Source organism: Arthrobacter sp. zg-Y895 (assembly GCF_020731025.1).
Taxonomy (GTDB): Bacteria; Actinomycetota; Actinomycetes; order Actinomycetales; family Micrococcaceae; genus Arthrobacter_B.
The window spans coordinates 458117-913756 of sequence record NZ_JAJFZY010000003.1 but is presented as its reverse complement, the minus strand read 5'-3'; the positions used below and the strand labels follow the sequence as shown (position 1 = coordinate 913756).

Annotated in this window: 439 protein-coding genes, 5 tRNA genes, 1 other RNA gene, 4 pseudogenes and 3 riboswitches (2 of these 452 only partly in view); of the genes and pseudogenes, 237 read left to right on the top strand and 212 right to left on the bottom strand. The window is 65.7% G+C overall.

Going from position 1 to position 455640, the window contains the following annotated elements:
* The 15 genes from lysS to dacB all read right to left on the bottom strand — a co-directional run.
* Positions 1-955 carry the 5' portion of a lysine--tRNA ligase gene (gene lysS, locus LJ760_RS06075; RefSeq protein WP_227920958.1) on the bottom strand. It extends 500 nt beyond the left edge of the window, so only the first 955 of its 1455 coding nucleotides appear in the window; it begins with the start codon at positions 953-955; its stop codon lies off the left edge, out of view.
* A 136-nt stretch (positions 956-1091) separates the two neighbouring features.
* Positions 1092-1991 carry a pantoate--beta-alanine ligase gene (panC, locus tag LJ760_RS06070; protein ID WP_227920622.1) on the bottom strand — a complete coding sequence of 300 codons (900 nt, stop codon included), beginning with the start codon at positions 1989-1991 and terminating at the stop codon, positions 1092-1094.
* Between the two features lie 32 nt (positions 1992-2023).
* Positions 2024-2944, bottom strand: a complete 921-nt coding sequence (locus LJ760_RS06065; RefSeq protein WP_227920620.1) for a Rossmann-like and DUF2520 domain-containing protein — start codon at positions 2942-2944, stop codon at positions 2024-2026.
* Entirely contained in the window at positions 2931-4529 is a 1599-nt protein-coding gene (locus tag LJ760_RS06060) for a PH domain-containing protein (protein WP_227920617.1), read from the bottom strand. Before LJ760_RS06060 ends, LJ760_RS06065 begins: the two co-directional genes overlap by 14 nt.
* Positions 4526-5038, bottom strand: coding sequence for a PH domain-containing protein (locus LJ760_RS06055; RefSeq protein WP_227920614.1), 513 nt, complete (start codon positions 5036-5038; stop codon positions 4526-4528). The genes LJ760_RS06060 and LJ760_RS06055 overlap by 4 nt, the downstream gene beginning before the upstream one ends.
* Positions 5031-5537: a DUF3180 domain-containing protein gene (locus LJ760_RS06050; protein WP_227920612.1), complete on the bottom strand. Its 507-nt coding sequence runs from the start codon at positions 5535-5537 to the stop codon at positions 5031-5033. The genes LJ760_RS06055 and LJ760_RS06050 overlap by 8 nt, the downstream gene beginning before the upstream one ends.
* Positions 5538-5541: 4 nt before the next feature.
* Positions 5542-6033: a 2-amino-4-hydroxy-6-hydroxymethyldihydropteridine diphosphokinase gene (gene folK / locus LJ760_RS06045; RefSeq protein WP_227920610.1), complete on the bottom strand. Its 492-nt coding sequence runs from the start codon at positions 6031-6033 to the stop codon at positions 5542-5544.
* On the bottom strand, positions 6030-6431 hold the full coding sequence (folB, locus tag LJ760_RS06040; RefSeq protein ID WP_227920607.1) for a dihydroneopterin aldolase: 402 nt from the start codon (positions 6429-6431) through the stop codon (positions 6030-6032). Before folB ends, folK begins: the two co-directional genes overlap by 4 nt.
* Before the next feature lie 4 nt (positions 6432-6435).
* Positions 6436-7341 carry a dihydropteroate synthase gene (folP, locus tag LJ760_RS06035; RefSeq protein ID WP_227920605.1) on the bottom strand — a complete coding sequence of 302 codons (906 nt, stop codon included), beginning with the start codon at positions 7339-7341 and terminating at the stop codon, positions 6436-6438.
* Positions 7342-7348: 7 nt separating this feature from the next.
* Positions 7349-7963, bottom strand: a complete 615-nt coding sequence (gene folE / locus LJ760_RS06030; RefSeq protein WP_227920602.1) for a GTP cyclohydrolase I FolE — start codon at positions 7961-7963, stop codon at positions 7349-7351.
* Between the two features lie 69 nt (positions 7964-8032).
* Positions 8033-10117, bottom strand: coding sequence for an ATP-dependent zinc metalloprotease FtsH (ftsH, locus tag LJ760_RS06025; RefSeq protein WP_227920600.1), 2085 nt, complete (start codon positions 10115-10117; stop codon positions 8033-8035).
* 186 nt (positions 10118-10303) lie between these two features.
* A complete protein-coding gene (hpt, locus tag LJ760_RS06020; protein ID WP_227920598.1) occupies positions 10304-10855 on the bottom strand; it encodes a hypoxanthine phosphoribosyltransferase in 552 nt (183 codons plus the stop codon).
* Positions 10856-10893: 38 nt separating this feature from the next.
* Positions 10894-12054, bottom strand: coding sequence for a tRNA lysidine(34) synthetase TilS (gene tilS / locus LJ760_RS06015; RefSeq protein WP_442860637.1), 1161 nt, complete (start codon positions 12052-12054; stop codon positions 10894-10896).
* Between the two features lie 6 nt (positions 12055-12060).
* Positions 12061-13245, bottom strand: coding sequence for a zinc-dependent metalloprotease (locus LJ760_RS06010; protein WP_227920595.1), 1185 nt, complete (start codon positions 13243-13245; stop codon positions 12061-12063).
* A gap of 67 nt (positions 13246-13312) precedes the next feature.
* On the bottom strand, positions 13313-14740 hold the full coding sequence (gene dacB, locus LJ760_RS06005) for a D-alanyl-D-alanine carboxypeptidase/D-alanyl-D-alanine endopeptidase (RefSeq protein WP_227920593.1): 1428 nt from the start codon (positions 14738-14740) through the stop codon (positions 13313-13315).
* Between the two features lie 218 nt (positions 14741-14958).
* Here dacB and LJ760_RS06000 point away from each other — a divergent pair, with 218 nt between their 5' ends.
* Positions 14959-15504: an inorganic diphosphatase gene (locus LJ760_RS06000; protein WP_227920953.1), complete on the top strand. Its 546-nt coding sequence runs from the start codon at positions 14959-14961 to the stop codon at positions 15502-15504.
* An 81-nt stretch (positions 15505-15585) separates the two neighbouring features.
* Here the strand turns inward: LJ760_RS06000 and LJ760_RS05995 are convergent, their stop codons facing one another.
* Positions 15586-15798 carry a hypothetical protein gene (locus tag LJ760_RS05995; protein ID WP_227920591.1) on the bottom strand — a complete coding sequence of 71 codons (213 nt, stop codon included), beginning with the start codon at positions 15796-15798 and terminating at the stop codon, positions 15586-15588.
* Between the two features lie 90 nt (positions 15799-15888).
* Here LJ760_RS05995 and LJ760_RS05990 point away from each other — a divergent pair, with 90 nt between their 5' ends.
* On the top strand, positions 15889-16524 hold the full coding sequence (locus tag LJ760_RS05990; protein WP_227920590.1) for a hypothetical protein: 636 nt from the start codon (positions 15889-15891) through the stop codon (positions 16522-16524).
* A 1-nt stretch (position 16525) separates the two neighbouring features.
* On the opposite strand, the gene LJ760_RS05985 is transcribed toward LJ760_RS05990, so the two are convergent.
* Together LJ760_RS05985 and serS are read right to left on the bottom strand one after the other, a co-directional pair.
* Positions 16526-17371, bottom strand: a complete 846-nt coding sequence (locus LJ760_RS05985) for an HAD family hydrolase (RefSeq protein WP_227920584.1) — start codon at positions 17369-17371, stop codon at positions 16526-16528.
* Between the two features lie 141 nt (positions 17372-17512).
* Positions 17513-18787 (bottom strand): serine--tRNA ligase, encoded by a 1275-nt coding sequence (gene serS / locus LJ760_RS05980; RefSeq protein ID WP_227920582.1) that lies wholly within the window; start codon positions 18785-18787, stop codon positions 17513-17515.
* 67 nt (positions 18788-18854) lie between these two features.
* Between serS and LJ760_RS05975 the strand changes: the two genes are divergently transcribed.
* A complete protein-coding gene (locus LJ760_RS05975; protein WP_227920580.1) occupies positions 18855-19928 on the top strand; it encodes a diacylglycerol/lipid kinase family protein in 1074 nt (357 codons plus the stop codon).
* A gap of 46 nt (positions 19929-19974) precedes the next feature.
* Here LJ760_RS05975 and LJ760_RS05970 read toward each other — a convergent pair whose 3' ends face one another.
* The 4 genes from LJ760_RS05970 to LJ760_RS05955 are packed head-to-tail and all read right to left on the bottom strand — an operon-like array spanning position 19975 to position 22658.
* Positions 19975-20292, bottom strand: coding sequence for a hypothetical protein (locus LJ760_RS05970; protein WP_227920578.1), 318 nt, complete (start codon positions 20290-20292; stop codon positions 19975-19977).
* A gap of 37 nt (positions 20293-20329) precedes the next feature.
* Entirely contained in the window at positions 20330-21304 is a 975-nt protein-coding gene (locus LJ760_RS05965; protein WP_227920576.1) for a DNA topoisomerase IB, read from the bottom strand.
* Positions 21305-21354: 50 nt separating this feature from the next.
* Positions 21355-22335 (bottom strand): prephenate dehydratase, encoded by a 981-nt coding sequence (gene pheA / locus LJ760_RS05960; RefSeq protein ID WP_227920573.1) that lies wholly within the window; start codon positions 22333-22335, stop codon positions 21355-21357.
* On the bottom strand, positions 22332-22658 hold the full coding sequence (locus LJ760_RS05955; RefSeq protein WP_227920571.1) for a rhodanese-like domain-containing protein: 327 nt from the start codon (positions 22656-22658) through the stop codon (positions 22332-22334). Before LJ760_RS05955 ends, pheA begins: the two co-directional genes overlap by 4 nt.
* 150 nt (positions 22659-22808) lie before the next feature.
* On the opposite strand from LJ760_RS05955, the gene LJ760_RS05950 reads away from it, so the two are divergent.
* Entirely contained in the window at positions 22809-24209 is a 1401-nt protein-coding gene (locus LJ760_RS05950; RefSeq protein ID WP_227920568.1) for an amidase, read from the top strand.
* A gap of 1 nt (position 24210) precedes the next feature.
* Here LJ760_RS05950 and LJ760_RS05945 read toward each other — a convergent pair whose 3' ends face one another.
* Positions 24211-25203, bottom strand: a complete 993-nt coding sequence (locus tag LJ760_RS05945; RefSeq protein ID WP_227920566.1) for an MsnO8 family LLM class oxidoreductase — start codon at positions 25201-25203, stop codon at positions 24211-24213.
* A 203-nt stretch (positions 25204-25406) separates the two neighbouring features.
* On the opposite strand from LJ760_RS05945, the gene LJ760_RS05940 reads away from it, so the two are divergent.
* Positions 25407-26876, top strand: coding sequence for a peptide MFS transporter (locus tag LJ760_RS05940; RefSeq protein ID WP_227920563.1), 1470 nt, complete (start codon positions 25407-25409; stop codon positions 26874-26876).
* 123 nt (positions 26877-26999) lie between these two features.
* Positions 27000-27123: riboswitch (SAM riboswitch) on the top strand.
* Positions 27124-27142: 19 nt separating this feature from the next.
* Positions 27143-28348 carry a cobalamin-independent methionine synthase II family protein gene (locus LJ760_RS05935; RefSeq protein WP_227920561.1) on the top strand — a complete coding sequence of 402 codons (1206 nt, stop codon included), beginning with the start codon at positions 27143-27145 and terminating at the stop codon, positions 28346-28348.
* A gap of 100 nt (positions 28349-28448) precedes the next feature.
* Here the strand turns inward: LJ760_RS05935 and LJ760_RS05930 are convergent, their stop codons facing one another.
* Complete coding sequence (locus tag LJ760_RS05930) at positions 28449-28814, bottom strand: hypothetical protein (protein ID WP_227920559.1); 366 nt, start codon at positions 28812-28814, stop codon at positions 28449-28451.
* A gap of 116 nt (positions 28815-28930) precedes the next feature.
* Here LJ760_RS05930 and pgm point away from each other — a divergent pair, with 116 nt between their 5' ends.
* Positions 28931-30562: a phosphoglucomutase (alpha-D-glucose-1,6-bisphosphate-dependent) gene (gene pgm / locus LJ760_RS05925; protein WP_227920556.1), complete on the top strand. Its 1632-nt coding sequence runs from the start codon at positions 28931-28933 to the stop codon at positions 30560-30562.
* A gap of 74 nt (positions 30563-30636) precedes the next feature.
* Here pgm and LJ760_RS05920 read toward each other — a convergent pair whose 3' ends face one another.
* On the bottom strand, positions 30637-32073 hold the full coding sequence (locus LJ760_RS05920; RefSeq protein WP_227920553.1) for an aldehyde dehydrogenase family protein: 1437 nt from the start codon (positions 32071-32073) through the stop codon (positions 30637-30639).
* The gene (locus tag LJ760_RS05915; RefSeq protein WP_227920551.1) at positions 32070-32945 is read right to left on the bottom strand and encodes an SDR family NAD(P)-dependent oxidoreductase; all 876 of its coding nucleotides are present in this window, start codon (positions 32943-32945) and stop codon (positions 32070-32072) included. Before LJ760_RS05915 ends, LJ760_RS05920 begins: the two co-directional genes overlap by 4 nt.
* Before the next feature lie 137 nt (positions 32946-33082).
* Between LJ760_RS05915 and LJ760_RS05910 the strand changes: the two genes are divergently transcribed.
* Positions 33083-34396, top strand: a complete 1314-nt coding sequence (locus LJ760_RS05910) for a uracil-xanthine permease family protein (protein WP_227920550.1) — start codon at positions 33083-33085, stop codon at positions 34394-34396.
* Between the two features lie 19 nt (positions 34397-34415).
* On the opposite strand, the gene LJ760_RS05905 is transcribed toward LJ760_RS05910, so the two are convergent.
* Positions 34416-35525 (bottom strand): glycerate kinase, encoded by a 1110-nt coding sequence (locus LJ760_RS05905; RefSeq protein ID WP_227920549.1) that lies wholly within the window; start codon positions 35523-35525, stop codon positions 34416-34418.
* 46 nt (positions 35526-35571) lie between these two features.
* Entirely contained in the window at positions 35572-36381 is an 810-nt protein-coding gene (locus tag LJ760_RS05900; protein WP_442860636.1) for a glycerophosphodiester phosphodiesterase family protein, read from the bottom strand.
* A gap of 126 nt (positions 36382-36507) precedes the next feature.
* Between LJ760_RS05900 and LJ760_RS17475 the strand changes: the two genes are divergently transcribed.
* From LJ760_RS17475 to LJ760_RS05885, 3 genes are read left to right on the top strand one after another with little or no spacing between them, the layout of a single operon-like run.
* Entirely contained in the window at positions 36508-39045 is a 2538-nt protein-coding gene (locus LJ760_RS17475) for a bifunctional lysylphosphatidylglycerol flippase/synthetase MprF (protein WP_227920545.1), read from the top strand.
* Between the two features lie 13 nt (positions 39046-39058).
* Entirely contained in the window at positions 39059-40360 is a 1302-nt protein-coding gene (locus tag LJ760_RS05890) for an alpha/beta hydrolase (protein ID WP_227920542.1), read from the top strand.
* Positions 40357-41136, top strand: coding sequence for a phosphatase PAP2 family protein (locus LJ760_RS05885; RefSeq protein ID WP_227920540.1), 780 nt, complete (start codon positions 40357-40359; stop codon positions 41134-41136). The genes LJ760_RS05890 and LJ760_RS05885 overlap by 4 nt, the downstream gene beginning before the upstream one ends.
* Here LJ760_RS05885 and LJ760_RS05880 read toward each other — a convergent pair.
* The 4 genes from LJ760_RS05880 to LJ760_RS05865 all read right to left on the bottom strand — a co-directional run bounded on the left by LJ760_RS05880 (position 41057) and on the right by LJ760_RS05865 (position 44277).
* Entirely contained in the window at positions 41057-41908 is an 852-nt protein-coding gene (locus LJ760_RS05880) for an HAD family hydrolase (protein ID WP_227920537.1), read from the bottom strand. The genes LJ760_RS05885 and LJ760_RS05880 overlap by 80 nt on opposite strands.
* A 76-nt stretch (positions 41909-41984) precedes the next feature.
* Positions 41985-42521, bottom strand: a complete 537-nt coding sequence (locus LJ760_RS05875; RefSeq protein WP_227920535.1) for a YbhB/YbcL family Raf kinase inhibitor-like protein — start codon at positions 42519-42521, stop codon at positions 41985-41987.
* 48 nt (positions 42522-42569) lie between these two features.
* A complete protein-coding gene (locus LJ760_RS05870) occupies positions 42570-43484 on the bottom strand; it encodes a carbohydrate kinase family protein (protein ID WP_227920532.1) in 915 nt (304 codons plus the stop codon).
* A gap of 34 nt (positions 43485-43518) precedes the next feature.
* The gene (locus LJ760_RS05865) at positions 43519-44277 is read right to left on the bottom strand and encodes an alpha/beta hydrolase (RefSeq protein ID WP_227920530.1); all 759 of its coding nucleotides are present in this window, start codon (positions 44275-44277) and stop codon (positions 43519-43521) included.
* A gap of 107 nt (positions 44278-44384) precedes the next feature.
* On the opposite strand from LJ760_RS05865, the gene LJ760_RS05860 reads away from it, so the two are divergent.
* A complete protein-coding gene (locus LJ760_RS05860) occupies positions 44385-45500 on the top strand; it encodes a GTP pyrophosphokinase (RefSeq protein WP_227920528.1) in 1116 nt (371 codons plus the stop codon).
* A gap of 50 nt (positions 45501-45550) precedes the next feature.
* Positions 45551-46609: a winged helix DNA-binding domain-containing protein gene (locus tag LJ760_RS05855; protein WP_227920526.1), complete on the top strand. Its 1059-nt coding sequence runs from the start codon at positions 45551-45553 to the stop codon at positions 46607-46609.
* A gap of 33 nt (positions 46610-46642) precedes the next feature.
* Here the strand turns inward: LJ760_RS05855 and LJ760_RS05850 are convergent, their stop codons facing one another.
* Positions 46643-47653: a LacI family DNA-binding transcriptional regulator gene (locus LJ760_RS05850; RefSeq protein WP_227920524.1), complete on the bottom strand. Its 1011-nt coding sequence runs from the start codon at positions 47651-47653 to the stop codon at positions 46643-46645.
* Positions 47654-47834: 181 nt separating this feature from the next.
* Between LJ760_RS05850 and LJ760_RS05845 the strand changes: the two genes are divergently transcribed.
* Positions 47835-48833, top strand: a complete 999-nt coding sequence (locus LJ760_RS05845) for an SDR family NAD(P)-dependent oxidoreductase (RefSeq protein ID WP_227920521.1) — start codon at positions 47835-47837, stop codon at positions 48831-48833.
* Positions 48834-48938: 105 nt separating this feature from the next.
* Here the strand turns inward: LJ760_RS05845 and LJ760_RS05840 are convergent, their stop codons facing one another.
* From LJ760_RS05840 to LJ760_RS05820, 5 genes are all read right to left on the bottom strand, one after another.
* On the bottom strand, positions 48939-51116 hold the full coding sequence (locus tag LJ760_RS05840) for a hypothetical protein (protein ID WP_227920519.1): 2178 nt from the start codon (positions 51114-51116) through the stop codon (positions 48939-48941).
* 128 nt (positions 51117-51244) lie between these two features.
* Complete coding sequence (locus LJ760_RS05835) at positions 51245-51703, bottom strand: GNAT family N-acetyltransferase (protein WP_227920515.1); 459 nt, start codon at positions 51701-51703, stop codon at positions 51245-51247.
* A gap of 78 nt (positions 51704-51781) precedes the next feature.
* Positions 51782-52249, bottom strand: a complete 468-nt coding sequence (locus tag LJ760_RS05830) for an SRPBCC family protein (RefSeq protein WP_227920511.1) — start codon at positions 52247-52249, stop codon at positions 51782-51784.
* A 98-nt stretch (positions 52250-52347) separates the two neighbouring features.
* Positions 52348-54828, bottom strand: a complete 2481-nt coding sequence (locus LJ760_RS05825) for a phosphoketolase family protein (protein WP_227920509.1) — start codon at positions 54826-54828, stop codon at positions 52348-52350.
* Positions 54829-54865: 37 nt separating this feature from the next.
* Positions 54866-57538 carry an ATP-dependent DNA ligase gene (locus LJ760_RS05820; RefSeq protein ID WP_227920506.1) on the bottom strand — a complete coding sequence of 891 codons (2673 nt, stop codon included), beginning with the start codon at positions 57536-57538 and terminating at the stop codon, positions 54866-54868.
* 165 nt (positions 57539-57703) lie between these two features.
* Between LJ760_RS05820 and LJ760_RS05815 the strand changes: the two genes are divergently transcribed.
* Both LJ760_RS05815 and LJ760_RS05810 read left to right on the top strand, forming a co-directional pair.
* Entirely contained in the window at positions 57704-59203 is a 1500-nt protein-coding gene (locus LJ760_RS05815; RefSeq protein ID WP_227920504.1) for an SDR family oxidoreductase, read from the top strand.
* Between the two features lie 146 nt (positions 59204-59349).
* Positions 59350-60579 carry a L,D-transpeptidase gene (locus LJ760_RS05810; protein ID WP_227920502.1) on the top strand — a complete coding sequence of 410 codons (1230 nt, stop codon included), beginning with the start codon at positions 59350-59352 and terminating at the stop codon, positions 60577-60579.
* Here the strand turns inward: LJ760_RS05810 and LJ760_RS05805 are convergent.
* The 4 genes from LJ760_RS05805 to soxR (LJ760_RS05790) form a co-directional block, all read right to left on the bottom strand.
* Positions 60576-61241 (bottom strand): pentapeptide repeat-containing protein, encoded by a 666-nt coding sequence (locus LJ760_RS05805; RefSeq protein ID WP_227920499.1) that lies wholly within the window; start codon positions 61239-61241, stop codon positions 60576-60578. The genes LJ760_RS05810 and LJ760_RS05805 overlap by 4 nt on opposite strands.
* A 2-nt stretch (positions 61242-61243) precedes the next feature.
* Positions 61244-61462, bottom strand: coding sequence for a PLDc N-terminal domain-containing protein (locus LJ760_RS05800; protein WP_227920497.1), 219 nt, complete (start codon positions 61460-61462; stop codon positions 61244-61246).
* A gap of 65 nt (positions 61463-61527) precedes the next feature.
* Entirely contained in the window at positions 61528-62079 is a 552-nt protein-coding gene (locus LJ760_RS05795) for a flavin reductase family protein (protein ID WP_227920493.1), read from the bottom strand.
* A gap of 82 nt (positions 62080-62161) precedes the next feature.
* Positions 62162-62620 carry a redox-sensitive transcriptional activator SoxR gene (soxR, locus tag LJ760_RS05790; protein ID WP_227920491.1) on the bottom strand — a complete coding sequence of 153 codons (459 nt, stop codon included), beginning with the start codon at positions 62618-62620 and terminating at the stop codon, positions 62162-62164.
* 164 nt (positions 62621-62784) lie between these two features.
* On the opposite strand from soxR (LJ760_RS05790), the gene LJ760_RS05785 reads away from it, so the two are divergent.
* From LJ760_RS05785 to LJ760_RS05770, 4 genes are all read left to right on the top strand, one after another.
* On the top strand, positions 62785-63435 hold the full coding sequence (locus LJ760_RS05785) for a TIGR00266 family protein (RefSeq protein ID WP_227920486.1): 651 nt from the start codon (positions 62785-62787) through the stop codon (positions 63433-63435).
* Between the two features lie 113 nt (positions 63436-63548).
* Positions 63549-64484: a thioesterase domain-containing protein gene (locus LJ760_RS05780; RefSeq protein ID WP_227920484.1), complete on the top strand. Its 936-nt coding sequence runs from the start codon at positions 63549-63551 to the stop codon at positions 64482-64484.
* Positions 64485-64499: 15 nt separating this feature from the next.
* Positions 64500-65402, top strand: coding sequence for a non-homologous end joining protein Ku (gene ku, locus LJ760_RS05775; protein ID WP_227920480.1), 903 nt, complete (start codon positions 64500-64502; stop codon positions 65400-65402).
* Positions 65403-65407: 5 nt separating this feature from the next.
* Positions 65408-65722, top strand: a complete 315-nt coding sequence (locus LJ760_RS05770) for a hypothetical protein (RefSeq protein WP_227920476.1) — start codon at positions 65408-65410, stop codon at positions 65720-65722.
* 31 nt (positions 65723-65753) lie between these two features.
* Here LJ760_RS05770 and LJ760_RS05765 read toward each other — a convergent pair whose 3' ends face one another.
* Together LJ760_RS05765 and LJ760_RS05760 are read right to left on the bottom strand one after the other, a co-directional pair.
* Positions 65754-65993, bottom strand: a complete 240-nt coding sequence (locus tag LJ760_RS05765; RefSeq protein WP_227920473.1) for a DUF2630 family protein — start codon at positions 65991-65993, stop codon at positions 65754-65756.
* A 57-nt stretch (positions 65994-66050) separates the two neighbouring features.
* Positions 66051-66554 (bottom strand): DUF4383 domain-containing protein, encoded by a 504-nt coding sequence (locus LJ760_RS05760; protein WP_227920470.1) that lies wholly within the window; start codon positions 66552-66554, stop codon positions 66051-66053.
* Between the two features lie 130 nt (positions 66555-66684).
* On the opposite strand from LJ760_RS05760, the gene LJ760_RS05755 reads away from it, so the two are divergent.
* Both LJ760_RS05755 and LJ760_RS05750 read left to right on the top strand, forming a co-directional pair.
* Positions 66685-67482, top strand: coding sequence for an SDR family oxidoreductase (locus LJ760_RS05755; RefSeq protein WP_227920459.1), 798 nt, complete (start codon positions 66685-66687; stop codon positions 67480-67482).
* Between the two features lies 1 nt (position 67483).
* Positions 67484-68968 carry an FAD-dependent oxidoreductase gene (locus LJ760_RS05750; protein ID WP_227920456.1) on the top strand — a complete coding sequence of 495 codons (1485 nt, stop codon included), beginning with the start codon at positions 67484-67486 and terminating at the stop codon, positions 68966-68968.
* Between the two features lie 226 nt (positions 68969-69194).
* Here LJ760_RS05750 and LJ760_RS05745 read toward each other — a convergent pair.
* Positions 69195-69638: pseudogene (locus tag LJ760_RS05745) on the bottom strand (SRPBCC family protein); the annotation flags it as partial.
* A 272-nt stretch (positions 69639-69910) separates the two neighbouring features.
* On the opposite strand from LJ760_RS05745, the gene LJ760_RS05740 reads away from it, so the two are divergent.
* Entirely contained in the window at positions 69911-70408 is a 498-nt protein-coding gene (locus LJ760_RS05740) for a Dps family protein (RefSeq protein ID WP_227920454.1), read from the top strand.
* Between the two features lie 97 nt (positions 70409-70505).
* Here the strand turns inward: LJ760_RS05740 and LJ760_RS05735 are convergent, their stop codons facing one another.
* Positions 70506-71210 (bottom strand): FadR/GntR family transcriptional regulator, encoded by a 705-nt coding sequence (locus LJ760_RS05735; RefSeq protein WP_227920453.1) that lies wholly within the window; start codon positions 71208-71210, stop codon positions 70506-70508.
* A 260-nt stretch (positions 71211-71470) separates the two neighbouring features.
* Between LJ760_RS05735 and LJ760_RS05730 the strand changes: the two genes are divergently transcribed.
* From LJ760_RS05730 to LJ760_RS05720, 3 genes are all read left to right on the top strand, one after another.
* Positions 71471-71989: a gluconokinase gene (locus tag LJ760_RS05730; RefSeq protein ID WP_227920451.1), complete on the top strand. Its 519-nt coding sequence runs from the start codon at positions 71471-71473 to the stop codon at positions 71987-71989.
* 114 nt (positions 71990-72103) lie between these two features.
* A complete protein-coding gene (locus LJ760_RS05725) occupies positions 72104-72880 on the top strand; it encodes a metal-dependent hydrolase (protein WP_227920450.1) in 777 nt (258 codons plus the stop codon).
* 49 nt (positions 72881-72929) lie between these two features.
* Positions 72930-74660, top strand: a complete 1731-nt coding sequence (locus tag LJ760_RS05720; RefSeq protein ID WP_227920449.1) for a cation:proton antiporter — start codon at positions 72930-72932, stop codon at positions 74658-74660.
* Between the two features lie 69 nt (positions 74661-74729).
* Here the strand turns inward: LJ760_RS05720 and LJ760_RS05715 are convergent, their stop codons facing one another.
* Together LJ760_RS05715 and LJ760_RS05710 are read right to left on the bottom strand one after the other, a co-directional pair.
* Positions 74730-75107, bottom strand: a complete 378-nt coding sequence (locus LJ760_RS05715) for a VOC family protein (protein WP_227920447.1) — start codon at positions 75105-75107, stop codon at positions 74730-74732.
* Positions 75108-75176: 69 nt separating this feature from the next.
* Entirely contained in the window at positions 75177-75920 is a 744-nt protein-coding gene (locus tag LJ760_RS05710) for a LysR family transcriptional regulator substrate-binding protein (RefSeq protein WP_227920442.1), read from the bottom strand.
* Positions 75921-76000: 80 nt separating this feature from the next.
* On the opposite strand from LJ760_RS05710, the gene LJ760_RS05705 reads away from it, so the two are divergent.
* Positions 76001-76363 (top strand): DUF5997 family protein, encoded by a 363-nt coding sequence (locus LJ760_RS05705; RefSeq protein ID WP_227920951.1) that lies wholly within the window; start codon positions 76001-76003, stop codon positions 76361-76363.
* A gap of 144 nt (positions 76364-76507) precedes the next feature.
* Here the strand turns inward: LJ760_RS05705 and LJ760_RS05700 are convergent.
* Positions 76508-76590 (bottom strand) — tRNA-Leu (locus tag LJ760_RS05700).
* Positions 76591-77029: 439 nt separating this feature from the next.
* On the opposite strand from LJ760_RS05700, the gene LJ760_RS05695 reads away from it, so the two are divergent.
* From LJ760_RS05695 to pknB, 7 genes are read left to right on the top strand one after another with little or no spacing between them, the layout of a single operon-like run.
* Entirely contained in the window at positions 77030-77761 is a 732-nt protein-coding gene (locus LJ760_RS05695; protein ID WP_227920440.1) for an FhaA domain-containing protein, read from the top strand.
* The gene (locus LJ760_RS05690) at positions 77761-78246 is read left to right on the top strand and encodes an FHA domain-containing protein FhaB/FipA (RefSeq protein WP_442860635.1); all 486 of its coding nucleotides are present in this window, start codon (positions 77761-77763) and stop codon (positions 78244-78246) included. The genes LJ760_RS05695 and LJ760_RS05690 overlap by 1 nt, the downstream gene beginning before the upstream one ends.
* 44 nt (positions 78247-78290) lie before the next feature.
* Positions 78291-79766, top strand: a complete 1476-nt coding sequence (locus LJ760_RS05685; RefSeq protein WP_227920438.1) for a PP2C family protein-serine/threonine phosphatase — start codon at positions 78291-78293, stop codon at positions 79764-79766.
* On the top strand, positions 79766-81184 hold the full coding sequence (locus tag LJ760_RS05680; RefSeq protein WP_227920436.1) for an FtsW/RodA/SpoVE family cell cycle protein: 1419 nt from the start codon (positions 79766-79768) through the stop codon (positions 81182-81184). Before LJ760_RS05685 ends, LJ760_RS05680 begins: the two co-directional genes overlap by 1 nt.
* Positions 81181-82620, top strand: a complete 1440-nt coding sequence (locus LJ760_RS05675) for a peptidoglycan D,D-transpeptidase FtsI family protein (protein WP_227920433.1) — start codon at positions 81181-81183, stop codon at positions 82618-82620. Before LJ760_RS05680 ends, LJ760_RS05675 begins: the two co-directional genes overlap by 4 nt.
* Positions 82617-84449 carry a protein kinase domain-containing protein gene (locus LJ760_RS05670; RefSeq protein WP_227920430.1) on the top strand — a complete coding sequence of 611 codons (1833 nt, stop codon included), beginning with the start codon at positions 82617-82619 and terminating at the stop codon, positions 84447-84449. Before LJ760_RS05675 ends, LJ760_RS05670 begins: the two co-directional genes overlap by 4 nt.
* Positions 84450-84455: 6 nt before the next feature.
* Complete coding sequence (gene pknB / locus LJ760_RS05665; protein WP_227920424.1) at positions 84456-86345, top strand: Stk1 family PASTA domain-containing Ser/Thr kinase; 1890 nt, start codon at positions 84456-84458, stop codon at positions 86343-86345.
* Here pknB and LJ760_RS05660 read toward each other — a convergent pair.
* From LJ760_RS05660 to LJ760_RS05650, 3 genes are read right to left on the bottom strand one after another with little or no spacing between them, the layout of a single operon-like run.
* Positions 86342-87010 (bottom strand): aminodeoxychorismate/anthranilate synthase component II, encoded by a 669-nt coding sequence (locus tag LJ760_RS05660; RefSeq protein ID WP_227920420.1) that lies wholly within the window; start codon positions 87008-87010, stop codon positions 86342-86344. The genes pknB and LJ760_RS05660 overlap by 4 nt on opposite strands.
* Before the next feature lie 4 nt (positions 87011-87014).
* Positions 87015-87185, bottom strand: coding sequence for a hypothetical protein (locus LJ760_RS05655; protein ID WP_227920414.1), 171 nt, complete (start codon positions 87183-87185; stop codon positions 87015-87017).
* Between the two features lies 1 nt (position 87186).
* Positions 87187-87984: a class E sortase gene (locus LJ760_RS05650; RefSeq protein WP_374200014.1), complete on the bottom strand. Its 798-nt coding sequence runs from the start codon at positions 87982-87984 to the stop codon at positions 87187-87189.
* A gap of 205 nt (positions 87985-88189) precedes the next feature.
* Here LJ760_RS05650 and LJ760_RS05645 point away from each other — a divergent pair, with 205 nt between their 5' ends.
* The gene (locus LJ760_RS05645) at positions 88190-88441 is read left to right on the top strand and encodes a cell division protein CrgA (protein ID WP_227920413.1); all 252 of its coding nucleotides are present in this window, start codon (positions 88190-88192) and stop codon (positions 88439-88441) included.
* Between the two features lie 449 nt (positions 88442-88890).
* Here the strand turns inward: LJ760_RS05645 and LJ760_RS05640 are convergent, their stop codons facing one another.
* On the bottom strand, positions 88891-89601 hold the full coding sequence (locus LJ760_RS05640) for a rhomboid family intramembrane serine protease (RefSeq protein WP_331460707.1): 711 nt from the start codon (positions 89599-89601) through the stop codon (positions 88891-88893).
* A 215-nt stretch (positions 89602-89816) separates the two neighbouring features.
* On the bottom strand, positions 89817-90359 hold the full coding sequence (locus tag LJ760_RS05635) for a peptidylprolyl isomerase (RefSeq protein WP_227920410.1): 543 nt from the start codon (positions 90357-90359) through the stop codon (positions 89817-89819).
* Positions 90360-90511: 152 nt separating this feature from the next.
* Between LJ760_RS05635 and LJ760_RS05630 the strand changes: the two genes are divergently transcribed.
* Positions 90512-91519, top strand: coding sequence for a hypothetical protein (locus tag LJ760_RS05630; RefSeq protein ID WP_227920408.1), 1008 nt, complete (start codon positions 90512-90514; stop codon positions 91517-91519).
* Between the two features lie 103 nt (positions 91520-91622).
* Here LJ760_RS05630 and LJ760_RS05625 read toward each other — a convergent pair whose 3' ends face one another.
* From LJ760_RS05625 to dnaA, 11 genes are all read right to left on the bottom strand, one after another.
* Positions 91623-92546, bottom strand: coding sequence for a DMT family transporter (locus LJ760_RS05625; protein ID WP_227920405.1), 924 nt, complete (start codon positions 92544-92546; stop codon positions 91623-91625).
* Positions 92547-92616: 70 nt separating this feature from the next.
* Positions 92617-92689, bottom strand: a tRNA-Ala gene (locus LJ760_RS05620).
* 65 nt (positions 92690-92754) lie between these two features.
* The gene (locus tag LJ760_RS05615) at positions 92755-92874 is read right to left on the bottom strand and encodes a DLW-39 family protein (protein WP_227920402.1); all 120 of its coding nucleotides are present in this window, start codon (positions 92872-92874) and stop codon (positions 92755-92757) included.
* A 45-nt stretch (positions 92875-92919) separates the two neighbouring features.
* Positions 92920-92993, bottom strand: a tRNA-Ile gene (locus LJ760_RS05610).
* A 111-nt stretch (positions 92994-93104) separates the two neighbouring features.
* Positions 93105-93614, bottom strand: coding sequence for a DUF3566 domain-containing protein (locus LJ760_RS05605; RefSeq protein WP_227920399.1), 510 nt, complete (start codon positions 93612-93614; stop codon positions 93105-93107).
* The gene (gyrA, locus tag LJ760_RS05600; protein WP_227920397.1) at positions 93611-96265 is read right to left on the bottom strand and encodes a DNA gyrase subunit A; all 2655 of its coding nucleotides are present in this window, start codon (positions 96263-96265) and stop codon (positions 93611-93613) included. The genes LJ760_RS05605 and gyrA overlap by 4 nt, the downstream gene beginning before the upstream one ends.
* 69 nt (positions 96266-96334) lie before the next feature.
* Positions 96335-98392, bottom strand: coding sequence for a DNA topoisomerase (ATP-hydrolyzing) subunit B (gene gyrB / locus LJ760_RS05595; RefSeq protein WP_374200015.1), 2058 nt, complete (start codon positions 98390-98392; stop codon positions 96335-96337).
* A gap of 265 nt (positions 98393-98657) precedes the next feature.
* A complete protein-coding gene (locus LJ760_RS05590) occupies positions 98658-99197 on the bottom strand; it encodes a DUF721 domain-containing protein (RefSeq protein WP_227920394.1) in 540 nt (179 codons plus the stop codon).
* Complete coding sequence (gene recF, locus LJ760_RS05585) at positions 99181-100365, bottom strand: DNA replication/repair protein RecF (protein WP_227920391.1); 1185 nt, start codon at positions 100363-100365, stop codon at positions 99181-99183. Before recF ends, LJ760_RS05590 begins: the two co-directional genes overlap by 17 nt.
* Positions 100366-100546: 181 nt before the next feature.
* Positions 100547-101671, bottom strand: a complete 1125-nt coding sequence (gene dnaN / locus LJ760_RS05580) for a DNA polymerase III subunit beta (protein ID WP_227920390.1) — start codon at positions 101669-101671, stop codon at positions 100547-100549.
* Positions 101672-102275: 604 nt separating this feature from the next.
* Complete coding sequence (gene dnaA / locus LJ760_RS05575; protein WP_146359770.1) at positions 102276-103697, bottom strand: chromosomal replication initiator protein DnaA; 1422 nt, start codon at positions 103695-103697, stop codon at positions 102276-102278.
* Between the two features lie 525 nt (positions 103698-104222).
* Here dnaA and rpmH point away from each other — a divergent pair.
* The 8 genes from rpmH (at position 104223) to LJ760_RS05535 (ending at position 110220) form a co-directional block, all read left to right on the top strand.
* Positions 104223-104360: a 50S ribosomal protein L34 gene (rpmH, locus tag LJ760_RS05570; protein ID WP_022892375.1), complete on the top strand. Its 138-nt coding sequence runs from the start codon at positions 104223-104225 to the stop codon at positions 104358-104360.
* A 63-nt stretch (positions 104361-104423) separates the two neighbouring features.
* Positions 104424-104771, top strand: coding sequence for a ribonuclease P protein component (gene rnpA, locus LJ760_RS05565; RefSeq protein ID WP_227920389.1), 348 nt, complete (start codon positions 104424-104426; stop codon positions 104769-104771).
* Positions 104772-104801: 30 nt separating this feature from the next.
* Positions 104802-105173 carry a membrane protein insertion efficiency factor YidD gene (yidD, locus tag LJ760_RS05560; protein WP_227920385.1) on the top strand — a complete coding sequence of 124 codons (372 nt, stop codon included), beginning with the start codon at positions 104802-104804 and terminating at the stop codon, positions 105171-105173.
* 9 nt (positions 105174-105182) lie between these two features.
* On the top strand, positions 105183-106145 hold the full coding sequence (yidC, locus tag LJ760_RS05555) for a membrane protein insertase YidC (protein WP_227920382.1): 963 nt from the start codon (positions 105183-105185) through the stop codon (positions 106143-106145).
* Positions 106142-106687 carry a Jag family protein gene (locus LJ760_RS05550; RefSeq protein WP_227920379.1) on the top strand — a complete coding sequence of 182 codons (546 nt, stop codon included), beginning with the start codon at positions 106142-106144 and terminating at the stop codon, positions 106685-106687. The genes yidC and LJ760_RS05550 overlap by 4 nt, the downstream gene beginning before the upstream one ends.
* Positions 106688-106727: 40 nt before the next feature.
* A complete protein-coding gene (rsmG, locus tag LJ760_RS05545) occupies positions 106728-107360 on the top strand; it encodes a 16S rRNA (guanine(527)-N(7))-methyltransferase RsmG (RefSeq protein ID WP_227920376.1) in 633 nt (210 codons plus the stop codon).
* A 430-nt stretch (positions 107361-107790) separates the two neighbouring features.
* Positions 107791-108678, top strand: a complete 888-nt coding sequence (locus LJ760_RS05540; protein WP_374200029.1) for a ParA family protein — start codon at positions 107791-107793, stop codon at positions 108676-108678.
* Positions 108679-108783: 105 nt separating this feature from the next.
* The gene (locus LJ760_RS05535) at positions 108784-110220 is read left to right on the top strand and encodes a ParB/RepB/Spo0J family partition protein (protein ID WP_227920374.1); all 1437 of its coding nucleotides are present in this window, start codon (positions 108784-108786) and stop codon (positions 110218-110220) included.
* 2739 nt (positions 110221-112959) lie between these two features.
* On the opposite strand, the gene LJ760_RS05530 is transcribed toward LJ760_RS05535, so the two are convergent.
* Positions 112960-114246 carry an MFS transporter gene (locus tag LJ760_RS05530; protein WP_227920371.1) on the bottom strand — a complete coding sequence of 429 codons (1287 nt, stop codon included), beginning with the start codon at positions 114244-114246 and terminating at the stop codon, positions 112960-112962.
* A gap of 60 nt (positions 114247-114306) precedes the next feature.
* Between LJ760_RS05530 and LJ760_RS05525 the strand changes: the two genes are divergently transcribed.
* The gene (locus LJ760_RS05525; RefSeq protein WP_227920367.1) at positions 114307-114870 is read left to right on the top strand and encodes a winged helix-turn-helix domain-containing protein; all 564 of its coding nucleotides are present in this window, start codon (positions 114307-114309) and stop codon (positions 114868-114870) included.
* 77 nt (positions 114871-114947) lie between these two features.
* Here LJ760_RS05525 and LJ760_RS05520 read toward each other — a convergent pair whose 3' ends face one another.
* Positions 114948-116207 carry a DUF1116 domain-containing protein gene (locus LJ760_RS05520; RefSeq protein WP_227920362.1) on the bottom strand — a complete coding sequence of 420 codons (1260 nt, stop codon included), beginning with the start codon at positions 116205-116207 and terminating at the stop codon, positions 114948-114950.
* A gap of 75 nt (positions 116208-116282) precedes the next feature.
* Here LJ760_RS05520 and LJ760_RS05515 point away from each other — a divergent pair, with 75 nt between their 5' ends.
* Positions 116283-116978, top strand: a complete 696-nt coding sequence (locus LJ760_RS05515; protein ID WP_227920360.1) for a class I SAM-dependent methyltransferase — start codon at positions 116283-116285, stop codon at positions 116976-116978.
* Here the strand turns inward: LJ760_RS05515 and LJ760_RS05510 are convergent.
* From LJ760_RS05510 to LJ760_RS05485, 6 genes are all read right to left on the bottom strand, one after another.
* Positions 116953-118146: a peptidoglycan-binding protein gene (locus LJ760_RS05510; RefSeq protein ID WP_227920357.1), complete on the bottom strand. Its 1194-nt coding sequence runs from the start codon at positions 118144-118146 to the stop codon at positions 116953-116955. The genes LJ760_RS05515 and LJ760_RS05510 overlap by 26 nt on opposite strands.
* A gap of 6 nt (positions 118147-118152) precedes the next feature.
* On the bottom strand, positions 118153-118479 hold the full coding sequence (gene trxA / locus LJ760_RS05505) for a thioredoxin (RefSeq protein WP_227920353.1): 327 nt from the start codon (positions 118477-118479) through the stop codon (positions 118153-118155).
* A 28-nt stretch (positions 118480-118507) separates the two neighbouring features.
* On the bottom strand, positions 118508-119551 hold the full coding sequence (gene trxB / locus LJ760_RS05500; RefSeq protein ID WP_227920351.1) for a thioredoxin-disulfide reductase: 1044 nt from the start codon (positions 119549-119551) through the stop codon (positions 118508-118510).
* A gap of 178 nt (positions 119552-119729) precedes the next feature.
* Positions 119730-121235, bottom strand: coding sequence for an ABC transporter substrate-binding protein (locus LJ760_RS05495; protein WP_227920348.1), 1506 nt, complete (start codon positions 121233-121235; stop codon positions 119730-119732).
* 166 nt (positions 121236-121401) lie between these two features.
* Positions 121402-123015: a murein biosynthesis integral membrane protein MurJ gene (gene murJ / locus LJ760_RS05490; RefSeq protein ID WP_227920346.1), complete on the bottom strand. Its 1614-nt coding sequence runs from the start codon at positions 123013-123015 to the stop codon at positions 121402-121404.
* Between the two features lie 110 nt (positions 123016-123125).
* Complete coding sequence (locus LJ760_RS05485; RefSeq protein ID WP_227920343.1) at positions 123126-123656, bottom strand: NUDIX hydrolase; 531 nt, start codon at positions 123654-123656, stop codon at positions 123126-123128.
* 143 nt (positions 123657-123799) lie between these two features.
* Between LJ760_RS05485 and LJ760_RS05480 the strand changes: the two genes are divergently transcribed.
* The 5 genes from LJ760_RS05480 to LJ760_RS05460 all read left to right on the top strand — a co-directional run bounded on the left by LJ760_RS05480 (position 123800) and on the right by LJ760_RS05460 (position 130196).
* Positions 123800-125326, top strand: a complete 1527-nt coding sequence (locus tag LJ760_RS05480) for a CCA tRNA nucleotidyltransferase (protein ID WP_227920341.1) — start codon at positions 123800-123802, stop codon at positions 125324-125326.
* A complete protein-coding gene (locus LJ760_RS05475) occupies positions 125323-125979 on the top strand; it encodes a histidine phosphatase family protein (protein WP_227920339.1) in 657 nt (218 codons plus the stop codon). The genes LJ760_RS05480 and LJ760_RS05475 overlap by 4 nt, the downstream gene beginning before the upstream one ends.
* A gap of 691 nt (positions 125980-126670) precedes the next feature.
* Complete coding sequence (locus LJ760_RS05470; protein ID WP_227920338.1) at positions 126671-126976, top strand: hypothetical protein; 306 nt, start codon at positions 126671-126673, stop codon at positions 126974-126976.
* Positions 126977-127159: 183 nt separating this feature from the next.
* On the top strand, positions 127160-128404 hold the full coding sequence (gene mshA, locus LJ760_RS05465; RefSeq protein ID WP_227920336.1) for a D-inositol-3-phosphate glycosyltransferase: 1245 nt from the start codon (positions 127160-127162) through the stop codon (positions 128402-128404).
* A 106-nt stretch (positions 128405-128510) separates the two neighbouring features.
* Complete coding sequence (locus LJ760_RS05460) at positions 128511-130196, top strand: formate--tetrahydrofolate ligase (RefSeq protein WP_227920944.1); 1686 nt, start codon at positions 128511-128513, stop codon at positions 130194-130196.
* Between the two features lie 92 nt (positions 130197-130288).
* On the opposite strand, the gene LJ760_RS05455 is transcribed toward LJ760_RS05460, so the two are convergent.
* Positions 130289-131374, bottom strand: a complete 1086-nt coding sequence (locus LJ760_RS05455; protein ID WP_227920334.1) for an inositol-3-phosphate synthase — start codon at positions 131372-131374, stop codon at positions 130289-130291.
* 198 nt (positions 131375-131572) lie between these two features.
* Between LJ760_RS05455 and LJ760_RS05450 the strand changes: the two genes are divergently transcribed.
* From LJ760_RS05450 to LJ760_RS05425, 6 genes are all read left to right on the top strand, one after another.
* The gene (locus LJ760_RS05450; RefSeq protein WP_227920333.1) at positions 131573-133033 is read left to right on the top strand and encodes a glycosyltransferase family 87 protein; all 1461 of its coding nucleotides are present in this window, start codon (positions 131573-131575) and stop codon (positions 133031-133033) included.
* Positions 133030-134121: a lipid II:glycine glycyltransferase FemX gene (locus LJ760_RS05445; protein WP_227920329.1), complete on the top strand. Its 1092-nt coding sequence runs from the start codon at positions 133030-133032 to the stop codon at positions 134119-134121. The genes LJ760_RS05450 and LJ760_RS05445 overlap by 4 nt, the downstream gene beginning before the upstream one ends.
* A complete protein-coding gene (locus tag LJ760_RS05440) occupies positions 134121-135575 on the top strand; it encodes a phytoene desaturase family protein (protein WP_227920326.1) in 1455 nt (484 codons plus the stop codon). Before LJ760_RS05445 ends, LJ760_RS05440 begins: the two co-directional genes overlap by 1 nt.
* A gap of 151 nt (positions 135576-135726) precedes the next feature.
* On the top strand, positions 135727-136938 hold the full coding sequence (locus LJ760_RS05435) for a hypothetical protein (protein ID WP_227920323.1): 1212 nt from the start codon (positions 135727-135729) through the stop codon (positions 136936-136938).
* An 81-nt stretch (positions 136939-137019) separates the two neighbouring features.
* The gene (locus tag LJ760_RS05430; protein WP_227920321.1) at positions 137020-137289 is read left to right on the top strand and encodes a hypothetical protein; all 270 of its coding nucleotides are present in this window, start codon (positions 137020-137022) and stop codon (positions 137287-137289) included.
* Between the two features lie 93 nt (positions 137290-137382).
* On the top strand, positions 137383-138567 hold the full coding sequence (locus LJ760_RS05425; RefSeq protein WP_227920319.1) for a hypothetical protein: 1185 nt from the start codon (positions 137383-137385) through the stop codon (positions 138565-138567).
* A gap of 30 nt (positions 138568-138597) precedes the next feature.
* Here the strand turns inward: LJ760_RS05425 and LJ760_RS05420 are convergent, their stop codons facing one another.
* Positions 138598-138918 carry a putative quinol monooxygenase gene (locus LJ760_RS05420; protein WP_227920318.1) on the bottom strand — a complete coding sequence of 107 codons (321 nt, stop codon included), beginning with the start codon at positions 138916-138918 and terminating at the stop codon, positions 138598-138600.
* Between the two features lie 102 nt (positions 138919-139020).
* Between LJ760_RS05420 and LJ760_RS05415 the strand changes: the two genes are divergently transcribed.
* The 14 genes from LJ760_RS05415 (at position 139021) to LJ760_RS05350 (ending at position 152883) form a co-directional block, all read left to right on the top strand.
* Complete coding sequence (locus LJ760_RS05415; RefSeq protein WP_227920317.1) at positions 139021-140703, top strand: ABC-F family ATP-binding cassette domain-containing protein; 1683 nt, start codon at positions 139021-139023, stop codon at positions 140701-140703.
* A 14-nt stretch (positions 140704-140717) separates the two neighbouring features.
* Positions 140718-141950 (top strand): MFS transporter, encoded by a 1233-nt coding sequence (locus LJ760_RS05410; RefSeq protein ID WP_442860634.1) that lies wholly within the window; start codon positions 140718-140720, stop codon positions 141948-141950.
* A gap of 66 nt (positions 141951-142016) precedes the next feature.
* A complete protein-coding gene (locus LJ760_RS05405; protein ID WP_227920316.1) occupies positions 142017-143018 on the top strand; it encodes an ATP-binding cassette domain-containing protein in 1002 nt (333 codons plus the stop codon).
* Positions 143015-143857: an ABC transporter permease gene (locus LJ760_RS05400; RefSeq protein ID WP_227920315.1), complete on the top strand. Its 843-nt coding sequence runs from the start codon at positions 143015-143017 to the stop codon at positions 143855-143857. Before LJ760_RS05405 ends, LJ760_RS05400 begins: the two co-directional genes overlap by 4 nt.
* A 32-nt stretch (positions 143858-143889) precedes the next feature.
* Positions 143890-144822, top strand: a complete 933-nt coding sequence (locus tag LJ760_RS05395; protein ID WP_227920314.1) for an ABC transporter ATP-binding protein — start codon at positions 143890-143892, stop codon at positions 144820-144822.
* Positions 144823-144935: 113 nt separating this feature from the next.
* Positions 144936-145889: an ABC transporter ATP-binding protein gene (locus LJ760_RS05390; protein ID WP_227920312.1), complete on the top strand. Its 954-nt coding sequence runs from the start codon at positions 144936-144938 to the stop codon at positions 145887-145889.
* A 4-nt stretch (positions 145890-145893) separates the two neighbouring features.
* Positions 145894-146772, top strand: coding sequence for an ABC transporter permease (locus tag LJ760_RS05385; protein WP_227920309.1), 879 nt, complete (start codon positions 145894-145896; stop codon positions 146770-146772).
* Between the two features lie 169 nt (positions 146773-146941).
* On the top strand, positions 146942-148222 hold the full coding sequence (locus tag LJ760_RS05380; RefSeq protein ID WP_227920307.1) for a M18 family aminopeptidase: 1281 nt from the start codon (positions 146942-146944) through the stop codon (positions 148220-148222).
* A 202-nt stretch (positions 148223-148424) separates the two neighbouring features.
* Complete coding sequence (rpsF, locus tag LJ760_RS05375) at positions 148425-148775, top strand: 30S ribosomal protein S6 (protein WP_227920298.1); 351 nt, start codon at positions 148425-148427, stop codon at positions 148773-148775.
* Positions 148776-148809: 34 nt separating this feature from the next.
* Positions 148810-149376: a single-stranded DNA-binding protein gene (locus LJ760_RS05370; protein ID WP_227920296.1), complete on the top strand. Its 567-nt coding sequence runs from the start codon at positions 148810-148812 to the stop codon at positions 149374-149376.
* 150 nt (positions 149377-149526) lie between these two features.
* Entirely contained in the window at positions 149527-149766 is a 240-nt protein-coding gene (gene rpsR, locus LJ760_RS05365; RefSeq protein WP_007269381.1) for a 30S ribosomal protein S18, read from the top strand.
* Between the two features lie 18 nt (positions 149767-149784).
* The gene (gene rplI / locus LJ760_RS05360) at positions 149785-150234 is read left to right on the top strand and encodes a 50S ribosomal protein L9 (protein WP_146359901.1); all 450 of its coding nucleotides are present in this window, start codon (positions 149785-149787) and stop codon (positions 150232-150234) included.
* A 576-nt stretch (positions 150235-150810) separates the two neighbouring features.
* Complete coding sequence (gene dnaB, locus LJ760_RS05355; RefSeq protein WP_227920294.1) at positions 150811-152193, top strand: replicative DNA helicase; 1383 nt, start codon at positions 150811-150813, stop codon at positions 152191-152193.
* Positions 152194-152262: 69 nt separating this feature from the next.
* Entirely contained in the window at positions 152263-152883 is a 621-nt protein-coding gene (locus tag LJ760_RS05350; RefSeq protein WP_227920292.1) for a cell division protein CrgA, read from the top strand.
* A 57-nt stretch (positions 152884-152940) separates the two neighbouring features.
* Here the strand turns inward: LJ760_RS05350 and LJ760_RS05345 are convergent, their stop codons facing one another.
* Positions 152941-154938 carry an APC family permease gene (locus LJ760_RS05345; RefSeq protein ID WP_227920290.1) on the bottom strand — a complete coding sequence of 666 codons (1998 nt, stop codon included), beginning with the start codon at positions 154936-154938 and terminating at the stop codon, positions 152941-152943.
* A 678-nt stretch (positions 154939-155616) separates the two neighbouring features.
* Here LJ760_RS05345 and LJ760_RS05340 point away from each other — a divergent pair.
* Entirely contained in the window at positions 155617-156408 is a 792-nt protein-coding gene (locus tag LJ760_RS05340) for a LysM peptidoglycan-binding domain-containing protein (RefSeq protein ID WP_227920288.1), read from the top strand.
* Positions 156409-156501: 93 nt separating this feature from the next.
* Here LJ760_RS05340 and LJ760_RS05335 read toward each other — a convergent pair whose 3' ends face one another.
* Positions 156502-156852: a MoaD/ThiS family protein gene (locus LJ760_RS05335; protein WP_227920286.1), complete on the bottom strand. Its 351-nt coding sequence runs from the start codon at positions 156850-156852 to the stop codon at positions 156502-156504.
* The gene (locus tag LJ760_RS05330; RefSeq protein WP_227920941.1) at positions 156830-157954 is read right to left on the bottom strand and encodes a WD40/YVTN/BNR-like repeat-containing protein; all 1125 of its coding nucleotides are present in this window, start codon (positions 157952-157954) and stop codon (positions 156830-156832) included. The genes LJ760_RS05335 and LJ760_RS05330 overlap by 23 nt, the downstream gene beginning before the upstream one ends.
* 175 nt (positions 157955-158129) lie before the next feature.
* Between LJ760_RS05330 and LJ760_RS05325 the strand changes: the two genes are divergently transcribed.
* From LJ760_RS05325 to LJ760_RS05305, 5 genes are all read left to right on the top strand, one after another.
* Entirely contained in the window at positions 158130-159062 is a 933-nt protein-coding gene (locus LJ760_RS05325; protein ID WP_227920940.1) for a DUF4031 domain-containing protein, read from the top strand.
* A complete protein-coding gene (locus tag LJ760_RS05320) occupies positions 159059-160348 on the top strand; it encodes an MFS transporter (protein WP_227920284.1) in 1290 nt (429 codons plus the stop codon). Before LJ760_RS05325 ends, LJ760_RS05320 begins: the two co-directional genes overlap by 4 nt.
* 10 nt (positions 160349-160358) lie before the next feature.
* Positions 160359-161717: an MATE family efflux transporter gene (locus tag LJ760_RS05315; protein WP_227920282.1), complete on the top strand. Its 1359-nt coding sequence runs from the start codon at positions 160359-160361 to the stop codon at positions 161715-161717.
* Between the two features lie 59 nt (positions 161718-161776).
* Positions 161777-162331 (top strand): hypothetical protein, encoded by a 555-nt coding sequence (locus tag LJ760_RS05310; protein ID WP_227920280.1) that lies wholly within the window; start codon positions 161777-161779, stop codon positions 162329-162331.
* 76 nt (positions 162332-162407) lie between these two features.
* Positions 162408-162770, top strand: coding sequence for a hypothetical protein (locus LJ760_RS05305; protein WP_227920278.1), 363 nt, complete (start codon positions 162408-162410; stop codon positions 162768-162770).
* A gap of 4 nt (positions 162771-162774) precedes the next feature.
* Here the strand turns inward: LJ760_RS05305 and LJ760_RS05300 are convergent, their stop codons facing one another.
* From LJ760_RS05300 to LJ760_RS05290, 3 genes are read right to left on the bottom strand one after another with little or no spacing between them, the layout of a single operon-like run.
* On the bottom strand, positions 162775-163671 hold the full coding sequence (locus LJ760_RS05300) for a glycosyltransferase (RefSeq protein ID WP_227920276.1): 897 nt from the start codon (positions 163669-163671) through the stop codon (positions 162775-162777).
* Positions 163668-165230, bottom strand: a complete 1563-nt coding sequence (rfaE2, locus tag LJ760_RS05295; protein ID WP_227920274.1) for a D-glycero-beta-D-manno-heptose 1-phosphate adenylyltransferase — start codon at positions 165228-165230, stop codon at positions 163668-163670. Before rfaE2 ends, LJ760_RS05300 begins: the two co-directional genes overlap by 4 nt.
* On the bottom strand, positions 165227-166669 hold the full coding sequence (locus LJ760_RS05290; protein WP_442860633.1) for an aldehyde dehydrogenase family protein: 1443 nt from the start codon (positions 166667-166669) through the stop codon (positions 165227-165229). Before LJ760_RS05290 ends, rfaE2 begins: the two co-directional genes overlap by 4 nt.
* A gap of 192 nt (positions 166670-166861) precedes the next feature.
* On the opposite strand from LJ760_RS05290, the gene LJ760_RS05285 reads away from it, so the two are divergent.
* Together LJ760_RS05285 and LJ760_RS05280 are read left to right on the top strand one after the other, a co-directional pair.
* A complete protein-coding gene (locus LJ760_RS05285) occupies positions 166862-168016 on the top strand; it encodes a glycosyltransferase family 9 protein (RefSeq protein WP_227920271.1) in 1155 nt (384 codons plus the stop codon).
* 95 nt (positions 168017-168111) lie between these two features.
* Entirely contained in the window at positions 168112-168708 is a 597-nt protein-coding gene (locus LJ760_RS05280; protein WP_227920269.1) for a TetR family transcriptional regulator, read from the top strand.
* 43 nt (positions 168709-168751) lie between these two features.
* Here LJ760_RS05280 and LJ760_RS05275 read toward each other — a convergent pair whose 3' ends face one another.
* From LJ760_RS05275 to LJ760_RS05265, 3 genes are read right to left on the bottom strand one after another with little or no spacing between them, the layout of a single operon-like run.
* Positions 168752-170995 (bottom strand): cytochrome P450, encoded by a 2244-nt coding sequence (locus tag LJ760_RS05275; protein WP_227920265.1) that lies wholly within the window; start codon positions 170993-170995, stop codon positions 168752-168754.
* Between the two features lie 22 nt (positions 170996-171017).
* The gene (locus LJ760_RS05270) at positions 171018-172187 is read right to left on the bottom strand and encodes a serine hydrolase domain-containing protein (RefSeq protein WP_227920263.1); all 1170 of its coding nucleotides are present in this window, start codon (positions 172185-172187) and stop codon (positions 171018-171020) included.
* 43 nt (positions 172188-172230) lie between these two features.
* Complete coding sequence (locus LJ760_RS05265; RefSeq protein WP_227920261.1) at positions 172231-173043, bottom strand: SDR family NAD(P)-dependent oxidoreductase; 813 nt, start codon at positions 173041-173043, stop codon at positions 172231-172233.
* Between the two features lie 72 nt (positions 173044-173115).
* Between LJ760_RS05265 and LJ760_RS17385 the strand changes: the two genes are divergently transcribed.
* Complete coding sequence (locus LJ760_RS17385) at positions 173116-173244, top strand: hypothetical protein (RefSeq protein ID WP_269436505.1); 129 nt, start codon at positions 173116-173118, stop codon at positions 173242-173244.
* A gap of 153 nt (positions 173245-173397) precedes the next feature.
* The gene (locus tag LJ760_RS05260; RefSeq protein ID WP_227920259.1) at positions 173398-173625 is read left to right on the top strand and encodes a hexameric tyrosine-coordinated heme protein; all 228 of its coding nucleotides are present in this window, start codon (positions 173398-173400) and stop codon (positions 173623-173625) included.
* Between the two features lie 26 nt (positions 173626-173651).
* On the opposite strand, the gene LJ760_RS05255 is transcribed toward LJ760_RS05260, so the two are convergent.
* From LJ760_RS05255 to LJ760_RS05240, 4 genes are read right to left on the bottom strand one after another with little or no spacing between them, the layout of a single operon-like run.
* Entirely contained in the window at positions 173652-174128 is a 477-nt protein-coding gene (locus LJ760_RS05255) for a MaoC family dehydratase (protein WP_227920257.1), read from the bottom strand.
* A gap of 40 nt (positions 174129-174168) precedes the next feature.
* Positions 174169-175365, bottom strand: a complete 1197-nt coding sequence (locus LJ760_RS05250) for an acyl-CoA dehydrogenase family protein (protein ID WP_227920255.1) — start codon at positions 175363-175365, stop codon at positions 174169-174171.
* Positions 175362-176291, bottom strand: coding sequence for an amidohydrolase family protein (locus tag LJ760_RS05245; protein WP_227920245.1), 930 nt, complete (start codon positions 176289-176291; stop codon positions 175362-175364). Before LJ760_RS05245 ends, LJ760_RS05250 begins: the two co-directional genes overlap by 4 nt.
* Positions 176292-176305: 14 nt before the next feature.
* Positions 176306-177250 (bottom strand): SDR family NAD(P)-dependent oxidoreductase, encoded by a 945-nt coding sequence (locus LJ760_RS05240; RefSeq protein ID WP_227920242.1) that lies wholly within the window; start codon positions 177248-177250, stop codon positions 176306-176308.
* 176 nt (positions 177251-177426) lie between these two features.
* Between LJ760_RS05240 and LJ760_RS05235 the strand changes: the two genes are divergently transcribed.
* On the top strand, positions 177427-177879 hold the full coding sequence (locus LJ760_RS05235; protein WP_227920239.1) for a MarR family winged helix-turn-helix transcriptional regulator: 453 nt from the start codon (positions 177427-177429) through the stop codon (positions 177877-177879).
* Positions 177880-177946: 67 nt separating this feature from the next.
* On the opposite strand, the gene LJ760_RS05230 is transcribed toward LJ760_RS05235, so the two are convergent.
* Together LJ760_RS05230 and LJ760_RS05225 are read right to left on the bottom strand one after the other, a co-directional pair.
* Positions 177947-179284: an MFS transporter gene (locus LJ760_RS05230; protein WP_227920237.1), complete on the bottom strand. Its 1338-nt coding sequence runs from the start codon at positions 179282-179284 to the stop codon at positions 177947-177949.
* A 52-nt stretch (positions 179285-179336) separates the two neighbouring features.
* Entirely contained in the window at positions 179337-180842 is a 1506-nt protein-coding gene (locus LJ760_RS05225) for an acyl-CoA synthetase (protein WP_227920234.1), read from the bottom strand.
* 303 nt (positions 180843-181145) lie between these two features.
* Here LJ760_RS05225 and LJ760_RS05220 point away from each other — a divergent pair, with 303 nt between their 5' ends.
* From LJ760_RS05220 to LJ760_RS05210, 3 genes are all read left to right on the top strand, one after another.
* Positions 181146-181691, top strand: coding sequence for a hypothetical protein (locus LJ760_RS05220; protein ID WP_227920232.1), 546 nt, complete (start codon positions 181146-181148; stop codon positions 181689-181691).
* 252 nt (positions 181692-181943) lie between these two features.
* The gene (locus LJ760_RS05215) at positions 181944-182426 is read left to right on the top strand and encodes a helix-turn-helix transcriptional regulator (RefSeq protein WP_227920229.1); all 483 of its coding nucleotides are present in this window, start codon (positions 181944-181946) and stop codon (positions 182424-182426) included.
* Between the two features lie 5 nt (positions 182427-182431).
* Complete coding sequence (locus tag LJ760_RS05210; RefSeq protein WP_227920226.1) at positions 182432-182842, top strand: VOC family protein; 411 nt, start codon at positions 182432-182434, stop codon at positions 182840-182842.
* 10 nt (positions 182843-182852) lie between these two features.
* Here LJ760_RS05210 and LJ760_RS05205 read toward each other — a convergent pair whose 3' ends face one another.
* Positions 182853-184058, bottom strand: coding sequence for an ROK family protein (locus tag LJ760_RS05205; protein WP_227920224.1), 1206 nt, complete (start codon positions 184056-184058; stop codon positions 182853-182855).
* A gap of 96 nt (positions 184059-184154) precedes the next feature.
* Here LJ760_RS05205 and gap point away from each other — a divergent pair, with 96 nt between their 5' ends.
* Positions 184155-185162, top strand: coding sequence for a type I glyceraldehyde-3-phosphate dehydrogenase (gene gap, locus LJ760_RS05200; protein ID WP_227920222.1), 1008 nt, complete (start codon positions 184155-184157; stop codon positions 185160-185162).
* 94 nt (positions 185163-185256) lie between these two features.
* Here the strand turns inward: gap and LJ760_RS05195 are convergent, their stop codons facing one another.
* On the bottom strand, positions 185257-185988 hold the full coding sequence (locus tag LJ760_RS05195; protein WP_227920220.1) for an alpha/beta fold hydrolase: 732 nt from the start codon (positions 185986-185988) through the stop codon (positions 185257-185259).
* A 73-nt stretch (positions 185989-186061) separates the two neighbouring features.
* Here LJ760_RS05195 and LJ760_RS05190 point away from each other — a divergent pair, with 73 nt between their 5' ends.
* The 3 genes from LJ760_RS05190 to LJ760_RS05180 all read left to right on the top strand — a co-directional run bounded on the left by LJ760_RS05190 (position 186062) and on the right by LJ760_RS05180 (position 187640).
* Positions 186062-186760: a helix-turn-helix transcriptional regulator gene (locus LJ760_RS05190; RefSeq protein WP_227920218.1), complete on the top strand. Its 699-nt coding sequence runs from the start codon at positions 186062-186064 to the stop codon at positions 186758-186760.
* 119 nt (positions 186761-186879) lie between these two features.
* Positions 186880-187371 (top strand): DUF2975 domain-containing protein, encoded by a 492-nt coding sequence (locus LJ760_RS05185; RefSeq protein ID WP_227920938.1) that lies wholly within the window; start codon positions 186880-186882, stop codon positions 187369-187371.
* Complete coding sequence (locus LJ760_RS05180) at positions 187371-187640, top strand: helix-turn-helix domain-containing protein (RefSeq protein ID WP_227920216.1); 270 nt, start codon at positions 187371-187373, stop codon at positions 187638-187640. Before LJ760_RS05185 ends, LJ760_RS05180 begins: the two co-directional genes overlap by 1 nt.
* On the opposite strand, the gene LJ760_RS05175 is transcribed toward LJ760_RS05180, so the two are convergent.
* Positions 187637-189310 (bottom strand): FAD-binding protein, encoded by a 1674-nt coding sequence (locus tag LJ760_RS05175; protein ID WP_227920213.1) that lies wholly within the window; start codon positions 189308-189310, stop codon positions 187637-187639. The two genes, LJ760_RS05180 and LJ760_RS05175, sit on opposite strands and share 4 nt — an antisense overlap.
* 133 nt (positions 189311-189443) lie before the next feature.
* Between LJ760_RS05175 and LJ760_RS05170 the strand changes: the two genes are divergently transcribed.
* Positions 189444-189995: an acyl-CoA-like ligand-binding transcription factor gene (locus LJ760_RS05170; protein ID WP_227920212.1), complete on the top strand. Its 552-nt coding sequence runs from the start codon at positions 189444-189446 to the stop codon at positions 189993-189995.
* Between the two features lie 3 nt (positions 189996-189998).
* Here the strand turns inward: LJ760_RS05170 and LJ760_RS05165 are convergent, their stop codons facing one another.
* Positions 189999-191414 (bottom strand): aminotransferase-like domain-containing protein, encoded by a 1416-nt coding sequence (locus LJ760_RS05165; protein ID WP_227920211.1) that lies wholly within the window; start codon positions 191412-191414, stop codon positions 189999-190001.
* On the opposite strand from LJ760_RS05165, the gene LJ760_RS05160 reads away from it, so the two are divergent.
* Positions 191413-192351 (top strand): DMT family transporter, encoded by a 939-nt coding sequence (locus tag LJ760_RS05160; protein ID WP_227920210.1) that lies wholly within the window; start codon positions 191413-191415, stop codon positions 192349-192351. The genes LJ760_RS05165 and LJ760_RS05160 overlap by 2 nt on opposite strands.
* A gap of 22 nt (positions 192352-192373) precedes the next feature.
* Here LJ760_RS05160 and LJ760_RS05155 read toward each other — a convergent pair whose 3' ends face one another.
* Genes LJ760_RS05155 through LJ760_RS05125 form a run of 7 tightly spaced genes read right to left on the bottom strand, consistent with a single transcriptional unit; the run spans position 192374 to position 199066 of the window.
* A complete protein-coding gene (locus LJ760_RS05155; protein ID WP_227920209.1) occupies positions 192374-193165 on the bottom strand; it encodes an SDR family oxidoreductase in 792 nt (263 codons plus the stop codon).
* 53 nt (positions 193166-193218) lie between these two features.
* A complete protein-coding gene (locus LJ760_RS05150) occupies positions 193219-194577 on the bottom strand; it encodes a PfkB family carbohydrate kinase (RefSeq protein ID WP_227920207.1) in 1359 nt (452 codons plus the stop codon).
* The gene (locus tag LJ760_RS05145) at positions 194574-195200 is read right to left on the bottom strand and encodes a D-sedoheptulose-7-phosphate isomerase (RefSeq protein WP_374200017.1); all 627 of its coding nucleotides are present in this window, start codon (positions 195198-195200) and stop codon (positions 194574-194576) included. Before LJ760_RS05145 ends, LJ760_RS05150 begins: the two co-directional genes overlap by 4 nt.
* On the bottom strand, positions 195197-196453 hold the full coding sequence (locus LJ760_RS05140; RefSeq protein ID WP_227920204.1) for a glycosyltransferase: 1257 nt from the start codon (positions 196451-196453) through the stop codon (positions 195197-195199). The genes LJ760_RS05145 and LJ760_RS05140 overlap by 4 nt, the downstream gene beginning before the upstream one ends.
* Entirely contained in the window at positions 196450-197478 is a 1029-nt protein-coding gene (locus tag LJ760_RS05135) for a glycosyltransferase (RefSeq protein WP_227920192.1), read from the bottom strand. Before LJ760_RS05135 ends, LJ760_RS05140 begins: the two co-directional genes overlap by 4 nt.
* Complete coding sequence (locus tag LJ760_RS05130; protein ID WP_227920935.1) at positions 197475-198536, bottom strand: glycosyltransferase family 9 protein; 1062 nt, start codon at positions 198534-198536, stop codon at positions 197475-197477. The genes LJ760_RS05135 and LJ760_RS05130 overlap by 4 nt, the downstream gene beginning before the upstream one ends.
* Positions 198533-199066, bottom strand: a complete 534-nt coding sequence (locus LJ760_RS05125; protein ID WP_227920189.1) for a D-glycero-alpha-D-manno-heptose-1,7-bisphosphate 7-phosphatase — start codon at positions 199064-199066, stop codon at positions 198533-198535. Before LJ760_RS05125 ends, LJ760_RS05130 begins: the two co-directional genes overlap by 4 nt.
* Positions 199067-199222: 156 nt before the next feature.
* On the opposite strand from LJ760_RS05125, the gene LJ760_RS05120 reads away from it, so the two are divergent.
* Entirely contained in the window at positions 199223-200161 is a 939-nt protein-coding gene (locus tag LJ760_RS05120) for a glycosyltransferase family 9 protein (RefSeq protein WP_227920187.1), read from the top strand.
* Here LJ760_RS05120 and LJ760_RS05115 read toward each other — a convergent pair.
* The 6 genes from LJ760_RS05115 to LJ760_RS05090 all read right to left on the bottom strand — a co-directional run bounded on the left by LJ760_RS05115 (position 200158) and on the right by LJ760_RS05090 (position 207345).
* Positions 200158-201192: a S66 family peptidase gene (locus LJ760_RS05115; protein WP_227920185.1), complete on the bottom strand. Its 1035-nt coding sequence runs from the start codon at positions 201190-201192 to the stop codon at positions 200158-200160. The two genes, LJ760_RS05120 and LJ760_RS05115, sit on opposite strands and share 4 nt — an antisense overlap.
* Positions 201193-201254: 62 nt before the next feature.
* Positions 201255-202055, bottom strand: coding sequence for a sigma-70 family RNA polymerase sigma factor (locus LJ760_RS05110; protein WP_227920183.1), 801 nt, complete (start codon positions 202053-202055; stop codon positions 201255-201257).
* A gap of 103 nt (positions 202056-202158) precedes the next feature.
* On the bottom strand, positions 202159-202488 hold the full coding sequence (locus LJ760_RS05105; protein WP_227920180.1) for a hypothetical protein: 330 nt from the start codon (positions 202486-202488) through the stop codon (positions 202159-202161).
* 97 nt (positions 202489-202585) lie between these two features.
* A complete protein-coding gene (locus LJ760_RS05100; RefSeq protein ID WP_227920178.1) occupies positions 202586-203008 on the bottom strand; it encodes a hypothetical protein in 423 nt (140 codons plus the stop codon).
* Positions 203009-203291: 283 nt separating this feature from the next.
* A complete protein-coding gene (locus LJ760_RS05095; RefSeq protein ID WP_227920176.1) occupies positions 203292-205679 on the bottom strand; it encodes an LPXTG cell wall anchor domain-containing protein in 2388 nt (795 codons plus the stop codon).
* Between the two features lie 352 nt (positions 205680-206031).
* Positions 206032-207345 carry an LPXTG cell wall anchor domain-containing protein gene (locus tag LJ760_RS05090; protein ID WP_227920173.1) on the bottom strand — a complete coding sequence of 438 codons (1314 nt, stop codon included), beginning with the start codon at positions 207343-207345 and terminating at the stop codon, positions 206032-206034.
* Positions 207346-207669: 324 nt separating this feature from the next.
* Between LJ760_RS05090 and LJ760_RS05085 the strand changes: the two genes are divergently transcribed.
* Entirely contained in the window at positions 207670-208650 is a 981-nt protein-coding gene (locus tag LJ760_RS05085) for an EamA family transporter (protein WP_227920171.1), read from the top strand.
* Positions 208651-208829: 179 nt separating this feature from the next.
* Here the strand turns inward: LJ760_RS05085 and LJ760_RS05080 are convergent, their stop codons facing one another.
* A complete protein-coding gene (locus tag LJ760_RS05080) occupies positions 208830-210371 on the bottom strand; it encodes a long-chain-fatty-acid--CoA ligase (RefSeq protein WP_227920168.1) in 1542 nt (513 codons plus the stop codon).
* A 122-nt stretch (positions 210372-210493) separates the two neighbouring features.
* Between LJ760_RS05080 and LJ760_RS05075 the strand changes: the two genes are divergently transcribed.
* The 4 genes from LJ760_RS05075 to LJ760_RS05060 are packed head-to-tail and all read left to right on the top strand — an operon-like array spanning position 210494 to position 213168.
* Complete coding sequence (locus LJ760_RS05075; protein ID WP_227920166.1) at positions 210494-210967, top strand: RNA polymerase sigma factor; 474 nt, start codon at positions 210494-210496, stop codon at positions 210965-210967.
* Positions 210954-211583, top strand: coding sequence for a methylated-DNA--[protein]-cysteine S-methyltransferase (locus LJ760_RS05070; protein WP_227920163.1), 630 nt, complete (start codon positions 210954-210956; stop codon positions 211581-211583). Before LJ760_RS05075 ends, LJ760_RS05070 begins: the two co-directional genes overlap by 14 nt.
* Complete coding sequence (locus LJ760_RS05065; RefSeq protein WP_227920159.1) at positions 211580-212263, top strand: alpha-ketoglutarate-dependent dioxygenase AlkB family protein; 684 nt, start codon at positions 211580-211582, stop codon at positions 212261-212263. Before LJ760_RS05070 ends, LJ760_RS05065 begins: the two co-directional genes overlap by 4 nt.
* A gap of 14 nt (positions 212264-212277) precedes the next feature.
* Complete coding sequence (locus LJ760_RS05060) at positions 212278-213168, top strand: DNA-3-methyladenine glycosylase 2 (protein ID WP_227920156.1); 891 nt, start codon at positions 212278-212280, stop codon at positions 213166-213168.
* 21 nt (positions 213169-213189) lie between these two features.
* Here LJ760_RS05060 and LJ760_RS05055 read toward each other — a convergent pair whose 3' ends face one another.
* The gene (locus tag LJ760_RS05055) at positions 213190-213570 is read right to left on the bottom strand and encodes a DUF1304 domain-containing protein (protein ID WP_227920154.1); all 381 of its coding nucleotides are present in this window, start codon (positions 213568-213570) and stop codon (positions 213190-213192) included.
* Positions 213571-213854: 284 nt separating this feature from the next.
* On the opposite strand from LJ760_RS05055, the gene pstS reads away from it, so the two are divergent.
* The 3 genes from pstS (at position 213855) to LJ760_RS05040 (ending at position 216854) form a co-directional block, all read left to right on the top strand.
* On the top strand, positions 213855-214970 hold the full coding sequence (gene pstS, locus LJ760_RS05050; RefSeq protein ID WP_227920153.1) for a phosphate ABC transporter substrate-binding protein PstS: 1116 nt from the start codon (positions 213855-213857) through the stop codon (positions 214968-214970).
* Positions 214971-215096: 126 nt separating this feature from the next.
* Positions 215097-215297, top strand: a complete 201-nt coding sequence (locus LJ760_RS05045; RefSeq protein ID WP_227920152.1) for a hypothetical protein — start codon at positions 215097-215099, stop codon at positions 215295-215297.
* Positions 215298-215375: 78 nt separating this feature from the next.
* On the top strand, positions 215376-216854 hold the full coding sequence (locus tag LJ760_RS05040) for a mannitol dehydrogenase family protein (protein WP_227920151.1): 1479 nt from the start codon (positions 215376-215378) through the stop codon (positions 216852-216854).
* Positions 216855-216879: 25 nt separating this feature from the next.
* Here the strand turns inward: LJ760_RS05040 and LJ760_RS05035 are convergent, their stop codons facing one another.
* Positions 216880-217611 (bottom strand): GAF and ANTAR domain-containing protein, encoded by a 732-nt coding sequence (locus LJ760_RS05035; RefSeq protein WP_227920149.1) that lies wholly within the window; start codon positions 217609-217611, stop codon positions 216880-216882.
* A 60-nt stretch (positions 217612-217671) separates the two neighbouring features.
* On the bottom strand, positions 217672-218622 hold the full coding sequence (locus LJ760_RS05030) for a lantibiotic dehydratase C-terminal domain-containing protein (RefSeq protein WP_227920146.1): 951 nt from the start codon (positions 218620-218622) through the stop codon (positions 217672-217674).
* Between LJ760_RS05030 and LJ760_RS05025 the strand changes: the two genes are divergently transcribed.
* The 5 genes and pseudogenes from LJ760_RS05025 to LJ760_RS05005 all read left to right on the top strand — a co-directional run bounded on the left by LJ760_RS05025 (position 218621) and on the right by LJ760_RS05005 (position 223056).
* A complete protein-coding gene (locus LJ760_RS05025; RefSeq protein WP_227920135.1) occupies positions 218621-218782 on the top strand; it encodes a hypothetical protein in 162 nt (53 codons plus the stop codon). The two genes, LJ760_RS05030 and LJ760_RS05025, sit on opposite strands and share 2 nt — an antisense overlap.
* A gap of 218 nt (positions 218783-219000) precedes the next feature.
* A complete protein-coding gene (locus LJ760_RS05020) occupies positions 219001-220542 on the top strand; it encodes an ATP-binding protein (RefSeq protein WP_227920133.1) in 1542 nt (513 codons plus the stop codon).
* Positions 220543-220597: 55 nt separating this feature from the next.
* Positions 220598-221743: a zinc-dependent alcohol dehydrogenase gene (locus LJ760_RS05015; RefSeq protein WP_227920131.1), complete on the top strand. Its 1146-nt coding sequence runs from the start codon at positions 220598-220600 to the stop codon at positions 221741-221743.
* A 16-nt stretch (positions 221744-221759) separates the two neighbouring features.
* Positions 221760-222333, top strand: a pseudogene (locus LJ760_RS05010) (hypothetical protein).
* Between the two features lie 129 nt (positions 222334-222462).
* Positions 222463-223056, top strand: coding sequence for a J-domain-containing protein (locus tag LJ760_RS05005; protein ID WP_227920129.1), 594 nt, complete (start codon positions 222463-222465; stop codon positions 223054-223056).
* Positions 223057-223059: 3 nt separating this feature from the next.
* Here the strand turns inward: LJ760_RS05005 and LJ760_RS05000 are convergent, their stop codons facing one another.
* The 3 genes from LJ760_RS05000 to LJ760_RS04990 form a co-directional block, all read right to left on the bottom strand.
* Positions 223060-224100 (bottom strand): hemolysin family protein, encoded by a 1041-nt coding sequence (locus LJ760_RS05000; RefSeq protein WP_227920127.1) that lies wholly within the window; start codon positions 224098-224100, stop codon positions 223060-223062.
* Positions 224093-225454, bottom strand: coding sequence for a hemolysin family protein (locus LJ760_RS04995; protein ID WP_227920125.1), 1362 nt, complete (start codon positions 225452-225454; stop codon positions 224093-224095). Before LJ760_RS04995 ends, LJ760_RS05000 begins: the two co-directional genes overlap by 8 nt.
* 543 nt (positions 225455-225997) lie before the next feature.
* Positions 225998-226510 (bottom strand): CarD family transcriptional regulator, encoded by a 513-nt coding sequence (locus LJ760_RS04990; protein WP_227920123.1) that lies wholly within the window; start codon positions 226508-226510, stop codon positions 225998-226000.
* Between the two features lie 427 nt (positions 226511-226937).
* Here LJ760_RS04990 and LJ760_RS04985 point away from each other — a divergent pair, with 427 nt between their 5' ends.
* Together LJ760_RS04985 and LJ760_RS04980 are read left to right on the top strand one after the other, a co-directional pair.
* Positions 226938-227687, top strand: a complete 750-nt coding sequence (locus LJ760_RS04985) for a response regulator transcription factor (protein ID WP_227920120.1) — start codon at positions 226938-226940, stop codon at positions 227685-227687.
* 38 nt (positions 227688-227725) lie between these two features.
* Complete coding sequence (locus LJ760_RS04980) at positions 227726-229228, top strand: sensor histidine kinase (RefSeq protein WP_227920118.1); 1503 nt, start codon at positions 227726-227728, stop codon at positions 229226-229228.
* 13 nt (positions 229229-229241) lie between these two features.
* Here LJ760_RS04980 and LJ760_RS04975 read toward each other — a convergent pair whose 3' ends face one another.
* Positions 229242-229772 carry a GNAT family N-acetyltransferase gene (locus LJ760_RS04975; protein ID WP_227920115.1) on the bottom strand — a complete coding sequence of 177 codons (531 nt, stop codon included), beginning with the start codon at positions 229770-229772 and terminating at the stop codon, positions 229242-229244.
* Positions 229773-229904: 132 nt separating this feature from the next.
* Between LJ760_RS04975 and LJ760_RS04970 the strand changes: the two genes are divergently transcribed.
* From LJ760_RS04970 to LJ760_RS04955, 4 genes are all read left to right on the top strand, one after another.
* On the top strand, positions 229905-231185 hold the full coding sequence (locus LJ760_RS04970; RefSeq protein WP_227920112.1) for a sensor histidine kinase: 1281 nt from the start codon (positions 229905-229907) through the stop codon (positions 231183-231185).
* Positions 231178-231867, top strand: coding sequence for a response regulator (locus tag LJ760_RS04965; RefSeq protein ID WP_227920108.1), 690 nt, complete (start codon positions 231178-231180; stop codon positions 231865-231867). The genes LJ760_RS04970 and LJ760_RS04965 overlap by 8 nt, the downstream gene beginning before the upstream one ends.
* A gap of 41 nt (positions 231868-231908) precedes the next feature.
* Positions 231909-232724, top strand: coding sequence for a DUF1295 domain-containing protein (locus LJ760_RS04960; protein WP_227920105.1), 816 nt, complete (start codon positions 231909-231911; stop codon positions 232722-232724).
* A 375-nt stretch (positions 232725-233099) separates the two neighbouring features.
* Positions 233100-233729 carry a TetR/AcrR family transcriptional regulator gene (locus tag LJ760_RS04955; RefSeq protein ID WP_227920102.1) on the top strand — a complete coding sequence of 210 codons (630 nt, stop codon included), beginning with the start codon at positions 233100-233102 and terminating at the stop codon, positions 233727-233729.
* A 358-nt stretch (positions 233730-234087) separates the two neighbouring features.
* On the opposite strand, the gene LJ760_RS04950 is transcribed toward LJ760_RS04955, so the two are convergent.
* The 4 genes from LJ760_RS04950 to LJ760_RS04935 all read right to left on the bottom strand — a co-directional run bounded on the left by LJ760_RS04950 (position 234088) and on the right by LJ760_RS04935 (position 237082).
* Entirely contained in the window at positions 234088-235245 is a 1158-nt protein-coding gene (locus LJ760_RS04950) for an alpha-hydroxy-acid oxidizing protein (protein ID WP_227920100.1), read from the bottom strand.
* Between the two features lie 57 nt (positions 235246-235302).
* A complete protein-coding gene (locus LJ760_RS04945) occupies positions 235303-235944 on the bottom strand; it encodes a GNAT family N-acetyltransferase (protein ID WP_227920097.1) in 642 nt (213 codons plus the stop codon).
* A gap of 29 nt (positions 235945-235973) precedes the next feature.
* Entirely contained in the window at positions 235974-236837 is an 864-nt protein-coding gene (locus tag LJ760_RS04940) for a hypothetical protein (protein WP_227920093.1), read from the bottom strand.
* A 168-nt stretch (positions 236838-237005) separates the two neighbouring features.
* A tRNA-Met gene (locus tag LJ760_RS04935) sits at positions 237006-237082 on the bottom strand.
* Positions 237083-237175: 93 nt separating this feature from the next.
* Between LJ760_RS04935 and LJ760_RS04930 the strand changes: the two genes are divergently transcribed.
* The 4 genes from LJ760_RS04930 (at position 237176) to LJ760_RS04915 (ending at position 241490) form a co-directional block, all read left to right on the top strand.
* The gene (locus tag LJ760_RS04930) at positions 237176-238063 is read left to right on the top strand and encodes a metal-dependent hydrolase (protein ID WP_227920091.1); all 888 of its coding nucleotides are present in this window, start codon (positions 237176-237178) and stop codon (positions 238061-238063) included.
* Positions 238064-238327: 264 nt separating this feature from the next.
* Complete coding sequence (locus LJ760_RS04925) at positions 238328-239650, top strand: ABC transporter substrate-binding protein (protein ID WP_227920088.1); 1323 nt, start codon at positions 238328-238330, stop codon at positions 239648-239650.
* Positions 239651-240595, top strand: coding sequence for a carbohydrate ABC transporter permease (locus tag LJ760_RS04920; RefSeq protein ID WP_227920086.1), 945 nt, complete (start codon positions 239651-239653; stop codon positions 240593-240595).
* 103 nt (positions 240596-240698) lie between these two features.
* Complete coding sequence (locus LJ760_RS04915) at positions 240699-241490, top strand: carbohydrate ABC transporter permease (protein ID WP_227920933.1); 792 nt, start codon at positions 240699-240701, stop codon at positions 241488-241490.
* Positions 241491-241527: 37 nt separating this feature from the next.
* Here LJ760_RS04915 and LJ760_RS04910 read toward each other — a convergent pair whose 3' ends face one another.
* Together LJ760_RS04910 and LJ760_RS04905 are read right to left on the bottom strand one after the other, a co-directional pair.
* Positions 241528-242001 (bottom strand): VOC family protein, encoded by a 474-nt coding sequence (locus LJ760_RS04910; protein WP_227920083.1) that lies wholly within the window; start codon positions 241999-242001, stop codon positions 241528-241530.
* A 215-nt stretch (positions 242002-242216) separates the two neighbouring features.
* Entirely contained in the window at positions 242217-242375 is a 159-nt protein-coding gene (locus tag LJ760_RS04905) for a hypothetical protein (RefSeq protein ID WP_227920079.1), read from the bottom strand.
* A 127-nt stretch (positions 242376-242502) separates the two neighbouring features.
* On the opposite strand from LJ760_RS04905, the gene soxR (LJ760_RS04900) reads away from it, so the two are divergent.
* Positions 242503-242982: a redox-sensitive transcriptional activator SoxR gene (gene soxR, locus LJ760_RS04900; protein WP_227920076.1), complete on the top strand. Its 480-nt coding sequence runs from the start codon at positions 242503-242505 to the stop codon at positions 242980-242982.
* Between the two features lie 107 nt (positions 242983-243089).
* Entirely contained in the window at positions 243090-243572 is a 483-nt protein-coding gene (locus LJ760_RS04895) for a nucleoside deaminase (RefSeq protein WP_227920074.1), read from the top strand.
* Positions 243573-243611: 39 nt separating this feature from the next.
* Here LJ760_RS04895 and LJ760_RS04890 read toward each other — a convergent pair whose 3' ends face one another.
* On the bottom strand, positions 243612-244136 hold the full coding sequence (locus LJ760_RS04890) for a GNAT family N-acetyltransferase (RefSeq protein ID WP_227920072.1): 525 nt from the start codon (positions 244134-244136) through the stop codon (positions 243612-243614).
* Positions 244137-244261: 125 nt separating this feature from the next.
* Between LJ760_RS04890 and rlmN the strand changes: the two genes are divergently transcribed.
* A complete protein-coding gene (gene rlmN, locus LJ760_RS04885; RefSeq protein ID WP_227920069.1) occupies positions 244262-245512 on the top strand; it encodes a 23S rRNA (adenine(2503)-C(2))-methyltransferase RlmN in 1251 nt (416 codons plus the stop codon).
* Positions 245513-245601: 89 nt separating this feature from the next.
* Here the strand turns inward: rlmN and purB are convergent, their stop codons facing one another.
* Positions 245602-247017 (bottom strand): adenylosuccinate lyase, encoded by a 1416-nt coding sequence (purB, locus tag LJ760_RS04880; RefSeq protein ID WP_227920066.1) that lies wholly within the window; start codon positions 247015-247017, stop codon positions 245602-245604.
* 268 nt (positions 247018-247285) lie between these two features.
* On the opposite strand from purB, the gene LJ760_RS04875 reads away from it, so the two are divergent.
* The 3 genes from LJ760_RS04875 to LJ760_RS04865 all read left to right on the top strand — a co-directional run bounded on the left by LJ760_RS04875 (position 247286) and on the right by LJ760_RS04865 (position 248882).
* Positions 247286-247540 (top strand): hypothetical protein, encoded by a 255-nt coding sequence (locus LJ760_RS04875; protein WP_227920063.1) that lies wholly within the window; start codon positions 247286-247288, stop codon positions 247538-247540.
* Between the two features lie 2 nt (positions 247541-247542).
* Complete coding sequence (locus LJ760_RS04870) at positions 247543-248472, top strand: WXG100 family type VII secretion target (protein ID WP_227920061.1); 930 nt, start codon at positions 247543-247545, stop codon at positions 248470-248472.
* Between the two features lie 65 nt (positions 248473-248537).
* Positions 248538-248882 carry a hypothetical protein gene (locus LJ760_RS04865; protein ID WP_227920050.1) on the top strand — a complete coding sequence of 115 codons (345 nt, stop codon included), beginning with the start codon at positions 248538-248540 and terminating at the stop codon, positions 248880-248882.
* Between the two features lie 38 nt (positions 248883-248920).
* On the opposite strand, the gene LJ760_RS04860 is transcribed toward LJ760_RS04865, so the two are convergent.
* Positions 248921-249352, bottom strand: a complete 432-nt coding sequence (locus LJ760_RS04860; protein ID WP_227920047.1) for a phage holin family protein — start codon at positions 249350-249352, stop codon at positions 248921-248923.
* A gap of 41 nt (positions 249353-249393) precedes the next feature.
* Between LJ760_RS04860 and LJ760_RS04855 the strand changes: the two genes are divergently transcribed.
* The 4 genes from LJ760_RS04855 (at position 249394) to LJ760_RS04840 (ending at position 254405) form a co-directional block, all read left to right on the top strand.
* Entirely contained in the window at positions 249394-250533 is a 1140-nt protein-coding gene (locus LJ760_RS04855) for a histidinol-phosphate transaminase (protein WP_227920044.1), read from the top strand.
* A 143-nt stretch (positions 250534-250676) separates the two neighbouring features.
* Complete coding sequence (gene pdhA, locus LJ760_RS04850; protein WP_442860632.1) at positions 250677-251903, top strand: pyruvate dehydrogenase (acetyl-transferring) E1 component subunit alpha; 1227 nt, start codon at positions 250677-250679, stop codon at positions 251901-251903.
* Positions 251900-252877 (top strand): alpha-ketoacid dehydrogenase subunit beta, encoded by a 978-nt coding sequence (locus tag LJ760_RS04845; RefSeq protein WP_227920041.1) that lies wholly within the window; start codon positions 251900-251902, stop codon positions 252875-252877. Before pdhA ends, LJ760_RS04845 begins: the two co-directional genes overlap by 4 nt.
* A 46-nt stretch (positions 252878-252923) precedes the next feature.
* Positions 252924-254405 (top strand): dihydrolipoamide acetyltransferase family protein, encoded by a 1482-nt coding sequence (locus tag LJ760_RS04840; protein WP_227920039.1) that lies wholly within the window; start codon positions 252924-252926, stop codon positions 254403-254405.
* A 24-nt stretch (positions 254406-254429) separates the two neighbouring features.
* Here LJ760_RS04840 and LJ760_RS04835 read toward each other — a convergent pair whose 3' ends face one another.
* Together LJ760_RS04835 and LJ760_RS04830 are read right to left on the bottom strand one after the other, a co-directional pair.
* A complete protein-coding gene (locus LJ760_RS04835; protein ID WP_227920038.1) occupies positions 254430-255725 on the bottom strand; it encodes an aminotransferase-like domain-containing protein in 1296 nt (431 codons plus the stop codon).
* 100 nt (positions 255726-255825) lie between these two features.
* Entirely contained in the window at positions 255826-256794 is a 969-nt protein-coding gene (locus LJ760_RS04830; RefSeq protein ID WP_227920037.1) for a helix-turn-helix transcriptional regulator, read from the bottom strand.
* 472 nt (positions 256795-257266) lie between these two features.
* Here LJ760_RS04830 and LJ760_RS04825 point away from each other — a divergent pair, with 472 nt between their 5' ends.
* Positions 257267-258226 (top strand): lantibiotic dehydratase C-terminal domain-containing protein, encoded by a 960-nt coding sequence (locus LJ760_RS04825; protein ID WP_227920036.1) that lies wholly within the window; start codon positions 257267-257269, stop codon positions 258224-258226.
* 31 nt (positions 258227-258257) lie between these two features.
* Positions 258258-258446, top strand: coding sequence for a hypothetical protein (locus LJ760_RS04820; RefSeq protein WP_227920034.1), 189 nt, complete (start codon positions 258258-258260; stop codon positions 258444-258446).
* Positions 258447-258505: 59 nt separating this feature from the next.
* Here the strand turns inward: LJ760_RS04820 and LJ760_RS04815 are convergent, their stop codons facing one another.
* Positions 258506-259066, bottom strand: coding sequence for an NADPH-dependent FMN reductase (locus tag LJ760_RS04815; RefSeq protein WP_227920929.1), 561 nt, complete (start codon positions 259064-259066; stop codon positions 258506-258508).
* A gap of 112 nt (positions 259067-259178) precedes the next feature.
* Between LJ760_RS04815 and LJ760_RS04810 the strand changes: the two genes are divergently transcribed.
* Positions 259179-259769, top strand: coding sequence for a TetR/AcrR family transcriptional regulator (locus tag LJ760_RS04810; RefSeq protein WP_227920031.1), 591 nt, complete (start codon positions 259179-259181; stop codon positions 259767-259769).
* A 1-nt stretch (position 259770) separates the two neighbouring features.
* Here LJ760_RS04810 and LJ760_RS04805 read toward each other — a convergent pair whose 3' ends face one another.
* The gene (locus LJ760_RS04805; protein WP_227920021.1) at positions 259771-260139 is read right to left on the bottom strand and encodes a hypothetical protein; all 369 of its coding nucleotides are present in this window, start codon (positions 260137-260139) and stop codon (positions 259771-259773) included.
* A 439-nt stretch (positions 260140-260578) separates the two neighbouring features.
* Here LJ760_RS04805 and LJ760_RS04800 point away from each other — a divergent pair, with 439 nt between their 5' ends.
* Positions 260579-261913 (top strand): MFS transporter, encoded by a 1335-nt coding sequence (locus LJ760_RS04800; protein WP_227920020.1) that lies wholly within the window; start codon positions 260579-260581, stop codon positions 261911-261913.
* Between the two features lie 53 nt (positions 261914-261966).
* On the opposite strand, the gene ald is transcribed toward LJ760_RS04800, so the two are convergent.
* Together ald and LJ760_RS04790 are read right to left on the bottom strand one after the other, a co-directional pair.
* Positions 261967-263085, bottom strand: a complete 1119-nt coding sequence (gene ald / locus LJ760_RS04795) for an alanine dehydrogenase (RefSeq protein ID WP_227920019.1) — start codon at positions 263083-263085, stop codon at positions 261967-261969.
* A 123-nt stretch (positions 263086-263208) separates the two neighbouring features.
* Positions 263209-263664: a helix-turn-helix domain-containing protein gene (locus LJ760_RS04790; protein WP_227920015.1), complete on the bottom strand. Its 456-nt coding sequence runs from the start codon at positions 263662-263664 to the stop codon at positions 263209-263211.
* Between the two features lie 166 nt (positions 263665-263830).
* On the opposite strand from LJ760_RS04790, the gene LJ760_RS04785 reads away from it, so the two are divergent.
* Together LJ760_RS04785 and LJ760_RS04780 are read left to right on the top strand one after the other, a co-directional pair.
* The gene (locus LJ760_RS04785; protein WP_227920011.1) at positions 263831-264976 is read left to right on the top strand and encodes an alcohol dehydrogenase catalytic domain-containing protein; all 1146 of its coding nucleotides are present in this window, start codon (positions 263831-263833) and stop codon (positions 264974-264976) included.
* Positions 264973-265992: an alpha/beta hydrolase gene (locus tag LJ760_RS04780; RefSeq protein ID WP_227920006.1), complete on the top strand. Its 1020-nt coding sequence runs from the start codon at positions 264973-264975 to the stop codon at positions 265990-265992. The genes LJ760_RS04785 and LJ760_RS04780 overlap by 4 nt, the downstream gene beginning before the upstream one ends.
* Here LJ760_RS04780 and aceB read toward each other — a convergent pair.
* Positions 265989-267587, bottom strand: coding sequence for a malate synthase A (gene aceB, locus LJ760_RS04775; protein WP_227920002.1), 1599 nt, complete (start codon positions 267585-267587; stop codon positions 265989-265991). The two genes, LJ760_RS04780 and aceB, sit on opposite strands and share 4 nt — an antisense overlap.
* A gap of 105 nt (positions 267588-267692) precedes the next feature.
* On the bottom strand, positions 267693-268334 hold the full coding sequence (locus tag LJ760_RS04770; RefSeq protein WP_227919997.1) for an RNA polymerase sigma factor: 642 nt from the start codon (positions 268332-268334) through the stop codon (positions 267693-267695).
* A 201-nt stretch (positions 268335-268535) separates the two neighbouring features.
* Between LJ760_RS04770 and LJ760_RS04765 the strand changes: the two genes are divergently transcribed.
* Genes LJ760_RS04765 through LJ760_RS04745 form a run of 5 tightly spaced genes read left to right on the top strand, consistent with a single transcriptional unit; the run spans position 268536 to position 270982 of the window.
* Entirely contained in the window at positions 268536-269096 is a 561-nt protein-coding gene (locus LJ760_RS04765) for an Asp23/Gls24 family envelope stress response protein (protein ID WP_227919993.1), read from the top strand.
* A gap of 30 nt (positions 269097-269126) precedes the next feature.
* Positions 269127-269306: a hypothetical protein gene (locus tag LJ760_RS04760; protein ID WP_227919989.1), complete on the top strand. Its 180-nt coding sequence runs from the start codon at positions 269127-269129 to the stop codon at positions 269304-269306.
* Entirely contained in the window at positions 269303-269710 is a 408-nt protein-coding gene (locus tag LJ760_RS04755; RefSeq protein ID WP_227919985.1) for an Asp23/Gls24 family envelope stress response protein, read from the top strand. Before LJ760_RS04760 ends, LJ760_RS04755 begins: the two co-directional genes overlap by 4 nt.
* Entirely contained in the window at positions 269707-270321 is a 615-nt protein-coding gene (locus LJ760_RS04750; RefSeq protein WP_227919979.1) for a DUF6286 domain-containing protein, read from the top strand. The genes LJ760_RS04755 and LJ760_RS04750 overlap by 4 nt, the downstream gene beginning before the upstream one ends.
* A gap of 31 nt (positions 270322-270352) precedes the next feature.
* Entirely contained in the window at positions 270353-270982 is a 630-nt protein-coding gene (locus LJ760_RS04745; RefSeq protein WP_227919975.1) for an alkaline shock response membrane anchor protein AmaP, read from the top strand.
* 7 nt (positions 270983-270989) lie between these two features.
* Here LJ760_RS04745 and cycA read toward each other — a convergent pair whose 3' ends face one another.
* A complete protein-coding gene (gene cycA / locus LJ760_RS04740) occupies positions 270990-272480 on the bottom strand; it encodes a D-serine/D-alanine/glycine transporter (protein ID WP_227919972.1) in 1491 nt (496 codons plus the stop codon).
* Between the two features lie 291 nt (positions 272481-272771).
* Positions 272772-272877: riboswitch (glycine riboswitch) on the top strand.
* A 148-nt stretch (positions 272878-273025) separates the two neighbouring features.
* Here cycA and gcvP point away from each other — a divergent pair.
* The 7 genes and pseudogenes from gcvP (at position 273026) to LJ760_RS04705 (ending at position 282626) form a co-directional block, all read left to right on the top strand.
* Positions 273026-275875 (top strand): aminomethyl-transferring glycine dehydrogenase, encoded by a 2850-nt coding sequence (gene gcvP, locus LJ760_RS04735; protein ID WP_227919965.1) that lies wholly within the window; start codon positions 273026-273028, stop codon positions 275873-275875.
* A gap of 12 nt (positions 275876-275887) precedes the next feature.
* A complete protein-coding gene (gene gcvT / locus LJ760_RS04730; protein WP_227919963.1) occupies positions 275888-277018 on the top strand; it encodes a glycine cleavage system aminomethyltransferase GcvT in 1131 nt (376 codons plus the stop codon).
* Positions 277019-277271: 253 nt separating this feature from the next.
* Complete coding sequence (gene gcvH / locus LJ760_RS04725) at positions 277272-277649, top strand: glycine cleavage system protein GcvH (RefSeq protein WP_227919961.1); 378 nt, start codon at positions 277272-277274, stop codon at positions 277647-277649.
* Complete coding sequence (gene glyA / locus LJ760_RS04720; RefSeq protein WP_227919950.1) at positions 277646-278953, top strand: serine hydroxymethyltransferase; 1308 nt, start codon at positions 277646-277648, stop codon at positions 278951-278953. Before gcvH ends, glyA begins: the two co-directional genes overlap by 4 nt.
* An 11-nt stretch (positions 278954-278964) precedes the next feature.
* Positions 278965-280380 carry an L-serine ammonia-lyase gene (locus tag LJ760_RS04715; RefSeq protein WP_227919946.1) on the top strand — a complete coding sequence of 472 codons (1416 nt, stop codon included), beginning with the start codon at positions 278965-278967 and terminating at the stop codon, positions 280378-280380.
* Between the two features lie 106 nt (positions 280381-280486).
* Complete coding sequence (locus LJ760_RS04710; protein WP_227919943.1) at positions 280487-282061, top strand: alanine/glycine:cation symporter family protein; 1575 nt, start codon at positions 280487-280489, stop codon at positions 282059-282061.
* Between the two features lie 142 nt (positions 282062-282203).
* Positions 282204-282626 (top strand): annotated as a pseudogene (locus tag LJ760_RS04705) (ChaB family protein).
* A 10-nt stretch (positions 282627-282636) separates the two neighbouring features.
* On the opposite strand, the gene LJ760_RS04700 reads toward LJ760_RS04705, so the two are convergent.
* A complete protein-coding gene (locus LJ760_RS04700; RefSeq protein ID WP_227919939.1) occupies positions 282637-283413 on the bottom strand; it encodes an SDR family oxidoreductase in 777 nt (258 codons plus the stop codon).
* A 184-nt stretch (positions 283414-283597) separates the two neighbouring features.
* On the opposite strand from LJ760_RS04700, the gene ctaD reads away from it, so the two are divergent.
* From ctaD to LJ760_RS04665, 7 genes are all read left to right on the top strand, one after another.
* Positions 283598-285352: an aa3-type cytochrome oxidase subunit I gene (gene ctaD / locus LJ760_RS04695; RefSeq protein ID WP_227919937.1), complete on the top strand. Its 1755-nt coding sequence runs from the start codon at positions 283598-283600 to the stop codon at positions 285350-285352.
* A gap of 196 nt (positions 285353-285548) precedes the next feature.
* A complete protein-coding gene (locus LJ760_RS04690) occupies positions 285549-287396 on the top strand; it encodes an L-lactate permease (protein WP_227919935.1) in 1848 nt (615 codons plus the stop codon).
* A 51-nt stretch (positions 287397-287447) separates the two neighbouring features.
* Positions 287448-288836 (top strand): FAD-binding oxidoreductase, encoded by a 1389-nt coding sequence (locus LJ760_RS04685; RefSeq protein WP_308036318.1) that lies wholly within the window; start codon positions 287448-287450, stop codon positions 288834-288836.
* Between the two features lie 139 nt (positions 288837-288975).
* Entirely contained in the window at positions 288976-289860 is an 885-nt protein-coding gene (locus LJ760_RS04680) for a Rieske 2Fe-2S domain-containing protein (RefSeq protein ID WP_227919931.1), read from the top strand.
* 32 nt (positions 289861-289892) lie between these two features.
* The gene (locus tag LJ760_RS04675) at positions 289893-290870 is read left to right on the top strand and encodes an aldo/keto reductase (RefSeq protein WP_227919929.1); all 978 of its coding nucleotides are present in this window, start codon (positions 289893-289895) and stop codon (positions 290868-290870) included.
* A 117-nt stretch (positions 290871-290987) separates the two neighbouring features.
* Positions 290988-291692, top strand: coding sequence for a TetR/AcrR family transcriptional regulator (locus LJ760_RS04670; RefSeq protein ID WP_227919925.1), 705 nt, complete (start codon positions 290988-290990; stop codon positions 291690-291692).
* Positions 291685-294204 carry an MMPL family transporter gene (locus tag LJ760_RS04665; protein WP_227919921.1) on the top strand — a complete coding sequence of 840 codons (2520 nt, stop codon included), beginning with the start codon at positions 291685-291687 and terminating at the stop codon, positions 294202-294204. Before LJ760_RS04670 ends, LJ760_RS04665 begins: the two co-directional genes overlap by 8 nt.
* Before the next feature lie 95 nt (positions 294205-294299).
* Here LJ760_RS04665 and LJ760_RS04660 read toward each other — a convergent pair whose 3' ends face one another.
* Positions 294300-295541: a multidrug effflux MFS transporter gene (locus tag LJ760_RS04660; protein ID WP_227919917.1), complete on the bottom strand. Its 1242-nt coding sequence runs from the start codon at positions 295539-295541 to the stop codon at positions 294300-294302.
* A gap of 90 nt (positions 295542-295631) precedes the next feature.
* Here LJ760_RS04660 and LJ760_RS04655 point away from each other — a divergent pair, with 90 nt between their 5' ends.
* From LJ760_RS04655 to LJ760_RS04645, 3 genes are all read left to right on the top strand, one after another.
* Complete coding sequence (locus LJ760_RS04655) at positions 295632-296087, top strand: MarR family winged helix-turn-helix transcriptional regulator (protein ID WP_227919915.1); 456 nt, start codon at positions 295632-295634, stop codon at positions 296085-296087.
* 113 nt (positions 296088-296200) lie between these two features.
* On the top strand, positions 296201-296572 hold the full coding sequence (locus LJ760_RS04650) for a VOC family protein (protein WP_227919910.1): 372 nt from the start codon (positions 296201-296203) through the stop codon (positions 296570-296572).
* Between the two features lie 44 nt (positions 296573-296616).
* On the top strand, positions 296617-296982 hold the full coding sequence (locus LJ760_RS04645; RefSeq protein WP_227919907.1) for a VOC family protein: 366 nt from the start codon (positions 296617-296619) through the stop codon (positions 296980-296982).
* A 28-nt stretch (positions 296983-297010) separates the two neighbouring features.
* Here the strand turns inward: LJ760_RS04645 and LJ760_RS04640 are convergent, their stop codons facing one another.
* Complete coding sequence (locus tag LJ760_RS04640) at positions 297011-298873, bottom strand: ABC transporter ATP-binding protein (protein WP_227919902.1); 1863 nt, start codon at positions 298871-298873, stop codon at positions 297011-297013.
* A gap of 93 nt (positions 298874-298966) precedes the next feature.
* Between LJ760_RS04640 and LJ760_RS04635 the strand changes: the two genes are divergently transcribed.
* From LJ760_RS04635 to LJ760_RS04625, 3 genes are all read left to right on the top strand, one after another.
* Entirely contained in the window at positions 298967-299473 is a 507-nt protein-coding gene (locus tag LJ760_RS04635) for a MarR family winged helix-turn-helix transcriptional regulator (RefSeq protein ID WP_227919896.1), read from the top strand.
* 265 nt (positions 299474-299738) lie between these two features.
* Entirely contained in the window at positions 299739-300551 is an 813-nt protein-coding gene (locus LJ760_RS04630; protein ID WP_227919891.1) for an alpha/beta fold hydrolase, read from the top strand.
* On the top strand, positions 300548-302173 hold the full coding sequence (locus LJ760_RS04625; protein ID WP_227919887.1) for an ATP-binding protein: 1626 nt from the start codon (positions 300548-300550) through the stop codon (positions 302171-302173). The genes LJ760_RS04630 and LJ760_RS04625 overlap by 4 nt, the downstream gene beginning before the upstream one ends.
* Here the strand turns inward: LJ760_RS04625 and LJ760_RS17260 are convergent.
* Both LJ760_RS17260 and LJ760_RS04615 read right to left on the bottom strand, forming a co-directional pair.
* Positions 302157-302621 (bottom strand): MarR family winged helix-turn-helix transcriptional regulator, encoded by a 465-nt coding sequence (locus LJ760_RS17260; protein ID WP_227919883.1) that lies wholly within the window; start codon positions 302619-302621, stop codon positions 302157-302159. The genes LJ760_RS04625 and LJ760_RS17260 overlap by 17 nt on opposite strands.
* A gap of 1 nt (position 302622) precedes the next feature.
* Positions 302623-304377, bottom strand: coding sequence for an MDR family MFS transporter (locus tag LJ760_RS04615; protein WP_227919879.1), 1755 nt, complete (start codon positions 304375-304377; stop codon positions 302623-302625).
* 212 nt (positions 304378-304589) lie between these two features.
* Between LJ760_RS04615 and LJ760_RS04610 the strand changes: the two genes are divergently transcribed.
* Positions 304590-305972: a DUF2254 domain-containing protein gene (locus tag LJ760_RS04610; RefSeq protein WP_227919870.1), complete on the top strand. Its 1383-nt coding sequence runs from the start codon at positions 304590-304592 to the stop codon at positions 305970-305972.
* Here LJ760_RS04610 and LJ760_RS04605 read toward each other — a convergent pair.
* Both LJ760_RS04605 and LJ760_RS04600 read right to left on the bottom strand, forming a co-directional pair.
* Positions 305969-306727: a sulfite exporter TauE/SafE family protein gene (locus LJ760_RS04605; RefSeq protein WP_227919865.1), complete on the bottom strand. Its 759-nt coding sequence runs from the start codon at positions 306725-306727 to the stop codon at positions 305969-305971. The genes LJ760_RS04610 and LJ760_RS04605 overlap by 4 nt on opposite strands.
* 43 nt (positions 306728-306770) lie before the next feature.
* Positions 306771-307361 (bottom strand): rhodanese-like domain-containing protein, encoded by a 591-nt coding sequence (locus LJ760_RS04600; RefSeq protein WP_227919860.1) that lies wholly within the window; start codon positions 307359-307361, stop codon positions 306771-306773.
* Between the two features lie 101 nt (positions 307362-307462).
* On the opposite strand from LJ760_RS04600, the gene LJ760_RS04595 reads away from it, so the two are divergent.
* Positions 307463-307720, top strand: a complete 258-nt coding sequence (locus tag LJ760_RS04595; RefSeq protein ID WP_227919859.1) for a metal-sensitive transcriptional regulator — start codon at positions 307463-307465, stop codon at positions 307718-307720.
* 43 nt (positions 307721-307763) lie between these two features.
* On the opposite strand, the gene LJ760_RS04590 is transcribed toward LJ760_RS04595, so the two are convergent.
* Positions 307764-309161 carry an MBL fold metallo-hydrolase gene (locus LJ760_RS04590; RefSeq protein WP_227919858.1) on the bottom strand — a complete coding sequence of 466 codons (1398 nt, stop codon included), beginning with the start codon at positions 309159-309161 and terminating at the stop codon, positions 307764-307766.
* Positions 309162-309595: 434 nt separating this feature from the next.
* Between LJ760_RS04590 and LJ760_RS04580 the strand changes: the two genes are divergently transcribed.
* Positions 309596-310162 carry a GNAT family N-acetyltransferase gene (locus LJ760_RS04580; RefSeq protein ID WP_227919850.1) on the top strand — a complete coding sequence of 189 codons (567 nt, stop codon included), beginning with the start codon at positions 309596-309598 and terminating at the stop codon, positions 310160-310162.
* A 95-nt stretch (positions 310163-310257) separates the two neighbouring features.
* Positions 310258-311400, top strand: a complete 1143-nt coding sequence (locus tag LJ760_RS04575) for a serine hydrolase domain-containing protein (RefSeq protein WP_227919845.1) — start codon at positions 310258-310260, stop codon at positions 311398-311400.
* A gap of 23 nt (positions 311401-311423) precedes the next feature.
* Here the strand turns inward: LJ760_RS04575 and LJ760_RS04570 are convergent, their stop codons facing one another.
* The gene (locus tag LJ760_RS04570) at positions 311424-312152 is read right to left on the bottom strand and encodes a GAF and ANTAR domain-containing protein (protein WP_227919840.1); all 729 of its coding nucleotides are present in this window, start codon (positions 312150-312152) and stop codon (positions 311424-311426) included.
* A 158-nt stretch (positions 312153-312310) separates the two neighbouring features.
* Here LJ760_RS04570 and LJ760_RS04565 point away from each other — a divergent pair, with 158 nt between their 5' ends.
* Both LJ760_RS04565 and LJ760_RS04560 read left to right on the top strand, forming a co-directional pair.
* Complete coding sequence (locus LJ760_RS04565) at positions 312311-312697, top strand: hypothetical protein (RefSeq protein ID WP_227919837.1); 387 nt, start codon at positions 312311-312313, stop codon at positions 312695-312697.
* A 41-nt stretch (positions 312698-312738) separates the two neighbouring features.
* Positions 312739-313542 (top strand): MerR family transcriptional regulator, encoded by an 804-nt coding sequence (locus tag LJ760_RS04560; protein WP_227919832.1) that lies wholly within the window; start codon positions 312739-312741, stop codon positions 313540-313542.
* Positions 313543-313592: 50 nt separating this feature from the next.
* Here LJ760_RS04560 and LJ760_RS04555 read toward each other — a convergent pair whose 3' ends face one another.
* Positions 313593-314345 carry a glucose 1-dehydrogenase gene (locus LJ760_RS04555; protein WP_227919827.1) on the bottom strand — a complete coding sequence of 251 codons (753 nt, stop codon included), beginning with the start codon at positions 314343-314345 and terminating at the stop codon, positions 313593-313595.
* Between the two features lie 165 nt (positions 314346-314510).
* Here LJ760_RS04555 and LJ760_RS04550 point away from each other — a divergent pair, with 165 nt between their 5' ends.
* On the top strand, positions 314511-314903 hold the full coding sequence (locus tag LJ760_RS04550; RefSeq protein ID WP_227919823.1) for a VOC family protein: 393 nt from the start codon (positions 314511-314513) through the stop codon (positions 314901-314903).
* 126 nt (positions 314904-315029) lie between these two features.
* Positions 315030-315875 (top strand): aldo/keto reductase, encoded by an 846-nt coding sequence (locus LJ760_RS04545; RefSeq protein WP_227919821.1) that lies wholly within the window; start codon positions 315030-315032, stop codon positions 315873-315875.
* Here LJ760_RS04545 and LJ760_RS04540 read toward each other — a convergent pair.
* Entirely contained in the window at positions 315862-316407 is a 546-nt protein-coding gene (locus LJ760_RS04540; protein ID WP_227919817.1) for a hypothetical protein, read from the bottom strand. The genes LJ760_RS04545 and LJ760_RS04540 overlap by 14 nt on opposite strands.
* The gene (locus LJ760_RS04535; protein WP_227919812.1) at positions 316404-316649 is read right to left on the bottom strand and encodes a hypothetical protein; all 246 of its coding nucleotides are present in this window, start codon (positions 316647-316649) and stop codon (positions 316404-316406) included. Before LJ760_RS04535 ends, LJ760_RS04540 begins: the two co-directional genes overlap by 4 nt.
* A 169-nt stretch (positions 316650-316818) precedes the next feature.
* On the opposite strand from LJ760_RS04535, the gene LJ760_RS04530 reads away from it, so the two are divergent.
* Positions 316819-317061: a hypothetical protein gene (locus LJ760_RS04530; protein WP_227919807.1), complete on the top strand. Its 243-nt coding sequence runs from the start codon at positions 316819-316821 to the stop codon at positions 317059-317061.
* Here LJ760_RS04530 and LJ760_RS04525 read toward each other — a convergent pair.
* The 3 genes from LJ760_RS04525 to LJ760_RS04515 are packed head-to-tail and all read right to left on the bottom strand — an operon-like array spanning position 317058 to position 319671.
* Positions 317058-318224: a DUF4232 domain-containing protein gene (locus tag LJ760_RS04525; RefSeq protein WP_227919802.1), complete on the bottom strand. Its 1167-nt coding sequence runs from the start codon at positions 318222-318224 to the stop codon at positions 317058-317060. The genes LJ760_RS04530 and LJ760_RS04525 overlap by 4 nt on opposite strands.
* 57 nt (positions 318225-318281) lie before the next feature.
* Positions 318282-319244, bottom strand: a complete 963-nt coding sequence (locus LJ760_RS04520) for an alpha/beta hydrolase (RefSeq protein WP_227919798.1) — start codon at positions 319242-319244, stop codon at positions 318282-318284.
* 19 nt (positions 319245-319263) lie between these two features.
* Positions 319264-319671 (bottom strand): hypothetical protein, encoded by a 408-nt coding sequence (locus LJ760_RS04515; RefSeq protein WP_227919793.1) that lies wholly within the window; start codon positions 319669-319671, stop codon positions 319264-319266.
* 198 nt (positions 319672-319869) lie between these two features.
* On the opposite strand from LJ760_RS04515, the gene LJ760_RS04510 reads away from it, so the two are divergent.
* Entirely contained in the window at positions 319870-322266 is a 2397-nt protein-coding gene (locus tag LJ760_RS04510) for an ATP-binding cassette domain-containing protein (RefSeq protein ID WP_227919780.1), read from the top strand.
* A 7-nt stretch (positions 322267-322273) separates the two neighbouring features.
* Here the strand turns inward: LJ760_RS04510 and LJ760_RS04505 are convergent, their stop codons facing one another.
* Positions 322274-323746 (bottom strand): DUF2252 domain-containing protein, encoded by a 1473-nt coding sequence (locus tag LJ760_RS04505; protein WP_227919778.1) that lies wholly within the window; start codon positions 323744-323746, stop codon positions 322274-322276.
* 254 nt (positions 323747-324000) lie between these two features.
* Between LJ760_RS04505 and LJ760_RS04500 the strand changes: the two genes are divergently transcribed.
* Positions 324001-325191, top strand: a complete 1191-nt coding sequence (locus LJ760_RS04500) for a cation:proton antiporter domain-containing protein (protein ID WP_227919777.1) — start codon at positions 324001-324003, stop codon at positions 325189-325191.
* 19 nt (positions 325192-325210) lie between these two features.
* On the opposite strand, the gene LJ760_RS04495 is transcribed toward LJ760_RS04500, so the two are convergent.
* Together LJ760_RS04495 and LJ760_RS04490 are read right to left on the bottom strand one after the other, a co-directional pair.
* On the bottom strand, positions 325211-325552 hold the full coding sequence (locus tag LJ760_RS04495; protein ID WP_227919775.1) for a YnfA family protein: 342 nt from the start codon (positions 325550-325552) through the stop codon (positions 325211-325213).
* A gap of 168 nt (positions 325553-325720) precedes the next feature.
* Positions 325721-326950: a low temperature requirement protein A gene (locus tag LJ760_RS04490; protein WP_227919774.1), complete on the bottom strand. Its 1230-nt coding sequence runs from the start codon at positions 326948-326950 to the stop codon at positions 325721-325723.
* Positions 326951-327339: 389 nt separating this feature from the next.
* Here LJ760_RS04490 and LJ760_RS04485 point away from each other — a divergent pair, with 389 nt between their 5' ends.
* Both LJ760_RS04485 and LJ760_RS04480 read left to right on the top strand, forming a co-directional pair.
* A complete protein-coding gene (locus LJ760_RS04485; RefSeq protein ID WP_227919772.1) occupies positions 327340-329235 on the top strand; it encodes an FAD-binding monooxygenase in 1896 nt (631 codons plus the stop codon).
* Positions 329236-329321: 86 nt separating this feature from the next.
* Positions 329322-329822, top strand: coding sequence for an ASCH domain-containing protein (locus LJ760_RS04480; protein ID WP_227919769.1), 501 nt, complete (start codon positions 329322-329324; stop codon positions 329820-329822).
* On the opposite strand, the gene LJ760_RS04475 is transcribed toward LJ760_RS04480, so the two are convergent.
* Positions 329812-330438: a hypothetical protein gene (locus tag LJ760_RS04475; protein ID WP_227919766.1), complete on the bottom strand. Its 627-nt coding sequence runs from the start codon at positions 330436-330438 to the stop codon at positions 329812-329814. The two genes, LJ760_RS04480 and LJ760_RS04475, sit on opposite strands and share 11 nt — an antisense overlap.
* Positions 330439-330541: 103 nt before the next feature.
* A complete protein-coding gene (locus tag LJ760_RS04470; RefSeq protein ID WP_227919761.1) occupies positions 330542-331279 on the bottom strand; it encodes an SDR family oxidoreductase in 738 nt (245 codons plus the stop codon).
* 114 nt (positions 331280-331393) lie between these two features.
* Between LJ760_RS04470 and LJ760_RS04465 the strand changes: the two genes are divergently transcribed.
* Positions 331394-332326 (top strand): AraC family transcriptional regulator, encoded by a 933-nt coding sequence (locus tag LJ760_RS04465; RefSeq protein WP_227919756.1) that lies wholly within the window; start codon positions 331394-331396, stop codon positions 332324-332326.
* Here LJ760_RS04465 and LJ760_RS04460 read toward each other — a convergent pair.
* The 3 genes from LJ760_RS04460 to LJ760_RS04450 are packed head-to-tail and all read right to left on the bottom strand — an operon-like array spanning position 332323 to position 334128.
* Positions 332323-333627, bottom strand: a complete 1305-nt coding sequence (locus LJ760_RS04460) for an LssY C-terminal domain-containing protein (RefSeq protein WP_227919752.1) — start codon at positions 333625-333627, stop codon at positions 332323-332325. The genes LJ760_RS04465 and LJ760_RS04460 overlap by 4 nt on opposite strands.
* A 7-nt stretch (positions 333628-333634) precedes the next feature.
* Positions 333635-333874, bottom strand: a complete 240-nt coding sequence (locus LJ760_RS04455; RefSeq protein ID WP_227919742.1) for a hypothetical protein — start codon at positions 333872-333874, stop codon at positions 333635-333637.
* 53 nt (positions 333875-333927) lie between these two features.
* A complete protein-coding gene (locus tag LJ760_RS04450; RefSeq protein ID WP_227919738.1) occupies positions 333928-334128 on the bottom strand; it encodes a hypothetical protein in 201 nt (66 codons plus the stop codon).
* A gap of 78 nt (positions 334129-334206) precedes the next feature.
* Positions 334207-334273, top strand: a riboswitch (guanidine-III (ykkC-III) riboswitch).
* A 10-nt stretch (positions 334274-334283) separates the two neighbouring features.
* Between LJ760_RS04450 and LJ760_RS04445 the strand changes: the two genes are divergently transcribed.
* Positions 334284-334598, top strand: a complete 315-nt coding sequence (locus tag LJ760_RS04445) for a DMT family transporter (protein WP_227919735.1) — start codon at positions 334284-334286, stop codon at positions 334596-334598.
* A gap of 99 nt (positions 334599-334697) precedes the next feature.
* On the top strand, positions 334698-335249 hold the full coding sequence (locus LJ760_RS04440) for a dihydrofolate reductase family protein (protein ID WP_227919732.1): 552 nt from the start codon (positions 334698-334700) through the stop codon (positions 335247-335249).
* Between the two features lie 67 nt (positions 335250-335316).
* Here the strand turns inward: LJ760_RS04440 and LJ760_RS04435 are convergent, their stop codons facing one another.
* The 3 genes from LJ760_RS04435 to LJ760_RS04425 form a co-directional block, all read right to left on the bottom strand.
* Positions 335317-336102 carry an NADPH-dependent F420 reductase gene (locus LJ760_RS04435; protein WP_227919730.1) on the bottom strand — a complete coding sequence of 262 codons (786 nt, stop codon included), beginning with the start codon at positions 336100-336102 and terminating at the stop codon, positions 335317-335319.
* A gap of 41 nt (positions 336103-336143) precedes the next feature.
* Positions 336144-337184, bottom strand: coding sequence for an FAD-dependent monooxygenase (locus LJ760_RS04430; RefSeq protein WP_227919729.1), 1041 nt, complete (start codon positions 337182-337184; stop codon positions 336144-336146).
* Between the two features lie 81 nt (positions 337185-337265).
* Positions 337266-337976, bottom strand: coding sequence for a DUF4386 domain-containing protein (locus tag LJ760_RS04425; RefSeq protein ID WP_227919728.1), 711 nt, complete (start codon positions 337974-337976; stop codon positions 337266-337268).
* A 102-nt stretch (positions 337977-338078) separates the two neighbouring features.
* Between LJ760_RS04425 and LJ760_RS04420 the strand changes: the two genes are divergently transcribed.
* The 4 genes from LJ760_RS04420 (at position 338079) to LJ760_RS04405 (ending at position 341926) form a co-directional block, all read left to right on the top strand.
* The gene (locus LJ760_RS04420; RefSeq protein WP_227919727.1) at positions 338079-338780 is read left to right on the top strand and encodes a TetR/AcrR family transcriptional regulator C-terminal domain-containing protein; all 702 of its coding nucleotides are present in this window, start codon (positions 338079-338081) and stop codon (positions 338778-338780) included.
* Between the two features lie 372 nt (positions 338781-339152).
* Entirely contained in the window at positions 339153-339920 is a 768-nt protein-coding gene (locus tag LJ760_RS04415; RefSeq protein WP_227919719.1) for an Ltp family lipoprotein, read from the top strand.
* A gap of 170 nt (positions 339921-340090) precedes the next feature.
* Positions 340091-340660 carry a sugar O-acetyltransferase gene (locus LJ760_RS04410; protein WP_227919712.1) on the top strand — a complete coding sequence of 190 codons (570 nt, stop codon included), beginning with the start codon at positions 340091-340093 and terminating at the stop codon, positions 340658-340660.
* Between the two features lie 117 nt (positions 340661-340777).
* The gene (locus tag LJ760_RS04405; protein WP_227919709.1) at positions 340778-341926 is read left to right on the top strand and encodes a baeRF2 domain-containing protein; all 1149 of its coding nucleotides are present in this window, start codon (positions 340778-340780) and stop codon (positions 341924-341926) included.
* Between the two features lie 13 nt (positions 341927-341939).
* Here the strand turns inward: LJ760_RS04405 and LJ760_RS04400 are convergent, their stop codons facing one another.
* Both LJ760_RS04400 and LJ760_RS04395 read right to left on the bottom strand, forming a co-directional pair.
* Positions 341940-342578, bottom strand: a complete 639-nt coding sequence (locus LJ760_RS04400; RefSeq protein WP_227919702.1) for a class I SAM-dependent methyltransferase — start codon at positions 342576-342578, stop codon at positions 341940-341942.
* 31 nt (positions 342579-342609) lie between these two features.
* Positions 342610-343065, bottom strand: a complete 456-nt coding sequence (locus LJ760_RS04395; RefSeq protein ID WP_227919698.1) for an SRPBCC family protein — start codon at positions 343063-343065, stop codon at positions 342610-342612.
* 439 nt (positions 343066-343504) lie between these two features.
* On the opposite strand from LJ760_RS04395, the gene LJ760_RS04390 reads away from it, so the two are divergent.
* Positions 343505-344395 carry a lantibiotic dehydratase C-terminal domain-containing protein gene (locus LJ760_RS04390; RefSeq protein WP_227919695.1) on the top strand — a complete coding sequence of 297 codons (891 nt, stop codon included), beginning with the start codon at positions 343505-343507 and terminating at the stop codon, positions 344393-344395.
* 523 nt (positions 344396-344918) lie between these two features.
* Entirely contained in the window at positions 344919-345884 is a 966-nt protein-coding gene (locus LJ760_RS04385; RefSeq protein ID WP_227919693.1) for a hypothetical protein, read from the top strand.
* 83 nt (positions 345885-345967) lie between these two features.
* Here LJ760_RS04385 and LJ760_RS04380 read toward each other — a convergent pair whose 3' ends face one another.
* The gene (locus LJ760_RS04380; protein ID WP_227919690.1) at positions 345968-346729 is read right to left on the bottom strand and encodes an SDR family NAD(P)-dependent oxidoreductase; all 762 of its coding nucleotides are present in this window, start codon (positions 346727-346729) and stop codon (positions 345968-345970) included.
* 26 nt (positions 346730-346755) lie between these two features.
* Positions 346756-347757 (bottom strand): acetamidase/formamidase family protein, encoded by a 1002-nt coding sequence (locus tag LJ760_RS04375; RefSeq protein WP_227919686.1) that lies wholly within the window; start codon positions 347755-347757, stop codon positions 346756-346758.
* A gap of 317 nt (positions 347758-348074) precedes the next feature.
* Between LJ760_RS04375 and LJ760_RS04370 the strand changes: the two genes are divergently transcribed.
* Entirely contained in the window at positions 348075-348848 is a 774-nt protein-coding gene (locus tag LJ760_RS04370) for an Ltp family lipoprotein (protein WP_227919680.1), read from the top strand.
* A gap of 79 nt (positions 348849-348927) precedes the next feature.
* Here LJ760_RS04370 and LJ760_RS04365 read toward each other — a convergent pair whose 3' ends face one another.
* The 6 genes from LJ760_RS04365 to LJ760_RS04340 all read right to left on the bottom strand — a co-directional run bounded on the left by LJ760_RS04365 (position 348928) and on the right by LJ760_RS04340 (position 355615).
* Positions 348928-350541 (bottom strand): alpha-amylase family glycosyl hydrolase, encoded by a 1614-nt coding sequence (locus tag LJ760_RS04365; RefSeq protein ID WP_227919678.1) that lies wholly within the window; start codon positions 350539-350541, stop codon positions 348928-348930.
* Entirely contained in the window at positions 350538-351428 is an 891-nt protein-coding gene (locus LJ760_RS04360; RefSeq protein WP_227919672.1) for a carbohydrate ABC transporter permease, read from the bottom strand. The genes LJ760_RS04365 and LJ760_RS04360 overlap by 4 nt, the downstream gene beginning before the upstream one ends.
* A complete protein-coding gene (locus tag LJ760_RS04355; protein ID WP_227919670.1) occupies positions 351428-352435 on the bottom strand; it encodes a carbohydrate ABC transporter permease in 1008 nt (335 codons plus the stop codon). Before LJ760_RS04355 ends, LJ760_RS04360 begins: the two co-directional genes overlap by 1 nt.
* Positions 352436-352516: 81 nt before the next feature.
* A complete protein-coding gene (locus LJ760_RS04350; protein ID WP_227919666.1) occupies positions 352517-353839 on the bottom strand; it encodes an ABC transporter substrate-binding protein in 1323 nt (440 codons plus the stop codon).
* Positions 353840-353888: 49 nt separating this feature from the next.
* Positions 353889-354875, bottom strand: coding sequence for a LacI family DNA-binding transcriptional regulator (locus LJ760_RS04345; RefSeq protein ID WP_227919664.1), 987 nt, complete (start codon positions 354873-354875; stop codon positions 353889-353891).
* Positions 354876-355051: 176 nt separating this feature from the next.
* Positions 355052-355615 carry an MOSC domain-containing protein gene (locus LJ760_RS04340; protein ID WP_227919661.1) on the bottom strand — a complete coding sequence of 188 codons (564 nt, stop codon included), beginning with the start codon at positions 355613-355615 and terminating at the stop codon, positions 355052-355054.
* 421 nt (positions 355616-356036) lie between these two features.
* Between LJ760_RS04340 and LJ760_RS04335 the strand changes: the two genes are divergently transcribed.
* Positions 356037-356441, top strand: a complete 405-nt coding sequence (locus tag LJ760_RS04335; protein WP_227919658.1) for a hypothetical protein — start codon at positions 356037-356039, stop codon at positions 356439-356441.
* A gap of 88 nt (positions 356442-356529) precedes the next feature.
* Here LJ760_RS04335 and LJ760_RS04330 read toward each other — a convergent pair.
* The 3 genes and pseudogenes from LJ760_RS04330 to LJ760_RS04320 form a co-directional block, all read right to left on the bottom strand.
* Positions 356530-356679, bottom strand: a pseudogene (locus LJ760_RS04330) (alkene reductase); the annotation flags it as partial.
* A gap of 40 nt (positions 356680-356719) precedes the next feature.
* Complete coding sequence (locus tag LJ760_RS04325; RefSeq protein WP_227919655.1) at positions 356720-356887, bottom strand: hypothetical protein; 168 nt, start codon at positions 356885-356887, stop codon at positions 356720-356722.
* 51 nt (positions 356888-356938) lie between these two features.
* Entirely contained in the window at positions 356939-357514 is a 576-nt protein-coding gene (locus LJ760_RS04320; RefSeq protein ID WP_227919652.1) for a KH domain-containing protein, read from the bottom strand.
* A gap of 138 nt (positions 357515-357652) precedes the next feature.
* Between LJ760_RS04320 and LJ760_RS04315 the strand changes: the two genes are divergently transcribed.
* Complete coding sequence (locus tag LJ760_RS04315; protein ID WP_227919650.1) at positions 357653-361618, top strand: NB-ARC domain-containing protein; 3966 nt, start codon at positions 357653-357655, stop codon at positions 361616-361618.
* A gap of 56 nt (positions 361619-361674) precedes the next feature.
* Here the strand turns inward: LJ760_RS04315 and LJ760_RS04310 are convergent, their stop codons facing one another.
* Positions 361675-362403: a DUF4839 domain-containing protein gene (locus LJ760_RS04310; protein WP_227919649.1), complete on the bottom strand. Its 729-nt coding sequence runs from the start codon at positions 362401-362403 to the stop codon at positions 361675-361677.
* Positions 362404-362585: 182 nt separating this feature from the next.
* Complete coding sequence (locus tag LJ760_RS04305) at positions 362586-363665, bottom strand: alkene reductase (protein ID WP_227919648.1); 1080 nt, start codon at positions 363663-363665, stop codon at positions 362586-362588.
* Positions 363666-364115: 450 nt separating this feature from the next.
* Here LJ760_RS04305 and LJ760_RS04300 point away from each other — a divergent pair, with 450 nt between their 5' ends.
* The 9 genes from LJ760_RS04300 (at position 364116) to LJ760_RS04260 (ending at position 375993) form a co-directional block, all read left to right on the top strand.
* Positions 364116-365108: a HamA C-terminal domain-containing protein gene (locus tag LJ760_RS04300; protein WP_227919647.1), complete on the top strand. Its 993-nt coding sequence runs from the start codon at positions 364116-364118 to the stop codon at positions 365106-365108.
* Positions 365101-367662, top strand: a complete 2562-nt coding sequence (locus LJ760_RS04295; RefSeq protein ID WP_227919646.1) for a DEAD/DEAH box helicase — start codon at positions 365101-365103, stop codon at positions 367660-367662. The genes LJ760_RS04300 and LJ760_RS04295 overlap by 8 nt, the downstream gene beginning before the upstream one ends.
* A 247-nt stretch (positions 367663-367909) precedes the next feature.
* Positions 367910-369379 carry a fumarylacetoacetate hydrolase family protein gene (locus LJ760_RS04290; RefSeq protein WP_227919643.1) on the top strand — a complete coding sequence of 490 codons (1470 nt, stop codon included), beginning with the start codon at positions 367910-367912 and terminating at the stop codon, positions 369377-369379.
* On the top strand, positions 369376-370083 hold the full coding sequence (locus LJ760_RS04285; RefSeq protein ID WP_227919641.1) for a GntR family transcriptional regulator: 708 nt from the start codon (positions 369376-369378) through the stop codon (positions 370081-370083). Before LJ760_RS04290 ends, LJ760_RS04285 begins: the two co-directional genes overlap by 4 nt.
* A 48-nt stretch (positions 370084-370131) precedes the next feature.
* Positions 370132-371649 (top strand): 5-carboxymethyl-2-hydroxymuconate semialdehyde dehydrogenase, encoded by a 1518-nt coding sequence (gene hpaE, locus LJ760_RS04280; protein WP_227919638.1) that lies wholly within the window; start codon positions 370132-370134, stop codon positions 371647-371649.
* A gap of 50 nt (positions 371650-371699) precedes the next feature.
* Positions 371700-372794: a 3,4-dihydroxyphenylacetate 2,3-dioxygenase gene (gene hpaD, locus LJ760_RS04275; RefSeq protein ID WP_227920925.1), complete on the top strand. Its 1095-nt coding sequence runs from the start codon at positions 371700-371702 to the stop codon at positions 372792-372794.
* Positions 372795-372923: 129 nt separating this feature from the next.
* Entirely contained in the window at positions 372924-373709 is a 786-nt protein-coding gene (hpaH, locus tag LJ760_RS04270; RefSeq protein WP_227919637.1) for a 2-oxo-hept-4-ene-1,7-dioate hydratase, read from the top strand.
* The gene (locus tag LJ760_RS04265) at positions 373694-374491 is read left to right on the top strand and encodes an HpcH/HpaI aldolase family protein (protein WP_227919633.1); all 798 of its coding nucleotides are present in this window, start codon (positions 373694-373696) and stop codon (positions 374489-374491) included. Before hpaH ends, LJ760_RS04265 begins: the two co-directional genes overlap by 16 nt.
* Before the next feature lie 11 nt (positions 374492-374502).
* Positions 374503-375993, top strand: a complete 1491-nt coding sequence (locus LJ760_RS04260; RefSeq protein ID WP_227919623.1) for an MFS transporter — start codon at positions 374503-374505, stop codon at positions 375991-375993.
* Between the two features lie 637 nt (positions 375994-376630).
* Here the strand turns inward: LJ760_RS04260 and LJ760_RS04255 are convergent.
* The gene (locus LJ760_RS04255) at positions 376631-377311 is read right to left on the bottom strand and encodes a M23 family metallopeptidase (protein WP_227919615.1); all 681 of its coding nucleotides are present in this window, start codon (positions 377309-377311) and stop codon (positions 376631-376633) included.
* A gap of 227 nt (positions 377312-377538) precedes the next feature.
* Between LJ760_RS04255 and bsh the strand changes: the two genes are divergently transcribed.
* From bsh to LJ760_RS04235, 4 genes are all read left to right on the top strand, one after another.
* Positions 377539-378483, top strand: coding sequence for a choloylglycine hydrolase (gene bsh, locus LJ760_RS04250; RefSeq protein ID WP_227919608.1), 945 nt, complete (start codon positions 377539-377541; stop codon positions 378481-378483).
* 245 nt (positions 378484-378728) lie between these two features.
* The gene (locus tag LJ760_RS04245) at positions 378729-379625 is read left to right on the top strand and encodes an alpha/beta hydrolase family protein (RefSeq protein WP_227919607.1); all 897 of its coding nucleotides are present in this window, start codon (positions 378729-378731) and stop codon (positions 379623-379625) included.
* Complete coding sequence (locus LJ760_RS04240; RefSeq protein WP_269436498.1) at positions 379625-380200, top strand: MarR family winged helix-turn-helix transcriptional regulator; 576 nt, start codon at positions 379625-379627, stop codon at positions 380198-380200. The genes LJ760_RS04245 and LJ760_RS04240 overlap by 1 nt, the downstream gene beginning before the upstream one ends.
* Before the next feature lie 39 nt (positions 380201-380239).
* Positions 380240-380845: a GNAT family N-acetyltransferase gene (locus tag LJ760_RS04235; protein ID WP_227919606.1), complete on the top strand. Its 606-nt coding sequence runs from the start codon at positions 380240-380242 to the stop codon at positions 380843-380845.
* Here the strand turns inward: LJ760_RS04235 and LJ760_RS04230 are convergent.
* The 6 genes from LJ760_RS04230 to LJ760_RS04205 all read right to left on the bottom strand — a co-directional run bounded on the left by LJ760_RS04230 (position 380842) and on the right by LJ760_RS04205 (position 386185).
* Positions 380842-382113, bottom strand: a complete 1272-nt coding sequence (locus LJ760_RS04230) for a glycosyltransferase 87 family protein (protein ID WP_227919605.1) — start codon at positions 382111-382113, stop codon at positions 380842-380844. The genes LJ760_RS04235 and LJ760_RS04230 overlap by 4 nt on opposite strands.
* 99 nt (positions 382114-382212) lie before the next feature.
* Entirely contained in the window at positions 382213-382710 is a 498-nt protein-coding gene (locus tag LJ760_RS04225) for a GNAT family N-acetyltransferase (protein ID WP_227919604.1), read from the bottom strand.
* Positions 382711-382738: 28 nt separating this feature from the next.
* Entirely contained in the window at positions 382739-383533 is a 795-nt protein-coding gene (locus LJ760_RS17470) for a GNAT family N-acetyltransferase (protein WP_331460703.1), read from the bottom strand.
* Positions 383534-383717: 184 nt separating this feature from the next.
* Positions 383718-384683 (bottom strand): hypothetical protein, encoded by a 966-nt coding sequence (locus LJ760_RS04215; RefSeq protein ID WP_227919603.1) that lies wholly within the window; start codon positions 384681-384683, stop codon positions 383718-383720.
* A gap of 138 nt (positions 384684-384821) precedes the next feature.
* Entirely contained in the window at positions 384822-385850 is a 1029-nt protein-coding gene (locus tag LJ760_RS04210; protein WP_227919602.1) for a hypothetical protein, read from the bottom strand.
* The gene (locus LJ760_RS04205; protein ID WP_227919600.1) at positions 385847-386185 is read right to left on the bottom strand and encodes a PadR family transcriptional regulator; all 339 of its coding nucleotides are present in this window, start codon (positions 386183-386185) and stop codon (positions 385847-385849) included. Before LJ760_RS04205 ends, LJ760_RS04210 begins: the two co-directional genes overlap by 4 nt.
* Positions 386186-386349: 164 nt before the next feature.
* On the opposite strand from LJ760_RS04205, the gene LJ760_RS04200 reads away from it, so the two are divergent.
* Both LJ760_RS04200 and LJ760_RS04195 read left to right on the top strand, forming a co-directional pair.
* A complete protein-coding gene (locus LJ760_RS04200) occupies positions 386350-386688 on the top strand; it encodes a PadR family transcriptional regulator (RefSeq protein WP_227919598.1) in 339 nt (112 codons plus the stop codon).
* Positions 386685-387671 carry a hypothetical protein gene (locus LJ760_RS04195; protein ID WP_227919596.1) on the top strand — a complete coding sequence of 329 codons (987 nt, stop codon included), beginning with the start codon at positions 386685-386687 and terminating at the stop codon, positions 387669-387671. The genes LJ760_RS04200 and LJ760_RS04195 overlap by 4 nt, the downstream gene beginning before the upstream one ends.
* 168 nt (positions 387672-387839) lie before the next feature.
* Here LJ760_RS04195 and LJ760_RS04190 read toward each other — a convergent pair whose 3' ends face one another.
* Positions 387840-388316 carry a MarR family winged helix-turn-helix transcriptional regulator gene (locus LJ760_RS04190; protein ID WP_227919593.1) on the bottom strand — a complete coding sequence of 159 codons (477 nt, stop codon included), beginning with the start codon at positions 388314-388316 and terminating at the stop codon, positions 387840-387842.
* A gap of 46 nt (positions 388317-388362) precedes the next feature.
* Between LJ760_RS04190 and LJ760_RS04185 the strand changes: the two genes are divergently transcribed.
* A complete protein-coding gene (locus LJ760_RS04185) occupies positions 388363-389277 on the top strand; it encodes an EamA family transporter (protein ID WP_227919591.1) in 915 nt (304 codons plus the stop codon).
* An 11-nt stretch (positions 389278-389288) separates the two neighbouring features.
* Positions 389289-390182: a dihydrodipicolinate synthase family protein gene (locus LJ760_RS04180; RefSeq protein ID WP_227919588.1), complete on the top strand. Its 894-nt coding sequence runs from the start codon at positions 389289-389291 to the stop codon at positions 390180-390182.
* A gap of 786 nt (positions 390183-390968) precedes the next feature.
* Here LJ760_RS04180 and LJ760_RS04175 read toward each other — a convergent pair.
* The 4 genes from LJ760_RS04175 to LJ760_RS04160 all read right to left on the bottom strand — a co-directional run bounded on the left by LJ760_RS04175 (position 390969) and on the right by LJ760_RS04160 (position 396802).
* The gene (locus LJ760_RS04175) at positions 390969-393935 is read right to left on the bottom strand and encodes a molybdopterin-dependent oxidoreductase (RefSeq protein WP_227919586.1); all 2967 of its coding nucleotides are present in this window, start codon (positions 393933-393935) and stop codon (positions 390969-390971) included.
* Positions 393932-394822 carry an FAD binding domain-containing protein gene (locus LJ760_RS04170; protein WP_227919581.1) on the bottom strand — a complete coding sequence of 297 codons (891 nt, stop codon included), beginning with the start codon at positions 394820-394822 and terminating at the stop codon, positions 393932-393934. The genes LJ760_RS04175 and LJ760_RS04170 overlap by 4 nt, the downstream gene beginning before the upstream one ends.
* Positions 394823-394832: 10 nt before the next feature.
* On the bottom strand, positions 394833-395978 hold the full coding sequence (locus LJ760_RS04165; protein WP_227920921.1) for an XdhC family protein: 1146 nt from the start codon (positions 395976-395978) through the stop codon (positions 394833-394835).
* Between the two features lie 311 nt (positions 395979-396289).
* Complete coding sequence (locus LJ760_RS04160; protein ID WP_227919579.1) at positions 396290-396802, bottom strand: DUF3995 domain-containing protein; 513 nt, start codon at positions 396800-396802, stop codon at positions 396290-396292.
* A gap of 238 nt (positions 396803-397040) precedes the next feature.
* On the opposite strand from LJ760_RS04160, the gene uraD reads away from it, so the two are divergent.
* The 18 genes from uraD (at position 397041) to LJ760_RS04065 (ending at position 414574) form a co-directional block, all read left to right on the top strand.
* Positions 397041-397568, top strand: coding sequence for a 2-oxo-4-hydroxy-4-carboxy-5-ureidoimidazoline decarboxylase (gene uraD / locus LJ760_RS04155; protein ID WP_227919577.1), 528 nt, complete (start codon positions 397041-397043; stop codon positions 397566-397568).
* Positions 397565-397906, top strand: coding sequence for a hydroxyisourate hydrolase (uraH, locus tag LJ760_RS04150; RefSeq protein ID WP_227919575.1), 342 nt, complete (start codon positions 397565-397567; stop codon positions 397904-397906). The genes uraD and uraH overlap by 4 nt, the downstream gene beginning before the upstream one ends.
* A 3-nt stretch (positions 397907-397909) precedes the next feature.
* Entirely contained in the window at positions 397910-398857 is a 948-nt protein-coding gene (gene pucL / locus LJ760_RS04145; protein ID WP_227919573.1) for a factor-independent urate hydroxylase, read from the top strand.
* Entirely contained in the window at positions 398857-400344 is a 1488-nt protein-coding gene (locus LJ760_RS04140) for a nucleobase:cation symporter-2 family protein (RefSeq protein ID WP_227919570.1), read from the top strand. Before pucL ends, LJ760_RS04140 begins: the two co-directional genes overlap by 1 nt.
* 7 nt (positions 400345-400351) lie before the next feature.
* Positions 400352-401674: a DUF6986 family protein gene (locus tag LJ760_RS04135; RefSeq protein ID WP_227919568.1), complete on the top strand. Its 1323-nt coding sequence runs from the start codon at positions 400352-400354 to the stop codon at positions 401672-401674.
* Positions 401674-402498 carry a bifunctional allantoicase/(S)-ureidoglycine aminohydrolase gene (locus tag LJ760_RS04130; RefSeq protein ID WP_227919563.1) on the top strand — a complete coding sequence of 275 codons (825 nt, stop codon included), beginning with the start codon at positions 401674-401676 and terminating at the stop codon, positions 402496-402498. Before LJ760_RS04135 ends, LJ760_RS04130 begins: the two co-directional genes overlap by 1 nt.
* Complete coding sequence (gene allB / locus LJ760_RS17560; RefSeq protein WP_442860631.1) at positions 402498-404693, top strand: allantoinase AllB; 2196 nt, start codon at positions 402498-402500, stop codon at positions 404691-404693. Before LJ760_RS04130 ends, allB begins: the two co-directional genes overlap by 1 nt.
* Positions 404694-404773: 80 nt before the next feature.
* Positions 404774-405619 (top strand): HpcH/HpaI aldolase/citrate lyase family protein, encoded by an 846-nt coding sequence (locus LJ760_RS04115; protein ID WP_227919561.1) that lies wholly within the window; start codon positions 404774-404776, stop codon positions 405617-405619.
* A 129-nt stretch (positions 405620-405748) separates the two neighbouring features.
* Positions 405749-406438: a FadR/GntR family transcriptional regulator gene (locus LJ760_RS04110; protein ID WP_227919559.1), complete on the top strand. Its 690-nt coding sequence runs from the start codon at positions 405749-405751 to the stop codon at positions 406436-406438.
* A gap of 242 nt (positions 406439-406680) precedes the next feature.
* Positions 406681-407691, top strand: a complete 1011-nt coding sequence (locus tag LJ760_RS04105) for a DctP family TRAP transporter solute-binding subunit (RefSeq protein ID WP_227919557.1) — start codon at positions 406681-406683, stop codon at positions 407689-407691.
* Between the two features lie 2 nt (positions 407692-407693).
* Positions 407694-408209 (top strand): TRAP transporter small permease, encoded by a 516-nt coding sequence (locus LJ760_RS04100; protein WP_227919554.1) that lies wholly within the window; start codon positions 407694-407696, stop codon positions 408207-408209.
* Positions 408210-408214: 5 nt separating this feature from the next.
* A complete protein-coding gene (locus LJ760_RS04095; protein ID WP_227919552.1) occupies positions 408215-409717 on the top strand; it encodes a TRAP transporter large permease in 1503 nt (500 codons plus the stop codon).
* A 22-nt stretch (positions 409718-409739) separates the two neighbouring features.
* Positions 409740-410504: an SDR family NAD(P)-dependent oxidoreductase gene (locus LJ760_RS04090; protein ID WP_227919550.1), complete on the top strand. Its 765-nt coding sequence runs from the start codon at positions 409740-409742 to the stop codon at positions 410502-410504.
* A gap of 623 nt (positions 410505-411127) precedes the next feature.
* On the top strand, positions 411128-411559 hold the full coding sequence (locus LJ760_RS04085) for a PPC domain-containing DNA-binding protein (RefSeq protein ID WP_227919548.1): 432 nt from the start codon (positions 411128-411130) through the stop codon (positions 411557-411559).
* A complete protein-coding gene (locus tag LJ760_RS04080) occupies positions 411556-411783 on the top strand; it encodes a biotin/lipoyl-containing protein (protein WP_227919547.1) in 228 nt (75 codons plus the stop codon). Before LJ760_RS04085 ends, LJ760_RS04080 begins: the two co-directional genes overlap by 4 nt.
* Positions 411784-411792: 9 nt before the next feature.
* Positions 411793-412770: a thiamine pyrophosphate-dependent dehydrogenase E1 component subunit alpha gene (locus LJ760_RS04075; protein WP_227919546.1), complete on the top strand. Its 978-nt coding sequence runs from the start codon at positions 411793-411795 to the stop codon at positions 412768-412770.
* A complete protein-coding gene (locus tag LJ760_RS04070) occupies positions 412767-413762 on the top strand; it encodes an alpha-ketoacid dehydrogenase subunit beta (RefSeq protein WP_227919544.1) in 996 nt (331 codons plus the stop codon). Before LJ760_RS04075 ends, LJ760_RS04070 begins: the two co-directional genes overlap by 4 nt.
* A gap of 2 nt (positions 413763-413764) precedes the next feature.
* A complete protein-coding gene (locus LJ760_RS04065; RefSeq protein WP_227919541.1) occupies positions 413765-414574 on the top strand; it encodes an SDR family NAD(P)-dependent oxidoreductase in 810 nt (269 codons plus the stop codon).
* Positions 414575-414622: 48 nt separating this feature from the next.
* On the opposite strand, the gene LJ760_RS04060 is transcribed toward LJ760_RS04065, so the two are convergent.
* The 3 genes from LJ760_RS04060 to LJ760_RS04050 all read right to left on the bottom strand — a co-directional run bounded on the left by LJ760_RS04060 (position 414623) and on the right by LJ760_RS04050 (position 416448).
* Positions 414623-415222 carry a dienelactone hydrolase family protein gene (locus tag LJ760_RS04060; RefSeq protein WP_227919539.1) on the bottom strand — a complete coding sequence of 200 codons (600 nt, stop codon included), beginning with the start codon at positions 415220-415222 and terminating at the stop codon, positions 414623-414625.
* A gap of 9 nt (positions 415223-415231) precedes the next feature.
* Positions 415232-415699: a ribonuclease E activity regulator RraA gene (rraA, locus tag LJ760_RS04055; RefSeq protein WP_227919537.1), complete on the bottom strand. Its 468-nt coding sequence runs from the start codon at positions 415697-415699 to the stop codon at positions 415232-415234.
* A gap of 182 nt (positions 415700-415881) precedes the next feature.
* Positions 415882-416448 (bottom strand): TetR/AcrR family transcriptional regulator, encoded by a 567-nt coding sequence (locus tag LJ760_RS04050; RefSeq protein ID WP_227919535.1) that lies wholly within the window; start codon positions 416446-416448, stop codon positions 415882-415884.
* Positions 416449-416563: 115 nt separating this feature from the next.
* Between LJ760_RS04050 and LJ760_RS04045 the strand changes: the two genes are divergently transcribed.
* Complete coding sequence (locus tag LJ760_RS04045; protein WP_442860630.1) at positions 416564-418102, top strand: MFS transporter; 1539 nt, start codon at positions 416564-416566, stop codon at positions 418100-418102.
* Positions 418103-418366: 264 nt separating this feature from the next.
* Here the strand turns inward: LJ760_RS04045 and LJ760_RS04040 are convergent, their stop codons facing one another.
* Positions 418367-418807 (bottom strand): universal stress protein, encoded by a 441-nt coding sequence (locus LJ760_RS04040; protein ID WP_227919533.1) that lies wholly within the window; start codon positions 418805-418807, stop codon positions 418367-418369.
* Positions 418808-419028: 221 nt separating this feature from the next.
* Here LJ760_RS04040 and LJ760_RS04035 point away from each other — a divergent pair, with 221 nt between their 5' ends.
* Positions 419029-419937: an SDR family oxidoreductase gene (locus LJ760_RS04035; RefSeq protein ID WP_227919531.1), complete on the top strand. Its 909-nt coding sequence runs from the start codon at positions 419029-419031 to the stop codon at positions 419935-419937.
* 460 nt (positions 419938-420397) lie between these two features.
* On the opposite strand, the gene LJ760_RS04030 is transcribed toward LJ760_RS04035, so the two are convergent.
* The gene (locus tag LJ760_RS04030; protein ID WP_227919528.1) at positions 420398-421582 is read right to left on the bottom strand and encodes a hypothetical protein; all 1185 of its coding nucleotides are present in this window, start codon (positions 421580-421582) and stop codon (positions 420398-420400) included.
* A 208-nt stretch (positions 421583-421790) separates the two neighbouring features.
* On the opposite strand from LJ760_RS04030, the gene LJ760_RS04025 reads away from it, so the two are divergent.
* Positions 421791-422291 carry a DUF456 domain-containing protein gene (locus tag LJ760_RS04025; protein ID WP_227919526.1) on the top strand — a complete coding sequence of 167 codons (501 nt, stop codon included), beginning with the start codon at positions 421791-421793 and terminating at the stop codon, positions 422289-422291.
* Positions 422292-422333: 42 nt separating this feature from the next.
* Positions 422334-423092 (top strand): class I SAM-dependent methyltransferase, encoded by a 759-nt coding sequence (locus LJ760_RS04020; protein WP_227919524.1) that lies wholly within the window; start codon positions 422334-422336, stop codon positions 423090-423092.
* Here the strand turns inward: LJ760_RS04020 and LJ760_RS04015 are convergent.
* A complete protein-coding gene (locus LJ760_RS04015) occupies positions 423089-424588 on the bottom strand; it encodes a S10 family peptidase (RefSeq protein WP_227919522.1) in 1500 nt (499 codons plus the stop codon). The genes LJ760_RS04020 and LJ760_RS04015 overlap by 4 nt on opposite strands.
* A gap of 194 nt (positions 424589-424782) precedes the next feature.
* On the opposite strand from LJ760_RS04015, the gene LJ760_RS04010 reads away from it, so the two are divergent.
* Positions 424783-425664 (top strand): manganese catalase family protein, encoded by an 882-nt coding sequence (locus LJ760_RS04010; protein WP_227919520.1) that lies wholly within the window; start codon positions 424783-424785, stop codon positions 425662-425664.
* Between the two features lie 65 nt (positions 425665-425729).
* Here the strand turns inward: LJ760_RS04010 and LJ760_RS04005 are convergent, their stop codons facing one another.
* A complete protein-coding gene (locus LJ760_RS04005) occupies positions 425730-427232 on the bottom strand; it encodes a DHA2 family efflux MFS transporter permease subunit (protein ID WP_227919518.1) in 1503 nt (500 codons plus the stop codon).
* A 246-nt stretch (positions 427233-427478) separates the two neighbouring features.
* Here LJ760_RS04005 and LJ760_RS04000 point away from each other — a divergent pair, with 246 nt between their 5' ends.
* Positions 427479-428840, top strand: coding sequence for an MFS transporter (locus tag LJ760_RS04000; protein ID WP_227919514.1), 1362 nt, complete (start codon positions 427479-427481; stop codon positions 428838-428840).
* 4 nt (positions 428841-428844) lie between these two features.
* On the opposite strand, the gene LJ760_RS03995 is transcribed toward LJ760_RS04000, so the two are convergent.
* The 5 genes from LJ760_RS03995 to LJ760_RS03975 form a co-directional block, all read right to left on the bottom strand.
* On the bottom strand, positions 428845-429234 hold the full coding sequence (locus LJ760_RS03995) for an META domain-containing protein (RefSeq protein ID WP_227920914.1): 390 nt from the start codon (positions 429232-429234) through the stop codon (positions 428845-428847).
* A complete protein-coding gene (locus LJ760_RS03990; protein WP_227920912.1) occupies positions 429234-430229 on the bottom strand; it encodes a magnesium and cobalt transport protein CorA in 996 nt (331 codons plus the stop codon). Before LJ760_RS03990 ends, LJ760_RS03995 begins: the two co-directional genes overlap by 1 nt.
* A 34-nt stretch (positions 430230-430263) precedes the next feature.
* Positions 430264-432189, bottom strand: coding sequence for a heavy metal translocating P-type ATPase (locus LJ760_RS03985; protein ID WP_227919511.1), 1926 nt, complete (start codon positions 432187-432189; stop codon positions 430264-430266).
* A 71-nt stretch (positions 432190-432260) separates the two neighbouring features.
* Entirely contained in the window at positions 432261-432977 is a 717-nt protein-coding gene (locus LJ760_RS03980; protein WP_227919509.1) for an IclR family transcriptional regulator, read from the bottom strand.
* A gap of 77 nt (positions 432978-433054) precedes the next feature.
* The gene (locus LJ760_RS03975; RefSeq protein WP_227919507.1) at positions 433055-433279 is read right to left on the bottom strand and encodes a hypothetical protein; all 225 of its coding nucleotides are present in this window, start codon (positions 433277-433279) and stop codon (positions 433055-433057) included.
* Positions 433280-433426: 147 nt separating this feature from the next.
* Here LJ760_RS03975 and LJ760_RS03970 point away from each other — a divergent pair, with 147 nt between their 5' ends.
* Positions 433427-433936, top strand: coding sequence for a mycothiol transferase (locus LJ760_RS03970; protein WP_227919504.1), 510 nt, complete (start codon positions 433427-433429; stop codon positions 433934-433936).
* Here the strand turns inward: LJ760_RS03970 and LJ760_RS03965 are convergent.
* A complete protein-coding gene (locus LJ760_RS03965; RefSeq protein WP_227919501.1) occupies positions 433933-434340 on the bottom strand; it encodes a four-helix bundle copper-binding protein in 408 nt (135 codons plus the stop codon). The genes LJ760_RS03970 and LJ760_RS03965 overlap by 4 nt on opposite strands.
* 222 nt (positions 434341-434562) lie before the next feature.
* On the opposite strand from LJ760_RS03965, the gene LJ760_RS03960 reads away from it, so the two are divergent.
* The 6 genes from LJ760_RS03960 to LJ760_RS03935 all read left to right on the top strand — a co-directional run bounded on the left by LJ760_RS03960 (position 434563) and on the right by LJ760_RS03935 (position 438101).
* Positions 434563-434635 (top strand) — tRNA-Ala (locus LJ760_RS03960).
* A gap of 92 nt (positions 434636-434727) precedes the next feature.
* Positions 434728-435015 (top strand): hypothetical protein, encoded by a 288-nt coding sequence (locus LJ760_RS03955; RefSeq protein ID WP_227919498.1) that lies wholly within the window; start codon positions 434728-434730, stop codon positions 435013-435015.
* A gap of 513 nt (positions 435016-435528) precedes the next feature.
* Positions 435529-435705 carry a hypothetical protein gene (locus LJ760_RS03950; protein ID WP_227919497.1) on the top strand — a complete coding sequence of 59 codons (177 nt, stop codon included), beginning with the start codon at positions 435529-435531 and terminating at the stop codon, positions 435703-435705.
* A gap of 24 nt (positions 435706-435729) precedes the next feature.
* Entirely contained in the window at positions 435730-436275 is a 546-nt protein-coding gene (locus LJ760_RS03945) for a GNAT family N-acetyltransferase (RefSeq protein ID WP_227919495.1), read from the top strand.
* Between the two features lie 33 nt (positions 436276-436308).
* The gene (locus LJ760_RS03940) at positions 436309-437229 is read left to right on the top strand and encodes an ABC transporter ATP-binding protein (protein WP_227919494.1); all 921 of its coding nucleotides are present in this window, start codon (positions 436309-436311) and stop codon (positions 437227-437229) included.
* Positions 437226-438101, top strand: a complete 876-nt coding sequence (locus LJ760_RS03935; RefSeq protein WP_227919493.1) for an ABC transporter permease — start codon at positions 437226-437228, stop codon at positions 438099-438101. Before LJ760_RS03940 ends, LJ760_RS03935 begins: the two co-directional genes overlap by 4 nt.
* Before the next feature lie 3 nt (positions 438102-438104).
* Here LJ760_RS03935 and LJ760_RS03930 read toward each other — a convergent pair whose 3' ends face one another.
* Genes LJ760_RS03930 through LJ760_RS03920 form a run of 3 tightly spaced genes read right to left on the bottom strand, consistent with a single transcriptional unit; the run spans position 438105 to position 439669 of the window.
* Positions 438105-438662 (bottom strand): GNAT family N-acetyltransferase, encoded by a 558-nt coding sequence (locus LJ760_RS03930; protein ID WP_227919492.1) that lies wholly within the window; start codon positions 438660-438662, stop codon positions 438105-438107.
* Positions 438659-439120 carry a hypothetical protein gene (locus tag LJ760_RS03925; protein ID WP_227919491.1) on the bottom strand — a complete coding sequence of 154 codons (462 nt, stop codon included), beginning with the start codon at positions 439118-439120 and terminating at the stop codon, positions 438659-438661. The genes LJ760_RS03930 and LJ760_RS03925 overlap by 4 nt, the downstream gene beginning before the upstream one ends.
* Positions 439121-439144: 24 nt before the next feature.
* The gene (locus LJ760_RS03920; protein ID WP_227919489.1) at positions 439145-439669 is read right to left on the bottom strand and encodes a GNAT family N-acetyltransferase; all 525 of its coding nucleotides are present in this window, start codon (positions 439667-439669) and stop codon (positions 439145-439147) included.
* Between the two features lie 107 nt (positions 439670-439776).
* Between LJ760_RS03920 and trxB (LJ760_RS03915) the strand changes: the two genes are divergently transcribed.
* Positions 439777-440754 (top strand): thioredoxin-disulfide reductase, encoded by a 978-nt coding sequence (trxB, locus tag LJ760_RS03915; protein WP_227919486.1) that lies wholly within the window; start codon positions 439777-439779, stop codon positions 440752-440754.
* A 2-nt stretch (positions 440755-440756) separates the two neighbouring features.
* Here the strand turns inward: trxB (LJ760_RS03915) and LJ760_RS03910 are convergent, their stop codons facing one another.
* The 7 genes from LJ760_RS03910 to LJ760_RS03880 all read right to left on the bottom strand — a co-directional run bounded on the left by LJ760_RS03910 (position 440757) and on the right by LJ760_RS03880 (position 447105).
* A complete protein-coding gene (locus LJ760_RS03910) occupies positions 440757-442013 on the bottom strand; it encodes an Nramp family divalent metal transporter (RefSeq protein ID WP_227919484.1) in 1257 nt (418 codons plus the stop codon).
* Positions 442014-442172: 159 nt separating this feature from the next.
* Positions 442173-442664 carry a DUF5684 domain-containing protein gene (locus LJ760_RS03905; RefSeq protein WP_227919482.1) on the bottom strand — a complete coding sequence of 164 codons (492 nt, stop codon included), beginning with the start codon at positions 442662-442664 and terminating at the stop codon, positions 442173-442175.
* A 61-nt stretch (positions 442665-442725) separates the two neighbouring features.
* On the bottom strand, positions 442726-443088 hold the full coding sequence (locus tag LJ760_RS03900; protein ID WP_227919480.1) for a DUF1622 domain-containing protein: 363 nt from the start codon (positions 443086-443088) through the stop codon (positions 442726-442728).
* Between the two features lie 146 nt (positions 443089-443234).
* The gene (locus LJ760_RS03895; protein WP_227919478.1) at positions 443235-443531 is read right to left on the bottom strand and encodes a hypothetical protein; all 297 of its coding nucleotides are present in this window, start codon (positions 443529-443531) and stop codon (positions 443235-443237) included.
* 62 nt (positions 443532-443593) lie between these two features.
* Positions 443594-444034 carry a hypothetical protein gene (locus tag LJ760_RS03890; RefSeq protein ID WP_227919475.1) on the bottom strand — a complete coding sequence of 147 codons (441 nt, stop codon included), beginning with the start codon at positions 444032-444034 and terminating at the stop codon, positions 443594-443596.
* A 121-nt stretch (positions 444035-444155) separates the two neighbouring features.
* Positions 444156-445622 carry an amino acid permease gene (locus LJ760_RS03885; RefSeq protein ID WP_227919474.1) on the bottom strand — a complete coding sequence of 489 codons (1467 nt, stop codon included), beginning with the start codon at positions 445620-445622 and terminating at the stop codon, positions 444156-444158.
* A gap of 127 nt (positions 445623-445749) precedes the next feature.
* Positions 445750-447105 carry a GntP family permease gene (locus LJ760_RS03880; protein ID WP_227919471.1) on the bottom strand — a complete coding sequence of 452 codons (1356 nt, stop codon included), beginning with the start codon at positions 447103-447105 and terminating at the stop codon, positions 445750-445752.
* Positions 447106-447355: 250 nt separating this feature from the next.
* Here LJ760_RS03880 and LJ760_RS03875 point away from each other — a divergent pair, with 250 nt between their 5' ends.
* Positions 447356-448375, top strand: a complete 1020-nt coding sequence (locus LJ760_RS03875) for a GTP pyrophosphokinase (RefSeq protein WP_227919468.1) — start codon at positions 447356-447358, stop codon at positions 448373-448375.
* 61 nt (positions 448376-448436) lie between these two features.
* On the opposite strand, the gene LJ760_RS03870 is transcribed toward LJ760_RS03875, so the two are convergent.
* Together LJ760_RS03870 and LJ760_RS03865 are read right to left on the bottom strand one after the other, a co-directional pair.
* On the bottom strand, positions 448437-449357 hold the full coding sequence (locus LJ760_RS03870; RefSeq protein ID WP_227919466.1) for an SMP-30/gluconolactonase/LRE family protein: 921 nt from the start codon (positions 449355-449357) through the stop codon (positions 448437-448439).
* Positions 449358-449461: 104 nt separating this feature from the next.
* Positions 449462-450124 carry a nucleoside/nucleotide kinase family protein gene (locus tag LJ760_RS03865; protein ID WP_227919465.1) on the bottom strand — a complete coding sequence of 221 codons (663 nt, stop codon included), beginning with the start codon at positions 450122-450124 and terminating at the stop codon, positions 449462-449464.
* A 253-nt stretch (positions 450125-450377) separates the two neighbouring features.
* Here LJ760_RS03865 and LJ760_RS03860 point away from each other — a divergent pair, with 253 nt between their 5' ends.
* The 6 genes from LJ760_RS03860 (at position 450378) to LJ760_RS03835 (ending at position 455229) form a co-directional block, all read left to right on the top strand.
* A complete protein-coding gene (locus tag LJ760_RS03860; RefSeq protein ID WP_227919463.1) occupies positions 450378-450674 on the top strand; it encodes a hypothetical protein in 297 nt (98 codons plus the stop codon).
* Between the two features lie 156 nt (positions 450675-450830).
* Positions 450831-451200: a transfer-messenger RNA gene (ssrA, locus tag LJ760_RS03855) on the top strand.
* Between the two features lie 145 nt (positions 451201-451345).
* The gene (locus LJ760_RS03850) at positions 451346-452398 is read left to right on the top strand and encodes a glucose 1-dehydrogenase (protein ID WP_227919461.1); all 1053 of its coding nucleotides are present in this window, start codon (positions 451346-451348) and stop codon (positions 452396-452398) included.
* Positions 452399-452497: 99 nt separating this feature from the next.
* Positions 452498-452791, top strand: a complete 294-nt coding sequence (locus tag LJ760_RS03845) for a hypothetical protein (protein ID WP_227919458.1) — start codon at positions 452498-452500, stop codon at positions 452789-452791.
* A 211-nt stretch (positions 452792-453002) separates the two neighbouring features.
* Positions 453003-453725: a trimeric intracellular cation channel family protein gene (locus LJ760_RS03840; protein ID WP_227919456.1), complete on the top strand. Its 723-nt coding sequence runs from the start codon at positions 453003-453005 to the stop codon at positions 453723-453725.
* A 124-nt stretch (positions 453726-453849) separates the two neighbouring features.
* A complete protein-coding gene (locus LJ760_RS03835; protein ID WP_227919453.1) occupies positions 453850-455229 on the top strand; it encodes an NAD-dependent succinate-semialdehyde dehydrogenase in 1380 nt (459 codons plus the stop codon).
* A gap of 41 nt (positions 455230-455270) precedes the next feature.
* Here LJ760_RS03835 and LJ760_RS03830 read toward each other — a convergent pair whose 3' ends face one another.
* Positions 455271-455640, bottom strand: partial view of an ABC transporter substrate-binding protein gene (locus LJ760_RS03830; protein WP_227919451.1) — the end only. 674 nt of this gene lie beyond the right edge of the window; the window shows 370 of its 1044 coding nt (coding positions 675-1044); its start codon lies off the right edge, out of view; its stop codon occupies positions 455271-455273.

Here is a 455640-nt window from a genome sequence, read left to right as displayed (position 1 = left end):
TGCCCACCGCTTCGGACAGGCCGGGGTACACGCTCAGCCAGCGCCACTCGCCGTCCAGGTCAATAGTGCCGGCCGCGGTTTCGATCTTCCGGCTGCCCATGAGGTCCGCACAGTGCAGGATGATTTCCTTCATCCGCTCGGCCATCACGAACTGGTCCGCGTAGGCCTCGTAGCATTCCAGCGTGGTGAATTCGGGGGAATGCGTGGAGTCGACGCCCTCGTTGCGGAAAATGCGCCCGATTTCGAACACCCGCTCGATCCCGCCCACCACTGCACGCTTGAGGTAAAGCTCCGTGGCGATGCGCAGGGTCATCTTCTGGTCGAAAGCGTTCAGGTGCGTTTCGAACGGCCGGGCAGCGGCACCGCCGTGCACCAGCTGCAGCATGGGGGTTTCCACCTCCACATAGCCGTGCCCGTGCAGGGTGTCACGGACGCCGCGGATAACTGCCGCGCGCTTGTAGACCATGTCCCGCGCTTCGTCGCGGACCATCAGGTCCACATAGCGCTGGCGGACACGGGTTTCCTCACTTAGTCCGGCGTGCAGCACCGGCAGCGGGCGCAGGGCCTTGGAGGCCATCGACCAGGACTGCGCCATCACCGAGAGTTCCCCGCGGCGGGAAGAGATCACCTCTCCGCGGATAAAGACGATGTCGCCCAGGTCCACCAGCGACTTCCAGTCCGCCAGGGATTCCTCGCCGACGACGGCCAGGCTGAGCATGGCCTGCAGCCGGGTTCCGTTGCCTTCCTGCAGGGTGGCGAAGCAGAGCTTTCCGGTGTTGCGGATGAACACCACGCGGCCGGTGACGCCCACCGTCTCGCCGCTGGCTTCGTCGGCCTCCAGGTGGCCGAACTTTTCGCGTACTTCCTTGAGGGAGGCGGTGCGTTCCACCCCTACCGGGTAGGCCTCATCCCCCCGGTCGATGAGCCGCGCACGCTTCTCGGCACGGATGCGCATCTGTTCGGAGGTGTCTGCGGCTTCGGGAACGGGGTTAGATGTGGTCACGGTTATTAAGTTTACAGAGCAAAGCACCGCTCCCGGTTCCTGCGCTCCGTGCACGGCACCGGGTACGCACGGAGCACAGGTACTTTCGCTACGGCAGCAGGGTGTTGTCGATCAGGCGGACCGGACCGACCCGTGCGGCCAGCAGCGCCAGCGCGGTCCCGGCCAGCGGTGCGCCGGCAGTGTCCGGGAGCGGTTCGAGGGTCTGCGGGTCCACCACCTCGAAGTAGTCCAGTTCCACTCCGGGCTGCGACGTAACGAGTCCGACGGCGTCGGGCAGGTCCAGGGGCCGGCCCGCCGCAGCGCGATCCTTCAGCAGGTTCAACGCCCGGGACAGCACCAGTGCCGCCTGCCGCTGGTCGGCATCGAGGAAACGGTTCCGGCTGGATTCGGCGAGCCCGTCCGCGGCCCGGACAATCGGCACACCGGTGATCTCCACGGCGAAGTTGAGGTCCGAGACCATCCGCCGGATCAGGGCCACCTGCTGGGCGTCCTTCTGCCCGAAGTAGGCCCGGAAGCGCGCCGGTACCGGCGGGGCTGCCAGGTGGAAAAGCTTGGCGACCACGGTCAGCACGCCGTCGAAGTGTCCCGGCCGGACGGCACCCTCCCAGCGGGTGCCCATGGTGCCGGCGCTCACGCGGACCAGCGGCGCGCCGCCGGGGTACATTTCGGCCTCTGACGGGGCGAAGACCAGGTCCACTCCGGCGCGGCCCAGGAGCTCGAGGTCCGCATCGAGGGTGCGGGGGTACCGCTCGAGGTCGGCCGGGTCGTCGAACTGCAGGGGATTGACGAACACCGAGGCGGTGACGACGTCGTTGTCCGCCCGGGCGGCGCCCATCAGGGAGGCGTGCCCTTCGTGCAGGGCACCCATGGTGGGAACCAGCGCGAGGGAGGGAAGGCGGGAGGGGTTGGCTGCGGCCGCTTTTTCGAGCAGCTCCTCGGTGGCGGAGCGCAGTTCGGCGGCGGTGGTGACGAGGCGGGGGGTGTTCAACGCTGTCCTTCTATGGGGGTTCGTTCGGATGTTCAGGGTTCCTGCGGGTCCCGCAGGGCGGCCAGGATGGCTTCGCCCTGCTGGGGGGTGAGCAGTCCGCGGTCAACGGCCCGGGAGGCAGTTGCGGCGGAAAGTGCGGCGTAGGCGGCGCGGAGGTCCTCCGTGCCTGCCTCGGCAAGGGCGCGGGTATGCGCGGCCACGGTGCCGACGTCGCCCCGGGCCACCGGGCCGGTGAGGGCTCCCTCGCCGGAGGCCAGCGCGTTTTCCAGCGACGCGCGCATGAGCGGCCCCAGGAGCCGGTCCGGATGTTCGACGCCGAGGCCCGCCAGCAGCTGCGTGGACTGGGAGGCCAGGGTGACCAGGTGGTTGGAGGCATGCGCGAGGGCCGCGTGGTAGAGCACGCGGTCCGCTTCGTCGATGACGACCGGTTCGGCGCCCATCTCCACCACGAGTGCCTGGGCGATCGGCAGGACGGCGGCGGGGGCGCTGATGCCGAAGGAGCAGTCCGCCAGCCGGGTCAGGTCCAGGCTCATCCCCGTGAAGGTCATGGCCGGGTGCAGTGCCAGGGGAATGGCCCCCGCTGCCCGCGCCGGGGCAAGGATTTCCGTGCCGAACCGCCCGGAGGTGTGGGCTACCAACTGCCCCGCCTGCCAGGCGCCGGTTTTTGCCAGTCCGGAGACCAGCGGGCCCAGGGCATCGTCCGGAACGGCGAGCAGGACCAGTTCGGAGCGTTCCACGATGTCCGGAATCTCAAGGATCGGCACTCCCGGAAGCAGGTTTTCCGCCCGTTCACGGCTGGCATCGGAAACCGCGGAAACCCCGACGACGGCGTGCTCGGCCGCGCGCAGGGCAGCACCGAGGACGGCACCGACCCGGCCGGCACCGATGACGCCGACCCCCAGGCGGCCGCGGCGTCGGCGTTCTTCGACGCTGGCTGAATCAGCGGTGTTCATGGGGAGGCTCCTCCTTGGAGACGGGTACTGGTGTGACGGGGGTGGAGGGCGCGGCGGCAGCGGCCGGAGCCGGAGCCGGGGCGGCAGGTGCGGACTTCGCCGGGGACGGGCCGGTTCCACGCAGCCACTGTTCCGGGAGGTCCCGGCGGCGGGCGGTCCGGGCACGCAGCGCCTGCTCGTGGAGCAGCTGCCGGGCGGTGTCCGCATCGATTTGGACCACTCGAGGGGAAACCGGGCCGGGAGTGGAGTGCAGGGCCAGGTCTGCCAGGCCCAGGCGGCGGGCCACCGGGCCCTGCTCAAGGGCAAGGGACTGGGTCCTGCTGTGCGGCACCACCTGAAGCGACCGCCACAGGAATCCGTGCCGGGACAGGAGCGCCGTCTCCGTGACCAGGTAGCCGTTCCGGCGCCGGGAAAGCGGGGACAGCCACCGGGCACGCCGCGGCGAAACGGTGAAGCCCGCTGCCGGGCCGGACCCGTTCATGCCTGCGGTGAACACTCCCACCGGATCCTCGGTTCCCGGGTCGGGGACAACCAGGGCCAGCATCCGCAGTACCTCTTCCGAGGTACCCGCGGGCAGCAGCCGGGTGCGCGCGGAGGATTCGCTGTCGGCGCCGGCTCCATACCCTGCAACGTTCACGGAGATCGAATACCAGCCGGTAATCCGCCACAGCGGCGGCTGCCGCACCGCGAGGGCCTGGATCCGGCCCGGCGGTACCGTCTGCGCGCGGGTGTCCAGCAGTCCGGAGCGGATCCGGATACCTTCCCGTGACACGGAGGCACGGAAGTTGAAGCCGGAACTGAACAGGCCCCAGTACGCACTGCCAAAACCGAAAATGATGGGCACCATGGCGGCGATGGACGCGGCCTCGCCCGTGAGCGCCGTCAGGACAATTACTCCCGCAACGGCCAGGACCAGGAAGACGGTGGTCCCGGACAGCAGGACAGAGGCGATCACGCGTCCGGCCGACAGCGCCAGCACCTGCTGTTCGCCCGGCACCGTTGGGTCACCGGTACCGCTGCCGCCGTCTGACTGTTTTTCGTCGGCACCGGAGGCGTCCTCGAGGATCCGTGCCCGCAGCTGCTGCGCGTCCGGCAGCCGAAGGAAAGCCAGGCGCACTGCCGATTCACCGGCGTCGGCCACTTCAAAGCGCAGTTCGGCCAGCCCGAAAATCCGTGCAAGCAAGGGTTGGACAATGTCGATGGCCTGCACCCGGTCCAGCCGTGCCTGGCGTTGGCGGCGCACCACCACTCCGGAACGCACGCGGATATGGTCATGCGTCAGCTGGTAGCGGGTAACCCACCAGGAGAGGAAGAACGAGCCGGCAATAACCACCAAGGCAATCCCCAGGGCCAGTACCGTCCAGAACAGTGCCGTGCCTGCGGGCAGGTCCATGCGGCCGTCGGTGAACCACGACTCAACCTGGTCCCTGCCCACAAAATAGGCGAGGGCTGCCAAGGCTATCCAGCCGCGGACCAGCGGGGAAACCGGATGCACCCTTTTCCATTCGGGTTCCGTCTTGATTGCCGGATCGATGCCGGCGGTTTCGGGGTCCTCGCCCGGGCCCCGGGCGGCGCCGGCGGTCACAGTCCGGCCAGCTGCGCTTCGCCGCGGGCGGACAAATGCTCCCGCAGGCGGGCACCCTCGTCGGCCGGCAGTCCGGCAATGCCGGCGTTGGTGCCCGGGGCGGCGGTATGGAGTTTCAGCGTGCACAGCCCGAAGGCTCGTTCGAGGGGTCCAACCGCCACGTCCACGTACTGCATCCGGCCGTAGGGAACCACCAGGGTGCGCTGGAAGAAGATGCCCCGTCGGAGCAGCAGGTCCTCGTTGCGTTCGGCGTAACCGATCGCGCGGACCTGGCGGGGAAGCAGGAGCCCGCGCCACAGCAGGGTTACGGCAAAGAAGACGGGCAGCCCCCACGCCAGCCACGCAGGGTATCCGGGCCAGATTCCGGTGAGGCGCAGCACCAGCGGAAGGCCGGTCACCACCAGCGTGATTACGGTTTCAATCCCCCAGCTCAGCAGCCTCAGCCGCAGGTACTTCGGTGAAACGCGCTGCCACTGCACTGCAGCAGGATCGATTGCCTCACTAGGCATAATCTCCTCCATCCCCCGATCCATCTCCTGAGCCGGGCTCGGGCCCGGTGCCGTCCTTGTCGACAGGGGGCAGCTTACAGAACCGCTCTACGGTAAGCCCCGTGGCAATCATCAGGATCCCGCCGACGCTGACGGCGAGGGAGGACCAGGTGCCCGCGTGGCCCGGCCGCAGCGACCACAGGGGCAGCTGGGTGAGGAAGACAGCGGCATGCCAGCCGAGCAGCAGGGCCCCGGCGTAGGCGAGTGCCTGCGCCAGGACAACCGTGCGGGCGGCGGCAATGGGATCCAGGTCCCGGTCCCGCCGGCCGTTGCGCCAACTGCGCACCCGCAGTCCGAGGAAGAGGGTGGCACCGGTCACCAGGATGATGGCCACCAGCGCCACCGAGCTCAGCACGGGTGCGGGATAGCCGTTTTCCGACAGGAAGAAGTTCGCCGCCCAGCCCACAACGCCGGCAGCGAGGCCGATGACGGCCAGCCACCGGTATTGGATGCTGGTCACGGGCTCATTCTCCTTCGAAGATTTCGAGTCCGGGAAGGTCCTCGGCTCGGGCGGCCAGCTCGGCCACGGGCACCGAATCCAGCCGGGCGTCGGGTTCCATCCAGGCCCAGGGCTGCAGCACGAAGGCCCTCATGGCTGCACGGGGGTGCGGAATGGTGAGGTCCTCATCATCCAGGTGCAGGTCCCCGTACGTGATGATGTCGACGTCGAGGGTCCTCGGACCCCAGCGGACAATGCGTTCGCGGTGGTGGCGTGCCTCGACGGCCTGGCAGTGCGCCAGCAGGGCGTGCGGTTCGAGTTCGGTTTCGATCGCCACCACGAGGTTGAGGTAGTCGGGCTGTTCAGGGCCGCCGACCGGACGTGTGCGGACCACGGGGGAAACGGCGCTCAGCCGGACCTGCGGATGGTCGGCAAGGTCCGCTACCGCTGTGGAGAGGGTGTCCCGGCTTTCCCCGAGGTTGCTTCCAAGGGCAAGGACACAATGCACGGCACTCATGCGCGCTCCCGGTGGATGGTCACCGCAACGTCGCCGAATTCCACCGTGATCGGCGCCTTCGGCTTATGCACCGTGACCTCAACTGCGGCAAGGACGGGGAAGGAAGCCAGGACGGAGTCCGCAATCCGGCCCGCCAGTGCCTCGATCAGGTTCAGCGGTTCCCCGGTGATGATCTGCACCACGCGTTCGGCAACCTCGCCGTAATGCGCCGTCAGCGTCAGGTCATCCGTGGCCGCTGCCGGGCCCAGATCGGTAAACAGGACCAGATCCACAACGAAGGGTTGGCCGTCCCGCCGCTCATGGGGGAAGACACCGTGGAAACCGGTGGCAGTGATGCCGCTCAAGGTGATCCGGTCCCGTGTTCCGGGGGCCGTTCCGGAAACTCCGGTGCTCAGCATCCGGCTACCCTTTCCATGCCGCGGCGACTTTTACGGCATCAAGGCTGGCCGGCACGTTGTGCACGCGCACTGCCCAGGCCCCGGCGGACGCCGCCAGTGCGGTCACCGCGACCGTAGCGTTGTCGCGTTCCAGCGGCTGGGCAGCCTTCCCGTAGCTGGTGAGCAGCGAGCCGAGGAAACGCTTGCGGGATGCACCGATAAGTACGCGGTGGCCCAAGGCGCCGAGACGGTCGATTCCGCGCAGCAGCTCCCAGTTGTGTTCGCCGTCCTTGGAGAAGCCCAGTCCGGGGTCGAGGATGATCTGTTCGGGGGCCGCACCGGCGGCGTAGAACCGGTCACGGACCTTCAGCATTTCCGCTGCCACCTCTTCGACGACGTCGGCGTAGCTGGCGTTGGGGTCATTGCTGCGGACGTTGCCGCGGCTGTGCATAAGGATGTAGGAGACCCCCGTACGAGCAACAAGCCCGGGCATCCCAGGATCGGTTTCGGTGCCGGACACGTCATTGATGATCGCGGCGCCGGCTCCAATCGCCTTTTCCGCCGTGGCCGCATTCATGGTGTCGATGCTGATGAGGGCTCCTGCACGGACCAGGGCCTCGACCACGGGCAGGACCCGCTCCTGCTCCTCTTCCGGGGAGACGCGGACGGAGTCAGGCCGGGTGGATTCACCGCCGACGTCGATGATGTCCGCGCCTTCGTAGTGCATCTTCAGCCCCGCACGGATTGCTGCGTCGGTATCGGCGAATTGCCCGCCGTCGCTGAAGGAATCGGGCGTGACGTTGAGGACGCCCATGACCAGGGTGCGGTCGGTGGGAAGGTCGGAGAGCTTGCGCGCCTTGCGGGCGGGCCGCAGTACGGGCAACGGGGAGGTTGCCGGTCCGGTGCCGGGTGCGGCAGCGAGTGAATCCATGGTGGTCCTATCGTCCTAGTATCAGGCTCATTGCTTCTGCGCGGGTCGCGGTCTCGCGCAGTTGGCCGCGCACCGCCGAGGTCACGGTCTTGGCGCCTGGCTTGCGTACCCCGCGCATCGACATGCACAGGTGCTCGCATTCAATAACCACTATGGCACCGCGGGGGGAAAGATTGGTCATCAGTGCGTCCACGATCTGGGTGGTCAACCGCTCCTGGACCTGGGGCCGCCGGGCGTAGATGTCAACCAGCCGGGCGAGCTTCGACAGTCCGGTCACCTTGCCCTCGTGGGAGGGGATGTAGCCGATGTGCGCGGTGCCGTGGAACGGCACCAGATGGTGCTCGCAGGTGGAATAAAAGGGAATGTCCTTGACCAGGACCATTTCTTCGTGGTCCAGGTCAAACGTGGTGGCCAGCAGGTCCGAGGGACTCTGGTGGAGGCCGCCGAAAATCTCGGTGTAGGACTTGGCCACCCGGCTGGGGGTTTCCCTTAAACCGTCGCGGTCCGGGTCCTCCCCGATCGCGAGGAGGATTTCCCGGACCGCCCGTTCAATCCTTGGCTGATCCACCGGGGAATCCGCTGCCGCTTCGGCGGTCAGTAGTTCATCATCGAAATCCGTCACTGGTCGATCCTATCGCGCCGGTACTTCGTTCCCCGGCTATGCCGGGCGGCCCCGCAGGGCCGCCCGGCCCTACGCCTCGGGGGGCGTGCTGCCGTTGCTTCCGCTCCGGCCGGGAGTGCTGCCGTTCCCGCTGCCCTGGGGCAGGCCGTTGCTGGACACATCGAAGTCCTGCGGCAGGTCGGCGTCGGCAATCTGGTCCTGGGGAGCAACCGAGGCCGGATCCGGGGCACCGATTTCCTTGGCCTGGCGCCGTTCCTTCTGCGAAACCACCGGCGGCATGCTGTGGACGGGGCGAGTGGGCTTGGAGAGCCAGACTTCACGGACATCGCGCTTGCGCACATCGGAGAAGACCTCGGCGATCTCCGCCTGGTTCAGGGTCTCCCGCTCCAGCAGCTCCAACGCGAGCCGGTCGAGGACGTCGCGGTTCTCGGTGAGGATCTGGTACGCCTCGTCATGCGCGTTGTCCAGCAGGCGCCGAACCTCCTCGTCAACCACGTAGGCCACCTGGTCGGAGTAGTTGCGTTCCTGGCCCATGTCCCGGCCCAGGAACGGCTCTCCGCCGCCCGAGCCAAGCTTGACCGAACCGATCCGCTCGCTCATGCCGTACTGGGTGACCATCTTGCGGGCCGTGGACGTGGCCTTTTCGATGTCATTGGAGGCACCGGTGGAGGGGTCGTGGAAGACGATCTCCTCGGCGACGCGGCCGCCCATTGCGTAGGCGAGCTGGTCCAGGAGCTCGTTGCGTGTGATCGAGTACTTGTCGTCCTGCGGCAGGACCATGGTGTAGCCGAGTGCCCGGCCGCGCGGCAGGATGGTCACCTTGGTGACCGGGTCCGTGTTCCGCAGTGCCGCGGCCACGAGGGCGTGTCCGCCTTCGTGGTAGGCGGTGATCTTGCGTTCAAGTTCCTTCATCACGCGGCTGCGCTTCTGCGGGCCGGCGATCACGCGGTCGATGGCCTCGTCCAGTGCGCGGTCGTCAATCAGGTCCGCGTTGGAGCGGGCGGTCAGCAGCGCTGCTTCGTTCAGGACGTTGGCCAGGTCCGCGCCGGTGAAGCCCGGAGTCTTCCGCGCGACGGTCTCGAGATCCACGCCCGGAGCCATCGGCTTGCCCTTGGCATGGACCTGCAGGATGTGCAGGCGGCCCTGCATGTCGGGGGCCTCGACGCCGATCTGGCGGTCGAAGCGGCCCGGACGCAGCAGTGCCGGGTCCAGGACGTCGGGCCGGTTGGTGGCAGCGATCAGGATGACATTGGTATTGCCGTCAAAGCCGTCCATCTCCACCAGCAGCTGGTTCAGCGTCTGCTCGCGTTCGTCGTTTCCGCCGCCGACGCCGGCGCCGCGGTGGCGCCCGACGGCGTCGATCTCGTCCACGAAAATGATGGCCGGGGCGTTGGACTTGGCCTGTTCGAAGAGGTCACGGACGCGGGAGGCGCCCACACCGACGAACATTTCAACGAAGTCCGAGCCGGAGATCGAGTAGAACGGCACACCGGCCTCGCCGGCGACGGCGCGGGCCAGCAGGGTCTTACCGGTGCCGGGAGGGCCGTAGAGCAGCACGCCCTTGGGGATCTTTGCGCCCACGGCCTGGAACTTGCCCGGATCCTGCAGGAATTCCTTGATCTCGTGCAGTTCCTCGACGGCTTCGTCGGCGCCCGCGACGTCGTCGAAGGTTACCTGGGGCATGTCCTTGTTGGTCAGCTTGGCCTTGGACTTGCCGAACTTCATCACCTGGGAGCCGCCGCCCTGCATGCGGGACATCAGGAACCAGAAAATCAGGCCGATGATGATGAACGGCAGGAACAATCCGAGGAAACTGGTGAACCAGTTGGTCTGCACCGGCTGGTCGGTGTAGTTAGCCCCGGAATCGTTGACCGCCTGGACTATTTCCTCCCCGCGCGCAGTGCTGAAGTAGAACTGGACGTCAGTGACGCCCTTGTCATCAACGCCGCTGTCATTCAATGTCAGGTCGACCCGCTGCTCGCCGTCATAGATCTTCGCCTGCGAGACTTTGTCCTGGTCGAGAAGCTCGATGCCTTCCTTGGTGTCCACTTGCGTGGCCCTGGTGGCAGTAAGGCTCGGCACGATGATCAAAAGAGCGGCCAATGCCAGCGCGATCCAAATGACCGGCCCCTTGAAGAAGTTCTTGGATTTCATTCGTCGTCAGGGCTAATGCCCCGTCCCTCCTGGTCAACAACGCTGGTATGCGCGGAATTTACCTACTAGCTATACACGGTCCCCCAGAAGAACACGGTCCGGGGAAGGGTTTAGTTCCCTCAGGGCGTAGAGCAGCGCGTGCGGAACGGTCCCTGCAGGTGACCGGGAGGAACGGGGCCGGAACCGTTATTCGTAAACGTGCGGCGCGAGGGTGCCGATGAAGTCCAGGTTGCGGTACCGCTCTGCAAAGTCCAGGCCGAAACCGACAACGAACTCGTTGGGGATTTCATAACCGACATACTTAACGTCGATTTCCACCTTGGCCGCATCCGGCTTGCGCAGCAGGGTGCAGATTTCCACGCTGGCCGGTCCGCGGGATTCCAGGTTGGCGCGCAGCCAGGAGAGCGTGAGGCCGGAGTCGATGATGTCCTCGACAATCAGCACGTGCTTGCCGAGCAGGTCCGTCTCAAGGTCCTTGAGGATACGGACGACGCCGGAGGACTGCGTGCCGGATCCGTAGGAGGACACTGCCATCCAGTCCATGGTGACGTGGCTGTGCAGGGCGCGGGAGAGGTCAGCCATGACCATCACGGCTCCCTTGAGCACGCCGACCAGCAGGACGTCGCGGCCGGCGTAGTCGCGGTCAATTTCGGCCGCCAGTTCATTGATCCGGGTTTGGATCTGTTCCTTGGTGTAGAGAACGTGCTTGAGATCTGACTGGACGTCGTGTGAATCCACGAATGACTCCCGGGTGCGAGGTGTTGCAGCTTTGGATGTTAGGTGCTGCTCTTTTTCCTAAACACAAGATTGCCATAGCTTGAGCCGCCGTGGTGAACCGTTTTGGCGCGCGGCTGGCGGTAGACGCTGACTTTCCCCACCAGCTGGACGGGTCCCGCCGACCCGGTCCGCCGCAGCAGCGACTGGACCGCCGCGAGGCGCTCGTAGCTCGGCTGCGCACCGCCGAGTTCGAGCGCGGCGAGGGCCAGTACGCGCTGGCGGACGGCGGGGGCAAGGTTCCGCAGCTGCTCTTCGGGCAGCAGCAGCTCCTCGGAATCCGGGACGTCACCGGCCGGACCCGCGACGCGCAGCTCCGCAAAGGCCTGCGCCGCGACGGCGTCCAGGTAGTCGGCGTCGGCTGAGAGGATACGTGAGGAACGGAACAACGCTTCGGCGATGCCGGGGCCCAGCTTTTCTTCCAGGAACGGCAGCACTTCGGTACGGACCCGGGACCGGGCGTAGGCGGGATCCTGGTTACTGGGATCGTGCCAGGGATCCAGCCCGGCGTGCTCGCAGATCTCGACGGTCTGTTCCCTGCGCAGGCCCAGGAAGGGCCGCAGGTACTTTCCCCGTACAGCGGGCATGCCGGCCAGGGACCGGGTGCCGGAACCGCGCATCAGGCCCAGCAGCACCTGCTCGGCCTGATCGTCAAGGGTATGGCCAAGCAGGACGGCGTCGGCGTCCAGTTCCTCCACTGCAGCGTCCAGTGCGGCATATCGGACCGTCCGTGCCGCCGCTTCGGGTCCCATGCCGGAGGCCGGCACGTCCACCTTCCGGACGAGGACGGGCTCCAGGCCCATCCCTTCCAGCTTGTCCCGCGCGGAGGCGGCCACGTCGGCACTGCCCGGCTGCAGGGAGTGATCAACGACGACGGCGCCCACCCGGTAGTCCCCCCGCCGGGAGAAGAACGAGGCGGCCAGCGCCAGGGCAAGGGAATCGGGCCCGCCGCTGCAGGCAACCAGGATCAGCGGCGGATGGTCTCCGCCCGGGGCCAGGCCGGCGTCGCGCAGGGTGTCGCGGATGCTGTTGCGGGCATCCCCCAGCGTCGGAAGGAGCCGTTTGCGTACCCGCGGCGCCGGTCGGGCGGGAGGTGCCGCGGTGTCCGCTGGGGAGCCGGTGTTGGTGGAGTTGGTGGAGTTGTTGGAGTTTTCGTCGAGCACGTTCAGTTACAGTCCCATCCGGGCAATCCATAGGTCCGCGGAGTGGATCTCCGCTTCGGTCGGGAGGTTTTCAGGGCGCTCCCACACCCGGTTGAAGCCTTCCATGCCCACCGAGTCGGTGACGGCGCGGACAAAGCGCGCGCCGTCGCTGTACTGGCGCATCTTGGCATCCAACCCCATGATCTGGCGGAAGAAGCGGTCAATCCAGGTGCGCTTGGCGCCGCGGTTGTTGAACCGCTGCCGGATGGTTTTGACGCTGGGCACGATGCTCGCATCCACGGCGTCCATGACCACGTTCGCGTGGCCTTCCAGCAGCGACATCACGGCCGTCAGGTGCGACAGGCGTTCCTTGTCCTCCGGATCCTGCAGCAGGGAGAGCAGGTCCACGGACTTGTGCGGCACGCCGTCGGCGTCCACGCCGCCCTTGGGCGCTGCCAGCGCCTTCACGGCGGAGCCCAACCGCTCGGAAATGGTCTGCGCCTTGTCCATCATGCCGTTGGAGAGCTGGCTGATCTGCTCCAGCATGTGCCCGCGCAGCCAGGGAGCGGCGGCGAACTGCACCCGGTGCGTCTGCTCGTGCAGGCAGACCCAGAGGCGGAAGTCGGCGGGTTCCACGTTCAGTTCGCGTTCCAGCGTGACGATGTTCGGGGCCACCAGCAGCAGCCGCCCGCCGGGTTTGCCGACGCCGCCCAGCGCGGCAAAGGGATCGTACTGGCCCAGGACCTTGCTCGAGAGGAAGGCGAGGATGGTGCCCAACTGCGCGCCGGTCATGGTTCCGCCCAGTGCGGTGTTGGCGGCGGCCAGCTGTTCCGGCCGGGTTTCGGCCAGGTGCTGCAGGGCCGGTCCCATCAGCACCGAGAAGCTCTGCGAGTTGGCGCGGGCCCAGGAGGCCCGGTCCACAATCAGCACGTCCGAGTCCCGCAGGTCCCGGGCGGCGTCCAGGCCGGTGATGCGGTGGACGTGCGCAACGGAGGCGTCGGCGGCGGCCCGCAGGTCCGCCACGGCGTCGCGGATCTCGCGGGCGGACATCTTCGGTCCGGGCGCCACCATGGCCGCGGCGGTGGAAGCCGCCAGGTCCCAGTTCACCAGGGACGGCGCCCCGCCGGCAGACGGATGGGCGTCGGTATTTTGCCCTGCAGGGGCGGAAGGCGCGGGGACGGGGGTCGGACGGCTTCGCTCGTTGCTCTCCATTGCTCCATTCGACCACATTGGCTTCCGGCGCCACACCACCTTGGGGGAAGGAACCGTCTGCCCGCCGTTAGCGGCAGCCGCACCCGGCCAGCACCGCGGCGGCGGAATCCACCGCATCCCGTGCCTGCTGGGTGTTTCCGTCCAGGCCGCTGGCTATGAAAGTGAAGGCAAGTACCCGGCCGTCGGCGTCGGCGGCGTACCCGGTCAGCGCGGTGACCGCCAGCAGGGTTCCCGTCTTGGCCCGCACAATCCCCGCCGCTCCCGAATCGGCGGTCTCGTCATACCGCCCGGCCAGCGTTCCGCTCAGGGCAGCAACGGGCAGTCCGTCCGCGACAGCGCGCAGATCGGGATCGGTAGTGGTGAGGAGGATCTGCATCAGCGAGTTCAACTGCGAGGCGGACACTGACGTTTCACCGGACAGGCCGCTGGTATCCCCGAGCACCATTGCTCCGGGGTCCACGCCAAGGGCGGTCACTTCGGCTGCAACGGTCTCGATTCCCCCGGCAAAGGATGCCTCCCGGTCCGTCGCAGCGGCGCTGAGCCGGGCCAGCACCTCCGCCAGGTAATTGTCCGAGTTCAGCAGCATGTAGTCGACCTGTTCGGCCAGCGGTGCGGAGCGGACCTCGGCGAGGGCATCAGCGCCTGCCGGAGCGGCGCCGCGTTCAACAGACAGCTCGACGTCGATGCCCCTGGGTGCCAGGGCGGCAGCCAGCGCGGCGCGGTAGGACTCCCCGGCGGACAGGGCGGCGTCGCCAACGCGGGGTCCAGGCCCGGTGCCTTCCTCTGCCCACGCCGAACTCACCGCAAGGGAATGGATCGGGGCGATCTCGCCCGCCGCGACGTCGGCTTCCCCCCACGCGTCCGAAAGCGCCGGGCCGGTGAACAGCGAATCATCCACCAGCACCTTCACCGGGCCTGCGGTTTCCTTTTCGGCAAGCGCCGCGGCGGTCTTTTCGGCCAGGGTGGCCAGCCCGGCGCGGCCGGCCACGGAATCGGGATCCGACAATCCGGCGGTCAGCAGCACATCGCCGCCGCCGCGCAGGACCACGGTGCCGGGATCTTCCCCCGGCAGCGCGGTGGTGGGAAAGCGCGTCCCGCCGTCCATCGCGGACAGCGCTGCGGCGGCAGTCAGGACCTTGAGGCTTGAGGCGGGGGCCAGCCCGGCGGCGCCGTCGCGCTCATAAAGCACCGTGCCGGTGAGCGCGTCCTGCACCACGGCGGAGAAGGTGCCGCTGCCGTCCACGGCCAGTTCTGCGTCCAGCAGGCGCCCCAACTGCTCCGCATCCGGCATCGGGTCCGACGCCTTCGGAGCAGACACCAGCGCGCTGTCCGTGAGCTTCACGGGTGCCTGCTGGTAGCCGGGAACAACCTCGGCGCGCTGCAGCCGCGGTTCGGTCAGGGCTTGGGCAACCGGCGGGAGGGCATAGCAGGCCAGCGGAACCAGCAGCACTGCGAAGGCCAGGGCCAGCAGAGTGCCGGAGAACATCCGAGACATGTCCCACCGACTCTTTCATTTCCGCCGGCTTGCCCGGCCCGTTCCGGCCCTGCACACGTTCTGTGCACAGGACATATATCTTTAACACTAGACCGACGCCGGCGTCCGCCCCGATCTTTCCGGTCGCGGGGCATGCCGGCGCATGATCGCCAGCCAAATCTTTCCAGTGGTTCCTCCGCGGGCCACGCCAGTGAGGAGTCGCAATGCCCGAAACGCCCATGACGCTCGACGTCACCATCGAGATCCCCAAGGGATCCCGGGTCAAGTACGAAATTGACCACGAAACGCACCGCCTGCGCCTGGACCGGGTCCTGTTCACGTCCATGGCCTACCCCACCCACTACGGGTACTTCGAGAACACCCTCGGCGAGGACGGCGATCCCCTGGACGCACTGGTGATGCTGCAGGACTTCGACCTGATGCCCGGCGTACTGGTGGAATCCCGCCCCATCGGCGTATTCAACATGGTTGACGACGGCGGCGGAGACGCCAAGGTTCTCTGCGTTCCCGTGGACCCGCGCTTCAACCACATCCAGGACATCTCGGACGTCTCCGACTTCCTGCTCGACGAGATCAAGCACTTCTTCACGAAGTACAAGGACCTGGAGCCGGGCAAGTGGGTTGAAGCCGCTGACTGGGCCGGCCGCGAGGACGCCGAAGCCGAGGTCAAGGCATCCCTGGAGCGCTTCAAGGCACACGGCGAAGGCCACGAAGAGGACGAGGCCCAGGGCCGCGACGTCGACGCCAACCCCATCAACAACTAGTTCTTCCTACCGGCTTGCCGGTACGACGGCGGCTGCTCCCCTTGCGGGAGCGGCCGCCGTCGGCGTTTAACTAAGGCAATCTCAGTTGCCGTGTGCCCTGCGCCGCGCCCATGCGCGCAGGTCTCCCGCATGGGTCCTGGCCGGGACAACCGCCACCAGTACGGCTGCCGCAAGAACAATCCAACTGGAGGTCAGCCAGGCCGCCCACACGCCCAGGAGGACAACGCCCGCACCGAACAGCAGGCGAAGCAGCGGGCGGCGATCCGGGCCGGGCGCTTGGTCTTGGCTGGTCATGCGCCCGACTCTACAGCTCCCGACTCTACAGCTGGGGCGCGCCACAACCGGATTCGGTTGTTTTCCCCAGGGATCTGACATGCTGATGCCATGCATTTTGTGCTGACCATCAACCAGCGGGACTCCCGGGAGGTCGGGGACCTGGTTCCGGACCTGATCCGTTCCCTTCGGCATCTGCCTGCCGCCGTTCCCTTCCAGCGCACCGTCGGTGACGAAGCCCAGGGGGTGCTGACGGATGCAGCCACCGCTGTGGAAGCCGCGCTGACAGCGGTCCGGCAGCGCCGCTGGCACGTAGGGGTGGGCGTCGGCGAGCTCCAGGTTCCCCTCCCCGACGATCTGCTGGACGCACGGGGCTACGGACTGGTCTACTCGCGGCGTGCCGTGGAGCGCGCCCAGCGCACGGGCGACCGTGTGCCGCTGGCGGTGGACGGGCCGGATGCGGAACTGGCAGCGGAGGCGGAAGCCGTGCTGCGCCTGCTGGGCCTGATTGTGGCCGCCCGGTCCGAGGCCGAGTGGAAGGTACTGGACCTGATGACCCCGGGAGCGCGCGGGCAGCAGAAATTCGTGGCCCAGGAACTGGGAATCACGGCGCAGGCCGTGAGTAAGGCAGTGGTCCGGTCCCACTGGAGTGAAGAATGGGCCACCCGTCCGGCCGCCGCGCGGCTGCTGGGACTGGTCTACGGCCCGGCCTCACTTCCGCCGGCCGCACTCCCCTACCGGGCGTGAGCTAGGCCTCGTCCAGCACGCTGGACAGCACGCTCGCCGCACCGTCCTCGTAGACCGTGCCGGTGACCTCGGAGGCTGCTGCCAGGACCTCGTCCGGCGCCTGTCCCATGGCCACGCCGCGGGCGGCCCAGTCCAGCATCTCGATGTCGTTGCGGCCGTCGCCCAGGGCAATGGTCAGCGTCGGATCGACCTCCAGCCGGCGGCGGACCAGTTCCAGCGCGCTGGCCTTGGTAACACCGGAGGCGGCGATATCCAGCCAGGCAGTCCAGCCCACGGAGTACGTCACGCCGTGCAGGCCGATCGCCTCCACCGCGTCGCCGAATTCCTCCGCGGTGCTGTCGGTACTGAAGACCACCACTCGTACGGCCTGTGCCTCCAGCATCGACTCAAAGTCCACGGCGAGGGCTTCGGCGCCGAAGCTGGCGTCCTGGAAGCGTTCGGTGGACAGGAAGCGCCCTTCAGCGTCCTCCAGGGCGAATTTTGCGGTTGGAAGCTTCGCCCGCAGCGCGGCCAGTGCCGGTTTCGGGTCGAAGACCACACGGTCCATCACTTCGTAGCCGTCTTCGAGGGTGGGGTCCAGGCGCAGGGTCACGGCACCGTTGGAGCACACGCAGTATCCCTGGGTCAGGCCCAGGAGTTCGAGGATGGGCAACGCGGCCCCGTAAGACCTGCCGGTGGCCACCACCAGGTGATGCCCTGCCTGCAGGGCCTTTCGTGCGGCCTCGCGCACGCCCGGGGACATGTGGCCGTCGTGGTCCACGAGGGTTCCGTCTACGTCGAGGGCTACCAGGTGCCGCTTGTCAGGGGTTCGCTGGTCTTCGATGCCAGCGGTACTCAAAGTTGTCATCGTTTTATCTAAGCAGATCGGTAAGGAAGGCGGCTAGGACAGCCGCCACAGGACATACCGCCGGACCGCGGATGCGCGCCCGGGCAAACGACGGCGGGACCGAAGGGCAGTGCCCTTCGGTCCCGCCGGCCTGGGATGGAGCTAGAGGACCGGAAGGACTTCCAGGCCGCCCAGGTACGGCTGAAGCGCAGCCGGGACATTAACCGAGCCGTCCGGGTTCTGGTGATGTTCCAGGATGGCGACGATCCACCGGGTGGTGGCCAGGGTTCCGTTCAGGGTGGCAACCGCGCGGGTGCCCTTGCCCTCGGCCTGGCGTTCGCGGATGTTCAGGCGCCGGGCCTGGAAGGTGGTGCAGTTGGAGGTGGAAGTCAGCTCGCGGTAGGCATTCTGGGTGGGAACCCAGGCCTCGCAGTCGAACTTCCGCGCCGCGGACATGCCCAGATCGCCGGCCGCCGTGTCGATGACCCGGTAGGGCAGTTCGACCTTGGCCAGCATTTCCTCTTCCCAGGCCAGCAGCCGCTGGTGCTCTTCCGCTGCATCCTCCGGCCGGGTGTAGACAAACATTTCCACCTTGTTGAACTGGTGGACGCGGATGATGCCGCGGGTGTCCTTGCCGTGCGAGCCGGCTTCGCGGCGGTAGCAGGAGGACCAGCCGGCGTAGCGGACCGGGCCGCCGTCGAGCTCAAGGATTTCGTCTGCGTGGTAGCCGGCCAGCGGCACCTCGGACGTGCCCACGAGGTACAGGTCGTCTTCGGCCAGGCGGTAAATCTCGGCGTCGTGCGCGACATCGAAGCCGGTGCCCTGCATCGTCTCGGGACGGACCAGGGTAGGGGTGATCATCGGGACGAATCCGGCCTTCACGGCCTGGTCCATGGCCATGTTCAGCAGTGCCAGTTCCAGGCGGGCACCGACGCCGCGCAGGAAGTAGAAACGGGAGCCGGAGACCTTGGCGCCGCGTTCCATGTCGATGGCGCCGAGCAGCTCGCCGATTTCCAGGTGGTCGCGGGGCTTAAAGCCCTCGGCCTCGAAGTCGCGGGGCTTGCCGACGGTCTTGACTACCTCGAAATCGTCCTCGCCTCCGACCGGAACGCCGTCGGACACCAGGTTGGGGATCCGGCGCATCAGCGCATCGGACTCCGCCTGGATGGCGTCGGCTTCGGCGCCGGCGGCCTTCACCGCGGCAGCCAGTTCCTTCACCTCGGCCAGGAGGGCCTGCTTCTCTTCGCCCTTGGCGGCGGCGACGCGCTTGCCGAACGCGTTCTGCTCGGCGCGCAGGGTCTCGTAGCGGGTCCGGGCGTCGCGGCGGGAGGCATCAGCGGAAATGATCGCGTCCACAAGGCTCTCGTCGGCCAGCCGGGCGCGCTGGGAGGCTCGGAACTTTTCGGGGTTTTCGCGGAGCTCATTTACATCGATCACGTCTCAAGAGTACCCAAAACCTGCCCGGCCTTGGCTTTGCAGGGCGGCGGCTATTCTGGGAGGCATCATGCCCGTTGAAATTACCTTCCTCCTTGTCCTCGTCGCCGCACTGTTGGCCTCCGCCGCAACCTGGGCCATTGCCGGCACCCGAAGCAGGAGGCGGGCGGTGGCGGACACGGCGGTGTTCGCCCCGCGCGGAGCGGCCCACCAGCGGGTGGCGATGGTCGTCAATCCGATCAAGGCGCATGCTGCCGACGCCGAGACGCTGCTGAGGGCTTCCTGCGAGCTGGCGGGCTGGGACCCGCCGCTGATCCTGGAAACCACCGTGGACAGCCCGGGCTATCTCCAGGCGCTGCAGGCGCTGGAGTCCGGGGCCGACGTCGTCCTCGCCGCGGGCGGCGACGGCACCATCCGCGAAGTCTCGCGCGCGGTGGCGCATTCCGGTGCCGCCCTGGGCCTGATCCCGCTGGGCACCGGCAACCTGCTGGCCCGGAACCTGGATATCTCCGTGGCGGACCTGGCGGGAAACATCCGTAACGCCCTGCACGGGGACGTGCGGCGGATCGACATGGCGGACATTGTGCTCGAAGATGCCTCCACCGGCGGACGTTCCCACAACGCGTTCCTGGTGATGGGCGGGATCGGCCTGGATGCCCAGGTGATCGCCGCTACCCGGGATGAGCTCAAGAAACGGGTGGGCTGGCTGGCTTACAGCGAAGCCGGCGTCCGACTGCTGCCGGGGCGGCGCACGCGGATGACCGTCAGCCTGGACGACGGTCCGGCGCAGTCACAGAAGGTGCACAGCGTGCTGGTGGCCAACACCGGACGCCTGCCTGCCGGCATCGACTTCATTCCCGACGCCGTGGTGGATGACGGACTGCTGGACGTCATCATCATTAGCCCGCGCAGCGTCCTGGGCTGGGCCTGGGTGGCAGGCAAAGTGATGACGCGCTATCCCAAGGACCTTCCGGTGATCCGTCACCACCGGGTCCGGAAAATCACGGTGACCGTCGCGGAACCCACGCAGACCCAGCTCGACGGCGACCTGACCGGTCCCGCCACCACCATCGCGGTGGAGGTGGACGCCGGCGCCCTGCTGGTCCGGGTGCCGCCCTCGCCCGCCCTGCCGCCGGAGGCATAAAAACGGCGCCGCACCGGTGGGTGCGGCGCCGTTTCGCAGGAAGGCGTTACTTGCCGTCCTGGGTGCCCTCGGAGTCGGTGTAACCGCCTTCGCGGTCCTCGTCCGTCTTGGCGCCTTCCGTGGCGGTGTACTTGCCTTCGTCCTCGTTGGGAGAGGACTGCTCGCGGATCAGTGCCTCTTCCTCGGCAAAGCGGATGTCGTTGCCCTGGTCGCCGACATCGCCGCGGTAGTTATCGTCGTTGGTGGAAACACCGCTGGGCTTCGGGTCCTTGAGCTGCTCTTGTTCGTTGGGGTACTCGCTCATGCCGGCACCTTCCTTCTTGTGGTGGTTGTCCAGTGCGCCAATACTGCGCGCGCCTTCCATCAGCATACTTATTGCCGGTCCCGGCGGAAACACCCGGTTAATCCTCGAGCATGTTCCGGGTTGCGGTCTCCGACGCGGAGAACCCCGTCACGGGGATGACCTGGCCGTCGAAGAAGCGGTCCACCACGCGGGGATCGATGTAGGACTTGCGGGCGATTGCCGGGGTGTTGCCCAGATGCTCCGCCACGTCGCGTGCGGTTGCTGCCACGGCCTTCTGCTTCGCCCGGTTGGTAGCGGCTGCCGGCGCCATCCGGGCCAGGGACATGGCCGCCACCACCGTGGCCTGCCAGGTGCGGAAGTCCTTGGCGCTGAATTCTCCGCCCGTGACCTCCCTCAGGAAGGCATTCAGCTGGGCGGCATCCACGCTGTGCCAGGCGCCGTCCGCGCCGAGGTAGGCCAGGGCCGTGTCCGCGTCCGGGCGGCGGAGCATCGGTTCGAGGGCCGCCGCGAGGTCGGCATCCTTGATGGAGGTGTGCCACTCCTGGCCGCTCTTGCCGGGGAAGTCGAAACGCACTTCGGTTCCGTCCAGCCGCACATGCTCGATCCGCAGGGTGGTGGTGCCGTAGGACCCGTTGGCGTCCGCATACCGGGCGCCGCCGACGCGCAGCGCGCCGGCGTCGACAATCCGCAGGGCTGCGGCCAGGGCGCGTTCCGAGCTGCAGCCCTCGGCGCGCAGGTGCTTGGTGATCAGGCGGCGGGCCGCCGGAAGGGACTGGGCGAACGCGAGGGCGCGGTCGAATTTCTCCCGGTCCTTCATTTCACGCCACTGCGGGTGGTAAATGTACTGCTTGCGTCCGGCGGCGTCGGTTCCCGTTGCCTGGATGTGGCCGTTGGCGTACGGGCTGATCCAGACATCCGTCCAGGCCGGCGGAATGGCCAGCGAGCGGATCCGCGCCACGACCGTGCGGTCGGTGATGACGTTTCCGCGGACATCCCGGTAACTGAATCCCTTGCCCCAGCGCCGGCGGGAGTAGCCGGGATGTTCGCAGTTGCTTCGCCGCAGTCGGCCCATGATGCGTCCCTTTCACCCGCCGCGGAACGGTTCGGCCGCAGCTTCCAGCCCTAGTATCCGTTCAGCAGGGACTCGAACCAAATGTCAGCGGCCCGAAATGCCTCGTCGCTGGTGTGCCGGGGTATCTCCGACTCGCGGTGGTCCGCCCGCGGATAGGACCCCAGGAAACGCAGTTCCGGGCTGATCCGGTGCAGGCCCTTCAACGCATCCGCCATCCGGGCATCGGCAACATGGCCGTCGGCGTCGATGCTGAAGAAATAATCACCGAGGAACATACCCGTGGGACGGGACTCGATCCGACTCAGGTTCACCCCGCGGGTGGAGAACTGCTCGAGGATTTCCATCAGGGCACCCGGATGGTCCTCCGGCAGGGGAACTACCAGGGTGGTCTTGTCGGAGCCGGTTGGTTCGGGAAGCAGGCCGGGCAGGCTGATCATGACGAACCTGGTGACGGCGTCGCGCACATCGCCGATGTCCTCCCCCAGGACTTCCAGCCCGAGCCGCTGCGCCACCAGCGGCGCGCAGATCGCGGCGTCGAAGGACGGATCGGCTTCGCTCAGTTCAACTGCTGCTGCGGCCGTTGAGGAAGCGGGCAGATATTCCGCCTCGGGAATATTTCCCGCAGCCCATTCCCGGCACTGCGCCCAGGCATGGGTGTGGGTGGAAACCGTGCGAATATCCGCCAGGGCCACCCCCGGGCGCGCCGCCAGGACAAAGGTGATGGGAACCAGGATTTCCCTCAGTATCCGCAGCGAGGCACCGGCGGAAAGCGCATCGAGGGTGGCACTGACGCCGCCCTCCACCGAGTTTTCAATCGGCACGACTGCAGCGGTGGCCTGCCCCGAGCGGACCATTTCCAGTGCGGAATTCACGCTGGGCGCCGGAATGCGGACGGCGTCCTGGGCGCCCGGGATGGTCAGCAGTGCAGCCTCCGTGAAGGTGCCCTCCGGGCCGAGGTAGGCATAAACCACGGTTTCCCCCAGCGGACCGCGGTGGTGCGGGGCGGCCTGGGTGTCGGCGGCATGCGTCATTTAACGGTCGGTTCCTGCCCGTTGTCGGACACCATGGGCTTCCCCGCCTCGAGCCAGGCACCCATCCCGCCGTTTACGTTGACGGCGGAGTAGCCGTTGGCTTCCAGCCACTGGGTGGCCCGGGCACTGCGGCCGCCGGTGCGGCAGATGACGGCAAGGTCCTGGTCCGGGTCCAGATCGTCAAGGGCCTCGGGCAGCCGGTCGAGCGGGATGTGGAGGGCGCCGTCAACGTGGCCGGCTTCCCACTCGTAGTCTTCCCGTACGTCGAGGATCTTCGCGCCCTCGGGAATGGTGTCTACGGTAACGCTCTGCATCTCACTCATTGCTGCCCTCACTGTCGTACGGAAATGTAGCCCCGCGCGCGGTTCCGGGCACGCCCGGGCCCGCCGTACGGTGCCGTTTTGTCCAGCCTATAGTGGGACGCGGTCCGAGAGAATAAACGCCCGGACGCCGCCCGCACCGAAAGGCACGCTATGCCCGCTCCCCACGAGATGACCGCCGTCGAACTCCGGGATGCCCTGGCCTCCGGCGGGCTCGGGGCGGAGGAAGCCACGGACCATTACCTGCGGCGCATCGAAGAGCTCAACCCGGGATTGGGGGCCTTCCTCACGCCGACGCCGGAACTCGCCGTCGCCGAGGCGAGGGCTGCGGATGCACACCGTGCCCGTGGCGGAGAACTGGGCCTGCTGCACGGAATGCCGCTGGCGCACAAGGACCTCACCGATGTGGCCGGCGTGCGCACCACCATGGGCAGCACGGCCCTGGACCCGTGGATAGCCCGGGAGGACGCGCCCCTGCCGGCCGTCCTTCGCCGGGCCGGGGCGATCAGCCTCGGCAAGACCCAGGTCCCCGAATTCGGGCTCAGCAGTTACAGCGAAAACCGGGTGGGTCCGCCGGCGCGGAACCCGCGCGATCAGCGGCTCAGCCCCGGGGGATCCTCCGGCGGCAGCGCGGCCGCAGTCGCCGCCGGGTTGGTCCCCTTTGCGCCGGGTACCGACGGCGGCGGCTCGGTGCGCATCCCTGCGGCGGCTACCGGACTGGTGGGCCTGAAGCCCAACCGCGGGCGGATCCCGGCCGGTTCGGGGCAGCAGGACCTGGGGCAATTCGTGGTGGCCGGCCCGCTGGCCCGGAACGCGGCGGATGCGGCACTGCTGCTGGATGCGATGGTGGACGAACCCAATTACCGTGCCACCAGCGCGGCCCCCGCCACCGGAAGCTTCCTCGAGGCCGCGCTGCGGGCCGAGGGCAGGTTCCGGATCGGGATCAGCACGCGCTCACCCTTTGAATCCAGATTGGAGATCCGGCTTGATCCCGAGGCGGTACAGGCGCTCGACGCCGGTATCGCGGCCCTGACCGGTGCCGGCCACGATCTGCTGGACACGGACCTGGTTTATGACGAACGGTATCCGGACGCATTCCAGGTGGTGTGGACGGCCGGGCTGGCCACCGCCGTTCTGGCACCGGGCGGGGAAGAACGGCTGACCGATCTGGCCGCCGTCATGCGTCAGCGCGCCCTTCGGCGCAGTGCCGCGGACCTGGTGGCCGCCGTCGACGTCCTCCGCGCCTTCGAGGCCGAAACCATCCGGCAGTACAGCGCCTACGACATGATCCTGACGCCTACCCTGGCAATGCCGCCACGGCCCCTCGGCTGGTACACCAGCGACGATGCCGGCGCCGGTGACCGGGCGGACGAGGATTACGCACGGCAGTGCCGGTACTCCCCCTTCACCTCCATGGTGAATGTCTGCGGGCTTCCCGCGATTACCCTGCCGGTGCTGGATACCGCGGACGGACTACCCATGGGGATCCAGCTGATCGGGCGGCCCGGTGCGGAAGCGGATCTGCTGGCCGTGGCGGCCCAGCTGGGGTACTGACCTAGAAGAGGCCTGCCAGCAGCCGGTCGGATTCCCGCTGTCCCTCGACATCGAAGGCACCGCCGGTAACGAGCAGCTCGTCCGCACCGGCGGAAGCCACCAGGTCCTCGAGCCTGCCGTGCACCTGTTCCACTGTTCCGTAGACAGAGGTCTCAAGGGTGGAGCGGACCAGGTCCTGCTGCCGTCCGGACAGTTCGGCGGCGCTGTGCGCTGCTGACAGGGCGGGGAACACCCCCTTGGTCCGGGAATCGGCCAGGGCATGCGCCTCGGGCAGCAGCAGTTCCCTTGCCTCTTCTTCACTGCCGGCCACGGCGACGTTGGCTGCCGCCAGCACGTAGGGCCGGGGAAAACGGTCCGAGGGGCGGAAGGCGGAGCGGTACCGTTCCAGCGCGCCTGTCTGCCCGGCACTGTTCTGCCGGAACAGCGCCGGGCCGCCGAGGACGACGCCCAGGCCGGCGCGTGCTGCTATTTCCACTCCTGCTCCGGTGGCAAGCACAAACACCGGCGTCCGTCCGCCGTCCTGCGGGCGGGCGGTGATCGGCGCGGTGCCGTCGAGATAGGCGAGCAGTTCCGCCAGCTGCGCTTCGAATTCCTCCGCTTCGGCCGGTCCGGCGCGCAGTGCCTTCCGCACCGCCGGAGTGAAACCGAGGGAACGGCCGAGGCCAAGATCAATCCGGCCGGGATACAGGGCCTGCAGCGTCGCCGCCTGCTCGGCCACGACCAGCGGCTGGTGGTTCGGCAGCATCACGCCGCCGGAGCCGATCCGGATGTTTTTGGTGCGTGCCGCCAGGGCGGCCATCAGGACGGCGGGGGCCGAGCCGGCAATTCCGGCCACGGCGTGGTGCTCGGCAACCCAAAAGCGCCGGTAACCCAGCCGGTCTGCCGATTCGGCACGTGCAAGCACTGCATTGAGCGCATCCGACTCGGGAAACCCTTCACGGGAGTTTGCACGGTCAAGGATCGAGACGGGAACGCTGAGGCTTGGCATACCCATGCCAACCCCCTGCCTGCTTAGGGAATTCCGCCGCAGCCGTGCAAATCCGCGCGTCATGCAGGCACGTAAGCATGTAACGCGGGCAAAATCATCCGTTTTTCATGTGACCTTCAACATACCTCAACGGAAAGCTGCCTAGTCTCCGGCGGTTTCTTTAAGTTCGGGCTGCTTGACCCCCGCGAGGGAGTGGGAATATTAACCTCGTGAGCCATACCCCCAGTACCTCAGGCGTACAAGAAGCGCGTAAAACCTTCTTCGGCCATCCCCGGATGTTGGCCAACCTCTTCAGCGTTGAGCTGTGGGAGCGATTCTCCTTCTACGGCATGCAGGGCATCCTGCTGTACTACATGTACTACAGCACCACCGACGGCGGCCTCGGCATCGACGAAGCCATTGCCGTCTCCCTGGTCGGCGCCTATGGCGGTGGCGTATACCTCTCCACCATCCTCGGTGCATGGCTGGCGGACCGCGTCTTCGGCGCAGAACGAGTGCTGTTCTACGCTGCCGCGCTGGTCATGCTGGGCCACATTTCCCTGGCCGTCCTGCCAGGCGCCGTCGGACTGGCCGCCGGCCTGATCCTGATCGCCCTGGGCTCCGGCGGTGTGAAGGCCAACGCGACATCGCTCGTCGGCACCCTGTACGACGAAAAGGACCAGCGCCGCGACGCCGGCTTCTCCATCTTCTACATGGGCATCAACATCGGTGCCCTGATCGGCCCGATCCTGACCGGCCTGGCCTGGACCGAATACGGATTCCACTACGGCTTCGGCCTGGCCGCCATCGGCATGGCCATCGGCCTGGTCCAGTACGGGTTGACCCGCAAGAACCTGCCCGAATCCGCCCACGAGGTAGCCAACCCGCTGCCGAAGCAGCAGTTCATGAAGGTCGGCCTCATCGCGGCTGCCGCACTGGTCGTCATCGTGCTGGCCGTTGTCTTCGAAGTGTTGACCGCCAAGAACCTCGCGGTGGTTATGGCGATCCTCGCCATCGTGGCCGCCGTCGCGTACTTCGTGATCATCCTCAGCAGCAAGAAGGTGAGCCAGGTGGAACGCCGCCGGGTGTACTCCTTCATGCCGCTGTTTATTGCCAGTGCTGCTTTCTGGGCCCTGTTCCAGCAGCAGTTCACGGTGGTCGCAATGTACGCGGATAGCTCGCTGAACCGCAGCATCTTCGGCTGGGAGATGCCGCCGAGCTGGGTGCAGTCCATCAACCCGGTCTTCATCATCATCTTCGCAGCCGTCTTCGCCGGCGTCTGGACCAAGATGGGCGACCGCCAGCCGTCCTCCCCGCTGAAGTTCGCCATGGGCCTGGCCGTTATGGGCCTCGCCTTCCTGGCCTTCATTCCGTTCTCCGGCGGCGCGCCGAACAGCACCCCGCTGCTGGCCATGGCCGGCATCCTGCTGCTGTTCACGTTTGCTGAACTGTTCCTGTCCCCGATCGGCCTGTCCGTGGCAACCAAGCTGGCCCCGGAAGTCTTCCGGACCCAGATGGTGGCACTGTTCTTCCTGTCGGTCTCCCTGGGCACCACCCTGGCGGGCTGGCTGGCACAGTTCTACGACCCGGCAACCGAAGTCAGCTACTTCACCTTCAGCGGCGTTACCGCGATCGTCCTGGGCATTGCCCTGGCTGCGGCTACCCCGGGCATCAAGAAGCTCATGGGCGGCGTGCGCTAGCAGGCAGGCACCAAGCGTTTCACTAAGGACGGCGGCACCGGAACACTCCGGTGCCGCCGTCCTTTTTGCCGTCCCGTTCCGTACTTGGCTGCATCCCTGCAGCATGGTTAGGATGGGTCCCAGCTTCAGGAGACACGGCCGCCAAGCTCCGACTTGGCCGTGCACCAACCCCATGCTTCACGGGTGGTTCGGATGACGAAGCGGCCTGCACCGCCTTTTGGGCATCCGGTGCGGGCAAGAGCACAGATTCCTAAAGGATCACTGCCATGCGCAAAAGCACTGACCGTATTTTGACCACCCACGCCGGTTCCCTCCCCCGGACCCCTGAACTGCTTGCCGCAAACGCGGCCCGTGAAACCGACCCCGCGGATACGGAAGGCTACGCCGAACTCCTGCAGGCCGCCGTCGCCGACCTCGTGCGGCGCCAGCGCCAGGCGGGCATCGACATCCCCAACGACGGCGAATACGGGCATGCGATGTCCGCGAACGTCGACTACGGGGCCTGGTGGTCCTATTCGTTTGCCCGGCTTGGCGGCCTGAGCGTTGCCGAAACGGGGATCTGGAACATGGAACCGCACCGCTCCGAGCCCGGCAACGTTGTCCTCACCAGTTTCGGGGACCGCCGCGACCGGCAGCGCTTCGCCGATGCCTACACCGACCCAACCTCCGGCATCACCACCGGGGCGCAGAAGGTCTTTCCCAAGGTCACGGGTCCGGTGGAATACACGGGGTACGACGCCGTGGCCAGCGACATTGCCAACCTCAAGTCCGGTTTGGCCGAGGCAGGTTTGTCCGAGGGTTTCCTCGCCTCGCTCTCGCCCGGCTCCTGTTCGCGGATTACCAACGAGTACTACGCGACGGAGGAGGAGTTCATCTACGCCTGCGCGGATGCCATGCGGGAGGAATACCTTGCCATCGTGGACGCCGGGCTGATCGTCCAGATCGATGATCCGTCGATTGCCGAGAACTGGGACCAGATCAACCCCGAGCCGTCGGTGGCGGACTACCTCAAGTTCACGCAGATCCGGGTCGAAGCCCTGAACTATGCCCTGCGCGGCCTGCCCGAGGAACAGGTCCGCTTCCACCTGTGCTGGGGTTCCTGGCACGGGCCGCACACTACGGACATCGAGTTCCGCCACCTGGTGGACACCCTGCTGCAGATTAACGCCGGAGGCTACAGCTTCGAGGCAGGCAACGTGCGGCATGAGCACGAATGGCGGGTCTGGGAAGATACCAAGCTGCCGGACGGGAAGGTCCTCATTCCCGGCGTGGTCTCCCATGCCACCAACGTGGTGGAACATCCGGAACTGGTGGCGGACCGGATTGAACGCTTCGCCCGGCTGGTGGGTCGCGAGAACGTCATTGCGTCCACCGACTGCGGGCTGGGCGGCCGGGTGCATCCCCAGATCGCGGCGGCCAAGCTGGAGACGCTCGGAGAAGGTGCCCGGCTGGCCAGCGCCCGGCTCTGGTAGGCAGGCACGCAGGGACTGAACAAGGAAAAGGGCCACTGACCGGTGCGAAGGTGCGGCGGGCGGAACCGGCATCCCGCCCGCCGCACCCTTGCCCGTCGCCTTAGCCGTCCAGTCCGGCGCTGACCAGCGCCAGCATGCCGCTTACTGCCGCCAGGGCACCGAGTGCACAGACGGAATTGAACGCGTCCGCTCCGGCCTGCCGCCGGTCCCGCCCGAAGAGGATCCCCGCCGCGGCCCAGGCCGCCGCGAAAGCCAAAGCCGGCAACGGTCCGCTGGCAAAACCCGCGGCGGTTTCCGCCCAGGCCGGCAGTGCGAACGCCGAGCGCTGCGTCCAGAAAAACCAGAACACCGGTGCGGCGCACAGGTAGAGCACGTTGAAGAAAACCATCATGGCCCGGGCGCCGCGGCGCAGGCCGTCGTGCGGCAATGCTCGCTGCGGCGGCACGGAACTACTCGAAGTGGCCATCAGCTTCCTTCCCCCGCCGCACCCGCGGCTTCGGCTAGAAGCATACGGCTGTCCCTGCGTTTCTACGTGTACGGCGCGTCTGACGCCGACTGCGTTTCTTTGGCATGCTTAGGGGTATGTCTAATCGTGCCGGCCAACGCGCCGAACCTTCCGACCTTGTAGATCTCACCGCGCTCTTGGACGCCTATTACGACGTCGTACCGGATCCGTCCAACGTTGCCCAGCGCGTGGCCTTCGGCACCTCCGGGCACCGCGGCTCCTCCCTCAACGGCGCCTTCAATGAGCAGCACATCGCCGCCATCACCCAGGCCATCGTGGAGTACCGCACATCCGCAGGCATCACCGGGCCGCTGTTCATGGGCAAGGACACGCACGCCCTGTCCGAACCGGCGCAGAACACCGCCCTGGAGGTCCTGGCCGCCAACGGCGTAAATGTGCAGATCGACGCACGAAACGGATTCACCCCCACCCCGGCCGTGAGCCATGCCATCCTGGTGCATAATTCCACGCGCACGGAACAGGCTGACGGCATTGTGGTCACCCCTTCGCACAACCCTCCGGCGGACGGCGGCTTCAAGTACAACCCGCCCACGGGCGGACCCGCCGGATCGGACATCACCAACTGGATTGCCGACCGCGCCAACCAGCTGCTGGAGAACGGCCTGGACGGGGTCCGGCGCATCCCGCTGGGTGAAGCACGCCTGGCAGATTCGGTGGGCACCTATGACTTCCTGGCGCATTACGTGGAAGACCTGCCCGCGGTGCTGAACCTGGATGCCATCCGCAGCGCCGGCCTCCACATCGGCGCCGATCCCCTCGGCGGCGCCTCCGTGGACTACTGGGGCGCCATCGCGGAACGGCACTCACTGAACCTGACCGTGGTCAATCCCAACGTGGACCCGCAGTGGGCCTTCATGACCCTGGACTGGGATGAGAAGATCCGCATGGACTGCTCCTCGCCGTACGCCATGGCGTCGCTGATTTCCCGGGCAGCGGATTACGACATTGCCACGGGCAACGACGCCGACGCCGACCGGCACGGCATTGTCACCCCGGACGCGGGCCTGATGAACCCGAACCACTTCCTGGCAACCGCCATTGACTACCTGTACCGCAACCGCTCCGGCTGGAGCGCAGACGCCATGGTGGGCAAGACCCTTGTCTCCTCCTCCATGATCGACCGCGTTACCGCAGACCTGGGGCGGGTCCTCATGGAGGTACCGGTGGGCTTCAAGTGGTTCGTGCCGGGTCTGCTCTCCGGCGAAACCGCGTTCGGCGGCGAGGAATCCGCCGGCGCCTCCTTCCTCCGGCTCGATGGAAGCCCCTGGAGCACTGACAAGGACGGCATCCTGCTGGCCCTGCTGGCCTCGGAAATGACGGCCGTCACCGGCAAGACCCCGTCCCAGCGGTACCGCGAACTGACCAACCAGTTCGGCGATCCCGAATATGCGCGCGTGGACGCACCCGCCACCCGCGAGCAGAAGGCCGCGCTGGCCAAGCTCTCGCCGTCGGACGTTACCGCCACCACCCTGGCCGGTGAGGAAATCACCGCGCGCCTGACCGAGGCGCCGGGCAACGGGGCGCCCATCGGCGGCCTGAAGGTGACCACGGAAAACGCGTGGTTTGCCGCGCGCCCCTCGGGCACGGAAGACGTGTACAAGATCTACGCCGAGTCCTTCAAGGGCGAGGAACACCTGCACCAGGTCCAGGCCGAGGCCAAGGCCATCGTGGACGGCGTGATTTCCTAGGTTCCGCCGTAAACAGGCCGCAAATAGAAGGGGTGCACCTGCCGGTGCACCCCTTCTATCTGTTCTGCAGCGGGTTACAGCAGCCGGCGCAGGAGCCGCTTCTTCAGCCCCGTGTAGGGCGGGTACGCGAACCGGAGGGTGTCCAGCAGTGTGCCCTTGGTGAAGACCGGCCGCAGCTGGCTGAACGTGTCGAAGCTGTATTTCCCGTGGTACGCGCCGGTGCCGCTGGCACCTGCGCCGCCGAAGGGCAGGCCGGGTACGGCCAGCTGGACGGTGCTGGCGTTGTGGTTGATGCTGCCGGCCCGGACCCCCTCCTCGAACGTCTTCCGGTCCGCCGCAGAGTTGCTGTAGAGATAGGCGGCCAGCGGAACCGGACGGGAATTAATGAATTTCATTGCCTCCGCCAGGTCCCGGACCTCGATGATCGGCAGGATGGGGCCGAAGATTTCCTCCTGCATCACCGGTGAGTCCGGTGCCACGTCGGTGAGGATGGTCGGTTCCAGGTACAGGCTGCCGCGGTCGCTGCGCCCGCCGGCCAGGACCGTGCCGCTGTCCAGCAGCCCCACCAGCCGTTCCCAGTGCTGTTCGTTGACAATCCGACCCAGGTCCTTGCTCCGGGACGGATCCTTGCCGAACTGCTCCGCAAGCGCCCGCACCAGGTGCTTCTTCAGCGCCGGCGCTGCCTCTTCCGTCACCAGGACGTAGTCCGGCGCCACGCAGGTCTGGCCGGCGTTGAGCAGTTTCCCGAAGACCAGGCGGCGTGCGACGGCGGCCCAGTTGCCGTCCAGCACCACGGCCGGGGATTTCCCGCCCAGCTCCAGGGTGACCGGGGTCAGGTGTTCGGCGGCGGCCTGCAGGACAATCCTGCCCACGCGCTCCCCGCCCGTGAAGAAGATCGAGTCGAACTTTTCCTTCAGCAGGGCGGTGCTGGCTTCCTGCCCGCCCTCGACCACGGCGACGGCTTCCGGGTCCACATAGCGCGGCAGCAGGTCCGCCAGCACGGCCGACGTCGCCGGGGCCAGTTCGCTGGGTTTGAGGACCGCCGCGTTGCCGGCGGCGAGGGCACCGACCAGCGGCGCCAGGACCAGCTGCACGGGATAGTTCCAGGGACCGATGATCAGCACCACGCCCAGCGGCCGGGGCTCGGTCCGGGCCGACGCCGGCTGCAGGCCCAGCGGGACGGAAACCCGCCGGCTGCGGGCCCAGTTCTCCAGATGCTTCAGTGCGTGTTCCGCCTCCGCCCGCACCAGCGAAAGCTCGGTGACGTAGCTTTCGAGCGGATTTTTGCCCAGGTCCGCTGCCAGGGCGTCCGCCAGCTCCTGTTCCCGCTCGTGGAAAAGCCGGACCAGCCCTTCGAGCTGCTGCCGGCGCCAGGCGAGCGGCCGGGTGCGGCCGGAGTCATAGGTTTCCCGCACCTTGGCCAGTACCGAGGGAACTGCCGCGGGGGAACCAGCGGGGTCGGTGCCGGAATCGCGGATGGACTCAGAGAACGCGGAGACCATCTCGCTCATGCCTGGGTGCTTTCCTTGAGGGAAGTTTCGTCAGCCGGAGCCGCCGGTTTCCGACCGGTGAAGTGGTCCATGGACTGGTAGACCTTGAAGACGCGGCCGGCAACCACGTCCCAGGCCGGTTGGGGCAGCACATTGCGCAGGGCACTGCCCAGCGCCACCGTCCACGGCAGCTGGATCCGTGCCTTCCCGGCAAGGAGCGCCTCCCACGCCTTGTCCACCACGTATTCCGGTTCCATCAGCGGAGTCATCAGCGGTCCCCTGGCGCCTTCGAACATGCCGGTCTTGATGTAGCTGGGGATCAGGGTGGTGACGGCAACGTGGCCGTTGCCGGACTCGGTGAGTTCCAGGCGCATCGAGTCGCTCCAGCCGATGACTGCCCATTTCGAAGCCGTGTAGACACTCATTTTCGGTACGGACAGTGTGCCGGAGGCGGAGGCTACGTTCAGGATGCGGGCCGGGGTGCGCCGCTCGATCATGCCGGGCAGGAACGCGCGGGTCACCTGCATGGGGGCGAGGGTGTTGACCTGCATAACGGCGTCGATATCCGCCTCCGGCGCGTGTTCCCAGAAGTACTTGCCGCGCACAATCCCGGCGTTGTTGACCAGGATGTCCGGTACGCCTACCTCCCGGATAACCTGGTCGGCCGTGGCCGTGATGTCCGGCAGGGAGGCAACATCCACCGCGTAGGGGTGGATTGCCGACGCGCCCAGTTCCCGCAGCTGCGCGGCGGTGTCCTCCAAGGCCTCGGCGTTGAGGTCCCACAGCACCACTGCCGCCGCGCCTTCACGCACGGCCCGCTCGGCGTAGAGCCGGCCCATGCCCATGGCTGCGCCCGTGATGAGAACTACGCGTCCTGCAACTGAAATGCCCATGCTGCTCCATCGTCCAATCGGTTTGTGATCAAGGTCCCGCCCTGCACCTTGCCTTCTTCCTATGCAACGTAGCATCCCGGTCATCCCGGACCGCTAGAATTTGGCCTAGACACCCCCTTTCTCCGGAAGGCACCACCATGAGCAGATTCGGTATGGACTGGACCCTCCACGGAGACGGCAAAACCATCCGGCCGGGCAGCTACGTTGCTCCCGAGGAACGCCTGAGCTGGCCGCGGACCATCAGCATCGGCTCCCAGCACGTGGTGGCCATGTTCGGCGCCACCTTCCTCGTGCCGCTCCTGACCGGTTTTCCGCCGGCCACCACCCTGCTGTTCTCCGGCATTGGAACCATCCTGTTCCTGATCATCACGGCTGGACGGGTCCCCAGCTATCTGGGTTCAAGCTTTGCCTTCATTGCTCCGATCGGAGCTGCCACCAACCAGCACGGCCCCGGCGGGGCCCTGGGCGGCATCATCATGGCTGGCTTTGCCCTGTTCCTGGTCGGACTCGCCGCGCAGCTTGCCGGCACCCGCTGGATCCAGGTCCTGATGCCGCCGGTGGTCACCGGCACCATAGTGGCCCTGATCGGGCTCAACCTGGCCGGTTCGGCACGGGACAACTACGAGCAGGGGCCGCTTACCGCCACCGTCACCGTGGTGGTGATCCTGCTGACCACGGTCCTGTTCAAGGGATTCCTCGGCCGGCTGTCGATCCTGGTCGGCGTGGTGGCCGGCTACATCACGGCCATGCTGCAGGGCGAGGTGGATTTCCAGGCCATCGGCGATGCCGCCTGGATCGGGCTGCCCGAATTCATGTCCCCCACCTTCCACTTCTCGGTTATCGGCCTTTTTGTTCCGGTGGTCCTGGTACTGGTGGCCGAAAACATTGGACACGTGAAATCCGTGGCCGCCATGACCGGCCGCGACCTGGACCCGTACGCGGGCCGGGCACTGATGGCCGACGGCCTGGCTACCATGCTGGCCGGTTCCGGCGGCGGTTCCGCCACGACCACCTACGCGGAGAACATCGGCGTGATGGCGGCCTCCCGCGTGTACTCCACGGCGGCGTACTGGGTGGCCGGCATCGTGGCCATCCTGCTCAGCCTGTTCCCGAAATTCGGGGCCATGATCGCCACGGTGCCCGGCGGCGTGCTGGGCGGTGCCGGCGTCGTCCTCTACGGCATGATCGGCATCCTCGGCGTGCGTATCTGGGTGGACAACCGGGTCAACTTCTCCAACCCGATCAATCTTTCCACCGCCGGACTGGGCCTGATCATTGCCATCGCGAACTTCACCTGGATAGTGGGAGGGCTGGAATTCGGCGGCATTGCCCTCGGCACCGGTGCCACGTTGATTGCCTACCACGGCATGCAGGCGATCGCCCGCTGGCGGGGGACGGATCCGGACGAGCCGCAGGAGGACGCGGGGGCCAGGCCAAGCCGGCTCGGCTAGGCCGCCGGCCGACCCCGGATCAGGCGCCTTCCAGTGCCTGGCGCGTAGCCCACGCCACGTACTTTGCCGCCTGTTCCATGGCATCCTGCGGCCGCTGGACCACGTCCAGCAGGCTGACGGCCGCAACAATTCCGTACTCCTGCAACTGGTCCGGGGTCAGGGTGATCCGGCCCGCCACGGCCACCACGGGGATGCCTGCGTCACGGGCCCGGGCCGCCACTTCCAGGGGTGCCTTGCCGTAGCGGGACTGTTCATCCAGTGAGCCTTCGCCGGTGAGCACCAGGTCGCAGCGTGTGAGTGCCAGGTCCAGCCCGGTGAACGCACTGAGCAGTTCAAACCCGGGGTTCAGCGACGCCTCGGTGAACGCCAGGAACCCGGACGGGAAGCCGCCCGCCGCACCGGCGCCGGGAATGTCGACGTCGACGCCGGTCGTGGACTTCAGCAGTCCGGCCCAGTTACCCAGCGCTTCCTCGAGGACCGCCTGCGCCGCGGAGTCGGCACCCTTCTGGCCGCTGAACACGGCCACCGTGCCTTCCGGGCCGAGCAGCGGGTTCGTTACGTCGGCGGCGATCTTCAAATCCACGCCGGCCAGCCGGGGGTCCAGGCCGGCGGCGTCCAACGTCACGGCCTGCGCCAGGGCCGCTCCCCCGGGAGGCACCGGTGCACCGGCGTCGTCAAGGATCTTCAAGCCCAGGGCCGTCAAGGCGCCGGAGCCTCCGTCCGTCATGGCCGAGCCGCCGATTCCGAGAATGATGGTGCGCGCACCTGCATCGAGCGCCGCACTGATCAGCTGCCCGCTGCCGTAGCTGGTGGCCTCAAGTGCGGTCTCGGGGGTGGGGTCCAGCAGGGTCAATCCGCTGGCCCGCGCGGTTTCGATCAGGGCAGTATCTCCGGTGAGTGCCCAGACGGCGGTGATTTCCCGCCCCAGCGGTCCCCGGACCCTGGCGGTGCGGGCCTCGGCCCCTGCTATCAGTGCAGCGTCGAGGGTGCCCTCGCCGCCGTCCGCCACCGGCACAGCGGTGACCTCGGCATCCGGGTAAACCGCCAATACACCTTCACCCATGGCTGCCGCGGCCTCCCCGGCGCTGAGTGATCCTTTGAATTTGTCCGGAGCAATAACTACACGCATGCCCTCATCCTGCCAGTTGGGACGGACAAGGCCGTCCAAGTAGTCGTTACCGCCACTGCCCGCGGTCTTTGAGGACGTCCACGAGGATGTCCGAACGGTCCGTAACGATGCCGTCCACTCCGAGGTCCAGCAGCCGGTTCATGGTGGGCGCGTCGTTCACGGTCCAGACGTGGACCTGGATTCCGGCGCGGTGGCATCTGCGGACAAAACCCGGCGTGACCACGGGGACGGGGCCGAAGCGCAGTGGAACCTGGACGCACTGGAAACGGCCCAGCCGGGCGAGGACCGGGGCTGCGCGCAGCGGTGCGAGCAGAAGCAGTGCAGCGGTCAGGGCGCTGCCGGCGGAGCTGGCAGCCGGCTTGCCCAACCGGCGCAGGGCGCGAAGCCGGCGGACGTCGGAAAAGGACGCCACCAGGACCCGGTCATGGGCGGAGTGTTTTTCGATCAGGGCCGCGAGCAGCGCTGCCCCGGCGGCGTCCTTGACGTCTACATTCAGCCGCATGTGGGGCCACTCGGTCAGGAGTTCTTCGAAGGTGGGGATCCGTTCCGCCCCGCCCACCAGCACCTCGTCGAGTTCTTTTCGGGTGAGCTGGCTGATTTTGCCCACCACGCCGCCGGAAAGGCGGTCCACGGTTTCGTCGTGGAAGGCCATCAGGATGCCGTCGCGGCTGGTGCGCACATCCGTTTCCAGGTAGCTCATCCCAAGGTCCGCGGCAGCGCGGAATGCCGAGAGCGTGTTTTCGTAGCCGTCGGGGGAAAAGCCGCGGTGCGCCAGCGCGATGGGTGCCGGCGATGATTCCGGGGGCGCCGTCGCCTGGTCGCGGGGGGCCCGGAAATATGGATAAGTTGCCAACACATTCGTACCTTACCAAGCGCCGGACTGTGCCCGGGCGGGCCACGCCCTGCCGCACGCGCCTAGACTGGCAGCACCGCGACCGGCAGCAGTTTCTTTCGCCGGCTTGTTCCCGTGGAGGTCAGTACCGTGCCTGGCAAACTTCCCGTGGGGCCCCGCTTCGGAGCACGCTGGCCGCTCCGGCGCCTGCGGAGAAGTGCCGGCAGGGCTCCCGCCACCCTCACCTTTATTGCCTTGTTCTGGATCCTGGGGGTGTCCACCTCCTCCCTCCGCAGCGGCCCGGAGGGACCGTTGCTGGACTGGGCGGCTGCTTCCGTGAACACCGTGGCCGGGAATCCGGCACCCCTGCTTTTGTGCTGCTTTTGGGCGGGCGGCCCCGCCGGCTACCTCGGCGGCACCCTATTGGCATTGCTGGCCGGGTTGCCCTGCGAGCGGCTATTGGGAACCGGACGGTTCCTGCTGGCCGGGTTCGGCGGTCAAATCGCGGGGCTGCTGCTGACCACCGGCTTCGCCTACCTGACCAGCGCATCCATCGGCGATTGGTCCCGTGCCCTTGTCTCCGAGTCCTTCGTGGGTCCGATGGCCTTCCTGGCAGCCGCGGCCGCTGCTGCCAGTGCCCGGCTCGGGACGCTGTGGCGCCGCCGCCTGCGGGTTCCCCTGTTTACGTTGCTGATACTGCTGGCGCTCTACGGCGGAAGCTTCTCCGCTCTGACGGTTTTGGGCGCGGCCGCGGCCGGCGCACTCGCCGGGCCCTATCTGGCGGGCCGCCGGCCGTCGATTCCACGCCGGCTCGTCAGCAGCCGCCGGGAGGCCCGGGTGCTGGTGGCCCTGGCCGTGCTGGCTTCCGCCGTCGGCCCGGTTATCAGCGCCTTGAGCAGCCAGGCGGTGGGACCGCTTTCGGTGCTGCAGTATCTGTTTACGGACGTGGAGGTGAGGACCCCGGCCGAGCTGGACCAGGTGTGCGGTGATGCCGCGGACTCCGCGCAGTGCGTCGCCGCGCGTATCCAACTGCGTGCCGGTCCGGCGGCGTTCTTCCTGGCCACCCTGCCCCTGGTGCTGCTGGCTGTTTTTTCGGACGGCCTGCGGCGGGGGCGCCGCTTCGCGTGGGTGGCCGCACTGCTGCTGCAGGGTGCCATGACAGTGCTGGCCGCAGTGCGGATCGGCCGGCTATTGGCCGGGGAGGAATCGGGCATCCCGGCTCCCGGCACCGGAAATTCTGTCGCACTGGTGCTGCCCATGGCCGTTCCGTTGGCGGTGCTGGTGCTGCTGGTCCTCACCCGCGGACTCTTCTCTGTAACAGCGCCTGCCGGCACCTACCGGCAGTTGGCGGGCACTTCCGCCCTGGCGGCAGTTTTGCTCGCGGCGCTTTACCTGGGTGCCGGCCTGGTGAACCGGAACGGTTTCTCGCCGGCCGCGACGCCGGGGCTGCTCGCCGCGGATCTCCCCGGACGGTTCCTCCCGGTCCTCGAGGTGACCAGCCGGGCTCCCGGCCTTGTGCCGGAGAGCCTGCCCGCGGTCCTGCTGTATGAAGGGGTCGGGGGTGTCTTCTGGGTTTTGGTGTGTGTGCTGCTGCTGCACTCCTTCCTGGTTCCGCCGTACAGTCCGGCAACCGCTGATGCGGACCGCGCCCGTTCGCTGCTTCGAGCCCACGGCGGCAGCACCATGGCCTGGATGACCCTCTGGGCAGGCAACAACTACTGGTTTTCCCCCAGCGGGAATTCCTACGTGGCCTACCGGATGGATCTAGGGGTGGCGCTGAGCGTCGGAGAGCCGGTGGGACCCCGGGATGAGCTGCACAGCGCCATGGAAGGGTTCTCGGCTTTCTGCACCGCGAACGGCACCACCGCGTGCTTCTACTCCGTGGGTACCCAGGTGCGGGATCTCAGCAGCGGGTTGGGGTTTTCCTCACTGCAGGTAGCCGAGGAAACCGTCCTCCCGCTTGGCTCGCTGGAGTTCAAGGGCAAGAGATTCCAGGACATCCGCACCGCCATGAACTCTGCCCGCAAGCAGGGCATCCGGGCTCAGTGGACCCGTTATCCCGCCGCACCGCTGGCGGTGAAGGACCAGCTGCACGCCATTTCGGAGGAATGGGTGGCAGATAAGGACATGACGGAGATGGGCTTCACGCTGGGCGGGCTGGAAGAACTGGATGATCCGGAGGTGCGCTGCCTGCTGGCCATCGACGAAGACGGCACCGTGCACGCGGTAACGTCCTGGCTGCCGGTATACCGCAACGGAGCGGTGGCGGGCTGGACCCTGGATTTTATGCGCCGGCGCAGCAACGGCTTCCGGCTGGGGATGGACTTCCTCATTGCTTCCGCTGCACTGTCGCTCCAGGACGAGGGGTTCTCCTTCCTCAGCCTTTCCGGCGCTCCGCTGGCGCGTGCCGAGGCGGAGACGGACGACGACGGACCCGGGGAGGGTCCGCCCGTGATGGACCGACTGCTGGACCGGCTGGGCGAAACCCTGGAACCGGTGTACGGCTTCCGGTCCCTGCTGGCTTTCAAGGCCAAGTTCGCCCCGGAGTACCTGCCGTTGTTCATGACCTATCGGGACCCGGCGTCCCTGCCCGCCATCGCCAACGCGCTGGCGCGGGCCTATGTTCCGGACCTGTCCCTGGGCCAGGGGTTGTCACTGGCCCGCCGGATCGTGGACCGTACCGCATGAGGACACCCCGGCCATGATGGAGCTGTCCCTGATTGACGGGATCCTTCCCGCCCTCGCCCTGGCCCTGGGCGCGGCGGCGCTTCTTTGGCTCGGGATTGCCAGGAGGCGGCTGGGCCTGCCCAGGATCCTGGTTTATCTCTTGGTTGCGGCCGCCTGCACGGCACTGGTTTACGCGCTGGCAGAACTTATATTCCATTGGTGGAATGCTTCTCTTCCGCGGACGCTCTACCTCTACACCGCCCTGGCAGTCCTGGGGATTCAACTGGCGGCCGGACTTCTGGCAGTTCCAGGCACCCGGTGGTCCCGCCGGATCGCAGGCGTTGCGGCGGCGTTCGCAATACTGCTGGCGTTGGCCTGCACGGTGAACCTTGCCTACGCCCAATACCCCACACTTCGTTCCCTCTTGGACCCGCCCTCGGCCACCCATGACCCGCTGCCCCGTCCCGCGGAAACCGGGGCCAGCCGTCCCGCAGCCTCCGAGCGGGACTGGTCGCCGCCGTCGAACCTGCCCGGCGAAGGCAGGGTCTACCGGGCAGAGATCCCCGCGGCAGCCTCGGGATACGCGTCCCACCCCGCACTGATCTACCTCCCGCCTGCCTATCTGGCCGATCCAGGTGCGGTCAGCCTGCCGGTGCTGGTCCTGATCCACGGCCAACCGGGCTCCCCGAATGACTGGCTGGTCAGCGGCCGTATAGCCGAACTGATGGACGGCTTCGCTGCCCGCCATGCCGGACTGGCTCCGATAGTCGTCATGCCCGACGCCAGCAATGACTCCAACCCCGACTGGCCGCTGTGCCTGGATACGACGGTCAGCGACTCGGCAACGTACCTGGCCCGGGACCTTCCCGCCTGGGTACAGCAGCATCTTGGGGCCGGAACGGCCGGAGCACGGCAATGGGCCGTCGCGGGGTATTCGTTCGGCGGCACCTGTGCAGTGCAGTTGGCGGCGAACCACCCCGATGCCTATCCGACATTCCTGGACATCGCCGGCGAAAACCAGCCCACCGACGCCGATGGGCAGCAGGCCCTACTGGACACGTATTTCGACGGCGACCAGGCCGCCTTCGCAGAACAGAATGCCGTGGACCGGTTTCGCCGGATGTCATTTCCGGAACTTGCAGGGATCGTCGTCGTCGGCCGCGAGGACAAGGTGTACGCCCCGGAAGGCAGGCAGGTGTATGAAGCAGCCCGGGCGGCCGGCGCGGACGTGCAGTTCCAGGAGCTTCCGGGCGGACACTCCTGGCAGGTCTGGCGGGCCGGGCTGGAGAACAACCTGGACTGGCTCTGTAGGCGGCTTGGCATACTTGATCCATGAGCCCCGTGCCCGCGCCTCACCCCTCTCCGGCCGTAAATTCGCTCAGGCGGCTGCTGCATGCAATCAGCCGCGCAACCTCGCCGCATGTGACCCTGCTGGTGATCCTTGCCGTCGGCCTCCTGCCGGCGTTGGCCCTGACCCTGGTGTCCGCAGAGGTCTATGACTCGGTCACCGACGCGGACGGCATCGCCGGCCTGGACCGGCCGGCGCTGGAAACGGCATTGGGACTGCGCACTCCCGCACTGGATGCCGCGGTCACCGGTTTCACCAACCTTGCCGGGACCATCGGCATGCCCGTCATCGCCGGGCTCGTGGTGCTCGTTATGGGCCTGCGCTGGCGTTCCTGGACACCGCTGATCCTCACCGCCGCTGCAGCCGCCGGTTCACTGCTCATGACGGTCACGGGGAAGGCTTTGATCGGACGGACCCGGCCCGACCTGGCGGATGCCGTTCCGCCGTACGAATCCTCCGCCTCGTTTCCGAGCGGACACACCCTGAACTCGATCGTCATCGCGGGGATCCTGGCCTACCTGGTGATCCTGCACGTGCATAACCGCTGGGCGAAGGTCTCCGCAGTGCTCGCGGCAGCGGTCTTTACGTTTGCCGTGGGCCTGAGCCGGGTCTACCTGGGCCACCACTGGCTGACGGATGTGCTGGTGGCCTGGACACTCGGAGCGGCCTGGCTAGCGGTGGTAATTACCGCGCACCAGCTTCTGCGGAGGCTTCCCGAACATCGAGCAGCCGCTCAAGAACCACCGCCACGCCGTCGTCCGTGAAGCCCGGTGCCGTGAAGTCCGCCGCCGCGCGGGCAGCCGGGTGGCCACTTGCCATCGCGTAGCCCCGGCCGGCCCAATCCAGCATGGAAATGTCGTTGGGCATGTCGCCGAAAGCTATGGTTTCCGCCGGGTCAATACCCTTCCCCTTGGCGTAGCCGGCCAGCGTGACGGCTTTGTTCAGGCCCGGCAGGGACATTTCCAGCAGCGGCATCCGCGGGGCCGAATGGGTGGTCTCCACCAGTTCGGACACCGCCGGCGCCACCCGGCGCAGGAACTCGTCCGGGGAGATGTCGGCACCCCGGGCGAGGAATTTTGCCACGCCCGGTGAGCCTGCAAGGGATTGGTGCAGCGGGCCGGGAACTATGCCGCCGAGGAGTTCCACGGATCCGGAGTCCACGAAGCCGTCCTCCAGATGGAGGCCGTCCACCGTCTCCGCCGCGAAGCGTACCCGTGGGAAGAGGTCCCTGATGACCTCCGCGGCGGCGAACATCTGTTTCAGCGGGAGGAGCCGGGTGGCGAGGACGCGCTCGGCGGCCAGGTCATAAGTGATGGCCCCGTTGGAGCAGATCACGGTCCCTGCGTGCCCGATCCGCTCGCGCAGGGGGTCCAGCCAGCGGGGCGGGCGCCCGGTCACGAAGACGACGTCGATGCCCGCAGCCATGCAGGCGCGGAAAGCGTTCACGGTCCGGTCGCTGATGCTGTTGTCCGCACCCACGATGGTGCCGTCCATGTCACTTGCTATCAGCCGTACCGGCCCCCGCTGTTCCTGCATGCCATCAAGCTTACTTCCGGCTGCGGCGGGGACCGGAACGGTGCGAGGCCTCCCCAACGGGTCCGCCTGCGGGGCCCTAGTCCTCCCGGATTTCAGCGGTGCCGATCATCGTGGCCCGCGCCAGGGTGTGGGTGAAGAGCGCAAAGCCGAGGGCGGCCGGGGTGGCGTCCGGCGGAACGTCCAGTTCCTCCGTATCCACGGCGTGGACCACCACGAAGTAGCGGTGCCGTCCGTGTCCTGCGGGCGGGGCCGCGCCCACAAAGCCCGCAAATCCGGCGTCATTGGCCAACTGCACGGTGCCGGCGGGCATCTGCCCCGTATTGGCCGCATCTGCGGCGAGACCCGTGACCGACGCCGGGATGTTGAAGGCCGCCCAGTGCCAATAGCCGCTGGCGGTGGGTGCATCGGGGTCGTACATCGTCACGGCAAAGCTGCGGGTCTGCTCGGGGAAGCCGGACCAGGTCAGCTGCGGCGAGGCATCGCCGCCGTCGGCTACGCCCATCTTGCCGCTGTACTGGGCCGGTGCGAACGTGCCTCCGTTCGCAAATTCTTCACTCTCGACGGTGAACTCAGGCACCTGCGGCAGTGCCTCATACGGGTCTCGGCTTTCCACTGATTTCCTTTCAGGTAGTTGGCATTGATGCCGCGGCGTGCGGCTGGATCAGGGAACTTCGCGCCGGTAGGGAGGGTTGGCTCCGGCGCGGGAAACGGTGACGGCTGCTGCGCGCGCGGCGAAGGAAAGCAGCTCCTGCAGTTCGCCGACGCCGATCCGGGCCAGGTCGCTGCGGCGGGCACCGCCGTCGAGCTCCCGGTCCATCAGCCCCACCAGGAGGGCGGACATAAACGAATCCCCGGCGCCCACGGTGTCCACCACGCTGACGGTGGGTGCGACTACTTCGCAGTGCCCCGCCGCGGCCACGGCCCACGGCCCCTTCGACCCCCGGGTGACCACTACCAGCGACGGTCCCGCAGCGAGCCAGCGCCGGGCGGATTCCTCCACTGATTCGTCCGGGTAGAGCCACTGCAGGTCTTCGTCGGAGGCCTTGACGACGTCGGCCAGTGCCACGAATTTCTCGGCCTGTTCACGGGCGTAGGAGACGTCGGTGATGATGGTCGGCCGGCAGTTCGGATCGTAGGTGACGGTGCAGCCGGGCCGTGCCTGTTCCACGGCGCGCAGCACGTGGCTCGCACCCGGCGAGAGCATGGACGCGATGGAACCGGTGTGCAGCATGGTGGTTCCGTCCAGCAGGGCCGGAAGATCCTCCGCAAGGCTCGGCAGCTGCCACTCCAGGTCAAAGGTGTACCGGGCGCCGCCCGCCGGATCCAGCACGGCCGTGGCCACGCTGGTCGGCCGGTCATCGGCTTCGAAGGCGGTCAGCACGGAGTTTGCCCGGAGGTGCTCGGCGATCATCGCACCGTAGGTATCCGAGCCGAAGCGGCCCACGAACTGGACAGGACGGCCCAGCCGCGCCACGCCCACAGCTACGTTCAGCGGGCTGCCGCCGGGGTGTGAACGCCGCGGCGCCGTATCGCTGACTACTTCATCAACAAGGGCTTCCCCAATAACTGTAAGCACACTGCCAACCTAACAGAGCAGCCTTTGGGTTTCCTTAAACAACAGGTATTCCGGCAGCCTCGCGGACCGCCTCGACGACGGCGTCCCACGCCGGAGTGCCGGGGGTGATCATCGCAAAGTGGTCGCCGGGAATGAGGCGCAGCTGCGCCGCCGTGCCGCTTGCCCGGGCAGCGTCCACCCAGCTGCTGGAGGAACTGAGCGGCACGGTGCTGTCTTCCTCGCCGTGCAGTGCCCACACCGGAACCTGCAGCGGCAGCGCGCACATGGGGTCCGCATCCCGGAAACGCCGGGGATCCTCTTCCGGTGTGCAGCCGAGGAAGTTCCGCACCGCCCCGTTGCTCAGGCCCAGCTCATGGGCCTCGGCCAGGTTGAGGACGCCCGAGGAGCTGACGACGCCGGACGGGAGGACGCGCGGGTCGGTCCGGGCTGCGGCGAGCACGGCCAGGTGGCCGCCGGCGGAGTGGCCCAGGAAGACGACGCGGGAGAGATCCAAGTCGTGCTCCCGGGCAGCCGGCGCCAGCGCGTCGATTCCGGCGCAGATGTCCTCGAACGTTTCCGGCCAGCCGCCGCCCTTGCCGGCCCGCCGGTATTCCAGGTTCCAGGCGGCAAACCCGCGCGCGGCCAGGTCCGCAGCCAGCGGCCTGCCCAGTTCCGCATCGTAGGCTGCGCGCCAGTAGCCGCCGTGGATGATGACCACCACGGCCGGCGCCGCCGCACCGCTTTCCGGAAGGGTAAGTTCGGCGTACTGGTCCGCGTCCGGACCGTAGGAGATACGCAGTGCAGTCGCTGGCATAACGATCCTTCTGCTCGCGGGGCTTAATCTGATAGGGAGCCTATCGCCGGAGTCGGAGAAACGCCGTGCCATAGGCTGGGGGGGCAGGCAGGGGAAAGGGAACAGCTTTGAGCGCGTGGGACACACTGGATGAGCGGCTGCGGCCCATAGTCCAGGCCAGTACCGATGAGTACGCCCGGGTCCGGCCCGGATTGGAAGCGGTCACCGCGGAGATGGAAGCGAATCTTCGCGCTGTCTTTGCCGACAGCCCGGTAAAGCCGCTGTTCGTTGCCTCGCGCACCAAGAGCGTGGAGTCGTTCCGGGACAAGGCTTCCCGGATGCTGCCCCCGGAGCACCCCGGCGAACTTCCCACTCTGTTGTTCCCGGATCCGCTGCGCAACCTCACCGACCTGGTAGGCCTGCGCATCATCATGACGCTGCCGCACGAGGTGGATGAAGCGGCCAACCTGATCAAGCGGCAGCGGGCGGAGTTCGACTGCCGCGGCGACCGTGAGAAAGACATTGGCTCCATCGAATCCGGTACGTACGGTTACTCCAGCCGGCACCTGATCCTGCGGACCATCCAGAACGAGACCGTGCGGCAGTTCCACAAGCTGCTGGAACCGGACCAGCGGCCCAACGGCAGCTACCTGTTCGAAGTGCAGATCCGTACCGTGCTGGCCCATGCCTGGTCCGAGATCGAACACGACATCCGGTTCAAGGCCGGTGATCCGCGGGCTTGGAGCCCGTATTTCGACCGGCAGTTCACGGCAACCGCAGCCATGCTGGAGACGGTGGAAACCGCCTTCGCCGAGCTGCACGAACGGTACGAAACCGTCACGGGCTTCTGGGACGAGGAGGGCCAGGGCAGTGCGCCGCTGACTCCGAACCGGATCCGGGACATCTGGATGACGCTGCTCCCGCACGTCAACCGCAAGTCCGGTGATGACTGGGGCTGGGCAGCGGAAATGCTGGCTGCGCACGGTATGAAGACCACCATGGACCTGGCCGGGCTGCTGCAGGCCGAGGCCATCACCAAGGTCCGCGCGGCCCTGGACCACCGCTACTCCCCCGGACCGGACCGGCTGCTCGATGACCTGCTGCTCTGGCGTTTCGGCAAGGAACACATCGACCTCACGGCCGAACCGGAGGATGCACCGGTCAAACCGCGCCGGGAGTCCCTCGGCCGCCGTTACCGGTTGATGCAGCTTTACCGGGCGCGGGAGGCGGAGCAGGGGCAGTAGCCGATCGCCGGAACCTTGCCGGGCACCGCCGTGCCGCATAGCTTTGCCTCGTGGTCATTTCTCTTTCAGGGCAGGATGCACGGCGGATCCGGCGTTCCTCGCAGCTGCTGGGCGGTTCGGACCTGTCCCCGGCCGACGTCGTGCGGCGTGCCGTCGCGCTGCAGGGCCAGGACCTGCCCGCGGTGCTGCGGGCCATTGCCGTCCGTTCCCGCCCCGGAACCACCGTCCAGGACGTCCGGAACGCATTTGACCGCGGTGAGCTGGTGCGCGGCTGGCCGATGCGCGGCACCCTGTTCGCAACCACTCCGGAGCAGCTGGCGACACTGCTGACCTTCACCGCGCAACGGATCCGCAGCATGGCTGCCCGCCGCCGGGCCGAGCTGGGGCTTGAGGGGACGGTCCTCGCGCGGGGCCGGGACACCCTGCGCGAAGCCCTGGGCGATCGGCCCCTGCGGCGCTCCGAAGCGCTGGAACTCTGGGAAGCTGCCGGGATCAACACCTCCGACGGCCGCGGATACCACCTGCTGATGCACCTCTGCGTGGAAGGCCTGGCGCACTGGGGACAGTTCTTCGAGACCGGTACCGAGCAGCTCCTCACCCTCACGGCACCGCGGGCCGTCGACCCCGGCGCGGCCGACGAAGCCGGCCTGGCCGCGGTGGTCCGCGGCTTCGTGCTCGCCCGGGGGCCGGTCACGGAGAACGATCTGGCCTGGTGGACCAAACTGCCCAAAACCATGGTGCGCAAGGCGGCGGCCGGCGTGGCGGATCTGGTCCAGGTGGAAATGGAGGGCCTGCCGGCGTGGATCATCGGTGAGCCGGAGATTCCGGAACCTTCGGGAGTGTCACTGGTGCCGGCCTTCGATGAGTGGATCCTCGGTTACGCGGACCGTTCCCTGGTTGCCAGCCCGGCGATGCTGGCGGCAATTGTCCCGGGCGGCAACGGGGTCTTCCGCCCGGCCGTGCTCGACGACGGCGTGGCGGTGGGCACCTGGCGGCTGCCCCGCACCTCCCGGGCCACCCCGGAACCGGTCATCGACCTGGTGGAACGGGTCTCGGCAGCCAAGCGGCAGGCCATTAAGCAGGCGGTCGCTGACTGGCCGCACGGCTGACCGGTTGCGTGCCGGGGAACCGCGGCCGCCCGGTCAGGCCGAAACGCGCCGCACCAGCCGAACCGGCGGCAGGCCCGGCCCGGCCGGCTGCACGGTAGCTTCCGCACCGGATTCCGGCACATCCAGCGGTGCGTCCAGCGGAGCCACTGCCATCCGCGCGAAGCGTTCCCCCAACTCCCGGGCGTCCATCCGTACGGTGGTCAGCGGCGGAACCGCCAGCGACGCCAGCGGAATGTCCTCCGCACCGATCACCGCCATGTCCTGCGGCGCAGTCAGGCCGTGCGCGGCCAGCCCGGCCAGCAGTGCGAAGGCATGCTCGTCGTCGAACGCGCAGGCCGCGGTCACCGGCTGCGGTCCTGATCTCCAGCGGTCGACGACGCCGGCCGCCTCCTCTGCGTCCAGGCCCAGCCGGGCGACGTCGGGCTGCGGGAGCCCGAGCCGGTTGCAGGCGTCCGCAATGGCTGCCAGCCGGACATCCACCCGCCAGGCGTAACCGGACTCCGGTGGAACTGCCACGCCGATCCGCCGGTGTCCCGCCGCGGCCAGGTGCTGTACCTGGCATGCCCCAATGCCGAGGTCCGGCGCCAGCGGGTCTTCCAGCGCCTGGTGCAGGGACGCCACCTTGATGCCGCTGGCCGCCAGGGCTGCCAGTTCCGTCTCCGGGAGCGGAGTGATGAGGATCAGCGCTGCCGGAGCCAGCGACTGCACCAGGGACGGCGCTCCCCCCTGCGCCGGCAGCCGGTGCGCCACCAGGCGCAGTCCCTGCCGTTCCACTTCCTCGGAGGCGGCGTCGATCATGATGGCCAGGGCGCGGCCCAGGGGCTCGGGCGGCAGCAGCATCAGGACCAGGTCGCTGCGGCCGCGGCGCAAGGTGCGGGCAGCCGTCGACGGCGTGTACCCGAGTGAGCGGGCTGCGGCCAGCACCCGGTCCTGCGTCGCGGGGGAGATACTCTGCCCGGCACGGCCGTTGAGCACGTAACTGACGGTGGCACGGGAGACGCCCGCCGCCTGCGCGACGTCGGTGGACGTAACCCTGCGGTTCATTCCGCCCCTCTTTCGCTTAGCCCTTGCGACCCGCCCAAACCCGACGGCGTCAGCCCTTATCCATTGGAGATTTCTCCGGTAGTCTGACGATACAGGCAACTTACACGTGTAACCATCGTGGTGAGCTGCCGATACCGGCGGCCGCAGATTACGGCCGCTCCCCGATTGAAAGGACCGGTTCGTGGCCAATTCGCCTATCACCGCCCAGAACACCGTCCAGCAGTGGCTCGACCACCCCGCCGGCGGCCCCGCCATCCGCGGCATGCTCGCGCAGGCCGGAAGCGACGAGAAGACCCTCGGCCCCGCCCTGACCATGAAGCTGCAGCAGCTGGTTGACCTCAGCCAGGGCAAGTTCCCGCAGGCTGCCGTGGATGAACTCGTGAAGCAGGCCAACGGCGGCGTGATGCCCGAGATCGCCGAAACCGTCCTGCCGACCGTTGAAGGACGCTTCGAAGGCCGCACCGTGATTGTCACCGGCGCCGGTTCCGGCATCGGCCGCGCCACCGCCGCCCGCATTGCCCGCGAAGGCGGCCGCGTGATTGCCGTGGACATCGCCGAGGTGAAGATCAAGGAACTCGCCGAAGAACTGGGCGAGGCCATTGTTCCGGTTGCGGGGGACCTGACCGACGCCGCCGCCGTGGACCGCATCATGGCTGCTGCCGGTACCAAGATCGACGGTCTGGCCAACGTGGCCGGCATCAATGACGACTTCTCCCCGCTGCACGAGGTCTCCGATGCCATGTGGCAGAAGATCTTCGCCGTCAACGTGGAGGGCCTGATGCGCCTGACCCGCGCCGTGCTGCCGACCATGCTCGAAGCACGCAAGGGCTCGATTGTGAACATCACCTCCGAGGCCGGCCTGCGCGGCTCCGCTTCCGGTGTGGCCTACACGGCGTCCAAGCACGCCGTCGTCGGCATTACCCGCAGCACCGCGTTCATGTATGCCCGTGAAGGCATACGCGTAAACGCCGTGGCTCCGGGCGGCGTAGCCACCGGCATTCCGATGGGCGGCAAGACCAGCGAGTACGGCGAGGCCCGCCTGTCCCCGGCACGCGTGAACATTCCGGGCCTGGCCTCGGCGGAGGACCTCGCGGCCTCCATCACGTTCCTGCTCAGCGATGACGGCGTGAACATCAACGGCGCCATCCTGCCCTCCGACGGCGGCTGGTCCGCGGTCTAATCCCCGCTGGTTCGTCGGTCTCAGGGCCTACCCCGACGGCGGCCGGTGCCTTCCCTATGGAAGGTGCCGGCCGTCGTCGTTGTGCGCTCCTTCAAAGGCCGAAAGCTATGGTTCCTTCCTCAGAACAGCACGCAACTTTGAATCGTTTTGAATGCAGTATTCGAGTATCAGGAAGCACTTCTCCTCCCAACCCTCGGTTTGCAGAGATCCGTAACTTACGCCAAACTCGCTGAGGCGGTTTAGGTTCAGGGCTTCCGACTCTCCTCCGTGTTGCATGAGGCCGACCGCGAATAATGAGTCGGCCAGGGCTTTCATCATGGGACTTCGACCGACAACATACCGATTAAACCGATCGCTGTTTATATTGAGCGCTCCTCGAAACGAGCTGAAGATTCGACGCAGGTTGAGAACGGCTTGGTATATGTTGCGAGGGTCAACATTTGCATAGGATTTGAAGCGGGGACGCACCGAATCAAACCTGTGGTCGACGTTATTACTGACTACCACGGCAACCGCTGTAGCCGGAATCGACTTCATCTTGAAGTCACCTATCACGTCCAGCTGATTCGCAATTAAAGCAACTTCTACAGTGCGATGATGATCCTTTGCAGAACCAAAAAAGATAACCTCCTGTACAGGGGATGCCTCTATATTCACAGCATTGATGCTCACATTGGGGCCAAGCGCGAGGTTACCACTTGTCGGGGCCAGTGAGACGGCATGGTCAGTAGATACCCTGATTCCCGAGATCGGAGAAGTCAACACCAATACTCCGGACGGCTTAACGATTTCGAAGTCGAGCTGCTCGGGAACGCCCGTTGAATGAACTGGCCACCTCACAAGCTCGAGAAATGAGGGTTTATCTTCAACGTGATGATACGAAGAGGAGAGGGTCGCCAAATCACTTACGGTGGCCTGCCAAGACTTAACCAGATCATCGACTAGGTCTTCAGACGGCAGAGAAGCAACACCACCATCCCGACTCGAGAAATAGTGGACAAACCTGGCGTAGAACGGGCCGATCGGTAGCAAACCTCGGTGCGGCAGGAGGCTAGAAACACCGACCGGTATGTAAGCTATTTCGCAGTCGAGGAGTGCCCGAACGTAATCGGAGAAAACCACATTGCGTGGGAGCGCTTTATCTGCACCGTTGAGGAACGGATGATCATCAACGAACGAGTCTATTGATGACTCATACTCTCCCCGTAGGCTGTCAGGGAGAACGGCTGGAGTCTCTGCATTCCCGACATACCCCAGCTTTCCGAGCACTCGTTGTAGCTGCTCCTCATGTGCATACATGGCCAGCAACGTGCTTTTATCTAGCCGTTCGCCAAACATTTTGGCCAGGTGAGTCTGAACCTTGAGAGACTCCCTATCGGTCAGTTGCTCCAATATTTTTACCAAGACCTCGGTGCGATCATGAGCCTGCAATCGATCACCGTCAGCATAAGAGCCAATTGAATAATTGTTCCGCTCAAGAGTGGGGGCAAGTGCAGCAACCACGGGAGGATATCCCAAGAAGTCTGCTACACGACCCCATTCTTCCGCTCGAATCTGTGCTGAATTGCCAGCTATCAGCCCACCCAAGCGTAAAAGATAGTCCTGCCAGTATCTCCGTGCCGGCTCCCGGTGGAGCCTGTGGGCCGCTGATTCTCCTAGCCGCTGCGTAAGCTGGATGTCGATAAGATCCAGTGCGGAAGTTAGCGTCAATGCCTCCAATGACCAGACTGGCGCTGGAACCCCGTTGGATTCACAGTATCCGCTAAAAAAGTCGATCGTCTGTGGACGCCCAAGCAGAATTATTTGTCCTGCAGGCCTCTCAAAGCGACGCGCGGTCTCGATTATCGAGTCTAGGAATGCCAGATAGGCGCGCTCACCGCTTCGCAGTGGTGCTTCATCTAAAGAGTCAATGACAATAGGCATTTCGCCTGTTGTCCACTTAGCGATAAGGTCAGCAAAAGAGGACATTTTCAAGACAGAACTAAGGGTACCGATGTGCGTATCGGCTCCAACAGTTACCTCGGCGAGATCGAATAGGGGACAGCCTAGCCGACTGGCTATCGCAGCGCTCGTTATGGATTTTCCCATGGCGGCCGGCGCTGAAATAAGCATAAATGGACTACGGTCTGTTCTGTCTTCCCCGGTTATTGTAGGTTCAACGAAGCCTGTAGGCGCTAAAGGACCGAATTGCAACGCCATGTGCGGTCTCTCGACCACAAAATCATATGCTTCGACCTTGTAGTTCCGGTCTAAAAAACTATATAGTGTTGTCGGTTTTTCCATGTCTTCCCCCAGCGCTGTAATCGTGTGTGGTCAGTCTAGTGTTCGGCAGGCTGTCAGGCTAGAACTGATTTTCAAGAACCTGGTAGATAAATTGAGATCCAGCGCCCCTCGCACGGCTTCCTGGCATGTCAGAACCGGTAGACGGCCAGCTCCTCCGCCGCCTCAAAACCGTGACGGGCGTAGAAGTTCTTCGACGCCTGCGACGGTGAGGTGACAATCCGCGCCGCCCCGATGCCCCGTGAATAGTCGACCGCCGCGGACACCAGGGCGCTGCCCACCCCCGCGTTGCGGTGCGCGGGCAGCACGTAGGCATTGGCCAGATAAACCCAGACGGAGGCCGGCTTGCCCGGTTTCGGCATCCGCTCGAAGATCGACAGGTTCACCATGCCGATCAGGGCGTCGCCGCCATCGGCTTCGGCGACGAAGAACGTGCGGGGGTTGGCTGCCAACCAGGTGCTGAACTCCTTGACGAAGCCGGCATCAACTGGGCTGTCCCCGCCTCCCTCGGCCGCCCACACCGCCCGCAGGCGCGCCAAGGCAGGGACATCCAGCGGAGTGGCTTCACGGATCAGTGTTCCTTCACGCATTGCGCCACCCTACAACGACGGCGGCCGGCGCCTCCCCGAAGGAAGGCACCGGCCGCCGTCGTACGTTAGAAAAAGCCCTTAAGCGCCGGAAACCGCTGCGGCGAGCTTGTTCAGCGAATCCTCAAGGTCGTCCTTGGACACCATCGGGAAGGAGACCTTCTTCAGGGTTTCCTTGTCGGTGACGTGGGACCAGTCGTAGGTCAGGGTGACCTCGGTGGAGTCGGCGCCGTCGGCCTGAAGTTCCCAGACCCACTGCCAGCCCATGGGCTCGGTGCCGGCCGGAGCGGTCTGCCAGGCCAGCAGCTTGTTGTGGTCGTACCCGGTGACGTGGTTTTCCGTCTGGTAGTCGCCCATTTTTTCGTTGTGCATGTTCATTTTGAAGACCTGGCCGGAAGCCGTAATGCGGTCGGTCTTCTCGTCCGAAACCACCATGCCGGAGCCGTCCAGCTCGTGGTGGCGCTCGGGGTTGGACAACAGGTTGAAAATGTCTGCTGCCGAGGCATCGATGACCCGGGAAACTACAACGCTCGTCTGATCAGTGGTCAATGAACTCTCCTTCTATGGATGGATCGTACTTTTCCACGGCGTGCTGCCCTTTACGGGCGCCGCCGAAGCTTGTGCGTACCGCACCTGGCCTGCGAAAATCAGCCGGGCGTGTCCTGCTCTGCTTCCTGCAGGTTCCAGCCGGTGATGTACGGCGGATCCTGCCCTTCGTCGCGGGTGTACTGCCGGGCACGTGCCCGTTCGTCCTGCAAATGCTGCCGGAAGGACGCCTGCGTCGATCCCAGCGACGCTACCCGGTCCAGCACGTCGATGGCCAATTGGAACCGGTCGATCTGGTTCAGCATGGCCATGTCGAACGGCGTGGTGGTGGTGCCTTCCTCCTTGTAGCCGCGCACGTGCAGGTTGTCGTGGTTGGTGCGCCGGTAGGTCAGCCGGTGGATGAGCCAGGGATAGCCGTGATAGGCGAAAATCACCGGCTTATCCTGCGTGAACAGGGTGTCGAAATCCCGGTCCGGAAGCCCGTTCGGATGTTCGCGCGGGTCCTGCAGCACCATCAGGTCCACCACGTTGACCACCCGGATCCTCAGATCCGGCAGGTGTTCCTTCAGCAGCGCCGCCGCGGCCACGGTTTCCAGCGTGGGCACGTCGCCCGCGCAGGCCATCACGACGTCGGGATCGGTCCGGGTGCCCGGACCGGAGGCCTCGCTGCCGGCAAAGTCCCAAATCCCGACGCCGCGCTCCACATGCAGCAACGCCTGCTCCGGATCCAGCCAGACCGGCGCCGGCTGCTTGCCGGAGACCACCACGTTTACCCGGTCCCTGCTGTCCAGGATGTTCCCGGCCACGGCCAGCAGGGTGTTGGCGTCCGGCGGCAGGTAGACCCGGATAACGTCTGCCTTCTTGTTCACCACATGGTCAATGAAGCCCGGATCCTGGTGCGAGAACCCGTTGTGGTCCTGCTGCCAGACGTGGCTGGAGAGCAGGTAGTTCAGCGACGCGACCGGCTGGCGCCAGCTCAGCCCGCGGCTGACCTTCAGCCACTTGGCGTGCTGGTTGAACATGGAATCCACAATGTGCACGAATGCCTCGTAGCAGTTGAACACGCCGTGCCTGCCGGTCAGCAGGTACCCCTCCAGCCAGCCCTCGCACAGGTGCTCGCTGAGTACCTCGGCCACGCGTCCGCTGCGGGCCAGATGTTCGTCGAGGTCGTCAATCCGCTGCTGCCAGGCCTTGTCCGTGACGTCGTAGACGGCCTGCAGCCGGTTGGACGCTGTTTCATCCGGCCCGAAGATCCGGAAGTTGGACGGGTTCTTCCGGATCACTTCGCGCAGGTATCCGCCCAGGTTAAACATCGGGCTGACCCGTTCGGAGCCCGGATGATCGATCTTCACCGCATGGTCGGCGTACTCCGGCAGGTGCAGGTCCTGCAGCAGGCGCCCGCCGTTGGCGTACGGCGTCGCGCTCATCCGCAGGTCCCCTTCCGGAGCCAGTGCGGCAATCCCTGCGGCAAGCCGGCCGTCAGCGTCAAACAGTTCCCCGGGCCGGTAGGACTGCAGCCATTCCTGCAGCTGGGCCAGATGCTCCGGGTTGTCGTGGATTTCGGACAGCGGCACCTGATGCGCACGCCAAGTGCCTTCGACCTGGAGTCCGTCGACGACGGCCGGCCCGGTCCAGCCCTTGGGCGAGCGGAAGACGATCATCGGCCAGCGCGGAGCGTGCTGCTCCATGGTGTCGGCGCCGGGGACGTCCGGGGTCACCGCGGTTTTTTCGCCGGTGCGGTACGGCTCCTGGATCGCGGTGATTTCCGCGAGGCAGGTCTCCAGCACGGCTGCGAAGTCCTCGTGGGCCTGCCGGACGGCGGCCGGATCCTCCACGGTCACCACATATGGGCGGTAGCCGTAGCCCTCAAGCAGTTTCAGCAGCTGTTCCTCGGGCATCCGGGACAGGATGGTGGGGTTGGCGATCTTGTAGCCGTTCAGGTGCAGGATGGGCAGCACCGCTCCGTCGACGGCCGGATCGAGGAAGCTGTTGGAATGCCAGCTGGCGGCCAGCGGACCGGTTTCGGCCTCGCCGTCGCCGATCACCGTGGCAGCCACCAGGTCCGGGTTGTCGAAGACCGCCCCGTAGGCATGGGCCAAGGAATAGCCCAGTTCACCGCCCTCGTGGATGGATCCGGGAGTTTCCGGCGCCGCATGGCTGGGGATTCCGCCGGGGTACGAGAACTGCCGGAACAGGGTGCGCAGCCCTTCCTCATCCCGGCCCACGTGGCTGTAGATCTCCGAGTAGGTGCCCTCCAGCCAGGCATTCGCGACATTGGCAGGGCCCCCGTGCCCGGGTCCGGTAATGAACAGGACGTTGCGTTCCTGCTCGCGGATCAGCCGGTTCAGGTGGGCGTAGATGAAGTTCAGTCCGGGTGTGGTCCCCCAGTGCCCCAGCAGCCGCGCCTTGACGTCCGTTTTTTCCAGCGGTCGGCGCAGCAGCGGGTTGTCGCGCAGGTAAATCTGGCCGGCAGAGAGGTAGTTCGCGGCCCGCCACCAGGCGTCCACACCGTCCAGGGCGCTGTCGGGATGGGGTTCGGTACCGGGAATGCGGGCCGTGGAGGCAGCACTGGTCTCGGTCATCTTAGGGTCCTTTCCGGTCAGTATCGGCATGGTGCGCCTAGGCGGTCTCCACCACGACGTCGGACGGTTTCTTGTCCGGGCGCAGGCCGCGCCAGACGGGATGGCGCAGTTTTCCGGTGCCGGTGCGTTCGGAGAAGGTCACTTCACCCACCAGCGCCGGCCGCACCCATTGGGCATCGGAGGCATCGGCAGAGGGCACATCGTCCAGCGGCGCCGTCTTGCGGGACATTTTCTTCAGGCGCGGACCGATGGTCGCGAGGTCCTTCTCGCTCAGGCCGGACCCCACCCGTCCGATGTATTTCAGGTCCACCCCGTCCGGAACTGCAACCAGGAGGGAACCGACCTTGTTCTGCCGGTTTCCCTGCCCCGGCCGCCAGCCCACCACCACTACCTCCTGGGTCAGCTGGTTCTTCAGCTTCACCCAGTTCTTGGAACGCCGGCCGGGGGAATAGGTGCTGCTGCGGCGTTTGGCCATCACGCCTTCCAGCCCCAGTTCCTTGCTGGCTGCCACCGCCTCGTCCATGGACATGTCCAGCGCGGGCGGAACCTGGAGGTGCCCGTCGGGGACGGGCTCGACGGCCTGCTCGAGGATCTCCCGGCGCTGTTCGTAGGTGAGGTCCGCCAGCGAGTTCCCGTCCAGCCAGAGCAGGTCAAAGACCATCAGGTGCACCGGCGTCCGTCCGGCGGCAGCGGCGATTTCCCGCGGCTTGGTGAGGTGCATGCGGGGCTGCAGCAGGCCGAAGTCCGGGCGGCCGGCCTTGTTCAGCGCGACGATTTCGGCGTCCAGCACGGCCCGCTCCCCGTTGAGGTGCGCACTGAGGTCCTGCAGTTCCGGATAAGCGGCGGTCATGTCATTGCCGTTGCGGGAGATCAGCCGGGTGCCTTCCGGCGTCACCGTGACGACGGCGCGTACCCCGTCCCATTTCATCTCGAAGGCCCACTCGTCGTCGTCGTTGATCTCGGCCCGGCTGCCGAGCGTTGCCATCATCGGCTCGACGGCGGGCACCGAGGCGTCTGCCGCGTCGCGGGCCACCTTCCCGACGTCGACGGATGACGTCTTTGCCGGGGCGGCGGCCGTGGCCGGCCGTGTCCGGGCGGCAGCGGCCACGGACCGCGTGGGCGATTCCGGCGCATCCGCGGGAGTGTCGGCGGGAGCCGCGGGAGCATCCGCGGGAGCGTCGGCGGACCCGTCGGCCGGAGCTTCCGGCTTCCCCTTTTCGCCCGGCTTCGGCTGGCTCTTCATAAGGTGGATCAGCCAGTTGTTGTTCGCCTTGTCACCGCCCGAGCCAGTGTGGATCAGCGCGTAGCGCCGGTCGGCTGCCCCTTCCCGAGCCAGGCCGCCGTCGGGCTGGCCGTGCAGCACCGCGATGACTTCCTTGCCGTCCCGCCATTTTTCCCGTTCATACGTGCCGTGATCCCAGATGGTGACGTCACCGCCGCCATATTCCCCTTTGGGAATATGTCCCTCAAACTTGCCGTAATCCAGCGGATGATCCTCGGTCTGCACGGCCAGGTTGTTCTTTCCGGACGTGGCCGGCGGCCCCTTGGGCAGCGCCCAGGACACCAGCACGCCGTCGTGCTCGAGGCGGAAGTCCCAGTGCAGCCGGCGGGCGTGGTGCTCCTGGATGACGAAGCTGTTGCCCTCCGAGGGAGTGGATGGTTCCTCCGGGACAGGTTCCGGCGTCTTCGCGGCGTCCCGCATGCTCCGGTACTTGGTCAGCCGGTCCACGCCGCCGCCCGCGGACCGGACCCCATCTGATGCCCCGCCGGATTCCTCCGTGGCCTGCTCCAGCGACTCCTCCTCGAAGGCGCCGCTCTCCATTCCAGCCAGCGGATCGGACCCGTTGTGGACGCGGTCCATCACCTGCAGATAATCCAGCTGGGCCAGATCCGGATCCTCGAGTTCTTTCCAGGTCCGCGGGGCGGCCACCGTGGGAGTGAACCGTCCCCGCAGCGAGTAGGGGCAAATGGTGGTCTTGTTGCCGTTGTTCTGGCTCCAATCCACCAACACCTTGCCCACGCGCCGGGTCTTCTTCATGTCGCTGACCACCAGGTCCGGATGGTCGGCCTCCAGGGCTCGGGCCAGCTCGTGGGCCACCGCATTGATATCGTCGGAGCTCTGGCTGCCGTCCAGCGCCGCGTAGAGGTGGATACCCTTGGAGCCGCTGGTCACGGGCCGGGCATCCAGGCCCATGTCCGAGAGGATGGCCCGGGCCAGGCGGGCCACTTCGGCGCATTCGGCCAACCCCGCCCCTTCGCCGGGGTCCAGGTCCAGCACCATCCGGTCCGCATTGCCGATCTTGCCCCGCGGTCCGAACTGCCACTGCGGCACATGGATTTCGAGGGCCGCGGACTGGGCCAGCCAGGTCAGCGTGGCCAGGTCATTCACCAGCGGGTAGGTATTGGTGGAGGTTTTGTGCTCGATCGAGAACCGCTTCACCCAGGAAGGAGCGGAGTCCTCGATGTTCTTCTGGAAGAACACCTGGCCGGGATGCTCGGGCGTCCCCACACCGTGCACCCAGCGCTTGCGGGTGGCCGCGCGGTTGCGCGAGTGCGGCAGCATGTACTGGGCCACGGCAGCGTAGTAGGCAATCACATCCGCCTTGGTGGTCTCCGTTTCCGGGTAAAGCACCTTGTCCAGGTTGGTCAGGCGGAGCCGGTGCCCCTCCACACTGACGGTCTCCTGGTTTTTTCCTCCGCCTGTCGCCATGCCCCCTAGTCTTACCGGGATACCGGGCAAATACCAGTATTTCATCAGGGGGCTTATCAATCCGGAGGCAACCGCCGCAGCGAACCGGGAGAGTCTTCGGAGGGTTTCGCCCAGAGCGTCCGGCTGCCCTGACCATCGGCGGCGGCGCGTGTGTATGTTGGAAAAATGACAGAAAGCCAGCACATCCTGGTCACGGGGGCCACCGGCTACATCGGCGGACGGCTCGTCCCGCTGCTGCTTGAGGACGGCCACCGGGTGCGGGTCCTGGCTCGCTCGCCCGAAAAGCTCTCCGATGTGCCCTGGGCGTCCGAGGTCGAAATCGTCCAGGGTGATCTTTCGGACCGGGAATCCGCCGCGGCGGCCTTCGCCGGCATCGACACCCTGTACTTCCTCGTGCACTCGATGGCGTCCGGGAAGGGGTTTGGCGGCCAGGAGTCGGACATCGCCCATTTGGTGGCCGACGCCGCCGCGGAGGCCGGCGTGCAGCGGATCGTCTATCTCGGCGGGCTTCACCCGGAGGAAGGCGAGTTGTCGCCGCACATGAAATCTCGAACCGAGGTGGGCCGGATCCTGCTCGATGGCGAGGTGCCCGCCATTGTGTACCAGGCCGGCGTCGTGATTGGTTCCGGTTCCGCCTCCTTCGAGATGATCCGGCACCTGACGGAAACCCTGCCCGTGATGCCGGCGCCAAGCTGGGTCCGGCGAAGCATCGAACCGATTGCGGTTCGGGACGTCCTGCACTACCTGGTACGGGCCGTGGACATCCCCGCGGGTGTGAACCGCACGTTCGACATCGGATCACGGGAAGTCCTGACCTACGCGGAAATCATGAACGGATATGCGGAGGAAGCCGGATTGCCCCGGCGCCGCATCTACGCCCTGCCGCTGCCGGCGCCGCGGCTGGCCGGACACTGGGTGTCCCTGGTGACCCCGATCCCGCGTTCGATGGCGCTGCCGCTGGTGGAATCCCTGCAGCACGACGCCGTCGCCAAGGAACACGACATTGATCAATACCTGCCGCAGCCCGACGGCGGGCTGACGGATTACCACGACGCCGTGAAGCGGGCGCTGGGCAAGGAGAAGCGCGGCGAGGTGGAGACCACCTGGGCCAGCGCCTCGGCGTCGTCCGATCTGGCTTCCGACCCGCTGCCCAGCGACCCGGACTGGGCGGGGCAGACGGTGTACGTGGACTCCCGGCAGCGCCGCGCGGCCGTGGACCCGGCCGCGATCTGGCAGGTCATTGAGGGCGTGGGCGGCCGGAACGGCTGGTATTCGCTGCCCATGGCCTGGGCCATCCGCGGGGTCCTGGACAAAACCGTCGGCGGGGCGGGCCTTACCCGCGGCCGGCGGAACCCCACCACACTGTTCACCGGTGACGTGGTGGACTGGTGGCGGGTGGAGCTGCTGGAGCGCGGCACCCTGCTGCGGCTGCGTGCGGAGATGCGGGTGCCCGGCAAGGCCTGGCTGGAGATGCGCGTGGACCCGGACGGCGAGGGAGGCAGCCTGTACCGGCAGCGCGCCATTTACTTCCCTAAGGGTCTGGGCGGCAAGCTCTACTGGTGGCTCATTGCCCCTTTCCACGGCCTGATCTTTCCCTCCATGGCGAAGAACATCACGCGGCAGGCGGCACGGCTGACAACGCCGGCCGCCCCTGAAACCGTTTAGGCGACAATTGCGTAACAGCGTTCGGGAAATCCAAAGAAGCTAATATCATCGGTAGGACAATACGCGCCGGTCCAGCCGGCCCAGCTGCAACTATGCCGGTTCCGTCTTTGTGACGGCTCCCGGCTTGTACTTGAGGGGACTTGGCTGTGCAGGACAAGAAGAGCCGTAAATGGCCAATAGCCGCGGCGGTTGCCGCGGTGCTCGTCATCGGCGGAAGTCTCGGCGCAGCCTTCGCCACCGGCCGTCTGGGCCCTTCCGAAACCGGCTCGTCCCCCTCAGCCGGTACATCCGCATCGGCGTCGCCCTCTGTGCAGGCCGCCCCGGTATCCATCACCACCACGCCGGCTGACGGCGCCGTAGGCGTCAACCCCGCTGAACTTCCCTCCGTCACGGCCACCAATGCCGTCATCAACAAGGTCATCCTGAAGCCCGAAGCAGGCGGAGAGCCCGTGCCCGGCGTGATGTCCGGCGACGGAGCCGTCTGGACCGCCGATGCGCCGCTGGCCTTCAACACCCGGTACGGCATGGAAGTGGTGCTCACGGATTCCGCCGGCAAGGAGACCACCCGGAAGCAGGGCTTCGAAACCGTGCTTCCCGCGAATGAAGCCAATGCCTTCATGTATCCGCAGAACGCCGCCAGTGTGGGCGTGGGCCAGCCCATCGACATCACCTTCAGTGAACCGGTCACCAATAAAGACGCAGTGGAACAGGCCATCAAGGTCACCAGCACCTCGGGCCAGACCGGTGCCTTCTTCTGGATCACGGACAACCGGGTCCGCTACCGACCGGAAGCCTTCTGGGCCCCCAACAGCGCCATCACCGTGGACATGCAGTTGTTCGGCGTCGACTTCGGCAACGGCATGATCGGCAACTTCAACGAAACCCGCACCTTCAACACGCACAACACCCGCCTGGCCGTGGTGGATAACAACACCAAGACCATGCAGGTCTTCCTGGACGGGCAGCTGGTCCGGACCTTCCCCGTCACCCTCGGCGAACCCACCTGGCCTTCGCCCGGCGGCTACCAGGTTGTCGTCAGCCAGCACGAGAAGCTGCCCTTCCGCGCCGAAAGCATCGGGCTGTCGCCCGGGGACCCGGACTACTACGAACCGTTCGACGCCTCCTGGGCCAGCCGCCTGACCAACAGCGGCGTCTTTGTCCACCAGGCCCTCGACGGCGCGGTGGGTGCCCTGGGCCGGATCAATGTTTCGCACGGCTGCGTCGGAATGTCCGCCGAGGGTGCCAAGTACTTCTACGACACCTTCGACGCCGGGGACGTGGTGCAGGTGCTGAACACCGAAGCCGGTCCGGTCCCCATTGACGACGGCTACGGCGACTGGAACATTCCCTGGGACCAGTACGCCGGGCAGCCCTAGTCTTCTACGCGCAGGCCCAGCTGGGCCGCGAGCAACGGGGCCAGCAGCACCAGCTGTTCTTCGTCCACGGTGAACCCCTTAAGCCCGGCAAGTCCGGTGATGCTCCGGAACGCGGATCCGCGCAGGTCTGCATCCACTGCCGTGCCGCCGCTTCCCAGCAGCAGGGAGTCGATCCGGCAGTCGCGGAATGCCACCCGGTTCAGCCGCGCGCCGTCCAGGTCCAGTTCCCCGATGATGCAGTTGGAGAACAGCACATTGGTCAGCGTGCAGCCGCGCAGGTTGAGGAAGTCGATCTTGCCGCCGTCAACCCGGACAGAGTTCCAGCTTCCGCCGTAAAGCTCAGCCGAACCCAGCCGCGGGTTGGAAATCTCCACGTCCCGGAAGGTGGTTCGTGCCGCCCGGAACACCGGGGCGTACAGGTTTTCCAGGGTTGATTCCAGAAACCGGGCAGCGGTGAGGTCGGCGTTGTCCAGGGACACTCCGGTGAGGCTGCATTCGGAGAACACCGCCCCGCGCAGCTCGAACCCGGCGAAGGATTCTCCGGTATAGGCCACCGCTTCCTGGTGGCTGCCCACCGGGACGCCGGCACCGTCGCTCAGGTCCTGCGGGCGGACCGGCTCCAGGACCGGCGGTTTGGTTCCGGTGCTGCGGGAACGCACCATGCCTAGGCGGACCGCCGGCCGAAGAGGAAGTAGGCGATGGGACCGGCGAAGTTGATGCCGCACGCAGCCATCCACCATCCGCGGCTGCCGCGGATCTGCTCCTTAGGGCGCTTCTTCAAATCCCGAAGCGCAGCTCCGGCGAGCAGGAACTGGATTCCGGTCAGGGCTCCGAGGCCCTTTTTCTGTCCGCTGCTCAGGTCCTTGAGTTTTTTCTTTGCCATCGCCGTGCCTTCCGGGGGGTCGTTCCCGACGACGGTCGCCGTACGGGTCTGAACCCGATTATCCGCTATTGGCCGCTTCCGGAAGCAACCTGGCCGGCCTGGCCAAGAACGGAGTGCCCGCCCAGGCGGTGATAGGTCCGGTTGTGGTAGACCAGCGGCTCCTGCTCCGTGCTGCCGGGGAGGATTTCCAGGACGGTGGCCGCAATCAGGATGGAGCTGCCCACCGGGATCCTGCCGTCGACCCGGCAGCGAAGTGCCACGGGAGCTTCTTCCAGGAGGGGTTCGCCGCCGGGCAGCGTGCGGGTTGGCGTGGAGCCGAACCGGTCGGCGCCCTGCCGGGCGAAAAGTGCGGCGAGTCCGGCATTTTCGGCGCCAAGCAGGTGGACGACGACGGTCTCTGCCGCGGCTATTACGCCGGCTGTCCCGTGGGTTGACGCCAGGGAGAAGGACAGGATCGGCGGCTCCGCCGAAACCGAGGAAACCGAGGAGGCCGTCAGGCCCACGGGGCCGCTGCCGCCGTCGGCCGTAATAATCGCCACGCCCGCCGGGTGGGCCCGAAAGGCGTCCTTGAATGCATCCGTTACATTCCGCTCGCACAGAGCCGTATTCCGCGTCATCTGAAGTCCTTCCGCAGACCAACCCATCGAGGGCATCCCTCAACGCTAAAACCTCAACCATAGTTGAGGTCAAATCGGAGACTCAGATGTCGAATGCCCGGGCACCGGTGCCGGTGCCCGAATCGTCGGGGTTCACGAACCGGCACTGGGCCAAGGAGAGGCAGCCGCAGCCGATGCAGCCGCCGAGCCGGTCACGAAGAGCCTGGAGGTGGCGGATGCGGGTATTGAGTTCCTGCTGCCAGGCGGCAGAAAGCCGCTGCCAGTCCGCCTGGTCCGGAACTCCGTCCGGAGGCAGCTCGGCGAAAGCCTTGTTGATCACGGCCAGCGGAATGCCCGCCTGCTGCGCCGCGCGGATCACGGCCACCCGCCGCAGCACCGACCGGTCATAGCGCCGCTGGTTACCCTGTGTCCGCCGGCTGGAGAGCAGGCCCTGACGTTCGTAAAAGTGCAGCGCCGAGACGCTGACGCCGCTGCGCTCGGCCACCTGCCCCACGGACAGTTCCACACGCGCGGGCCCGGATCCGGATATATTCGCTTCCACGGCCTCGCCTTCCCTCACTGCACCCATTATCCGCCCGCTGCCGCCGCTGACTTGCCGCAGGCAATTCTGCGGACGCGCCGGTCCACGGAACCCCGCACTTAGGATTCAGGCAGTTATATTCGCAGCGCAGACCACCGAATCCCATATTTTTATAAGAGGTAATTGTGAAAGTAGAAATCCGTCACAGCCCGGCATACGCAGTAGCCCGCTGCTTCCTTGAACCCCACGAAGCAATGAAAGTGCAGCCGGGAGCAATGATGGCGCATTCCTTCGGAGTAACGCTCACTGCGAAGGCTGACGGCGGCTTTATGAAGGGCCTGGGGAAAATGATCGGCGGGGAGAGCTTCCACACCACCGTTTTCACCGCCCCCGCCGAGGGCGGCTGGGTCGATGTCATTTCCGAGTCCGTCGGAGACGTGGTTTCCGTCGGGGTGGATAACGCAACGGGCTTCCGCCTGACGAAGGGAGCCTGGCTGGCGAACGACGGGAATCTCGACGTCGGCCCGGACGCCTCCCTGAACGGCATGTTTTCCGGTTCGGGACTCGTTGTGCTGAAGGTCAGCGGCAAGGGCAACCTCCTGGTGTCCTCCTACGGAGCATTGGACGTTGTATCCCTGAAAGCAGGGGAAGGCTTCACTCTGGACACGGGCCACCTCGTGGGCTGGGAGTCGAGCATCCAGATGCGGACGCGCAAGGCGGCCGGCATCTTCAATTCGCTGAAGAGCGGCGAAGGCCTGGTGGTTGATCTGCAGGGGCCCGGCGACGTGATTATGCAGACCCGCGTTTTCAGTCCCGTCGCTGCCGCTGCGCGCTGACGTCCTCCCCTTCACTGGCGGCATGGACTGCGGCATGTGAAAGTGTCCCTATCGGGCCCAAACGGCTGGCCCGCGCGGCCGGTGAAGGTGCCGCCGCAACGAAGGAGGCAGCCATGGATCCCGCACCCCTCGGACCACCGGAGAAACCCGGAACGCTGGTTTTCCTGCCGGGCACCGGCCAGCCCAATCCGCAGCTCGCGGACCGGATCCGGGAGCAGATGGCCGCGGTGCCGGGATTGTCCGATTACCGGGTGCTGCCGGTCGATTGGGCCGCCGCCGCACCCGATAAAGTCAGCTTTGTCCCGGCGTTGCCCCCGCGCTATGTGGCCGACGATCCGCCTGGAGTGACCGATACGTCCCTGGCCCTGGCCCTTTTCGGCATGGACCTGGGGGCGGCTGATTGGCTGAAACAGGCCTCCAGTGCCGGCGCCCCGCCGGCACGTCCTGACGCCGCGTTCCTGGGGGAAACGCTGCAGGATCTGGTCCTGGGGGTGGTCACGGAGGCAGGGATCCGGCACCGGATCCGCCTCACGGATGCCGCGGGCAGCTTCTTCGGCAAGGTCGCCTTCTATCTGCGCCACGGTCCGGCCGCCTGCGCCCGCATTGCGGATACCCTGCGCAGCACGGACCAGGACGCGCCTGTCGTGTTGTTCGGCCACAGCCTCGGCTCCGTGGCCGCTGTTGACCTGCTCAGTTCCCCGGAAGCGAACGGCATCCGGGTGGATTTGCTGGTGACCGTGGGCTCGCAGGCGCCGTGGTTCTATCTCCTCGATGCCCTCGCTTATCTCGGACCGGTCCGCGGCGGTTCAGGGCCCGCAGTCCCCTGGTTGAACTTCTGGGACGAGCGCGACCTGATTTCCTTCTGCGCCGAACGCGTGTTTGCCGGCCGGGATGTGAACGTGACCGACAGCGAAGTCGACTCAGGCAAGCCCTTTCCCGAATCCCATACCGCCTATTTTTCCGATCCACGCGTATACCGGCAGCTATGGGAGCATCTGCGGGAGGCACGCGCAGACAAACCCGGCTCTGGCAACGGAACCGGAATCTAGTGTTCACTGGACTACATGAGAGCGATCTGGAAAGGCGCCATTGCGTTTGGGCTGGTCAACGTGCCGGTCAAGGTTTATGCCGCCACCGAGGACCACGACGTCAGCCTTCACCAGGTGCATGGCAAAGACGGCGGACGCATCCGCTACCAGCGCCGCTGCGAGATCTGCGGTGAGGTGGTGGAATACAAGGACATCGCAAAGGCGTACGACGACGGCGAGCAGACGGTAGTCCTTACCGACGAGGATCTGGCGTCCCTTCCCGTGGAGAAAAGCCGGGAAATCGACGTCGTGGAATTCGTGCCCAGCGAGCAGGTGGATCCCATCCTGTTTGACCGGACGTACTATCTGGAGCCGGACTCCAAATCGACAAAGTCCTACGTGCTGCTCCGCCGCACCCTTGAGGACACCGACCGCACGGCTATCGTCCAGTTCTCGCTCCGGCAGAAGAGCCGGCTGGGTGCCCTGCGCGTACGCGGCGACGTGCTGACCCTCCAGACCCTGCTGTGGGAGGACGAGGTCCGGGAGGCCACCTTCCCCTCCCTCGACGAAAAGGTGCGGATTTCCGCCAAGGAGCTGGAGATGTCCTCGGCCCTCGTGGATTCCTTCAGCGGGGACTTCGATCCTTCCGAATTCACCGACGATTACCAGGAGCAACTCAAGACCCTGATCGATGCCAAGCTCGAACAGGGAGACTCGCTCGACACGGAGGAGACCTTCGGCGGAGAATCCGAGGAGGATGAGGGCGGCAAGGTCCTGGACCTCATGGAGGCGCTGCGGCGGAGCGTAGAGAAGAACCGCGACAAAAAGAGCGGCACCGACAGTAAAAGCACCAAAGAGGACGGCACCAAGAAGGCTCCCGCCAAAACCGCGAACTCGAAGAGCACCAAGAGCACAGCCAAAACCCGGAAAGGCGCCTGACCGCTATGGCATCTCGTAATTTCTTCACGGACCGGTTCGGCCGGCAGACCGTTTTCAAGGTGCCTAACGGGCCGCTCATCGGCTGGGGCGTGTTTGGCGTGGCGTCCATGATGGCACTGACGCCCAGGAACGCCGGGCTGCTGAAGACCCTCAGCAAAGGCTGCCTGATGGTGTGGGCCCTTGGGGAGACCTTCCGAGGTGACAGCGGCTTCCGGCGCAGCATCGGTGCCGCCACCCTGCTGCATGAGGTCACCGGACCGGCGGACCCGGATACTGAAGCCGGCACGTCGAAGGTGGCCGGCAGCCGGCAGCAGCACTAGTCCGCTCGGGGCCGGCCGTACGGGATGATCCCTACTGGCGGTATCCCTCGACTTCACCCACGGGCCGCTCCTGCGCCTCATCCGGGTCCTGTCCGGCGTCGGCCTTGGCCCGCCGCTGGCGGAGGAGGTCCCAGTACTGGTCCAGCTGTTCCTCCACCCGCTTTAGCTCCGCGGCATGCTTTTGTGGTTCCGCACCCGGGTCCGCCTCCCGCAGGGACTGCTCCCGCGCTACGAGTTCCTGGATCCGGTGCTGGATTTCCTGTTCGTCCATGGCTCCAACGCTAACCGGGGCGGGCTGCGGATTCCAGCATCGGACGCGGCAGCCCGGCTAGTTGGGGACTGACCCTTCACCGGGGTTCGGGTTGCTGCGGTACGAGCTCGGTTCGCTCTCACGGCCCAGGAAGATGCCCAGCAGGATCATCACCACTGCCAGCACTGCGTGCAGCCAGTTGTCCGCCGTGTTGAAAGGAACGAAGTTGGCGTCTGAGTCCAGCGGGATGAGCAGCCCGTAAATGAAGAGCAGGGCGTAGAGGATGCCTCCTCCCAGCAGATAGAGCTTGGCCGAGGAGTGCTTCCGCGCCAGGGCAAGCCCGGCAAAGCCCAGCAGCATGTGGACCACGTTGTGGAGAACCGAGACCTGGAATATGCCCAGAAGTGCGGCTTCGGATGCGTAACCCGAGAAGTAAAGCTGGCTGTAATTGATGGTGGCCCCGGGAATGAACCCCAGGACTCCGATAAGCAGGAAAACAATCCCGAACGCAATTGCGGCTTTTTGCGCATTGGTCCTGCGTGCCGAGAGTCCGCCGCTGGAACTGTAGCTGGGGTATGCCATGATGACTCCTCTGCTCCGCGGCACCGGAGAACCGGACCGGGAGGATTCGGTGATCAGGACTTTAAACTGTTGCACAATTGGGGCAAGGTGGGAAGCATACTGACTTTCCAAGACCATGAGGGGGTACCAGATGGAGTTTGCGCCTAAAACGGCAATAGTTACGGGGTCGGACTCCGGCATAGGACGCGCCGCCGCCGTAGCACTCGCCAAGGCGGGAATGGATGTGGGCATTACCTGGCATTCGGATGAACGCGGTGCCATGGACACTGCGGAAGAGGTCCGCTCGCACGGCCGCACCGCCGTCGTCGCCCATCTGGATACCACCGATCTCCCAGGGTGCGCGGACGTCGTGGATTCCCTGGCGGAGAAGCTGGGCGGCCTGGACGTGTTCGTCAACAACTCGGGAACCGGTGACGGGCAGAAGTTCCTGGACCTGGGCTATGACGCCTGGCGCACCACCTTGGACACCAACCTCAGCGGGGCTTTCCTCTGCCTGCAGCGGGCAGCTCAGCGCATGGTCGCGGCCGGCAACGGCGGCCGGCTGATCGCCGTCACCAGCGTCCACGAACTCCAGCCACGGGTGGGTGCCGCGGCGTACACCGCTTCCAAGCACGGCCTCGGCGGGCTGATCAAGACCATTGCCCTGGAGCTGGGCAGCTACGGGATCACGGCCAATTCGGTGGCACCCGGGGAAATCGCCACACCCATGACCGGGCAGACGGATTCCGATCCGCGGGCCGAGGACCGCCCCGGGATTCCGCTGGGCCGGCCCGGCTACGCCTCCGAGATCGCCGACGTCGTGGCCTTCCTGGCCTCACCGGCGTCGTCCTACGTCACCGGGGCCTCCTGGGCCGTCGACGGCGGCATGCTCCAGATGGGACCGCAGGGCGGCTCCCACATCACTTCGTCAGCTTGGCGGGAAGGATAACTTGAAATCTCTATGGCTCGATACCGCGCCCGTTATACCCACTGATCCCTTCGACCCCGAGGCGTCCTATGACACCGTGGTGGTCGGCGCCGGACTCACCGGCCTCACCACGGCAGCCCTGCTGGCACGCAGCGGACAGCGCGTAGCCCTCCTGGAAGCACGCACGGTAGGCGCCGTCACCACCGGCAACACCACAGCCAAAGTTTCCCTCCTGCAGGGAACGCAGCTGTCCAGCATCACCTCGCACCACAACGCGGAGACTGCCCGCCAGTACGTGGAAGCCAACCGGCAGGGACAAAGCTGGCTGCTGCGCTTCTGCGACGAAAACGGGATTGGCTACGAGGTCCGGGACGCGTACACCTACGCCACCACCGAGCAGGGACTCAAGAGCCTGCGGAAGGAACACGAGGCAGCCCAGGCGGCAGGACTCGACGTCGAGTTCACAGCGGAGACGGAGCTGCCCTTTGCAACCACGGGTGCACTGCGGCTCCGCGACCAGGCCCAGATCCAGCCGATGACGGTGCTGGCCGGCCTGGCCAAGGATTACCGCGCCCATGGCGGCCGCCTGATCGAGGGCGTCCGGGTGACCGGCGCACGCCACGAGGAGGGCGCCGGCATCAAGGTCGCAACCAGCCAGGGCGAGGTCACCGCCCGGCACCTGGTGCTGGCCACCGGCATCCCGATCCTTGACCGCGGCGGTTACTTTGCCGTGCTGAAACCCGAGCGTTCCTACGCAGTAGCCCTGCCGGTGACGGGAGAGGTTCCGCAGGGCATGTACCTCTCCGTCGATTCACCCACCCGCTCCCTGCGGACCGCGGAGGCAGACGGTATCTCCTACCTGCTCGCCGGGGGCAACGGGCACACGGTCGGCCGGAAAAAGCACACCCAGGAACTGGTGGACGATCTGGTGGACTGGACCGTGGAGAACTTCGCGGTGGGAAGCGCGGCCAGTTATGCCTGGTCGGCGCAGGACTACTCACCGGCACGCAGCCTGCCCTACGTCGGGCAGCTGCCGGTGATGGGGTCCAACATCTATGTAGCCACCGGTTACAACAAGTGGGGCATGACCAATGCCGTCGCGGCTTCGCTGGCCCTGAGCGCGGAGATTCTCGGCGGCGAAAACCCGTGGGCACGCGAGCTGTACAAGCCCCGGGTCGCCCCGCTGGATGCCGCGTCCACCCTGCGGGACAACGCCGAAGTGGGGCTTTCCATGCTCACCGGCTGGGCCGCCGGGCTGGCCAACAGCACTGACACGGCCCCGCCGGAGGGGCAGGGCGTGGTGTCCCGGGAGAACGGGAAACCGGTGGGGACCTGCACCGTGGCCGGCGAGACCAGCCGGGTGTCGGCCGTGTGCCCGCACCTCAAGGGAGTCTTGAACTGGAACGACGCCGAACAGTCCTGGGATTGTCCACTGCACGGCTCCCGGTTCACGGCGAAGGGAACACTGCTCGAAGGTCCCGCGGTCAAGAACCTCGATCCCGCCTGATCGCCGGACCCGGTTTTAACCAAAAAGACTGCGGATGCCATGCAAGGCATCCGCAGTCTTTGTTTGACCTGCCGGGCGGCTAGAGGCCGGCCCGGGGTCCGCCGGATTCCGGATCATCCATCGCCGGATCCGCGTCCGGGGCTGCCGCCAGCCGCGAGGTGTCGGTCGAGGTAGGTCCTACCGGAGCCGTGCCGGCCGCCCCGGTGGCGGCATTGCCGGGGGCATCAACGTTTCCCCGCCACGAACCCGTTTCCGATCCGCGGCTTTCAATGAATTCCTTGAACCGCGCGAGGTCGGCCTTGACCTGCCGGTCATCGGCGCCGACCACGGAACCCAGCTTCTCAACGATATTTTCGGGATCCCAGTCCAGCTGGACGGTGACCCGGGTCTCGGCGTCGCCCAAGCGGTGGAACGTTACGACGCCGGCATGCGACTTTCCGTCCGTACTCTTCCAGGCGACCCGCTCATCCGGATGCTGCTCGGTAATTTCGGTGTCGAATTCCCGCTCGACACCGGCCACCTTGGTTACCCAATGGGTGGTGGTGTCGGAAAGCTGGGTGATGGAGAGAACGCCGCCCATGAAGTGAGGGAAGGACTCGAACTGGGTCCACTGGTTGTAAGCGGTGGTAACCGGTACTGATACGTTGATTGACTCTTCTACGGTGGTCATTCTGTCCCTCCGGTAGTGCGAATCCTGCCTTTGGCCGGGCCGCTTCTCACAGGCCCCGTTTTCCTCACCGTACACAGGACGACAAGTTCCTTCAACTGGAAGTAAGGTTGCTTATATTAGCTTTCCCGGGAACCGGTCCATTCTGTTCCGAGCCGCGCCCCGGGGTTAGGCTGGGGAACAATCCACCTGCCGGAGGCGCTTGATCCGGAACGTAGCCGGGTTTTTCCGGCAGGTGAGTCCAGTACTCATTTTTCGTCAATATTGGAGGAAACATGAAGGCATCTGAAGAGCTGACCACCAACCTGCAGGCCGTCCTGGTGGACATGATCGAACTGCACCTGCAGGGCAAGCAGGCCCACTGGAACGTAGTGGGTAAGAACTTCCGGGACCTGCACCTGCAGCTTGACGAGATCATTGACGACGCGCGCATCTTCGCGGACGAGCTGGCCGAGCGCATGCGTGCCCTCCGCGCCGTTCCGGACGGCCGAAGCGTGGCGGTGGCCAACGGCACCAGCCTGCCGCCGTTCCCCGCCGGGCTGGTTGACACCAGCGATACCGTGACGCACGTGGTCGCCATGCTCGAGGCCGTCGTCAAGACCATGCGCGACGTGCACGACCAGGTGGACGAAGAGGATCCGACCACTGCGGACATCCTGCACGGCTTTATTGCCAAGCTGGAGCAGTACGCCTGGATGGTGGATGCCGAGAACATTTCCGCCACGGCAGAGGTTGTCACCCCCGAAGACAGCAACCTGGAACCGACCCGCTAGGACTCCGGCTTCCGGGCCGGCGTATCCCTTTTCCACGGGGTGCGCCGGCCTTTGCCGTCCCCCCGCACCGCCGGCAGGCAGCTGGCCCAGTGGAAGGCTAACCGGCGATGGCCTGCCGCACTTCTTCGAGCAAATCCATCATGTGCGCCAGTGCGGCAGCGCCGTCCCCGGCAGCGACGGCGTCCGCCACCAGCACATGTCCCCGCAGGGCAGCCTCGCTCGGGTTCGCCGGCATCATGCCCTGCCGGGTACGGCCGGTAAGCACCTCGGCAACCACATCCTGAAGCGAGGCGAACATATCGTTGCCGCTGGCGCGCAGCAGCAACGTATGGAATTCAATATCGGCCTGCAGGAACTCATCCAGCTCCCCCGCTTCGCCGAGCCTTCGAAGCTCCGCGGCCAGCTCCACCATCCGGTCCCGCTCAGCAGGTGCCGCGTGGCTGGCGGCGGCCGCCGCGGCTACCGGCTCCACGCCCACCCGCAGTTCGGTCAGGGTGCGGAACTGCTCTGCCCGACCCGGTCCGGCCAGGCGCCACTTGATGATCCGCGGATCGAACACATTCCACAGCTGCGGTTCCTGCACCACAATGCCGACCCTGCGCTTGGAATACACCAGGTTCATGGACTCGAGGATCCGCATGCAGTCACGGACCACGGTTCGGGAAACTCCGAACTCCTGCTGCAGCCCGTCAAGCGTGAGCCGGTCCCCCGGGGCAAGCACGCCGGAGGCAATGTCCTGGCCCAGGGTCTCGATGATCCGGGCGTTCAGGACCGCGGCCGGCGGCCCGGCATGTTCGTTCATATCCGCATCTTTCCAGCTACGTTCCTTGTATATTCCTTAGAGTGCATATGAGTGAGTGGTGCCGAATCGGCGGGGATACCGCTCGTATCGGCCATCCGCTCCCTGCTTCAGCCTAGCCTCCGAAGCATGCCTTCGGTCAGCCGCCGACGGAGCCCCAATGTACCCGGCCCCGCTCCAACAGTTGGTGATACCTTTGTGCTCAGAAGTTCGTCCGGCAAACCGGTCCGAACCCGCGACAACGGCGTCCCAAGGAGATTTCTATGTCCCCAGCAGCACAGCACCTGGTCATTATGGGTGTTGCCGGATCGGGCAAAACCACCATCGCCAATCTGCTTTCCAAACGGCTCGGATGGATTGCAGCAGAGGCTGACGAGTTCCATCCGGCCGTTAATATCGCCAAGATGTCCGCCGGCGTCCCCCTGGACGACGACGACCGTTGGCCGTGGCTCTACGCCATCCGCGATTGGATGGGTGTCCAGGCGGAAAACGGCCGATGCACCATCGTCACTTGTTCCGCGCTGAAACGCACGTACCGGAACGTACTTGCACAGGCGACCGGGGACGTAACGTTCGTCCACCTGGACGGGAGCAGCGACGTGCTCGCCGAACGCATGAAAACCCGAAGCGGACATTTCATGCCGCCGTCCCTGCTTCCCTCGCAGTTGAGCACTTTGGAGCCGCTCTCACTGGACGAGGCCGGTATCCGGATTGAAATAACGGATTCTCCCGCGGAAATAGTGGATGCCATTCTCCGGCACCTGGGTTTCACGGTTGCCTAAGCATCTCCGCCGTCGGTCCAAGGTGAACGCGGGGCCGGGGAAACCGTGGAAAAATAGGTAGCTTCAATAAACTCTTTTGGCGCCTGCACCGCCCTCTGGAAGGACTTTTCAACCATGATGGGTGGCCACCATGCCGCTAGCGGCGCCGCGGCATGGGTTGCCGTCGCCTCCACCGCTCCCCACGCCTTCGGCTGGTATCCGGTGACGCCGCTCGGCGTCGTCACCGGAGCCCTCTTGACCGCCGGCGCCGCGCTGCTGCCCGATCTCGACCATCACAGCGGGACCATTGCCCATTCCCTTCCCCCGCTCACCAAAATCCTTGCCCGCTTTACGGAGGCCGTCAGCGGCGGCCACCGGCGCGGCACTCATTCCCTGCTCGGGCTGGCGGTCTTCGTGGCGCTGGCAACAGCACTGGGCAGGGTGACCACCGAGGTGCCGGTCTTCGGATCAGTGGCGGTGGGAGCGGGGATCCTGTCCGTCCTGCTTATGGGCTTTGCCTTCAAGGCGCTGAAGATCGCCGGCGGGCCGGTTCGCAGCTGGTTCCTCGCCCTGGCCTTCTCGGGGTTCATTGCCGTCTACGCCCCGGAAAACAATGACTGGCTGCCGGTGGCGGTGGGCCTGGGCGTGGCAGTGCATATTGTCGGTGACCTCCTCACCCACCAGGGCGTAATGATCCTGTGGCCGCTGCGCATCAAGCGCCCGCGTTCCCTGGTCCGCTTCCCTGTTGTCAGTAAGCTCTGGCGGAGCAGCGGCTGCTTCTCGCTGCCCCTGATCGGCGCGGCCGGATCATGGCGGGAATGGGCCCTGATGGTGCCCGTGACCATTTACGCGATATACGGCGTCACCGTGGACGGCATGACGGCGCTGACCGGCTGGTCCCCCTATACCTAGACCGCTTCCCCGGACGGGAGCACAGCCGGGGCAGGATTAAAGTGGAAGTGTGGAACTGGCTCTTTTTGCTGTCGTGGGTGTTGCCGTCATTGTGACGGTTGCTGCCTTTTCCAAACGCCTCGGGATAGCTGCACCATTGATCCTGGTGGTGGTGGGGCTGGCCCTTTCCTACACGCCGGGCATGCCGGAGTTCTCCGTTCCGCACGAATGGATCCTGATGGGCGTGCTGCCCCCGCTGCTCTACGCCGCCGCGGTGAACGTCCCCGTGGTGGACTTCCGGCGCAACATCGGTGCCATTTCCTCGTTGTCCGTCTTCCTCGTCCTGTTTTCGGCTTTTGCCACGGGGCTGCTCCTCTACCTGCTGCTGCCGGACCTGAACTTCGCCGCCGCAGTGGCGCTGGGCGCCGTCGTCAGTCCGCCCGACGCCGTCGCTGCCACTTCGATCGGAAAGAAGCTGGGCCTGCCGCCGCGCCTAGTCACGGTGCTCGAAGGCGAGGGGCTGGTCAATGATGCCACCGCCCTGGTGCTGCTGCGCTCCGCCGTCGCCGCCTCCGCCGGGGGCCTGTCGAGCATCTGGGCCGGCATCGGTGACTTTGCTTTCGCCGTCGTCATGGCCGTTCTCGTCGGACTGCTGGTAGGCGCGGCCACGGTATATGTCCGATCGAAACTCTCCGATCCGGTTCTGGATACGGCAATCTCCTTTGTGGTTCCCTTCATTGCCTTCATTCCGGCGGAGGAAGCCGGGGCCTCGGGTGTGCTCGCCGTCGTCGTGGCCGGGCTGTACACCGGGCACCGCAGTGCCTCAGCGCTGACGGCGCAGGCCCGGATCAATGACAGCATCAACTGGCGGACCATCCAGTTCCTGTTGGAAAACGGCGTTTTCCTCCTCATGGGACTGGAACTGCGGCATCTGGTGGAGAACGTCGACGCCAGCCTGCTTCCGGTCCTCGATGCCGTACTGATCGGACTGGCAACCACCGTGCTGCTGATCCTGCTGCGCTTCGCCTGGGTTACTCCTTTGATCTACCTGCTGCGGCTGAAGGTCCGTCACCAGGAACGGCGGACCAAGCGGTTCCGGCTGGGCCTGGACCGGATCAAGGCGGGCGGGCTGAACGACGATCGGCAGCGCAGGCGGCATCGGCGGGCCGAGCTGCTCTACCTCCGCCGCCGGGCCGACGTCGAGCAACTCGGCCGCGAGGGTTTGGGCTGGCGCGGAGGCTTGGTGATCTCCTGGTCCGGCATGCGGGGCGTGGTGACCTTGGCCGCGGCCCAGTCCCTGCCGGAGCAGACCCCGTACCACGAGCAGCTGGTGCTGATCGCTTTCACGGTGGCCGTGGCAACCCTGCTGCTGCAGGGCGTCACCCTGCCGTGGCTGATCCGTCTCCTGGGGGTTCGGGGCCGGGATGTGGCATCGGATCTGAGGGAGCTGGCCAAGCTGCTGGACGAGCTCAGCGGTGCCGGGCTCAGCGTCCTGGAGCAACCGGCGCAATGCCCGGGCGTACGCCCGGTGGTGGACCCGGATGTGGTTGAGAGGGTCCGCCAGAGCACCTTCCTCCGCAGCGAACTGGCCTGGGAACGGGTACGTGCACTCGGGGAAAACGAGGATCCGACGCCGCAGCTCCAATACCGGGAGCTGCGCCGCGCCGTCGTCGAGGCCGAACGGAACCAGCTGCTGCTGGCCCGCCGAGAGGGACGCTATGCGTCCCGAACCCTTTCGGAGGCGCAGCGGCTGCTGGACCTGGAGGAATCCCGCCTGCACCCGCGGCTGGGGGAACGCTAGCGGGAGTGCTCCCAGGCGGAGAAAGGCGGCCGGGACACCGCCGGCCCAGCATCGCGATTGGCCCTCGCGTCAGTCCTGGTGAAGCTGCAGGTAGTTGCCGCAGCCGTCGTCGAAAACCGCCTGGGCACCCGTTGAATCAAGGGTGGGTTCACCGAGGAACTGGACGCCGAGCCCCGATAACCGCTCATACTCCGCCTGCACATCCGGTACGCCGAGCACCAGCACGGGCAGCTGCTCCCGGTACAGCCCCGTCCGGTACGCTTCGGCAACCGGGTTGTCGCTGGGTTCGAGCAGCAGCCCCGGGCCACCCGGATCTTCAGGCGAGCAGACGATGAACAGGTTGTACTCCGGCATGGCCATCAAGGGTTCCAGGCCAAGGGTGCCCGTGTAGAACTCGTAGGCACGTTCCGGGTCGACCACATGGATGCCGCTCATTTTGATCCGCATCTGCGAAAGGGTACCTCCGGCTCCGGCCGGTGTCAGCAGTGCCGGATCAGCTGTGGAATCAACGGTGCTTCAACGGCTGCGGCGCGGTTTGCCGTTCTTGCCGGCGCCTTTGCCCTTGCCTGCGGGACGCCCGCCGGACTTTGCCGCGGGCTTGGCCGCGCTCCGGGTCTGGCGCTCCTTGGTCCGCTTCCTGGCTGAGGACTTCTGTTCGGCTTGGATGGAGGGTTGGCGGGAGCTGTTCGCGGTCCGCCCGCGCACCACCCCGACAAACTCTTCGATGTCCGCCTCGTCCCGGTCCTGCAACCAGGCAATTCCGATCCGTGTTGCCGGAACACCGTTCACGGGCCGCGCTGCAACGTCCTTCCGGGAGTGCAGGCGGGCTACCGACATGGGGAGGATCACAACACCGCTGCCGGCGGCAGCCACCTCAAGCGCGACGGCGGCGCCTCCCATCTCGTCAATGTCCAGGATCGTCTCGCCGTCGAGATCCGCGAGGTCGACGGCGTCGAAGGCCGCCAGGGGGTGCTCCTTTGAGGCAACGGCGACCGGCTGCTCTTCGTACAGCGGAATCACATTCACGCCGTCCGGGCGCGCGAAACCTTCGGCAGGAATACGGATAAACGCCAGGTCCGCCCGGTTGGAGGCAAGTTCCTCCAGCGCTGCGGGCTCCTCACACTGGAACGTCCTCAGTTCCTGGTCCTGCCGTTCACGCCAGCGGGTGATCCATTTGCCCGGCGTCACGCCCGGTACGTAGGCCACGGTCAGCGGCCGCGACGTTGCCCCCTGCAGGGATGCTGATGTGTCTGTGGGCATCAGAACACCTTAGCCCACCGGGAGGTGGCGCGGCGGGCGGATACCCTTGGAATATGACCACCGAGAAATCTCCCCAATCCATGAAGCCTGCCACGGCAGCCAAGAAACTGGGCATCTATCTGCCCGCAGCGCCGCAGGATTTCCAGGACGGTCCTATTTCGCGGGCCCAATTCGACGAACTCCAGTCCAATCCGCCTGAGTGGCTCACCGAGCTGCGCCGCACCGGACCCCATCCCCGCCCCGTCGTGGCGCAGAAGCTCAACGTCTCGATCGGCGGTTTGACCCGCGCCGGCGTGACCGAGGCCCTGACCACCGAGGAAATCAAGGCACTGCTTGCCCAGCCGCCGGCCTGGCTGGTTGAAGAACGTGCGAGCTTTGCAGCCGTCCGTGCGGAAGCCCAGCGGGTAAAGGAAGCCGAAGCCAAGAAGGCCGAACGCGCCTAGGAGCCCACCGGATTCGCAATAAGGGAGGGGCCGCGCAGATGCTGCGCGGCCCCTCCCTTATTCCGCCCCCCTGCTTCGCGGGACGATCATCCACGACGCAAAAAAATGACCCCGGCCGTCTGGCCGGGGTCATTCTTTTCTATGTGCGCGAGGGGGGATTTGAACCCCCACGCCCTTTCGGACACTGGCACCTGAAGCCAGCGCGTCTGCCGTTCCGCCACTCGCGCATAAATGGTTTCCCGTGGCAACGTTGTGCGGACAATCTCACACGATCCAAGTGGATCCTGTCTGTGATCATTCGTTGCGTTTCCTCGGGAACAGCAGAATCAAGCATACCGGCAATTTGGCCAAACACCTAAACGGCTTCCGAAGCCACCCTAAAACCGCACTGCTGCAAGGAATCACCGGCTGTCCTTCCGGCTTTGCAGGGGACGCCGTGAAGCGGTAACCGGCTTGCCGCAGCCACCGGAGCGGAACGCGGGGCGCCGGGACGGCGGTAAGACAATTATCTGCACTCACCAGTAGTATCGAAGTGGACGCATGTACCTGTGCCCTGCCGGAACCAGTCCCGAACCAGTCCCGGCGGTCGATTCCGCCGGCACCACGGTGCCAGGCAGGTACTGCAGACGAGGCAATTCACTGGACAGGACACGGAAGGAGACGAACTTGGGCATACTCGACAATGTCGAACGCGGCATCGAAAAGATTGTTCGTGGTGCTTTCGCGTCCGGTTCGTCCGGCCGTGTTGAACCGCTGGAGCTTGCCATCGCACTCCGCAAGGAACTGGATCAGCATTCCATGGTCCTGGGCCAGGGCCGGACCCTGGCACCGAATGTCTTTACTGTGCGGCTCTCCACCTCGGACTTCGCCCAGGCACAGAAGTGGGGTGCACCCCTGGCTGAAGAGCTCTGCGACGTGGTCATTAAACACGCACGCAGCCAGTCCTACACACTCCAGGGCCCGGTACGGGTTTCGTTTACCCGCGATTCCTCCCTTAAGGCAGGGGTGCTTGAAGTGGATTCATCCACCGAAAAGTCCCCCTCGGCCCAGGCCCGGATGCCCTCTCCTCCTGCACCGCGGCAGGGACCCTCGGCTCGGATGCAGCCTGTCTTGGACGTTGACGGCCAGCGTTACACCCTCAATGCTCCCTCAGTGGTCCTGGGCCGCTCCTCCGAAGCCGACATCCTCGTGGACGACACCGGTGTTTCGCGCCGCCATCTGGAGATCCGTACCGAGAACGGAGCCAGCCGTGCCGTCGATCTGGGCTCCACCAACGGCAGCTTCGTCAACGGCCAGAAAGTTCAAGGTGAAGCAGTGCTTACCGACGGATCCACAATCACCATGGGACGCACCCGAATCGTCTTTCGGCTGCTGCCTGTCCGGACCGGGGGACGTTAGTGCTCAGCGAATTAACTGAAACACTCCTGCGCTACGGCTTCCTGATCCTGCTGTGGATCATGGTGGTCAGCGTTGTCGGCGCCATTCGACGCGACCTCGCCGTGGGCAGCCGCAACCGGACCGGCACCCCGACGGCCCGCCAGATCCGCAAAGACCCGAACCTTGAACAGCGTGCGCCGGCCCCCAGCAAGGTGACGCCGAGGGAACTCGTAGTGACGGAAGGCCCCCTGCGCGGCACCACGCTTGACCTGGCTGCCAGCCCCATCCTGCTTGGACGGGCACAGGAAGCAACCCTCGTCCTGGAAGACGACTACGCCTCCGGGCGCCATGCCCGCCTCTTCCCCCAGGGCAGCCGCTGGTTCGTTGAGGACCTCGGTTCAACCAACGGAACCTATCTCGGCGGAAGCCAACTAACCCGGGCGTTGCCCGTCGAACCCGGTGTGCCGATCCGCATCGGTAAGACGGTCATCGAATTGAGGCCCTGACAGTGGCCCTGGTCCTCAGATATGCAGCACGGTCCGATGTTGGAATGGTTCGTTTCAAGAATGACGATTCCGCCTACGTCGGCCGCTACCTCGCCGTCGTCGCCGACGGCATGGGCGGCCATGCAGGCGGCAACGTCGCCTCCGCCTCCACCGTGCTCGATCTGGTCCATCTGGACAGCAGCGTCCACGAGGACGAGCCCCTGACCGTCCTTGCCGATGAAATCCAGGCGGCGAATTCGCTTCTGTCCGAGTTGGTGACCACCAGCCCCCAGCTCTCCGGCATGGGCACCACAGTCACTGCGCTGCTGCTGCACGAGCAGCGCCTGGCACTGGCGCACATCGGCGACTCCCGCGCCTACCGGCTCAAAGACGGCCGGTTCGAACAGATCAGCATCGACCACACCTTCGTGCAGCGGCTTATCGATGAAGGGCGCCTGCAGCCCGAAGAAGCCGAAGTGCACCCGCATAAGAACGTCCTCATGCGCGTGCTCGGTGACGTTGATGCCAGCCCCGAACTGGACCTGGCCACTTTCGACGTCGAGCCCGGCGAACGTTGGTTGCTGTGTTCGGACGGGCTTACTGCCGTCCTGCGCGACTCCGACATCGAGGGCGTTCTCCGCGGCACCTCGGACCTGCAGGAATGCGTGGACACCCTGGTTGAACTCACCCTGGCCGGCGGTTCTCCGGACAACGTGACAGTGGCAGTCATTGAAATAGATGAGGACCCCGACGCCGGCTCCGCACCGGCAACCGCTCCGCTCTCCGAGGTGTCCTCCCGGGACAACGTTTACCGCCCGACGGCTGCTGTAGCTGCGGCGCCGCCCGTGACCGAAGACGAGCCGGGACCGCGCACGGAGAATACCGCTGCCCGCGACGATGCCGACGACGCCGATAGTGAGCGCGAACGCGCCCAGCTGATCCGCCAGGATCTGGCCTCCCGACCGCACGTATTGGTTGGCGCGGCTTCCCTTGCCACCGAGACCGGCGAAATTCCGATCGTCACGAAGCGGTCCGCCGAGCGGCGCGCTGCCCGCATGCTTACCCACAAGGCCGACTCCGAGGAGCAGGCAGAGCAGCAGACCGGGGATTCACCCCGTACCGGCTGGAAGCGCTGGCTGCTGCCGGCGTTCCTGACCGTGGTTGCCCTGCTGCTCGCCGTCGTCGTGTGGCTCGGCTACACCTGGACGCAGACCCGCTACTACGTGGGCTCCTATGAAAACCGGGTCGCCATCTACAACGGTGTCTCCCAAACCATCGGACCGATCCAGCTTTCACATGTCACCGACGTATCCGATATTCCGGTGGACAGCCTCGCCGAATATCACCGCAACCGGGTGGAGGACACCCTTCCTGCCCGGGATCTTGAGCATGCCGGAGAAATAGTCAGCGAGTTGCGGGACACCGCCAAGGCGGTCCTGTGTCCGCCGGTGAACACCGATTCCCCGACTGCTGCACCTTCGCCGGGTGCGACTGCTGCGCCCGACACCGAACAGAACAGTGCCTGCGGAGGTGAGCAGTAATGTCGGATGTCCTCACCGTGCCTAAACCGCGCCGGAACACTGAAGCCCTCCTCCTCCTCGTTGCGCTCCTGGTCGGAGTGGGGGCCAACATGATTGTCGGCCTCGACGAGGACCGTGCCTTCGACTCCGACTTCTGGGTCCAGGGCGGGACCCTCATGGCCCTGGTAATCATCTTCCACCTCGTGCTGCGCTTCCGTGCCAAATATGCCGATCCGGTAATACTTCCCATCGTGACTGCCCTTAACGGCATCGGGTTGGCCATGATCCACCGCCTGGATATCACCAACGGCGATGATGCAGCGGACCGGCAGCTGTTGTGGAGCACAGTGGCCGTGGCGGCAGGAATCGCCGTGCTGTTCATCATCAAGGACCACCGGATCCTGCGCCGCTACACCTATATCTCGTTGATCGTCAGCGCGATCCTGTTGCTCCTTCCGCTGATGCCGGCTCCCGTGGGGCGCGAGATCAACGGAGCCCGGATCTGGATCAACGTTGGCATCGGAACCTTCCAGCCCGGTGAGATCGCCAAGATCACCCTGGCCATATTCTTCGCCGGGTATCTATCCACCAACCGGGACCTCATCCTGCTCGCGGGACGGAAGGTCGGGCCGCTGCAGTTCCCGCGTATGCGGGACCTGGGCCCCATGCTCGTTGCCTGGCTTGTCAGCATCGGCGTGCTGGTCTTCCAACGGGACCTTGGCTCGTCCATCCTCTTCTTCGGGCTGTTCATGGCCATGATCTACGTCGCCACCAGCCGCGTGAGCTGGGTACTGATCGGCGTGGGCCTGCTCGCGGCCGGCGGATTCGTCGCCCTCCAACTGTTCAGCCACCTGCAGGCGCGTATCCATGGCTGGCTCAACGCCTTTGATCCCGAGGTCTACAACGGGGCCGGCGGCAGCTACCAGGTAGTGCAAGGGCTCTTCGGCCTGGCCAGCGGAGGGCTTGTCGGCACGGGATTGGGACAGGGCCGCCCGGATCTGGTGACCTTCGCGAACAGCGATATGATTATTGCCGCCCTCGGCGAGGAACTTGGCCTGATCGGCATCTTTGCGATCGTGCTGATGTTTGTGCTCCTGGTATCCCGCGGATTCCGTGCCGCCCTGGGCACCAAGGACGGATTCGGGAAGCTGCTGGCCTGCGGGCTGTCCTTCATCATTGCCTTGCAGTGCTTCGTGGTGATCGGAGGCGTTACGCGCCTGATCCCGTTGACCGGATTGACCACCCCGTTCATGTCTGCCGGCGGATCGTCGTTGCTGGCCAACTGGATCATCGTGGCGCTCCTGCTCATGATTTCCGACGCTGCCCGCCGGCCCGCGCCCACCGGCCCGCTGGCCACCGATATGGTTCCCGCCATGTCCGATTCCCGGTCCGGCTCTTCCGCCCGTGCCCGGCGTTCCCCTAAGGGAGGAGACGAATGAACCAGGCTATCCGTAACAGCTGGGTAGTGGCCCTGGCAATGTTCGTGCTCATTCTCGGTTCGCTGACCTACGTGCAGTTCTTCGCCGCTGAGAAGCTCAACACCAACCCGAATAACAACCGGGCCCTGTACCGTGATTTCGGCGAACCCCGCGGCTCCATCCTTGTGGACGGCAAGGCGATTGCGGAATCCGTTCCCTCGGACGACCAGTTCAATTACCAGCGGGTCTACAACAGCCCGGAGCTGTATTCGCATCTGACCGGTTATTTCAACCTGAACAACACCACGCAGCTGGAAATGACCATGAACGACGAGTTGTCCGGCAACAGCTCCCAACAGTTCAACGACAAGCTGGTCCAGCTCTTCTCCGGTGCCCAGAGCCAGGGTGCTTCGGTGGAACTGACCATCGATCCGGAACTCCAGCAGCTGGCCTACGACCTTATTCCCGACGGCCAGAAGGGATCCATCGTGATGATGGACCCGAAGACGGGCGATATCCTCGCCATGGTCTCCAAGCCCTCATACGACACCAATCTCCTGGCCGGCCATGACACTGCGGTGTTGGGCACCAACATGGAGGCCCTGACCTCCCAGCCGGGCCTGTCGCCCTACACGAATCCGGCCACGCAGTCCCTGCTGGCCCCCGGGTCCGTCTTCAAACTCGTGGACACGGCAGCAGCCCTGGAGTCTGGAAAATATGACGCCGAATCCGTGATCCCGAATCCGCCGGAACTCCCGCTGCCCGGAACCAACATCTCCCTTCCGAACTTCACCACTGGCGCCTGCTCGGCCCGGTCCGAGGCAGACTTCGCCTTTGCCCTCGCCTGGTCCTGCAATACCGTCTTCGCCCAGGTGGCACTGGACCTGGGGCAGGACAACATTGCAGCGCAGGCCAAGAAGTTCGGTTTCGATACCTCCCTCCAGATCCCCAACGAGGTTGTGGCCAGCCATTTCCCCGAGAACGAGGACGAGGCCCAACTGGCCCTTGCCTCCATCGGACAGGGAAGCGTGACCGCTACCCCGCTGGAGGTTGCCATGATTTCCGCAGCCATCGCCAACGACGGCGTGCAGATGACCCCCAACCTGATCCGCAGCGTCCGCGCTCCCGATTTGTCCGTGATCGACGAACCGAAGCCCACTGAATTGAATACTTCTGTCAGCCCCGACACAGCCCGCCAGCTCACCGAGTGGATGGTCGGCGTCGTAGACAACGGCTCAGCCAAATCTGCCCAGGTCCCCGGCTTCAAGGTGGCCGGCAAGACCGGCACGGCCCAGGTGGACGGCCGGGGAGACAATGCCTGGTTCACCGGCTTCGCGCCGGCCGACGATCCGCAGGTGGCCATTTCCGTTGTTATGGAAGACGTGGACCTGGCCACCGGTGCCCAATTGACCACTCCAAGCGCGCAGAAACTCCTAGAGGCGGTGTTGAATAAGTGAGGCCTACATCGGGTATCACCTTAGGCGGCAGGTTCCAGCTGACCGACCGTATTGCCATCGGCGGTATGGGCGAGGTCTGGAAGGCACGGGACCTTGTCCTGGGCCGCATTGTTGCCATCAAGATCCTCAAGGAGGAGTACACCGGGGATCCGGGCTTCCTTAACCGTTTCCGGGCGGAGGCCCGGCACACGGCGCTGCTCAACCATCCCGGCATTGCCAATGTCTTCGACTACGGCGAAGAGGACGGTTCGGCGTACCTGGTCATGGAACTTGTTCCGGGCCAGCCGCTGTCCAGCATCATTGAGCGTGACAAGGTGCTCTCACCGGACCGGACGCTGTCCATCATCGGCCAGGTTGCCACTGCGCTTGCCGTAGCCCACAACCAGGGCCTGGTGCACCGCGACGTGAAGCCGGGCAACCTGCTCATCATGCCCGACGGCAAGGTCAAGATCACCGACTTCGGGATCGCCCGCCTGGCCGACCAGGTGCCGTTGACGGCCACCGGCCAGGTCATGGGCACTGCCCAGTATCTGGCTCCGGAACAGGCCACCGGACAGCAGGCGACGGGTTCCAGCGACATCTACGCGCTTGGTGTCATTGGCTACGAGCTCCTTGCCGGCCGCCGTCCCTTCTCCGGTGAATCCCAAATCGCGATTGCCCTGGCACAGGTCAACGACACGCCTCCGCCGCTGCCGGAAACCATTCCGGAACCGGTGCGTGCCCTGATTATGTCCATGCTGGCGAAGGACCCCGCAGATCGTCCGGCCGACGCCGAGTCGCTGGCCCTTGCGGTCGCCGCCATCCGCCGCGGAGACATCCACGCAGCGCAGGAAGCCGTCCCCGGCATGCTGCTCTTCGGTTCCTCCGCCGGCGCGGTCACGGCCCCGGTGCCCACCACCGGCACTTCAGCAACCCGCGTGGTGGACACCGCACCGTCGACGTCGGCACTGCCCACGGTCGCCGGTGCGTCCGTGCCCGATGCCCGCACGGGTGAGCTTGCCGCGTCCCGTGAATGGACCGATGAAGACGATGTCGATTACGACGACGGCGACCCGGGGGACGTCGAAGAGGAAAAGCGCCGCAGCCCCTGGACGATCCCGCTGATCGCCTTGCTTGTGCTCATCCTGGCCGGCGTCGTGGCGTTCTTCGTACTCACCGGCTCCGAGGGAGACGAGGACCCGGCCCCCGCCGCAAGCTCGTCAGCCGCCAGCCCGTCCCGCAGCCCCTCGCCTTCCAAGACCACAGCGACTGCGACCCCGTCCGAAACACCCGACGAAATCCGGATCGATTCGGCCACCTACGAGGGCCGGCCCGTGAACGAGGTGGCCACCGAGCTGAGCAACCTGGGTCTGCAGGTCAACCGCCTTCCCGTGTCCGACGCCGATATCGCCGAAGGACTGGTCGTTGAGGTCAATCCCTCGGGGCCGCTCAACCGCGGAGACGCGGTGACGGTGGTCTACTCCTCCGGCCCGGAACTTGTTTCCGTCCCTGCCCTGACAGGCCAGCCTGAGGCTGCGGCACGACAGCGCATCGTCGATGCCGGACTGGTACCGGTCAACGGCGGCACCCAGCAGTCCGATGCCGCCCCGGGCACCGTCGTGGGGGTCAATCCCACCGAGGGCGCTGCCGTGGCGCGGGGCTCTTCCGTCACCTACTACATCGCAGAAGCCGCCCCTTCAGCCCCGGCACCGGCTCCGGCTCCGACGACCACGACTCCTTCCGCCCCGGCGGCTGGGAACGGCGCCGGCACTGGATCCGATCCCGATACCGGTACCGGTCTGAATCAGTCCGGCGGCGCCAGCATGACCGGCCCTACAGGCAGCAGCTAAGAGACCATGAGCGCAGAATTCCTTCGAGGGCAGCCCACCCTCAACACCGATAACGTCCTGAACGGGCGGTACGAGGTGGGTGAACTGATCGGGCGCGGCGGAATGGCCGACGTGTACCTTGGGCGGGATATCCGCCTGGGCCGGACCGTGGCCATTAAGGTGCTGCGGCCGGACCTGGCCCGCGATCCGCTGTTCCAGTCACGCTTCCGGCGCGAGGCGCGGGCCGTGGCGGGGCTGAACCACCCCTCCGTTGTGTCCGTCTATGACACCGGCGACCAGGAGTCCGCCTCGCCGCGGGACGACGTGCGGCTGCCCTACATCGTGATGGAATACGTTCCGGGGCGGACCCTGCGCGACCTGCTCAAGGCAGACGAGCTCACCATCGAGAAGTCCATTGACTATTCCCTCGGAGTCCTCGCCGCCCTGGATTACAGCCACCGCTCCGGGATCGTCCACCGGGACATCAAGCCGGCCAACGTTATGGTGACCGCCGACGGCGGAGTGAAGGTCATGGACTTCGGCATCGCGCGTGCCATGGCGGATTCAGCCGCAACCATGACGCAGACCCAGGCCGTAGTCGGTACCGCACAGTATCTGTCCCCCGAGCAGGCCCGCGGTGAAACCGTGGATGCCCGCAGCGACCTTTACTCCACGGCATGCCTGCTGTTCGAGCTGCTTACCGGCCGGCCTCCGTTCATCGGTGAAAGCCCCGTCTCCGTGGCCTACCAGCACGTCCGCGAACAGCCCGTCACGGCCAGCAGCCTCAACCCCGAAGTTCCAGCCGCCCTGGATGACGTCTTGAAACGCGGGCTGGCCAAGGACCGCGACCACCGTTATCAGACCGCGCGGGAATTCCGGGAAGCGCTGCTTTCGGCGCGCGACGGCGGACCCGTCACCGCTGCAACGCAGGCAATCTCCGTGGCACGCCCGGCGGAACCCGCCACCGTTGCCATGACCCCTGCTCCCGAAGACGAACCCCAGACGCGGGCCATGGCCAAAGTGCTCGCCGGCGGCTCACTCCTTCCGGACGATGACCATCCCCAGACGGAAGACCACCCGGCCCTTCCCGTCGGCTCCACAGGCGACCGCGACCCCCAGCAAAAGGCCCGCCGGCGGGCCTGGATCACCGTCTTCAGCATTCTTGTGGTCCTGGTTCTCGCCGTCGGCGGATTTGTCGGATGGAACATGATCAATGCCGAACCCGCCGCACCGGTAACGGCGGCCGTACCCCAGGTCGAAGGCAAATCCCAGACCGATGCGATGAACGCCATTATCAGCGCGGGCTTCCAGCCACCTCGGATCACCGAGGAATACAGCGACAGCGTGGCCGAGGACCTGGCCATCCGCACCACTCCGGCGGGTGGCGCTGACGTCGTCAAGGATGAGAGCATCACGCTCTACATCTCCAAGGGGCCTTCCAGCATGGTCATCCCGCAGGATTTGGTGGGAATGACGGAATCGGGAGCCCGCGACGAGCTTCGCGGGCTCGGCCTCAAGGGCGGGGCCACGATCGGGGGCAACAGCTCCACCATGGAGCAAGGACGTGTCCTCGGCACCGACCCTGCTATCGGCGAGACCGTCCCGGCAGACAGCGAAGTCGACATCGTGGTGTCCACCGGACGGGTAACCGTTCCGAATCTCGAGGGGATGTCTTGGGAGCAGGCCGAAGGCAAACTACTCGATCCGACGCTCCTTCTGACTCCGAAAAAAACGGAAGTCGAATCCGCCGATGCAGCACCCGGCACGGTCATCGCGCAGAGTGTTCCCGGTGGCACGGACGTGGCCCCCGGAACTTCCGTGATCCTGTCGGTTGCCAAGGCACCGGCTCCGGAACCGACGCCTGCTCCGACAGCCTCGCCCACCAGCACGCCCGCCACCCCGCCGGGACGGCGCTAGGCGCGGGCGGGAGTCCCGGCCTGCGCTGAGCTTGCAATGAGCGGGCTCAGCGTGGCCGCGTGGGCCGCCGCTCCTGTCAGTCCGGCTGACTCCAGCCAGTTGCCCAGCATCTGGTAGCCGCCCTCGGTGAGGACGGACTCAGGGTGGAACTGCACGCCGGACAGCGGTGCTGTCGCATGCTGCAGGCCCATGATGATTCCGCTGGCCGTTCGCGCCGTCACCCGCAGTTCGGCGGGAATGCTGTCGGTGACAGCCGCCAGCGAGTGGTACCGGGTAGCGGTAAGCGGACTGGGCAGTCCCGCAAAAACATCCTCGCCGCCGTGTTCCACGAGCGAGGTCTTCCCGTGCATCAATTCAGGGGCGTGCGTCACCGTGCCGCCGTATGCCTCCGCCAGGGCTTGGTGGCCCAGACAGATGCCGAGCATCGGCGTTGCAGTTGCTCCGCACCAGCGGATCAGCTCTACCGATACACCCGCCTCGCCCGGCGTGCCCGGGCCCGGGGAAACCAGCACGCCGTTATGGCGGGCAGCCAGCTCAACCGCTGACTCGACGCTCAGGTCATCATTGCGGATCACCGTGGTTTCCGCCCCGAGTTCCTGCAGATAGCCCACCAGCGTATAGACAAAGCTGTCATAGTTGTCGACCACCAGGATCCGGGTGCTCATGGTGCTAGGAACCGCCAATCGTTGAATCCGTCAGTGAGGGAAGAAGGCTGCTCTCGGCAAGCCAGGGGAAGACATACTCCATCAGGGCCAGCACGGCCGCGGCAATCAGCACCGCGGAGAGCAGAATCCGGAACCACAACGGTCCGGGAAGGTGCCGAAACAACCATCCATACATTTTAGCGACCTCCGGAGGCGTTGGCGGCAACGATGTCTGCAATGGCCGGCGGGGGACCGGCGGACAGAGGCTGCCAGGAGTCCAGCAGGGCGTAGGCGATGATGCGCTCCTCGGAGCCGAAACGCGGGTTGCAGCTGGTGAGGGTAAGGAACCGTTCGCTGGGGATGGCTGCGGGGTCTGTAGGGACGGCTGCGAGCACATCGACCCGGGCGGGCAGCACTATCTGGGTATTGCGGTAGACGTAGTCGTAGTAACCGTCCGCGGTCTGAACGTAGATGTGGTCTCCGGGCACGAGCGTGTGGATGGGGTCCAAGGCCTTGCCGTGGGTCTGCCGGTGGCCTGCAACGGCGAAGTTCCCAACGGCCCCTGGCATCGCGGTAGCGGGATAGTGGCCCAGCCCCAGGCGGTCCAGCACGGCCGTCCCGACGCCGCTGGTCACCGGAGCGGCATAATCGGCCCCGAACCGGGGAACATAAACGACGCCGAATGTCTCGCCTTCCTCCGTTAGCGGGTCCAGCACCACCGGATCTCCGTAGTCCTGGGGCGAGGAAGCCGGTGCCGGTACTGCGGGGAGGTCGAAGTCCTCGAACAACCCGTCGATGGCCTCCTGCTGGGCCCGGTTCGAGTCAATGTTGGTCCACCAGAGCTGCCAGGCGACAAACAGCGCCAAGACGATTCCCAGCGTTATCAGGAGCTCTCCGGCTACCTGGACCACCATCCGGCCCTTTCCGCCTGTACGGCGCGGGGAAGCACGACGCCGGCGTCGGCGCTGCCTGGTGGTCACGGATGGCTCGGCCAACGCTCTCCTTGTGGCTGGTACCGGTATTTCACGGCCTCAGGGAACCCGGGACTGCTTGGCCGCGGAATTCGCTAGGATAATCAGAATAGGGATGACCCTAACAGGTCCGTGCGTTGAAGGAGACTTCTCCTGCTCCGACCTTGGTTGTCCCAGCCCATGACTACAACCACCGGCGTCTGCAGAGCCGGTTCCGCTAGGAGGATCCGTGCCTGAGTCCAAATCCCGCAAGAAGCCTTCCCGCCCCGCAACCCCCGCACAGACTGCGTCAGTGCCCAAAGAGAACCCCGTTTGGTACAAGCCGGTTATGTTCGGCCTGATGATCCTCGGCCTGCTGTGGATCATCACGTACTACATCACCCAGGGGGAGTACCCGGTGCCGGCTTTCGGTGCCAGCAACATCCTGGTGGGCTTTGGCATCGCGATTGTGGGCTTCCTGATGACAACGCGCTGGCGCTGACGCTCCGGCGTTCGTACCCTGGGCTTCCCGGTGCCGTTTTGGCGCCGGGAAGCCTTTTTATTTGCCCTGACGAGCGCTATCCCCGGTTTTCCACGTTGTTCACAGGTTGTGCACGGAGTTATCCACAGGTGTGGGAAACTCTGTGGGTTACTTCGGCAACTTCCTTGCAAATAAAGGGAAGGAGGTTATCCACACCTGTGGAATTACATGTGTGTAACTCCGTTCAGCCTATGGATAACCCTGTGGATCAGCGGCCGGGCACGAAAACTACATCCATGTAGGTTATTAACACTGTGGGTATCCCTGTGGATAACTTTCGAGTGCCCGGAGCTCCCCTGGGGCCTTCATCCCGGCACCCCGGCTGGACGGCAGACACATCGGCGGTATTAAACGGGTGTGCCCGCCGTCGGTGACGGCGGGCACATAAGCAGGTGTATTTTCCCGAGGGGCTACCCGGGGATAATCTGCACCGGCGGTTGCCAGAGCACAGCCGCCGCCACGAGTACCAGCACAACTCCGGCAAGCCCGGCGAACTGAATGGCTGTGCGGCGCTTCCCTCTGGGTGTATAGGCCAAAATAGCCGCGCAGGCTGCACCGGTGAGCAGACCGCCCACATGGGCCTGCCAGGCGATCCCCGGGACCACGAACCCAAGGACCAGGTTCACCGCAAGCAGGATCAGCAGCGAACGCAGCTCGCCCTGCCGCTGCCGGATCACCACGAAGAGGGCGCCGAAGAGGCCGAACACGGCGCCGGAGGCGCCCACTACAGCCACCCCGGGATCCGCCAGGTACATCACGCCCACAGAGCCGCCCAAAGCCGAGATCAGGTACAGCAGGGCAAACCGGACGCGGCCGAACAAGGGCTCAAGGCTGCGGCCCAGGAACCAGAGGGCGTAGAGATTGAAGGCAATGTGGATGGGGCTGCCCTGGGAATGCAGGAACGCTGAGGTCAACAGGCGCCACGGTTGATAATCGGTCAGCACGGGTGCGTAGAAGAACGTGCGCGTAAATGCCGGCAGCAGCAGCTGCAGCACGTAGGCCACGACACACACCGCCATGATGGTGATGGTCACGACCGGTTTTCCGCCCGGGGCGACGCGCCCTCCGAAGGGAGTCCGGTAGGCCGGCTGGGTCTTGCGCTGCTGGTTGAAGCAGTCCACGCACTGGACGCCTACTGCAGCGTTCTGCTGGCACTCAGGGCAGGCAGGGCGCCCGCAGCGCTGGCAGCGGATGTAGCTGACCCGGTCCGGATGGCGGGGACACACGGGCACCTGAGAAGCCGGCACTTCGGCCGGCACACCATATGACATTGCTGGGACTCCCGGATTGACGAAAAGCCCCGGCCGAGAGTTCGGCCGGGGCACCTTCGAACAGGCTAGAGCTGCTCGACGGTAATGCTGTTGATGACCACGTCTTCGGACGGCTTGTCGCGTCCGTCGGTGGAAACCGCGTTGAGCTGGTCAACGAGTGCACGTGACTCGTCGTCGGCAACCTCACCGAAGATGGTGTGCTTGCCCTGCAGCCAGGTGGTAGGCACGGAGGTGATGAAGAACTGCGAGCCGTTGGTGCCCCGGCCCATCTGGACACCTGCGTTGGCCATGGCCAGCTTGTACGGGGCGGAGAAGTCGAGATCGGGGTTGATCTCGTCGTCGAACTGGTAGCCCGGTCCGCCGGTGCCGCGGCCCAGGGGGTCGCCGCCCTGGATCATGAAGTCCTTGATGATGCGGTGGAAGATGGTTCCGTCGTAGAGCGGACGGGTGGTCTTCTCACCCGTTGCCGGATCGGTCCACTCGATTTCGCCGGTGGCCAGGCCTACGAAGTTCTTGACCGTCTTGGGGGCGTGGTTTCCGAACAGGTTGACACGGATGTCGCCCATGGAAGTGTGGATGGTTGCTTTTGCTGTAGGAATAGCAGTCATAAGGACATTGTTCCACGGCGCTTCTACGCGTGGGCGGAATCGGCCGTGTTCAGCGCACAGTGAAAACCTGGGCCTGTCAGGGCCCTTGATAGCAGAGACCCGCAGGAACACGTAGGCTAAGGCTGAAACGACAACTATCCCGGGAGGTAGTTTTGAAGAAGGACCGCATCACCCATGATCTCGAAGCCAATGTTGCAGCAGGCATCGTGACTGCCCGCGACTGGGCAACACCCAAGGTCGACGCAGCCAAGGGCTGGGCCGTTCCGCGGATTGAAAAGGGGATCGAGACCGCATCCCCGAAGATCCAGGACGGCATCAAGCGCGCTGCTGATGAAATCGCCCAGGGCGTAGCCACCGTCACGCCCCGCATCCAGGGCGGGCTCGAGAAGGTTGGGCCGCGCATCAGCCACGCCGTGGATGAAGCCGCTCCGCGCATCCAGAACACCCTGGACCGTGCCACCCCGGCACTGAACACGGCCAAGGACCGGGTTGTGGATGATTACATTCCGGCCCTGTCCACGCGCATCGGGGTTGCCGCAGACAGCGTTTCGCGCAGCCTGACCGCTGCCAACGTACCCGTGCAGACGGCCGTTGCGAAGGTCACGGGCAACAAGAAGGCACTGAAGCGGGCACAGAAGGCGGCCGCGCAGGCTGCCAAGGAAGCCCGCAAGAGCCAGAAGGGCGGCGGCAAGGGCTGGCTGGTCTTCGGCATCATTGCAGCGGCCGTAACGGCAGGCGTGGCCGCCTGGCGCGCTTCCCGCCCGGTCGAGGATCCGTGGAAGACTCCGGCCCCCAAGCCTGCCGCCAGCAACGGTGCAGCGCCCAAGCCGGCAACCACCACCCCGGCAACGGCTCCTGCCGGCACCGGTGCTTCTTCGGCTGCTGCGGCTAAGCCGGCTGCGGCCACCACGCCGATCGCTGAGGTGCCCAAGCCGACGCCGGCTGCCAAGCCCGCCGCGAAGACCACGGACGCTGCTGCGCCCGCTCCGTCCGAAACTGCAGAGACCGTAGCCAGCATCAAGGAAGCAGCCGAGCGCGCTGCGGCCCGTTCCGGCGAGAAGGCCTCCGAGGCCGGCAAGCACAGCAAGGAAGCCTCCGGAGACGCCAAGGGCGCTGCAAAGCCCTCCGGTGCCCATTCGGAGAACAACACCGGTAAGTAGTAGAACCGGCTTGGGCATCGGCTAGGGCCGGTCCCGGGACGAGTATAGAGAAGGAGGGCTCCGCCTATGGCGGAGCCCTCCTTCTTTGCTTTGCAACCACTGCCTAGAGTTGGTCCCCGCCCAGGGCCGGCGGGGCGGGAGGCACCGGCCGGGCATTGGCCCCGGATCGTCTGCGGAGCCTGCCCTGGCCGGCAACAACCACGGTTAGTCCGGCCAGGATCAGTGCCAGCCCCGCGTAAGTACCGGCCGGAAGCTGTTCGTGGAGGAAGACAGCCGCAAGGATGGCCGCTCCCGGGATCTCCAGCAGGATGATCATTGACACGACCAACGGACTGATCACGGCCAGCAGGTGATTGAACACGGTATGGCCCAGGATCTGCGCCACCACGGTTACTCCGAGGATCCCTATCCAGGCCGCCGGCGGGAAGCCGACGATCGGCTGCCGGAAGGCTGCACACAGGGCCAGGAGGAGTACCGCGCAGGCGCCGTAGCAGAGGGTTGTATAGGTGCCCGTAGACATGGATTCCCGGGCCTTCCCGCCGGCAATCGTGTACACGCCCGCCAGGGCGCCTCCGACCACGGCGAGCACGTCGCCGATGAGGGCCTCCCGGGACAGACCCAGATCGAACCCGGAAATCACCAGCACGCCTGCAAACGCGGCCGCGAGTCCGGCAAGGACGACGGGCGGAACCCGGATGCCGCGCAGCACATTGAACAACGCGATCCAGCCTGCCTGCAGGCATACCAACGCCGTGGCAGCCGCAACAGACGTCAATTGCAGCGAGGTGATGAAGCAGGCGAAGTGCAGTGCCAGCGCGACAGCGGCAAGAGCGGTCCACTTATAGTCGCGGGAAGTGAGCTGTCCGAACTCCCGACGCCGGCCCAACACGGCCGGAGTACCCATCAGCACCGCGCCGATGGCATTGCGCCAGAAAGCGATGGCCAGGGCAGGAGCCGCGGTTGCGGCCATAATGGGCCCGGAGGCGGAGACGCCCAGCACTCCTACCACCGCGAGGAAAATATTCACAGGCCAACACTAGTGCAGGGTTTAACGCAGAAGGTCCCCGCTCCTAAGAGCGGGGACCTTCTGTATTCGGTGGAGGCACGGGGACTCGAACCCCGAACCCCCTGCTTGCAAAGCAGGTGCGCTACCAATTGCGCCATGCCCCCGAAATGAGAACTTATCCAGTATAACCTACTGTTGCCTCAGGTTATGACCAGGAAGCTATTTGGTTTTAGTCGACCTTGTCGGTCGATTCCTTCCAAACGGCCTTCTCAGCGGCAGTTTCCTGCCACTTCTTGAAAGCAAAGACTCCCGCAGCCGCAGCTGCCGTTACTGCCAGCAACTTCTTCACGGAATTCTCCTTGCCGTTGTGGTCCACCTCTTGCAAGGTGTTCCGTGGGCGTACCAGGACTTGAACCTGGGACCTCTTCGTTATCAGCGAAGCGCTCTAACCGCCTGAGCTATACGCCCCGAACCTCTTCGGGCCGAGATATGACTTTACCGTACCTTCGGCCCGGCGCCAAATCGAGTGGTTTTCCGGTTCCGGAGGCGCTGTTTGAGCCCCTCCGGAACCGGAAAACGCTAGTCGTCCGTCAGTGTCACGCCAATGCCGCCCACCAGGGTGGAAGCGATGTTGTACAGCACGGCCGCGAGCATCGACAGTGCCGTCAGCAGCAGGACGTTCACCACGGCGATGATGGTTGCAAAGGAAACCACCTGTCCCAGCGAGGCAAAATCACGGAGGTCGAAGCCGCCGGACTCGCTGCCGGCGATCTCTCCCAGCAGGGTGTTGACGCGGTCGAAGATGCCGGTCAGGTCCAGCACGGTCCACAGCACGATGGCGGCCACCACGGTGACGACGCCGAGTGCCACCGAGAGCAGGAACGCCATCTTCAGGACGGACCAGGGGTCGATCTTGCTGACCAGCAGCCGGGCCTTGCGCGCCTTGGCCTTGGGAGCCGGCTTCACCAGCGGCTGGCGGTTACCCGAGGTGCTCTGACCCCCTGCAGGACGCTGGGCGGGGCGGGCGGGGGTTTTCACCCGCGGCCCGCCGCCCGAGGACGACCTGGGGCTTGGGTTGGTCGAGCTCACTCGCTACCTCCATCTTGTGCTGACTGTGCATCGGGCGCAGCCGTTTCGTCTGTGGACAACGGTACTTCATCGCGTGCGGGCTCCACAGGTTCCGAACCGGCGGCCGCCGGAGCCGCCGCGGTTCCGTCCGCTGCTTCGGCGTCCTCTTCGATGGCGAGGTCGCGCTCGGAGTTCCGGGCAACGGCGATGATCCGGTCATTTTTGTCCGGCTTGGCGAAGATAACGCCCATCGTGTCTCGTCCCTTGGACGGCACGCCGGTGACGGAAGAACGGACTACCTTGCCGCCCTGCATAACCACCAGGACTTCGTCTTCTTCCTGGACCACCATGGCGCCGACCAGGTGGCCGCGTTCCTCAGCGAGCTTGCCGACCTTGATGCCGAGGCCGCCGCGTCCCTGGACACGGTATTCGTCCGAGCTCGTGCGCTTGGCGTAGCCGCCTTCGGTCACTGTAAAGACAAACGAATTCTCGGTGACGACGTCGGCCGCCAGGAGTTCGTCGTCTTCCCGGAACTTCATGCCCGTAACGCCGGACGTGGCCCGTCCCATCGGGCGCAGGGCGTCGTCGGTGGCGGTGAAGCGCAGCGACTGGCCCATGCGAGAGACCAGCATCAGGTCATCTGTTTCGGAAACCAGCTGGGCCGAGACCAGCTCGTCGCCGTCGCGCAGGTTGATGGCAATGACGCCGGCGGACCGGTTGGTGTCATAGTCCGCCAGCCGGGTCTTCTTGACGAGTCCGCGCTTGGTGGCAAGCACCAGGTACGGAGCGGCGTCGTAGTCCGGCAGCGCCAGGACCTGGGCGATGTGCTCGTCGGGCTGGAAGGCCAGGAGGTTGGCCACGTGCTGGCCCTTGGCATCCCGGCCTGCTTCGGTCAGTTCATAGGCCTTGGCCCGGTAGACCCGGCCCAGGTTGGTGAAGAACAGCAGCCAGTGGTGCGTGGTGGTGACGAAGAAGTGCTCGACGACGTCGTCCCCTCGCAGCTGGGCGCCCTTGATGCCCTTGCCGCCTCGGGCCTGCTGACGGTAGTTGTCGCTGCGGGTGCGCTTCACGTAGCCGCCGCGGGTGATGGTGACCACCATTTCCTCTTCGGGAATGAGGTCTTCCATGCTCATGTCGCCGTCATAGCCCATGAGGATGTGCGTGCGCCGGTCATCGCCGTACTTGTCGGCGATTTCCTGCAGTTCCTCGCTGACAATCTGCCGCTGGCGCTCGTCGGAGGCCAGGATGACGTTGTACTCGGCGATTTCCGCTTCGAGCTTGGCGTGCTGGTCCTGGATCTTCTGGCGTTCCAGGGCAGCCAGGCGGCGCAGCTGCATGTCCAGGATCGCCTGGGACTGGATCTCGTCGATTTCCAGCAGGCCCATCAGGCCGTTCCGGGCGTCCTCGACGGTGGAGGAGCGGCGGATCAACGCAATGACCTCGTCCAGTGCGTCCAGGGCCTTGAGCAGGCCGCGCAGGATGTGTGCGGCTTCCTCGGCCTTGCGCAGCCGGTACCGGGTGCGGCGGACGATGACTTCGAGCTGGTGGGTGACCCAGTGCCGGATGAAGGCGTCCAGGCTCAGGGTGCGGGGCACGCCGTCCACGATGGCCAGCATGTTGGCACCGAAGTTGTCCTGCAGCTGGGTGTGCTTGTACAGGTTGTTCAGGACCACCTTGGCGACGGCGTCGCGCTTGAGCACAATCACCAGGCGCTGGCCGGTGCGGCCGGAGGTTTCGTCGCGCATATCGGCGATGCCGGTGATCTTGCCGTCCTTGACCAGTTCGGCGATCTTGACGGCCAGGTTGTCCGGGTTGGCCTGGTAAGGCAATTCGGTGACCACCAGGCAGGTGCGGCCCTGGAGTTCCTCGACGTTGACCACTGCACGCATGGTGATGGAGCCGCGGCCGGTGCGGTAGGCATCCTCGATGCCCTTGTGTCCAAGAATCTGCGCGCCGGTCGGGAAGTCGGGTCCCTTGACCCGGCGGATCAGCTCTTCGAGCAGCTCATCGTTCGGGGCATCGGGGTTCTGCAGGTACCACTGGACACCGTCGACAACTTCCCGGAGGTTATGCGGCGGGATGTTGGTGGCCATGCCCACGGCAATGCCGGAGGAACCGTTGACCAGGAGGTTCGGGAACCGGGCGGGCAGGATGGTCGGTTCCTGGTTGCGGCCGTCATAGTTGTCCTGGAAATCGACGGTTTCCTCGTCGATGTCGCGGACCATCTCCATGGCCAGCGGAGCCATCTTGGTTTCCGTGTAACGGGGTGCTGCGGCGCCGTCGTTGCCCGGGGAACCGAAGTTGCCCTGGCCCAGGGCCAGCGGGTAGCGCATGGTCCAGTCCTGGATCAGGCGCACCAGGGCGTCGTAGATCGCCGAGTCGCCGTGCGGGTGGTACTGGCCCATGACCTCGCCGACCACGCGGGCGCACTTGTTGAAGGAGCGGTCCGGGCGGTAGCCGCCGTCGAACATTGCGTAGAGCACGCGGCGGTGCACGGGCTTCAGGCCGTCCCGCACATCGGGAAGGGCGCGTCCCACAATGACCGCCATGGCGTAGTCAAGGTAGGAGCGCTGCATCTCGGTCTGCAGGTCGATCTGCTCAACCCGGTCTGTCAGTGCGGTCCCGGCCAGGGGAGTCTCGTCCCCGGTTACCTCGGGAGTCTCATCACTCATAGTTCTGCTTCCGTTTCTAAGTCGCTAAAGTTCATGCTCTCCGGCAGCCAGTCGCCGGCACTGAATCCGCTAGATGTCCAGGAAGCGCACGTCCTTGGCGTTCTGCTGGATGAAGCTGCGGCGGGACTCGACGTCTTCGCCCATCAGCACGGAGAAGACCTGGTCCACGGCCGCCGCGTCATCCATGGTGACCTGCAGCAGCGTGCGGTGGTCGGGGTCCATGGTGGTGTCCCAGAGTTCGGTGTAATCCATCTCGCCCAGGCCCTTGTAGCGCTGGATGCCGTTGTCCTTCGGCAGGCGCTGGTTGTTGGCCAGGCCGCGGGTGATGACTTCGTCCCGTTCCCGGTCGCTGTAGACATAGTCGTGGGCGTGGTTGGACCATTTGATGCGGTACAGCGGCGGCTGGGCCAGGTACACGTAGCCGCTTTCAATCAATGGGCGCATGTAGCGGAAGAGCAGCGTCAGCAGCAGCGTGGTGATGTGCTGGCCGTCGACGTCGGCATCGGCCATCAGCACGATCTTGTGGTACCGGGCCTTCTCAACGTCGAAGTCCTCGCCGATCCCCGCACCGAATGCGGTGATCATGGCCTGGACTTCGGCGTTGCTGAGCGCGCGGTCCAAACGGGCACGTTCCACGTTCAGGATCTTGCCGCGCAGCGGCAGGATGGCCTGCGTTTCGGGGTTGCGTCCGCGGACTGCCGAACCGCCTGCTGAGTCGCCCTCCACAATGTAGATTTCCGACTTCGACGGATCCTTGGAGGAGCAGTCCTTCAGCTTGCCGGGCATACCGCCGGATTCCAGCAGGCCCTTGCGGCGCGTGGATTCACGGGCCTTGCGGGCCGCGAGGCGGGCCTGGGAGGCCTGGATGGACTTGCGAATGACGTCGCGGGCCGGGCCCGGGTTGCGCTCGAGCCAGTCACCGAGCTGGTCGGTGACCACCCGCTGGACAAAGCCCTTGACCTCGGAGTTACCCAGCTTGGTCTTGGTCTGGCCTTCGAACTGCGGTTCGGCGAGCTTAACCGAGATAACGGCGGTCAGTCCTTCGCGGATGTCATCACCGGTGAGGTTGTCATCCTTTTCCTTGATGATGTTCTTCTCGCGGGCGTACCGGTTGATCAAGGACGTCATGGCGGCACGGAAACCTTCTTCGTGCGTTCCGCCCTCATGCGTGTTGATCGTGTTGGCGTAGGTGTGGACGCTCTCGGAGTAGGCAGTGGTCCACTGCATGGCCATTTCCACGGCCATCTTCTTGTCCGAGTCCTCGGTTTCGAAGGCGATCACATCATCGTGGACAACTTCGACCTTCTTCGCGGAGTTCAGGTACTTGACGTAGTCGAGCAGCCCGTCCGCGTAGAGGTAGTCCACCGTGCGGTGCTTCGGAGCCGCATCCTCGTCAGTGGCCTCGGCTATTTCCTCGGTTTCCTCTTCCAGCGTCCGCTCATCCGTGAGCCGGATGCGCAGGCCCTTGTTCAGGAAGGCCATCTGCTGGAAGCGGGCACGCAGGGTTTCGAAGTCGAACTCGGTGGTCTCGAAGATCTCCGGATCCGGGTAGAACGTCTGGGTAGTGCCGGTTTCGCTGGTTTCTTCGCCCTGGCGCAGTTCGCCGACGGGGTGGCCGCCGTTCGCGAAGCTCTGCTTCCAGACAAAGCCCTGCCGGCGTACTTCAGTTTCCACCCGCTCGGAGAGCGCGTTGACCACGGAGATACCGACGCCGTGGAGGCCGCCGGACACCGCATAACCGCCGCCGCCGAACTTGCCGCCGGCGTGCAGGATGGTCATAACAACCTGGACGGTGGGGATGCCTTCGGTGGGGTGAAGGTCCACGGGAATACCGCGGCCGTTGTCCGTGACGCGCACGCCGCCGTCGGCCTGCAGAACCACTTCAATGTGGTCGCAGTAGCCGGCCAGGGCCTCATCGACGGAGTTATCGACCACTTCGTACACCAGGTGGTGCAGGCCGCGGGGGCCGGTGGAACCGATGTACATGCCCGGGCGCTTTCGGACTGCCTCAAGGCCTTCCAGAACCGTGATTTCATTCGCGCCGTATTCCACGGGGGTGGCCTTTTCCGGCACTGCGTGGTCCTCTGGTGTTACCTCTGAGTTGTCCATCTCATTGTCGTTAGCCACAGGTGCTGTCGACTCCTCTTGTGTTCGTCAGAATTGAAGCCTCCCCAGCGGACAGGCATCTCCACTCTCAATTCTACCGCGCCGCAGGGGGCAAACCTGTCCAAAACACCCTCTGACAGGCCACTAATGATGCTTTGAAGCGAATCGGAGCGCCCCGGATAGGGACGGATACCAGCAAGGGGGTTCTCCGGCCCCTAACCGGCTCCTGTAAGGGCGGGATTTCCGGTCGCTTCCGCGCCGACGCCCCGGCTGCCGAGCGGTCTTCCTACCCGTAGGTATCCCGGGGTCCCCGCCCTTTGACGCTTCGCAGTCCCTTGCGCCAGTTGGGCGCCGCCGGGCCGATGACCTCGATCTTGGTGACGACGCCGGAACCGAGTTCAGCGTCGAATCGGGCAATCAGGGTGGCCCTGAGGAGCCGGAGCTGAGTGGCCCAGGCCGTCGAGTCACACCGAACCTGCACCGTGGTGTCCTGGAACGACTCCGGCTTGCAGTGGGCGCTGACCTCGCTTCCCACCAGTTCCTCCCAGCGGGAAATCACCGATCCGACGGCGACGGGAGAGTTCCAGCCGCGTTCATTCACGAACCGGGTGAAGACATTGCCCAGGCCCTGCGGGTCCCGTCCGACATACTCTCCAGGGATAAAGGGGGTCTGCCGGCTGCGGCCGGTCTTGCGCCGGGTTGCGGGAGTGCGCTGGTTTCCGCGGGCCTGTGCTGCCTGGCGCATGCGGTTGAGCTGCTCCCGGGCGGCGTCGGGCCGTTCTCCGGGATCCTCGCCGGGAGGAACGGGATCAGGAGACGGGCACACTGACGCCTCCCGGGATCACGTTGATGACCCGCCCTGCCAGTGCTTCCGGGATGTCGTCGCCAACAGCCGCAGTCACCAGCACCTGCTCGGCTCCAGCGACAATTCCGGCGAGCCGCTGCCGGCGCTGCACATCCAGCTCCGCAAACACGTCGTCCAGGATCAGGATCGGCCCGGCACCGGGGGTGGGATCGTCGCTGGTCAGCAGGTAGTAGGACCCCAGGCGAAGGGACAGTGCGAAGGACCAGGTTTCTCCGTGGGAGGCGTACCCCTTGGCGGGCGCCTTGCCGAGGACCAGTTCCAGTTCGTCCCGGTGCGGGCCCACCAGGGAAATCCCGCGGTCCAGCTCGCGCCGGCGGTTGGCGGCGAATGCCTGCAGGAACCGCTCGGTGAGTTCCGGCACCGTCAAGGAATACAACTCGTCCGGATCCTGCGAACCTTCCACGGCGCCGTCGTCGTTGACGGTTCCCTGCAGTGTCGACCGATAGACGGCCCGGGCAGCCTTCGAACCGTCGGTGAGGTCTCGATAGGCCGCCTGCAGGTGAGGCTGCAGGCGTTGGAGCGCCTCGAGCCGAGCGGCCACAAGCTCGGCACCGGCTACGGCCATGTGCTGGTCCCAGACGTCCAGTGTTGCCTCATGGGCAGAGGTGAAGCGGCCGGCGGCCCGTGCTGATTTCAGCAGGGCATTCCGCTGCTTCAGCACACGGTCATAGTCGGACCGGGTCGCCGCATGGCGCGGTACCAGGGAAACAATCAACTCATCCAGGAAACGCCGGCGGCTGCCGGGATCACCCTTGACCAGCGCCAGGTCTTCAGGAGCGAAAAGCACCGTCCGGCATAAGCCCAGGATGTCCCGGGCACGGACCGGATTGGCACGGTTGATCCGGGCCCGGTTGCCGCGGCCGGGGTTCAGTTCCAGCTCCACGCCGGTGGCCTGGGAACCGCGTACCAGACGGGCCCTGATCAGCGCCTGGTCGGCGTCGAAATTCACCAAGGGGGCATCAGTGCTTACCCGGTGTGAAGACAGTGTGGCCAGATAGCCGATTGCCTCGACAATGTTGGTTTTACCCGTGCCGTTGGGTCCTACAAACACCGTGACACCGGGCTCGAGCCGGATGTCCAGCTGCGGATAACTGCGGTAACCGGTAAGGGACAGGTGGTCAACGTACATGGGTTCCTGGTCCTTTCCTGTCCGTCGAGCCGCCGCCGGCCGTACCGGCAGGGGCTCCGCCACCGCTCGGCATGCCATTGTCAAATTGTGTTACATCGGCATTGTTACGACGAATTTTTGCTTCGTCCTCCGCCGCTGCCGGACCGATCTGCAGCTGGTCCGGCGGCCAGGCGGCGGCGTCCTACTGGTTTGGCAGGCGTACCGGCATCAGCAGGTAGCGGTAATCTGCCTGGTCATCCCCGTTGAGCTCTTCCTGGGCCGAAATCACGGCCGGCTTCGGCGGCGTCGTGAAGGAGAAGCGGACGTACTTGCTCGGGAACGCGCCCAGGCCTTCGCTTAGGTAGTGCGGGTTGAAGGCAACCGTGATGTCGTCGCCTACAAGCGCCGCTTCCAGTGCTTCCGATGCCTGGGCGTCTTCGCCGGTGCCGGCGTCCAGGGAGAGCTGCCCATCGGTGAAGGCAAGGCGGACAGGGGTGTTCCGTTCGGCAACCAGGGACACGCGGCGTACGGCTTCCACCAGCGCGGAGGTTTCCACAGTGGCGTGAATCGGCGTGTTTTCGGGGAACAGGGACCGGATTTTGGGGTAATCGCCGTCCACCAGAAGCGACGTGGTGCGCCGTCCGCCGCTTTCAAAACCAATGAGTTCGCTGTCATCCGACAGGGCGATGTTGAGGTCGCCTGCCCCGCCAAGGGTCTTGGCCACTTCGTTGAGGGTCTTGGCTTTCACCAATGCACTGGTGGAAATCCCCGGAGTTGCGGGCTTCCAGGACAATTCGCGCAGGGCCAGACGGTACCGGTCCGTGGCAAGGAAGGTGATGAGGTCATCTTCGATTTCCATGCGCACACCGGTGAGGATGGGCAGGGTGTCATCCCGGCTGGCGGCAATGATGACCTGGGAAACGGCCTGGGCGAAGGCATCGCCGTCGACGACGCCGCTTACCTCGGGCAGTGCCGGCAGTTCCGGGTATTCGGCTTCAGGCATGGTTGCCAGGTTGAACCGGCTGTTGCGGCAGGTCAGCGTGACCTTGGCCCCGTCAGTCTCCACTTCCACCGGAGCAGACGGGAGACTGCGGCAGATCTCGGCCAACAGGCGGCCGGAGACCAGGATGGTTCCTTCTTCGCTCACATCGGCGGGAATCTGGAGCCGCGCGGAAATCTCGTAGTCGAAGCTGGCAAGACTCAGCGAACCGTTTTCAGCCTTGATAAGCAGCCCCGAAAGGACCGGAACGGGCGGGCGCGGGGACAGGGAACGTGCTGTCCACGTGACGGCCTCGGCCAGGACATCCCGCTCAACTCGAAACTTCACTGAAGGGTGCCGCCTTTCGCAACGTACTTCTCAGTACAACTGATCTTGTCTTGAACTTGTCTTGGGCTGTGTGTAAATCGCGGAAGCATCCGTGGACCGGTCCAGTCCGTGCAGATCCCAAGGATGTAGCCATGGACGGACCGTACTCGTTTACATGCGAATGACAACCATACTCTGTGACAGCTTAGCCCCGTCCGCCGGTGCGCTGCACCGGGTTCTGTCCGGCCCGGGGAACGGAAGGGGACCGCTCGAGGTGAGGTCCCCTCTCGTCAGAGAGGTTTTGTGGAGTCATCTCGGAGGGTTTGGAGTGTGCCGGAAGCATAGTTGTTATTTGGTGGAACCGAATTTCTTAAGATCCGTAGTGTTAATAACTCCTGTGGATACTGTGGATAACCCCCGGCACCGGGGCGTCCCGGCTGTTTATGCCTGTTGATAACCTGTGGACTCGCCGCAGCCTCCGAGTCCGGGCCTGTTGGAAACTTTTTTAGGATTCCGCGTATCCACAGGGAAGTGTGCGTAACCACGGGTTGTCCACCGGGTTATCCACACCCTTGTCCACAAATGTTAATTTTGGGCCCCTGCGGGGCCCTGCAGTCCTACTGGCTCAGGCCTCGCGCTGCTGCTGCTTGATCCTGTTGGTCAGTTCGGTGACCTGGTTGTAGATGGCTCGGCGTTCAGCCATCAGTTCGCGGATTTTCCGGTCCGCGTGGATCACCGTGGTGTGGTCGCGGCCGCCAAGTTCCTGGCCGATCTTCGGCAGGGACATATCGGTCAGCTCGCGGCACAGGTACATGGCGATCTGCCGTGCGGTGACCAGTGTTCGGGTCCGGGACTTGCTACAGAGTTCCTCAAGGCTGATCTGGAAATAGGCTGCCGTCTGTCCAAGGATGGATGCGGCAGTGATTTCCTGGGCGCCGTCGTCGGTAATCAGGTCCTTGAGCACGATTTCGGCCAGGCCCACGTCTACCTGCTGCCGGTTCAGGCTGGCGAAGGCGGTTACGCGGATAAGTGCGCCTTCGAGCTCCCGGATGTTGGTGGAGATCTTGGAGGCGATGTACTCCAAGACGTCATCCGGAGCGCTCAGGCTGTCGCCGATGGCCTTCTTCCGCAGGATGGCGATACGTGTTTCGAGTTCCGGCGGCTGCACATCCGTCAGCAGGCCCCACTCAAACCGGGACCGCATCCGTTCCTCGAAACCGGACAGCTGCTTGGGCGGCAGATCGGAGGTGATCACAACCTGCTTGTTGTGGTTGTGGAGGGCATTGAAGGTGTGGAAGAACTCTTCCTGGGTGGCGTCCTTGTTGGCAAGGAACTGAATGTCATCAATCAGCAGGATGTCCACGTTGCGGTACAGCTGTTTGAAGCTGGCGCCTTCGTCATAGCGGATGGAGTTGATGAAGTCGTTCGTGAACTCCTCCGAATTCACGTAGCGGACGCGGATCCCGGTGTACAAGTGACGTGCATAGTGCCCGATGGCATGAAGGAGATGGGTCTTGCCCAACCCGGAGTCCCCATAGATGAACAAGGGGTTGTAGGCCTTCGCCGGCGCTTCAGCCACCGCTACGGCTGCTGCATGGGCAAACCGGTTGGAGGAACCGATAACGAAGGTCTCGAAGACGTATTTGGGGTTGAGGCGGCCGAATTCCTGGCTGGTGCTCGGCGGCGTCGGGGAAGGCGCGCCGCTTTCGCCGGAGGGTACGGGGCTGGGTGCCGCCGGCTGCTCTTCGGGCTCCGGTTCGGCTTCCGCCACGGGAGTGAGGTCGGAGTCGATGACGAAAGCACACTGGATATCGGCCTGGAAAACGCCGCGCAGGACTTCGTCGAGGATGTTCTTCAGCTGCGTCTGCAGCACTTCACGGGTCAGTTCGTTGGGCACCGCCACCAGAAGGGTCGTGCCGATCAGGCCCTGGGCCTGCGCAAGCACCACGAATCCACGCTGTCGGGGAGTGACCCTGTCATCGGTCTCCAAAGTCCGAATGACCTTGCGCCAAGAGCTGCCAACATCGTTGATTTCGTCCGTACCCACAAAAACCTCTCATGACGCCCTGCGGCTGTCTAAGAAAACTCGGGATCCCGATGGGGATCCCGGTACTTCATCCACAGAGTTATGCACAGATAGTGGATAAAGTACCCGTCGCCAAGCCTAGAGGATGATTTCCCTTGGTGGTAGCTGGAAATCCGCCTGTACAAGGGCCTGTTGGCTCTCTCACAGAGCCTGTGGCCGCAAGATACCCACAGCAGTTGTCCACAGCTGTTGAAAAATCTGGGTGCACAACCGGATGTGCGGACTATCCACAGGGTATCCACAGTCCGGCGCGGGCTGTGGATTAGTCGGTGACCGAGCCCGGTTTGACTGGTGCCCCCGTCTCACCTAACGTTGAGTAGTCCTTTGTGTCTGCTATCTGTACTCACACATGCCCTGCAGGGGTTCTGGAAATCAGGGTCCAGGTCCGGGCGAGTACAGACAGACACATGAAAAAAGCGCCGCTTGTTCTTCCCCCTTGTCGCAACAAGTGCCGGCGCGACTCAAGATTGTCTTGGAGTAACTACCGTGAGCAAGCGGACTTTTCAGCCGAATAACCGCCGTCGTGCCAAGAAGCACGGCTTCCGCCTTCGCATGCGTACCCGTGCCGGCCGTGCCATCCTTTCCGCACGCCGTGGCAAGGGCCGTACCGAACTGTCGGCCTAAATAACCTCAAAGTTTGTCGATGCTGCCTTTTAGCAGCTTTACTCCGGATTCCAGGTGGTCATAATGCTGGCCGTGCGGAACCGGGTAAGGGCATCGGCAGATTTTTCTCGTACTGTACGTTCCGGTGCCCGCAGTGGGCGCCGGAACGTAGTGCTATATGCGCTTCCTACGGGTGACCAACCGAGCCGCATAGGCTTTATAGTGGCCAAATCCGTCGGGAACGCAGTGACACGCAACCTCGTTAAGAGAAGATTGAGGGAAGCGGCAGCGCAGAGCCTCGCTCTCCACCCCACCGGGTTTGACGTGGTGGTGCGGGCACTGCCTGCTTCCGCCTCGGCGTCGTGGCCGGTACTCAGTGCCGACTACCACAGCGCTTTGAACGCCTGCATAGCCAAACTTTCGCAGCTTTAGACATGCCAGGTGAGGAAGGATGAGCCAGCGATGAGGGACTCCGGATCTATTCCGTTGAGGGCCTTGATTGTTGTTGCCCGTTTTTTATGGAACCTCCCGCGCATGCTCCTCATCGGCCTGCTGATGGGGTACCGGAAGGCCGTTTCCCCGCTCTACGGCCAGGTCTGCCGATTTTTCCCATCGTGTTCCGCCTATGCCCTCGAAGCAGTCACCGTCCACGGAGCCGTAAAAGGTTCCTGGCTGGCTTTCCGACGGCTTGTCCGCTGCCATCCTTGGAACGGCGGCGGCGTGGACCCCGTACCTGATGGACACCGGATTTGGGACTCAAAGAAGGTCCCGAGGATCATTGTGCTGAATCACCCCGTGATTCCAGCTGACGAAGACAGCCGCTCGGCGGCCTGAGGAGAGTAAATGGGTTTCTTCGAGACGATACTGTTCCCCTTTAAGTGGGTAGTGTCATGGATCATGTGGGTCTTCCACGAGGGTTTCGTTTTCCTCGGGATGGATGCCGCATCCGGGTGGACCTGGACGTTGTCCATCATCGGCTTGGTGATCGTGATCCGCGCCGCGTTGATCCCGGTCTTCGTCAAGCAGATCAAGGCGCAGCGGGGCATGCAGTCCCTGCAGCCGGACCTGCGCAAGCTGCAGCAGAAGTACAAGGGCAAGACCGACCAGCTTTCGCGTCAGGCAATGACGCAGGAGCAGATGGCCCTGTACAAGAAGCACGGCACCAACCCGTTTGCCGCCTGCCTGCCCATGCTCGTGCAGATGCCGTTCTTCTTTGCGCTGTTCCAGGTGCTGAACGGAATCTCCACCTCCAATGCCGAGGGCAAGGGCCAGGGCGCGCTGTCACACAGCGCCATCCAGCAGTTTGACGAAGCCACCATCTTCGGTGCCCCGCTTTCCTCCTCGCTCCTGCACGGTTTCGGCGACGAAGGCCACTTCTCGGTTGTGGTGCTCTCGATCATCATGATCCTGGCGATGACCGCTTCGCAGTTCATTACGCAGAAGCAGATCATGTCCAAGAACATGTCCGAAGAGGCCCTTGCCAGCCCGTTCATGCGCCAGCAGAAGATGATGCTCTACGTACTGCCCATCGTCTTCGGCGTCGGCGGCATCAACTTCCCCATCGGTGTGCTCATTTACTGGACCACCACCAACCTGTGGACCATGGGACAGCAGTTCTTCGTCATCCGGCGGATGCCCACCCCCGGCTCGCCGGCAGCAAAGGCCCTCGCCGAGCGCCGTGCCCGCAAGGGCCTGCCGATGGCCCCGCTCCTCGGAGAGAAGAAGGGCGAGGCACCGGTCGAGGTACCCGCAGCACCGAAAGCCCAGCGCACCCAGCCTCAGCGGAAGAACAGGAAAAGGAAATGAGCACTGAGCACATTGACGACCCCGTGGTTCCCCTTGAGGAAACGGCGGAGCCTGAACAGATCCGCAGCGGGAGGCTTGAGGAAGAGGGCGATGTAGCCGCTGACTACCTGGAAGAGCTCCTGGATATCGCCGACATCGACGGGGATATCGACATTGAGGTCCGGAACGGTCGTACGTACATCTCCGTAGTGTCGGAGGAAGGCGACGACGCCGCTCTCCAGGCCCTGGTGGGACGCGATGGTGAAGTGCTCGAGGCATTGCAGGAACTCACGCGGCTCTCGGTGCTCACAGCGACCGAAAACCGGTCCCGGCTGGTCCTGGACATCATCGGCTACCGTGAAGAGCGTGGCGGGCAGCTGCAGTCCATAGCCGAGGACGCAGCCAACCGTGCCAAGGAAACCGGGCAGGAAGTGGCGCTCGTTCCCATGAGCGCCTATGAGCGCAAGATTGTTCACGACGCCGTGGCCGAACTTGGCCTGGTCAGTGAATCCGAAGGTGAAGGCGCAGACCGCCACATCGTCGTTTCCCTGCCTGCTTCCTAGTTATCCCCACCCGGCAGTGCAGACAAGGAATATCAAGTAAGTGGTAGAAACAACTCCCGCAGAACTGGACGCAGCCCGGAAGATCTTCGGTGACCGCCTGGACCTGGCGCAAAGATACGTAGAGCACCTCGCGACGTCGGGCATGGAACGGGGACTCCTGGGCCCGCGGGAAGTTCCGCGGCTCTGGAGCAGGCACGTCCTGAACTGCGCCGTGGTGGCCGAGCTGATCCCTGCGAACGCCGCCGTCGCCGATGTCGGCAGCGGTGCCGGGCTTCCCGGCTTGTGCCTGGCCATTGCCCGGCCTGACCTCTCCATGACGCTTATAGAGCCCCTGGAGCGGCGCGTCATTTGGCTCAACGAAGTCGTTACGGATCTTGGACTCGACAATGTCCGCGTGATCCGCGGCCGTGCCGAACAGGTAGTCGACGAGGTAAATGTGGATGTGGCCACGGCCCGGGCCGTCTCAGCCCTCGGCGGGTTGGCCGGACTGACAGTACCCCTGCTGCATGGCAAGGGGCAGGTGCTGGCCATCAAGGGCCGCAGCGCAGAAGAAGAAGTCCTGAAGGCTGCGAAAGCCATCCGCAAGCTGGGTGGACGGGATACCGCAGTGCTGACCGTAGGGGCAGACGTACTTGAAGAACCCACCACGGTGGTACGCATCTCCGTAGGGTGAGAAGCCCGACACCTTAGCTTTCATGCACACACCCATGCCGGTCCCGGGGAATGGCCGCGAAGCGGATAGTCTAGATGGACTAATGCCTTAACGCTTTATGTTGGAAAGTGAGCATGACCAGGTGAGTGCGCGTGATTCTGCCGCAAAACGAATTCCTCCCTTCGCCGCGCTCGGTTCTGCCCTGTCCGCCTCATTCGGTAGAAAGCAACCTCAATTGGTAGTGGAAAAGCCGGCGATCGTTTCACGTGAAACGGTGCCGGCCGAGCCGGTGAAACGCGCCAAGCAGCAGGAACCTGCCAGGCAGCAGGAACCTGCCCAGCCGCTGGAACCCGCCCAGACTGAAAGCAGTGCCGCACTCGTGCAGGCCCCCCGAGCTATCGAAGGTGGTGTATCCGAAGAAGCCGCTCCTGTGGCGACCTCGGAAGACGTTATGGATTTGATGGACGAGAGCACCCCGCTGGCGCGGGAACTGGCCAGTGAAAACCGGCGTCGGGAGAAGCTCCGCGGACGCGTTTTGCCGCGGCCGCCCCAGACGCGCATCATGACGGTGAGCAACCAGAAGGGCGGGGTGGGAAAAACTACCACCACGGTCAACCTTGCTGCTGCCCTGGCGACTGCCGGCCAGAACGTACTGGTTATCGACATTGATCCGCAGGGCAACGCATCGACGGCCCTCGGCATCGACCACCGCGCTGAGGTGGAGAGCATCTACGACGTGCTGATCGATGACCTGCCGCTGGCAAACGTGGTTGCCCAGTGCCCGGACATCAGTAACCTCATCTGTGCGCCCGCCACGATCCACCTCGCGGGGGCGGAAATCGAACTGGTATCCCTGGTTGCGCGGGAACAGCGTCTGAGCCGCGCCATCAACGTCTACGCGGCCGAACGGGAAAAGCAGGGCCTGGAGCGTCTGGATTACATCTTCATTGACTGCCCGCCGAGCCTGGGCCTCCTTACCGTCAATGCCTTTGTGGCGGCGAGGGAAGTCCTGATCCCGATCCAGTGCGAGTACTACGCGCTCGAGGGTCTCAGCCAGCTGCTGAAGAACATTGAGATGATCCAAAAGCATTTGAACGCTGACTTGGTTGTCTCCACCATTCTGCTCACCATGTACGACGGCAGAACGAACCTCGCCGCGCAGGTCGCCGCCGAGGTGCGCGAGCACTTCCCGGAGCAGGTCCTGCGCGCTGTCGTCCCGCGCTCCGTGCGCGTTTCGGAGGCTCCCAGTTACCAGCAAACGGTCATGACGTATGACCCGTCTTCAACGGGTGCGCTTTCCTATTTGGAAGCGGCAGCCGAGATAGCCCAGCGCGCCTAGTGACACCCCGGCGGGGTTCGGCTGCCAGCTAGGTTCCGCGCCATAGAATACTCTCACAATCAATCCGTGCCGCTTGAAGTGCGGGCATAAGGGAAGGACTTACCCATGGCCGAGAAGCGTCGGGGTTTAGGCCGCGGTCTGGGAGCTTTGATTCCTAGCAGTGCGGAACCTGCGGAGACAGAAAACTCGAACCAGGGAACCGTTACTCCGGGACGTCCGGCTGATTTGTTCTTCGCCGCAGCCGATGAGTCCCGCTCACAGTTCGGCGGTACGGGTCCGCGTAAGGGTGCAGGGATTAACAAGGAAGCGCTTCGGGGGCCGGCAAAGAAGTCGACCACGCGCAGCTCAGCGGCCCGTCCCGGAGTCCGTAAAGCTGCGGAGACGGAAGTGCCCAGCCCTGTCCCGGCAGCCAAACCCGAAGACTCCAAGCCTGTAGGGACGGACGCTGGGACCACCCCGGTCTCCACCCCGGCCTCCGGAACTAAGGGCACCAAGCGGGCTTCCACAGCCACCCAGAGCGCTGCGGAGGGTGCGGGGAAGTCTAAGGCTCCCGAGAGCCCTGTAACCGCGGCAGAAGACGTACAGTCGGCGCCTGCTTCTGTGCCGGTCCCCGCGGAGGCCGCCAAGGAGGCGCCGAAGCAGGTGGTTGATGCCCCGGTGGACGCGGATGTTTCCCGTGAAACATCGTCCCCGGATTACAGTGGCGAGGAAGGCCTGGTCCAGGTTCCGGGCGCGACGTTCGCCGAGCTTCCCATTGATTCCATTCACCCCAACCGTAAGCAGCCGCGGTCCGTCTTCGATGAAGACGACATGGCCGAACTGGTGCATTCCATCAGGGAAATCGGCGTGCTCCAGCCGATTGTTGTTCGCCCCTCGCTCGAGTCGGATGCGGAACACCCCTACGAACTTGTTATGGGTGAACGTCGCTGGCGTGCATCACGTGAAGCCGGACTATCCTCGGTGCCGGCCATCATCCGGTCTACACAGGATGTCGATCTCCTCCGTGACGCCCTCCTGGAGAACCTGCACCGAAGCCAGCTGAACCCGCTGGAAGAAGCTGCGGCTTACCAGCAGCTTCTGGATGACTTCGGCTGCTCCCACGAAGAACTCGCAGACCGCATCGGACGCTCCCGGCCGCAGGTAACCAATACCCTGCGGTTGATGAAGCTTCCTCCGCTGGTTCAGCGCCGGCTGGCGGCCGGAGTTCTGTCAGCTGGCCACGCACGCGCGTTGCTCGGGCTGGGAGATCCGGCGGAGATGGAAAAGCTGGCGCAGAAGATCGTAGCCGAGGGCCTTTCCGTTCGCGCCACGGAAGAGATCGTTTCGCTGGCCGACGGCCTGCGGAAGCCGGCAAAGACTTCGAAGCCGAAGATCGGTGCACGCCACGAACGGCTGGACTACCTGGCAACGTCTCTGGCTGACCGCCTGGACACCAACGTCAAGATCACCCTTGGAGCACGGAAGGGCAAGGTCAGCATCGAATTCGCGAGCGTGGATGACCTGAATCGGATTATGGGCGTCCTCTCCTCACCCGCGGAGTAGTTCTTAGCGCGGCAAGGCTCCTCAAGGGCCGGTGTTTCACGTGAAACACCGGCCCTTTTTGCTGACCGTGGAACGATCGTATGCAGGCATATCGGGATCGGCAGTCGGCGTGGAAGCTGCCCGTGGAATGAACCTGCAACCGCCGGCCGCTGAGCCAGGCTTCCTAACCGTGGGCAGCCGGATTCTTGCGACGCCGTCAGTCATGATGTGCGAGACGAATGCGCGATCGGTGGGTATTCGTCGCTTACCCAAGCTGCGTGTAACGCGCATAGATACAGAGGGAGGTATCTGCGTATCGCGGGGGTCAGAGTCGGAGCCAGAGCCAGAGCCAGAGCCAGGGCTAGAGCTAGAGCCAGCGGCAGCGTCCTGGCCTTTGGTGTTTCACGTGAAACGTGACTTGTTGAGCCGCGGATTCTTGGAGCGTGTCTCCGCCGATCGCTTACATACTCGAATCCGTCACTACGCAGACAGATCCTCGAATCGGTCACTACCCAGGCACATCCTCGATACCGTCACTGATTAGGGACAGCGATTGAGGCTGGGTTTCACGTGAAACCTAGCTGCCGTTGAGTCGGCACTACGATTTCCAAGTCACGGGCCGACATAGGCGTATCGAGTCAGGCTGCCTGTAGCAACCGAGACGAGGCCGTTCGGGGTGAGCATACTTCCGTTGAAATGACAGCATTGCTTGCGTTCGGGTCCGGTCAGTAGAGCCGCCTTGAGAGCTGCTCGCCGGATCACGACGCACCCGCGGGTTGATTTGTGGCGGTACGAGCGGTGGACTAGGGTTCGGCTGGATGACAAGAGCGGGTCGTGACTGTGCAGCCTCAGGTGACATTAGCTTCGCCGCGTCCGCCTATGCTCCTTGGCTCGAACGGGCACATGGCCCGGAGCCGCTAATAAGCCGTCGGTGTTTCACGTGAAACCACGCATTTGCTGCCTGTAAGAATGTCACACCCGATAATTGCAGCGGCTCTAAGGGTCGGCGGTGCAGTGCCTGGCGATGAGTCAGGTCGGGTGGCGCCTAGCCGGCGTGCGTTGTGGATAGTTCGAACGGCCATTATTGGTGTCTAACGGGTGCCATGCACTCCGTTACAGGTCCAAGGAGACAGGCTATCCACCACACCGCGCTTGGTGTCGGGTCCTGGATACGAGGCATGGAGCCCGGAGAAATACACGAATACCGGTCGCTTTTCGAGCCTAGCCCGGGTGTAGCGCGCCGGACATTGATTTGGTCTAGGAGTCTGGCATGGTTCGATTGCTCGTACACACTTAGCGCAGGTAGAGAATAGCCGTGGGAGGTTTCACGTGAAACAGCGTACAAAGACGGCAACCAGGGAGCTGGTTATGCGCAGGCTTCGTGCAACGTGCGGATACGGCGGAGCTCAAACACAGCCGGACGTGCCGGGTGCGGCGCACGAGTACGCCCCACCTCGCAGCACGGGCTATCCTCGGATTCTTAGAACAACGCTCACCGGGTAGCGGTGTTTCACGTGAAACCAGATCATTCATACCTTAGAGGTGATCCCTTCCCTAGGCCTGTACGCGGCAAAGAAGGCGAGGCATTTGCGCGGGGAAGTGTAGGGCTACAGACGGCCATAGGCGCGATGTGAGCGGCCAGGGGCGCCTGTCATGGGCTGCCCCGTACTCCGGCGGGCTTCTGCCCTCCTGCCGGGCCGTGAGCGAGCTGGCCTGCTACCGGCACAGCAGGTTCCCCATCAATATCCGTTTGCCGTGGGTGGCGGGCTCGTGGGCCAGAACGCGCACAGGTGCCACCGATGCCGCCTCCCGCATCACTGCCGGGTATGCAGATGTGTGAGCGATACCTAGTGTTCGCGATGGAAGGCCTGCGACCTAACGTCTGCATCTAGACCGGATTTGCACAGGCTCTGCCAAACGGAAGTTGCGAAGCCACGGTAGGAGACAACTAAACGCCGCTGCCTCAGAGAACCCATCTGCGAAAAGAAGACGGAGATAGAACCGAGCCAAGGTCGACAGCGGGCATGTCGCCTCCATGGAGACGGGTCCGTACCGTTCCAAACCATGCCCACTTGGAAATACCGCAGCGGAAACCGCCGCTGGGGGTAAACGCCGGCCCCGGAGTAGTCCAGCAGCTGCGTCAGCCCAGCGCCAGGAGCATGTGCGGATTTTTGGTAACGCCGCCCAAAGGGCCATTCTCAGGGGAGCGCGCGATGCACTTGTCGTGCAAAACCGCGCGTGCGGCCGTCGATTGCCAGCCGCTCCTGTGGTACGTCCAGCGGCCGTCCGTCCCCGGGTGAGCGTCTCATCCGCCCGGCCCGGGTGTCTCCCGCGGGGTGAGGGACCCCCAGTGGACGCTCTGGGTGTTCTTCATCCACCCTGATGGACCGAGGCCATCGGTCAGTAGCCGGCAGGTACATCGAACGAATAGCGCGTAGCTGCAACGCTGCTTGTCCTGGAGGAACAGAAATGCAGGCTGCGCGCGAGAACCAAATATGCTTCAACACCGAACACCGAGCACTGGGCGCCGGCCACTGGGCCACTGGGCCCTATGCCCTATGCCCTAGGCCCTGGGACACCGAGCACCGGCCACTGGGCCCTAGGCCCTGGGCTCCGAGCACCGAGCACCGAGCACCGCCCGGCAGCCCGTCGGCCAGGGCCCGGCAGCCCGTCGGCCAGGACCGCCCTCGGCGTCGTGTTTCACGTGAAACGCGACGCCGAACTCAGCTCGGGATCAGGGTCGCAGGAACCTATAAACGCCTATGAGGCGGAAGGGGAGGTCGGTGCTGGCTGTTCGTCGGGTAGCTTCCTCATCGTTCGCAGGGGCGACAGGGTGACCGGCAGGAAGGCCACACAGGCCGCTGCCGCCGCGATCCACAGTGCTGCCTCAGCTCCGTATAGCTGACCGAGCAGGCCTCCTATCAGCGCGCCGACGGGCTGGGTACCCCAGACCAGGAAACGCATGGTGGCGTTCATGCGCCCAAGCAGGCGGTCGGGCGTCAGTCTTTGCCGGAAGCTCACCTGCGTGACGTTGTAAACGACCATGCCGAAGCTGGCCACAGCCAGTCCAGCCGCGCCGAGCCAAACCGACCATTCACCCCCCGCTGCAGGCATCAAGAGCGCAAAAGGTGCTGTCGCCGCCACGGACCAACAAATGGCAGGCCCTTCACCCAGCCACAGTGTTACCCGCCGAGTTGCCAGGGCGCCGGCAAGGCCGCCCACACCGAGGACCGAAAAGACAATGCCGAGGTGGTGTGCGCCCAGCCCGAGGTCTCTCGGAAGGAAGAACACCAGCATCGCCATATAGGCCGCGAAAGCCAGGTTGAACAACGCGGTGGACCCGGCAATCGCCCGCAGCAACGGGTTACCTAGAACGAAACGCAGGCCCTCTGCGATGTCCGTGCCCAGCCGGGATCCCGGTACCGGCTCCGGCTTGGGCTGAAGGTGCCGCATGCGCCCGACAAACAGTGCGGACAATCCCATCGCGATTGCATCCAAGGCGAGGGCAACGGGTGCCGTCAGCCACGCAATCAGTTGGCCTGCTGCGACAGGACCCGCGAGTTGGGCAACTGAGTGCACCGTTTCCAACTTGGCATTTCCTTCAATCAAATGGTCACGCCCGATAAGGCGCGGCAGAAAGCTCTGGTAAGCGACGTCAAAGAAGACGCTGAAGACGCCGATGAGCAGCGCCACGGCGTAGAGCTGCCAGACCGTCAGCACCCCGAGCCACCAGGCGAGGGGAACAGTGAGCAGGACCGCCGCCCGAATCAGGTCCGAAGAGATGAGCACTGAGCGGTACCGCATCCGATCGACCCAGACTCCTGCGGGCAGGCCAATCAACAGGAACGCAGCGGTGCTCAGGGCCGAAAGCAGCCCCACTTCGAACTCACTGGCTGTCAGCGTCACCACTGCTACGAGTGGCAGCGCGAGACTCGATACCTGCTGGCCTAGCTGGCTCAGGGAAGTGGAATAGAACAGAAATCGGAAGTCACGGTCCCGTAGGACACCGCCAGGTACCGTCGCTCCTGGGCCATCTTCAGTCGTCATGCGGTTGACTCTGGTCAATCGATTGGTGTTTGTCAATAGGCCCTCTGGTATTCTGCACACATGACAGAGGAGAGCGGCCAGGTCCCTCGGCGGTCAGCAAGTGAGGAAGAGGCGAAAGCCCTTGCCTCGGCAATGCGTATCCGCATTTTGCGCCTCTGCCTGAAAGAGCAGCTGACCAACAAGGAAATTGCGACCATGCTCGCCGCCAACCCGGCGACAGTGCTCTATCACGTCCGCAAGCTGGTCTCGGCCGGCTTCCTCGAACCCCAAGAGGCGCGGTCCGGACCGAGTGGCGCATATGAGATCCCCTACCGTGCCACGGGGAAGTCGTGGCGGTTGAATCTCGATGGCCGGGATCTCCGCTTGCGAGGCGCAATGATCGGCGCGTTCGTATCCGAGGTCGGACAGCTCCCTGCGTCGGAACAGGTCGGAATCTCCCGGCTGGGTGTACGCCTAACGGAAGAAGGACATGCCCGGCTTCTAGAACGTGTCCAGGATCTGTTGGATGAGTTCGAAGCCGAAGAACCTCCCGAGGGCAGCATCCACTACTCGGTTTTTATGGCCATCCATCCTGACCAGCACCCGGTGCCGAACCCGGGAAAAACCAGTGAGGGCAACTCCTGACGGTTTAGCCAGGCCGTATTCGACGACGGCGCCAGGCTGCGTGGCGGGAGAAAGCGTGTTGTTTCACGTGAAACGGATTAGGCGATTGACTGCAGGTGTTCGACTGCGTCGATAAAAGGCTGAAGCGGCGGGGTGAAATAAATCGCGCCGGCAAGGCCGCCGTTGCGCAGGGTCGCCCCGATGTGCACCGGAGGTACGAGGCGGTGCCCCGCGATGGCGGCAGCATCCATACCCCAGGGGACCCCCCGCCCGCCCAGTGCCGGAATCCGCAGCGTCGGATGCTCCGACGACGCAACCGCATACAGGGAGCTGGTCAGTTCCATCATTTGCGCCGGAGTCCCGATGGAGACCGGACTCAGGGCGGGAGCCGCCGCCGCAGCGGCGCCGCCCAGTCCCAGCGTTTCCATGATCAAGCTGTCACCACCGCTGTACCCCAGATCGGCGCGCGTCCAGGGCGGCATGATTCTTCCGGGAAACCCGGAGATCGGCGGTAGGGGTGCCCGGAACCACTGGCCCGGTACGCCGGAAACCCTAACCGCGAACTCCTTCTCGTTCATCGCCATGGCCGTGACGATTGAGCTCCCCGGAATTGAATCTGCTGTGTCCGCAATAACCTTTGCGGCTGCCATCGCGACGTGCAGGAAATGGAATTCCGCTGTGTCGAGGTATGCCAGCAACGCCGCGGTCTCCGGGGCATTGCCCGGAAGATGGAGGAGGCGTTCCAAGACGGCGTTCCGGAACAGCAGCCCGGCAGCGGTCTGCCTGCCGTGCAGTTCATCGCCCATGGCCAGCGCCTGAGCCATGATCGGCAGGAGCGGTATCGGAGATTCACGGAGGATCTGCGCCAAGGCCGGCGCCACCTGGTCCCTGATGCGGGCCAGATTGCCGTTGACCGCTGGCCCCTGGGATCCGAACGTAAGCGCCTGAGTCCCCGGACCTTCATTCATCCTGCAGGTAGCGGTGCGTCCGGACAGACGGTCCCGTACAACCAGTACGGGCATCGAGGCGGAGCAAACGCCCGTAAGCGAACCTACGCCACCGTACTCGTGACAGGAGGCCGGCCGGATCGCGCCGGAGCTGAGCAAGCCGTCAGCCTCTGCCTCAGTGGCAGCAAGCCCTTCGAATACAGCCGCGCCGACAACCGCCAAGCGTTGGCAACCCGTGTAATCCTGCCACCGCATCAGCGGGCCCGAGACGAGGATGATGTCCTTGGCCATGCCCGGGACTGCCTCCAGGGCCGGAAGTACGTCGATCAACTCGGGCTCCGCGGAGAGCATTGCCGCGACAGCTGCTTCGTTGGCAGAGAGGCGGGAAGCGTCCCTTGTCGTCGTCGTCATACTACTTCCGTCGCCATGGCATTCCCCCGGACCGTCATGCCAGAAGCATGGCATACGACACGGTACGTTGGTGCGATGAACGATGGAGGCCCGCACAGCGTCCCCGGCGCCGTCGCCCGGGCCTACGACGTCGTCGCCCGGACGTACGCGGAGCTGATCCCCACTGCCGGCAGGGATGGAGACCCGGAGGACGAGCGGGACTTGGCGATGGTGCGCAGGTTTGCCGGTTCGCTGCCGTCCGGGGCAGCCGTCCTGGATGCGGGGTGCGGAGCCGGCCGAATGATCACCTATCTCGACACCCTGGCGCCGCTGGCTGTCGAAGGGTGCGACATTTCGGTAGGCATGGTCCGGCAGGCCCGGAAGGCACATCCGCAACGGCAGTTTGCAGTCACGGCGATGTCCTCGTTGCCCTACGGTGACAGGTCATTTCACGGGGTGCTGGCCTGGTATTCGATTATCCATACCCCGCCTGCGGGGCTACCGGCGGTTTTCGCTGAGTTTCAACGGATCCTGCGTCCCGGCGGCCGTCTCCTGTTGGGTTTTCAGGCGGGAACGGGTTCCCGTCAAATAACAAACGCCTACGGGCATGACGTGGAACTCACGGCCTACCTCCACGACATCCGGGAAACAGCCGCGCTGCTGGAGGGCGCGGGTTTCCAGGTTTGTGAGTACCTGTTCCGCGCCCCGACAGCTGCGGAACGCTCTGCTCAGGGCTTCATCAGGGCCAGGAAAGCCGAAGAACTGACTAGAGGCCGGAAACCCGTCTGGTAGCCGGCTCTTCCGTCGGGTTGAACTTCAGCACATCGTCCAAAGCCAGGGTGCCCGTGGGCTGGTCCTCCTCCTCGAGGAGGTACAGGCGCTGGATACCAATCACGATTGAATCGGCAACCGTCTGGCGGAATACCGGATCGGCGAGGCGCTCAGCGTCGTGCGCATTGCTGAGGTAGCCCAGATCGAGTCCCACGGACGGTACGCCGGGCACCTTGAGGGTGTCCCAGGTCCGCGCGTGGACGCCCAGATTGTCCAAGTCGGTACGGGCACCCAGTTCCTTCAAAAGCAGGACGGCGGCCCGGTGGCCGATGGGGGAGCGTGCCTCACCGGTACCCGGCAGGCCCCAGTAGTAGGCCGCCATGCCGGAGGCGGCCTGCTGGTCCAGCCAGTCACAGTGGATATCCAGGTTCAGGCTGGGCACGTTCCGGCGTGATCCCGATTCGGTGGCAGCACCGCTTTGCTGCGGAACCAGCCGGGCACCGAATTCACGCAGGATGCGTTCCACGCGCCCGGCGATGTCCGTGGTGACCAGCAGTTCGGTCAGCGGCTCCCCGCTGAGCCGCTCGACGCCGTGCGGGGACACCAGCCGCGCGCGGCCGATGTTCACGGAAATAACGCGTCCGCGCAGGGCCGCGGTGGAGCGGTCCAGCCGTTCGTAGTCGCGCAGGGCGAAAGCCTGGCTGGGCGAAATGGCGCGGTTCACCCGGGACATGGACCGCATGGTGTCGGCGTCGCACACACCGGTGCCGGGCAGCCCGAGGTTCTGCTGCAGCTCGGCCACTGCGTAGCGGGTACGCACCCCGAAACTCCCGTCGATGTGACCGTAGTAGAACCCCAGGTGGGACAGGTGGCGCTGGAGCTCGGCGACGTCGTCGCCCCGCAGCTGCCCGCCCTCAACATAGTTCAGCGTCCGGTCTCCAAAGCGGAACTGCGCTTCGGACAAAGCCCGCTGGGTGTCCGGGCCGGCAACGCCGTCGACAATCAGGCCTCGGCTCTGCTGGAAGGCGCGGACCGCAGCGTCAACGTGGTCATCGAAAATGGTCGGATCGTTTACGGCGTCCGGTGCCAGGTAGGACAGGGTGACACCGGCGCGCAGCAACGCTTCACGAAGCGCCACCACACGCCGGCTGGCATCCAGCCTCCGCAGGCTTTCACCATGCACACTCATTGCTGTTTACTTCAGGAAGGCCGCGAATTCCTGCTCCAGGACCTGCTTCGGCTTGGCGCCGATGGAAGTCGCCGCAACCTCACCGCCCTGGAACACGTAAACCGCCGGGATGGAAGTGATGCCGTACTGAGCGGCGATCGCGGGGTTTTCATCCACGTTCACCTTCACTACATCCACCTTGTCGCTGTACTGGGCGGCAATGTCGTCGAGGATGGGGGACAGCATGCGGCACGGGCCGCACCATTCAGCCCAGAAGTCCACGATTACGGGCTTGTCCGCGGCCAGGACATCGGTACCGAAAGAAGCATCGGTTACTGCTTTTGCACTGCTCATTTTTTGCTCTCCTAAGCGAGGAACGGAATTAGAGGGCTGCGTGTTCGGAAACAGCCTCTGACGGCGGGGTGGGGACCTCCGCCGCAGTGGAGACGGAATCGCCCAGATCGGCGAGGTAGTGTTCGACGTCGACGGCGGCCACACAGCCGGAGCCGGAGGCGGTGATGGCCTGCCGGTAAGTCGGATCGATGACGTCGCCGGCCGCGAAGACGCCCGGAAGGGACGTCTTGGAGGTGCGTCCGAGGACGGCGATCGTGCCCTCCTCGGTGAGTTCAAGCTGGCCGCGGACCAGGTCCACCCGGGGGTCGTTGCCGATGGCCACGAACACACCCGTGACGGGAAGCTCGGATTCGGAGCCGTCCTTGGTGCTGCGCAGCACCAGGCCGGTGACCTTGTCCTCGCCGCGGATGGCGGCTACTTCCGAATCCCAGGCGAAGCGGATCTTCTCGTGGGAAAGGGCCCGCTCCTGCATGATCTTGGAGGCCCGCAGGCTGTCGCGGCGGTGCACCACGGTTACCGAGGAAGCGAACTTGGTCAGGAACAGCGCTTCCTCCAGAGCGGAGTCGCCACCGCCGATGACGGCGATGTCCTGGCCCTTGAAGAAGAAGCCGTCGCAGGTTGCACACCAGCTGACACCGCGGCCGGAAAGGCGCTTCTCGTCCGGCAGTCCCAGTTCACGGTAGGCGGACCCGGTGGAGATGATGACTGCGCGGGCGCGGAAGGTTTCGCCCGTGCCGATAGTCACCGTTTTGATGTCGCCGGCGAGGTCCACCTCGGTGACGTCCTCGAAAAGGATTTCAGTGCCGAAACGGGCGGCCTGCTTTTCGAAGTTGGCCATCAGGTCCGGCCCCATGACGCCTTCGGGGAAGCCGGGGAAGTTCTCCACATCGGTGGTGTTCATCAGCTCCCCACCGGCGGTGACGGAGCTCGCAATCAGGAGCGGCTTCAGATTGGCACGTGCCGCGTAAACGGCCGCCGTGTATCCGGAAGGGCCGGAACCGACGATGATGACCTCGCGGACGTCGCCGGCAGCAGCGGCGCCGTCGGTGGCAACGGAGTTTGCGGTGCTCACTGGGGGGTGTTCCTCTTCCTTGTTGAACTACAGGGTCTAACTAAAAATACGGACCGATCCGAAAGGACCGATTCCTAAGTGGATCACCCGGCACAACGGATACCGGGTCCAGCTTATTCCGGCAGCCCAGCTCTGGACATGCACATCACAGCCGGGCGGCAGGTCCGGAACGTAGAAGTCAGGACACGCCGATTTCGGCGATCTTGAGTCCCCACGGGTATGCAGCCTGGACCCCGTTAAGGCGGGGCAGCTGCGTGAAGTTGACGATCACGTAGCGGGCAGAGGCAGCCTGGCCGTCCGTCTTCGGCACCGGAATGCTGGTGGTGGGACCGGTAAAGCCGCTCTGGGCAACGGACGTCGCACCCTCCAGGTCCGGAGTGTCGTTGAGCATTACGGAGAAGCTGCCGCCCGTGCCGTTCAGCTGGGTGATATTGACCTCATTGACCGCCGAATCGGCGCCCAGGTCGACCACCAAGGCCAGGCTGGGAGCGAGCCCGCCGAACGTGTCGCTGGCGTAGACATAGCTGGACCAGTACGAGGACGGGTTGCCGTCGATGATCTGCGGCAGGGCGCCGTCGTTGGCGGAATCAAGCTGCGGATTGCCTGGAACCAGACGCGTGATGCCGGCGATCTCGGGTGCCGGTGCAGGTGCGGCGGCGTCCGCGCTCGGGGCGGCCTGTGCAGCCTCCTGCGTGGGTGAGGTGGATGCGCCGGCTTCCGGGTCGGATCCGAACATGTCGCCCATTTTGCCCAGCTGGGAAACTGCGAGCACCACTGCGAGGACAAGCACGAGGCTCAGGACCGCCCCGATAAGCACGCGGCCGGACTTGCGGTTCGGCTTCTCCTCGGCGCTGTCCTCTTCGTAGTCGTCGTCCGGATCGCCGTACGCGTAGCCGTCATCGTCGTAGCTGCCTGCCGCCAGTGCGGACTTGGGGAAGGTCGACGCAGAGCGGGAGTTCCGTTCCGGAACCGGTGCCGCCTGGGGCTCGTCATCTTCCCACTTGGTGACCTTGGCGGGCCGGGCTTCGGCGGCCGACTGCTTGGGTCGGGTAGTGGGAGCCGGGGGAACGTTGGCACCGCCGGTGGCGGCCTCGGCCGGAGCGTCGGCGGCCTCGCCGAACTGAAGATCCCGCGCGGCCGCAGCGGCCCCGGCTCCGGTTCCGGCGGCCCCGGCCCCGGCTCCGGCAGCAGCAGCGTTGCGTCCGAACCGGGGGAGCTTGGGCTTGTGCGCCCCGGAGAGCAGCGGCTTGCGCGGCTCCCGCTCCTCATGTTCGACGTAGCGGTCTTCTTCGACGGTTTCCGGTTCGCGGGAGCGGGGCATGCCGAAGATTTCCGAGCCCAGGGTGTCGGTGAAGAAAGGCTCGACGTAGGGGGCATCCCGCTCAATCACGAGATCCAGGAGATCCGCTGCGCTGGCGGTATTCGTGACCAGGTACGTGCGGCCGTCACTGACGCCCAAATCCAGCACCTGGACATTGCCATGGCGTTCACCGGTGGCGATTTCGCGGGCGCTTGCCGAGACCTGGCTGGCATTCATGGGGGCGGCTACGAGGATGCTGACGGAACGGTTCAGGACCTGGTCCACACCATCGAGCACCATGTCCTGCTCAGCTGAAGCGAGTACAAGGGCTGTCACCTTGTAACGTCCGCCCAGTACTGAACCGACGTCTACGGACTGTGGCACGTGTTCCTCCCATGAAAACGGCAATAAGACTGCGTCAGGCTTATCTGACATTGCGTACTCGGATGTTCGTTCACGGACACGGAACACGGCCGGCTGCCGCAGTCCTGAACTGCCTGCTTTGTTCCCATGCTACCCGTGCCGAAAGCAGAATGCCGGAAGCGGCACTTTAGGCAGTCCGCCGGAGTTTGGCAAGGAGCGGTGCCAGGAACGCGTCCAGCTCGGAGACCTTAAGAACCCGCAGCATGAAGTAGTACGCCACGGCCATCAGGGCGCCGCAGACCACCAGGACCACTGTGGCGGAAGGCACCGACTGCCAGGCAAAGCCATCGGCCGAGTACCCGCCCAGCAGGGCCAGGGCGGCCGAGCCGACGGCGCCAGCCGCCAAAGCGGCAACCACCAGCCGGACGTGGACGTCGAAGACCCGGGCTCCACCGTAATCGCCGAGGCTGCGGCGGAGGAAAATGTGGCTGAGCACGACGGCCGCGACGTTGCCCAGGGAATAGGCAATTGCCAGGGCGAAGATGATCTGGTCTGCCGGCAGGGTGGCTGCCCCCAGGGCCAGCGCGATGCCGAAGGCCGAAAGAACCAGCTGCATAACGAGCGGGGTCTTCGCGTCCTCGTTGGCATAGAAGGCACGGTTCATCAGGAAGGTGGCACTGAGGAAGGGTGCGGTGATCGCCAGCAGCACCAGCACCTGGGCCTGCAGCGCGGCGGAAACATTCGATCCGCCGCTGAACCAGATGCTGATCGGTCCGGCCAGGACAATCAGCACCGCAGAGCAAAAGACAGTGGCCACCCCGATGGCCCGCAGCCCCTGCGAAAGGGTCTCCCGGACGCCGTCGTAGTTTTTCTCCGCATAAGCGTGGGACATCTGGTTGAAGAGCACCGTGGCGAGGGACAACGTGATGACCGAGTGCGGAATGATGTACAGCATCGACGCCGTTTCCAGGTTCATCTGTCCGGCAATCTCACGGCCCATGGCCTGGTATTCGGGCCGGGCTTCCGAGGCGATCGTGGCCACGGCTGTGTAGACCAGGTAAGCGCCGTTGCCCACGAGCATGGTGATGATGGTCCACTTGGCCACCTTCCCGGTTTCCCGCAGGCCCACCCCGCGAAGCCCGAACGAGGGCCGCAGCCCCAGGCCCAGGCGGCGCAGCGGGACCAGCAGGACCACTGCCTGCATCACAATGCCGAGGGTGGTGCTCCCGGCCAGGATGAGGGTGGCCTGCGAAGTCCAGTTCTCCGGGGAGAACGACGACGTCTCCTCCCTGCCGATGAACGTAATGAAGATGAGCAGGCCGGCGATCGCGATGATGTTGTTGACCACGGGCGCCCACATATAGGCGCCGAACCTGCCGTTGGCGTTGAGGATCTGCCCGATCACCGCGTAGGCGCCGTAGAAGAAAATCTGCGGGAAAAGCCAGTAGGCAAAGGTGGTCGCCAGTGTCAGCTGGTCCGGGCCCAGCGACAAGACCGTGGACAGGATCACGGGTGCCGCGAGCGTGGCCACGAGCGCTATGCCGGCCAGCACGAGGAGGCAGAGGGTGAGGATCCGGGAAACGTACTCGGCGCCCCGGTCCGGCCGCTTGCTCGCCTTGATGATCTGCGGGACCAGCACTGCGTTGAAGACACCGCCGGCCACCATCAGGTAGATAAAGTTCGGCAGCACGTTCGCTGAGCTGAAGATATCGGTGACCAGTCCGGTGCTGCCGATGGCGATTGCCAACAGGGCGGTGCGGACCAGTCCAAGGACACGGGACACCAGGGTTCCCGATGCCATCACAACACTCGAACGCGTAGTACTGGGGGCTATGTTCTTTTCGGCCATCGTGACCCTATGTTCTCACCTCAGGTCCGGATTGCCTCAAACGGCGCTGCGCACCGGGGGACTCACAGGTAGCGGGGGAGGATCTCGCGGGCGAGGTCCGCGATGCGGCGCTCGTTGGGGAAGGAGAGCCTCCGGCCGAGCTCCGCCAGCGGAACCCAGGCGACGTCCACAGCTTCGTGGTCCGGATCGTTTTCGATGGTCAGGTGCCCGCCGCAGGCTTCCAGGAGGAAGTGGTGGACCGTCTTATGCACCCGGTGCCCGCTGACCGTAAACCAGTAATCGATGCTGCCCAGGGCCGTCAGGATGCGGCCGTCAATGCCCGTTTCCTCCGCGATTTCGCGGATGGCTGCAGCCTGGTTGTCTTCGTCGTTTTCCGGGTGGCCCTTCGGAAGGCACCATTCCAGCCGGCCGCCGCGGTTCAGGCGGGCAATAATCGCCACGTGCAACTGCTCCGTTGAGGTGTCGACCACAATCCCGCCGGCCGAGACCTCCTCCACCGTGGGGAGGGGGGTATGTACCGAATGCGCACCGGCGCCGCCCATTGACGCAGTCAACGGGGTCCGCTTGGGGGCGCTCGGTACGGGATGGGCCATACTCCCACTGTAACGATCTTTGCCGGGGGATGATGACTGTTGTGCGGGCTGCCGGAGAGGAAGCGGGAACCCTCGGCGTGTCCGCCCTCCGGCTCCCGCCCCTTGTCGGCCTTCACCGTTTTATCTGGCAGGCTTAAAGCACTATGGTGCACCTTTTTGATAGTTCGGCCTTGAAGTCCCCGTTACCCGAGGTGATCCCGGAACTCGGGGCGCGTTTCGAGGATGCCGGGTACGAGCTTTCGCTCGTTGGCGGCCCCGTCCGCGACCTGTTCCTGGGGAGGGTCTCCCCGGATCTGGATTTCACCACCAACGCGCGCCCGGACGACATCATCCGGATCATCAAGGGCTGGGCCGACACCTACTGGGAGATCGGCCGGGAGTTCGGCACCATCGGGATGCGCAAGGACGGCTTCCAGGTGGAGGTCACCACCTACCGTGCCGATGCCTATGATCCCGACTCCCGCAAGCCCGCCGTGGCTTTCGGCGACAAGCTTGAAGACGATCTGTTCCGCCGTGACTTCACCATGAACGCGATGGCGCTGCGGCTGCCGTCGATGGAACTGGTGGATCCCTTTGGCGGAGCCCGCGACCTGCATGCCGGTATGGTGCGTACCCCCGGTGCGCCGTCGACGTCGTTCTCCGACGATCCGCTGCGCATGATGCGGGCCGCGCGCTTCGCCTCCCAGCTGGGGGTTGAAGTGGCGCCGGACGTTTTTGAAGCGATGCGGGACATGGCCGGACGGATCGAAATCATCTCCGCCGAACGGGTCCGGGACGAATTGACCAAGCTGATCTGCGGCAAGGCGCCGTGGACCGGCGTGAACCTGCTCGTGGAGAGCGGCCTGGCCGACCACGTGCTGCCCGAGGTGTCGGCGCTGCGCCTCGAGATTGACGAGCACCACCGGCACAAGGATGTGTACCAGCACTCGCTGACGGTCCTCCGCCAGGCGTGCGAACTGGAAACCGGCAGCGACGGTCCGGTGCCGGCACCGGATTTCGTGCTGCGATTCGCGGCCCTGATGCACGACGTCGGAAAACCCTCCACGCGCCGTTTTGAGTCAACCGGGTCCGTGAGCTTCCTGCACCACGACGCCGTCGGCGCCAAGCTGACCGCGAAGCGGATGAAGGCCCTGCGGTTCGACAATGACACCATCAAGGCCGTGGCCCGGCTGGTGGAACTGCACATGCGCTTCTACGGGTACGGCGATGCAGGCTGGACCGACTCGGCAGTGCGCCGCTACGTGAACGACGCCGGTCCGCTGCTGCAGCGGCTGCACCGGCTCACGCGTTCCGATGTCACCACCCGCAACCGCCGCAAGGCCGAGCGGCTGGCCTTCGCCTACGACGATTTGGAGCAGCGCATTGCTGCCCTGGCCGAGCAGGAAGAGCTGGCAGCGATCCGTCCGGACCTGGACGGCGAACAGATCATGGCCCTGCTGCAGATCCGTCCCGGGCCGGTGGTGGGCCGCGCGTACCGGTTCCTGCTGGAGGAACGGATGGAAAACGGTCCGCGGAGCGAGGCTGAAACAGCGGAGCTGCTCCGCGCCTGGTGGGCGGAACAGCCCGAGAACCAGATTGCTGCCGCTGGCACAGCACCTGATACAACGGAAACGGAACCCCAGCGGGAACCGGAAGCATCAGGGACGAATGTGAAGGACAGCGAAAAATGAGCAACGGGGAAAACTTCGGACCGGCAGTTCCGGACCTGACTCCGTCCGGAACCCGGCTGCCCCGTCTCTGGCTGCTGCGCCACGGGGAAACCGAATGGTCCCGGGAAGGCAACTACACCGGCCTGACGGATATCCCCCTTACGGCCGAGGGCGAGGCCCAGGCTGAGGCCGCGCGGGACAAGATCGGTCCGGTGACCTTTGACCGGGTCCTGACCTCTCCGCTGATCCGTGCCCGCCGCACCGCCGAGCTGGTGGGCTACCCCGACGCCGAGGTGGTTCCGCACGCCCACGAGTGGGACTACGGCGACAACGAGGGCCGCAACAGCCGGCAGGTCCGTGCCGAGAATCCCGGCTACCTGATCTGGAAGGACGGCGTGCCCAACGGGGAGACCCTGGCGCAGGTTGCCGCACGGGCCGACCTCATCATCTCCTCCGTGCAGGCCGGCTGCGGCACCGAAATGGACCGCGACCCCGAGGCGACGCCGGTGGAGAAGGTCCTGCTCGTCGCGCACGGCCATTTCCTGCGTATCCTGGCGGCCCGCTGGCTCGGCCTTGCCCCGGAGATGGGCCGGCACTTTGCGCTCAGCACCGCAGCGGTCTGCACCCTCGGCTGGGACAAACACACGCCCGCCGTTGTCGGCTGGAACCTCTAGTACCGCGATACGGCCCTGCCCGCACGACCCTGGAATAAAAGTTTTTTGGGGAATTTGGCGAAAGTGCTTGGCAGGGCTGTGAACTCTGTTGTACCTTTCTTTTGCGGGCACATTAATTGTCCACAATAGACCGAACTGGATTCCCCGCTTAGGCAGCTGCTTCTGCAGCCCTGGGTCAGGGCCCAGTACCCCGGGTACCGCGAACAGGAGGTGGAGATTGATGAACACTAATGGAATTCACATCGTAGTTACCGGTGGCAACACCGGCGGCAATCTCCGGCCGTCCTTCCGGAACCCGCAGGTACCGCCTTCGGTCCTCTCCGGTCGGCCCGAAGCCGCTTCCCGGTTTACCGTGACTGCCAGCTGGCCGGCCGTTTCAGCGTAAACGCTGCCGGCCCGGCAAGCCGTCCACGCCACCGGGGCAAGCACCGCGCACTCCCGTTCGACTCCACGCGCTCTTTCAGCACCCCTCTTTTCCCAGGGAAGTTGGCGGAACCCGCGTATCGGGTGTGTGCGGAACTGCAGCCGGAATTCCCCAATGAAAGACATTGCCACGTCATGGTCGGGTATTTCCCGCAAATCGCCTTGACGCCGCTTTAACGTCCTTGATTGGCTTCCTGCGTCATTTCGACGTCCTTTTATCCGCTTATTCTTTAGCGCCCTTTTTTGCGCCTTCCTGTCGGAGCTTCCAATGCCTGAATTGTCCCTGCCTAATACCACTCTGCCCAAAAACAACCAACCCGGCCCCCGGACCGGGCTCCAGGCCAGGCTGCCCAATGATGCCGCCGGCAGCGACGAGCCGCTGCTGCCCCGTGCCCGGCCCCCGGAACAAGCCGCCCCTGTCCTGCGACGCGCCGCCAAGGGGGTGTACACAATGCTCAAGCGCCTGCGGAGCTCCTTTCTCCGTTCCAACGCCGTCCACCAAGCCCGGATGGACGCGGCCCTGACCGGCGAACAGGGTCACCTGCTGATGCACTACTTCAATTCCGTCAAGTAATCGAAGGTCCCGCCCGGACCCCTTCAACCGTCACTGCCCGGCACCTCTCTTGGGATGCCGGGCAGTGCCGTGCCCGGCATCCGGAGGCGAGGGGACGAACGTGTTCTGGCTGACAGGAAACAAAGCTCGAGCCCGTGGCGTTATAAAGTCGATAGAGAAGATAACGGTCAGGAAGGGAGCGAAGTGCCCCAGGTCAAGCGTGTGGCCATGCTCTCCCTTCATACCTCCCCGCTTGAACAGCCCGGGTCCGGCGATGCCGGCGGCATGAACGTCTACGTCCGGTCCGTTGCCCTCGAACTGGCACGCGCAGGTACTGAGGTGGAGATCTTCACCCGGGCCACCGACCCGCTGCAGACCGCCGACGTTGCCCTGGCCCCCGGGGTGAAGGTTCGCCACGTGGTTTCCGGTCCCGTCCGCAAGGTGGCCAAGGAACAGTTGCCGTACCTGGATCTGGCCGGCGCGGTGGCTGAAGCCCAGCCGTTCCTGCTGGACGGCGGCTTCGACGTCGTCCACTCCCACTACTGGGTTTCAGGCGCCGCAGGACTATCCGTGGCGCAGCAGTGGGACCTTCCGCTGGTCCACACCATGCACACCATGGCCCGGGTCAAAAACCTGCAGGGGCAGCCCGGTGAGGCACTCGAGCCGCAGATCCGGATCGACGGCGAGGAGCAGATAGTCCGCGGCGCCACCCGGTTGATAGCCAATACCAGCACCGAGGCCGCCGAGCTGGAAACGCTTTACGGAGCCGATCCGGAGTCCGTGGACGTGGTGGCGCCGGGCGTGGACCTGAATGTGTTTTCACCACGCGGCAGGCCCGGAGTGCAGGCCGGACTGGGATTCCTCCCCGGGGTCTTCCATGTGGTCTTCGCGGGCCGGATCCAGCGCATGAAGGGCCCCCAGATCCTGGTGGAGGCCGCCGCCGAGCTGCGCCGCCGCCGGCCGGACATCCCCCTGCGCGTAAGCATCCTCGGCGCCGGCAGCGGCTCCTCCGTGCTTGACCTGGCACCGCTGGTCCGCCGGTTGGGACTGCAGGACACGGTGTCCCTGCGCCCGCCGGTCGAGCCGCACCAGCTCGCCGCCTGGTTCCGGTCCGCCGACGTCGTGGCCGTGCCTTCCTTCAGCGAATCATTCGGCCTGGTTGCCCTCGAGGCCCAGGCCTGCGGCACCCCCGTCCTCGCCGCCAACGTGGGCGGGCTGCCCAAGGCCGTGCGCAACGGCAGCAGCGGCGTTCTCGTTGACGGCCACGCCCCGGGCCGGTGGGCCGCCGAACTGGAGGCACTCTACGACGGCACCGACCGCCGTCGTGCACTCGGAGAAGGCGCGGCTGCCCACGCCCAGGCGTTCGGCTGGCGCCGGACCGCCATGCTGACGGCGGAAAGCTACCGCGAGGCGGCGGACCAGTTCGCCAGCCGCTCCGTGCGCAAGTAGGCCGAAGCAGCCCCCGCGGGCCGGCACTGCTGGTAGCTTGGCTTCATCCAGCGACCAGCAGCCGTCCAGCGAATCCGTTGACGGCACAGCGGAAGGAACGCAGACCATGCGTATCAGTGCCGATATGCCCTCGGACCTCGAAATTTCCCGGGCGGCCCGCCTGCTGCCGATCACGGAGATTGCCCGCGCCGCGTCGATTCCCGACGCAGCCCTGGAATCCTACGGACGGTACAAAGCGAAAATCGACCCGGCGCTCCTGCGGGAGGATTCGGTCCGCGGCCGGGTGGTCCTGGTGACGGCCATGAGCCCCACGCCTGCCGGTGAAGGCAAATCAACTGTGACGGTGGGCCTGGCGGACGCCCTGCACCGGGCCGGGGAAAACGTGATGATTGCCCTGCGCGAGCCGTCCATGGGGCCGGTTCTCGGTATGAAGGGAGGCGCCACCGGCGGCGGCTACTCGCAGGTGGTGCCCATGGAGGACATTAACCTGCATTTCACCGGCGATTTCCACGCCATTACCTCGGCGAACAATGCACTGGCCGCACTGCTGGACAACCACATCTTCCAGGGCAACCAGCTGGGCCTGGATCCGCGGCGCATCACCATCAAGCGCGTCCTGGACATGAATGACCGTGCCCTGCGCGACGTCGTCATCGGCCTCGGCGGGCCGGCCCAGGGCGTGCCGCGGCAGGACGGCTTCGACATCACCGTGGCCTCGGAGGTGATGGCTGTCTTCTGCCTCGCCCGGAACCTGGCGGACCTCACGGAACGCCTGTCCCGGATCACCGTCGGCTACACCTACGACCGGCGGCCCGTCACCGTTGCCGATCTCGGAGCGCAGGGCGCCATGACGCTGCTGCTGCGCGACGCCCTGAAGCCGAACCTGGTGCAGACCCTGGCCGGAACCCCTGCCCTCGTCCACGGCGGGCCGTTCGCCAACATCGCGCACGGCTGCAATTCGGTCATTGCCACGTCCGCGGCCCTCCGCCTGGCCGACCTCGTTGTGACGGAAGCCGGGTTCGGGGCGGACCTCGGGGCGGAGAAGTACCTGGACATCAAGTCCCGGGTGGCTGACGTCGCCCCGGACGCCATAGTGGTGGTGGCCACTGTCCGGGCCCTGAAGATGCACGGGGGCGTGCCCAAGACCGGCCTGGCGGCGGAGAACCTTCCTGCACTGCGGGCCGGCGTAGTCAACCTGCACCGGCACCTGGACAACGTCCGCCGGTTCGGAATCAACCCCGTGGTGGCGGTCAACCGCTTCAGCACCGATACGGACGCAGAACTGCGCTGGCTGATGGACTGGTGCGCCGAGCAGGGCGTCAGCGCCGCGGTGGCCGAAGTGTGGGCGCACGGCGGCGGCGGACCGGGCGGCGATGACCTGGCGGCGGCGGTGCTCCGGGCCCTGGAGCGACCGGCGGACTTCCGGTTCCTCTATCCGGACGAGCTGCCGGTGGAGCAGAAGATCCGGGCCGTGGCCCGGGAGATTTACGGTGCCGCCGACGTCGAATTTGCTCCGGCCGCGCTGCGCCGGCTGGAGGAGATTGCGGCGCGGGGACTGGAGCATCTGCCGGTCTGCATGGCCAAAACGCCGTACTCCTTCTCGGACGACCCCGCGGCCCTGGGCGCGCCGTCGGGCTTCACCCTGCACGTGCGGGATCTGTCCATCAAGACCGGGGCCGGCTTCGTGGTGGCGCTGACCGGGGCAGTCATGACCATGCCGGGACTGCCCAGGGAGCCTGCGGCGCTGCGCATGGGTGTCGCCGCGGACGGGACGCCGAGCGGACTTATCTAGGATTCAGGTCCGGGGCCCGGGGGAGGACCGGACACGGCAAGACCCCCGGTCCCGGAGCGTTCCGGGGACGGGGGCCTTGTGCTGCCGGGGTCTTAGCGCTCGACCTCGCCGCGGATGAACTGCTCTACCTTTTCCTTGGCGAGGTCATCGTTGTACTGCTCGGGCGGCGACTTCATGAAGTAGCTCGAGGCCGAGAGGATGGGCCCGCCGACGCCGCGGTCCAGGGCGATCTTGGCGGCACGCACGGCATCGATGATGACGCCGGCGGAGTTGGGGGAGTCCCAGACCTCCAGCTTGTACTCCAGGGACACCGGAGCGTCGCCGAAGTTGCGTCCCTCGAGGCGGACGAAGGCCCATTTGCGGTCATCGAGCCACGCGACGTAGTCCGACGGGCCGATGTGGACGTCGTCGGCCTTCAGGTCTGCCGAGGTATTGGAGGTGACCGCCTGCGTCTTGGAAATCTTCTTGGATTCCAGGCGCTCACGTTCGAGCATGTTCTTGAAGTCCATGTTGCCGCCGACATTCAGCTGGTAGGTGCGGTCCAGGATGACGCCGCGGTCCTCGAACAGCTTCGCCATGACGCGGTGCGTGATGGTGGCGCCGATCTGACTCTTGATGTCGTCGCCGATAATCGGTACGCCGGCAGCGGTGAACTTATCCGCCCACTCCTTGGTGCCGGCAATGAAGACGGGCAGCGCGTTGACGAAGGCCACGCCGGCGTCGATGGCGCACTGGGCGTAGAACTTCGCAGCCTGCTCGGAGCCGACCGGCAGGTAGCAGACCATAACGTCCACCGCGTTGTCCCGAAGGGCAGCCACAATGTCCACCGGCGACGCATCGGATTCGGTGATGGTTTCCCGGTAGTACTTGCCCAGCCCGTCGAGGGTGTGCCCGCGCTGCACGGTGATGCCGGTCTGCGGGACATCGGCAATCTTGATGGTGTTGTTCTCGCTTGCGCCGATCGCATCGGCCAGGTCGAGGCCGACTTTCTTGCTGTCGACGTCGAAAGCGGCAACGAACTGCACGTCATTGACGTGGTATTCGCCGAACTTCACGTGCATCAGGCCAGGGACGGTTTCGTTGGGATCGGCGCTTCGGTAGTACTGGACACCCTGCACCAGCGAAGCTGCGCAGTTTCCAACACCGACAATTGCCACCCGGATGGGGTTCTCGGACACGGTTCTCCTTTGAAGAAAAATGTTGAACGCTGCGCCCCCGGCGCAGACAACCTCCACAGTCTACGTGCTCGGCATCACATCTTCGGTTTGGGTTCGGACCGCTGGCTCATCAGGGGGGCGTTTTGGCCTCGTTCCCCGTCCGTTTCCCCCGTTCCCCGCCGGGACCGAAGCGATGGTTCCCTAGTGGATACTGGACCCATGCAGCCCAACTCCCGGCGCGGTCCGCAGCGCATTGCGGCGCCCTCCCGCAACGATCCGTTCCTGAGGAAGTTCGCGGAAGGCATCGGCGGCCCCATGGGCCGCCACGCCGCCCCGGGCATGGTCTCGCCCGGATTTTTCACCGTGGAACGGGTGCTGATCCTATTCACGATCGTCTCCGCGCTGCTGGCCGTCCTGGTTAAAACCCCCTGCCGTGCGGCCGGCTGGGGCACACCGGACCAGTTTTACTCCGCCTGCTATTCGGACTGGCCGGAGCTCTTCCGGACCCGGGGGATAGGCGACGGCGTTTTCCCGTTCCTCACGGAGGGCGCGCTTTTTGAGTATCCGGTCCTCCTGGGACTCCTGGCCGGTGCCACCGCACTGGTGGTGCCCGGCGAAGGCGGCACGGCCTTGAGGTCGCTGCAGTATTTCGACGTCAACGCACTCCTGGCCACTGGAGCCTGGATTGCCACGGTCATAGCAACCATGCGCCTGGCCGGGCGCCGGCCCTGGGACGCAGCCATGGTGGCCGTAGCCCCGGCGGCGATCCTGTCGGTGTTCATCAACTGGGACATTTTCGCCGTGATGCTGGCCACGGCCGGCATGCTGGCTTTTGCCCGGAACCGTCCGGTGGCAGCAGGAGTGCTGATCGGCCTGGGTGCCGCGTTGAAGCTTTACCCCGTGCTGATTCTCGGTGCCGTGCTGGTGCTCGCGCTGCGGACGCTCCGCCTGCGCCCGGCGGTGCTGACCGTCACGGCTGCGGCAGTAACCTGGCTGGCCGTCAACCTGCCGTTCCTGCTCCGCGACTACGAGTCCTGGCGCTTCTTCCTCACGTTCACCGCGGAGCGCCCGGCGGGCTACTCTTCGATCTGGTTCGCCTGGAACCTGACCGTGGAGCGGGCCGGGGGAACCGGCGTCGGACCCGAATTCATCAACCTGTGGGCCTATCTGCTGTTTGCGCTGGCGTGCCTTGGAATCGCCGTGCTGGCGCTGCGGTGCGGGCGGCGGCCGCGGTTGGCGCAGCTGGTTTTCCTGATTGTGGCGGCATTCGTCCTCACCAACAAGGTGTACTCGCCGCAGTTTGTCCTCTGGCTCATTCCCCTGGTCGCCCTGGCCCGGCCGAGGTGGCTCGACTTCCTGATCTGGCAGTTCTTCGAAGTGATGCACTGGTGGGCTATCTGGATGTACCTCGCGAAGGAGACCTCCGGCGGCGCGGCCGAGAACAACCTCGACTCGCCCTACTATGTGCTGGCGGTGCTGGGCCACGTGCTGGCCACGCTCTATCTGATGTACCGGGTGGTCTCCGACATTCTGGAGCCCGACGGCGACCCCGTGCGCCGGGGCGGCGTCGACGATCCGCAGGGCGGGCCGTTCAACGGCGCCCCCGACCGCTGGGCCCTGCGGCGGCGAAGGCCGGTATCCTTGGAAACGCATGCGGCCCCGGCGAAAGAAGCACAGTGACCCCCGTTCCATACCGTTCCGAGCAGCTCAGCCACGAGGAGTTCGAGGCGCTCGCCGCCGCGCACCCCGATGTGGTGATCCCGCTGGAGCAGACCCCCTATTGGGCGGATTTTGAGCGGAAGCTTGGCCGCAGCCCCTACGGCATCTGGGCCTATTACGACGGCGACACCCTGGTTGCCACCGCCAGTTACCTCCGCTCCGAACGGCGGCTGAGGCCGTCCCTGGTGGTCGTCAACGGCCCCACCTGGTTCACCACGCGCACGCACAACGCCGAGGCCCGGCTCGTTTCCACCGTGCAGGAACAGTTCCGGGCCGATCCCGCCGTGGACCCGCTGTACATCCGGATGCAGATCGCGCATCCGCAGCCGCCGGTCACCGGTCCGCTGGAACACGGCTGGTACGAACGGGAAATCGTCGTCGACCTGACTCCGGATACGGACGAAATCTTTGCGTCTTTCCGTTCCAACGCGCGGAACCTGATCCGCAAGGCGGAGAAGCTGGGCGTCAAGGTCCAGACCATCGAGCGCGCCCGATGGGCGGAGGTGTTCCGCACGGAACTCTTCCCGATCATGCAGGAAACCGCTTCGCGGGACGGTTTCTCGAGCTTCGAGTCCTCCTTCTACGAAACCCTGCTTACCGAACTCGGTGACCATCTGCGCCTCATGGTGGCGTACATGGACGGACAGGCCGTTTCCTGGCTGATCACCACCGAGTACCGCGGTTACTCCGTCTACTACTTCGCGGCGAGCTCGCACAGTGCCCGCAAGACCAACGCGCCCTACCTGCTGCTCTGGGAGGCCTTTAAGGTCCTCAAGGAAGCGGGCAACAGGGCGTGCGGGCTGACCGGGATCGTCAGCGACAACTACCCGAGCCTGATCAACGTCACCACGTTCAAGCGGAACTTCTCCAAGACCGTGGTCACCATCCCCACTACCTATGACGTTCCCCTCCATCCACTGCGGTACGCCCTGGTGGCAAACGCCCTGAAGCTGCGGCGCGAGGCGCCCGCGAAGCTGCGCAGCCTGCCGGCCTCCGCCAAGGGTCTTGCAGGCCGGATCCCCGGACGGAAGGGCGAAAAGGCGGCCTAATGAGCGATGTCAGTGTAGTCGGGGCCGGTCCCAACGGACTCGCGGCGGCGGTCATCATGGCCCGCGCCGGCCTCAAGGTCGAGGTGTTTGAAACCCAGTCCACAGTGGGCGGCGGCAGCCGCACCAAGGAACTGATGGAACCCGGCCACCTGCACGACATCTGCTCCGCAGTGCATCCCATGGCCCTGGCCTCTCCGTTCTTCCGCAGCTTCGGACTGGACCGGCGGATCGACCTGGTGGTGCCGGAGATTTCCTACGCCTCACCGCTCGACGGCGGTCGCGCCGCACTGGCGTATCGGGACCTGGACCGGACGGTGGAGGGACTTGGAAGGGACGGTGCCGCCTACCGGCGGTTGATGGAGCCGCTGGTCCGGCGCAGCGAGGCAGTCACCGAACTGCTGATGGGTTCCCTCCTGAGCGTCCCCCGTGATCCGATTGCGCTGGCGTGCTTCGGCCTGGCCGCGCTGGACCAGGGCACGCCCCTGTGGAACCGGCGGTTTGTGGAGGACGCCGCACCGGCACTGCTCTCCGGCGTAGCGGCGCATCCGGTGGGAAAAATGCCCTCCCTGCCCTCCGCCGGAGGCGGGTTGATGCTCGGCACCCTCGCCCATTCAGTCGGCTGGCCCATCCCGGTAGGCGGTTCCCAGGCCATCGCCGAGGCGATGGCCGACGATCTGCGGGCGCACGGCGGCAAGATCTCCACCGGCCACCGCATCACCTCCCTGGACGAGGTGGCCGGCTCCCGGGCCGTCATCCTCGATGTCTCCCCGTCGGTGCTGCTGGAGCTGGGCGGGGACCGCCTGCCGCCGCGTTATGCGCGGGCGCTGGAGCGCTTCCGCTACGGCAATGCTGCCTGCAAGGTGGACTTCATCCTCTCCGGCCCGGTGCCCTGGGCGAATCCGGAAATGGCGCGTACCGGCACTGCACACCTGGGCGGCACCCGGGCGGAACTGGCCGCAGCGGAGGCCGACGTCGCGGCCGGCCGGCACCCGGCCCGCCCCTATGTCCTGTTGTCCCAGCCCAGCGGCTTCGATCCCACCCGGGCCCCCGCGGGCCGTTCCGTGCTCTGGTCCTACTGCCATGTGCCGGCCGGATCCACGGTGGACATGACGGAAGCGGTCACGGCGCAGATTGAGCGTTTCGCGCCGGGATTCCGTGACGTGATTGTCGATTCGCGGGTGACGACGGCGGCGGACCTGGCCCGGTACAACGCCAACTATGTGGGCGGGGACTTCGGCGGCGGGGCCGTGACGTTGGCCCAGATGCTGATTCGGCCGGTCCTGTCCCCGAAGCCGTGGCGTACGGCGCTTCCCGGTGTCTACCTCAGTTCGGCATCAACCCCGCCGGGGCCCGGCGTGCACGGCATGGGCGGCCTGCATGCTGCGAAGCTGGCACTGAAGGACGTGTTCGGACTGCCGATGCCCTCGCTGGAACCTGCGCAGAGAGCCCGCTAGGGACCTCCGCCTCCCGGTTATCCGGGTTCCTCGGCACCCCGGATCTCTCCCTGCCGCGATTGTGGCCCATGGCATAAAGCCTTGTATGTTATCGGGTACCGGCACCGCAGCCGGTACTTGAACTGGGGGACAAGTCATGGGGGACAGACAAATGGATAGCCACGGTCCGGTTGTTGGCGCACAGGGAAACCAGGGGGCTCCGCCGCCGCCCGGCCCGGGCACCGAGCAGCAACAACGACAGCAGCCGCACCAGCCCAATCCCCCGGCTCCGCAGGAACCGGCTCCGCAGGGGCAATGGCCCCAGGCGGCTCCTCCGCCACCCGGGGGACCCGGACTGCCGGGACAGGCATCGAAGCAGCCGAACCCGAAGCGGCGTAAAGGCCTGATCATTGCCGGCAGCGTTGCGGCTGGATTGCTGCTGATTCTGGGCGTCGGCGGGTTCTTCGGCTACAAACACCTCAGCGAGACGACTTACAGCCCCCGGGTGCAGGCAGAGGAATACCTCCAGGCACTCGTCGACGCGGACGTGGAACGCGCCATGGAAATGGCTCCTGCCACCGGGGATGAGCTGGACTACTCACTGATGACCAACGAGATTTACTCGAAGGCCACCGACAGGATCAGCGGATTCGAAGTGACCGATGTGGTGGTCAACGACGGCACCGCTGACGTGAGCGTGGACGTTAAGCAGGGTGATGATACCCAAGCCATGAAGCTGGAGCTGTCAGAGAACGGCACGGAGGCAGTGTTTTTCAAGAAGTGGAAGCTGGACGCGCCGCTGGGCTCCTGGTCGCTGCGCTACACGCTGGATGCGGATGCCTCCGAACCTGCCGTAAACGGCGTCAGCGTGGAAATGCCCGAGGACGGCAAGAAGCTGGCCGTCCTGCCGGGGGAATACACCTTCAATGCACCTACCGGAACGAAGTTCGTGAGCTACGGCGGGGACGAGAAAATGGCGGTCCGCCTGGACGGCCAGGAATCGCTGATGGGGGTCGGGTTCATCCCGGAGCTCACGGATGCGGCCCGCGAGGAGATCAAGGCCCAGACAAGGGCGCACCTGGAAAGCTGCATGAAGTTGACGGAACTGCAGCCCAAGGGCTGCCCTAACCAAGCGGACGGCGAGGATCCCAACAACTTCCGCAGCATCAAATGGAGCATGGCCAAGGAACCCACTTACGAGTCGATTGAAGGGGACCCAACACTCCCGTTCTCGGTGGAGGCAGTAAACGGGCAGTTCACCCTGGATGCGGAAATGAAGGAGGGTGACGAGTGGGGGACCATGAAGGGGACCGTTGAGCTCTACTCGATGCCCGCCATGGTGGACATCCAGGGCGAAACGATCACCATGACTTTCGCTGATTAGCAGCAGGCAACCACAGAGGATCGGTGCAGGCTCTTGCGCACGGACCGCGGTCATGGGGAACTGATAACCAGGAGGTTCCCCATGACCGAGCACCTGAACAACCATCACCGCGACACCCTGGACAAGATCCTGCGCCATCCCTCCAGCAGCAACATCGAGTGGAAGGACGTCCTGTCCCTGCTGGATGCCGTGGCGGACACCACCCGCGAGCACAACGGCAAATACGAGGTCACCCTGGCCGGGCAGACGGACTACCTCACGGTGCCGCACGGCAAGGACATCGATGAGCAGACGTTGGTGGACCTGCGGAGAATGCTGCACCGCGCCGGCTACGAACCGGGCAGGAAGTAGCCCCTGGTCCGCAATTGTTACCTCCGTCATAAAACCCGATAAGTTATCGAGTGCCGGCCGCGCAGCCGGGTACTTGAACCGGGGGAACAAGTCATGGCGGACAAGAACGTTGATTACTATGGGCCGGGGGCAGGGGTGTACCCTGCCTCGCCGCCGCCGGGTGCGGGCAGCGAAAACCAGCAGCAGTGGCCAAAGCAGCAGTGGCCGCCGCCGCCCGGACAGAACGGCCGGCAAGGACAGGCACCGCCCAAAGCCGACCCGTCGCAGCGCAACACCCTGTTGATCGCCGCCGGCGTTACCATCGCCGTGCTGGCCGCATTGGTTGCAGGAGGCTATTTCGCCTTCAGGCACTTCAACGAGGCCGTGTACGGCCCGCAGGTGCTGGCCGAAGAGTATCTTCAGGCAATTGTTGACGGTGACGTGGAACGGGCCATCGGCATGGGTCCCGACCTTGACTGGGAGGACTACTCCCTGATGACCAACGAGGCGTACGCCAAGGCGGAAAACACGATTACCGGATTTGAAGTGACCGATGTGGTGGTCACCGACGGCCAGGCTGACGTGAGCGTGGACATCGAACAGGGCGGCGATAGCCATTCCGTAACACTGGATCTGCGCACCGCCGGCAGCGAAGCGTTGTTCTTTCGAAAATGGAAGCTGAATATCGGCCTGGGGAGCACCCAGGTGCACTACATCCTGCGGGGAGACGCCACTGCCGTCGCTGTCAACGGGGTGGACATCCCCGGCCAGGACCTGGAGGCGCTCCGCAGAAGCGCATTGTTTAATTTCCTGCCCGGCGACTACACCCTGAGTGCCTCTACCGGCAGCCCTTATTCCGGCTATCCGGACCGGGTGGTGAGCGCGCGCGTGAACCCGGACGGCGCTGCGGCTGTACGGCAGGGAACCGTCGACCTGAAGCCGCAGGTCACGGACGCCGGCCGCGGGGAAATCGAGGCCGGGCTAACGGCGCACCTCGAAAACTGCATGAAGGCGACTGAACTGATGCCAAAGGGCTGCCCGAACCAGTGGACGGCCGAGGATCCGGACAGCTACCGGAACATCTCCTGGAGCATGCAGACTCCGCCCACCCTCGACCCCATCGAAAGCGATCCCACAGGACCGTTTTCGGTGCGGGCCGTGGACGGGGAATTCATCTTGGACTCCGAGGTGAATCGGGGCGGGTCGTGGCAACCGGAGCGGGAGAGCTACCAGCTTTACTGGATGTACGCCGAGGTGGAGATCAACGGCGAGGAACTGTCCCTCACCTTCGCTGACTGACAGCACTCCGGCTCCGGCTGGAAAGCGGCCCTATTCGACGGTCAGTTCGCCCATCCGGGACCACTCTTCGCCCTCAATGACGGTGTTGATGATCTTCGGGGTTTCCACCAGCGCCGGGACCATGTCCTTCATGGCCTGCTGGAAGTGGTCGCTCTGGACGTGGGCGGCCGCGGCGTCGTCCTTGAACGCCTCCACGAGGACAAACTCGTTGGGGTTTTCCAGGCTGCGGGACCAGTCGAACCAGAGGTTCCCCGGCTCGGCCCGGGTGGCTTCGGTGAACCCGGCGGTCAGTTCCGGCCAGCGCTCGGTCCACTCGGGCTTGACGAGGAACTTGACGGTAATGAAGATCATTTTGGTCCTGCTTTCGCTAATTCTCGGGGGTTTTCATCGTATGCCCCGACGGCGGCGCCGGGCCACCGGAGGGCGGGACGGAAGGAATGGGAAGATGGGTACGTGGCGCACCTCGACGTATCCAACATTGACTATTTCCTCTCCGACGGACGGCAGCTGCTCAACGGCGTCAGCTTCAAGGTCGGCGACGGGCACAAGACCGCGCTGATCGGCCCCAACGGCACCGGGAAAACCACCCTGCTCCGGATCATCGCCGGTGACCTGATGCCGGACGAGGGCACGGTTTCACGGTCCGGGAACATGGGCATCATGCGCCAGTTCGTCGGACAGGTCCGTGATGACAGCACGGTCCGTGACCTGCTCGTCTCAGCCGCCCCGCCGGCACTCGCTGCCGCTGCCCGCGAAGTGGACGCCGCCGAGCTGGCCATGATGGAGCACGACGACGAGCCCACCCAGATGCGCTACGCCACCGCCATCACCGAATGGGGCGACGTCGGCGGGTACGAGCAGGAGACCGTCTGGGACGAGGTGACCATGGCCGCGCTCGGGCTGCCCTTCGACCGGGCGCAGTACCGCAAGGCCGCAACGCTTTCCGGCGGCGAGCAGAAGCGGCTCGTCCTGGAAGCACTTTTCGCCGGCCCCGACGAGCTCCTGCTCCTGGATGAACCGGACAACTACCTCGACGTGCCCGGCAAACGCTGGCTCGAAGGAAAACTGGCCGCCTCCAAGAAGTCCGTGCTGTTCGTCAGCCACGACCGGGAGCTGCTGGACAATGCCGCCACCCGCATCGTGACCCTGGAGCCGGGCATCAACGGGGCCTCCGCGTGGATCCACGGCGGCGCCTTCGGCAGCTACGTCAAGGCCAGGGAAGACCGCAATGCCCGGTTCGAGGAACTGCGCCGGCGTTGGGACGAGGAGCATCTCAAGCTCAAGGAACTCGTCAACATGTACAAGAACAAGGCCGCGTTCCGCTCCGACATGGCCAACCGCTATCACGCGGCCCAGACCCGGCTGGCCAAGTTCCTGGAAGCGGGCCCGCCGGAAGCCCTGCCGGTGGAACAGAACGTCAAGATGCGGCTGCGCGGCGGCCGCACGGCCAAGCGCGCCGTCGTCGCCCAGAAGCTGGAACTGACCGGACTGATGAAACCGTTCAGTACCGAGATCTGGTTCGGTGACCGGGTGGGGGTGCTCGGCTCCAACGGCTCCGGAAAATCCCACTTCCTGCGCCTGCTGGCCCTGGGCGGCAGCGATCCGGACCGGGAACACGAGCCGGTGTCAGAGGTGGAGATCGCCCCGGTGCCGCATGCCGGCTCGGTGAAGCTGGGTGCCCGCATCCGGCCCGGGTTCTTCGCCCAGACCATGATGCGCCCGGACCTGGCCGAACGGACCCTGCTGGACATCCTGCACCGCGGCGACGAACACCGGTCCGGGCTGGGCCGCGAAGCAGCCGCGGGAGCCCTGGACCGCTACGGGCTGGCCTCGTCTTCGGAGCAGAAGTTCGAGTCCCTCTCCGGCGGTCAGCAGGCGAGGATGCAGATCCTGCTCCTGGAGCTCTCCGGCGCCACCCTGCTCCTGCTGGACGAGCCCACCGACAACCTGGACCTGCACTCGGCCGAGGCGCTGGAAAAGGCCATTGACGCGTTTGAGGGGACCGTCCTGGCGGTCACCCACGACCGCTGGTTTGCCCGCAGCTTCGACCGGTTCCTGGTGTTCGGCTCCGACGGCAGGGTTTACGAATCCGAGACGCCGGTCTGGGACGAGAAACGCGTGGAGCGGGTGCGGTAGGGGAGAATACTGGCGTGAACGAAAACAGTGCGCAGCCCCTCCATGATGCCGCCCTCCGCCACGAAACCGGCCTGAATAAGGCACTCGTTGCCGTCTTCGTGATTTTCGGCCTCAACGGCCTCGTGTTCGCCAGCTGGGCAGCCCGTATTCCCGCCGCCGCCGAGGATCTGGGAATCGGCGCCGCCGGTGTTGGCCTGCTCCTGCTGTTCTCGGCCATCGGATCCGTGGCCGCGCTGCCGCTGGCCGGTTCGGTGGCGCAGCGCATCGGCACCGCAGGCACCGTGCGCGCCGGGGGAATTACGACGTCGATAGCCTCCCTGGCCATCGCCGCCGGACTCAGCCTGGGGTCGATTCCGCTGACCGGTGCCGGTCTGCTGGTCTTCGGCGTCGGAATTGCCGGCTGGGATGTCGCCATGAACCTGGAGGGGGCCGACGTCGAACGCCGGGTGGGCCGGACGGTGATGCCCAAGTTCCACGGCGCCTTCAGCGCCGGGGCGTTTGTGGGTGCCATGATCGGTGCGCTGCTCTCCTGGGCAGGAATCTCGCTGTCCCTGCATCTGCTGGGAATCCTGACGGTGGTTTGCGTGGCGGTGCTGATCGTGCCGCGGAACTTCCTCCAGTTGCCGCACGCACCCGCAGGCCACGGAGCCGACGCGACGGTCAAACCCTCCCGGTTCGGTGCCTGGCGGGAGGGCCGGACGCTGCTGATCGGCGTCGTCGTCATGGGCGCTGCCCTCACCGAAGGTGCGGCAAATGACTGGGTGGCCAAGGCGACCGTGGACGGACTGGGCACCAGCGAGTCCGCCGGTGCCGTGATGTTCGGGATCTTCGTGGCAGCCATGACCCTTACCCGCTGGTTCGGTGCCCGGCTGATTGACCGGATGGGCCGCGTACCGGCGCTGCGGGTGTGCATGAGCGCCTCCCTCGCCGGCCTGCTGCTCTTCGTTTTTGCCCCGAACCTCGGGCTCGCCGCCCTCGGCGCCGTGCTGTGGGGCGTCGGCGCGTCCCTGGGCTTCCCAATGGGCATGTCTGCCGCCGGGGAAGATCCGGTCCATGCTGCGGGCCGGGTATCGGTGGTGTCCACCATCGGCTACATGGCCTTCTTCGTCGGCCCGCCGGTGCTGGGCTTCCTGGGCGAGCACTGGGGCATACGCAACGCCCTGCTGGTGGTGGGTGCGGCCATGCTGGTGTCCATTGCTTTTGCTCCGGCCGCTGCCGAGCAGAAGGCCGAGCCCGAACCTGCCTAAAGCTGCGGACCGTTTCTGTCCGCAAAGGACGGGCGCGGCGGCCCGTCCCGGTCCTACCCTCAACGCATGTCCTTTTCACCACAGTCCACGCCGTTGATTTCCGCCGAGGGGCTGACCAAGGTCTACTCCTCGAAATCCGGTCCCGTGCATGCCCTGGACGGACTGGATATCACTGTCCCTGAAGGAACGGTGACCGCTTTGCTGGGCCCCAACGGGGCCGGGAAAACGACTGCCGTCAAGGTCCTCACCACCCTCATCCGGCCCGATTCGGGTACAGCCGTCATTGACGGCATAAACGTCCTCACCGACCCCAAAGAAGTACGCCGCGTCATTGGGGTGTCCGGCCAGTACTCCGCCGTGGACGAAAACCTTACCGGTATTGAAAACCTGGACATGGTGGGGCATCTGTACCACCTGCCCGCCCGGCGCGCGAAGGAACGGGCAATCGAACTCATCGACATGTTCGAACTGTCCGACGCCGGCAACCGGCCGGTCAAGGGCTATTCCGGCGGCATGCGCCGCCGCCTGGATCTCGCCGGCGCCCTGGTGAACCAACCCCGGGTCCTGTTCCTGGACGAACCGACAACGGGCCTGGATCCGCGGTCCCGGATCGCGCTGTGGGGCGTCATCACCGACCTCGTTGCCCGGGGAACCACGCTGCTGCTGACCACCCAGTACCTGGAGGAAGCGGACCAGCTGGCAGACAAGGTGGCCGTGATCGATGAGGGAAAGGTAATTGCGGAGGGCACCTCGGATGACCTGAAGGCACAGATCGGCGGGCACCGAGTGGCGGTGGCCCTGCACCGCCAGGAGGACTCTGACGAAGCGCTGACCATCCTGGGCCGGCACGGTTCCGGCGACCCGCACGTTTCCAGCGACGGCCGGACGCTCGAGGTCGCCGTCGTCGACGGTCCCGCAGCGCTCCAGCGCATCCTGTCCGAGCTGGAGGCCGGCGGCATCGAACTGCACGACGCCGGCATCCGCCGCCCCACCCTGGACGACGTCTTCCTGCAGCTCACCGGCAAGCCGGCGGACAGCGAAACGGAGAAAGAGGAGGCACACCGATGAGCGCGGCAGTATCAGCAACCGGCATCCGGACCGGCACCCCCAGTCTTCCGGCACGTTGGGTAGGGGACGGGTGGACCGTCACCAAACGGAACCTGATCAAGATCAAGCGGTCGCCGGACATGATCATCTTCGCCGTGCTGCAGCCGATCATGTTCGTACTGCTGTTCAGCCAGGTCTACGGCGGGTCCATTGCTGTTGCGGGGACGGATTACACCCAGTTCCTGATGGCAGGCATCTTTGCCCAAACCGTGGTGTTCGGGTCCACGTTCTCCGGCTCCGCCATGGCACAGGACCTGAAGGAGGGGATCATTGACCGGTTCCGGACCCTGCCGATGAGCCCGTCGGCAGTGCTGATCGGCAGAACCAACGCCGACCTGGCGCTCAACGGGATCTCCATACTCATCATGATGGGTACCGGCCTGCTGGTGGGCTGGCGGGTGAACTCCACACCCGGCAGGTTCCTGGCCGCCATCGCGCTGCTTTTGCTGTTCTCCTACGCCTTCAGCTGGGTCATGGCCCTGCTCGGTATGGCGGTGCGATCACCGGAGACAATCAACAACGCGTCCTTTATGATCCTGTTTCCCATCACCTTCATCTCCAACGCATTTGTGCAGAGTTCCAACCTCCCCGGCCCGCTGGAGACTTTTGCGGACTGGAACCCGGTCTCGGCACTCGTGCAGGCCGTGCGTGAGCTGTTCGGCAACCTGGGCACCGCCCCGGTGCCGGACACCTGGCCGATGCAGAACGCCGTTGCCACGGTGCTGATCGGGGCGGCAGTGATGCTCGTCGTCTTCGTCCCGTTGGCGGTACGGAAGTTCGAGTCGATCAGCTCCCGGTAGCGGGGCGGAGCCCTTCGGAAACGAGGTCAACCATGATTGAGGCCCGCAGCCTCGCCAAGGTCTTCGGCGGCAAGACTGCCGTCGACGGCATCTCCTTCGATGTCCAGCCCGGCAAGGTGACCGGTTTCCTCGGCCCGAACGGGGCCGGTAAATCGACCACCATGCGCATGATCATGGGGCTGGACCATCCAACCGCCGGCAGTGTGGAGGTCAATGGCCGGCCCTACGCCAGCCACACGGCGCCCCTGCGGGAGGTCGGTGCGCTCCTGGAGGCAAAGGCGGTCCACCCTCGGCGGACGGCCTACAACCATCTGCGGGCGCTCGCCGCCAGCCACGGCATCCCCAAAGCCCGCATCACCGAGGTCATCGAATTGACGGGCCTCGGTGCGGCAGCCAACAAACGTGTGGGCGGTTTCTCCATGGGGATGGGCCAGCGGCTGGGAATCGCGGCGGCACTGCTGGGGGACCCCCGCACGCTTATCTTCGACGAGCCGGTCAACGGGCTGGACCCGGAGGGCGTGCAGTGGGTCCGCCATCTTGCCAGGGGCCTGGCTGCGGAGGGCCGCACGGTGTTCATTTCCTCGCACTTGATGAGCGAGATGGCAGTCACCGCCGACCACCTGATTGTGATCGGCCGCGGCAGGATCCTGGCGGATGCACCCATGGACCAGGTCCTCGCCGGCAGCGGGCGCGAACGCACCCTGGTGCGCGCGGACGACGTCGATGCCCTGGCGGCGGCGATAGGTGCGGACGGCGTGGAAATACGCCGGCCGGCACCGGGCCAGCTCGAAATCCTCGGTCTGTCCGCCCGCGGGATTGCCGAAGCGGCGCTGTCGCAGCGGATCCTGGTCACCGAGCTGACCCCGCGGCAGGCATCCCTGGAGGACGCCTATATGGAGTTGACCCGTGGAGAGGTCGAGTACCAATCCCGGGATATCGGGCAGGAGCCTCGGGGAAATCCCTAGTCATCCCTAAGGGGGACCCCTGAATCATCCCTTGGACCGGTCCCGTTGCGGCGCTGGCCCCCTATGGTGGAGGGTAGCCCCCCAGCTTTTGCTTCCCAACGTGAGGATCACCCATGATCGAGGCATCCGGCCTCTCGAAGCGCTACGGCGACAAAACCGCCGTCGACAACGTTTCCTTTACTGTCCAGCCCGGCAAGGTCACCGGTTTCCTAGGTCCCAACGGGGCCGGTAAATCGACCACCATGCGCATGATTGTGGGTCTGGACCGTCCGACCTCGGGCCGGGTGCTGGTCAACGGCAAACCCTACGCCCGGCACGCGGCACCCCTCCGCGAGGTTGGCGCCCTGCTTGACGCGAAAGCGGTCCACACCAAGCGCAGCGCGTACAACCACCTGCGGGCCATGGCGGCTACCCACGGCATCTCCGCCAAGCGGGTCAACGAAGTCATTGAGCTCACCGGCCTGGGCCCGGTAGCCAAGAAGCGGGTAGGCGGCTTCTCCCTGGGTATGGGGCAGCGGCTTGGTATCGCATCCGCGCTGCTGGGAGACCCGCACACGGTCATCCTGGACGAGCCGGTCAACGGACTCGATCCCGAAGGCGTCCTCTGGGTCCGGCACCTTGCCCGGGGGCTGGCCGCGGAAGGCCGCACCGTGTTCCTCTCGTCCCACCTGATGAGCGAAATGGCGCAGACGGCGGACCACCTGATCGTGATTGGCCGCGGCCGGATCATTGCCGACGCGCCCATCGCCGAGATTATTGCCGGCCAGAACAAGGTACGCGTCCTCGTCCGTACGGACAGCCCGCGCGAACTCCTGGAAGCAGTGGCCGGTCCGGGGGTCGCCGGCGTGGAGAAGGAATCCGGGCTGCTGGAGGTCACGGGGGCGGAACCGCGAATCATCGCCGAGGCCGCGCTGGACCGCCGGATCCTGGTGTACGAACTGACACCCCTGCAGGTGTCCCTCGAGGACGCCTACATGGAGCTGACCCGAGATGACGTTGAATACCGGTCCCAGGACCTGCCGCAGGAGCTAACCGCCGCGGGAACTGCCTCCGGGAAGGGGAAATAAAACCGTGAGTACCGCTACAACATCCAAGAATCCCGCGTCATCGCCGGCCGCCTCCTCCGGCTCCGGACTGAGCTTCCTCCGGGTCCTGAAATCCGAGTGGATCAAGATCACTACGGTCCCTTCCACCGTCATCCTCCTGGCCATCACCGTGGTGGTGATGGTCGGACTGGCAGCTCTGGGTGCCTGGGGCACCACCCAGATTGTCAATGAATTCGGCGGCGGTGCCGGCAGCCCGGACGCAGCGCAGGCCGGGCCGCCCGCGGCCGACAGCCTGGTTCCGGAGATCCCCGCCAGCGGACTCTTCTTCGGCCAGTTGCTCATCGCTTCCCTCGCGGTGGTGCTCATCGCCTCCGAATGGGGCACCGGAATGATCCGCTCCACCTTCAGCGCTGTTCCCAAGCGCATTCCGGCGCTGCTGGCAAAGAACCTGCTTATCGCCCTGATTTCCTTCGCGGTCGGTGCAGGTGCCGCCTTCATCTCCTTCCTGGTGGCCCAGCCGATCCTGGGCAGCGCAGACCTCAGCCTGTCCCTGGATGATGACGGAGTGCTCGCCAGCATCCTCAACACCGGAACGTGCCTGGCACTGATCGCCGTGTTTGCCATGGCCATCGGCACCCTGCTGCGGAACACCGCCGGAGGCGTGGTGACCGCCATCGGCATCATCTTCGTCCTGCCCCTGGTGGTGGCCATCGTGCAGAACCTGGCGGACTGGATTCCGGACGCCGCACGGTTCCTGCCGAGCAACGCGGGAACCCAGCTGGTGACGGCCGGCCCGATTGCGGACGGAGCCCTCACCCAGCTGCAGGGCGGCCTGGTCCTCGCAGCCTGGGCAGCTGTACTGCTGATCGCTTCCCTGGTCGTAACCAAGAAACGGGACGTCTAGGGGCACTGAACTTCGGTGCGGGCGGCGGCGGAAGAACGGCCGCCGCCACCCGCACCGGAACCAACCAACAATTCCTCCACAACCCCCGGCAATGGTCGTGCCGGGGGTTCTTTACGTCCGAGAAGGCCGGTGGTTACGCCGGGGCGACGGGCTCTGGTTGAATCGGAGCATGTCTGACGCATTGGCCCACATCAATGACCTCGGCGCGTTTGTCAGCGCCTCACCCTCCAGCTTCCACGCTGCGCGTGAAGGCGCGCGCCGCCTGGCGGAGGCAGGGTTCACGGAAGTACTCGAGACCGGAGATTTCCCGCGCTCGGCCGGAAAGTTCTTTGTGGTGCGCGACGGCGCGTTCATCGCCTGGGTCACGCCTGAGGCCGCGGGCCCCGCCACGGGGTTCTCGATCTTCGGTACCCACACCGATTCGCCGTCCTTCAAGCTCAAGCCACGGCCCACCACCGGACGGCTCGGCTGGCTGCAGGCCGGCGTCGAAGTCTACGGCGGCCCGCTGCTGAACTCCTGGCTGGACCGGGAGCTGCAGCTTGCCGGTCGGATGGTCACCCTGGCCGGCGAGGAACGGCTCGTGGAGACCGGCCCGCTGATGCGCTTTCCGCAGCTGGCCATCCACCTGGACCGGGCCGTGAACGAGGGCTTGAAGCTGGATAAGCAACAGCACATGAACCCGGTCTGGGGACTGGGGGACCCGTCCACCTCCGACCTCGTGGCGCTGCTGGCGGCAAAGGCCGGCCTGGCACCGGAGGAGATCGGCGGCTACGACATCGTTGCCGCCGACACCCAGCCACCGCAGGTTTTCGGCGCCGAGGGAGAGTTCTTCGCCTCGGGGCGGCTGGACAACCTTTCCTCCGTCCATGCCGGCGTCGTCGCACTTATCGCGGCCGACGTCGCGCCCACGGCACCGGTTGCCGTCCTCGCGGCGTTCGACCACGAAGAGGTGGGCAGCGGCAGCCGGTCCGGCGCTGCCGGCCCGTTCCTCGAAGACGTACTGCTGCGGATCGGTGACGGACTCGGTGCGACGACGGCGGACCGTGCCCGCGCGATGGCCGCCTCCTTCTGTATTTCCGCGGATGTCGGCCACGCCGTCCACCCCAACTATGCGGAGCGGCATGATCCCGCCAACCACCCGGTGCTCAACGGCGGGCCGCTGCTGAAGATCAACGCCAACCAGCGTTACACCACCGACGCCCCCGGCATGGCCCGCTGGGCGAGCCTCTGCGCGGCCGCCGAGGTGCCGTACCAGGAATTCGTGTCCCACAACTCCGTCCCCTGCGGCTCCACCATTGGACCCCTGACCGCAACGCGGCTCGGCATCCGGACCGTGGATGTCGGGATTCCCGTACTTTCCATGCACTCGGCCCGGGAAATGGCAGGCGTGCATGACCCCCGGCGCCTGGCCGCAGTGGCACAGCTGTTCTTCGCGGCGGGGGCCGCCTGACCCGGACGGAACGGCCGGCGGATCCCGGCGTGTCAATCCCGTCCCGGGAAATCGGATAGGATAAGAAAGTCTGTGCTGTCGGCTTCGGTCGGCAGATTCCCCCCCGCTGCGGATCAGCTGCATGCCGAGGGGAGACAACGCAAAAGAACCTCCTGTTACGGAAATGCCGTGACCGTATAGCCCAAAGGAGGTGGGTTCACAAATGCGTGCTTATGAACTGATGGTAATCATCGACCCCGAGGTCGAAGAGCGTACCGTCGAGCCTTCGCTCGACAAGTTCCTCAATGTTGTCCGCAACGATGGTGGAACCATCGACAAGGTAGACATCTGGGGCCGTCGTCGACTGGCCTACGAAATCCAGAAAAAGACTGAAGGCATCTACGCGGTGGTTAACTTCACCGGTACGCCTGCAGCAGCAGCCGAGCTTGATCGCCAGCTGAGCCTCAACGAGACCATCATGCGCACCAAGATCATCCGCCCTGAAGAGCAGAAGATCTCGAAGAAGGATGCCAAGAAGGCCGCTAAGGACGCTGCAAAGGTTTCCGCAGAATAATTTCGGCAACCCGTACTGATATCAGGAGGCTTTCATGGCAGGCGAGACAACAATCACCGTCGTCGGTAACCTAACCAACGACCCGGAACTGCGGTTCACTCCGTCCGGTTCGGCAGTGGCGAACTTCACCATTGCCTCGACCCCGCGGACCTTCGACCGTCAGTCCAACGAGTGGAAGGACGGCGAAACGCTGTTCCTCCGCGCGTCTGTCTGGCGTGAAGCTGCTGAAAACGTCGCCGAGTCCCTCACCAAGGGAACCCGCGTAGTTTGCCAGGGCCGCCTGAAGTCGCGTTCGTACGAAACCAAAGAAGGCGAAAAGCGCACCGTAATGGAGCTTGAGGTCGACGAAATCGGCCCCTCGCTGCGTTATGCCTCTGCCAAGGTCACCCGCACCCAGCGCTCCGGCGGTGGCGGCGGCGGCTTCGGCGGAAACAACGGCGGCGGTGGCGGCGGCTTCGGCGGCAACTCCAACTCCGGTTGGGGCGGCGGCCAGCAGCAGCCGGCGCAGTCCGCACCGGCTGACGATCCCTGGGGCGCCCCTGCGGGCGGCAACTCCGGTGGATGGGGCAGCGGCCCGGATTCGAACGATCCGCCCTTCTAAACCTCTTCATCCGAAGAGCGGCAACCCCCATTCGGGAGAAGCGGCCCTTCACCCGGCGCCTTCGGGCGCCATCCTCAGACGGCAACCGCCGTCGAGCCCATCCCGTGGAAAATGTATCCACGGGCTCCACTAGACATAAGGAGCTCCACGATGGCTAAGGCTGAACTTCGCAAGCCCAAACCAAAGTCCAATCCCTTGAAGGCCGCTGACATCACTGTCATCGACTACAAGGACGTAGCATTGCTGCGCAAGTTCATTTCCGACCGCGGAAAGATCCGCGCTCGTCGCGTAACTGGCGTCTCCGTGCAGGAACAGCGCAAGATCGCCCAGGCAATCAAGAATGCCCGCGAAGTTGCTCTCCTGCCTTACTCCGGCGCTGGCCGCGGCTAAAGGAAAGGAACCTAACTCATGGCAAAGCTCATTCTGACCCACGAAGTAACCGGTCTCGGCGCTGCCGGCGACGTCATCGAGGTTAAGGACGGTTACGCACGTAACTACCTCCTGCCCCGCGGCTTCGCTCTGACCTGGACCAAGGGTGGCGAGAAGCAGGTTGAGTCCATCAAGGCTGCCCGCGCTGCCCGCGAGCACGCTTCCCTGGAAGATGCTCAGAAGCAGGCTGCTGCTCTCTCCGCCAAGCCGGTCAAGCTGACCGTCAAGGCCGGCGAGTCCGGACGCCTCTTCGGTACCGTCAAGCCCGGCGACGTTGCCGCTGCTGTCGAAGCCGCCGGTCTCGGCGCCATCGACAAGCGCAAGGTTGAACTCCCGACGCACATCAAGTCGGTTGGTTCCTTCCAGGCCAACGTCCGCCTGCACAACGATGTTGCAGCCGTCATCGACCTCGAGGTCGTTGCAGGCTAACGTCTGACGCAGACACTAAAGCGCCCTCCTGCCTTCGGGCAGGAGGGTGCTTTTTTGTGTGGGGGGCCGCTGCTGCGGCCCCCGTTCTCCACGCCCCGGCAGCAGATGCCCGCAATCCATCGTCCGCTGAGGCGGCTGTTGTGGATATCGCGGGGGATATTTGTGGATTTCGGCACCCCTAGGCCTGTTTGGAGCTCCTGTCAACACGGCGCCGGCAGTCCGGCGCGGCGGAAAAATAGTTTGTTTACACAGGTGTGGACAAGCGTTTGCCCTAGTCAGAGGCCCTTTTGTGGAAAAAACTAAGATTTATCCACATGCTTATACCCAGCCTGTGCACAAGACACGCCGCGTTATGCACAGACTGTCCACAGGACCTGTGGATAACTCGTTTGTCGGCAGGCCGCAGGAGGCATACGGTTGCGGTGAATCCCTTCTTCAGACGCATGTCCGCCGGCTCGGATCCGTCAGCACCGCCGCCGCCGTTCCGGCGGAAAGTCAGTGCGGGCTGATAGAGATAAGCAAGCCCTCCGGCAGGGCAGGGATCGAAACGTCTTAGCCTTTATGGAAAGGGTCACAGTGTCGCTCACGCATACGGACTCCCCGGCATCAACATCAAGTCCGGACTTCGCGAGGACACCGCCGCAGGACCTGGTCGCAGAACAATCGGTGCTTGGCGGCATGATGCTCTCCAAGGACGCCATCGCAGACTGCGTGGAAGTCCTGCGGGGCCTGGACTTCTACCGCCCTGCACATGAGGCCATCTATGAGGCCATCATTGATCTCTACGGCCGCGGGGAACCGGCCGACGCCGTCACCGTTTCGGATGAACTCACCAAGCGGGGCGAGATTGGCCGGATCGGCGGACCGGCCTACCTGCACGAGCTGATCCAGTCCGTTCCCACCGCGGCCAATGCCGGCTTCTATGCCGAAATCGTGCGTGAGCGGGCGGTTCTCCGCCGCCTTGTTGGCGCAGGCACCAAGATTGTCCAGTTGGGCTACTCCAACGAGGGCATGGAAGTGGATGACATCGTCAACGCTGCCCAGGCCGAAATCTACGCCGTGGCCGAGCGGCGGACTGCTGAAGACTACGTGCCCCTGAAGGACATCATCGAGGGCACGGTGGACGAGATTGAGTCCGCCGGACACCGCGGCGAAGGCATGACCGGCGTACCCACCGGCTTCTACGAACTGGACGAGCTCACCCAGGGCCTGCACCCGGGACAGATGATCGTTATCGCTGCCCGTCCTGCCGTCGGCAAGTCCACCTTCGCGCTGGACTTCGCTCGGTCCGCGGCCATCAAGAACAACATGACCACCGTCTTCTTCTCCCTCGAAATGGGCCGCAACGAAATCGCCATGCGCCTGCTTTCGGCCGAAGCGACCATCGGGCTTCAGGACCTGCGCAAGGGCACCATCAAGGACGAACAGTGGGGCAAGATCGCCACCACGATGGGCCGGATGAATGACGCGCCGCTGTTTATCGACGACAGCCCGAACATGTCCCTGATGGAAATCCGAGCCAAGTGCCGTCGCCTCAAGCAGCGCCATGACCTCAAGCTCGTGGTGCTGGACTACCTGCAGCTGATGTCCTCGGGCAAAAAGGTGGAGTCCCGCCAGCAGGAAGTTTCCGAGTTCTCGCGTGCGCTGAAGCTGCTGGCCAAGGAACTGGAAGTACCCGTGATCGCGTTGTCACAGCTGAACCGTGGTTCGGAGCAGCGTACCGACAAGAAACCGATGGTTTCCGACCTGCGTGAATCGGGTTCCATCGAGCAGGATGCGGATATGGTCATCCTGCTCCACCGCGAGGACATCTACGACAAGGAATCGCCGCGTGCCGGCGAGGCCGACGTCATTGTGGCCAAGCACCGTAACGGCCCCACCAAAACCATCGTGGTGGGGTTCCAGGGCCACTATTCCCGCTTCTCGAACATGGCGGTTGAGGGCGGCAGCGGCTTCTAGCCGCGGCCCCGGCCCCTCGTCCCCGCCTACCACCGCTTACCGCCCACCGCTTCCCCCAGGAGATCCGCCATGCCCAAGTCCAAGCCCCGCAAGAAGGCCGTCTCCAAGAAGAAGCAGGCCCGCCGCGCCGAGCATGAAGTCAATGCCCTGCTGCGCGGCGAAACCGCGTACTTCAGCGATGAGGCAGAGGCGCTGCTCACCGCCCGCGGCTGGATCAGTGAGCGGGACCAGCCCGGCGGCCCGGACCAGGGCGATGCCTGGTACTGGATGCCGTCCCAGCTGCCGGCGTACCTGGAGGAAGGCGAACCCGTCCCCACCTCCATCTACCCGTCCTCCGAGAGCACCTTCGTCAGCCAGCTGGCGACACCGGACGGCTCCGTTCCGGTCGTGGCGCAGACCGAGTACGACTCCCTTGAGGCACTCGAGGCGGACCTGGACCGGCTGCAGGCCTACCGGGTGCCCGACGACGCGTGGACGGTCCTGGGCGGCGGTCCGTCCGCCGAGGAAACCCCGGATGATCTCATTGACTCCATCACCGAGGAATGGGAGCTCATAGCCGAACTCATCCATTTCCCGTACAGCAACGACGCCGGTGCACGCTCATTTGCTGCCGTGGAGCAGGCCGTGCAGGACGGCAGGCTTACTGAATACGCCTACCGGTCCATCCTGGCCGGCCGCGCAGGGAAGTAAGCGGACCCCGGAAGGGAACCGCGGCCGGTGCCTTAGGCCCTGGCCCGAGCGGTGCGCCTAGCCCCGGTTTGAGGCGCCGGGACCGCCGGCCGGCTCTCCGTGGGCATCGTGGCTCGAGGCCAGCTGCCAAGGCACGGAGGCAACCATGATGGCCGGCTCGAAGTGCAGCCGGGCTTTGATGCGCAGGGCGGTCTGGTTGTGCACCAACTGCTCCCACCAACGGCCCACAACGTACTCCGGAATGTAGACCACGAACAGTTCCCGCGGGGAGTTGCGCCGGGCATCGCGCAGGTACGCCAGCACGGGGGAGATGGTCTCGCGGTACGGCGAGGAAAGGACCGTCAGCGGCACGGGAATCTGCAGCCGCTCCCAGTCAGCCAGCGTGCGGCGGGTGTCCTCCGGATCAAGATCCACAATGATCGCGTTCAGGCTGGAGGGACGGGATGCCCGCGCATAGGCAATTGCCCGCAGGGCAGGCTTGTGGACCTGCGAAATCAGGATCACCGCATTGACCCGGGAGGGCAGGGCCAGGCCGTGGTCGTCAGCACTGAGCGCCAGCTCGCGGGCAACCGTGTCGTAGTGGACCCTGATGCTGTACATGATCACGTAGAGCACGGCCATGGCCAGCAGGGCAATCCATGCGCCGTGGGTGAACTTGGTGATGATGACGATGAGCAGCACCAGGGCCGTCATGCCGAAGCCGAGGGAGTTGATCGCCCGGGAACGCTGCATCCGGCGTCGTACGTCCTTGTCCCGCTCTGTGCGCAGCTTGCCGGTCCAGTGCCGGATCATACCCAGCTGGCTGGCGGTGAAGGAAACGAAGACCCCGACAATATAGAGCTGGATCAGCTGGGTGACATCGGCGTCGAAGGCCACGACGAGCACCAGGGCGCCCAGACCGAGCGAAATGATGCCGTTGCTGAACGCCAGCCGGTCCCCGCGGGTGCGCATCTGGCGCGGGAGGAACCCGTCCTTGGCCAGGATCGAGGCCAGCACGGGGAAGCCGTTGAATGCGGTGTTGGAGGCAAAGACCAGGATCAGCCCGGTGGCGGCCACAACCAGGTAGAACGCGATGCTGCCATCGCCGAAGATGGTCTCCGCCAACTGGCTGATCACCGGATGCTGCACGTAGTCCTCGCCCACGGGGGAACCGTTGAACGTGAGCTGGGTGGCCGGGTCCTGGGCTACATGGACCTTGGTGAGGTTGGCCATGGCGATGATCCCGCCGATCATGGCCGCGGAAATCACGCCCAGGAGCAACAGGGTGGTGGCGGCATTGGCGCTCTTGGGTTTGCGGAACGTGGGGACGCCGTTACTGATGGCTTCAACGCCGGTCAGTGCGGCTGCGCCCGAGGAAAAGGCCCGCAGCAGCAGGAGGACGCCGGCAAGTCCTACGAGCCCTTCGTCGAAACCGGATTCCCGCACCAGTTCGAAGGACGCCGAGGGGGCCTGGCGGAGGTCTCCGCTGAGGAACTGGAGGAAGCCGGTGAGGCACATGCCCAGTACGGAGATCATGAAGATGTAGGTGGGTACGGCAAATAAGGCGCCGGCCTCCCGAATGCCGCGCAGGTTCACCAGGACCAGTACGGCCACCCCGATCACGGCGATGGTGGCCTGGGTGCCGTGCAGTGCGGGGATGGCCGTCACAAGGTAGGACGCCGCCGAGGACATCGACACAGCGACGGTGAGCACGTAGTCCACCAGCAGTGCGGAGGCGACGGTCAGGCCGGCGGGCTTGCCCAGGTTGGTGCTCGCAATTTCGTAGTCTCCGCCGCCGGACGGATAGGCATGGACGTTCTGGCGGTAGGACGCCACCACCGTGAGCAGGACGACAATAACGGCCAGCCCCACCCAGGGGGAGAGGGTCACGGCAGCGACGCCGGCCAGCGCCAGGGTAAGGAGAATCTCATCGGGCGCGTAGGCAGCAGATGAGAGGGCGTCCGAGGCGAAAACCGGGAGCGCAATCCGCTTGGGGAGGAGGGTGTGCGAGAGCCGTTCGTTGCCGTAAGGACGCCCGACCAGAATGCGTTTGAGCGCATTGAAGAATGTGAGCACGAGGACCAACGTTAGACCGGTCCGCCTGCACTGTCCAGAAGTGGAAAAACGCGGCGGCAGTGCCCTTCCCGGGCCGGGGCGCGGCTGGCTCCCCGGCACCTGCCGCAACCCGGGCACCATTATCGGCGCGATCACCGGAGCCTGATCAGAGGCACCCTGAATAACGGTATGCCTGTCGCACATGGGGCGGGGAGCAAGTGTCGGCAAGAAGCTGCAGGCGGCGGACGGCCGCACGGCGTCTGCCGCCGTCGTTTTGGTGGCATTCCTCACTGCCCGGAGATGACCCGGATCACGGAAAACGGGTCCTAAACGCCAAAACCGAATATGTGACGGAATCTACAAAAACGGGTGTTGATTGTACTTCTCGCGCTTATTTACGCGGATCTGGAAAAGATAACGATTCGTGCATACTTGATCTCGATTTGATCTCGATAAAAGACTTCCCTACGTTGGTTAAGGCCCTGATCGAGGGCTGGACCGCCTGACTGGATCGAAGTCGGCGGCGGCCGGCACCAATCCTGGTGCGGCCTCAAACCAGTAAGCCTGATGCCACGCGTCCACTGCACGTCGCCGCTGCGTGGCATCGACGAAGACCTCTATCAAGTTGGGGAAGGCGACGGCGTGCAGACGCCCGGGGACGGGACGAGCGCAGGTGGAACCCATGGGAGCAAAAGACTTATGAAGAACCAGAAGATCCGTCGTATCGTCCGCCGTGGCCTGGCTACCGCCGCCATCACCGGTGCTGGCGCTGCAGGCCTTGCAGGAATGGCCGCTCCGGCCAACGCAGCCTCCATGGACTGGGACGCCCTCGCACAGTGCGAAAGCGGTGGTAACTGGTCCATCAACACCGGCAACGGTTACTCCGGCGGCCTGCAGTTCACCCCCAGCACCTGGGCAGCCTTCGGCGGCACCGGCGACGCAGCTAATGCCAGCCGCGAAGAGCAGATTGCCGTGGCTGAGCGTGTCCTGGCAGCACAGGGCCCCGGCGCCTGGCCTGCCTGCACCGCCAAGCTGGGCATGACCGGCGCTACTGCCAACCCGCAGGCAGCCCAGACTCCGGTTGAGCAGGCTCCTGTCACCGAAGCCGCTCCGGTTGAGACCTACACCGAGCCCGCCCCGGTGGTCGAAGCCGCTCCGGTTGAGACCTACACCGAGCCCGCCCCGGTGGTCGAAGCCGCTCCGGTCGAGGCCGCTCCGGTCGAGACCTACGTACAGCCGCAGACCGTTGCTCCGGCACCGACCAGCGTCCCGGTTGAGGCCGTTGCTCCGGTACAGACCCCGGCTCCGGCCCTGTCCGGCGAGACCTACGTGGTCCAGGCCGGCGACACCCTCTCCGAGATCGCCGAGAAGCTTGGCATCGAGGGCGGCTGGCAGGCGCTGTACAACGCCAACCTGGACACCGTTATCCACCAGGACCTGATCTACACCGGTCAGCCCCTGCAGCGGCCGGCCTTGTTCGGCATGGGTTAGTCTTCGGTAGATGTTCCGCCTTAGTGCGGAGATCGAAGCAGAACGGGCGCTTTACGCGAAATGCGTAAAGCGCCCGTTCCCTTTTAACTATCCTCATCCGCCGGCGATCGACTGCAGGACCAGCAGTTCCGCACGGGCGGGCAGCACGGTGGAAGCACCGTCCAGGTCCCGGATGTCATCGCCGTCCAGGTACAGATTCACATAGCGGCGCAGCTCCCCGGTCTCGTCGCAGATCCGGCGGTACACGCCCGCGAAATCGGACTGCAGGAGCGCCAGGACATCCGCAACGGTGGTGTTTTCCGGTGTCCCTTCGCCAGGCCTGGGGCGAAGGGTCAACAGGCGCCGTCCGTCCGCGGCGTCGGCCAGCGCCGCAGGGAGCAACAGCTCGACGTCGGCGCACCCGTGGCCGCGGCCGCGAGCGTCAGGCCGCAACTGCGCGGACACAGAGCACATCCGGAAGATTGGCGGCCACCAGATTGAAGGTCTCGCCCTCGTCGGCGCTGGCATAGACTTCGCCTCCGCGGGTGCCGAAGTAGATGCCGGCGGGATCGGCGTCGTCCACATCGGCCGCATCACGGAGCACGGCGTTGAAATCATAGGCGGGCAGGCCGGCGTCGAACCGCTCCCAGCTCCCGCCTGCATCGGTGCTGCGGTATACCGCCGGGCGGCCCTGCGGCGGATTGCGTTCCCCCGCCGAACCCAGCGGAATGGTCCAGATGGTATCCGGGCGGGTGGGGTGGGCAAGCATCACGAAACCGAAATCCGCGGGAAGGCCGTCCGCAATGGACAACCACTGTCCGCCGGCGTCGTCGCTGCGGTACACCCCGCCGTGGTTCTGGGCGTATAGCCGCTGCGGGTTGCCCGCGTCCCGGGCTACCTTGTGCACGCACTGCCCGAACGCGGGATATTTCTCCGGCATAAAGTCCGCGATGATGCCGGTGTTGAATGCGTCCCAGGTCTCCCCGCGGTCATCGGAGCGGTAGACCCCGCCGCTGCTGATCGCCACGTGGACGGAATCGTCGCTCGGGCTCGGCAGGACCGTATGGGCGGCCGGGCCGCCGTAGCCGGCGCCCCACTGGGTGCGGTGCGGGTGGTCCCACAACCCCCGCACCAGTTCGAAGTGCTTGCCGCCGTCCTCGGAGCGGAACACGGAGATCGGTTCGCAGCCCGCCCAGACAACGCCCGGCCGGTCCGCGCTGTCCGGCGCCAGCTGCCAGATGCGCTCCAGCGAGGCGCTGGTGTCCTCCGGAAAGGCAATGGCCGCCTGCTCGGGTTCCTGCCAGGTCCGCCCCAGGTCGTCCGAAATCGCGACATTGGTGCCCCACCACTCGGACCGCACACCGGCCAGCAGACGCGGGGTGCCGCTGCGGGCGTCAAAGGCCAGGGACGGGACCTCCGTCATCGCAAATTCCGGCCCGCGCAGCTCCCAGTTGCGGCGGTCGGGGCTCGTGGCCAGCCACAGGCCCTTGCGGGTTCCGATGGCGACCACGGTGGAGGCGCCGGGGGATGCGGCAGCGGGTTTGGCGGCGGGTTCGGCGGCGGGCATGGCCTCGGGCACGGCATCCATGCGGTTATTCCAGCACCGGGGGGTCCCCGGAACAAGGGTTTGCGCAAAGACCGGCTGCCCGGCGGCCCGACGGATGCGCCGCCGCATGGAAATTGCTGCCCCGGGTGCGATAGACATACAAGATGCTGTTGCTGCAGCCGGAAACCCGGCGTCCATGATCTACATCGATCCGCCGATGTGGCCGGCGCACAACACCCTCTTCTCGCACCTGATCTCCAACTCCGGGTTGGACGAGCTGCACGCGTTCACCCGGGAGGCAGGCATCTCGGACCGGGCGTTCGACGGCGACCACTACGACGTGCCCCGGGAACGCTATGACGCGCTCGTGTCGCTGGGGGCCGTGCCGGTCAGCTGCGGCGACCTGGTCCGCATCCTCATTTCCAGCGGGCTCCGGATCCCGGCGAGGGAGCGCCCTTCCGCCCTTGCCGCCCCGCTGCGCCACCGGTGGAACCGGCTGCTGCCCGGGACACCGGAGCTGGGCGAACACCTGCTTCAACTCTGGAATGAACCGCACCGCCGCTACCACGACCGCCGGCATCTGCTGCAGGTCCTGGAGGCCCTGGACCTGCTTGCCGGCGGCGAAGTGCCCCGCCCCGTGGCCCTGGCCGCCTGGTTCCACGACGCCGTGTACACCGGCCGGGCCGGTGCCGATGAGGGCGCCTCGGCCCGGCTGGCTGAGCAGCTGCTCTCCGGCGCGGGCGTGACTGCCGCCGAGACCGCCGAATGCGCACGGCTGGTCCGCCTGACCGCCAGCCATGATCCGGCTGCAGCGGACGCCAACGGAGCGCTGCTCACGGACGCGGACCTGGCAGTGCTGGCCCGCGACCCAGCGGGGTATGCCGCCTACCTGCAGGCGGTCCGCGCCGAGTACGCGCACCTTTCAGCCGAGGACTTCACTGCCGGACGACGCCGGGTGGTCCGGCGGCTTGTCGCAGCCGATCCGCTCTACCGGACGCCCGCCGGACGGCAGCTCTGGGAGGAACGGGCCCGCCGCAACCTGGCCGCGGAACTGGCGGGTGACCCGTCCGGTGCATCGCGGACGGCGCCCGCCGCCCCGGCCACGGACGCGGCAACGGACCAGCCATGACGAGACGCGATGACGCGCCCGGCTTCCGCGGCCAGTTCACCGGGCACCGGCGCGGCAGCCCCGGCTACCGCGGCGTCCTGGTGGGACTGGCCGCGGCCGGTGTGGCGACCTTCGCCCAGCTGTACTCCCTGCAGGGAGTCCTGCCCGAACTCGCTGCCGATCTGGGTATCTCCGCCTCGTCGGCGGCGTTGACGGTTTCCGCAGCCACCCTCGGACTCGCCGTCACAGTGATTCCCTGGTCCGCCGCCGCGGACCGATTCGGCCGGCTGCCGGCCATGCGCCTGGCGATCCTGGCCGCAGTGGTGCTGGGCCTGGCCGTTCCGCTGAGCCCCAATCTGCCGATGCTGCTGGGACTCCGCTTCCTCGAGGGGGCGGCCCTGGGCGGGATTCCGGCGGTGGCGCTGGCCTACCTCAGCGAGGAAGTGAGCAGGCTGCATGCCGCAGTGGCGGCCGGGACCTACGTTTCGGGCACCACCATCGGCGGTCTCGCGGGTCGGATCCTGGCCGCACCCCTGGCGGAACTGGTGAACTGGCGGGTGGGTGTAGCCGCGGTGAGCCTCCTGGCAGCCGGAGCCGCAGTAGTTTTTATGCTCACAGCACCCCGCCAGCACGGTTTTGTGCCCGTCCGCCGTGCCGCCTCCGGACACGGCCTGGCTGCGCGGTTGGCGGCGAACCTTCGCAGCCCGCGGCTGCTGGTCCTGTATTCACAGGGCTTCCTGCTGATGGGCGGGTTCGTGGCGGTCTACAACTATCTGGGTTTCCGGCTGGGCGAGCCGCCCTTCGGGCTGCCCCAGAGCCTGGCCAGCTCCCTGTTCCTCGCCTATCTCGCCGGCACCTGGTCCTCCCGGGCCGCGGGCACCCTGGCGGCCCGGCTTCGCGGCGGGCGGAAGCCGGTGCTGCTGCTGTCCCTCGGTGCCATGGCGGTGGGTCTTGCCCTGACGCTGGCCGAGAACCTTCCGGCCATCGTGGCCGGACTGCTGGTCTTCACCGCCGGTTTCTTCGCCGCGCATTCCATTGCCTCCGGCTGGACTCCGCTACTCGCCCGGGAAGGGCGGGCACAGGCCTCCTCGCTCTACAATCTCTTCTACTACACCGGGTCCAGCCTGCTGGGCTGGGTGGGCGGCTATTACTTCCAGCAGGGCGGCTGGAAGTTCCTGGTGCTTTTTGTCGGTGTGCTGCTGCTGGCGGCGGCACTGGCGGCCGTCCTGGTCCTGCGCAGCAACGACGACGGCGCCGGGACGGCGGACCCCGCGGCAGCGGCACCGGACAACGGACGTAAAACGTAGGCTGGAAGGTGTGAAGACCGAAGCCGACCTTTCCTCCCGGCGGCTCAGCCGCCGGATCCTGGCCCTGGCCCTCCCGGCGCTGGGCGCTCTGATTGCCGAACCCCTTTTCCTGCTGGCGGATTCCGCTATTGTCGGCCACCTCGGCGTGGCCCAGCTGGCCGGTGTCGGCCTCGCGTCGACGGTGCTGCAGACCGCCGTCGGGCTGATGGTCTTCCTGGCCTATTCCACTACCGGCACGGTGGCGCGCTACCTCGGCGGCAACCGGCAGCCTGAGGCGCTCGCCGCAGGAAGGGACGGCATTGCCCTGGCCGTCCTGCTGGGCGCCGTGCTTTCGACCGCGGGGTACCTCTTCGCTCCACAGTTGTGCAGTGCCATGGGCGCCACCGGTGACGTGCACCGCTACGCCGTGGACTACCTGCGCTTTTCGATGCCCGGCCTGACCGCGATGCTGGTGGTCCTGGCCGCCACGGGCGTGCTGCGCGGGCTGCAGGACACCCGCACCCCGCTGGTGGTGGCCACGGCCGGCTTCGCCGTGAACATCGGGCTGAATTACCTGTTGGTCTACGGGTTCTCCCTGTCCGTGGCGGGATCGGCCCTGGGCACCAGCATCGCGCAGTGGGGCATGGCGGTGTTCTACCTGATCGCGGTGGCGCGGATGGCACGCTCCCAGGGGGTTTCCCTGCGGCCCGCGGTGTCGGGAATCAGGGCGACGGCGCACGTGGGGTCGTGGCTGATGCTGCGGACGCTGAGCCTGCGTGCCGCGGTGCTCGCGACAGTCCTGGTCGCCACCGCGCAGGGACCGGAATCCCTCGCGGCCCACCAGCTGGTCATGACTGTGTTTACCTTCCTGGCGTTCGCGCTGGACGCCCTGGCCATCGCGGCACAGGCAATGATCGGCAAGGAACTGGGCGCCGGAGATACCGTGACGGCCCGCGCGCTGACCCGGCGGATGATCGTTTGGGGTGTGGGGTTCGGCGTCATTACCGGGGCGCTGCTGGCGCTGGTGGCGCCGGTGGCAGGGGTGCTCTTCACCAGCGACGCCGGTGTGCAGCAGGCCATGACCGCCGGGCTCTGGGTCCTCGCGGTCTCCCAGCCGATCTGCGGGCTGGTGTTTGTGCTGGACGGAGTGCTGATCGGCGCGGGGGACGCCAAATACCTGGCCCTTACCGGCGTGCTGAACCTGGCCGCCTATCTGCCGCTGCTGATCTGGGTGCACGCTGCGGGCCTGTCCGGCGCCGGGGGGATCGCCTGGCTGTGGGCGGCGTTCGCCCTTGGCTACATGAGCGCACGCGGAATCACCCTGTCCTGGCGGACCCGGCGGGACGCCTGGATGGTGACCGGTGCCCGGTCCGGAGCGGGGAGCGACTAAGCTTGACGGTGGCCAACCGGCCACCGAAATGATGCAAAAGTGAAAGCGGAGGCTCTGCAGTGGGCGGATCCAATCCCGGAGCACCTTGGGGACCCATGCTGGTCCGTTCAATGGTCGCGGCAGTCTACGGCGTGCTGACCGTGTTCTGGCAGGACCCCACCGAGCCCGTCCTGGTGGTTGCCGGCGGCACCTACCTGCTGCTCACCGGCGTCGCACTCTGGCCCATGCTCGCCGCGGCACGCGGACACGGCAACGTTCGGGCTTTCCTGCTGGTTGAAGCCGCCGCCTACGTTCTGGCCGGTGCAGCCACGCTGGTCTTCGCCTCGGCCGAAGCATTCCGGGCAGCGGCTGCCGCCGCCCTCATCCTCGGGGGAGTCCTCGAACTCATCCTCTGGGTCCGGAACCGCGGCGACTTCCTGCCGGCCCGTGACTGGCTGATCACCGGTGCCGCCGCCCTGGCGGCCGGCATCCTGGTGCCGCTCGTCTACAGCCTGGGTGTCCGCGCCTTGCTTGGCGTGACCGGTGGCGCGGCGATCATCATTGCGGTGATCGTGGCCATTTCCGCCCTGGGCGTCCGGCATGATTCCCGTGCAGCCGTGGACGAGCGGGCATAGGCCGTAAACTAGGTAACGCGCGCGGTGCATTTACGCATCGATCCGCGCCACCCCAACGCAGCAGGAGGCAATCATAGTGGCGAACAGCTCAACCGGTGGACCGCAGAGGCGGAACTCCGTTAAGGCACCGCTGATTTTCTCTGCCGTGCTGGCGTTGATTGCCGGCATTGCCACCATGATCTTCGCCACCGGGGGAGCGGAGCAGGAACTGAGGTTCGACCTCGGGCTCATTGCCGTCGGCATTGCGTTTATCGCGTCGCTGCTGGTCTCTTCGCTGCTGCTGATGACGGAGAAGCCGAACCCCGAGCACCTCAGCCAGGGCTCGGGTGTCCACCGCAGTTCGGCAAAGATTCCGGGCGGTGCGGGAAACGTGGGCAAGCCGACCCCGTCCGCAACGGATCAGGACGATTCGCCCCGGCCCACGGATCCCACCGCCTGAGCAGCTAGATCTCCCGTCCGCTGGACGGGTCGCACCCGCCGGTGCCCAGGATGAGCTCGGCAGCGTCAGCGGACCGGTCGGTAACCGTGGTCGGCGACTCCAGGTGCACAGCACCGGAGGGAATCATTCCGGCGCCGCCGAACCTCTCCATCACCCGCCACTGGGCTGCCACGTCCTCCCCGGCATGCCCGGGCGGCAGCTGATCCCAGAACCCGAAGCCGCCGCACGCAAGCAGGGCCTGCCGGTCATAGAGGACGCAGGCCCCCACCCAGGCGATCCGGTACAGGCGCCATTGCCCCGGAGGGATTCCGAGGCCGGACGCCACATGCGCGAGATTCGCTGCATTGTGCAGGGTCCAACGCGAGAAACCCGGCTGGTTGCGGCGGATCCGTTCCGGCTGCACCTGTCCGTTCTCCCAGACCTCGAACGGCTGCTGTTCCTCGGGCCGCCGGTCGGCGAGATAGGACAGCCCCTGCACGGCAGCCCCCACAAACCCGCCGCCGGACGCCGTCAGGGCAGCCGTCAGCCGGGCCAGCATGTCCGGTTCCAGCCAGACGTCGTCGTCCAGGAACAGGACCAGCGGAGCGCCGGCCTGCCCGAGCAGGAAGTGCCGCTGTTCCGCCAGCCCCCGGGCCGGCAGGTGCCTCAGTAGCCGGACGGGACGGCCCTGCGCCTGCAGGACCCGGACCATCGCTTCGGCGGCGGGATGGTTCCAGGACGGAACATCGGTACTTTGGTCGCTGATGACGACGGCGAAGTCCGGCCCGTCCTGCGCGGCCAGCCCGGCGAGGGTGACCGCGAGTTCGGCCGGCCGGTTGCGGGTCGGAATCAGCACGTCCACCTCTGCCGCACTGCCCGAATCGGGTGGCCGGGCCCAGTCCCCGGACCAGCGGCGCGTCACGGCGGGTCCCCGGGGCCGTTCCCGCCTGCGGCTGCTTCTGAGCCTCCGCCGCCCGCGGGGTTTCCCTCAGTCTCCCCGGTGCCGCCGGACCGGATCCGGGACACCAGGGCAGTGGTGGAGTGGTCGGAGACGTAGTCCAGGATCAGCACCCGGCCGCCGCATTCCTCCACCACCGGGGTTTCAGCCAGCATCTGGGCGGAATAGTCCCCGCCCTTCGCGTAAATATCCGGCCGCAGCTCCCGGATGAGCGGAATCGGAGTGTCCGTGTCGAATACGGTCACGTAGTCCACGCAGCTGAGCGCGGCAATGATCCCGGCCCGGTCATGGACGGGATTGATGGGACGGCCCGGTCCTTTCAGCCGGCGGGCGGACGAGTCGCTGTTCAGGGCGACCACCAGGATGTCGCCGAGTTGTTTGGCCTGGTTCAGGTACCGGGTATGCCCGCGGTGCAGGACGTCGAAACAGCCGTTTGTCAGGACAATCCTGCGCCCGGCAGCCCGTTCGACGGCGGTCCGGGCCAGGAGATCCGCCTGGCTGAGCGCCGTGTCGGCAAAGCTGTCCAGATGCTTTTCCAGATCGGCGGTGCTGCAGACGGAGGTGCCGGGCCGCTGGACCACAATATCGGCGGCGTTCTGCGCCAGGTCCGCGGCGGTGGACAGCGGCAGGCCTGCGGCCCGGGCGAGCGTCAGGCAGGCAACGAACGTGTCGCCTGCTCCCGACGCCTGTTTTTCGGCAGCGGGCCGCGCCCAGGTGCGGTGGAACCCGCCGTCGGCGCCGATCACGGCCGCGCCGTCACGGTCCAGGGTGACGGCTGCCGCTGCCGCGCCGGCGGCGGCCAGCAGATCCTGCGCATAGGTGCGAACCGCTGCGGCCCGGTCCGGCCCGAGTGACCTGGGCCCGCCCAGCAGATGCGCGGCTTCGGCGGCATTCGGCGTGACCAGGTCGGGGGACAGATCGGCCCAGCCCGCGGCGTCGTGGGCGTCCACGACGGTGAGGCGGCCGCCGCGCAGTGCCACCAGGGCGTCGCGGACGGCCCCGTGCAGCAGCCCGGTGCCGTAGTCGCAGACCACCAATGCATCGGCGCCCTCCAGCAGTGCAGGGACGGAGGCCGCCAGCAGGTCTTCTGCCTCGGCCGGGAACCGCCCGCCGTCGTCGAGCCGGAACAGTACCTGCTCCGCGGCGACAATCCGGTCCTTCGTGGCGGTCTGCGCGTCGGGGTGCCGCACCATGCCGCGCAGGTCCACGCCCGCCTCCGCCAGGATGCCGCGCAGCCGGTCACCGGCGGCGTCGCTGCCGGTCAGTCCGCCGAGCCGGACCCGTGCTCCGAGCGCCTGCAGGTTCATGGCCGTGTTTCCCGCACCGCCGGGTGCGTAGTTCTTCCGCTGCACATCCACCACGGGAGCCGGAGCCTCGCGGCAGAACCGTTCGGTGACCCCGGACCACCAGCCGTCCAGCATCACATCGCCGATGACCGCTATGCACAGGGAGGCGGCCGCGAGACGAGCCGGCAGCCCCGGAGCGAGGCTGCGGACCTCCCCGGGGTTCCGGAAGTCCGTCACTCCGGCAGTCCCGGTGAGGCGGTGCCCGGAGAGCCGACGTGGACCACCTTTACGAGGGAGAACTCGTCCAGCAGTTCCGGGCCGTAGCCAAAGCCGCGGCCGCTCCGACGCCTGGGCTGTGCCGAGCCGCCCGGGGCGCCGCCGAACACGGCGTTGATCTTCACGGTGCCCACGTCCAGGGCAGCCACTGCCTGCTGAGCGTGGGCAATGCTGCCCGTCAAGACCGTGGCGGCCAGCCCGTAGGATCCCGCAGCGGCCAGGGCGAGCCCTTCGTCGAAGCTGTCCACCACCTGCACGGCGGCCACGGGGCCGAACGTTTCGGCGTCGAAGACCTCCATCCCCGCCGAACAGTTCAGCAGGACGGTAGCGGGGTAGTGGGCTCCGGGTCCTTCCGGTAACGCGCCGCCCTCCGCAACCGTCGCGCCGCGGACCAGCGCCTGGGTTACCTGCTGGTGCACGGTATCGCGGAGCCGGGTATCCACCAGCGGCGCCATCGCCTGCCCTCGGTTTCGTCGCCGCGCTTCGGCCATCAGCTCGGCGCAGAACGCATCCGCGATGTTGCGGTGAACGTAAATGCGCTCCACCGCGGTACAGATCTGGCCGCTGTTGCTGAATGCCCCGACAGCTGCCTGTCCGGCCGCCCATCGCGGATCCACATCTGCATCAACCAGCAGCGGATCATTGCCGCCGTTCTCGAGGATGACGTGGGCTCCCGTCAGGGCAGCCGCCCGGGCAATCCTCGCACCCGTCGCACTGGAACCCACGTGTGCCAGGACGTCCACCCCTGCTTCCAAGGTCAGTTGGGCACCCACGTCCGGGCCGCCGGTGACCGTTGTCAGGACACCGGCGGGGAACGCCGGGGCGAGGATCTCCCCGAGCAGTTTCCCGGTGTGGGGAGAACGCTCGCTGGGCTTGTGAATCAGCGTGTTTCCGGTGACCAGCGCCGCGCCGATCAACCCGGCGGCAACGGCCACCGGGTCGTTCCACGGGGTCAGCACCACGGCGACGCCGCGCGGCCCGGCTACCGTGTAGTCCGCAGCGAGTGCCGCACCGCGGAGGCTGAGCCCCCGGTGCACAGGGCCAAGTTCGGCGTATTGCTCCAACGTGGACACCCCGGCCTGCACCCCGGCAAGCGCTTCGGCCGCGGGCCGTCCGGTCTCACGGGTGTTCCACTCGGCCAGTTCGGCGGCCCGCAGCTCCAGGGCAGCGGCAGCGGCGTGCAGGAGGCGCCCCCGCTCTGCAGGGGCGGTGCCTGCCCAGCCGGGGAGGGCGCCGCGGGCTGCGGCCACGGCGGCTCGGATGCCGGCCCGTCCGTCCTGCTCCACCCGACCCACCAGCGTTCCGTCCCGTGGATCGCAAATGGTGAGCGGCTCGGGGGAACCGGTGGGGTGCATCGGGGAGGCGGACCGGGGGACCGGCGGCTGAATGGTGGTGGACATGCTGCTCCTTGTCGCGCGTTGTATAGCTCCCATACCCCGTTTCCGGCGGGTTCAGACAGGCGCGGAAAGCAGGTGCGGGCCCCGCTCACATGGAGTAAACACCTCCCTTGGGTCCGGCGTCGCCAGCACCTAAGGTGAGTGCCCACAGGGCAGACCGGCGCGGCACGCAGGTCCTCGGCGAAAGGAAGCCCCATGAAGCAGAAGACCACGGAACAGCGCGGGCCGCTGTACCCCCGGAGCGACCGGCCGGGGCTTGTCCGCGGCGTCGGCCCCCTGGCCGCACCCTTTCCGGAGGTGCAGAAAATCGCCGTGCTGCGCGGCGGAGGGCTGGGAGACCTGATGTTCGCCCTGCCGGCGGTCGAAGCTCTCGCCGCCGCATATCCGTCCGCGTCCATCACGCTGCTTGGCACTGCGCTGCACGCCGCCCTCCTGACGAACCGGCCCGGGCCGGTGCAGCGGGTGGAGGTCCTGCCCGCCGCCCCCGGCATTGCCTCCGGAGCGGAGGACCCGGAGGCCGTTGAGGCATTCCTGGCCCGGATGCAGCGGGAGCGGTTTGACCTGGCCGTACAGGTGCACGGCGGCGGCCGGAATTCGAATCCCTTCCTGCTCCGCCTGGGGGCACGGCACACGGTGGGGACCCGCACCCCCGATGCCGCCGCCCTGGAGCGGAGCATTCCCTACATCTACTACCAGCACGAGGTATTCCGGGCGCTGGAAGTGGCCGGGCTCGCCGGAGCAGCCCCCGTCAGCCTGGACGCGCAGCTGCCCGTCCTGCCCGAAGAGGCAGCGGCGGCGCGGGCCCTGGTATTGCCGGGCCGGAACCTGGTGACCCTGCACCCCGGGGCCACGGACCCGCGGCGCAGGTGGCCGGCGTCGTGCTTCGCGGAGGTGGCGGTGCGTGCCGTCGCCCGGGGCTGCCAGGTTGTGGTGGTGGGCGACGACGCCGACCGGAGCCTCGCGCAGTACGTCGTGGACCTTGCGCTCGCCGAGGCCGGACCCGACGCCCCCGTCCGCTCGCTCGCCGGCGAACTGGGCATCGGCACGCTCGGGGCCCTGCTGCAGGCCAGTGCGGTGATGGTGGGCAATGACAGCGGGCCCCGGCATCTGGCGCAGGCGGCCGGAGCCGCCACGGTGGGGATCTACTGGTTCGGCAACGTCGTCAACGCCGGGGCGATGGGCCGCACCCGGCACCGGGTGCACATGTCCTGGGTGTCGGAGTGTCCCGTCTGCAAGGCAGACGTCACCCAGGTCGGCTGGACTGCCGAGCGGTGCGAACACGATGACTCGTTTGTGGCGGAAGTGCGGACCGCAGATGTGTGGGCCGACGTCGACCAGCTGCTCGGGTAGGCTCGGGAAGCCCGCTAAGGTCGGGGTATGCACATTTGGTATCCGGCCTCGCGGCTGCAGCCCGACGGCGTCCCCTGCCGTACGGTGGGCCGCCGGTGAATCTGCGCGAGCAGCAACGGAGCGAAACCCGGCAGCGGTTCATTGACACCGCCATGCAGTTGTTTCAGGAGCAGGGGTTCACCGCGACCAGCATGAACCAGATCGCGGTTGCCGCCGGCGGCAGCCGCGCCAACCTCTACCTGCATTTCCGGAACAAGCCTGAACTGGTCATGGCCAAAATGCGGGACATTGAACAGGAAATCACGGACGGCTACCGCGCGCTGGATGAGCTGCCGCAGCACGATTTTGCCGCCCTCCGCGGGTGGCTGGTAGACACCAAAGGGCTCTGGTCGCGGTACGCAATCGAATTTGCGGCCATGGAGCAGGCCATGGCCGCAGACACGGCGGTGGCGGACGAGTGGCTCGGGATGCTGCGGCGCGTCAGCGGGTCAATGGAGCGGCTCTACCGCTCCTGCTCCTCGCAACAGGAGCGGGAAGAGCTGCAGACCCATCTCGTGACTTTCATGATGAGTTTGGACCGCAACTTCTACTTCCTCTACGTCCGGGGACACCAGGAGCGGCACGAGATGGTGCTCGATGCGCTGACCCGCCAACTCTTGAGCCTGTTCGCTGACAGGTTTCCGTCCCAGTAGCTGCCGGAGTCCCGGCAGCAACTGGAACGGAAACCCGGCGCGGCTACCGGTCCAGGACCAGCCGCGGACAGCCCCGCCCGGCCCGGGAAACGCAGATCATCAACGTCTCATTGGCATCCTGTTCGTCCGGCGTGAGGATCGAGTCACGGTGTTCGGCCTGCCCGGACACGATCCGGGTTTCGCAGGTGCCGCAGGTTCCCGTCTTGCAGGAAGAAATCACCGGCAGCCCGGCCCGGTCCGCAGCGTCGAGGATGCTTTCGTCCGGACCCACTTCAACGGTGACTCCCGAGGCTGCGAACTCCACCTCGAAGGCAGTGTCCGGTTCAGAGCGTTCCAGCACCTTGGCGGCAAACCGTTCCACCCGCAGTGAGCCCTTGCGCCAATGGGCAGAGTGGGTCTCCACGGCCCGCAGCACCGGTTCGGGTCCGCAGCAGTAGATGAGGGTGTCTTCCCGCGCGTCCTGCAGCAGTCCCGGCAAATCCATCAGTCCGTGGGTGTCCTGCGGCACGAGGGTGACGCGCTCCCCGTAGGCGGCCAGTTCCTCGAGGAACGCCATTGAAGCCCGTGTGCGTCCGCCGTACACCAGTTGCCAGTCGGCGCCGGCCTTTTCCGCTTCGCGGATCATGGTCAGGAGCGGTGTGATGCCAATGCCGCCGGCAATGAAGAGGTACTTCGGTGAGGGGGCAAAGCGGAAGTTGTTCCGTGGCCAGGAAACGGTGACCGTACTGCCTTGATGGAGCGTACGGTGCACCGCCAGCGAGCCGCCGCGTCCGGTATCGGACCGCAGCACACCCACGCGGTAGGCTGCTGTGTTGCCCGGATCCGAGCACAGCGAATACTGGCGCACCAGCGTCTCGGGGTCCCCGGGTACGTGCAGATCGATGTGCGCGCCTGGCTTCCACCCGGGCAGGGCGCCTCCATCGGGGTGGCCCAGGAGCAGGGAGACCACGCCGTCGGATTCTTCCCGGCGCTCCAGGACCCGCAGGTTCAGGGTTCGCACGGCGCGTTCCCGGGAGCGGGCGACGTCGGCCACGTCCCAGTGCACGTTCAGTGAGCGGCGCGCGGGCAGCAGAGCAAACCGGACGAAGTCCACGGCATCAGCGTCGTCCGGGCGCATTGAGGGCAGGCGTTCGTAAAGCACCTTCAAACCCGCAGCCCCCTGGACCCGGGCGAGCGGGTTGCCCAGGCACTTGTGGCGTCCGGTGGAGAAGGCCAAATGGTCTACTGGATCCTGGCGGTGGATATCGAAGGCAAACGGACTGTCCACGTGGGCCGGATCTGTGTTCACCGAGGCCAGGGCAAGCCAGACCATGTCCCCGGCCTTGATCTGTGCCCCGCCGAGCTCAATGTCAATGTTGGACCGGCGGGAAGCGAACGTGGAGGAAGGTCTGCGGCGGACGGTTTCCTCAAAGACCCGCGGCCAGAGCTCAGGCTCGGCCAGGGCATCTTCCCGTGCCTGCGGGTTTGCAGCCAGGAACAGTACGGCGTTCGCCATGGCCTGAGCGGTGGTGTCGGTGCCTGCCGCGGCAAACTCGGTGAGGTGTATGGCTATTTGGTCCGCGCCGAGGGCATATCCACCGTCTTCGCTCCGCGCGGAAGCCATCACGCTGATCAGGTCCCCGGCGTCGGAGTTGCGGCGTGATTCAATGATGTCCCGCAGCACGAGGTTTGCCTCGGTGTAGCGTTTCCAGACCTGCGAGCGGAGGGGTTCCGGGAACGGCTCCTGCGCCGAGGCCAGAATCTGGAAGAAGTCGTCCCGCAGCTGGCGCATCATCGCGTCATATTCGTAATCGAGACCCATGAGGGCCATCAGGGTTTGGGTGGTCAGCTCGAGGCAGTAATCCTCCAGCAGGTTGCCCTTCCCCTGGTCCTCGAACCCGTCAATGATGCGGTGCGCGCGGGACTCGATCTCCGGCTGCAGCGCGTCCATGCGTTCCTGCAGGAAGCCCAGCTGTGCCACACTGCGGGCGGTGGTGTGTCCGGGCGGATCCGATCCCACGAGGATGCGGGACATCAGCTCGGCGGGAATGGTGGACTGGTAGGCCTCCGGCACCTCGATCAATCCGCCGTTGGATGCGGAAGAGAACTTCTGCCAGTCGGAGAGCACGGTCAGGGCATCCTCGCGGCGGGTGACAATCCAGGCATTGAGGTGCGGATAAAAGAAGGTGGGGGTCTCGTCACGGACTTCCGCAAAGTGTGCGGCCGGGTCGCGGTAGTAGGCATCGCCCATAGCATCGAAGCCGTGGGCCACGGGGCATTTTGACGGAGCGGAGGGGACAGCGGTCATGGCGGATTCCTTGGAAAAGAAGTCAGAGGGCAGCGGCGACGGCGAGCGTTGAGATTTTCTGGAAGCGGGCCACGTTCTCGCCCTCATCCATCACGCCGGAAGAGAGGAATACGAACGTGAGATCGCGCGCGGGATCCACCCAGAACAGGGTCGATCCGGCCCCGTAGTTGCCGAAAGTCCGGGGGCTGGTGAACGGGCCGAAGAAGTTGGGAGCGGTACCTGTGCCGGAAAGGGAAAAACCGAGTCCAAAGTTGCCGCGCGGGGTTTCCCAACCCCGCATGGCAGCGATTCCTGCGTACAGGTCGTTGGGCAGGTCCCCGGTCTGCAGGGTGGTGGCAGCGTCGATGACGGCAGGCGCCAGCAGCTGCTCGCCGTCGACGGCGCCGCGGTTGCGGAACAATTCGGCAAATCGGAACACGTCATCGACCGTGGAGGTGGCGCCGACCCAGGGCATCTCCGCGTCCTCGGTGATATGCGTGTTCAGGCATTCGATATCCTCGGGTGCCAGCCAGCCGTCTTCAGGCACGTAAACCTTCAGCGGTACCGCGCGTCCGGTCCTCCCCGACGGGAGCCCGAAGGCAGTGTCCTGCATCCCCAGAGGATCGAAGACCAGGTCCCGGGCCAAATCGCGGAAATGCTCGTAGCCGTAGACGCGGCGGACCATCTCACCGATGAGCGCGTGGTTGATGGAAGGGGCGTAATTGAGGTTGCTGCCTGGAACATTGACCACGTCCACGCTCCCCAGAGCAGCAATGACATCGGCCAGGACACCGAAACGTTCCGCCGGCAGTCCGGGGTCCGGGGTCGCGGGCATGCCGGAGCGGTGCGTCAGCAGGTGACCAAGATTGATTCTGTCCTTGCGTACGGCACGGAACCGGTCGGTGCCGAAGAACTCGGGTATCACGTCCACCACGCGAGTGGACAGCGCGAGCCTGCCCTCACCGAGGGCACGGTAGGCCAGCGTGTTGGTGAATGCCTTGGACATGGACAGGATGCGGTAAACGTCCCCGCGCTGAGTTGCCCGGCTGGTTTCCCGTTCGGCGAACCCGTAGCTGCCCTGCAGGCCGATCCGGCCGTGGCGGGCCACGATGATGTTCACCCCGTCGTAGTCGCCGCGTTGGATGTCCGCCTCGATGGTGTCTTCAAGGGTTTTCAGGGCAGAGGGGTTCAGACCCTCAACGTTGTTGATCATGGAGCCTTCCGGGGACGGGTTTATACGGGGGAGATGGTGCTGGTCAGGACATCAGGGCGCCGCCGGACGGCGAGAGCACCTGTCCGGTGTAATGAGCGCCGGCGTCGGAGGCCAGGAAGACCAGAGTCCGGGCAATCTCCTCGGGTTCGGCGAGCCGTTTCAGCGGTTGCAGCGCCAGCAGTGCCTGAACATGCTCCTCCCCGGACTGGGTCAGCAGGGGAGTGTTGATGCCGGCAGGAGCCAGTGCGTTCACGCGGATGCCGAAGGGGGCCAGTTCACCGGCGGTGGTGCGAGTCATCCCGACGACTGCGGCCTTGGATGCGGGGTAGTAGGTGGGCATGGGCAGGCCCACAAGTCCGGCCACCGAGGCGAAGTTGACGACGGCGCCCCCGCCGGCGGCCTTCAGCAGCGGGACGGCTGCGCGCAGGCAGTAAAAAGTTCCGTAAACATTGATCCGCATGACGCGGTCGAAGTCCTCGTCAGGAATCTCTGTGATGAATTCAGGGCTGAACGGCTCTCCGGCCTTCATTGCGGCCAGCATCCGGTGGTTGATTCCGTCCAGCCACTCGGTGGCCTGCCGGTGAGGGGTATTCACGCCGGCCGCGTTGATCAGCACATCCAATCGGCCCTGCTCGTCTGCCACCCGCTTAAACGCTGCGGTGACAGCGGCCGAGTCTGCAATGTCCACAGCCAGCCCGGTGGCGTGCGGTTCCTCACCGAATTCACGGTCCACGGCGTCCTGGGAGATGTCCAGGGCATAGACCCTGGCGCCTTCGGCCAGAAAAGCCCGGGCGGCGGCCAGACCCATTCCCGAGCCGGCTCCGGTAATAACTGCGATCTTGTCCTGCAGGTCCACGCGAACTCCTCTGACACGTTGTGATGTGAACCACATCATGCCAGTTGGCTAGACAGGTGTCTAGTCAACTGAATGCGTTTCTGCGCCGCCTATCGCCTATTAAGGGCGGCCGCCGTCGTCGCCGTGACCCTGGCCTCGATCCTGCTGTACGCGGTGGTTGCCGCAGTGGAGGCGGCACTGAAGCAGCGCGCCGGGACGTAGCCGGCACCCGCCGTCCTGGCTCCGGGGGAGGGCAATGCAGTGGAAACGGTTGAGTGCCGGGCGGTGCGGCGCAAGACTGTTGGCGTCGGGTGTATCCGCCCGCGTGCGCCGAACCGGCAGGCCGGCGGACTTTGAAAAGACAGGACGGACACCATGGAGCTTGTTCCGAACAATTCGCTTAAGTGCGCAACGCCGGAGGAAGGCCGGCAGCTGGCCATTCAACTGGCGCTGCAGACCGCCTTTGCCATCCAGCCGGACGGGCAGGCGGAGCACATCATCCGGGATGCCTATGCCAACAACCCGGACGGCATCATCGCAGCCTCGCACGTGGTGGCCACAGAGTTCGCGACCGTTGCGGCCGCGAACAACTACTGGCGGTAGTCCTTCGGCCCGCCTGCCCCGACGGCCTAGGCGTACAGCCGGCTGAGGAACCGGGCGATAACGGCCGGACGCTCCTGGCCCTCGATTTCGATGGTGAGGTCCGCGACCACGTGCAGGCCGTTGCCCTTGACCTCCTGGACCTCGGCGATTGTGGCGGTCATCCGGATCCGGGAACCGACCTTCACCGGTGAGGTGAAGCGGACCTTGTCCAGGCCGTAGTTGACCTTTGTCTTGACGCCCGTCACGTCGAGCAGCTCGCCCCACATCGGGATCAGCAGCGACAGCGTCAGGAACCCGTGGGCTATCGGGGCGCCGAAGGGGCCGTCCTTGGCCCGCTCCGGATCAACGTGAATCCACTGATGGTCGTCGGTGGCATCGGCAAACAGGTCCACCTGACCCTGCGTAATCTCGCGGTAGGCAGAGGTGCCGACGTTCTTGCCGATGAGGTCCTTGACCTCTTCGAACGCTACGACGGTCTGGGCGGAGGCGGGTGCTTCAGTCATGGAAAACTCCTAGGTTGTTGGACGGATACGGCGGAACGTATCAGGCGAAGGCGCTCTTGCCGGTGACTGCGCGGCCTACGACCAGCGCATTGATTTCGTGGGTTCCCTCGTAGGAATAGACGGCCTCGGCGTCGGCGTGGAAACGGGCGACGTCGGTGGCCAGGGTGATCCCGTTGCCGCCGACCACTTCGCGGGCCAGGGCAACGGTTTCACGCATGTGCAGGCTGATCCACATCTTCGCCAGGGCGGAATCCTCATCCCGGAAAATCCCTTCCTGCTGGCGCTCCGCGAGGCCTGCCACCAGATTCAGGGACGCGGTGACGTTGCCCAGCATGCGGGCAAGTTTTTCCTGGACCAGCTGGAAGCTGCCCAGCGACCGGCCGAACTGTTCGCGGCTGCGCACGTACCGCAGGGCCGCTTCGTATGCTCCGGCCTGGATGCCGGTGGCAATCCAGGCGACGTCGGACCGCATAGCCCGCAGCATCGCCGCGACATCCTTAAAGGAGTTCACGTTGCCGAGCCGACGGGATTCAGGAACACGGACACCGTCGAGGTAAATATCGGCATTCTGCATCATCCGCAGCGACGTTTTGCCGCGGATCTTTTCGAGCCGCACCCCGGGCGCTTCACGGTCCACGAGGAACCCCTTGACCTGTCCGTCGGCGACGTCCCGGGCGAAGACCGCCAGGTAGTCGGCAGTGAACGCCCCGCCGATCCACCGCTTGGCCCCGTCCAGGATCCACTCCTCGCCGTCACGGCGTGCCGACGTCGCCAACCCGCCGGCAATGTCCGAACCGTGCTCGGGCTCGGTCAGGCAGAACACGCCGGTCATCTCAAAGGAGGTGATCAACGGATCCCACTGCGCGAACTGCTCCGGCGTTCCGCCTACCCGGCAGGCTGTGCGGAAGAGCCCGGCCTGCGCGGTGTAGTAAGTGGCAAGCGAGGCGTCGGTGCGGGCCAGTTCGAAGATCCGGAAGCCGTGGTAGAGCGCGCGGGGTTCGGCGCCGTCGGCAGTCAGCTCCTGTGGAACCATCAGGTTCAGCTCCCGCAGCGGGCCGTCCAATTGGTACGGGAACTCCCCGGCCTCCCAGTACTCGGCCAGCAGCGGCCGGGCGGAGTCCTCCAGCACGCGCCGCAGGCGCCGCAGCGGAGCCTTCTCCGCCTCGGTCAACCGCCCCTCGACGTTGAACGGATCGCAGTCGGGGTACAGGCGCGGCTCGGTCAGCACCCCGGTCATGCGCTTTCCCCTGCGCCGGCAGCGCCGGCAGCGGCGCCGGCCGCTGTATCCAGCCCGAGCAGGCGCACCGCGTTGTCCTTGAGGATCTTCGGGCGCACTTCATCCTTGAAGCTCTGCTGCTCAAAGGCGCCGAGCCACTTCTGCGGGGAAATCAGCGGATAGTCCGTGCCGAACAGGACCTTGTCGGCCAGCATGGAGTTCGAGGCCCGGACCAGGGACTCCGGGAAGTACTTCGGCGACCAGCCGGACAGATCAATCCAGACGTTGGCCTTGTGGGTGGCAATGGAGTTGGCCTCGTCCTGCCACGGCACGGACGGGTGCGCCATGATGACCTGCAGTTCCGGGAAATCCGCGGCAACGGCGTCGAGCAGCATCGGGTTCGAATAGGCGAGCTTGATGCCGTAGCCCCCGGGCAGCCCGGCCCCCATGCCGTTCTGCCCCGTGTGGAACAGGGCCGGGACACCCAGGGCGGAAATGGCCTCGTAGATCGGATAGAACTGCTGGTCCGAGGGATCGAAGTTCTGCAGCGAGGGGTGGAACTTGAAGCCCTTGACGCCGTAGTCCTCCACCAGCATCCGCGCCCGGTCCACGGCACGGCTGCCCTGCAGCGGGTCCACTGAACCGAAGGGAATCAGCACGTCATTGTTGCGCGCCGCGCCCTCGGCAATCTCCTCGATGGAGTTCGGTTCGTGGCCCAGAGCGGTGGTGGCATCCACGGTGAAGACGACGGCGGCCATCCGCCATTCGCGGTACCGCTCGGCGATGGTGTCCAGGGAGGGGCTGCGGTCCTCCGATTTGAAGTACTTGGCCGACGCCTCGGTGAGGGCTGCGGGCAGCGACGCGTGGCCGTGGTCGGAGCACTCGATGTGCACGTGCATGTCGATGGCGTCCAGGGACGCGAGGTCCAGGCCGTATTCATAGCGCATAGCGGTTTCCGTCCCTACCGGGCCTGCGGTTCAAGTTCTTCGGGCAGCGGAGGCATCTTCTCGCCGACCGGCTGGAGGTTTCCCTCTATGAGCGCCGGGAACTGCTCGCGCAGGGCCTCAAACGTCCACCCGCCCTCACGGTATTCGGTGACCACGGGTACGGGGTGGGAGAAGATCTGCAGCCGGTCGCCGCCGGCACCGATGACCTGCCCGGTGATCCCTGCCGCGTCGTCGGAGGCCAGATATGCAACCAGCCCGGCGACGTCGGCGGAGGTGCCGAAACCCAGGTCCTTGCGGAAGAAGTCCGGCATCGGCTCACCGCGGCGGTCTGCGTCCACGGCGCTGCGGAAGTAGGGGACCGTCTCGGTCATGGCGGTGGCGGCCACGGGAATGACGGCGTTCGCGGTGACGCCGGCCTTGCGCATTTCCAGCGCCCAGGTGCGGACCATGCCGACAATGCCGGCCTTGGCGGCGGCGTAGTTGGTCTGCCCGAAGTTGCCGTACTGGCCGGTGGGGGAGCCGATGGTGATGATCCGGCCGGCCACGTTGTTTTCCTTGAAGTACCGGTAGGCCTCGCGGGCGCAGGTGAACGTTCCGCGCAGATGCACCTGGATCACGAGGTCAAAATCCTCGTCCGTCATCTTCAGCAGCGACTTGTCCCGCAGCACACCCGCGTTGTTGACCAGGATGTCCAGGCGGCCGAAGGCGGACACTGCGCCTTCCACCAGGGCGGTGGCGGCTTCAGTGGTGCCTACCGGGGCGACGACGGCGACGGCCCGGCCTCCGGCGGAAGTAATCATTTCGACGGCACGGTCAGCTGTTTCCTGGACCACGTCATTGATCACGACGGCGGCGCCCTGGCGGGCGAGTTCGGAGGCGTAGGCCAGCCCGAGGCCCTGGCCGGAGCCGGTGACGACGGCGACCTTTCCGGCGAGTGCACCAGTGGATTCAGTGGTCATGCGAAGCTCCTTTGCTCAGGCCTGCCGCATGTGACTGCGGCCACGTTGCGGCGGTGTTCCCATTCCACGACATATCATTGAAAAAGTCAACAGTTAATATCCTCACTTATTGGGAGAAGCGACTATCTCCTAGGATGGGGTTCTGACCGTGCCCCTGCTGAAGGATCAAACACTCCATGAGCACCTTCCCTGACGGCGTTGCCGCCCGCTTCGCCGCTACCGATCTCGGTGCCGAACCCGTCTTCCTGATGGCCCGCGCCGCGTCCATTGGCTCGGCCGAGGCCAACCGCCGGCTGGCGGACCTCGGCCTGAAAGTGCGCCACTACTCCGTGCTGTCCCTGGCCTGCAGCGGAGCTGCGCCGACACAGCGGGAGCTGAGCCAGTTCCTGGTGCTGGATCCCAGCCAGATCGTGGCCATCATCGACGAACTGGAGAGCCGCGGCGCCGTCGAACGCCAGACCGACCCCCGGGACCGCCGCTCCAAGGTCATTGTGCCCACCGAGGACGGAGACGCGCTGTACGCACGGGCCAGGGAGGCAGTGCTCGGAGCCACGGCGGCCTCCATGGCACAGCTCTCCGCCGACGAACAGGACGAACTCCGGCGGCTGTTGCAGCGGGTCGCTTTCTAGCTGCCGCTGGACGCCGCAGTGCCGCATCCTCTTGGAGCGGAGGATGCGGCACTGTTTTGAGGCGGGGTCAGTGCTCGTGCGTCTCCAGGTCATAGTCCTTGGATTCGCGGGTCAGCAGGATGAAGATGGCACTGATCAGTGCCATTCCGGCCAGGTACCAGACCACGGGCCCGGTGTCCCGGCCGCTGGAAGCATAGATCGAGGACAGGATGCCGGGTGTGAAGCCGGCGCCGAGCAGGGTGGCGAACTGGTAGCCCAGGGACGCACCGGTGTACCGGGCGGTGGTGCCGAACTGTTCGGAGATGAACGCGGCCAGTGGTCCGTAAATGGCGGCATGGAAGAGCAGGCCCAGCATAAAGACGGCGAAGATCAGCCAGACGTTGCCGGTCGACAGCCAGGAGAACATCGGGAAGATCATGGCGATGAACAGCACCAGGCCGGCGACCATGACCGGACGGCGGCCCAGCCGGTCGGAGAGCCGGCCCATACCCACCACGAACGCGACGCTGAGGATGGAAGCGGCGGCGAAGACGTAGAGGACCGACTGGCGCTCGGCTCCGTGTTCCACGGCGTAGCTCACGGCAAAGGTGGCCAGGAATACCTGCAGGGCAAAGCCCGAGGCTCCGCCGAGCATGGTGAAGATCAACGCGCGCGGCCGGCGCAGCACCTGCATGATCGGCAGCTTGGGCTTGGCGTAGTCCCGATCGGCTGCTTCCTTCTCCACCGCTGCCTTGAAAATGGGGCTTTCGGAAACGCGGGAACGTACAAAGAGTCCCACCACAAGGAGCAGCGCCGAGAGCAGGAACGGAACCCGCCAGCCCCAGGACAGGAACTGGTCCTCCGGCATGGAGGCGAAGAGGCCCAGGATGAACGTGCCGAGGGCCGCGCCGGTGGGGGCTCCGGCATTGGTGAAGGAGGCTGCGAATCCGCGTTTCCCCTTGGCTGAGTGCTCCAGCGCCATGAGGGCGGCTCCGCCCCATTCGCCGCCTACGGCAATGCCCTGGCAGACGCGCAGCAGGATCAGGATCACGGCGCCCCAGGAACCAATGGTGTTGGCGCTCGGGATCAGACCGATCAGGGTGGAGGCAATGCCCATGATGAGCATCGACAGAATTAGCATCTTCTTGCGGCCCAGTCGGTCACCGAAGTGCCCGAACACGGCTCCGCCCAGCGGCCGGGCAAGATAGCCGGCGGCGAAGGTGCCGTAGGAGGCGATGGTGCCGGCCAGCGGATCCAGGTTGGTGAAGAAGACATGCGGGAACACCAGTGCCGAGGCGGAGGCGTAAAGCAGGAAGTCGTAGAACTCGATGGTCGAGCCGAGGTAGCTGGAGAGAATGACCCGGCGGGCCTCGTTCTTTCCGGGGCGCAGCGCCGGGGAGGCCGGAGCGTCAGGAGCGGATGACATGGTTTCCTTCGAAGGGGAGTGATGGATGGCGGGGTTGCAGGCTGGGACCTGCTCAGGCACCGGCACGCAGGACGTGCTTTTGGATCTTGCCGGTCGCGGTGCGGGGAAGCTCGGTGACGACGTTGACCCGGCGCGGCAGCTTGTAGGTGGCCAGCCGCTGGCTCAGTTGGGCGCGGATGTCCTCGCTGGTGCGGGCGTCGCCGTCGGCCAGGACAATAAAGGCCAGTCCGGTTTCGCCCCACTTCGAGTCGGGGATGCCGATGACCGCTGCATCCCGGACGCCGGGGATGTTCAGCAGCGCGTTTTCCACTTCGGCCGGATAAACGTTCTCGCCGCCGGAAATGTACATGTCCTTGATCCGGTCCTTGATGTACATGTATCCGTCTTCGTCCACGACGGCGATGTCACCGGAGTGATACCAGCCGCCATCAAGTGCCTTGGCGGTTTCTTCCGGCTTGTTCCAGTAACCGGACATCACGTTGGGGCCCCGGACGATCACTTCTCCGGGCACTCCCTGCGGCACGGGCCTGCCGTCGAAATCCACCACCTGATGCTCCGTGAAGAAATGCGGACGGCCCGCTGATCCGGCTTTCGTAACGCCGTCACGCGCCTCGAGCATGCACACCCCGGGAGCGGTCTCCGTCATGCCGAAGCCCTGCATGATGGCCGCCCCCTTGTCCGCCCAGGTGCGGATCATCCGTTCGGGAACCGGTGATCCTCCCACCATGAATCCACGAACCGAGGACAAATCCGCCTCGGAAAACCCGGGGTGCTCGCTGAGTGCATCGAGCATGGCTGGAACCATGAAGGAGGAGGTGACCCGGGAAGCGGCGATTTCGTGCAGTACGGCGTCCGGCTTGAAGGAGCGGTGGATGATGATCCGGCCGCCCAGGGTGAAGGCGGGCAGGGTCATCATGTTCAACCCGGCAATATGGAACAGCGGCGCCACGGCTAGGTGCACCTCGTCCTGCCGCAGATCGACGCCGATCAGCGCATTGACGTACTGGTAGAACAGATTCTGGTGTGAAAGCATCGCACCCTTCGGCCGGCCGGTGGTGCCGGAGGTGTACATAATCAGGGCGAGATCCTCCATCTCGACGCCGTCCGGCACCGGATCCCCGCTGCCGGCGGAGAGGAAGTCTTCGAACCCGGTTCCCGGCCCGCCGCCGTCGACGCTCAGCCACGTGTCGACGTCGAGCTCCGCGGCGAGCTGTTCGATGTTCTCCCGCTGCTCTTCGGTGTAGGCCACGGCTTTGGCGCCGCAGTCGCGCAGGATGTAGTCCACCTCGGCCTGCCGTAGGCGCGGATTGACCAGGACGCAGGCGGCACCGATCAGGCCGGCGGCAAAGAAGGTTTCCAGCAGGGCCGGATGGTTGAAGCCGACGTAGGCCACGCGGTCTCCGCGGCGGATCCCGGCGTTGAGCAGGGCATTGGCCAGCCGGCGGACGCGGCGGTCCACGTCCGCGTAGGTCCACTCGCGACCCTCGAACACGATCGCCGGATCATGCGGGCGTACCTTTGCCCGCCGTGCCGGCCAGGAACCGATTCCCAGATTCACCGTGACTCCTTTGTCGTGAGCTAGTTCACATTCAAAAACCATTGGAACAGCAATCTATTGATAAAGTCAATGATTGTTGAGGCGGACGACGGCGCAGGCGCTGGGCGCCCGGCGCGGTCGAAGATGACCGAGGCCTGAGCGGAATGCTGGCGCAGGGCCGGACATCAACGGGCCGAATCCCACCGCCGGCATCTCCCTGGTGCGCGTGCCGCTGGCCCTCAGCTGCTTTTAAGAATTCTCAAAGAAACAAGTTCGAGGATGGAAACTGTCAGAAAACCACTTATTCGGAGGTGAAACAGCACCATGGCTATAGGCAGCGGAGCTCGGAAAGCCATCGTCTGGGGCGGCGGCGCCCTTGCCGGTGTGGGCCTGCTGGTTGCCAGTTTCTTTGCGGGTACGGCTGTAGCGGACAATCCGGAGTTTGAGCAGGCCGGCTCCACCACCCAGGAACAGGACGCCGGGGACAACGAGAGCCGGGATTTGTTCGACGAGCAGGACGAGCAGGACACTCAGGACGAGCAGGACACCCAGGACGAGAAGGGCGAGGACGCCGACGGCCGCGACGGTGACCGCGACGGCGACGGACGGGGTCCCGACCGGGAGGATGCCGAGGGGCCGAACCAGGATCAGGACACCGACGCCGAGGAGGAACAGGATCCGGACGGCCAAGGTCCCGACCTGAAGGACCAGAAGGACCAGGAGGACCAGGACGCCGAGGCGGGTGAAGGCCGGGGCGACGGCGGCCGCCACCACGGCCGGCACCATGACGGCCCTCGCGGCGGTGACGGCGGGCCGGATGGGGACCGGGAATCCGAGAGCGGAAGCGGGGACGGATCGGCCCCCGCGTAGTTCACAGCCATAAGGGCCGGGTGCAGAGGCGCCCGGCCCTTTTGCGCGTGGAGCAACCGAACAGCCACACCGAAGCAGTGCGCTTGGGCTCTTGGGGAACCAACGTGCGGTTTTCGGTATCCTGCCGCTCGCTGGAGTGGAACCATGGCAAAAAGGCCGGTGGACAAACCGATCAGGAATCAAGAAGCGCGTTCCGTCCGCCCGTCGGTAGCGTGAGGAAACACCGGACAGGACAGCAGCAGGGAAAGCGCGATGAGTGTCGTATCAGCAGCCGTGGACAAGGACGGAGGATCCGGCCGGGCGTTGGAGAACTCCCGCCGGCTCGCCGACCTGGCCCGACTGCGTCGGGTACGGGACCGGATCGACCGCGAGTATGCCAAACCGCTGGACGTTGAAGCACTCGCCCGCGGAGTTTTTATGTCCGCCGGACACCTCAGCCGGCAGTTCCGCCTGGCGTACGGGGAGTCGCCGTATTCGTATCTCATGACCCGGCGCATTGAACGGGCCATGACCCTGCTGCGCTGCAGCACCAGGAGTGTCACTGACGTGTGCTTCGCCGTGGGGTGCTCCTCGCTGGGTACCTTCAGCACGCGGTTTACCGAGCTGGTGGGGGTCCCGCCGGGAACCTATCGACGGCTGGCTGCACAGCAGGAACTGGACCTGCCGGGGTGCGTGAGGCGCACTGTGCAAAGACCGATCAGGAAAGGGCGGTTTTCGCCGCCCCAGAGAGGGTGAGCCCGATGGACATCTCCATCAATGCTGTATTTCTTCCCCAAACGGACCCCGATGCTTCGCTGGCGTTCTACCGCGACGTGCTGGGCTTCGAGGTCCGCAACGACGTCGGCTACGGCGACATGCGGTGGATTACGGTAGGTCCGCCGGACCAGCCGGGAACCTCCATTGTGCTGGAACCGCCCGCAGCGGACCCGGGAGTCACTGACGCCGAGCGCAGGACCATCGAGGAAATGATGGCCAAGGGCACCTATGCCGGGATGCTGCTGGCGACGGCCGATCTGGACGCGGCATTCGAGCGCGCCGTCGCCGGAGGAGCGGAGGTGGTCCAGGAGCCCATGCAACAGGATTGGGGCGCCCGGGACTGCGCGCTGCGGGACCCGGCCGGCAATCAGCTGCGGATCCAGGAACTGCGGTAGGTCTCCGGGACTACTCCCGGCGCGGCTCGGGCACCAGGTCCAGGAGGTGGGTCTCCACGTAGTCCAGGGCCAGGCGCACCGCACCCGTGGGCACCAGCATGGTGCCCAGGTTCGAGACGGCGACCCGGGGCGGTGTCACCACGTACCGGTCCAGCTCACGCGTCATGGCGGGCAGCAGGGCAGTGGCCGACGCCGCCACCGCGCCGCCGATCACGATCAGCCGCGGATCGAAGAACGAGGACACCAGTGCCAGTACCCGGGCCATCCGCCGGGCAATCCGGTCCAGGATTTCTTCGGCCACCGGGTCCCCTGCCTCGGCCGCTTCGAACACCAGCCGGGCCGAGGCGCGGTTGGTGTCCGGTCCCACGAGTTCGCGGATCCGGCCGTTGTGTCCTTCCTTCAGGGCGGCGCTGCCCCAAAGGCGGGCGAGCTTGGCGATGCCGTCCTCGTTGCCCACCCCTTCCACCAGATCCAGCGCACCCATGGCGCCGGTGCCGCCGGACGCGCCGTGCAGCAGGCGGCCGGACTCGATGATGCCGCTGCCGAGGCGCTCGCCGGCCAGGATCACCGCCAGGTTGTTTTCGCCCGCACCGACCCCGCGCCAGCGTTCTGCCAATGCCGCGAGCTTGGCATCGTTTTCCACGAGCAGCGGCCAGCCCCGGGAATCGCTGAAGGTGGAGCTCAGTCCGAGATCGAACATCGGCGCCACCTCCTGGCCCGGGGCGACGTCGCCGGCGCCGGTTACCTGCGCGGCGATGCCCATCCCCGCGCACAGCACGGCCGACGAGGAAATCCCTGCGTCCTGCAAGGCGGCATCGACGGCCTCGGTGACCACGCGCCGTCGTTGGTCCGGTTCTCCGCCGTGGCGCGGGAACCGGGCCTCCGATTCGCCGACGACGGCGCCCGCGAGGTCGGCGACCAGCACCCGGACGGTGGCGATGCCGACGTCGAGCCCCAGGACATAGCCGGCACTTTCATTGAATTCGAACCGGCGGGCGGGCCGGCCTTTCTGCCGATCGATGCGCGGGGAAACCGTTTCCCTCGCCCAGCCGCGGGCAATCAGATCGTCACACACGGCAATGACGGTGGCGCGGGTCAGGCCGGTGGCGTTGATCAGGTCGGTGCCCGTGGCGGAGGGGGCAGCACGGAGCACCTCCAGCACCGCGCGCAGGTTGGTGCGGCGCAGTAGCTGCGGAGTGTTTGCTGAGGCGTCCATGGAAGTGCCCTTTGACGTGTGGCGGTAATAACAGCATAATTATAGGAGACAATAAATTTAGTTCCTAAATTTAGTTTCAGCATCAAGGAGGCACCAGTGACGGTACGCGTCGGAATCAACGGTTTTGGTCGGATTGGCCGCAACTACCTGCGGGCAGCCCTGCAGCACGGCGAAGGGTTCGAGGTTGTCGCAGTCAACGACCTCGCCGATCCCGCACAGCTGGCCCACCTGCTCAAGTACGACTCGGTAGCCGGACGCCTGTCCGAGAAGGTCACCGTCGAAGACGGAAACCTCGTGGTCGGCGGCAACACCATCAAGGTCTTCGCAGAGCGCGATCCGGGCAACCTGCCCTGGGCCGACCTCAACGTGGACATCGTCATCGAATCCACCGGCTTCTTCACCAACGCCGACGATGCACGCAAGCACATCTCCGCCGGCGCCAAGAAGGTCCTGGTTTCCGCACCGGCCAAGGGTGACGCGTTCACCGTGGTCATGGGCGTAAACGAGGGCGATTACGACGCCGAGAAGCACGACGTCATCTCGAACGCTTCCTGCACCACCAACTGCCTGGGCCCGCTGGCCAAGGTCCTCAACGACGCCTTCGGCATCGAAAAGGGCCTCATGACCACCGTGCACGCCTACACGGCAGACCAGAACCTGCAGGACGGCCCGCACAAGGACCTGCGCCGCGCCCGCGCCGCAGCCCTGAACATGGTTCCCACCTCCACCGGTGCCGCCAAGGCCATCGGCCTGGTCCTGCCGGAGCTGAAGGGCAAGCTGGACGGCTTCGCCATCCGCGTCCCCGTCCCCACCGGTTCCGTTACCGACCTGACCGTCACGCTGGAAAAGGAAGCCACGGTCGAGGAGATCAACGCCGCCTACGCCAAGGCTGCACAGGATCCGCGCTGGGCCGGCATCCTCACCTACACCGAGGATCCGATTGTCTCCTCGGACATCGTGGGCGATCCGTCCTCCTGCATCTTCGACTCCGGCCTGACCCGCGTCATGGGCAACCAGGTCAAGATCGTCGGCTGGTACGACAACGAGTGGGGCTACTCCAACCGCCTGGTCGACCTGACCGGACTGGTTGCTTCCAAGCTCTAATAAGCAACAACGCACGACGGCGCCGCGCCGGACTCCCTGCGAGTCCGGGCGGCGCCGTCGTCGTTTAATGTGCTGGTCGCTTTGTACGTGAAGTTCAGCTGGTTCGAGCCGCTGACTGGATGACCTCGGCGAGGTCGCGGGGGCGGCTCCACATCGGCCAATGCCCCGTCGGGAGGTCAATGACGTCGAGGTGCTCAATGTTCGCGACTTCGGCAAACACGGCATGGCCTGAGCGTGCCAGCTCCAGCACCTGTGCGCTCGGGATCGAGCAGCACACCAGGGTGGTCCGGACCTTGCGGCGGGCATCGTTCGTGAGCTCGACGGGCTGGCGAAGGACGGGGCCGGGCTCGGGGACGGCCCGGGCCCGAAAACGCTCGAGGACCTCTGTGCTCAGGCCTTCAAGGCTCGCCTGCTGTGCCAGGACGTCGAGGGGCGGCAGCGGAAGCTCCTCCACCTCCTCCGGGAGGTCCGGGGCGAAGACGCTTCCCGCCGCCGCAGGGCCGGAGTCGACCCACACCACCCGGCCAACAAGCTCAGGGTGCCGGTCAAGGACGAGGCTGACGGGGGCGTTCGCGCCGCTGTGGGCGACGATGGTCGCGGGCTGATCCGGCCCGAGGCCGGCGAGGACCTCCAGGACCGCTGCGGCCTGATCGTCGAGAGTCTTCACCGCGCGCTTAGGATCGTCCTCATCGAGGCCCGGCAAGGTCATCGCGATTACACGCGAGTGGCCGGTGTTCAGGTGTTCAAGGACTTCATCCCACGCCCACGCGCCCAGCCAGTGGCCGGCGATGAGGATGATGGTGGGACTGCTCGTAGTAGTTGTCATATCCCTACCTTCGTAGGCGCAATGGGCAGGTGTATGTCACTATTTGTGGCATGAATTTGATCCGGGCTGAACGGTGAAGCGAGCAGAACGGCTCCATGCCCTGTCCGAGATGCTGCGCCGCAACGGGTCGCGGGGGTGCTCCGCCGAGCGGCTGGCCAGAGAGTTCGGCGTGTCCGTGCGCACAGTCAAGCGAGACCTCGCTGCGCTCGGGAACAGCGGCGCGCCCGTATGGTCGCGCCCGGGTCCGGGCGGTGGCTACGGATTGGCCGTAGGCGCGTCCCTGCCGCCCGTCAGCCTGTCCCCGGCGCAGGCCGTGGCGCTCCTGGCGGCCGTGTCCGCTGCACCCGATGCCCCCTACGCCGATCTCGCAGCCCCCGGGATCCAGAAGATCCTGGACGTCCTCGATCCCGGAACCCGGGCAAGAGCCGACGAGCTGGCCGGCCGCGTCTGGATCAACGCGGTTCCTCCTTCTTCGCGCACAATCAGGTCGGCACTGGAGGAGGCGATGGCCGAGCAGCGGGTAATCCGCATTCGCTACGCAGCGAAAGACGGGACCACGACCACCCGCGACGTCGAACCCGTGCTGTTCGCCTCCACGAACGGCCAGTGGTACCTCGTTGGGTGGTGCCGACTACGCAACGCAATGCGATGGTTCACCGTGTCGCGCATCGAGCGGGCCAGCGTAACCAAGACGGCTTGCGGCAGCCATACCGTCCACGAGGTCGGAGAACCTCCGGCGAACGCCAGGCCGGTGCACGGCCGGGGCGACTGAGCCGCTCAGTCAATTTCTCCGGTAAGCATCCCTAATTACCGGGACCCCTTGCGGGACCTCTCGATTGTCGATAAGTATTGATTGTCCTTCAATCGAAGTGATCCCGTAGGGAGAGCATGATGGGAAAAGCAACCATCCTGGCGTTGCGGATCGTGCTGGTGCTGGTGTTCCTCGGCACCCTGTTTGTGCAGGCCGTGCTGGTGCCGCTGTTCGGCGTCGATCTGGCCGAGGCGGGAGCCGAAGCCGTCCGTGTGCCGGTCCTGGTGATTGTGGTGCTGGGGGTCCTCGCCTTCCAGGTCTGCCTGGTCTGCGTCTGGCGCCTGCTGACCATGGTCCGGCGGGGAACAGTGTTTTCCTCTGCGGCCTTCCGTTACGTAGATGTGGTGATTGGTGCGCTGTCGGCAGCAGCGCTACTGCTCTTTGCCCTGGGGGCCGTGCTGGCACCGGGAGAAGAGGCGGCCCCCGGCACCGTCCTGCTGATTGGCGGTATGGGGGTGACCGTGGCGGCCGGCGCCCTGCTGGTGCTGGTGATGCGGGCGCTGCTGGCCTCCGCCGTCGATACCGCGGCGGAAGCCAGCCACCTGCGCGCCGAACTCGGCGGGGTGATCTGATGCCGATCATTGTGGACATCGACGTGATGCTGGCCAAGCGCAAAATGCCCGTCGGTGTGTTGGCCGAACGGATCGGCATCACCCCGGCGAACCTGGCCGTGCTGAAGAACGGCCGCGCCAAGGCGGTGCGGTTCACCACCCTGGCGTCGTTGTGCGAGGTCCTGGACTGCCAGCCCGGTGACCTGCTGCGCTGGGAGGCCAGTGAAACGGACGGGGCCGACGACAGCGGCGGGTTCCTCGACGCCGTGCCCCGCCAACCAGCAGGCTAGGCCATCGATTCATCCGCCGTGTCCGTGAGGATCTGGCCTCCTTGCAGGTCTTCCCGTCCGGAAGCCGCGTCTTCTGCCCGTGCGGCCTTTAGCCGCGCGGCAGCGTGCTGTCCGGCACGGCGGCCGCTGAAAATGCAGTCTGCGAGCGATAGTCCGCTGACGTAACTGTTGGAACAGACGCCGACAGCGTTGCGGCCAGCGGCATAGAGGCCAGGGATAAGCGTGCCGTCCTGCCGTTTCACCAGCCCGGACTCCCCGTCCACCACCAGTCCGCCCAGCGTGAGGCCCGGAATCGGATAGAACGGCGAGGCATCAACGGAAATGTTGTAGGCATAGAAGGGAGCCTTGCCTACGGGAACGGACAGTTCAGGAGCTTTATGGGCGGGATCGCCGGCGCCGCTGGCAATACCTTGGTTGTAGGCCTCTACGGTTTGCTGCAGACCTGAGGCATCAACACCGATTTTCATCGCCAGCTCCGCGAGGGTACCCGCTTTCTTGTGGCCAACGGTCAGAAGGAAGGCGACCTGTAGCTTTTGGAAAATCTGGGTCTGGGACCAGACCTGGCCGCGCGCCTTCTTCCAACTCACCGAGTCATAGACGGCCCAGCCCTTGCCGCCGAACTCCCGCATCAGCACGTTGCCGTGGGTGGCCCCGTAGAGATCCTCGTTCTTGATCCGGCGGCCGTTCAGCCCCACGGTAACTCCTTCTATGAAGGCGCTCGGCGGGGAGAGGAACCGCCAGGCCGTCACGTTGCCCATCTTGGCCGTGGCTCCGCCCGCATTCATGCCGAGCTGGATTCCCGAACCATCATCCGCCGGTGTCCCCAACGGGGAAATCCCGGTGAATTCCGGGGCATAACGCTGGACCCATTCCTGGTTGTAGATGAAGCCTCCAGCAGCCAGAACCACTGCTGACGCGCGGGCTTCCTTCTCTTCGGCGCCGCTTTCCCACAGGCTCTTGATCTTCGCCACCGGTCCTTTCACCAGACCGGGAGTCCAATTGCCCAGCTTCCCCGTGAGCCGGGTCAGCCGTGCGTGTTCCGCCGCATTGGCATGGTCCTGCCCGAGTACGCGATACCGCACCCCCACCACGCTTCCGTCCTCCACGATCAGGTCACTCACTTGGGCCAATGGAACAAAAACCACCCCCTTCCGCCGGGCGGCGGCAGCGAGGGCTGACCACAGCACCTTGCCTGAAGCCAGCCCCTTGGCAACGGCGCGGTGTCCACGCGGTGCGGGTTCGGCAGTGAGGTTGTACGGATAGGCCTTCTCGTTGCCGGAAAAATACAGGTAGTGCTGGTCAGTGGGGTACGACGTCTTGTAGGACGGAACGCTGCTTCCGAAGACCGCTCCCTGCTGCTCCAGCCAGGTGATTGTCCCCGGGCTCTGGGCGCAGAAGCGGCGAAGCGTTGAGTCATCAACGCTGTTTCCCGCCTCCTGCCGCAGGTAGTTGTAGAGATTCTCGACGGTGTCTTCATAGCCGGCCTCGCGTTGCTGCCGGGTGCCGCCACCTGCATAGACGACGCCTCCGGACAGGGCGCTCGCTCCGCCGCCGTAAGACCGATCCAACACCAGCACCCGTGCTCCGTTGTCGGCTGCCTCAATGGCTGCTGCCGCACCTGCATCTCCGTACCCCACTACGATCACATCGAACTGCTGCACTTCGGGCATAACGACCTCCTTGTCGGGACCTCAATTCCGGCAGAGTCTGCCATAACTCGCAGAACGGGACAAGGGCTACGGTTGAGCCATGAGTTCGAGCAGACGAGCACCGGGACGCCCCCCGCTTCTGGAAGAAGTTGAATTGCGTGCACGGGCATTCGACGTCGTCGTCCGTCAGGGTTACGAAAATGTCACCGTTGGCGACATCGCGGCGGAGGTAGGAGTAAGCGTCCGTACCCTTCATCGATACTTCCCTGCCAAGGCGGACATTGTCTGGGGAGCCGTTGACTCTGCTTTTGAGGCGTTGAAGCAGGGGTTCGATCAGGCGGGAGAGGACCTTCCCCTCATCGACCTCATTATCGCCGCCGTGACGGCGGCGTTTGGGGAACCCGATGAACATTCCGTGCTCAGCCGCCGCCGCATGCGGCTGATCGTGACCATCCGCGAACTGCAGTCCAGCCAGTCGGAGATGTACCAGTTGTGGCACGGTCAGTTGGTAGAGATCATCGCCAGGCGACTGGGCGAACCCGGCGACGCGCTGCAGCCGAGGGTGCTGGCCTCTGCAGTGCAGGCAGTGATCATGGAAGCCCTCGCGTTCTGGGCATTCCAGGATGATGCGGACACGCCTTCGGCGGTTGTAGCCAAGGCACTGCGGGCGTTCGAGCTGTTGAATTCGGCGGCGGCGCGGGACTAGCGGTCAGCCGCGCCGGTGCTGCTCCAGGACCCGCCCCAGGATGCGCGCCCCCTCGCCGAACGCACCGGGATTCGGTCCGGAGTAGTTCAGCCGCAGGTAGGCACCGGCCTGCTCGGCCGGAAACCACTCATTGCCAGGTGCCACCCGAACGCCGGCGCTTTCGCAGTCCCGGGTGAGCGCGGCCAGGTCGGTGTTGTCCGGCAGGCGTACCCACAGGTTGAGTCCGCCCTTGGGGACCGCCTCCACCTGGGCGCCCGGAGCGTGCTCCCGGAGCGCATCAACCAGCAGGTCCCGCCGGCCCGCCAGCTGGTGCCGCAACTGGCGCAGATGCGTTCGCCAGGCGGGCTGGGTGACGACGTCGAGCGCCACCGCCTGCAGTATTCCGCTGACATACACCGAGGACGCCTGGAAGTCGGCCAGCAGCCGCTCGCGCGCAGGGCCGCGGGCAATGATGGCTGCCACCCGCACCGCCGGGGAAATGCTTTTGGTGAGGGAGCGCAGGTACACCACGTGCCCGCCGTCATCGCGGGCGGCCAAGGGCGCGGGATCAGCGGCAATGCCGAAGTCATGTGCCCAGTCATCTTCGATCAAAAACGCTCCGTGCCGCCGTACGGTCTGCAGCACCTGGTCGGCCCGCTGCCGAGACCAATAGGCACCGGTGGGGTTGGCGAAGGCGGGCTGGGCGTAGAAAGCCCGGGCACCGGTCTGCGCGAAGGCGCGTGCCAGCTCCTCCGGGTCCGGACCGTCACTGCCGCTGGGCACCGGGATCACCTGCACTCCGGCCTGCGCGGCGGCCAGGATGGCGCCCCAATAAGTGGGGGATTCCATCAGCAGCGGACGGCCGGGCCCCACCAGGGCGCGGAACGCGGCGCTGAGCCCGATCTGGCTGCCGGGGAGGATTACGACGTCGGAGGCTGCCGGAGGTGCCACCCCCGCCGGGGCATCCCTGCCCAGTTCGGCGGCAAACCAGGCACGCAGTTCGGGCAGCCCGGCGGCGGGGGAGCGGGAGAGGGCGGCATCGGTGCGGGCGGCGCGGGCGAAAGCCGCCCGGACCAGGCGTCCGGGCAGAAGCTCCGGGTCCGGATAGCCGGAGTGCAGCGCAATCACGTCATCCGCCACGGACCGCATGGCGCTGGAGAGGGTGGGCAGGCTGCGCGGGGCGCCGAGGGCGGCGGTCTGCCAGCCGTAGTCGTGGGCGCGGGCAACGGTGCGGGCGCGGACAAATGTTCCTGCGCCGGGCCGGCTTTCCACCAGGCCCAGGGATGCCAGTGTCCGCAGCGCTTTCTGCACCGTGACCGGACTGGCTCCGTGCCGTGCCACGAGCTCACGGGTGGACGGCAGCTGCGCCCCGGGAGCCGCAGCCGAGATCCACGAGTGCAGCTCTGCCACGATCCGGTTCGCACTGCTACTATCTGCCATGAAGCCACATAATAGCGCTACTCTCAGCATGCCCACACTGCTACCGACCAGCCGCGAGGGCCTGTGGTGGGGCCTGCTGGGCGTCACCGCCTTCTCCTTTACCCTTCCCTTCACCCGACTCGCCGTGGCGGGCGGCATGGCGCCGCTTTTTGTCGGATCGGGCCGGGCGGTGGTCGCGGCCCTGCTCGCTGCCGCCGCGCTTGCACTGACCCGGCAGCGGCTGCCGCGGGGCACGCAATGGGCGCGTCTGGCCCTGGTGGGCGGCGGCGTGGTAGCCGGTTTCCCGCTGCTGACATCCTTCGCGCTCGCCACCGCCCCGGCCAGCCACGGTGCCGTTGTCACCGCCCTCCTGCCCGCCGCCACCGCCGTGATGGCAGTCCTGCGCACGCATGAGCGTCCGCCCCGCCGGTTCTGGGTTATGGCAGCCGTCGGGGCAGCGGCCGCCGTTGGATTCGCGGCCATCCAGGGCAGCGGGCTGGCCGGACTGCACCCGTCGGACCTGCTGTTGTTCGCCGCGGTGATCGCCGGAGCGGTTGGCTACGCCGAAGGCGGCATCCTGACCCGGGAGCTGGGTGCCTGGCAGACCATTTCCTGGGCGCTGGTGCTCGCCTCGCCGGTCATGGCAGGCCTGACTGTGTTCAGCCTTGCCGGGAGGGCGCCTGCCGGTGGCCCGGGGGAATGGGCTGCCTTCGCCTACCTGGGTGTAGTGAGCATGTTCCTGGGCTTCTTCGCCTGGTACCGCGGCCTGGGTATCGGCCCCATGGCCCGGGTCAGCCAGGTGCAGCTGGCCCAGCCGGTGCTGACCATCTGCTGGGCAGCCCTGCTGCTGCATGAGCGGCTTGCCTGGGGCACCGTCCTGGGCGGGCTGGCCGTCATCCTCTGCGCGGGCGTTGCGGTGCGGACCCGTGGACGAAAGGCACCGCCGTCGTCCGCCTGACCGGCACGCACCGGAGCCGGACTCAGGGCCAGGAATCCTCATCCTCGTGGCAGATCAGCATTTCACGGACCTCGCAGCCGGCGGGCTGGCCCAGCACAAAGAGGATCGCGGCAGCCACGTTTTCCGGATCGTTCAGCCGTGAATCGTCCTGCGGGCGGTACTGCTCGGTGCGGTCATCGAAGAACCGCGTTTTCATGCCGCCCGGGATCATGGTGGTCACACCCACCTGGCCGCGGGTCTCGGCGGCCAGGGCACGGCTGAAACCGATCACCCCGAACTTGGAGGCGCAGTACGCGGTGGCGTCGGAGACGGCCTTGAGCCCCAGGGTGGAAGCCACGGTGATGACCCGGCCGTGGGAGACGGCCAGATGCGGCAGGGCGGCGCGGACCACGGAGACCGTGCCCAGCAGGTTCACGCCGATGACCTTCTCCCATTCCTCCGCCGCGACGTCTTCAAGCCGGCCGCAGCGGTCAATACCGGCGGCGGTGACCACGGCATCGAGTCCGCCCAGGATCTGCGCCGCCTCCAGGACGGCCGCTTCCACGCCGGCGCGGTCCGCCACGTCCACCTGCACGGCCTTGGCCGCCGTGACGGCGCTGATATCGCGGTCCAGCACCACCACGGATCCGCCCGCGGCGGTCACGGCGGCGCTGACGGCGGCACCCAGCCCGGAGGCGCCGCCGGTGACCAGCACCCGGCCGGTAAACACCGCGGGAAGGGGAGGCGTTTGGGGGAGGGGGTCCGGGACCGGGAGAGGACCGGGCACAGGATCGGGCAGGGAGGCCGGTGCGGGGGCCGCGGGGAACAGGGTCATGGGATGTCCTTTCGGCGGAATGGTTAGGGCAGTGGAGCCAGGGAACGGTCTGCTCAGCCGACCTTCGCCAGTGCGGAGGCCAGGGCCGTGGTGGAACGGGCCGGATGGAACGGGACCGTGACCGTTTCGCCGCCCCAGGAACGGATCAGCGCCGCCTCCGGGAGCTGGTCTTCGCGGTAGTCCCCGCCCTTGACCCAGATGTCCGGCCGCAGCCGCTCCAGCACGGCGGCCGGGGTGTCCTCCTCGAAGACCAGCACCCCGTCCACGCATTCCAGGGACTGCAGCAGTTCCGTCCGGTCTCCGGCACCGATAATCGGGCGCTGCTCACCTTTGAGCCGCCGGACGGAATCATCGGAGTTCAAACAGACAATCAGACAGTCGCCCAGCCCCCGGGCCGCCAGCAGGGTGCGGGCATGTCCGGCGTGGAGCAGGTCGAAGCAACCGCCGGTGGCCACCACGGTTCCGCCGCGCGCCCGGACCTGCGCCGCCGTCGCCATCGCGTCCGGTGTCCCGGTGCCGAAGAGGGGGTCCTCCGCTTCCAGTCCGGCCACGCCGCCGGCGGCCAGGAAGGAGGCCGCCGCCTGCACGGCGCCTTCGGCGGCGGCTTCCAGCCCGTCGCCGTCGAGCAGCCGCACGGTGAGGGAAGCGGCAAACCGGTCTCCGGCACCGCATGTGTCCTCCGCGGAAACCCTCGGCGCCGGAAGGATCTGTGCCAACCCTGCTGCGGGGAGGGCCAGCGCGCCCTGCGCCCCCAGGGTGAGCACCACGGATTGGCTCTGCCAGCGGGTCAGCAGCTTTTCCGCCGCCCGAAGTGCCGCCGGAACCCCGCCCGGTGCCTCCCCGGCAGCGGACAGGGCCTCGGCCAGGTTCGGCGTCACCGCCGCAACCCCGGGCACCGGTTCGGCCCCGGCCGGATGCGGGTCCCAGACCACTGGAATACGCCGGGCAAGGGTTCCCAGCAGGTCCCGGAGGGCCGGATTGGCTGTGAGCCCGCGGCCGTAGTCGGCAACCACCACCGCATCGGCCGCCGCGAGCACGGACAGCATCTGTGCGGTGACCGCAGGGACCGGGGCGGCGGAGCAGCCCTGGTCGAAGCGGACCACGGCGTGGGTACCGGCCCGGATCCGCGTCTTTACCGGGGTGGGAGCGTCGGACGGGCCGGAGGTCAGGGGGATGCCGGCCAGCGCGGTCCGCAGCAGCCCGGAGGCGTCGTCGTCGGAGAGTACCGTCACCAGATGGACCTGCCGGCCGTCCCGTTCCAGCAGGCGCGCCACCAGGCCCGCACCGCCGGCCCGGCGTCCGACGTCGTCCACGTCCACCACGGGCACGGGCGCGTCGGGGGAGAGGCGCCGGGCCGAGCCGGAAATGTCCGTGTCCAGCAGGACATCACCCACCACAACGATTGTCTTCACGCGGTTCCTCCTGCAGTGGTGAGCCGTTCGATCTCGGCGTCAAAGGACCGGCAGAGGGCATGCAGGGCAACCAGGTGGGCCTCCTGTGCATTTGCTGCCGGTGCATCAATGGCAATGAAGTCCTCGCAGGCCGCCGCGAGCGGATTCGGCGCCCGGCCGGTCAACGCCCAGGTCCGCAGCCCGGCAGCGTGTGCGGCCTGCACGGCGGCCAGCAGATTGGGGCTGGCGCCGCTGGTGGAGAAGAGGATGAGGACGTCTCCGGGCCTGCCGTGGCCCTGCACCTGCCGGGCGTAGAGCTGGTCGAAGCCGTAGTCGTTGGCGATGGCCGTCACGGCTGAGGTTTCGGCATGCAGGGCAATGGCGGAAAACGGGCGGCGCTCGCCGTCGAACCGTCCCACCAGTTCCGCGCTCAGATGCTGGGCTTCGGCCGCGGAGCCGCCGTTTCCGGCGGTCAGCAGCCGGTGCCCGGCCAACAGGCGGGCCGCCAGCTCAAGGCCCCACTCCGTCAGATGCCGGGCCTGCCGCTGGACGGAGAGCAGGGCGGGCTGCGCCTGGGCCAGATGGTCCAGCACTGCCTGCTCCGGCCCGGCGACGGGAGCGGTGACCGGTGATTCGATGCTCACAGCGCCTTCCCTCCCAGCGACTGCAGCCGGCCGGGCCTCGCCGCGGCGCCCAGGGCCAGCTGATAGGCCTTCTCCGTCTCCAGTGCCACCCGGTCCCAGGAGTAGCGGGCGGAGGCGCGCTGCTTGCCTGCTGCCCCGAGCCGCCGGGCGTAGCGGGGGTTCTGCAGCAGCTCCGAGAGCGCGGCGGCCAGGGCTGCCGGATCCCGGGGCGGCACGTGCAGGCCGGTTCTGCCGTGGACCACGGTGTCGATCAGCCCGCCCACTGCCGAGGCCACAACGGGGACTCCGCACGCCATTGCCTCCAGCGGCACGATCCCGAAGGGTTCATACCAGGGAGCGCACACCACGGCATCGGCGCTGCGCAGCACCGCGGGCATTTGTTCGCGGGGGACCTGGCCCCGGAGCAGCACCCGGTCCGCCACACCCAGGGACCGGGCGAGGGCCAGCAGCCGGCGGGCCTCCGGATCCGATTCCAGTCCGGCACTGTCACTGGAGCCGCCGACAATCAGCAGCTCCACATCTTCCAGGCCCTCGTCCCGCAGCAGTGCGAGGGCCCGGATGGCCAGGTCCACACCCTTGCGCGGCACCAGGCGCCCGACGGCGGCAATCCGGCGTCGCCGTCCGCGCGGTTCCGCCGGCCCGCTGGAAGAGAAGAGGGACAGATCCACGCCGCAGGGCGCAATGGAGATCCGGCTGCCTGGCACCCCGATGGCCTTGAGTTCGAAAACCTCGTCCGAACAGGTGGCCAGCACCCGGTCCGCCCGCCGGCCCACGGAGGGTTCCAGCCAGGCCCGTTCCGGCGGGGACGTGTCCTCGGCACCCTGATGCCGTTTCTTCACGGTGCCCAGTGCGTGGAAGGTGTGGACCACGGGCACGCCCTCGTCTCCGGCGCTGCGGGCCGCCTCCAGTGCGGCGAGCCCGGACATCCAGAAGTGCGAGTGCACGACGTCGGGCGGTTCGGTTCCCCAGTCGGCCAGCACGCCGTCGGCCAGCTGCCCCATGTAGGGCAGCAGGTCATCCTTGGGCAGCGGCAGGGCCGGCCCGGCGCTCACATGCACTACCTCCAGGCCGTCCTGCACCTGCACCCGGTCCGGGAGCCCGGGATCGTCCCGCCGCGTGTACACCTGCACGGTGTGGCCGCGGGCGGCCAGCGCCACGGACAGCGCGGCCACATGCACGTTCTGGCCGCCGGCATCCACCCCGCCCAGCGCGGCCAGCGGACTTGCATGCTCGGACACCATTGAGATTCTCACTGTTGTCCCCCTCCTGTTGATGCCGGTGCGGTTCCCGCCGCCGGAAGAAACGTTGCGGCGGAAACCGTCTCTGTTAGCAGGTCCGCGAAGAGCCGGTCCCAGTCGGACAGGAACCGGTCCAACCCGTACCGGGCCAAGGCAGCAGCCCGGGCGGCCCGGCCGCAGGCGCGTGCCTGCTCGGGCTCGGCCAGGAACATCCGCGCCGCCCGGACCAGCTCCTCGGGATCGTTGCTGGTGATCCCCGCCGCCGGCGGGACTGCCCGGACCGCTTCGGTGGTTGCAAGGGCCAGGACCGGCAGTCCCAGGTGCATGGCCTCAAGCAGGGACAGGCCCAGCGAGGTCCAGCGCATCGGGTGCAGGTAGGCCCGGCAGCCGGCCAGTTCCCGGTGCAGCCTGGCAACGGGCAGGTCGCCGCGGACCAGCAGGCGGTCTGCACCCAGCAGTCCGGGCAGCCGTTCCGTACCCATCCCGAAGACTTCCAGCGGTGCAGTCCGGGCAAACTGGGGCAGGAGATCGGTGCCGGCCACCCGGCTGCGGCGGACCGGCTCGTTCACCACCACCCCCAGATGCGGGCGCTCCCCGGTGTAGAGGTAGCCGGGGTCGGGGATGCCGTGCTCGATCACCCGTACCGGTGCCCTCCCGGTGTCCCAGAACAAGCGGTTGAACTGCGTGACATGCACAACCGGGATGTCCGTCCGGCCGGCCAGCGGATGCCGGGTCTCGGGCACATTGCCGCGCGGGGTGTTGTGTTCCAGATACACCGCCGGGATGTCCCGGCCGGGCCGCCGGCCGAGCAGGCGGGTGCAGGCGTCGATCTCTTCGGGACGCTGCAGCAGTACGACGTCGATCTGCTGGGTGCGTAGCTCTTCCGGCGCCACTTCCACCGCAGCTGCCGGCCAGGACCGGCCGCCGCGTCCCAGTCCCCAGGCATCCCGTGCGGGGGTGGCCGGCAGCAGGTACTCATGGGCGCCGCGGACAAATGCCTCCATCCAGCCGCCGTGCACGTGCCACAGCAGGAGCCTCATCGGTGCCTCATTTCACGGTGGGTCTGCAGCGACGGCACGCCGGTGACCAGGCGCTGCACCGCTTCCACCACCTGTTCGGGGGAAACGCCGGAGAGGCAGGGATGCCCGGGCACCGGGCAGATCCGGGCACGGGTTCCGTGGCAGGCAGCGTGCTGGTTCCCCAGCAGTTCCAGCGGAACACCGTAGGGCGCCCACCGGATGGCGGGCACCACGGGTGCGAAGAGGCTCACCACCGGAGTGCCTGCCGCGGCCGCCAGATGGGCCGGCCCGGTGTTTCCGGCCACCACCGCGTCCGCTCCGGCCAGGACGGCCGCCAGAGCGGCCAGATCCGTGCGTCCGCCCAGATCCAGGCCGGCCACCGCCGCCACGGTGGCGGTCAGCTCCTTCTCGCCGGGGCCGCCGGTGACCACCACGCGGAAGCCGGCGGCGGTGAGCAGTTCGACGGCGGCGGCATGGTGCAGGGCCGGCCAGGCCCGGGCCGGCACGGCGGCACCCGGATGCACCACGATGTAGGGTCCGGTGCCCACCAGATGGGAGACATCGGGCAATGGTCCCAGCCGCAGCCGGCCGTCGTCGCCGGCGGGAAGCGGAAAACCTGCGGCGGCAGCGATCCGCAGCGCACGCTCCGCCTCCGGCTGGTCTTCGGGGAAGTCCTCCCCGGGTTTGAGCCGGTGGGCCAGCAAGGCACCGGCGTAATCCGTGGACGCCCCCGTAATAGTGCGTACTCCGGCTTCGCGGAGTAGCAATGCCAGGGGCAGCGGGGACTGGTGGAAGGACGTGAGGATCACCGCTTCCTCGGCCCCGACGGACCGCAGCATGACCCGCAGTGCCTCCAGCAGGTCCCGGGAAGATTCCGGGGCAGGATTCAGGATCCAGGGGCAGGACCACTCCAGCACCTGCGCGACCCCGGGCAGCAGCCGTCCGGCAGGCGCACCCTGCGGACCGCACAGCAGCACCGTTTCCACATCCGGTGCCGCCGCCACCGCACGGATGGCCGGACCCGCGAGCAGGACGTCCCCGGCGCCGTCGAGCCGGGCCACCAATACCCGGCGGCTCATCGGCTGCCCCACAGCAACTCCACGGCCTCGGCCAGGTCGTCCGCCACGAGCGGAGCCGCGGCGGTTTCCTCGGCACGGGTAACGGCAGTGGGCACCAGCACGCCGCGTGCACCGGCGGCCGCGGCGGCCTCGACGTCGGCACCAATGTCACCGATGACGGCGACTTCTGCAGGATCGAGCCCCAGGCGGCGGCTCGCCCGCAGCACCATGCCGGGCATCGGCTTGCGGCAGGCGCAGCCGTAGCCCGGTGCATGCGGGCAGATTTCCCAGACATCGAACGGTCCCAGCAGGTCTTCGACGGCGTCGTTCACTCCCGCTACTTCTTCGGCGGACAGCATCCCGCGGCCGATGCCGGACTGGTTGGTGATTACCCCTACCGCCACGCCGGCTTGCCGCAGCCCGGCCAGCACCTCGACGGCGCCGGGCAGCGGCCGCACGAGTGCCGGATCCGCGTTGTAGGGCACGTCAAAAATCAGCGTGCCGTCCCGGTCAAACAGGACGGCACGCGGCGGCGACGGCAAAAATCCCATACCGCATCTGTTCCCCGCCGGAAGGGAAGCTAAACACCGCGGGGACTACTTCTTTGACAACCGGAACTGCCGCCCCACGCGTATCCCGCGGCACAATCTTCTGGCAGGATGTGGACGTTCTGGCAGGAGTTGACCGACCGGAAGGAAACTGCGCCCATGCCCGAGGTGGCCGGACGTCCCGAACTGCTGGTGCTGCGGGCCCTGAAACTGGGGGATCTGCTGGTCGCGGTTCCGGCGCTGAAGGCCCTGCGGCGGGAGTATCCGGAGCACCGCATCCGGTATGCGGCGCAGGAGTGGCTGCGCCCCATCCTGCCGCTCACCGGTGCCGTGGATGACCTGCTTCCCCTGCACGGCCTGGATGTGCCCATTCCGCTCGAACCCGGACAAGTAGACGTTGCCGTGAACCTGCACGGCAGCGGTCCGGAGAGCTGCAGCCGGATCGAGGCGCTGCAGCCAAGGCGCCGGATCGGGCACGCCGGACCCGGATGGGACGGTCCGCCGTGGAAGGACGGCGTCCACGAACGGGAGCGGTGGGCAGGATTGCTGTCCTGGCACGGCATCCCTGCGGATCCGCTGGATTACCGGTTGGATCCGCCGTCGGCGGCGGAAAATGCGCCGGAAGCGGTCGTGATCCATGTGGGCGCGGCCTACGGCAGCCGGCTCTGGCCCGCGGACCGGTTTGCCGACGTCGCCCGTGAACTCGACGCCGCCGGTTCCCCGATCCTCTTTACGGGCAGCCGGTCCGAGCGGCAGCGGGCGCTCGCCGTCGCCGACGCCGCCGGGCTGGGAGCGGAGTGCGTTGTGGCCGGGGAGCTCCGGCTGGACGAGTTCGCCGCCGTGATTTCCCGGTCCCGGCTGGTGATCTCGGCCGATACCGGTGCGGCGCACCTGGCGTCGGCCTATGCCCGGCCGTCAGTGGTCCTGTTCGGCCCGGCGCCGGTCAGTGAATGGGGTCCGCCGCCGGGCCCGCACATCGCCCTGACCGAAGGAAGCCGACGCCGCGGAGACACCTTCGCCACGGATCCGGACCCTGCACTGCTGGCGGTCACGGTGGAGGACGTCCTGGCCGCCGTGGAGAAGCTCGAGGCGCTCTAGCGGTCGCTCAGGCGCAGCCGGCCGCCGGATGCGTCCACGGTTAGTTCCGCCCGCCCGCCGATCGGCAGGGTCAGCTGCGGCTGGGTATGCCCGAAATCGACGTTGGCCAGGACCGGCAGGCCTGCCAGGGCGGGCTGGGCTGCGATCTCCTGCAGATGCGGCAGCGTGATGCCGCTGGACGCCTGGAACCTGCCGATGACCAGGCCCTGAATATCCTCCGCGTCCGGCTGCTGGAGCAGGGAGGTGAGGTCCCGGGCAAAGGTTCTGGGATCGGTGGCTGCATCGTCCTCCAGCATGAGCACGGCGCCGGCCAGCGGAGGCATCTGCGCGGTGCCCTGCAGGAGGTTCAGGGTGCACAGGTTCCCGCCGATAATGCGGCCGGAGGCGCTGCCCTGCTGCAGGGGCCACCATCCTTCCCCGGGCTGGGGACTGCGGTTGTCCTGGTCCAGGAACCAGGGGTCATCGGTCCACTCGGGGGAGGGGGCAAGCTCCATCCGGTAGCCGTTCACCAGGGCGTCCACGAACCACTGCTGCGTTAGGTCAAAGTGGTCCCGCATACCGAAGCTGGACCAATGCGGACCGGAATAGGTCACCAGGCCGGTGCGGGCGAAAATCGCGTTCTGCAGCGCCGTAATGTCGGAATATCCGCACAGGATCTTCGGATTGGCGGCAATCAGGTCCCAATCCAGATAGGGGAGCAGCTCGTTGCTGTTGAAGCCGCCGATGACGGTCAGGATCCCCTTGACCTCCGGATCCGCAAACGCGTCATGCAGGTCGGCAACGCGGGAGGCGACCGAGGTGGAGTCGAAAATGTCCCGCTCATCCACGTGGCGGCCGTAGGAAAGCCGCAGGCCCAAGTCAGCGAAACGGCGTTCGATGAGGGCGCTGTGATCGTGTTCGGCCACCATGGCGCGGCTCGCCGCCGGGGCAATGACGCGCAGCAGGTCGCCCCTGGCCAGTTTGGGCGGGACGGTGGCTGGCGGGACTCTATTTTCCGGGGCACTGGTTTCCGGGGCAGCGGCAGGATCCATGGTGGAACGGTAACAGGGCGCCGTACGGTATCCGGGTAGGGCAGCGCAGGCCGCGCGGCGGTTCAGGCGGTTGCGCTGTCCCTGGCTGCGGGGGTCGCTGCCTGGGTGAGTGGCTTGGGGGCAGCATCCAGCAGGTCATGCTGCAGCCGCACCAGGATCCTCGCCAGTCCGCGGGAGACCTGCATCTGGGTCAGGCCCAGCCGTTCTCCGATGGCCTGCTGGGATTCCTCGTGGAAATACCGCAGGAACAGCAGCTCCTTGTCCTGGTCGGTCAGATTCCGCACGGCGCGGCGCAGCATGGCAAGGTTCTCGGCCCGCTCCAGCCGGCCATCGGCTACGGCCCATTGCTCCGCACCGGCTGTGTCCGCCAGCGCTTCCAGGGATTCCGGGCGAAGGCTGCTCTGGCAGTTCAGTGCTTCAGAAACGGCTTTCGTGGGAACTCCCAATGCCTCGGACAGTTCACGCAGTGACGGCTCCCGCCCGAGCGTCTGCAGGAGTTCCGGTTGCAGCCTGGCGATGGCGGTCCGCAGGTCCTGGAGTTGCCGCGGCGGCCGGACTACCCAGGAGTGGTCCCGAAGATAGCGCTTGAGCTCTCCGTGAATGGTGGGAACCGCGAAGGCCGGAAAATGCGGGCCGACGGCAGGGTCAAAGCGGCGTACCGCCTTGATCAGGCCCATGTAGGCGACCTGGCGCAGGTCCGCCAGCTCACGCCCTCTCCCCGCGTAGGCGGCGGCAGCCGTTTCAGCGATTTCCCGGTACCGGAGGACAAGTTCGTTGTGCAGCGCCTGCTGCAGGTCACCGCGTGCCTGGCGGGCTTTTTCAAACGGAAGCAAGGAGGACGGAACACCGGAGAAAGCGCTCATGAGCAGCACGGGTTTTCAGCAGCAGGTTCGGCCCCCTGCTGGACCGCCTGATCAGGACACCAGAGCGCTCACGGGTTATCAATAGTCCGGACCACCTGTTTTGTTACTGCTTCTTGAGCTCTGGATGGAGCAGAAGGTATAAGCGCCGGGAACGGCCGGCATCCTCCGGCACGGCGGCACCGGCTCCGTTTGCCGCGCCGGCCCGGGCGGCGGAGCGGTGCAGAAACAACGCGGCGACGGCGGCCGCAGCCACCGGTGCGCTTCCCAGGGCAATCATGAGAGTGCAGTACATCCACAGGAACATCAGGGTGGGCGGGGTTCCCAGCGGTGCCTCCAGGAATCCGGCCCAAAGGGCCAGCCAGTATGCCGCGCAGGCAGCGAGGACAATCCAGGCGGTGCGGCGGCGAACAAGGGCGAGCAGCTTTTGCTCCATGGCGAAAATCCAGGCAGATAGGCGGAAGTGCCGCCTGCTTGACCCATCAACCCTAGGCCCGCAGGCGGCTCCACCGCCGGTTTTGCGGAGCTTGTTCCTACTTTGTGGACAGCGGGGTTGCCATTCCCGCTGATTCCTCCACAATGACGGATATTTCTCCGGCAGGTGCCTGCTCGTCGGCTGCCGCTTGCAGGGCGGCGACCTGATCCGCGGGGACCTGGACGGTCACCGCTCCGGTGCGTCCGCTGGTGCTGATCGAGTGGACTTCCAGGTTCGGAACGGGCTTGTCCGCGAGCCAGGTCTGCACTTGGCTGCGGGCCTGCTGCAGTTGGTCGGCGTTGAACGCCACGAGGACCGGCTCTGCACCGGCGTCGCGCACCTGGGCCTCGGCCTCCGGACCGGTCACCGCGATGTGGAGAACGCCGCGGTCAATCCAGCCGTCAGCGTATTCGGTTCCCAGCTCGTTCCTGAGGCGCGCGTGCAGCAGCAGCAGCTGGGCACCGGGTCCGTTCGTTGTCATGGTTGCATCCGATCCTGGTGGAGCTGACGTGGCAGTGCCGGACGGCGAATCCGGCGGGGTGCCCGGCCCGCCGTCTGCGGATAGCGGTGCGCAGCCGGTAACCGCGCCTGCGGCGATCACGGCTGCCAGGGCGGCCCCGGCCAGGGATCGGACTGTAAGCAGGTGGAGCGACGGCGGTGTCCGGTTTCGGATCATGATTCCTCCTGGTGCGTGACTGTAGCTTAAGTCAAAGCGGGTCCCGGCCGTTGGCAGGGACCCGCTTCAGTGTGTACCGCTGGTGTTGTTAGGCGCCCACAGAAACCCGGCGGCGCTTGTTGTACATCAGCGCTGCGGCACCGGCGGCGAGCAGGGATGCTCCGCCTCCGGCCAGCAGGCCGAGGTTGGCGGCGCCGGTGTCAGGCAGTCCGCCACCCGGGTTAGCGGCCGGAGCCGGGTTCACCACAACCGGGGCTGCGGTGACCGTGATGCTCGCGGAGGCGTTGGCCGACGGAGCGCTGTTGATGGTCTGTACGGCCGTGATTCCGTAGTCGCCCACGGTCAAATCGCCCATCGGAACAGACCAGTTGCCGTCTTCATCCACGACTACGGCTTCGAGGGCCTCGTCATCGACCGCAACGGTCACCTCGACGCCGGCGGTGCCGGTACCGGTGATTTCGTTGGGGAGTGAACCTTCAACGAACTCCTGGCCGTCAGTGGGGGAGGTGATCACCGGAGCGTCGGGTGCGACCGTAAGGTTCAGCGTCGCTGCCCCCGAGTCTTCCTTGCCGGCAATGCCGCCCTGGACTGCGGACAGCTTGTAGACGCCGTACGTCAGCGGTTCCTCGAGGGTTACCGACCATTTGCCTTCGTCGTCGACCTCGGTATCGAGAACTGCAGCGGCTGCTACTTCCTCTTCCTCGGCGTCGCCCGGCACGGTCAGGGATACGGTGGCGCCGGCTACGCCGGTGCCTTCAATGGTCTCAATGGAATGCAGCACTGTGGCAGGAGTCGTGAAGACCGGAGCCGGCAGGGGAGCTTCCTTGACCGTCAGTTCGAAGTTGCTGACGGTGGACTTGCTGAACCCGTTGATGGCCTGCGCGGTGATGGTGAGCTTTTCGTCGGCCGGTACCAGAGTCGGTGCCTTGAAGGACCAGGTGCCGTCCGCGGCGACCTCTACCGTCGAGTCCACACCGTCGACGTTCAGGTTTACGGTGCTGCCGGCAGGAGCCGTGCCGGTGATGGCCGCGTCGGTGTCAACGGTGCCGTTGTTCGCCGGGCTGGTCAGCGCGGGTGCGTCCAGGTGCACGGCGAGGGTGTAGCCGGGGAGCACGTCCATTGCACGGTCGAGGTCCGCACCCGTGACCTTGCCGGAGCCGGGTACGCCTGCGCTAATGAGGCCTACGGCCAGGTTGCCGGAGATCATGGATCCGCCGGAGTCACCCTGTGCAGCCTGAAGCTCGGCTTCAAACCCTTCAACCCAGGAGCCCTCAACGTTGACGAGATGATCACTCTGCAGGATGGTGCCGCAGGTCCAGAAGGTTGTCCGGCCGGACTTGCAGATCGGTGCGCCCACGACGGGAGCGGTGGATCCGGTGACCTTCACCGTGGTGGCGGAAAGATCATCAACGTTTTTCCACTGCAGGGTTTCCGGGAGCAGGGTCAGTTCGGGGTTGATCTCGTCGATGACGCCGATATCGGTACCGGGATCGGTCTCGGTGCCGCCGAATTCGTAGGTGGCGCTGAAGAGGCCCAAGGCGTAGGCATGGTGTTCGAGAACGGTCTCGGGGAATGCGCCGTCCGGGCAGTGCCCGGCGGTGATGGCCGCAGCCTCGCCGTCGGCATTGAACCCGGCGAAACCGATGGAGCAGGCAAAGGCACCTTCGGCGGTCTCGAAGAGGTAGCCCGAACCATTCGGAATGTCCTCAAACTTCAACGTGGTCCCGTGGTCGTAGGTGACCGTGACGTTTGAGTACAGCTCGTCGAACTGCTGCGGCGTCATTGGTGCAGCCGTGCCGCGGGCCGTGGGGGAACCCAGCGCTTCTGCGGGCTCGCCCACCTTGAGTTCAAACCCCTGGTCGATGTTGCCGCTGACGGACTGCAGCTTGTCCGCACTGCCCGTTGCTGCGGCGTACTCGGACAGGAGGCTCCGGAGATCCGATGCCCGCTTTGCTTCCACGTCAGCCGGAGCTTTTTCCTCGGCTGCTTCGGACGGCTGGAGCGCCGGGGACGCCTCGGGTGCCTGATCTTCGCTGGGAGCCTCTGCGGCCGGGGCCTCGGGCTCAACGACTGTGGCGTCGAGTTCGGTAGCGAGTGCCTGGAGTTCTTCGCCGCTGCCGGTGATAACCAGGCTGCCGTCGAGGACCTCAATGCCGACAAAGCCCGCAGTGGCCTTGAGCCGCTCGAGGTTGTCCGAAGCCTTCTTGCCAAGGTCGCCTGCAGCTACGAATTCGTCGACGGTCATGCCGAGATCGCGCTGGAGGGCCTCCTCGAGGCCGGGGGCCAGTTCTCCGGCATCCGAGGCCGGGGTTTCGGTGCCCTGCAGAAGCGCAGCGGCAGGTGTTTCGGTGGGCTGCGGGGCGTCCCCGGTATCAGCCATGGCCGGGCCGGCGATGAATGCGCCGCTCACCGCCAAAAGGGCAGCGGCGCTAAGGGCGCCTACCCGTGCATAGAGCGGGCGTGAACTTTCCTGCATGAAATTTTTCCCCCATAAAGCATTGGCCCCCGGCGTTTCCGTGCAGGCGCACGTGCGGCACCTGGAGACTGCGGAGGTAATGAGACTGACACTACTGAATTTGTACCGATCCCGGCCGATTCCCTGAAAGGCCGTTATCCTGCCAATGAATTCAACCGGCCGGAATTAAAGCACCGGGTAACCGAGATCACAGACACGCGAAAGAATAGCGGTCACCGCCCGGTATGGCAAGGCTTGTGCATGGGCGCTTTGCATGCCGGGTCTAACGTCACCGGGGTTCGCGTAAAAGGGCATAAACGAGGCGGGCCCCGGCTATTCGCCGGGGCCCGCCTCGTTTATCGATTAGGAATTCCTAGGATTCGGAAGCCGCGTTGCGGCGGCGGTTGAACAGCAGGGCTGCACCACCGGCGGTGAGCAGGGCTGCTCCGCCTCCGGCCAGCAGGCCCAGGTTTGCTGCACCGGTGTCGGGCAGTCCGCCCGCTCCCGGGTTTCCGGCCGGAACGGGATTGACGGTGACGGGCGGGTCAACAACTGCAGCCGTAACGACGAAGCTGGTGTCGGAGAAATCGGAAACAGCATCTCCGACGGCCTGGATGGCAACAATGTTGTGGGCGCCCTCAGCCAAAGGAGTCAACGGGACGGACCAGTTGCCGCTGGCATCGGCGACGGTTGCCTGGATCGCGAGTTCATCCACATCCGCCTCACCGTCGAGATCGAAGTCGACGACGAGCTCGACGTCCGCACCGGGCACCGCGGTACCGGTGATTGCTGCCGGCAGCTTGTTGACGGGAATTTCGGCACCGTTGCCCGGGGTGGTGACCACCGGAGCGGCGGGGACCACATCGATGAAGTCGTTGATTGTCTCGGAGCTTTCCTTGCCCTCCTGCGACTGCACGAGGGTCAGGTCATACTCTCCGTAGCCCAGCGGCGTCTCGAGGGTCAGCTCCCAGATGCCGTTTTCGCCGACTGTGACGACGCCGGTAATCGGTGCTGCTACGTCCCCGTTGATCGTGATCGTGACGGTGGCCCCCGGGACGCCGTTACCGGTGAGAACCTTCAGGGAGTCCACGACGCGGGTCGGGGTGGTGACAGCCGGAGCCGGCAGCGGAGCATCTTCAAGGGCCACTGTGACAGTGGTGGCAGCTGACCTGGTGTCGCCGTTGATGGCAACTATCGAAAGGGTCAGCGGCTCCCCGTCCACCGCGACGACGGTGGGCGCGAGGACACTCCACGTGCCATCTGCCGCTACCGGGATGGTCTGCACCACTCCATTGGCGGTCAACTCCACGGAGGTTGCCCCCGGAGCCGTTCCCGTGATGCGCTGGCTCGTCTTGACGACATCACCGTTTTTGAGGTTAACGGTGGGCGCTGCCAAGGCCGCGGGTGCGGTCTCGGTGGGCGTCGCGGTGGCGGTGCCCGTGGGCGTCGGGGTTGCCGTACCGGTGGGATCCGGAGCCGCCGTGGTGGTGACCGAAGGAGTCGGCGTCGGAGTCGGCGTGGTGGTCTCACTGGGATCCGGAGACGGCGTGGTGGTCTCGCTGGGCTCCGGAGACGGCATCTCTCCGGCCATCGCGGGGCTGGCAATGAATGCACCGCTGACCGTCAAAAGCGCGACGGCGCTAACGGCGCCGAGCCGTGCCGAAATATTGCGTGAATTTTCCTGCATGAAATTTTCCCCCATAAAACCGTCGACCCCCGACGTTTCCATGCTGGTAAGGCGGCAAATGGAGAATGCGGAGGGAACGAGACTGAAACTGCTGAACAAGTATTTGAAGTGCGCACAGTATTGTGCGCCATCAATAAGTGGTACCTGCAACGGATAGAGACCCATACCGCAGGTAAGGGCGAGAATAGCGTGCCCCTCCCTAGATAGCAAGGATGCGGATTATCTGGGCCAAGAGCATATTGAAAGCGCTCCCCAGGCCGGGTAGGGTCGCCGTCGTAATCCCGGACCCCGTGTCCCGGGCTGTACTAAACCGCAGGGAGATTCATGGCACGGGCGCGGACAAAAGGCAGCCAAACGGCACTGCGGCCGGGAGCTGCCGGGATTCTCGTGGCGCTGGCATCGTCGGCGGTGTTTGGATTGTCCGGATCCTTTGCGAAGGCGCTGCTGGAAACCGGTTGGAGCCCCACCGGCGCCGTTGCTGTCCGGATGCTCGGAGCGGCACTAGTCCTCGCGGTTCCTACTGCGTTCGTCCTGCGCGGACGCTGGAGCCAGGTTCGGAGCAACTGGCGCACCATCGTGCTGTTCGGGTTCATCGGGGTGGCCGGGTGCCAGTTCTTCTATTTCAATGCGGTGGAGCGCCTGTCCGTGGGAGTGGCCCTGTTGCTGGAGTTCCTGGCACCGGTGCTGATGGTGCTTTGGATTTGGGCTGCCACGCGACGCCGCCCCGGCATCCGCACGGTCCTCGGCACGGTGGCCGCCGTGGCGGGGCTGGTGCTGGTACTGGATTTGGGCGGCAGCACGCGCATTGACCCGGTGGGAGTGCTGTGGGGACTCGCCGCCGCGGTCTGCCTGGCGAGCTATTTCTTCATCACCGCCAAGCAGAACGATTCCCTCCCGCCGCTGGTGCTGGCCACGGGCGGCATGTTTGTGGGCGGTGCCACCATGGCCGCGTTGGGCCTCACGGGCATCCTTTCCCTAAATTTCAGCACCACGGATGTGGACCTGGCAGGGTGGCGGACCGCATGGTGGGTCCCGCTGATCGGCCTGGTGCTGTTTTCCACGGTGCTGGCCTACGTCACCGGGATCATTGCGGCCCGCTCTCTCGGCTCCCGGGTGGCTTCGTTCGTGTCCCTGACCGAGGTGCTGTTCGCCGTCCTGTGGGCGTGGCTGCTGCTTTCGGAGCTGCCACGCCCCGTCCAGCTGGCAGGCGGGTGCCTGATTGTTGCCGGCGTTGTGCTGGTTCGTTCCGACGAGCCGGCCGGGCTGCCCGGGGAGGCAGCGGCCGACGTCGAGCCCTACGCCTAGCGCTGCATTCCCCGGTTCCTACGGGGCCCTACGGGGCCCTACGGGGCCTGGAACGGCGGCAACGAAATTTTCCGCTCGCAGAGCTCGCGGAAAATATTAAAGCCGCCTTCCTCCAGGCCCCTCCAGGCCCCTCCAGGCCCGCGAAAGTCCCCGGGATGGCCCCGTAAGCTCCGAAGCCCCTATGCTCCGGGCGCTTCGGCCGCCAGGGGTGCGGAAACCTTGATTTCCCGCTTCAGGATTTTGCCCGTGGGTCCCTTGGGCAGCGCGTCGGTCAGCTCGATCCGGCGCGGATACTTGTACGCGGCCAACCGGTCCTTGGTGAACTGCTGGATGTCTGCGATCAGCTCGTCCCGTGCTGCGTCGTCAGCGGGCACTGCTTCTTCACGAAGTCCCACCACCGCGACGATTTCCTCGCCGTGCAGAGAATCGGGGATGCCGATGACCGCGGCTTCGGCCACGGCCGGGTGTTCGTAGAGGACCTCTTCGACCTCACGGGGATAGACGTTGTAGCCGCCGCGCAGAATGATGTCCTTCTTCCGGTCCACGATGTAGATGTTGCCGTCCTCGTCGAAACGGGCCAGGTCCCCGGTCCGGAACCAGCCGTCCGGGATCGCAGCGGCCGTGGCGTCGTCGTTCTTCCAGTAGCCCTTCATCACGCCGTCGCCGCGGACGGACAGCTCCCCGACCTCGCCGACCGGAACGTCGTTGCCGTCCGGGTCCAGCATCCGGACCTCCGTCCCCGCCACTGTTTTACCGATGGAGCCGGGCCGGCGGTCGCCGCCGGGAACGTTGAAGGAGACGATCGGCGAGGTCTCCGAGAGGCCGTAACCCTCCAGCAGCTCAATGCCGAAAACTTCCTCGAACTCGTGCAGGATTTCCAGCGGCATGGCGGAACCGCCGGTGATGGCGCCGCGCAGGGATGACAGATTGGTGGTCTTGACCGCCGGGTGACGCAGCATGCCCACGTACATGGTGGGCACGCCTTCGAAGATGGTCACGCCGTCGCGCTCGATGATCTCCAGGGCCTTGCCCGCATCGAAACGAGGCAGCAGGCTGATGGACGCACCGGACAGGACGGACGAGTTCAGGGCCGCGGTCTGGCCGAACACGTGGAAGAAGGGCAGGCCGCCGAAGTGGACATCCGTCTCCACCGTGTTCAGCAGGGACTGGGCCACATAGGCGTTGGTGAGGAGGTTCCGGTGCGTGAGGGCGGCACCCTTGGGCCGGCCCGTGGTTCCGGAGGTGTAGAGGATCACCGCGGTGTCCTGGTCAGCCACTTCAGCCACTTCGGTGCGGCTGTCCGCACCGGCCAGCAACTGCAGGAATGCGGCCGAATCCACGGAGACCACCTCCACTCCGCCGGCCTCTTCCGCCCCGGCGGAGACTTCCGCGGCCACGCCCTCCCACGCGAAGGCAATCCGGGCACCCGAGTCCTGCAGGTGGTAGGCCACCTCGCGGGCCTTCAGCAGCGGGTTCATGGGAACGACGACGGCGCCGTGGCGCAGGGCGCCGAAGTACAGGAACGCCATCTGCGGGATGTTCGGCATCACCAGCGCAACGCGGTCTCCGGGCTCCACCCCCCGGCTGGCGAGGAGGCCGGCAACCTTGGCGCTCATGGCGTCGAGGGCCGCGTAGGAGACTACGGTTTCATCTAGCTTCAGGGCTGTCCGCTCCGGAAAGCGCGCCACCGTGTCAGTCAGGATGCCGGCGAGGTTGTGCATGGGGGTGATCTCCTTTGATCTGCGACGTAGAGGGAAGTCTAGCCACCGCCGTCGAACGCGGGAAACTTTCTTAACACGGCGGCTCACAAACGGAGCGCGGAAAACGTCTACCGTATGTGGAAGTGAAACCCTTTGAGCAGATTGTCCGCGAGCACGGCCCGGCCGTGCTGCGCGTCTGCCGTGCCGTCCTGGGTCCGGACGAGGCCGAAGACGCGTGGTCCGAAACGTTCCTCGCCGCCCTGGGCGCCTACCCGGACCTGCCCGACGGCGCGAACGTCCAGGCCTGGTTGGTGACCATAGCCAAGCGGAAGGCCGTGGATCAGCACCGTTCCACCGCCCGCAACCCGGTTCCGGTGGACGACGTGCCCGAACCGGTGAGGGCACCGCAGGCCGACACGGACGGATTGTGGTGGGCCCTGAAAACCCTGCCGGTGCGCCAGCGCGAGGCGCTGGCCTACCACCACCTCGCCGGGCTCCCGTATGCCGACGTGGCCCGGCTGCTCGGCGGCAGCGAAGCAGCCTGCCGGCGCTCCGCAGCAGACGGCATCAAGAAACTACGAACCCTGTATGAGGAGGACCGCCATGGCATCCTTTGAGACCTCCGGCGCCGGCCCCTCCAGCGCCGGCCTCCTGGACCCCGATCCCCGCGAGGACGCGGTCCTTGCCGCCCTGCATTCCCGCCTGGCCGCAGGAGCCGAGTTCGCCGGACTGCTGGACGTTGCCTACACCGTCATCGACAGTCCCGTGGGCCGGCTCATCCTTGCCGCCACCGACGCCGGCCTGGTCCGGGTCGCGTTCGAATGCGAAGGGGTGGACACCGTTCTGCAGGACCTCAGCACCCGGATCAGCCCGCGGATCCTCGAGGCTCCGGAGCGCCTGGCCCGTCCCGCCGCCCAACTCCGCGAGTACTTCGGCGGGACCCGGCGCAGCTTCGACCTGGACTTGGACCTGCGGCTTACCGCCGGATACCGGCGGACGGTGGTCCAGACGCTGCAGCAGATCGGTTACGGGCACACCTCCACGTATGCGGGCATAGCCGCACTGACCGGAAACCCCGGAGCCGTCCGGGCGGTGGGCACCGCCTGCGGCCGCAATCCGCTGCCCCTGGTCATCCCCTGCCACCGGGTCCTGCGCTCTGACGGGACCACCGGCGGCTACCGCGGCGGTCCCGACGCCAAGAAGATCCTCCTCGACCTGGAAGCCGCCGCATGAGCAACTCCCTCTTTCCCCGCGAACGCTCCGAACCCGCCGTCGGCGCCGTCCATGTGCCGGGCTGGCTGCCGCCGGAGAAACAGCAGCGCATTGTCCAGGCCTGCCGTCAGTGGGCCATCGGGCCGGTACCCATGCGCGCCGCCGTCCTCCCCGGCGGGCACACCATGTCCGTGCAGACCGTATGCCTGGGCTGGCACTGGCAGCCCTACAAGTACACGCGGACGGCCGACGACGTCGGGGGCGGCCGCGTCGCCGACCTGCCGGACTGGCTGGTCGAGTTGGGCCGCGATGCCCTCCGCGAGGCCTATCGGCAACCCGACGGCGGTTACGCCCGCGACGATTTCCGGCCGGAGAACTACACCCCCGATACGGCGCTGATCAACTACTACGCCGAGGGCGCCCACATGGGCATGCACCAGGACAAGGACGAGAAATCCAGCGCCCCGGTGGTATCCATCAGCATCGGGGACACCTGCGTTTTCCGGTTCGGCAACACTGAAACGCGGACCCGGCCCTACACCGACTTGGAGCTGGAATCAGGAGACCTGTTTGTCTTCGGCGGTCCCTCCCGGTTCGCCTACCACGGCGTTCCGCGGACCCTGGCAGGCACGGCGGACCCCGCATCCGGCCTGCCCGCGGGGCGGATCAATATCACGCTGCGCATGACCGGACTGTCATGACCGAGGCTGCGGCTTTGGCAGGCAGGCAGCGGCGTCCGCTCCGGCACCGCGGCCCCTTCGCCTGGGAACCGCTCGCCAGTGCGCTGCAGGCGCACGCCGTGCCCGGCCTGGAGCGGGTCACCCGGACGGAGGACGGCGCTACGGTCGAGCGGTTGCTGGCGGGAGCTTCGGCACCCCTCGCCGTGGCAGTGTCCCTGGGGGACGCCGGAGTAGTCCTCGACCTGCCCGCGCTGCCCGCAGCGGAGGAAGCCGCCCTGATAACAACGGTCCGGACCTGGCTGGACCTGGACGCCGATCCGGGCGTAGTGGACCCGTTCCTCTCCCGATTCGAGCTGCTGGAACCCCTGGTGAACCGGCACCCCGGCCTGCGGGTGCCCGGCTCCGCGGACGGCTTTGAAACCGGCGTCCAGACTGTCCTCGGGCAGCAGGTATCCCTCGCGGCCGCCCGGACCTTCGGTGCCCGGCTGGTTGCGGCGTTCGGGGATCCCGGGCCGAACGGGTTGTTTGCTTTCCCGACGGCGGAGCGGCTGGCAGCGGTGCCGGCCGCCGAGATCCAATCCGCGGTCCGGATCACCCATGCCCGTGCCCGGACTTTGTCTGCGCTGGCCGAAGCCGTGGCCGGTGGCCTGCCGCTGCGCCCGGGGGCGGAGCCGGCGGCTGTGCGCACCGGCCTGCTGGCCCTGCCCGGGATCGGACCGTGGACAGCGGACTACCTGGCTGTGCGGGTGCTGGGGGACCGTGATGCCTACCCGGCCGATGACTTGGTGTTGAAACGCGCCCTCGGGGTGGGAAGCGGGCGGGAGGCAGCCTTGCTGTCGCAGCCCTGGCGTCCGTGGCGCTCCTACGCCCTGTTCCACCTCTGGACCCGGGCAGCCTACGCGGTGCCGGCCCCCGCTGCGCGGTAGCTTTCCGCGGCGGGCGGCCCGTCAGGTCCCGAGCAGCGAAAAGACGAGGGAGAACGCCGCCGGCCCGCCCTGCACCAGGGACAGCCTGCCCATTCTCCTGTCGCTGAGCACCAGGACCACCGCAGCGAGCAGCATGCAGGCAGTGGTGAAGGTCATCAGCGTCAGACCGGCCACGGCATTACCGGCGACAAGCAGGACCACGCCCAGTCCTGCGCCCACCGCCAGGAACAGGTTGTAGAACCCCAGGTTGTAGGCCAGTTGTGCGGTGGCGGCGGCATTGGTTCCCCGCAGCTGAAAGATCTCCGCGGTTTCCGGCTCGGCCCAGCGCAGGGATTCGAGCATAAATAAGTAGAACGCCACGGCGGCGGCTACTACGGCAAAAATCGCGGCGGCAATCAGCACGGGCACTCCTTGCGCATGCGGGGGGTCATGGGGCATGTGGGGGTCATGGGGCATGTGGTCTCCGGCGCGGTCGCGCCGCAGCAGTATTGTCCGCAGCAGTATTGTCCCCAGCAGTGTTCTCCGCAGTGCCGTCAATGCTGACAGCAGCCCCGGCGCTCCTCAAGGGGGAAGGGGATTTCGGTTGGCAGGCGGGACCGATTGCCCGTTAGCCTTGAAAGGGCAGCTTTTTCGTACCTGCCTCCCCGGCGTTGGACGCCGTAGCCGCTTCTTTGGAAGGACACACTTTGCGCCCAATCCGCCCCGCCCGTTCCCTGGCCACGGTGGTGCTGGCAACGCTTGCCCTGACCGCGTGTGGATCCGATTACCCCCTCGGCGACGCCCAGCGCGAGGCTGCCGAGAACAGCACCTCCAACCTCAGCGGAGTGCTGTCCGGGGCCGGATCGAGTGCCCAGGGCCCTGCAATGGACTCCTGGATCGCCGGTTTCGGGACGCTGCATCCCAAAGTCCAGCTCCAGTATTCGCCGGACGGCTCCGGTGCAGGGCGCAGCGCACTGCTGGCCGGTGCGGTGAACTTCGCCGGGTCCGACGCCTATCTGCAGGAAGAAGAGATCGAGGACGCCAAGGCGGTCTGCGGGCCGGAGGGCGCCCTGGACATTCCCGCCTACATTTCCCCGATTGCCGTGGCCTTCAACCTCCCCGGCATCGAGTCGCTGAACCTGGACGCCGTCACCATTGCCCGGATGTTCCGCGGCGAGATTGAAGCCTGGAATGATCCGGCCATCGCTGCACTCAACCCGGGCGTCCAGCTGCCTGAAACCCGGATCACCCCCGTCAGCCGAGCGGATGACTCGGGTACCACGGAGAACTTCACCGAGTACCTGCACGAAGTGGCGCCCGATGCCTGGCCGGATGCACCGTCCGGAACCTGGCCGGGAGGGCTGCAGGGCGAAAATGCACAGGGAAGCTCCGGCGTCGTCAGTACGGTGACACGCACCGAGGGAGCCGTCACCTACGCCGACGACTCGGTGATCGACGATTCCATGGGCACCGCCAACCTGCTAGTCGGGACCGAATTCGTGCCGATCAGCGCCGAAGCGGCGAGCACCGCCGTCGAACAGTCCAAGCGCGTCCCCGGCCGCGGGGAACATGACATTGCGCTCCAGCTGGACCGGCGGACCACGGCGCCCGGGGCTTACCCGCTGGTGCTGGTTTCCTACCAGATCTACTGCAGTTCCTATGACGATGCCGACCTCGTCGAGCGGGTGCGGACCTTCGGCCAGTATGTGGTGAGCGAGGAGGGACAGCAGACATCCGCGGAGGCAGCGAAGAGCGCCCCCATCCCCGATTCCCTGGCCGAAGAGGCCCGCGAGGCGCTGGAATCGATCACCGTCCGCGACTAGTTCCACGGGCCCGGCGTGCTACCTGCCGGTAGCACCCGGGCTTCCCCCGCTGCTCTTTCGTTGCCCCCTTGCGCCCCCTCATTGCCGGTGTCACCGTGGATTTACGCAACGCTGAAGGGGGCTGCTGTGGAACCTATCCGAATCGAACGCTGGTGGCCTTACCTGGACGGTTCGGCCAAGGACTGGCTGAGGCACAATCTCCGCCAGGACGGCCTGCCGCCCAAGGTCCAGGACCGGATTGCCGAGGCCGGCGGCCCTGTCATGGACCCCATCCTCGCCGAGCCGGACTGGGCCTTCATCGAACTGGACGCCCAGGCCGTCGAGTAAGGGTGCGGCACCAACGCTTCTATGGGAGGGCCTGAGCCAATCTGCTAGATTGGCCGCACCCCGGCCTAAGGCGGCGTTATGACCAAGCTCAGTGACGAGTCCCTGCCCCATCTCCCGCAGTCCATTGCCCGGCCCGGCTATGACCGCTCCCGGCTCAGCACCGGCATCGTGCATTTCGGTGTCGGAGGATTCCACCGGGCACACCAGGCGATGTACCTGGACCGCCTGATGAACCAGGGCAAAGCCCTGGACTGGGCCATCTGCGGAGTGGGTGTGCTGCCCTCCGACGCCGCCATGAAAACCGTGATGGACAGCCAGGACTGCCTGTACACCCTGGTCCTGAAGCACCCCGACGGGGCCCTGGAAGCCCGCGTGATCGGCTCGATTGCCGAGTACCTTTTCGCACCCGAAAATCCCGAAGCGGTCATTGAGAAAATGGCATCCCCGGCCACGCGCATCGTTTCCCTCACCATTACCGAGGGCGGCTACAACATCAGCGACACCACGGGACAATTCGATCCCCGGAATGCCGGCGTAGCGGCGGACCTGCAGGCCGGTGCGGTGCCCTCGAGCGTCTTCGGCCTGGTTGTCGAGGCACTGCGCCGCCGGCGTGACCGAGGGGTGGCACCGTTCGCGGTGATGTCCTGCGACAACGTCCCGGGCAACGGCGAAGTGGCCCGAAAGGCCTTCGGAGAGTTCGCCCGGCTGCGGGACCCGGAGCTGGGCAAATGGGTGCAGGCGGCTGTTTCCTTCCCCTCCTCGATGGTGGACCGGATCACTCCGGCAACCACCGATGCCGACCGCACGCTGCTGTCGGCAGAGTTCGGAGTCGAGGACGCATGGCCCGTGGTGGCCGAAGACTTCGAGCAGTGGGCCCTGGAGGACGCGTTCCCGCAGGGCAGGCCCCCGTGGGAAGACGCCGGTGTGAGCATGGCGACGGATGTGGAGCCGTTCGAGCGGATGAAGCTCCGCCTGCTGAACTGCGGTCACCAGGGCCTGGCCTATTTGGGCTACCTCTCCGGCTACCGATATGTGCATGAAGCAGCTCGTGACCCGCAGCTGGCACAGTTCCTGCTGGACTACATGGATAAAGAAGCCACCCCCACCCTGCTTCCGGTTCCGGGGGTGGACCTGACGGCCTACAAGAAACGGCTGCTGCAGCGTTTCGGCAATGAACACGTCCGGGACACCCTCGCCCGCCTGTGCGCCGAAAGCTCGGACCGCATTCCGAAATGGCTGGTTCCGGTGGTCCGCGAGAACGTGGCTGCCGGCGGCGAAGTCTCCCGTTCCGCTGCGATCATTGCCGCCTGGGCACGTTACGCCGAGGGTGTGGATGAGGCAGGCGAGCCCATACGCGTTGTGGACAACCGGCGGGACGAGGTAATGGCCGTAGCCGCCCGGAACCGGGAGGATCCGCTGGCCTTTATTTCACAGCAGCAGTTCTTCGCCGACCTGGCCTCCAATGCCCGGTTCACGGAAGCGTACCTATCCGCTCTGGGCACCCTGCACGCCAGCGGAGCCGCCGCTGCCGTCGCCGCGCTGGTGGACAAGGCCTGACGGGACAGCGTCCCGGAGGCACGCCCTAGTCGACGAAGTGGGTTTTCACAGCCTGCGAGGTCACGGACTGCACCACGCGCTCGGCTACGTCCCGAAGTTTCAGGTTCCGGTTGCTGGAGGCATCGCGCAGGATCTCGAAGGCCGCTTCCTGGCTGCATTTGTTCTGCGCCATGACAATACCGACGGCAACGTCGATGGTGGTCCTGGCTCCCATGGCCGCGCGGAGGTGATCGGCGGTGCTCCTGTGCCGGGCGATCTGGACGGCCAGTTGCAGGGTAACTGCCGCCTCGGCGGCGAACGTTTCGGCTGACCGGATGATGTCCGGCGTGAAGTGACCCGCGTCCCGGGCGTACAGGTTGAGCCCGGCACCGCCGTCGCTGCCGAGGATAAGCGGGACGCCGAGGATGGAGTGGAAACCACGGTCCCGGATGGCGTCCGCATACTCCGGCCACCGCGGGTCGGTACGCACGTCTTCCACCACAACGGTCCGCCCTGTCCGCGAGGCCCGCATGCACGGTCCGTCTCCGAAGCCGTACTGGACCTCGTCCAGAGCCCGTGCCGCCTCGCTGCTGCTGGCGACGGTGGTGCCCTGCTTGTTCCGAAGCAGGGTCACCCCGGCCAGGACTTCGGCATCATTGCTGAAAAGCTCAGCGGCACGCGTGGCGAAGCCCTCAAGGAAGAACTCCACCGACTCGGTCTGCAGGATAAGCTGCTGCAATTCAGCTGCAACGGACTGCTGGTCCGCGGTTAGGCTCATACGCTGATTCTATCGCCGCCCTGCCCCGCCCCCGTCCGCGCATCCGCTGCCCGCCCACGCCTAGGTGGCCTCCGCCAGTTCGTTTTCCTTTTCCCTGCTCCACGTCCTGGCATAGACCCCGATCAGTGCCTCCTGGCGAAGCGTGAATCCCAGCCGGTTTAACAGGCCGTGCGCCTGGTACACGGTGAGGTGCTGGGCGCTGCGGCTGGCTCCGGCCTTGTCTGCCCGGTAGAGGTAGGTGTCAATGGTCCGCAGCCAGCGCCGGCGCCAGTTGGTGACGGCGGGTTCGGAGGCGGTGGCCATCATCAGCCGGTGCACGGGCATCAACTGGGCCTGGGCCTGCGCGCCTGTGGCCTTCTGCACTCCGGCAGCCCGCGGATCGGAAGCGGTGCAGCTATGGAGATGGCTGTCCCAGTAGTACTCCCAGGAAACCCGACGGCGGTCCGGCCACGTGGAGGCACGCGGTCCCTTCATCATGGCGTAGGCCGAATCGAAGAGAAGCAGGGATGCCAGCGCCGATCGGTTCTGTGCCTTCGCAAACCGGGCGGTCGCCCAGAGGCAGAGATCGGAGGAAAGCTCGAAGACTTCCTCCGCCAGGGCCAGCCCGTCAACGCCGCCGTAGCGGGCCAGGTCCGCTTCGACCGACGGCAGCAGCGCGTCCGTGCCGATTGTCCGGTCCAGCACCGGTTCGTTAAATTCATGCTCCACCGAGAGGCTGCGCACCGGATCCCCGGACTGCTCCTGCAGTGCCCCCAGCAGGGACTGCAGCCGGTCCAGGGTTTCCACGGGGGCAAGTACCCGAAGCCGGACCTGCGCATTGGACGGCTGCATGCGTCGGGTATAGAACCACCGCTTGGTTCCGCAAAGCCTGGCCTGCGCAACGAGGGGGGTCACAAGTTCACCGATGATCCGATCTGCCAGTTCGAAGCCACCGGCATCAACAGTCAGGTTCCACCATGTGGGGTGAGGAGAGGGGTGGGAGGGAGTGCGGAGTGCGGCTGGCTGGGTCATGGCCATCCTTTCGGTGCTTGTTGTGCTGAGCCACCCCACCCGGAACGCCTATTTCAGCGCGTCCCGGGATGGAAGTCTTTCCCAATCCAGCGGCCGTGTCCACCACCTGAGGTTCCTCGCTGCGAAGACGGACGGAACCCATCCCGAAGCGCTCGATTAGGAGTAATATCTCCTGCTTGTGCACGCAGGTCCAGAGGTGCCGCACAGCCGCACCCCCGTGCCGCGAGGGGCCGGGAATAGGGAAATTCCGTCATATTTACAGAAATCGCAAGCAGGCTGATAAATTGTTTGGCCGGGCACAAGACTTCTTCGAATATTCGATGAATGCGGAACCCGGAAAATTGTCCCTGCATAACTTGTTCTTCCAAAAGGTCCGGCATGCCCATGTTTTCCATTCCGCGCATCGGCCGGCAACGGACGTCCATTCCGGACTGGCCGGCCCTTTTCCACTGTTCCCCGTCCGGGTACGTTGTGGTTTCCGGGCAGGGCGTCATCCTGGAATCAAACTCCACTTTCGCGGCTTGGATCGGCAGGAACCGGAGTGCGCTCGCAGGCACCGTTTTTGCTGATCTCCTTTCGCCCGAAGACCTGCTGGAATACCAGCGCTGGAGCGCGGCACTCACTGCAGTACCTGCAGCGAATCTGAGCGTCGACTTCAACGGAGCTGGAAGCACCAGGCTGCCGGCCCACATCTCGGCGGTCCGGACCGCCTCCCGCGGCCGCACCATGGACCTGATCACGGTTTTCCCCATGCCCGGAAGGCGCAGGTATGAACGCGACCTGGTTGACGCGCTCCAGCAGGCCGAAGCCGCAGAAGCTGCGCGCGGTGCTGCCGAGCGTGCGGCCAAGGAGCGGGAATCACTGCTGAAAACCATCCTGGACACGGTGGACGTGGGGGTGCTCGTGGTGGATGACGAAGGACGGGAAATCCTCGCCAACGCCCATATGGAGGCCAGCCGGACCATCTTGGGGGCCGAAGACCTGAGCGACTTCGAGTCCGGAGTGTGGTCTGTTTACGGTCCGGACCGGATCACACCGCTTCCGGACGAGCTGCTCCCCATCCGCCGTGCCGTTGCCGGTGAATCCTTTTCGCAGCAGATCATGTGGATCGGCACCGGCGAGGGCAAGATGGCGGTCAGCGTGTGTGCGCGCCCGGTGCGGAACGGAGGGGACTTCAAATGCTCGGTCCTGGCGTTCAGTGACGTCACCCAACTGGTGCGCGCGCTGGCGGCACAGGGTGAGTTCGTGGGTAATGTGTCCCACGAACTGCGAACACCCCTGACATCCATCCTCGGTTACCTGGATATGGCCCTGGAAGAAGAAGGACAGTTGCCCGGCACTGTCGAATCGGCCCTGCAGGCAGCGGTTCGAAATTCCGAGCGGCTGCTGCAGCTGGTCTCCGATCTGCTGTCCGTGGCATCCGACAGCGGCGCGATGGAACTGCAGGAAGTGGATCTGGCTTCCACCGTCACAGCCGCCGCGGATTCCTTCCGCCCCCACGCTCGGATCAACGGGGTGGAAATCGGTGTGGAGGTAGCGGCCGGGCTGCGGGCCGTGGCGGACGAAGACCGGATCCGGCAGGTGCTGGAGAACCTGGTGTCCAATGCCGTCAAGTTCTCGCCCGGCGGCGGAACGGTGCGGATCGGGGCGCGGAGGCAGGATGAAACCGTGGTGATTGAGGTCGCCGACACCGGCATCGGCATGACGCCGGCGGAACAGGAACAGGTCTTCAGCAAGTTCTTCAGGTCCGGCCAGGTTCTCACCGCGGCCATCCCCGGGGCAGGGTTGGGCCTGGTGATCACCCGCAGGATCGTGGAAGAGCACGGGGGCAGTATCGACTTCAGCAGCGAGGCGGGGCGGGGAAGCGTCTTCACCGTGAAGCTTCCGGCGGCCGGACCGGGTTCAGGCTTGCAAAGTTAGTAAGTCTGCTTATCGTTAAGGGGCCAGATCCGGCTTCAAACGAGGAGACTGTCCAGTGCGAGCGATGGTGTACCGAGGGCCCTACAAGGTGCGGGTGGAAGAAAAGGACATACCGCCGGTCGAGCATCCCAACGATGCCATCGTGCGGGTCACCCAGGCGGCAATCTGCGGCTCCGATCTGCACCTTTACCACGGCCTGATGCCGGATACCCGGGTCGGCACGACGTTCGGCCACGAGTTCATCGGAGTGGTTGAGGAAGTCGGATCGTCCGTGCAGAACCTCAAGATCGGGGACCGCGTGATGGTCCCGGCCAACATTTACTGCGGATCCTGCTACTTCTGCGCGCGGGGGCTCTACTCGAACTGCCACAACGTCAACCCCAACGCCACGGCCGTAGGCAGCCTCTACGGCTATTCGCACACCACCGGCGGTTACGACGGCGGCCAGGCGGAGTTCGTCCGGGTCCCGTTCGCCGACGTCGGGCCCTCCATCATCCCCGACTGGATGGACGAAGAAGACGCCCTGATGTGCACCGATGCACTCGCCACGGGCTACTTCGGCGCCCAGCTGGGGGACATCGTCGAAGGGGACACGGTGGTGGTTTTCGGTGCCGGCCCGGTGGGTTTGTACGCCGCCAAATCCTCCTGGCTGATGGGTGCCGGCCGGGTGATCGTGATTGACCACCTGGACTACCGGCTCGAAAAGGCCCGGACCTTCGCCCACGCCGAGACCTACAACTTCACCGAGTACGACGACATTGTGGTGCACATGAAGAAGATCACCGACTACCTCGGCGCCGACGTCGCAATCGACGCCGTGGGAGCCGAGGCTGACGGCAATTTCCTGCAGCAGGTTACGGGCACGAAGCTCAAACTGCAGGGCGGGTCCGCAGTGGCACTCAACTGGGCGATCGACTCGGTACGCAAGGCCGGCACCGTGTCCGTCATGGGCGCCTACGGTCCGCTCTTCAACGCCGTGAAGTTCGGCGACGCGCTGAACAAGGGCCTGACGCTGAACATGAACCAGACGCCGATGAAACGGCAGTGGCCGCGCCTGTTCGAGCACATCAAGGCCGGCTACCTCAAGCCCAGCGAGATCATCACGCACCGGATTCCGCTGGAACACATCGCCGAGGGCTATCACATGTTCTCCGCCAAGCTGGATAACTGCATCAAGCCCGTCATCGTCCCCGGTTCCTGAAAGGAAGGACACTGCAATGGCCTACACGCCGCAAAAGCCGACCCGAACCCCCTCCAGCGAGGAACTGCGCGCGCGGATCCCGGGCTGGGGCGTTGACCTGGATCCCCGGGACCGTCCTGCGGTGCCCAAGCTGCAGTTTGATCCCACCCGCAGCGGCGCGCATTGGGAATTCCCGGAACGGCAGGAAGAAAAGTTCCCGCGGGAGCGCTCGATCGAGCACAAGTTCCTCACCCCGGTGTTCGGCACCGCCTGCCCGCCCAAGGGACTGTCCGGCGTGATGCGCCGGTACGCCTACCGCCGGTACAGCGAGGCCCGTGCGGCCCACTGGCTGATCCTGCTCGCCGCGGACCGGGTGGACGCCGTGGAGAGCCATCTGGCTTCCTTCGCGACCCTGCACCCGGACAATCCGATCACGGAGACCGGGGTGCTGAGCGAGTTCACCCGCCGGCTTCTCTTCCCGGGCGGGCCGGAAGCGGGCGGACGTCAATCACCAGTGGATCGACCCGATCATCGTCGGCGGCCCGTGGCTGCTGGCCGGCGCGGGGGCGGCTACCGCCGTCGGCGCCGTGGTGCGCCGGCTGCGGAAGTAACGCCGGCTGCGGAAGTAACCCGGACCCGGGCACGCCTTCGTCGTGTCTGCCGTTGGTCCTTAGTAGGAATACCGGAGAGGTCCGAATCGGTTAAAACACCACACGGGACACTTGAGGTGGCGGGAGATCATGGACGGCAGGGGTGTTGAGCAGTACCGGCGCAGGATGGAACGGGCCGCGCGGCTGCGGGCCGCGGCGGCCGGCGGAGGGCTCGACGATGAAGACCTGGAACGTGCGGAGGCCGAAGAAGGGCTGCGGCACAAGCGCCGGAAGGTCGACGACGCCGCCAAGGCCGATTATCTTGTCCGGGATGCCATGGCACGGGGCGATTTCGACAACCTGAAGTACGCCGGGAAACCTATCCCTAATCTGGGCGACGGCCATGATCCGGACTGGTGGATCAAGGGGCTGATGCAGCGCGAGAACGTGACTGGATTAGGACCCAAGGCCATCCTGCTGCGCACGGAAGACGCGGAACTGGACGCCCGGCTGGACACGCGGTGGACCGAAAAGCAGGTTCGCGAGATCGTCCAGGATTTCAATGCGCGTGTCATCGATGCGCGCCGCCAGCTCGAAGGCGGCCCGCCCGTCGTTACGCGCACCCGCGACGTCGGGCAGGAAGTGCAGCGCTGGCGGGAACGGAAGGCCGAGGCGGCCGAAAAAGAAGCCGCCGCCGCTCCGGAACCGGAGCCGCGGCGGCCTTGGTTCAAACGCAGACGCTAGGCGCTAGACGGTGGTGGCGTCGTGGACTTCGCCCACCAGCTCTTCGATGATGTCCTCGAGGAACAAGACGCCGGTGGTGTTGCCCTTGGCGTCAAAGACCCGCGCCACGTGGGCGCCGGTGCGGCGCATGGTGGCCAGGGCATCCTCCAGCTCGCTGCCCCGGTAAGCGGACGCCAGCCGGCGGATCCGCTTGGCGGGCACCGATGCGGCGAACTCGTCCGGCGTGGTGAGGTCCATAACGTCCTTCAGATGAAGGTAGCCGTCGGGGTCGCCGTCGTCGTTGGTGAGGATGTACCGCGAGTAACCGTGGACGTCCACGGCCTGCTGCAGGTCCGCGGGGGTTGCGGTCTCGGGCAGCAGCACCATCTGGCTGATCGGAACCTCGACGTCGGCCACGGTCTTCTCCGTGAACTCGAAAGCGGCCGTCAGGGTGCCGCTGCGGTCCGAGAGCACCCCGTCACGCGTGGACTGCTCCACGATGTTCGCGACCTCGTCGAGGGTGTAGGCGCTGGTGGCTTCATCCTTGGGTTCCACCCGGAACAGGCGCAGGACACCGTTCGCTATGCCGTTCAGGGTCCAGATGATCGGACGGACAATGCGGGACACGATCACCAGGGGCGGAGCCAGCAGCAGTGCGGCGCGGGTGGGCACGGAGAACGAGATGTTCTTCGGCACCATTTCACCCACCACCACGTGCAGGAACGTCACCAGCAGCAGCGCCACCACAAACGCGATAATCCCAATGGCGTCTGCGGACAGCGGAGTCAGGCCCAGCGGGATCTCCAGCAGGTGGTGGATGGCCGGTTCCGAGACATTCAGGATGACCAGGGAACAGACGGTGATGCCAAGCTGGCTGGTCGCCAGCATCAGCGTGGCATGCTCCATGGCCCACAGGGTGGTTTTCGCGGCCTTGCTGCCGGCTTCGGCCTTGGGCTCAATCTGTGACCGGCGCGCCGAGATCACGGCGAATTCAGCACCGACGAAGAACGCGTTGACCACCAGCAGCACTACGAGCCAGATGATTCCGGGCAGGTATTCACTCATGGGTCAGGTCCTTGGTCAGCGAGTCGACAATGCGGTCATGGGCGCTCACCGGGGTCTCCAGCGAGCCCGACGGGGTGAAGCGCAGGCGTTCGATGTGGTTTCGGATCACCCGTTCCACCCGGAGCGTGCCGCCCTCGATTTCCACTTCGTCGCCCAGCTCCGGCAGCCGGTCCAGTACGTCCGTGACAAAGCCGGCGATGGTGTCATATTCCTCGCCGTCGGGAACCTCGACGCCGGTGCGGTCCAGGAGTTCGTCCGGCCGCAGCGCGGCGTCGAACGTGATGGCGCGGCCCGTGCGGACGACGCCGATGCGCGCGCGGTCGTGTTCGTCCTCGAGTTCGCCGACAATCTCTTCCACGAGGTCTTCGAGGGTCACGATGCCGGCGGTGCCGCCGTGCTCGTCCGACACGATCGCGACCTGCAGGCCCTGGGCCCGCAGCAGTCCCAGCAGGGTGTCAACGCCCATGGACTCGGGTACATGCAGCGGTTCCACCATGAGTTCTGCGGCAGTGACGGAGGTCCGTGCGGCCAGCGGCACGGCGAAGGCCTGCTTGAGGTGCAGTACGCCCAGAACGTCGTCCGAATCGCGTCCGATCACGGGGAAGCGGGAATAGCCGGTTGCCGTGGCAACGGCGACAACCTGCTCGGCAGTGTCGGACTCGTGGACCGTCCGCATGCGGACCCGGGGGGTCATAACGTCTGCCGCGGAGTGCTCGGCGAAGCGCAGGGTCCGGTTCAGGAGCACGGCGTGGTCCAGGTCCAGCACGCCTTCCAGGGCTGAACGCCGAACCAGGGAACTGAGTTCTTCGGCGCTGCGTGCACCCGAGAGCTCTTCCTTGGGTTCGATGCCGAAGGACCGGATGATGGCGTTCGCCGTGTTGTTGAACAGCAGGATTACGGGCTTGAACACCGTGGTGAAGACGGTCTGGAAGGGCACTACCAGCTTGGCGGTTGCCAGGGGGAGGGCCAGGGCAAAGTTCTTGGGAACCAGTTCGCCGATGATCATCGAGAAGATGGTGGCGAGGAAAATGCCGGCCACGGCACCGATTCCCGGCACCATCCCCTCCGGCAGGCCCAGCGCCGTGAGCGGGGAGCGCAGCATCGAACTGATTGCCGGTTCAAAGGTGTACCCGGTCAGCAGGGTGGTCAGGGTGATGCCCAACTGGGCGCTGGAAAGATGGGTGGAGGTGATCTTCAGCGCGTTGATTGTGGGATTGAGGCGTTTCTCGCCCTTGTCGCGGCGGGACTCAAGGTCCGCACGGTCCAAATTGACGAGCGCAAATTCGGAGGCGACAAACAGTCCGGTGCCGACGGTGAGGAACAATCCTACGCCGACCATGAGCCATTCATACATGGGGCTGCCCCTCTCTCGTGATAGCCGTTGCAGCCGGAGTGGGCACAGTCTGCAGATCGGTCAGGACGGGGAGGGGCATGGGTTTATGTGAGGGAGGGTCATCCATAGTCCAAGGAATGTTACAGGATGGACCTGTTTCCTGTTCCAAGGTTTCCTTCAGGTTATAGCCGGAAACCACGTCAATGCCTACCAGCTGCCCTGCCCATGCCGATAGGTGGGCTCGTGGTTGGTGGAGGCAGCCACCCGGTGCTGGCGCACCAGACAAAACGGGTCATAAAGTTCAATCCCCAGCCGGCCGGTGCCGGGCACGGGCTGGCAAAAGCAGGTGCAGGGAAAGTTCACGGGCGCCTTTCCGGGCCCTCGCATCAAGGCCCTCGAAGTTCTCTTGATCCGCAGCGGAGGGTCCCCGCGGGAAGCGGAAACCGTCCTACTTTCCTTGATACAACGCCAGCGCGTCCTGAGCCAAAACGGGCAGTTTCCGCAGCCGTCCCGTACCTCCGCACGCCGGTGGCATGCGGAAGGACGGGAAGCGGCGGCCGGGAACTAGCTGGTCGCCAGCTCCGGCTCGGTAACCGTTTCCATCAGGACGGAATCGAGCAGGTCGCCGGCGTCCTCCGCTGAGGAGGACCGGGCAAGGGCAAGCTCGGAGACGAGCAGCTGCCGGGCCTTCAGCAGCATCCGCTTCTCCCCGGTGGACAGGGGATGGGTCCGCTCGCGGCACCACAGGTCACGGACAACTTCTGCGATCAGGCGCAGTTCGCCGGTGGACATTTTGCCTTCGTTGGCCTTGAACCGGCGGGACCAGTTGTCCGGTTCCATCCCCACCGGACCGCGCAGCACTGCAAAGACGGCCTCTACGCCGGCTTCGTCGATGACGGAACGTACCCCTACGTCTTCGGCGTTGTCGGCCGGGAGCTTGATGGTCAGTTCAGTGGCGTGGACGCGGAAGGTCAGGGTTTCCCGCTCCACCCCCTTGACTGTCATCGGGGAAATATCGGTAACGGTGACGGCGCCGTGGTGCGGGTACACCAGGGTCTGCCCGACGGTGAAATTCAAAATGACGTCCCTCTGTTCAAATGGTTCCGAGCTTGCTTCGGAAGCGGGCTCCCGAGACCGCTTGGACCTGTCCGGGCCGGTCACCAGTGAAGGGTGACGGCCGGGCGCGCGGGCAATAGAGAAGGAGTCAATTTCCAGGCGGGAGGTGCGGATCTTGCTGAAAAGGTTGACGGATTAGTCGTTGACTGTCCGGCTCGCGGTCCCCACGCTGTCCCGTCAGCTTATCCTCCCTGCGCAAGTGCCTGCTTTTCCGGGCCGCCGGCAGAGCTTGTTGCCGCCGCACGGCGCACTTGTCGTACCGGCTTCGCACAGACAAGGCACAGTCCCAGCACAGGGTGGAGACAGCAGGGAAAATACCGGGACGCAAAAGGGAACTTTGCGCTTACGCTTGACCCAGCCACCGGCACCGAGCCAAAAGGACGTATTCATGGCACACGTTTCGTCCCAATCGCCCACGGGTAATCTTCCGCGCCTCGCGCACCCGGACGGCAGTCCGATCCGGGCGCTGGTGGTCGACGACGAGACCAGCCTCGCGGAGCTTGTTGGCATGGGTTTGCGGATGCTGGGTTGGAATGTCGTTACTGCAGGAGACGGACTCGGTGCGGTTTCTGCTGCCCGTGAATTCCGGCCCGACGTCCTGGTGCTGGACGTGATGATGCCCGGGGTCAACGGGCTTCAGGCCCTGCAGAAGATCAGGTCCTTCCTGCCGCAGGTTCCCGCTCTGTTCCTTACCGCCAGGGATGCCGTGGAGGACCGTATCTCCGGGCTGGCCGCCGGCGGGGATGACTACGTAACCAAGCCGTTCAGCATGGAGGAACTGATGCTCCGCCTGCACCGCCTGGTGCAGCGTTCCGGGGCCGCGGCGTCGGGCTCGGACGAACTGGTGGTCGGCGACCTGGTGATGAACCTCGAAACCCGCGAGGTCAGCAGGGGCGGGGAGGACATTGCCCTCACGAACACCCAGTGGGAGCTGCTGCGGTACCTCATGGAAAACCCGAGGCGGGTGCTGAGTAAGGCGCAGATCCTGACGAATGTCTGGAACTACGATTTCGGCGGCCAGGCGAACATTGTCGAGCTGTACATTTCCTACCTGCGCAAGAAGATCGACGTCGGACGCCCGCCCATGATCCATACGGTCCGGGGCGCCGGCTACGTGCTTAAGCCGGCGGCCCCATGATCCAGGCGGGTACTCGTCCGGCTGCCGGGGGATCGCAAATGCGCAGCCATCCGCTGCGCACCAAGCTCATACTCACCACACTGGCGCTCCTGACAGTGACCTGTGCGGCGTTGGGCATTTTCAGCCACGTGGCCATGGACCGGTATCTCACCGGAGTGCTCGACGACGGCTTGGAACGAGCTGCGGCCCGAGCCGGGTTCCGCCTCGCCCAGTCTCCGGGCGAGTATAAGTCGCCCCAAAAGGAGTTGGCCCCGGGTGCCGCCGGTAAGGACAACGGAGCCGGGGGGCGGGGGGACGGCAGCGACTACCAGTCCGGCCATCGCCCGGGCTCCCTGAATGCCTTCTTCGAGGACGGGGTTGCCCGCCGATCCACGCTTGTGCTTGAGGACGGCACTGCCGTTTCCCTGAACGGGGCGGACCTGGACCTGCTGGCGGGAATGGATCCGGCCCGCGGCCCCCAGGACATGAACCTGTCCAGCGGGCATTACCGGCTGGATGCGTTCCCCGTCCCGGCCGGCGCCGGGAACGGAATGCTGGTCACCGGACTTTCAACGGCGCAGCGGGAGAGCACCCTGGCCTCGCTCGATCTGACTATGGTCGTCCTGTCCCTGGCAGGCCTGCTCGTCACCGGGTTTGCAGGCACGGTGATCATCCGCCGCTCGCTGCGCCCGCTGGATGAGCTGGCCGCCGTCGCGACCTCCGTATCCAAGCTGCCGCTGGCCTCCGGCGAGGTGGAAATCCCAGTCCGCGTGCCCCCGGCGGCGGCCCGGCCCGGGTCCGAAGTCGGAACGGTGGGGATGGCCCTGAACGGCATGATCGATCACGTTACCAACGCCCTGCGCGCCCGGCAGGCCAGCGAAACGAAGGTGCGGCGGTTCGTTGCCGACGCCAGCCACGAGCTGCGCACGCCGCTTACCTCTATCCGCGGGTACACGGAGCTGGTCCTGCTCAGCGAACACGTCAGCCCTCCGGGCCGGGCCGCGTTGGAACGCGTGGACAGTGAGTCCAAGCGCATGTCCGCGCTGGTTGAAGACCTGCTGCTGCTGGCGAGGCTGGACGAGGGGCAGCGGGGCGAGCGGGCCGACGTCGACCTCACCGAACTGATCGTGGAGGCAGTCAGCGACGCGCAGGTCTCCGCCCCGGAGTACCAGTGGACGCTGATGCTGCCTGATGAACCGGTAGTGGTGTCCGCCGTCGAGTCCGAGCTGCGGCAGGTGCTTATTAATCTGCTTTCCAATGCCCATAAGCACACGCCTCGGGGGACCCGCGTGGAAATCGGACTGCAGGCGGGAGCAACCTGGGCCACCTTGACGGTGACGGATGACGGCCAGGGGATAGATCCGGACTTCATCGATTCCCTGTTCTCCCGGTTCAGTAAGGCCGATTCCGCCCGGACGGGGAATACGAGCAACACGGGGCTCGGCCTGGCCATTGTCTGTGCCCTCGTTGCGGCCAACGAGGGGACCATCGAGGTCGAGAGCAAACCCGGCCGCACCAGCTTCACCGTGGTGCTGCCGCTCGCTGGTGCGGTAGCGGTCTGAGCCCGTGGGGCAGTTATTCGGCCAGCCCGATCCAGTACCGTCGCGTGCCGTCCCGGCTGTCCTCATAGACTCCGCCGTTCTTCTCGATGACCGCCCGGGATCCGGCGTTGTTTTCCGCGCAGGTGACCAGCACCCGTGCAATGCCCAGCTCACGGGCAACCGGCAGGGCGTCCTGAAGCGCCCGTGTGGCATGCCTCCGCCGTCGTGCGGAGGGCCGGACGCTGTATCCAATGTGGCCACCCTGCTCGAACAGGAAATCATTCAGGGTGTGCCGGATGGCAAGCGAACCCAGGAATTCATCACCGTCCACGAGCCACAGATAGGTGCAGGGCACAAAGCCTTCCTGCCGCGGTGTGTCCGGGAACCGTTCCTTGACCAGGCCGTCGACGAAATCGGCAAAGTCCCCGGCAATTTCCGTGCGAATGCGCTCTTTCGAGGTGTCCCCGTACACGCCGGAACCGTCCATCCTCTCGCCGTTGAATTCTTCGGCTGCGGCCAGCCAACTGTTCCGGAAACGGACATCGGGGGTAATCAGGGTTGCCATTGGGGAATTGTACGGCCGTTTAATTTGGTTGGTTTATAGGAAATCAACCAAATGGGCAGGATTACCAGCCCATGGGATGAAAGACTGCCGTTTCATCCGAAAGTCGGTTGGGGGCGGGATAGCTTCGGGGCCATGACTCAATTCCTGAATTACACGCGTACCTGGGGCGCCCCGGCGGCAGCCGCAGTATTTCTGGTGCTCTGGATTATCGGCGAGGCGGGTCGGATGGGCGGAGACTTCTTAACCTGGTCTGGCGTGTTCCCGCTGCTGGCCTTCACTTTGGCCATAGGGCTTGCCTCACGGTTTGCCTATGCTGCAATGCTCATTCCCGCTGCCGTCCTTGGTGCGCAGCTACTCCGCGCGGTACCGCCGTTGGAACCCAATACCTGGCCGATTTACCTGGGCTCCGCCGTCGTTCTCTTTTTTGCCGCGTTCTCGGGAGACAAGTGGCAGCGGGTGGCTGGAATTGCCACCGCGCCTTTCCTCGCCGCCACCATGTCCTACCTGATGCTAAACAGAAGCTACTCGGGAGGAGTTGGCTGGCTGCCGGTTTACGGTGTCTCGTGGCACACAATGCGGGATTTTTGGATTCTGTATACCTCCTTCTTGCTGGTCCTCCTGACCGTTGGGTGGCTGGCCGGCTACGCACTTCGGGGCTGGGAGGAGCGCCGCACCCTGTCGGCGGAACGGACGGCGGCCGTGGACACGCTGAAGGCCACCGAAGTGGATCTGATCGTGGAACAGGAGCGCACCCGGATTTCCCGCGACCTGCACGATGTCCTGGCCCACTCGCTGGCGGTAATCGCGGCCCAGGCGGACGGATCCCGGTATCTGGGCAAGGATCAGCCACAGCCTGTGCTTGACGCGCTGGAGAACATAGCTTCGTCTGCACGCCGCGCCCTGACGGATGCCCAACGCGTGATCGAGGGGGTGGGCGACGGCGGGTCCGCTCTCCCGCAACCGAGGCTGGAGGATATTGAGAAACTGCTGGAACAGCAGGGCAGCAGCCTGCTGGTGGAGAGCACCGAATCCGGAACCCCGGTGGAACTTCCGGAGGGCCAGCAGATGGCCGTCTTCCGGATTGTCCAGGAGTCCTTGACCAATGCCCTGCGCCACGGCGGGACAGGCACGCGGGTAACCGTGCATCTGGATTGGAGCGGTCCCGGACTTTCGCTGCAGATAGCCTCCTATGCGGATCGACCCGGAAAACCGGACACCGGAGCCATCACGACGGCTGGCACCGGCCGCGGCATCCCCGGCATGCGGGAGCGGGCCCACCTTGCCGGTGGGTGGCTTACGGCCGGTCCGGACGGAGGCAGCTTCCGGGTAACCGCGTTCCTTCCCTACGGCCTGGCTCTAAGTGCTCCGGGCGCGGAGATTTACGCCGCGGAGCTGGTGGGCGCAGATGAGTGAGGCTAAGGCCGGCGCCGCCCCCATCACTGTGGCATTGGTGGATGACCAGCCGCTGTTCCGGACCGGTATCCAAATGCTGATCCGCTCGCAGCAGGACCTGGCCTACTGCGGCAGCGCCGGCAACGGGATGGAAGCCGTGGAACTGGCCGAAGCCGCGTGCCCGGACATCATGCTGATGGACCTGCGCATGCCCGTGGTGGACGGCATCACAGCCACCCGTCGCATCATGGCAGCAGCGGACGAAGCCGGGCGGGAGCGGCCGAAGGTGATTGCCCTGACCACCTTCAACCGGGACCAGGCCGTGGTGGAGGCCGTCCGCGCCGGCGCCAGCGGCTACCTGCTCAAGAGCGCCGAGCCGGAGTTCCTGCTTTCCGCCATCCGGACCGTCTATGCGGGCTATTCCGTGGTGGCCCCCGGATCGGCCCATGACCTCTTTGCGCATCTCACCCGCAGCGCGGATCCGGCGGAACCGGACACGGCGGCCATCGCCGAGCTGACCGCGCGGGAAAAGGACGTGTTCCTGCTCGTGGCCAAGGGGCTCAGCAATGCGGACATTGCGGGCAGCGTGTTCCTTTCAGAGGCCACGGTGAAGACGCATATCCGCCGTATCCAGGACCGGTTGGGTTTGGCTACGCGGATTTCGATGGTGGCCTTCGCGTATGAGCACCGGCTGCTGGGCTAAGAGGGCTCCCGCAGACAGGAAACCGACCGTATCCTCCGAGGATGGACCCGGTTCGCGTTTGCTTCGAGATATTCACCGCCGCCTGCGCCGGAACCTGGGTGCTCTCACTGCTCACCCGGGAATACTCCTGGACGGACCGCATCTGGTCCATAGTTCCGCTGGCCTATTTATGGGTTTTTGCCGTTGCGTCCGACGGCGACCACAGGGTAACGCTGATGGCGGTCCTGGTTACGCTCTGGGGCGTCCGGCTGACGTTCAATTTTGCCCGCAAGGGCGGTTACGCCCCGGGCGGCGAGGACTACCGGTGGGGGATCCTGCGCCAACGGCTGAAGCCGTGGCAGTTCCAGGCCTTCAACCTGCTGTTCATCAGCATCTATCAGAACGTCGTCATCTGGGTGATGACCCTGCCGGTGCTGACCGCCTACCAACACCCCGGAGCACTCACGGGCTGGGACTGGCTGCTGTCGGTCCTGTTTCTGGCCGCACTGGCTTCAGAGACCGTGGCGGACCAGCAGCAGTGGAACTTCCAGCAGTGGAAAAAGGCCCTGCGGACCGCCGGACGTATTCCGTCGGCCGACTTCCTCCAATCGGGACTGTTCCGGTACTCGCGCCATCCGAACTTCTTCTTTGAACAGCTCCAATGGTGGCTCTTCTACGGTTTCGCCGTCACCGCCTCGGGGGAGTGGCTGCATTGGACGCTGGCAGGCCCGGTCCTGCTGACCCTGCTCTTCGCCGGGTCCACCGCCTTCACCGAGAGCATTTCCCTGGCACGCTACCCCGACTACGCACGGTACCGGCGCCGGACCTCCCCACTCGTTCCGCTTCCTCCACGGCTAGGTTCAAAGCACGCCCGCTAGACGGGGAGGCAGGCGGAATGCTGGGTGGGTCGCCGGGCCCTGATCCGGGCACAGTGTCCCACTGGGTGGGGCCGCTGTTGCTTCCTGTTGTCACAGGTTTCACAGGAGCACCACGCGGTGGGATCCTCTGCGGCGGAGTGGGTCGCCAGCCCTTAACCCGCGCCAGCAGCTGTCTCCTCAGTCACATTCGACGGTTTTGGGAACGGCAGGTTCTTCTACAGGTGTTGAATAGGGCAGGATAGAAACAATCCGGTCCTGTTCCTGTCGAACCACGAGGCCGGCTACAACTCAAAGCTTGCGGCGTCCCCCAGCGCCGCGGCATAGAAGGGCTTCGCTTCGGCGGGGCCCTTCCGTGTATCTGAGAAGATTAGTCCCATGCCCGGACTGCACCCCCTGAAGCCGCATCGGCACTCACCGTCGGATGAGCCGCGGATAACGCGCACCCGGGATGCGCTCGAGGCAGGACTGTGGGAGCTGCTTCGGGACCACGAACTCGCGGAGATCAGCGTGGCTGCACTCTGCCGGCAGGCCGGGGTGCACCGCACCACCTTCTACGGACACCACCGGAACATTTTCGACTTCGCCGGTTCGGTATACGCCGGCGTCGTGGACCGGCTTGGCACAGTTGAACTGGACCAACGCGGCACCGGCCGGACAATCGCGGAGATCGGGGACCTGTACGTCGAGTCCATCCGGCAGATCCTGCAGCACACCAAGGCAGAACAGCGGGTCTACCGGGCACTTTTTCACACCGAGACCTTCCTCGGCATCCTCGCCGACCAGCTAAACGTGCGGATTCTTCTGGCACTGCATGTCTGGCGGGCGCACAACGCGCCGCCCCCGGCCCTGGACCTGGACGCGACCGCGGCCTTCCTGGGCGGCGCCTATGCCTCCTGGTTCGAACAGTGGGTGGTCAGTGACGACGACGACGTCGAAGCCCGGCTGGCCACGCTGCGTCACCTGCTCCCGTGCTGGTGGCCGAGGGACGGCTTCCCGGAGGACTAGGGCTTCGCCGCGTGCCTTGGTGACGGGGCAGGGATCCAGTGTCCACTCTTGCCCGGCCGCAGGGAAGCCGCTTAGCTTCCCGGAAGTGACCTATTCGGGGGAGTGGAAATGAAGCCGTGGATAAATCCCATGGACCGCCGGGCGCGCTGGTACTGGTCGTCTCTCAGCGTGGCCGCGGCGACCGTTGTTCTGGGTACCGCTCTGCTGTTGAATCCGGAGTCCGGCAGGGGTGGTGGATACCTCTAGTCCTGGTGATCGGCGGAGTGGTGTTTTGGGGCGCCTCGTCACAGCGGAAGCGCGCTGCGGAAGAGTTCCGGGTGGGACCGCCGGCGGAGGGCAGCAGCGCCACCAAGAATACCTAGAGCCGGTGCAGGGATCCGCGCAGCGAGGCCAGGTCCGGGTAGCCGTTGACCGCCATGGTCAGGTCCGCTTCAGCGAGCAGGCTACGCATCACATGGGTGATTCCCGCCTGCCCGCCCGCCGCCAGACCGTAGACATAGGGCCGGCCGATCCCCACCGCCGTCGCGCCGAGTGCCAGTGCCCGCAGCGCGTCCACACCGGATCGCACGCCGGAATCGAAAAGCACGGGCGCGCCGTCGGCCGCCTCAACGACGCCCGGCAGGCAATCAATTGCCGGGATGCCGCCGTTGGCCTGCCGTCCGCCGTGGTTGGAGCAGTAAATGCCGTCCATTCCGCCGTCCAGTGCGCGCCGGGCGTCTTCGGGGGAGCAGATGCCTTTGAGGATGATCGGCAGCGACGTCATGGATCGGAACCAGTCCAGGTCCTCCCACGTCATCGTGGGGTTGCCGAACAGTGAGGCCCACAGCATGACGGCAGCGGCGGGATCCGGAGACCCCTGGTCGGCCAGGAGCTTCCGGAACCGGTCATCGGTCAGGTAATTGGCCAGGCACTGGCCCGAAAGCATCGGCAGGTACGCGGCACTGAGGTCGCGGGGCCGCCAGCCGTTCACCCACGTATCCAACGTGATGACGATGCCCGAGTACCCGGCTGCTTCGGCACGGTGCACCAGGGACTCGGCCAGCTCCCGGTCGGCGGGCGGGTAGAGCTGGAAGAACCCGGGGGTTTCACCGGCGGCGGCACGGACCTGTTCCAGCGGAGCGGAGGAGAGGGTGGAGGCAACCATCGGGATGCCCAGCTCCGCGGAAGCCGCAGCCGTCGCCAGGTCGCCGTCGTCGGCCACGGCACCCAGCACGCCCACCGGAGCGAAGAACAGGGGAGACGGCAGCCGGTGGCCCAGCAGATCAATGCCCATGTTGCGCTGGGCGGCTCCGACCATCATGCGCGGCATGATGCCAAGCCGCTCAAAGGCAGCCACATTGGCACGTTGGGTGTGCTCGTTTCCGGCACCGCCCGCAACGTAACCCAGAATCCGCGGATCCATCCTGCTTTCTGCCAACTCCTCCATGCCGGCCGAGCTCATCGGCAGATCCGGCAGGACGCCGCGTGCGCCGTTCATGTAGATGCCAAGCTGATAATCGCCGTAGTTCGTGCTCATGGAGGCTCCGCCTTTTCTTTCCGGCCGCTTTGCCGGTTTTCCGCTTTGCCCGGGATGCTACTCCAGCGGCGGCGGGGCATCCTGCCGACCCGCGGCGAAACGTTCCAGCCGTTCCTCAAGTCCGGCGCGGACTGCGGGCCATTCGTCGGACAGGACCGAGTACACCGCGGTGTCCCGCCAGCTGCCGTCGGCGCGGCGTTTGTCCCGGCGCCGGATGCCCTCGAAAACGGCACCGATCCCGCTGATCGCCGCACGGGAACGGGCATTGAGCGAGTCCGCCTGGATGCTGATCCGTCCGAAACCGGCTTCAAAGGCGGAGCCGAGCAGGAGCAGCTTCGTTTCCGCGTTGACCGCCGTTCCCCAGACAGCGGGAGCGTAGGCGGTCCACCCCAGCTGCACGGATTCGCCCGACAGATCCAGGTCAGCGAGGCTGCTGGTTCCCACGACGGCGCCCGGATGGTTTCCGTGGACCAGCCGCACCGCGAACGGCAGCTCATTCCACCGGTAGTAGGCCTGGGCCCACGCTGTGAACCCGTCCAGATCGGTGTGCAGGCCGGCCGGACCGCCGCCGTAGCCGCCGGCAAAGACCTCCGGTACCGCAATGGCTCGATGCAGGTCCGGGATCAGGTCAAGGGTGAGCGGCTCGAGCCGGACAAACCGGCCGGAAAGAACCGAGCGTTGGGGCAGTGAGGCGCTCATGCCGGCGGTCCGGCGTCGTCCGCCATGGCCTACCCCGCCGTGACCTGGAACTTGTTGCGCCAGTCCGTAATCAGCCATTCGCCTGCGCCCTGCCCCGGCCGAGAGCAAAGCGTCATGGACGCCTCGATGATCTGCGTATCTGTTCCCGGTTCCCCGGCACCGGGGGCCACTTCCATTTCCGCGGCCACGTAAATCTCGGTGACGATGCTCTTGTTGTCCTCGGCCAGCCACACGTCAACGACTTCGATGTCCAGCTTCGTGAAGCGGGACCGGTCGGATTCGTAGATGTACCGGTAGGAATCGCCGTAACGCTCCTGGTGGAAGGTGCTTTGCATAACGATTCCGCCAAAGGGCGAACCGTCACTAAGGCTCTGCCGGGCCATGCCTTGGAGCTCTGGGGCGATCCGTTCCCCATTTTCGGCCCACCATTCCTCCGGCATCCACGCACCGCCGTTGAGCGGGGAGTCGAGTCCCTCCTCGACCATAAAGGCCAGGTTGCTCCGGTGCGCTTCCTCGATTTGCTCCTGCGAGTACAGGGAAAGCAGGTTCGGCTCCACCACCGCCGGATCGAGGGTCCATGCCGGATCGTCTTCGGCCGGCGAGACCTGCAGGTAGGTTCCCTGGGCCGTCTCCACGTTGCCCTTGACTCCCCGCCCGCGCTGGGAAGCGGACGACGTCGGCGCCGGGGTTGTCGTTGGCGTGGGGGAGGGCTTTGCCTTGGGTGATGCTTTTTCCGTCGATTTGAAGGACGGGGAAGCCGACGGCGGGGCGCTGGCCGGGGCCTTGCTGGTTTCCGTGCCGGCCGGGCCGTTGCCGCAGCCGGAAAGGACGGTTACCAGCAACGCCAGACCTGCTGCCGCAAAAGCCGGGCGCAGGCCGGTGGATGTACCCATGGTTAGAAATTCCCCCATTCGAACCACGCCCTGGCCGGGTGTGGAAAGCGCCAGTATAGGCTCAAGGATTTCAGCTGGCGCCTCGGCGGGCGGTCCGGCGTGTTCGCTGCCGTGCGGAGCGGAAGACAAAAAAGATCCCGATCCGTTTCCGGATCGGGATCTTTTTCTTGGTTGCGGGGGCAAGATTTGAACTTGCGACCTCTGGGTTATGAGCCCAGCGAGCTACCGAACTGCTCCACCCCGCGGCGTGGTCTCAACTTTACCGCAGATCCGCCGCACAGCGTAATCCAGTGGCGGGGCTCACAATTCCTGCCGTCCCGTTCGGTACGCTGGGGCGGGTGAGCCTGCCGAAAACCGATACCGCCGTCACCTATCCCGCCGGAGCCCTGACGGGCACGGGAGCCGTACTCCACTTGGAGACACTGCCGGGCGGAAGGCTTGCGGTGTTGCTGGATACCACTCCCGTTCACCCGGTGGACGCCGGCTGGCCGGACCAGGGGCCGGACCTGGCCACGCTAACGACGCCGGACGGCCGTGAGGTACCCGTGCTTGACTGCGTGCTCGGGGCCACGGACGGCACCGCACTGTTCCTGGGCCGGGACATCCCGGTCCGCAAGGGCACCGAGGGCTGGGTGTTCGCGGTGGTTCATGTGCTGTCGGGGGATACCGGCATTGCGGAGGGAGACCGTGTCGGGGTCCGGGTGGACGGCGAACACCGGGCCGCGCTTTCGGCCGGTCACACAGCCTGCCACCTGGCGTCCCTGGCCCTGAACCGGCAGCTCGCCGGCGCCTGGAAGAAAGAGGTGCAGGTGGATGCGGCGGGTAACCCGAACTTCGACGCCCTGGCGATCGAAACATCGACGATTCTGCCCGGAGGCTCCCGGGACGTTTACCGGGTGGGGAAATCACTGCGGCGGAAGGGCTTTTTGCCGGACGCGCTGCTGACGGACCTGGCGGCCGTGGAAAAGGGTGTGAACGCAGTGTTGGCCGAGTGGGTGGCCTCCGACGCAGAGGTCCGCATCGAGCGGAAATCGGACCTTCTCACCGGTATGCGGCGCTGGGTCTGCGAACTGCCCGGCGGCTCGGTCAGCATTCCCTGCGGCGGCACCCATCTGGCCTCGTTGGCAGCTGTTTCCGAGATTGAAGTGCGGTTGAGCTGCGAACCCGGCGAGGGAGCCGCGGAAGTAGTTATGGATACCATTTGCACCCGCACCGGATCGGCTTAGTCGGCAAACGTTTCCCGGCCTGCCGCCGCGGTTATTCCTCATTGCCCCATTCCGCAAGCATTCCCCGCTGTCCCGTGCCTCCGGAAATGCTTTGCGCCAATTGATCCGGTGACCCGTGGATAGCCCTTGCCCACTCGAATGGATGAACGTAGTGTTCCGCCCACGTGAGCGGAACCGCTGTCTCAAATGAGCAAAGGTGACCAGATGAGATTTCGACGCAGCAGGGGGAATCGCAACCACCGCCGTTACCGGCTTCGAGCGGGTTTGGCCTCCGCGGCAGCAGCCGCCCTGGTGCTGACCGGCTGCGGCGGTTCTGAGGCGGAGGGCAGGGATGAGATTGTCGTAGCAATTGTCTCCAACCCGCAGATGCAGGACGCAATCACGCTCCAGGACGAATTCAAGGCCCAGTATCCGGACATTGACGTCAGCTTTGTATCCCTTCCCGAAAACGAGGCGCGAGCGAAAATCACCGCCTCTGTTGCCACACAGGGCGGGGAATTCGATGTCGTGATGATCTCCAATTACGAAACGCCGATGTGGGCGGAAAACGGCTGGATCACTAATCTCCAGGACTATGCCGATTCCACCGAAGGATATGATCCCGACGATTTCGTCCCCACTATCCGTGAGGCGCTGAGTTACGAGGGAGACCTCTACTCCGTTCCGTTCTACGGTGAATCCTCCTTCCTCGTCTACCGGCAGGACCTGTTCGACGAAGCAGGCCTGACCATGCCGGAAAGCCCCACCTGGGACGACATCCGCGGCTTCGCCGAAGCACTCAACGATCCGGAGAACAATATGTCCGGTGTCTGTCTGCGCGGGCTGGCCGGCTGGGGTGAGGTCATGGCGCCGCTGGACACCATGATCAACACCTACGGCGGCCGGTGGTTCGACGAGGACTGGAATGCCCGTTTGGATGAGCCCGTAGTGGAAGAAGCCGTCACCGATTATGTGGACCTGGTGCAGAACTACGGGCAGGCCGGTGCCGCCACCAGCGGCTACGGGGACTGCCTGACCCTCTACAGCCAGGGAAATACGGCCATGTGGTACGACGCCACGGCCATGGTTTCCGCCATTGAGGACCCGGCGTCTTCACTCGTAGTCGGGAAAAGCGGATACGCGCCGGCACCCGTCAAGGAGACGGAGTCCGCCGGCTGGCTTTACAGCTGGTCCCTGGCCATCCCCACCACCAGCAACTCCAAGGACGCTGCCTGGGACTTTGTTTCCTGGATGACGGATAAGGAATACATCCAGCTTGTGGGCGAGGAGATCGGCTGGGAACGGGTGCCGCCGGGCAGCCGGCTCTCCACCTATGAGATCCCCGAATACGCCGAGGTGGCCGAGGCCTATGCCGAGCCGACCCTGGATGCGATGGCCGGGGCATCCCAGGAAAACAGCATGGTCCGCGGTGTGCCCTACACCGGCCTCCAGTTTGTCGGTATCCCGGAGTTCCAGGATCTGGGCACGCGGGTGGGGCAGCAGATATCGGCGGCCATAGCCGGGCAGCAGACAGTCCAAGAAGCGCTGGAACAATCCCAGGGCTACGCCGAAACGGTGGCGGAAAGCTACCAGGACGGAGCGGGTTAAATGTCCACGTTGGTTGAGCGGCAACAGGTCCGCGCCAGGAAGGCCGCAACGGAGCGGGAGGGCGGGGGAATGTCCTCCGCCGAGGGATGGCGGCGGCGCCTGCCGTTGTTGCCGGCCCTGATTTTCACATTGATCGTGACGCAGGTGCCCTTCCTCTTTACCATCTGGTACTCCCTGCAGAACTGGAACCTGCTGCGGCCGGAGGGTAACCAGTTTGTGGGGCTGGGGAACTACATCGATATTTTCTCCGACTCCACGTTCCGCGGGGCGGCGCTGAACAGCGTCCTCTTCACCGTGGCCTGTGTTTTCTTCGCGATGTTGCTGGGCATCATCTTCGCCCTGCTGCTGGACCGCAGTTTCGCCGGCCGGGGAGTGGTGCGTACCCTGCTGATCACCCCGTTCCTGATCATGCCGGTGGCCAGCTCCCTGCTGTGGTCCATTTCAATCCTCAATCCGAGCTACGGCCTGCTGAACTGGATCATCGGACTGGTGGGCATCCCGCCGGTGGACTGGACGTCGCAGCACCCGATCGTGTCCATCCTGATGGCGCTGGTGTGGCAGTGGACGCCGTTCATGATGCTGCTGGTCCTGTCCGGGCTGCAGGCGCAGTCGAAGGACGTGCTGGAGGCAGCGCAGGTGGACGGCGCGGGGTGGTGGCGGACGTTCATCTCGGTGACGTTGCCGCAGCTGCGCCGGTACATCGAACTCGGAGTCCTGCTTGGCGCCATCTATGTGGTGAATACCTTCGACCAGATCTACCTCATGACCGCCGGCGGGCCCGGGACGGCCAGTGCAAACCTGCCGTTCTACATCTACCAGCGGGCTTTCCTTGGCTTTGACATCGGCCAGGCCGCTGCCATGGGCGTGGTGGTTGTTATTGCCACCATCATTGTGGCCACCCTGGCCCTCCGCCTGATTTTCAAGAGCTTCGACGTAAAGGACTGACGACGTGGCTACCCAGACTGCTGCACCTACTCCCGCCGGGAAAGAAACAACTCCCGCTGCCAAAACCGTTCGGAAACCGGCCCGGCGTTTCAACTCCGCACCCATCCTCACCACGGTGACATGGGTGCTGGCACTGATTTTCTTCTCACCGGTGCTCTGGATGGTGCTGACCTCCTTCAAGCAGGAGTCCGCCGCCGCATCCGATCCGCCGGTGTTCTTCTTCGCCCCCACGCTGGACCAGTACCGGGCGGTACTGGACAGCGGGGCCGGAAGCTATTTCGCCAACTCGGCGATTGCCACCGGCGTCTCCACCATCCTGGTGGTCATCCTGGCGGTGCCGGCCTCCTATGCCTTGAGTATCCGGCCGGTGAAAAAGACCTCGGACGTGCTGTTCTTCTTTATCTCCACCCGCATGCTGCCGGTCGTGGCCGTGATTATGCCGATCTACGTGATTGCCGGGCAGCTGAAGGTATTGGATAACGTGTGGACGCTGGTGGTGCTGTACACCTCGATGAACCTGCCCATCGCCGTGTGGATGATGCGCTCGTTTTTCCTGGAAGTGCCCGGCGAGGTGCTCGAGGCGGCGCAGATGGACGGAGCCGGGCTGATGAAGACCCTCCTGCGGGTCCTAATGCCCATGGTCGCCCCCGGCCTTGCCGCGACGGCATTGATCTGCGTGATCTTCGCCTGGAACGAGTTCTTCTTCGCGCTGATCCTTACGGCGGGCCAATCGGCTACGGTCCCGGTCTTCCTGGTGTCCCAGATGACCAGCGAAGGCTTGTTCCTGGCGCAGCTCTCGGCGGCGTCGGTGCTGGCTTCGCTGCCGGTGGTGATTGCCGGATGGGTGGCGCAGAAGCAGCTGGTCCGCGGCCTGTCCATGGGTGCAGTCAAGTAAGCGGCTGACGCTTTGGCCGGGCCGCATCCCGGCCCGGTCAAAGCGCGGAGTTCTGCTCCTGGACCGTGGCGTTGGAGGAAACCTCGAAGGTCCGCTCGGGCGGCTCGACACTGGAGGGATCCATCCACATGAACTCCCAGACGTGTCCGTCCGGGTCGGTTGCCGAGCCGCTGTACATCCCCGGCATACGCTCCTCAGCCGGCGCGTAGAGGGCACCCCCGCCGGGGGCGCAGGCGGCCAGGAAACGGTCCACTTCGTCCCTGCTGTCGCAGCTGATGCAGTTGAGTACTTCCTTGCCTGCGGAAGCCAGGTGCGGGGTATCTCCTTCGGGGAGGAAGCCTTGGTAGAAGTCCTCCTGCAGCAGCATCACCACAATGCTGTCCGAAATGACGATGGCGCTGGTGCGTTCATCACTGAACTGCGGGTTCTTGGTGAATCCGAGCCCCAGATAGAAGTTCTCTGCAGTCTTGAGGTTTGCCACCGGCAGGTTGGGGAAAATCATGCGTTCCATGTCTGGTCCTTCCTTCGAAGCCCGCGGGTGCGCTTCACTGCGGAGAACCCACGGTGGAGGTGCGTTCGGGTAACGCGCTGTTCCTTCACGTTCCCACTGCCCGCTCCCGCTGACAACGGGTAGCAGGAACGATCGGCAGCGGATCCGGGGCTCCGCCCTCGACGGGCTGTCCAGAAGGCCACGATTCACTTTAGAAAGGAAACCTCCTCCCGCCCTCAGCGGAAAGGGAACAGCAAGTGTCCGCTCTCGGCCAGCACCCGGACCAGCAGGTCTGCAGAACGCTGATCGCGGGGTCCTCGCTGCGGCGTCTGCCGGGGATCAGACTCGAGTCCGGGAAGACTGCGGCGGTTCTTCTTGGCCTGTCTGCGATTCATGGCGGTGCCTCCCTTGCCGCTCCCCTTTTGGGAGCTCAGGGCAACAGCAAACGTGCTCAAGTGCACTTGAGGTCAAATTTCCGTCACAGTTCTTCGGCTGTCCGCGAGCGTGCGCAACACTGGACCAGTGAACCAACGACCACGCCAACTGCTGGCTATCGGCGAGGTGGCGGAGCGTGCCGGAATTTCAGTTCCTGCCGTCCGCTACTACGAAGAGCGTGGATTGATCGTTTCCCAACGCACCAGCAGCAACCAGAGACAGTTCCCGCGCCACGTCCTGCGTCGGCTGGCTGTCATATCCGCAGGCCGTCGTATCGGTTTGTCGCTCGAGGAAGTGGGTGTTGCCCTGGGCGCCCTACCTGCGGACCGGGCGCCCACGAGGAGCGAGTGGGCAGCCATGAGTGCCGACTGGTCACGGATGGTCGCCGGAAGAATCCGCGTGCTGCAGGCATTGCAGGCATCCCTTGACGGCTGCATCGGATGTGGATGCCTGTCCCGGGACAGGTGCGGGATTTTCAACCCCGGCGACCAGGCCGCGCTGGAGGGACCCGGCTCCCGCTGGGAGCGCGAGGCCCGCGGTGAAGCCGGAACTGGTTTCGCATCATGACGCCGCCCATATTCCCCTTGTCCCAATAACTGCTAGTGTCACTGCTGCGAAGGCGGGCCGGGCACTTCCGGCTATCTACCTGGCACAACCGGACCAAGGGAGAAGCCATGAGCAGCACTTCGGACGATATTTACCTGGCCCAGGCCATTCGTCTTGCCACCGAGAACGTGGCCAACGACGGCGGACCGTTCGGTGCCGTCGTCGTCACCGCCGAAGGTGCGGCGTTTGAGGGCGTGAACCGGGTGACCGCGAACAACGATCCCACCGCGCACGCCGAAGTAACGGCCATCCGCAACGCCTGTGCCACTCTTGGCACGTTCGACCTCACGGGTGCGGTGCTGTACACCAGCTGCGAACCCTGCCCCATGTGCCTGGCGTCCTCACTCTGGGCCCGCGTGGACCGCGTGGTTTTCGCTGCGGACCGGCACGATGCCGCCAGCGCAGGTTTCGATGACGCAGTCTTCTATGAGTTCTTTGAAACGCCGGTGGAACAGCGTTCCATGCAGGTTGCCCAGCTGGCCGTGGAAGGCAGTCCGGCGATGGCTCCGTTTAATGCCTGGACCGCGGCGTCGGAGCGGATCGATTACTAGGCTCTGGTTCGTCCGGCGCTCGCAGTGGGCCCCGGGCGCCTAGAACCGGTGCTCCAGTGCGGCGCCGATGGTCTTGGAGTAGCAGGTTGACCCATCGGAGGCGATGTACGGGCCGAAGTTCGGCACCACCCGGTAGCCGGCGTTCTCGTAAAAGCGGTGGCCGTCCGGCTGGGCGGAGCCTGCCTCTGCCGTAAGGACAGCGAATCCCATCTGCTTCGCTCGTGCCTCCAACGCCCCGAGGACCGCCGTCGCCACTCCTGAACCGCGGGCATACGGCAGGACATACACGCGCTTGATCTCCGCCGTCGTGGTATCCAGCCGCCGAAGCCCGCCGCAGCCCAGCGGCTGGCCCGTACTGCGCTCGTAGGCGATGAGGAAAACTGCCGAATCGGACGCGCGCGGCGGATTGGGATCGTGTTCCGCAGTACCGTAGCGGGCGTCCAGTTCCGCCTGCTGGGCTTCGCGCAGGTCGGCACCTACGGGGTTGCTCCACGGCACTTCGCGGATCCGCAGGTGCGGGGTGGAGTAGGGACGGAATCCGGAAAAGGGTCGCAAATCCGACATGCTGCCTCCAGCGTCAGTGGTAGTGCTTCCACGCTAGGAGCCCGGGGTTTCGCCTGTGTTTCGGGAGTGTGCCGTCCCGGCAAAAGGAATGTTCCGGATATGCGAATCGTGCGAGAATAGTGCTGATGTCAACCGTTGAATCTTCCCCCGCCAAAAAGTCCGAGCTGCGCCGTGTCCGCTCGGTTCCCACCGCCACCGGACCGCAGGTCCGCCCCGCCACGGAGGGTTGGGAACAGGCCAAGGAGCCCGACGGCCGGCCCCTGCTGCAGTTCAAATCACCGCGCGTGTCCCAGCCGCCGGCCCATCTGGCCGATATGACGCTGGCCGAACGCCAGGAGAAGCTGAAGTCCCTGGGCCTGCCTGCGTTCCGCGCGAAGCAGCTGTCGGTGCACTACTTCCAGCACTACACCACCGACCCGGAAGCCATGAGCGACCTCCCGAAGGAACGCCGTGACGAGCTGGTGGGCGAAATGTTCCCCACGCTGCTCACCGAGATCAAGCGCCTGACCACGGACAACGGGGACACGATCAAGTTCCTCTGGCGCCTCTTCGACGGCTCCCTCGTCGAGTCCGTGCTGATGCGCTACCCCGGCCGCATCACCCTGTGTGTCTCCAGCCAGTGCGGCTGCGGCATGAACTGCCCGTTCTGCGCCACCGGCCAGGCCGGCCTCACCCGCAACATGTCCACCGCGGAAATCCTGGACCAGATTGTCCAGGCCAACCGGGTGATCAAGGAAGGCGGCCTCGGCGGCAAGCGGCGTGACGGCGGACACGACGCCGAGCGCGTCACCAACATCGTCTTTATGGGCATGGGCGAGCCGCTGGCCAACTACAAGCGCGTGATGAACGCCGTGCACCGGATGGCCGCCGAGGTTCCCGAAGGCCTGGGCATGAGCGCCCGCAACATCACCGTCTCCACCGTGGGCCTCGTGCCGGCCATCAAGAAGCTTGCCGAGGAAAACATCCCGGTCACCTTCGCACTGAGCCTGCATGCCCCGGACGACGAGCTGCGCGACGAGCTGATCCCGGTCAACAGCCGGTGGAAGGTGGACGAGGCCCTGGACGCCGCGTACAACTACTACCGCGTCACCGGCCGCCGCGTCTCCATCGAGTATGCGCTGATCAAGGACATGAACGACCACGCCTGGCGTGCGGACCTGCTTGCCAAGAAGCTCAATGCCCGCGGCCGCGGCTGGGTGCACGTGAACCCCATTCCGCTGAACCCCACGCCCGGTTCCATCTGGACGTCGCCGGAGCCCGAGGTCATGCAGGAGTTCATCAACCACCTGATCGACGCCGGCATCCCCACTACCATCCGCGACACCCGCGGCAAGGAGATCGACGGGGCCTGCGGCCAGCTCGCCGCGGCGGACTAGCACCGGGAACAAAGGTTTAACGACGACGGCGGGAGGCCGGGCTGCGAGCCCGGCTCCCGCCGTCGTCGTTTTGGCTTAAAGCGGGCAGCCTACTTGAGGTGGTCCACCAGGACGTCCGCGATGCCCGTGTACTTGGCCGGGGTGAGGGCCTGCAGGCGGGCCTCCGCCTCGGCGGGAAGGCCAAGGCCGGCAATGAATTCCTTCATCCGGTCGGCGTCCACGCGGTGGCCGCGGGTGAGGTCCTTGAGCCGCTCATAGGGGTTTTCCATGCCCTCAACGCCGGCCACGGCTTCGGCGCGCATCACCATCTGGATGGCTTCCCCGAGCACCTCCCAGTTGGAGTCCAGGTCAGATGCCAGGACCTGCTCGGCGACGTGCAGCCGCTGGAGTCCCTTGGCGACGTTGGAAACGGCCAGCACCGAGTGTCCGAAGGCCACACCGATGTTGCGCTGCGAGGAGGAGTCGGTGAGGTCGCGCTGCCAGCGGGAGGTGACCAGGGTGGAAGCCAGCGTGTCCAGCAGGCCGTTGGAGATTTCCAGGTTTGCTTCGGCGTTCTCGAAGCGGATCGGATTGACCTTGTGCGGCATGGTGGAGGAGCCGGTGGCGCCTTCCACGGGGACCTGCGCGAAGTAGCCGATGGAGATGTAGCTCCAGACGTCCGTGCAGAAGTTGTGCAGGATGCGGTTGAAGCGGGCGATGTCTGCGTAGAGCTCTGCCTGCCAGTCGTGGGATTCGATCTGCGTGGTCAGCGGATTCCAGGCCAGGCCCAGGCCTTCCACGAAGGTGCGGGCCACCTGCTGCCAGTCGGTCTGCGGAGCCGCTGCGTAGTGGGCGGCGTACGTTCCGGTGGCGCCGTTGATCTTGCCCAGGAACTCAGTGTTGCGGATCCGGCGCAGCTGGCGGGTGAGGCGGTGGACGGTGACGGCCAGTTCCTTGCCCAAAGTGGTGGGGGTGGCCGGCTGTCCGTGCGTCCGGGACAGCATGGGCACGGTGCGGGTGTCCTCCGCCATCGCGGCAATCTGGTCCACCAGGTCCTGCGCGGCCGGCAGCCAGACGTTTTCGACGGCGCCCTTGATGCCGAGGGCGTAGGAAAGGTTGTTGATGTCTTCGGATGTGCAGCCGAAGTGCACCAGGCTCTTCAGGTTCTCGAGACCGAGGGCCGGCAGCCTGTCGGCAATGTAGTACTCGACGGCCTTGACGTCGTGCACGGTGCGCTTTTCAATTTCGCCCAGCTCGGCCACGGAGTTGCCGTCGAAGCTCGTCACGATTTCCCGCAGCTGGTTCTGCTGGTCCTCTGTAAGCGGCGCGGTGCCCGGCAGGACGGCGTGGGAGGTCAGGTGAATCAGCCATTCCACCTCCACATGGGTCCGGTCCCGGTTCAGCGCGGCTTCGGACAGGTAGTCCACCAGCGGCGCGGTGGCGCTGCGGTAGCGGCCGTCCAGCGGGCCCAGGGCGATAGCGGGGGTTACGGAGGCGAGGGATACACGGGGTTCGGATTCGGCCATGCGGTAATTCTTTCATGCCGGGGCAGCGACGTTGGTGTGTGACTCATCGCTGCTCGGCGGTTTTGCCCTGGCCGGCCACTGTCCCTCGACAGCCGGGCGCCGCCGCACACAGGCCCGGTTCTTTCCACCGGAGGTGTGCGGAACGCCGCGGTCCGGTGACATGCCCGGCACCCTTGAGGGACCGGCGTCGTTCTTGAGCAGTCCCCGTCCCCGGAAGGCCTGGGCCGGGTCAGGTTGGCTGTGGACGCTACGTCACCCGTGGGAGGAAATGATGAACCAAATGGCTGCTGCGGCCTACGCGGCGGAGACGGAACGGTTGCTTTTGGCGTTCGCAGTAGAAACCGACGAGCTGGAGCGCGAGGTTGCCGCCGCCGCAGTCGTCCAGTGGGAGTCTCCCGCGGCAGACGCGTTTCGGCAGGAGCTCCTGGCCGTAGCGCAGCGGTTCCCCGACGTTTCGCTGCAGCTGCGGTTCGCCGCGGGCGAGCTGCAGCAGGATCCGCTCATGTTGGCTGCGGGGAGCTGACCATGGCGGAGATAGGAACCTGCGACCGGCCGTTGTACGAGGTGCGGGGCGGGGCCGCAGGTCTCCTTGTCCAGTACGAGGACCTGGTCCGGGTTGCGGGCAGGCTGGAGTCGACCACGGACCGCCTGCGGCTGCTCGGGCAGAGGGTGACGGAGCTTTGGCTGGAAATGGGCGGGTGGGGCGGAAGTTCGGCGACGGCCCGGGTCAGGTTGCGGATACTGGAGGCGGCCCAGACCCTGAAAACCTCCGCTGTCGCCGTCGACGCCCTTACGGACGGGGTGCGCGAAAGTGCCCGTGCCTATGCGGAAGCGGAAGGCCGGGTTAAGGAACGGACGCCTTCCATCGGCCTGTTCCCGGTGAACCCCTGGTTTGCCCGCGGCCCCTATCCGCGGGCTGAGTGGTGGTTCCCCACCCTGCGCCAGTCGGAGATGGGCCTTGCCGATCCGGCCTCCGAAACCTTGATGAACGCTGCTTTGCTCCTGCTTTACGGAGCCGGGAGGGGGAAGCTGCGGCCGGTGGAGGTATCCGAGCTGCCCGGTGAACAAGGCCGCGTACGCCTGGACGGAACTGCTGCCGGCCTGCTGGAGCGGTCGGAGGTGCTGTTGCGGGAAAACAGGCCAGGCGTGATCGAAGTCCTGCCGGTCACGGGGAGCGACGGAAGGAAGACGTTTGTTGTCACCCTTCCCGGTACGCAGAGCCCCGGCATTTCCCCCGGAAGCGAGAACCCGTTCGATGCCATGGGTGTCTTCGAACCGTCCCTGAAAGACAGTTCGTACGTTACGGCGGGAGTGCGGGAGGCCTTGCGGCTGGCCGGGGCTGAAGCGGAGGACGTCGTCATCCTTTCCGGCTACAGCCAGGGCGGGGACCACGCCATCCGCGTTGCCGCATACTTGGCCGAGGAAAGCGAGTACAACGTGGCGTACCCCTGCTGACCGCAGGCAGCCACACGGGAGCCGCGGACCTGCCCCCGGGCGTCCCCGCACTGCACCTGGAGCATGTGCAGGACTGGGTGCCCGGGATCGACGGCATCCCGAATCCTGACACACCGGACCGGGTCACCATGACACTGACCGATCCGGCGGCCACTCCCGAGGGCGAGGACGCCGGTTTGGGTCCCGGGCACCGGCTGGACAATTACCGCCGGGGTGCCGCACTCGCAGACGCCAGTGATGATGCGTCGCTGCGGGCGGCTGTGGCATCCCTCGGTGCCGCTGTCGCAGCCGGAAGCGTTGCCACCAGGCACTTGTACCGTCTCTCCAGGGAAGAACTGCCGCAGCGGGAAGTGAGGGTTGTGCCGAGGCCTTCGCCGGGGAAGGACTACCGTCCGCCCGTCGGGCCCTAGCATCCGGACGACCGAAACGGTTCGCCTCCCGCTTGCGGCTAGTCGCGGCTCCGGCTGTAGCTCCGGTTCCGGCTCCGCCCGCCAGTGACCGTATCCAGGACCAGCGACACAAGGCTGATGACAACAGCGCCCAGAACGGCTGTCCAGAAGAAGGAATCAACCTCGAAGCGGATGGGCGTGTAGCTGCTGAGCCAGGCGGTGAGCTCGAGCATGGCGGCATTGATGACTATGCGGAACAACCCCAGGGTCAGGATGGCCAACGGCAAGGTCAGTCCCTGTGCGATGGGACGGACCAGGGCGTTCACCACGCCGAAAATCAGGCCCACAAAAAGATACGCGAGCACCGTATCTATCACCGGATCACCGCTGAGGCTCCCGGTCGGCGCGCTCACCGTGAGGCCCGGCAAAAGCCACCCGGCTACCCAGAGGGCAACGGCGTTCAGGACTATCCGCAGCAACAGAGAGAACATGCCCCCATGCTGGCAGAAAATGGACCATTACTGTTAACGCCATGACCACTACCGAGAATGACACCGACGCAGCTGAAGTTCCCGCACCCGGCATCGCCCCACGGCCCGTTATCGGGCAGCTGCCCCAATACGCCGCGGGCAAGCCGCCGGTGGTTGTCGAAGGACTTCAGAGCTACAAACTCTCTTCCAACGAGAACCCGTTCCCGCCGCTGCCGGCCGTGTTGGATGCGATAAACGAAGCCGCTACGGTGAACCGCTATCCGGATCCGCTTTCCACTGCCCTGCGCAATGAACTCTCCACCTTCCTGGACGTTCCAGCGGAAGACATTGTGACCGGCGGCGGCAGCTTGGGAGCACTGAACCAGTTGCTCGCCACCTTTGCCGGACAGAACCCGGACGGAGCAGCAGACGAGGTTATCTACCCCTGGCGTTCCTTCGAGGCGTACCCCATCAGCGTTGGCCTGGCCGGTGCCCGGAGCGTCCAGGTACCGCTGAACTCCGACGGCACTCACAACCTGGCAGCCATGGCCGAGGCGGTCACGGAACGGACCAAGGTGATCCTGCTGTGCACCCCCAACAACCCGACCGGCCCGGTCCTGACGACAGCACAGGTGGAGGACTTCCTCCGACGGATTCCCACCAACATCATTGTGGTCATCGATGAAGCGTATGAGGATTTCGTGCGGGACGATGACGCCGTCAACGGTGTCGAAATGTACCGCAAGCATCCCAACGTTGTGGTGCTGAGGACCTTCTCCAAGGGTGCAGGACTGGCCGGACTGCGCGTGGGCTATTCCATTGCGCACGCGCCGATCACCGAGCACCTCCGGGTAGCGGCAGTCCCGTTTGCCGTGTCCACCATCGCCGAACAGGCAGCTGTGGCCTCCCTCCGGCACCACGAGCAAATTGTGGAGAGAATACAAGGACTCGTCGCCGAGCGGACCCGGGTGGTGGAGGGGCTGGAGGCGCTGGGATGGTCCATTCCGGCTGCGCAGGGGAACTTTGTCTGGCTGGCCCTGGGCGAAAACACCCCCGAGTTTGCAGCGCTGGCAGGGGAACAGGCACTGGCTGTCAGGGCCTTTGGCAACGAAGGTGTGAGAGTGACCATCGGCGAAGAGGAAGCAAACACGCGGTTCCTGGCGTTATGTGCGACTTATACAAAAGGCCCGCGCGTTTCCTAGCGTGTCTTAGGTAGGGGCGGAAGCCGCGCCGTCGTTAGGCTTTGGAAGGTAACTTCCACTTATATGCGACACAGGGAATGTATTCCCTGCGAAGTATATTTCCAGCGCGGTGCGGCTTTCGGCTGTCCAGGCAAGGAGAAGGCATGGACGTAGGACATTTGCCGGCCAGTGAGTTCGACTCGGCCGGACTAGAGCAATCCCTCATGGGTGCTCCGGAGGAAAACCCTGTCCCGGACATGGTTCAGCTGCTGAGTATCGACGGCGAGCTCCTGCAGGACGATACCTATGGCAGCTACGTCCAGGGCCTGACTTCCGAGGAACTCCGCGGGTTCTACCGCGACATGTTCCTGGTCCGACGGTTCGATGAAGAAGCCACCGCCCTTCAGCGGCAGGGCGAACTGGTGATGTGGGTTCCGCTCACCGGCCAGGAAGGCGCGCAGATCGGTTCCGGCAGGGCCCTGAAGCCGCAGGATTACGTATTCCCCACCTACCGGGAACACGGCGTCGCCTACACCCGGGGCCTGGAACTCGCCCAGCTGCTCCGGCGCTTCCGCGGCATTTCCCACGGAGGCTGGGACCCCCGCGAAGCCAATTTCCACCTCTACACGCTGGTGCTGGCTGCCCAGGTGCCGCACGCCGTCGGCTATGCCATGGGAATGGCCCGTGACCGGCTGACGAACCCCAAGCTGCCCGAGGCAGCCACTGTCGCGTACTTCGGCGACGGGGCGAGCTCCGAAGGCGACGTGCATGAAGGCATGGTCTTTGCCGCGTCCTACAACGCGCCGGTGGTCTTCTTCTGCCAGAACAACCACTGGGCCATCTCCGTGCCCACCGAAGTCCAGTCGCGCATCCCCTTGGCCAATCGGGCACAGGGCTACGGCTTCCCCGGAGTGCGCGTTGACGGCAACGACGTCCTGGCCGTCCACGCCGTGACACGCTGGGCGCTGGAGCACGCCCGTTCGGGTGGTGGTCCGGTGCTCATTGAAGCCTTCACCTACCGGATGAGCGCGCATACGACGGCGGACGACCCCACCAAATACCGCCTCAGCGCCGACGAGGAAGCCTGGCTGGACCGGGACCCGTTGCTTCGGATGGAAAAGTACCTGCGCAGCCAGGGGCTTGCCGATGATGCGTTCTTTGAGGACCTCCGCGAGGAGGGCCGCAACATGGCCGTCCGGCTTCGCGAGAACGTCCAGCAGATGGAGGCGCCGGGCTTTGAAGACGCCTTCGCCGATGTCTACGCAGAGGCCCATCCGCTAATCCGCGAAGAGCTGGATGAGCATCGCCGGTACGAAGCCGGATTCGCCGGCGCCGACGACGACGCCAGCCCCGCCACCACCAACCCCGCCGCCCCGGAGCACACCGCATGAGCACCACCATGACCATGGCCAAGGCCATCAACGCCGGTCTGCGCGCAGCCCTCGAATCCCACCCGAACTCCCTGCTGATGGGCGAGGACATCGGTTCCCTGGGCGGCGTGTACCGGGTCACCGAGGGCCTGAAGGCAGACTTCGGTGCGGACCGCGTTATGGACACGCCGCTGGCCGAATCCGGAATCATCGGGACCGCGATCGGCCTGGCCCTGCGCGGCTACCTGCCCGTCTGCGAAATCCAGTTCGACGGGTTCGTTTTCCCGGGCTTCAACCAGATCACCACCCAGCTGGCGAAAATGCACTCCCGCAGCGAGGGGGCGCTCAGCGCACCCGTGGTCATCCGGATCCCGTACGGCGGCGGCATCGGCTCCATCGAACACCACTCGGAATCGCCCGAAGCGCTCTTTGCCCACACTGCAGGGCTGCGCATCATCACGCCGTCGAACCCCCAGGACGCCTACTGGATGATCCAGCAGGCCGTGGCCTGCAAGGACCCGGTCATCGTCTTCGAACCCAAGCGCCGATACTGGCTCAAGGGCGACGTCGACACCACCGCACCGACGTCGGATCCGTTCTCTGCCCATATTGTCCGCGAAGGAACCGACGCAACCATCGTCGCCTACGGCCCGCTGGTCCCCGTCGCCCTGGCAGCGGCCGCAGCGGCTGAAGAGGACGGACGGTCCGTCGAGGTGGTGGATCTGCGGTCCATTTCGCCCATCGACTTCGACACCGTGACCGAGTCCGTGCGGAAGACGGGACGGCTGATTGTCACCCACGAAGCCCCTACCTTCGGCGGGATCGGCGGCGAGATCGCCGCACGGGTGGCGGAACGCGCCTTCCTGTCCCTGGAAGCTCCGGTGCTTCGCGTGGGTGGCTTCCACATGCCCTACCCGGTAGCGAAGGTCGAGGAACATTACCTTCCGGACATCGACCGCCTGCTTGAGGCGCTGGACCGCTCCTTCGCCTACTGATGCGCCTGCCCGCCCGCCTACACCCCATGACGAAGAACGAGTTGCAATGACTGAAAAGACATTCCGCCTGCCGGACGTGGGCGAAGGCCTGACCGAAGCCGATATCGTGCAGTGGAAGGTGTCGCCGGGGGACACGGTTGCCGTCAATGACGTGATCGTGGAAATCGAAACGGCGAAGTCCCTGGTGGAACTTCCCTCCCCGTTCGCCGGCACGGTCTCTGCCCTGATGGTTGCGGAAGGCGAGACGGTCGACGTCGGCACGCCCATCATCAGCGTGACGGTCGACGACGGCGCCGGGCCCAAGGCGCCGACGGCGGCAGGGGAGCCTGCAGCGTCCGCCCCGGAAGAGGTTCCCGCGGAAACAAATCCCATGCCGTTCGCACCGGCAGGGGAAGCTCCGGCAGCCTCGCTGACCGGCACCGGCCCCAAGCCGGACGCGGTGCGTCGTCGCCCGCGCCGCCCCGTGTCCTCCGGTGCGCCGGCGGCCGCGAAGCCGGAACCAGCCGCACGGCCGGCTGCGGCCGCTCCCGCCGCCCCGGCTCCTATCGCCCCGGCTCCTATCGCTCCCGCAACTCCCGCATCTCCGGCGGCTTCGGCCCCGGCGTCGTCCGGAACCGCAGCAGTCCAGGACCGGGTCAACCGGCTGATCCAGCGCGTGCTGGCCAAACCGCCGGTACGCAAGGCTGCCAAGGATCTGGGCATCAACCTGTCGGACGTCACCGCCACCGGAGCCAGCGGCGAGGTGACCAAGCAGGACCTGATCAGCTACCAGGCCCAGCGTGAAGCAGAGCGCGAGTCGGCCGGCGAGTTCTGGTCCCCGGGTGCCGGTGCCATTGATTCGCGGATTGAACGGATCCCCGTCAAGGGCGTGCGCCGCGCCACTGCAAAGGCGATGGTGGAAAGCGCCTTCAGCGCACCCCACGTCAGCATCTTCGTCGATGTGGATGCGTCCCGGACCATGGAGTTCGTGAAGCGGCTGAAGGCGGCCAAGGACTTTGAAGGCATCCGGGTTTCACCGCTGCTGATCCTGGCGAAGGCCGTCATCTGGGCGGCCGCACGGAATCCCTCCGTCAACGCCACCTGGGCCGGCGACGAGATCCTGGTAAAGCACTTCATGAACCTCGGTATTGCGGCCGCCACCCCGCGGGGACTGATGGTGCCGAACATCAAGGACGCGCAGGAACTGTCCCTTAAGGAACTCGCAATCGCCCTCAACACCCTGGCGGCAACGGCCCGAGAGGGACGGACCCCGCCGGCCGATATGCGGGGCGGCACGCTGACCGTCACGAACATCGGTTCGCTGGGCATCGACACAGGCACCCCGATCATCAATCCCGGCGAGGTGGCCATCGTGGCGTTCGGCACCATCAAGCAGAAGCCCTGGGTAGTTGACGGCGAGGTGGTGCCGCGCTGGATCACCACCCTGGGCGGCTCCTTCGACCACCGCGTGGTCGACGGCGACCTGTCTGCCCGCTTCATGGCGGACGTCGCCTCAATCCTGGAAGAGCCTGCACTGCTCCTGGATTAGGCACTTACGGCACCGTGCGGGTCTTCAGCGAACCCTTACGGCGTCGACGGCGGCACTCAGGATCGGTGCAAGCCGGCGCACACCCTCGGCTATGTCTTCGGAGGAGACCGCGCTGAAGGCCAGCCGCAGCTTGTTGGAGGGGCCCTCGCCTGGCGTGAATGCCGCGCCCGGAATGAAGACCGTCCCGGCGTCGATCGCTTCATAGAGCAGGGGATAGGTGTCCACACCCTCGGGCAGCGTCACCCAGATGAAGAACCCGCCGTCCGGTCGGGTCCACGTGACGCCCTTGGGCATGTGTTCGTCCAATGCGTCCAGCATCGCGGAGCAACGCTCGGCGTAGAGGCTGCGGGAGCTGCGCACATGGCCCATCCAGTCGTACTCGCGCAGGTACGCAGAGACCAGCATCTGGGTCAAAGGCGAGGGACAGAGGACCACGGCCTCGCAGGCGAGGTAGAACCGCCGGTAAAGGTGGCGGGGGACCAGCGCCCAGCCGAGCCGGACTCCGGGGGCGAAGATCTTGGAGAACGAGCCCAAATACAGCACGTCCTGGGCGTTCCCTGCCCGCATCGGGGTCAGGGGTTCGCCGTCGAACCGGAGGAGGCCGTAGGGATTGTCTTCCAGGATCAGGATGTTGTTCCGCCGGCAGATTTCCACCACCGCTTGCCGGCGGTCGGCGGTCAGGGTGACGCCGCTGGGATTGTTGAAGCTCGGGATCGTATAGAGCAGCTTGATGGTTTTGCCTTCGGCACGTACCTCGCGGATCCGCTGCTCGAGTGCCTCCGGGACGAGGCCGCCGTCGTCCATCGGAACGGTGCGTACGTCCACCTCGTAGGCCTCGAAGGCATTCAGCGCCCCTACGTACGTGGGATCCTCGCAGAGGATGACGTCTCCCGGATCACAGAAGACCTTGGCGGCGACATCCTGCGCGGACTGCGAACCGGTGGTGATGACGATGTCGGCCGGATCGGCGTCGAGGATGCCCTCGGCAGCCATGACCTCGCATGCCTGCGTGCGCAGCTCTTCCATCCCCTGCCCGCCGCCGTACTGCAGCGCCTCCAGCCCGTGTTCCGCAATAATGCGCTGGGCGGTCCGGCCGAGGTCTTCCAGTGGGAGCGAACGCAGATAGGGGCTCCCGCCTGCCAGGGAAATCAGGCCCGGACGGATGGAAATGTCGAAGACATCCCGTACCGCGGACTGCTTGATGTGGAAGGCGCGGTTGGAGAACAGCACCTCGTGGCGATGGGAGCCGGCGGCGCGTTCCAAAGCGGCCATGGTGTCAACGGGCAGTTCTACGGCATCGGAGAATTCCTCGCGGGTCATGCCACCCATGCTAACCCCAATAGTTGACCGTCAGGCAACGGCTGTTTAGTACACCAACCCCCGGCCTTGGGTCCGGCTGAACCCGGTCAGCCGGCGGAGCTTAGATCCAGCCGGCCTTGTGGGCCTTGATCCCGGCCTGGAACCGGCTCTCGGCACCCAGCTCCTCCAGCATCCAGGCGATGTGGCGGCGGCAGGTCCGCACGCTGATGCCAACCCGTCGGGCAATGGCTTCATCCGAATAACCGGAGGCCAGCGCCGTGAGGACGGACCGCTGGGTGCTGGTGAGTCCCTCCCTGCCGGGGTCGTCAATCAGGAACGGCTCCGCCAAGCCCCATGCAAACTCGAAGAGCAACCCGAAGATGCGGATCAGATTGGTATCCCGCACTACCAGCCCGGCAACGTCGCCGGGGTGCAGATCCCGGGCCACCACCGCCACTTTGTCATCGAAAATCAGGGTTCTCAGCGGCATATAGGGAAGGGTGCGGAACTGCCCTCCTGCTTGGGTAATAACTTCTACGGCCTTGCGGGTGGGCACATGGTCCCGCGTGCTCGCGTGGTACAGCGTTTGCCGGCGGACGCCGCTGCGCAGGAGATCCAGGTCCTTCTGCACGCTTTCCTCGTGGATGTCTGCGTTGGCACCCTGTCCCGGACGGGCGATCAGGACACGGTCGGTGGCGCTGCGCCCGTACTCGATCAGTACCCGCTGGACTTTCTCCTGGTCCTCGACCACCTCCACCGATGAATCGGCGGCCAGGCGCTTGCGTGCCTCGGCGTAGGCCGGGGTCAATGCCGCCATTTCCCGCCGGCGGGTGCTGATTCTTCCGCGCAGTTCCAGCAGCGTCCGTTCGTCCGGATCCACCAGTTCTGCGAGTGCAACATCAGGGGAAACCGCCGTGTAGCTCGGGCAGTCCGCGTCCTGCTGCAGCAGGAGGCAGCTTGCGGTCAGTTCGGAGATGGCGCCGTCGATTACCTTGCTGGTGTACCCCAAGGCCTCGGAAGCCTCCTCCGCCGTCCACCCCGGACGGCTTACGGCAAAGCGGTAGACGTCGAGCGAAACCTGAGACAGCACGGCGAATCCTTTCAACGCATCAGCTGTAGCCCCCACAGCTACCCTACCCATGGGGCCCGGTTTCGGGGCCCCATGTGACAAAAGTGTTTTATGACGGCAACACACTTTGGAATGCAGGACATGGCCGGTTAATGCCAACGACGCCGGCGCCGAGCTCCTGCCGCGGAAAACCTCAGGTCATGGCGCTTTCTTATCCCGGCTGCAGCCGGGATAAGGAACCTGCCGGGTCCACATCCGGACATGTCAGGAACCGGGCAGCGGAGGCTATTTACAGGCCGTGCAGCGGCGGGGGAAGCTTTCGGAGTCAAATCAAGGCGCCGGCTGAGCAACAGCCCAAGACCCAAGGGGGATAGCGATCATGAAGAGCTGGGATTGGTTCTAACTGAGGGCCCCCAAGGGGTCAAACACAAGTAACTAGAACACTGCAAGGCCGCCCAGTGGCGGTAACCGCACCCCGAGGGGAAAGACGCATATGAGCCAGCTAGCTGCAGTTCGACCAGCCTCACGGACGCAACCGGGCACTCATTGGTGGTCGCTCTCCATTCATACCGGGGGCTTTGATGTAGCGGACGGCATCATCGGAGAACTGGTTACCCCGCTGGCGGCTCAGGCCCAGGTTCTGGGTGCGCAGCGCTGGTATTTCACGCGGTGCACGGACCCGGCCAACGCACACGTAAAACTCCGGGTGCTGGCACCTTCGAGCACGCTGGACCGGCTGCAGTCGCTGTTGGTGGCCCTGCAGGACCAGTCCAGCGGTGTCATCGGGCACCTGGAAACCAGCCAGCAGTTCAGCGAGCCGGCGACGGACCGGCTCAGCCCGGGCGGCGGTGAACCGCAGGACCCGCGCGTCGAAGCAGACCTCGCGAAATACGGCGGCGTGGAGGGCCTTTCCCTCGCCGAAGAGGTATTTGAGCTCTCTTCCGATCTGGCGAGTTGGGCCACCGCGCGCTTTCCCAAGGTCCAGAACCGCTGGGCACTTGGATCGCTCCTGCTGTTCGATGCGGCCCGGAGCATGATGAAAGGCCCCCGGGCATCAGCATGGCCGGACCGGCGCCGCCTCTCTTGGGACTACTACTGGGACAGTCACCTGCGCAGCTGCACGGCAGGGTTCGGCCCGCGGGCCGCCGGTGTACGGCAGGCCATGACGGTCCAGGTGGGCGCAAAGGTCATGCCGACCCACCGGCTGATGGCAGCGACGGCAGCGGAATCCGCCGTCGAAAACTGGCGGCGACGCTGGTTCCGGGGCATCGACACGTATTTGTATCGGGCGGACAAGGCCCGGCTCAGCCGAAGCGCCCAGCACCTGACGGTCTACCAGGCGCACATGCTTCTGAACCGCCTGGGCCTGAGCCTCCGCGAGGAAGCGGCCATGGGATTGTACGCACGGACCTGGAGTCCGGAACGGGAATCAGTTCTGCTCGATAAGCGCTGAACCTGCGCACTATGGGAAGGGGGCCCATCCGGTGGCCGATCATGAAGAAGTAGTGGTAGCGGACGCGCAGGAGCTCGGCTCGGTCCTCGGTTGCTCGGAAGACGTCCTGGCGGATCTGAAGAACAGCGGAGTCCTGGCGCCCTACGGCGAAGCCTGGAATGTCGGCCCGGCGCGTGAATACCTGAGGGACGCGGCCTGGGCGGACGAGGTCTGGTACTAGCAGGACGCCGAAGAGGGACGGACCAGTAGCGGTCCGTCCCTCTTTTCTGTCTGCTGTGGCTAGGCTACGGAGACTGAAGCCTCAGCCAGAACGCGGACGGCCTCGCCGAGCTGGGCAACGGTGTCCGGGTCGTCCTGCGGGTGCAGTCCGGCGTAACGCGTTACGGATCCGCCGATGGCCAGGCGTACTTCCTCGACTACGCGGGCGCCGGCAATACCGACCGACTTGCGGGCATCGTCCTGCGCCCAAACGCCGCCGTACTGGCCGAAGGCGGCACCGATGACGGCGGTGGGCATACCGGAGATGGCGCCTGCGCCGAAGGGGCGGGACAGCCAGTCAATGGCGTTCTTCAGCACTGCAGGCATGGTGCCGTTGTACTCGGGGCTGATCAGCAGCAGGCCGTCGGACGCAGCGGCTGCGTCGCGCAGTACCTGTGCTGCCTCCGGGACGAGCCCCTCCACATCAATGTCCTCGTTGTAGAACGGAATTTCGCCCAACCCGTCAAAGAGCTTCACTTCGACGCCTTCCGGAGCGCCGGCGGCAGCGGCTTCAGCGAGCTGGCGGTTGATGGAACCGGCGCGGAGGCTGCCGACGAGGGTCAGGATGGTGGTGCTCAAAATTGGAACTCCTGTCTTGGCCGCGCCGCCTTGGGGGCACGGGCACGGATTCTTCTTCAAGGCCTTAAGCGGACTACAGTCCGATTTTATTCCCCACGGCGCTACACTGGCCCGCATGGGCGGGAGAGGACCATCACAAGCGGGTATCCGGGTGGATGCCGCCCGGAATCATCACCGCCTGCTCGAAGCGGCCGTGGAACTCGTAGCCGCCGGCGGTGCGGACGCCTTGACGATGGATGATCTTGCCGAGCGGGCCCGGGTGGGCAAGGGGACGGTGTTCCGGCGCTTCGGCTCGCGTGCCGGCTTGATGCAGGCGCTGCTGGACCATGCCGAGCAGGGTTTCCGGACGGCCTACCTGTTCGGCCCGCCCCCGCTGGGGCCAGGAGCGCCGCCCAGGGACCGGCTGCTCGCCTTCGGCCGGGCACGGTTGGCATCGCTGACCGTGACCGGAGAGCTGGCCCGGGCGGCCGACGTCGATCCCCGGACCCGCTACCAGCATCCATCCCGAAGCCTTGCACGCCGGCACCTTGCCGGGCTGCTCCGGCTGGCCGGTACGGTTCCGGACCCGGAACTCGCCGCCTACCAGTTGATGGCCTTCCTGGATGCAGGCCTGCTTCTCCACCTGCGGGCTGAGGAAGGCATGAGCCTGCCCCGCTTGGAGAAGGGGTGGGAGGAGCTGGTGGGCGCACTCGCCCGCCCCGGGTAGCTCAGGGTTCCTGGTGCGTCCCGCCTTCGGGCTGCTCGAGCCGAAGCGAGGAGATGAGGGCGCGTAGCGCCTGCCGCAGTTCCTGGCTGTCCTCTGCGTCCAAGGTCGCTTCCGCCTGTGCCAGATTGGCGCACTCCATGACTTTGACGCCCGCCTCGGTAACCGACCAGGTCCCGGACCCGTCCCGGGCGGAGTATCCGCAGGACTGGAGGTTCAGAAGATCGCTCCGAATAGCCGTTGAGGACTGGCCGGTCGTCTCGGCCAGCACGGCTTCCGTAGCAGCAGCCGCGGCAAGGCATCCAAGCAGGTGAAAGCTGCCCTGGTTCAGGCCGAACCGTTCCAGCGCACTGTCTGAGGCAAGGTGGGTCACGTGGGCAGCTGCCGAAAGGAGGCGGGGGAAGTAGCCGGGTGCCGCGCCGGGTTCGGAACCGGATACGGGGTTCGGGCCGGATGGAAGGCCTGAAGCTGTTTCGTCCTCGCGGGCCCCAGTCACGCTGCGGCCCGGGATGTGCGGGGGCTGGCAGTCAAGCGCGTAATCGGAGTGCTAGCGGCGCTTAGGAAAAAGGCGTCGCGTGGGCAGACGTGGCAAAACGGCACTGGTTCCTCGGAGGTTTTAAAGGTTGGGTGCGGCTGGCAAACAGCCTGTGGCCACGTCTTGACCAATGGTCATCCTATTGTGAAGTATCCACGCCGGACAAGCGGGCTCAGGAGGCGCCGCGGCCTGCTAGGCCGGTGCCGGGTCCGTAACGATTCCGACGTCCGGCGACATGGAATCTTTTAGTGACGTAGTTCTCAGTTAGCTTTGTTTGGTGCAAATTAAGGAACGGATCGAAGATTCGCGGATGAGCCCCCGGCAGGTGGCTATTATCGCCATCTGCACCACCCTTTATATGATCGACGGCTTCGATGTCCTGGTCATGGCCTTCAGTGCCAGCCATGTGGCCGAAGAATGGGGACTGAACGGTGCACAGCTGGGCTACCTGCTCAGCGCCGCTTTGGTGGGCATGGCCGTCGGATCCATCTTCGTCTCGACGGTCTCCGACATTATCGGGCGCCAGAAAACGCTGCTGATCGGCGTCTGCATTGTCGCCGCCGGCATGCTGGCCTCCTACTTCGCCCCGAATTATGCGGTGCTGCTGATTCTGCGCCTCCTGACGGGCGTGGCCATTGGAACGCTCCAGTCCACCATCAGCGTCTTTGCCTCTGAGTTCTCCAACGCCAAGCGCCGATCCACCGCCCTGTCCCTCGTCAGCATCGGGCAGCCGATCGGCGGCGTCCTCGGCGGCCTGATCAGCGGTGTCCTGATCAGCCAATACGGCTGGCGTTCCGCGTTCCTGTTCGGCGCCGTCGTCACCCTCCTGATGATCCCGCTGGTGATGAAGGTATTCCCGGAATCCGTCGACTATCTGTTGACCCGCCGGCCGGCAGGCGCACTGGAACGGGTCAACCGCAGCCTGCGGGCCATCGGGCAGCCTGCCGTGGATGTGCTGCCGGAATCCGTCACCGTCGAGCAGAACAAATCCCGTTTTGCGGATGTCCTTACCGGTTACAACGCGCGCCGAACCATCCTGCTGGCCCTGGCCTACTTTGTCCTCATGGCGAGCTTCTACTTCGCGAACTCCTGGACCCCTCGACTTATTGCGGAAAGCGGTTTTACCGCCCAGGACGGCATCAACGCAGGTGTGCTCTTCAGCGTCGGCGCGATTGTCGGCGGCGTCCTGCTGGGCTTGCTGGGGGCACGCTTCCCCATGCGCAAGGTCCTGGCCGTGTTCTTCGTGATTGGGGCCGCCACCTTCGTCGTGTTCGCCAACTCGACCAATGGTTCGCTTGGCTGGGCCCTGTTCGCGGCAGCGCTGGTCGGGTTCGGCTCCAATGCGCCCATCGCCGGCATGTTGGCGATCAGCCCCACCTATTACACGAGCGAGGTCCGCGGTACCGCCCTGGGACTGGTGATCGGCATGGGCCGCATCGGCGCCATCATCTCGCCGATCCTTGCCGGTTCCCTGATGGACGGCGGATGGACGCCCGGAGATTTGTACTTCCTGTTCGTTATCCCAATGGCGCTGGGCGCCGTCATCATTTCCATGCTGGGCCAGCCGGTCCTTCGCGGACCCAGCCCCAAGGCTGCCGCACCGGTTCATTAACAGCCGCCGTCCGGTCCGCACGGCTGCGGACCGGACGGTCGCCGGTGGAACTGCTAGGAAGTCACCAGATCAGGCCACTCCGAGGCCAGCTCCAACCCGTGGGCTGCAGAGACCGATGAGTGGGTGACCCGGCCGCCGGCGATATTGAGCCCGTGCGCGAGGTCCGGGTGCTTCTCAAAGGCGCCGGCCACACCGAGGCTGGCCAGCGAAACCGCGTACGGCAGGGTCACGTTGGTCAACGCGTAGGTGGACGTATTCGGAACCGCACCGGGCATGTTGGCCACGCAGTAGAACAGGGAACCGTGCACCCGGAAGGTCGGATCTTCGTGCGTGGTGGGGTGGCTGTCTTCGAAGCAGCCACCCTGGTCCACCGCGATGTCCACCAGCACGCTTCCCGGTTTCATCCGCGAAACCATCTCATTGGTGACCAGCTTCGGAGCCCGTGCCCCGGGGACCAGTACCGAGCCGATCACCAGGTCCGCATCCACCACGGCCCGCTCGATCTCGAAAGCGTTGGATGCCACCGTCTTGATCCGGCCGGCATACAGCTCATCGAGTTCCCGCAGCCGGTCGATATTGATGTCCAGGACCGTAACGTCCGCATGGGCGCCTACGGCGGCCGCCGCCGCGTTGGTCCCGGCCACTCCGGCCCCCAACACTACGACCTTGGCCGGCCGGACACCCGGAACGCCGCCCAGCAGCAGGCCTGGCCCGCCCGCCGGGGCCATCATGGACTGCGCACCTACCTGGACCGAAAGCCGCCCGGCTACTTCGGACATGGGCGCCAGCAGGGGGAGGGCCCGGCCGCGCTGCACGGTCTCATAGGCGATCGCCGTGACTCCGCGGTCCAGCAGTGCAGCCGTCAGCTCCGGCTCCGCCGCCAGATGCAGGTAAGTGAAGAGGATCAGGCCCGGCCGGAAATGCCGGTATTCGGCGGCAATGGGCTCCTTGACCTTGAGGATCATGGCTGCCTGCGCCCAGACGTCGTCGGCTGAGTCCAGGATCTGCGCCCCGGCGGCGGTGTATTCCGCGTCCGTAATGTTCGAGCCGGTGCCGGCACCGCTTTGTACCAGCACCTGGTGGCCATGGGAGCGCAGCTCGTGCACGCCCGAGGCGGTTATTGCTACACGGAATTCATTGTTCTTGATTTCCTTGGGGATACCGATGATCACAGTATTGCTCCGTCAGTAGGGTCAGCCGGCGGGGTGTCCGCCGACACATCCCCAGCATAGGTCCCCGCCACACGGCCGTGCAGTGGCACCGGAAGCCGGTTTTCCACCGGCGGACTTCCGGTATCAGTCGCCGGGAGCCTCCGCGCTGTTCCCGGTTGATTCCCCGGCTGCCTTGGCTGCCCTCGCGGCCTGCGATTCTAGCCAGGCCTGGACGTCCTCCATCCGGATGCGGCGGTGCGAACCGCGGTATTGGACCGGGATAATCCCGGCATCCGTCAGGTTGCGCAGGTAGGTATGCGAGATGCCGGCGGCAGCGGCCGCCTGGGAAGTGGTCAGCAGCGGCACAGATCCGGCCGGAAGCGGTGGATCCACCGGCGCCGCCGGCTCCGAGGACACGGTCACGGGGGCGCCCGCCGCGAGACGCGACAGCAGGTCCAGCACAGCGTCCCGGGCGGCGTCGGGCAGCCGCAGCGCCGTTCCGTCCACGAAGACGGTGACATCGCCGGCAGCCAGCGCGCGCTTCAGCGCAAGGGTGTCTTTGTCCGGCAGCGCCGGTACGGTCCTGGAACTCTCATTCATGGCCCTAATCTTGCCAGTGGAATGGCGGGCGGGCGGGCACCGATGCCGTGTTGAGGCGGTTCGGGCAGTGGAAACAGCGGGACGGCCCGGGTTCTTCGTGGTGGAATAGGGCTGGCGTATCGAAAGGGACCGGAAGCCGGTTCGAAATTTACTCGAGGGAGAGTTCATGGGCACCGAGAGCACCAGGTCCATCCGCGGCGCGGTCCTGCAGACCATCGGCGCCCCGCGCCCCTACGCTCAGTCCCGGCCGGTGGTGGTCCAGGACCTCCAGCTGCAGCCGCCCGGGCCCGGTGAAATCATGGTGCGCATCGAGGCTGCCAGCCTGTGCCACTCGGACCTGTCGGTGGTGAACGGCAGCCGGGTGAGGCCGCTGCCCATGCTGCTCGGGCACGAGGCCGCGGGAAAGGTGGAGGAGCTGGGCGAGGGCGTGGACGACCTCGCCGTCGGACAGCGCGTGGTGATGGCCTTCCTGCCCCGCTGCGGTGAATGTGCAGGCTGCCGGACCGAGGGCAAGATGCCCTGCATCCCGGGATCCGCAGCGAATAATGCCGGTACGCTGCTCGACGGCGGGATGCGGCTGACCGCCGCGGACGGCGGCGAAGTACGCCATCACCTAGGCGTCTCCGGCTTCGCCACGCATGCCGTGGTCAACCGGAAGTCAGTGGTGCCCGTAGATGACGACATCCCGCCGCACGTGGCAGCCCTGCTGGGGTGCGCCGTCCTCACCGGAGGCGGCGCGGTGCTGAACCCGGCCCGTCCGGGCAAGGACGACGACGTCGCGATCGTCGGGCTCGGCGGCGTCGGCATGGCTGCGCTCCTGACGGCACTGTCCCTGGATGTGCACAGTGTGATCGGCATTGACTCATTGCCGGAGAAACTGGCACGCGCCCGGGAGCTCGGCGCCGACGAGGTGTACACGCCGCAGGAGGCGCTCGACGCCGGCATCCGCCCCGTCCTGGTGATCGAGGCTGCCGGGCATCCCCGCGCCTTCGAAACGGCCGTACGGATCACCGCCCCCGGGGGTACCACCGTCACGGTGGGGCTGCCGGCCCCGGACCAAACCTCCGAAATCACGCCGCTGACGCTGACCGCAGAAGCCCGGACCATCATCGGCAGCTACCTCGGTTCCGCCGTTCCCGCCCGGGACATCCCGGTTTACGCGCAGCTGTGGCGGGAGGGAAAACTGCCGGTGGAGGAACTGGTCTCCTCCACCATTGCGCTGGAGGACATCAACTCGGCCATGGATACCCTGGCGGACGGCCTCGCCATCCGCCAGGTCATCCGCTTCGAGCCGGACGGCGCTTCTGCATGAGCAAACCGCGCCCCCGGCGCCGGTGGGAACCGGACATCCTGGGCGAAGGATTCGACCAGCTGACCCTGGACCTGCCCGGCGGCAAGGTTGCCACCCTGGTCCGCTACACGCCGCCGGATCCGCTGTCCGGCCCAACACCGTCCGGCCCGCCGCCGGATGTCCTCTACGTGCACGGCTGGTCGGACTACTTCTTCCAGACCGAACTGGCGCGCTACTGGGCCGGGCAGGGCGCGCGGTTCTTCGCCCTTGACCTGCACAACTACGGGCGGAGCCTCCGCCCGGGGGAGGAACCCGGATACGTCCAGGACCTCCGCGACTATGACGCGGATGTGGGTGCAGCACTGGAAGCCATGGGGCAGGACGCGGCAGACGCCGGACCGCTGATCCTGCTTGGGCACTCCACCGGCGGCCTGACGCTGGCGCTCTGGGCGCAGCGCCACTCCGGCCGGGCCGCAGCCCTGATCCTGAACAGCCCGTGGCTGGAATTCCAGGCCACGGAACTGGCCCGCCGGGTTATTTCACCGCTTGTCAGCCTGGAGGCACAGCATCACCCGCGCCGCCCGTTGCCGCCGGTTGATCCCGGAATCTACACCCGGACGGTGTCTGCGGCGTTCGGCGGGGAATGGCATTACGACACCGACTGGCGTCCCGTGCGGGGGTTCCCGGTCACGGTCGCTTTCCTGCATGCAGTGTTCTCCGCCCAGGCAACGGTCGCCGCGGGACTGCAGCTGCAGCTGCCTGTGCTGGTGCTGCTGTCAGACAACAGCTACCTGCATCCGCGCTGGTCGGAAGATGCGGCGCGCTCCGACGTCGTGCTGGACGTCAACGTGGTGGCTCACCGCTCGCTCTCCCTGGGCTCCACCGTGAGCGTGGACCGGATCTCCAATGCGATGCACGACGTGTTCCTGTCGGCACCGGCGGTCCGGGCCCAGGCGTACAACGCAATCACCCGCTGGGGGAGCGGTTACCTGCGGGCCCTGCCGCACTTCGGCAAGGCCCGCCCGCCCGAGGGCTAGTCGATCAGCTCGTACGCCGGCAGGGTCAGGAAGTCCGTGTAGTCCTTGGACAGGCTGATCTCCCCGATGATCCGGCTGGCCGGCTCGAAGTAACCCGTGAACATTTCGTCCGACACCTCTCCGCGCAGCCGTTCCGTTTCTTCGGCCAGGATCCGGCTGACCAATTCCTCGGTGACGGTCTCGCCGGTATCCTCGAGCACCACGTTGTTGCGGACCTGCTGCCAGACCTGGGAGCGGGAAATCTCCGCAGTGGCCGCGTCCTCCATCAGGTTGCGGATGGCGACGGCACCGTTGCCGGAGAGCCAGACGGCAACGTAGTTGATGGCCACATAGAGGTTGGACCGCAGTCCTGCTTCCGTGATGGAGCCTCCGGCGGTGCTGACATCGAGCAGGTCGGTGGCCGTCACGGACACGTCCTCGCGCTGGCGGTCCACCTGGTTCGGCTTGTCGCCCAGGACGTCGTCGAAGACCTCCCGGCAGACGGGCACCAGGTCCGGGTGGGCCACCCAGGAACCGTCAAACCCGTCCCCGGCCTCACGGGTTTTGTCGGCCTTCACTTTCTCCAGTGCGCTTGCAGTGATTTCGGGTTCGCGGCGGTTGGGAATGAAGGCGGCCATACCGCCCATGGCGAAGGCGCCGCGGCGGTGGCAGGTCTTCACCAGCAGTTCGGTGTAGGCGCGCATGAAGGGTGCAGTCATGGAGACGTCGGCCCGGTCCGGCAGCAGATAGGCCTTCCCTGCATCACGGAAGACCTTGATCATGCTGAAGAGGTAATCCCAGCGCCCGGCGTTCAGGCCGGAGGCGTGATCGCGCAGTTCGTAGAGGATCTCCTCCATTTCGAAGGCGGCCGGAATGGTCTCGATCAGGACGGTGGCGCGGACGGAGCCCTGCGGCACGCCCACGTACTCCTCGGAGAAGTTGAAGACGTCGTTCCAGAGGCGTGCCTCCAGGTGGCTTTCCATCTTGGGAAGGTAGTAGTACGGTCCCTGTCCGTTGTCCAGCAGGTGCCGGGCATTGGAGAAGAAGTGGAGTCCGAAATCCACCAGGGCGCCAACGGCGGGTTCGCCGTCGATCAGCACATGCTTTTCGGGCAGGTGCCATCCGCGCGGGCGCATTACGACGACGGCGAGCGGGGCATCGGTGCGCAGCGCATACTCCTTGCCCTCGGGTGAGGTGAAGGAGAGGTCGTTGCGTGCGGCACGGTAGAGGTTCACCTGCGAATCCACCACGTTGTGCCAGGTGGGGGTGCAGGCATCTTCAAGGTCGGCCAGCCAGACCTTGGCGCCGGAGTTCAGGGCATTGATGGCCATTTTGGCGGGGGAAGCCGGGCCGGTCATTTCCACCCGGCGGTCCTGCAGCGCGGCGGGCGCCTCGGCCACCTTCCAGTCCCCGCTGCGGATATCGGCGGTCTCGGGCAGGAAATCCAGCCGGCCGGTGGAGGCGGCTTCCTCGCGGCGGACGGAGCGGGCGGCAAGCCGCTCGTCGCGGGTGCTGCGGAAGCGGCGGTGGAGTTCCTCGATGAATTCCAGCGCTTCGGGGGTCAGGATGTGTTCCGATCCTTCGGCGGGCGAGGAGTCGGTTACTTCAATGGCCATAATGATTCTCCCTGTGGCAATGCCGGTGGACAGCAAATAAAAGTGATGCCGGTTACTTCTTCCGTATCGTGGATATTATTGTCTGGGAAGTGGAATTACAAGGGATTACCGCCAGGGCGTCATGGCTGCTGATAGGTGTTCGCGGGCCCGGAACAACCGTCCGCGCACGGCCTGCGGGCTGATGCTCAGCGCAGCGCCGATCTCCGCATAGCTCTGTCCATGGATTTCACGCAGGAGCCAGCAGGCCCGCTGATCCGCAGGAAGCAGGGAGAGGGCCCGCCGAAGCGCCTCCAATTCTGCCGCCACCTCCGCCGTCCGGTGCGGATCCGCTTCCCGGTCCGGGTCGCGGGCGGTGGCAACCGCGGCAGCGTCAGCCAGCGGATCGGCGCCCGGCAGGTCCTGCGGGTGGGAGGTGCGGTGCCGAAGCACGTCCAGGCAGCGGTTGGTTGCCGTCCGGTAGACCCAGCCGCCGAAGGCTTCCTCCCGGTTCAAGGTCGGGAGCATCCGCCAGCCGGCCGTCAGCGTGTCCTGCACGACGTCCTCGGCATCACCGCGGTCCCGAAGCATGCGGTAGGCGAGGCGGAACAACCTGCGCTGGTAAATGGCCACCAGATACTCGAAGGCGGGCAGGTCTCCTCCGCGGGCCAGGGCGACCAGGGCGGCCTCGTCCGGATGCCGGTTCCCTGGCCCGGTGCGCGGGGATCTCCCGCCGTTATGCGCCGCCTGCGGCAGCTCGGATCCCGCCATGGTGTCCCTGTCCCGTCCGGCAGCGGCCGGACGTGGGTCGATTGTCCCAGAACGGGGGCCATGACGGAATAACCGCAGGACGGGCAGGGCGAAAGACGGTTGAAGTCCCGGTTCTGCCGTGACGATTCGGGCCTTCGCGCGTCATTAACTCTGTAAGGGACGCGCGCGGTGCATCCGCAATGAACGCAGGAGATGATTCCCATGGCAGATCCATCAAAGACAGCGGGGGCAACGTCCGCTACGGCCCATCCCCAGGGTGCCCAGAGTATGCAGACCGGACAGGGTTCTCCCCAGGGGCAGGGCAGCTCCTCTGCCTCGCCGTCGACTGACGCCGAGCGCCGGACCGGACCGCTGCACACACCCCGGGGCGACACCACCATCGAGGAAACCGTGGTGCAGAAGCTGGCCGGCATGGCCACCCGCGAGGTGCCGGGCGTGCATGCCATGGGCAATGCCGCCCGGCGGGCCTTCAGCTCCATGACCGAGAGGATCCCGGGTTCACAGACCAACGTCAGCAACGGCGTCACGGTGGAAAAGGGTGAACGCCAGGCCGCGATCGACGTCAGCATCGTGGTGGAGTACGGCTTTTCCGTGGTGGAGGTGAGCCAGGGCATCCGGCGCAACGTCATCCGGTCTGTGGAAAACGCCACCGGCCTGGAAGTGCTGGAGGTGAACGTGAATGTCACCGATGTCCACCTGCCGGATGAGAACGAGGACCAGGACGACCAGCAGCCTTCCAGCCAGTCCAAGAGCCTGGAGTAAGGGCCGTACAACAACCAAAAGGAGGACTCCATGTCCGCAACGCGGTGGTGTCTGTTAATCGGGCTGGTGCTGGGAATCGTGCTGGCCTTCGGCGGTTGGCTGGCCTTCCTCATTACGCTGCTGTTCGGCCTGATCGGGCTGCTGGTGGGGTTGGTGGCGGATGGGAAGGTGGACGTGGCGGGAATGCTCGGTAAAGCGTCAAGCCGATGAGCATTCCCTCGGCACTGCCGTCGCTGCATTCGGGGCGGGATGCCGATGACCGCGGCGAAACCGTCCTGGCCCGGCGGGTGCTGGAGAAAACGGCCAGCCAGGTAGCCCGGGATGAAACGTTTGCCGGCGGAAGCTCCGGAGGATTCCTCGGTATCGGCAGCCGCGCGGATCTTTCCGCACGGCCGGATGCCAGCGTGGAGTTGGCCGGAAACGTCGCCAGCCTCAAGGTCACTGTGGGGTTGCCGTATCCGATGCCGCTGCGCCAGGCCACCGAACAACTGCGCCGCCGGATCACGGAGCGGGTCACCGAGCTGACCGGAGTCCAGGTGCGGCAGGTGGACATTACGGTTGCCTGGCTGAAGCCGCCGCAGCGGGATACGCGTGGTCGAAGGAAACTGCAATGAACGCGAAGATCCCGCCGCCGGTGTCCATGCGGCGCAGGCCCAGCCGCTCCGTTCCCGCAGCAATTTCCGCCATCGTGATGCTGGCGCTTGGTGTGGGCCTGGTCTGGGCCGCCGTCGCCCGCCTTCTTCAGGAGAGTTGGCCGGCCTTCGTGACGGAACCGCTGCGTTGGCTCTCCGAGACCGGGTGGGACAGCACCCGGGGCTGGACGGGCACCGTAGTGCTGCTCCTAATCGGGTTGATCCTGCTGCTGTGCGGAATGGTCCCCGGAGACTTCTCCGCACTGCCGCTGCGGGCCAAGCCGGTGAATATGCCGGGGCTGCCCGGAGCGGGGGAATCGGGCGGCGTTCCGTCGGTCCGGGGCGGGGAAACCGTGGTGATGAGCCGGCGCGCAGTCGCGCGGTTGGCGGCATCCACCTGCGACCACATTGACGGGGTGGCCTCCGCCTCCGCGACGGCGTCCTCGCGCAAGGTCCATCTGGACGTGAGGACGGCGCTGCACGGCACCACCGATTTGCAGCACTGGGTGGTGGACGGGGTACGCTCCCGCCTGGCCGCCACCGGACTGGATCCGGTGCCGGAAGTCACGGCAACCATCCGCACGCGGGACTGACAGCCGGAACCAGGACAGGAAGGCAGGGGCAATGAGGCACCATTCAGGAAGAGCCAACCGGACCTGGCTGATTATCCTCGGGGTCCTTTTCCTTGCTGCCGGAGTGCTGGCAGCACTTATCGCCAGCGGAACGCTCGATCGCCTCATCGGCGGCAGCCCGGGCCGTTCGGACCGGGTGCTGTCCGAATCTGACGGCCAGGGGTTCCTCGCGGGGGAGTACGTGCCCTGGGGCATGCTGCTGGCCGGGGTGATCCTGGGCATCCTGGGGCTGTGGTGGCTTCTGGCGCAGATTCCCCGGTCCCGGCCGGCGGGGACGTTCCGGCTGCAGGAAGACCCGGCGCACGGCGTCACCGTGTGTGATCCGCAGGTGCTGGCCTCCGCCGTCAGTAATGAAACGGAACAGCTGCCCGGAGTGGTGGGCTCAACCGTCCGCCTGCGCGGCACTGCGGACGAGCCGGACCTAGCCATGAAGGTGACGGTGAATTCCGATGCCGACGTGCAGGGCGTGATCGCCCGGATCCAGCAGGAAGTGGTGCCGCATCTGGTCTCGGCCCTGGAGGTGCCGCTGAATACCTTCGGACTGGAGATAGACGCCAGCAGCAAAGCCGGTGCCCCGGGAGGCGGCGCAACGGTCAGCTCCCGGGGAACGGTGGTGTACTAGGCGCCGCTTATGGCTTCGCGGCGGTGAGCGCCGCGCGCTCGCGGGCGACGTCGTCGTGGTGTGCAGCCACCCGTGCCTGGTGCACGGGGGTCCGCCGCAGGACGGCATAGACAATGCCCAGCAGGACGAACCACGCGGGCGTCACGAGGAGCGCCTGCAGCGTGTCTGCCTGGGTGGTGAGCGTCCACAGGATAAACGCGAAGAACGCCAGCACGAGGTAGGCCATCACGACGCCGCCGGGCATCGGAAACTTCGACGCCTCATGCAGCTGCGGCCGGCGCTTGCGGTACACCAGGTAGCTGATCAGGATGATGGACCAGACGAACATAAAGCACAGGGCCGAAATGGTGCTCACCAAGGTGAATGCCGCGCTGACGGATTCACCCGCGTACAGCAGGGCGACGCCGGCGAGCAGGAAGGTGCAGGAGAAGAACAGGGCGTTCTGGGGCACCTTCCGCCGGGAGAGGCGGCCGAACTGGCGGGGAGCGTCGCCGTCCTGCGCCAGGCCGAAAACCATACGCGAAGTGGAATATATCCCGGAATTCGCTGAAGATGCCGCGGATGTCAGCACTACGAAGTTCACGATGGCCGCGGCGGTGCCAAGTCCGGCCAAGGTGAACATACCGACGAACGGGCTTTCGTCGGCGCTGAATTCGTCCCAAGGGATGACGGCCATCAGGACGGTCAGGGCGCCTACGTAGAAGAGCAGGATACGGATCGGAATGGAGTTCACGGCCCGGGGCAGGTTCTTTTCCGGATCCTTGGTTTCCGCCGCGGTGGTACCCACCAGTTCAATGCCGACAAACGCGAACACCGCGATCTGGAAGCCGGCAACAAAGCCCATCGGCCCGGTGGGGAAGAAGCCGCCGTGTTCCCAGAGGTTGCCGAAGCCGGCGGTAACCCCCTCGCCGTGCGTGAAGCCGGTAAGGATCATGACCAGTCCAACTACGATGAGCGTCAGGATGGCGACGATCTTGACCAGCGCAAACCAGAATTCGGTTTCACCGAACGCCTTGACGGTCGGCAGGTTCAAGGCCAGCAGGAGCAGGATGCAGGCCAGGGCAGGTATCCACAGGGGAGCGTTGCCCCACCAGAAGGTGACGTAGTGGGCAATTGCCACCACGTCTGCAATGCCGGTGACCACCCAGCAGAACCAGTAGGTCCAGCCGGTGAAGAAGCCTGCCCAGGGGCCCAGCAGGTCCGCGGAGAAATCGGTGAAGGACTTGTAACGAAGGTTGGAGAGCAGCAGTTCGCCCATGGCCCGCATCACGAAGAAGAGCATGAAGCCGATGATCGCGTAGACGAAGATCACTGACGGGCCGGCCGCGGAGATGGTCTTGCCTGACCCCATGAACAACCCGGTGCCGATGGCCCCGCCGATAGCCAGCAGCTGGATGTGCCGGCTGGACAGGGAACGGGCGAGGTGGGGTTCTTCCGCCCTGTTTTGCGGCGCGGAAACAGGGCTGTCGCTTGGTGGGCGGGTTATGTGCTCAGACATTGAAATCTCTCTTTTAGGCACCCGCCGGCAGCTCATCCGCCGTAATCGCCTATGCCGCCCGATGAGGCAACCCTGGATGTTGGCGCTGCCGCCGACATTTCAGTTTGGAAGCCGTTAACAGGCCCCGTCAAATTCAGGCAGCTGTGACGTTGCAGGTCACACGGGGGTTGGGAGCCTTCCCGGACGGAAGCCGGGACCACGCGCCCGGGCGTGTCAGAGGGTTGAGGCGGTGCCGGGAGCAGGCTAAAGTTGGCCGTGTCACATCAGCATTCACAACTGAACATGCCTTTATCAGCCGTGGCGGGAGAGTCCCGCCGGATGCGCATCAGCATCGGCGGGCGCCGTAGGAGCAAACCCTCCCCGGGAATCTCTCAGGCCCCCGTACCGCCACAGCGAGGCAACTCTGGAAAGCAGTTCCCGGCCGTGCCGGAAACTCACCGACGGTGCAAGCGGAAGTACACCCGCGGAATCTCTCAGGTCCAATACAGAGCGGGGAGGAGCCGTCGCCGTCGACGTACCCCCGTCTGCCTTTCCTGGAGCCTCACATGCCTGTAGAACCGTCCTCCTCTACTCTTGCCGCCGCGTTTGTGGACCGGCACATCGGTGCCCGTGCCGACGCCGTTGAAACCATGCTCAAGGCTGTCGGCTACGACTCCCTTGACGGTCTGGTGGACATGGCCGTCCCCGCCGCGATCCGGCAGAACTTCCCGTTGGTCCTGGATCCGGCGAAGAGCGAAGAGGAAACCCTCGCAGCCCTGCGGAGGATTGCCGGGAAGAACAAGACGGCCGTCCAGATGATCGGCCAGGGCTACTACGGCACCCACACCCCTCCGGTGATCCTGCGCAACGTGGTGGAGGATCCGGCCTGGTACACCGCCTACACCCCCTACCAGCCCGAAATCTCCCAGGGCCGGCTCGAAGCCCTCCTGAACTTCCAGACCATGGTCCAGGACCTCACCGCACTGCCCATCGCCAACGCGTCCCTGCTGGACGAAGCCACTGCCGTGGCCGAGGCCGTGCTGCTGATGCGCCGGTCCAACAAGGCCCACAGCAACGGCGCCATCGTGCTGGACTCGGAGCTCTTCCCGCAGACCATCGCCGTGGTGAAGGGCCGGGCCAAGGCGCTTGCCTTCGACGTCATTGTTGCCGACCTCGCCAACGGCCTGCCCGAAGGTGAGCTGGCCGGCGTCGTGCTCCAGCAGCCCGGCGCCTCCGGCGTGGTCCGCGACTCTGCCGGCGTGATCGCTGAAGCGAAGGACCGCGGCGCGCTCGTCACCGTGGCCGCGGACCTGCTGGCCCTGACCCTCATCACTCCTCCCGGCGAGCAGGACGCGGACATTGCCGTCGGCTCCGTGCAGCGCTTCGGCGTTCCGCTGTTCTACGGCGGCCCGCACGCCGCCTACATGGCCGTGCGCAAGGGCCTGGAACGTTCCCTGCCCGGCCGCCTGGTGGGCGTCTCCAAGGATTCCGCCGGCACCCCCGCCTACCGCCTGGCGCTGCAGACCCGCGAGCAGCACATCCGCCGCGAAAAGGCGACCTCGAATATCTGCACCGCGCAGGCATTGCTGGCCATCGTGGCCTCCATGTACGCCGTCTACCACGGCCCCGAAGGCCTCACCGCGATTGCCCGCCGCGCCCACGACTCCGCCCGGACGCTGGCTACCGCCCTGAAGGCCGCCGGCGTCGAACTGCTGCACGAGTCCTTCTTCGACACCGTTACTGCCCGCGTTCCCGGCCGTGCTGCGGAGGTTATCGCCGCCGCGGAGGCGAAGGGCATCAACCTGCGCCGGATCGATGCGGACACCGTGGGTATCTCCGCCGACGAAACGACGACGCCGGCCGTGATCGCAGACGTCGCCGCAGCCTTCGGTGCCGCCTCCGTGGAAGCGGCGGACGGCTTCGACCTGCCGGCGGGGCTGCTGCGCACCTCAGAGTTCATGACGCACCCGGTGTTCTCTTCCTACCGCTCCGAAACCCAGATGCTGCGTTACCTGCGCCGCCTCTCGGACCGCGACCTGGCCCTGGACCGCACCATGATTCCGCTGGGCTCCTGCACCATGAAGCTCAACGCCACCGCGGAAATGCAGGCCATGACGTGGCCGGAGTTCGCCTCCATCCACCCGTTCGCTCCGGACTCCCAGACCGAGGGCTGGCGCGAACTGATCGCGGACCTGGAAGAGAAGCTCGCGGTCATCACCGGGTATGACACGGTTTCCATCCAGCCCAACGCCGGCTCGCAGGGCGAACTGGCCGGACTGCTTGCCATCCGCGGCTACCACCACTCCCGCGGCGACGAACAGCGCACCGTCTGCCTCATCCCCGCCTCGGCACACGGCACCAACGCCGCCTCCGCCGTGCTGGCCGGCATGAAGGTGGTGGTGGTGGCCACGGCCGACGACGGCGCCATCGACCACGCGGACCTGCGCGCCAAGATCGATGCGAACCGCGAAAACCTCGCCGCCATCATGATCACCTACCCCTCCACCCACGGCGTGTTCGACGACGACGTCCGCGACGTCTGCGAAGCGGTCCACGAGGCCGGCGGCCAGGTCTACATTGACGGCGCCAACCTCAACGCGCTGGTCGGCCTGGCACAGCCGGGCGAGTTCGGCGGCGACGTGTCCCACCTGAACCTGCACAAGACCTTCTGCATCCCGCACGGCGGCGGCGGCCCCGGCGTCGGCCCCGTGGCAGCCAAGGCGCACCTCGCGCCCTTCATGCCCGGCGACGCCGCCACCTGGACCGGCGGCGAGGACATTCCCGTCTCCGCGTCCCGCTTCGGTTCCGCCGGCGTGCTGCCCATCTCCTGGGCGTACGTCAGCCTGATGGGCGGCGAAGGACTGACCAGCGCCACCAAGCACGCCCTGCTCGCGGCGAACTACGTGGCCGCCCGGCTGAACGAGTACTACCCCGTGCTCTACACGGGCAAGGGCGGACTCGTGGCGCACGAGTGCATCCTGGACCTGCGTGAACTGACCGCCAAAACCGGCGTGACCGCCGAGGACGTGGCCAAGCGCCTGGTGGACTACGGCTTCCATGCCCCCACGCTGTCCTTCCCGGTGGCCGGCACCCTGATGGTGGAACCCACCGAGTCCGAGGACCTGGGCGAGATGGACCGCTTCATCGATGCGATGATCGCCATCCGCGCCGAGATCGACCAGGTGGCGGCCGGGGACTTCACCCTCGAGGGCAGCCCGCTGCGCAATGCCCCGCACACCGCCGTCGTCGTTGCAGCCAACGAATGGGACCGCGCCTACCCGCGCGAACAGGCCGCTTTCCCGCTGCGCAGCCTGCGCATGGACAAGTACTTCCCGCCGGTAGGCCGGATTGACGGCGCCGCAGGGGACCGGAACCTGATCTGCTCCTGCCCGCCCATCGAAGACTTCGAAAACTAGAAGGAACATTCCATGACTGAGAAGTACACGGCGCTCTACGAGGCGCACAAACAGCTGGGCGCTTCCTTCACCGACTTCGGCGGCTGGCAGATGCCCCTCAAATACAGCTCCGAATTGGCCGAACATAAGGCAGTGCGCAGCGCAGCCGGGCTGTTCGACCTCTCCCACATGGGTGAAGTGGAGGTGTCCGGGCCCGACGCCGGGGCGTTCCTGGACTACGCCCTGGTCGGCAAACTCTCCGCAGTGAAGGTGGGACGCGCCAAGTATTCGCTGATCACCAACAATGACGGCGGGATCATCGATGACCTGATCAGCTACCGGCTCGCGGACGATTCCTACCTGGTGGTCCCCAACGCGGGCAACGCCGACACCGTCGCCGCCGAACTGGCGTCCCGCGCCGAGGGCTTCGACGTCGCGGTGAACAATGTCTCGGCGGAAACCTCACTGGTTGCCGTGCAGGGCCCCGTTGCCGAAGCCATCCTGCTGGACCTGGTCCCCGCCGAACAGGCTGAGACCGTTACCGGGATGAAGTACTACGCCGCGGCTACGGTGGGCATCCGGGCGGGGGAGCGGACCTTGGACCTGCTCGTGGCCCGCACCGGGTACACCGGCGAAGACGGGTTCGAGATCTACGTCCCCAACGACGACGCCGCGGACCTCTGGTCTGCGCTGCTGGCTGCCGGTGAGGGCCGGGGGCTGATTCCGGCGGGCCTGGCCTGCCGCGATTCGCTCCGCCTGGAAGCCGGGATGCCGCTCTACGGCAACGAACTCACGCTGGACACGGACCCGTACGCCGCTGGCCTGGGACCCGTCGTCGCCCTCTCCAAGGAGGGGAACTTTGTGGGCCGTTCCGCGCTCGAAACCCGTAAGGCCGCCGGACCTGCCCGCCGCCTCGTGGGTCTCAAGGGCTCCGGCCGGCGTTCGGCGCGCAGCCACTACCCGGTTCTCAGCAGTGACGGCGAAACGGTTATCGGTGAAGTCACCTCCGGCGCTCCCAGCCCGACCCTCGGCTTCCCTATCGCCCTCGCCTATGTGGATGAGGCCTACACACAACCCGGCACGGAACTTAACGTCGACCTCCGTGGCAAACCCGAATCCTTCACGGTTGTCGAGCTTCCTTTCTATAAGCGCAGCAAGCAGTAGCGCCAAAGACAAAAGATTCTTGTGACGGCGGCGCGAGCTGCCGTCGTGAGGCAACGTAGCGCGAGCGACCGGCAGTAGTGGGACGTGAGTGCGTGCAAGGCGAGTCCAACGAGTCGGACGCGGGGCATTCTGTGTAGCCCGCATCGCCGAGCGAGGAACGAGCGAGGTGTCTAAGGGGCGGCGAATGCCGCCCCGCGGGCACTCGGAACCTAGACTTTGAACCAGACACGATCAACTTTTCGAGAGGCCCAAGATGAGCAAAGTAAACGCAGGACTCCGTTATTCCGCCGAGCACGAGTGGGTCGACTCCTCGAGCCCCGTCCGCGTCGGCATTTCAGCCGTCGCCGCAGACGCCCTCGGCGATGTCGTTTATGTTGACCTTCCCGCCGTCGGCGACACGGTGACCGCCGGCGAAACCTGCGGCGAGGTTGAGTCCACGAAGTCCGTCTCGGACCTCTACGCTCCGGTTTCCGGTGAAATCGTGGAGATCAACCAGGAGGCCATCGACAATCCGGCCCTGCTGAACGAGGACCCGTACGGCGCCGGCTGGCTGTTTACCGTGAACGCCACGAGTGAAGGCGCACTGCTAAGCGCCGAGGAATACGCGGAGAAGAACGGCGGCGACCTGTGAGCGATTACCTCAATGACTCCCTCGCGGTAGTTGACCCCGAGGTCGCAGCGCAGATCGACAACGAGCTCCGCCGGCAGCAGCAGGGCCTGGAGATGATCGCCTCCGAGAACCACACTGCCGTTTCCGTCATGGAAGCCCAGGGGTCGGTGCTGACCAACAAGTACGCCGAAGGCTACCCGGGACGGCGCTACTACGGCGGCTGCGAATTCGTGGACGTCATTGAGCAGTTGGCCATCGACCGCGCCAAGTCCCTCTTCGGTGCGGGCTTCGCCAACGTGCAGCCGCACTCCGGCGCGCAGGCCAATGCCTCCGTCATGCACGCCCTGATCCGGCCCGGAGACACCATCCTGGGCCTGTCCCTGGCGCACGGCGGGCACCTGACCCACGGCATGAAGATCAACTTCTCCGGCCGGCTCTACAACGTGGTGCCCTACAACGTGTCCGAAGAGGACCACCGCGTGGACATGGCCGAGGTGGAGGCCCTTGCCAAGGAACACCAGCCCAAGCTGATCGTCGCCGGCTGGTCCGCCTACGCCCGCCAGCTGGACTTCGCCGAATTCCGCCGCATCGCGGACGAGGTGGGTGCTTTCCTGATGGTGGACATGGCCCACTTCGCCGGTCTGGTGGCCGCGGGACTGCACCCCAGCCCCGTGCCCCACGCCCACGTGGTCACCACCACCACGCACAAGACCCTTGCCGGTCCCCGCGGCGGCATCATCCTGTCCAACGACGCCGACATTGCCAAGAAGATCAACTCTGCAGTGTTCCCGGGTCAGCAGGGCGGTCCGCTGGAACACGTGATTGCCGGCAAGGCGACCGCTTTCAAGATTGCAGCCACCCCCGAGTTCAAAGAGCGGCAGGAGCGCACGCTCGCCGGCGCCCGGATCCTTGCCGAACGCCTGCTGGCCGACGACGTCGCTGCCGCCGGCATCTCCGTGGTCTCCGGCGGAACGGACGTGCACCTGGTGCTCGTGGACCTGCGCAACGCGGCCCTCAACGGCCAGGAAGCCGAAGACCGGCTCGCCCAGATCGACATCACCGTGAACCGCAACGCCGTACCGTTCGATCCGCGGCCGCCCATGGTGACCTCGGGCCTGCGGATCGGCACCCCCGCCCTGGCCACCCGCGGCTTCGGTGAAGACGCATTCCGGGAAGTCGCGGACATTATTGCCAAGGCTCTCATCGCCGGTGAGGACACCGATCTGGCACCGCTGCGCGAACGCGTTACCGCTCTCGCGCAGGCCCATCCGCTGTACCCGGAGGTGGCGGATCTCGCCGCTGCCCCCGCTGCGGCAAACCGTTAGGAAGCACTACCTTGGCTGTCGGCGTTTTTGACCTGTTTACCGTGGGCATCGGCCCATCGAGCTCCCACACGGTGGGCCCGATGCGTGCCGCTGCCGTGTTCGCGGCGGAGCTGGTCGACGCCGGCAGCCTGGCCGACGTCGCCGGCCTGAGGGTGGATTTGTACGGCTCCCTCGCGGCGACCGGCCGGGGCCACGGCACCATGACTGCAGTGCTGCTGGGGCTGGAGGGCTTCGCCCCCGAACTCATCCTGCCCGAACAGGTGGAGCAGCGGCTGGCCGACATTGAGGCGACCCGGAAACTGCAGCTGTGCGCGCAGGTTCCCGGTGCAGTGGCCTGCCCGCTGGAATACGGCGAGGCGGACATCGTGCTGCACCCGCTGACGGTCCTGCCGCGGCACACCAACGGCATGAAATTCGCCGCCCTGGCCGCCGACGGTTCCGCACTGCACGAGGCCACTTTCTTCTCCGTGGGCGGCGGCTTCATCGTCCGCGAGGGTGAAGAGCGGGCGGATGCCCTGGAACTCGAGGCCAGCAAATCCGACCTGCCGTACCCCTTCCGCACCGCCGTCGGACTGCTGCAGCACTGCACCGGCACCGGACTGAGCATCAGCGAAGTGATGCTGGCCAACGAAAAGGTCTCCCGTACCGAAGCGGAGATCCGCTCCGGCCTGCTGCACATCCGCGACGTGATGGAGGAGTGCAAGGACTCCGCCATCCGCCGCACCGGCCTGCTGCCCGGCGGGCTGAAGGTCCGCCGTCGGGCGCCGGCCTGGCACACCCGGCTGCGTGCCGAGGATCCAAACCGGGACCCGAAATTCTGGCAGGAATGGGTGAACCTGGTGGCGCTGGCCGTGAACGAGGAAAACGCGTCCGGTGGACGGGTGGTCACCGCGCCCACCAACGGTGCGGCGGGCATCATCCCCGCAGTGATGTTCTACGCCACCCACTACGGCCCCGGCATGGAGAACGCCACTCCCGAGCAGCGCGACGACGTCGTGGTCCGCTTCCTGCTCGCCGCCGCTGCCGTGGGGGTGCTCTACAAGGAGCAGGCCTCCATTTCCGGCGCCGAGGTGGGCTGCCAGGGTGAGGTGGGATCGGCGTCGTCCATGGCCGCTGCCGGGTTGGCCGAAATCCTGGGTGGCACCCCGGAACAGGTGGAAAACGCCGCTGAAATCGCCATGGAACACAACCTCGGCCTGACCTGCGATCCGATCGGGGGGCTGGTGCAGGTGCCCTGCATCGAGCGGAACGCCATCGGTGCCGCGAAGGCTGTCAACGCCGCGAAAATGGCGCTTTGGGGCGACGGCGAACACCGGGTCTCGCTGGATGAGGTCATTGTGACCATGCGGGAAACCGGCCGCGACATGAGCTCGAAGTACAAGGAAACCGCACTCGGCGGACTGGCCGTCAATGTGGTGGAGTGCTGACGCCCCGTCTCACGTACAGCAAGTGATTTGTGCAATACCACTGGCTTAAGCAAGGCTATGTTGTCGCATTCGACAGCACGCTTACTTGAAACAGGGGTTCGAACCAATGAACGCAGCACGGGCAGTTTCCATGGCACCGGCATCGGAGGACGTGGGGTTGCTCGGCACCATTGACGCCGCCGTCAACTCCTTTTTCGAACCGATTACAGCTGTGTTCTCCGGGATCGTGTTCTTCCCGATCACCATCGGCGACTTCAGCTTCCCCGCAGTCGTTGCCTGGCTGATCATCGCCGGCATCGTCTTTACGTTCTACTTCGGCTTCATCCAGTTCCGCGGACTGAAGGTGGCCATCCAGGTGGTCCGCGGCAAATTCTCCTCAAAGGATGATCCGGGCGAGGTCCCGCACTTCCAGGCCCTCACCTCCGCTCTCTCGGGCACCGTCGGCCTGGGCAACATTGCCGGCGTCGGTGCGGCCATGGCCCTGGGCGGCCCCGGCGCGACCTTCTGGATGATCCTCGCCGGACTGCTCGGCATGGCCTCGAAGTTCGCGGAATGCACGCTCGGCGTGAAGTACCGCGAAGTCCACGAAGACGGCTCCATCAGCGGCGGTCCGTTCAAGTACCTGCCGGTGGCCTTCCGGCGCCTGGGCCATTGGCCCGCGAAGATCCTCACCGGAATCTTTGCGGTAGCGATCCTGATCTTCGGCATTGCCGGCGGCAACATGTTCCAGGCCAACCAGACCTTCGCGCAGATCCAGAACGTCACCGGCGGCGAGGACGGCATCCTCGGCAGTGCGGGAGCGGCCCTGATCTTCGGCCTGGTCCTGGCAGTCCTGGTGGCCGTGGTGATCCTCGGCGGCATCAAGTCGATCGGCGCCACCACCTCCAAGCTGGTGCCCGCCATGGCCGGCGTCTACATCGTGGCCTGCCTGTTCGTCATCATCGTCAACTTCGAGAACGTACCGGCAGCCTTCGGCGCCATCATCGAGGGCGCCTTCCGTCCCGAGGGCTTCGCCGGCGGCATCATCGGCGTGATGATCGTCGGCTTCCAGCGGGCGTCCTTCTCGAATGAGGCGGGCGTTGGCTCCGCAGCCATCGCGCACTCCGCGGTCAAGACCCGCCGGCCGGTCAGCGAAGGCTTCGTGGCGCTCTTCGAACCGCTGGTGGACACCGTGCTCATCTGCACCATGACGGCCTTGGCCATCATCATGGCCTCCACCCCCAGCCTGCAGGCAGGGATCGACCAGGTCCAGGCCGGAGGCGACGCGCCCGACGGCGTCATCCTCACCTCCGACGCCTTCGCCACCGTCCTGCCGTGGTTCCCGATCGTGCTGTCCATTGCCGTGGCGCTCTTCGCCTACTCCACCCTGATCACCTGGTCCTACTACGGCCTGAAGTCCTGGGAATACCTCTTCGGCCGCGGTAAGCGCCGGGAAATCACCTACAAGGTCATCTTCCTGCTCTTCACCGTGGCCGGCTGCGTCCTGTCCTTCAGCCAGGTCATCAGCTTCGCTGACGCCGCCCTCTTTGTCTGCGCGTTCGTGAACCTGCTCGGCGTGTACCTGCTGCTGCCCGTGATCAAGAAGGAAATGAAGCAGTACCTGGCAGACCGCAAGAGCGGAAAGCTGGAGATGCTGGGCATTGACGACGACGACATCGAGGCCGCCGCCGCCACTGCCTAACCCGCGCGTCGGGCACGTTCCCTTGCCGCCAAACTCCTCCGCCGCTTCCGGGTATCGCCCGGAAGCGGCGGGGGAGTTTTTGGTTGAGCCCGTGCCGCGAAGGGTGGTAGACCGTAAGGGAAAACTACGGACAGGGATGGGAATGCCTAAGACCGGCAAGAACGACCACGCAGTGAAGAGCGAACTGCCTTCGACCCTGCAGCGCTCGGATTCCAAGGCCCAGGACACCTTCGCCAAGACCTACGATTCAGCGGTGGAGGAATACGGCGACGGGGAGCGGGCCGCCCGGACGGCGTACGCCTCCCTTAAGCACACCCACGAAAAAGTGGGCGACCACTGGGAGTAAAAGGAGCGGAAGGGACCCTCCGATGCCCGGGCCGCCGAAGGGCGCACTTCGGCCAAGGACACGGCCGGGGGAGTGGACGCCAACGCGTCCAAAGACCACTTGTACGACCTAGCGTCCCGGCTGGACATTCCCGGCCGCTCGAAGATGACCAAGGACGAGCTGGTGGAGGCGCTGCAGAAGGCCAGCGAGAAGCAGACCCGGAAGGCCCGGGAAAGTTAGCGAGGGGGCCCTAGCCGCGGCCGCCGAAAGGCATCCCGGCCGCGGTGACCAACAGCGAGCGGACATTGGCCGACGCCGGGGCGGAGGCCATAAACAGCACGGCGGCAGCGGCCTCCTCCGCAGGGAACGAGGGTTCCTCAGCCCGGGTGCCGTTGGCCTGCAGCGCGCCCTGCCCGCCGCTGATCCCCGCAAGCAGGTCGGTGGCGGCGTTGCCGATGTCGATCTGCCCGCAGGTGATGCCGAAGGGGCGCCCGTCCAGGTCTATGGCTTTGGTCAGGCCGGTGACCGCGTGCTTCGTCGCGGTATACGCCGCCGAAAGCGGACGGGGCGTGTGCGCCGAAACCGAGCCGTTGTTAATGATCCGGCCGCCCTGCGGGGACTGGGCCTTCATATGCCGCACGGCCGCAGCGGTACACAGCATGGTGCCGGTGACGTTGACCGCGAGGGTCCGGTTCCAGTCCTCGATGCTCAGCTCGTCAATGCTGCCTGTGGGGCCGAACGTCCCGGCATTGTTGAACAACACGTCCACCCGCCCGAATGCGCCGACGGCCGCGGCGAAAAGCCGCTCGACGTCGTCGGGCACCGTAATGTCCGCGGGCACCACGAGTGCCGCTTCGAATCCGGCGGCGGTTTCCTGCAGCTCCGCCTCCCGGCGTCCGGCCAGCACCACCTGGAAGCCGGCGGACAGGAAAGCCCGGGCCGTGGCACGGCCGATCCCCGAACCTGCCCCGGTAATAACCGCGGTCCGGGGCGGAAGTGTTTCGGTCGAACGGGTCTGGTTGTCCATCATTGCATTGTGCCTTGCCCTTCCTCCGGGCGGCACCGGTTCCGGAACGGAACTGCCGCATCGTGTGCCCAGGCCTACTGATTCTCCCAAGGGGCTGGCGGGCCGTCCGCCGCCGCCATACGATACCAAGCACAGTCTCGTGTTCCTGGCAGGGCAGTACCCTTCGGCGGATCGGGAAAGTTCCATGTCGACAGTGAAATACACCGCGGAACCGGACGGAACTTTTGTAGCACCCCGGGTGGTGCCGGTGTCCAGGGGGCGGATCGTCGTCAACTGGATCACCTCCACCGACCACAAAACCATCGGGTTTATGTACCTGATCGCGTCCTTCGTCTTCTTCTCGCTGGCCGGTGTGATGGCACTGCTCATCCGTGCCGAACTCTTTGAGCCGGGAATGCAGATCCTGCAGACACGGGAGCAGTACAACCAGCTCTTCACCATGCACGGCACCGCCATGCTGCTGATGTTCGCCACCCCGCTTTTCGCCGGCTTCGCGAACGTGATCATGCCGCTGCAGATCGGGGCGCCCGATGTCGCGTTCCCGCGCCTGAACGCCCTCGCGTTCTGGTTCTTCCTGTTTGGCTCGCTGATTGCACTGTCCGGGTTCATCACCCCGCAGGGCACCGCGTCCTTCGGCTGGACCGCCTATACGCCGCTGTCCAACGTTGCGTTCAGCCCCGGCCTCGGCGGTGACCTGTGGGTCTTCGGCCTGGCGTTATCCGGCTTCGGCACCATCCTGGGTTCGGTCAACTTTGTCACCACCATCATCTGCCTGCGGGCTCCGGGCATGACCATGTGGCGCATGCCGATCTTCACCTGGAACACCCTGGTTACGGCGATCCTGGTGCTGATGGCGTTCCCGCCCCTGGCCGCAGCACTGTTCGCCCTGGGCGCGGACCGGCGCTTCGGTGCGGACATCTTCAACCCGGAACGCGGCGGCTCCATCCTGTGGCAGCACCTGTTCTGGTTCTTCGGCCATCCCGAGGTCTACATCATCGCCCTGCCGTTCTTCGGCATCGTGTCCGAAATCTTCCCGGTCTTCAGTCGAAAATCCATTTTCGGCTACAAGGGCCTGGTGTTTGCCACGATTGCCATCGCCGCCCTGTCGATGACGGTCTGGGCGCACCACATGTACGTGACCGGCGCCGTTATGCTGCCGTTCTTCTCCTTCATGACCATGCTGATCGCGGTGCCCACCGGGGTGAAGTTCTTCAACTGGATCGGCACCCTGTGGCGGGGGTCCATAACGTTCGAGACCCCCATGCTCTGGAGCATCGGCTTCCTGATCACGTTCCTCTTCGGCGGCCTGACCGGCATCATCCTGTCCTCTCCGCCGCTGGACTTCCATGTTTCGGACACGTACTTCGTGGTGGCGCACTTCCACTACGTGGTGTTCGGGACCGTGGTCTTCGCAATGTTTGCCGGATTTTATTTCTGGTGGCCCAAATTCACTGGGAAGATGCTGAACGAACGACTCGGCAAAATCCACTTCTGGCTGCTTTTCCTGGGTTTCCACACCACGTTCCTGATCCAGCATTGGCTGGGTGTGCTGGGGATGCCCCGGCGGTACGCCGACTACCTGGTGGAGGACAACTTCACCGGAATGAACCAGCTCTCCACCATCGGTTCGGGCATCCTGGCGCTGTCCATGATTCCCTTCTTCTGGAATGTCTACGCCACCTGGCGGCACGGCAAGAAGGTCGAGGTGGATGATCCGTGGGGCTTCGGCGGATCGCTCGAGTGGGCCACTTCCTGCCCGCCGCCGCGGCACAACTTCACCTCGCTGCCGAAGATCCGCTCGGAACGGCCCGCGCTGGACCTCCACCATCCCGAGCTGATGGCGCGCGCGAACTCCGACACGAATTCGCCGGCGGAAAAACTGTTCGGTGCTGCGGATATGGGCAGCGAGCAGCCGCGTAATCCCGATCCGCGGCAATAAGTAACCACTGCGGCCGCCGCCGCGGTTTCCGGCCTTTACCGGCTGGGAACCGCGGCGGCGATTGTGTTTACGGCCCTTCGGTTTGGCTGAGCCGATTTTGTTCCGGGTGGTCGCCAACCGTTGACCCTGCCAAGGGGCGGGCCTAGGGTCAACGCATCATCACCGTGGATGTGGAAACAAAAACAAAGGAGTTTTTGTGACGATTGCTGCTGCGTTCCAACAGCCCCTCGACCCGATTGCCGGTTCCCTGCCCCTGTCCGCCATCCTGGCCGCCCTGCCGCTGCTGATTCTGTTTGTCCTGCTGGGCGTGTTCCGGCTGAAGGCTTACCAGGCGGCACTGATCAGCCTGGCACTGTCCATCATCCTTGCCATCGTGGGCTGGAGGATGCCGGTGGGTCAGGTTCTTTCAGCCACGGGGCTTGGCGCCTTCTACGCCATCTTCCCCATCCTCTGGATCCTGATCAACGCCCTGTGGATCTACAAGCTGACCGTGGCAACGCCGTGGTTTGAGGTCCTGGGACGCACCATCCGCTCCATTTCCGACGATCTGCGTATCCTGTCCATCCTGATTGCCTTCTGCTTCGGCGCCCTGCTGGAATCCCTGGCCGGCTTCGGAGCGCCGGTAGCCATCGCGGCTGCCATGCTGATGGCCGCAGGCATGAAGCCGCTGAAATCCGCCATGGTCGCCCTGCTGGCGAACACGGCTCCGGTGGCCTTCGGCGCCATGGCGGCACCGATCATCGCGCTGAACGGCGTCACGGGCATCCCGCTGCAGGAGCTGTCCTCCATGACCGGACGGCAGACGCCCTTCATTGCGCTGGTGGTTCCGCTGATCCTGGTCTTCCTGGTGGACGGGAAACGCGGTCTGCGGCAGACCTGGCCGGTGGCGCTCGTCGCCGGAGCGGCCTTCGGACTGGCACAGTTCGCGGCCTCCAACTTCTTCATCGTGGAACTGACCGACGTCGTTGCCGCCGTCGTGACGGTAGTGGCCGTACTCCTGATGCTCCGAGTCTGGCAGCCGTCCGAGATCATCGGCATGACCGGTGAAACCCGCGAGGCCGAGAAGGCAGGGGAAACCGCGTCGGTTTCCGAGACGGAATCCGTTGGAACGGACACCCTCACCGGATCGGGCCGCGGGTCCGCACCCGGGTCCGCACCCGGGGCCGGATCCGGAACCGGCGCCGGAGCCACTGCCGGGGGAGCAACCGCCGTGGGTGCGGGAGTCGACGGCGGCCGGGTAGGAGACGGCGGGGAGGGAGACCGGGCCGCCAGCGGCACCACCTCCTCCACCGGCAGGCCGTCCGGGCACGACGTCTGGATGGCCATCGCACCTTATCTGGTGATCATCGTGGTGTTCTCCATTGCCCAGATTCCCGTGGTCAAGACGTGGCTGATGAGCATCGGCAGCACCACGTTCCTGTGGCCGGGACTCGACGTCACCGGAAACAACGGCGAACCGGTGGCTGCCCAGACCCTGCGTTTTGACCACATCCGGGCTACCGGCACCCTGCTGCTTTTCTCCGGCATCATCACCATGGTGCTGTACCGGATCGCGGCGGGCCGCGGCCTACGCGTCTACGGAGAAACCCTGAAGCAGCTGCGCTGGACCATCCTGACCGTCTGCGCCGTGCTGGCCCTGTCCTTCGTGATGAACCTGTCCGGCCAGACCACCACCCTCGGGGTCGCCCTGGCCTCCGCGGGAAGCTTCTTCGCACTGCTTTCCCCGCTGCTGGGCTGGATCGGCGTGGCCCTTACCGGCTCCGACACCTCCTCGAACTCCCTGTTCGGCGCCCTGCAGGTAGCCGCTGCCAACGAAACCGGGCTGTCGCCCACGCTCATGGCCGCAGCCAACTCCTCCGCAGGCGTTATGGGCAAGATGCTTTCGCTGCAGAACCTGGCCATCGCCTCGGCCGCAGTGGGCCTGGAAGGGGCGGAAGGAACACTGCTGCGCAAACTCATCGGCTGGAGCCTTGGCCTGCTGGCGTTCATCACCGTGCTGATCTGGCTGCAGTCCACCTCGATTCTTGGCTGGATGGTCCCCTGATCCCTGCCCGAACCACCTCACCGAATTACAAGAACTACAAGGAGAAATCCCGTGAGCACGCACTCCCTCAACCCGGTTCCCGCTAACGCTGCCGGTTCCGGCAGCACCGTCCTAAGCGGTTTCCCCTCCGTCTCCTTCCTGGAAGCGGACCGGCAGCGGGTGAGCACGGACAGGTCCGGCTTCGTTCCGGAATCGCTGCCGGACGGCGTGGTGTTCGCCCGCACCGCGGACGACGTCGTCGCCACCCTCCAGTTGGCCACTCAACACCGCATACCCGTGGTTCCGCGGGGAGCCGGCACCGGGCTGGCCGCGGCGTCGTCCTCCCGTGCCGGCGAACTGGTGCTCGATGTTTCGGGCATGAACCGGATCCTGCGCATCGACCCCGTGGAGCAGCTGGCCGTGGTGGAGCCCGGAGTCCTCAACGCGGACCTCAATGCGGCCGCCGCGGAATACGGGCTCTTCTATGCACCGGATCCGGCGAGCACCGCCATCTGCAGCATCGGCGGCAACATTGCCACGAACGCAGGTGGCATGCGCTGCGCCAAGTACGGCGTCACCCGGGAATCGGTGCTGGCCCTGCGCGTGATCCTGGCGGACGGACGGGAACTGCGGACCGGCCGCGAAACCATCAAGGGTGTCAGCGGCTATGACCTCAACGCCCTGATGATCGGTTCGGAGGGGACCCTGGGTGTGGTGGTCGAAGCCACGCTGCGGCTGCGCCCGCTACCGGTGCATACCGCCACAGTGGCTGCATTCTTCCCGGATGTCACCGCCGCTGCCCAGGCCGCGTCCGCCGTCGTAGCCGCCCGGATCCAGCCGTCCGTGATGGAGCTGATGGACGGACAAACGCTGGAGGCGGTGGATATGGCCATGGGAACGGATTACCGCTCAAAGGGCGGAGCGTTCCTGCTGGTGCAGACGGACGGGTACGGTGCGTTCCTTGAGCAGGACGTGGTGATGGACGTCCTGACGACGCTGGGCAGCTGCGAAAGGGCCGTCGACGACGAGCACGCCGCCGCGCTGATCACTGCGCGCCGGGAAGCTATCCCCTCACTGGAGAAGCTGGGCCGGGTGTCGATCGGCGATATCGGCGTTCCCCGGGGACGGTTGGCGGAGGTGGTGACTGGGCTCGAAGAAATCTCCGCGCGCACCGGGGTCCGCATCTTCACCATCGCGCATGCCTCGGACGGGAACCTGCATCCCATGATCGTGCTGGATCCGGAGGATTCGGTGACCACCGGTCCGGCGAAAGCGGCCCTGGGGGAGATGTTCCACCTTGCCCACCGGCTGGGCGGCACCCTCACCGGCGAACACGGCATCGGGCTGCTCAAGCGGGACTGGCTGGAGGAGGAGCTGGGCGGGGTATCCCTGGAGGTCATGCACACCATCCGCACCGCCCTGGACCCGCTGGGTATCCTCAACCCGGGCAAGGCGCTCTAGGCCGGGTTGGCCCCCGCGGCCGGGGGTCGGCGCAACAGTGCCCCGGGAGCGGCGCGGTACCGCGGTTTCGGTGGTGCATGCCCCGGGCGGGGCCTACCCTGTGCAGTCCACCAGCTGTTTATCCCCATGAGGAGAGGCCATGCGCCGACTGCCCCTAGTTACTGTTGCCGACAAACTGGAAAACGCGGGCTGGCTGGACCCTGCAGCCGGATGGGTGGCGAGGACCGTGAAGTCGGTGCTGCCCTGGCCTGCCGTGCGGGACGTCCTGCACGGCGTCCCCTTGGGACATCCCCTGCACCCCCTGATGATCGTGGTGCCGCTGGGAGCCTGGGTTTCCGCTGCCGTGCTGGACGTGCTGCCCGGTAACGAGCGGGCCGTCCGGACCCTGATAGGCGTGGGGGTAGCAGCGGCTGGTCCCACGGCGCTCGCAGGTGTCACGGACTTCTCCCAGCTGGATACCGAACAGCAGCGCACCGGAATTGTGCACCAGGCCGCCAACGCACTCGCCGTCGGCCTCTATTCCGCCTCCTGGGTGGTGCGGGGACGGGGCCGGACGGGACTGGGCCGGGTCCTGGCCTTCACCGGCCTTGCGGTCACCGGTGCCGGCGGCTTCCTGGGCGGACACCTGTCCTACCGCCAGGGTGCCGGAGTCAACCGCAATGAGGACTTCGCGGAGAAGGTGCCGGCAGGCTGGCACTCGCTGGGGCCTGCGGCTTCGTTCGCTTCCGGGGTTCCGCAGCCGGCCCGGCTCGGATCGGTCAACCTCATGGTGCTTAAACGGACCGACGGCGCCGCGGACGGTGCGGTTTCCGTCCTGGCGGGCACGTGCAGCCATCTCGGCGGACCCCTGCACGAGGGTGAGCTCCGCCAAGTGAAAAACGAGCTGTGCATTGTTTGTCCCTGGCACGGCAGCACGTTCTCCGTGCAGTCGGGCGAAGTGGTGCACGGACCGGCTACCTCCCCGCAGCCGGCTTTTTCCACCCGGATCCGGGACGGCCTGCTGGAAGTGAGCGTTAAGCCTTAAACCTGTCCGCTGCACTACGCAAGGAGCCTGCAATGCGCACAACTTCACTGGGAACCAATGGTCCAGAGGTCGGCGTCATCGGCCTGGGCTGCATGGGCATGAGCTACGCCTACGACATGAAGGCGGAACGTGACGACGAAACCTCCATCTCGGTAATTCGCGGAGCGATCGAACTCGGGACCACCCTGATTGACACCGCCGACGTGTACGGCCCCTACACCAATGAGGAACTCGTGGGCCGGGCGTTGAAGGACGGCTACCGGGAGCGGGTGGCGCTGTCTACCAAGGTAGGGCTGGAGGTCAGCAACGAGGCCCCGGCCGCCGGAACCATGCCCGGGCTGAAGAAGGACGGCCGCCCCGAGCACATCCGCGCATCCATCGATGCGAGCCTGCGCCGGCTCGGCACCGATCACGTGGACTTATACATCCTGCACCGGGTGGATCCGCAGGTGCCGCTGGAGGAATCCTGGGGCGCCATGGCCCAGGTGGTCCGTGACGGCAAGGCCCGGGCCATCGGCCTGTCCGAGGCCAGCGTGGAACAGATCCGGCTGGCGCAGACGGTGCATCCGGTGACCGCCGTGCAGTCCGAACTCTCGCTCTGGACCCGGGACCGGCTGGCCGACGTCGTGCCCTACTGCGAGGAACAGGGTATGGCGTTCCTGCCCTTCTCGCCGCTGGGCCGCGGTTTCCTCACCGGCCGCTTCACCTCCTTCGACGACCTGCCCGCTGATGACATGCGCCGCAGGCTTCCGCGCTTCCAGCAGGAGAACATCAAGGCAAACCTCGCCATTGTGCAACGGGTGCACGACGTCGCGGCACGGGTGGGGGCGACGCCCGCCCAGGTGGCGCTGGCGTGGACGGTGGCCCAGGGCCGGCGGGTAATTCCGATTCCCGGCACCAAGACCCCCAAATACCTGCGCGAAAACGTGGGTGCCGGGGACCTGGTGCTCAGTGGCGAGGACCTGGCATTGCTCAATGACGCACCGCAGCCGGAGGGCGCCCGGTACTGACCCGCCGGATCGCGTCAGGCCCCGCCCACTGCCGCCAGGTCCGCGCGGACCTGCTCGGGTATTGACGCCTTCCGGAATCGTTTGCACCGAGTGCAATGATGCACGTAGTGTAGAAACGTGCTGACCACCCTCCCGGTTGAAGACCGCCGCAAAGCGCTGAAAAGCCGCCACCGGCAGGACATTGTGGCTGCCGCGGCCGCGCTGATGGACGAGCGCCAGGCCACGGATTTCACCGTGGACGAGTTGGCGCAGCGCGCAGACGTTTCCCGCCGCACGGTGTTCAACCACTTTGCCTCCATCAACGACATTGTCTCGGAGGTCTGCAGCGATGTACTCAGCGCCGCCGTCGCCAGCCTGACCGCCGTCCCGGCGTCCGACGGCCCGGCCGTGCTGGATGAAATTGCCGAGGCCTTCCGCAACGCGGACCTGGTGGCGCCCATGGCCTACCTGAACCGCGTGCTCGGCGACGGCGGGCCGGCAGTGACGGCACATCCCATGGCCCTGCGGGCCTTCACCGAACTCAGCGAACGGCTGTCAGCCGTGATGCTCAGCCGCCACCCCGAGGCCGACAAACTCAGCGTGCACCTTCTGGTGGGCGCCCTGACCAGCGGGCTTGGGGTGCTCTACCACCACTGGCATTGCGCCACCGGCGCCGTCGACACCCCGCAGTCCCGGCGTAGCTGGGCGCGGATGCTGGACCAGCTCCTTGAAACCGTCCGTACCGGCCATGCCGCCGGACCGGCCGGCCAAGCCGGCCAACCCTGCCCTAGTTCCGTAGTTTCCTCCAACCATCCCTCTAAAGGACAGACTCTCAATGGCTGAATTCCTCTACCGCCTCGGAGCAGCGGCAGCCCGCCGTGCGCGCACCGTGCTGGCGGCGTGGTTCGCAGTGCTCGTGGTGGCCGGCGTGGCCTTCACGCTCTTCAGCGGTACCCTCACCACCGCGTTCTCCATTCCCAACACGCCCACCACCCAGGTCACCGAACGCCTGCAGGAAAAGCTTCCGCAGGCATCGGGCGGCTCCGGCTCCGTGATGGTCCAGACGGAGGACGGCTCCCGCTTCACCGAGGCCCAGCAGCAGGAAATCACCGCACTGGTCAACAAGGCAGCCGAGATCGACGGCGTGGAAAACGTCATCGATCCGTTCGCCACCGAGGCGGACCGTGCCAAGCAGGGGCAGGAGCTCGAGGCAGGCCTGGCGCAGGTTGAGGCGGGCCGCGCCCAGATCGAGGACGGCCGCGCCCAGCTGGAGGCCGGGCAGGCCCAGCTCGACGCCGCACGGCAGCAGGCCGAAGCAGCCGGCACCCCCGCCGAAATGATGGCCGCACTGGACGCGCAGCAGGCCGAGCTGGATGCCAAGCGCGCGGAACTGGACGCCGGCAGCGAAGAGCTGGAAGCCGGAGCCGTGCAGGCCGAAGAGGGCGCAGCCCTGCTGGAAATGGCCAAGGAGATCCGTATGGTTTCCGAGGACGGCAGCGCCGCCATCCTGAACGTGACCTTCACGGAGTCACAGATGGAAATCCTGCAGGAAACCAAGGATGACCTGGTCGCTGCCTTTGAGGACGAACCCATTGACGGCGTAAAGGTGGATTTCTCCGCTGAAATCTCCGCCGCGGCTCCTGCACTCTTCGGCATCGGCGAAGTTGTTGGACTCGTCATCGCAGGAGTTGTCCTGTTTGTGATGCTGGGGACCCTGATCGGCGCCGGCCTGCCGCTGCTGACCGCCCTGATCGGCGTCGGCATCGGTGCCCTGGGCGCGCTGGCCTTCTCCGGCGTCGTCGAAATGGCGTCCGTGACCCCCGTGCTGGGCCTGATGCTTGGCCTGGCAGTGGGTATCGACTACGCCCTGTTCATCGTCAACCGGCACCGCCGGCAGCTCAAGACCGGCCTCACCCTGCAGGAATCCATTGCGCTGGCCAACGGCACCTCGGGCAACGCCGTGGTGTTCGCCGGTGCAACCGTCTTCATTGCACTGCTCGCCTTGAATGTCACGGGCATTCCGTTCCTGGGCCTCATGGGTACCGTGGGCGCGGCGTGTGTGGCCATCGCCGTACTGGTTGCCGTCACGCTGACCCCGGCCCTGCTGAAGCTCGTGGGCATGCGCATCCTCAGCCGCAAGGAACGCGCGGCCATCGCTCCTGCCGACGGCGCCGAGTCCAAGGAGGGCCGCCCGCAGCTCGCGGCGGCCAAGCCCATGTCCTCCGGCCGTGCAGTGGTGACGGTTATCGGCTCCATCGCCGCACTGCTGCTGCTGGCGGTGCCGTCCATGGACCTGCGGCTGAACCTGCCCGACGGTTCCGCCGAAGCGCACGACACCACCCAGTACCGGGCCTATGCGGCCGTCTCCGAGAAGTTCGGCGAGGGGCAGAACGGCCCGCTGCTGCTCGTAGCGGAGCTGCCCGGCGAGCCCAGCGAAGAAGGAGCGCTGGTGGCCCAGAACGAGATCGCCACCGCCATCTTCGACCAGGACGACGTGGCGGCAGTAGCCCCCATCGGTACCTCCGAAGACCGGAGCGTGGCTGCCTTCCAGGTCATTCCGGAAGAAGGCCCCACGAGCGAATCCACGGAGAACCTCGTGAACTCGCTGCGCGGCATGTCCCCGATTGAGGGCGAAAACGGCGACTACGAGATCGGCGTCGCCGGCTCTGCCAGCGGCAACATCGACATTTCCGAGAAGCTGGGTTCCGCCCTGCCGCTCTACCTCGGCGTAGTGGTGGGACTGTCCCTGCTGATCCTGATCCTGGTGTTCCGGTCCATCTTCGTTCCGGTGATCGCCACGCTCGGGTTCATCCTGTCCTACTTCGCCGCCCTCGGCGGCGTGGTGGCCATCTACCAGTGGGGCTGGCTGTCCGGGATCTTCGGGGTGGAAACCCCCGGCCCGATCCTGAGCTTCCTGCCGACCATCCTGGCGGGCATCCTCTTCGGCCTGGCCATGGACTACATGCTCTTCCTCGGCTCCGGCATGCGGGAGGCCTTCGTTCACGGAGCACCTGCACGCCTGGCCGTGGCCCAGGGCTTCCGCGCCGGCCGCTCGGTGGTTGCCGCGGCAGCCATCATCATGGCGTCCGTGTTCGGCGGCTTCATCTTCTCGCACAGCACGATGATCCGGCCGATCGGCTTTGCCCTGGCCTTCGGCGTCCTCGTTGACGCCTTCGTGGTGCGGATGCTGCTGATCCCGGCCCTGATGCACCTTGCCGGCGACAAGGCCTGGTGGCTGCCGAAGTGGCTGGACAAGATCCTGCCGGACGTCGACGTCGAGGGCGCTTCCCTGGAACGCCGCCATCCGCACGTCGATGAGAAGCACTCAGAGGTGGAGGAACCGGTCCGGAGCTAGTTCCGCCCGTTCCCTGGGAACAAAAAGGTGCCGCCCTTCCTTCGGGAAGGGCGGCACCTTTTTGTTCCGGGAATTGTGTTCCGGGAAGAGCGTGCCTAGACGGCGGCGGCTTCTTCGGCCGGAGCTTCCACAGACGCACGCGTGAGCAGCAGGAAGGACGCGGCGGCCAGGACCAGGAAGCCGAGCATGGCGACACCCATCGGCACGCCGGTCTCTTCGCCCCACAGGCCAACCAGCGGGGACACGAGGGCTGCCAGCAGGAACTGCAGCGAGCCCAGGAAAGCGGAACCGGTGCCGGCGTGGTGCCCGGCCTCTTCGAGGGCCAGCGCTGTGGCGTTGCCGAAGATCAGGCCCAGGGAACCCTGGAAGACGGCGAACAGCACCAGGGTGGGGACCGTCGGGGTGCCGTTGGATACCGAAATGAGCATGCCGGCGGCCGCCAGGACGGCGACGGACAGGCCAATGGCGATCATCAGGCGGTACGGTGCCTTGCCCGCAAGGGCGGCAGCTACGGCACTGACGATGGTGATGGCCACGGCGTTCATGGCGAACACGAGGGAGAACCGGGTCTCGGACATGCCCAGGATGTTCTGGATGACGAACGGGGAGGCGGCGATGTACGCAAAGAGTCCGGCGAAGGAGAAGCAGAAGGTCAGCAGGTAACCGGTGTAGTTGCGGTTGCGGAGCACTTCACCCGCCACGCGGAAGGTGGTCTTGAGGCCGCCGCGGTTGCGGTCTGCCTCGGGCAGGGTTTCCTTCACGCCGAACAGTGCGCCCAGGAACATCAGCAGGACCAGGACCGCGAGGACCCAGAACACCATCCGCCAGCCGCCGGCAGCGATGATGCCGCCGCCGGCCAGCGGGCCGATCACGGGGGCAATGACGCTGATCATGGTCAGCACACCCAGCAGCTTGGCGGCTGCTGCGCCGCGGGAGGTGTCGGAGACAATGGCACGCGCCAGCACAATGCCGGCGGCGCCGCCAAGGCCCTGCAGGAAGCGGGCGGTGGCCAGGATTTCAACGTTCGGTGCAACGGCGCAGAGCACGGTCGCCAGCAAGGCAACGAAGGAGCCGATCAGCAGCGGCTTGCGGCGGCCGACGCCGTCGGAGAGCGGGCCGATGACCAGCTGACCGAGGGCCAGGCCCACCAGGAACGCCGTCATGGTGAGTTGGATGCCGGTGGCGCTGGTGTTCAGGTCATGCGCCATGTGCGGGAAGGCCGGCAGGTACATGTCGATGGACAGCGGGGCCACTGCGGTGAGCAGGGCCAAGATGCCCGTCAGCATGCCGGCGTTGGGCCGCTTGGAGGGCGGTGCGGGGAGCGTGGTGCTCGTCATGAAAAACCTTCTTCTAAAACCGTATAAGTGCCGAGCGAGCATAGCATATGTAGACATATATATTCTAAGATATGCGCTAGGATCGTTGGCATGACGAACGACGGCGCGCCGGCGGCAACGCGCGAAATTGCGGACCTGCTGCGCGATCTTTCCTGGAACATCCACCGGAAGGCGCCCGAGATCACCGGGATCGAACCGCTGCCCAACACTGAGCTGGCCGTGCTCAAGCATGTGCTGGACAACCCGGGCCTGACGGTCACGGAACTTGCCCGGCTGATGGGGCTCAAGCAGAGCAATGCCAGCGCCGCCGTGCGAACGCTGGCGGAGCGCGGGCTGGTGACGCGGTCGGGCAGTCCGACGGACCGGCGCGTCAGCCTCCTGTTGCCCACCGAGGAGGCACGGGCGCAGAACGAGGTCATTGCCCACGCCTGGGCGGGCCCTATCCGTGCCGGCATCGAGCGGCTGACTGTCGAACAGCGGGAAGCGCTGGCGGCGGCGTCGGAGGCGCTGGTTGCCTTGAACCGCGCCATGCAGTCCCGGGGCTGAACGTCTGCTGCCACTGTGTGCAGTTGCAGCCGGTTTAAACCGGCTGCAGAAATGTAAACCGGCGGCCGGAATTCCCGTGACAGCCGGCGGGATGGGGACCTAAGCTTCCCGCCATGGCTATCGCACGCGTTCCCAATACAGTTATCGACTGCCCGGATCCCGAGGCACTCGCCACCTTCTACGGCGCGCTGCTGGACTGGAAGGTGGGTGTGGACGACGACGGCTGGGCGGACATCACCGACGTCACCGGCCAGCGCTTCGCCTTCCAGCGGGTGGAAAACTACACACCCCCGGCCTGGCCCGGCCAGGACGTTCCCCAGCAGATGCATATCGACGTCGATGTGGACGACCTGGATGAGGCGGAAGCCGCCGTGCTCGCCCTCGGCGCCACCAAGCACGAGTACCAGCCGGGGGATACTTTCCGGGTGTTCCTTGACCCGGCCGGCCATCCGTTCTGCCTCTGCGTCGGCTGGCAGGATGACTGAAATTCCCGTGACAGCCGGCGGCAGGGTGCTCTAAGGTTCCAGCCATGGCTATTGCACGAGTACCCAGCACAGTTATCGACTGCCCGGACCCCGAGGCACTCGCCATCTTCTACGGCGCCCTCCTGGACTGGAAGGTGGACCTGGACGGGCACGACGGCGACTGGACCGAAATCTCCGACGTCACCGGCCAGCGCTTCGCTTTCCAGCGGGTGGAAAAATACACTCCGCCGGTCTGGCCGGGCCAGGATGTTCCTCAGCAGATGCATATCGATGTCGATGTGGACGATCTGGACGAAGGGGAAGCGGCGGTCCTCGCGCTTGGAGCAACCAAACATGAGCACCAGCGGGGAAGGACCTTCCGCGTGTTCCTGGATCCGGCAGGTCACCCCTTCTGCCTCTGCCAGGCCTAGCCGGCCGGGGCAGCCGGCGCCGCGCAGATTAGCGGCTGAGGTTGTCCTCCAGTGTGGCAGTGTGCGCGGCAAGCCGGGCGAACGCGCCCTCGGCGGCCCGCAGCTCGGCCGGAGTGCCCGCCTCGATGACCCGGCCGGCGTCGAGCACCACCACCTGATCCGCGTTCTCCACGGTGGAGAGCCGGTGCGCGATGGTCAGCGTGGTGCGCCCGGCGGACAGCCGCTCCAGGGCCAGCTGAACCTGCGCCTCGGTGGTGTTGTCCAGCGCCGAGGTGGCCTCGTCCAGGACCAGCACCGGCGGATTGCGCAGGATGGTGCGGGCAATGGCGAGCCGCTGCTGCTCCCCGCCGGAGAATCGGTGGCCGCGCGCACCCACCAGGGTGTCCAGACCGTCCGGCAGGGCGCCGACGGTGTCGGCCATCTGCGCGGCGGCAAGCGCGGACCAGAGCTGGTCGTCACTGGCGTCCGGATCGGCCAGCAGCAGGTTTTCGCGGATGGAGGCGTGGATCAGGTAGGTCTCCTGCGACACGACGCCGACAATCCGGGCGAGGTCCTCGGGGGCCAGATCGCGCACGTCCACGCCGTCGATGGTGACGCGGCCCGAGCCGGTGTCATTGAGGCGCGGCAGCAGGGATGCCAGGGTGCTCTTGCCGGAGCCGGTGGGGCCGACGACGGCGGCGGCGGTCCCGGCGGGCAGCGTCAGGTCGATGCCGTGCAGGACTTCGGTGCCGTCGTCGTACGCAAAGTGCACGTCCTCGAACCGCACGTCGCCGCGCACGGTTGCCGGGTCCAGCCGGACCGGGTTTTTCGCCGGGCGGATCTGCGGCTCGAGGTCCAGGTACTCGAAGATCCGGCTGAAGAAGGCCAGCGCGGTCACCCACTGCACACCGATGTTCAGCAGGCCCATGACCGGCCGGAAGATGCCGGCCTGCAGTCCGGTGAACGCCACCAGGGTGCCGATGGTCATGCCGCCGCTGGTGGCGGGGAAGCCGGCGGCGAGGTAGATGACGGCCGGAATGGCGGCGAAGACAATCTGCATGGTGGCCATTCGCCAGCGCCCGGCGAGCTGGCTGCGCAGCTCCAGTCCCACCAGGGTTTCGGAGCGGGCGCGGAACCGGTCGGCGTCGCGCGGAACGGTGCCCAGCGTTTTGGCCAGCCGGACGCCCGAGACCGAGAGGCCCTCTTCGACCTGGGTGTGCAGGGCGGCGAGCTCGCGCTGGCGTTCGTCGGTGACGTCGCGGCGGATCATCGCCACCCGGCGGGAGAGCCAGATAGCCGGCGGGAGCACCACCAGCGAGATCAGGCTCAGCCCGGGGGAGAGCGCCACCATCGCGACGGCGGTGGCGACCGCCGTCGTGAGGTTGGAGGCCACGCCCGTGGCGGTGGTGGTGACCACGGACTGCATGCCGGAGATATCGTGCGTGAGCCGGGACTGCACCTCCCCGCCGCGGGTGCGGGTGAAGAAGCCGAGCGACTGGGCCTGCAGATGGGTGAAAAGATTCACGCGCAGGGTATGCATAACGCGCTGGCCCATGCTGGTGGCCATCCAGGTCTGTACGACGCCGATGGCGGCGGTCAGGGCGGCCACGCCCACCATGGAAGCGGTCAGGAACAGCAGCAGCCGGGTGTTGCCATGCGGCAGTGCGTCATCAATCACCGCGCGGACCAGGAACGGCTGTGCCAGGCCGACCACCGACGAGGCGGTGATCAGCAGGACGACGACGGCGATGGCACCCTTGTGCGGGGCGAATAGTGCGGCGATGCGCCGCAGGTGAACCGGATGCCGGTTCAGTTGCTTTTGGTCGGCGGGATTCAGCTTGGCGGGGCCGCGGCCGCCGCCTGGTCCTCTGCCGCTTCCGGGGCCTTCGGGGGCCGCTTCGGGAATAGCCATGGTTCCTCCTGTCGCTGCCGGGAGATGCGATTCGGCAGCTAATGCAGAGGTTACCTCATTATGTGGTTACCGCGAAATGGGTAGACTGTTTTCATGACTGATGCTTCTGCCGATCCGGCGGCCCTGGGGGAACTGATGCATACGGCGTTTCGCGGACTGCGGAAGCGCTGGATGCAGCAGCTGGCCCCGTACGACCTGACGCCGCACCAGTTCCGCGCGCTGAGCGCGGTGGCACGGGCAGCGGGGCACGGGGGCGGGGCGCACGGCGGGGCGCATGGGGGCGCACGGGACACGGCCGGGGTCGGCTGTGAGCCCGGGCTGCGGCTGAAGGAACTGGCGGAGCGGCTGCGCATTGCCCCGCGCTCGGCCACGGAGGTGGTGGACCAGTTGACCGAAAAAGGCCTGGTGGAGCGCCGGGCACATCCGACCGACCGTCGGGCTACCCTGCTGACGCTGAGCCAGGCAGGGGAGCGGCTGCGGGAAACGGTGCTGGCAGACCGGAAGCGCGAGGCGGACGAGTTCTTTTCCGTTCTGGAGCCGGGGGACCGGGCGGAGTTGGCTCGGATCCTGGGCGAGCTTGGCGGGAGTAGGGATGGATAATTCCCGGCACGCAAACACGATGGAAAGCTAAGCAACCTGATTTTCTCCTGTGGGGGTCGTTCTGTTAGATTTCGAACGGGGAATTCCACGCGTTGCTGCGTGCCTTCCTTGGCAGCAATTTGCTGGTGATTGAACAAAGTCTCGATATATAAGGTCTCTACTTCATGTGTAAAACGAGCGGTAAGCCCCTCGCCCGGGCTGGTGTCGCAGCCCCGGCACGGCCCGCACTCAGTTCCTCGCCGCCCCCGGAAGAATCCGCCCGAGGATGAATGCGCAGGCAGTAATCCAGCGCAACAACGTCCGGGTGCTTGGACGTCCAGATGGCCCTGTGCTGCTGCTGGTGCAGGGCTTTGGCTGCGACCAGGTGATCTGGGACCCGATCCTGCCGGCGTTTACGGACACCTACAAAGTGGTGCTGTTTGACCATGTCGGAACCGGGGCGGCCGATCCGGAGGCTTACAACGCAGCAAAATACGCTGATCTGGAAGGTTATCTGGGCGACCTGACCGAGGTCCTGGATGCCTTGGAGCTCCAGGACGCCACCATCGTGGGGCACAGCATAGCCGGCACCATGGCACTGGCCGCCTCGGTGCGCAGCCCTCGGATTGCATGCCTCATCCTGCTCTGCACGTCGCCCTGCTACCTCAACGACGAGGGTTATTCGGGTGGATTCGCCCCCGGTGACATCCAGAATGTTATTGATGCGGTGGAGGCCAACTACCCCCTCTGGGCGAGGACGATGAGCGCGGGCATAGCGGGAGCGGATGCAGGCCCGGAGGTCAATGACATGCTGGCGGACCGGCTGTGCCGGTTGCATCCGGAGTACGTGCGGGACTTCCTGCGAATGAGCTTCGCCACGGACATCCGGCACCTGCTGCCCCAGGTATCCGTTCCGGCCCTGGTCCTGCAGCCGCGGGCCGACCCGCTGACCCCGGAAGCGGCGTCGTTGTACCTGCACCAGCATCTCCCCGGCAGCACGCTTGTGGAACTGGAAACGCGCGGCAACATGCCGCACATCATCAACCCCCGAGAGACGGCCGAGGCCATCCTCCAGTACCTGCCGACGGTTCAGGCATGACCGGCGCGACCAGCGCAGCGGCGGATGGTCCGCAGGCCGGCGACGGCGTGTACGAGGAGCACTTCCATGCGGCGGCTTCCGGGTACCTCGTCCTCACCACGGACGGTAGGATCCTGGATGCCAACCAGACGCTGGCCTCCTGGACCGGGCATTCCCGGGAGGGGTTGCTCGGAGGCAACATCATTGACCTGATGCCGTTGGCCGACCAGGTGGTCTTCACCTCCTACGCCGTACCGCAGCTGGCCGTGGCGGGATGCTTCAACGAGATGGCGGCGGAGCTGGTGTCCGCAGACGGCGACCTGATTCCGGTTCTCCTCTCCGGCGTGCGCACGGAGGAAAAAGACGCCCGAGACGGCGCCGGCGTGGACCGGATCGCCGTCTTTAACGCCTCCGAACGCAGGCTCTACGAGCGGGAGCTGGTGGCTGCCCTGCGCAAAGCCGAGGCGGCTGAAGCAGCGCGGGCCGCAGCGGAAGAAGAAACCCGGGAAAAACAGAAGGCACTGGAGGAGAAAGACCTCGTCCTGCAGGCGAACCTGGCGAAGAGCAGGGAGCGCGAAGCCTTACTGGAAACGGTGCTCAACACGATCGACGTCGGCCTGCTTGTGGTGGATGCGCAGGGCCGGACCATGCTGACAAACGCCCACCTCCAGTCCGCCTGGAACAGGGTCCAAGGGGACATCGCCACGGGCGGGGACCGGCCGATTTTCGGTCCGGACCGCGTCACGCCCCTGTCCGATGTCGAGAGTCCGGTGAGGCGGGCCGTCGCGGGTGAGTCCTTCTCGAACCGGTTGGTATGGTTCGGGTCCTTGGACCGTGGAAACCAGCTGGCCCTCAATGTCTCCGCCCGGCCCATCAGGGCGGAAGGAGTGGTTTCCGGATCGGTGATCGTCTACAGCGACGTCAGCCGGTTGGTCCATGCCGTCGCGGCCCAGGAGGAATTCGTGGCGAGTGTGTCCCACGAACTGCGGACCCCGCTGACTTCGATCATGGGTTACCTTGACCTCGCACTGGACGAGGAGGGACTGTCCCCGGTGGTGACCTCGGCGCTGAATGTTGCGCTGCGCAACTCGGAACGGCTGTTGGCGCTGGTGTCCGATCTGCTGTCCGTAGCGTCCGGTGCCACCAAAATGGACCGCCGACCGGTGAATCTGGCCGAAATCGTGCGGGCAGGCGTGGTGTCGGTATCCCCGAAGGCTGCTGCGGGACGGGTGGACCTGGTGTCGGAGATTCCGGTCTCGCTGACTGCTGATGCGGATCCGCAGCGACTGGCACAGGTGGTCGATAACCTGCTGTCCAACGCCGTGAAGTACTCGCCGGACGGGGGAACAGTGACAATCCGCCTCTGCCAGGACGAGCACGCGGTCCGCCTTTCCGTGGCAGATACCGGGATCGGAATGAGCGAGGCCGAACAGGAAAAGGTCTTTACCAAGTTCTTCCGGTCCCGCCGCGCTGTTGCCTCGGCTGTGCCCGGGGTCGGCCTGGGCCTGGTGATCACCAAGAACATTGTGGAATCGCACGGAGGAAAGCTGAGCTTCGTCAGCAGTCCGGGGCAGGGAAGCGAGTTCACGGTGTCCCTGCCCCTGGCGGCGGAAACCGCTGCCGGAATCAGTTCCGCTCGTTGAGCTTCTTCAACAGGTCGGTAAGGTTCTGCAGCTCGGAGGAAGTCCAGCTCCCGAGCCGGTCCCGCAGGAGGGCCCGCTTCGCAGAGTGGGCGTTCTCGTAGCGGACCCGACCTTCCGGAGTCAGATTCAGCAGCTGGACCCGCCCGTCGGCAGGGTTCGCCCGGCGGACCACCAGGCCCAGGGTTTCCAGCTGGGACACCGTCCGGCTGAGCAGGGCCTTGTCCACCTGAAGCGCCTCGGCCACGCTCCCCTGCGGACATTCCCCGCCGCGGTACAGGGTCATCAGCACCGTGAACCCCAGCGGCTGCAGGCCCGGATGGACCGCCGCGGCGGCATCCTTGAACGTCCCCCGCGCGGCGGCAAGCATCATGGAAAACTCGCGTTCCACTTCCAGGACGGCGGACTCGAAGGTGATGCTGTCAGCGTCCCCGGCTGCCGACGTCGTCACCCTATGCGTTGTTCTTTCCGGCCGGAACATCCTTCCCCGCAGAAACGTCCGGATCCTGCCCGGCGGCCTCTTCGGACACGGCAGCTACCGTCTCTGCAGTAGTCCCGGAATCCTTCCCGGAGTCCTTCCCGGACGCCGCAGCAGCTTCTTCTGCCTGCATCTTCTCGTGCCGGGTCAGGCTGCCCAGCGGCAGGTTCGGCAGGAAGAGCACAGCCAGCAGGGTCAGGACGCCCAGCGGAGCGGCGATCATGAAGATGTGCGCCACCGAGGAGCCGTACACCGATTCCACAATGAGACGCACGGATTCGGGCAGGGAATTCACATCCGGGATGCTGCCGGAGGCCAGCGATGCGGCGACCGCCTTGCCCTCCTCGCCCAGCGCGCCTATGGCGGCCGTCAGTTCGCCCTGCTTCTCGGCCAGCCGGTCGGTCACCTGGGTGGCCAGCACCGCGCCCAGCGCGGACACACCGACGGTGCCGCCGATAGTACGGAAGAAGTTGATGCTGGAGCTGGCGACGCCGAGATCCCGGGTGGAAACGTCGTTCTGCACCACGAGCACGAGGTTCTGCATCACCATGCCCACGCCGGCGCCGAGCAGAAACATGTACAGGGAGACGAGCCCGAAGTTCGTGTCATATTCGATGGTGCCCATGAGGACCAGGCCCGCCGTCAGCAGCACGGACCCGACCACCACGTAGGCCTTCCACTTGCCGCTCTTGGTGATCATCCTGCCCACAATCGTGGAGATGATCAGCAGGCCGGCCATCATCGGGATGGTCATCAATCCGGACATGGTCGCAGATGCGCCGCGGGCCAGCTGCATGTACTGGGACAGGAACACGGTGGTGCCGAACATGGCGACGCCGACGGCGAGGGACCCGATCACCGCGAAGGTGAAGGTCCGGTTGCGGAACAGGGTCAGCGGGATCAGCGGCTCCGGGGCCTTCAGCTCCACGGCCACGAACGCGGCCAGGCCCAGCAGCGAACCGCCGACCATCCACGCGGTGGCCGCACTGGCCCAGCCGAAGTCGGTGCCGACCAGGGAAACCCAGATGAGCAGGCAGGACACGGATGCCGAAAGCAGCACGATGCCGGCGTAGTCGATCTGCACCTTCCGCTTCTTCAGCGGCGGCAGGTGCAGGGTCTTCTGGATCATCACCAGTGCGACGGCAGCCAGCGGAACCGCGACGTAGAAGTTCCACCGCCAGTTGACGGTGTCCGTGATGACGCCGCCGATCAGCGGACCGCCCACCGTGGACAGGGCCATCACGGCGCCGAACAGGCCCATGTACCGGCCGCGTTCCCGCGGCGAGACAATGTCCGCCATGACAATCTGGGTCAGCGCGCCGAGACCGCCGGCGCCGATGCCCTGCACCACGCGCATGGCGATCAGCCAGTCGGTGTTGTGCGCGAAACCTGCCGCGGCGCTGGCGACAATGAAGATGATCAGGGCCAGCTGGACCAGGACCTTGCGGTTGAGCAGGTCTGCGAGCTTGCCCCAGATCGGGGTCGACACCGCGGTGGCCAGCAGGGTGGCGGTGACCACCCAGGTGAAGGCGGCCTGGTCGCCGTCGAGGTCCGAGATGATCACCGGCAGCGAGGTGCTCACCACCGTGTTCGCCAGCATCGAGACGAACATGCCCAGCAGCAGGCCGGTCAGGGCCTGGAGAACGGCACGGTGCTTGCGTTTTGCTTCAGCCCGCGCCTCGGCTCGGGTTGCGGGTGCGGCGCCCTGCGGGGCAGGGGAAACGGACATGGGGTACTCCAAAAAGCCGAACGACGGTTAAAGGTTGATTTAAATCAACGGTACGTCCGGGGTTTTTGCTGCCCTGACCAGATGCGCCCCTCGGTGACTGATCTCATGGGGAAAGGTGATGAGGTCGTCTTCCGGCTGTGGGGTCGGAGCGCGCAGCGGTGAAGCCGGGCACAATGAAGGGTGGCCGAGATTCCGTTTTCCAAGGGGCACCGATGAGCAATACCGTGCATGGTTCGTCCACCTTCCCGCCGCGCCACCCGGGTCTGGAGCCGCGCTTCCGGGTGTCCCGGGAGGCACTGCGTGCCTCCCTCTGGTTCTGGCCCACCTGCGCCTCGCTTGCAGCGGTGCTGCTGACCCTGCTGCTGTTGCAGGTCCGCCCGGGTGACGACGTCGCGTGGGCACGCTGGATCTGGCCGGCCGGCGTCGATGCCGCGAGCAGCCTGCTGCAGACCGTGGCCACCAGCGTGATGACGGCAGCGACCGTGACGTTCTCCCTGACCGTGGTGGCACTGCAGCTGGCCTCACAGCAGTTTTCGCCCCGGCTGCTGCGCGAGTTTGCTCGGGATGCCCGCACCCAGACCGTCCTGGGCGTGCTGATGGGAACGTTTATGGCGTCCGTCACCGGCCTCTACGGGATGGAGGTGGACCGCTCCGTCCCGGTGCTGGTGGTGGGCCTGGTCTACGTGCTGGGGATTGCCAGCGGCGTGGTGCTGCTGCTGTTCATCGGGCACATCACCCGGTCACTGCGGGTGGACACCATGATGCTCAACGCGCATCAGGGCTGCCTGGCGGTGCTGCGTGAAACCTATCCCGCATCCGATACCGGCGAGGTGCAGGACTTTCCCCGGCCCGACGGCGGCACTCCTGTGCCCGTCGGCCGCAGCGGCATCGTGCAGGCAGTGCACGCGAAGCCCCTGGTCCAGATGCTGCACGAACACGGGCTGACTATGCGGATGGAGGTGCAGCCGGGCGACCACGTCACCATCGGCACGCCGGTGGCCCGGGTCTGGAGCGACGACGGCGGCCCGGTCCCGCTGGGTGCCGTGCGCGAGTCCCTGGCGGGTGCGCTGGAGATCGGCTATGAACGGACACCTGAGCAGGACGCCGCGCTGGGGCTGCGCCAGCTGACCGACATTGCGGTCAAGGCCATTTCCCCAAGCATCAATGATCCGATCACCGCCGCCCACGCGCTGGGCTACTGTGCCGATCTGCTGGTGGACATCTCGCGCCGGCGGCTCGGCCCCGAAGGGCAGGAAGATAACGACGGGGTGCTGCGCCTGGTCACTGTGGGCCGTGACTACCGGTACTTCTTGGACCTGGTCTGCGGGCCGGTCCGCCGCTTCGCGGATTCCGAACCGATTGTGCTCACCGCCGTGCAGCGCCTGCTGCGTGACTGCGCGGCCACTGCCGTCAATGAGAACCAGCGCGAGGAGATCCGTCGGCAGTCCTCGCTGGTGCTCGAGAACACCTCGCGGACCCTGGCGGTGGCTGACGGACAGGAAGTCCGCGACATGGCCCGCCGGGTGGAGGAGGCCCTGATGGGGGACCTGGAGTCCGCGTTTGCGGACCGGGCGGGGGAGACCCGCTCGGTTTAGGGCAGCAGTTCCATGGCCAGGACAAAAACGCCCATGGCCAGCACGAAGAACCCGAAGCCCCGCCGCAGCGCGGCCTCCGGAATACGCCCGACCAGCCGGGCACCGATGAGCGATCCGATAATCGCCGCAGCGGTGACACCGCCCACCAGCGCCCAGTCCAGGGACACGGTGGTGAGGTAGCCGGCGAGGCCTGCAAAGGACTTCATGGAAATGACCACCAGCGAAGTTCCCACCGCCACGGGCATGGAAAGCCCGCCCAGCAGGGCCAGCGCCGGGACCACCAGGAAGCCGCCGCCGGCGCCCACCAGGCCGGTCACCAACCCCACCACCAGGCCTTCGACAATGACCTTCCCCACCGGAAGCTCCTTGCTATGCGATTCCGCGGACCCGCCCCTGCGTCCGCGGATCATCGCCACCGAGGTTGCGATCATCATCAGGGCGAAGGCGACCATCAGCACCACTCCCGGTATCCGCCCGCCAAGCAGGCCCCCTGCAAACGCCCCTGCCATCCCCGCCGCGCCGAAGAGCAGCCCGGTGCGCCACTTCACCCGACCCTTGCGGGCGTGCCCGACGGCGCTGAAGGCCGAGGTCACGCCAACCACGAAGAGCGACGAGGCGATGGCCTCCCGGGGGCTCATGCCGGCCACGTAGGTCAGGATCGGGACGGTGAGGATGGACCCGCCCCCGCCAAGCAGGCCGAGCGAGAGCCCGATCAGCACGGAAAGCAGGAGGGTCGCGGCGAGGGTAACGGTCATGGATGGTGTCCTTGGAAAGGGGAGCGGCGGTGGGGCAGGCGGGTTAGCGGGCGGCGGGCAGCTGGCTGATGGCCGACTGCGCCGTGGGTTCGGACGCCGCCTTGTTCCAGGGCATCTTCGACAGGGCCTGGCCCATGGCGCAGGTGTTGGTCGCAGCGGAGAACGTCAGCCCGGCGCCGATTCCCCCGGCCAGCAGCCGCACCTTGGGGGACACGAACCGGCCGCCGGCGAGGCCGGCGATCACCAGGGAGCCTGCGGCCATGCGGACCTGGCGTTCCAGCGACCAGCGCTGTGCGCCGCGGACGACGTCGCCGCCGGCCGCCGCGAACGCGGGCACACCGCCGGTGAGGACCCGGGCGTTGGTGACGGCCGCACCGGCGAGGCGCCCGCGGGCCTGTTCGGCGCGGACGCCGGACTGGCAGACCAGCACCACGCGGTCGCCCAGGCGTTTGGCCAGTTCATCGGTGTGCTCGGACAGCAGCGGCAGCGGCACGTTGTAGGAGCCCCGGATGTGCATGCTTTCAAACTCGGCGGCGGAACGGACGTCGAGGACCACGAGGTCTTCGTACCGGCCCATCCAGTTCTGCAGGGTGGCGGCGTCGAGCTCGGTTACGGGGGAAGCGGAGGAGGCCATGGGCCCTCATTTCTGTAGATAGGTAGTTCTGCGGGAAACGCCGGAGCGAAACCCCTGGGGGTATACTTCCGGTAAGAAAATCACCACCGGAGGAGAAGTCCATGCAGCTGGATAACAACGAACTCGCACCCGTCATCAACCGGCTGAAGCGGGCTCAGGGACAGCTGACCGCGGTTACCCGCATGCTCGAGGAGGGGCGGGACTGCAAAGACATCGTCACGCAGCTGGCAGCTGTGTCGAAGGCGCTGGACAAGGCGGGATTCGCAATCATCGCGGCCGGCCTGGAGCAGTGCCTGCTCAACGATGACGGCTCGATGGACAAGAAGGACCTGGAAAAGCTCTTCCTCTCCCTGGCCTAGGCGGCAGGGGCGGCGGTTCGCCGGCCGCCCCTGCCAGCGGAAATCAGCTGTTGATACGGGCCTGCATGCCGGACCAGCCGGCGTAGCTGCCGTCCAGTTCGACGACGTCGTACCCGGCCCGGCGCAGGGCGCTGGCGGCCACGGAGTTGCGCACGCCGCTCTGGCAGTAGGTCACGATGGTGCCCTCGTCCGGCAGCTGGTCCAGGTTCCAGAGCACCCGGCCGGCGCTGAGCTGCTTCGAACCGGGGATGTGTCCGGCGGTGTGCTCGGTGCGGTTGCGGACATCAAGGACCAGGGCTGCGTCAAAGCCCTCCAGCTCCTCCGGCTGGATCAGGCGCGGCAGAGTCTGCGGCAGGCCGTCCATGGTGGTGGCGAAGCCGGCCACCCGGTCAATGCCGACCCGGACCAGGTGGTCCCACATCTCCTGTGCAGAGCCCTGATCGGCGGCGAGCAGCACCAGCGGGCGGTGGTCGGTTTCGGGGTCCACGGCCCAGGCTCCGAAGCTGGCGGTTTTGGTGCCGGCGGGGATATTCACCGATCCGGTCACGGTTCCCTTGTGGACCTCTCCGTTCGAGCGGGTGTCCACGAAGGTGAGGGTGTCCTGCGTCAGGCCGCGGGCGACGTCGTCCGCGGACAGTTCCTGCAGTGGGGCGCGTTCGCCCATCACGGCCGGACCCTGCCGGTTTTCGCGCTTCATCCTGCCGAAGTAGGCGTGCGCATCAGGCTGCCCGTCGAGCAGCTCATCCACGAAGCCCTGCTCGTCATTGGCGGCAAGGTATTTGCCCCACCACGCGTAGAGGCGTTCGTAGCCCACGGTGGTGGAGGGGAGTGCGCCGAGCGCCTTGCCGCAGGCGCTGCCCGAGCCGTGGCCGGGGTAGACCTGCACGTGGTCGGGCAGGGTCAGGAACTTTTCCTGCAGGCTGCGGAAAATCTGCCGGGCGCCTTCGAAGCGGGTGTCCACGCCGCCGGCGGCTTCATCCAGCAGGTCGGGGCGGCCCAGGTCTCCGGAAAAAACGAAGTCGCCGGAGAGCAGGTAGCCGGGTTCGCTGCTGAAGGCGCCGTCGGTGACCAGGAAGGAAAGGTGTTCCGGCGTGTGGCCCGGGGTGTGCAGGGCCTGGAGGGTGATGTTGCCGAGGGGAACCGTGTCGCCGTCGTGCAGGCGGGCTGCCTCGAAGCGGTACTGCCAGTCCGTGCCGCCCTCGCCGGAAACGTACATTTCGGCGCCGGTTGCGGCCGCGAGCTCGCGGGTGCCGGAGAGGTAATCGGCATGGATGTGTGTCTCGGTGACCGCGACAATGCGCATGCCGTTGGCGGCGGCGAGCTCCAGGTAGGTGTTGATGTCGCGGCGGGCGTCCACCACCACGGCTTCGCCCTGGCGCTGGCAGCCGATGAAGTAGCTTGCCTGGGCCAGGTCCTCGTCATAGATGCGTTCGAGCAGCATGGAATCTCCTTTGCGGGGTTTTTGGACACCCCCGGGGGTATCCGTCCTGCTTCGACGGTAATACCTAGGGGGGTATATTCGCAAACCGGAGGGGCGTGCTTTTGCATACCCTAGGGGGTATCTGCCACGATGGTGGAGGGACGCAATGTCCGGTTGAATTCGAGCCAAGGAACAAGCAAAATGTGCCGAGCAGTAAAGTGCCGCAACTGCGGCAAGACCACGTGGGCCGGATGCGGAAACCACGTTGACCAGGTGATGCGCGGGGTGCCGAAGGCCGACCGGTGCAGCTGCGGAGCGGACACCGGAAAAGCTACGGCCGGCGCCCAGCCGTCCGGCGGCTGGCTCGGGAAACTGTTCGGCCGGAAGTAAGCAGGACCGGCGGGGGCAAGCCGAGCCTCCGGCCACCGCAGGTGCGGCTGTGGCAGGCTGTGGCCATGGAAACCACCACCGGCATTCCCCCATGGCCTTCGGCCGAGCCGCAGTATGCCAACGTGAGGCTGCGCGCGTTCCGGGACACCGACGTCGGGATGGCCATGGAGCTGGCCCAGGACAAGTACGTCCCCACGGTGGGGAGCCTTCCGGCGCGGGCAAGCCATGGGCAGGCCTTGGAGTGGCTGGAACAGCAGCGGCAGCGGCACGCCGCGGGAACAGGCTTTTCCTTTGCCGTCGCGGATGCCGAAACCGATCGGTGCGTGGGGCAGATCGGACTCTGGGGGTGGGAGCTGCAGCACGGCCGTGCCCAGGCCGGCTACGGCATCATGCCAACCGCCCGGGGGCACCGGTTTGCTGCCAACGCCCTGCGGGCACTGCTGGAATTCGCCTGGACTATTCCGGAGCTGCACCGCGTGGAGGCGTACATCGAGCCGTGGAACACCGCCTCGATCCGTTCGGCCGAACTCGCGGGTTTTGCGCAGGAAGGACTACTGCGCAGCTACATGGAGATTTCCGGGCAGCGGCGGGACCTGCTGATCTATGGAGCGGTCAGGGGACACGAGGGGTAGCCGGCGCCGGGACGGCGCATTCGCAATCATCTTTTCCGACGCAACCGCGGCCCCATCCGTTGACTCCCCGCCCCGCGGAAGCGGACAGTTGAGGCATGCCAGGCATCGCCGCACCCCTCTGGGATTCCCTGACCGGGACCGTCCAATCGGGCTGGTGCCCGGGACTGGTGGCAGGGGTCCGGATCAACGGGCAGACCGAAATCTTCGCCACCGGCTCGCTGGGACTCGACCAGTCCGAGCCGATGGCCGAGGACACTCCGTTCCGCATCTCCTCGCTGAGCAAACTATTCGGCGGCGCCCTGGCCATGAGCCTGGTGGCCGACGGCGCGCTGGGATTGAATGACGAGGCCGGACGGTGGCTGCCGGGGCTCGCAAACCTGCGGGTGCTGGCCACGCCGGATGCCCCTTTGACCCTGACGGTCCCGGCCCGCGGCCCCGTCACGGTGCGCCACCTGCTGACCTTCACCGCCGGCCTCGGCGTCGACTTCGATCCGACCCCTTATGTGGCGGCCACCCAGGATTTCCTCTGGGGACCCAACCCGCCGGACATGACCCCCGAGGAGTACCTGACCCGGCTCGGCAGCCTGCCGCTGGCCTACCAGCCGGGGGAGCGCTGGATGTACCACGCCAGCGCGGACGTGCTCTCGGTCCTGCTCGCGGCAGCCACTGTCACGCCCCTGGACCAGCTGGTGCAGGAGCGGATCAGCGAACCGTTCGGGCTGACCGGCACCGGCTTCCCGACGGGCACCGAACATTTCCCGGTGGTGTACGCGGTTAACGACGACGGCGGGTTGTTCGAGGCGGTGTCCTACCGGGATGCGCTTGCGGGACCGCCGAAGTTCGCGTCCCTGGCCGGCGGGATGGTTTCCACCGTGCCGGACTTCGTGCGCTTCCTCGCCGGGCTCGCGGATGACACGGTACTGCCGGCCGAGCTGCGGCACGAAATCACTGCGGACCAGTTGACCTCCCCGCAGCAGGTCGGCGTGGCTGAAGTGGCCGGCCCGGACGAATCCTGGGGATTCATGACCGCCGTACAGACCGGGCGTGGGGCGCCTTGGTCCGAGCCGGGCATGTGGGGCTGGGCCGGCGGATCCGGGACCAGCGCCGCCGTTTTTCCCAACGGGGATATCGGCGTTGTGTTCACCCAGCGGTTCCTGAGCAGCCCGCAGGAGCATTTCGATTTCTTCTGGGAGCCGTTCGGGGAGCTGCGGGAGAGTATTCGGAACACCGCTACCTAGTTGGCCGCGGCCAGGAGGGCTTCCTACGCGAAGTGGGTTGCTACCTTGGCGGCGGTCACCGATTCGACCAGCCGTTCAGCCAGCTCGCGGAGCTTGATGTTCTGGTGGCTGGAGGCCCGCCGGAGGATGCCAAAGGCTTCCTCCTGGCTGCAGCGGTTCTGTCCGGCAACTATACCGACGGCAATGTCGATGGCGGTGCGGGACTCCATGGCCTTACGCAGATCGTCGCTGACCTCCTTGTGGTTCGCAATCTGAACGGCAACCTGCAGCGTCACGGCAGCTTCCGCTGCATAGTCCTCAACGGCATGCACGAAGTCATCGGTGAAAATGCCGGTGCTCTTGCCGTAGAGGTTGAGGGCCGCGCCGCCGTCGTCACCAATGAGCAGGGGTACGGCGAGCACGGAATAGCAGCCCAGGCCATGGATAGCCTCGAAATACTCGATCCAGCGTGAACCGGTGCGGGTGTCGGCCACCAGCGTCAGCTCTCCGCTCTCCGCCGCGTAGAGGCACGGCCCGTCGCCGTACCCGTACTGGAGTTCGTCGAGCTGATTGGCCTCGGTGCTGCTGCTGGCCACCGTCTGGGCGCGTTTGTCCCGTTTCAGGGTGATGCTGCAGAGCAGCTGGTCCGGGTCGCTGAAAAGTTCAGCAGCTTGTCCGGCGAAGGCTTCAAGAAAAAGCTCCATGCCCGGGTTGTCCAGAATGAGTTGCTGCAGCTGCGCCGCAACTGAGGTTCCGCGAGTAAGGGCTGTCATTGCAACAGCTTATCCGGGCGGCTGCTCGGGAATGGCCCGCGGACGACGGCGCGCGGCCGGCGACAATAAGGCCTGCGGCTTAGGGCGTTATGCTCCGGATGGGACCGAAGAGCCCTAGGATAAACGCAATTCCGCAGCACCGCAGAAACGAGGCTTCAGTGTCCACGCCCCACCCCGACCCGCAGAATGGCCAGTATCCCTACCCGTCGACAACGGAAACGGAAGACCGACCCCAGACGCAGACGCAGTTCCCGTCCTACCCGGTGTCTGCCCAGCGGCCCAGCGGGCGTGCAGCGGGGGAGAGCTTCAAGAACCAGTCGCTGCTCTTCGGTGTGCTCGGCCTGTTTGTCGCTGGATTCGTCCTCGGTCCCATGGCCATTTACTACGCCCAGAAAGCCGAGGCGCTGAATGTCCCTGCAAGTGCGGGCAAGGTGCTCGGCTGGGTCAACGTGGTTATGTGCGCCATCACCGTGGCTATCTTCCAAACGCTGATTTACTTCCTGGTGTTCGCCGCGATTACCGGGTTTGGGAGCCGCGCCATCTAAGTGCTTGACCCTGACACAGTGGCAGGCAGGAGAACTGAGACATGTTATCCATCGGAGCCTTCGCGCAGATCGGCCAGGTGACCCACCGCATGCTGCGGCACTGGGACACCGCCGGGCTGCTCGTCCCGGCCCACGTGAACGAGTTCAGCGGCTACCGCTCCTACGATCCCTCCCAGCTGGAACGGCTGCACCGGATCGTCGCCCTCCGCCAGCTCGGCTTCGGCCTGGAGGAAGTTGCCTCCATTCTCGATGCCGGCGTCGACGCCGACCGGATCGCCCGGATGCTCCGCATCCGGCGGGCCGAGGTGGAGAGCGAACAGCGGACAGCGGCCGCGAGGCTCCTCGACGTGGAACGGCGGCTCCATCTCATTGAAAAGGAAAATGCCATGTCCCAGATCGAAATCGTGCAGAAGTCCCTGCCTGCGGTCCGTTTGGCCGCCCGCACCGCCGTCGTCTCCGAACAGCACGAGGTGGCCGCCGTCGTCGGGCCGTTGTTCGATGCCGTGGCGGAGGCCCTGGCACCCACCGGCGCATCCCTGGATAAGCCGATCGCCCAGTACGAGACGAGCGAAAACGGCATGCACATCATGGCCGGGTATGCCGTCTCCTCTGCGGGTCCCGACGGCGTGGAGCTGGTGGATCTGCCGTCCGTCCCGACCGCCATCTGCGGTGTCCACCTCGGCACCATGGACCGCATAGGGGAAAGCTGGCAGGCCGTGCATACAGAGACCATTGCCCGCGGCTTTGTGCTCTCGGGTCCGTGCCGCGAGGTGTATATCCGTGCGGCCTCCGATGACCAGGCGGACTGGGTCACGGAGCTGCAACAGCCCGTCCAGCCGGCGTAAGGGGACCGCGGACCGGCACCGCGTGTGCCGGTCCGCGGAACACCGCCGGTTTAGACGTTGTAGATCTTCCCGGCGGTGATCCCGCCGTCCACCACAAACTCGGCGCCCGTGGAGAAGCTGGACTCGTCGCTGGCCAGGAAGAGGACAACACTGGTGACCTCTTCCGGAGCGGCCGGCCGGGTGAGGGTGGTTTCGGTGAAGTCGATCGGCTTCTGCCTGCCCATCACGGCGGTCATCGGCGTCTGGATGGACCCCGGGTGCACCGAGTTGACCCGCACGTGTGATGCGGCGAGTTCCAGCGCGGTGGACTTCGTCAGTCCGCGCAGGCCGAACTTCGACGCCGTGTAGCCGTGCATTCCGGCAATGCCCTCCAGTCCGGCGGTGGAGGAAATGTTGATGACCGACGACGGCGCGGACGCCTTGAGCGCCTCGACTGCTGCGGACATGCCGAGGAAGGGGCCGGTCAGGTTGATGTCCAGTGCCCGCTGCCAGCGCGCCGCCGGGTATTGGCCGAGCGGACCGCCGTCGAGGATGCCGGCGTTGTTCACCAGGATATTGAGGCCGCCGAAGGTTTCGAGCGTGGCTGCCACGGCGGCGGCCCAGTCCTCGGCGCTGGTGACATTCAGATGCACGTAGCGTGCGGCGTCGCCCAGTTCCGCGGCCAGGGCGGCACCGGCGTCGTCGTTGATGTCGGCGATCATCACCTTGGCGCCTTCACGCACGAAAGCCCGTGCGTGGGAGGCGCCCATACCGCTGGCTGCGCCGGTAATCAGGGCTACTTTGTCTTTGAGTCGTTCGCTCACGGTTGGATCCTCCTGGTTGGATTGCCGGTTCCCACGGCACGTTCGGCGCTGTGGTGGGGCGGGGCCCATTTCCGATCGTACGGCGGCGGAATCGGGCAAAATCCGCGGGAGGGCCCCCGTTGTGGGCAGTGTCATATGCGCAGGAAACCCTTTAGGCTCCTCACCATGGCATCCCTGATCTCCCACACATCCTTCGACAGCCTCGACGCCTACGGTCAGTCCGTGTTCTGGCGGCGGATCCTCGGCTTCCGGGAAGACCCGGAGGACCCGAACCGGCCGGGCGAGGAGGAATGCATGATCTTCTCCCAGGACGGCACGCAGCGGCTGCTGTTCATTGAGGTTCCGGACGCCAAGCAGATCAAGAACCGCGTCCATCTGGACTTGAAGCCCGCCGAAGGTACCCGCGACCAGGAACTCGAGCGCCTTCTGGGGCTGGGCGCCCGCGAAGTCGACGACCGGCGCAACGCGGACGGCACCGGGTGGGTGGTGCTCGCAGATCCGGAGGGCAACGAATTCTGCATCCTGCGCAGCGACGAGGAGCGCCGGGCGTCCGCCTAGGGGCAGGCATCCTGGGCTCGGGTTAGGCCGGGGGTGGCTGGGACTGGGACAAGACCCTCCCGTCCGGCGGGTCGTCACGCGTAGTGTCGGGGACTGTATTCCGGAAGACCACCGAGAGGAAAGCCGATGGAGAACGTCACCTTAAACAACGGCGTCGAAATGCCGATCCTGGGCTTCGGCGTGTATCAGGTCCCGCCGGATGAGACCGAAGAGGCCGTGACCAACGCGCTGGCTGCGGGATACCGCTCGCTGGACACCGCCGCGGCGTACCAAAACGAAGACGCCGTGGGACGTGCGGTGCAGAAGAGCGGCCTGGCACGCAACGAACTGTTCATCACCACCAAGCTCTGGATCCAGGACAACGGCGAGGCCACCACCACACGCGCCTTCGAGAACTCGTTGCAGAACCTAGGCATGGAGTATGTGGATCTGTACCTGATCCACCAGCCCTTCGGTGACGTCTACGGCGAGTGGCGGGTAATGGAACAGCTCTACAACGACGGCGCCGCGCGGGCCATCGGGGTTTCGAACTTCGCCCCGGACCGGTTGATCGATCTGATCATGCACCACGACGTGGTTCCGGCCGTGAACCAGATTGAAACCAACCCGTTCTACCAGCGGGCGGTCGAAAACCAGTTGATGAGCGACCACGGCGTCCGGCACGAGTCCTGGGCGCCCTTCGCCGAGGGTAAGAACAATCTCTTCTCCGATCCCACGCTCTCGGCCGTTGGCGACACCCACGGGAAGTCCATTCCCCAGGTGGTGCTCCGCTGGCTGATTCAACGCCGAATAGTGGTGATCCCGAAATCGGTCCGCCCGGACCGGATGGCGGAGAACTTCGATGTGTTCGACTTCGAGCTCAGCCCACAGGAAATGGCCTCCATCGCCGACCTCGATACCGGGAAGTCCATGTTTTTCGACCACCGGGACCCCAAGGCCGTGGCCCGCTTGAGCGGGGTCACTTTGGAGTAGGTTCGGGCGCCCGATGCAGGTCCCGCACGAGGTAGAGCCACGGGAAGGACCGGCTCCCCACCTGCCAGCCGTCCGTTTCGTAGTGGGAGGAAGGCCGGGTCCAGAGCACACGGCGGTGTTCCCACTGGGTGTCCGTCTGCAGCATCCGGTGCCGGAGCATGTCGACGCCGATGGTGCGCCAGCCCATCCGCCCGGCCAGTTCCAGCTCGGGCATTTCATCGAAGGCCGTGACCGGGCCGAGCCAGCGCTCGCGGGAACCGGGGGCCTGTTCCTCCGGGCGCGTACCGAAACGCTGCTGTACCGCCTGCCGGGTCATCCCCAGCTCGCGGCCCAGTGCAGCCCAGCTGACTCCCGCGCTCCGGGCCGCCGCGACCGCCCGGTGCTGCAGCTGCTGGCTTGCCTGCTCGGCTGCCCCTGCCCGGGCCACGAGGGCGAGGTGGTCCTCCTCGGTGAGGGTCCCGGCGTCGTCGTAGTCGCCGAGGATCAGTGCGCCGATCTGCTCCTGCAGGTCGGTGACCGGACCGCGGGTCACGGCTGTTCACCGGCGTCGCGGCTGGGCAGCCAGTACTCCCTGCCGCTGCTGTCCGTGTTTCTCCGCCGGACGTGCGCGACGGCAAGGTACACGCTGCCCACGATCAGGGCGCCGCCGGCACCCTGGCAGAGGCCCTTGGGGAATCCATGCAGGTCGAGCAGCAACCAGAGGGCAAATAGTGCAACGCCAACCAGAAACATCACTGCGGCGTAAACGGCCGTGAAGATGCGGAAAGTTCTCATGGTGTCAATCAAAGCTTGACATCTTCGAAACGTCAAGGATTTGTTGACACTTTCTTGATCCGGCTTCCGGTACTCGCGTATCGGGGATCCGCGGCGGCTAGGGTGCAGGGATCGGTGCGCCATCAGCGGTGCACTGAAGAGAAGAGAAGAGAAGAGAAGAGGAGCAGACGTGGAACGTTCGGTGCTGTCGTTGTGGTCATACGGGTCGGTGCTGTCCATCGGGTCGAAGAACTCGGTGCTGTCGATCGGCAGCGTGGGGTCGGTGTGCTCCATCGGCTCGATCGGGTCCTTTGGCTCGGCGCTGTCCATCGGATCGGCGTTGTCCGCGGTGGCGGTGATGTCCTGGCTATCCGTCGGGTCCATCATGTCTTCGCGGTCCAAGGCCGTGGTCATGGCCGCCGGTAAGGCCTAGCCTGCGGCCGCCCAGGCTGTAACCGTCAGGAAGCCGGGCTCCGCCGAGTCGATGTCCGCCTCCAGTTCCTGGCGCACGGTCCCGGAGTAGGGGGCCACCAGCAAGGTGCCTACCCGAACCATGCCCGCCCCGGCGGTACCGCGCCAGCCGATCGAGGCCGTGGCTGCTTCCCCGGGGGTCAGCGTCACCGGCTGCACGGGAGAATCCTCGGTCATGTGGGAGCCGCCGTGCACCGCAGTGATGCCCATGACCCAGCCGTCGCTGCTCTCGAAGTCCAGATCCGGGTAGCCCTGTACCGTGCAGGACCGTGTTCCCGTGTTTCGCACAGTGATCTGCGCTGCCCGGTGGCCCAGGGCTGCATCCCACCCGCCGATCGAGGACTCGACTTCTTCACCGGTGCACCACAGCGGATCCGGCTCGGAGAGGGCGGCACCCACCGGGTCGGCACCGTAAACCGTTGGCTCCGGAGTGGGCGTCGTGACAGGCTCCGGGACAGGCTGCGAGGGATTGCGGGCGGTGAGCGGCAGTGCAACCAGCACGGCCGCCGAGAACAGCACGAATGCGCCCAGGGCCCAGCCACGCTGCCGAACCCGGGCGGTGGGAGCGGGTTCCTCCGGAACTCGGGCTGCGTGACGTTTCTCCGGCAGATGGGAACCCGCCCCGTCGGAAGCGCGGGCGGAAAGGAAGGTGGCCACGAGGGCCGGCACCCAGCCCCATGCAACCCCCCAATACGCTCCGGTGAGCAGTGAGGGCCCAAGCAGGTCAAAAATCCACTGTGCCCTGCCCAGGGGCCATTGGGCCAGGACCGAAGCCACGGCCAGCACCGCTGAACCGGCCACGGCCGCCAGCGTCACGCTCATCCAGTTGGCTAGGAAGAGCGCGCCCCGGGTGCCGGTCTTCCTGCTATTGGGCAGGAGCACCAAGGTGAACGCGGCCACGGCCAGGGCTGTTAACCCGGCCACCAGCACCAGGCCGGAACCGTCCAAAAGAGACTTGATGCGGACCGGCATAGTGTCCGGGGAGACCAGTGAAGCCAGGAAGATCGGTATCCGGCCGTTCCCTGCGGTCAGCAGCGCTTCGAAGGCCCAGCCGGAAATCAGCCAGAGGGCGGCGACGACGGCGGGCAGAAGCAGCGGTTTCAAGCCTGCGGCAGAGTTCCCCATGCAGCGAGGGTACCCCGCCATCCTCAAGCCGGATCCGGCAGCGGAGGGTGCGGGAAGTTACCGCACCGTTGCCGGTACGAGTTGCCGCCGCAGCTCCGCACACAGTTCCGCCAGCGCCTGCGGGGCGCTGCGGCACAGCCGCGGGAAGGCCAGGTAACCGTGCGGCATTCCCACATACGTGGTGACGCGAACCGGAACGCCGGCCTTGCGCAGCGCTTCGGCGTACCGCAGCCCGTCGTCGCGGATGGGGTCGTGTTCGGCTACCTGGATCAGTGCCGGCGGCAGCCCGGTGTGGTCCAGGGCCAGCAGCGGCGAGGCATACGGGTTGCTGCGGTCTGCCAGATCGGGAACGTAGAGGCTGCCGTAGCGGAGAATCTCCTCCTTGGTGAGGATGGGCGCGTTGGCGTTCTCCTCGATTGACGAGCTGCCCAAGGTCAGGTCGGTAGCGGGGTAGATCAGCCCCTGGAACGCGATGGCGGGACCGGACCGGTCCCGGGACATCAGCGTCAGCACCGCCGCCAGGTTGCCTCCGGCACTGTCGCCCACCACGGCGAGCCGGCCGGCGTCGGCCTCCCAATCGGCAGCGCGTCCGGCCACCTCGACCAGCGCCGCATAGCAGTCCTCCGCGGCGGCTGGCCAGGGATGCGTCGGCGCCAGCCGGTACTCGAGGGAAACGACGACGGCGCGTGCGTCCCGGGCGATAGTGCTGGCCAGCGAGTCATAGATGTCCAGGTTGCCGACGGTCCAGCCGCCGCCGTGGATCAGGACCACCAGGGGCAAGGTTCCATCGGCGTCCTTCGGCCGGTACACCCGGACGGGGATCCGGCCCTCCGCACCCGCGGCGGTGTCGTCCTTCATTTTTACGCCGGATGCGACGCCGCCCAGCACCCAGTCCAGAACCGGGTTGTGCTTGATGGTGCGCTGCTGGTCAGCGAGAATCTGTTCCTCGCTCTTGCCGGCCACGGAGAAGCGCGCCAGCACCTTGCCCACCAGCCGTACCCGGAGATCAAGCTTTGCCATCTTCGTGCCTTTCTTCTGCTTACCGGCACAGCCAGGGAACTTCCTCCGCTGCTCCGGACGGGCTGTACCCCCGGCCGCCCGGGGCACCCTCGCACCACTCGCTCACCAATGCCCCGCCGAGGCTCAGCGTAACGGGAAGCGCACCCACAAGGAGCAACATCCCGGTGAGCGTTGAACACAGCCAGGCCTGGCCCGCAGAGGTGGCGCGCCGCAACACGATATAGGCAGCTACCGCCCCGAAAAACGTGAGAAGAAACGGCAGGAAGCGCAGAGCCTGGTCCCAGGTGGCGCCCGTCCCGGCGAGGGCGGACTGGAGGGAAGCTGCAGCCAGCACTGCCCCGATCAGGGCCGGTACCCCGCAGATGGCCCACACGATCATGCCCAAGGTCAGCGGTGCCTGGGGAGGGGGTGCAGCGTGTGCGGGCATGCGGCCGAGTGTAGCTCAGGCGCCGATTTGCAGGATCGGCCAGGCCTTCGATGCGTGCGGAAAGGCCGCGCCTGCCGGGACCCGCCGTCGTCGTTCCCGTTAGCCGTTGCCGCGCCGGGAGTGACCGGGCAGAATCGGACCGTCGGTGAAGGCGCGGGACAATGAGGCACGGGACCGACCCGGGCGGATGGAGCGGCAATGAGCACGGACACTACGACGAGCACCGGCACCGGGCAGGCGTCGCACGCCGCGGACAGCCATGACGTGATCCGGGTGCAGGGTGCGCGGGTGAACAACCTGCGTGACATCAGCATCGAGATTCCCAAGCGTCGGCTGACGGTGTTTACCGGGGTGTCCGGCTCCGGCAAGAGCTCGCTGGTTTTCGGAACCGTGGCGGCCGAATCCCAGCGGCTGATCAACGAGACCTACAGTGCCTTTGTGCAGGGGTTTATGCCTTCCCTGGCCCGGCCGGAGGTGGACCTGCTGGAGGGGCTGACCACCGCGATCATTGTTGACCAGGAACGGATGGGTTCGAACCCGCGCTCCACCGTGGGCACCGCCACCGATGCGAACGCGATGCTGCGGATCCTGTTCAGCCGGCTGGGGCAGCCGAACATCGGCCCGCCCAACGCGTATTCCTTCAACGTCCCGTCCGTGAAGGCCTCCGGCGCCATCACGGTGGAGCGGGGCGACCGGAAGACCCGGGCGGAAAAGGCGGTGTTCAACCGGCTCGGCGGCATGTGCCCGCGCTGTGAGGGGACGGGAGCGGTCACCGACTTCGACCTCACGGCACTGTTCGACGGCGCGAAATCACTGTCCGAAGGCGCCATTACGGTGCCGGGCTACAGCATGGACGGCTGGTTCGGGCGGATCTACGCCGGCTCCGGGTTCTTCAACATGGACAAGCCGATTGCAAAGTTCAATAAGCGCGAGCTGCATGACCTGCTGTACAAGGAGCCCACCAAGATCAAAGTGGAAGGCATCAACCTCACCTATGAAGGGCTGATTCCGAAGATCTCCAAGTCCATGCTGTCCAAGGACCCCGAAGCCATGCAGCCGCACATCCGCGCCTTCGTGGATCGCGCCATCACCTTCAGCACCTGCCCCGAATGCGACGGCACCCGGATCAGCCCGGAGGCACGGTCCTCGAAGATCGGCGGCCTCAACATCGCCGACGTCTGTGCCATGCAGATCAGCGACCTCGCAGGCTGGGTCCGCGGGCTGAAGGAACCCTCGGTGGCGCCGCTGCTGGCCGGGCTGCAGCACCTGCTGGACGCCTTCGCGGAAATCGGGCTGGGCTACCTGTCCCTGGACCGCCCCTCGGGCACCCTGTCCGGCGGCGAGTCGCAGCGGACCAAGATGATCCGCCACCTGGGCTCCTCGCTGACCGACGTCACCTACGTTTTCGACGAACCGACCATCGGCCTGCATCCGCACGACATTGCCCGGATGAACCAGCTGCTGCTGCAGCTGCGGGACAAGGGGAACACGGTGCTGGTGGTGGAACACAAACCGGAAACCATCGCGATTGCGGACCACGTGGTGGACCTGGGCCCGGGCGCCGGCGCCGGGGGCGGCACGGTTACCTTTCAGGGACCGCTGGAGGGACTGCGGAAGAGCGGCACCCTGACCGGCCGCCACCTCGGGGACCGGGCGCGGCTCAAGGATTCGGTGCGGCAGGCGTCGTCGTCCCTGGAAGTGCGCGGTGCCGCCACCAACAACCTGCGCGACGTCGACGTCGACATTCCGCTGGGTGTCCTGGTGGTCCTCACCGGGGTGGCCGGCTCCGGCAAGAGCTCGCTGATCACCGGGTCGGTGTCCGGGCGGGAAGGCGTGGTGACAGTGGACCAGGCCGCCATCCGCGGTTCCCGGCGCAGCAACCCGGCCACCTACACCGGTCTGCTGGAACCGATCCGCAAGGCGTTCGCGAAGGCCAACGGCGTGAAGCCCGCCCTGTTTTCCTCCAACTCCGAGGGGGCGTGCCCGTCCTGCAACGGCGCCGGGGTGATCTACACCGAGCTGGGCGTGATGGCCACGGTGGAATCGGTATGCGAGGACTGCGAGGGCCGCCGCTTCCAAGCCTCGGTGCTGGAATACACGTTGGGCGGGAAGGATATTGCCGAGGTGCTGGCCCTGTCAGTGGCCGAGGCGCAGGAGTTCTTCGGCGACGGCGAAGCCCGCACCCCGGCCGCACATAAGATCCTGAGCCAGCTGGCCGACGTCGGACTCGGATACCTTCATCTGGGACAGCCGCTGACCACGCTTTCCGGCGGCGAACGGCAGCGGCTGAAGCTGGCCACGCATATGGGCGGCAAGGAAGCCGTCTTTGTGCTGGACGAGCCGACCACCGGCCTGCACCTGGCCGACGTCGAACAACTGCTGGCCCTGCTGGACCGGCTGGTGGATTCCGGGAAGTCCGTGATCGTGATCGAGCACCACCAGGCGGTGATGGCGCATGCGGACTGGATCATCGACCTGGGCCCCGGTGCCGGGCGGGACGGCGGGCGCATCGTGTTCGAGGGGGCCCCGGCGGATCTGGTGGCGGACGCGTCCACGCTGACCGGAGAGCATCTGGCCGCCTACGTGGCGGGGTGATCTGGGCCTAGACCCCTTCGACTGCGGGCAGGCGCCCGGAACGTACCGCATCGGCGAAGGCTTGATAGTCCCGCTCGTTTTGATCTGCGTACCGCTCACAGAAGTCGGTGATCGAGTTATCGAACTTCTCGCTCTTGCCAAGATAGGCGGCGATCGCGACCGGGTCTCCTGATCTGGCGTGGGCCCGGGCCAGTGTCCAGCCGCAGGTGCGGGCGTAAAACTCCATCCCGCGGGGTTTCATCGTTTCCACGACCACTGAGCCCTTCATGTCCCGCAGCTGGCGCCAGTACAGGTACCGGTTTTCCTGCACGCCCTTGGTCCAGCCCAGGAAGATGTCGCTGGCGGCCTGCATCCTTCGCTGGCCCTGCACTACGCGCTGGCCCGGCTGGCGGTATCTGCTTTTGGGCAGGTGGTCCTCAAGGACTGACCGTGTTGCTTCCTTGACCTGCAGGAACAGCGGGTCATCTGAATCGCGGCCCTGAAGCAACGCGATAAAGCCCCGGGTGCCGACGCTGCCCACACCCACCACCTTGCGGGCGATATCGACGATTTCGAAGCGCTCGAGGAGGTGGCGCCTGTCGTCCTGCAACGTGGCCCGGTAGGACCGGAGCTGTTCGCGGGATTCCTCCCACATCTGGTCCGCGGATAAACCGTATGAATCACCGAAATCCCTGAGCGGGATGACGATCGGCGGTTGGCTGACGATTCGGTACTTCCCGTCCACGCGCTCGGCCAGCTTGGACAGTGCCTGCAGGTTGTCCCGGGAACGCGCCTTCCGCACGGCCTGTTGCGCCCTCTTTCCGATCTGCTTCGCTGCCTTTTTCTCCACCTTGCCCTTCCCGTTGTCCGCCCCCAGCTGGATCGTTGACAAAATATCCTGCTCCGTCAGACGCGCGTACCAGATGTCCATGGTTCCCATTTGTGCGAACTCGCGCATCGCTTCGCGGTAACCCCGAACCGCGGCAAGGGTTGCCGAGCGCGCCTCTTCGTTGGTGAAGGAGTTGTTCCTGGCCGCAATGGTGAAACTCGCGGACATCCGCAGCACGTCGTACTCGAACGGACCCGGAAGTGTTTCGTCGAAGTCATTCAGGTCGAACAGCAGGATCCGCTCGGGTGAGGCGAATACCCCGAAGTTCGACAAATGGGCGTCGCCGCAGAGCTGGGCGGTCAGGCCGGATCTCGGTGTGTCCTTGAGGTCGGCGGCCATGACCTTGGCTGCACCCCGGTAAAAGGTAAACGGAGAGTCAAGCATTCGGCCGTGGCGCACCGGCACGAGGTCCGCATCGCGGGTGAGGTTCTGTTCTTCGATGAGCGCGACGGGGTCCGGGCGGTCGGCTGCTGGAACCCACCCTTGATGGGCGGAGACGGGTGTTGTCTCCCGGCGGTCCTTGCCTGCTGCCACGCGTTCCGTAACGCTCGGGTGCGTGACCTCGATACTGGCCATGATCGGTGACCTCTCTACAACGGCGTTTTGCGCCATCCGGCAGGTCCTGCGGGGTCAGACTTTGTACGGCAGCTGACGTCCATAGAATATCGGGTTGCCTTCCCCGAGGGGATGGGTCCGGCGTCCGGGGAGGGCCCCGCCTCCCGTTTTCGCCGCCGTCTTCCGGGACTGCTCCGGCGGCCCGCTGGCTGCCCGCTCTCGACGGCCACGGCACTATCTCGTAGTTTGAGTCGTGGTCATACCCCACGGCAAGGACCGCCGCTGCTGTGACAGGTACGGGGAGGAACAGGATGATTCCGCTACTGCTCGGAGCCGCGGTGCTGATAGTTTTCGGTGCTTTTTCGGCGCCGCTGAGCCGCCGAGGGGTGACGAGTGCCATGGCGTTCGTGCTCGCCGGGACTGTCCTCGCGGCGGCGTTGGGCGGATCACCAACCCTGGAAAGCCACGCCGTCGAGCGGGTCACCGAACTGGCCCTTGTGTTCCTTCTCTTCACCGACGCCGCCCGGCTCGATCTTGGAATCCTGCGCCGAAGTCTCGGGTGGCCGGGGCGGTTGCTGCTGATCGGGCTGCCGCTGACCCTTGTCCTTGGCTTCGGGGCCGGGCTGCTCCTCTTCCCCGAACTTCCCCTGGCCAGTGTTTTCCTCCTGTCGGCGATGCTCTGCTCGACCGACGCCGCGCTGGGGCAGAGGGTCGTCGAGGATACCGCGGTGCCGGGACGCGTGCGCCAGGCACTGACTGTGGAAAGCGGCCTGAACGATGGCATCGCGGTGCCGTTCTTTCTGGTGTCGCTGGACATCTCGTTGGCGACGCTGGACGGCAGCGTACCGTCGGCTGTCGTGGGTGCCATCGCGGAGCAAATCGGATGGGGGCTGCTGGCCGGGGTCGGTGTCGGGGGAGCAGGCGGGTACCTGTTGCGGGCCGCTGCCGGACGGATTGAAACGCAGTGGCGCCAGCCGTTCACGCTGGCCGTTGCCCTCGGCGCCTACGCGGCGGCGGGTTCGCTCGGCGGCAGTGTGTTCATCGCGGCGTTTGTGGGAGGAATGGCGTTCCGCCTGTCCAGCCGTGCAGGGAACATCGACACGACTTCCTTCACCGCCGAGGTGGGGAGTGTTCTCGCCGCAGCCACTTGGGTGATTTTCGGCGCGGTCGCGGTCCTGACCGCCGTCCCGCACATCACCTGGCAGGTTGTGGCCTACGCCGTGCTGAGCCTCACCGTCGTGCGGATGCTGCCGGTCGCCGTCGCCCTGGCCGGCAGCGGTGTGCGGTGGCAAACCCAGGTGTTCATGGGGTGGTTCGGCCCCCGGGGGCTGGCCTCCGTGGTGTTCGGCCTGCTGGCCTTTGAGGGGGGAATCCCGGCGGCAACCACGCTCCTGACGACGGTGGTTGTCACGGTAGGCCTGAGTGTCTTCGCGCATGGGCTTTCGGCCAAGCCGCTCGTGGCTGCCTACCACCGCTGGTCCGAGGCCAATCCCGGAAAGTAGTATCCGGATGCGGAAGCAGTTACGACACCGGGCTGCGGGGTGCGAACATGATCACGGCGACGCCCGCCAGGCAGATCAGCGACCCGAGGATGTCCCACCGGTCGGGCCGGAAGCCGTCGAAGACCATGCCCCAGGCCAGCGACCCGGCCACGAACACTCCACCATAGGCGGCCAGGATCCGCCCAAAGTGCGCGTCCGGCTGCAGCGTGGCCACAAATCCGTAGGCGCCCAGGGCCATCACGCCCAGACCCGCCCACCACCACGCCCGGTCCTCCCGCACGGACTGCCACACCAGCCAGGCTCCGCCGATTTCGGCGGCAGCCGCCAGGAGGAACAGGAGGACGGTTTTTGCAATGGTCATGGCATCCATCCTGCACGTTGTCGGAATCCCTGCGGTTTGTGACAATCCCTGCGACGCGCCGTGCAGGGATTGTCACAAACTGCAGGGTTTTGCCCAAAACGCAGGGAATCCAACCCGTGCTGCGTCAAGGGTCGTCCGGTGCGGAGGGAAACGTCACCCGCCGCCCCGTTACCGGGTCTGGTCGCCGCCGGGCCCGGCCGCCTGCGCACCCCGCACCCGGTGCCGGACCTCGCGGTACAGCAGGCTCTCCACGGTAACCAGCCCCGCAACCAGGGCGGTAACGAGGAGAAGCGCCGCCAAGGAGGTCAACGGCGGACCAGCGGCCACCAACGCCAGCAGCAGCGCGGCCGTACCCAGCCGCCACTTCTTCCATCCGCCGCCCATCCTCCGCCAGAAGGCAGCGGTGCCCAGCAGGTACAGTGCCGGGCCGCCGAACAATGCGAAAACCCCAAGGCTGCTCAGGCCCTTCCCCTCCTCCACATGCGCCAACACGTCCTCGACGCCCAGGGCCGTGAGCACAATGCCGGCTACGAGGGGTAGGTGCAGGTAGGTGTATGCGACGACGGCGGCGGAAGACCGGGTGGATCCGCGCAGAGCGGCGAAGCGGTGTTCGGCCGCGACGGCCGTGACGTCGAAGTAGAGCCACCAAAGCCCGATGGACAGACAGATTCCCGCCGCCGCACCGGTCAGCACCGGCACGCTCACGGGCAGTTCGGAGGCACCGACGCCGATGGACACGATGGATTCGCCGAGTGCGAGGATGACCACGAGTGCATACCGTTCGGTCCAGTGCGCCGCCGAGTGGATCCGCCAGTTGCCGTGCCACGAGATGAGGAAGGTGAGGCCGGTGTCCAGCACCATGCCGGCCAGCCAGAACCAGGTCTGTGCGGTGCCGCCCAGCAGCGCCCCGGTGACGACCAGCGCCGCTCCCAGGACGGCGGTGAAGGTCAGCTTGGCTATCTGCCGGCGCAGCGGCCGATCGTTCCCGGAGGCATACACGTACAGGACCAGGTGCAGGATCCGCACCGCAGAATAGGCCAGGGCAAGGACCATCGGGCCGTGGAGGCCGCCGTCGAGGTCTTCGAACGCCTCCGGAATAGCCAGGGCGGCGATAAAGGCCGCTACCATCACGGCGGACAGGCCGAACCGCATCAACCCCTCGTCGACGTGTGCCTGGTTGGCGAGCCAGGAAAAGGGGGCCCAGGACCACCAGAGCAGGACCAGGATGACCATCCCCTGCAACACGCCCAGGAATGAATGCTCGTGCACCATGAATCCGGTGACCTGGGTGAAGGCGAACACGAACACCAGGTCAAAGAACAACTCGAAGGTGGTCACCCGGTGCGTTTCATCCGAGATGCGGGCAGCAGGAAGCGGCGGGCGCGGCAGATGCGGCATGCCACAAAGAATAGAAGTCCGTGGCCCCGCCTAGAAGATAATGCGGTCGAAAAGCCAAACGTACCGCGGCGTCGACAATGTCCGGCCGCGGTCGGATGGGCTGGACTCCGACGTCCGTGAAACTCGGGAATTCCTACGGTTTGTCGTGATCCCTGCAGTTTGTGACAATTCCTGCGTCGCGCGGCGCAGGAATTGCGACAAAGCGCAGGATCGCAAACCGGCATCCGGCCCGGCTGAATATTGAACCGTCACACCGAACCGTTCCGCTTGTGACCCACGTCATGTCTCCGGTACGGTGACTACACCGCCGGCGGTTCGACTATCGAACGTTCTGTTCAAATAACGAACACGATCGGCGGCCACCAACGGCACAACGAAGTGAGGACCCCGTGCAGTTCCACCACCACGGCTACGTATCCGGTGACCCCCGCATCCAGCCCGCCGCCGGCACCGGCGTCGACCGCCCCGCCGACCTGCCCGACAAAGTGGACGTGCTGATCGTCGGCTCCGGTCCCGCCGGGATGCTCACCGCCGCGCAGCTGTCGCAGTTCCCCAGTGTCACCACCCGGATCGTGGAGCGGCGGGACAGCCGCCTCGCCATCGGCCAGGCAGACGGCATCCAGGCCCGCAGCGTGGAAACCTTCCAGGCATTCGGCTTCGCCGAGGAAATCACCGCCGAGGCCTACCGCATTACCGAGATGTGCTTCTGGCGCCCGGACCCCGAAAATCCGGAGAATATCGTCCGTTCCGGCCGCGCCCTGGATGACCCCGCCGGAATCAGCGAATTCCCGCACCTGATCGTCAACCAGGCCCGCGTGCTGGACTACTTCGCCCGGTTCATGGCCAACTCGCCCACCCGTATGCAGCCCGACTACGGGTTCGAATTCCGCGGTCTGGAGGTCGACGACGACGCCGAGTACCCGGTCACCGTCACCCTCCTGTCCACGGCCGGCCCGGATGAAGGCACGGAGCGCACGGTTAAAGCCAAGTACGTGGTCGGCTCCGACGGCGCCCGCAGCAAGGTCCGCGACTCCATCGGCTGCACCCTGGCCGGAGACAAGGCCAACCACGCCTGGGGCGTGATGGACGTGCTGGCCAACACCGACTTCCCCGACATCCGCACCAAGTGCGCCATCCAGTCCTCCAACGGCGGCAGCATCCTGCTCATCCCGCGCGAGGGCGGCCACCTGTTCCGCATGTACGTTGACCTCGGTGTTGTGCCCGAAGGCGACAACGGTGCCGTCCGCAAGACCTCCATTGACCAGATCATCGCCAAGGCCAACGGCATCATGGCCCCCTACACGCTCGACGTCCGCAACGTCGCCTGGCACAGCGTGTACGAGGTGGGCCACCGGCTCACCGATCGGTTCGACGACGTTGTGCCCGAGGACCTCGGCACCCGCACCCCGCGCGTCTTCATTACCGGCGACGCCTGCCATACGCACAGCGCCAAGGCCGGCCAGGGCATGAACGTCTCCATGCAGGACGGCTTCAACCTGGGCTGGAAGCTCGGCCACGTGCTGGACGGCCGCAGCCCGGAAACCCTGCTCTCCACCTACTCTGCGGAACGCCAGGTGGTGGCAAAGAACCTCATCGACTTCGACAAAGAGTGGTCCACGCTCATGGCGAAGAAGCCCGAAGAGTTCGAGAACCCCTCGGACCTGGAGGACTTCTACGTCCGCACCGCCGAGTTCCCGGCCGGGTTCATGACCGAGTACACCCCCTCCATGCTCATTGCCGAGCCGAAGCACCAGGACCTGGCCGCCGGCTTCCCGCTCGGCAAGCGCTTCAAGTCCGCACCCGTGCTGCGCGTCTGCGACACCAACCCGGTGCAGCTGGGCCACCAGGCGCGGGCGGACGGCAAGTGGCGGATCTACGTCTTCGCCGACGCCGCGGCTGCAGGCACGCCCTCGCCGGTGGCCGAGCTGGCGGACTGGCTGGACACCGCGCCGGACTCCCCGCTCGCGGCCACGCCGGAAGGAGCGGACCGGGATGCCTGGTTCGACGTCAAGGTGATCTACCAGCAGGACCACACGGGCATTGATCTGGGTGCCGTGCCGGCGGTGTTCAAGCCGCAGGTCGGACCGTTCCAGCTCGACGACCTGGCGAAGGTCTACGGCGCCGACCCGACCGCCGACATCTTCGAGCAGCGCGGAATTTCCCGGAACGGCGCGGTGGTGGTGGTCCGCCCGGACCAGTACGTCGCCAACGTGCTGCCGCTGACGGCCACCGCGGAGCTCGCCGGGTTCTTCGCACCCCTGCTGCCGGCCCGCCAGCAGGCGTAACCGGTTCCCAACGCACGACGACGGCGGCGCCTTAGGTGCCGCCGTCGTCCCGCGTTAACGGCGGCAGGGCTGGCAGACTGACCAGCATGGACAGCTCCGACCCTTCCGAAATCACGCTCGACTTCGACGCCGCCGCGCTCCTTTGGGACGCCTACGCCGCGGCATTCCCCGCCCGGGCTGCGGCCGCCGGGGAATACACCGTGGAAGCCTTCGGCGATTCCCCGGCACTGGCCGATGAACTGCTGGCCCTGGTCCTGGACGGCCGCAAGCGGGCCACCTCCTCGCACGTCGCTGAGTATGTCGCGGAAGGCGAACCGCTTCCGCGCATCGGCATCCACTGGATTGTCTGCGACGGCGCCGGTGCGCCGAAAGCGATCCTGCGCACCACCGAACTGAGGCTCGGGACCTTTGCCGACGCGGATGAGGCTTTCGCCTACGACGAGGGTGAAGATGACCGGAGCCTGGCGTCCTGGCAGCGCGAGCACCGGAAGTTCTGGGAACGCACGGCCGCAGCGCGCGGTGGCAGCTGGTCAGAGGAGGACGAGCTGGTGTTCGAACGCTTCGAGGTGGTCTGGCCTATCGGGTGAAGGATGAACAGCTGCCCTTGAAATACTCGCGCAGCAGAGCGGGATCTCCGGCCTGTGCCGGGGCAATGACGGAGGCATCAAAGACCTCGGGGTTGACCATGTGTTCCTGTATTGCGGGCAGGGATGTGTACTTGGCCAGGTATTCCATGCTGTGTTCCTGGCCGGCCGCGTCTCCGCTGTCGAGGGCCTGGAGGTAGGAATCCATCCAGGCGCAGAGCCAGTAGCCGGCGACCGTGGTGTCCTGGACTCCGTCCTGGATGCTGGTCTGTCCCTGCTGGGTTCCGGCCGCGGGGTCGCTGAAGTTGCTGAGTTCGATCCGCCAATCCATCCCGGCCGGCAGCGGCTCCGGGAACTCGGCGATGGCTTCCGCCACCGCCTGGTCGAAGCAATCGGGTTTGATGCTCACGTAGCCCCCGGCCGGGTCGATCCGCATAATTTCGCCGCCCGGGCAGGGCCGTAGGGTCATGGTGGGCTCCGGCGTGGGACGGGCGCTGGCCTCCGCGCGGGCCAACGCCTCGTTGCTTTCCGCGTCGGTGGTTCCGCAACCGGCGAGCACGCCGGTAAACAGGGCGCCGGCTGCGGCAACGCCCATCGCTGCGGTAAATCGAGTTTTCATGTGTCCCCCCGGTCTACGCAGACCATAGCTCAGCACGGGCCGGGGGGATAGCCGCATTTTTGGCGAGCCGGCCGGGGCTAACCCGCCCAGGCGCGGGTGCGCGTCACCAGGGCAGGGGACCGTCCTCATCGCTGAAGGTGCCGGTGGGCCCGTCCGCCGGGATCGTGGCCATCCGGACGGCGGCCCTGGCGCCCTGCTCCGGTGTGCGTGTTCCCCGGAAACCGTTCAGATCGGTGGCAACAAAACCCGGACAGACCGCATTAATCAGGATGCCTTCCGGAGCAAGTCCCTTCGCATACTGCAGCGTCAGGGAGGTCAGGGCGGTTTTGGACGGCGCGTACCCGGCGGCGATCGGGTCGGTGTTGGCCGGATTGGATACTGCGGCGAGGGATCCGGCCACGCTGGAGACGTTGACGATCCGAGGGGCCTCGGAGAGGCGCAGCAGCGGCAGGAAGGCCGCCGTCACGGAGATGACGCCGAAGAAGTTGGTCTCGAAGACCGAGCGGATTTCATTCACGTCGGCCGAGCCCGGCTGTTGGGCAGCAAAGCTGACTCCCGGCGTCGCCACAATCCCGGCGTTGTTGATCAGGGCATCCAGCCGCCCGAAGCGGCGCTTTACCTCGTCCGCAGCGGCCGCCACCGAGGCCGGATCGGTCACATCGAGGACGACGGCGACGGCGTCTCCACCCTCCGCGCGCAACTCCGCAGCAGCCCGCTCACCGGCGTCGGCGTTCCGTGCGGCTACCACCACGGTGTGGCCGAGCGCCGCCAGCTGGCCGGCAATCTCGCGCCCGATACCTTTGTTGGCGCCGGTGACGAGGGAAATCATGCTGTTATTCATGGGACTCCTAGAGAAAACACGGCCAACCCGACCGGGAAGGCACTTTCAGTCTGTCCGCAGGGGCGTGTACTTGGAATAACGAAAAGTCCGTATTTTTTGCTCTACAGTACAAAGATGGTGAATGACCGGTTATCGGAAGTCCTCGACCTGATAGAGGTCAGGAGCATTATTTCGGGCAGCACTGCGGTGTCCGGGCGGTGGGAAACCGAAAGCAGTCTCGATGAGGACCTGAAGTTCTTCGCGGTTGTGCAGGGCAGGATGCGGCTCTCGACCGACGGGCCGGACATGCCCCTGATCCTGGAGGCTGGCGATGTTGCCCTCCTCAACGGCCGCCGCTGGCTCAAGCTGGAGGGCGGCAGCGGGGACGCCTCGCCGCTGCGCCTGGAACCGCCGGCCAGCGGGACGTTCGTCCGGGTGGGGGAGGGTGCACCGGGCACCGAGGACATCGTCATCGGCGGCCGAGTGGCTGTGAACGCCACCGGGCGTGAACTGCTGCTGCGGGCCCTGCCGCCCGTGGCCCACATACGTTCCGGAACCGACGCCGCGCCGCACCTGCACGGACTCGTCGAGCGGCTGTTCGAGGAGGTGTCCGGGCAGCGGGTCGGGTCGGGGTTTGCGGCACGACAGTACGGCCAGCTGCTGTTGCTGGAGGTGTTGCGTGCATTCATCACCGATGCGGCACTGCCGCCGGGATGGCTGAAACTGCTTGCCGACGAACGGCTGCGGCCGGCGCTGGCGTTGATCCACGCCCAGGGGACCCGGCCTCCGAGCCTGGAGGACATGGCCGGTGCCGTGGCCATGTCGCGCACCGCCTTCACCGAACGGTTTAGGGAAGTTGCCGGCTCTCCGCCGCGGTCCTACCTGAACAACTGGCGCATGCTCGTAGCGCAGCGGGAACTGAGGTCCGGGGATACCCGGATCCGTTCATTGGCGTTGGACCTGGGTTTCTCCTCCGAGAGCGCCTTCAGTACGGCGTTCAAGCGCAGTGTGGGCGAATCGCCGCTGCATTACCGGTCCCGGGTGCGGGCGCTGGAGCCGGTGGATTAGCTCGCGCTGGCCGGACGACGACGGCGGGAGTGGGCGTAGATCCGAGCCTGATCGCCGGACAGGGCGAGGATCAGCAGGACGTCAAAGGCGTAGCCGAACAAGTTGGTCCGCAGCGCCGCCTCGGGTCCGGCGGACACGGCTGCCACCTGCAGGGCCATGGCGACTGAGCTCAGGCACATCGCGGTGATCCGGGCCCCGTTACTGCCGCGCAGTATGAGCACGGCCAGCACCGCCTCCACCCCGGCGAAAACGGTGAGCGAGACGCTGGTGGGAGCGTAGGCACTGCCCAGCTCGGCAATCCCACGGCTCTGGGTGCCCAGCAGGTTGATCACCGGGGAGATATCGGCCAAGTGGACCAGGAAGGGCGCCGCCATCGCCAGGGAGGCGAATCCGCGCAGGAACACCAGAACGGCACCCAAAATAACCGCGGCCGGCGGCCGGTCCCGGGCAGCAGCTGCGCCGATGGGCACGGTCGGGCCGATGTCCGGGAGACTGCTCAGGTCCGCCACCGGCAGGTCCCCGTCGGTGACAATCGAGTCCCCGCCGCCGTTGCGGGAGTGGTATCCGGTGGAGAAGTTCTTGATGACCTCCACGGACACCGCGGGGGAGGCTTCCCGGAGAGAGCTGATCAGGTAGTCCCGTTCGGCGTCGATGTTCTCTCCGACCCGGTGCGTGACCTGCAGGGTGAACAGAGACAAACCGACGGCACGGTCAAAGGACGCGGCGCCCAGCCAGTCCGCGGCAATGCCTCCGGGGAGCATCCAGCCCTCGGGGCAGCGCCAGAAACGGACATGGTGGCGCTGCCGCGGGTTGCCGTGCATTTCCTGCTCGTAGGCAAAATCCTGCTGCCGGTCGAACAGGAGCAGGGGGCTCACCGGGGCCTGGACATAGCTGCGATGCAGCAGGGTGGAGGAGACAATGCGCCAGCTGCTGGCCAGGGTCACCGGGTCCGCGAGGTGCCAGCCGGCCTTTTCCAAGGCGCCCCGCAACTGCGCCTCGCTGCCCAGAAAGGCGAGGTTGACGGCGTCGCCGAACAGGCCGGCATTGGTGCGGGTGCGGCCCATGAAGTAGTTGGGAATGAAAATCTGTGTCAGGACCCGGTCCAGGCGCGGCAGCACCAAGTACGCCAGCGCGGCCCAGAACACCACCAGGAACCAGATATGCCGCTGCTGCAGGCTCTCCTCCAGCAGCAGCACGGCGAACCAGGCTGCACCGATGCCGCTGAACGTAAAGAAAGCCCAGTCGACGGCGGTTGCCGCCGGCCCGCCGTCGGACTCCGCTGCGGTGCCCGGCTGGGTCATCCGGAAGTCATAGCCCCGGCAGTTCGCCGTTTGCCCGGGCCTCAATCCAGTCCACGGCGGCATCCGGCAGGTAGTAGGCTCCGCTGCCGTCGGAAGCCATGCCGCGGCTGCGGGAGATTTCCTCCACCACCCACGGCTCTACGGCGTCACCGTTATTGGCGGTCAGCCACTCGCGGGACTCGGCGGTGAGCATCGGCCACCAGAGGGCAATGTCCAGGTCATCGCGCTCAAACTGTTCATCAGTCATGGCTAAAACTCTGGCACTTTCGGGCCGGTTGGTCGACGGCCTGCGCTTCCCGGTTACCGGCCGGCCGGAAATATCCCCGCGGGCTCAGCGGTGAGCCGGTAGCGGCGAACCGGCCCGTCGAACCCGTCCGGTGCCTCGACGTCGTCGCCGGGCAGGAGCCCAAAGCCGTCCTCATGCTGTCCCGGACCCCATTCGGCGTGCGCCTCGCCCCAGGAGTCCTGCCAGGCGGCGTCGGGGGCAATCAGTTGCAGCATGGGCGCCACTCTAGTAGCTCCCGGGTTCACCCGCCGCGAAGCCAGGTTGCCCCGGAAAACCGGACGTGCGACCGTGGAGGGGAGGCCGCGACACGGTCTCCCGGACGAGGGGTGCCGTACCCGGTGTGCGACAAGACGGCCCGAGGGAGACTCTCATGTCATGGATTGTTCTGGTGCTGTCCGGCGTCCTGGAAGCAGTATGGGCCACCGCCCTGGACAAATCGCAGGGATTCAGCCGGTTCTGGCCGTCGGCCATTTTCGTTACCGCCCTTATCGCCAGCATGGCCGGGCTCGCCTACGCCATGCGGGAACTGCCGCTGGGCACCTCGTACGCCGTCTGGGTGGGGATCGGCGCGACACTGACCGTCATTTACGCCATGGCCACCGGCGCGGAATCCGTGTCCCTGCTGAAGATCGTGTTCCTGGCGATGATCGTGGGCGGCGTGATCGGGCTGAAGTCGCTCCACTAGGCCCGTTCCAGGCCTTGCGTGAGCACTGCTTAGCGACGCATGCGTGCCCTGCGCACCTGCACCCTTGTGCAGCGGAAACCCGGAGAGTTGAGTTGGGGAATGGGATCCCTTACGTACTCCATGAACTGCTCACTGGACGGGTACAGCGCCGACGCTGACGGTAACTTCGCCTGGTTGGAGCCGACCGAAGATTTTCTTGCCTCACATTCCGAGGACCTGGAGGACGCGGCCGCCGTGCTCTACGGGCGACGGATGTACGAAACCCTGTCCGTGTGGGAGACCGACCGCGCCGCGTCAGTTGGCCTTCCGGGGACTGACAGGTTCGCGGACGCCTGGTCGGCGGTGCCCAAGGTGGTGTTTTCCTCCACACTGCAGGATGTTTTCACCGGCCGGACATCGTTGGAACCCACCCTGACCCCGGAAGCCGTGGAACGGGCCAAAGCCGCGGGAAACGTCATGATCGGCGGACCGGAGCTGGCTAAGAGCGCCATGCGCATGGGGTTGGTGGACATTGTGTCGCTGGTGATCTGTCCGGTAATTGCCGGTGGCGGTCAGCGTGCCCTGCCCGACGGGGTGCCACTGGACCTTCGCCTGCTGCGGGAACAACGCCTCGACAACGGGGGAGTCCGGGTGACCTACGCCGTGGGCTGAGGCGATGCTTCCCCGCGCGGCGGCCGGATCGGATCCAACCGCCGCGCACCCTGCACCCGTCTACTGCTTAGAAGAGGCGTTCCGCCACGTTCACCCGGGTGGCCGACGCCAGTGCGGACTCGACCTTCGCCTTGGGTGTTGTGCCCGGAACCGAGCTCATCAGCTGGTCGTCGGGGATGCTGGCATCCGCGAGGTACAGACGGGTGTAGCCAGCGGAGTCCGGCTCAAACCTCCAGCTCTCGGCGAGGGTGCCCGCGTCGACGACGTCATAGCCCAGCCCGTCGATGAGTGCGGCCGCCTCAGCCTTGGCCGAATCGTCGTCGGAAGCGATGGGCAGAGTGGAGCGCTCAGCGGACCCGGCGGGGCGGGCCAGAAGCGGAATGTGGTGGGCCAGGATGTTATTGAAGGCCTTGACGTACTGCGCCCCGGGAAGCCGGCTCTGCACCAGTTCGCTGGTGGTCACCGTGCTGTCATCGAGCTCGGCGATGCGCCCGTCCCGGGACGGGTAGTAATTGCTGGTGTCCAGGACGATCTTGCCGGCCAGGAGTCCGTCCGGAAGAGCGGAAACCGCGTTCAGTGGAATGGACAGCACGACGGCGTCACCGAGTTTCGCGGCGTCTTCCACCGTTCCGGCCTGGGCCAGCGGCCCGAGGTCGGACACCAGTTCCGAGAGCGATTCAGGTCCCCTCGAGTTGGCAATAACGACGTTCATGCCCGCAGCAACCGCGAGCCGCGCGACTGCGGATCCGATGTTCCCGCTTCCAATGATGCCCAATGTCGGCATTGCGTATCCCTTCGATAATGTTCGGCTGGACTGGCGCGGGTGTCCTCCGGCAGCCCCTAAAGGAGGCAACTGCCGCTGCTGCGGAGGAATTCCCCTGGGCGGCGGAAGTGTTAGGCGAGCCGTGACCCGGCGGACATTGCGAGGTTTCGAGCTCCGGTGAAGTGTTCGGCCGTGCCGACACGGTTCAGCAGCCGTGCCGCGCGGACCATGAGGTTTCCCCGCCGACGCCGGCCGGCGTCGTAGCGCTGCAGGCCGGCGGCAACGTCGGGAGCCGCGGAGAGTGCGTCGACCAGGGCAACCGCGTCCAGAAGTGCCTCGCAGGCGCCGCGGCCAAGGTTCGGTGCCATACCGTGCGCCGCGTCGCCCAGCAGCGCCAAGTTGCCGGAAATGTAGGACGGGAGCGGCGGAATGTCGAATAGTTCCCGGTAATCTATCGGTTTCCCGTCCAGTTTCCCCAGGACCTGGGCGATATCCGGATGCCACCCGCGGTAGAGGCTGCGCAGCAGGTCGGCCCCCTGGGCGCCGATAGCCTCCGGGGAGCCCAGCGCGGGAAGGTCTGTGGAGCGGAGGCAGGCAAACCAGTTAGTGCTGCCGGCATCCAGCGGCGTAATGCCGAACAGGCGGCCGCGCCCCCAGGTCTCGCTGACTCCGCGGGCCGGGCCGGGGACAACGCCCCGAAAGGCCACTGTTCCCAGTGCCTGGGGCGATACTCCATTGCCGGCGGTGCGCAGGCGGCTGAAGATTCCGTCGGCGGCCACGACAACATCGGCAGAAGGCAGGGTTGAGGGTTCGGCGACCGGTGAATCCCATTCGATAACCCCGGCAGGAAAGTCCCCGGCCAGGGCCTCGAGCAGGACGGTGCGTGGAACAAAGCGGGCGGTCCGGCCGCGGCCCATGGCTGCGATCTGGCTGCCGTCCGGTTTCAGGATCCGTGCGCCGCGCTCTTCCACCGAACCGGCGCGGACTGCGTCACCGGCGCCCAACGCGTCGAGGGCGCGCATCGCCTCGGGCCACATGGCCAGTGCCGTTCCGCTGCCGGGCAGGTTTGCGCCGCGTTCGAGCACCTGGACCGACCATCCTGCGCGCAGCAGTCCCCGCGCAACGGCGGTTCCCCCGATGCCCGCTCCGACGATCAGTGCTGAACCGCGCATGGGTGTCTCCTCATCAATGGTCCGGCTGCCGCAGGCTCGGGGGCGGCCACCGTCTGACGGTGATCCCGCCCAAGGCGGAATCTACGCCGTCTGCTGCCTGCTGTCGACGTCGGTCTCGGCAGCGGTTTCCCGCGGCCGCCGGAAGCCGACGGCCGTCAGGTAAATCCCCAGCGACGCCTCCCAGATGATCTCCGGAAGGGTGGCCAGGGCCGAGGGAACCGAGGTCTGCCCGTAGGCTCCGAAAAGCACGGCAAGACCGGACAGCGACATCAGCGGGCCGCCGATCAGGCCGAACAGTGCCATGGGCCGCGGCACCAGGTGCGAGCGGTACATCAGGAACCCGAGCAGCAGCCCGTTGCCGATGCCCACCACGAACCCCGGGCCGAGCAGGAACGTCCAGCCGTGCACCGCCACCAGCGCCCGGGCTACGGGCAGGTACTCCCCGGCGTCGGCACCCGCGGTCTGCCGCAGCGTCACCACGGTGAGCACGCTGAGAATTCCGACGGCAATAAGCGCGCACTCCATGATCCGGGCCGCAACATAGCCGACCGCGGCGGTCTCGCTGTAGAGCCGCAGCACGGGAAACAGTACGACGGCGGTGCCGATGTTGGTCACGATCAGCACCAGTTCGCAGACGGCGCCGAGCAGGATCCGGGTGTCCGCACCGGGTCCGGCGAGGTAGTTGGGGTCGGTGAGCAGCGGTGCGTACAGGGCAGCCCCGGCGATGGCGGAGGCGAAGGTGAGGAGGAAGAGGATCCCGGCGGTCCGGGCCGTGCGGTTAGAGGTCTGCATGACGCTCCTGTCAGCCAAAGGTGTACTGCGTACACCAGATGCGATGAACCTAGGTGTATGTCGTACACTTTGTCAAGGATCTCTTCCCGGGAAGGTGGCACTGTGGGACAGGTACCCAAGGCGCGGCAGCAGGAACCGTCCGCGCGGCGTCCGCGCCTCAACCGGGACGCCGTGCTGCGCGCCGGCGTCGTGCTGGCTGACCACGTGGGCACTGACGGTTTCACGATGCGCACGCTGGCCGACGAACTCGGCGTGGTTCCCATGGCGCTGTACAAACACGTGGCCAACAAGCAGGAACTGCTCGAGGGCATGGTGGACCTGGTCTGGGCCGAGGTCACGGAACCGGACAGCGGGCGCGGCTGGAAACAGGCCATGCGCGGCCGCGCCGTCTCCCTCTGGGCCGCACTGGTCCGGCACCGCTGGGCCGTGGGACGGATGGAAGCGGCCGGCCGGCCGGGACCGGAGAGCCTGCGCCAGCACAACGCGATGCTGGGCTGCCTGCGGCAGAGCGGATTCTCGTTCCGCACCACCGTCCACGTCATGAGCCTGCTGGATGCCTACGTGTACGGCTTTGCCCTGCAGCAGAAGACCCTGTCCTTTGAAACCCCGGAGGAGTCGGCCGAGGCTGCCGCCGACACCCTCAACGGGGAATCGGCGGAGGCCGCGGCTTTGTATCCGTACCTGCTCGAAGTGGTGGGCGAGCTGGCGAAGGAAGGCTATGACTATGACGCCGAATTCAACGTCGGGCTCGACGTCCTGCTGGACGGCATCGAAACTCTGCGGGGTTCCTGGCGCGACGGCTAGGTTCGGCGGATGGTCCCGATTTCAGTACCCACTTCGCCACGGGCCGGGCGAAACCTTGTTTCATAGTGATAGGCGATGGCCGTGCCTTGGGGGAAATTTGTTTAACGTGCAGGGATTTCGTTATCCCCTTGATTTCGTCGCTGATCGCAACATGAAACTCCGATAATCAGTAATTTATAGGAGATCCCGCGCTTTCGACGTGAGAGCAGGGGTGCTCCGTCGGATAATATGTCCGGGTCGACCTAATTGTTCCGGTGTGCGGAAACTGCGGATTCGACCGTAGTTGCAATCTCCGCTGCGGCGAAGATATGACGCTTTGACATCGTCAACTACTGAAGCACGACCCTGATAACAGAAAAGGCATACCCCTTAATGAGCACTACCGAAACAAGCTATAAGCCCATTACCGGCACCGGGAAGTCCTTTGTCGTGACATGGCTGCTCGCGCTCTTCCTGGGCGGGCTGGGCATCGACCGGTTCTACCTGGGCAAGATCGGGACCGGCGTCCTGAAGCTCCTGACGGGTGGCGGTTTCGGTATCTGGACGCTGGTCGACCTGATCATCACCCTGACCGGGAACCAGAAGGACAAGCAGGGCCGCCCGCTGGACGGCTACAAGGAGAATAAGAAGACGGCGTGGATCGTCACCATCATCGTTTGGGTCCTGAACGTCATTGTTTCGGTGATCATGATTGTCACCATGACGGCGACAATGGGAGCGGCCATTGAGGAAAGCCAGAAGGCATCGGAGACGAACAGCACTACGCAGTCGAGCCCGGCTCCGGTCTACTCCGCACCGACCGAGGAGGCCCCCGCTGCTCCTGCCGTTCCAAAGAACGATGACAATCTGCAGGCGCTGAACAGTGCCACGTTCTACAGCGACTCCCTGCACATGAGCAAGGCCGCCATCCAGGAGCAGCTGGGTGGGGAATACGGCCAGTACACCCCGGAGGCCGCGCAGTACGCCGTCGATAACCTCAAGGCCGATTACAAGACCAACGCGCTGGAAGCCGCGAAGTCTTTGCAGAAGGAAAACCCGATGCCCCTGGATGAGCTGCGGGATTACCTCGCCAGCACCGATATGTACGGCGCAATGTTCACCCAGGAGGAAGCCGACTACGCCATTCAGAACCTGAAGTAGTCCCCTTCCCCGCAAGACTCCGATGCTGGCCGGCGGCCGGCGGCCGGCGATCCGACGGACGACGACGGCGGGACGGTGCCGCGGCATCCGTCCCGCCGATCCGAGAGCTGTTGCCACCCCGCCGCCCCGGTGCGACGGTAGGACGAGTAGGCCAACCGACTAGGGGCACCATGGACCTCGAGGAACTGCTCGCGGCGCTCAACGCGGGCGAGACCATTACCGCCGGATCGCCCCTGCATGAGGCCATGCATCACGCCAGCCAGGCCGCCCTGCAGATTACCGGCGAGATCAACAGCGGCTACCACGAACCGGCCCGGGTGCGGGAGCTGCTCTCCCGGTTGACAGGGAAACCGGTGGACGAATCCGTGGCCCTGTTCCCGCCGTTCTCCTCCGACTTCGGGAAGAACATCAGCCTGGGGAAACGGGTGTTCATCAACGCCGGCTGCCGGTTCCAGGACCAGGGCGGGATCCGCATCGGCGATGACTGCCTGATCGGCCACAACGTTGTCCTGGCCACGCTCAACCATGATCTGTCGCCGGTGCGCCGGGCGGACATGCATCCGGCGCCGGTCACACTGGGCCGGAATGTCTGGCTCGGTTCCAACGTCACGGTGCTGCCGGGTGTGACCATCGGCGACGATTCCGTGGTGGCCGCCGGCGCCGTCGTCACCAAGGATGTTCCAGCGCGGTCCCTCGCCGTCGGGTCACCTGCCCGGGTTATCCGTTCACTCGCGGAATAGACCGGCCGTGGCAGGCGTGCGGCGTGCGCAACCCTTTAGTTGCCGCGGACGCCGGTGTTAGCTAGAGGCACGGATTGAATCGATGTGCGGGAACACCCGCACGGGAAGGAGATCGCCATGACCGAGCATCTCCACAAATTCGCTGACCTCTACCGGAAACAAGGACCCTGGTGTGCCGCTTATGTCGATGCCGGGGCCGGAACCGTGGAAGGCCGCGAAGCCGCTGAAGTCCGCCCGGGCAACGTCCGGACGGCGCTGGCGGAAAAGGGGGCCTCGCCGGCGGACCTTGAGGCTATGGAAGCCGCGGTGGCTCCTGCTTACGGAGTACCCGTCCCGGTGTCGCGCTTCGTCCTCGTCCGGCAGGGAACGGTGGAACTGAACGAACTCCTGCCCGGCCCGCTGATGGGCCCGAAGCACCTTTCCGCGGGAATAGTTCCGGACCTGCTGCCGCTGCTCAAGCACCGCCCCGAAGAATTCCCGTACATCGTTGCGGAAGTGTCGCGGGAAGGCGCCGAGATCCGGCTGGAATATGTGGGCCGCCCCGGTCCCGCCAGCATCTCTGATGTTGCAGGCTCCAGTGAGGATATCCGCAAACTCTCCGTCGGCGACGGCTGGGCGCAGGACAAGCAGCAGCGCAGGACGGAAGACATCTGGCGCCGGAACGCGGACGAGGTCGCCGGACAGATCGACAGCATCGTGGATAGCAGCGGTGCCCGGCTGATCGTGCTCGCCGGTGATGTCCGTGCCCGGGGCCTGGTGCAGGACCAGCTCGCCGAGGCGCACCGGCCCCTGGTCCGCATGCTCGATTCGCATACCCGTACCGGCGGTGCCCATCACGAGGGTTTTGAGGACCGCGTCCAGGAACTGATTGCCCTGCAGTGGGCGGAGGAGCAGGAACAGATCATGGACCGCCTCGCCCTGCAGCAAGGGCAGGCCAACCCCGAATCGACCACCGGCATCGGTGCTGTTGTCCAGGCACTCCAACAGGCTCAGGTGGACGTGCTGATCCTGAACGACACCGCGCTCGCCGACCACCCGCTGCTGGCACTCGGTGCCGAGCCGTGGGTAGCCACCGCGGAGGAACAGGCACTCGGCGCGGACGTGCTGGGCAAGGTTTCCGCGACTGTGGCCCTGCTGCGCGCCGCGGCCCTGACCGATTCCAAGCTTCTCCTGGTGCCCGACGGCGTCCTGCCCGGCGGAGCGGGCGTCGCCGCGCTGCTGCGCTGGCCCACCGGTCCGGAAGCACCCGGAAGGAACGCGACCTAGAGGCAGTTCCGGATTAGCGCTGGCGGACGGCCTGGACGACGACGTCGCGCAGGGTGACCTGGCTGCCGTCCGGTGCGGTCATGGAGCGCGGATGCTCCTCGGCGACGGTGATGGACCACGCGGACGGATCCAGCAGTGCTTGGATGTCCCGGGCCGTCACGGTCGCTTCGGCCGGCGGATGGTGCCCGTGCGCCGTCGTCGCCTCGTCGTCGTGGGCGTGCCCGACAATCAGGAGGGTGCCGCCCGGGGCCACCCACTCCGCGACCCGGGCATAGAACGCCAGCTGCGGCATCGCCGGGTGGGCGTAGTTGGTGGTGACCAGGTCAAAGCGGCGTCCCGGTTCCCAGGAGACCAGGTTCGCCTCGATCCAGTCCACACTGCCGGACAGGGTCTGCGCTTCGGCACGCCGGGACGCTGCGGCCAGGGCAGATGCCGATACGTCCGTACCCACTACCGTCCAGCCGTGCGCTGCCAGTTCCAGGGCTTCCGCGCCCGTGCCGCAGCCGGCGTCCAGTGCGGTGCCTGCCGGGAGTTCCGCCGCGAGGCGTGCCACGTAGGGGTTCGCGGGCGGCTGATGTCCGGCGGCCGGGTCAGTGTCCGGGGCCTCGTGCCAGTGCTGCTCCCAGTAGTCCTTGTCGAAGCTGTGTGTCATTGTTCCAGCGTAGTCCCGGGCCGGTCCGGGGCTAGCTGGAGGTGAGCTCCCCGGCGAGGTACCGGTTCCGCGACTCAATGAGCTTCCGGAGATAGCGGGCCAGCACCAGTTTCTCGACCAGGCGCCCGACGACGCCGAACGGCGCCTCGAACTCGATGCGGTCAACCATGGTGCTGCCCGCGGGATCCTGACGGAACTCGTGGACGTGCCGGAACCGCCGGAACGGGCCCCTGACCTGCTCATCGACGAAACGGTCCGGCGCCTCCATCTCGGTGATCCGGCTAGTCATCCGTAGCGGAACACCGAAATGCCAAGCCCGCCAGGTGACGTCCTCACCCAGGGAGATGAGACCCGACGTCACGCCGCCGACCGCCTCTTCACGGGACCGCGCCATCGAGTCCTTGTGCGCATCAATGCTTCGGGCACGGTCAAACAGCTCCGATGCGGGCAGGGCTGTCCGGGTGGTGCACTCGAAGTAGACGGTCATGGTCAGAGTATGGCAGGGCGCTCTGCGGCCGACGGCGCACGCGGGAGTCGGCATCAGACCCCGGTGGTTGGGGGACGGAATCCGCTGTCGCTTCTAAAAGTGTGTGCCAGCTCCTCCCAAAACAAGGCGGTGGCATCGCTACACGTGGTGACGGTGCCGAAGCCGGTCTGGTGCAGTGCGCGTCGCTGGTTCGCAAAACCCATAGTCGGCCAGCGTGCGCAGGAAAAGAGTCCCCTGACACAAATGGAAAATTTTTTAGAACCCGTATGGACATTCACATGTTGGCAACACACTCTTGCGAACGCACTGTTGCGAACGCACCTACCGAAGTCAAGACGATCATTTTGGGGATGATATGAGCCGCGTAATGCAATCGAACACTGGCCATCGAGAGGCAGCTACCCGTCCTGTGCAGCACGACAGCACGGCTGTGTGGTCCATGTTGACTGTAGAGCCGGAGCACAGGGATGCGGGTGATGAAATAGTCCGCCGTATTGTTGCTCCGCTGATTTCCGGAACGAGGACCGGGGGAGAGCGCTGGTTTGGCTTTTCCCGCAGGCTGGAATCCGCCCATCCGGCCGTGCACCTGCATGTGCGTGCCGCCGACGACGTTGTTAAGCGGCTTTGGAAGTTTGTGTACGCGTTGGCAGACGAAAGCGCTGCCTCACTGGGTCCCGTGAAGATCTCCCGGTGGCCGGATATCACTTATCCACCACGATCAGGCGAGCCGGTGCACGAAGTAATGGAAGCGGCATTTGCCCGGTTCGGTGGACGGAAGGGCTTGGAACTGGTTTCTGAGGTTGCCGACTTGTCCTCGGACCTGGCTTTGTGGGCAGTCAACCGCTTTCCCCGCCTCAACATGCGCTCGATGCTGGCCGCCCTGCTTCTCTTCGACACCGGCCACGCCATGATGCGCGGGCCGCGGTCCGCTGTGTGGCCCGACCGCAGAACCACTAGCTGGGACTACTACTGGAACGCTCATCTGCACGCCTGCACAGGTTCTTTTGGTTCGCACTCCGGGCAGGCACGCACGGCAATGATGGCCCAGATGGCACCCCGGGTTATGCCTGCGCATAGGGTGATGGCCGCCCTTGCCTCGGAGTCGGCAGTGGATATCTGGCGGAAGCGCTGGGCAAGGGCCATCGATGAGTATTTGTACCGGGCAGACAAGCAACGCATCAGTCGCAGTGCGCAGCAGCTGGCTACGGTGGCCAGCCGGCTGGCACTCAACCGGCTGGGCTTTCCACCCCGGGAACAGGGGGCCCTTGGGATATACGCGCGTGCCTGGAGCAAGGATATTGAAGCGCGGTATTCCGGTGAGGAGCATTAGTCGCTCCCGCCAAAGCAAGGTAAGGAATGACGGCGTCGGCGGCGCCGGCTAGTGGCCACGGGTTAGCGTACTGGCCTCCGGCGCCAAAGACGCCAGCTGAGAGCCGGTTGATGGATCCGGGTCAGACGCACTTGAGCTGGCGACGCGGCCCGACCGGAACCTCGACGCGGATTTCGTCGCGGACGCTCTGGTCCTTGCTGAAGTTGTGCTTGCTGCTTTGACTGGCCGAGAGCACTTTCGATCCTTCGGGATTGCGGATGGCAGTCAATGACGGATCATTTCATATCCCGCCACGGCCTGCGGAAAGGGCCCCGGAGCACGCCAACCGTGACGGGAAGTCGGTTTTTCCCAACTCGACCTAGACCGTGTACCTCCCGGCATTCGGTGCGCACCGGCCCAATAGAACACGAACAGGTAATGATTTCGGGGGGCGGTATGGACTACACGTTTTGGGAACACAGGATAAACACAGCAAAAGTACCCATGTCAGCCAATCATTCCTGGGGATGAAATGAGCCGCGTAATGCAGTCGAATACTGTTCATCGAGGTGCAGCTACCCGCCCTGGGAAGCAGCACCCCAGCACAACCCTGTGGTCCATCCTGACTATTGAGCCGGAGCGTAAGAATGCCGGCGACGACATTATCCGCCATGTTGTTGCCCCTTTGTCTTCCCAACTGCGGGCCGGGGAGGGGAACCGGTTTCGGTTGTCACGCAGCCCGGAATCCGACCGTCACGCCGTGCTCCTGCATTTGCTTGCCACCGACGACGTCGCTAAGCGCCTATGGAAGTTTGCGCACGCGCTGGCGGACGAAAACGTTGCCACGCTGGGTACTGTGAAGATCTCCCACTCGCCGGGGCTCGTTTATCCGCCGCTGCCGGGCGAACCGGTACCTGAGGTGGTGGAAGCGGCATTTGCACGGTTCGGTGGGCCAAAGGGCTTGGACCTGGTAACTGAGATTGGCGAGGTCTCCATGGATCTGACTTTGTGGGCGGTCAATCGCTTTCCCAGCCTCAACACGCGCTCGATGCTGGCTGCCCTGCTTCTCTTCGACGCCGGCCACGCCATGATGCGGGGCCCCCGGTCCGCTGTTTGGCCCGACCGCAGAACCACTAGCTGGGACTTCTACTGGAACGCTCATCTGCACGCCTGCACAGGTTCTTTTGGCCCGAACGCTGCGCAAGCGCGCAGGGCAATGATGGCCCGGATTGCACCCCGGGTTATGCCCGCACATCGGGTGATGGCCGCTCTTGCCTCAGAGCAGGCAGTGGATATCTGGCGGAAGCGGTGGGCGAGGGCCATGGATGAGTATTTGTACCGGGCAGACAAACAACGCGTCAGCCGCAGTGCGCAGCAACTGGCAATGGGGGCTAGCCAGCACGCACTCAACGGGCTGGGATTCGCGCTCAGGGAGCAGGCGACCCTTGGCCTATACGCGCGTGCATGGAGTAAAGAAATTGAAGCGCAGTATTCCGGTGAGGAGCATTAGCCGCAGCCGTCAAAGCAGGGTAAGAAATGGCGGCGTAGGCGGCACCTGGCAGTAGCCGCCGCTTATGCCCGGACCGCGTTCTCCTAGAACTGGATCCCCCGTGAGAGGGCACCGTCCGCCAGAACGTTCGCTCCGGTCATCCGGGAGGCGCGCGGGCTGGAGACGAACACAACGACGTCGGCCACCTCCTGCGCGCTGCCCATCCGCCCGGTGGGATTCAGCGCCATGGACGAGGCAAACATCTCCGGACTGTTCCGTTCCATGCTCTGCCAGACGCCGCCGTCGTGATAGGTGTTGCCCGGCGACACTGTGTTGGCGCGGATCCCGGTCCCGGCCAACTGGAAGGCCAGCCCGGCCATATAGGCGATCAGCGCCGACTTGACCGTGCCGTACGGACCGGACGCGAAATCCACCTCCCGGCCGGAAACGCTGGAGATGGCCACCAGCGACGGCGACTCGCTGCGCCCAACGTGCGGGACCGCCGCCTGCATCAGGCGTACGGTCCCCATCAGGTCTACCCGCAGGCACGCCTCCCACGATTCGGCACTGTCATCGATGGCCAGGGCGCTGACGTTGCTGACCACCGCGTCCAATCCGCCGAAGCGCCCGGCGACGGCATCCACCCAGGCGGCCACGGCGTCGCCGTCGCCCACGTCCAGGACTGCGCCTTCCACCTTGACCCCGGTGCCGGCCAATGCCGTTTCGGTGGCGGTGATTTCCGCCTTGTTCCGGGCGCAGAAGGCAACGTTGGCCCCTTCCGCGGCGAACGCTTCCACGATCGCCCGCCCGATTCCCCGGGTGCCGCCGGTGACCAGTGCCGTCTTGCCGTTCAACTGCAGATCCATGGTTCCTCCGGAGCGGGTTGTCGGGGTTAGAGAAGTTCTTCGCTGCGCCGGCGCAGGTCGGCGTGCAGCCCGCCGTAGGCTGCGGCGGACGGGAACAGGGCCTTGCGTGCCTTGACCACCACGGAGTAATTGGCGTCCACGGCGTTGGCGATCGGTGCCTGCGCTGTCTGGGTGAGCAACTGGTAGGCATCCATCTGGTGCAGGCCGAAGAGCTCGCCGAACCAGCGCACCATCTCCACCTGGCCGATGCGCCAGGAATCCTCCATGGGCCGGGACGAGCCGACGGCCATCCACTCTGCGTCGGTCTCCAGCCTCGGCCAGGCGGGTGCGCCGCCCTTGATCAGGTCCACCAGGATCGTGGAATGCATGGCCCCTTCGACGGCTGTGCCGCAGGCTTCACCTTCGCCCTGGCGGTAGTGCCCGTCGCCGATGGAGAACAGCGCGCCCGGCTGGTTCACCCCGAGGTACACGGTGGTTCCGGCCTTCACCTCCGGGGCATCCATATTTCCGCCGAAGCGTTCGGGGACCAGGGAGGAGCGGACCTCCCCGCCGGGAGGAGCCACCCCGACCGTTCCCAGCATGGGTTCCAGCGGCAGGGCCACCTCAAAGTCCCCGAACCGGGCGGAGAAACCGACGGTGGAGCGGGCGGAGTCCACGTGGTAGATCCAGGTGGTGTCCGGCAACGGATCCTGCAGGAACGCGGTGCGGTCGGTGCTGGTGAGTCCGCCGAAGAACGGGATGGTGGCGGAGGCACCGTAGCTCCGCGCCGGGGTCAGCTCCACGATGTGCAGGGCGAGGGTATCGCCGGGTTCGGCGCCTTCAACGTAAAACGGTCCGGTCTGCGGGTTAACGAAGTTGAGGTCGACCTTCTCGCTGGACAGGTCCTCGACCGTGGTCAGTGCGTTGTTGAAGGCGTCCTCCGACCAGAGCTTCAAGGCGGTCCCCGGTCTCACCTTCATCACGGGCTCGGCCCCGCCGAAGGTGTAGACCAGCTGGTCCGGACGCGGGCGGTATTCAAGGATGTCCATGGGGCCGGATGCTATCGAAGGTTTCCGGTTCTGGATATACGCGGCGGGGGACCGGGTGGACTGACGGCCTGCTAAGGCTCCCTCACTGAGTTCCGCCGGGATGGCTTGAGGAAGGAAGCTCGGTATTTCTCTGATTCAGCATTGCTGACCGCGATACAACATTCCAGTTGCCGCAATTTCTTTCGGTGCGGAAAGCCGCGGGTTTTCCACCGGCGAATATGCGTCAGGCAGCCGGATTTCGCCTAACCGGAACCACATGGCAGGATTCCCTTCGATAAACAGAAACGACCCTGATCACAGAAAAGGCATGCCCGTTAATGAGCACCACCGACACAAGTTATATGACCACCACCGCCACCAAGAAGTCCTTCGTTGTGACCTGGCTGCTCGCACTCTTCCTGGGCACGCTGGGCGCCGATCGCTTCTACCTGGGCAAGATCGGGACAGGCGTCCTGAAGCTCCTGACGGGTGGCGGTTTCGGTATCTGGGCATTGGTCGACCTGATCATCACCCTGACCGGAAACCAGAAGGATAAGCACGGTCAGCCTCTCGCCGGATACCAGGAGAGCAAGAAGATGGCCTGGATCGTCACCGCCGTCGTCTGGGTTCTCAACGTTGTTGTTTCGCTGATCTTGCTCCTCACCGGAGCGCTGGCAGTCGGCACGGCCGTCGAAAGCAGCCAGGCAGCGTCCCAGGAGGACAGCGGCACGGTAGTCGAGGCTCCGGCTCCGGCTCCGACCGCGACTCCGGCTGAGACGTACATTCCCTTCGTATCCGATGCGCCCACCCTGGACCCCTCCGTTCCGAAGGAGTACCAGGAGGTTATGCAGAGCGCTCAGGGCTTTACCTACATGTCCCTGAGCAAGGCTGACATGATCGACAAGCTGGTCTACACGGGCTACTCCCCGGAGGAGGCCCAGTACGCAGTGGACAACCTGGGCGTGGACTTCAAGGAACATGCGCTGAAGAAGGCCCAGGAGTACAAGGAGTGGGGCGACTCCCCCGAGGAGATCCACCACATGCTCGTCAGTGAATACGGGGAGAAGTTCACCCCGGAGGAAGCCGACTACGCCATTGCGAACCTGAAGTAGCCTGATTCCGCCGGAGCCCCGGCACCTTTATGGAAATAGCCAGAAGCGCACGGTTGCTTCTGGCTATTCCTTTGCCCGGTCAGGTGCGGGAGTCCTCCCTGAGGAGCCAGACCGCACTGTCCGCGGGAAGCAGTCCCGCATCGGTCAGGGGCGATGATGCCAACACAACGCTGCCTTGCGGAAGGGCACAGGGCTCCTCACCCATGGCCACGGCAAGCAGGAACCGGTCCCCGCGCTCGCAGAGGAGCAATCCGTTGTCCTGGACGTGCCAGGTGGTTGCATCGTCGGGCGACAGGATCTCCTTCTCGATCAGTTCCCTGCGCACCCTCAGCGCCTCGGTCACCAGCTGCAGGGTCGACGCCGGATCATCCAGCTGCATCTGAACCGACCTGGATCCCCAGGCCGCCGGTACCGGCAGCCACGGATCTGCTGCCCCGGCGGGTGAGAACCCGTAGGTGTTCTCGGCTGCGACCGTCCACGGCAGCGGGACACGGGCCCCGTCACGGGACACCCCGGCCCGGGTCCACATGGGATCCGCTCGGGCATGGAGCGGCACCTCAGCTTCGGGCAGGTTGAGCTCCTGGCCCTGGTAGATGTACGCGCCACCGGGCAGCCCCAGGACGGCGAGCAAGCCCGCACGCGCACGAAGGGTTCCGCGTTCACCGCCGCCGAACCGTGTCACGGAGCGGACAATGTCGTGGTTCTCCAGTGCCCAGGTCAGCGGCGCCCCGTGCTCTTTCCGAGCGGCTTCGAGTTCAGTGCCGACTGCGGCCCATGCAGCGGCATCCCAGCCCAGCTTCACGAAGGCAAACGCGAATGCCTGATGCATCTCGTCATGCCGGGTGTACCGGGCGGCGCGGTGCGGTTCCAGGTTTACCTCGCCTACCAGCACCCGAGTGGGGGAGTAGGAGTCGGCAACGCGGCGCCAGCGCCGGTACACCTCGTGCACTTCATCCTGGTCGGAGACCTGCGGGTTGGAGCGCAGGCCGTCGACGACGGCGTCGGTACTGGCGGTGTCCGGCAGCCCGTCGGCCTTGAACAGGGCGTGTGCGACGTCGATCCGCAGGCCGTCCACGCCCTTGTCGAACCAGAACCGGAGTACGCCTTCGAAGTAGTCGCCCACTGCGGGGTTGCGCCAGTTCCAGTCCGGCTGCTCCGGGGAAAAGAGGTGCAGGTACCACTCCTTGTCCGTGTCCGAGCCAGGATTCACCCGGCTCCAGGCGCGGCCGCCGAAGACGCTCTGCCAGTTGTTCGGCGGGGTGTCGTCATCCACGCCGTTCTCGAAGTGGAACATCGCCCGTTCGGGTGAGCCTGAATCGGCGGCGACGGCAGCTTGGAACAGGGGATGCTCCGATGAGCAGTGGTTGGGCACCACGTCGAGGAAGATCCGAAGCCCCAGAGCGTGCGCTGCCTCGAGCACTTGGTCGAATTGTTCCATGGTGCCGAAGAGGGGATCGACCGCGCAGTAGTCGCTGACGTCGTAGCCCTGGTCCACCTGCGGGGAGGGCTGGAACGGGGTCATCCAGATGCCGTCCACGCCGAGGGAGGCAATGTAAGGCAGACGGTCCAGCAGGCCCGCAAGATCGCCTACCCCGTCACCGTCGCCGTCGGCGAAGGAGCGTGGATAGACCTGGTAGATGACGGCATCCTGCCACCAGCCGGGCCTCTGTCCCCGGACGGTCGGCCCGCTCATTTGGTGGCACCCGAGGTGAGTCCCTCGACGATCCGCCGCTGGAAGATAAGAACCATGATGACCAGCGGGACGGTGACGATCACTCCCGCTGCCATTTGCTCACCGAAGGGTGCCTGGAACTCCGTGGCCCCGGTGAACTTGGAAATGGCGACCGTGGCAGTCTGCCGTTCGGGATCATTAATCATCGACAGCGCGATGATGAACTCGTTCCAGCTGTGGATGAACGTGAGGATCGCCGTCGTGAAGACGCCGGGCGCTGCCAACGGCAGGAGGATCTTCCGGAACGCCTGCCACTTGGTGCAGCCGTCAATCATCGCCGCTTCCTCAAGGTCGAAGGGCAGCGCCTTCATGAAGGTGGTGAGGTTCCAAACGGCAAGCGGGATGGCGAAGGACAGGTTGGGCACGATCATTGCCTGGTAGGTGTTGATCCAGCCGATGTCCGTAAACAGGCGCAGCAGCGGCACCACCACGGAGATGCCCGGGAACATGGAGGTGGCAATAACGAGGCCGAGGATCACGGACTTGAACCGGAAGTTCAGCCGGGAGATGGCATAGGCGGCGAAAATCCCGAGGACCAGTGCCGCCGTCGTCGTGATGCCGGCGACGATCAGGCTGTTCAGCAGGGCCTGGCCGAACATCGTGGATCCGTCGAAGACCTTCAGGTAGTTCTCGAGTGAGAAGGGCTGGGGAATGAGGCTGTTGTCGAAGATGTCTGCCGTGCGGCGGAAGCTGGAGACCAGCATCCAGTAAAACGGGGAGAGGCAGTACACGAAGATCGCCGCGAGGCCGAGGTACGTGAGGTAGCTCTTCGTGCCGCGCTTCTTGGGTTTCCGCTGCGGGGCGTCGTCAGGGGTGTCCGCGCGTGTCAGGACGGGAATCTGGGTCATCAGAGTGCCTTTGCCTTCCGGGAGCGGCCGGTCTTGCGGAGGGAGCGCATCTCCTTGGCTCCGGCGACGTCGGCGCCGAGCAGCTTCACGAAGACGATCGCGACCAGGGCAACGTAGAGGAACAGGACGATGGCGAATGCCGACGCCGACCCGTAGCGCAGCTGGTTGGATTCGTCCCAGGCGAGCATTGAGAGGGTCTCCACGGACTGTTTGCCTGGGCCGATAAGGACGAACGGCAGGTCGAACATCCGCAGGGCATCGAGCAGCCGGAAGAGGACAGCGACGAGCAGCGTCGGCTTCACGAGCGGGAGGGTGATTGAACCCAGCGTGCGCCACCAGCCGGCGCCGTCGATACGTGCGGCCTCGTATACCTCTTCGGGGATCACCTGCATCCCGGCGAGGACGAGCAGGCCGATGAACGGTGCCGTCTTCCAGACCTCGGCGATGATCACCGCGCCTTTGGCCTGGAAACCTTCGGCGGTCCAGAGGATCTCCGTGCCGATCAGGGTGTTGGCGATGCCGTCCGACTGGAAGATCCAGCGCCACAGGAGCCCCGAGACGGCGGTGGGGACAGCCCACGGGATGAGGATGCTGGCGCGCAGGATGCCCCGGCCGCGGAACGCCCGGTTCATAGCCAATGCCAGGCACAGGCCCAGCACGGTTTCGAGCGTGACGGTGGTGAGGGTGAAGAAGGTGGTGTTCGCGAGGGCGTTCAGGAACCGTTCACCGGACTCCCCGACGAGGAGGTCGGTGTAGTTGGCCAGGCCGACGAAGGTCTCGCCTTCGGCGACGAAGCCGTCTTCGTCGAGCCCGGATTGCTCCCGGAAGAGCGACTGGTAGAGGGCGGACACCAGGGGGTAGGCGATGACCAGGGCGAGGACCAGCAGGGTGGGGGACAGCAGCAGCGCCGCCATCCTGCCTTCGCCGGAGGTGCGGGTGTCGGGTTTGCGTTTTCCAGGAGGTCGGCCGTCGGGACGGCGCGGGGGCGCAGCGGTGCTGGTACTCATGGAGTTCCTAACTGGGCAGGGGGTAAGGGAATCAAGCTGCGGAGGCGGCCGCCGGCACCGACGTCGGCGGCCGCCGGCGGCCTATTCGGCCGAGAGCTCTTCGAGCTTTGCCTGCATGTCGGCGAGGGCAGTTTCAGGATCTTTCTCCCCCGTCAGGGCCGCGTACGCCTCTTCCTGAATTGCCGTCGTCGTCGCGCCGTACTTGACGACCTGCGGGCGCGCCTGCGCGTTCTCAAGGGATTCCAGGAGGGTGGGATAGAACGGGCGCTTTTCAACGACGGCGGGATCCTCGAGCAGTGAGGGGTAGACGGGAGCCCGCGAACTCTTGTCCAGGCGTGCTTTCGACTCTTCCTCGCTGGTGAAGAACTTGATGAAGTCCAGGGCCGTTGCCTTGTTCTCCGTGAACGGTGAGACGGCGAGGTTCCGGCCGCCAAGCGTGGAGACCCCCGGATTGTCGCCGATGCCGGGAACCGAGCTGATGCCGAATTTGTCCACAACGGCGCTGGAGCCGTCCGTGGCGGTCAGCGAGGAGTAGACGAACGGCCAGTTGCGCAGGAACACGAGATCGCCTTCCTGGAAGGCGCGGCGGCCCTGCTCCTCGATGTAGGTGATGGCGTCACTGGGAACCAGGCCCTCGTTGAAGGCGTCGGTGAGCTGGGTGAGTCCGGCGAGGGCCTCGGGGGTGTCCACCGTCGGGGCGCCCTCATCGTCGAAGACCTGGCCGCCGGCTGATCCGACGGCTTCAGTGAAGTTCACCGTCAGGGCCTCGTTTTTGTCGAACTGGCCCGCGTAGCAGGACATGCCCTCGGCCTCGGGGAGGGCGAGGACCTTCTCGCACGCCGCCGTCATCTCTTCCCAGTTGGTGGGCGGGGCGTCGATGCCGGCCGCCTGGAGGAGGTCCGTGCGGTGGTAGAGCAGAGCGCCGTCCGTGTAGTACGGGGCGCCGTACAGCGTGTCGCGGTAGGTTGCGGTCTCCACTGCGGCAGGGACCATGGTGTCCGTGGGCAGCGCATCCTCCGGCAGCGGCATGATCCACCGGTTCGCGGCGAACTCGGAGGTCCAGACGACGTCGAGGTTTAGGACGCTGAAGGTCTCCGACTTGATCTGGGCGTTCTGCACCAGCTGCTGGCGCTGCTGGTCCGCGGAATCGGGCAGCTCGACGAATGTCACCTGCTCATCCGGGTTCTCGGCGTTCCATTTGTCGATAGTGTCCTGTGCGGCGCCGGACGCATCCCGGGAGGAGACGTAGTTGATGGGGCCCCGGCCCTCGAAGGCTGCGGCCGCGTCCTGCTTTGCTTCGGGTTCTTCGCTGCTTCCTGCGCCGCAGCCGGTGAGGACCAGGCCGGAGATGGTCAGTGCTGCTGTTCCGAGGAGGATCTGTCGAAAGTGGCGTCGTTGCCTCATGCTGTGCTCCTTGTAGTGGCGAGTGGTGCGTGGCTTTTTAGTGCTGGTTTCAGTGGTGCTGGTTTCGGGGCGGGCTGGTGGATCCGCGGGCGATGATGGTGTGCGGCATGATCCGCGGGGTCAGGTCGCGGGCGCGCAGCAGCTTGGCGACCGCCGTCCTGCCCATCTCCTCCAGTGGCTGGGCGACGGTGCTCAGCGGCGGGTGGACGTGCTGGGACGTGGACGTGTTGTCGAAGCCGAGCACCGAGACGTCCTCCGGCACCCGGCGGCCGCGCTCCTGCAGTTCGTTGACGGTGGCGGCGGCCATCTCGTCGCTGACCGCGAAGACGGCGGTGAGGTCCGGTTCCTGCCGAAGCAGTTCATCCAGGCCCGGGGCGCCGCTGTCGTAGAAGAAGGTGCCGTGGGCGACGACGGAGGTGTTGCCGGCCTCGGCCATGGCCCGTTCGTAGCCGCGCTGGCGCGGGTGGGCGACGAAGACCGACGCCGGATCCCCGGCGAGCAGGCCGATCCGCCGGTGGCCCAGGGACAGCAGGTACCGGGTGGCATCGTAGGCGGCCCGCTCGTCATCGATGGAGACGCTGGGGGAGCCGGACCGGTCACTGATGGCGACCGAAATCAGGGGGATGTTCGGGCCGAGGATTTGCCGCATCTCCGGCGTGATGACGGCCGAAATCAGGATGACGCCGGCGGCCCGGTAGGTCCGCAGCGTCCGCAGGTAGCCGTCGATAAAGACCGACTGCAGTCCCGTCCGGCCGAGCATCACGGCGTACCCCTGCTCGCGTGCTGCTTCCTCGACGCCGCGCATCACCTCGGACGCCAGGGCATCGGACACCATGGGGGCGAGGAGTCCGATGACCGAGGTCTGGCGCGTCTTTAGCCCGCGGGCCATGAAATCGGTCTCGTAGTTGAGGCGGGTTACGGCCTCTTCGACGCGGCGCCGGGTGTCCTCGGAGTAGCCCACGAGTCCGTTGACCACGCGGGAGACGGTGGCCGGGGACACGCCGGCATGCTTGGCGACATCCCTGATGGTTGCCATGCCCGCCTCCTCGTGGACTCCTGCGTGGGCGCAAACGGTTTACGTAAACGGTTACGCGATCTGCGTCACACCCTATGCGGAGGTGTGCGGGATCCATGACGTTTCGTAAACGGGCAGGAAAAATCCCCTCCGACCCGGGGCCTGAGGGGATTTGTTGGGGCTTTTTTACTGGGGAATCAGACGCACTTGAGCCGGCGTTGCGGCCCGGCCGGAAGCTCAACGCGGATCTCGTCGTCGACGTTTACCCGCCCGCCTGCCAGCACGATGCCCATGATTCCGGTCTTGCGCACGATTTTTCCGGCACTGTCGCGGGGCAGCACCGCTTTGAGCAGCCCGGTCTGGAAGCGGTCGATCTGCCGGCAGGGGTTCCGCAGCCCGGTTACCTGCACGACGACGTCGGGTCCGATCCGCAGGAGTGTCCCCTCGGGCAGGTTCAGGAGGTCGATGCCGCGGGTGGTGATGTTTTCCCCGAGGTCGCCGGGACGCAGCTCGAAGCCGTCCTGCGCCAGTTCCTCGAACAGCTCCGCATGGATCAGGTGCACCTGCCGCAGGTTGGGTTCCGTCGGGTGGAACCGCTTTCTGAACACATGCTGCACGGTGGTGCCGGAATGCGCGTCTCTGTCAACGCCCAGCCCTTCCACCAGCAGAACCGATTCCACCTGGTCCTTGCTGAAGTTGTGCTTGCTGCTTTGACTGACGGAGAGCACTTTCGGTCCTTGGGAATTGGAGCTGGCAGTCATTGACGGATCATTTCATATCCCGCGACGGCTTCGAATCCGATCCACCTACCGCTCGCTAACCTGACGGAGCACTATGAAGGTGTTGCCCGCTGGTATGTGGCCACGGAACGAACGACCAGCCTTGACCGCAGCTCTCCGCGCTCCCGCCGCCTGACCTTGGGCGGTTTCGAGGGCCGATGTTCACCTAGAGCCAATGGAGATCTACGATGTCCAACGTTTTCAACCCCGTTTGGCTGGTCCGCCGCGGCGAAAACCTGCACTGGATAACCCACCGGGTGAGATTTGAGCCCCGTCCCATCCTGGCCCATATCCAATTGACCGCGCTTAGCATGCAGAACGGCGAAAGGTTCCAGCCGTTCAAGCGGCAGTTCGCGAAAACCTATATCGAGACAAAGGAAACACCCATAGGACCGTGGGGCCTATGGCCAATGAGGAAACCGACAATTTTGTCTGGATGGAAGCCGCCGATGAACTCACCTTCGTGCTCAAAACCGAGGGGATCGAGGGCTGCTCGGCGTTCGGCCTCCTCCACGACCGCGGCAGCCAAAAGACTCTCAGCAGCGTGAAAAAGACGGTCAGCCTGGCCGTTTTCGATGACGAGGGAACCGTTGTGGGACGCCATATCGATGAGCAGCTGGAGGGCGGCGAGAAGCTTCATCTGGAGGACATCCAGGAGCAGGTGCTCAGGAGGGCAACCGCTTGGACGGACCGAGACGTGGACGTTGTTCAGGTTGATTTGACCGGCCTTCCCCGGGACGTGGAATTCCGCATCAATACCCGAACACGTCGGCCGGTACCGCCAAAGGACCCGGGTAGGACCCAATGACGATTGCCGGCTGGGATGGAGGTACTCGGCTTGATAACGAAAGCAGGCCTCCCGCATCACGCGGGAGGCCTGCTGTTGTTCATTTCGGCTAGGAAACCGGAGCCAGCTCCGGGTAGTCCGTGTAGCCGGCGGCGCCGTCGGTGTAGACGGTGGCCTGCTCGATCTCGTTCAGCGGGTGGTCCTCCTGCCAGCGGCGGGCCAGATCCGGGTTGGCGATCACGGGACGGCCGACGACGGCGGGTTCGCCTCGAGCATCAGGATGGCGTCGCTACCGCACATTACTTCTCCGTTTTGCTCATACTGAAGGTCCCGTCGGAGTGCTGTACCTTTTCGTACCCGCCGAACGCATTGGTGGTGCCGGATTTCTGCTGAAGACGGGCCGGCGAGACCGTACGGGGCGTGTTGCCGGCTTTACCGGCACCCGTCGAATTGTTGCTGGCCATCATGATCACCTCCTTTCGTGATGCTAGTTTTGCTGCCTGTGGAGCGGGTAGTTCTCAGGCTGCGCGGTAGTGGCTGCCGGGCAGGCCTACTGCATCTTCGATGAGCTTGTGGATCTTTTGTTTGGCCGATTCAAGTGAGGCCATCGAATCGGCAGAGACCCGTACCGACCCGGTCCTATCGACACTTATTCGAGTGTCGGTTGCCGCCTCGATCCCGCGGACGGTGGAACCGCCAGGGCCGATAATGAGTCCTGCTCGGCCTGGGGGGATCTCGAACGTCTGGGCGAGGTCCGCCCATGCCGTCGTTTTGACTGTGGCCGCCTTCGCTGTTTCCCACGGTTCTGCCACTACCCACACCTTGAGAACGCGGCCGTCGAGCTCACGCTCGAGTCGAACGCTGCCGTTTTGACGGTCCGGTACTGTTCGACTGGGCTTGGCGATCACCTGCTCGATTTGATGCTGCCTCACCTGGCGTTCCAGCATTCGCTCCTTCGCGTGGTTTGTGTAAATGGGTGGTACAGCCAACCGTGGCTGGGACGAGCGCCGGCTTCTCAGGTAGGTGAATAGCCAGAGGGTGAAAGCCACCAGAATGCTTGTTCCGATCAGCAGCCACGAGGTAATTCCATACATGTCTTTGCCTTTCTTCCGTTCTGTCTGCGCCGGTTGACGCTGAATACACGATCAATCGCGGCATCGCTAGGCATCAACCGGCGCGATGCCTAGCAGTGCCTAGCATTCCTGTGAACGGAATGCTGGCATGATGCGTTCATGGGAATAAACGGAGAGCTGAGGATCAACGGCACGCTACTTAAAGCGTTTAGAGAAGTCCTGGGAAAAGCACCGGCGACTGCCAGTCCCGTGGTTGTGCTTGCGGCTTATCTGCATTCGCTGATGAATGAGTACGGATTGACGGATAGCCAACATGTCGATCCGGACAAGCTCGAGCTGCCTCCACTTGCAAACGCTGCTCGGGAATTTATTCAGCACTTCCTAGCACGCAGTGAGGACGTCGATTCGCTGCGAGACTCCCTCTATAGAGTGTTGACGCCCATGGCCGATAACGCCGACATCCGCCGAAGGATAAATAAGAGCAACAAGCTCTCCGACGGAGAGGTGCTTTTGTTGGGACAAATCGCCTGGAATCTGGAACATAACGCTCAGCGCCCCAGGCTGCCGCTCAAACCCAGGCAAATCTGGCGGGACGACAAGCCGTTCACACTCGATATTCCCGTCCCCAAACAGGACGTGGACTTCGCGACTATGCGCTGGACAAAGCGTAGAAACCTGTCAGGCGTCCCGGGTAAGTCAACGGGTGCCAGCTTCGCTAGCCAGGCAGCACGCCTCGCTGTACTGGCGGCGAAGTGGCTCCTGGAATCTAGTGCTCAGCCCGTGCCTGACGTCGGTGAAGCCTGCTTGCTCGACGGTGGCAAAGGAACAAAGCGCGTCGTCTGGGACACAGGTTCAGGCCAAGAGCTGGCACCCGCTAGTACGGGCCTTATGTCCGCTAATTCCAAAGCGCAGGAGCACAATGGGCCAGTCTTCGTCGGCGACTTCGCCGAAGTAGGTGATCGCTATCAACGGAGGGGAATCGATAGTGAAATTGCCCACCTGTGGGGCGACGGCGGGGATCGCCGAGTGTGGTTGCGCGGTGGACCGGGTTTGGGAAAGTCTTATACCGCTCGAAAGGTCATGCAGGAAACTCTGAGCGGTGTAGACGACGACCGTCACGACTTGCTGATTTGGGTGAACTCCGCCGATTCAGTGGCCGTAACCAGAGAGTTTTCGCGCGCAGCGGAACGCCTCAACGGCCTCGGAGATTCGGTTCCAGCCGATGCTGCCGATCGAGATAACCAACTTACGCGTGCACTGCTCGATCATCTCAGAACGACCGACACGCGCTGGCTGATCGTGTTAGACGATGCGGATGCCGAAGGTCTGATCGAGAACAAACTAGTCCCTACAGGGGTAAACCCGAGGGGACGGGTACTCATTACGACCCTGAGCAACTCCCACAGGATCGACGGCGTCGGACGTCATGTCGAAGCGGAGTTGTTCTCGCGGGCCGAAGCCGAGGAATTCCTCAAAAACCGTCTACCCGAGACGTCCCAGGACAGCAGAGTCAGGTTAACCCAGACACTTAGGCAGCACCCGCTCGCACTTTCCATCGCGGCATCGACAATTGCGGCCAACAGAATGGCGGTCTCAGCTTGGATCGAGGAATTCGACCATGCCAACCGTATGGACGAGGCAGCCGACTACTCAGATGTGGGTGGCTACCCGAGGCTTATTGGTACCACGTGGCAGCTTGCGCTGGACAGAGCCTCTGAGGGCATGCCAAACGGGGTAGTGGAACGTGCCGCCATGATCGCGGCCCTCCAGGATCCAGATGGCCACCCAACATGGCTGTGGCAGCGCGACGACGTCAGAGAATGGGTTGCGGGTGGAACAGATCTTGTCCCGAACAGGGGCCGAATGCACCCTTGCATCAAACGCTTGGTCGACTACGGCATCATTCGACTCATCGGCGGCTGGCAAGACGGGCGGCTGGCAATTCATCAGCTGGCTGCCAGAGCCATCCGTGAATCCGCCGCCCCTGAGGCGTTGGCCGAGCTCGGTGCCCTCCTTGCTGACCAGTGGTTGCTTGAGATCACCGCGAATCCAGCCAACACACAGTCCAAGGATGTCTGGGCTGCTATAGGCCCCATCGCGGCGCTGCCCAACTTAAAGTTAACCGCCAGAAATACCGCCGCTGCGCTTCTCGGCTTTTCACAACCATCGACATCTGAACAGGTCCTCGGATGGGAACGTGATGAGCTTGAACTAATGCGGCCGCACCTGTCGCGGGGAGGAGCCATAGGGCTAGCTGATCTTGCACGACGCCTAGTGGGCATAGGGCTGGGCGACAGGGGCCTCGGCCGGCAAGGGCGTGCAGACAAACTCCTCACGGAGGCCGTCAACATATATGAACGACTGACCGAGATTCCGGGTCTTTCTGACGACCTCCGAGCCGCCTATCTGGAGTCGCTGGCGGACCTAGACACCGAACTGAATCGACCCGGACTAGCTTTCGAAAGACGAACAAACGCTGCAAAACTCCGTGAGCGTTTCCAAGTGAGCAATGCCCAGGAGGACAAGCTCATATCGAATCAGCTCGCACTAGTTGACCTATACCAAGAGTTGTCCGACGTGCAACGCACGGAGGCCGCACTCGACCGGGCGCTGTCGATTGGGGCGGGGCAAGTCCCCGCTGACGCAGAAGCGGATGCATTAGCGCAAGCGGGGCTCGGCCGTCGGCTGGTGTCGGCGGGAAGGACTGAGGAGGCCGAAAAATACTTGCGCAGGGCCGCGGAACTTTATGAAACAACGGAGCTAGGCCGCATCGTCTATTTCAGAGGAATCGCCACTGAACTGGGATACATTTGCGCCCGGGCGGGCAAATGGGGCGAAGCCGAAGACTGGTTTACAAGGAGTGAAAGAGAACCAGTACTTCTTGCCAGCGTCTTGTTGCACCAAGGCCGATGTGACGATGCGAGGGCAACGCTCACCCGTGCAGCAAACCACGCCGAAGCTGTGGCTCAGCCAAATCCGCTCGTTGACGCGCGCATCCGAGCGGACATTGAGGATTCACTTTTGCCTATGCTCTATTCTCTGACTCGTAAAGCAATCAACCGAGAGCGAGTGCAAGATGCTGCCGATCTGACACAAGTTTGCCTTGAACTGACTCGTGCTCGAGAGGATTTGAGCCCGGGTGACAATCCCATGGAACTGGCTGACGCATACTTCCGTGCGGCCATAACTTCCCGGTCGGCCGAAAGACACGACACAGCTGTTTCGTTTTTCACGAGCTACGTCAACATTCTTGAGATGCTCGTTCAAATCACGCCCTCAGACGAGCTTCAATCGAAGTATGGTCAGTCTCTTTACTGGCTAGCCGCGACTACTCAAGAGGCCGGCGATCAGGAACATGCGGTGAGTCACGCGCGCCGTGCCGTTAAAATCCTGAGCCATCTGGATTCTGAGGATGCCCGCCAATTTCTGAATCTGTCCCTGTCAGTGCTCGGTCAGGCCTGTCTGCAGATAGGTGCTTCGGACGAAGCTATAGCCAGTTTCAGGCATCGAGTGGACGTTTGGCAGAAAGAGATGGAACAAAGCCCCGTCGCCTGTGACATCAGAAGATCGCTCGCCAGCGCCTACGGAGATCTTGGCCAGGCCCTCGCAGCGACGCCTCAGTCGCACGACGCAGTCCAACCTCTCAAGGCCTGCCTAGACTTGTACCTGGATTTATGCCGTGTTCAGCCTGACGACAGTAAGGCGCGAGCAGAGGTCGCGAATGCGCTCTTCCTCCTAGCATTCGTCTACGATCGGTGCGATAGCCCTGCTGAGTCAGCATCATTTGCCGAACGGGCCGCCCTCGCCTGGCAAGAACTGATTGATGTTGATCCCAGCAACGCCGAGCTCCAGATCAAGCTCGCGAACACGCTCATCCTCCTCTGCGCGTCACTGGGTAAGCTCGAACGCGACCCCGAGGCCGTTGACGCTTTGGCTCGCGCTGCGAACCATTTCCAGCTACCCGCCGAACTGCAACCGAGTAAGCACAAACTTCGGTTCATGCAGCTTCTGGATGGTCTTGAGCGTGGCCTCCGAGAACTCGGACGCATCGATCAAGCAAGTAAAGTTCGCGCACGAGCCAACGATTTCGATCGGCGCTATCCTCTACCAGCAGATGAGGGGTGAGGGAGGGGGTGCGGCCTCGTCCGGCATGGTCGTTCAGGACCACCAGCCCTCCGCAGCTACCGAAATTCGGTGCTGACCGGCTTAAGAATGAATTGGCAAGAGACGCTCTCGTACTCGACGACTTGAGCGGTGATTCGCACGTTGTCGCCCACACCTATCGTGTCCGGACGGTTGTCGTCCGCGTAGCGCAGATCGGAGACGGTGTTCACGTCCCTGTATTGAAATAATGGGCCAGATGACGTTGTTTCGCTGAAATCCCCCGCGCTAATCAAGATGTCGTAACGCGTGGTGTAGCCGCCATGAAGTTGCATGGCACCAATATTCGCGTCGAACGCAATGGTCTGCCCCTCGTATTTGGTGGCGAAGTCCCAAACCGCGCTACTGCAAGTGTCCGTAATCAGAAGTTCCGCCAGATCCGCGTTGTTCTCTACGGTGAGCACCGATTCTTCAACCGGCTCAGTCTTCGCCTTTATTGTGGGAGCCGGCTCGCTTTGGGCCGCTTCCGCCGCGGCGGGATCTGCGACGGCGGCGCCGTCGTCGTCCTGGAACAGGTTAGTCGTGAAGGTGAGGGTGATGAGGAGTACGACGGCGGCGGAAGCCACGGCCACGAGGCGCCAGGTCAGTTTCCGCTTCAGCCGACGGAGGGTGATCTCGGTCCTCAAGGTCCCCTTGTCCTGGGAGACGAACTCCCAGCCTCCCTTCTGCCACTTTGCTGTGGTCAGGGCTTCAGCGCCGCGGATGGCACGCACGGTTTTCAACTCATACTGCTCGTTGTCGTCAGCCATGCGGTTTCCCGACCCAATCGGTTTTGCTCACATGATCCATCGGAGCATAGCAATGGCAGCGGGGGATTCCGCACGGCGGTCGGCCACTCGGCCTAGGCCATGCCGCGCCAACGGCGTGTACAGGCAAAGAACGGCAGGCCTCCCGCGTTATGCGGAAGGCCTGCCGTCGTTGCTCGTCCTGCCTAGGAAACCGGAGCCAGCACCGGGTAGTCCGTGTAGCCCGCGGCGCCGTCGGTGTAGACGGTGGCCTGGTCGATCTCGTTCAGCGGGTGGTCCTCCTGCCAGCGGCGGGCCAGGTCCGGGTTGGCGATGACGGGACGGCCGACAACGGCGGCGTCGGCCAGGTTCTCCTCGAGCAGCATGATGGCGTCGCTGCGGCTGGTGACCGTGCCGAAGCCGGTGTTCATCAGCACCGGGCCGCCGAAGCGGCGGCGCAGGTCCTGGACCAGCTCGTCGGCCGGATCCGCGTGCAGGATGGACAGGTAGGCCGGCTTCAGGTCGGCGATGCCGTCCACCAGGGCGGTGTAGGTGGCGGTCACGTCGGCGCGGTCGGTTTCCAGCACGCCCTGGATGTTGTGTTCCGGGGAGATACGGATGCCGGTGTGCTCGGCGCCGACGGCTTCGGCCACAGCGCGGAAGGTCTCGATGACCATTCGGGCCCGGTTCTGCGGGGAACCGCCGTAGTTGTCGGTGCGGGTGTTGGAGACGGGGGAGAGGAATTCCTGCAGCAGGTAGCCGTTGGCACCGTGCAGCTCGACGCCGTCGAACCCTGCCTTCATCGCGTTCTGTGCGGCGGAGACGAAGTCCTGCACGACGCCGGGGAGTTCGGTTTCGGTGAGGGCGTGCGGCACCGGGTAGGGCTGCTTGCCGTCGTAGGTGTGCGCCATGCCTTCGAGCGCGATGGCGCTGGGGGCCACCGGCTGGCGTCCGCCGTTGATGTTCTCGTGCGCGACGCGGCCGGAGTGCATCAGCTGGGCGACGATCCGGCCTCCGGCCGCGTGGACGGCGTCGGTGACGCGCTTCCAGCCGGCGACGTGTTCCTCGGTGACCAGGCCGGGCATCAGGGCGTTGCCCTGGCCGGTGAAGGAGGGGTAGATGCCGTCGGTGATGATCAGGCCCATGGAGGCGCGTTGGCGGTAGTGCTCGACCATGATGTCGGTGGGCACGCCGGTGCGGTCGGCGCGTACCCGGGACATCGGTGCCATGACGAGGCGGTTGGGCAGTTCCATGGTGCCGACCGTGAGGGGGGTGAAGAGTTTCAAGTAGGGGTTCCTTTTGTTGCGTGCCTCAGGAAGAGGCTCAATGCAATTAACCTTTGCTAGGGAGCACAACTACGGTCGTCGCTTCGGATATTCCGCAGAGCTAGGAACGTCACATATTGGTGACAGCCATCAGTTCTGAACAAGCAAGTCATGCGCGGGTCTCTACCCACCGACAATCATTCCCAACCAATTGACCAGGCAGCGGACGGAGCGGTTATCCTGCACATCGCCTTCCGTGCGCTTTAAGTGTCGCGTGTCGTGAGGCGACTATGCACGCTCTCGACTACATTGGCTGTGTCATAAGACACCTCTTGCAAGGCGATCCGCACCAGATGTGACCGTTCGCCGGAACGGAAAACTGTTGAAGACGCTTAAAGTCGGAGTTCGTAACTCGTGCAGGTGGGGTAACGCCGTGCCGCCCTATGCAGATGCCGTGCGGTCGGATAGATAGTGGCATATTCAGTGGAGCCCAGTGAAGGCTCAAGCCGCGGCTCGAACTCGCAAAGCCCGAACGCGCTAGGCCTGCATACTTTATCGCCGCGCCAAGGTCCCGAAACCCTCGACGGGTACATGCTCACCGTTGGTGAGACACTGGACCTGCCCAATCTAAAAACTCATCTAAGGACCCACCTGATTCCGGCCGATGTCAACGGCAAATTTCAGGAGCCGAAACTTGCAGAGTTTCTTGCCAATCTCGTGACGGACTACTGCATACCGCGGGAGCGACGCCTTGAAGCCATAGAAGAGCAGCTTAGGACTGGGTCCCAAGAAGCCTCAAATGCGCTGCGAAAAGAGGCGGTCGATCTATTTGTGGAGAGCAGCACGTCCGGTGAAGCCGGTGAACTTCTGCTCTACTTGCTCACGGAGAGGGTGCTAGGAGCGCCGCAAATCCTCAGTAAAATGAGTCTTAAGACGGCAAACATGGTTCATTACCACGGTGCCGACGGTGTTCACGCGAAGAAAACAGAACGCGGCCTGGCGATCTATTGGGGTGAATCAAAGATTCACGCCAATCGCTCCGCGGCTGTGCGCGAATGCCTTGACTCAGTAGGTCCTTTTATGACGGATCCCGACAGGAAGAGGGCATCGAGAGACTTGGGTCTTGTCAGGGACAACCTCGATGTTGAGGGAAAAGAACTCAAGGACGCCATGGTGAGGTTCTTCATCAAAAAGAACCCCGAGTGGAACTTATTGGAACTCCGCGCCGCCTGTTTAGTTGGTTTCGATCTCGACAAATACCCGTCCTACGTGTCGCTCAATGATATTAAGGAGGACGACGCCATCCATTCAACCATCGCGTCGTGGTCCAGCCACCTATCGACCCACATCACTAACCACAATCTGGGAACATTCGATATTGACTTCTTTATGGTTCCGTTCACCAACGTTACCAACTTCCGGAAATTGACCCTTGGGGCATTGGGGTTGCGGACTGATGATTGAGATCAATGAAGAGATTCTTGATTCCGAAGTATTTCGAGAGCTTCGAGCAGCGGTCTTAGGAGAGTTCGATCGGACAGCATTTCCGTCAGCGAGCTTCGAACGTAGCTACTCTCAGATTGACTGGGATTTAGCGCTCTTTCTTACTAGTGCTCTCGAAGAAGACGGAAGCGCGTCAGTTCAGCAAGCAGTTATGGATATCAGCTTCGGGGCTTTGCAGTCGGCCACCAGCACAGCCGAAAATAAGACCGCTGCGGCTCTGCTGCTTGAACGATTCGGAAACTGGCCGTCCATAGCTCTAGCGATGAAGCGTGATCGAATCAGCGAATACTACCGTCGTTCCCTGCCGCTTCCTCTTCGTCTTGACTCCGTCGCTGCCAAACTTGAGCATACGATTCAGCCAATTGCCGGCGAACCGTTCCTTGGAAGTGATTTTCAAAAACGATTTTGGAGAGAATCCGGTGTAAACGGGTGGCTGAGCGTCTCTGCGCCTACGTCTGCGGGTAAGTCATATGTCGTCAAACGTTGGGTAATCGATCAAGCTGTTGCGGATGATCGGGCGGTGGTTCTATACGTGGTTCCTACGCGGGCACTGGTAGACGAGGTCACTAAAGAACTTCTAGATGAGCCAGAACTCAAGTCTGTACATATTCACTCGATTCCTTGGGATAGCAGTCTCGTCGACGAAGGACCCAGGATTCTAGTCATGACCCAGGAACGGGTTCAGATTACGCTCGACCGTTTTCGCGGTCTGATCCCGACGGCAGCGTTCTTCGACGAGGCGCAAAAGATTGGAGAGGGTTACCGCGGAATACTCTTGGAAGAAGTGCTTCAGGAAGCGGTGCGAAGAAATAAATCCTTACGGGCCGTTTTTGCTAGTCCTATGACCGAGAACCCCGAGGCGCTGCTTACTCGATCGGCAAGTGATGAGCAGACGCATGCTTTCGTCTCTCCTGTACCGAGCGTCAGTCAGAACCTGTACTGGGTGAACCCCGTTCCTCGCCATGCGCCCAAGTGGAAGATCGAGCGATCCGAAGATGGTGAGATGCAGACGATTGCAGAAGTCTCTCTTGGCGAAGAGCCTCATCCTCGCCTAAAGCGCCTAGCTGCAATTCCGGCCAAACTCTCTGGGCCTGACGCCTTGAATATCGTTTATGCGAATACGCCGTCAGATGCAGAAACATGCGCAAAACAGATTTTCGAGTATCTGGGTCCAGAGGCTGAACTACATGACGTGCGAATCCAAGATCTACAGGACTTGATTCGTAAATCTGTTCATTCCAGTTATCTCCTAGCGGAGCTGGTCGCGCGAGGCGTGGCCTTTCATTATGGCAATATGCCTCAGCCTGTCCGGCAGGGTGTTGAGGCTCTCTACCGCCAGGGACTGATCCGCTTCCTTGTTTGCACTTCGACTCTCCTTGAGGGCGTGAACCTGCCCTGTACCAATATCTGGATCATGAATCCTCGCAGGGGCAAAGGGAATCCAATGACGGCGTTCGATTTCTGGAATCTCGCAGGTCGTGCCGGACGGTGGGGCTCCGAGTTCGCGGGAAATATTATTTGCATCGGCACCAGAGCGAATGGTGGCTGGACAAATCCGGCACCGACAAAAAGGTCAAGCGGTCGCATTTCATTTGCTACTGAGACAAAGGTGTTGGATTCTAAGCGCATCACGGACTTCATAAATAGAAATGGTGAGCACGAACGTGGCACTAGGAAGGATGAAGATCTGGAAGCCTTAGCGGCACATCTGTTTGATGCGGCTGCGCGGAAGGAGAGTTCGATCGCGCTTCGAGCGCTCCCGGCGGCGGCTGCCGCTGATGTGGCTGATGCCTTTGAGTTGAAAGAGAGCGAACTCATAGTGCCAGAAAGGGTTCGCCGGTCGCATCCGGGAATCAACCCCCAAGCCATGCAGCGTTTGCTGGAGGATCTTCGAACGAAGGACCCAGATTCTCTGCCTCTCCTGTCGCCCCATGACGAAGGAGCGTTCGAGAGGCTCGTTCGGGTTCTGGCTCGTTGTGAGAGGAACCTGCGGGCGGGTTTTGGGGTGCCGGGGAACCAGGCCCGATTGTCGGTCTTACTCCTGAACTGGATGACAGGGCGCCCAATCCCTTGGCTTATTTCAGAGCGGATTAATTATGAACGCCGTAACAATCCCGATACTTTCAGCACTGCTAAATGTATCCGGGGGGTCTTGGAAGATGTAGAACAAGTTGCAAGATTCCGCGCACCCAAATACCTGGCCTGTTACTCGGACATTGTCGATGTGATCGTCCCACCGCAGGCGAACACTCCTCCCCGCCCTGACGTCACCATGATGCTGGAGTTGGGCGTTTCGAGGCCAACTGACGTATCTCTGATGTCTCTGGGCCTATCCCGTACCGCTACTACCCTAATTTCCGAATTCATTGCGGACGAACGCCTCACAACTGCGGAAGCAGTTGCTTGGCTGTCGGGGCAGAATCTCAGCTCTCTTGGAGTGCCCACCATGATTGTCCGGGAAGTAGACGAAGTGCTTCGTAGAGTCGAACTTCGTTCTGCTTCCAAGAGTTCCTGATCTGACTTATTGGCGTAGAACTTCCTGTCCGGCGGGATGCGTATGCCGGATTCCTGAGACGATGTGGTTATGGGTGTCCGCACAGAGGGCGGCTCGCTGCTTTGGCAAGATGCCGCGGTCTAGTGATCGCTTGGGTTCAAGTTGAATGCCATGATCGGGCGCTGACATGATAATTCACCCTCTTGACGTGACCCCCACCACATGTAACCCTGATCATATACGATTTCGTACTTGATCCAGGAGAGACATGGGCAACGACGCCACCAAGGACACGCTGAAGCAGGCCGGCAAGGTCATCGCCGTCCACATCAACTACCCGTCACGGGCAGCAGAACGCGGACGCACCCCGGAACAGCCCTCCTACTTCCTCAAGCCCAGCTCCTCCCTCGCCCTGACCGGCGGCAGCGTGGAACGCCCTGCCGGCTGCGAACTGCTCGGCTTCGAAGGCGAAATCGCCCTCATCATCGGCAAGACCGCCCGCCGCGTCTCCATCGAGGACGCCTGGAGCCACGTCGGGGGAGTGACCGCCAGCAATGACTTGGGTGTCTACGACCTGCGCTGGGCAGACAAAGGCTCCAACCTCCGCTCCAAGGGCGGTGACGGGTTCACCCCCATCGGCCCCGCCATCCTCAACGCGGCCGACGTCGACCCCGCCGCACTGCGCGTCCGCACTTGGGTCAATGGCGAACTCGCACAGGACGACACCACCGCAGACCTGCTGTTCCCCTTCGCCCAGCTGGTGGCCGACCTCTCCCAGCTGCTCACCCTGGAACCGGGCGACCTGATCCTCACCGGCACCCCCGCCGGCGCCTCCGTGGCCGTACCCGGCGACCGCCTCGAAGTCGAAGTCGACGTCCCCGGCACGGACAAAACCACCGGCCGCCTCGCCACCACGGTCACCGACGGCATCACCCCGCTGGCGTCCTTCGGTGCGCAGCCTAAGATCGACGACAAGCAGCGCGAAGAAGCCTGGGGCTCCGCCGAGAAGGCCGGCCTCAGCCCCAAGGAACAGGCCAAAACCCTCACCCCGGAACTCAAGGCCAAACTCGAATCCGTCGCCACCGCCACCCTGTCCTCGCAGATGCGCGCCCGCGGCCTGAACAACGTCTCCATCGACGGCCTCACCGGCACCAAAACCGGGCGCAAGGTGGTCGGCACCGCCCGCACCCTGCGCTTTGTGCCCAACCGCGAGGACCTCTTCAAGTCCCACGGCGGCGGCTACAACGCGCAGAAACGCGCCATCGACTCCGTGGGCGACGGCGAAATCCTGGTCATGGAAGCCCGCGGCGAAAAGGGCACCGGCACCCTGGGCGACATCCTCGCCCTGCGCGCCAAGCACAACGGCGCCGCAGCCATCATCACCGACGGCGGCGTCCGTGACTACTCCACCGTGGCCGGCATCGACCTGCCCGTCTACTGCGCCAACCCGCACCCCGCCGTCCTCGGCCGCAGGCACGTCCCTTGGGACACCGACATCACCATCGCCTGCGGCGGTGCCACCGTGCAGCCCGGCGACATCATCGTGGCCGACGACGACGGCATCCTGGTCATCCCGCCGGTCATCGCCGAGGAGCTGGTGGAGGCCTGCATTCGGCAGGAACACCAGGAAGAGTTCATCGCCGAAATGGTGAAGGCCGGCCACGGCGTCGACGGGCTCTACCCGATGAACGCCGCCTGGAAGGAAAAGTACGAGGCCTGGGCAGCGGAACAGGCATGAGCGCAGAAGCCAACAGCAACGGGCAATCCGTCAGCACCGCCACGGGCACCGGCTCGAAATCGGAGCAGGCCTACACCCAGCTGAAGGACCGCATCCTCGGCGGCGAAATGAGCCCCGGCTACCGCCTAGTGCTCAGCAGCATCGCCACGGAGATGGGCTTCAGCGTGGTCCCGGTCCGCGAAGCCATCCGCCGGCTCGAAGCCGAAGGGCTGGTGCACTTTGTCCGTAACGTCGGCGCCACCGTGGCAGGCATTGACCCGGACCTGTACCTGCACACCATGCAGACCCTCAGCATCATCGAGGGCGCCGCCACCGCTCTCGCCGCCCCGCGCATCAGCGCCGAGGAACTGGCGAAAGCCCGGGAACTGAACAACCAAATGCGCGAGGTCCTGGACAACTTCGATCCGGTCCGCTTCACCGCCCTGAACACCGAGTTCCACGCCCTGCTGTACGCCCGCTGCCCCAATCCGCACATCCTGGACCTGGTCCACCGCGGCTGGAACCGGCTGGGCCGGATGCGCTCCTCGGTCTTCCGGTACGTCCCGGACCGGGCGCACGCTTCGGTCGCGGAACACGAGGCGCTGCTGGACCTGATCGAGACACACGCCCCGGCAGCCGACGTCGAGCACGCCGCCCGCGCGCACCGCACCAGCACGCTCAACGCGTTCCTGGCCCAGAACCACCAGCCGCCCTCCCCGATCTAAGAACAGCTAAAGCCTCCCGATCTAAAGAAACACACGAAAGAGGAAACCATGAGCACGCACTTCGTCCCGGAGAACTTGCCCACCCACATCCAGCACTTCATCAACGGCAAGTTCGTGGACTCCGCCAACGGCGCCACCTTCGACGTACTGGATCCGGTCACCAACTCCACCTACGCCACCGCCGCCGCTGGCCAGAAGGAAGACATCGACGCCGCCGTCGTCGCCGCCCGCGAAGCCTTCGTGAACGGCCCGTGGCCCAAGATGAAGCCGCGCGAACGCGCCCGCATCCTCAACAAGATCGCCGACGCCGTCGAGGCCCAGGAAGAACGCCTGGCTGAAATGGAAACCTTCGACACCGGGCTGCCCATCACCCAGGCCAAGGGCCAGGCCCTGCGCGCTGCGGAGAACTTCCGCTTCTTCGCGGACCTGATCGTCGCCCAGTTCGACGATGCCATGAAGGTCCCGGGCAGCCAGATCAACTACGTGAACCGCAAGCCGATCGGCGTCGCCGGGCTCATCACCCCGTGGAACACCCCGTTTATGCTCGAGTCTTGGAAGCTCGCCCCGGCCCTGGCCACCGGCAACACCGTGGTGCTCAAGCCGGCCGAGTTCACCCCGCTCTCCGCCTCGCTCTGGGCGGACATCTTCACCGAAGCCGGCGTCCCCGCCGGTGTGTTCAACCTGGTCAACGGCCTGGGCGAGGAAGCCGGCGACGCCCTGGTGAAGCACCCGCAGGTCCCGCTGATCTCCTTCACCGGCGAAACCACCACTGGGCAGACCATCTTCCGCAACGCCGCGGAAAACCTGAAGGGCCTGTCCATGGAGCTCGGCGGCAAGAGCCCCTGCGTCATCTTCGCGGACGCGGACATGAACGCCGCCATCGACTCCGCCCTGTTCGGCGTCTTCTCCCTCAACGGGGAACGCTGCACCGCCGGCTCCCGCATCCTGGTCGAACGCCCGGTCTATAACGAATTCTGCGAACGCTTCGCCGCCCGCGCCAAGACCATCGTCGTCGGCGACCCGCACGACCCGAAGACGCAGGTGGGCGCCCTGGTGCACCCCGAACACTTCGACAAGGTCGCCTCCTTCGTGGAAATCGGCAAGACCGAAGGCCGCCTGCTCGCCGGCGGCGGACGCCCCGAAGGCCTCGAAGAAGGCAACTACATCGCCCCCACCGTCTTCGCCGACGTCGCCCCGGACGCCCGGATCTTCCAGGAGGAAATCTTCGGTCCCGTCGTCGCCATCACCCCCTTCGACACCGAAGCAGAAGCCCTGGAACTGGCCAACAACACCAAGTACGGGCTCGCCGCCTACATCTGGACGCAGGACCTCACCCGCGCGCACAACTTCGCGCAGAACACCGAGGCCGGCATGGTCTGGCTCAACAGCCACAACGTCCGCGACCTGCGCACCCCGTTCGGCGGTGTGAAGTCCTCCGGCCTGGGCCACGAGGGCGGCTACCGCTCCATCGACTTCTACACCGACCAGCAGGCCGTGCACATCACCCTGGGCAAGGTCCACACCCCCAAGTTCGGAACCGACGACGCCGCCAAGGTCGACGGCTAACCCCTCCCCGACACTTCCCCCGCCGTTTGCAAAGGAGCAAAACCATGGAGATCGAAAACCGCATTCCCACCCCGAGCATCGCCCCGCCGGACATCGTCCGCTGCGCCTACACGGACCTGGTGGTCACCGACCTGGAACGGTCCCGGAAGTTCTACGTGGACGTCCTCGGCCTGCACGTCACCGAAGAGGACGACGACGCCATCTACCTGCGCTCCCTTGAGGAGTTCATCCACCACAACCTGGTGCTGCGCAAGGGCCCGGTGGCCGCCGTCGCCGCCCTGGCCTACCGCGTCCGCACCCCCGAGGACGTGGACGTGGCGGAGGCGTACTACCAGGAGATGGGCTGCCGCACCGAACGCCGGAAGGACGGCTTCGTGAAGGGCATCGGCGACTCCGTGCGCGTGGAGGACCCGCTGGGCTTCCCCTACGAGTTCTTCTACGAAGTGGACCACGTGGAACGCCTCACCCAGCGCTACGATCTCTACTCCGCCGGGGAACTGGTCCGCCTGGACCACTTCAACCAGGTCACCCCGGATGTGCCCCGCGGCCGCGCCTACCTGGAGGACCTGGGCTTCCGGGTCTCCGAGGACATCAAGGATTCCGACGGCGTCACTTACGCCGCCTGGATGCACCGCAAGCACACCGTCCATGACACCGCCCTGACCGGCGGCGACGGCCCGCGCATGCACCACATGGCCTTCGCGACGCACGAAAAGCACAACATCATCCAGATCTGCGACAAGATGGGCGCCCTGCGCATCTCCGACCGGATTGAACGCGGCCCCGGCCGGCACGGCGTCTCCAACGCCTTCTACCTCTACATCCTGGATCCGGACGACCACCGCATCGAGATCTACACGCAGGACTACTACACCGGCGATCCGGACAACCCCACCATCACCTGGGACGTCCACGACAACCAGCGCCGCGACTGGTGGGGCAACCCCGTGGTCCCGTCCTGGTACACCGAGGCCTCGCTGGTGCTGGACCTGGACGGCAACCCGCAGCCGCTCACCCAGCGCACGGAAACCTCGGAAATGGCGGTCACCATCGGCGCGGACGGGTTCTCCTACACCCGCCCCGACGACGCCGGCAGCTCCTCCGGCGAGCCCGCCAAGGGCTTCAAGATCGGTACCCAGCTCTAGACCGGGCGCGACGACGGCGCTGAAGCCGGCGCCGTCGTCGTCGCACCCTCTCCCACGCACCCTCTCCCACGCACCCCGAACACGCCGCACTCTCCGAACACTGCACCCTCCGAAGACAAAGGAATCGCCGTGCTAGATAAACAGACTCTCCGGGCGGTGGCCGATGAGCTGCTTGAAGCCCAACGCACCCGCACCCCGGTGCCGCGCCTGACCGAGCGCTACCCGGACATGACCATCGAGGACTCCTACGCCGTGCAGAACCTGTGGCGGGAACGGATGATCGCCTCCGGGCGGTCCCTGGCCGGCCACAAGATCGGCCTCACCTCCAAGGCCATGCAGGCCGCCACCGGCATCACCGAACCCGACTACGGCGTCATCCTCGATGACATGGTGCTGGAAAACGGCTGCACCCTGGAGTGGGACCGGTACACGCATCCGCGGATCGAGGTGGAGCTGGCGTTTGTGCTGGGCAAGCCGCTCTCCGGGCCGAACTGCACGCTGTTCGACGTCCTGGATGCCACGGATTACGTGGTGCCGGCGCTGGAAATCCTGGATTCGCGGATCGAGATGGAGGGCCGGACCATCGTGGACACCATCGCGGACAACGCGGCGATGGGCGCCATGGTGGTCGGCGGGAACCCGGTGAAGCCGGCCGACGTCGACCTGCGCTGGGTGTCGGCCCTGCTGTACCGGAACCAGGGCATTGAGGAAACCGGCGTCGCGGCCGGGGTGCTGAACCATCCCGCCGCCGGCGTGTACTGGCTGGCGAACAAGCTCGCCGTGCACGGCACCTCGCTTGAGGCCGGGGAAATCATCCTCGCCGGCTCCTTCACCCGCCCGATGTGGGTATACAAGGGCGACACCGTCTTTGCCGACTACGGACCGTTGGGAACCATCACATGCCGCTTCGAGTAGAGGAAACCTTTGCCGCCCGGCTGGCCGGCGGCCGGCAGACCGGCATGTGGGTCTGCTCCGGCAGCCCGCTGGTCGCCGAAATCTGCGCCGGCTCCGGCCTGGACTGGCTGCTGATCGACGCCGAGCACAGCCCCAACGGGCTGGAATCCCTGCTCGCCCAGCTGCAGGCGGTGCACGGCTATCCGGTCACCGCGGTGGTCCGCCCGCCCATCGGGGACGCGGTGCTGCTCAAGCAGTACCTGGACCTCGGCGCGCAGAATCTGCTGATTCCCATGGTCGACACCCCGGAACAGGCCGCCGACCTGGTCCGCGCCGTCCGGTATCCGCCGCACGGCATCCGCGGGGTGGGCAGTGCACTGGCCCGCGCGTCGCGCTGGAACCGGATCGAGGGGTACCTCGAGAACGCCGCCGAGTCCGTGACGCTGTTGGTGCAGATCGAGACCGCCGCCGCCGTCGAGAACGTGGAGGCGATTGCCGCCGTCGACGGGGTGGACGGGCTGTTTATCGGTCCGTCGGACCTCGCTGCGTCCATGGGCCACCTCGGCCAGCAGGAGCATCCCGACGTGATTGCCGCCGTCGAGCACTGCATCCGGGTGGTGAAGGCTGCCGGGAAACCGGTGGGCGTGAACGCGTTCGCCGAGGCCACCGCCCGCCGCTATATCGACGCCGGCGTGGACTTCATCCTGGTGGGCGCCGACGTCGCACTCCTGGCCCGGGGCAGCGAAGCCCTGGCCGCTAAATATCTCCCTGCCGCGGACGACGACGTCCGCGCGAGTTACTGACAAGGATTCCCATGGCTGCACCTTCCGGCACTGCCGCCGGCTCCCGTTCCCCGCGATCCACTCCTCAATCCACTCCTCGCTCCACCCCGCGGGACACCCGCAAGGTCGCGGTGGCGACCCTGATCGGCACCACCGTTGAGTGGTATGACTTCTTCATTTACGCCACCGCCGCAGGACTGGTCTTTTCCGAGCTGTTCTTCAAGCCCGCGGGCAGCGAGTTCGCCACCCTGGTCACGTTCGCCTCGGTGGGCCTGAGCTTCCTGTTCCGTCCGCTCGGCGCCTTCCTGGCAGGGCACTACGGCGACAAGATCGGCCGCAAGGCCATGCTGGTGCTGACCCTGCTGCTCATGGGCGGGGCCACCACCCTGATCGGCGTCCTGCCCACCCATGCCACCGCCGGCATCTGGGCGCCCATCCTGCTGGTCCTGCTGCGCATCATCCAGGGCATCTCCGCCGGCGGCGAATGGGGCGGCGCGGTGCTGATGTCCGTGGAACACGCCCCGCGCAACCGCCGCGGGCTCTTCGGCTCCTTCCCGCAGCTGGGCGTGCCGCTGGGCATGCTGCTGGCCTCCGGCGTGACCGCGCTGATGACCGGCGTGATCTCCCCGGGCGACGAGTTCGTCGAATGGGGCTGGCGCCTGCCCTTCCTGCTGAGCATCGTGCTGATTGTCGTCGGCTTCCTGGTCCGCATGTCCGTCAGCGAAAGCCCGGTCTTCGAGGAAATCGCCGAGAAGAAAAAGCAGACGCAGATGCCCATCGTGGAGCTGATGAAGAACCACTGGAAGCTGGTTCTCCTGGCCGCCCTGGTCTTCGCGGGCAACAGCGCCGCCGGCTACATGACCACCGGCGGATTCATCCTGAACTACTCCACGAACCCGGACGGCCCCGTGGCGCTGGACCGCACGGATGTGCTGCTGGCCGTCTCCGGCTCCGCCGCCCTGTGGTTCGTCTTCACCCTAATCAGCGGTTTCATGGCGGACCGGATCGGCCGGAAGAACACCTACCTCATCGGGTTCGCCTGCCTGGCCCTGACCGTCTTCCCGCTGTTCTGGCTGATCAACACCGGCGACATCGGGATCCTGTTCCTCGGCATGGCCCTGTTCACCGTGGGACTCGGCCTGACCTACGGGCCGCAGGCGGCCTGGTACAGCGAGATTTTCCCGGCGTCGATCCGCTTCTCCGGCGTCTCTGTGTCCTACGCGCTGGGCGCCATCATCGGCGGGGCGTTCGCGCCGACCATCGCCGCGGCGCTGGTCAAGGAGACCGGTTCGACGACGGCGGTTTCCGCTTACCTGCTGGTGATGATCGTGCTCGCTGCGGCCGCCACCATGATGCTGCGCGACAGGCCGGGCATCGACCTGTCGATCCGGAACCAGTCGGAGCAGGAAGTCGGGGCAACCATCTTCGATAAGCGCCGCGGGGTGTCGACGGATGATGCCGGTTCGGGGGCTGTCGGTTCGGGTACGGGATCGGGTACGGGCGACGGAGTGGAAACCCGCTAGCCGTCGAGCCGGGGCCGCGCGGCGGCGTGTCCAATACGGGCACCGGCCCGCACGTTTAGCGCTCACTCAGCTCGAGGCTCGGCGGCTTAGGGGGTCGATTCCCCTAAGCTGCCGGGCCTTAGCCGTTTCCGGGCGGGGCCAGGGGGTGTCCTGGATGACCGGGCCGGCCGGGCCGGGCGTCCGGGGAATCGAGAAGGCACAAATTACCGTTTTCCGTCCGAATATCGGTAATTTGTGCCTTCTCGTTCGCCGCAGTTGATGCCGGCCGCACGGCGTCCCACGAAATGGGGCGGGTGTGGCTGCTGTGTCCCCATCAGGCAACATCCGCACCATTCCCTGGGATGCTGTGCTGGCGGGCGGGATGCTGTGCTGCTGCTGACCCCTCCCATCGCACGGTGTCCCACGATCTGGTGCTGGTGGGGCAGATGGTTCCCCACCAGGCAACTTCCGTACCACCCGGTGGGATGCTTGCTGGCGGGTGGCTCTTCCACCGCACGGTGTCCCACGATCTGGTGCTGGTCGGGCTGCTGTGTCCCCACTAGTAAACTTTCGTACCACCCGGTGGGATGCTGTGCTGGCGAGGTTGGTGCCCGTGCTGGTGCCCGCGGCGGCCCAGCTGTCGCAGGACCCTGGGCACTCAGGATGCTTCGACCGTCGAAGCCTCCTGCGGCAGCATGTTCTCGCGAGGGATAAACGTGCTGCCGCGGGCGGGTTTCTCCCCGAAGGACCGGAAAACCAGCGGCAATCCGCGGGCGGTCCACGGATCCGCTCCGTCCATGGCCTGCACATGCACATGGGGCTGCGTGGAGTTGCCAGAGTTTCCGCAGTCCCCGATCTGCTCGCCCTCGCGGATCTGCTGCCCGGTAGAGACCCGGATCGATCCGGAACGCAGGTGCATCAAACCAACCACCGCTCCGCCGTCGGCCGTTTCGATGAGGACGTAGTTTCCGGCAATCGCACCGGCTCCCTGCCGCAGCCGGCCTTGCTGGCCCAGCACATACGGGATGAGGGCCAGCTGCGACCGGCGGGCTTCGTGGTCCACTTCGCCGTCGTGCACGGTGACCACCTGCCCGCTGACCGGAGCCAGGATCGGCCGTCCGAAGGCGAAGAACAGTTCCGGAGGCTCGGTTCCGAACGCGGAGTGCCAGCTGACCGTGGGAGCCGAACGGCCGTCGTCGTCCACGCCCACAAAGTCGATGGCATAGGTGGTGGCGAGCAGATGCGTGCCGTGGCTGGGTACCCGCCGCAGGGGACTGTTCTGCACTTTCCATTTCCCGGTGAAGGGGAGGGAAACTTCCAGCGGTGCATGGTGCGTCATGGTCCGGTTATAGGCCTCGTGCGGGTGGAAGGAAAGGGCCGAGCCGCAGCAGGGTTGTCCCTCCGCGGGTTCGGGTTTGGCATGCATACTGCCGCAAGCCAGGGGTCCGGGCCTAACCTGAAAAGGGCGGGGCGGCGGCAGGCACCGTTGTCCTCCTCGGCGTCTCCGGCGTAGGCCCAGCAAGCAGGCGGAACTCCCAGGGTTTCGCTGGAACAGGGAGCATAAACATGTGCACAGGCATCAGGTTCTCGGACGGCAGCAACCTCTATTTCGCACGTAACCTCGACTGGACGTCTGATTTCGGAGAGCGGGTGGTGGTGACGCCCACCGGGTACGCCACGAACTCGCCCTTCGGGGCGGTGCCGAAGATCCAGCATGCGGTCATCGGCATGGGCATCGTTCAGGAAGACACACCGCTGTACTTCGACTGCGGCAACGACGCAGGCCTGGCCGTCGGCGGCCTCAACTTTCCGGGGTACGCGGAGTACGCGCCGGCACCGGTCGACGGCGCGACGAACGTCGCCGCATTCGAGTTCCCGCTCTGGGTGGCCTCCCAGTTCAGCACAGTCGACGAGGTTGAGGCAGCCCTGGACAAGGTTGTCATTGTGGACAGGCCGATCAACGAGAAGTACCCGAGCTCATTGCTGCACTGGTTGATCGGTGACGCGACGCGCTCAATCGTCGTGGAGTACACCAGCGACGGCATGCACGTCTTCCACGACGACGTCGACGTTCTGGCAAACCAGCCCGGCTTCGGCTGGCACCACGAGAACCTGCGCAACTACCTCAATGCCTCACCCGATTTCCCGGAGGAGGTCGTGCTCAACCAGGCGCACCTGGCCCCGTTCGGCTCGGGGTCGCTTATGCGGGGGATTCCCGGTGACTACTACTCGCCGTCGCGGTTTGTGCGCGCAGCCTACGTCCACGCGAACTACCCGCCCAAGACGAGCGAAGAGGAGAACGTCAGCCGCGCGTTCCACACGCTGCAGCAGGTCGCGATGGTGGAGGGAAGCGCGGCCATGGGATCGGGCGAGTTTGAGAAGACCACCTACACCGGGCTCTTCTCGTCCCGGACCATGACCTACTACTGGAACACCTACGACGACCCGGCCATCCAGAGTGTCGCGCTGGCCGACCACGGGGCGGACAAAACGGAGCTTGTGGTCGTCTAGCTTTCTGCCTGCACTGCCCGTCGCGCGGTCCAGTGTTGCCCGCGGAGCCGTGCGCCCTGCACAGGGTCCCACGCTTTGGTGCAGGAGGGGCGGTTGTGGTCCCGCTGGTTCCCTCCAGTAACAATGCTTGGGATGCCGTGGGGGCGGGACTAGGGGTCGGTGCCGGGGGTCCAAAAGGTCAGGGGTTCGATTCCCCTAAGCCCGCGGGGTACCCGGAACCGGCTGTCCCGTGTAGATTACTTCGCATGCGAAATAATAGTGTGTCAGCCGTCACGTCCGAACGGATCAGCATCCCCGTCCCCGCGGGCGGAGCACTCGCCGGAACCCTGCGCCTGCAGGCCGACGACGCTCCCCGGGCCGCCGTCGTCATCCACCCCGCCACGGCGGTAGCCGAACGGCTGTACACCGGCTTCAGCGAACACCTGGCCGAAAACGGGTATGCGGTCCTGACCTACGACTATCGGGGAACCGGCGCGTCCGGCAGCCCGAAGGCCAACCGGAAGCTGCGGATGCGCGACTGGATGGCCCAGGACGTTCCCGCCGCCGCGGACTGGATGGCCGAGCGGTTCCCGGAGCTGCCGCGCCTGGCCGTCGGGCACAGCATCGGCGGACATGCGATGGCCCTGGACAACGGCACGGACGGACTGCTCGGATTCGTGGCCATCGCCTCGCACGCCGGTGTCACCAAGACCATCCAAGATCCGAAGGAACGGCTGCGCGTGGGACTGGTCCTGCGGGTCCTCGGCCCGCTTACCAGCCGGCTGCTCGGCGCCGTGCCGGGCCGGAAAATGGGTCTGGGCGAGGACATGCCCGGCGGCGCGATGCTCGAGTGGAGCTCCTGGTCCCGCCGGCCCAACTACTTCTTCGACGATCCGAGCATGGACGCCGCCGAACGCGCAGCACGGGTCAAGACCGAGGTGCTGTCCATCGGCTTCACCGACGACCTCTGGGCCACGCCGGGACAGATCAACGCCATCTACAGCCGGCTCACCAACGCCCCGCTGGAGCGGCGTACCTACTCGCCCGACGACGCCGGGGTGCCCGCGATCGGGCACATGGGCTTTTTCCGGCGCGGCGCCAAGGACAAGCTGTGGCCCGAGGTCCTCACCTGGCTGGACGGACGGATCGCGAAGCAGCCGTGATGCCGGGAGACGCCGGCGGAACGGGTGCCGGCGGCCAGGAGGGCGGCAATGCCGGGCAGGGCGACGCTGGCGGGACGGGCGACGGCGGGCAGAGCGGCGCCAGCGGGGGCCGCGACGCGGGCGGCCGCGACGCCGGCGGAACGGGCGACGCCGGTCGGCGGCGTCCGCCGCGGCTGATCTTCCTGACGCTGACCGCCGAGCGGAGGCTGCGCCGGTGGATCGGACGCCGGGGCGAGGACCGCGGCCTCAGCGCGGCGGCCTCCGGGGTGCTGCTGTATCTGGCTACCCACCCCGGCGCGAGCACCGGCGAGGTGGCCAACGCCGTGGACGCCTCGCCGGCCGGGCTGAGCGGGCTGCTGTCCCGGCTGGAAAAGGCCGGGCTTCTGACCCGGGCACCGGATCCGGCGGACCGCCGGACCATCCGGCTGAACCTGACCGCCGACGGAAAGGCCGCGGTCGGCGTCGTGCAGTCAGCGCTGGGCGAGCTGAACGGAAAGATCACTGACGGGTTCAGCGCCGAGGAGCTGGCCGTCGTCGCGCGCTGGCTGAAGCACGTGGGCGGAGTGCTGGACTAGATTCCGGAAACCGGGGGAGGCCCCGCTTAGGATGGGCGCATGCGCCAAGACCCGATCGACTGGACCCCCGTCAGCACCGAGCGACTGCTGCTGCGCCGGCTCGAACGTGCGGATTACGATGCCGCCATCCGGATCCACACGGACCCCCGGACCAACCGGCACAATCCGCATACCCCGACGGTGGAATCCGTGACAAAGTCCCTGCAGGATTTCCTGGACCACTGGGACCGCGAGGGCTTCGGCTACTGGGCGGTGGCCGAACGGGACGCCCCGGACATCGTCATCGGCTTCACCGGACTGCAGCGCGCCGCGGTGGACGGCCGGACCATCCTGAATCTGTATTACCGCTACGACCCGGCGGTCTGGGGCCGGGGCTACGCGACAGAGGGAGCAACGGAAGCCGTGCGCTGCGGCCGGACGCTGCTGCCGGCGCTGCCGATCCTGGCCCGCACGACGACGACAAACACCGGCTCCCAGCGGACCGCGCTCGCCGCCGGCCTGAGGCACTTTCCCGAATTGGACCGGGAGTATGCCGGAGTGCCGGAGATGTACTTGGCCCTGGGCTGGCCCGAGGCTGATTCCGCCGCGAAACCCGACGCCGGCGCCGGCAATGCCGCTGTTGGTTCTCGAACGGCGCCGGTCTAGGTTGTTGCGGACCGGCGCCGCGGGACGGCCTCCGACAGTGGCGCAGCAACCGGAGCGGTGGCCCAGAACGCCAGTGCCGCGACCGGTAGCACCACGCCCAGGCCGGTGAACAGCTCCAACGCCGTCGGGCCCTGACCGCTCACGACCCCGGTCAGCATCATCGTGACGGTGATCGAGGACAGCATAAACACCGGCACCATCACCACCAGCAGGGCGATGCCCGCGCCGCGGACCCCGGCCCGCCGTCGTCGTACCGCCACCCACAGCGCCGGCAGCACCAGCGCGATCCAGACCCAGTGATGGAACCAGGAAATCGGCGAGATCGCGAGCATCACCACGGCGTTCGCGCTGACCGCCGCCATGGTGTCACCGCGGGCGTCCGAGCGGCGGATGGCGAAGAAACCCAGCGCGACGACGGCGGCCGAGGCCAGCAGCCAGAGCGGCCGCTGCAGCGACTCGGGGGTCCCGAGATGGGCGAGCAGCGAGTTCAGCGACACGTTGTACATGTCCGTGGTGTCCCCGACACGGTCGGAGTTGAAGAGCGAGTCGAACCAGAAGGTCCGCGACTGCTCCGGCGAGGCCAGCCAGCCGACGCCAATGGTCGCGGCGAACGCGGCACCCATGGTCAGGATGGCCCGCCAGTCGCGGCGGACCAGGAAGATCAGCCCGAACGCCAGCGGCGTGAGCTTGATGCCGGCGGCGAGTCCGATGAGGAGTCCGCGCGGAATCTTCGACGACGCCGGCCGGAGCAGGTCCGCGACGATCAGGAGCATCAGCATCGGGTTGATCTGGCCGAAGCCCAGGCCCTCGCGCCACGGTCCGAGCACGCCGATCAGCAGAGTGGCGAGAACGGCGACGCCGGCGCTGCCGCCCAGCGCGGTGTGCAGTCGCGGGGGCAGCACCTCGTTCTCCGTGAGGTAGCGGGCGACGAGGAAGGCGGTCAGCACCAGGCAGGCGCACGACGTCGCCGTCAGCAGGACCAGCCCCACGGCCTCGGGCAGGACCGCGAACGGCGTCAGCAGCAGGGCGGCGAAGGGCGGATACGTGAACGGCAGGCCGCGGGTGTCCGTTTCAACCAGGCTCGGGTCGTACAGGCGGTGCTCGCCCAGGCCGAGGAACGCCCGGGCTCCTTCGCGGTACACGGTGAAATCCAGGCCGTGGATCTGGGCGCCGAGGACCACCAGGACCAGCGCAACCGGAAGGCCGAGCGCGAGCCAGAGGATCCGGGTGCGGGTGCGGGACGCCGGGTCCGCCGTTGATAATGCCATGCCTGCCAGTTTAGACGGCAGCGTGCCGGCGGCTTTGGGATGGCAGGCTGATCCGGCCGTGACGGTGCGCCCGCACGGTGCCCGGCGTCGTCGTGCTCCCTATTCTTCGCGCGTTTCGCGCGGGCGGTCCGGCGGGACGGTGTCCAGATCCAGGCGTAGGAAGATGCTGTTGGGATCCGCGGTGTAGCCGCCGAACGGCGGGCAGGGCCGAAAGCCGTGCCGCTGGTAGAGCCGCTGCGCCGGCGCGAAGAAGTCCTGGGTGCCGGTTTCCAGCAGCAGGGCGGTGTAGCCGCGGGACCGTGCCTCGGCGACGATCATCTGCAGGATGCGTGCTGCGACGCCGTGTCCGCGGGCGGCTTCTGCGGTGCGCATGGACTTGATCTCGCCCTGGTGCGGGCCGAGCTGCTTGAGTGCGCCGCAGCCCAGCAGCTGCCCGTCCTTCCGCGCGGTCCAGAAGGTTATGTCCGGGTCCTGCAGGGCGGCGGGGTCCAACGCGTGCACGCTTTCGGCCGGGGAGGCGGCGAACATGTCGGCCAGATGCTCGGCCAGCAGCTTGAGCACGTCTTCCCGGCCGGGGTCGTCCAGCTGCAGCTTCACGGTGTTCCTCTCGCGGATGTGCTGAAGATCAGCGCCGTCTCGGGTTCGGGATCGGGGCCGCCGCCAGGGCGCGCTGTGCTGCGAGGATTTCGGTCAGGGTCCCGGGTTTGGCGTAGACCTTGTCCTCCGGGGATGCGTCCGGGACGGCGGCGGGTTCCGCCGGGCCGGCCGCGGCGGCCCGCAGGTCCAGGCACATAAAGGTGCTGTTGGGGTTGGCGCGGTAGCTGCCGAACGGCGGGCACGCGGTGAAACCGTGGCGCTGATACAGCCGCCTGGACGAGGCGAAGAACTCCTGGGTGCCGGTTTCCAGCAGCAATGCGATGTAGCCGCGGGCGCGGGCATTCGTGATGATCTGCTGCAGGAGCATCTGGGCAACACCCCGTCCGCGGGCGGATTCGACCGTGCGCATCGAGGTGATTTCGCCGTATTCACCTGCTGCGCCTCCGAACAGGGGAGGAAGTTCCTTCAACGCGCCGCAGCCCAGGAGGGTGCCGTCCTCGCGGACCGTCCAGAAGGTGACGGAGGGGTCCCTCAGGGACGGAGGAGTCAGGCCTGCGGCTACTGTTCCGGCGGGATACAGCAGGTCACGGTTCTCTGCGAGGAGGGCTCGGACATCGCCTTTGCCCGGATCGTCTCGGATTACGCTCACCCGGTGCGCCTCCAGGGCGCGCGGGCCGGCCTGCCCTCCGCGGGCGGTGGGGCGCGTGTCGCGGAGGTCGGGGATAAGGGGCAGGGCCGCCGTCGTCGCCTGCTGGCCCGCACCGGCGAACGGGACCGGACCCGGAACGCGGATCGGCGGCGGCGTGGGGATGTAACCGGGCATTTCTACTTCTTCCAACTCTGAAACGGAGACGGGCTCCCGAATGTCTTCCGGGACGTCGACTGCTGTCCCGGCGGAACTCAGCCGGCGATCCCGCCGGAGTGCAGCTGTGGGACCCGCCGCGTCTTCTCAGCCAGAGTCTAGCCGGTGTCCGCGGTGACCTCGGACACCGGCATAGCTGGTGGCGTTAGCGGGCGGTGAGCTCCCTAGCGGCGGCGGCGAGTTCGGCGATCCGGGGGTTGGCCTTCTCCAGTTCGGCTGCGTGCTCAGCGACGACTTCCTTCTTGGACTCAAGGATCAGTGCGTCGAATTCATCCCGCACGCCGGTTTCGAGGGAGCAGTTGTAGTACTTCACAGCCACGGCCGCTTCGGCGGGAGTGGGTACATACGGGATTTCGACGTCGGCGGGAATGATTTCCACGCCGGAGACCTGCTTCGGGCCGGTCCGTTCCGGGTATTCCACCGGCGTGCCGAACTCGACGTCCGACGTGAAGCCGTACAGCTTGTCGGACGCCGGCGTCACCGGTACCCCGGCGTCGACCAGGCACTTGACCACTTCCTGCTGGAGGGGGCCCAGTGCCTCAAACGTCCGGTCGGCCAGGCCGCCGGCCAGCTTGCTGCTAAGCCGGTTGTAATCGATGAGGCTCTGTTCGGCGTCTTCTCCCAGAGCGGCCCAGGACTTCGTGTCGCAGGCTTCGGACACCGCCTCGAAGGCGTCGTCGTGTACAAAGACCTTCTCCGCGGACGGGCCGAGGGGTTCAGTGCGAAGCCCGCGGGCCGTGGCGTCCTGGACACTTTCGAAGAAGGCGTCATTGACGGTCAGCTGGTCCAGCAGATCCGCGCGCCACTGCACCGCCGGTTCCTCGGAAATGAAGGCCTCGAATTCGGGATAGCCGTTGTCCGCGTAGCACTGGAAGCGGAGGGTGTCCTGGGCCAAAAGGATGGCGTCCAAATCTTCAGCCAAATAGATTTCAAACGGGTCGGCCGAAGATTCCGCCACCGGTTCCAGGCCGGAATCGGCGGCACAACCTGCCAGCGCTGCGGCTCCGAGAACGATGACTCCGAGGCCGGCGAGGTACCGACGACGGCGGGCCGGGGTGCCGGCGTCGGTGGCCGGTGCCGGCGCAGCGGGGGAGAAGCGGTTGCGGTTCATGGGATGCCTTTCGAGACTGAATCCAGGGTGCGGTGCCGGACCAGCTCATCGGGAGCATGTCCGTAAAACGACAGCGGTAATCAGGTTGAGCAGGTGGTGCTGGTGGGGCGGGTGGTGCAGGGAGCTGAGGGGTGCAGGTCAGGCGGTTCGGAGCCGCCGGGACCGGATCTGCCGGTCCGCGGCGGTCAGTGCTGCCGTGGCCAAGGCCAATCCGAGGAACGCCCATTCCCAGTGGGCGGTAACTGGGCCAGGTAAGCCCGAGGCGGCAAGCCAGGTTTCGAGGGAACCTCCGGACCAGAGCCGGACCAGCAACGGCGTCGATGCCACGGCCAGGCCAGCAGTCCAGGGGATCATCCGGCTTCCGCTGACCAGGACCATTCCGACGGCCAGCATCAGCGCCGCCGCTGCCAGTGTCAGGGACCGGGCATCAACGGCAAGCACGCTCGCCGCGTCGTAGAAGAACAGGGCAGCGCCGCCGGACAACCGGCTGACGGCCAGCCACAGACCCGACAACGAGACACCGGCCGTGACGGCCCCCAGCAGGACGCGGCGGGAAGCGCTGGCCGCGGGGTTGCCGATGAGGGCCAGCAGCGCCAGGCCGCTGAGCACGAGCATGGGAGTGAGCGGCGGTGCGAGGATTCCCGCGACGGCGCCGGAGAGGGGAATCAGCGGAGCTGTCACTGCCGCGCTGAGATGCAGTGTCCGGCGCAGGGAGTGCCGGCCGGCCAGCGCAGCAACGAATCCGGCGAGCAGTGCCAGGTAAACCGCCGCGGCCGCCGTCGTGAACGGTCCCGCGGCCAGGAACGCCTCACCGAACCCCTCGCCCGTGGGCCGCCAGCGCAGCGTGCCCGGCCGGACCCACGGACCCCATTCGCCCAGCAGTGTCAGGGTGAGCGCAAGGTAGGTGGCCAGCACGGTGGCGGTGAAGGCGATGCCGTTGCGTCGCCGCCGGCCCACGCTGCCAAGCAGTTCCAGGCCGCGGGTAGCCAGGCCGTTGCCTACGAGGTTGAGCAGTTCGGCCGGGGTGGCCTTGGTGCGGTGCTCGGAACGGGCGACGTAGAGCAGTACGCCGATCAGTTCCTCGCCCTGCTCCCGGCGCCAGCGGCGCGGGTAGGCTACAAGCGCCCGGGTGTAGGTGGCCTCCAGTTTGGAGGCTCCGCCGTTCATGCTCCGGCCTGCGCTGCACGCAGTCGCAGCTTCGACATGGCCTGCCGGGCGTTGGCTGCCAGACGGTCCGCTTCCTTGGCGAGGGTGGCGGCGCCGCCGTCGGTAATCCGGTAGTAGCGGCGGGCTCGGCCGTCCACCACGTCCTCGCCGGAAATCTCCACCAACCCGTCTTCCCGCAGCCGGTCCAGCACCCCGTAGAGGGTGCCGGGCTGCAGCTTCACCCGGCCGCCGGAGAGGTCCTTTGTCTCGGCGATCAGGGCGTAGCCGTGCTTGGGTCCGTCAGCCAGGGCCGAGAGGACCAGGAAGGTCGGTTCGCGCATCTCATGCTTGCTCATGCCCTGAACGATAGTCAGAAAAACTGAATATAGGGAAGAAATGAATATAACGGTTAAGTCACGGTTGTTTCAGTGCTGCCTGGGCTATGGGATCCGGATTTGCCGGGTTGTGAGCGCGGCTGAAAGTCCTTGCCATACTCATGTCATATACATATATTGCTTCCATGAGCACACGAGAGATGCGCGAACCGACCTTCCTGATCCTGACTGCCTTAGCCAGGGGTAGGCATCACGGCTATTCCCTGCTGACGGAGACCAAGAAGCTTTCCGGTGGAAGGGTGTCGCTCAAGCCCGGCAGCCTCTATACGACGCTGGACCGCCTTCAGGAGGAGGGTCTGGTGCAGGACGCAGGCGAGGAAGTGGTGGCCGGACGGCTTCGCCGGTACTACGCACTGACGGATAACGGGGCCGACGCATTGAAAAGGGAGGCCGACCGGATGGAGGCCGCCGCAGATGCCGCGCGGCAAAGCCTGCGCATCAGGACCAAGGGGGCACTGGCATGAGCGAAGCAGCTGCAATGGAGGAGCAGTACCGACGGGCGCTGCGGGCCTACCCTGTCGACTGGCGCGCCCGGCACGGCGAGGAGTTTCTGGGGGTGCTGCTCGACGTCGCCGCCAGCGAAGGGAGAGGGGAGGCAACCCGACCGGAGCTGCTGCAGTTGGCGTTGCACGGAACCCTTGCACGTGTGAATCAGGTTCTGCCGAGCCGCCGTCGGGACCGGATGGCTGCCATCGGGGCCATCTCAGGTACCGCTCTCGCGCTGGTGATGATGGTTCTCGGCGAGTTGGGGCGGTGGTTCCGCTGGAATAGCTACAATCTGGTGGATCATCCGTTCGGAGCGTTCACAACTCCCGCAGCGATCGTTTTTGTCCTGACCCTCGTGGCATTCGGAGCCCGGGCAGCCGGACGGCGCACTACTGCCATATTCCTGCAGCTGGCTTCCGTGGCTGCAAGCATCGCCCTGGCGGTCATCCTCGGCGTCACGGATCCACCCATCCCGGTGCATCCGCTGGTGTTTGCCCTCTTTGCCGTAGCGGGTCTGCTGGCGTTGTGTGGTGACCCTATCGGGACCCCGCTGCTCCGAAACGTTGTACTCATCGGCGCGCCGGCACTTGGTGCTTTCCTCACCCTCACCAGCTATCTGCAGGGCGGGGGAGCCCAGCGCACCTTCTGGGGCGGCCCCTACCTCATCAATGACCAGCGGTTGGCATGGTGGTCCCTGGAACTGGTGGTTCTTGGCGCGGTTCTTGCTGCTGCCGGGCACAAGGTGCGCCCCTGGGCCTGCCTTGTCCTTATCCCGCTGATGTCCCTCCCGCTTTCCGGCATGTTCCTGATGGTTGGGGGCAACAGCGGCATTGGACTTGTCGGGATACCGCCCGAGGTCTTTTACTTCGGTTGCTCGTCCTTTGGCGTCCTCAGCGCGTGGGTGGCCTGGAAGCGGCCCGTGCTGAGCTTCCCGGGCAGGGGTTCCACACCTGCCGCCTAACTGGGTGTCCGGAGGCATGGAATCCGGGCCGTATTCCCCTGCGGTTTGGGGAAAACCCTGCGGTTTGTGGCAATCCCTGCGCGGCGCAGCGCAGGGATCCGGACAAACCGCGGGGATACAGACAAACCGCAGGGATTCGCAGCCGACCCGCAAGCGGAGGACAAACAATCAGTTGTCGAGCTTGGCCAGCAGTGCTGCCAGCGCCTCCCGCTCGCCGCCGTCCAGGACGTCCAACAGACGGTGTTCGGTGGCCACATGGTCCGGAAGGGCGGCGTCGACGGCGGCCCGGCCGGCGTCGGTCAGGGTCACCTGCTTGCCGCGCCGGTCCGCGGAACTGGGGGAGCGCAGGACGTATCCCTGCGCCTCCAATCGGTTCAACCGCTGCGCTATGGCGCTGGAGGTGACCATGGACCCTGCGGAGAGGTCCTTGGGGCTGAGTGTGTAGGGCGGGCCGGAACGGCGCAGCGTGGCCAGCACGTCGAAGGAGGCCGCATCCAGGCCGTGTTTTGCGAAGGTTGCAGCCAGCTGTTCATCGAACCGGCGGGCCACCCGGGACAGCCGGCCGACCACGGCCATGGGGGAGACATCCAAATCCGGCCGTTCCGCTGCCCACTGCCGGAGAACCCTGTCCACGTGATCGCTCATGAAATGCACCCTAGCAATTAACTAAGCACTTAGCTATATTAGCTAAGTGCTTAGCAAATCGATAACTCTGACAGCGACGACGGCCCTGGCGCCGATCGTCTGGGGCACCACCTACATCGTGGCCGCAGAGCTGCTGCCGCCGGACCGGCCGCTGCTGGCCGCCCTGCTGCGCTCGCTGCCCGCGGGCCTGCTGCTGCTCCTGCTGGTCCGGCGGTTGCCCCGCGGCAGTTGGTGGTGGCGCTCGGCGGTATTAGGGGTGCTGAACATCGGACTGTTCTTCGCCCTGCTGTTCGTGGCCGCCTACCGGCTGCCCGGCGGCGTCGCTGCCACCGTGGGTGCGGTGCAGCCGCTGCTGGTCGCGCTGTTTGCTTCGCGGTGGATCGGCGAACGGCTGACCGGACGGAAGTTGGCGGCAGGCGTGGCCGGGCTGGCCGGCGTCGGGCTGCTGGTGCTGCAGGCTCAGGCGCGGCTTGATGCGCTGGGTGTGGCCGCCGCGCTCGGAGGAGCAGTGGCGATGGCGGCCGGGGTGGTCCTGACGAAGAAGTGGGGCACCCCGGATACGCTGCTGGCGGCCACATCCTGGCAGCTGGTCGCCGGCGGGTTGTTCCTGCTGCCGGTGGCCCTGCTGGTGGAGGGTCCGCCGCCCGCACTGACCGGCGTCAACCTGGCCGGGTACGCCTACCTCGGCGTGACCGGCACGGCGTTGGCCTACTACCTCTGGTTCCGCGGCCTGCACCGGCTGCCCGCCTCAAGCACCGCACTGCTCGGACTGCTTAGCCCGGTGGTCGCGGCAGCCGCCGGCTGGCTGCTCGCCGGGCAGGTCCTCAGTCCCGGCCAATGCTTGGGCGCGGCAATGGTCCTTGCCACCCTGGTGCTGGCCGGGCCGGCCGGACATCGGCGTGCCAACGCCGCGGCGGTGCGCACACATGATGTGCTGGACCGGTCGGCTTCCCCACGTTGAAACGAGCTCCCGTGTTCACAGGTCTGTCCGCCTTTCCCCTGACACCTGTCATCAATGACACCGTCGATCTGGACCTGTTTGCCGCCCTGGTCCACCGTGCGGTGGAGGCCGGGGTGGATTCCATCGGCGCCTTGGGATCCACCGGCAGTTACGCCTACCTGTCCCGGGAGGAACGACGCCGGGTGGCAGCGGCCGCGGTGCAGGCAGCCGGGGCGGTGCCGGTGATTGTGGGGATCGGAGCGCTGCGGACCACTGATGTCCTGCGCGGAGCGGAGGATGCCCAGAACGCCGGTGCCGCCGGCCTGCTGCTCGCGCCGGTGTCCTACCAGCCGCTGACCGAGGACGAGGTGGCCGGCCTGTTCGAGGCCGTCTCCGCCGCCAGCTCGGTGCCCATCTGCATCTATGACAATCCGACCACCACCCGGTTCACGTTCACGGACGAGTTCTATGCCCGGCTAGGCGCCCTTCCGCAGGTGGAGGCCGTGAAGATTCCGCCCCGGCCGGTGGACGAAGCGGACCGGCGGATCCGTGAGGTGCGGGCCGCGCTGCCGGACGGGGTGGCCCTGGGGGTCAGCGGCGACGAGTTTGCCGCCCCGGCCCTGCTCGCCGGCGCGGACGTGTGGTTCAGCGTGCTGGGCGGCACCCTGCCGGACCTGGCGCTCGCCATCACACGCGCCGCTCAGGCCGGGGATGCCGAGACTGCCCTGCGTTTGTCGGCACAGCTGGCACCGGTCTGGGAGTTGTTCCGGGATTTCGGCAGCCTGCGCGTGACCTCCGCGTTGGCGGCAGAGCTTGGCCTGCTGCCGGTGGAGAACCTGCCCGCCCCGCTGCGGCCCCTGCCCGGGGACGTTCGGAGGAGGATCGGCGGGGTGCTGCGGACCCTTCGGGGCTCAGCGGCCGGTTAGCCCACGGCGCACCCCGCCGCAGGACGCAAAACTCCTCCGGTTCGGGAAAACCCCTCGGTTTGTGACACATCCTGCCGCGCGCGTCGCAGGGATCCGGACAAACCGCAGGGAATCGGACAAACCGCAGGGAAATTGCACAAACCGCAGGGTTTCGCACCTGAGTTCCGGGCTGCAGGACGCAAAAACTCATCCGCTTCGGGAAAACCCCTCGGTTTGTGACAAATCCTGCCGCGCGCGGCGCAGGAATCCCGACAAACCGCAGGGAATCGGACAAACCGCAGGGATCCGGACAAACCGCAGGGAATCGGACAGATCGCAGGAGTTCGGACCTGATTTCCGGGCTGCAGGACACAAAAACTCCTCCGGTTTGGGAAAACCCCTCGGTTTGTGACAAATCCTGCCGCGCGCGGCGCAGGAATCCCGACAAACCGCAGGGATCCGGACAAACCGCAGGGAAATTGCACAAACCGCAGGGTTTCGCACCTGATTTCCGGGATACAGACGCCGGGCTGCACCGTCGGAGCCCCCGCTCAGCGGGAGCCCCCCCGCTCAGCCGCGGCCTCCCGCTCAGCCGGAGCCTCCGGACGACGCAAACCCTTCCAGTTCGGGAAAACTCTGCCGGTTCGGGAAATCCCTGCCACGGCGCAGCGGAGGGATTTCCCAAAGTGGAGGGAAAATACACACAGCGGCGGGAAACCACTAGCCCTACACCGCCGCCGGAAGGCGTGCGGCAGGACAGGGTAGGCCCTACACCGCAAGTGCGGCAGTCGGACTACACCGCAGACCCTATACCGCCGGAGCGGCAGCCTCCGGTTCCGCCGGAACCCCGGCTTCAACCCCCGCGTCCCGCAGCCCCAGATACACCCGGTCCCGGGCAAACGGCGTCCGGGCGAACCGGATTCCGGTGGCATCCCGGAGCGCATTGGCCAGCGCCGGAGCCACGGGATTGAACGGGCTTTCGCTCATAGACTTGGCGCCCATCGGGCCCAGCGAATCGTCCGTCTCGGCAAAGAAGATCTCCGTGCGCGGCACGTCGGCGAACGTGGGGACGTGGTATTCGCGCAGGATCCGGGTCTCCACCGTGCCCTCGGCGTCGATCCGCACCTCCTCGAACAATGCCGCCCCGAGGGCCTGGGCAATGCCGCCCTCAATCTGGCCGCGGCACTGCATCGGATTCACGACGACGCCGGCGTCCGCCGCGTGCACGCTCTGCAGGATGCGGATCTCCCCGGTCCCGGCATGCACCGCCACCCGGAAGCCCTGCACGTTGAAGGCGACCGACCGCGGGGTGCCGCCCCACCGGCCCTCCGCGGACAGGTCGATGCCTTCCTCACGTGCCCGGACGGCGACGTCGGCCAGCGGGATCCGCTCGCCGCCGCACTCCACGGCGTCCGCCAGCAGATGCACCTGCGCCGAGGTGGAGCTAAACAGGGACGCGGCGAAGCCCTTGAGCAGGGTGGCCAGTTCCTCCGCTGCGGCCAGCGACGCCTTGCCCGCGACCACCGTGCCGGTGGAGCCGTACGCACCGGTGTCGTGGTCCACCAGATCGGTGTCCGATTGCCGGATCACCACCCGGTCCGCGGTGGTGTGCAGCGCCGTCGAGGCCAGCTGCGCGTGCACGGTGGTGGTGCCGTTACCGAACTCGGCGGTGCCGACGTCGAGCCCGTACCGGCCGTCCTCACGCAGGGTGATCTTTGCGTGGCTGATGTGCCCGCGCGGCGGCACGGTGTCGATCATGGCGACGGCGCTGCCCTCACCGATCAGCCACCCGCCGCCGTCGTCGGCCGCTCCGGACGAACCGTCGCCGGACGACGCGGCTGAAACAAGCTCCGCCCCGGAGGCCTCCGGCCGCTCCCGCCCCGCAGCCAGCGCACCGGAAACCAGCTCCAGGCACTGGTCCAGGCCGTAACTGCCGTAATGCACGTCTTCGGCAGGTTCGGGGGAGGTGGAGACCATGCGGTCGCCGTGCGCCACCACGTTGCGGCGGCGGAAGTCCAGCGGATCCATGCCCAGACCGCGGGCGAGTTCGTCCATGGCGGACTCGATCGCGTAGATCATCTGGCTCAGCCCGTAGCCGCGGAACGCCCCGGAGGGCAGTGTGTTGGTGTAGACCGAGCGGGCGTCCACCTTCTTGTTGGCGCACCGGTAGACGGCCACGGATTCCCCGCAGCCGTGGAACATCACGCCGGGGGCATGATTGCCGTAGGCCCCGGTGTTGGCGGTGACGTCCAGGGCCAGCGCGGTCAGGGTGCCGTCCGCGGAGGCTCCGGCCCGGACCTTCACGGCGAAGGGGTGCCGGGTGGTGGTGGCGGTGAACTGCTCCTCGCGGGTCAGTTCCAGCTGCACCGGCCGGTTCAGCTTCAGTGCGGCCAGCGCGGCAAGGTCCTCGGTGAGCATTTCCTGCTTGCCGCCGAACCCGCCGCCCACCCGGCCGGCGAGCACGCGCACCGACGCTAGCTTCAGCCCGAACACCCGGCACAGCGCCCGCCGGACAAGGAACGGCACCTGCGTGGAGGTCCGCACCACCAGCCGGCCCAGCTCGTCGAAGTACGCGATCGATGCATGGGTCTCCAGGGCGACGTGCTGCAGGCGCTGGCTGTAGTAAGTGTTTTCGTGCACGACGTCGGCCGCGGCGAGTCCGGCGGCAACGTCGCCGACCTCGGAGTGCAGTTCCGCCACGACGTTCCCTGCGGTACCGGGATGGACCTCCGGAGCGCCGGGTGCCAGGGCCGCCTCGGGATCCAGCACTGCGGGCAGCAGCTCATACTTGACCTTCAGTGCACGCACGCCTTCGGCCGCAGCGCCCACGGTGTCGGCGACGACGGCGGCCACCCGCTGGCCGCGGAACCTGACGACGTTGTCCAGGACCCGGGTGTCATCGGGATCGTCGGTATGCAGTTCGTGCTGCGCAGTGGAGAAGAGCTGGTCCGGGGCGTCCTCGTGGGTGAGCACCGCTTCGACGCCGGGCACGGCCAGGGCGGCGCTCGCATCAATGGACAGGATCCGGGCATGTGCGTGCGGGGAGCGCAGGATCTTCAGATGCAGCAGCCCGGGCAGGTCCTTGGCCGGGACGTCCAGGGTGTAGCGGGCGCGGCCGGTGACGATGTCCGGCCCGGCCGGAGCGGCGACGTTGGCGCCGACGGTCCTGGCGCCGCCGGTCTGCGTTCCGCCAATGCCGTGGGCCGGAGAGGAGAGGCTCGCGCCGTCGCCGGTCTGCGCGGGGGTCGCTCCGCCGGGGGATGAATCGGTGCCGGCGGTGCTGGTTTCAGTGTGCCGGTGCCCGCAGACGGCATCTTCGATGCTCCGGTAGCCGGTGCAGCGGCAGAGGTTGCCCTTGAGGTTCCGGGGCAGGTTCTCCTTCTGCTGCTCGTCGAAGGTCGCGGCGGTCATCACCATGCCGGCGGTGCAGAACCCGCATTGGAAGCCCTGAGCGTCCAGGAACTGCTGCTGCATCGGATGCAGGGCATCGCCGTCGGCCCGCCCCGCGCCGTCGGCCAGTCCCTCGACGTCGGCCCGTCCCGCCGTGTCGGCCAAGCCCTCGATGGTGGTGATCTCCCGGCCCTCGGCCCGGACCGCGGGGTAGATGCAGCTGTGCACTGGCTTGCCGTCCACATGCACGGTGCACGCGCCGCAGTCGCCGGCGTCGCAGCCTTTTTTGACGCCCAGGTTGCCCTGTTCGCGGAGGAAGGTGCGCAGGCACTGGCCGGGGAAGGGGCGGGCCTCCACCTCGGCGTTGTTGATCCGGTAGGTCACAGGGAACCGTCCTCGGGTGCGGGTGCGGGTGCGGGTGCGGGCACGGGGGCGGAAGGGGATACGGGCATGGCAAGTTCGGCACGGATGTCCTCCGCCAGCCGGTAGGTCATGTCCTGCCGCCATTCGGGCAGCCCATGCACGTCGTCGTGCCAAAGCCCGGCATCAATCGCATCCTCCAGCCCGGCCCGCAGCTCGGCGCCGTCCGGCACCGCGGAAAAACGAAGTTGGACCGGACGTTTCGTCGCCGCAGTGACGGTCAGGACAAAGCAGCCGTCCTCGTCGACACGGCCGATCAGCAGCACCCCGGACCGGCCCAGGTTGGTCAGCGAGAGCCGCCGGAACGCAGTGCGCGCTCGCAGCGCGGCGGCGGGGAGCGAGATGCTGCGCAGCAGTTCGCCCGGCGCCAGCGCGGTACGCCCGTCGCCGGTCACGAGTTCGGCCACCGGCACCCGGCGGGAAGTGCCGTCGGGGGAGTGGATCAGGGCGACGCCGTCCAGCGCCGCGGTCAGCGACGTCATGGGCCCGGCGGGCAGGCCGGTGCAGATGTTCCCGCCCACGGTGGACACATTCCAGACCTTGAAGGAGGCCACGAAGGAGTCGCAGCACGGCTGCACCAGATCCAGTGCCGGCCAGGCCTGCCGCAGTCCGGGTGCGGCGGCGTCCGGGAAGGCATACAGTTCGGCGATGGTGCAGGTGGCGGCGATCTCGAGTCCGACGTCGTTCACCACCAGCGGTTCCCAGCCGGCGGCCGTGACATCCAGCAGCCGCTGCAGGGTTTCACTGCCGTACGAGAACAGCACGGTGCCGCCCGCAAGCCAGGCGTCGCCGGGACGCCAGTGCTGCGGGTCCGCGGTGCGGATCAGCTCGGAAACGGTGGGCAGGTCCATAGGGGTTTCCTCAGCTGGCGCGGAGCCGGTTGGTCGGATGGATGGGTCCGGAAACATCGCGCAGCGGTTGTCCGCTGGCGGCGGCTTCGGACCGGGCGGCCACGATCTCCGCGAAAACAGATACTGCGGTCTCCTCGGGGGTGGTGGCGCCGATGTCGAGCCCGATGGGGGAGTGCAGCTTCGCCAACTCGGGGCCGGTCACCCCGGCGGCGCGCAGGGCGGCCAGCCGCGCGTCGTGGGTCCGGCGGGAACCCATTGCCCCGACAAAGGCCAGCTCTAGACTCAGGGCCTCGGCCAGGACCGGAACGTCGAACCTGGCGTCGTGGCTGAGCACGCACACCACGGTGCGGGCATCCAGCCGCCCGGCCGACGCCTCCCCGCGCAGGTACGCGTCCGGCCATTGCACATGCACCTCGTGGGCGTCGGGAAACCGCTCCGGCACGGTGAACGCAGGCCGCGCGTCGCAGATGGTCACGTGGTAGCCGAGCATCCGTCCCTGCCGGGCAAGGGCGGCGGAAAAGTCATTGGACCCGATCAGCACCAGCCGCGGCGGTGCCAGCCTGGACTCCAGGAACAGGACGGCGCTGCCGCCGTCGCACTCCGGCCCGCCAAACTCTCCCAGTTCGACGACGCCGGTGCGGCCGGTCACCAGCAGCGGAGCGAGGCGGGCGGCGGCACGCGCCGGGTCGATGCCCAGCATCGCGGCCAGGTCGGGGCCGTGGGCGGAAAGCAGACCTGCAGGCGTTGCCTCTGCCGGGTCCCCGATCAGCAACGGAACGGAAGCAGCGCCGTCGTCGATCCGCCGGAGCAGGGCGCAGGGCGCGCCGGGAAGTGGAACGACAGGAACCGTGCCGGGGAAAACCGGGGAGATGAAGACGTCCAAGGTGCCGCCGCAGCTGAGTCCGACGGCGAACGCATCGGAGTCGCTGTAGCCGAAGGACTCGAACCGCGGGCGGCGGTCAGCGAGGACCTCCTCGGCCGCGGCGACGACGGCGGCCTCCACGCAGCCGCCCGAAAGGGAACCGGAAACCACCCCGGTGCCGCTGACCAGCATGGTGGTGCCGACCGGCCGGGGAACGGAGCCGGAGGCGCGGACGATGGTCGCCGCGGCGCAGGGAATCCCCTCGGCCGTGGCGGCGGCCAACTCCTCCAACATGTCCAGCACTGCGGCCTACCCTCCGGCAACCCGGCGGCAACCGCCACCGGCTAACCCAGCAACCAAAGCGGTGAGTTCCCCCTGCGGGATAGAACGGGCAGGGGCCTTAAATCCGCAAAACAATGAAACATTTCAAAAGCGCATTACTTTGTAACTGCGGGCCACAAAAGAATGTTCTTTCCGGCACTGCAAATCCGGTTCAAAACCCTCAGGGCTCCGGTAATTGCAGGGAAGCGTACCACGCGGTTCTTTCCGGCGGGATACCCCGCCGGAAATGGCGTGTTCTCCCTCAGCGGGCGCGTTCCCGGCGGTTATCCCGTCCGGCGCGAGACGGCACGGGACAGCACGAGATAGCCGAGCAGGGCTCCACCCCACAGCAGGAACAGCGGGTCCCAGAGCCAGGCGTGCCCGATCGTCGCCGTGCGGTCGTATCCGGTGTCCGGTCGGATCAGCCCCGCCAGCACGGCATTGCTGACCACCGTGTTCGCACCCCCGTACAGCACCAGCACCACGGCACCGATCCAGCTCAGCGTCCGCAAGAGGCGCGGCTCCGGCAGCCGGCCGTACGCCGCTGCCGTCGGAATCAGTGCGGCCGCCGCCTTGAACGCGGCCACGGCTCTCAGCAGCAGCCCGGTCCGCAAGGATGCCTCTGCGGACACGGCCCACTGGCCCACGGTGTCCAGGAGCCAGCGGCCGCCCAGGGCCCAGTAGAGGCTGAAGCCGGCGTGCAGCAGGCCGGCGGCGCACGCCGTCCATAGACAGGCACGGCCGAGCCCGGTCGGGGCCTGCCGGCGGCCTGCCTTCCGTTCAACGGAGGCGTCCATGGAAGTCATTGTGGAAGCCGGTCCGCCGGACGGGAAGTGCCTGCGGAACAGTGCACAAATTAACCTGCGGTAATACTACGGATTTAATAACGGGCAGTTCCTTGACAGATACTGCGGGGGCGCACAGACTGTCCCAAATATAAATTCCGTTCCGGAACATCGAATCAAGTCGGCGTCGCCGATGGTCAAGGGTGTCCAGCGCCGGCGGCGGATGAGCTCTGACTGAAAGCTGACACCCGTGCCCCCAGAAAACACGCCTCCAGAAGCAGCGGATTTCCTTGCCGCCTTCAACGCCGCGTCCCGGCCGGATGCCGAAGCGATGCTGCGGCCCTGCGTGGACATTCCCCGCTGGTGCAACGAGGTAGCTGCCGCCCGACCGTTCAGCACGCCCGGGGAGCTCCTGAGTTTCGCCGAACTGGCTGCCCCGGATTTCACCCAGGCAGAGATCGACGCCGCCCTGGCCCACCACCCGCGCATCGGTGACCGCGCCGACGGCACCGGCACTGAAGCCCGCTTCTCCCGCAGCGAGCAGGCGTCCGTGAGCGGGCTCGAGGGGATCCAGGACCGGCTGCAGGCCGGCAATCGGGCGTACGAAGACCGGTTCGGCCGCGTATTCCTCATCCGCGCCGCCGGCCGCAGCGCGGAGGAAATCCTGGCTGTCCTCGAAGAACGGCTGCAGAACACCGACGCCGAAGAACTCCCCGTCATTGCAGCCCAGCTGCGCGACATCGCCATCCTCCGACTCGAAGGACTGTTGAACGCATGACCCGCAGCCACGTCACCACCCACATCCTGGACACCGCCGTCGGCAGGCCCGCCGCCGGCGTCGCCGCCTCCCTCTGGGCCCTGCACGACGGCGGCGAGACGTGGGTGGGGGAGGGAACCACGGACGGGGACGGCCGGATCGGCAGCCTCGGCCCGGCGGAATTGGTGGCGGGCACGTACCGGATCGACTTCGCCACCGGCGAATACTTTGCCGCCGCCGGAACGGACACCTTTTTCCCCAGCGTCTCCCTGACCTTTAGCCTCACCGACCCGGGCCAGCACTACCACGTGCCGCTGCTGCTGAGCCCGTTTGCCTACTCCACCTACCGAGGAAGCTGAGCCATGACCGAAGCAACGCAGGCCCCCGCGGGGGCCAACACCGCCACCGCTGGCCCCGAATCGAAGATCGTGCTCGGCCGCAATCAATACGGCAAGGCCGAAGTCCGGCTGGTGAAGGTCACCCGCGACACCGCCCGGCACCAGCTCGAGGACCTCAGTGTCACCTCCCAGCTGCACGGCGACTTCGAGGCCGCCCACACCCAGGGGGACAACTCCGCCGTGGTCGCCACCGACACGCAGAAGAACACCATCTACGCCTTCGCCCGCGACGGCGTCGGCTCGCCCGAGGCGTTCCTGCTGCGCCTGGAACAGCACTTCACGGGCGGGTTCGAATGGGTCACCGGTGGACGCTGGGCCGCGGAGCAGTACTTCTGGAACCGGATCAGCGACCATGACCACGCCTTCGCCAAGGACAAATCCGAAATCCGCAGCGCCCTCCTGCTGTCCGAAGCCGGGCACCAGCACCTGGTTTCGGGGATCAGCGGCCTGACGGTGCTTAAATCCACCGGCTCGGAGTTCCACGGTTTCCCGCGGGACCGCTACACCACCCTCGCCGAAACCACGGACCGGATCCTCGCCACAGATGTCACGGCCAAATGGCGCTATGCCCCGGAGACGGACCTGGCCGCCCTGGATTTCAACGCCCTCTACGCCTCCGCGCGGACCCTGCTCCTGGACGCCTTCGCCGCCACGCACTCCCTGGCCCTGCAGCAGACCATGTATGAAATGGGCAAAGCCGTGATCGCTGCCCACCCGGAAATCGTGGAAGTGCGTCTCTCCCTGCCAAACAACCACCACTTCCTGGTGGACCTGTCACCCTTCGGGCTGGACAACCCCAACGAAGTCTTCTTCGCCGCGGACCGGCCCTACGGGCTGATCGAGGCGTCCGTGCTGCGCGAGGGCACGGACCCGGATGCGCCGGTCTGGGACACCGTGGGCGGGTTCTGCTGATGAGCCGCGCACACCGCGCCGCGCCGGCTCGGGCCGCCGCCCGCCCCGAGGACGCGCGGCTGCCGCTGGGCAGCACGTTCGCGTACGGCTTCCAGCACGTGCTGACCATGTACGGCGGGATCATCGCCCCGCCGCTGATTGTCGGCACCGCCGCCGGCCTGGATCCCACCGACGTCGGCATGCTGGTGGCCGCCTGCCTGTTTGTCGGCGGGCTGGCCACCCTGCTGCAGACCGTCGGCATCCCGTTCTTCGGCTCCCAGCTGCCCCTGGTCCAGGGTGTGTCCTTCGCCGGGGTGGCGACCATGACCGCCATTCTCGACGGCGGCGGCGGGCTGCAGTCCGTCTTCGGCGCCGTGATCGTCGCGTCCTTGATCGGGCTGCTGATTACCCCGGTGTTCGCCAGGGTGATCCGCTTCTTCCCGCCGGTGGTCACCGGCGTCGTCATCACCACCATCGGACTGACCCTGATGCCCGTGGCGGCCAACTGGGCCATGGGCGGCAGCAGCGCCGCCCCGGACTACGGCAGCGTCTCCAACATCGGGCTGGCCGGGCTGACCCTGCTGCTGGTGCTGCTGCTGAGCAAACTGGGCAGCTCCGCCATTTCCCGGCTGTCCATCCTCATTGCCATTGTCCTGGGCACGGTCTTCGCACTCGTCACCGGCAAGGCCGATTTCTCCGGGGTGGGCACCGGCCCCGTGTTCGCGTTCCCGCAGCCCTTCGCCTTCGGGCTGCCCACCTTCGAGGCGGCGGCCATCATTTCCATGGTGATCGTCATCCTGGTGACCCTCACCGAAACCACCGCGGACATCATTGCCGTGGGCGAGATTGTGGACACCAAGGTGGACGCCAAGCGGATCGGCAACGGCCTGCGGGCCGACATGCTTTCCAGCGCCCTGTCCCCGGTCTTCAACTCCTTCACGCAGAGCGCCTTCGCCCAGAACGTGGGCCTGGTGGCCATCACCGGGGTCAAGAGCCGATTTGTGGTCAGCGCCGGCGGATTGATCCTGGTCATCCTTGGCCTGTTGCCGATCCTTGGGCGGGTAGTGGCAGCCGTGCCGACGCCGGTGCTCGGCGGCGCCGGAATTGTCCTGTTCGGCACGGTGGCGGCCAGCGGTATCCGCACCCTGGCCAAGGTGGACTACCGGGACAACATGAACTTTGTCATTGTTGCCACGTCCATCGGCTTCGGCATGATCCCGATTGCCGCCCCCACCTTCTACGACCGGTTCCCCACCTGGTTCGGCACCATTTTCCACTCCGGCATCAGCTCCGCCGCCGTTATGGCCATCCTGATGAACATCCTGTTCAACCACATCCGCTCGGGAAACCCGAAGGACCCCTCCGTCTTCGCCGAAGGCGCCGACCGGATTGTGCGGGTCGAGAACCTGGCGGCGCTGAAGGAAGGCGACCATGTGCAGGACGGCAAGCTGCTGGACGCCGACGGACAGGAAATCCCGCTGACCACCACCGGAACCGAACCCCATTAGGATCACCGTGACACCACCCCTTACGCCCGAACCCGTCCTCGGCGCCGAGCACAGAGCCCGGCTGGACGCCGTCCTCGCAGACACCGACCGGCTGCTGGCCGCCGCCTACCCCGGCGACGACGGCAGCCGCCAGCCCGTGCACACCGTCTACATCCCGGCGGACCGCTGCGTGCCCGCCCTCCCCGGAAGCTGGGGTGCAGAGGGACTGGCCGCGGTGGCGGAGCACGGCAGCCTCGCCGGGCTGGCGGAGCAACTGGGGATCGACGCCGGAACGGCCGCCGCCGTCGTCCCGCTGGTCGAGGCGAAACTGCGCACCGAACCGATCGAGGACCTACGCCTCGACTTCGAGGACGGCTACGGTATCCGGCCCGACGACGAAGAGGACGGCCATGCCCGGCAGGCAGCCGCCGCCGTGGCCGGGGCGGTCGCGGCCGGAACCGCCCCGCCGTTTGTCGGCATCCGGTTCAAGTCCTTCGAAGCTGCCACCCGCGCCCGCGGCGTCCGCACCCTGGACCTGTTCCTGGCCGGCCTGCTGGCAGCCGGGCCGCTGCCGGACGGACTGGTGCTGACCCTGCCCAAGGTCTCCACCGTGGAACAGGTCGAAGCCATGGTCTACGTCTGCGAACTGCTGGAGGACGCCCACGGGCTGCCCGAAGGCCGGCTCCGGTTCGAGGTCCAGCTGGAAACCCCGCAGCTGATCCTGGCCGCCAACGGCACCGTGCCCGCCGCGCAGCTGATCCACCGGGCCAAGGGCCGGGTTTCGGCCCTGCACTACGGCACCTACGACTATTCCGATTCAGTACAGATCGCCGCCGCCTACCAGTCCATGGAGCATCCGGCCGCGGACTACGCCAAGGCCGTGATGCAGGTAGCCGCCGCTGGCACCGGCGTCCGGCTCTCCGACGGCTCCACCAACATCCTGCCGCTGGGTACACCCGCCGAGATCCTCTCGGCCTGGCAGCTGCACGCCCGGCTGGTGCGCCGATCCCTGGAACGCGGCTTTTACCAGGGCTGGGACCTGCATCCGGCGCAGCTGCCCACCCGCTTCCTGGCCACCTATGCCTTCTACCGGGAGGGGTTCGACGCCGCCGCGGTGCGCCTGCGCAATTACGTGCAGAAACGCGGCGGCAGCGTGCTCGACGAACCGGCCACGGCCCGTGCGCTGGCCCGGTTTGTCTCCCGCGGGCTGCTGTGCGGAGCACTCACCGACGCCGAGGTTGCGCGGGACACCGGGCTAACCGGCGTCGAACTTGCCGCCCTCGCCCATCCAGCCGCCCGGCCCGCCACCACCACCACCACCACCTCCGCACCCGAAGAAAAGGTCCGATAGTGAACACGCCCCGCTACTACGCCCCCGAGGGCGGCCTGCCCGCACAGACCGATCTGCTCACCGGACGGGCCGTGGTCACCGAGGCCTACACCGTGATTCCCCGCGGCGTGCTGCGGGACATCGTGGTCAGCGTGCTGCCCGAATGGACCGGTACCCGTGCCTGGATCCTCAACCGGCCGGTCGCCGGCGGGGCCACCACCTTCGCCCAGTACCTGATGGAGGTGGCCCCGGGCGGCGGCTCCCGCGCCCCCGAGCCGGAGCTTGAAGTGCAGTCCTTCATTTTCGTCCTCGAGGGCACCCTGACCGTCCGCCGCCTGGGCCGGGACCATGAGCTGACTCCGGGCGGGTTCGCCTACCTGCCGCCGGAAACGCTGTGGGGAGCGTTCAACGAGGGGCAGGAAACGGTGAAATTCGCGTGGATCCGCAAGGCCTACCAGCCGCTGGTCGGGCATACTCCGGCGCCGCTGTTCGGCAACGAGGCGGACATCGCGCCGACGCCGATGCCCGGCACGGACAACAAATGGCGCACCACCCGGATGATCCCGGTGGACGACGTCGCCTATGACATGCACGTGAACGTGGTGACCTTTGAACCCGGTGCCGTGATTCCCTTCGCCGAAACCCATGTGATGGAGCACGGGCTGTACGTGCTCGAGGGCAAGGCGGTGTACCGGCTCAACCAGGACTGGGTGGAGGTGGAGGAAGGCGATTACCTGTCCCTGCGCGCGTTCTGCCCGCAGGCCTGTTACGCCGGCGGCCCCTCGAACTTCCGCTACCTCCTATATAAGGACGTGAACCGCCAGGTCCTGCTGGGAGGCCGGTGATGAACGACGGCGCCCGCTCCGGATACTCGGTGAACTGCTCCATCCTGTTCACCGAACTTCCCCTGCTGGAACGTCCGGCCGCCGCGCGGGCCGCGGGCTTCGACACCGTGGAATTGTGGTGGCCGTTTCCCGAACCGGTCCCGCCGCAGGCACAGGTGGCCGAGTTCGAGGCAGCCATCCGCGACGCCGGGGTGCGCCTGGGGGCTTTGAACTTCGACGCCGGGACAATGCCCGCGGGCGAACGCGGACTGCTCTCCCTGCCGCACCGGGGAGCGGATTTCCGGGCCAACGTGCAGGTGGTGGCGGGAATCGGGGAACGGCTGGGCTGCCGGCTGTTCAACGCCCTCTACGGCAACCGCAATCCCCGCTTCAGTCCCGAGGAGCAGGATGCCGAAGCCACGCGGAACCTGCTGGAGGCGGCCCGCGCCGTCGCGCCCTTCGGTGGAACCGTGCTCCTGGAACCGCTCAGCGGCGCCCCGGACTATCCCCTGAAAACAGCGGCGGACGTGTTCGCGGTGCTGGACCGGGTGCACGACGCCGGGGCGGCGAACACGGCGCTGCTCGCCGATTTCTACCATCTGGCGGTGAACGGCGACGACGTCGAGGCGCTGGTGGCCGCCGACGCCGGCCGGTTCGGGCACGTCCAGATTGCCGATGCTCCCGGCCGCGGTGCGCCCGGAACCGGAGCCCTGCCCCTGGCGGAGTGGGTCCGGGCGAGCCGCAGCGGCGGCTACCGCGGGGAGGTGTCGCTGGAATACGCGGCACCGGCTTCCGTGGCCTTCGACTGGTTGGACGCGGAGGCTGCGGCGCGCACCGCGGAGGCCCCCGAGGCGCCGTCGAAGGCGCGGGCCGCCACGCCGGCGGCGGACCGCTACGACCTGGTGATCCGCGGCCAGGCCGTCCTGACTCCGGAAGGGATTGTTCCGGCGGAGGTGGCCGTGCGGAACGGCTCGATTGCCGCCGTCGTCCCGCTGGGCACCGGGCTGGAAGGGGAGCGGCTGCTGGAACTTGCCGAGGACGAAACGCTGCTGCCCGGACTGGTGGACTCCCATGTGCACGTGAACGAGCCGGGCCGCACCGAGTGGGAGGGGTTCGCTTCGGCCACCCGGGCGGCGGCGGCCGGCGGGGTCACCACGCTGATCGACATGCCGCTGAACAGCATCCCGCCCACCGTGAACGTGGCGGCGCTGGAGACCAAGCGGGCCTGCGCAGCGCCGCAGTCCGCCGTCGACGTCGGCTTCTGGGGCGGAGCCGTTCCCGGAAACGAAGCGGACCTGCGTCCCCTGCATGACGCCGGCGTGTTCGGCTTCAAGTGCTTCCTGGTCCACTCCGGCGTCGACGAATTCCCGCACCTGGAACCGGCGGAAATGGAAACCGTCCTCGCCGAACTGAAGACCTTCGACGCCCTGCTGATTGTCCACGCCGAAGACCCGGACAAGATCCAGTCCACTCCGGCCGGTTCGCGGTACGCAGGCTTCCTGGCCTCGCGGCCGCCGGAAGCGGAAAACACCGCCGTCGGACAGGTCATCGAGGCGGCACGGCGCACCGGAGCGCGGGCACACATCCTGCACCTGTCCTCCGCCGAGGCGCTGCCCCTGATCCGCGCGGCGAAGGACGACGGCGTCCGCCTCACCGCCGAGACCTGCCCGCACTACCTGACCCTGACCGCCGAGGAGATTCCCGACGGCGCCACGGCGTTCAAATGCTGCCCGCCCATCCGCGGGGAAGCGAACCGGGAACAGCTCTGGGCCGGACTGGCGGACGGGACCATCGACTGCATTGTCTCGGACCACTCGCCCAGCACCCAGGACCTGAAGGACCTGGTGCGCGGGGACTTCGGCGTTGCCTGGGGCGGGGTGTCCTCGCTGCAGCTGGGCCTGCCGCTGATCTGGACCGAGGCCCGCACCCGGGGAATTCCGCTGGAGCGGGTGCTGCACTGGATGTCCGCCGCGCCCGCAGCGTTGGCCGGCTTGGACCGGAAGGGCGGCATTGTTCCGGGCAAGGACGCCGATTTCGCCGTCTTTGCGGCCGGGGAAACCTTCACCGTGGACCCTGCCGCCCTGCAGCACAAGAATCCCGTCACGCCTTACGCGGGGAAGCAGCTCACCGGAGTAGTACGCCGCACGCTGCTGGCGGGAGTCGACGTCGACCCCGCCGCTCCGGCCGGCCGGCTGCTGCGGCGGGGCGGGGCGTAGGCGGACTGTTTGCGTGACGGTGCCCACATGACGCCCGTCGCATTTACGCAACCGCCGACCCTGAAAGTAATGTCTTCTGTATGGCCCCCTTCCGAAACAGCCGCGCCGCTGCCCTTCCCGCAAAACTGTCCCGTTCCTGGCTGCTGGCATCCGCCGCAGACGAAGCGAACTTTGCACCGGCGCTGGCGTCCGAGGCCGATTCGGTGGTCTTCGACATGGAAGACGCCGTTCCGGCCGGCGGCAAGGCCGAAGCCCGCGAACGGGTTGTCGAGGCATTGTCCACCGGCATGACCGCCTGGGTGCGCGTCAACGGCATCGAAACCGAGTACTGGGCCGATGACCTCGCCGCCCTCTCCAAGGCTCCGGGCCTGCGCGGCGTGATGCTCGCGATGACCGAAAAGCCTGAGCAGGTCACCCATACGGCCATGCGGCTGCAGGCCGGCACCCCGGTGCTCGCCCTCGTGGAATCGGCCCTCGGCATTGAAAACGCCACCGCCATCGCCAGCGCGCCGGGCACGTTCCGCCTTGCGTTCGGCGTCGGCGATTTCCGCCGCGACACCGGCGCCTCGGATGATCCGATGGCCCTGGCTTACGCCCGCTCCAAGCTCGTGGTCGCTTCCCGCGTCGGCCAGCTGCCCGGCCCCATCGACGGTCCCACCGTCGGTGCACTGGGCGAGAAGCTGCTGGACGCCTGCAAGGTCACCCAGAGCATGGGTATGACCGGCAAGCTGTGCCTGATGCCCGAGGCTACGGACTTCATCAACCAGGGTCTCTCGCCGAGCGGCTCGGAAATCACCTGGGCCCACGAGCTGCTGGAAGCACACGCCGCCGGTGCCGTGGTGGGCGACGGCTCCTACCTGCCGCGCCTGGCCCGCGCCCAGAAGATCTCCTCGCTGGCGGACTCCTACGGACTCTGGAACGCCTAAGCGTTATTCGTTCCGCACAGCTGTGGCATCCGGTCCGGGTGCCACAGCTGTATTGCTTCAACGGCTGGTCCGCAGCGCCGGGGCGTCGCAGTGGTAATACCAGTTTCCCGCGGAAGGTACCATCAACGCATGGAGTTTCAGCCGCCTACGGCTTCTCAGGATCTGCTTTTCGGCGACGCGATCATGGGCATGCTCATGAATCAGATTGTCACTATGGAACCAGGGGACCGCCTGCCCAGTGAACGTGAGCAGGCGCTGAGGTTCAACGTGAGCCGGACAGCTCTTCGAGACCGCATAGGCCGGCTGGAGTCGCTGGGTGTCTTGGAGCGAAGGGACAGGGCTGGGACTTTCGTCATCGGGCTTCGTCCGGAAACGGTTAGTGAAGTGCTGACCCTGGGGCTGATGGGATCGAAAATAACGGTTGATTCTCTGGTCCCGGTTCGCGTGGCGCTGGAGCGGCAGGCAGCGATCGAAGCTGCGAGGCGTGTTGACCACGTCAACTGTGCCCACATGGCCGTAGCGGTGGACCGCATGGATGCCTCTGACGACTCATCTGAACTACATGCGGCGGACATGGCATTCCATCAAGCGCTCTTTAATGCCTCGGGATCGCAAGGGTTGGTGTTTTTCGCCAAAGTCCTCTCTACCGTCCTGTCCAATACCATGCGCCACCTCGCACTCGATCAGGACCGGGTCCGAATGCGCGTCCTGCATCGGGCGATTCTGGATGCGGTGCAGTCCGGAGATGAAGGCGCCGCCGTTGTTGCCGTTGATGCTCACTTCTCCTGGCTTGACGAACTCATTAAGCACGCCACTTAGCGGAGTGGGAGGAGATTCTCCCGTATTCCTGCCGCGCCCAGATTGCGCACAAAAGTATTTAAATCTGGTTACTCCAAACTCTTGTCTGGTATTACCAACTAGGTCACACTGGGTGTACTCGCAGTGCCACACCGACGTTGCACCTGTGTTTGAACTTGGTTAATCCAACCTCGCGCAACACCGCACCGCCCTCCGCCAGACAACCACCGTTGCTGGGGGAGTATCACTCAAGGAGGAGAAGAATGAAGGCGAAGCAAATTGTTCCCGTATTGACTGTCGCGCTGATGCTAACCGCGTGTGGTTCCGGATCCAGTAACGCAGGGGCCGGGGCAGAGGGGGAGACATATAACTGGGACTTCACCGTGACCGTAAGCGATACGTCGAGTTGGTACTTGGGTGCCGAACGGTTCGCAGAGATTCTCAATGACGAGAGCGATGGACGCATCACGGTTAACGTCTACGCAAATGAGCAGCTCTCCGGTGGAGACCCGGCTGCCGGCGTCGAGCAACTGATGAACGGTGACAAGGCCTTTTCCTACAACTCGACCATCATCTACTCCGGCATCGATTCCCGATACGGTGCCATCAATGCCCCATTCCTCTATAAGGACTATGAGGAAGCAGACGCGGCTATCGAAGCTGGCGCACTCGATGCCTACAAGGAACTAGCCAACGAGCAGGGAGTCGAACTCCTTGGGTTCGGGGAGTCAGGGTTCCGCCAGATCACTAACAACAGCAAAGAAATTACAGCCCCAGACGACCTGAAGGCCTTGAAATTCCGAGTCCCCGGTTCGAGCATGTTCCTCGACATCTATTCCGAAATGGGTGCAGACCCGATAACCATGAACTTCAGCGAAGTATTCACCTCGCTGCAGAACGGAACCATCGACGGCCAGGAAAATCCCTACGACGTCATTGCCTCCAACGGCCTGATGGAGGTCCAGGAGTATCTGACTGTCTGGAACTACATTTACGACCCGCTCATGCTGGGCATGAACAAGGATATGTATGACGAGCTGAGCGACTCGGATAAAGAACTCGTTCAGAAGGCAGCCGCCGAGGCCAACGAGCTGCAGAAAAAGACCAACCGTGAACGCGGTGAGGAGCAGCTTGCGGAAATGAAGTCGACGATGACGGTCACCGAGCTCGATGAGCAACAGGTTTCCGTCTTCCGCGATTCCATGGGGCCGATTTATGAGAAGTATGAATCGGTTTGGACGGCGGATCTCTCCGAAGCAGTGAAGCCCAAGTAGCGATGAAGGCAGTCGCATCCCCTTTCGACCGCACGCTGACTTCGCTCGAGAATGCACTGATCGTCGCCACCTTTGCGAGCATCACGCTCCTGGCGTTCGCCAATGTAGTCAGCCGTTATGCGCTTCATGCGTCGCTCTCGTGGAGCAACGAACTCGTTGTAGGTCTGGCCGTGTACCTGATCATGATCGGAACCTCAGCCGCCATCCGCATGAACGCACACCCGGCCTTCACCGTCCTTCAAGACATTGCCCGCCCGATCTGGCGCAAAATCGTGGTCATCGCGATAGCAGCCGCGATGTTCACCTTCCTGGCCATCTTCTTGTGGCTGGGTTGGGACATGGTCACTAGCCAATTCGAGCGGGGTCGTGCAACACCTGCGCTCGGGCTGCCACAGTGGCTTTTGTCGCTCGCGCTGCCCCTCGGAGCCGTCCTGAGCATGGTTCGAGTGGTGCAGATGGCCGTCACCGTTATTCAACATGACGAGCAGAGCTCAACCCAGCTTCTGCCGGGAGGGTAACCACAATGCTTGAGCTCGTTCTCTTCGGATCTTTCCTGCTTTTGCTTTTCCTCGGTGTTCCGGTCGCCTTTTCCATGGGCATCTCGTCCGTAGTAACCATCCTGTATATGCAGGGCGTAAACGCACTGTTTCCGTCGTCGGGGATCATGTACGCATCGATGGCTTCCGAAACTCTTCTGGCCATCCCGTTCTTCATACTGGCCGGCGTCATCATGGAACTGACGGGCATCTCCGCCCGGCTGATCGAACTAGCCGACGCCTGCTTCGGGCACCGCAAAAGCGGAATCGCACTGACCACTATCCTTGCGGCTCTGGTGTTCTCCTCGATCTCCGGATCCGGACCTGCAACAGTGGCAGCACTGGGCGGAATACTGATCCCTGCTCTAGCGAAACACGGGTATAAAAAACGGCATGCTGCAGCCCTGGTAGCAAGCGCCGGCGAGATGGGGATCGTGATCCCACCCAGCATCGCGTTCATTGTCTTCGCCGTAGTGGCGAGCGACTACGAACGTATCTCCATCGGGCGGCTCTTCGCCGCAGGCGTGGTGCCGGGATTGTGTATGGGACTGGCGTTCTACCTGGTCGCCCGGTTTTTGCCCAGGGAAATGGAGCAGGCCAAGGCAAGTGCAAAACTGCACGCAGCACACGCCCTGGGCCGTCGAAAAGATCCGGCAGATGGGTCAACGCCGGATGCTGGAGGGGCACCCTCATCAACCTTGGATGATGTCGCTCCGCGTCAGGTTGCTTCGGATGCCGGGCCGGAACATGCGAATCCTGCCACCATGACCCTTGCGGACATCCCGCATGATGCCTCAATCCAAATCCGGACCACCCGGGCACCGGCACGGGTGATTCGTAAAGCGCTGGTCCGCGCCATTCCAGGGCTCATGATGCCTTTTATCATCTTGGGTGGAATCTACGGAGGCGTCTTCACGCCTACCGAATCGGCTGCCGTGGCCGCGGTCTATGCCCTGGTTATCGGTCTGTTTGTGATGAGGGACCTGAAGCTCGCGGACGTTTACAAGATCTTTGCCACTGCGGGCGTACAAGCCGCTCGCATTATGTTCATCATTGCTACAGCGACGCTTTTTGCATACGTAATCACGAAGTATCAGATAGCGGAGACCGTCGCTGAAGGACTTCTGTCACTGACCACCAGCACCGTGATCCTTGTGCTGCTCATCAATCTGGTCCTCCTGATCGCAGGCATGTTCCTGGACGCGATATCCGCTTTCTATCTCTTCATCCCGCTCTTTGTTCCAGTGCTGTTGGAACTGGGAATGGATATGACCACCATCGGGGTCTTCATGACGGTAAACCTCGCGCTTGGACTGGTCACGCCGCCTGTAGGAATCGATCTGTTCGTTGCGGCCGGCATCGCCAAAATTCCCTTCGGCGAAGCGATCAAAGGTATCTGGCCGTTTTTCCTGGCAGGCCTGGGTGTACTCATGCTGGTGACGTTTGTGCCCGCACTCAGCAATTTCCTTCCCGATCTTCTCGGCCTGTAATTGCCATCAACTAGGAGGCCACATGAACTTGGAACCACTTGCCGGAAAAAGTGCCATTGTGACCGGTGGCGCCCGCGGCATCGGACACGCGATCGCCTTGCGTCTTGCCGAGCAGGGCGCCGATGTTTGCATAGTTGACGTCATCGACGCCACCGAAGCAGCGCGGAACATCACCGAGCGCACAGGTAGGAAAGTTATGTCCGTCGCCGTCGACGTTCGGAACCGCGAAGAAGTGTCAGCATGTGTGCAATCGGTTGTGGACGCCTTCGGGGCAGTCGACATTGTGGTCAACAATGCTGGCACGTGCGGCCGGATTGACCTGGAAGCCATGGATGACGAGACCTGGACACGCGATATCGAAACAAATCTCCGCGGAACGTTTCTCTTCACCCAAGCGGCTATTTATCCCCATATGAAGAGCCAAGGCGATGGCCGCATCATTAACATCAGCTCGATCAGCGGAATCATGGGTGGCCCCTACGCCTCAGGCGACGGCGCAGGGCGATCCGGCCCTTCCTATGCCGCATCAAAGGGCGGAGTGATCGCATTCACCAAATGGGTGGCGAAAGAAGTCGGTACCCTCGGCATCACGTGCAACACCGTCGCTCCCGGTCCGGTCGAGACGCCGATGACCGACAACATGAGTTACTCCTTCGAGAGCCAGGCCGTCAAACGACTTGGAACGCCCGTCGAGGTGGCTGCAGCCGTCGCCTACCTTGCGTCACCGGAAGCGGCTTTCGTCACCGGCGACACCTTGAAGGTCTGCGGCGGAGCCGCCATCGGCTGAGTCGGCTCGTCTTATTTTTGGATCACTTGGTAATACCAATTCTAAAAGAGGTCATTCCACACCCCGGAGCCAGGCCTCGTAACCGCTCACCAACCTCGAGCAAGAAACGAGTTTCAATGATGACACTTGTTCACCCTGGACCACAGACAAAGCCGCGGCTGATCGCCTATGAGTCGCGTATGTCCTCAAGAGCAGTTCGGCTTAGCCCCGGACAACCACTGGCGGGCCAGCTCTTTGATGCGCTGCATAGCATCGGGGCGCGTAATGGAATTGCCGAGCTGTCGGGCGGAACGCTTTCACCCGTGAGCTACTGCGTGCCAGCCGACGGCACACATGAACGGAGAGTCAGTTACAGCACTGCCAGGAGCACGCCCCAGGCCAACTTGATTCTCGGTGCAGCCACTCTGGGCTCCCGGCACGGAACTCCCTTTCTCCACAGTCACTGCCTCTGGACCAACGCTGACGGAGTCCTGCAGGCGGGCCACCTCTGGCCGGAAACCCGAATCGGGCAGAGCCCTCCGGTTGTTGTGATCCATGCCTTGCACGACGTCGACCTCATCAGCGCGGATGACCCGGAGACAGCAATGCCGGTGTTCACACCTCAACTTGTAAAGGATCCGATCATGCCCGAATACCAGGACCGGGGAGGACCTTCCCGCTCTGTTATCGCCCGGGTCTGCCCCAATGAAGACATCACCTCGGCCGTTAAAACTCTTTGCGCATCTGCCGGCATACGAACCGCAGCCATCAGGGGCGGAATCGGCAGCTTCATCGGAGCAACCTTCACCGGGACCGGAGGTCGGGGACCACTCAGGGTTGAGGGGCCTGGTACCGAAGTAGCAACCCTTGTCGGGTTGCTCATGACGAACCCGGCAGGCGAAGCGGAGGTCACCATCACCTGCACGCTTGTCGACAAATTCGGCCAGGTCCACGCAGGCACCCTAGTCCCCGGGGAAAACCCGGTTGCTGTCACCTTTGAACTCCTGATCCAGGAACTCAACCCCATTCCGAGGGGAACCGATCTCCCCGAGCATCAGAAAGAGGCACTGGCATGAATGTCCTACTTACTACCGATTTCCTTGGCGATGAAGGAGAGGCCGAGCTGACCGAATGGCTTGTGGAGGACGGCGAGGAGGTCACCGAGGGGCAGCCTATTGCCGAACTGGAGACGTCCAAGACCAGCAACGAGATCACCGCGCCCCGCGCCGGGACCATATCCCTCACAGCCAAAGAGGGCGACGTCATCTCGGTCGACGAGAGCATCGCCACTATTTCGTAGGAGCACATTATGACAACTTATGACCCACACAACCATGGCATGGCGGGCCTGCGCATCATGGCATCAATTCGGGAATTTGAAAGCAAAATGCCGGATTTGGCCGACGAAGGACTGATCCGAGGTTCAACGCACCCTTCCGTCGGTATGGAAGCGGTTGCCGTCGGGATCTCCCTGGCGCTGGGGGAGGAGGACTCGATTGCCAGTAACCACCGCGGCCATGCACACTGCTTGGCCCGCGGTTCCGATCCGGGGCGAACCATGGCAGAAATCCTCGGCCGTCAGGACGGGTACGGCCAGGGCAAGGGGGGATCCATGCACATCGGTGTGAAAGAGCTGGGAATCCTCGGCACCAACGGAATTGTCGGAGCCGGCATCGGCCTCGCTACGGGAGCCGCCCTCGCCGCCAAGATGCAAAACACAACAGCTGTCTCGGTTGCCTATTTTGGGGACGGCGCCTCCAATCAGGGTGTCCTGGCGGAAGCCCTGAATCTTGCAGCGATCTGGAATCTTCCCGTGCTGTTTGTCTGCGAAAACAACCATTATGCCCAGTCAGCGTCAATTGAGCAGATGGTCGCCCAACCGGATCTGGCGCAGCGCGGCATTGCCTACGGAGTTCACTCCGTGAATGTGGACGGCATGGACTTGGAGGATGTCTACCGTGCTGCTGCCGTCGCCGTGGCACGCGGTCGCAACGGCGACGGACCCACCCTCATAGTGGCCGACACGTACCGGTATTTGGGCCATATGGCCGGTGATACGGAAATATACCGAAAACCCGATGAGGTTCAGCAGTGGCGAGACAAAGACCCTATTGCCCGCTTGGTTGCCACCCTTATTGAGGCAGACGTCCTAACGCAGGAACGCTGGCTGGAAATACAGGCGGAAGTATCCCGGGAGATGGACGCCGCGGAGGAATTTGCCCGCAATTCACCTTTCCCTGACGTTTCCACAGCGACAACCGATGTATACCAGGAGACCGTGGCATGAAGACACTCAGCACCTGGCGCGCACTGAATGCAGCGCTGCATGACATCCTCGAGGACACACCGACCGCCTTCGTGATGGGGGAGGACATCACCACGTGGGGCACAGGCGGAGGAATCTACGGAGTTACCAAAAAACTCGTCACTAACTTCGGGCCCGACCGCGTACGTGACACACCCATCAGCGAGGAGGTAATGATCTCTGCAGCCGTGGGGGCTGCGATGAAGGGGTCGAGGCCGATCCTCGAGATCATGTATTCGGACTTCAGTTTCCTCGGCTTTGACGGCATCATCAATCAGGCCGCGAAAGCGCGCTACATGTTCGGCGGTCAGTTCGACGTGCCTTTTGTGTTGCGTACAAACGGAGGTTCGGGCATAGGGAAGGCCGGCCAGCATTCGCAGTCGCTGGAAACCCTCTTTGCCCACATTCCCGGCCTGGAAGTTGTGGTGCCCGGATCCCCGGGCGATGCGTACGGACTCCTTCGGACTGCCGTGGCCAGCAACAACCCCACGATTTTCCTAGAGCACAAGAACCTGTACTACGACAAGGGGCCGGTGAGCTTTGAACCCATACCGTTCGGTCAGGCCCGCATCGCCCGACAAGGAACCGACGTCACGGTCGTCGCGACTCAGCAAATGCTGAAACGCTCCCTCGCTGCCGCAGAAGTCCTACAGGACCAGCATGGCATCAGCATCGAAGTTATCGATCCCAGAACCTTGTACCCCTTCGATATGGACACCGTCATCACTTCGGTGCGCAAAACGAGGCATCTGCTTGTGGCCCACGAAGCCGTCCGTGACTACGGGTGGGGCGCCGAATTCGTTGCGTCCGTGGTGGAGGAAGCCTGGAATGACTTGGACGCGGCGCCTCGACGCCTCGGCGGGAATAGGAGCCCCATTCCTTACAGCGAGAAGCTCGAAAGCGCGGTCATCCCTGCCGAGCCGGAGATAGTTGCCAGCGTTCTTGCTCTCCGCAATGCGACGGTAAAGGTCTGAGCATGGTCCTGGGACGGATGGCGGGCAAGACCATCATCATCTTCGGGGGAGGATCGCAGAAAGGGGAAATGAACAACGGGTTGGCAGCAGCGTTGACCTACGCGCAAGAGGCGGCGGATGTGTTCATCGTGGATGCCTCCGAGCGTGCCGTGGCCAATACGCTCCAGTGTCTGGACTCGGCAGGCCCGGCCGACGGCAAGTGGGGTGGAGCTGTTGCCGACGTGTCGGACAGTGACGCAGTGAAGGCAGCCGTGGAGGAGTGTGTCGCATTGTTGGGCAATCCGCACGTCCTGCACAACAATGTCGGAATCGCCCGTATGGGCGGGCCGGTAGAGATGTCCTTGGAGGAATGGAAATTTGTCCTGGACATCAATCTCACCGGCGCGTTCCTCTCCACAAAGCACGTGTTGCCTCTGTTTCTGGAACAAGGCAGAGGGTCGATTGTGAACATTGCCTCCATAGGGGGGCTGCGTTACCTGGGGTACAACTATCCAAGCTATTCAGCGAGCAAAGGAGGCCTTATACAGTTCACTGTGAATGTAGCCCTGGAATACGCCGCACAAGGGATCAGAGCCAACTCAATTGCCCCCGGGTTGATGGAAACGCCGATGATGTACAGGCAGATCTCAGGTAGTTACGAGTCGGTTGAGGCCATGGTGGCAGCGCGGAACAAGCTGAGCCCTACGGGAAAGATGGGAGACTCCTTCGATGTTGCGCGCGCGGCCCTGTTCCTTGCTTCGGATGAGGCCGGGTACATCAACGGAGTGTGCCTGCCCGTTGACGGCGGATTGTCAGCAGCCGTGACACACTAGCCTGCCGAGGTAGTTCGCAATGTCGTGGGGCGCAGGTTCAGGTGCCGGTCAGCCGGCGGTTTCCGTCCCCGCATCCGCCCGCTCCAGCAGCTGGAGCACCAGCCGGGTGAGCGTGAAAGCCGCGTCCATGTCGTAATCCGGCTGGCTGATGTCCGCGAACAGGTGCGAGGCACCCATATAGAGGAAAAGGTCGGCGTCCGGCGTGGCCGCGGCCAGGTTCTCCGCGGCGTCCAGGTCCCCGCTGTCCACGAATTCCTCATCGGCGTCCATGCCGTGGATCTGCACCGGGACGCCGGCCGGCCAGGTGTCCCCGAAGGTGCCCAGTGGCAGGCACGCGCTGACCAGCACCGCGCCGCGGGCTCCCGGGCGGGTCTGCGCCAGCCGCTGGGCCGGGATCACACCGAGTGAGAAGCCGATATAGACCATTTCCGCGGGGAACCGGTTCGCAATGCTGACGCCCAGCTCTTCGATGGTGTCCATGCCGATGTCCTGCGCGTAGGCCACTCCGGCCTCCAGATTGGTGAAGGTACGCCCGTCATAGAGGTCCGGGACCGTCACCGTATGGCCGGCTTCGCGCAGGACATCGGCGAAGGCATCCATGCCGGAGGTCAGGCCGAGCGCGTGGTGGAAGAGCAGGACGTTGGCCATCTGGGTCTCCTAGGGTTCGACGAGGATGCCGTCCTCGTCCGCGTAGAGCGCTGCGCCGGGACGGAAGGTGACGCCGCCGAACTCTACGGGCACATCCACCTCGCCGACAGAGTTCTTGGCGCTCTTGCGCGGATTCGAGCCCAGGGCCTTCACGCCCAGCGGCAGCTTGGCGACGGCGGTGCGGTCACGGATAGCGCCGTTGATAACGACGCCGGCCCAGCCGTTCTCCACGGCGGCCCCGGCGATCAGATCCCCCATCAAAGCGGTGTTCAGCGACCCGGCGCCGTCGACCACCAATACCGCACCCTCGCCGGGGGAGTTCAGCAGGGACTTGATGATGCCGTTGTCCTCCAGGCATCGGACGGTGCGGATGGGGCCGGTGAAGCCCACATGCCCGCCCAGGTCCTGGAACTGCAGGGATACCGAGGCCAGCTCGTCGCCGCGTTCGTCGTACAGGTCAGCTGTGCTTGTATTCATGGCACCACTGTGGCAGACGGCACAGCAGTGAATCATGCTGCCACGCCGGGGATTGGCCGTGCGTCGGGCCCTCGGTTTGTCCGGATCCCTGCACTTTGTCCGGATCCCTGCGCTGCGCGGCGCAGGGATTGTCACAAACCGCAGGGTTTTTCCCAAACCGCGGGGAATTCCGTGCCGGGAGGTTACGTCTGCGCCTGCTGGGCGTGGGATTTCAGGACGTCGACGATTTCCAGCAGGTCGGAGACGGAATGCGTGCGGCTGTCACGGGTGGCCTGCGGCCAGCCGCCGGGCAGGCCCTCGTTGTAATACAACCCGTCGGCCAGCAGGGTGATGGCACGGGCAATGCCCGGATCGCCCACCTCGTCATGGACCAGGTCGAACCAGCTGCGGTGGATGTCCTGCAGCAGTTCCGAGGCCACGGGATCGGATGCCTGCGCCAGGCGGACGACGCCGATCAGTGCCCGGTCCAGCTCGCTGCCGACGTACACGGAGCTGCGGACCAGATAACGCGCCGGACCTTCCGGATCCTCGCGCATTGTCTGCAGGTCCGCTGCGGCGAGGCCGCGGAGCTTTTCGATCAGGGCCCCGGCCATCGCTTCCTTGTTCTTGAAGTGATACAGCAGGCCGCCTTTGGAAACCTCGGCGCGTGCGACGACGGCATCCAGGGTAGCGCCGCGGGGGCCTTCGTTGATGAGGAGCTCCTCATAGGCATCGAGGATGCGGTCCCGGGCGGGACGAGTGTTGGGCATGCTTTTACGCTACGCCATCAGCGGACGAAACAGCCGCAATTTGGCTACCGTACAGTCTAGACGGTACAGTACTTCGGTGGGGTTTTCCCTGCCCAGAATCCGTGAAAGACCAACCTTGAAGGAGGAAGCCGTGCTGGCGGTCCAGGAAAAACCCGCAGTTACGCGTGCAGGAACGCGCGAATGGTGGGGACTCGCAGTCCTGATGCTGCCCGTTCTGCTCATCTCCATCGACAACAACGTCCTGAGCTTCGCCATCCCGTCGCTCTCGCAGGCGCTGGCACCGACCGGCGTCGAACTGTTGTGGATCGTGGACGTCTACGCCCTGGTCCTGGCCGGCCTGCTGGTGCCCATGGGTAGCCTCGGCGACCGGATCGGCCGGCTCCGCCTGCTGATGATCGGCAGCGTGGGCTTCGGCGTCTTCTCCCTGGTGGCCGCATTTGCGCCCTCCGCGGCACTGCTGATCGTGGCCCGTGCCCTGATGGGCGTGTTCGGTGCCATGCTGATGCCCGCCACCCTGTCGCTGATCCGCAACATCTTCACCGACCCGTCCCAGCGCCGGATCGCGGTGGCCATCTGGGCGGCCGGTTTCTCCGGCGGCGCGGCCCTCGGCCCGATCGTGGGCGGCGTGCTGCTCGAGCACTTCTGGTGGGGCTCGGTGTTCCTGCTGTCCATCCCGGTGCTGCTGCCGCTGCTGATTTTCGCCCCGATGCTGCTGCCCGAATCCAAGGACCCCAGCCCCGGCGCCGTCGACATTCTCGGCGTTGTCCTGGTCATGGGGGCCATGCTCTCGGTCACCTACGGCATCAAGGAATTCGCGCACGACGGCGCCTCGGCCGGCCTGCCGTTCATCGCCGCCGGCGTTGTGCTGGGCTTCTTCTTTGTTCGCCGCCAGCTTTCGCGTGAAAAGCCGATGCTCGACGTCCGGCTGTTCCGGAACCCGGTCTTCAGCGGCTCCATCGCCGCGAACCTGCTCAGCCTGTTCGCCATGGTGGGCTTCATCTTCTTCCTCTCCCAGCACCTGCAGCTGGTGGTCGGACAGACGCCCATCGAAGCCGGTCTGACCATGCTTCCCGGACTGGTGCTCACCATCATTACCGGCCTGGCCGTGGTGCCCCTGGTGAAGCGGGTCCGCCCCGCGGTTGTGGTGGCCGGCGGGCTGCTCTTCAATGGAGCCGGCTATGCCCTGGTCTTTGCTGCGGGGGAGTCGGTGACCGTGCTCCAGCTGATCATCGCGTTCCTGCTGCTCGGCGTCGGGGTGGGGGCTGCGGAAACCATTTCCAATGACCTCATCCTGGCCAGCGTTCCGCCGTCCCGTGCCGGATCCGCCTCGGCCATCTCCGAGACCGCCTACGAAATCGGATCCGTCCTGGGCACTGCCGTCCTGGGCAGCATCCTCACCGCGGCCTACCGCAACGGCGTCCAGGTCCCGGCCGGGCTGACCCCGGAGCAGACCGCTGCGGCCGGAGAAACCCTGGGCGGCGCCGTCGAAGCTGCCCATAACCTGCCCGCAGATGCTGCCTCGGCGCTGCTGCATTCCGCGCAGATGGCCTTCGACTCCGGCGTCAACATCACCTCGCTGATCGGTCTGGTCACCATGGTGGTGGCCGCCGTGGCTGCCGGCATCCTGCTGCGTCGGGTTCCGGCTCACCGGTAGTTCTGGTCCGGTCCCCGGGCGCAAGGTCCCGGGGAGACGGTTCCGGGCGCAAGGTCCCGGGGAGACGGTCCCGGGCGCAAGGTCCCGGGGAGACGGTCCCGGGCGCAAGGTCCCGAGCCTTCCGGGCCTTCCGCGCCTTCTGCACAGGCGATGCTGGCTGGAACCGGCCGAAACCGGTGTACACAAGGCGCGAGGCTGGTGCCGGCGCGACGCCGGACCGGCCGCCGTCGTCGGCCTCTCCCCACATGTGTTCGCCGGGGGCCCTCAGTCCCGGTGGGGACGGGCAATCAGTACCGGGCAGTAAGCATGCGAGGCCACAGCGGTGCTGACCGAGCCAAGCAGCAGCCCCGCAAAACCGCCGCGTCCGCGGTTGCCCACCACCAGCATCTCCGCCCCGCGGCTGGCTTCCATCAGCACCCGGGCGGTCTGTCCGGCGACGGCTGCCTGGGTTAGATCCTCGGGAGTTCCCGCCCCTTCGAAGGCCGCTTCCACCGCCTCGGCCAGGCCCCGCTCGGCTTCCACCCGCGGCGACCAGTCGGCGGTGGGAAACGGCGTGGCCAGCATTGCCGGAAACTCCCACACCGTGATGGCCTCAATGCGGCATTCCAGCAGGTCCGCCAGTCGACGAGCCATGCGCAGCGCCTCCAAAGACTCCTCTGAGCCGTCCACGCCAACGACAATCCGCTTCCGGGTTCCCTCAGTCATGATGTTCCTTCCAGGGCAGTTGGATATGCAGCAGTTTGCGCCCCAGGCAGTGGACAGGGCCAGAGCAGCGGCGATTTGCGCGGCGGAACCGCGGACTTGAGTAGAAGCGCCAATCGGGCATAGGGTAATAAGCATGCTTACGTTAGCGTGAGCGACCGCCTTTTACGGCGGCCCTAGCCGGACCGCCCGAATGGACTGACCTACCGAAAGTGGGAACTTCTATGACAAACGGCAACAAGTCGGACCAGTACACCTTCCAGAACCCCGTGGACCGCTACCCGTCCATTGCGCCGCCTATCCAGGACCAGCCCGAGCCGGGCCTGGATAAGGATATGACCCCGCATGTTGACCATGGCGAGGACAGCTACCGCGGCACCGGACGCCTGGAGGGCCGGAAGGCGCTCATTACCGGCGGCGATTCCGGCATCGGTGCGGCTGTGGCCATCGCCTTCGCCCGTGAGGGGGCCGACGTCGCCATCTCCTACCTTCCTGAGGAGGAGCCGGACGCCCAGCACATTGCCGAGGTGGTCGAAAAGACCGGACGTAAGCTGGTGAGGCTTCCCGGTGACCTCAAGGATCCCGAGTACTGCCGCCAGCTGGTCGAAGATGCCGTTTCGGCCCTGGGCGGGCTGGACATCCTGGTCAACAACGCTGGCAAGCAGATTGCCGTGGAGAACCTTGAAGATCTCTCCGACGAGCAGCTGGACCACACGTTCAAGACCAACATCTACTCGTTCTTCCGGGTGACGAAGGCTGCGCTGAAGCACCTGCCGGCCGGCTCGAGCATCATCAACACCACCTCGATCCAGGCGTACAACCCGTCCCCGGATCTGCTGGACTATGCCAGCACCAAGGCGGCCATCAACAACTTCACCAAGGGCCTGGGCCAGCAGCTGGCACCCAAGGGCATCCGTGTGAACGCTGTGGCGCCGGGTCCGTTCTGGACTCCGCTGCAGCCGTCCGACGGACAGCAGAAGGAAGCGCTGCCCGAGTTCGGCCAGAGCACCCCGCTGGGCCGCGCGGGCCAGCCCACCGAACTGGCTCCGGCCTACGTCTTCCTGGCGTCGCCGGAATCCAGCTACGTGGTCGGCGAAACCCTGAACGTCAACGGCGGCACTCCGTCCCCGTAACGTCTGCGGTGTTATCCCGTTAGAGCTGAGGCCCCGCAGGTGCGGGGCCTTGCTGTTTAAGCCGGCTGGGCGGCGGGGACCTGCGGGGCTGCGGGGCCTGCGGGGCCGCGCACGGCATCCAACGAATTGGTGCTGCTGTTGCTGGCGGGATCTCAGGCGTCACTTCTGTACCGGAGCGTGGGACCATTCTGCTGCGGCCGCGCACAGCATCCCACGACGTGGTGCTGCTGTTGCTGGCGGGATCCCAGGCGTCACTTCCGTACCGGAGTATGGGACATTCTGCTCCGGCCGCGCACAGCATCCCACGAAGTGGTGCTCCTGTTGCTGGGGAGGTCCCAGACGTCACTTCCGTACCGAACGGTGGGACATTCTGCGGGCGGGCATCCCACCAACAAAAACGGCCGCCGCAACTCCCGGGAACCGGAGGTTTCAGCGGCCGCTGCGGCCGACAATCCGCGTCTTAGCGGGCGACGGTCTCTTCGGTGCGGAAGTCTGCACGGTCAATGCGGCGGTGGAAACGCATTCCGGCCAGGCCGCCCAAGATGGCGCCGAGCAGGGTAGCCACCAGGCTGGCGGCGACGGCGATCCAGGTGCCGGCGTCCATGCCTTCCAGGTTCTCGGGCAGCGGCGCAACCGAGTTGAGCTGGCTGATGCTGCGGATATCGTTGCCGAAGATCAGGCCCAGGACGATGACGACGGCGGCCGCCACCAGTGCCCACAGCCATACGGCCAGGCCCTGCTTGGCGCCGTTGAAGCGGGCCATGCGGCCGGCGACGTATCCGCCGGCAAAGTAGGAGAGCAGCAGGACCAGAAGCATGATGATCGCGCCGATGATCCCGGCGGACTGGTTGGCTGCTGCAGATTCCAGCGCCTGGCCGAGGTTGGTCTCAGCCGAAAGGCCCACGGCAGCACCGATCGCCGCAGCCAGTGCGGAAAGCAGCACCACCATTCCGGTAGCGGTCAGCCAGCCGAAGAACGCCGCACCGAACTTGAAGCCGCCGAAGCGTTCCTTCTCCCGGGCCAGCAGTGCCTCACGGTTGGGCAGGGCGGCCTCGCGGGTGTGCACCGCGTCGCGGTCATCAATTCGGCCGTCCCGGTCGTGGTCGCGTACGACGCCGCGGTCACCGTTCCGGTCGTCGTGTCGATCATCCGTCGTATCGCCGGCGTTCATGGCGTGCCGGTTCTCGGCGTCGCGGTCCGCGTTGCGTGCAGTGTCCGCGTCACGGTGGTCGCGCACGGCGGATACCGATGTTGCGCCGCGGTGCTCGCCGGTGCCGTCAGTGTCGGGGGAGCGGGTGGCGGTGACCGGTGCGACCCGGGTACGCGTATCTTCGGCGCCGGAATCGGAGTCCGAACGGGAATCGGAGGCCGGCATCGTGCGGCCAGCGGCGTCGTCGTTCGCGGTGCCCGCTACCGGTTCGGCGGCATGGCTGCCCGCGCGGCGTCCGGTGGCATGCGACGGAGCAGAGGAGGCGGTGTCGGTATCCATGGCCCGGGTGGCGGTGTCCTCCCGGTGACCGTCCACGGGAACGGCCTGGCTGTCGTCGACGGGCGCCGGCCGATCGGACCGGTCTCGGAACGGGCCGCCCTCAGAGGCTCCGCGTCCGGTGTTGGAAGCGTTTGTGTTCCCTGGTTCGGTGCTCATTTACTGCTCTCCTGTTTTCCGTCCGGTGAATCGGGCTGAAGATGCCACCTTATAAGCATCCTTAGTAATTTCTCCACCCGGGGGTTCGAGCCACGCCGGGGATTTCGGGCTCGGCGGGCAGGGCAAACGCTCCGGTTTGGGAAAAACAGGCCGACGCCCCGGCTGGGTAAATACGAGGGGAGTGGACAGCTGGTGGAACACTGGGGGAATGGATCCGGACCTTCTTGTAACCATTGCCGCAGCCCTGGTGATCGCCGTGGGCCTGATCGGCATTGTGGTGCCCGTGCTGCCGGGCAGCATCCTGATCATCATTGCCCTGCTGGGCTGGGCCCTCGGAGTGCAGAGCGCGCCGGCCTGGTGGTCCTTCGGTATCGGTGCGGTGCTCCTGATCGCCGGAATGCTATCCAGTGCCTTCCTCACCGGACGGCGGCTCAAGGAACGGGAAATCCCCAAACGCTCCGTCGTGGCGGGTGTGGCTGTGGGCATCGTTGGAATGTTCACCATTCCTGCCGTGGGCCTGTTCATCGGGTTCGCCGTCGGCCTGCTGCTCAGCGAGTGGCTGCGCAAGCGGGACCTGCCCACCGCCTGGTCCTCCAGTGTGGCCACCCTGAAGGCCATGGGCATCGGGATCTTGGCCGAACTGGCGCTGGCACTGACCGCAGGCGGACTCTGGGGCGGGGCTGTCTGGCTGCACTTCGCCACCCGGTAACACCGTTCCCCAAGGTGAGCCGCGTGGGTAAGGTCTGGCGTTATGAGCGAGCCGCCGATCAACCGCAGCCTGCGGTCCGTTGATGATCTCCTGAGGATGATGGACGGGCTGTTCGCCCGTGACTCGGTCCGCTGGACCCACGACGCGGGCAGCACCTGGTGGAACAGGTTCTATGCCGACCGGACACGGCCCGTCCCGTTCTTCGCAGACAAACCCGACGAAAACCTGGCACGCTGGGTCAGCGATGAAGTGTTCGTGCCGACGAGGGTACTGGATATCGGGTCAGGTCCTGGCCGCAATGCCCTGTTCCTGGCGGAAAACGGTTATACCGTGGATGCCGTTGATCTCTCATCCGAAGCCGTGGCGTGGGGGCGGGAACGTGCCGCAGCGAGGCGCCTGGAAGTCTCATTTACCTGCGGCGACGCCTTTGCCCTGCCGCCGGAAGCGCTTTCAGGAATGTACGGACTGGTCTACGACTCAGGGTGCCTGCACCACCTTCCCCCGCACCGCCGCATCAGCTACCTCCAACTGCTGCAGCGCACCCTCGCGCCCGGCGGCTATCTGGGGCTGGCCTGTTTCGCCCGGGGCCGGATGGGCTCGGAAGCTCCCGACGAACAGCTCTACCTCGACGGGGCATTTGAAGCGGGTATTGCCTTCAGCCCTGACGACTTGCGGTGGGTTTTTGCGGACTTCGAGGAGATCGAAATCCGCCCGATGGCCGCTCAGGAACAGGACTCGCCCTGGTTTGGGGAATCTTTCCTGCTCACCGCACTGTTCCGCCGCCCCACCCCGGACGACTAGCCCCCGGTCACGAACCCCGCGAGGTTCCGCAGCTGGTCGACGCGGCAGCCGGGGTTCACGTACATCATGTGCCCGGCCTCGTAATAGTGGTGCGTGAACCGGGACCGTGCTTCATCGCTCAGCCGCATATGCGCCCACACGTACTCCGCGGCGAAATGCGGCGTGGCGCCGTCGTAGTAGCCGTAGTCCACGTGCACCCGCAGCGCCGGGTTGTGTACCAGCAGCCGTTCCAGGGTGCCGGTGACATCGACGGGCACACCCTCGAAGGTCTTGTAGCTCCACGGCTGGACCCGGCCGCTGAGGATTTCGTAGGGGAGATCGTTCTCGTAGCCGAGCTCGGCGCGGACATAGTGGTTGATGGCTGCGGAATAGGGGCCGTTAATGGCCACCAGGCTGGGATCGTCCCAGTTGATCCAGTCCTGCTGGTGCGCGGGCGCGGCGGTAAACCGGCCGTCAATGCGGCCCACGGCCAGGTTGTCCTCCCGCAGCAGCTCAGCGGAGAACATCGCGTAGTCCCAGCGCAGGTTGGTACGGCGGATGAAGCCCTCGCTCAGGGTGGTGATGGCGGCGAGGCGGGCGACGACGTCGTCGTACTCCTCCGCGCTCAGCCGGGACCCCTGGGTCAGCGCATAGCCGTACTCACGGGCGGCGTAGGCTTCGGCTTCGCGGACGACGTCGGCCAGCTCGCGGCCCGGAATCCGGCCGTGGAAGTGCGCGATGGCGGCGTAGGTCGGCAGATGCAGCGCATAAGGGGTGTCCCGCCCGGGGGCGAAATCCAGGGTGGCCAGGTTCAGGACAGTCGAAATCAGGCCCAGGCCGTTGACTGCGAGTCCGTAAGCGTCGAACAGCTTCCCGGCCACGGCCACTGCGCGCAGGGTGCCGTAGGACTCACCCACCAGGTACTTCGGGCTCAGCCAGCGGTTATTGCGCGTGGTCCAGAGCCGGATCACCTCGGCCACCAGGTCCCGGTCCTCCTCGAACCCGTGGAACTCCGCGGCGTCGTTGCCGTTCACCACGCGGGAGAAGCCCGTGTTCACCGGATCAATCAGCACCAGGTCTGCGTGTTCCAGCAGGGTCTGCGGGTTGTCCACCAGATCAAACGGGGGAGGGGTCAGGGAGCCGGCGTCGCCCGAGTCCACCATCCGCGGGCCAAGCAGTCCCATGTGGAGCCAGACGGAGGAGGAACCAGGACCGCCGTTGAAGGCAAACACCACCGGACGCCGGTTGGGTCCGGTCTCCGGTGCGTCCGCCGTGTAGGCGACCAGGAAGATTTCCGCCTTGGGCCGAAAGCCGTCCGACTTCCCGTCGCTGACTTCTTCCTTGCGGAACACCATCCGTCCAGTGGTGGTGGTGTACGCCAGGCCCGAGGGCAGGGTGTGCCGGCGGACAGCGAAGTCGTCGGTGACGTCCGGTGCGGGGTTCGCATCCGGACCGGCGGGAGAGGCGGCGGCGGCGGGGGCGGAGGCAGGGGTGTCGGGGTGTTCCTGGGAGACCATGGCAAGGACACTACCCGTGCATCGGCCGATTATCCGGGAGGAAAACGGCACTGTTGGAGGCGGGTCCGGCAACTGCCCTGACTACTCTTCCGTGCATTCCGGAGCGGGTCTACGTTGGAAACACCGTGACCGGCCACGGCACCCCGCGGAGGGAACGCCGATTCCGGCGCCGGTCCATAAGGTGCGGAGGCATTATGTTTTTCCATAAACAGGAACTCCAGTTCAAGTCCACTCCGGAGAAGCCGGATGCGGTGTTCGCCCGGAAGCTTCAAGAGGCCTTGGGCGGCCAGTACGGCGAAATCACGGTAGCCATGCAGTACGGATTCCAGTCCTGGAATGCGCATATTCCGGGTAAATACCGGGACCTGCTGTACGGCATTGCCGCAGAGGAAATGGGCCATGTGGAAATGCTGGCCATCATGATTGCGCAGCTGCTGGAAAAGGCTCCGTTGGGGGTTACCGACGACGCCGTCCAGAACGATCCCACGGTTGCAGCGGTGATGGGCGGCATGGACGTGCAGCACGCCATCGTGGCCGGTGCCGGCGCCCGCCCGGTGGACAGCAACGGCAACCCCTGGACCGGCGGCTACATCACGGCCAGCGGCAATATGCTGGCGGACTTTACGTCCAACGCCAACATCGAAATGCAGGGCCGCGTTGCCGTTGCCCGGCTCTACCACATGACCGATGACCACGGGGTGCGGGACCTGCTGGCGTTCCTGCTGGCCCGGGACACCATGCACCAGAACCAGTGGACCACCGCGGCCCTGGAACTTCAGGCGGAGAACATGGAACAGCTACCGGTACCGAGCAACTTCCCGCTCAACAAGGAACACCGCGAGGTGTCCTACCAGTACCTGAACTTCTCCGACGGCGAGCATGCGAAGGAAGGGTCCTGGGCGAAGGGCCCGACGCCGGACGGCAAGGGCGAATTCAGCTACCACGACGGTCCCACCACCCGGGCCCCGATGCCGCCGCCCACCCGCCCGGACGCACGGTACTACGGCACCACGGACGTACCCAACCCGGTCGAGAAGGCGGCAGGAGCCGTGCAGGACAAGCTGAACAAGGAATAACCCTGCTAAATGCAAAACCGGGCGGAGCCGCAGAGGCCCCGCCCGGTTTCGTGCTGTCCGGAGTTTCAGCCCTTCGAAGCGGTCCGGGCCGCCTCCCGGGCCCCGCCCGAGGTGAGTTCAGGAGCAGGCTTGGCGTAGAACAGCGAGGCCAGAAGGGCAAGGAGAATGACGGCCGCGGGCAGGTACAGGGACTGCCCCATGGCCTCGGAATAACCGGCCTTGAGGGCGTCCGGGAACGCACCGCCGGCCGGTGCGGGGCCGCCGTCGGCCGCCCCTGCGCCCAGGTGCGCCGTCAGCCGCGACTGCATGACCGCGGCGATGGCGCTGCTGCCGATCACCGCGCCGAACTGCCGGGTGGTGTTGTAAACGCCGGAACCGGCACCGGCGACGTCGGCCGCGAGGTTGCGCGTGGCGGTCAGCGACACCGAGGGCCAGATGCATGCGTTCGCCAGTCCCATGAGGGCCATCGGCAGGACAAGGTGCCAGTACGGGACGTCCGGGCTGAGGATGGAGCCGAGCCAGATGAGGGATGCCGCCATGGCAGCGAACCCGAAGACCGCAATGAACCGGGGGTTCCCGCGCTGGACGATTTTGCCCGCAGCCGGGGCGAGGACTCCGGCCAGGATTGCCATCGGGGCGAGCAGGAGCGCCGCCTGGGTGGGGCTGAGCCCGCGCACGTTCTGCGCAAAGAGGATCACTGGCAGCGAGAACGCGGTTACGGCGAAGCCCATGCCCGTGATGGAGATGTTGGCCAGGGAGAAATTGCGGTCCCGGAAGAGTTTCAGCGGCAGCAGCGGCTCGGCGCGGTTCAGTCGTTGCCAGAGGACAAACATACCCAGCAGCACCACCCCGGCAATGATCAGCGACCAGACGGACAACGGCCCGGCAATGGTTCCCCAGTTGTAGCTTTCGCCTTCCTGGATGCCGAAGACCAGGCAGAACATCCCCGCCGCGCTGAGCAGCACGCCCAGATAATCGAAGCGGTGCACGGCGGTGGGGAGTCTCGGCACCAGCCGGTAGGCCAGGATGAAGCCCAGCACGCCCACCGGTACGTTGATGAAGAAGATCCATTCCCAGCCCAGTCCGTCGACCAGCACACCGCCCAGGATCGGACCCACGAGGGTGGCGACGCCGGCGGTTGCGCCCCAGAGGCCCAGTGCGGTGCCGCGCTTGTCCGGCGGGAAAATCCGGGTAATCACGGACATGGTCTGCGGGGTCATCAGCGCGGCTCCGAAGCCCTGGACCACACGGGCCAGGATCAGCGCGTCCACGCTGTTGGCGAAGCCGCACCAGAGGCTGGAGAGCGTGAAGACCACCAGCCCGACCAGGTAGACCCGGCGCGGGCCGAACCGGTCCCCGAGCCGGCCGGTAATCAGCAGCGGCACGGCGTAGGCCAGCAGGTAGGCGCTGATCACCCAGATCACCTGGTCGAGTCCTGCACCCAGGTCCGCCATGATGGCGGGGGTGGCGATGTTTACGATCGTGGAGTCCACCAGGATCATGAAGAACCCGATGACCAGGGACCAGAGCGCCGGCCACGGTTTAAGGTCCGGCTGGGAGGTGTTCAAGATGCGTTGCTGCCGTTCGGTCGAAAAAGCGGTGGGGGCGGGAAAAGAGCCGAAGTCCATTGTGGACCTACTTCCCCGTACGGCATACCCCCGGGCGGTTCCCCGGTGGAATTCTGTGCTGTCCCGTGAAACTCGCCGGTCCGGGTAAGGGCCCGACGTCGGCGGCGGGCGTACGATGCCTGCATCCGGGTGCGGGGGCCGGTCCGTTTCCACATCACTGTCCGTCTCAAAACAATGGAGTTTTAGATGAGTGTCAATGCCGCGTCCGCCGTGCCTTCTTCCGGCCGGATGAGCCGGGAGGAACGCAAGGTCCTCGCCGGAACCCTGGTCGGCACCACCATCGAGTGGTACGACTTCTTCATTTACGCCCAAGCTGCGGGCCTGGTGCTGGCCACCCTGTATTTCGGTCCCATCAACGACGGCCCGCTGGGACAGGTGGTCTCCTTTGCGACCATCGGCATCAGTTTCCTGTTCCGTCCCCTGGGCGCCGTCGTCGCCGGGCATCTGGGGGACCGGATCGGCCGGAAGAAAATGCTGGTGTTCACGTTGGTCATGATGGGTATCTCCACCGCCCTGATCGGTCTGGTGCCCACGTACGAGCAGATCGGCGTCGCCGGTCCGATCCTGCTGATTGTGCTGCGCATTATGCAGGGCTTCTCCGCCGGCGGAGAGTGGGGCGGTGCCGCCCTGCTGTCGGTGGAGCACGCCCCGGCGGGCAAGCGCGGACTCTTCGGTGCCTACCCGCAGATCGGCGTGCCGGTGGGCATGATCCTGGCGACGTTCGTGATGTACGTGCTGAGCACGAGCCTGAGCGAGGAAGACTTCCTGGCCTGGGGCTGGCGGATCCCGTTCCTGGTTTCGGTGGTACTGATCATTGTCGGCTACTTCATCCGCCGCTCGGTGGCCGAGAGCCCTATTTTCAAGGAGATCCAGGAGCGGAAGAAGGAATCCTCCGCCCCGCTGAGCCAGCTGTTTCGGCACAACAGCCGCGAGGTGATCCTCAGCGCGTTGATCTTCATCGCCAACAATGCGGCCGGGTACCTGGTCATCGCCTTCTTTGCCTCTTACGCCACCGGTAAGCCGGAGGCGGGCGGGCTGGGGATGGACCGCCCCTCGGTGCTGCTGGCCACCACGCTGGGATCCTTCGGCTGGCTGATCTTCACGCTCTACGGCGGGATCCTGTCCGACCGGATCGGCCGGGTCCGCACCTTCCAGATCGGCTACGCCTGGGTCTTCCTGTGGGCGGTCCCGATGTTCCTGCTTATCGACACCACCAACATTGTCCTGTTCGCGGTGGCGATTTTCGTCCTGACCATCGGCCTGGGCCTGTCCTACGGACCGCAGTCAGCGATGTATGCCGAGATGTTCCCGGCCCGGGTGCGGTACTCGGGTGTCTCCATCGGGTACGCCCTCGGGGCCATCCTGGGCGGGGCGTTCGCGCCGACCATTGCCCAGGCGCTGTTGAACGAGACCGGCTGGTCGCCGTCCATCGGCCTCTACATCATGGTGCTGTGCGTGGTGTCCTTTGTGGCAGTGACCATGGTGAAGGAAACCAAGGGCAACGACCTGCACGTGGAGGGCTCACCAAAGCAGCGGTCCCGGCAGTAGCGCCCTACCGTTCCAGGACGCCGATTTCGTTGCCGGCCTGGTCATAGATCCGCAGGGTGCCGCCGTCGACGTCGGCCGCGGCACCCGCGGCGAGCCAGGTGTCCATTCCGGGCGGGCAGGCCATCAGGGTGGTGGCCATGTCCCGGAGCGTGACGCGGTTGCCGGAGACGCTCCAGTGCCCCATCAAACGGTTGCAGCCGTCCGTGCCGCTGACCCGCCCGTCGGGGCTGAAGTCCAGGGACGGTGCGTCCGGGTTGTCGACGTCGCCCCACACGCCGGTCACATCGGCGGCCGAACTCCCGCCGCTTCCGCCGGGATCCGGGGACGCACCGGCGTTGTTCCCGCAGGCGCTCAGCAGCAGCGCGCCCGCCAGCAGGGGGAGCAGCAGCCGCATCAGAGCCACTTGTTCCGTTTGAAGGTCACGTACAGGATGGCGCCCATCCCGAACATCGCCAGGATGGCCAGCGGATACCCGAATTCCCATCCGAGCTCGGGCATATCTTCAAAGTTCATGCCGTAAATAGTGCCCACCAGGGTGGGCGCAAAGAGGATGGCAGCCCACGAGGAAATCCGCTTCACCTGTTCATTCTGTTCAATGCTGGTTTCCGCCAATCGGTTGGAGGCCAGCGTCGAGGACAGGGTGAGCGCATTCTCCAGGATGGCGCGGTACGCGTTGACGCGGTCCACCAGGCGCAGCACGTGGTCCAGCACGTCCCCAAGGTTGTCATGCAGGTCCGCCGGGATGCCGTACTGGTCCGCATTCTGGCGCAGTTCGCCCACCACGTTTTCCAGCGGGCTAATGGCGCGGTGGAACTGGATGACTTCGCGGGAGAGCTCGTAGATGCGGCGGGGAACCTCGGCGTCGCCGCCGAACAGCTGGTCCTCAATCTCGTCAATGTCGTTTTCCAGCCCGGCCGCGACGGGAGCGTATTCATCCACCACCTGGTCCAGCACCGCGTAGAGCACCGCCTGCGGTCCAAGCGCCAGCAGGTCCGGCTCCTGTTCCAGCCGCTTGCGGACACGGGTCAGGTCCGGTGATTCGGCGTGCCGGACGGTCACGACGAAGTTGGGGCCCACAAACAGGTGCAGCTCACCGAACTCGACGCGTTCGACGTCGTCCAGGTAGCGGGCGGGCCGGAGCACCAGGAACAGCTGGTCACCGTACTGCTCGAGCTTCGAGCGCTGGTGGCCGGCCAAAGCGTCTTCGACAATGAGCAGGTTCAGGCCGAACTCCTCGGCGACGGCCAGCAGCTCCACCTCGTCCGGGCGGTACAGGCCGATCCATGCCATGCCGCCGGAGCTGCGGGTCAGTTCGAACGTTTCATCCAGGCTGTCCGGGTTATGGTGGCGCTTGCCGTTCACATACACCGCATTGTCGACCAACGTCATGGACATTCCCCTAGCGTCTAAACCAAAAAACCCGTCATCGGCCGGGCACCGGGCGGCGGCCACTGCCCATTATCCCTGCCCGCCGGTCCCCGTGCCGCTCGGTGCCGCGCGCGGGACGGCGTCCAGCCCCGTGCAGGGCGCGCAGGGCATTGAGGATGGCGGCCAAATCCACCAATTCCTGGGTCAGGGCACCGGCGACCGCCGGAATGTACCCGAAGGCTGCCACCAGCATCAGGGCCACGCTCAGCGCGATGCCGAGCCGGATGCTCTGCAGCGCCACCCGAAGCGTGTGCTGGCCGATGTCGACGGCCACGGCCACGCGGGAGAGGTCGTCGGCGGCAATCACCGCGTCGGCGGACTCGCCCGCCGCGGTGGAACCCCTGGCACCCATGGCAATGCCGACGTCGGCCGCTGCCAGCACCGGTGCGTCATTGACGCCGTCGCCCACCATCAGGACCGGCCGGTCGGGCAGGGCGGCAACCGCCCGGACCTTATCCGCCGGCAGCAAGCCGGCGGAGACGTGCGTAATGCCCAGCTCGTGGGCGACGCTGTGTGCGGTTCCGGCGGCGTCACCGGTGAGCATGGCCGTGGACCGGACTCCCAGCCGCCGCAGGTCCGTCAGCGTGGCCGCGGCATTGGGGCGCACGGTATCGCTAAGCACCAGGGTGCCGGCGAAGCTGCCCTCCACCCCGACATAGACGGCCAGTTCGCCGGGCCGCAGGGGCTGTTCCGCCGGGTCCGCGCCCGTGCCGGCAATGAACCGCTGCTTGCCCACCCGGATCCTGCGGCCGCCGATCAGCGCTTCCACCCCGTTGGTCGCCGTCTCCGAGGCGTAGTGGGCCGGCAGTAAAGTCAGCCCCCGTGCGGTGGCCGCCGACTGGACGGCGGCGGCCAGCACATGGGAGGAATACTGCTCCGCGGACGCAGCGAGGGCCAGCAGTTCGTCCTCCGTGAACGGCGGCTGCGGATGCACCGCCACCAGTTCCGGCCGGCCGGCGGTCAGCGTGCCGGTCTTGTCGAAGGCGGCCGTGCGGACCCGGGCAAGCTGTTCCAGGGTTGCACCGCCCTTGACGATGATGCCGTGCCGGGCAGCCCGGCTCATGCCGCCCATAAAGGCCACCGGGGCAGCAATCAGCAACGGGCAGGGCGTGGCCAGGACCAGTACCTCCGCGAAGCGGCCGGGATCGCCGCTGGCCAGCCAGGCAGCACCGGCAATCAGCAGGGAAAGCCCGGTGAACGGCAGTGCGTACCGGTCCGCCAGCCGCACCAAGGGTGCCCGCGACGCCGCGGCCTCCTGCACCAGGGACACAATCCGCTGGTACTGGCTGTCCGCCGTCGTTGCCGTGGCACGGATACGGACGGCAGCCGTGCCGTTGACCGACCCGCTGAGCACCGTCTCCCCGGCGCTGCGCAGGGCCGGCAGGGATTCGCCCGTGAGTGAGGACTCGTCGAACTCGGCGGCCGGATCCAGCAGGATGCCGTCCACAGGCACCAGTTCGGCGGGCCGGACCAGCAGGATGTCGCCGGGCCGGACATCGGTGGCGGCAAGATCGACGACGGCGTCCGCTTCCAGCCGGTGGGCTTGCTGGGGTGCGCGCTCCAACAGGGCATCAAGCTCGCTGCGGGCACGGCCGGCGGCATAATCCTCCAGCGCCTCGCCGCCGGAGAGCATCAGCACGATGATCAGCGCGGCGAGGTATTCGCCAACGGCGATGGTGCTGAGGATCGCCATGACGGCCAGGATGTCCAAACCCCAGTTGCCGGCACGGATGTTCCGGACCATCCCCGCGGCGGTCTGCAGCGCCACCGCGCCCGCATACAGGCTTGCCGTCCAGGCCGCGGCGGTACCGGCATCGACGGCGAGCAGGGCAAGGACCGCCAGGCCGACCAGCAGTGTGGCGAACACCAGCGGATAACGGCGCACCGCGTCCGGGATCCTGGGTATTCTGCTGCTCCACATGTCTTCAGTTTTAGGCCGGTTGCGGAGCAGTTTCCAGCAAGATAATGCTTACCTAAATTTTCCCTGCACTCTCAGCGGAGGGCCGCTTCAATCCGCCGGGCGGTTTCCGCCAGCCGCAGTCCCATGGCGTCTTCGTCCTTACCGGAGCCGAAGTACACCACCGACACCGCGGCGGGCAGCTGGCCTGAGACAGTGACGGGAGCGGCAACGGCGGAGACCCCTTCGATGACCTCGTTGTGGCTGACGGCGTAGCCGCGCTCCCGGGCTACGCGGCTTTCGCTGCGGTACTTCTGCCCGGGGGCCAGCCGGTCCCACTGCTCCTCCGTCATGGCGGACTGGATGGCGATCCCGGGAGCACCGGCGGTGAAGGAGTGGCGGGTGCCCGGGCGTTGGATGAGGGCGGTGCGGCTGTGGGTGGGTTCCACGGTCATCAGGGTGACGCAGTTCTGCCGGTCCCAGACGGCAACAAAGGCGGTCATGGAGAGCTCATTGGCCAGCAGGCTGAGCTCGGGCAGCGCCGCCGACTGCAGGTCCCGTGACACGCCCCGGGCCAGCGCTGCGAGGCCGGGTGCGGCCGAGACCCGGCCGGCGTCGTCGCGCATCACCAGGGAGTGGGATTCCAGTGTCCGCAGGATCCGGTAGGCGATGGAGCGGTGTACCCCAAGCCGTTCGGAGAGTTCGGCAATGCTCAGTGCGCCCTCCGCGTCCGCGAGGAGTTCCAGGGCGCGGATGCCGCGGGAGAGGGTCTGGGACTGGGAGCCGGCTCCGGTTGGCTCAGGGGGTGTCATGGGCCAATCCTAAGCGCACGGCCCTGCGTTGCCGTGCCGTGACGGAGGCGCCGGATGCCCGTTACACGCCGCGGCGGCTACACTCCGCGGCGGCGGCTGAGCAGCCCGGACATCAGCAGCAGCAGCCCGCCCGTGAGCGGCCACAGGATGTACATGCTCAACAGCGCGCCGAAGGAAGCGACCACGAGGCTGGTCAGCATGGTGCTGCAGACCAGGATCATTCCCAGGACAATCCGAGCCTGGCCGCGGTGCGGCGAGGGGATCGGCGGAAGCCATGCGGGACGCTCATCTGTCCAGCTCATGCGAGCCATTTTAGGACTGCGGGGCGAGGAAGGAACCGGCCGTGGCCCGATTTTTCCGCCGTGGCCCGAAACGGCCTCTTCCCGGACCTCGGACCGGCGTGAAACGATGGCAAAACCCTGCCGCCAACCCTGAGGGAGCCTGCCGCGATGGACGAAAGCGATCTCCTTATTGATGCCTTCGGACGGCTTCCCGGTGCAGTCCGGCGGGCCGTGAACAACCTCGACGCCGGTGCGCTGAACCACCGCCCCTATCCGGACGGAAACTCCATTGCCTGGCTGATTTGGCACCTGAGCCGGGTGGAGGACCACCAGATTGCCGAGGTGTCGGGGCAGGAGCAGGCCTGGACCGCCGACGGCTGGGCCAAACGGGTGGGGCTCCCGCTGGCGGTGGAAGACACCGGCTACGGGCATACCTCCGAGCAGGTGGCGCTGGTCCAGGTGCACTCCGCGGAGCTGCTGCTGGGCTATTACGACGACGTGCATTCCCGCACCGAGGCCTTTGTCTCGGGACTGTCGGGTGAGGACCTGGGCCAGATTGTCGACCGGGCCTGGGATCCGCCGGTTACGCTGGGCGTCCGGCTGGTGAGCACGTTCGCGGACTGCCTTGAGCACGTGGGACAGGCGGCCTTTGTCCGGGGAATGGTGCTGGCGCACTAACCACGTGAGGTCAGCAGTTTTTCGCACGCGTTGATGCAGCGGCGGCAGGCCTCCGCGCAGATCCGGCAATGCGGGTGCATGGCGGCGTGCTGCTGGCATTCCTCGGCACACGCGGCGCAGGCTGCAATGCAGGCATGCAGCAGGCTGGCGCTCGCCGGCCCCGTGGCACCCGTTCGGGACAGCACTGCGGACGTGGTTGCGCAGATCTCGGCACAGTCCAGGTCGGTGCGGATGCAGCTGACCAGCTCGCCCACCATTTCCTCGCTCAGGCAGGCGTCTGCGCAGGCGTTGCAGACCTGGGCACATTCACCGCAGGCCAGCAGGCACTCGACCAGGAGGCGGGGATCCGAAGTGCGGGGGCCGGCGGCGGGATGGTTTTCGAGCATTTCGGTGATCAGGGCCATGGCATTCTCCTTGGTTCCGGTGTGCTTTGCGCGGGACCGCTCTCCGCGGGCGAACCGTGCCGGTTCCTCGACGGTAGCGAGGGTCCCAAGGCATTCCTAGGGTGCCGGGGGTTTGGTGCGGGCCGGAGCACGTGTTTAGAATCGGTGTAGCCTAGCGGGGTCGGTTGTTCGGCCGTTTCGATCCGCAGTTCGGACCGGGTACGACGCCGCACGGTGCAGTTTGGGGCTTTAGCTCAGTTGGTAGAGCGTTTCGTTCGCAATGAAAAGGTCAGGGGTTCGATTCCCCTAAGCTCCACAGGAAAACCCCCGGGAAACCGGGGGTTTTTGCTTTGTCCGGAGCGGTCCCGCCGTGACGGGGCGTCCCGGAGGGACCGATAGAGTTGGTCCATGAACAACTTCAAGCAGAGTGCAGCGCTCATCTCCTGGGGCGGCGCGATTCTGTTCCTCGGTGCCCTCTTTATCCTCTTTTCGGCCATGGATGTCCTGATGTCATCAGGTGCTTATTCCGATACGCACAACAGCGTGATGTTCCTGTATCTGGGTGTGGTCGTCGCCATCGCAGGTGTTTCGATGCTCCTCGTAGGCATTCACCGCGTAGTTTCCTCCTTGGGCGTGCCAGGAAATCCCGCCGTGCAGGATCAGCCCGTGCCTAACGAGCCGGCAAACCTCGCCTAGCCGCCTTTCCCCCGTGACCGAGCGTTCCGCGGCTGAGGCCTTTGAAACAGGCGTGCGGTTTCAAGGGCCCGCGAAGGCCGGTGCCGGGCCATCAGCGGGCCCAGGGGTGTTAGACACAACACGCTTCATGCGGGCAGGCGACCTGTACTGTGCCTAGGCTGGAAGCATGAAAGTCACTGGCATTATTCGTCCTGTCGAAACCCGGGAATTGGAAGCCGAGGGGGAGGGATTCCTTGAAGCCCGCGAAGCACTCCAGGCCCAGGTCCCGGAGGGTTGGCAATTGATTATGGTGACCACTCATCCGTAAGTGCTGAATTAGCGGTACCGGAAGTCCCTAATATAATTCTTTAGCGATACCGGGAGCCCCTTTTATTCTGAAATACTCCCGAAAATCCGCGGATTACAGGGGATTAGCGACACCTCCACGGTCCGTCAATAGCAGGATGAAAAAACGGTGCCGGAAATGTCTGATTTACCGATGACATAATCCGGAGTGCATGTCATGATTTGCCAATGCCGACCCGTGAAGAAATAGAAGCAGCGCGTACTCCTGCAGGTGGTTTCACCAAACAGCAGCTTGAGTTGTGGGGTGTCTCCTGGCCGCCCCCACGCGGCTGGCGTCTCCGGCTCGAAGAAGAAGCCGAAAAGTCGGCCTTGGCCGGAAGCCAGGACCGGATCGGCGCGCTCTAGAACCCCGCACGTTACACTTCCCGCATGACCATCACCTTCCGCAGGATGACCCCTGACGACGCCAGTGCGGTCACTGCCTTCCTGACCGCCAACCGGTTCCCCTTTCACGTGAATCCGGCGCCATGCGAGTCCTCCGCAAACAAGCGGGTGGCGGAGGGACACTTCTGGAGCAAGGAATCCCAGGGGTACTGGGTGCAGCACGGCGGCAAGGACATCGGGCTGGCAGTCCTGGAGGATCTTGAGGACGACAACCCTGTTTTCGACCTTCGCCTGGCGGAAAGCCATCGCGGCCGCGGACTGGGCGTGGACGTGGTCCGGGCCCTGTGCCGGCTGGCCTTCACCGAATTGCCGCAAATTGTCCGGTTTGAAGGCCAGACACGGGAAGACAACATTGCCATGCGTAAAACGTTCCTGCGCGCCGGTTTCGTCAAGGAAGCCCATTACCGGCAGGCGTGGCCGACGGCGGACGGCACCCGGTTGGCGTCCGTGGCTTATGCGATACTCCGTTCGGACTGGGAAAACAACACGGTGACTCCGCTGGAATTCGACGACCTGCTCCTGGACGCATAGAACCGCAAAAGCTAGGGGAGCCAATTGGGAACTATGAATACCGCAATCTCCGTTCGGGGATTGACCAAACGCTTCGGCCGGGTGGCGGCGGTGGACAACTTGTCCTTTGACGTGGAGCCAGGAAGTGTATTCGCCTTCCTCGGCGCCAACGGTGCGGGGAAGTCCACCACCATTTCCTGCCTGACCACTGTCCTGCCGTTCGATGCCGGCACTGTCGAGGTGGCGGGGCACGACGTCCGCGGCAGCGGTGGCGGCGTCCGCGAAGCCATCGGGGTGGTGTTCCAGGATTCGATGCTGGACCCAATCCTCACCGGCCGGGAAAACCTTCAAACCCGCGCGCGGTTCTATTCACCCGACAAAGCCGCCAATGATGCCCGCATCGGGGAGTTAAGCCGGATGGTCGGCCTGGGCGACTTCCTCGACCGGCGCTATGCCACCTATTCCGGCGGAGAACGACGCCGGGTGGACATCGCCCGGGCGCTGCTGCACTCGCCGTCGATCATCTTCCTGGACGAACCCACTGCCGGCCTGGACCCGGCCAGCCGTGCCCTCGTCTGGTCCACCATCCACGACCTGCGGGAAAACCACGGCCTCACCGTTTTCCTGACCACCCATTACATGGAGGAAACCGAGGAAGCGGACCGGGTCTGCGTGATTGAGAAGGGGCAGATCATTGCCGACGGCACGCCCACCACTCTGCGCGCCGAATACAGCAGCAGCATCCTTTCCATCACGTCTGCCGACCCGCAGGCATTGGCATCCTTGGCCCGCGACGCCGGGGTCGACGTCGCCGGGGTGGACGGCAACGTGCTGCGGCTGCGGGTGGACCGCTCCGATACGGCCCGCCGCCTCCTCGCCGCGCACGGCGACAGTGTCCTGGACTTCGAATTCCGCCACGGGACCATGGACGACGTCTTCCTGGCCTTGACCGGCCGGCAGGGGGAAGCAGCATGAACGTAGTCCTGGACATCACCGGCCGGAACCTACGCCTGTACTTCCGTGACCGGCTCAACCTGTTCTTTTCCCTCCTCGGCGCACTGGTCCTGTTCCTGCTCTACACCTTGTTCCTAGGCAACCAGCAGACCGAAGGCCTGGCGGAAATGTTTCCGCAGGCCGCCGAGGAGGACATCAAGGGCTTTGTGGACGCGTGGATGTTCGCCGGGATCGTGGGAATCACTGCAATCACCACGGGGCTCGCCGCAGTGAACGTGATCGTGGATGACACCGCCACCGGGCGCTTCCGGGACTTCCTGGTGTCCCCGATCAGCCGCGGGCAGTTGGTCCTGGGGTACCTGCTCTCCACCGTCGCGATCGCGCTGATCATGACCACCGTGGTGCTGGCCGTGAGCCTGGGATACCTGGCCGCGGTGGACGGCGTGGTGCTCACGGCGGGCCAGCTGGCCCGCACCTACGGTTACCTGGTGCTCAGCTGTATCGCCTTCGGGTCGCTGAGCGCCTTCATCGTCACCTTCGTCCGTACCCCGGGTTCCTTCGCGGCACTGTCCACACTGGTAGGCACCATCCTCGGATTCGCCGCAGGGTCCTACATTCCGGTGGGGGCTTTTCCCGAGGGAGTAAAGAACTTCGTCAGCGCGCTGCCCTTTATGCAGGCCTCCATGGTGGTGCGCCAGGAGATGACCGCCGGACCCATGGGCGCCGTGACGGACCAGCCCGAAGCCGTGGCAGAAGTGCAGGATGTTTTCGGCATCACTGCCTCGGTGGGGGACTGGTTAGTACCCACCGGCTACGTCGTGTCTGTACTCGTGGCCATGGTGGTGGTCTTCGTCCTGCTGGCGGCGCTGAGGATCCGTTCCCGTATCCGCTGAGCGTCAGGGGCGGGCGTCGCCGGCGAGGACGGCCATCGAGATCGCGTCCACCCATTCCCCGTCCCAGCGCAGGGCTTCTCGGCGCCGGCCCTCCACCACAAACCCGCACTTTTCATACACACGCTGCGCCCGCGGGTTGAACTCGAAGACCTCCAGTTCAATCCGGTGCAGCCCGAGGTCATCGAAGGCATGGCCCAGCACCGCGCGGGTGGCTTCCGTGCCGTAGCCCTGTCCGAAGACCTTCGGGGAGGACAAAGCGATGCGGAACCCCATCGACTCGTTGTCCGGGTCCAGGTCATTCAGCACTACCTCGCCCACATAAACACCGTCCTCGGCCCGGATTATTGCCCAGTCCGCCCGGTCTGCTTCACCGGCGCGGGTCTGCAGCCAGCTCCGGATCTGCTCCGGAGCAAAAACTGCGTGGGTGCCGGTCAGCCTGCGGCCCTCCGGATCCTGCAGTGCCGCCCACGCGCCGTCGAAGTGCTCCGGTCCCAGCGGCTCGAGCCGCAGGCGGTCCGTGGTGAGCGTGGACTGCTGCGCGAAGAGGTTCCCGGCAATCATGCGGCGGTCCCGGCGTCGGCAGCGGCCTTGATGCGGGTGCCCAGATTCTGCAGGCCGGAGCGGATCATGGCGCCGTACCCTTCGCTGCCGAGCTCCTCTGCAAGGGCCAGACCCTGTTCCAGATGGCCGCGCGCCCGCCCGGGCTCGCCGCGGCGCAGGTAGCCGTCCCCGAGGTTCAAATGCAGCGAAGGAGCGAAACCACCCGCCGAGGGGATGCCCAGCGGTGCAAGATCTTCGTCGCTGACCCCGGCATGTTCCGCCAGCGCGGTCTCATCCCACGAAATCTCCGCGTCGAGGTCCGTTTCCGTGTCCGCGAGGTAGTGCGCCAGGACGCATCGATAGGCGTGCTCGTCCGGAACCGTATCCTCCCAGCACACCAGCAGTGCCCGCTGTCCTGCGGCATTGTCTCCGCCCAGGGCCACCGTGACGGCGGCCGTGATCTCTGTCCAGGTTGTCATTCGAGCGATCCTAGCGGACCGGTGTCAGTTACCTCCCGCCGGGAGTTCATAAACGATCTCCAGCCCGTCCTCGTCATCCCATTGCTCACCCGTTGCCACGAACCCGTACTGTTCCACCAGTCGCCGGGAAGGACCGTTGTCCGGGCTGATGGTCGCACGGACGGTGCGGATCGAGGGTTCCTTCGCAGCCGCGGCAAGCAGCGCCTCCAGGGCGGCGCGGGCGTAGCCCTGCCGCCGGTAGGCCGGGTCCACCGAATACCCGACTTCCACCATGCCGTTGCCGTCCGGAGGACCGTGGAACCCGGCCAGGCCCACCGCCCGGCCCAGTCCGGGGTCAAAGATGGCCCGGGTGATCCATGCCGCGTCTCCGGGATTCTCTTCCAGCTGCGCGCTCCGGATACGCCACAGCGGCTGCCGGTCCTGGGAAAAGTGCTCGGTAAGCTCCAGAGGTGCCTGCCGGTTGGCGCCGGGCAGGTCACCGGCGGCAAGCGCATCAATCACGCCGCGGGGAAGCTGGATCAGTTCAATGGGTTTGAGTGCCGCTGCCACTACTGGCTCCTTTGCCGATTCCGGCACCGCTTAATGCGCCCCGGGCTACCGACCCTAGCCTCCTCCCCGACAGACTTGAAGGACCGCTGCAGCGAAGGGAAGAGCCGATGGGTACAGATTCCGTCCTGATCATCGGGTCCGGTCCCGCCGGTTACACCGCAGGGGTCTACGCCGCCCGGGCCGGGTTGAAACCCCGCATCCTCGCGGGCTCCGTCACCGCCGGTGGCGCCCTGATGAACACCACGGAGGTGGAGAACTTTCCGGGTTTCCCCGACGGCATCCTGGGGCCGGACCTGATGGAGAACCTGCGCAGGCAGGCGGAGAAATTCGGCGCCCTGGTGGAGTACGACGACGCCGTGTCGGTGGAGCTGGGTGCCCACACTAAGCGGGTGGCCACAGGCAACGGGAAAACCTACAAGGCCCGCAGCGTCATCCTCGCCACCGGCTCCGTCTACAAGGAGCTGGGGCTGCCGGAGGAAAAACAGCTCAACGGCCGGGGCATTTCCTGGTGCGCCACCTGCGACGGCTTTTTCTTCCGCAACCAGGACATCGTGGTGGTCGGGGGCGGGGATTCAGCCATGGAGGAAGCGCTGTTCCTGACCCGCTTCGCGGCGTCGGTGACCGTCGTCGTACGCCGGGACACGCTGCGTGCCTCCCGCATCATGGCCCAGCGGGCCCGGGACCACGCGAAGATCCACTTTGAGTTCAACAGCGAAGTCACCGCGATCCATGGCACGGACAAGGTGACCGGCATGACCCTTACGGACACCGTCACCGGCGCCACGCGGAATCTGCCGACGCAGGGGGTTTTCGTCGCCATTGGCCATGCCCCGCGTACCGATCTCCTGGCGGGACAGGTGGATCTGGATCCGGAGGGGTACATCAGGGTCGCGGCTCCGAGCACCCAGACCAACCTGGACGGGGTGTTCGCGTGCGGCGACGCCGTGGACCACCGCTACCGGCAAGCGATCACCGCTGCGGGCACCGGCTGCTCCGCCGCGCTGGACGCCGAGCGGTATCTCGCGGCCCAGGCGGATGCCGACAGCATCGCTACCGCACTGGTGGAGGGTTCGCTGAAAGGCTAGCCTCAGGCGCCGGTGAAGGTCAGCACCAGCAGGGTGATGTTCAGCCCGACCAGCAGCACCGAGACCAGTACGCCCAGGCCTGTGGTCCACCACTGGTTGCGGTGGCTCCCCATCAGGTCCCGCTGCGCGGTCAGCCAGACCAGTGGAATCAGGGCGAACGGAATGCCGAAGGAGAGGATGACCTGGCTGAGGATCAGAGCCCAGGTGGGATCGATGCCGACGGCGAGGATCGCCAGCGCGGGGAGCAGGGTAATCAGGCGACGCAGCAGCATGGGGATGCGCACCTTAAGCAGGCCCTGCATGATTTCGGCACCCGCATACGCGCCCACCGACGTCGAGGCAAGGCCGGACGCGAGCAGTCCGACAGCGAACATGGTGGCCACCACCGAGCCCAGTGAGGCGGCAATGGCGGCGTGGGCGCCTTCGAGGGTATCCGTCCCTTCCACACCCTGCAGCGAACCGGCGGCGAGCAGCAGGATGGCCAGGTTCACCGAGCCCGCCACGGCCAGGGCAATGGTTACGTCCCATTTGGTGGCCTTGATCAGCCGGGTGGTGGTGAGGGAAGCGGTGCGTCCGGGGAAGCGGTCCCGGGTCAGGGCGGAGTGCGCATAAATGGCGTGCGGCATCACGGTGGCGCCCAGGATCGATGCTGCGAGGAGCACCGATTCGCTGCCTTCGAAACGAGGCACCAGGCCTTCGACCACGGAGCCGCCGTCGGGCGGGTTGAGGAAGACGCCGGCCGTGAAACCGACGGCGATCACCAGCATCAGCGTGACGATGACGTACTCGAAGCTCCGGTGCCGGCCGCTGTTCTGCAGCTGCAGCACCACCATGGAGATAGCGCCGGTAATGATGCCGCCCAGGAACAGCGGAAGATCAAAGAGCAGCCAGAGTGCGACGGCGCCGCCGATCACCTCTGCGACATCAGTGGCCATCGCCACCAGTTCGGCCTGCAGCCAGTACAGCCGCCGGACAGGTTTCAGTCCGATGCGTTCCCCGAGCAGTTCGGGCAGGCTGCGGCCGGTGACCAGGCCCAGCTTGGCCGACAGGTACTGGATCAGCCACGCCATCACATTGCCCGTCACCACCACCCAGACCAGCAGGTAGCCGAACTTCGCCCCTGCAGTCATGTTGCTGGCAACGTTGCCGGGATCCAGGTAGGCGACGCCGGCCACCAGCGCGGGGCCAAGCAGCCACAGGATGTGGCGGGGACGCGTTGCGGGGCGCGGGGTGTCGGGGAGCTGGACGGTACGGGCCATGACAGCAACCTAACACCTTAAGTTCGGCTTGCCTAACAATTCTTCGGGGGTCGCCTGATTGACCGCGAAATCCCGTGTTCCACCGCCGGCTGCCGGTGGAAGGCACAAAGAAAAGGCGCGCATCCCCAAGGGATGCGCGCCTTGTGCGGGCTGGTTGAGTTACTGGGCGGCCGGCGCGTATGCAGGCTGGTTCGGGTTCTCGGCCAGGCCGAAGGGGCCCTTGCTGGCCTGCGGGCCGAAGTACCGGGCGGAGCTGTAGGAAAGGTAGAAGTACATGATGCCGCCGAAGAGGAATAGCAGTACGGCTATCACGGCGGTCTGGCCGAAGACTTTTGCGAGGTTGATGGCCAGAAGTACAACCGGAACGATGTTCAGGACCGGGACCAGCATGGCCAGGAACCACCAGCCGGACATGCCGCCGATGCGGAAAAGCACCACCTGGGCGTAGACGGGGACAAAAGCCTCCCAGGGCTTGCGGCCGGCCTTCTTGAACATGCCCATCATGGCCAACCCGCCGACAACGATGCCGATGATGCCGAACACGAGCATGGAGCCAACGAGGGCGCCGGCCCCAATGGTTGTTTCCTGCGTAGTTGTGCTGAATTCGGAGGCAGAAAGAACAGACGGAAGAATCGAGACTGGATTGATCATGCCGAGAACGATATTTGGTCGAGTGCTTATGTCAAGGCCCCCAGCCGTGTTTATTGAACCGTTATTCGTTCTTGTTCTTAAGTTCTCCCGCGGGCCGCTTCCATGGCAGGGAGCCGGTGACTTCCAGCTGCAGCGAATAGCTTAAAAACGTGCGGATAAGCACGATTATGGCAAGTATTCCAACCGATTCGAAGGTAGGGGTCACAGCCACCGTGCGGATAATGTCCGCAGCCACCAATAACTCCAGTCCGAGCAGAATACTTCGCCCCAGCCGCTGCCGGTATTCCTCATAGACCGGGCCTCGCCGGCGCATCGCAGCAGCGGCAGCGGCGATGGTCGCGGCCACGGCACCCAGGACGATGGCGGCTACTCCCGCCAGGTCCATCAATTCCCCCACGGATTCGATCAAATGCTGAAAGTCCATGCGTCAACGTCCTGCCACAAACACCGCCGGAACAAAGTTCCGTGTGCCGCGGTTCTGCCGCACCCTTCCATCAGTCCCCTCCGGCTGTGAGGGGTCAAGGGTGCACCGGCAGCGCAGCGCTGCTTCCATGCGAATCCGGGGCCGGGTCAGGCGGCGGCGGGGGATGCCTGGTAGTAGAACCGGAAGTCGTCGTAAGGGTCACGCCAAGCGGAATCGTCCCGGGCAATCCGGTGAACAGTGGAAGCCGGAGTCCACCGGTTATGGGCCTGGCCGTCGTCGTCAATCCAGTGCAGGAGGACCTCCGTGCGCGTCCAGGCCACGGCCTTTCCGTCAACGCTGCTGTTTCCGGTCCGGCAGCGGACGTAGGGTTCCCGGCGGTAGTGGGCGTGGGTGACAGGTCCGGCAGGGGCGGAGGGCATCCGGGTGCCAAGTGAGGAACTCATGACCTCCACAATGGCAACCGCCTCTGACATTCCTGCCGATGGGCCTGCCTCGCCGGTGCAGGCTAGGAAGCGCGGTCCCGCCATTTGGCGGCGGCACGGCTGGTGAGGGCAGCGCCACGTACGGCGGCACGGCTGGTCAGGGCGGCACCGTGGACAGCGGCGCGGCGGGGCATCATCCGGATCACGGGCGCCAGGCCGTTGCCGTGTGCCTCCCCGGTCTGCGGTGCAGCAGAGGGTGCTGCGTGTCCCTTCGGCCGGTTGAGTACGAGGTATGCAATACAGATCGGGAGGAAAAGCAGCGAAATAAGGGTGAGCGCACCGAGGGCAAACACAGCAAGAGCAGCATGGATGGGCGAACCGAAAAGGGCGGCAACAAAGTCCGCGGCACCAAAAAGCATCCATAGCCAGAAAACCGCAATCAGTACGAGCCCGCTGCGGGCGCGGCGGAAAAGCATGGTGGACCGCCTCGGTGCAGAAGGCATGGCCTGAGACTGACTGCCCATTCGGTTATTCTCCCCAACTGAGGGTCCATTTTTACGGAACCCGTAAGGCAGATAATAGCCGCTATTCATTGAATTGGAAGGGAGGATGCTGCGGCTCGTTCTGTGTTGGCGGCTCTAACAGTCAGTTTTCCGGCCGGGGATTCATCCTGAGGCTCCGATGCCGCGGGCTGTTGGGATTCAGCAGGGAATGCCTATACCCGTAGAACGCGTAAACCAGCACCCCGATGGCCAGCCAAATACCGAAACGCAGCCAGGTTTCCCAGTGCAGCTGCAGCATCAGGAACCCTGAGGCGAGGACGCCGAACGCCGGTATCCACGGCATCAGCGGGAGCCGGAATTCCCGCGGGGCATCCGGCTGACGGTAGCGGAGCACAATTACTGCCACGCAAACCACCACGAACGCGGCGAGGATGCCGATGTTTGTCAGATCCGCCACGGCACGAATGGGGAAGAATCCGGCCAGCAAAGCGGAGGCGCCGCCGGCGATCCAGGTCACCCGCTGCGGAGTGCCTCGCTTGTCCGTTCCGGAGAACCATCCCGGCAGCAGACCGTCCCGGCTCATGGCGAACCACACCCGGGTCACGCCGAGCAGGAACGTAAGCATCACGGTAAGGATGGACAGCACAGCGAAAGCTGAAATGACGGTGGCTATGACGGGCAGTCCGACGGATTGGAACGCGGAGGCGAAACCGGCGGTCGGGCTGATGTCCGCATAATTCTGCATTCCGGTCAGTACCAGCGTGGCGAGGATGTACAGGACCATCGCGATGGCCAGGGAGAGAAGGATGGCTTTGGGCATGTGTTTCTTGCCGTCCGTGGCTTCCTCGGCGGCGGTGCTCATGGCGTCGTAGCCGAAGACGGCAAAGAAGACGGTGGCTGCCCCGGTGAACACCGCCCCGAAACCGCTGGGCAGGAACGGGGTGTAGTTGTCTGTGTTGATATAGAAGAACCCCAGTCCCACGATGAACACGATCAGCAGGACTTTCAGGCCCACGGCCACCAGTTCAAAGCGTCCGAAGGTCTTGGTGCCGCGGCTGAGGATCCAGGTAATGAACAGGCAGACGACGGCGGCGGGCAGGTTGATCAGCCCGCCCTCCACCGTGTCCCCGGTTCCCTGCATCCAGATGGGCATCTCGATGCCGAAACCGGCGAGGAACTCGGTGAAGTAACCGGAGATGCCGATGGCCACCACTGCCACGATTGCGGTGTATTCCAGCAGCAGGTCCCAGCCGATGAACCACCCGATCAGTTCGCCCAGCGCCACGTACCCGTAGGTGTAGGCGGAGCCGGCGCGCGGTACCAGTCCGGCGAACTCGGCGTAGGACAGGGCCGCCGCGGCGCTGGCCAGGCCGGCGACCAGGAAGGAGAGCAGGACGGCAGGCCCCACGGGGGCGGCGTCGGGACCGCCGTTGGCCACCAGGCCGGCGAGGGTGAAGATCCCGACGCCGATGATGCCGCCCACGCCGATGGCCGTCAGTTGCCAGAGGCCAAGGCTCTTGAACAGCTTGTTGCCGGTTTTCTCCTCGTCGATTTCCTCAATGGGCTTGCGGCGAAGGACGGAACGGCCGCTGCCGGCGACTGTGGACATGTCTGCTCCCCTCCGTGCCCGGCGGGACCGCCGGAATCAAGGCCTGCGGCTTCAGCTACGGCAGAAGTATGGACCTTCATCCGGCGGCGGGGTACCCCCGCCGCCTTCCAGCGGTACGCCGGACGCCTCAGAGGAGGAACAGGCTCAGGACCCAGACCGCTGCGAAACCTGCAATGCCCTGCACGGCAGTGGCCGGTGTCAGCGTGCGGTACGCGGTGGCAGTCGGGATGCGGCTGAACTGGGAGACCACCCAGAAATACGAGTCGTTGGCGTGTGACACCACCATGGCGCCGGCGCCGATAGCGAGGACCGCGAGGACGGGTCCAGCTCCGCCGGCCAGTCCCAGCGGTTCCAGCAGCGGCAGAAGCATGGCCGACGTCGTCACCATGGCAACGGTGGAGGAACCCTGGGCCGTCTTCAAGGCAGCTGAAATCACGAACGGCACCGCAATGCCCAGACCCAGCGTTGCCAGGTTGTCGGAGAGGAAAGCAGTGATGGAGCTCTTACCCAGCACCCCGCCGAATGCAGCCCCGGCACTGGTGATCAGCAGGATGGGTGCCGCCAGCACAATCGAGTCCGAGATCTGGGTGTTGAAGGTGCTGAGCTTGCCCTTGCCGCGCAGCAGGAACACCGCCGCCATCAGGCCAAGCGCAAGTGCGACCACGGGAGTTCCTACGAAGGAGGCGGTTGCAGCCAGGCCACCCTCGCCCAGCGGGGCGCCGGGCAGCTTGGCTATCGAGGACAGGCAGATCAGCGTAATCGGCAGCAGGATCGGCAGGAAGGCCATAAAGCCGCTCGGCAACGTTCCATACTGCGTCCTCAGGTCCTCGTAGCTGACCTCCACCTCTTCGGCCGGAACGGGCAGCAGCTCAATGTCCTTTTTCAGGAACCGGTTGGCGTAGAGCAGGGCGGCACCCGCCGAAACCGCGGCCACCACCAGGCCTAGGCCGATCAGCAGGCCCAGGCTGTCCACCACATTCAGGTTGGCGGCGGCGGCCAGCGGTCCGGGCGTGGGCGGTACCATCGTGTGCGTGGCATACAGGCCGGTCATCAACGCTATGGACATGGCGACCAGGGATACCTTGGCCCGTTCGGCCATGGCCTTCTTCAGTGAATTGAGGATGATGTAGCCGGAGTCGCAGAAGACGGGAATAGAGACGATGTAGCCAATGATGCTCATGGTCAGGGTCGGAAACCGCGTCCCCAGGACCTTGATCAACACATCAGCCATGGCGATGGCGCCGCCGGACCGCTCCAGGATCACGCCGATCATCGTGCCGAAAAGGATCACCAGGCCGATGTTGCCCATGGTGTTGCCGAACGCCGTCGTAATTGTCGGGATGATTTCATCAACCGGCAGGCGAAACGCAAACGCGCCGATAAAGGCAGCGGCAAGGAGGGCGAGGAAAGGCGAGATTTTGAGCTTTGCAGTGACGGCGACGATGCCGACGACCAGCAGCAGCAATATCAACAGATCAATCATGGTTTCCTAAAAGTGAAAAACTTCGATGTTTATCAACAGGGCAAATCATGGAATCACGGGTTTTCCCAAAGTCCAAAACGCGCTGCAGTCCGCTGCGTAACGCAAAGGCGGCTGGGACGGGGCGGCGCCGACCGTGGTTGTCCTGCACCGCTGCGGACCCTTGCGGGGCTTGGGAGTCCCGCACAGAATTGAGGCAATCGCTCCACGCCGCGCACCCGCGTCGGCGGACCGCCGGGGGAACAGGTTGTCAATGGAACTTCTGCCAACGCACAGCATGCGGATCAATGACTGGTTGGGCGACTATGCAATGAACCTGGGCCGCTACCAGAGTGCGGAGGAGGGCATCCACGGTGCGGTCCTTGCCCGGTTGGCCGACGACGGGTTGAATTACCACCACATCCAGCATCGGGTGAAGGCCATCGAATCGCTGGGGAAGAAGCTTGACCGGCGGACCGAGGACGGAGCACCGCGGTATATTAACGGGCTTTGTGACATTGATGACCTGATTGGCGTGCGGATCATCCTCTTCCTGGAATCGGATATCCCTGCTGCCATGGAGGCGTTGTCCGGCACCTTTGAAGAACTGGACCATGTGGACAAGTCCGCCGAGCAGAAAATACGCGGCGATTTCGGCTACTCCGGGCAGCACCTCATCCTCCGGGTCCCCGCAGGCAATCCGCCGTCGGGCTGTGAATCGTTCGGCGGGCAGCGGTTCGAGGTGCAGTTCCGCACCATCCTCCAGCACGCCTGGGCCGAGTTCGAGCACGAAATCCGCTACAAAGGCAGCGGTCCGGTGCCGCCGGAGGTGAACCGGGCGTTCACCCTCGCGTCCGGACTGATCGAACTGGCGGACCGCGAATTTGATGCCATCAACCACGTGGTTGCCCTGCAGCGGGTGCGCGGGGAAGCCCGCAGCGCCGGAGCTTCGAGCGGGGATGAACTGACCGCTGCCGCGCTGCGCGAGGTGCTCGAGCAGGAACTGCCGGAACATCCGCGCAGCCGTGCCGACCACTATGACTGGCTGGTGCAGGCGCTGGAAGCCAACACTGTCTATTCACTGGCCGAGGCCACCGCACTGCTGCGCTCGGCCGACTGGCCGTCCCTGGCGTCCCGGCTGCGGTACCGGTTTCCGCCGGGCCACGTCCGGGCCGCCGATGACTTCCTGCTGGAGCAGTGGGGCCGGGGGTACATCCAGCGCACGGCGCACCTGAGCGATGACGGCACCCGGCGCGGAAAGCTGGAATACCGGCTGCGGCGGCTGCTGGCCTGAGCCGCCGTCGCCGTCGCCGTTGTCGCCGCCGTCGCCGTCGCCGTTGTCGCCGCCGCCGCCGTTACCGCTTCGTACGCAGGGCTGCCGCGGCGTCGCTGGCCGTAGTGCGGATCCGGTACAGGCTGGTGGTTGCCGTCATATACAGCGTCCGGCCGTCCTGCCCGCCGAAGCAGACGTTGCTGACGGTTTCGGGCACGGGGATGTGTTCGAGCAGCTCGCCGGCCGGTGAAAACACCCGCACGCCGTCGCCGCCGGAGGACCAGATGTTCCCATCCGTATCCACCCGGAACCCGTCCGGAACACCGGGGGCGACGCGCACGAACACCCGGCCGTTCTTCGCCTGCCGGCCCTCGACCACGTCGTAGGCACGGATTGGGTTGCCTTCGGACTGAGCCGGACCGTACGGGGAGACGGCCTCTTCGGCGGTGTCGGAAACGTAGAGGACGGACTCGTCCGGGGAGAACGCCAGCCCGTTGGGGGCCATGATGTCGGTGATCACCGCGGTGAGTTCCCCGCTGGCCGGATCAAAGCGGAACACGTACCGGTCCCCGTACTCCAGGTCGCCGGGGTGGCCTTCGGCCGGGTTGTCGATCCCGTATGAGGGATCCGAAAACCAGATGGTGCCGTCGGACTTCACGACGACGTCGTTGGGTGAGTTGAACCGGACGTCGCCGAAGCGGTCAACCAGGGTTTCCACGGTGCCGTTGCGGTCCCGTTCCACGGCCCTACGCCCGTGCGAGCACTGCACCACGGAGCCGTCCGCGTCCAGCGCCCGGCCGTTGGTGAACTCGATGTCGGAGCCGTAGACGCTGAGCTCGCCGGTGGTTTCGCTGTACTCCAGGATCCGGTTGGACCGCACGTCGCTGTAGCGCACCGCGTTGCGCTCCGGGACCCACGTGGGCCCCTCCGCCCAGACCGCGCCCGTACCCACCTGCTCCAGCGAGGCTCCGTCTTCCAGCAGTGTCGAGGGGCGTGCGTCCATTGCGTTGTCTCCTTCTGAAGGTCCGGCCGGGCCTGCTTTTCGTGCGGGTGGTCTGCGTCCTTTTATACGCGAGGCTGCGGCGCCCGCCCAAAGGCGCCCGCTCGTCACGTCCAGGCCGGGCGGATGACGACGTCGGCCCGGCGTTTGGACTCCTGGACCAGGCGCGTATTGGGGCCGTCGACGTCCCGGACCCAGGCGGCGGCTGCTTCCGGTGACTTCCCGAACCGGATATGCCGCTCCACCAGGCGCTGCACGCGTTGCTCGTCGTCGGGCTGGCAGTACCAGACCTCGGTGCACCGGGAGCGGACTTCCCGCCATTCCGGCCGGTCCAGCAGCAGATAGTTTCCCTCCGTCAGGATCACCGTCGCCGCCGGAAACACCGGAATGTCACCGGCCAGCGGCTGTTCCAGCGTCCGCTCGAAGCCGGGCGCGTAGACCACGGCGGTCCGCGGTGACCGGAGGCGTTCCAGAAGTGCCGCATAGCCGTAGGCGTCGAAGGTTTCCGGGGCGCCCTTGCACGCCAGCAGCCCGAGACGCGTCAATTCCCGGTCCGAGAGGTGGAAGCCGTCCATGGGAACGTGGGCAAAGAGCTGCGCTTCGACGTCGGCGACGGCGCCGTTCAGCTCGCGGACCAGGGACTCCACCAGGGTGGTCTTTCCGGCTCCGGGGGGACCGGTGACCCCGATGACCACGGTTCCAGCGGAAGCCGAGGCCAGCGCCGTGATCCGGTTTTCCAGCTCTGTACGTAGGGTTCGGGAATCTGCCACGGTCCTCCGCTCGTGCCGCCGCTGTTGGCGGGCACCAGTCTACGACGGCGGCTGCGCAGCTGGGCGGGTGTCGTCCCCGCACAGGGTCCCACGGTGTGGTGCTGGTGTTGCGGGAGTGGTCACACCAGTTGACAGGGGCACCACGGGCGGGGATCCCGTGCCGTTAGAAGCCGCCCGGATAGTCCAACGCAGGAGGCGGGCGGCGCGGACCCCGGCATAAGCTGGGGGTGTTGCCTATTTCGAGGAGAAAACCTTGTCCCTGCTGACCCCTTTGATCACCTCCGCCGGCCTGATCGGCGGCTACCAGACCGCCCGCTCCACCGGTAACCGCCAGCTGGGCGGAGCCGTGCTCGCCGCCGCCGGAGCCGGTGCGTTTGCCCTCTGGAAGCGCGACGCCGGCACGGGCACCGCCGCGGCACTGACCGCAGGCTATGTAGCCGCCTTCGGTCTCTCCCATCCGCTCGCGAAGAAGATGGGCGCCTGGCCTGCCGTCTACACCGTCACGGGTGCCGTGGCCGCGGCGTCGCTGGTTTTCGGTCGACGCCGCTAGCCGCCTGGCCGGTCCGCGCCTCCTTTTCCTGCACCTCCCGGACCGCATCAAAAGGTGCGGCCGAGCGGGAATGATCCGCGGGCCGGCGTCGTTAAAACTCTTGGACGGCCCGGGAGGGTCGGCCGCCACCGGAAACGGTGCTTGATAACTCAATACGGGGATGATCGGTTTCGACGATGTTTGTTGAGCCAGGGGAAGCGGGCCGAGAACGCAGAGTTATCTCGTTAACGCTCTCTGCAAAACAATAAGTGCCAAACCTATGCGCACTGACTTCGCTCTCGCTGCGTAAGCAGCCGGAGTAGTCCGTCAGCCCGGAGTCGCTCTCGCTCCGGATCCTGGCGTCGTTTAGAGGGCCACTGCCGAACACTCCCGCCGTCGGGGTGTTCGGGACATTTTGACGGCTGGGCCCGGATCAGCCACCTGTATGCAGGATGGCTGGGGCCGAGAAAATCCGACGCATACTGCGCCCGGAGAAGCCCTGACAAAACAACACCGGACGGGGGTTCGATTCCCCCCATCTCCACCACCTTTTGAAGGCCTGCCCCCCCCCCCGGGGCGGGCCTTCAGTGTTTCCGCGGCCGTTCCGCCTCTGCGTGCGCCGGGTCTCAACCGCCGTGGCCGCGGCGCTAATCTGGGATACAGACAGCAAGCAGCCGCGGGAAGGAAACCACATGCAGGCATTGATCATCACCCCCGGGCAGAAGGACTCGCTGGAGCTGCGGGACCTTCCCGAACCGGAAGCCGGTGAAGGAAGCGTGCTGGTGGAGACGCTCGCGGTGGGCCTGTGCGCCACCGACCGCGAAGTCATTGCCGCCGAATTCGGCACCGCACCCGAGGACCGGGACTACCTGGTGATGGGACACGAGAACCTGGGCCGCGTCGTCGAGGCCCCCGAAGGCTCGGACCTTGCCGCAGGGGACCTGGTGGTCGGGATTGTCCGCCGCCCCTGCGCGGAAAACTGCCGTGCCTGCGCCGCCGGCGAGTGGGACATGTGCCTGACCGGGACCTACACCGAACACGGTATCGAGGGGCTGGACGGTTTCGCGCGCGAATACTGGCGCGGGGACCCCGATGACATGGTGAAGCTCGAACCCTCCCTGGAACGCGTTGGGGTATTGCTGGAACCCGCGACCATTCTGGCCAAGGCCTGGGAACAAATCGACCGGATCGGCGGCCGCGCGTACTTCCGGCCGCAGGTTGTGGCCGTGACCGGCGCCGGGCCCGTGGGGTTGCTCGGTGCCTTGTTCGGGGTGCAGCGCGGACTCGAAGTGCACGTCTTCGACTTGGAAGAGGACGGGCCGAAGGAGAAGCTGACCAAGGAACTTGGCGCCGTCTTCCACACCGACACCCTCCCCGAATCCGGCATCAACCCGGACATCATCATCGAATGCACCGGCGTGCCCACGGTGATCAAAGACGTGCTGGAGCACGGCGCCAAAAACTCGGTCACCTGTCTCACCGGTGTCTCCGAGCCCGACGGCGAGCAGCCCGTGGACCTGGGTGCCCTGAACCTGAGCCTGGTGATGGACAACCGCGTGGTTTTCGGCACCGTCAACGCCAACCGCCGCCACTACCTCAAGGCGGCCGCGGCCCTGGCCAAGAGCGATGCACGGTGGCTTGAGCAGCTGATTTCCCGCCGGGTTCCGCTGGCGGACTATGCACAGGCCTTCGAGGACCGCGACGGGGACATCAAGGTGGTGCTGGACCTGCGGGACGACGCCTAACCCGTTCCGCAGGCTATTTCTACTGGGCGGCTTCGGTGATAGACAGAAGAGACGGAAGCCGCCCCGGCGGCCACGGCAACCTGCATTGGAGGCACGCATATGCGTAAGGACGCTGACCAACCGGTAATCCCCGACGGTTCGGAGGCTGACCGGGCCGAGCAGTCGCTGCCCGCGGTTCCCGGTGCAGGCGACGCCGGGCCGGCCGGGGAAATCCATCGGGACGGCTCCGAGGCGGACGGCATTGAGCAGGACATTCCCGTAATTCCGGGCGCCGGTGACGCCGGGCCGGCCGGGGAAATCCACCCGGACGGTTCCGAGGCCGACATCCTGGAACAGAAAACGGACGTCCCGGGGAACGACGATGACTATCCGCCGGGCTCGGAGGACGGCTGATTCCGTTCAGCCTCGTTGGTATTTGCCACGGTGGCCCCGGGCTCATTCCGCCGCCAGCTGTAAATTCCCCCGGTTTGTCTGAATCCCTGCGGTTTGGGTGAATTCCTCCGCTGCGCAGCGTAGGGATTTGCACAAACCGCAGGATTTTCCGGGTCCGCAGCCACGTAGAATGGACGGCGGCAGAGCGGGCAACGGAAACAGCAGGTGCGGCGTGGATCTTTTCGACCCGAGGGCGGTGTTCGACGCCGTCGACCTCGCAGGTGTGCTCGCGAACGGAGTCCTCGGCGGCGCCGTGGCGCGGCAGCTGCGGATGGACCCGGTGGGTTTCCTGGTCCTGGCGCTCACCTCGGCGCTGGGCGGCGGCGTGCTGCGTGACACCCTCCTGCAGGCCGGACCGCCCGTGGCGCTGACCAACCCTGCCTACCTCTTCACGGCCATCGCCGGGGCCGTCATTGCCTATGCCATTGAACTCAAGGGCAAATGGGCCAACCGGTTCCTGATTGTGATCGATGCGTTCGCGCTGGGCTGCTGGGCCGCCACCGGCACGGCCAAGGCGCTGGGCCTGGGGCTGGAATGGCTCCCGGCCATCCTGATCGGCGTCGTCACCGCCGTGGGCGGCGGCATGATCCGCGACATTGTGGTGGGCCGGGTGCCGGCCATCTTCGGCGGCAACACCCTGTACGCCACCGGTGCCCTCGTAGCCGCCGTCGAAATGGCGATCCTCTACGATCTGGGCCTGCAGAACGTGGGAATGGGAGTGGCCATCGGCACCTGCGCCGTGCTGTGCACGGTGGCCCGCCGCCGCGGGTGGCGGCTGCCCGGGCCGGGGGAGTTCAGCGTGCGGCTGAGCCGGCGCCCGCGCACGGAGGACCGGAAAAGCTCGGGCCAGGGCTGGCCGCGGCCGAAGTTCTGGAAACCGCGCCTGCGCCGCTGACCCGCCGCGGATCAGCTTTGCGGTAATTCGTCCCGCAAACCCCCTGAAACAAGAACCGACGCGGATTTAGTCCCGAAAATTCAGGCTTTCGCAGACTGGATTTGCAGGGAGTAGCGTGGCCAATATGAGTGCTTACAAGAGCGTAAATCCAGCCACCGGAGAAACCCTTCAGGAATTCGCTGAAGCCACCGACGCCGAAATCAACCAGGCCGTCACAGCAGCCCACGAGGCCTTCGCCAGCTGGCGGAACGAGCCCGTGGAAAACCGTACCAAGGTCATCACCCGCGTTGCGGAACTGTACCGGGAGCGCGCCGACGAGCTCGCCAAGCTGATTGCCCTGGAAATGGGCAAGCCGCTGCGAGAGGCGCAGAGCGAGGTTGCCCTCTCCGCCAACATCTACGAGTACTACGCCACCCAGGGCCCCGGCTTCATGGCGGACGAGCAGCTCGACGTCAAGGGCGGCGGCAATGCCGTGGTCCGCACCGTACCGGTGGGCGCCCTGCTGGGGATCATGCCGTGGAACTACCCGTACTACCAGGTGGCCCGCTTCGCCGGCCCGAACCTGATGCTGGGCAACACCGTGCTGCTCAAGCACGCGAACAACTGCCCGCAGTCCGCCCTGGCGATGGCACAGATCTTCGCCGACGCCGGCGTGCCCGAGGGTGCCTACATCAACCTGTTTGCCACCAACGAGCAGGCTGCGGACATCATCGCGGACGCCCGGATCCAGGGCGTTTCCCTGACCGGTTCCGAGCGGGCAGGCTCCGCCGTCGCCGAGGTTGCCGGCCGGAACCTGAAGAAGTACGTCCTCGAACTCGGCGGCAGCGATCCGTTCATCGTCCTGGACACCGAGGACCTCGATGCCACGGTCAAGGCCGGAGTCCTCGGCCGGATGGGCAACGGCGGGCAGGCCTGCAACGCCGCCAAGCGCTTCATCGTGATGGAAGACCTCTACGACGACTTCGTGGAGAAGTTCACCGCCCGGATGTCCGCCATTGAACCCGGCGATCCGCTGCAGCCGGAAACCCGTTTCGGCCCGCTCTCCACGCAGGCTGCCGCAGACGGCCTGGTGGAGCAGATCCGCGACGCCGTGGACAAGGGTGCAACCCTGCACACCGGCGGCAGCCTGATCGACGGACCGGGTGCCTTTGTGCAGCCGACCGTGCTGACCGGTGTCACGCCGGAAATGCGGGCGTTCTCCGAGGAGCTGTTCGGCCCCGCAGCCGTTATTTACAAGGTGTCCAGCGAGGAAGAAGCCATTGAACTGGCCAACAACTCCCCGTTCGGCCTGGGCGGAGCGGTGTTCAGCACCGACGAAAACCGCGCGCTGAACGTCGCCGACCAGCTGGAAAGCGGCATGGTCTGGATCAACGGCACCTCCGGCACGCAGGAAGACCTGCCCTTCGGCGGCGTCAAGCGCTCCGGTGTGGGGCGCGAGCTGGGACGTTTCGGCATGGCCGAGTTCGTCAACAAGAAGCTGATCCGCACCCCGCAGAAGAAGTAGGTCCGGCAAAAAACCCGGGGCGGCCTACCGCCCCGGGTTTTTTATGCCTGAGAGGTTTCGAGGACGAAACCGGCGTAGTCCGGCGCCTCGTCCACCAACCCGGATTCGGTGTGGAAGGCCGATGCCACTTTGTAGGACTCCTCGGTGATCTTCGTGGAGGTGGCGATTTCCTTGGGCAGCAGGGCCACCAGCGCATCGACGGTCTGCGGTTGGGTGTCCTTCAGGTACTCGCCCAAGAGGGTCCGGGCCTTTTCCGGGTCTTCCTGGATCAGTGCCAGCGACTTATCCAGTGCCCGGTTGAATCCGTCCACCAGATCCTGTTTGGCCTCGATCTGGGCGCCCGTGCTGAACACTGCGCCGTGGATAGGCGACCGCAGCGTTTCGATATCGCCGCGGGTCGGTGAGATGTAG

Coding starts and splice junctions, on each gene's coding strand:
- LJ760_RS06065 (WP_227920620.1), bottom strand. CDS start 2,944: ATGAACACCGCTGATTCAGCCAGCGTCGAAGAACGCCGACGCCGCGGC.
- LJ760_RS06055 (WP_227920614.1), bottom strand. CDS start 5,038: ATGCCTAGTGAGGCAATCGATCCTGCTGCAGTGCAGTGGCAGCGCGTT.
- folK (WP_227920610.1), bottom strand. CDS start 6,033: ATGAGTGCCGTGCATTGTGTCCTTGCCCTTGGAAGCAACCTCGGGGAA.
- folB (WP_227920607.1), bottom strand. CDS start 6,431: ATGCTGAGCACCGGAGTTTCCGGAACGGCCCCCGGAACACGGGACCGG.
- folP (WP_227920605.1), bottom strand. CDS start 7,341: ATGGATTCACTCGCTGCCGCACCCGGCACCGGACCGGCAACCTCCCCG.
- ftsH (WP_227920600.1), bottom strand. CDS start 10,117: ATGAAATCCAAGAACTTCTTCAAGGGGCCGGTCATTTGGATCGCGCTG.
- LJ760_RS06010 (WP_227920595.1), bottom strand. CDS start 13,245: ATGGAGAGCAACGAGCGAAGCCGTCCGACCCCCGTCCCCGCGCCTTCC.
- dacB (WP_227920593.1), bottom strand. CDS start 14,740: ATGTCTCGGATGTTCTCCGGCACTCTGCTGGCCCTGGCCTTCGCAGTG.
- LJ760_RS06000 (WP_227920953.1), top strand. CDS start 14,959: ATGACGCTCGACGTCACCATCGAGATCCCCAAGGGATCCCGGGTCAAG.
- LJ760_RS05995 (WP_227920591.1), bottom strand. CDS start 15,798: ATGACCAGCCAAGACCAAGCGCCCGGCCCGGATCGCCGCCCGCTGCTT.
- LJ760_RS05990 (WP_227920590.1), top strand. CDS start 15,889: ATGCATTTTGTGCTGACCATCAACCAGCGGGACTCCCGGGAGGTCGGG.
- LJ760_RS05985 (WP_227920584.1), bottom strand. CDS start 17,371: ATGACAACTTTGAGTACCGCTGGCATCGAAGACCAGCGAACCCCTGAC.
- LJ760_RS05975 (WP_227920580.1), top strand. CDS start 18,855: ATGCCCGTTGAAATTACCTTCCTCCTTGTCCTCGTCGCCGCACTGTTG.
- LJ760_RS05970 (WP_227920578.1), bottom strand. CDS start 20,292: ATGGAAGGCGCGCGCAGTATTGGCGCACTGGACAACCACCACAAGAAG.
- LJ760_RS05965 (WP_227920576.1), bottom strand. CDS start 21,304: ATGGGCCGACTGCGGCGAAGCAACTGCGAACATCCCGGCTACTCCCGC.
- pheA (WP_227920573.1), bottom strand. CDS start 22,335: ATGACGCATGCCGCCGACACCCAGGCCGCCCCGCACCACCGCGGTCCG.
- LJ760_RS05955 (WP_227920571.1), bottom strand. CDS start 22,658: ATGAGTGAGATGCAGAGCGTTACCGTAGACACCATTCCCGAGGGCGCG.
- LJ760_RS05950 (WP_227920568.1), top strand. CDS start 22,809: ATGCCCGCTCCCCACGAGATGACCGCCGTCGAACTCCGGGATGCCCTG.
- LJ760_RS05945 (WP_227920566.1), bottom strand. CDS start 25,203: ATGGGTATGCCAAGCCTCAGCGTTCCCGTCTCGATCCTTGACCGTGCA.
- LJ760_RS05935 (WP_227920561.1), top strand. CDS start 27,143: ATGCGCAAAAGCACTGACCGTATTTTGACCACCCACGCCGGTTCCCTC.
- LJ760_RS05930 (WP_227920559.1), bottom strand. CDS start 28,814: ATGGCCACTTCGAGTAGTTCCGTGCCGCCGCAGCGAGCATTGCCGCAC.
- pgm (WP_227920556.1), top strand. CDS start 28,931: ATGTCTAATCGTGCCGGCCAACGCGCCGAACCTTCCGACCTTGTAGAT.
- LJ760_RS05920 (WP_227920553.1), bottom strand. CDS start 32,073: ATGAGCGAGATGGTCTCCGCGTTCTCTGAGTCCATCCGCGATTCCGGC.
- LJ760_RS05915 (WP_227920551.1), bottom strand. CDS start 32,945: ATGGGCATTTCAGTTGCAGGACGCGTAGTTCTCATCACGGGCGCAGCC.
- LJ760_RS05910 (WP_227920550.1), top strand. CDS start 33,083: ATGAGCAGATTCGGTATGGACTGGACCCTCCACGGAGACGGCAAAACC.
- LJ760_RS05905 (WP_227920549.1), bottom strand. CDS start 35,525: ATGCGTGTAGTTATTGCTCCGGACAAATTCAAAGGATCACTCAGCGCC.
- LJ760_RS05890 (WP_227920542.1), top strand. CDS start 39,059: ATGATGGAGCTGTCCCTGATTGACGGGATCCTTCCCGCCCTCGCCCTG.
- LJ760_RS05885 (WP_227920540.1), top strand. CDS start 40,357: ATGAGCCCCGTGCCCGCGCCTCACCCCTCTCCGGCCGTAAATTCGCTC.
- LJ760_RS05880 (WP_227920537.1), bottom strand. CDS start 41,908: ATGCAGGAACAGCGGGGGCCGGTACGGCTGATAGCAAGTGACATGGAC.
- LJ760_RS05865 (WP_227920530.1), bottom strand. CDS start 44,277: ATGCCAGCGACTGCACTGCGTATCTCCTACGGTCCGGACGCGGACCAG.
- LJ760_RS05850 (WP_227920524.1), bottom strand. CDS start 47,653: ATGAACCGCAGGGTTACGTCCACCGACGTCGCGCAGGCGGCGGGCGTC.
- LJ760_RS05840 (WP_227920519.1), bottom strand. CDS start 51,116: ATGGAAAAACCGACAACACTATATAGTTTTTTAGACCGGAACTACAAG.
- LJ760_RS05835 (WP_227920515.1), bottom strand. CDS start 51,703: ATGCGTGAAGGAACACTGATCCGTGAAGCCACTCCGCTGGATGTCCCT.
- LJ760_RS05825 (WP_227920509.1), bottom strand. CDS start 54,828: ATGACCGAGACCAGTGCTGCCTCCACGGCCCGCATTCCCGGTACCGAA.
- LJ760_RS05820 (WP_227920506.1), bottom strand. CDS start 57,538: ATGGCGACAGGCGGAGGAAAAAACCAGGAGACCGTCAGTGTGGAGGGG.
- LJ760_RS05815 (WP_227920504.1), top strand. CDS start 57,704: ATGACAGAAAGCCAGCACATCCTGGTCACGGGGGCCACCGGCTACATC.
- LJ760_RS05805 (WP_227920499.1), bottom strand. CDS start 61,241: ATGGTGCGTTCCCGCAGCACCGGAACCAAACCGCCGGTCCTGGAGCCG.
- LJ760_RS05800 (WP_227920497.1), bottom strand. CDS start 61,462: ATGGCAAAGAAAAAACTCAAGGACCTGAGCAGCGGACAGAAAAAGGGC.
- LJ760_RS05795 (WP_227920493.1), bottom strand. CDS start 62,079: ATGACGCGGAATACGGCTCTGTGCGAGCGGAATGTAACGGATGCATTC.
- LJ760_RS05780 (WP_227920484.1), top strand. CDS start 63,549: ATGGATCCCGCACCCCTCGGACCACCGGAGAAACCCGGAACGCTGGTT.
- ku (WP_227920480.1), top strand. CDS start 64,500: ATGAGAGCGATCTGGAAAGGCGCCATTGCGTTTGGGCTGGTCAACGTG.
- LJ760_RS05770 (WP_227920476.1), top strand. CDS start 65,408: ATGGCATCTCGTAATTTCTTCACGGACCGGTTCGGCCGGCAGACCGTT.
- LJ760_RS05765 (WP_227920473.1), bottom strand. CDS start 65,993: ATGGACGAACAGGAAATCCAGCACCGGATCCAGGAACTCGTAGCGCGG.
- LJ760_RS05760 (WP_227920470.1), bottom strand. CDS start 66,554: ATGGCATACCCCAGCTACAGTTCCAGCGGCGGACTCTCGGCACGCAGG.
- LJ760_RS05755 (WP_227920459.1), top strand. CDS start 66,685: ATGGAGTTTGCGCCTAAAACGGCAATAGTTACGGGGTCGGACTCCGGC.
- LJ760_RS05740 (WP_227920454.1), top strand. CDS start 69,911: ATGAAGGCATCTGAAGAGCTGACCACCAACCTGCAGGCCGTCCTGGTG.
- LJ760_RS05735 (WP_227920453.1), bottom strand. CDS start 71,210: ATGAACGAACATGCCGGGCCGCCGGCCGCGGTCCTGAACGCCCGGATC.
- LJ760_RS05730 (WP_227920451.1), top strand. CDS start 71,471: ATGTCCCCAGCAGCACAGCACCTGGTCATTATGGGTGTTGCCGGATCG.
- LJ760_RS05725 (WP_227920450.1), top strand. CDS start 72,104: ATGATGGGTGGCCACCATGCCGCTAGCGGCGCCGCGGCATGGGTTGCC.
- LJ760_RS05715 (WP_227920447.1), bottom strand. CDS start 75,107: ATGCGGATCAAAATGAGCGGCATCCATGTGGTCGACCCGGAACGTGCC.
- LJ760_RS05710 (WP_227920442.1), bottom strand. CDS start 75,920: ATGCCCACAGACACATCAGCATCCCTGCAGGGGGCAACGTCGCGGCCG.
- LJ760_RS05705 (WP_227920951.1), top strand. CDS start 76,001: ATGAAGCCTGCCACGGCAGCCAAGAAACTGGGCATCTATCTGCCCGCA.
- LJ760_RS05685 (WP_227920438.1), top strand. CDS start 78,291: ATGGTTCGTTTCAAGAATGACGATTCCGCCTACGTCGGCCGCTACCTC.
- LJ760_RS05680 (WP_227920436.1), top strand. CDS start 79,766: ATGTCGGATGTCCTCACCGTGCCTAAACCGCGCCGGAACACTGAAGCC.
- LJ760_RS05675 (WP_227920433.1), top strand. CDS start 81,181: ATGAACCAGGCTATCCGTAACAGCTGGGTAGTGGCCCTGGCAATGTTC.
- pknB (WP_227920424.1), top strand. CDS start 84,456: ATGAGCGCAGAATTCCTTCGAGGGCAGCCCACCCTCAACACCGATAAC.
- LJ760_RS05660 (WP_227920420.1), bottom strand. CDS start 87,010: ATGAGCACCCGGATCCTGGTGGTCGACAACTATGACAGCTTTGTCTAT.
- LJ760_RS05655 (WP_227920414.1), bottom strand. CDS start 87,185: ATGTATGGATGGTTGTTTCGGCACCTTCCCGGACCGTTGTGGTTCCGG.
- LJ760_RS05635 (WP_227920410.1), bottom strand. CDS start 90,359: ATGACTGCTATTCCTACAGCAAAAGCAACCATCCACACTTCCATGGGC.
- gyrA (WP_227920397.1), bottom strand. CDS start 96,265: ATGAGTGATGAGACTCCCGAGGTAACCGGGGACGAGACTCCCCTGGCC.
- recF (WP_227920391.1), bottom strand. CDS start 100,365: ATGTACGTTGACCACCTGTCCCTTACCGGTTACCGCAGTTATCCGCAG.
- rnpA (WP_227920389.1), top strand. CDS start 104,424: ATGCTGGCCGTGCGGAACCGGGTAAGGGCATCGGCAGATTTTTCTCGT.
- yidD (WP_227920385.1), top strand. CDS start 104,802: ATGAGGGACTCCGGATCTATTCCGTTGAGGGCCTTGATTGTTGTTGCC.
- yidC (WP_227920382.1), top strand. CDS start 105,183: ATGGGTTTCTTCGAGACGATACTGTTCCCCTTTAAGTGGGTAGTGTCA.
- LJ760_RS05550 (WP_227920379.1), top strand. CDS start 106,142: ATGAGCACTGAGCACATTGACGACCCCGTGGTTCCCCTTGAGGAAACG.
- LJ760_RS05540 (WP_374200029.1), top strand. CDS start 107,791: ATGGATTTGATGGACGAGAGCACCCCGCTGGCGCGGGAACTGGCCAGT.
- LJ760_RS05535 (WP_227920374.1), top strand. CDS start 108,784: ATGGCCGAGAAGCGTCGGGGTTTAGGCCGCGGTCTGGGAGCTTTGATT.
- LJ760_RS05530 (WP_227920371.1), bottom strand. CDS start 114,246: ATGACGACTGAAGATGGCCCAGGAGCGACGGTACCTGGCGGTGTCCTA.
- LJ760_RS05525 (WP_227920367.1), top strand. CDS start 114,307: ATGACAGAGGAGAGCGGCCAGGTCCCTCGGCGGTCAGCAAGTGAGGAA.
- LJ760_RS05520 (WP_227920362.1), bottom strand. CDS start 116,207: ATGACGACGACGACAAGGGACGCTTCCCGCCTCTCTGCCAACGAAGCA.
- LJ760_RS05515 (WP_227920360.1), top strand. CDS start 116,283: ATGAACGATGGAGGCCCGCACAGCGTCCCCGGCGCCGTCGCCCGGGCC.
- LJ760_RS05510 (WP_227920357.1), bottom strand. CDS start 118,146: ATGAGTGTGCATGGTGAAAGCCTGCGGAGGCTGGATGCCAGCCGGCGT.
- trxA (WP_227920353.1), bottom strand. CDS start 118,479: ATGAGCAGTGCAAAAGCAGTAACCGATGCTTCTTTCGGTACCGATGTC.
- murJ (WP_227920346.1), bottom strand. CDS start 123,015: ATGGCATCGGGAACCCTGGTGTCCCGTGTCCTTGGACTGGTCCGCACC.
- LJ760_RS05485 (WP_227920343.1), bottom strand. CDS start 123,656: ATGGCCCATCCCGTACCGAGCGCCCCCAAGCGGACCCCGTTGACTGCG.
- LJ760_RS05480 (WP_227920341.1), top strand. CDS start 123,800: ATGGTGCACCTTTTTGATAGTTCGGCCTTGAAGTCCCCGTTACCCGAG.
- LJ760_RS05475 (WP_227920339.1), top strand. CDS start 125,323: ATGAGCAACGGGGAAAACTTCGGACCGGCAGTTCCGGACCTGACTCCG.
- LJ760_RS05470 (WP_227920338.1), top strand. CDS start 126,671: ATGCCTGAATTGTCCCTGCCTAATACCACTCTGCCCAAAAACAACCAA.
- LJ760_RS05460 (WP_227920944.1), top strand. CDS start 128,511: ATGCGTATCAGTGCCGATATGCCCTCGGACCTCGAAATTTCCCGGGCG.
- LJ760_RS05450 (WP_227920333.1), top strand. CDS start 131,573: ATGCAGCCCAACTCCCGGCGCGGTCCGCAGCGCATTGCGGCGCCCTCC.
- LJ760_RS05440 (WP_227920326.1), top strand. CDS start 134,121: ATGAGCGATGTCAGTGTAGTCGGGGCCGGTCCCAACGGACTCGCGGCG.
- LJ760_RS05435 (WP_227920323.1), top strand. CDS start 135,727: ATGGATAGCCACGGTCCGGTTGTTGGCGCACAGGGAAACCAGGGGGCT.
- LJ760_RS05430 (WP_227920321.1), top strand. CDS start 137,020: ATGACCGAGCACCTGAACAACCATCACCGCGACACCCTGGACAAGATC.
- LJ760_RS05425 (WP_227920319.1), top strand. CDS start 137,383: ATGGCGGACAAGAACGTTGATTACTATGGGCCGGGGGCAGGGGTGTAC.
- LJ760_RS05420 (WP_227920318.1), bottom strand. CDS start 138,918: ATGATCTTCATTACCGTCAAGTTCCTCGTCAAGCCCGAGTGGACCGAG.
- LJ760_RS05405 (WP_227920316.1), top strand. CDS start 142,017: ATGTCCTTTTCACCACAGTCCACGCCGTTGATTTCCGCCGAGGGGCTG.
- LJ760_RS05400 (WP_227920315.1), top strand. CDS start 143,015: ATGAGCGCGGCAGTATCAGCAACCGGCATCCGGACCGGCACCCCCAGT.
- LJ760_RS05395 (WP_227920314.1), top strand. CDS start 143,890: ATGATTGAGGCCCGCAGCCTCGCCAAGGTCTTCGGCGGCAAGACTGCC.
- LJ760_RS05390 (WP_227920312.1), top strand. CDS start 144,936: ATGATCGAGGCATCCGGCCTCTCGAAGCGCTACGGCGACAAAACCGCC.
- LJ760_RS05380 (WP_227920307.1), top strand. CDS start 146,942: ATGTCTGACGCATTGGCCCACATCAATGACCTCGGCGCGTTTGTCAGC.
- rpsF (WP_227920298.1), top strand. CDS start 148,425: ATGCGTGCTTATGAACTGATGGTAATCATCGACCCCGAGGTCGAAGAG.
- LJ760_RS05370 (WP_227920296.1), top strand. CDS start 148,810: ATGGCAGGCGAGACAACAATCACCGTCGTCGGTAACCTAACCAACGAC.
- rpsR (WP_007269381.1), top strand. CDS start 149,527: ATGGCTAAGGCTGAACTTCGCAAGCCCAAACCAAAGTCCAATCCCTTG.
- rplI (WP_146359901.1), top strand. CDS start 149,785: ATGGCAAAGCTCATTCTGACCCACGAAGTAACCGGTCTCGGCGCTGCC.
- LJ760_RS05350 (WP_227920292.1), top strand. CDS start 152,263: ATGCCCAAGTCCAAGCCCCGCAAGAAGGCCGTCTCCAAGAAGAAGCAG.
- LJ760_RS05340 (WP_227920288.1), top strand. CDS start 155,617: ATGAAGAACCAGAAGATCCGTCGTATCGTCCGCCGTGGCCTGGCTACC.
- LJ760_RS05330 (WP_227920941.1), bottom strand. CDS start 157,954: ATGCCCGCCGCCGAACCCGCCGCCAAACCCGCTGCCGCATCCCCCGGC.
- LJ760_RS05325 (WP_227920940.1), top strand. CDS start 158,130: ATGATCTACATCGATCCGCCGATGTGGCCGGCGCACAACACCCTCTTC.
- LJ760_RS05320 (WP_227920284.1), top strand. CDS start 159,059: ATGACGAGACGCGATGACGCGCCCGGCTTCCGCGGCCAGTTCACCGGG.
- LJ760_RS05290 (WP_442860633.1), bottom strand. CDS start 166,669: ATGTCCACCACCATTCAGCCGCCGGTCCCCCGGTCCGCCTCCCCGATG.
- LJ760_RS05285 (WP_227920271.1), top strand. CDS start 166,862: ATGAAGCAGAAGACCACGGAACAGCGCGGGCCGCTGTACCCCCGGAGC.
- LJ760_RS05275 (WP_227920265.1), bottom strand. CDS start 170,995: ATGACCGCTGTCCCCTCCGCTCCGTCAAAATGCCCCGTGGCCCACGGC.
- LJ760_RS05270 (WP_227920263.1), bottom strand. CDS start 172,187: ATGATCAACAACGTTGAGGGTCTGAACCCCTCTGCCCTGAAAACCCTT.
- LJ760_RS17385 (WP_269436505.1), top strand. CDS start 173,116: ATGCGTTTCTGCGCCGCCTATCGCCTATTAAGGGCGGCCGCCGTCGTC.
- LJ760_RS05260 (WP_227920259.1), top strand. CDS start 173,398: ATGGAGCTTGTTCCGAACAATTCGCTTAAGTGCGCAACGCCGGAGGAA.
- LJ760_RS05255 (WP_227920257.1), bottom strand. CDS start 174,128: ATGACTGAAGCACCCGCCTCCGCCCAGACCGTCGTAGCGTTCGAAGAG.
- LJ760_RS05250 (WP_227920255.1), bottom strand. CDS start 175,365: ATGACCGGGGTGCTGACCGAGCCGCGCCTGTACCCCGACTGCGATCCG.
- LJ760_RS05245 (WP_227920245.1), bottom strand. CDS start 176,291: ATGCGCTATGAATACGGCCTGGACCTCGCGTCCCTGGACGCCATCGAC.
- LJ760_RS05240 (WP_227920242.1), bottom strand. CDS start 177,250: ATGACCACTGAATCCACTGGTGCACTCGCCGGAAAGGTCGCCGTCGTC.
- LJ760_RS05235 (WP_227920239.1), top strand. CDS start 177,427: ATGAGCACCTTCCCTGACGGCGTTGCCGCCCGCTTCGCCGCTACCGAT.
- LJ760_RS05230 (WP_227920237.1), bottom strand. CDS start 179,284: ATGTCATCCGCTCCTGACGCTCCGGCCTCCCCGGCGCTGCGCCCCGGA.
- LJ760_RS05220 (WP_227920232.1), top strand. CDS start 181,146: ATGGCTATAGGCAGCGGAGCTCGGAAAGCCATCGTCTGGGGCGGCGGC.
- LJ760_RS05215 (WP_227920229.1), top strand. CDS start 181,944: ATGAGTGTCGTATCAGCAGCCGTGGACAAGGACGGAGGATCCGGCCGG.
- LJ760_RS05210 (WP_227920226.1), top strand. CDS start 182,432: ATGGACATCTCCATCAATGCTGTATTTCTTCCCCAAACGGACCCCGAT.
- LJ760_RS05205 (WP_227920224.1), bottom strand. CDS start 184,058: ATGGACGCCTCAGCAAACACTCCGCAGCTACTGCGCCGCACCAACCTG.
- LJ760_RS05195 (WP_227920220.1), bottom strand. CDS start 185,988: ATGACAACTACTACGAGCAGTCCCACCATCATCCTCATCGCCGGCCAC.
- LJ760_RS05185 (WP_227920938.1), top strand. CDS start 186,880: ATGGGAAAAGCAACCATCCTGGCGTTGCGGATCGTGCTGGTGCTGGTG.
- LJ760_RS05180 (WP_227920216.1), top strand. CDS start 187,371: ATGCCGATCATTGTGGACATCGACGTGATGCTGGCCAAGCGCAAAATG.
- LJ760_RS05175 (WP_227920213.1), bottom strand. CDS start 189,310: ATGCCCGAAGTGCAGCAGTTCGATGTGATCGTAGTGGGGTACGGAGAT.
- LJ760_RS05160 (WP_227920210.1), top strand. CDS start 191,413: ATGAAGCCACATAATAGCGCTACTCTCAGCATGCCCACACTGCTACCG.
- LJ760_RS05165 (WP_227920211.1), bottom strand. CDS start 191,414: ATGGCAGATAGTAGCAGTGCGAACCGGATCGTGGCAGAGCTGCACTCG.
- LJ760_RS05155 (WP_227920209.1), bottom strand. CDS start 193,165: ATGACCCTGTTCCCCGCGGCCCCCGCACCGGCCTCCCTGCCCGATCCT.
- LJ760_RS05135 (WP_227920192.1), bottom strand. CDS start 197,478: ATGAGGCTCCTGCTGTGGCACGTGCACGGCGGCTGGATGGAGGCATTT.
- LJ760_RS05130 (WP_227920935.1), bottom strand. CDS start 198,536: ATGAGCCGCCGGGTATTGGTGGCCCGGCTCGACGGCGCCGGGGACGTC.
- LJ760_RS05125 (WP_227920189.1), bottom strand. CDS start 199,066: ATGGGATTTTTGCCGTCGCCGCCGCGTGCCGTCCTGTTTGACCGGGAC.
- LJ760_RS05120 (WP_227920187.1), top strand. CDS start 199,223: ATGCCCGAGGTGGCCGGACGTCCCGAACTGCTGGTGCTGCGGGCCCTG.
- LJ760_RS05115 (WP_227920185.1), bottom strand. CDS start 201,192: ATGGATCCTGCCGCTGCCCCGGAAACCAGTGCCCCGGAAAATAGAGTC.
- LJ760_RS05110 (WP_227920183.1), bottom strand. CDS start 202,055: ATGAGCGCTTTCTCCGGTGTTCCGTCCTCCTTGCTTCCGTTTGAAAAA.
- LJ760_RS05105 (WP_227920180.1), bottom strand. CDS start 202,488: ATGGAGCAAAAGCTGCTCGCCCTTGTTCGCCGCCGCACCGCCTGGATT.
- LJ760_RS05100 (WP_227920178.1), bottom strand. CDS start 203,008: ATGACAACGAACGGACCCGGTGCCCAGCTGCTGCTGCTGCACGCGCGC.
- LJ760_RS05095 (WP_227920176.1), bottom strand. CDS start 205,679: ATGCAGGAAAGTTCACGCCCGCTCTATGCACGGGTAGGCGCCCTTAGC.
- LJ760_RS05090 (WP_227920173.1), bottom strand. CDS start 207,345: ATGCAGGAAAATTCACGCAATATTTCGGCACGGCTCGGCGCCGTTAGC.
- LJ760_RS05085 (WP_227920171.1), top strand. CDS start 207,670: ATGGCACGGGCGCGGACAAAAGGCAGCCAAACGGCACTGCGGCCGGGA.
- LJ760_RS05080 (WP_227920168.1), bottom strand. CDS start 210,371: ATGCACAACCTCGCCGGCATCCTGACTGACACGGTGGCGCGCTTTCCG.
- LJ760_RS05070 (WP_227920163.1), top strand. CDS start 210,954: ATGGCATCCTTTGAGACCTCCGGCGCCGGCCCCTCCAGCGCCGGCCTC.
- LJ760_RS05065 (WP_227920159.1), top strand. CDS start 211,580: ATGAGCAACTCCCTCTTTCCCCGCGAACGCTCCGAACCCGCCGTCGGC.
- LJ760_RS05040 (WP_227920151.1), top strand. CDS start 215,376: ATGACCAAGCTCAGTGACGAGTCCCTGCCCCATCTCCCGCAGTCCATT.
- LJ760_RS05035 (WP_227920149.1), bottom strand. CDS start 217,611: ATGAGCCTAACCGCGGACCAGCAGTCCGTTGCAGCTGAATTGCAGCAG.
- LJ760_RS05025 (WP_227920135.1), top strand. CDS start 218,621: ATGGCCATCCTTTCGGTGCTTGTTGTGCTGAGCCACCCCACCCGGAAC.
- LJ760_RS05030 (WP_227920146.1), bottom strand. CDS start 218,622: ATGACCCAGCCAGCCGCACTCCGCACTCCCTCCCACCCCTCTCCTCAC.
- LJ760_RS05020 (WP_227920133.1), top strand. CDS start 219,001: ATGCCCATGTTTTCCATTCCGCGCATCGGCCGGCAACGGACGTCCATT.
- LJ760_RS05005 (WP_227920129.1), top strand. CDS start 222,463: ATGGACGGCAGGGGTGTTGAGCAGTACCGGCGCAGGATGGAACGGGCC.
- LJ760_RS05000 (WP_227920127.1), bottom strand. CDS start 224,100: ATGAGTGAATACCTGCCCGGAATCATCTGGCTCGTAGTGCTGCTGGTG.
- LJ760_RS04995 (WP_227920125.1), bottom strand. CDS start 225,454: ATGTATGAATGGCTCATGGTCGGCGTAGGATTGTTCCTCACCGTCGGC.
- LJ760_RS04985 (WP_227920120.1), top strand. CDS start 226,938: ATGGCACACGTTTCGTCCCAATCGCCCACGGGTAATCTTCCGCGCCTC.
- LJ760_RS04980 (WP_227920118.1), top strand. CDS start 227,726: ATGCGCAGCCATCCGCTGCGCACCAAGCTCATACTCACCACACTGGCG.
- LJ760_RS04975 (WP_227920115.1), bottom strand. CDS start 229,772: ATGGCAACCCTGATTACCCCCGATGTCCGTTTCCGGAACAGTTGGCTG.
- LJ760_RS04970 (WP_227920112.1), top strand. CDS start 229,905: ATGACTCAATTCCTGAATTACACGCGTACCTGGGGCGCCCCGGCGGCA.
- LJ760_RS04965 (WP_227920108.1), top strand. CDS start 231,178: ATGAGTGAGGCTAAGGCCGGCGCCGCCCCCATCACTGTGGCATTGGTG.
- LJ760_RS04960 (WP_227920105.1), top strand. CDS start 231,909: ATGGACCCGGTTCGCGTTTGCTTCGAGATATTCACCGCCGCCTGCGCC.
- LJ760_RS04955 (WP_227920102.1), top strand. CDS start 233,100: ATGCCCGGACTGCACCCCCTGAAGCCGCATCGGCACTCACCGTCGGAT.
- LJ760_RS04950 (WP_227920100.1), bottom strand. CDS start 235,245: ATGAGCACGAACTACGGCGATTATCAGCTTGGCATCTACATGAACGGC.
- LJ760_RS04945 (WP_227920097.1), bottom strand. CDS start 235,944: ATGAGCGCCTCACTGCCCCAACGCTCGGTTCTTTCCGGCCGGTTTGTC.
- LJ760_RS04940 (WP_227920093.1), bottom strand. CDS start 236,837: ATGGGTACATCCACCGGCCTGCGCCCGGCTTTTGCGGCAGCAGGTCTG.
- LJ760_RS04920 (WP_227920086.1), top strand. CDS start 239,651: ATGTCCACGTTGGTTGAGCGGCAACAGGTCCGCGCCAGGAAGGCCGCA.
- LJ760_RS04910 (WP_227920083.1), bottom strand. CDS start 242,001: ATGGAACGCATGATTTTCCCCAACCTGCCGGTGGCAAACCTCAAGACT.
- LJ760_RS04905 (WP_227920079.1), bottom strand. CDS start 242,375: ATGAATCGCAGACAGGCCAAGAAGAACCGCCGCAGTCTTCCCGGACTC.
- LJ760_RS04895 (WP_227920074.1), top strand. CDS start 243,090: ATGAGCAGCACTTCGGACGATATTTACCTGGCCCAGGCCATTCGTCTT.
- LJ760_RS04890 (WP_227920072.1), bottom strand. CDS start 244,136: ATGTCGGATTTGCGACCCTTTTCCGGATTCCGTCCCTACTCCACCCCG.
- rlmN (WP_227920069.1), top strand. CDS start 244,262: ATGTCAACCGTTGAATCTTCCCCCGCCAAAAAGTCCGAGCTGCGCCGT.
- purB (WP_227920066.1), bottom strand. CDS start 247,017: ATGGCCGAATCCGAACCCCGTGTATCCCTCGCCTCCGTAACCCCCGCT.
- LJ760_RS04875 (WP_227920063.1), top strand. CDS start 247,286: ATGATGAACCAAATGGCTGCTGCGGCCTACGCGGCGGAGACGGAACGG.
- LJ760_RS04870 (WP_227920061.1), top strand. CDS start 247,543: ATGGCGGAGATAGGAACCTGCGACCGGCCGTTGTACGAGGTGCGGGGC.
- LJ760_RS04860 (WP_227920047.1), bottom strand. CDS start 249,352: ATGTTCTCTCTGTTGCTGCGGATAGTCCTGAACGCCGTTGCCCTCTGG.
- LJ760_RS04855 (WP_227920044.1), top strand. CDS start 249,394: ATGACCACTACCGAGAATGACACCGACGCAGCTGAAGTTCCCGCACCC.
- pdhA (WP_442860632.1), top strand. CDS start 250,677: ATGGACGTAGGACATTTGCCGGCCAGTGAGTTCGACTCGGCCGGACTA.
- LJ760_RS04845 (WP_227920041.1), top strand. CDS start 251,900: ATGAGCACCACCATGACCATGGCCAAGGCCATCAACGCCGGTCTGCGC.
- LJ760_RS04840 (WP_227920039.1), top strand. CDS start 252,924: ATGACTGAAAAGACATTCCGCCTGCCGGACGTGGGCGAAGGCCTGACC.
- LJ760_RS04835 (WP_227920038.1), bottom strand. CDS start 255,725: ATGACCCGCGAGGAATTCTCCGATGCCGTAGAACTGCCCGTTGACACC.
- LJ760_RS04825 (WP_227920036.1), top strand. CDS start 257,267: ATGAGCCAGCTAGCTGCAGTTCGACCAGCCTCACGGACGCAACCGGGC.
- LJ760_RS04810 (WP_227920031.1), top strand. CDS start 259,179: ATGGGCGGGAGAGGACCATCACAAGCGGGTATCCGGGTGGATGCCGCC.
- LJ760_RS04790 (WP_227920015.1), bottom strand. CDS start 263,664: ATGAATGAGAGTTCCAGGACCGTACCGGCGCTGCCGGACAAAGACACC.
- LJ760_RS04785 (WP_227920011.1), top strand. CDS start 263,831: ATGGGCACCGAGAGCACCAGGTCCATCCGCGGCGCGGTCCTGCAGACC.
- LJ760_RS04780 (WP_227920006.1), top strand. CDS start 264,973: ATGAGCAAACCGCGCCCCCGGCGCCGGTGGGAACCGGACATCCTGGGC.
- aceB (WP_227920002.1), bottom strand. CDS start 267,587: ATGGCCATTGAAGTAACCGACTCCTCGCCCGCCGAAGGATCGGAACAC.
- LJ760_RS04770 (WP_227919997.1), bottom strand. CDS start 268,334: ATGGCGGGATCCGAGCTGCCGCAGGCGGCGCATAACGGCGGGAGATCC.
- LJ760_RS04765 (WP_227919993.1), top strand. CDS start 268,536: ATGGCAGATCCATCAAAGACAGCGGGGGCAACGTCCGCTACGGCCCAT.
- LJ760_RS04760 (WP_227919989.1), top strand. CDS start 269,127: ATGTCCGCAACGCGGTGGTGTCTGTTAATCGGGCTGGTGCTGGGAATC.
- LJ760_RS04755 (WP_227919985.1), top strand. CDS start 269,303: ATGAGCATTCCCTCGGCACTGCCGTCGCTGCATTCGGGGCGGGATGCC.
- LJ760_RS04750 (WP_227919979.1), top strand. CDS start 269,707: ATGAACGCGAAGATCCCGCCGCCGGTGTCCATGCGGCGCAGGCCCAGC.
- LJ760_RS04745 (WP_227919975.1), top strand. CDS start 270,353: ATGAGGCACCATTCAGGAAGAGCCAACCGGACCTGGCTGATTATCCTC.
- cycA (WP_227919972.1), bottom strand. CDS start 272,480: ATGTCTGAGCACATAACCCGCCCACCAAGCGACAGCCCTGTTTCCGCG.
- gcvP (WP_227919965.1), top strand. CDS start 273,026: ATGCCTGTAGAACCGTCCTCCTCTACTCTTGCCGCCGCGTTTGTGGAC.
- gcvT (WP_227919963.1), top strand. CDS start 275,888: ATGACTGAGAAGTACACGGCGCTCTACGAGGCGCACAAACAGCTGGGC.
- gcvH (WP_227919961.1), top strand. CDS start 277,272: ATGAGCAAAGTAAACGCAGGACTCCGTTATTCCGCCGAGCACGAGTGG.
- LJ760_RS04710 (WP_227919943.1), top strand. CDS start 280,487: ATGAACGCAGCACGGGCAGTTTCCATGGCACCGGCATCGGAGGACGTG.
- LJ760_RS04700 (WP_227919939.1), bottom strand. CDS start 283,413: ATGGACAACCAGACCCGTTCGACCGAAACACTTCCGCCCCGGACCGCG.
- ctaD (WP_227919937.1), top strand. CDS start 283,598: ATGTCGACAGTGAAATACACCGCGGAACCGGACGGAACTTTTGTAGCA.
- LJ760_RS04680 (WP_227919931.1), top strand. CDS start 288,976: ATGCGCCGACTGCCCCTAGTTACTGTTGCCGACAAACTGGAAAACGCG.
- LJ760_RS04675 (WP_227919929.1), top strand. CDS start 289,893: ATGCGCACAACTTCACTGGGAACCAATGGTCCAGAGGTCGGCGTCATC.
- LJ760_RS04665 (WP_227919921.1), top strand. CDS start 291,685: ATGGCTGAATTCCTCTACCGCCTCGGAGCAGCGGCAGCCCGCCGTGCG.
- LJ760_RS04660 (WP_227919917.1), bottom strand. CDS start 295,541: ATGACGAGCACCACGCTCCCCGCACCGCCCTCCAAGCGGCCCAACGCC.
- LJ760_RS04655 (WP_227919915.1), top strand. CDS start 295,632: ATGACGAACGACGGCGCGCCGGCGGCAACGCGCGAAATTGCGGACCTG.
- LJ760_RS04650 (WP_227919910.1), top strand. CDS start 296,201: ATGGCTATCGCACGCGTTCCCAATACAGTTATCGACTGCCCGGATCCC.
- LJ760_RS04645 (WP_227919907.1), top strand. CDS start 296,617: ATGGCTATTGCACGAGTACCCAGCACAGTTATCGACTGCCCGGACCCC.
- LJ760_RS04640 (WP_227919902.1), bottom strand. CDS start 298,873: ATGGCTATTCCCGAAGCGGCCCCCGAAGGCCCCGGAAGCGGCAGAGGA.
- LJ760_RS04635 (WP_227919896.1), top strand. CDS start 298,967: ATGACTGATGCTTCTGCCGATCCGGCGGCCCTGGGGGAACTGATGCAT.
- LJ760_RS04630 (WP_227919891.1), top strand. CDS start 299,739: ATGAATGCGCAGGCAGTAATCCAGCGCAACAACGTCCGGGTGCTTGGA.
- LJ760_RS04625 (WP_227919887.1), top strand. CDS start 300,548: ATGACCGGCGCGACCAGCGCAGCGGCGGATGGTCCGCAGGCCGGCGAC.
- LJ760_RS04615 (WP_227919879.1), bottom strand. CDS start 304,377: ATGTCCGTTTCCCCTGCCCCGCAGGGCGCCGCACCCGCAACCCGAGCC.
- LJ760_RS04610 (WP_227919870.1), top strand. CDS start 304,590: ATGAGCAATACCGTGCATGGTTCGTCCACCTTCCCGCCGCGCCACCCG.
- LJ760_RS04605 (WP_227919865.1), bottom strand. CDS start 306,727: ATGACCGTTACCCTCGCCGCGACCCTCCTGCTTTCCGTGCTGATCGGG.
- LJ760_RS04600 (WP_227919860.1), bottom strand. CDS start 307,361: ATGGCCTCCTCCGCTTCCCCCGTAACCGAGCTCGACGCCGCCACCCTG.
- LJ760_RS04595 (WP_227919859.1), top strand. CDS start 307,463: ATGCAGCTGGATAACAACGAACTCGCACCCGTCATCAACCGGCTGAAG.
- LJ760_RS04590 (WP_227919858.1), bottom strand. CDS start 309,161: ATGCTGCTCGAACGCATCTATGACGAGGACCTGGCCCAGGCAAGCTAC.
- LJ760_RS04580 (WP_227919850.1), top strand. CDS start 309,596: ATGGAAACCACCACCGGCATTCCCCCATGGCCTTCGGCCGAGCCGCAG.
- LJ760_RS04575 (WP_227919845.1), top strand. CDS start 310,258: ATGCCAGGCATCGCCGCACCCCTCTGGGATTCCCTGACCGGGACCGTC.
- LJ760_RS04570 (WP_227919840.1), bottom strand. CDS start 312,152: ATGACAGCCCTTACTCGCGGAACCTCAGTTGCGGCGCAGCTGCAGCAA.
- LJ760_RS04560 (WP_227919832.1), top strand. CDS start 312,739: ATGTTATCCATCGGAGCCTTCGCGCAGATCGGCCAGGTGACCCACCGC.
- LJ760_RS04550 (WP_227919823.1), top strand. CDS start 314,511: ATGGCATCCCTGATCTCCCACACATCCTTCGACAGCCTCGACGCCTAC.
- LJ760_RS04545 (WP_227919821.1), top strand. CDS start 315,030: ATGGAGAACGTCACCTTAAACAACGGCGTCGAAATGCCGATCCTGGGC.
- LJ760_RS04535 (WP_227919812.1), bottom strand. CDS start 316,649: ATGAGAACTTTCCGCATCTTCACGGCCGTTTACGCCGCAGTGATGTTT.
- LJ760_RS04525 (WP_227919802.1), bottom strand. CDS start 318,224: ATGGGGAACTCTGCCGCAGGCTTGAAACCGCTGCTTCTGCCCGCCGTC.
- LJ760_RS04520 (WP_227919798.1), bottom strand. CDS start 319,244: ATGGCAAAGCTTGATCTCCGGGTACGGCTGGTGGGCAAGGTGCTGGCG.
- LJ760_RS04515 (WP_227919793.1), bottom strand. CDS start 319,671: ATGCCCGCACACGCTGCACCCCCTCCCCAGGCACCGCTGACCTTGGGC.
- LJ760_RS04510 (WP_227919780.1), top strand. CDS start 319,870: ATGAGCACGGACACTACGACGAGCACCGGCACCGGGCAGGCGTCGCAC.
- LJ760_RS04505 (WP_227919778.1), bottom strand. CDS start 323,746: ATGGCGCAAAACGCCGTTGTAGAGAGGTCACCGATCATGGCCAGTATC.
- LJ760_RS04500 (WP_227919777.1), top strand. CDS start 324,001: ATGATTCCGCTACTGCTCGGAGCCGCGGTGCTGATAGTTTTCGGTGCT.
- LJ760_RS04495 (WP_227919775.1), bottom strand. CDS start 325,552: ATGACCATTGCAAAAACCGTCCTCCTGTTCCTCCTGGCGGCTGCCGCC.
- LJ760_RS04490 (WP_227919774.1), bottom strand. CDS start 326,950: ATGCCGCATCTGCCGCGCCCGCCGCTTCCTGCTGCCCGCATCTCGGAT.
- LJ760_RS04480 (WP_227919769.1), top strand. CDS start 329,322: ATGGACAGCTCCGACCCTTCCGAAATCACGCTCGACTTCGACGCCGCC.
- LJ760_RS04475 (WP_227919766.1), bottom strand. CDS start 330,438: ATGAAAACTCGATTTACCGCAGCGATGGGCGTTGCCGCAGCCGGCGCC.
- LJ760_RS04470 (WP_227919761.1), bottom strand. CDS start 331,279: ATGAATAACAGCATGATTTCCCTCGTCACCGGCGCCAACAAAGGTATC.
- LJ760_RS04465 (WP_227919756.1), top strand. CDS start 331,394: ATGGTGAATGACCGGTTATCGGAAGTCCTCGACCTGATAGAGGTCAGG.
- LJ760_RS04460 (WP_227919752.1), bottom strand. CDS start 333,627: ATGACCCAGCCGGGCACCGCAGCGGAGTCCGACGGCGGGCCGGCGGCA.
- LJ760_RS04455 (WP_227919742.1), bottom strand. CDS start 333,874: ATGACTGATGAACAGTTTGAGCGCGATGACCTGGACATTGCCCTCTGG.
- LJ760_RS04450 (WP_227919738.1), bottom strand. CDS start 334,128: ATGCTGCAACTGATTGCCCCCGACGCCGCCTGGCAGGACTCCTGGGGC.
- LJ760_RS04445 (WP_227919735.1), top strand. CDS start 334,284: ATGTCATGGATTGTTCTGGTGCTGTCCGGCGTCCTGGAAGCAGTATGG.
- LJ760_RS04440 (WP_227919732.1), top strand. CDS start 334,698: ATGGGATCCCTTACGTACTCCATGAACTGCTCACTGGACGGGTACAGC.
- LJ760_RS04430 (WP_227919729.1), bottom strand. CDS start 337,184: ATGCGCGGTTCAGCACTGATCGTCGGAGCGGGCATCGGGGGAACCGCC.
- LJ760_RS04425 (WP_227919728.1), bottom strand. CDS start 337,976: ATGCAGACCTCTAACCGCACGGCCCGGACCGCCGGGATCCTCTTCCTC.
- LJ760_RS04415 (WP_227919719.1), top strand. CDS start 339,153: ATGAGCACTACCGAAACAAGCTATAAGCCCATTACCGGCACCGGGAAG.
- LJ760_RS04410 (WP_227919712.1), top strand. CDS start 340,091: ATGGACCTCGAGGAACTGCTCGCGGCGCTCAACGCGGGCGAGACCATT.
- LJ760_RS04405 (WP_227919709.1), top strand. CDS start 340,778: ATGACCGAGCATCTCCACAAATTCGCTGACCTCTACCGGAAACAAGGA.
- LJ760_RS04400 (WP_227919702.1), bottom strand. CDS start 342,578: ATGACACACAGCTTCGACAAGGACTACTGGGAGCAGCACTGGCACGAG.
- LJ760_RS04395 (WP_227919698.1), bottom strand. CDS start 343,065: ATGACCGTCTACTTCGAGTGCACCACCCGGACAGCCCTGCCCGCATCG.
- LJ760_RS04390 (WP_227919695.1), top strand. CDS start 343,505: ATGTTGACTGTAGAGCCGGAGCACAGGGATGCGGGTGATGAAATAGTC.
- LJ760_RS04385 (WP_227919693.1), top strand. CDS start 344,919: ATGCAGTCGAATACTGTTCATCGAGGTGCAGCTACCCGCCCTGGGAAG.
- LJ760_RS04380 (WP_227919690.1), bottom strand. CDS start 346,729: ATGGATCTGCAGTTGAACGGCAAGACGGCACTGGTCACCGGCGGCACC.
- LJ760_RS04375 (WP_227919686.1), bottom strand. CDS start 347,757: ATGGACATCCTTGAATACCGCCCGCGTCCGGACCAGCTGGTCTACACC.
- LJ760_RS04370 (WP_227919680.1), top strand. CDS start 348,075: ATGAGCACCACCGACACAAGTTATATGACCACCACCGCCACCAAGAAG.
- LJ760_RS04365 (WP_227919678.1), bottom strand. CDS start 350,541: ATGAGCGGGCCGACCGTCCGGGGACAGAGGCCCGGCTGGTGGCAGGAT.
- LJ760_RS04360 (WP_227919672.1), bottom strand. CDS start 351,428: ATGACCCAGATTCCCGTCCTGACACGCGCGGACACCCCTGACGACGCC.
- LJ760_RS04355 (WP_227919670.1), bottom strand. CDS start 352,435: ATGAGTACCAGCACCGCTGCGCCCCCGCGCCGTCCCGACGGCCGACCT.
- LJ760_RS04350 (WP_227919666.1), bottom strand. CDS start 353,839: ATGAGGCAACGACGCCACTTTCGACAGATCCTCCTCGGAACAGCAGCA.
- LJ760_RS04345 (WP_227919664.1), bottom strand. CDS start 354,875: ATGGCAACCATCAGGGATGTCGCCAAGCATGCCGGCGTGTCCCCGGCC.
- LJ760_RS04340 (WP_227919661.1), bottom strand. CDS start 355,615: ATGACTGCCAGCTCCAATTCCCAAGGACCGAAAGTGCTCTCCGTCAGT.
- LJ760_RS04335 (WP_227919658.1), top strand. CDS start 356,037: ATGGCCAATGAGGAAACCGACAATTTTGTCTGGATGGAAGCCGCCGAT.
- LJ760_RS04325 (WP_227919655.1), bottom strand. CDS start 356,887: ATGATGGCCAGCAACAATTCGACGGGTGCCGGTAAAGCCGGCAACACG.
- LJ760_RS04320 (WP_227919652.1), bottom strand. CDS start 357,514: ATGTATGGAATTACCTCGTGGCTGCTGATCGGAACAAGCATTCTGGTG.
- LJ760_RS04315 (WP_227919650.1), top strand. CDS start 357,653: ATGGGAATAAACGGAGAGCTGAGGATCAACGGCACGCTACTTAAAGCG.
- LJ760_RS04310 (WP_227919649.1), bottom strand. CDS start 362,403: ATGGCTGACGACAACGAGCAGTATGAGTTGAAAACCGTGCGTGCCATC.
- LJ760_RS04295 (WP_227919646.1), top strand. CDS start 365,101: ATGATTGAGATCAATGAAGAGATTCTTGATTCCGAAGTATTTCGAGAG.
- LJ760_RS04290 (WP_227919643.1), top strand. CDS start 367,910: ATGGGCAACGACGCCACCAAGGACACGCTGAAGCAGGCCGGCAAGGTC.
- LJ760_RS04285 (WP_227919641.1), top strand. CDS start 369,376: ATGAGCGCAGAAGCCAACAGCAACGGGCAATCCGTCAGCACCGCCACG.
- hpaE (WP_227919638.1), top strand. CDS start 370,132: ATGAGCACGCACTTCGTCCCGGAGAACTTGCCCACCCACATCCAGCAC.
- LJ760_RS04265 (WP_227919633.1), top strand. CDS start 373,694: ATGCCGCTTCGAGTAGAGGAAACCTTTGCCGCCCGGCTGGCCGGCGGC.
- LJ760_RS04260 (WP_227919623.1), top strand. CDS start 374,503: ATGGCTGCACCTTCCGGCACTGCCGCCGGCTCCCGTTCCCCGCGATCC.
- LJ760_RS04255 (WP_227919615.1), bottom strand. CDS start 377,311: ATGACGCACCATGCACCGCTGGAAGTTTCCCTCCCCTTCACCGGGAAA.
- bsh (WP_227919608.1), top strand. CDS start 377,539: ATGTGCACAGGCATCAGGTTCTCGGACGGCAGCAACCTCTATTTCGCA.
- LJ760_RS04245 (WP_227919607.1), top strand. CDS start 378,729: ATGCGAAATAATAGTGTGTCAGCCGTCACGTCCGAACGGATCAGCATC.
- LJ760_RS04240 (WP_269436498.1), top strand. CDS start 379,625: ATGCCGGGAGACGCCGGCGGAACGGGTGCCGGCGGCCAGGAGGGCGGC.
- LJ760_RS04235 (WP_227919606.1), top strand. CDS start 380,240: ATGCGCCAAGACCCGATCGACTGGACCCCCGTCAGCACCGAGCGACTG.
- LJ760_RS04230 (WP_227919605.1), bottom strand. CDS start 382,113: ATGGCATTATCAACGGCGGACCCGGCGTCCCGCACCCGCACCCGGATC.
- LJ760_RS17470 (WP_331460703.1), bottom strand. CDS start 383,533: ATGCCCGGTTACATCCCCACGCCGCCGCCGATCCGCGTTCCGGGTCCG.
- LJ760_RS04215 (WP_227919603.1), bottom strand. CDS start 384,683: ATGAACCGCAACCGCTTCTCCCCCGCTGCGCCGGCACCGGCCACCGAC.
- LJ760_RS04210 (WP_227919602.1), bottom strand. CDS start 385,850: ATGAACGGCGGAGCCTCCAAACTGGAGGCCACCTACACCCGGGCGCTT.
- LJ760_RS04205 (WP_227919600.1), bottom strand. CDS start 386,185: ATGAGCAAGCATGAGATGCGCGAACCGACCTTCCTGGTCCTCTCGGCC.
- LJ760_RS04200 (WP_227919598.1), top strand. CDS start 386,350: ATGAGCACACGAGAGATGCGCGAACCGACCTTCCTGATCCTGACTGCC.
- LJ760_RS04195 (WP_227919596.1), top strand. CDS start 386,685: ATGAGCGAAGCAGCTGCAATGGAGGAGCAGTACCGACGGGCGCTGCGG.
- LJ760_RS04190 (WP_227919593.1), bottom strand. CDS start 388,316: ATGAGCGATCACGTGGACAGGGTTCTCCGGCAGTGGGCAGCGGAACGG.
- LJ760_RS04170 (WP_227919581.1), bottom strand. CDS start 394,822: ATGGACCTGCCCACCGTTTCCGAGCTGATCCGCACCGCGGACCCGCAG.
- LJ760_RS04165 (WP_227920921.1), bottom strand. CDS start 395,978: ATGTTGGAGGAGTTGGCCGCCGCCACGGCCGAGGGGATTCCCTGCGCC.
- LJ760_RS04160 (WP_227919579.1), bottom strand. CDS start 396,802: ATGGACGCCTCCGTTGAACGGAAGGCAGGCCGCCGGCAGGCCCCGACC.
- uraH (WP_227919575.1), top strand. CDS start 397,565: ATGACCCGCAGCCACGTCACCACCCACATCCTGGACACCGCCGTCGGC.
- pucL (WP_227919573.1), top strand. CDS start 397,910: ATGACCGAAGCAACGCAGGCCCCCGCGGGGGCCAACACCGCCACCGCT.
- LJ760_RS04140 (WP_227919570.1), top strand. CDS start 398,857: ATGAGCCGCGCACACCGCGCCGCGCCGGCTCGGGCCGCCGCCCGCCCC.
- allB (WP_442860631.1), top strand. CDS start 402,498: ATGAACGACGGCGCCCGCTCCGGATACTCGGTGAACTGCTCCATCCTG.
- LJ760_RS04115 (WP_227919561.1), top strand. CDS start 404,774: ATGGCCCCCTTCCGAAACAGCCGCGCCGCTGCCCTTCCCGCAAAACTG.
- LJ760_RS04110 (WP_227919559.1), top strand. CDS start 405,749: ATGGAGTTTCAGCCGCCTACGGCTTCTCAGGATCTGCTTTTCGGCGAC.
- LJ760_RS04105 (WP_227919557.1), top strand. CDS start 406,681: ATGAAGGCGAAGCAAATTGTTCCCGTATTGACTGTCGCGCTGATGCTA.
- LJ760_RS04100 (WP_227919554.1), top strand. CDS start 407,694: ATGAAGGCAGTCGCATCCCCTTTCGACCGCACGCTGACTTCGCTCGAG.
- LJ760_RS04095 (WP_227919552.1), top strand. CDS start 408,215: ATGCTTGAGCTCGTTCTCTTCGGATCTTTCCTGCTTTTGCTTTTCCTC.
- LJ760_RS04090 (WP_227919550.1), top strand. CDS start 409,740: ATGAACTTGGAACCACTTGCCGGAAAAAGTGCCATTGTGACCGGTGGC.
- LJ760_RS04085 (WP_227919548.1), top strand. CDS start 411,128: ATGCCCGAATACCAGGACCGGGGAGGACCTTCCCGCTCTGTTATCGCC.
- LJ760_RS04080 (WP_227919547.1), top strand. CDS start 411,556: ATGAATGTCCTACTTACTACCGATTTCCTTGGCGATGAAGGAGAGGCC.
- LJ760_RS04075 (WP_227919546.1), top strand. CDS start 411,793: ATGACAACTTATGACCCACACAACCATGGCATGGCGGGCCTGCGCATC.
- LJ760_RS04070 (WP_227919544.1), top strand. CDS start 412,767: ATGAAGACACTCAGCACCTGGCGCGCACTGAATGCAGCGCTGCATGAC.
- LJ760_RS04065 (WP_227919541.1), top strand. CDS start 413,765: ATGGTCCTGGGACGGATGGCGGGCAAGACCATCATCATCTTCGGGGGA.
- LJ760_RS04060 (WP_227919539.1), bottom strand. CDS start 415,222: ATGGCCAACGTCCTGCTCTTCCACCACGCGCTCGGCCTGACCTCCGGC.
- rraA (WP_227919537.1), bottom strand. CDS start 415,699: ATGAATACAAGCACAGCTGACCTGTACGACGAACGCGGCGACGAGCTG.
- LJ760_RS04050 (WP_227919535.1), bottom strand. CDS start 416,448: ATGCCCAACACTCGTCCCGCCCGGGACCGCATCCTCGATGCCTATGAG.
- LJ760_RS04040 (WP_227919533.1), bottom strand. CDS start 418,807: ATGACTGAGGGAACCCGGAAGCGGATTGTCGTTGGCGTGGACGGCTCA.
- LJ760_RS04035 (WP_227919531.1), top strand. CDS start 419,029: ATGACAAACGGCAACAAGTCGGACCAGTACACCTTCCAGAACCCCGTG.
- LJ760_RS04030 (WP_227919528.1), bottom strand. CDS start 421,582: ATGAGCACCGAACCAGGGAACACAAACGCTTCCAACACCGGACGCGGA.
- LJ760_RS04025 (WP_227919526.1), top strand. CDS start 421,791: ATGGATCCGGACCTTCTTGTAACCATTGCCGCAGCCCTGGTGATCGCC.
- LJ760_RS04020 (WP_227919524.1), top strand. CDS start 422,334: ATGAGCGAGCCGCCGATCAACCGCAGCCTGCGGTCCGTTGATGATCTC.
- LJ760_RS04015 (WP_227919522.1), bottom strand. CDS start 424,588: ATGGTCTCCCAGGAACACCCCGACACCCCTGCCTCCGCCCCCGCCGCC.
- LJ760_RS04010 (WP_227919520.1), top strand. CDS start 424,783: ATGTTTTTCCATAAACAGGAACTCCAGTTCAAGTCCACTCCGGAGAAG.
- LJ760_RS04000 (WP_227919514.1), top strand. CDS start 427,479: ATGAGTGTCAATGCCGCGTCCGCCGTGCCTTCTTCCGGCCGGATGAGC.
- LJ760_RS03995 (WP_227920914.1), bottom strand. CDS start 429,234: ATGCGGCTGCTGCTCCCCCTGCTGGCGGGCGCGCTGCTGCTGAGCGCC.
- LJ760_RS03990 (WP_227920912.1), bottom strand. CDS start 430,229: ATGACGTTGGTCGACAATGCGGTGTATGTGAACGGCAAGCGCCACCAT.
- LJ760_RS03985 (WP_227919511.1), bottom strand. CDS start 432,189: ATGTGGAGCAGCAGAATACCCAGGATCCCGGACGCGGTGCGCCGTTAT.
- LJ760_RS03980 (WP_227919509.1), bottom strand. CDS start 432,977: ATGACACCCCCTGAGCCAACCGGAGCCGGCTCCCAGTCCCAGACCCTC.
- LJ760_RS03975 (WP_227919507.1), bottom strand. CDS start 433,279: ATGAGCTGGACAGATGAGCGTCCCGCATGGCTTCCGCCGATCCCCTCG.
- LJ760_RS03970 (WP_227919504.1), top strand. CDS start 433,427: ATGGACGAAAGCGATCTCCTTATTGATGCCTTCGGACGGCTTCCCGGT.
- LJ760_RS03965 (WP_227919501.1), bottom strand. CDS start 434,340: ATGGCCCTGATCACCGAAATGCTCGAAAACCATCCCGCCGCCGGCCCC.
- LJ760_RS03955 (WP_227919498.1), top strand. CDS start 434,728: ATGAACAACTTCAAGCAGAGTGCAGCGCTCATCTCCTGGGGCGGCGCG.
- LJ760_RS03950 (WP_227919497.1), top strand. CDS start 435,529: ATGCCGACCCGTGAAGAAATAGAAGCAGCGCGTACTCCTGCAGGTGGT.
- LJ760_RS03945 (WP_227919495.1), top strand. CDS start 435,730: ATGACCATCACCTTCCGCAGGATGACCCCTGACGACGCCAGTGCGGTC.
- LJ760_RS03940 (WP_227919494.1), top strand. CDS start 436,309: ATGAATACCGCAATCTCCGTTCGGGGATTGACCAAACGCTTCGGCCGG.
- LJ760_RS03935 (WP_227919493.1), top strand. CDS start 437,226: ATGAACGTAGTCCTGGACATCACCGGCCGGAACCTACGCCTGTACTTC.
- LJ760_RS03930 (WP_227919492.1), bottom strand. CDS start 438,662: ATGATTGCCGGGAACCTCTTCGCGCAGCAGTCCACGCTCACCACGGAC.
- LJ760_RS03925 (WP_227919491.1), bottom strand. CDS start 439,120: ATGACAACCTGGACAGAGATCACGGCCGCCGTCACGGTGGCCCTGGGC.
- trxB (WP_227919486.1), top strand. CDS start 439,777: ATGGGTACAGATTCCGTCCTGATCATCGGGTCCGGTCCCGCCGGTTAC.
- LJ760_RS03910 (WP_227919484.1), bottom strand. CDS start 442,013: ATGGCCCGTACCGTCCAGCTCCCCGACACCCCGCGCCCCGCAACGCGT.
- LJ760_RS03905 (WP_227919482.1), bottom strand. CDS start 442,664: ATGATCAATCCAGTCTCGATTCTTCCGTCTGTTCTTTCTGCCTCCGAA.
- LJ760_RS03900 (WP_227919480.1), bottom strand. CDS start 443,088: ATGGACTTTCAGCATTTGATCGAATCCGTGGGGGAATTGATGGACCTG.
- LJ760_RS03895 (WP_227919478.1), bottom strand. CDS start 443,531: ATGAGTTCCTCACTTGGCACCCGGATGCCCTCCGCCCCTGCCGGACCT.
- LJ760_RS03890 (WP_227919475.1), bottom strand. CDS start 444,034: ATGGGCAGTCAGTCTCAGGCCATGCCTTCTGCACCGAGGCGGTCCACC.
- LJ760_RS03885 (WP_227919474.1), bottom strand. CDS start 445,622: ATGTCCACAGTCGCCGGCAGCGGCCGTTCCGTCCTTCGCCGCAAGCCC.
- LJ760_RS03880 (WP_227919471.1), bottom strand. CDS start 447,105: ATGATTGATCTGTTGATATTGCTGCTGCTGGTCGTCGGCATCGTCGCC.
- LJ760_RS03875 (WP_227919468.1), top strand. CDS start 447,356: ATGGAACTTCTGCCAACGCACAGCATGCGGATCAATGACTGGTTGGGC.
- LJ760_RS03870 (WP_227919466.1), bottom strand. CDS start 449,357: ATGGACGCACGCCCCTCGACACTGCTGGAAGACGGAGCCTCGCTGGAG.
- LJ760_RS03850 (WP_227919461.1), top strand. CDS start 451,346: ATGCAGGCATTGATCATCACCCCCGGGCAGAAGGACTCGCTGGAGCTG.
- LJ760_RS03845 (WP_227919458.1), top strand. CDS start 452,498: ATGCGTAAGGACGCTGACCAACCGGTAATCCCCGACGGTTCGGAGGCT.
- LJ760_RS03835 (WP_227919453.1), top strand. CDS start 453,850: ATGAGTGCTTACAAGAGCGTAAATCCAGCCACCGGAGAAACCCTTCAG.